This window comes from Bradyrhizobium sp. DOA9 (assembly GCF_000617845.2).
GTDB lineage: Bacteria > Pseudomonadota > Alphaproteobacteria > Rhizobiales > Xanthobacteraceae > Bradyrhizobium.
This window is the reverse complement of sequence record NZ_DF820425.1, coordinates 3,312,079-3,773,451: the sequence shown is the minus strand read 5'-3', so window position 1 is coordinate 3,773,451 and position 461,373 is coordinate 3,312,079. Positions and strand designations below refer to the sequence as shown.

Sequence of the window (461,373 nt, the reverse complement as noted above, 5' to 3'; positions counted from 1 at the left end):
TGACGAGCTGCAACGCCGGAATGATGAACAGGCGTTGCCCGCCCTCTCCCTGTGCCATCCACATGCGCTCCAGGCGGCCGGACGCCCACCCCTTCGGTTTCCCGAAAGCCACATCGAGAAGAAACCATTGATAGCCGTAGCGGCGAAGCTCGTCTGAACTGACGACCGGCGTCGTGCAACGTGTGATCCACGCTGCGGGAACGATCTGACGGCCGTCGAGCTGACCACCTGACAGCATCAACATCCCGATCCGAGAGAAATCGCGAACCGACATTCGGGCGCCTGACGCAGCGAATGGCTCGCCGTCAGGCCCTGCGGCCCATTGCGTCGGTCCCATGCCGAGCGGATCGAAGAGTGACTCGCGCGCGAAGTCGTGCAGCGACTTCCCTGCCCCTTTTGCGATCAAGCGGGCGAGCAGCGCGGTCGCTCCGCCGCAATAAGAACCAGGCGTATCGACGATCGGACGCTCCAATATGTAGCGATAACGGTCGGGAGCGGCGTCCATTGCGGTTTCGCTGTTGCGAGGATCGGCATAAGGCAAGCTGCTCTCGTCCCAATCCGTTCCCATGGTCATTGACAGCGCATGATGGACGGTCAGGCCGGAGCGCTTCTCGTCGGCAAGATCGCGATACTCCGGGAATCCGGAAAGCAGGCTCTCTTCCGGAGCCGGCACCTTCCCTTGCTGAAGCGCAATGCCATAGAGCAAGGCCACGATGCTCTTCGAGCAAGATCGCAAATCATGGGGCGTCTCCGCCGAAAACTTCACCGTCCCGAGATCGCCAACCCCTCTCTGGCGATCTTGTCCCTCGAAATAGCGCTCGACGATCGGCTTTCCGTTCTGGAGGACGAGAAGACCGTGAATATTCCACACGCGCCGCTCGGCGACGGCCTGATCAAGTCGTCGGACCACGTCGTTTGCGAATTGGCCGGAAGGCAACGTGGGCTGTTGCTGCCCCGAGGCCGACCGCAGCGGCAGTGCCACGGTCGCAGCTCCGATTGCTGAAAGTATCTGGCGACGATTTGGCAAGCCGCAGCGCCCTCATCCTGGGGAGGTATCGCCTTATACTATAACCTTGAGGTGAATGACAGCTCAGGGGCCAATCGTCGTCTCAGGTCCACCATCCGTCACCGGGATAGGCAACATGATCCGCGGAAGAGATTTCCATCCCCACGCCCTTACGAAGACGGCTGGCGTAGAATGCGAGAGGCGTTCCCTCATTGTGCCGGCACCAGCGCACCTCGCCGATGAAGAGCGTGTGGTCGGCGACATCGATCGCTTGGACCACCTCGCAGGCGAACTGCGCGATGGCCTGCGGGAGCACGAAAAATCCTTCGCGCGAGACGAGCGGCGGAGCGTCGCGCAACAAAGGCCTTCCAGCAAAGTGCGCGCTGAGCGCAGCGTCGTCCGCATGCAGCACATTGACCGAATAGATGCCGGACCTGGCCACGGCCTGCCACGTCCGCCCGCGCGTGAGAGAGACAAGCACGGTTGGCGGTTTCGCCGAAATGGTCGTGAAGCTGTTGGCGGTCATGCCGATCGGCGCGCCATCCTGGTCGCCGGTCGCGACGACCGTAATGCCCGTCGCGAATCGCGAGGCGGCTGCCCGAAAACCGGCCGGTTCGGCAACATGGCCCATTACGCGCCTTCGACCTTGAAATGGCACAGTGTCGCGCCCTTGGGCGAATAGTTCGGCACGTCGGCCGCGACCTTCCGGCCGACCTCCGAACCGAGCGCCGCCTCCATCGCAGCAGCGTCGGAAAAGAATCCCTGGAAGATGCAGAAAGGCGCCTCCCCCGGTCCGAGTTGACGGGGGAAAGCGTAGTTGTGACGCACCAGACCGGGCAGTGTCGCTGCCAGGGGCACGTGCTTTTCGACGTAGTAGGCCTTGAAGGCCGATGGATCGTCGGGCCTCGGGTAAAGAACGGTCAGGCAGTGCATGGGTATTCCTCTCGGACATGGGCCGTCGTCAGGCGGCGATCCTGCCGCTTCTATCGATCCAGGCGTGGATGCGCTTGTCGCTCGCCAGGCGATCCCATTGGCGCTCCGGATAATTGAAGTTCTCGGTGAACTCGTCGCAAAGCTCCCGGTTCTGCGACATGGCGAAAATGAGCCGGCCCATGGCCTCCGATGGCGGCTGCAGCATCATGTTGGTCCAGCGCGCCGCGGCCAGCACGCGGTTCTCGCGCGCGCGGTCGACGTTCTCGACGAAGCGCGCGTCGAATGCCACGGCCTCGACGATCGCCTTGCCGAGCTCGAAGGCCGCATAGGAGGCCATGTTGGCGCCCTGGCCCATCAAGGGATCGACGACGGAGTGAACGTCTCCCAGGGCAATGGCGAGCTTGTCGCCGTCGAAAGCCACCCAGGATTGCCGCACCGTCGGCACCACCGCGCCTTGCAGCAGGTCGAGCGGCTGGGCCAGCCCGAAGCGGTGCGTGTCGATCCGGTCGTAGGTGTGCGGATGATGCTTTTCCAGCTTGTCCAGAAGGGTCTGGCGGAATGCTGCGGGGTCGGCATCGTAGCTGAGCGAGACCAGGTCGGCCATGTCGCCGCCGGGAATGTTTTCCATCAACAGCGCCGTTTTCATGCCGCCGAAAGTCAGCGTGGGAATGACGATCATCTCGCCATGGCCGGGCGAGACCGAGAGGGTGACGCCGCGCGGATCGTCGCCGTCCGGGCTGCCGTGATCGACGCCGTCGTACAGGCCGACGCAAAGCAGGCGCTGCGGCCGACTGTACGGAGAGAGTTCGGGCCGGTGCGCGAACATGCGCCCGAGGGCGCCTTTGCCGGTGGAGACGACGAGAAGGTCGAAGCGCGAGACCAGCGCGGGGATGTCGTCATCCTGAATGCTGGCATATTCGATCAGGCCGCCACGATCCTCGAAGTCCTTCATCAGGGCCGGCAGGTAGATCCGATAGTCCACCGCGCGGCTCGGCCGCTGAAATGCACCGCGGAACAGGAGCCCGCCGTCGGGGAAATTGAAGTAATGATCGTGGTGGTGATAGACCAGTTGGGGATCGTCCCAGTGGTTCACGCCGAGCTCGTTCTCGCGCGCAATGGTGACGCTGTGATGCGCGACGGTGTTCATCAGCCGTGTCGCCGCATATTGCTCCGGGGCGCGATCCGTCAGCACGGTTGCCGCGATGCCCTGCTTCTGCAGGTAGAGTGCCAGATGCAGGCCGCCGATGCCGGCCCCGAGAATGCCGATCGATTTGCTCATTCGTGTCCTCCCCTGAACACAGGAAGGCTAGACCGGTCCAGACATGCCGTATATGGAATGGTCAGAATAATATAAATTCCGGCGAGGAATGAATGGACCGGATCGAGGCGCTGCAGACCTTCATCCGGGTGATGGAGGCAGGGAGTTTCACCCAGGCCGCCGACGACCTCGGTTTGGGGCAGCCGGCGATCAGCAAGCGGATCGCGCTGCTGGAGGCCGAGTTTCGCTGCCGGCTGTTCGTGCGCACCACGCGCAAGCTGCGGCCGACCCCGGAAGCCGACCGCGTCTTGAAATACGCCAAGGACATCGTCGCGCTGCTCGAGAGCGCCGGCGCGCCGACGCAGAGCCGGATCGGCAATCCGTCGGGGACCTTACGGATGACGGTGCCGACGTCGTTCGGCCGCTTCTTCTTCCGTGAGATCTTCGCCGAATACACTCGTCGGTATCCCGACGTCCGGCTGGACGTCAGTTTTACCGAACAGTTCGTCGACCTCATCGAAACCGGGACCGAGCTTGCGATCCGGATCGGCAGCCTCAATTCGAGTTCGCTCGTGGCGCGGCGGGTGGGCACCATCAAACGGCTGCTGGTGGCGGCGCCCGCGCTGCTTGCGCGTCATCAGGTACCCTCGCTGCCGGATCATCTGCGCCGCATGCCCTGCGTCACCTACTCACGCCTGTCGCAGAAGAATCAGTGGACGTTCGAATCCGAAACCGGCCGTTACGTCGTGGACATCGTCCCGGCGATGACCTGCGACGATGCGGACGTGATGACGCTGGCTGCGTTAGAGGGAATAGGCGTCGCCGTGCTGCCTACCTGGTGTACCACCGAGCACATCGCGGCCGGCCGTCTCGTCCATGTGCTGCCCGACTTCGTCGTGCCGCCGCTGCCCATGCACGTCGTCTATCCCGACCCGCAATGGATGTCACACCGGGCGCGACTGTTCCGCGACCTGATCATCGAACGTGCGGACGTCTTTGCGCTCGCCTGATCGCTGCCGAAACGGTGATCTCGCCCCCTCGGCAGCGACGGAGACTGGTTCGTTCCGTTGAGCGTTCGACGTCTGCAAAGGGATCACAAGCGGCAGTCGAGGTGAGTACGGCTCCGCGTCCGGTCTACCCCTGAGAGCCAACATTGCGATGGCCTCAGCGTTGTTCGGCTCGGGGCCAACCGCCGACTACGCCGCAGGCGCGTCAAGGCCGTGTGGCAACATAACCTGTATAACGTTCTGCCCTTCCGGGGGATGGCGCGAGATGTGCCCTTTCCCGTGCACATCTTCGACCAGAACGGCCTTTCCAGCCGAGACACGCCTAATTTCTCCGTCACTCGTTTCAAACTCGACCTCTCCATCCAGCCAAATGGCCAGGAGCCGCCCTGGCGGATTATGAAAGTCCGCCTCCTGCGCCCCGGCAGGGATATGAACAAAACGAACTCGCGAAGCGTCGTAGAAAGCGGAACGTGAGGATTCATAGTTGGCGGCAGGCGCGTCATTTGGAAACGACCGCGTTAGCGTCGTGGGGATATCAACTTCCCCAAAATGTGATTCACCGTCTGGAGTTGCATATATGCGTAGGCACTTCATCGCTGCCTCCAATCGCTTCACCTAGCTTAGTTCATAGCGTTTCCCGTGTGCGACAATTGTCGGCCTCGGGTCAAAAGTCGCCAATTCTCCCAGCGGTCGGCCGATTCCGGTTTAGCCTCGTTTGCGGACAACTCGTCGGTGCGCCCGAACGGAAGCGATGGTCCAGAAGCGGACAAGATTCGCCAAAGTAGCCGAGCACGAATAGGTGTGGACGTTACAATGGACAAACCACTTTCAGATCTCTTCGACAAGGTGATCAGTGGGCCTCCGGCACACGAGGCGCAACTTCGCCGATCGGCCACTTCAAGACATCGCCCGCTCGGCATAGAGAGAATTATCGTCCACCCGGAGAACAGCAAGTGGCCCGAATAGCAGCCTTCGTACGGATCGTAGCGACCTCCACAATCATTGTAGTCGCCACTCCACTCCGGGCTCAAGCAACAGCGGAAGCGTCAGCGTGCGGATACCTCGCTGGCCTAATCGATAAGACGTCGCCGTCTGGGCCACTGTTCCTGCCGAGCTATCCGACCGTCGAATCAGGACCTCTCCACGGCGCCGCCTACCTCTATGACAATGCGGTCGCCGTCATCGCATTGGTCGGTTGCGGCGAACGAGACAAAGCGTCTCGAATTGGCTCGGCGATTCTCTGGGCCGTCGGTAACGACCGCACCTGGCATGATGGCCGCCTCAGGAACGCTTACGCGGCGGGTGTGGTGAACGGCCCCGTCAAACTTCCAGGGTGGTGGGACAATACTCAGAACAAATGGCTGGAGGATCGATATCAGGTGGGCAGCGATGTTGGCAACATGGCATGGGCCATTCTGGCGTTGCTGTCGATCGATGACGTGAACACCGGCTCTCCGTTCCGCGATGGTGCAGCGCGGCTTGGCGCCTGGGTCGCGCAATGGGCCGATACGCGCGGCACTGGCGGTTTCACGGGTGGTACGTTTGGGCACGAGCCGGCGCCGGACGTGCGGACCTGGAAATCGACTGAACATAATACTGACCTCGCCGCCGCGTTTGGCCTTCTTGCGATCCGTACAGGCGATTCACGCTGGCGCGACGAGGCAATTATTGCCGAGTACTTCGTAAACACGATGTGGAATCCGGGGTGCGCCTGTTTCGCCGCGGGGACCGCTGAAGACGGTGTCACGCATAATCCGACTTTGGCTCTGGATGCCCAGATCTGGCCTTTAACGGCGCTTCGCGGAGCGGCCGGGAAATTTGCATCGGCAATCACGACCGCCGAACGGCGAATGAGCGTCGGCGGAGGCTTTTCTTACGGTGAAGACCGGGACGGTGTGTGGACCGAAGGTACCGGCCAAATGGCTCTCTTGATGAAATTGCTCGGCAAGACTGAGAGGGCAGAATCGTTGATCGCTGTCATCAAATCCCAGAGGTCGCCCGATGGTGGGTTCTATGCCACGACTGTCAGCGCCTTACCGACGGGGTTCGTGCTGGACACCGACCCAACCAAGCCGCGAAACTATTTCCGATTGGCACATCTGGGCGCAGCTTCGTGGGCTGCCCTCGCGGAACGTGGGTTCAATCCCTTTACGATGACAAAAGGGCTTCCGTAGTTGGGCCGCAGTGCTTCGCGTCTCGGCCTTTTCGGTCTTCTTGATTTGGATAGTCACAAAGCGCCCTCCCCAGCGCAGGACGGCGCGTCCGCTGTATCGGTGAGAACAGACAGCGGATTTCTCAGCGCGTGCCACCGGAATCAACCGGCGCACGCACACTGGCCCGCGAGTACCTGCCCCCGCGTCGGCCTGCACGCGGTGTGCTTACTGCCCGGCCAATTGCTGCATGATCTGTTGAAACATTTGGGCGGGGTCATTTTGACCAGACCTTGCTTCGTCCTTCCTGCACACTCTCTCCAGTGCACCCTTGATGCCGCCGCTCACGCAGTCGAGTTCGCGCTCCCCCAGAAGGCCGTTCCCCGCATTGATTGCATCGGTCATCACATTTCTCCTTCAATCGGCGATCATCGAGGCCGATGCGACCACATTTGCATCACCCCTCTCGTCCGTACGTGACGGTAGTCACGAAGTAACGCGCTGATACTCGAACCCCTCCGCTTTGCGTAGCCACCAACGGGTGCTGAACCCAAACTCCAAAAGGACTAACCATGATTACCAAGACGCTGTTCGTCGGCCTTCTTACGGCCGGTTTTCTCTCCGCATCTTTCGCCGTTGATGCACAAGCAGAGCCACGTCACTCCCAGCAGGTGAAGAACGTCGGCACGACCCAGAATGGTGCCCGGGCGGGCTCCATGGATAGCTGGCCGCAGACGATGGACGAACTGACCAACGCCTACAATTGTGGACCGTATGCGGACAAAGAGTCGGCCAAGAAGTGCAAGAAGTGAGCGCTTCTTGACCGCTACAGTGCTGCAGAAGGGCCAGCTCCACGCTGGCCCTTTCCCACTGCACTCTAAAGCGCCGGCAAGCCGGGCGGCGGCTTGCGCTTGGTGGAGGCCTGCTCATAGGCGTAGGCCAGGCGAAGCAGCTTGTGTTCGCTCCAGGCGCGGCCTGCGAAGGTGACGCCGAACGGATAGTCGGGCGTGTCCTTGCCGTCGACGCCCGTGACGAAGCCGCACGGCACCATGACGCTGGGATAGCCGGCCCTGGCGGCGATTGCGGCGCCTTCGCTGCCGGGAAACAGCACGGCGTCGAGCTTGTGCCCGTTCATGTACGCATCCATGCCGCGCGTCCTGGCGCTGAGCAGGTCCATGGCAAGTGCCGCCTTGTACTCGCGTTCGCTGAGGTCACCCCGGGTGAGGTCGGCGGCGAGGAAGTTGTCCTGGCCGAAGCGAAGCGCCTTGCCCGCATTCGCCTCGTTGAAGGCCACGATGTCGGTCATGGTCTTGATGGCGGTGTTGGTCGCCCAATCCCTCAGATAGAGGTTGAGATCTCGTTTCAGCTCGTAGAGGAAGACGATCCGCTGCGGGACGGCATTGCCCCTGTTGGCGCTCTGTGGATTGCGGTTGAGCACGGCCATGATCGTACCTGGTCCGCTCATCCAGCCGGCCGTCGGCATGCTGGCGCGCACGATGGTGGCGCCGAGATCCTCCAGCACCTTGATCGCTTCGGCCACCACCTTCGCTCCTTTGGGGGGCAGCTTGCGGAAGAAGGGATCGTTCAGCGGATCGGCGGGATCGCTGGGCACGCCGATGCGCGCGCCCTTCAACGCGTCGGCGGCAAGGCCGGCGGTGAAATCGGCGGGCCGCCGCTGCTTTTGCGTCGCGGTGTCGAGCGGGTCCTTGGCCGCGAGCACGTTGAGCAGCAGCGCCGCGTCACGCACGGTCCGCGCCATCGGCCCTGCGGTGTCCAGACTATGCGCGATCGGCACGATGCCGGCGCGGCTGATCAGGCCGACCGTCGGCTTCACGGTGACGAGGCCATTCTGACTGGCCGGGAATAGCAACGAACCCGAGGTCTCGGTGCCGACCGAGGCCGCACACAAACCTGCTGCCACCGCGACTGCCGAACCCGCGCTCGAGCCGCCCGGGGACACGATCGGGATGCCGTGATCATCGGCCAGCGCCGGCGCATAGGGATTCTTCACCTGACCGCCCAGCGACGAATAGCCGGCGGGCATGTCGATCGCGATCATGTTGGAAAACTCGGTCAGGTTCGCCTTCCCGAGGATCACGGCACCGGCATCGCGCAGCAGCTTGACGAGCGTCGCATCGTCCCGTGCACGCGCGCCTTGCAGCGCCAGCGCGCCCGCCGTGGTCGGCTGCTCCTCGCCGGTTGCGATGTTGTCCTTCACCAGGATCGGGATGCCGGCCAGCGGCCGCTTGGTCGACGGCTTGACGCCGTCGAGCCTGCCGGCGATCGCGAGCGCGTCGGGATTGAGCGCGCGCACCGCGTTGAGCTTGGGCCCGTCGCGGTCGTAGGCTTCGATGCGCGCGAGATAGGCTTTGACCAGCGCCGTGGCCGTGACATGCCCATCGGCCAAAGCATGAGCGATATCGCTCATCGATGTATGATCGAGCTCCAGGGGGATCGGCGCCGCGGCAATGCCGGCATCGCGGCGGGATGATTTCTGCACGTCTGCCTCGCCCGACAGCGCCTCTCCACCACGAGACGCGAGCATGCCATCATGCCAGTGTTTTGCCCGACGGGTCAACTTTCGGGCGAATCTCGTCGATCACACAGGCGCAGCGTGCAAGCCATTGAAATGACTAATCCCGTCTACTGTGCATGGGGTTGTTTTTCAGGTTTTTGTTTGGAGCTGCCCTCTCCAACGCGTGGAGAGGGACAGCAACGGACGCTGCCTACTCCCAGGCCCATGCCGAGAAGTCGTTCTCGAACTGCGGGACTTCCTTCCACACGCCCTTCAGCTTCTTGTTGATGACGGTGGGCCATTGCGGCTGGAACAGGTAGGCCGAGACCGCATCGGTCGCCAACATGCGCTGGGCGTCGCCGAGCAGCTTGGCGCGGCCGGCTTCGTCCGGCGTCGAAACGATCTGCTTGTAGAGCGCGTTGAACTTCTCGTTGTTGTAGCCGAGGTAGTAGTCCGGCTCGGTGATCTTGACGAGGTCAAACGGCTCGACATGGCTGACGATGGTCAGATCGAAATTGTGCGGGCCATTAGGCGCGAACACCTGCGACAGCCATTGCGCCCATTCGACGTTTTCGATCTTGGCGGTGATGCCGACCTTGGCGAGCTGGGCCGCGACAATCTCGCCGCCCTGCCGCGCATAGGGCGGCGGCGGCAGCTTCAACGACAGCTCGAGCGGTGTGGTGACGCCGGCTTCAGCGAGCAGCTTCTTGGCCTTCTCGGGGTCATAAGGGTTGACGCCGGTGGTGTCGACGTAACCGAGCGATCCCGGCGTGTAGAAGCTGCCGATCGGCGTGCCGTAACCCTCGACGGCGCCGTCGATCAAGGCCTTGCGGTCGATCGCGGCGAGGATGGCGCGGCGGACGCGGACGTCGTCGAGCGGCTTCTTGCGATGGTTGATGGCCACGATGGTCTTGGCCCTGGAGCCGCCGATCAGCACGGTGAAGCGCGGATCGGACTTGAACTGAGCGACGACGCGGGTCGCGATGCGCGGGAACGCGTCGACGTCGTTCGAGAGCAGCGCCGCGGCCTGCGCGGCCGGATCGGAGATGAAGCGGATCGTCACCTTCGACAGCTTGATCGCGGAGGCGTTGCGGTAGTCGGCCCATTTGTTCAGCGTGATCGAAGAGCCCTTGGCCCAGGCCCCTAACTGATAAGGTCCGGTGCCGACCGGCTGCGTGACATTGGTGCCCGCGCTCTTCGGCTCGACGATCGAGCCGCCCGCCTGCCCGAGCAGGAACGGCAGGTTCGGCTCGGAATATTTCACGGTGATCACGACGGTGTCGGCGTCGGGCGTCTCGACCTTCTCGAAGGCCTGGTACAGGCTCTTGTCCTTGTTGGTGCTGGTCGGCGCCGCGTTGCGCTCGAACGAGAACTTCACCGCGGCGGAATCGAACGGCTCGCCATTGTGGAATTTGACGCCCTTGCGCAGCTTGAACGTATAGGTCTTCAGATCGGGGGAAGCGGTCCAGCTCTCGGCGAGCAGCGGCGAGGTGGAGCCGTCCTCGTTGATCTTGGTCAGGGTCTCATAGATGTTGTAGAGTGTGACCTCGGCGATCGCGGCGGCGGCGGCGTTGGTCGGGTCGAGCCCCGGCGGCTCCAGCGTCATCCCCATGACGACGCTGTCCTTCTTGCTCTGCGCCAGCACCGGCAAAGGCGCCGCGACGAGCGCAGCGGCAAAGGCGACGATCGATAGTTTCCTCAACATGCGCAAACTCCCCGGCCAATCCTGTTTTAAGGCTTAACGCCAATCCTGCCCGGACACTAACCTTCCATGGCCGCCTGCGGCAACGCCATCACGGCCTCGGCCTTGTGGCAGGCGGCAAGGTGCCCCTCGCCCACCTTGCGTAACGCAGGCGGAACCTCGCGGCAATGCTGGTCAGCAAGGGCGCAGCGCGATGCATAGGGGCATCCGGCCGTCGACGCCGATTGCGAGGCGATCGTCTGGGCCCCGCGCCGGCGCCGGCCACCCCCCGCGCGGGCCCGCGGCACCGCCTCCAGCAGCGCCCGCGTATAGGGATGGGCGCCGCGCTCAAACAAATCCTCCGGCCGGCCCTGCTCGACGATGCGGCCGAGATACATCACCGCGACCTCGTCGCAGAGATAGTCGACCACGGCGAGGTCGTGGCTGATCAGGATGTAGCTCAGGCCGAACTGCTCCTGGAGGTCCTGCATCAGGTTCAGCACCTGGGCCTGCACGGAGACGTCGAGCGCGGAGACCGGCTCGTCGGCGACGATCAGCTTCGGCTGGGTGATCAGCGCGCGTGCGATGGCAATGCGCTGGCGCTGGCCGCCGGAGAATTCGTGCGGATATTTTTCCATGTCCGCATCGCGCAGGCCGACCTGACGCAGCACGGCTGCTACGCGGTCGCGGAACGTGGTGCGGTCGGCGCCTTCCGTCACGGTCAGCGGCTCGGCGACGATCCGCGCGATGGTCTGCCGCGGATCGAGCGAGCCATAGGGGTCCTGGAACACCATCTGGAAATCGCGCCGGGCGCGGCGCAGCTCGTCGGCCGGCAGGCGGTTGAGATCGCGCCCGAGCAGAGCGACCTGGCCTGCGGTCGGCCGCTCCAGCGCCATCACGACGCGCGCGAAGGTGGACTTGCCGGAGCCGGACTCGCCGACGATGCCGAGGCTCTTGCCGGCCTGGACCTGCGCGCTGACGCCGTTGAGCGCGCGCACCTGCCCCGGCGGACGGAACAGGCTTTCGCGCGGCAGCGTGTAGCGCTGCTCGAGATCCCGGACGTCGAGAAGCGGCGCGGTGCTCATGCGGTCAGCGCTCCGACGCGTTCGGCCATCGACACGTCCGTTCGGATGCAGCGTGCAAAATGGCCGGGGCCGACGTCCACCATCGGCGGCAGCGCGGCGCGGCACTGGTCGATCACGAGCGGACAGCGATCGGAGAAGGTGCAGCCGGCCGGCAGATCGGCGAGCTCCGGCACCGTGCCCGAGATCGTCTTCAGCCGCGTCCCCTTGCGCGCGCCGAGCTTGGGCCGGGCACGGAACAGGCCCTGCGTGTAGGGATGGCCCATGCGGCGGAAGACTTCGTCGGTCGGTCCGCTCTCGACCACGGTGCCGCCATACATCACCATCATGCGCTGGACGTTCTCGGCGATGACGCCGAGATCGTGCGAGATCAGGATCATCGACATGCCGCGCTCCTCGACGAGGTCGGCGATGAGGTCGAGGATCTGGCCCTGGATGGTGACGTCGAGCGCGGTGGTCGGCTCGTCCGCGATCAACAGGTCGGGCTCGCAGGCGAGCGCCATCGCGATGGTGATGCGCTGGCGCTGGCCGCCGGAGAATTGATGCGGATAAGCGTCGACACGCCGCGCGGGATCGGGCAGCCCGACGCGGTCAAGCAAGGCGATTGTTTCCGTGCGTGCCTGCGCCGCCGAATAATTCTTGTGACGCCGCAGCGGCTCGGCGACCTGGTTGCCGATCGTGTGCATCGGATTGAGCGCGGTCATGGGCTCCTGGAAGATCATGCTGACGCGGTTGCCTCTCAGGCGGCAATAGTCGACATCGGCAAGTCCGACGAGCTCGTCGCCATCCAGCTTGATGCTGCCGGTGACGCCAGCACTGTCCGGCAGCAGCCCCATCAACGACAACGCCGTGACCGACTTGCCGCAGCCGGACTCGCCGACGAGCCCGAGCGTCTCGCCGCGCTTCAGCGCAAAGCTGACGCCGCGCACCGCCTGCGCCGGCCCACGGCTGGTGTTGAGGCGGACGCCGAGATTGTCGACTTCGATCAGCGGCATGTTGGAGCGCTCGGCCATCGTCATCGCTCCCGTGCCAGCCGGGGATCGAGCAGGTCGCGCAATCCGTCGCCGAGCAGGTTGAGGCCGAGCACGGAGATTGCGATCGCAGCGCCCGGATAGACCGCCAGCATCGGCGACTGGAACAGCAGCGTCTGCGCATCGTTCAGCATCCGCCCCCAGGACGGCTGCGGCGGCTGCGTGCCGAGGCCGAGATAGGACAAAGCGGCCTCGGCGAGAATGGCGAGCGCGAACTGGATGGTGACTTGCACGATCAGGATCGACAGGATATTCGGCAGCACATGCTCGATGGTGATGCGGAAGCGCCCCTTGCCCGCCGCACGCGCCGCAAGCACGAATTCGCGCGCCCAGATCGCGTTGGCCGAGCCGCGCGTCAGCCGGGTCAAGGTCGGGATCTGGAAGATGCCGATCGCGACGATCGAGGTCACCATGCCCGGTCCCACCACGGCGGCGAGCATGATCGCGGACAGCACGGCTGGAAACGCGAAGGTGAAATCGGAAAAGCGCATGATGATCTCCTCCGTCCAGCCACGCCTGGCCGAGGCGATCAGGCCCAGCGTGACGCCGAAGGTGAGACCGATGCTGACGGCGATGACGCCGACCATGATGGTGGATCGGGCGCCCGCAAGCAGCAGCGAGACGATGTCGCGGCCGAAGGAGTCGGTGCCGAGCCAATGCGCGGCCGAAGGCGGGCGCAGCTTTGCCGCGATATCGATCTCGTAAGGCGACCACGGCGTCCATACCAGCGACAACAATGCCGAGGCCAGCACCAGAAGGCTCAGCGCGCCGCCGAGCACGAAGCTACGGTGTCGCAGCGCGCGGCGCCAGAACGTGCGCGCCGGCAGCGGACGCGTTGCGACGGGCGCGTCGATGGCGATGGGCGCGCTCACAGGTCGTGCACCTTGATGCGAGGATCGATCAAGGCATAGAGGACATCGACCACGAAATTGACGATCACCACCATCGCGGCGAGCAGCATCACGCAATTGCGCACCACGATCAGGTCGCGGTTGGCGATCGACTGGAAGATCAGGCGGCCGAGACCCGGCAGATAGAACACGTTCTCGATCACGATGGTGCCGGCGAGCAGATTGGCGAATTGCAGCCCCATCACGGTCATCACGGGGATCATGGCATTCCGCAGCACGTGGCTCCACAGCACCTCGCGCTTGCCGAGGCCCTTTGCGCGGGCGGTGCGGACGAAATCCTCGCGCAGCACTTCGAGCACGGCCGAGCGCGTGACGCGCGCAAGGATCGCGGCCTGCACCACCGCGAGCGAGATCGCCGGCAGCAGCAGCGACTTGATCCCTAGCCAGACGCCGTCTTCCCAGCCGGCAAAGCCACCGGCCGAGAGCCATTGCAGCCGCACCGAGAACAACAGCACCAGGAGAATCGCGAACCAGAAATTCGGCAGCGCGATGCCCACTTGGGTCAACGACATCACGCCGACGTCGCCGAGCTTGTTGTGATTGGCGGCGGTGTAGATCCCGGCGGAGAGCGCCAGTGTCACGGTGATCGCCATCGCCATGATCGCGAGCGGAATGGTCAGCACCAGCCGCTCTGCGATCAGGCTGCCGACCGGGGTGCCGTAGACATAGGAATTGCCGAGATCGCCGACGACAAGGCCCTTGATCCATTGCAAATAGCGAACCGCCAGCGGCTGGTCGAGCCCGAGCTTGACGGTGAGCGCGCGCACCGCGTCAGGCGAAGCGTCGGCACCCATCAGCATCTGCGCGGCATTGCCGGGCAGCGCATCGAGCACCAGGAAGATGATCAGCGATGCGCCGACCAGCGTCGCCAGCAGAGTCAACAGACGTCGGAGGACAAAGACGCTCATGCGCGCTCGGCTTCAGGGCTTACCCACGCCACGATCAACATGTCCGGACGCCTTAAGCAAGCTCTTTGCTGCATGCCCATCTCCTCAGGTAGGCCAGCGGGACAGAAGGTCGCTTGACGCCTCGAACAGAGCGCTCACGCGCAGCAATTCCGCGTCAGCCCGGAAACGGCCGACCAGTTGAAGCCCGATCGGCAAGCCGTCGCGGGCAAAGCCCGAGGGCAGGCTGATCGCGGGATGGCCGGTCATGTTGAACGGCATGGTCCAGGGGAACCAATGCGGCCGGACGCTGTCGAAATGCCGACCGTCGATCTCGATGCTGCCGAACAGGTCCTGCTTGATCGGCAGCGCGGTGCGCGTCAGGGTCGGCATCGCCAGGAGGTGAGCGCGCGCAAGCAGCGATTGCACGCGGTGGAACAACGCGGTGCGCGCGAACATCGCCTCCTGGTAGTCGACGCCGCTGACTTCACTGGCGAGCGCGAGCTGCTTGAGAAAGGCCTCGCTCAGCTCGTCTCCATGCTCGGCCGCAAGCTTGGCGAAGCGCGTGCGCCAGACGGTGTGGTTGATGGCGCGCCAGATCGACTCGATGTCGAAGCCCTCGCCGGAGAATTCCTCGAGCTCGGCTCCTAGCCCGGCCAGCCGGTCGAGGCTCGCCTTGAATCTGGCGGCGACCTCGGCTGACACCGGACGGCCCGGCGGCGTCAGGCAGTACAGGATCCTCAGCCCGCGCAAATCGCCGCGCGGAGCGGCATTGCCGATGAAGTCGGGCACGGGCACGCCGATCGACCAGGGATCGATAGGATCTTCGCCCGCCATCGCCTGCATCATCAACGCAGTGTCGGCGACCGTGCGCGTGGTCGGCGTGACATAGGTCTGGTTGCCGAACACGTCGAGCGCCTGGCTGTGCGGGATCACGCCGTTGCTCTGCTTCAAGCCCACCACGCCGTTGCAGGCCGCCGGAATGCGCGTCGAGCCGCCGCCGTCGGTCGCGATCGCCAGCGGCGCGATGCCGCTCGCGACAGCGACCGCCGCGCCGCCGCTGGAGCCGCCGGAGGATCGGCAGGCGTCCCACGCATTGCGGGTGCGTCCGAACAAAGGTGAATCGGTGAGGCATTTGCTGCCGAACTCCGGCGTCGTGGTCTTGCCGATCAGGATGGCGCCTTCGCTGCGCAACCGCGCGACGGCGACGGCATCCTCGGACGGCACATTGTTCTGGTAGGGAACGGCGCCAAAGGTGGTCTTGACCCCCTTGGTATTGACGATGTCCTTGACGGTGACCGGGATACCATGCAGCAAGCCGAGCGGTTCGCCCGCCATCACCTTGCGCTCGGCTTCGCGCGCCGCTGCGATCGCCTCATCACCGCACAACGTGATGAAGCAGTTCAATTCGGGCTGGAGCGCCTCGGCGCGCGCAAGCACGGCGCGGGTGAGTTCGACTGGCGAAATCCGCTTTCCGGCAATGAGACCGCGCAGCTCGGTTGCGGACAGCAGACAGGGATCGCCGTTCATCGTCACATCACGCTCCGAAGCGGGCCGCCATTGGCCCGAAGACATTGACAGCGAGAATGACAGTTTTGTTAACTCGCCGTCCAATACGATTTTTGTCGCCAACCCATACGCTCTCGGTATGCCAATGGATCTTCGCCGGCTCCGCTATTTCGTCGCCGTCGCCGAGGCGCGCAGCATCGGCAAGGCCGCCGAGCAGCTCCGGATGGCGCAGCCGCCGCTCTCGGTCCAGATCCGCAAGCTCGAGGCCGAGATCGGCGCGCCGCTGTTTCGCCGCGGCACCCGCGGCATGGACCTGACCGAGGCGGGCCAGGCGTTGCTGGCGCGCGCCGGCGAAGCACTGGTGCTGGCGGCCGACGGTGCCGAAGCCGCGCGCGCGGTCGCTTCGGGACGGCGTGGCCGGCTGTCGGTTGGTTACATGTTCGTGCTGGCGAATGCGATGCTGCCGCGGCTCATTCCCGAACTGCGCCGCGCGGTTCCCGGCGTCGATCTCAGCTTCGCCGAGCTCAGCGCCTCGACGCGCGAGGCCCGCGTGCTCGACCGCAGCGTCACGGTCGCGCTGTGCATGCCTGCAATCAACCATCCCGAGATCCAGGTGGCAAAGATCGGTGCACAACCTTTCATGCTGGCCATGCCGATCCGCTCGCCCCTCGCCCGCTTGAGCTCCGTGCCGATGGCGCGGCTGCAAGGCCGTCCGCTGATCGCACTGCCGCATCCGGACCATGGGCCCGCCTCCTCCGCGGTCGTCCCTTTATTGCGTCGGCATCAGATTGTGATGCCCATCGCCAGCCGGGTGGAGACGGTGCATTCGGCGATGAGCCTGGTTCTGGCCGGCGAAGGTCTCGCCATCCTGCCGGCCTGCGCACAGCTCGGCGCGCCACGCGGAGTCGTGTTCAGGCCCCTGCGTGACGTTTCGGACTCCCTCGACATCGCCGTCTGTTGGCGGCGGGACTCGCAAAGTCCTCTGATCGGAACTTTCCTCAAGTGCGCCGAAAAGGCCGTCGCGCGGATGTGACGCGGACTACCAGCTCCAATTGATCTCGTGGCTCCAGGGCGGATCCGCGCCCGGACGCGTGCAGGTGAGGCCGGCACAATTGGCTGCGAAGGACAGCGCACGGCGGAGCTCGTCCGCATCGATGTCCCTCAATCGCGGCCGGGCGATGCGGCCCTGCTTGTACAGGGCGAACAACAGCGCCGCCTGAAAGCTGTCGCCGGCGCCGATCGTGTCGGCCACCTCGACCTTGGGCGCGGCGACTTCGATCTGCCCTGCTTGCGCATGCCAGGCGATGGCGCCGTTGTTGCCGCGGGTGATGACGACGAGGCTGGTGCCCTGCGCCAGCAATGTGCTCGCACGCTGCTGAAACGGCTCCTCGCCAAAGAGGTAGGCGAAATCGACATCCGACATCTTGATGAGGTCGGCGCTTCCGGCGAACTCAGCCATGCGCGCGAGATAAGCCGCCTTGTCCTTGACGAGGTTCGGTCGGCAGTTCGGATCGAAGGAGATCGTGGACGACGCCCGCGCGTCGGCGATCAGCGCCTTGGTCTCGGCCGCCCCACTGTCGTTGACCAGCGTGGTCGAGCCGACATGGACGGCCTCGACGGTACCGAAGGGAACGGACCCGCGGCGGTACGTCCAGCTCCGCGTCGCGGTCTCGGCATCGTAGAAGGCGTAATGCGACTCGCCCTCGACAATGCGGACGAAGGCGAGCGTGGTCTGGTGGTCGCTGCGGGTGGCGAGATCGAGCGCGACGTTCGATGCGGTGGCATGATCGGCGATCATCCGCCCGAACAGGTCGGTCGAGATGCCGCCGACGAAGCCGGTCGGCGCGCCGAGCCGCGCCATACCGATCGCGACGTTGAGGCAGGAGCCGCCGACCGCGGGCATCACCGCCTCGCGCTCTTCGACGATTCTTGTCGGCACAAAATCGATCAGCGCGTCGCCGCAGGCAATTAGCATGTCCTTCAACCTCTCGCGATGCTGCCCATCGCGGCGCGGCTGCCGCGATCGACCTCGCGCAGAAGCTTGTACACCTCGCGCTTGCGGCCGTGAAATGCGGCCATGTCGGGCGCGGTCGGTTCACTCTTGCGGCCCAGCGCCGACATCCTGGCCATGGTCTCGCCGATCGAGGCATAGGCGCCGCCGGCGACCGCTCCCAGCATCGCGGCGCCCAGCAGCACCGGCTCCTTCGTCTGCGGCAACGCGACCGTGAGACCGGTGGTATCCGCCATGATCTGGCGGACCAGCGGGCTGCGGCTGGCGCCGCCGCCCATGATCATGATGCTGGATCGGACCCCATGCGCGGCAAACGCCTCGATTACCTCGGCGAGGCCATAGGCAAGACCGCAGAGGCCGGCGACGAACAGCCGTTCCATCGAGGCGATGTCGGTGTCGAGATCGAGGCCCGCGATCACCGCGCGCGTGTCAGGGTCGGCATAGGGCGAGCGATTGCCGATGAACTCCGGCAGCACATGGACGTCGCGCGCGAGCAGCGCGGCGCGGCTGGCATCGCCGGTCCGCGCGATGATGCGGCGCTCGAGGAAATCGATGAGATCGAGGCCCTCGCTGCGCGCCGCCCCGCTCGCCTCGCCATGGCCGGGATGCGACCTGAGGAGATGATCGATCGCAGCGCCTGCGGCGGACTGCCCACCTTCGTTGAGCCAGAACTCCGGCACCATGCCGGAATAATAGGGGCCCCACACGCCCGGCACGAAGCACGGCTCCCTGGTCGTGGCCATGATGCAGGCCGACGTTCCCATAATGTAGGCGAGACGGTCGCTGACATCGCTCCCGCCGCCCGCCCCGTCACGGCCGCCGATCGCGCCGATGCCGCCGGCATGGGCGTCGATCAGGGAGGCGCCGACCGGGGTGCCCGGGGCGAGGCCGAGCTCGGCCGCTGCTGCCGGCGTGAGCCCGGCACCAAGGCGTGTACCGGGCGCAACGATCTCGGTGCCGATGCGGACGTATTTTTCGGTGACGAAGTCGGACAGGCCGATGCGCTTGAAGAACGGCGCGCTCCAGCCGCCGCCGTCATGGGCGAGATAGTTCCACTTGCAGGTGACGGTGCAAGTCGAACGCTGCAGCGCACCGGTCGCGCGCCAGGTCAGATAGTCGGCCAGATCGAAGAAGTGACCGGCGGCGTCAAAGCTCGTGCGCAGATGCCGCTTCAGCCAGAGCAGCTTCGGCATCTCCATCTCCGGCGAGATCGAGCCGCCGACATAGCGCAGCACGGCGTCCTCGGTCTCGTTGATCAGCCGCGCTTCGGCCGTGGCGCGGTGGTCCATCCAGACGATGACGTTGCGCTGCGCCTCGCCGGTCGCGCTGACGGTCAGCGGCCCGCCTTGCGGATCGAGCACCACGAGGGAACAGGTGGCGTCGAAACCGATGCCGCCGATGTTGCGCGGCGCAATCGCTGCTTCCGCCATCGCCGCGCGCACCGATTTGACGCAGGCCTGCCAGATGTCCTCTGACGATTGCTCGACGATATCGCCGGCCTCATGCCAGATTCGAATCGGATGGCGGGCCGTCGCGAGCAGCGCGCCGGCCTCGTCAAACACCCCTGCGCGCGTGCTCGTGGTCCCCACGTCGACGCCGATATACGCTCGCGGCATGGTCGCTCCCGGAAGCTCTCGTCAGTTTTGACGGTAAGCCTACCAGCAAGTGTAGCCGCCATCTACTAGCACGATGCTGCCGGTCATCAAGCTTGCGGCCTCGGACGAAAGGAACAGCACGACGGAGGCGATCTCCTCGACCTGCCCCATGCGCGCCATCGGGGTTCCACCGATCCAGGCGTCATACATTTTCGGATTGCTCTTCACGAAGGCGTTGAGCGGCGTCTCGATATAGGTCGGCGCCACCGCGTTGACGCGGATGCCGCGTGCGCCCCATTCGGCGGCCAGCGACTTGGTCAGATGGTGCACCGCGGCCTTGGAGGCGTTGTAGAAGCACTGCTCCTGCGGCTTGTTGACGATGAAGCCCGACATCGAGCCGATATTGACGATGGCGCCGCTCTTCGCCTTGAGCATGTGCTTGCCGAATTCGCGGCAGCACCAGAAAGTGCCATTGAGATTGACGTCGATGACGTTGAGCCAGTGCTCGTCGGTGACGGTCTCGGCCGGCGTCTCGCTGCGCGCGATGCCGGCATTGTTGACGAGGATGTCGACTTTACCGTGACGGGCAACGAGATCATTTGCCACCTCCGCCACGCGCGTGGTGTTGGTGACGTCCATGATTGCGGTGTCGATGTCGTAGCCCTTGGCCCTCAGGCTAGCCTTCGCGCTGTCGGCGACCTTGCCGTCGCGATCGCCGATGATGACCTTCGCGCCGGCCTCGGCCAGCGCCTCGGCGCAGGCGAGGCCGATGCCCTGCCCGCCGCCGGTGATGAACGCGGTCTTGCCGCTCAGCCTGAATTTTTCCAGATACATGATCGTCTGTCCGTCTTCTTGCCGTTTCTTGTCAGCCCCGAAGAGCGTTGCCGCTCTCGTCGAAGCGGTGGATGCGCGCAGGGTCCGGCATCAGCGACACCCGGTCGCCGGCATGCAGACTCAATTCGCCGATGTAGCGCGCCGTCAGCATGCCGAGCGCGCCGGCATCGACGTAGAGGAAGGTGTCACTGCCGAGATGCTCGGCCACCGCAATGGTGCCCTGCCAGCCTCCGCCGCCGTCGCGTTCGATCTTCAAATGCTCCGGCCTGACGCCGATCGTCGCTGCCCCCTTCTGCAAAGCGGGTTCGCCGGTGACGAAGTTCATCTTGGGCGAGCCGATGAAACCGGCGACGAAGAGATTGGCGGGCCGCTCGTAGAGCTCCAGCGGCGAGCCATATTGCTCGATCTTGCCGCCGTTGAGCACGACGATCTTGTCGGCCATGGTCATGGCCTCGACCTGGTCGTGGGTGACGTAGATCGCGGTGGTGCCGAGCTGCTTCTGCAGCCTGGTCACCTCGATGCGCATCTGCACGCGCAGCGCGGCGTCGAGATTGGAGAGCGGCTCGTCGAACAGGAATGCCTTGGGCTCGCGGACGATGGCGCGGCCGATCGCGACGCGCTGGCGCTGGCCGCCGGAGAGCTCGCGCGGCTTGCGGTCGAGATAAGGCGTGAGATTCAGTGTCGCGGCGGCCGCCTCGACCTTGCGGTTGATCTCGTCCTTGGCCAGGCCCGCCATCTTCAGACCGAAGCCGATATTGCCGCGCACACTCATATGCGGATAGAGCGCGTAGGACTGGAACACCATCGACAGTCCGCGCTTGGCGGGCGGCGTATCGACGACGTTCTTGCCGTCGATCAGGATCTTGCCGCCAGAGACGTCCTCGAGCCCCGCGATCAACCGCAGCAGCGTGGTCTTGCCGCAGCCGGACGGGCCGACGAAGACGACGAAGGAGCCGTCGGCAATGTCGAGGTCGGCGCCCTTGATGATGTGCACGGGGCCGAAGGACTTTTGCACGCCTTGAAGTGTGATCTGACCCATGATCCCCTCTACTTCACCGCACCGAAGGTGAGCCCGCGCACGAGTTGCTTCTGGCTGAACCAGCCGAGGACGAGAATGGGCGCGATCGCCAGCGTGGACGCCGCCGACAGTTTTGCCCAGAACAGCCCTTCGGGACTCGAATAGGAGGCGATGAACGTGGTGAGCGGTGCGGCATTCGAGGTCGACAGGTTCAGCGTCCAGAACGCCTCGTTCCAGGCCAGGATCAGATTGAGCAGCAGCGTGGACGCCAGCCCTGGGATCGCCATCGGCGTCAGCACATAGACGAGCTCGCGGCCGATCGTGGCGCCGTCCATGCGCGCGGCTTCGAGAATGTCGCGCGGGATCTCCTTGAAATAAGTGAAGAGCATCCAGATGACGATCGGCAAGTTGCCGAGGCAGAGGATGAAGACGAGGCCGATGCGGGAATCGAGCAGGCCGAAGCTCTTGTAGATCAGGTAGATCGGCACCAGCACGCCGACCGGCGGCATCATCTTGGTCGAGAGCATCCAGAGCAGGATGTCCTTGGTGCGCTTGGTCGGCGAGAACGCCATCGACCAGGCCGCGGGAATGGCGATCAGCAGCGCAATGAGCGTCGATCCGCCGGCGATGATGATCGAGTTCATCGCGTGGTGCAGATAGTCGCTGCGCTCCTGCACCGTCGCGTAGTTTTCCGTGGTCCAGTGAAAAAACAGGAAGGATGGCGGGATCGCGAAGGCCTCGAGCTCGGTCTTGAAGCTCGCCAGCCCCATCCACAAGATCGGGAAGAAGATCAGGAAGCCGAACAGCCAGGCCCCGATCGTCGAGATGACCACCCGTTGTCTCGTCGCCATCCGCGCCATGCTTCAAGCCTCCAGATTGCGGCCGACGATGCGGACGAGAAAGAAGGCAACGATGTTGGCGATCACCACAGCGACGAGTCCGCCCGCGGAGGCGCTGCCGACGTCGAACTGGATCAGCGCCTGCGAATAGATCAGGAAGGCGATGTTGGTGGTCTGGAGGCCCGGGCCGCCGCCCGTGGTGACGAAGATCTCGGCGAACACCGTCAGCAGGAAGATGGTCTCGATCAGGATCACCACCGTGATGGGACGCGCGAGGTGCGGCAGCGTGATGTAGATGAAGGTCGAGACGGCGCTGGCGCCGTCCATCTCGGCGGCCTCCTTCTGCTCCTCGTCGAGCGATTGCAGCGCGGTGAGCAGGATCAACGTCGCGAACGGCAGCCATTGCCACGTCACGATCAAAATCACCGCGAACAGCGGTACGTCGTTGAACCAATCGATCGGCGTCAGACCGAACAGCGAGGCGAGCCAGGCGAACAGACCCGACACCGGATGCATCAACAAATTCTTCCAGACCAGCGCGCTTACGGTCGGCATCACGAAGAACGGGGCGATCACCATCAGCCGCACGAAATTGCGGCCGATCACGGGTTGGTCCATCAGCAGCGCCAGCGGAATCCCGAGCAGGATGGTCAGCGCCAGCACCGAGCCGACCAGCACCAGCGTGTTCTGGAGCGAGGCGAGGAAGGCGGGATCGGTGAGGAAGTACCGGAAGTTTTCGAGGCCGACGAACGATTCCGAGCCGGGATCGAGCAGGCTGTAGTGCAGCGTCGAGAAGTAGATCGTCAGCGCCAGCGGGACGATCATCCAGATGAACAGCAGCCCGACGGCCGGGGACAGGAGCGACCGCGCAAGAAGCTGCGTCTGCCGGGTTGCCATTCTTGGCGCTCCGCTCGGTGGAAGAAGGCGGCCATCCAGCAAGGATGGATGGCCGCAAGTTTGAGCTCAGGGAGAGCCCGGGTTCACTTGATGTAGCCGGCCCGCTTCATCTCGCGCTCGGTCACCGATTGCGCCGCGGTCAGCGCGGCATCGACCGTCATCGATCCCGCAAGCGCCGCCGAGAATTGCTGACCCACCTGCGTGCCGATGCCCTGGAATTCAGGGATCGCGGCATATTGCACGCCGACGTAAGGCACGGGCTTCACCGTCGGCTTGTTGGGATCGGCGGCGTCGATCGAGGCCAGCGTCAGTTTCGCGAACGGCGCAACCTTCAGGTACTCATCGTTCTGGTAGAGCGAGGTGCGCGTTCCTGGCGGCACGTTGGCCCAGCCCTCCTTCGATGCCACCAGCTTGGTGTAGTCCTTGCTGGTCGCCCAGGCGATGAACTTTTCGGCGGCTTCCGTCTTCTTGGAGCCGGCGGGAATCGCGAGGTTCCAGGCCCACAGCCAGTTGGCGTTCTTGCCGAGCCCGGTGTTGGGCGCGAGGGCGAAGCCGACCTTGTCGGCGACCTTGGACTCCTTCGGATTGGTGACGAACGACGCAGCGACCGTCGCGTCGATCCACATCGCGCATTTGCCGGCGTTGAACAGCGCCAGATTCTCGTTGAAGCCGTTGGAGCTGGCGCCGGGAGGGCCGGCTTCCTTCATCAGGTTGACGTAGGTGGTGAGCGTCGTCTTCCATTCCGGCGTGTTGAACTGCGGCTGCCACTTCTCGTCGAACCAGCGCGCGCCGTAGGAATTGGCCATCGCCGACAGGAACGCCATGTTCTCGCCCCAGCCTGCCTTGCCGCGCAGGCAGATGCCGTAAGTGCCGGCGCTCTTGTCCGTCAGCTTCTTGGCCGCATCGATCACGAAATCCCAGCTCGGCTTTTCCGGCATCTTCAGGCCGGCCTTCTCGAACAAATCGGTGCGATACATCACCATCGAGCTCTCGCCGTAGAACGGTGCGGCGTAGAGCTTGCCGTCAGCGGAGACCGCGTCCTTGATCTTGGGCAGGAGGTCGGCAACGTCGTAATCGGCGCCGAGATTGGCGAGCGGCACCAGCCAGCCCTTCTTGGCCCAGATCGGCACCTCGTACGTGCCGATGGTGAGCACGTCGAACTGGCCGCCCTTGGTAGCGATGTCGGTGGTGACGCGCTGGCGCAGCACGTTCTCCTCCAGCGTCACCCATTTGACCGAAATATCCGGGTTCTTCTTGGTGAACTCACTCGTCAGCCCCTGCATGCGAATCATGTCGCCATTGTTGACGGTGGCGATGGTCAGGGTCGTTTCGGCCAGCGCCGGGACGGCCAGCAGGACAGACGCGCCGCAGACGGCGCCCAGGACATGTTTCACGGTGACCTCCCCTCAGTTCGCGTTTTGGGCATATGCCCACGCGTTGGGCGTATGTTCAACGGGAGAGCAGGAGTTGTCAAGCACGGGCGCGAGCGTTCCAGCAACTTATGCGTGCTGCGGTGCGGGAGGGATGCGCCCAAACTCAGTGTCAATGCCCCGCGAAGGCGGGGCCTCCAGTACTCCGTATCGTCTATTGGTTTGCCCCAAGAGGGGCTGCGACGTACCGGATCGTCCGCCTTCGCGGACGACGACAGTGGAGCAGGTGGAGAGGTAGCGCCCCTACCGCTCCAGGATCGCCCTTGCCGTCGCCTCGTCGGTGATCAGCCCGTTGATCAGACCCCCGCTCAACGCGGCAGAGATCGCGGCCACCTTGGCCGCGCCCACCGCCGCACCGATCGTCGTGGTCTTGGCCGGCACTTCCGGCGGAATGCTGGTGAGGCGCTTGTTGGTGCCGGCCTTGAGCAGGCGGCCCTTGGCGTCATAGGCCCAGCCGGTGATCTCGCCGATGGCGCCGAGCCGCATCATCTCGAACAATTCGTCGCGGGTGACGAAGCCGTCAACGTGCACCTGCGCCTTCTGGTCCATCTGGCCGATGCCGACGAGGCGCAGATCGGCCCTGGCCGCCACCGCCTTGACCTTGGCGATCGGCTCGATGCGCACCATCCTGTTGCGCTCGTCCTCCGACGACATCAGGAACGGCAGCGGCATCGGATAGTGCCGCGCACCGGTGCGGTCGGCGAGCCGGCCGACGGTGTCGTAGAAGCTCGCCGAGCCGTCGGCGGAGATGTTGCCGACCAGCGAGACGATCTGGTGATTGGGCCGGTCGATCGGCGTGACGCGCTCGACCGCGGCGCGCACCGCCCGCCCCGTGCCGAGCGCGACGATGACGGGCGTCTCCGAGCGCAGCGTGGAATCGAGCAAATTGGCACAGCGCTCGGCAATTCCGGCCACCGCCTGCGGCGCGGCGGGATCGGCCGGCACCACCTCGCAATGGACGAGTTTGAACCGCTCCTTCAGACGCGCTGCCAGCTCCATGCAGGCTGCGATGGGATGCTCGAGCCGGAAGGTGATGAGCCGCTCGGCGAGGCACAGCGAGACCAGCCGCTGCGCCGAGGCGCGCGAGACCTGCAGCATCTTTGCGATCTCGTCCTGGGTGTGGCCGGCGATGAAATAGAGCCAGCCGGCGCGCGCGGCGTCGTCGAGTCTCGACTTGTCGTTCTCGGCGGCCATGCGCGCTCACACCTCCCAGAAATCACTCATTTGCGCGAAGACCCGATCGGCCCCGGCGGCGGACAATATAGCCCGGCCGTCGCGGCTGCGATAATGGCCGCCGCCGACAAATCCCCAGACGGTCATGCCGGCCGCCTTGCCCGCCTGCACACCGCTGACGCTGTCCTCGATCACCAGCGTGCGCGACGGCGGTGTACGCATGCCCTGGGCAGCATGGAGAAAGAGATCGGGCGCCGGCTTGCCGTGCCTGACCATTTGCGCGGTGTAGATTCGATCGCCGAAATAGGCCCGAAGACCGGTGACGTCGAGCGAGAGCGAGACACGGTCGAGGTCGCTCGACGAGGCCACACAGAACGGCACGGTCAGCCCGGAGATCACCGACTCGACCCCCGGGATTGGCGCGAGCGAGGCGGCGAATGTCTCCAGCACACGCGACTTCAAGCGCGGCAAAAAGCCATCCGGCACGATCTCTCCAAGATCGTGGTAGTGCTGCTCGATCGCCTTGGTGCTGCGTCCGAGAAACAGCTCGAGCGCCTGCGCCTCGCTGAGCACGAGACCGAATTCCGCCAGCACCTCGGACAGGCAGCGGCAGCTCAAGAGCTCGCTGTCGACGAGCACGCCATCGCAGTCGAAGATGATCAGATCGGGATTTGGCCGGCCCTGCTCCATCCGGCCATTCGATCATATACCCAAATCGTGGGCAATAGCTCAGATCGCGAGCGTCCACTCACCGCCGCTGATTGTACACATCGATGCACACCGCGCCGAGCAGCACCAGGCCCTTGATGACCTGCTGATAGTCGATGCCGATGCCGAGGATGGACATGCCGTTGTTCATCACACCCATGATCATGGCGCCGACCACGGCACCGCCGACCCGCCCCACGCCGCCATAGGCCGAAGCGCCGCCGATGAAGCAGGCGGCGATGACGTCGAGCTCGAAGCCGAGGCCGGCCTTGGGCGTTGCGGTGTTGAGCCGCGCGGCGAAGACGAGGCCGGCGAGCGCGGCGAGCACGCCCATGTTGACGAAGGTGAGGAAGGTCAACCGCTCCGTCTTGATGCCCGACAGGCTCGCCGCCTTGGCGTTGCCGCCGACGGCGTAGATCTGCCGGCCGATCACGGTGCGGCGGGTGACGAAGCCGTAAAGCGCGATCAGCGCGGTCATGATCACCAGCACGTTGGGCAGGCCGCGATGCGAGGCGATCAGATAGGTGAAGTAGAGCACGGCGCAGGCGAGCAAAATGCTCTTGCCGAGGAAGAACGCATAGGGCTCGACCTCGATGCCGTGCAACTGCTCGCGCGACCTTCCCTTGGCACTGGCATAGACGAGGCCGAGCGCGAGCACGGCGCCGATCAGCATAGACGTCGGATGCAGCGTGCCGGCCTCGGGCAGCAGTTCCGGAATGAAACCGGAGGACAGCTTCTGGAAGGTCGCCGGAAACGGCCCGAGCGACTGCCCCTGCAGCACCGCGAGCGCCAGGCCCTTGAACACCAGCATGCCCGCCAACGTCACGATGAAGGACGGGATCTTGAAATAGGCCACCCAATAGCCCTGCGCCGCGCCGATGGCGGCACCGAGCGCGAGGCAAGCAATGAAGGCAAGCGTGTAATCGACCTTGTAGGTCACCATCAGCAAGGCCGCCACGGCGCCGATGAAGCCTGCGACCGAGCCGACCGAGAGGTCGATATGGCCGGTGACGATGACCAGCAGCATGCCCAGCGCCATGATGACGATATAGCTGTTCTGCAGCACCAGGTTGGTGAGGTTGAGCGGCTGCAGCAGCGTGCCGCCGGTCACGACCTGGAAGAACAGCATGATCGCAACCAGCGACATCAACATGCCGTAATTACGCAAATTGTTCTTGATGAAGCTGCCGTGCCGGCGCTCCTCGGGCAGCGAAACCGTCTTGTCGGTCATGGCTGCGATCCTCCCATCTCCGCGGCCGCGGGCGCGGCGTTTCCAATGCTTCGTTCATTGCGCATGATGGCGCGCATGATCTTTTCCTGGGTCGCCTCTGCGCCCTTGAACTCGCCGACGAAGGCGCCGTCGTTCATGACGCAGATGCGGTCGCAGATGCCGAGCAGCTCGGGCATCTCCGAGGAGATCACCACGACGCCGCGGCCGGCTTCCGCAAGCTCGTTGATGATACAGTAAATCTCATATTTGGCACCGACGTCGATACCTCTGGTCGGCTCGTCCAGGATCAGGACCTTGGGGTCGGTCATCAGCCATTTCGACAGCACGACCTTCTGCTGGTTGCCGCCGGAGAGCTGGCCGGTCTCCTGGTAGACGTCGGAGCAGCGGATGCGCATGCGGTTGCGGTAGTCGCTGGCGACCTTCAGCTCGGCGATGTCGTCGATCACCCTGCCGGGTGCGACCTGGTCGAGGCTCGCCAGCGTGATGTTCTTGCGGACGTCGTCGGCGAGGATCAGGCCGAGCTGCTTGCGGTCCTCGGTGACGTAGGCAAGTCCGGCGTCGATCGCGGCGGCGACGCTCGGCAGCACTATCTCACGGCCTTCGAGCCGGATCATGCCGCTGATATTGGTGCCCCAGGAGCGGCCGAACAGGCTCATCGCGAACTCGGTGCGCCCTGCCCCCATCAGCCCGGCAATGCCCACGACCTCGCCGCGCCTGACGCCGAAACTGACGTTCTTGATCACCTGCCGCTCGGGATGGATGGGGTGATAGACCGACCAGTTCTCGACGTCGAGCACGGGCTCGCCGATCTTCACGTTGCGCTCCGGGAAACGGTGCGCCATATCGCGATTGACCATGCTGCGGATGATGCGGTCTTCCTGGATCGGCTCGGCATGGCAGTCGATGCTGTCCACCGTGCGGCCGTCGCGCAGCACGGTGATGTGGTCGGCGACCTTGGCGACCTCGTTCAGCTTGTGCGAGATCAGGATCGAGCCGATGCCCTGCTCGCGGAACGCCATCAGCCGTTCGAGCAGCGCGGCGCTGTCGGCCTCGTTGAGGCTCGCGGTCGGCTCGTCCAGGATCAGCATCCGCACCCGCTTGGACAATGCCTTCGCGATCTCCACCAGCTGCTGCTTGCCGACGCCGAGATCGGTGATCAGCGTGTCCGGGGATTCCTTCAGGCCGACCTGCGCCAGCAGCTCGCGCGTGCGCCGGTAGACCTCGTCGCGGTCGATCACCCCCAACTTCGACGGCGGATGCGACAGAAAGATGTTCTCCGCGATCGACATCAGCGGGATCAGCGCCAGCTCCTGATGGATGATGATGATACCCAGCGCCTCGGAATCATTGATGTCGCGAAAGCGGCGCTCCTCGCCGTCGAAGATGATGGTGCCCTCGTAGCTGCCGTGCGGATAGACCCCGCTCAGCACCTTCATCAGCGTCGACTTGCCGGCGCCGTTCTCGCCGACGAGCGCATGGATCTGCCCGGCGCGAACCGAGAAGTTGACGTCGCGCAGCGCCTGCACGCCGGCAAAGCTCTTGCTGACGTTGCGCATCTCCAGCATGGCGGTCATGGCATCGTGTCCTTGAAAAAGCTCATCCTTCCGCCGTCATTCCGGGGCGATGCGCCGGGGCCGCGAAGCGGGCCTGGAGCATCGAACCCGGAATCTCGAGGTTCCGGGTTCGATGCTTCGCATCGCCCCGGAACGACGGAGCACTCACTTACTGGAACTGCGACTTCTTGTAGTAGCCGCTGTCGACCAGCACCTTCTCCCAATTGTCCTTGTAGACCACAACCGGCTTCAGCAGGTAGGACGGCACGGTCTTGACGCCATTCTCGTAGGTCTTGGTGTCGTTGACGGTGACCTCCTTGCCGGCCAGCGCGGCGTCGACCATGTCAGCGGTCACCTTGGCGAGGTCGCGGGTGTCCTTGAAGATGGTCGAGTACTGGTCGCCGCGCAGCATGGCCTTGATCGAAGGCACTTCGGCATCCTGGCCCGAGATGATGGGCATCGGCTGGCCGGCACTGCCGTAGCCGACACCCTTCAGCGAGGAGATGATGCCGATCGAGAGCCCGTCATAGGGCGACAGCACGGCGTTGACCTTCTTGTTGCCGTAGTAGGCGCTCAGCAAATTGTCCATGCGGGCCTGCGCGGTGGCTCCGTCCCAGCGCAGGGTCGCGACCTTATCCATGCCCATCTGGCCGGACACGACGACGAGCTTGCCGCTGTCGATGTACGGCTTCAGCACGCTCATGGCGCCGTTGTAGAAAAAGTAGGCATTGTTGTCGTCGGGCGAGCCACCGAACAGCTCGATGTTGAAGGGGCCCTTGCCGTCCTTCAGGCCGAGACCTTGCACGATCGACTCCGCCTGGAGCACGCCGACCTGGAAATTGTCGAAGGTCGCGTAATAGTCGACGTTCGGCGTGCCGCGGATCAGGCGGTCATAGGCGATCACGGTGATGCCTTTTGCTTTCGCCTGCTTCAGCACGTCGGACAAGGTGGTGCCGTCGATCGCGGCGATCACCAGCGCCTTGGCGCCCTTCGTCACCATGTTCTCGACCTGGGAGAGCTGGTTCGGGATGTCGTCCTCGGCATATTGCAGGTCGGTGTTGTAGCCGCGCTCCTTCAGCACCTTGACCATGTTGTTGCCGTCGTCGATCCAGCGCGCCGAGGATTTCGTCGGCATGGCGATGCCGACCGTCGCTTTCTGGGCAAAGGCAGTGACGCCTGTGGCCATCGTGGCGGCGCTGGCGAGCGCCAGCGCGAGAAATGTCGTCTTCAGTTTCAGCATGTTTCACTCCCTTTGGGTGTCAGACTTTCTTTCGAGGTTTCGAGAACGACGGTCGTGTACGGCTTGGGCCTCCTATGCGAGCTTGACGTCGGGCTCCGCGCGCCCGCGCGCGGCTGCTTCGAGCAGAAAGGTGCAGCCGGCTTGCGGATCGGCCGCGCGTGCCGCCGCGTCCATGTCCTGCCAGGCCGACGTGACGAGCAGGCGCGACAGGTCGGGGCCGACGAAGGCAGGGCAGCTCGCCTGCTTCGCCGGCACGCTGAGCGAACGCAGGCGTTCGCCTAGCGGCGAGTAGACGTCGATCCGGCTCGCGCCCCAGCACGCATTCCAGATCTGCCCGTCGGCGTCGCACACCGAACCGTCGAGACCGCCGACGCCGCTGTGGCGCAGCAGCACCTCCGGCTCGCCGCGCGGCAGGCCGGTCGCGGGGTTGAGCGGCACGGCATAGAGCACCGCGCGCGGAGTGTCGGTGAAGTAGCCGGTGGCGCCGTCGGGCGAGAAGCAGATCGAATTGGGAATGCTGATGCCGGGAAACAGGGTCGAGATCTTGCCGCGATGAAGCGCGTAGATCGCGCCCGCCTTCGGCTCGGCTTTCTTGCCCATGGTGCCGATCCAGAACGTACCCGATTGATGCACCCGGCAATCGTTTGAGCGCGTCGCCGGATTGTCCGCTTCGAGCGGACAGAACAGCGTCATCGCACCATCAGCGAGCTTGCGGATGTAGAGGCCGTCTTCGGCCACGATCAGCTGACGCTCGGCGTCGATGCGTCCGAGCGCGCTCGCCATCCGGCCGAGCGCATGGATGCGGACAGAGCCACCGCCGAGTTGCGCCTCGAACAGCTTGCCTTCGCGAATGTCGAACCACCAGGCCGTGTCGGTGGTCACGTCATAGATCGGACCTTCGCCGAGATGGCAAGGATGGTCCGAGAGGACAGTCGTTGGCACCTGCTCCATCATGGCGACCTCACCGAAAAGCGATAGACCGTGTGATGGCGATAGACCTCGCCGGAATCGAGGCGCGGGCTCGGAAAATCCGGCCGGTTCGGAGCATCGGGCCAGATGTGCGGCTCCAGGCACATGGCGTCCGATTGCCGGATCAGCTTGCCGCCCTTGCCCGACATCGTCCCGTCGAGATAATTGCCGGAATAGACCTGAAGTCCGGGCTGGTCGGTAAGCAGCTCCATGATACGCCCGGAGCGCGGCGCCTCCAGCCGCGCCGCGAGCGCAAGCTTGCCGTCGCGCCCGAGGCAATAGGTGTGGTCGTAGCCCCTGCCGTTTTGCAGTTGCGGGTCGCCCTCGCGGATCCGCTCGCCCACCGGCTGCGGCTTGCGGAAATCGAACGCCGTGCCGGCCACGCTGCGCGGCGGCTCCGGCAGCGGAATGGCGGTGGAATCGATGGCGAGGAACTGCTCGGCGGCCACCATCAGGCGATGATCGAGAATGGACCTACCCGACGTCGCACCCTCGAGGTTGAAGAAGCTGTGGTTGGTCAAATTGACGATAGTCGGCCGGTCGGTCCGCGCTTCCATCAGCAGCGACAGCTCGGTCGGGCCGGTGATGCGATAGGTCACGCGGACGTCGAGCTTGCCCGGATAATTCTCCTCGCCATGCGGGCTGACATGGGTGAGCGTCACCGCGGGCTCGGCGCCCTCATCGATGCCCGCGATCACCCAGAGCTTGCGATCAAAACCCTCGAGCCCGCCATGCAACGCATTCGGACCATTGTTGACGGCAAGCTGCACCGTCTCGCCTTGAAGCGAAAACCGTCCCCTGGCGATGCGGTTCGCATAGCGGCCGACGGTGGCGCCCAGAAACTTCCGTTCGGCGAGATAGCCGGCGAAGGCATCGTGGCCAAGCACGACGTCGTCGTATCCGCCGTCGGCATCCGGCGCGATCAGCGCTTGCAGCACTGCGCCGTAGCTGATGATGCGTGCCTCGAAGCCGCCCTGCCCGCGCAACACGACGCGCTCGACCTTGCGGCCGTCAGGCAGCGTCCCGAACACGTCTCTTGTGATTGTCGATGCGGCCATGCTCAATCCACAAACGGTTCGACGATCGTGCGCTTGCCGAGCAGGAAGGCGTCGGCGACGAGACGGAGCGGCGTCAGATCGACGTCACTTGCGCCGGTCGCTGCGAGCTCGACCAAGCGACGGTAGAGTCCGCGATATTCCTCATCGGGCCCTTCGGCAAGCACCTTGCCCTCGACAGCCACGCGCGCGCCGCCGCTGGACAGCGTCAGCCGGCCCTGGTCGGTGTCGACGAGAATGTCCCAGCTCTGCGGCCCGGTCTGGCGGAAGTCGAACTCGGCAGTCACGGGCAGGCCGCTGATATCCGTCAGGTTCAGGTTCGCCGCGATCGGCGCCTGGCAGTTGGCTGGAAAGGCCAGCTCGGCCGCGGTGACGAATAAGGGCATCGGCAGAATCCTGGTCAGGATCGACAGCGCATTGATACCGGGATCGAACACGCCGAGGCCGCCCGGCTCCCAGATCCAGCCCTGGCCGGGATGCCAGACACGAACATCCTCCTTCCAGCTGATGTGCACTGATTTGATGCGCCGCTCCGCGAGCCATTGCCGCGCCGGCTCGACCGCTGGCGCATAGCGCGAATGCCAGGTCGCAAACAGCGTGCGCCTTGCCGCGCCGACCATCGCGATCAGCGGATCGAGCTCGGCAACGCCGGCGCCCGGCGGCTTCTCCAGCATGACATGCTTGCCGGCGGCGAGGGCCGCCGCGGCCTGGGCCCGCCGCACTTGCGGCGGCGTGCAGAGCGAGACCGCGTCGATCGGGGGACCCTTCTCCAGCAATTCCTCGATGGTCGCAAAATGCGGCACGCCGGGCAGCGAGGCATTCCGGCTCGCCACGGCGGCGAGCGTTGCACCCGGCGTGGCGGCGATCGCCCCTACATGCTGGTCCCGCGCGATCTTGCCGAAGCCGACGATGGCGATGCGAAGGTCTGTCACGCTCGTTCTCCAGTATCGGCCGACGGCAGCGGCTCGGCCGAGGCGGTCTCGATCACCGTGCTGTCGTGACGGCGCATGCCGTTGTGAATGACATAGACCATGGCCTCGGATGCGGCATCGGCATCGCCCGCGACGATGGCGTCGACGATCTTCTGATGCCAGAGCAGCACGGTGTCGCGGTCCTCCGACTCCACCGGGGCGCTGAGCAGGAACGAGGCGCGCAGCGCTGCTTCGATGACATGCCCGATCGAGCGCATGAACAGATTGCCCGAGGCACGCGCCACGGCCACATGAAGCGCGAGATCGGCATCGGCAAATCCGACCGAGTCGGACGCTTCATGCCGCATGCGATCCATGCAGCGGTTTAGCTCGCTGATGTCCTGCTCGGATCGCTGCGCTGCCGCCAGCATCGCCGCGCGCGGCTCGACGGCCAGACGGATCTCGGCGAGGTCGTCGAGGAAGCGCTTGTCGATGCCGGCGTCGAGGTGCCAGGCCAGCACGTCCGCGTCGAACATGTTCCAGGCGCCACGCTCGCGCACGACGGTGCCGACCCGCGCCTTGGTGGTGAGCAGGCCCTTGGCGACCAGCGTCTTGACGCTTTCGCGCAGCACCGGCCGCGACACGCCGAACATCGCGATCATTTCGGCATCACCAGGCAGGCGCGTGCCTTCCGCGTAGCGGCCGGCGATGATGTCGACGCCGATCGAACGCGCCACCTCCGCATGGTTGGAATGGGCCCGCCGCGTCGGGATGACGACGATCCGCGAGGTCATGACGCCGCTCCCACCTGCTTCGCCGCCGGCCGGCGCGCGAGCGCGACCAGCCCCTGCTGCGGGGCGATGAAGGCGAACGGAAGCACGCCGGAGGTGCGGGGGATCAGCAAGAGCTTTGGCGCGGTGCAGGAGGTCGACTTCACGCTGAGACGGACGTCTCGGCTTCGCGCCAGCCGGATTCCGACCCGATCTGCGAGAAGCCGATCACCGCGAGCGGCAAGGCGACCATGGCGCTGGCCGCAAAGAGGGCTTTGGAGGTCATCAGGCGTGTCTCCCAAGATGTTTATCCGGGGCACCCATTGGTAGCATGGCACCCGCCGGCTGGCCTTCGGGCCAGCGACGGGGACTATTCCACGGAAGTTGAGTTCCGACTAGTCATATTATTTGACTATTTGGAGGAAGCGCAGGTGAGGTTAGGCGAGCTGAATTATGACACGTTCAGCGCGATTTTGTTCCCACCATGCAACGGGGAGATGAAAAAATTCAGGTGGCGCGATGGAGCCTCAGCTGTCAGCGGGGCGTAGGAAGCAGCGCTAAATCAGCTTCCGTTGCGCCAGGTTCTTCATCAGCGCGCCGATGCCGAACGTCCACGGCTCGCACTCGTCGCTGGTGCGCATGCGGTTGACGAGCTTGCCGAGCTGAGGCGCTGCGATGGTGACGATGTCGTCGCGCTTGTGGGTGAATCCCTGCCCCGGCGCATCGCGATCCTTTACGGGAGCGAACATGGTGCCGAGGAACAGCACGAATCCGTCAGGATATTGATGCACCTTGCCGATGGTCTGCGCGACCAGATCGGTGGGATCGCGGCTGATCCTGCTGATCGAGGAATGGCCGTCGAGAACGAAGCCGTCCGTCCCCGTGACGTTCAGGCTGATATCCAGCTTGCGTGCGTCGTCGAGCGTGAAGGTGTCGTCGAACAGGCGCAGCAGCGGGCCGATCGAGCAGGACGCGTTGTTGTCCTTGGCCTTCGACAACAGCAGCGCCGAGCGGCCCTCGAAGTCGCGCAGATTCACGTCGTTGCCGAGCGCGCCGCCGACGATCTTGCCGCGGCTCGATACGAACAGCACGAGCTCGGGTTCGGGATTGTTCCAGGTCGATTTCGGATGCAGGCCAGCGTCCATGCCGGTGCCGACCGACGACAAGGTGGGCGCCTTGGTGAAGACCTCGGCATCCGGACCGATGCCGACCTCGAGATATTGGCTCCAGGCGTTCTGATCGATCAGCACCTGCTTCAGGTGCATCGCCTGATCCGAGCCCGGCTTGAGCTTCGACAGATCGTCGCCGATCAGCCGCGTCACCTCTTTCCGGATCGCTTCGGCCGAGGCCGGGTTGCCCTTGGCGCGCTCTTCGATGACGCGTTCCAGCATCGAAATCGCGAAGGTGACGCCGGCTGCCTTCAGGGTCTGGAGATCCACCGGCGCGAGCAGCCAGGGTTTTTTCGGGTCGCGTGTATCGGGCGCGGTATTGGCCACGATCGCTTCCAGATCGCCGATGCGCTCACCCTTGACCGAGGCCAGCGCCTTGGCCGGATTTTCCTCTTCGCAGAGTGCGCTGACGGTGAGAAATTTTGCGGTGACGTCGAAGACACCGTTGGCGCGCACGGCGACCACGGCCGGACCGTTCACCTGCGGCAGCCAGACGCGGCCAACCAGTGTCCCCTTCGTTCCGTCCTCAGGGAGAAGGTCTTTAACGGACAGTATCGTCATGGCCGGCGTCCTCGCTGTTTCTTCACGGATCGGCCGCGTTCGAACGGCAGGCCGATCCCATTGGCGAAGACCAATAAACGTCTGGCAGGGGAAGTCCAGAGCGACCGCGAAGGGCCGCTATGCCCCCTGCCCGGAGGCCCTTACGCGCCTGCGCGCGCTTTGCGGGCCGCGATCTGCTGCAGCGCCCAACGCGCATTCTTGCGCACATCGGGATCGGGATCGTCGGCGATGACGGCCAGAAATGCCTCGCCGTCGGGATGCGCGATCTCGCCGATCGCGGCGGCCGCCTCTTTCCGCAAGTTGGCTTGGTCGTGATTGACGCAATGGCCGATCGGCCGTACCGCGCGCTCGATCTTCATCTTCCCAAGGCTGCGGATCGCCTTCAGCCGCACCTGCCAGAACTCGTCGGCGAGGCACGCGACCAGTTGATCGGCGGCGAGCGAACCGTTGACGTTGAGGCCCAGCGTCTCCGCGGCCATCTCGCGGACCATCCAATCCGAATCCTTCAGTGCGCGGGTGATGGTCTCCGCCGCCGGCTTCATCTGCGAGAAAGCCAGCGCGCTCACGGCGGCGCGACGCACATGGGCGTCAGGATCGTTGATCAGCGCGGTCAGCGCCGGAATCGATTCCTCCAGCTTGAGGAAGCCGATCACGCCGATCGCCTGCACGCGTACGGCGGCGTCAGGGTCCTGGAGTGCTTCCAGCGCGGGCTTGAGTGTGTCCTTGCACCGTAATTCCTTCAACGCGCGCAGCGCGCCCATGCGGACGAAGGCGTGGGCATGCCTGACCAGCGGCAGGATCACGTCGGCGCAGGCGGGATCCTTGAACTCGGCCATGCTGTCGGCGGCGGCGGCTGCCACGATCCTTTCGGGGTCGACCAACAGCTTGACCAGCGCACTCGCGGCCTCCGGCCCGTCGAACTCGCCGAGCGCCATCGCGACCTGCTGCCGCACACCGGCATCGGGATCGACGACCATATTGGCGAGATGGCCAACGGCGGCGGGATCGCCGGAATGGCCGAGCGCGATGATGGCAACGCGGCGCTCGGCGGGATCTGCGGCCTGAAGCCGCTCGTCGGCGTCTTCGAGATCGTCGTAGGATTCGAACGGGCTCGACATGATCACCTCAACAGATAGGGAATGTTGACGGTGACGGCGCCGGTCGGGCAATCGGCCTCGCAGGGCATGCAGTACCAGCACTCGTCATAGGCCATGTAGGCCTTGTTCGTCATGTCGCTGATGCGCAAGACGTCGAGCGGGCAAACGTCGACACAAACGGTGCAACCCTTGTCGGCGATGCATTTGGCATCGTCGACGACCACCGGAACCGATGTCTGATAGGACGCGAGAGGCATGTGATGTCTCCTGTTGCTGTGTTCGGGTGGATCAGGCCGAGGCGCGGATGCGCTGCTTGTCGTAGAGGTCCTTCTCATCGTCCGCGATCGGGACCACGTAAGGTTCGACGGCGCGCTTCTCGCTGGTCATCTTGCCGTCCTGCTTGGACAGCAGCGTGTGGCAGAACCAGTTCTCGTTGTCCTTCTCCGGGAAATCCGTGCGCCAGTGATAGAGACCCCAGCGGCTTTCCTCACGGTACAGCGAAGCGTGCGCGGCCATGTCGGCGCAGTCCATGATCGACTGCACTTCGAGGGCGCGGAGCAACTCATGCGCGTTGCGCGCGATCATGCGCTCCTGCATGTCCTCCCGCGCTTCCGCAAGGCGCCGCATGCCGAGCTCGTATTTCCGCGTGACCTTCGGCGGCTGCAGATAGTCGTTGACCAGGCGCCGCGTCTTGTACTCGATCTGGTTCGGCGGAATGCCGTCCTCGCGCTTGGTCGGCGCCATCACGCGGTCGCGCTCCATGGCGACGTCGGCCGCGTCGAACTCCGCAAAATCGTGACTGTCGGCGAACTCCATCGCGTCGATGCCGGCGACCGAGCCGTTGGTGAAGGCGCCGAGCATGTAATTGTGCGGCACGCTCGCCATGTCACCGGCGGCGTAGAGGCCGGGCACGGTGGTGCGCGCATTGTCGTCGACGAACACGCCGGAGGCGCTATGGCCGGAGCAGAAGCCGATCTCGGAGATGTGCATCTCGATCGACTCGCTGCGGTAGTCGACGCCGCGTCCCTGCTGGAACAGGCCGCGCGTCGGGCGCTCGACCTTGTGTAGCGTGGATTCGATCTCGGAGATGGTGTCGGGGTGCAGATGCTTGAGCTGCAGGAACACCGGACCCTTGCCGGACAGCAGCTCGTTGTAGAACTCCAGCATCATCTGACCGGACCAGTAGTCGCATTCGATGAAGCGCGAGCCCTCGTTGTTCGCGGTGTAGGCGCCGAAGGGACCGGCGACATAGGCGCAGGCCGGGCCGTTATAGTCCTTGATCAGCGGGTTGATCTGGAAGCATTCGAGGTTCGCCAGTGCCGCCCCGGCGTGATAGGCCATGGCGTAGCCGTCGCCGGAATTGGCGGCGTTCTCGTAGGTGCCGAACATGTAGCCGGAGGTCGGCAGGCCCAGGCGACCGGCGGCGCCCATGCAGAGGATCACGGCCTTGGCCTTGATCACCAGCATCTCGGCGGTACGCGTGTTGACGCTGATGGCACCCGCGATGCGGCCGTCGCCCGATTTGACCAGGCGTGTCGCCATGTAGCGGTTGGAAATGAGGATGCGGGCGCGGCGGAGCTGACGATACAGCGCCTTCTTCACCGTCTCGCCGTTCGGCATTGGCAGCACATAGGTGCCGATGTGATGCACCTTCTTGACGGCGTAGTCGCCGTTCTCGTTCTTCAGGAAGCGGATGCCGAAACTGTCGAGCTCCTCGATGATCTTGTAGCAATTCTGGGCGTATTTGTAGACCGCCTTCTGGTCGACGATGCCGTCATTGGCGATGGTGATTTCCTTGGTGTACTGCTCCGGCGTTGCATAGCCGGGGATGACGGCGTTGTTGAGCCCGTCCATGCCCATCGAGATTGCGCCGGAGCGCTTGACGTTCGCCTTCTCGAGCAGGACGACATTGGCCTTCGGGTTCTTCAACTTCGCCTTCAGTGCCGCCATCGGGCCGGCTGTGCCGCCGCCGATCACCAGCACATCGCAGGAAACCTCCGAAAGTCCGTCGACGATCTGATCTAGTGCCATCGCTTGCTCCTGGTTCGCCGATCCCGGCGCCTTTGCGTCAGATTTGTTCAGGGGGCGTCGCCGCGATAGCAATTAGTTGTCGCTGGGACGCGATTTGTCGCTCAGCGCTCGACGAAGGCTTTTTCGATGACGAAATGGCCGGGCTGGCTATGGTTGCCCTCGACAAAGCCGCGCGCCGAGAACATCGCGTGGAGTTCCTCGAGCATCGCCGGGCTGCCGCACAGCATGATGCGGTCCGTTTCGATGTCGAGGGTCGCTTGTCCGATATCCTCGAAGAGCTGATTCGAGACGATCAGGTCGGTGATGCGGCCGCGATTCCGGAACGGCTCGCGGGTGACGGTCGGGTAGTAGACGAGCTTGTCGCTGATCAAGGGGCCGAAGAATTCGTGATTGCGCAGGCCCTCGACGAGGTGCTCGCCATAGGCGAGTTCCGAGACCTGGCGGCAGCCATGGGCGAGTACGATGGTCTCGTAATTCTCATAGACGTCGGGGTCCTTGATCAGGCTGGCGAAGGGCGCCAGGCCCGTTCCGGTTGAGAGCAGCAGCAGGCGTTTTCCCGGAACGAGGTTGCCGGTGATCAGCGTGCCCGTCGCCTTGCGCCCGACCAGGATGATGTCGCCTTCCCTGATCTTCTGCAGGCGCGAGGTCAGCGGGCCGTCCTGCACCTTGATCGAGAAGAATTCGAGCGCCTCCTCGTGATTGGCGCTGGCCATGCTGTAGGCCCGCATCAACGGCTTGCCCTCGACCTCCAGACCAATCATTGCGAACTGGCCGTTCTGGAAGCGGAAGCCGGGATCGCGCGTCGCGGTGAAGCTGAACAGGGAATCGGTCCAGTGCCTGACCGACCGAACCGTTTCCTTCTGAAATGCACTCATCGTCTCTCCTTTGTCCTCGATGACGCGCAAGGTCTCGGAGAGAGGAGAGTCCGGCAATTCGGAAGTGAAGTTCCCGGTCGATTAGTTTCACATTTCGCATGGGTTGCTCGAAGAGCAGGCTCGCGATTCCGCCGGCACCGGCAATTAGTTGCTATTCGTGCGTTCCCGCCTCGACCTAGAATGAAGTCAGAGGTTCGTCATGACAATGACATTGGTGGCACCGACCGTGGCCGGCTACGAAGCCAGCGCCGATCTCGCTTCGCTCCTGGTCCGCACCGCGCAGGACGACGCGCTCAGCGTTTCTGCCGAAACACTCCGCCTCTCCTGCAAGTGCGCCCATTGCACCCGCGCCCGCTTCGACGGCTGCTTCCCCAAAGCGTTTCCGGGGATTGCGATCACCGACATCGGCGATCTCGGCTATGGGCTGAACATCTCGTTCTCGGATGGGCACAACCGGGGAATATATCCGAAGTCGTATCTGCTGAACTTGGCGGGCCGGTGAGCCGGTCTTCGGTGTCTATTCCCCGCGCGAGGCATCTGCCTCCATCTGGCACGGACATTGCTCCTCTTTAGAACGATTTGAACGTTCGGGAGGCAGGCGATGTTGCAGGCGGCCAATGTGGTGCGCGGGGCTGTTCCACCGGCCGCCCGGCCTGCCGGCAGTTCCTCGTTGCTGCTGACCGAGAATCAGCAATGGATCGGCGGTCCACCACCGTTGATGGACAAGCTCTCACCGCGCGAGCGGGAGTTGGTGCTGAAACAGGGCCGCCGCAAGGTGCTCAACCGCGGCCAGACGCTCTTTAGTCAGGGCGGCAAGCATGACGGCATCTGGCTGATCGAAAGCGGCCGCATCCGTGTATTCTACACCTCGCCACTCGGACGCGAGATCACGCTGGCCTATTGGCATGTTGGCAATTTCGTCGGCGGTCCCGAAGTGTTCGAAGGCACCGTTCATCAATGGTCCGGCGTTGCCTCCAGCAATTGCAGCGTCGTGCACCTGCCCGGAAAAGAACTGCGGTCCCTTGCCGCAGAGATCCCGAACCTCGCGATTGGCCTGATCGAAGGTCTGACGTTCAAGGGCAAATGCTATTCGGCGCTGGCCCAGATGCTGGGGACGCGCTCGATCACGCAGCGTCTCGCCCATCTCTTGCTGCATCTCGTCGAGCTCTACGGTGTCGAGGACGCCGACGGCACCGTGATCGCCGCGGCCTTCACCCACGCCGACATCGCCCACATGGTCGGCGCCACCAGGCAATGGGTCACGATCAGCCTGAAGCGGATGCAGGAGAAGGGAATCGTGCTGACCAAACGCTCGCAGATCGTGGTCTGCCGGACCGACATTCTGGAGGAGATGCGCGGCCAGGCGGGGGATTGAAGGGCGCCCGCGACCATAGCGGGTGCACAGGCAAGCGGCTTTATAGTGCAGGACTGCCCAAGGAGTATGCAATCAGCTTTTCCCGGCAACTAATCGACTGCGGCGGCCACTCCGGATTTGCCCTGCCTGCGCCCTCCCCCAATCATGGCACCCACAGCACATCCAACCGAATGAGGATGAGAATGGTCCGCCATCTTCCCACGCTCTCGATCGCGATGTCGTCTCTGGCGCTGCTCGCCACGCAGCCGGCTTCTGCGGAAACCGTCAAGCTCGGCATCGGAACGCAGGATACCACGACCAACACGGTGACCGCAGGCGTCGTCATCCGCCAATTGCAGTTGCTCGAGAAATACCTGCCGAAGGACGGCAAATACGCCAACATCAAGTTCGAGCTGGAATGGCAGAACTTCACTTCCGGTCCGCCCGTCACCAACGCGATGATGGCGAACAAGCTGCAAATCGGCATGATGGGCGACTATCCGCTCATCGTGAACGGATTCACCTTTGAGAGCAATCCGGAGAGCAAGAGCCGCCTCGTCGGCATCGCCGCCTACAGCCTGTCCGGCTCGGGCAACGGGCTCGTCGTCCACAAGGACTCACCCTATTACGACCTCGCCGATCTCAAGGGTAAGCTCGTCAGTGTGCCTTTCGGCTCCGCCGCGCACGGCATGGTGCTGAAAGCGATGCAGGATCGCGGCTATGCGTCCGATTTCTTCCAGCTCGTCAGCCAGAGCCCGGAGGTCGGCTCGACCAATCTGCAGGAGAAGAAGATCGACGGGCATGCCGATTTCGTCCCCTTTGCGGAATTGCTGCCGTTCCGCGGCTTCGCGCGGAAGATCTTCGACGGCGTCGAGACGAACTTGCCGACCTTCCACGGCATCGTGGTCCGCACCGACTTCGCCGAAAAATATCCCGAGGTCGTCGTCGCCTATTTCAAGGCGCTGATCGCCGCCAATCAGTGGCTGCGCGCGGATCCCAAGCTGGCCGCCGAGAAGATCCAGGAATGGACCGGCATCAACAAGGAGGTCGTCTACATCTTCTTGGGGCCCGGCGGCAATATGACGACCGATCCCACGATCAAGCCGGCGCTGATCGATGCGGCCACGACCGACGTCAAGGTGCTGCAGAATCTCGGCCGCATGAAGGAGTTCGATCCGAAGAAATGGGTCGACGACAGCTACATCCGCAAGGCCTATGCCGAAATGAAGCTCGACTACGACGCCCAGCTCGCGAGCACCAAGAACTATGAAGTCTCGGGCGAGGACAGCTTCTGCAAGAAGCCCATCATCGATCCGCGCAAGGCGGGCGAGGTTTGGGTCGACGGTGCCAGCATCATGCCCTTCTCGTCCGCCAGCTGCACGCTCGGCGCCTATGCCGACTACAAGGCCAAGGGCAAGAAGATCAACGTCGCCTACGTCTTCGATACCACGCGCGGCATCAAGCTGTTCGCCGATCAGGCTTTCTTCGCGGTCGGCAATGGCGAGGTCGCCCCGTTCCTGCTGAAGAAGGACGCCGAAGCCTATGCCGCCAAGTTCAGCGGCAAGGTGCTCGGCTTCGACGATGCGATGAAGGCCGCCGTCGGCGGAGGCAAGACGTGAGCAGCCCCGCCCTCGTCAGACAGCCCGAGGACAGCATGCCGGCAACAGCACTTGCAGAAGCGGGCCCCTCGCCCGCCGCCATCACCCGGCCTTCGACGCCGCCTTCCTTCGCCACACTGGGGTTGCGCTGGTACCGGCTCAATCGGGCAGGTCTGCGCGCGGCGGCAATCGGCGTGATTTCGCTGCTCGCCTTCCTGCTGGTCTGGCATCTGCTCACGACCTATCGGGTCGTGTTCTTCGTGCGCTTCACCAACGTGCCCTCGCCGCTCGCGGTCTATGACAGCTTCGTAAAGGCGATTCACGATCCTAAATTCCTGATGCACATCCTGCTCAGTTGCCGGCGCATCTTCATCGGCTTCTCGCTGGCGGCAATCGTCGGCGTGCCGCTCGGCCTCATCATGGGCCGCTTCAAGCTGGTGCATGAAGTGATTTTCCCAGTCGCCGAAGTGCTGCGACCGATCCCGGCAATCGCCTGGGTGCCGATGGCGATCATGCTGTGGCCGACCAACGAGCAGAGCATCGTCTTCATCACCTTCCTCGGGTCGTTCTTTCCGATCCTGGTCAACACGCTGCACGGCATGTCGCTGGTCGACCCCGTGCTGGTGCGCGCCGCGCAATGTCTCGGCGCACGCGAACGCTCGATCTTCCGCGAGGTCTATTTCCCAGCCTCGCTGCCGCACATCTTCACCGGCCTCACCGTCGGCATGGGCGTCGCCTGGGTGTCGCTGATCGCGGCCGAGATGATCTCCGGTCAGTACGGCATCGGTTACTTCACCTGGGAAGCTTATTCGCTGGTCCAATATGCCGACATCGCGCTCGGCATGATCGCGATCGGCGTGCTCGGCCTCGGATCGAGCCTGTTGATCCGCGGCGCCGGACAATTGGTGATGCCGTGGAGATCGACATGAGCGAGATGCTTGCGAACACGTCGAAGGGCCATATCGAGGTCAGGAACTTCTCCCTCGCCTACGAGACCATCGAGGGACCGGTTCAGGCCGTCACCGACACGCAGATCCACGTCAAGCCCGGCGAGTTCGTTTCGATCGTCGGCCCCTCCGGCTGCGGAAAGTCGACGCTGCTCAATGCGGTCGCGGGCTTCCTCAAGCCGACGACCGGGGTAGTTACCGTCGACGGCGAGCGGGTAAACGGTCCGAGCGCCGAACGCGGCATGGTGTTTCAGCAATATTCTCTTTTTCCGTGGAAAACCGTGCGCGAGAACGTCGAGTTCGGGCTGAAGATGCGCGGTATGCCAAGCTCGCAGCGCGAACGCGCTGCGCGCACGCTGCTAGGACTTGCGGGACTCGAAGCGTTCGAAAAGCAATATCCGGAAAAGCTCTCCGGCGGCATGAAGCAGCGCGTCGGCATCGTCCGCGCGCTCGCGACGGGACCGAAAGTACTGTTGCTGGACGAGCCTTTCGGCGCGCTCGACGCGCAGACGCGCGTCATCATGCAGCAGATCCTCACCAACATGTGGCAGCGGCTGAAGATCTCGGTGCTGTTCGTCACCCACGACATTGACGAAGCCATCTTCCTGTCCGACCGCGTCTATTGCATGACCGCGCGGCCGGGCTCGATCAAGGCGGAGATCCCGATTCCGCTGGAGCGGCCGCGGCAGCAATCGATGATGATGTCGTCGGAATTTTTGGCGCTCCGCCGCGGGTTGATGTCGCTAATCCGCGAAGAGAGCCTGAAGGCGATGGGCGGCGAGATCACCGACTTGGGCATGCAGGGGCTGAACATCGAGCTGCACGGCCACTCGCTCGCGGACGTGATTTAGCTTCCCACTCGCAGCATTGACGGCCTCGTAGGTGGGCAAAGCGAAAGCGTGCCCACCCTTCTCCGTCTCTCATAGAACTGCCGGGCACGGCGCTTACGCGCTTTTTCCCACCCTACGCCAGCTTTGCCCTGTTCACTTGAACCAGTGCACCAGCGCGATGCTGATCCCCAGCAGCAGCATCAGCGACAGCGTCACGGCGGCCGTCACCCGGCCGCCGACATTGGCGAGCACGCGCACGTCGACGCCAAGGCCGAGAGCTGCCATCGAGACCACCGTGAGAAAGCCGGTGATCTTCGTCACGGGACCAACCACCGTCGCCGGCACGATCTCCAGCGAGCGCAGGGTGGCAAGCGCAAGGAAGCCGAGGATGAACCAGGGGACCAGGCGGAAGAAGCCAACGCTGGTTTTCCTGGCATCGCTCTGCCAGCGCGAAACGACCAGCGACAGGCCAACGACGACCGGACCGAGCATCAGGACGCGCATCAGCTTCACCAGCGTGCCGATCTGGGTCGAGACGAGGCCTGCCGGCACCGTCGCGGCAAGCACCTGTGGCACAGCGTAGACGGTGAGCCCGGCGAGGATACCGTACTGCGTTGCGGACAATTGCAGCAGCGGGATCAGCAGCGGCAGGCCCAGCACCATCATCACGCCAAGGATCGCCGTGAAGGAGATCGAGGACGCAATCTCGTCGTTGCTGGCGCCGATGATGGGCGCCACCGCGGCGATCGCGGAGTTGCCGCAGATCGAGTTGCCGCAGGCGATCAGGATCGACAGCCGCGTCGACAGGCCGAGCAGCCGGCTGAGGCCGAAGGACACGCAGAGCGCGACCACGACGACCGCGGCAATGGAGGCGAGCAGCGCAATGCCGGAAGCCGCGATCGCGGCAAAGCTGATGGAGGCCCCGAGCAGCATCACCGCGACTTCGAGCAGTTGCTTGGCGCTGAAGGCGATACCCGCCTGCCAGCGCGGGGCCGGCTTCCAGAAGCTGCGCACCGCCATGCCCAGCAGAATGGCCATGACCAGCGCCTCGACATAGGGATGCTCGAACACGCCCAGTTCGGCCCGCTCGAGCAGGGCCGAAACACCGGCCACGAGAATGCAGAGGAGGATGCCCGGAATCAGCGCCGCAATACGGCTCGCGGCGGTGGCCGGCTTGGAATCGGCCGGGCTGGATGCTTGATTCTGCGACACAAATCTCTCCCGAGGGAGAAAGATTTATACGCAGCAGGACCCGATTGGGAAATATGTTTTCGACATATCAGGACCGAGAGAAGTTCTGTCCTCAGCCCGGAATAAACGGCCTCAGAAGATCAGGTTCTTGGCCATCGAGGCGACGCGGCTGAAGCCATCGTAGATGCCAGGCTCGAAAAAGGCGGCGCGGGCCAGCACGATGCCCGCGACCAGCGACCAGAACAGGGTGGTGCCGGCCCGCAGCAGGAGCTTCGAGGCGCGCGACTTCGGCTGTGTGTCCGTTGCGGACACCAGCTGCTCGCCGAAGGGCTCAAATCCAGTGCGTTCCATGGCTGCCGATCCACCAATTTCTGGCGGAAATGTCGTCGTTTCGGCACCAAACAGCAATGGAAGCGATTGGCGTTTTTGCCCTCGGAAGGGGAAACTCCTTCCTCCTGATATGGCTACGACGATAGTTTTCTTCTTCCGCCTATTTTGACACCGCCGCTAGGCCGCCAGCCCGCTCTCGACTGGCGCAAACTCCAGCCCGAGACTCTCCGCCACCGCCTTGTTCGTCACCCGGCCGCGATGCACGTTGAGCCCGTTGCGCAGATGCGGATTCTCCAAGACCGCCGCAAAGCCCTCGTTCGCCAGCATCAGGCCGAACGGCAGTGTCGCGTTGTTGAGGGCCTGGCTCGAGGTCACCGGCACCGCACCCGGCATGTTGGCGACGCAATAGTGAACGACGCCGTCGACCTCGTAGGTCGGCTCCGCATGCGTGGTCGGGTGGGAGGTCTCGAAGCAGCCGCCCTGGTCGATCGCGACGTCGACGAGCACGGCTCCCGGCCGCGTCGATTTCAGCATCGCGCGCGTGACGAGCTTCGGCGCGCTGGCGCCGGGCACCAGCACGGCACCGATGACGACATCGGCGGCGAACACCTCGTCCTCGACCGCCTCGATGGTGGAGAAACGCGTGCGCACGCGTCCGGCAAAGAGATCGTCCAGTTCGCGCAGGCGCGGAATCGAGCGGTCGATCACCGTGACTTCGGCACCCAAGCCGGCGGCCATGCGCGCCGCCTGCGTTCCGACCACGCCGCCGCCGAGCACCACGACGCGTGCCGGCTGCACGCCGGGCACGCCGCCGAGCAGCAAGCCGCGGCCGCCGGCCGAGCGCTTGAGCGCGGCGCCGGCGGCCTCGATGGCGAGGCGGCCGGCGACTTCGCTCATCGGAGCGAGCAGCGGGAGGTGACCGCTCGCGTCCGTGACGGTTTCATAGGCGATTGCGGTGCAGCCGGAAGCAAGCAGGCCCTTGGCCTGCTCGGGATCAGGCGCAAGATGAAGGTAAGTAAAAAGGATCTGGCCTTCGCGAAGCTGAGCCCATTCGCTCTTCTGCGGCTCCTTCACCTTCACGATCATGTCGGACTTTGCAAAAATCTCGCGAGCGGTCTCGGCAATGGACGCCCCTGCCCGCCGGTACACCTCGTCGGACGCACCGATGCCACTGCCGGCGCCGCTCTCCACTGTCACCTGGTGCCCGGCGGCGACATATTCACGGACCGCGCCTGGGGTGAGCCCGACGCGATATTCCTGCACCTTGATCTCCTTCGGGACTCCGACGCGCATCTTGAACTTCCTCGCCAATGCTCTGATTCCATTGTTGATCGTAGCGAGAGGGTCGGTTTGGTTTCGTGCAAATATCCGCTACCTTAGCGGCACCCGCGCCGGTTTCCGGCGCGAAATCGTCCTTTGACGCTGGAAACGAAACCTTGGCCCTCGACCGCAAAGACCTCGCCATCCTCGCGGAACTCACCACCAATGCGCGAGCCAGCCACACCGAGCTTGCCAACAAGATCGGCTTGTCGAGCACGGCGCTGGCGCGGCGGCAGAAGGCGTTGGAGGATGACGGCTACATCCAGGCCTACCAGGCCGCGCTCGACCTGGCCCAGTTCGGCCTCACCACCACCGTGCTGGTTCGCATCGCGCTGGAGAGCCAGAGCGACGAAGCGCTGAAGGCGTTCGAGGCCGAGGTGACGAAATGTCCCTCTGTCGTGCGCTGCTTCCTGATGTCGGGGACGGACGACTACATCCTGATCGTGCTCGCCCGCGACATCCAGGATTTCGAGCGCATCCATCGCACCGAGCTGTCCCGCCTGCCGCGCGTCGCGCGCGTGCAGTCGAGCTTCGCGCTACGCGAGATCGTCAATCGCGCGGTGCCGACCGTGGTGTTCGGCGAGACGAAGCGCTGATCTCGTCGATCCGATCAGGAAAAATTGGTCAGGAACCAAGCACGCCCTCATCCGTTGGGCGCTATCGGCCAGCGGCGGCAACGCATTCTCGCGTCAATTCCACGATTTGCCCGGCTCGGCCTTTCCGCAGGAAAACACACCATGGCCGACATGACGATTCCCGAACGCATTCCGATCAACCTCGTCGTCAATGGCGAAAGACGCGCGCTCGAGGTCGTGCCGTGGACCACGCTTCTGGATGCGCTGCGTGACCGTCTGGAGCTGACCGGCACCAAGAAAGGTTGCGATCACGGTCAATGCGGTGCTTGCACCGTGCTGATCGACGGAAGACGGGTCAATTCCTGCCTGACCCTGGCCGTCATGAAGGATGGCGCCGAGATCACGACCATCGAAGGCTTGGCTGGGGACGGCGCGCTGCATCCCCTGCAACAGGCCTTCATCGACCACGATGCCTTTCAGTGCGGTTATTGCACACCGGGACAGATTTGCTCTGCCGCGGGCCTGGTGGCCGAAGGCCGTGCGCGCGATGCGGACGAGATCCGGGAACTGATGAGCGGAAACCTCTGTCGCTGCGGCGCCTACCCCAACATCGTGGCCGCGATCGAGCAGGCAATGAGCCGGTCATGAACAACTTCCAATATTCCCGCGCAAGCGACGTTGCCGACGCCATCCGCCTGCTCGCCGCCGATCCCGGCGCGAAGTTGATCGCCGGCGGTACCAACCTGATCGATCTGATGAAGGAGAATGTCGAACGGCCCTCGCGCCTGATCGACATCTCCCGCCTGCCGCTCCGCGAGGTCGAGGAGACGCCGGACGGCGGCCTGCGCATCGGCGCCTTGGTGCCGAATTCGGACCTCGCCTACCACCCGTTGATTGAGCAGCGCTATCCGCTTCTCGCCAGCGCCATCCTGGCCGGCGCCTCCGCGCAACTGCGCAACATGGCTTCCGTCGGTGGCAATCTGATGCAACGAACGCGCTGCTCCTATTTCTATGACACAACGACACCGTGCAACAAGCGAAGCCCCGGCACGGGCTGCTCGGCCATGGATGGCCTCAATCGCAACCACGCCATCCTCGGCACCAGCAACTCCTGCATCGCGACAAATCCATCCGACATGAGCGTAGCGCTGGCCGCGCTCGGCGCGCTCGTGCACATCGCAGGTCCTTCGGGACTGCGCACCATCGCATTGACGGATTTCCATCGGCTTCCCGAGGACAAGCCTCATCTCGATACCAATCTCGGCAGCGGCGAGATCATTACCGCCATCGAGCTGCCGCCGCACGGCTTTGCCAGGAACTACAGCTATCTGAAGATCCGCGACCGGCTCTCCTATGCCTTTGCTCTGGTCTCGGTCGCAGCCGCGCTCGAACTGGAAGGCAACGCGATCGGCGAAGCGCGCCTTGCGCTCGGCGGCGTGGCTCACAAGCCCTGGCGAAGCCTCGGCGCCGAAGCTGCATTGCGCGGTCAGGCGGCGACACCGGATCATTTCGGGCGCGCCGCCGACCTGCTGCTGCAGGGAGCAACCGCTCGTTCGCACAATGGATTCAAGATCGAGTTGGCGCGCCGAGCCGTGGTGCGTACGCTGATGCAGGCCACGAGCGCAACGCCGCAATCACAAGCTCACAAGAAGATCGCATGAGGTCCCGATGAACGCCTATGTCGGAACACCAACGTCACGCATCGACGGCCGGGCCAAGGTCACCGGGGCGGCCAAATATGCCGGCGAATTCGCAGCGGACGGTCTTCTTCACGGCTTCGTGGTCGAAGCCACCATCGCGCGCGGGCGCATCGCTCGTCTCGACACCAGCGAGGCGCTGAAGGTGAAGGGTGTGATCGACGTGCTCACGCATGAACATCGACCGCCCCTCGCCGACAAGGACGAAGCCTGGAAGGATGAGGTGGCGCCGGAGAAGGGATCGCCCTTCCGTCCGCTCTATGACGACAGGATCAAGTTCAACGGCCAGCCGATCGCACTGGTCGTCGCAGAGGACTGGGAGACGGCCAGGTTCGCCGCAACCCGCGTTCGCGTCGAATATGAGCAGGAGGCGTTTGCGACCGATCTCGAATCCGAACGCGGCAAGGCCGCCGAAGTGGATCAGCCGCACAAGCCGCGCGGTGATGCCGCAGCAGCCCTGACGCACGCGGCAATACGTCACGAGGCGGACTACGTCCTCCCGAGCGAGCACCACAATCCGATGGAGCTCTATGCGACGACGGCGGTCTGGGACGGCAACGGCGGGCTCACAGTCTACGACAAGACGCAAGGCGTCCAGAACGTGCAGAAGTTTCTCTGCAGCGTTTTCGGCAAGAAGCCGGACGAGATCCGCGTGATCTCGCCCTATGTCGGCGGCGCCTTCGGCTCAGGCCTGCGGCCGCAACACCAGGTGGTGCTGGCAACCCTCGCCGCGCTTGCACTGAAGCGCTCCGTCCGCGTCGTGCTGACGCGGCAGCAGATGTATGGCCTGGGCTTTCGCCCCCTGACGATCGAGCGCGTTGCGCTCGGCGCAAAGCCGGACGGCACGCTCGATGCGGTCACCCATGAAGCGATTGCCGTGACCTCCCGCTTCGAGGATTTCTCGCGTAATGACACCGGCTGGGCCGAGCAGCTCTACAAGAGCCCCAACAGCCGTTATTCCCACAAGCTGGTCCGCCTCGACGTCTCGACGCCCTCCGACATGCGCGCGCCCGGGGCCGCAACCGGCGTCTGCGCGCTCGAATGCGCGATGGACGAATTGGCCGTCGCGCTGAAGCTCGATCCAGTCGAACTGCGCCTGAGGTGCTACTCGGATCGCGACCAGAGCGAAGGCCTCCCTTACACCAGCAAGCAATTGCGCGAATGCTATGCCCGCGGCGCCGAGGCGTTCGGCTGGAGCAGGCGCAGCCCGGCACCGCGCTCCATGCGCGACGGCAAGGAACTGGTCGGCTGGGGCATGGCGACAGGCGTGTGGGAGGCGCTGCAGATGCCGGTCGCCGCCCGCATCGTCCTGACGGCCAACGGCCATGCCGAGGTCTCCTGCGCCGCCTCCGATATCGGCACCGGCACCTATACCATCGTGGCGCAGGTCGCGGCCGACGCCCTCGGGCTGCCGATCGAGAATATCAGCGTCCGACTCGCGGACTCGAGCCTGCCGCAGGCACCGGTGGAAGGCGGCTCATGGATGGCCGCCTCGAGCGCGCACGCCGTGCTGGGAGCAGCGGAAGAGATTCGCCGCGAGCTCGCGCGATACGCCAAGGCGATGCCTGCCTCGCCACTTGCCGGGGTCGATGTGCCAGACATAATTCTCCTCGACGGCGCGGTTGCCAAGGCCGCCGACCGCAGCCGCTCAGTTTCGATTGCTGATGCGATGCGCCATGGCCAGGTCGAGCGGATCGAGAAGGAGAAGTTGAACGAATTCCCCGAGGACAAGTCGCACGCGCGCAACACCCATTCGGCCGTATTTGCCGAGGTCAAGGTCGATGAAGAGCTCGGCGTCATTCGCGTCACCCGGGTCGTGAGTGCGGTCGCGGCCGGACGCATCCTGAACACTAAGACGGGCCGCAGCCAGATCATGGGCAGCGTGGTCTGGGGCATTGGAATGGCGCTGCACGAGGAGACGGTGACGGATCACCGCTTCGGCCGCATCATGAACGCGAACATCGCCGAATACCACATTCCCGTGAACGCCGACGTCCGTGACATCGACGTCATTTTCGTCGACGAGCCCGACGACCGCATCAACCAATTGGGCATCAAGGGGCTCGGCGAAATCGGCATCGTCGGCGTGCCGGCCGCGATTGCCAACGCCGTCTATCATGCCACCGGCAAGCGCATCCGGCGCTTCCCGATCACGCTGGACAAGCTGCTGGAGTGAGGGCCGCGGCCCTCGACCCCTCCTTGGCTCCCCGCTCCCGTCATCCAACTGTCATCGAATGTGCAGAGAGCTGTGTCTTCCTGCATATTCGGGATCCGCCATGGACTATTTCAAGCGCTTCAACTTCCTGTTCGCCGCACCTGTGTTCGACGCCGACGATCTCGAAGGCGTCCGCTTCAACCAGATCATCGAGGAGATCCAACGCTCCGGCTTCGAGGTAGTCCGCGCCCGCAAGCTGGAGGATGCCGAGATGGCGGTGCAGACCGATGCCGCGATCGGCTGCATGGTGGTCGACTGGGGCAAAAAGGGCCTGGAGGGCAAGACCTCGGCGCTGATCAACCTGATGCGCCGCCGCGGCCTCGACTTCCCGATCATCCTCCTGATCCGTCGCAAGCGGTTCGAGGACCTGCCGGTCGAGGTGCTCGATTTCATCGACGGCTATGTCTTCCTGTCCGAGGAGACGCCAACTTTCATCGCCAAGAACCTGATCAGCCGTCTGAAGCAATATGCCGAGACGCTGAAGACGCCGTTCTTCGGCGCGCTGGTCGACTATGCCGAGGAAGGCAACCAGCTCTGGACCTGCCCGGGACACAATGGCGGCGTGTTCTACAATCGCAGCCCGATCGGGCGCGTGTTCGTCGAGCATCTCGGCGAATCCGTATTCCGCGACGACCTCGACAATTCCGTGCTCGACCTCGGCGACCTCCTCACCCATGAGGGCCCGGCGCTGAAGGCGCAGAAGGAAGCGGCGGCGATCTTCGGCGCCGAAAAGACATATTTCGTGCTCAACGGCACCTCGACCTCGAACAAGGTCGCGCTGGGCGCTCTCGTCACCGACGGCGATCTCGTGCTGTTCGACCGCAACAACCACAAGGCCGCCCATCACGGCGCGCTGATGATCAATGGCGGCATCCCGGTTTATGTGCCGACCGTTCGCAACGCCTGGGGACTGATCGGCCCGATGCGCTGGGACAGGCTCGACGAGAAGGCGCTGCGCGAGGCGATCCGCAACCATCCCCTGGTGGACGATCGCGACGCCTGGCGCAAGGAGCGGCCGTTCCGCGTCGCCGTGGTCGAGCAGTGCACCTATGACGGCTCGATCCACAGCGCCGAAATGATCATCAAGCGCATCGGCCATCTCTGCGACTACATCCTGTTCGACGAAGCCTGGGCCGGCTTCATGAAGTTCCACCCGCTCTATGCAGGCCGCTTCGCCATGGGCCTGGCCAATCTTCCCCCGGAAGCGCCCGGCATCATCGCGACGCAGTCGACCCACAAGCAGCTGGCAAGCTTCTCGCAGGCCTCGCAGATCCACATCAGGGACCGCCACATCCGCGGCCAGAAGCGCCGCGTGGAGCACCGCCGTTTCAACGAGAGCTTCATGCAGCACGCCTCGACCTCGCCGTTCTATCCGCTGTTCGCCTCGCTCGACGTCGGCGCGCAGATGATGAAGGGCCGCTCCGGCGAAGTGCTGTGGGACGACACAATCCGGCTCGGCATCGAGCTGCGCAAGAAGATCCGCGCCATGCGCCGGGAGTTCGAGGAGAAGGAGCAGAATCCGGATCGCCGTTGGTTCTTCGAGCCGTTCGTTCCCGATCGCGTCGCCATTGCCGATGTCAGCCGCCCCGGCGCGGCGCACAATGTCGCCTGGGAGACCCTCTCGACCGACGAGCTCGCCACCAATCCGGCGCTGTGGCAGCTCTCCCCGGATACCAACTGGCACGGCTTTCCCGATCTCGCAGAAGGCTTTGCCATGACCGACCCGAACAAGCTGACGCTGCTCACGCCCGGGTTCGATCGTGCGACCGGGGCCTATGCCGAGCACGGCATTCCCGCGCCCGTCGTCGCGCAATATCTCCGCGAGAACCGCATCGTCCCCGAGAAGAACGACCTCAACTCCCTGCTCTTCCTGCTCACGCCCGGCGTCGAGGCGAGCAAGGCGGGCACGCTGATCTCCGGCCTCGTCGCATTCAAGAGACTGCATGACGACAATGCGCTGCTGGCCGACGTCATCCCCGAATTCTATCAACGCCGGCAGGTGCGCTACGCCGGTGCGCGGCTGCGCGACCTCTGCGGCGAGATGCACCGTTTCTTCCGCGCCGCCGGTGTCAGCGCGCTCCAGGCCCGGCAGTTCATGCCCGAGCACATGCCCGAGATCGCGATGTCGCCGCGCGACGCCGCGCGTTATCTGTTCAGGAACGACGTCGACTACCTCCCGATCGAGGCGATCGCCGGCCGCATCGCGACCACGCCGTTCGTGGTCTACCCGCCCGGCATCGCCACCATCGTGCCGGGCGAGCGGCTGACGGAACGGGCCAAGCCCATGATTGATTACCTCAGGATGTTCGAGACCTGCTTCAACACCTTCCCGGGCTTCGACGTCGAGATCCAGGGCGTCTACAAGGAGGTCGATGCGAATGGGCGCATCGGGCTCTACACTTATGTCGTGACCGAGTAGGCGCCGATGAACGAAGCGGCTGCGCGCACGAGCGATGAACCCGTCCTGGTTCGGCCATCACGCGAGAGCGACGTCGAGGCGATGCTGGCGATCTACCGCCATCACGTTCGCAACGGTGTGCCGCGCGATGTCGAGGGAACCGGTGCGCCGGAGCCGGACGATCTGCGCGACCGGCGCAAGAACCTGAAGCAGACCCGCCTGCCGCATCTGGTTGCGACCTGGCGCGGCGAGGTCGTCGGCTATGCCTATGCCGTGCTGTTCCGCAAGCGGCCGGCCTATCGCTACACTGCCAAGCACTCGATCTACGTCCACCACGCCCATCTCGGCCGCGGGGTCGGACGGCTGTTGCTGCAGGAATTGATCGACGCCTGCGCGGCGGCCGGCTTCCGCCAGATGATCGGCTATATCGATGCAGATAACACGCCCTCGCTGGCGCTGCACGAGCGGTTCGGCTTCGCACGCGCCGGCCTGCTCAGCGGCGTTGCCTATCGCCACGGCCGCTGGTCCGACACCGTCATGGTGCAACGCTCGCTCGGCGCGGGGACGACGACGCCCCCGCCCGTCACCGCACCGGGCCGGTAGGCCTTATGACGGAAAGTCAGCCGGTCTCACATGGATGCGGTCGGCGTGCAGTGACCAGTGACGCAGTGCCTGGTCCTGGCAGAACTTCGCCTTCGCCCGCTCCGTAGCCTCGTCCTCGTCAGCGGCGTCGATCTCGAGCGTGCCCTGACAGACCTCGCATTGTCGGCCGTACTCGCCGAGCACGTTCTTCATGAACCTGACGACATAAGTAGCCATGGCACCTCCTGCTGCCCCGGCAGCACTCTAGTCCCATTTAGGCTGGCCCGGGAAAGGAGATTTTGACGCGGATCAAGACGGGGCAGCCCTGACCGAAGATCCGTTGCGGAACCCGCCGCCCGGGTTTATGGGCAAATGCCGGTCGCCCATGAGGATTTTGCCTTGCACTTTATATCCGACAGCGAAGTCACGAAAGTTCTGACGTTTCCGATCCTCATTGCCGCGCTGGAAGCGGCGCATCGCCGGCCGAAGATGGAGGTGCTGGACGCCTTCCTTGGTGACGAGAGGGGGCAATACGTCATCCGCAGCGCCGTCGATCCCGGCCGATACATGGCCAGCAAGATGTTCACCAGCTTTCCGGCCAATCTGGCCGAAGGCAGAATGCCGGCGGTGCAGGCCGTGTGCGTGCTGTTCGACGGCACCAATGGGCGGCCGCTGGCGGCGATGGACGGCACCGAGATCACGCATTGGCGCACGGCAGCGGACTCTGCGCTGGGCACGAAACTGCTCGCCCCGCCCGATCCCGAGACGCTGCTCTGCGTCGGGGCCGGCGAGATGTCCGAATGGCTGATCCGGGGTCATCGCACCGTGCGGCCGTCACTGGAGCGCGTGCTGATCTGGAATCGCAGCCCGGACCGGGGCACGGATCTCGCTCGGCGCTTGGCGAAGGCCGGCATCAGGGCGGAAGCAATCACGGATCTCGACGCCGCGACGCGCGAGGCCGATGTCATCACCACCTGCACCCGCGCGCATCGACCGCTGATCAAGGGCCGCAATCTGCGGCCGGGCACGCATCTGGACCTCGTCGGCGGCTACACGCCGCAAACCCGGGAGGCCGATGACGAGGCGGCCAAGCGCTCCCGCGTCTTCGTGGACCGGCGGGAATCCGCCTTCCACGGCGTCGGCGACATCCTGCAGCCGATCGCGAGCGGCGCGATCAGCGAGGCGGACGTCCTCGGCGACCTCTACGACCTCGCCGGCGGCCTTGTGCGGGGGCGAACCTCACCGTCCGACATCACGTTCTTCAAGAACGCGGGCGGCGGCCATCTCGACCTCATGACCTGCGAGGCCGTGTTCCAGCAGCTCGGCGCCAAGCTGGGGTAGTGGCCCAGGCTGGGGAGACACGCCCGACGTCAGCCCTCATGCCTTGATGTCGAGGAGCGTGTCTTGCGTCTCGGCGTAGGCCTGAATGACCTTCGCATTGGCAACGAAGCTGTACTTTGCGGTCACCAACTGAGCGAATTCGCTAGCAAGATCGACATTCGGCGCTGCGACCAGGCCGTCCTGGTTTGCGAAGGGAGCACTCGGGTCGGATTGCGCGGTATAGCTCGGCGACACCGTCGATACGGTCGCAACCGTACCGCCCGGCGTCGAACCGCTCGACTGGGAGACCTGATCGACTCGCAACGGCACGTAGGCTGCAGGAAACGTTGGAGCAATGCCCGCTCCGGCCGATGCGCTCGATCCGCCCGACGCGGGTAGCGGGCCGGTCGTGCCGATGTTGGCAATATTGCTCGCGGCCACGTTCACGCGCAAACTTGCCGCAGAAAGTCCGGACGTCGCAATCGAAAGTGTGCTCATGCTCCCTGATCTACAGGACAGGTCATATGCGTTCATTCACGCCATCAGTAAAATCCGCCGCTTTCTGTCGGCATCCTCTTAACCAACGATCGGCGCACGACTGGGCTTCGCGCGCCCTACCCCGGCGTCACGCCAAAAGCCTGCTTGAAGCGTTCGGCATAGCGAGGCCAGGCTTCGGGATTGATGATGCGCGGCGGGCGCTTACCGTCGAGCACATCCAGCACCTGCTCGGCCGCGATCCGGCCCATGTTCTGGCGCGCCTCGATGGTGACGCCTGCGGTGTGCGGGCTCGCCAGCACGTTGTCGAACTGGAGCAGCGGATGCTCCGGCGGCGGCGGCTCCTTGGACCAGACGTCGAGGCCTGCACCGGCGATGCGCTTGTCGCGCAGCGCCTGCAGCAGCGCGTCCTCGTCGTGGATGAAGCCGCGTGCGGTGGTGACGAAATAGGCATGCGGCTGCATCAGCGCGAATTCGCGCGTGCTGATCATGTTGCGGCTGCCCTTGTTGAGCGGGCAGGAGATCGAAACGAAATCGGCGCGGCGCAACAGCTCGTCGAGCTCGACCTTCTCCCCGCCCCGCTCGGCCATCACCTCGGCCGACAAATAGGGATCGTAGGCCAGCACCTTCATGCCGAGCAGGCCCTTGCACAATGCGGCGATACGCCGGCCGACATTGCCGAGGCCGATGATGCCGACGGTCTTGTGCTCGACCTCGTTGCCGACGAGATCGTTGCGGTTGACGTCGCGCTCGCGGCGCAGCCGGCGATCCGACTGGATGATGCGCTTGGACAGCGTCAGCATCATCGCCAGCGCGTGCTCGGCGACCGAATGGGCATTGCCGCCGGACTGGTTGACGACCACGACCCCGGCGGCCGTGCAGGCCTCGACGTCGACCGGATCGAAGCCGGCACCGTTGCTGGAGACCAGCAGCAGGTTCGGCGTGCGCTTCAGGAAGGCGGCATCGACATGGAAATGCGAGGCGAGCTCATCGCGGGCGGCGCCGACCTGGTAGACGTGGGCAGCCCCAAGGAGCGGCCCATAGACGTCCTCAGGGCTCCCGTTCTCGATGCGATCGAGCCGCACGTCGGGCCGCGCCTTCAGGATGTCGATATAGATCGGATTGGCCAAATAATTCGAATAGACGACGCGCTTGGTGTTGACGGACATCGGGACCTTCCGGCTCATTCGCGGGAGATCCGCACGGTCAGCGCGATGCGCGCCCTCCTATGCCCCTCCCGTGTTCTGGTTGTCGCCGCTTATGCCATGGCGGTGCCGGCCACGGCAGGCCTGCTGGCGCAGATCATGGTGCCGGCGCGCACATGTTGACAATCCCGCTGCCCGCGTCAAGTTCGGCAGACCGCCGCGACGGCCACAACCAAGAAGCATGCGCGGCCCCAGGGAGAGCGCAATGGCGATCGCGGAATTGCAGACGCAGGGAAGCAGCGACGGAAGCTGGCACGGCATCGTCCTGCAAACCTTGAAGCGGAACGAGATCAGCCTGATTCCTTACGTGCCGGACCGCGTGCTGACGCCGCTGATCAAGAACCTGCACGCCGATCCCTTCTTCACCACCTTTGCGACCGCCCGGGAGGAAGAGGCCGTCGGCATCGTCTCCGGCGCCTGGATGGGCGGGCGGCGCGGCGCGGTGCTGATGCAGACCTCCGGCTTTGCCACGCTCGCCAACGTGCTGGCCTCGCTCGCGGTGCCCTACCAGATTCCGCTGATCATGTTCGTCTCCGAACGCGGCACGCTCGGGGAGTTCAACTACGGCCAGTCGCTGGTCTGCCGCACCATGCGACCGGTGCTGGATTCACTGGCGCTGGAGCACCATACCATCACCCGGCTCGACGAGCTCGAATTCATCACCGACCGCTCGATCAAGCAGGCCGTCACCACGCAGGCGCCGGTGGCGTTGATCCTCAACCCGCTGCTGACGGGCGGCAAGGTCTTCGACAAGTGAGGCCGGCCAAATGAATCAAGAATTGAACACTGGCAACACCAAGATAATGAACCGGTTCGACGTCACCTCGCGGCTGATCGCAAAGCTGAAGCACGAGGAAGCCGTGATCGGCGGCATCGGCAACACCAATTTCGATCTGTGGGCCGCAGGCCACCGCCCGCAGAACTTCTACATGCTGGGCAGCATGGGCCTTGCCTTCCCGATCGCGCTCGGCGTGGCGCTGGCGCAGCCCGACCGCCGCGTCTTCGCGCTCGAAGGCGACGGCTCGCTGTTGATGCAGCTCGGTGCGCTCTCGACGATTGCAGCCATGAAGCCGAAGAACCTTACGATGATCGTGATGGACAACGGCATCTACCAAATCACCGGCGCGCAGCCGACACCGGCGGCTGGCGTCGCCGACATCGTCGCCATCGCGATCGGCTCGGGTCTCGCGAGCAGCGCCTGGGCCGCGGACGAGGAGGATTTCGAGCGGCTGGTCGACGATGCGATGGCTGCCACCGCGCCCAGCCTGATCGCGGTCAGGATCGACGACAAGCCCGGCGTGGGCACCACCCGCCGCGACCCCGTGCAGATCCGGGAACGCTTCATGCATGGCCTCGGCGTGCGCCAGCCACTCTAAGATTTCGTCATTAACTACACGCCGATCTGATGACGGGACCGTACCGGCTCCTTGCAAATCTGTGCTAAGCGGGCCGAATGTCCAATTTGGTTCGTACCTTTGCCTGGCTGCTCGCGGCTGCCGTTACGTTCGCCACCCTCGGCCCTCCCGGCCTGCGACCTCATTCCTATCTCGGCCAGGACGGCGAGCATGCGCTCGCCTTCATCCTGGTCGGACTGGCCTTCGGTCTCGCCTATCGGCGCCGACGTCTGCTGATTGCTGCGGCCGCGGTCGTCCTGATCGGCGTGCTCGAGCTGATGCAATTCTTGGCACCCGGACGCCACGCGCGGCTGACGGATTTTCTGGTCGATGCCGCCACCGCCTGCCTCGGCTTTGCGCTCGCCGCCGCGGCCGACAGGCTGCTCTCGCGCGTTCGCACCAGCGCCGCCGTGACGAGCGAAGGCCCCGCGGAGTGACACTCCGCAGGGCCCTGCTCAGCACAGAGTTTGCGTTGATCAGTCGATGATCTTGACCACGCGGCGCGTGCGCGGCTCGACGATCACACGGCGATCGTTGACGACCGCATAGCGATACTCGGTATAGTTCGGCACGGGCCGCAGCACCACGCTCGGAGGCAACGGCTCGCCGACGACGACGCGCTCCTCGACCACGACGGAGTCGCTGCGAGGAATCCCGCCGAGGATTGCGTTCGGAATTTCGAGTCCAGCGCCGACGGCCGCACCGACGGTGCCGCCGACCATTGCGCCGATCGGTCCGCCGACTTCACCACCAGCACGCGCGCCGTCCCTGGCGCCCTGTTCGGTGGTCGACTGGGCAAAGGCTGCGCTCGACGCCAGCAGCGACGCGGCAGCCAACGTAATCGCAAGACGAGTTTTCATGTCCATACGTCTCCAGTGATTGTTATGCGCCTTCAACCCGCGGGGCCGGAGCATTGTTCCGGTTCCCCTGCGACGAAAGATGCATCACTGGAGAGTGTTACGGCGTAACAGTTCAGGCCGTGGCGATCTCATGCCCCGCCATCAGTTCCAGCGCCCGCACCATGGCGGAGTGATCCCAGGCCTTGCCGCCATGTGCGGTGCAGGACGAGAACAATTGCTGCGCCACGGCCGTGCTCGGCAACGATAGCCCGAGTGCACGCGCGCCTTCGAGCGCGAGGTTGAGATCCTTCTGGTGCAGCTCGATGCGGAAGCCCGGATCGAAATTGCGCTTGACCATGCGCTCGCCATGCACCTCGAGAATCCGCGACGAGGCAAAGCCGCCCATCAGCGCCTTGCGCACCAGCGCGGGATTCGCACCGGCCTTGGATGCGAACAGCAGCGCTTCGCTCACGGCTTCGATGGTGAGCGCGACGATGATCTGATTGGCGACCTTCGTCGTCTGGCCGTCGCCATTCGCGCCGACATGCGTGACGTTCTTGCCCATCTTGTCGAAGATCGGCTTCATGGCGCCGAAGGCCCGCTCCGGCCCGCCGACCATGATGGTGAGGCTCGCAGCCTTGGCGCCGACCTCCCCACCCGACACCGGCGCGTCGAGATAGTCCGCGCCCAGCGCCTCGATCTTCTTAGCGAACTCCTTGGTCGCCAGCGGCGAGATCGAGCTCATGTCGACGACGATCTTGCCCTTTGAGATGCCGCTGGCGACACCGTCCTTGCCGAACAGCACGGCTTCGACATGCGGCGTATCCGGCACCATGATGATGACGGCATCCGCCTGCTCCGCGACCTCCCTGGCCGATGTGCAGGCGATGCCGCCCGCGGAAATCAGCTCCGGCGCGATCGGCGCAATATCATGCAGGAGAACGCGATGGGCCGCGGCCAGGAGATGGCCGGCCATCGGCCGTCCCATGGTGCCAAGTCCAATGAAGCCGATGTTGGTCATGTCGTCGTTTCCTCACGTCTCAAACGTCTGTGCCGCGTGCCAGGACAGGCCTTCCAGCGTCGTGGTGCGCGGCCTGTATTCGCAGCCGATCCAGCCGCGATAGCCGATGGCGTCGAGGTGGCGGAACAGGAAGGGATAGTTGATCTCGCCGGTCCCTGGCTCATGGCGGCCGGGATTGTCGGCGAGCTGGACGTGGGCGATCGCTGGCAGACATTCCTGCATGGTGCGGGCCAGATCGCCCTCCATGATCTGCATGTGGTAGATGTCGTACTGGATGAAGAGGTTGTTCGATCTCACCTCGGAGATCAGCTGCACCGCCTGCTCGGTGCCGTTGAGGAAGAAGCCGGGAATGTCGAGCGTGTTGATGGGCTCGACCAAGAGCTTGATGTTCTCTCGCGCCAGTGTCGAAGCCGCAAAGCGTAGATTCCCGACCAGCGTCTCCTGAAGCTCGCGCGGGTCGGCATCGACAGGCGCGATGCCGACGAGGCAGTTGAGCTGCTCGCAATCGAGCGCCTTGGCGTAATCGATGGCGCGGAACACGCCGTCACGGAATTCGCTGGTGCGGTCGGGCAGGATCGCAATGCCGCGCTCTCCGCCGGCCCAGTTGCCTGCGGGGAGATTGTGCAGCACCTGCGTGAGTCCATGGGCCTCGAGCTGCTCGCGCAGCTGCGCCTTGTCGAAATCATAGGGAAAGAGATACTCGACCCCGGCAAAGCCCGCGGCCTTCGCCGCCGCGAAGCGGTCGAGGAACGGCATCTCGTTGAAGAGCATGGTGAGGTTGGCGGCGAATTTCGGCATGGTGCTTCTTCCCTATTCCGCCGGCTGCAGCAGGCGCGTGGTCTCGACTTGGTCGAGCGGAAGGTCCAGCACCTCCTCGAACTCGATGATGTTGTCGATCTCCGTGCCCATGGCGATGTTGGTGACCCGTTCGAGGATGAACTCGACCACGACAGGTACGCGGTGCTTGGCCATCAATTCGCGCGCAGTCGCAAACGCTGCCTGCGTGTCCTTCGGGTCGGTGACGCGGATGGCCTTGCAACCGAGGCCTTCGGCGACCGCGACATGGTCGACGCCGTAGACGCCGATCTCGGGCGCGTTGATGTTCTCGAAGGAGAGCTGGACGTGATAGTCCATGTCGAAGCCGCGCTGCGCCTGGCGGATCAGGCCGAGATAGGAATTGTTCACGACGACGTGGATGTAGGGCAAATTGAACTGCGCGCCGACCGCGAGCTCCTCGATGAGGAACTGGAAGTCGTAGTCGCCGGAGAGCGCAACGATGTCGCGATCCGGGCATGCGGCACGTACGCCGAGCGCGGCCGGCAACGTCCACCCGAGCGGCCCCGCCTGCCCGGCATTGATCCAGTTGCGGGGCTTGTAGACGCCAAGGAACTGCGCGCCGGCGATCTGCGACAGGCCGATCACCGTGACATAGGTGGTGTCGCGGCCGAACGCCTTGTTCATTTCCTCGTAGACGCGCTGCGGCTTGATCGGAACGTTGTCGAAATGGCACTTGCGCAGCATCGTCTTCTTGCGGTCGCGGCAGGAAGCGGGCCACGCCTGACGCTCACGGAGCCTGCCTGACCGCCGCCATTCCCTGGCGACGGCAACGAAGAGCTCGAGCGCGGCCTTGGCGTCCGAGACGATGCCGAGATCGGGATTGAACACGCGCCCGATCTGCGTCGGCTCGATGTCCACGTGAACGAATTTGCGGCCCTTGGTGTAGGTCTCGACCGAGCCGGTGTGGCGATTGGCCCAGCGATTGCCGATGCCGAGCACGAAGTCGGATTCGAGCAGCGTGGCGTTGCCGTAGCGGTGGCTGGTCTGGAGGCCGACCATGCCCGCCATCAGCACGTGATCGTCGGGAATCGCGCCCCATCCCATCAGCGTCGGCACCACCGGGACATTCGTGATCTCGGCGAATTCGACCAGCAGGTCCGAAGCGTCGGCGTTGATGATGCCGCCGCCCGCCACAATCAGCGGCCGCTCCGCCGCGTTGAGCATCTCCAGCGCCTTCTCGACCTGCTTGCGCGTCGCGGCGGGCTTGTAGACCGGCAGCGGCTCATAGGTCTCGTCGTCGAACTCGATCTCGGCGAGTTGCACGTCGAGGGGCATGTCGATCAGCACCGGCCCCGGCCTGCCTGAGCGCATCACGTGAAAGGCCTGGCTGAACACACGCGGCACCAATGCCGGCTCGCGCACCGTCACCGCCCATTTGGTCACGGGCTTTGCGATCGACTCGATGTCGACGGCCTGGAAATCCTCCTTGTAGAGCCGCGCGCGCGGCGCCTGCCCGGTGATGCAGAGGATCGGGATGGAATCGGCGATCGCCGAATAGAGCCCGGTGATCATGTCGGTGCCGGCCGGCCCCGAGGTGCCGATGCAGACGCCGATATTGCCGGCCTTGGCGCGCGTATAGCCCTCCGCCATGTGCGAGGCGCCCTCGACATGGCGCGCCAGGATGTGGCGGATCGAGCCGCGCTTCTTCAGCGCCGAGTAAAGCGGATTGATCGCAGCGCCGGGAACACCGAAGGCGGTCGAGATGCCTTCCTTCTCCAGGATACGCACGGCCGCATCGACAGCTCGCATCTTCGCCATATCGGACCTCGCTCAAATTGCATCAGCGAGCGAGATCATCAGATGAGCAGAAGCCGATCTCAACGAGATCGATTTTATTTTCCACGATGCGGCAGCCCCGAAAAAACCGCGGCGGTCTCAATCGGTTAAATCGAGGAATGCGTGAAAGTAGATCACTCGAACAGTGTCGCCAGCTGCATCTGCGGCACCAGCACGAGGCCCTTGTCCGTGATGCGAATTTCCGGAATGACCGATAGCGGAATCAAATTGAAGCCCATGTACGGGATGGTGCAGCCGGCCTCGGCCCATTCCTTTTTGAGGATCTTGACCTCTTCGGCGACCTCCGTGACGCGCTTGTCGGAGAGCAGGCCTGCGATCGGCAGCGGAACCAGCGCCCTCACCTTGCCGTCGGCGACGACGCAGACGCCGCCTTGGTGCTCACTAATGGCGGCGATGGCGACCTGCATGTCGCCCTCGTTGATGCCGGCGACGATGAGGTTGTGGCTATCATGCCCGACGCTGGACGCGACCGCGCCGCGCTTCAGGCCGAAATCCTTCAGGAGGCCATGGGCGACGTTGCCCGCCGATTTGCCATGGCGCTCCACTACCGTGACGAAGCAAAGGCCGTAGCGCGCGAACAGCGACGGCCAGTCCTTGGCCGGTTCGATCGCGATCTTCTCGTGGATCAGCGTGATGCCGGGAAGCGCTGTCTTGATCGCATTGACGGTGCACGCCTTGGCCGGCAATTCGGGCGTCAGCTTCATCGTCTGCGGCAGCTTGACGGTCGCATAGGCCGCCCTGGGATATTGGTAGCGCTGCGACAGCGCCTGATCGAGACGCGGCGTGATCCTGCCGTGCTCGACCACGAGTTCGCCGCCATACCAGGTGCATTGCGGCTTGAGCTGATCGTCCATCAGCACGAGATCGGCGCGGCGGCCGCCGCCGAGACCGCCGATATCGCCCTCCATGCCGAAGCGGGTGGCGCCATGCAGTGAGCCCATTGACCAGGCCTGCTCCGGCGACATCCCCGCCTTCACCGCTTCCCGCACCACCCAGTCGAGACCGAACAGCAGGAGATCGTCGGCGTCGCGATCGTCCGTGCACACGGCGGTGCGCTTGTGCGAGGCACCGAGTTCGGTGATCGTTCGGATCGCTTGCGGCAGCGAATGCCAGGGCGTGGTGGGCGGCCCGCCGCGCAAAAACACCCAGACGCCCGCATCGAGCAGGTCATCGGCGATGTCGCGGTCGATCGCCTCATGGGTGTCGGTGACGCCGGATGCCGCATAGGCCGCGACGAATTCGCGGCCATAGACATGGCCGGACACCGGGCGCCCCCGCTTCAAGGCTGCGGCGAGGATGGCATGGCTGCGCTCGTCGCCCATCGTGACGGGCACAAAATCCATCTTCTCGCCAAGCGCCACAGCTTCGGGCCAGCGGTCGAACAGCCCGGCGATCTTGTCCGGCGTGAGGTCGCCGCCTGCCGTTTCCAGTTCAGCCGACGTCGCAGGAACGGTGCTCGGCACGGTCAGGAAGATCGAGAGCGGCGCCTCGCGCGCGTCTTCCAGCATCGCCTCCACCCCGGCGACATCCATGACGTTGCCAATCTCGTGGCTGTCGCAGAAGATCGTCGTGGTGCCGTTGAGCAGAGCGGCCTCGGCATAGGCGCAGGCCGTCACCATCGAGGATTCGATGTGAATGTGCGGATCGACGAGGCCCGGCGCGATGATGCCGCCGGCCGCGTCATAAAGCGGCACATCGCCCCAGGCCCTCTTCGCTGTACCGGCTGGCTTCACCGCCGCGATGCGGCCACCCGAGATCCAAACCTCCCGCCCCGGATGGATACGCTCGGAATACGTCGAGAGCACGCGCGCACCCGTAATGACGAGATCGGGCGCAAGGCGCGCTGACGCAACATCGGCCAGACGCCGCGTCATGCTGTGCAGCGGCGCGACGGTGAAGCGGGTGAGCTTGGTCATGGGAACCCTCGCATGGCGTTACGGCCAAGCCATGGTTACGCCCCGCGCCAAACCGGGCAAGCTCAAATATGGCGGCGCGCCCTGCTTACGTCTTAGGCGCGGAAGCGCTGGCTGGCCTTGCACGTCGACGCGGGTTCCGCGCTCTCGGCGCCGCTGCGCTGGCGGGTTTAACCCGAATCCGCATCGACCGACCCTTCGGTTCGTCGATCTCGAACGAATTGGTTTTGCGCACCAGGTCGCTCAGCTTCCGGAAACCATACGTTCTCGGATCGAAATCCGACGCGAGATTGGCGAGTTGCCGACCGACCTCTCCGAGCGTCACCCAGCCGTCCTCGCTCTCCATCTGGGTGATGACCTTCTTGAGAATTGGCACGGCGGCATCAGGCGGTTGAAGCGACGTCGACCTTACGACGGTGTCCTGATTGTTCACCGGCGCAGCAAGCAGGTTCTCCGTATAGACAAATCGTCGGCAGGCCTGCCGGAAGCTCTCCGGCGTCTTCTGCTCGCCGAACCCAAAGACATCGATGCCCTGCTCGCGGATGCGTGCGGCAAGGCGGGTAAAGTCGCTGTCGGACGACACCAGGCAGAAACCGTCGAACCGGCCGCTGTGAATCAGGTCCATCGCATCGATGACCAGGATGATGTCGGATGCATTCTTCCCGGTCGTATAGGCGAACTGCTGCTGCGGGATGATGGCGTGCTTCGAAAGGATATCAGCCCAGGCCTTGGATCGGGCATGGGAAAAGTCGCCATAGATGCGGCGAACACTGGCCTCGCCGATCTTGGCAATCTCCTCGAACAGCCCATCCGCGATTTTGGCGGAGGCATTGTCGGCATCGATCAGGACGGCCAGACGAGGCGAGCGAACTTCCGACGGCATGACAATTCCCCAGGCGATGACGCAGCATTAGAACATGTGTGCGTCAGAACGGCTAATCCTCGTTCGCCTTGAACCGCCCGAGCCCCTTCAGCACGAACGGCGCCACCAGCGCGATCAGCGCGATACCGAGAAGTGTCGCCGAGATCGGGCTCTGCAACAGCGTCATGGGATCGCCGAGGCTGATCGCGAGCGCGCGGCGGAGCTGGCTCTCGGCAATCGGGCCGAGGATCAGACCGACGACGACGGGCGCGATCGGGAAATCGAACCGGCGCATCAGGAAGCCAAGCACGCCGAAACCGGCAAGCATCGACAATTCCACCACCGACGGCTTTGCCGCGATGGTGCCCATGGTCGCGAACACGAGGATGCCGGCATAGAGCCACGGCTGCGGGATCGCGAGCAGCCGCACCCACAGGCCGACCAGCGGCAGGTTGAGCACCAGCAGCATCATGTTGGCGATGAAAAGACTGGCGATCAGTCCCCACACGAGGTCGGGCCGCTCGGCGAACAGCAGCGGGCCCGGATTGAGGCCGTATTGCTGGAAGCCCGCCAGCATCATCGCGGCGGTCGCCGAAGTCGGCAGACCCAGGGTCAAGAGCGGCACCAGCGTGCCGGCTGCAGAAGCGTTGTTAGCGGCTTCGGGGCCCGCAACCCCTTCGATCGCACCCTTGCCGAATTCTTCGGGGTGCTTCGTCAGCCGCTTCTCGGTCGAATAGGACAGGAAGGTCGGGATCTCCGCGCCGCCGGCCGGCAGCGCGCCGATCGGGAAGCCGAACATGGTGCCGCGTAGCCATGGCTTCCAGGACCGCTTCCAGTCCTCCTTGGTCATCCAGAGCGAGCCGCGCACCGGCTCCAGCTTCTCCTCCGTGTGGTGGCGGCGCGAGGCGACATAAAGTGCCTCGCCCACAGCGAACAGGCCGACCGCGAGCGTCGTCACCTCGACACCGTCGAGCAATTCAGGGACGCCAAATGCAAGCCGCGCCTGACCCGTCAGCTTGTCGATGCCGACGAGGCCGAGCGTCAGGCCGATGAACAGGCTGGTCAGGCCGCGGATCGGGGAATCGCCGAAGGTCGCCGACACCGTGACGAAGGCGACGCACATCAGCGCGAAATAATCCTCCGGGCCGAAGCGCACGGCGACATCGACCAGCCATGGTGCGAGGAAGGCGAGCCCAATGGTAGCGATGGTGCCGGCGACGAAGGAGCCGATTGCAGAGGTCGCAAGTGCCGGCCCGCCGCGGCCCGCCTTGGCCATCTTGTTGCCTTCGAGCGCAGTCGCCATCGAGGCGCTCTCGCCGGGCGTGTTGATCAGGATCGCCGTGGTCGATCCGCCATACATGCCGCCATAGTATATGCCGGCGAACATGATCAGCGAGCCGCCGGGGTCGAGCTTGTATGTCACCGGCAGCAGCAGCGCGACCGTCAATGCCGGGCCGATGCCGGGCAGCACGCCCACGGCCGTGCCGAGGAACACGCCGATCAGCGCGTAAAGCAGGTTCATCGGCTGGACGGCGACGGCCATGCCGTGAGCCAGCGCGGCAAAGGTATCGATCACAGCAGTCGCTCCAGCGGACCGGCAGGCAGGCTCAGCGTCAACAACCGGTCGAACGCGAGATAGATGAGGGTCGACATCACGAGAGCGATGATGGCGTCGATGAGGATGGCGCGGCGCCCGAAGGCCGCCGACGTCGTCACGAACAGCGCCGACGTCGCCAGGATGAAGCCGCCGCCAAGTCCGATGATGGCGATCAGCAGCGCGAGACCGACGAGGATCAGAACCACAGGCACCGGATCGGCGCTTTCGCGTGCCGGCAAATTGCCGCGTAGCGCGTCGACGAAATTGCCGATCGCAAGCAGCGCAAGGCCGCAGGCGACCACGACCGGCATCGCCTCCGGCCCCATCCCGTACATCGCGGTGGATTGCAGACCGCGCGCGTCCCAGACCAGCACGACGGCGAGCACCGCAAGCAATGCCGCGATGACGAGACCGGCACGGTCGACGCGCCGCGGCGGCTGGACGGGATCGCCAGACACGCGATCTTGGGTCATGACTTGACCAAGCCCACCGATTTCAGCACGTCGGTGACGCGGGCCGTCTCCTTCTTCAGGAAGTCGGCGAAAGCATCGCCGCCGAGATAGGCGTCCTCCCAGCCCTTCTGCTTGAGGATCTCCTTCCAAGCGTCAGACTTCACCATCTTCTCGACCGCATCGCTCAAGGTCTTGCGCTGCTCCGGCGTGATACCGGGAGGCGCGACCACCGAACGCCAATTGGCGATCACGAGGTCGATGCCCTGCTCCTTGAACGTGGGGATGTCGCTGCCGGCGATGCGCTTCTCCGAGGTCACGCCGATCGCGCGCAGCTTGCCGGATTTGATCTGCCCTTCATATTCGCTCAGCCCCGAAATGCCTGCCGTGACCTTGCCGCCGAGGATCGCCGCGAGCGACTCGCCGCCGCCTGAGAACGGGATGTAATTGATCTTCTTGGCGTCGGCACCGACGGCGCCCGCGAACAAGGCCGCCATTACATGGTCGACGCCGCCGGCCGAGCCGCCGGCAAAAGTGACCTTGGCGATATCCGCCTTCACCGCGGCGGCCAGGTCCTGCGCATTTTTGATCGGCGAATTGGCGGGAACCACGATCACCTGGATTTCCTCGGTGAGGCGCGCGATCGGCGTCACCTGCTCCAGCGTCACGGGCGACTTGTTCATGGCGAGCGCGCCGACCATGACGAAGCCGTTGACCATCATCTGGTTGCCGTCGCCCTTGGCGCCGTTGACGAACTGGGCGATGCCGACGCTGCCACCTGCACCGGGAACATTGGTGACCTGCACGCTGCGGGCGACGCCCGCAGCCACCAGCGCCTGCTGCATCGAGCGCGCGGTCTGGTCCCAGCCCCCGCCCGGAGCCGCCGGCGCCATCAGCTTGAGCTCGAGCTGCTGGGCAAAACCCGGATTGGCTGCCGCCAGGGTGAACGCGACGGCTGCGCCGACAAGGCGCATGGGAAATCGGAACATGAGGGCATCTCCAGGCTCATGCGGACGTTTGCCGCATTGTGTCGTTTGGTCGCATATCAACCAAAACGGCCGATGCTGTCCAGTGACATGCCTCAGGGTTTTTGGGTCAGCGGAGCGCCGGGATCACCCCGCCGAGCGCGGCCGTGAGCTCGGCCGCGACTTCCCGGACGATCCGTCCGATCTCCGGCAAGCGTTCGTCGGTGACGCGGCTGGTCATGCCGGATACGGAGATCGCGGCAAGCGGTTCGGCCAGCGCGTTGTATACCACCGCTGCGACGCAGCGCAGGCCGATCTGTGCCTCCTCATCGTCGATGGCAAAGCCCTGCTTGCGGATTTTCTCGAGCTCCCTGAACAGGTCGCTCGGGCGCACAATCGACTTCTCGGTCAGGCGCGGCATGCCGTGATGGCGGATGATGGCGCCAACATCCTCGTCTGAATAGGTTGCGAGCACCGCTTTGCCGACGCCGGAGGTCACCATGGGGACGCGGCCGCCGACCTTGGTCAGCGAGCGCATGATCTCGCGGCTCTCCATGCGGGTCAGCACGATGATGAATTCATCGTCGACCACGGCGAGATTGGCCGTCTCGCGGGTGAGATCGCGCAGCTTGCGCAAATATGGAATCGCCTGCGCGGAGAAATTGCGTCTCCGCGCAAAGCTGGCGCCAACCGTGAAGCTGCGCACGCCGACATGCCATTTGGACTCGCCACGGTCGAACTGCACGAAGCGGCGGCTTTCGAGGGTTGCGAGCAGCCGGTGCACGGTAGACGCCGACAGACCGGTGCGGATCGCGAGATCGCTGAGACGATAACCCTCGTCGTCCTCCGCCAGCGTCTCGATGATCGACAGCGCGCGGTCGACCGACTGCACGCCACCGTCGCGGCCCTCGTGGTCGGCCTCCGCGGCCGATTTTAGCTCGAGCGATTTGCGCCGGATCACGTTCTTGCTCATCGCGACCTGACCGTTCTCCTTCGCTCTATCGTCGCCTCTCCCCGCTTGCGGGGAGAGGCGAACGCAAGCTCAGAGCAGCCCTGCCCCACGCGCCCATTTGTACTTGGCGCCAAGCACCTCGACCGGCAGCTCGGTCGAGTAGGCGTAGGCCGGGATGCCATTCTGGTAGAGATATTCGGCAGCTTCCTCGACCTCGACGTCGCCGGCGAGCGAGGCGACCATCGGCTTCACAAAACCCTTGGCCTCCATCTCCTTCTTCACCTCGACCATGTTGCGGGCGAACACCATCGGCGGGGTGACGATGGTGTGCCAATAGCCGAGGATCAGCGAATGGATGCGCTCATCCGACAGGCCGAGCTTCACGGTGTTGACGTAGGTGATCGGCGGCTCGCCGCCGGTAATATCCACGGGATTGCCGGCCGCTCCAAACGGCGGGATGAACTTGCGGAAGGCCGCATCGAGATCCGGCGGCATCGACATCAGCGACAGGCCGTTGTCGACGCAGGAGTCCGACAGCAGCACGCCCGAGCCGCCGGCACCGGTGATGATCAGCACGTTCTCGCCCTTCGGCGTCGGGAGCACCGGCACGCCGCGGGCGAATTCGAGCAGCTGGCGCAGCGAGCGGGCACGGATCACGCCGGATTGCTTGAACACGTCCTCATAGATGCGATCATTGCCGGCGAGCGCGCCGGTGTGGGACGACGCCGCCTTCGCGCCAGCCGAGGTGCGGCCGGCCTTGAGCACCACGACGGGCTTCTTCTTCGAGACGCGCTTTGCGGCTTCGGCAAAGGCACGGCCGTCCTTGAGGTCCTCGCAGTGTTGCGCGATCAGGTTGGTGTTCGGGTCCTGCTCGAAGAAGGCGAGCAGATCGTCCTCGTCGATGTCGGATTTGTTGCCGAGGCCGACGATCGCCGACACACCCATTTTCGCCGAGCGCGAGAAACCGATGATCGCCATGCCGATGCCGCCCGATTGCGACGACAGCGCCGCGTGGCCCTTGACGTCGTAGGCGGTGCAGAAGGTCGCGCAGAGATTGGCGGGCGTATAATAGAAGCCGTAGATGTTCGGACCCATCAGGCGGATGTCGTACTTCTTGCCGACCTCGACGATCTCGGCCTGCAGCTCAGGCGCGCCTGCTTCAGCGAAGCCCGACGGGATCAGCACCGCGCCCGGGATCTTCTTCTCGCCGCATTCGGTCAGCGCAGCGGCGACGAATTTCGCGGGAATCGCGAACACCGCGACGTCGATCACGCCGGGCACGTCCTTGACGCTCTTGTAGGCCTTGTAGCCGAGGATCTCGGCGGCCTTGGGATGGATCGGATAGATCTCGCCCTTGTAGCCGCCGTTGATGAGGTTCTTCATCACGGAATTGCCGATCTTGCCGTCCTCCGCGGAGGCGCCGACCACGGCGACCGCCTTCGGCTGCATGATGCGGTTCATCGCCGCGACGATCTCTTCGGTCGGACGCGGCTTGGGCTTCGGCTTGTAGGCGAAGTCGACGACGATGCGGACGTCTGCGGCCGTGGCATCCTTCGGCGTTGCGAACACCGGGTTGAGGTCGAGCTCGACGATCTCGGGGAAATCGGTGACGAGCTGCGAGACTTTGACAATGACGTCAGCGAGCGCGTTCCGGTTCACCGGCTCGCCGCCGCGCACGCCCTTCAGGATTTCGTGCGCCTGGATGCCGTCGAGCATCGAGAGCGCGTCCTCCTTTGTGGCCGGCGCGAGACGGAAGGTGATGTCCTTGAGCACCTCGACCAGCACGCCGCCGAGGCCGAAGGCGACCAGCTTGCCGAACGAGCCGTCGGTGATCGAGCCGACGATGACCTCGGTGCCGCCGGCCAGCATCTGCTGGACCTGGACGCCCTCGATCTTGGCATCGGCCTTGTACTTCTTGGCGTTGCCGAGAATGGTCTCGTAAGCCTTCTCGGCATCTTCAGCCGTCTTGAGGCCGACGATGACGCCGCCGGCTTCGGTCTTGTGGAGAATGTCCGGCGAGACGATCTTCATCACCACCGGGAAGCCCATGGACGACGCCATCTTGCCGGCCTCGCCCGCCGACTTCGCCACGCCCTCCTTCGGCACCGGAATGCCGTAGGCGTCGCAGACCAGCTTGCCTTCCGGCGCCGTCAGGCTGGTGCGGTTGTCCGCCTTGACCTGGTCAAGCACCTTGCGGACGGCATCTTTGGAATTGGACATTTGGCTTCTCCCTTGACCTGAGTTCGTTCTTTTCAAAGCGCGCGCGTGCTTGCGGCTGCCGTGATGCTTGCCATCCGCCGCGCTCTGTTCCATGCGGCGGAGCGGAGTGGCATAAGGCCCAAAGACGACTACTCCGCCGGCTTGGATCAAAAATGGCTGGCGATGGCATTTGGTATGCCAGAAGCCAACTTGTCAAGCTGGTGCATGCGCCAGAACGCCGCAAAAAATGGGCAGCTTGACATTCTGGCATGTGGTATGCCAAAAACTTTCCCGTTAATATTCCTGTAAAAGACGACTCCCCACTGGAGGAGATTCGTCGTGTCACTACGGAAACCAACCAAGGCGTTGCCGAACATGGCCGAGGCAGACATCGCAATCGTTCGTATTGCCCCGGAGAGCAGCTTCAAGAACAAGGCGTATGACGCCTTGAAGGAAGCCATCCTCAAGATGGACATCTATTCGACGCCCGAGCCGGTGATGCTCGACGAGCGCGCGCTGTCCGAACGTCTCGGCGTCAGCCGCACCCCGATCCGCGAAGCGATCGCGATGCTGGAGCAGGACGGTTTCGTGAAGACGGTTCCGCGCCGCGGCATCATGGTGGTGCGCCGGACCAAGAGCGAAATCGTCGACATGATCCGCGCCTGGGCGGCGCTGGAGAGCATGGCCGCCCGCCTCATCACCACCACCGCGCGCAAGAAGGACATCACGGCGCTGCGCGACTATTTCAAGGATTTCGGCAAGGACCGCCTGCCCGAGGATCACGTCGAGGAATATTCGCGCGCCAACATCGCCTTCCACCAGGCGCTGATCTCGCTGTCGGAATCCCCGGTGCTGGTCGATCTCACCAACGATCTCCTCCTGCACGTGCGCGGCTATCGCCAGCTGACCATCGGACGCAAGGATCGCACCGCAACTTCGCTGCCCGAGCATCTCGGCATCATCGAAGCGCTGGAAGCGCGCGACACCGAGCTTGCCGAGAAGCGCGCCCGCGATCACACCCTCGGCCTTGCCGCTTACGTCGAAGCGCACGGCCAGGAACTGTTCACGTAAGCAACGTTCACCAGAAGGGCGAGCCATTCGCCCCCAAAGCCTAAACGGCACCTTGAGACCAGGGAGACAAGGCCCATGCTGAATACCGCGACCAAGTCCGAAGCACCGGGCACCGAGCAGGAACTGACGGATGGCTTCCATCTCGTCATCGACGCGCTCAAGCTGAACGGCATCAACACTATTTATAATGTGCCGGGCATCCCGATCACGGATTTGGGCCGCATGGCGCAGGCCGCGGGCATTCGCGTGATCTCGTTCCGCCACGAGCAGAACGCCGGCTACGCCGCCGGCATCGCCGGCTATCTCACCAAGAAGCCCGGCGTCTGCCTCACGGTCTCCGCGCCCGGCTTCCTCAACGGTCTCACTGCGCTCGCCCACGCCACCACCAACTGCTACCCGATGATCCTGGTCTCGGGCTCCTCGGAGCGCGAGATCGTCGACCTCCAGCAGGGCGACTACGAGGAGATGGACCAGCTCGCGATTGCGAAGCCGCTGTGCAAGGCGGCCTATCGCGTGCTGCACGCCCAGGACATCGGCATCGGCTTTGCCCGCGCCATCCGCGCCGCGGTCTCCGGCCGCCCCGGCGGCGTCTATCTCGATCTGCCGGCAAAACTGTTCGGCCAGGTCATGAACGCCGAGGCCGGCCAGAAGTCGCTGGTCAAGGTGATCGACGCGGCGCCGGCGCAGATCCCCTCGCCCGCTTCGGTCAAGCGCGCGCTCGACGTGCTCAAGAGCGCCAAGCGTCCGCTCATCATCCTCGGCAAGGGCGCGGCCTACGCGCAGGCCGATGAGGAGATCAAGAGTTTCGTCGAGAAGAGCGGCGTGCCGTTCCTGCCCATGAGCATGGCCAAGGGCCTGCTCCCGGACACGCATCCGCAATGCGCCGGCGCCGCCCGCTCGACGGTGCTGAAGGAATCCGACGTCGTCATGCTGATCGGCGCGCGGCTGAACTGGCTGCTGTCGCACGGCAAGGGCAAGAGCTGGGGCGAGGCGCCGAAGAAGTTCATCCAGGTCGACATCGAGCCGAAGGAAATGGACTCCAACGTCGAGATCGTCGCGCCCGTCGTCGGCGACATCGGCTCGGTGGTCTCCGCCTTCAACCAGGCGATGGGTGCGGGCTGGACCGCCCCGCCCGCGGAATGGACCAAGGCGATCTCGTCCAAGCGCGAAGAGAACGTCGCCAAGATGGCGCCGAAGCTCATGAACAACAAATCGCCGATGGACTATCACGGCGCGCTCGGCGTCCTGAAGAACGTCATCAAGGATTATCCCGAGGCGATCCTCGTCAACGAAGGCGCCAACACGCTCGACCTCGCCCGCGGCGTCATCGACATGTACCGCCCGCGCAAGCGTCTCGACGTCGGCACCTGGGGCGTGATGGGCATCGGCATGGGCCAGGCGATCGCGGCGGCGCTCGAGACCGGCCATCCCGTGCTCGCGGTGGAAGGCGACTCGGCGTTCGGCTTCTCCGGCATGGAGGTCGAGACCATCTGCCGCTACAACCTTCCGATCTGCGTCGTCATCTTCAACAATGACGGCATCTATCGCGGCACCGACGTCAACGGCGCGAACTCCGATCCGGCGACGACCGTGTTCGTCAAGGGCGCGCGTTACGACAAGATGATGGAGGCCTTCGGCGGCGTCGGCGTCAACGCGACCTCGCCCGACGAGCTCAAGCGCGCCGTCAACGAAGCCATGACGTCCGGCAAGCCGACGCTCATCAACGCGGTGATCGACCCGGCCGCGGGCTCGGAGAGCGGCCGCATCGGCAACCTCAATCCGCAGAGCGTTCTGCAGAAGAAGAAGTAAGTCCACCCCTCAATCCCATTACTCCCTGCGGGTGCAGGGGCAGACAGAGTACGGAGCAACACGATGACCAAAGCGCTCGAGGGCGTTCGCATTCTCGACTTCACCCACGTCCAGTCCGGGCCGACCTGCACGCAGCTGCTGGCCTGGTTCGGGGCCGACGTGATCAAGGTGGAACGCCCGGGCGTGGGTGATATCACCCGCGGCCAACTGCAGGACATCCCGAACGTGGACAGCCTGTATTTCACCATGCTCAACCACAACAAGCGCTCGATCACGCTCGACACCAAGAACCCCAAGGGCAAGGAAGTCCTGACCGAGCTGATCAAGAAGTGCGACGTGCTGGTGGAGAATTTCGGCCCCGGCGTGCTCGACCGCATGGGCTTCCCCTGGGAGAAGATCCAACAGATCAACCCGAAGATGATCGTCGCCTCGATCAAGGGTTTCGGTCCCGGACCGTACGAAGACTGCAAGGTCTACGAGAACGTCGCCCAGTGCACCGGCGGCGCCGCCTCCACCACCGGCTTCCGCGACGGCCTGCCGCTCGTCACCGGCGCGCAGATCGGCGACAGCGGCACCGGCCTGCACCTCGCGCTCGGCATCGTCACCGCGCTCTACCAGCGCACCCACAGCGGCAAGGGCCAGCGCGTCACCGCCGCGATGCAGGACGGCGTGCTCAACCTCTGTCGCGTCAAGCTGCGCGACCAGCAGCGCCTCGCCCACGGCCCGCTCAAGGAATACAGCCAGTTCGGCGAAGGCGTGCCGTTCGGCGATGCCGTGCCGCGCGCCGGCAACGATTCCGGCGGCGGCCAGCCCGGCCGCATCCTGAAGTGCAAGGGCTGGGAGACCGATCCCAACGCCTACATCTACTTCATCACCCAGGCCCCGGTCTGGGAGAAGATCTGCGACGTGATCGGCGAGCCCAGCTGGAAGACCGATCCGAACTACGCCAAGCCGGCCGCCCGCCTGCCGCGCCTGAACGAGATCTTCGCCCGCATCGAGCAATGGACGATGACGAAGACCAAGTTCGAGGCGATGGAGATCCTCAACAAGGACGACATCCCCTGCGGCCCGATCCTGTCGATGAAGGAGATCGCCGAAGACCAGTCGCTGCGCGCGACCGGCACCGTGGTCGAGGTCGACCACCCCACCCGCGGCAAGTACGTCTCGGTCGGCAACCCGATCAAGCTGTCGGACTCGCCGGCCGAAGTCACCCGTTCGCCATTGCTCGGCGAGCACACCGACGAGATCCTGCGCTCGGTGCTCGGCTTCAGCGACCATCAGGTCGCCGACATCCACAAGTCCGGCGCGCTCGACCCGCCGCAGAAGCAGGCTGCTGAGTAAGCGGGTCTGTCAGCGAACGACGAAAGGGCCGCCCGAAAGGGTGGCCCTTTTTGCTTGGGACGGCGCGCCATCGCGGGGCTCAAAATCAAAACTCGAAAACAACCCCATGCACAGTAGCCATCCCCTTGGCACGCAACGACATTTCTGATTCGACGAAAAAATCCTGGTCCGTCGGGCAAAACAGGGGTATTATGCCATGGTCGCCAGGCGGGTTACCTGCGGGCCGAGGAAGCATCACTGCCGAAGTGAAGCCGCCCAATTGGAACCAACCGGGTTGCGCCTCGTTATCTCGTGCACCAGAGCACGCTTCGAGCGCAGCCAGCCATCCGACAACAAGTCAACGCTACCGGCCCGCGAGCTGGACACGCCGGGTCCGGCGCGTTCGAGATCGCGCCCCTTCGCCGACATCGAGGTCGACATGACGAGAGATCATCCCGCGTCCCGGGCCCTGCGGGAGGCCAACAAGGCATTCAAGCCGGTCGAGACCAAGAAGCCGATGACCGACTATGCAAAGGCACAACAATCCCATCACGAAAATCGCGAGCGCCTGAAAGCGGAACGGCTGGCGCGAGAGGCCGAGCAGGGAAATCGCCGCAGATAAGGGACCGCCTGGTCGAACGCTTGAGATCGCAAGCTTCAGAGCATCGAGAGAACGATGACCCCGTCCTCGATCTCGCCGGACGCCAGCTGTGCCCGCGCGATGCGCTCGAACTCCGTCCGATATTTCTGAAGATAGCTGAAGGCCTGCTTCTGCGTCTGGAAGGTCGTCGCAAGACGGCACAGCTGTCGGCCTGAGCCGAGCGCAAGAAAGAAGGTGATGGTGCCGCCGCCATCCGGCTTGATCCTAGGCACGATCCGCACTCTTTCGCATGTGAACGGCCTCTTTCAGGTTGTCGTCTGCACCGTCGAATCCGGCTATCTCGGCAATTTCCTCGTGCGCTTCTTCGGTGCGGGCGCCGGCGACGATGCGCGAGGATTGGCATCGGCCGCTTGCTCAGCCGCTTCCTTGGCTTCACGCAGCTCGCGAAGCCGCGCCATGTTCTTGCGGATATCGACAGCGTGCCTTTCGACATCGGCGATCGCCCGCGCACCTTCTTCGGCGGCCAAGCGTTGACGCTCGGAGCGCGCGATGGATTCGGGGGACGGATCAGCCGATTTCTTGCCGCTCATCTCGTCGCGCTCGTCTTTCGTTTACCTGGCAACGGAAAGAACCCGCTCAATCCCTTACGATCGAGCGGGCTACATAGCCGTTTCAGTACATCCGTGAAACGGCCGTACCGAGCTCAAGCCAGCGAGAGATTCTCTGCGCTGACCTTGCCCCGCATCTTGTCAGTCTTGGTCTCGAAGTTGACCTTCTGGCCCTCGGCGAGACCCGCAAGACCTGCCCGCTCGACCGCGCTGATGTGAACGAACACATCGTTGCCGCCGTCGTTGGGCTGAATGAATCCAAAGCCCTTTTGGCCGTTGAACCACTTCACGGTACCTGTCGTCATTTTCTTCTCCAAAGCGCACAGACGCGCATTCCGCGTGACGATCACGCAGATCAATTCAATTCGTCGATGTCTCTGGAAAAGGAGCCCGCAGGCGCATTCAACAAGCACAGCGGCTGAACGAATGCAGCGAAGGTATACCTCATCGCGAGCACTTACAAGGCTTGAACGATATTTAATTGCGCGCCGCATTTGGCGGAACGTTTGTCATGGACCGCGCGAGCGCGAGCGCCCTGCTGCACTGCCGTCAATTTCCTCTTGAGCGGGGATCGGCCTAGACCTAGCCTGAGGCGTTTTTCAGAGAATTCATTTTCATCGAAGGAATTTGGCCATGCTTGCTGAATTCGCAGCACGACACGCAGCAGCACGAAACATCCATTATGGCTGGGTCATGGCTGCGCTGGGATTTCTCTACTCCCTGTTTGCGAGCTCGGCCCTCGGTGTTCCGAGCGTCCTGATGCGAGAGATTGCGGCTGACGTCCACGTCAGCATGGGAGAGCTGTCGGCGTCGCAAGGACTTCGCTTCGCGCTGTTTGGGCTGGTCGCGCCGTTCGCCGGCGGCTTGATGCTCCGCTATGGCCCCAGGGTCATGCTGGCAGTCGCCGGCACGCTGGCGTTGGCCGGGTTGCTGCTGACCATCGCAATGACCAACCGCTTCGAGATGTGGCTCGGACTCGGGCTCATTCTCGGTATCGCACCTGGTCTCACGGCCTTGCAACTAGCTGCCGTCATTTCGGTGCGCTGGTTCACGACCCATCGTGGATTGGTGGTCGGCCTCCTGAATGGTTCGATCGCAACCGGCACCTTGATCTTCATGCCCCTCGGGGCGTGGATCGCCGAGCATTGGGGCTGGCGCGTCGCGCTCATTCCATCAGGCCTCGGTCTCCTGCTGTCGCTCGTGCTGTTTTTGTTGTTCGGAAAGGACCGCCCCCAGGAACTGGGGCTGGCGCCGCTCGGAGAGACGGTGATGCCGCCGGTCCCCGCAAGGCCCACACAGAACTTTGCCGAGATCAGCTTCCGAGGCCTGCGCCTTGCTTCAACTCACCTCGTGTTCTGGGTGCTGGCGCTGACGTTTCTCATTTGCGGCGTTTCGAGCTATGGGCTGACCTCGACCCACTTCGTGCCGTTCTGCGGCGATCTCGGTTTGCCGGTGGTGACATCGGCGGGCTTGCTCGCCATGATTGGCGTGTTCGATCTGATCGGCACGATCGGATCGGGATGGCTGTCCGATCGCTACGACAACCGATGGCTGCTGGCGATCTACTACGGCTTTCGCGGGCTAGCGCTGATCTGGCTGGTGGAGTCGAACGCGACGCTGGGAGCGATGAGCGCATTCGCGATGCTCTACGGGCTTGACTTCATTGCGACCGTTCCGCCGACCGTCAAATTGACGGTCGGCGCGTTCGGGCGGGAGATGGGGCCGGTGATCTTCGGCTGGATTTTTGCGGCCCACCAGCTTGGCGTCGGCCTGATGGCGTTCGCGGCGGGCGTCAGCAGAGACGTGCTGGGAACGTACGTGCCCGCTTTTCTCCTCGCTGGAATCCTCTGCTTGGCGGCTGCGGCGGCGTTTACGCTGGTGAAGCGCCCGGCGCCAGCTCCGGTTCCTGCATAGCGACCTGCGCGGTGGCTCAGCGATCGCCAAACTGCCCGCGAAAAAACGGAAGGCCCTTGACGAGGGCGAGGTTCTCTCGCGTCAGGCCGAGAGAACGATAGCCGAATTATGGCTGATTGATCGGGAGCGCTTCCTGAAGCACTCTACGGGGCAACGAGAGGGAGGTCAGCATGGCACTGCTCGGCAAGGCCGCAGTCGCGATGTGGTGGAGCGTCCGCCCGGAGCAGCGCAGCGAGTTCGGCGACTGGCATTCGCACGAGCACTTTCCCGAGCGGATGAGCATTCCCGGCTTCCGGCGCGGGTCGCGATGGACCAGCACGACGGATGCCGAGGGCTTCTTCGTGCTCTACGAGCTCGAGCATTACGACGTCCTCACATCGAAAGGCTATCTCGATCGCCTCAACGCGCCGACGCCGTGGTCGACGAAGATGATGCCGCATCATCTCGGCATGATCCGCAGCCAGTGCCGGATCGTCGCCAGCTTTGGCGGCGGTGTGGCGACTTCGCTCGCCACCATCAGGCTGTCGCCGGAGGCCGGACGGGAGACCGCGCTGCAGGCGCGCCTTTCGGAAGTGCTCGACGCGTTGGCGCGGCAGCCAGGGCTGTCAGGCGCCCACCTCCTCCTCACCGACACACCCCGGATGAGCGCGCCCACCACCGAACAGCAGATCCGCGGCAAGGACGGCGCCGCCGACTGGATCGTGCTGCTGTCGGGTTACGATGCCGATGTGGTCGAACGGGCGGTGATCGCACAGCTGGCATCATCGGTGCTTCATGCGGCGGGGGCTCAGAATCGCATGACGGTCGGCCGCTACCGGCTGGCGTTCACGATGACGCCACAGGACGTGGCGGCGATTTGAGATCGAAGTGAAGCCGGCCGCCGCCTGCCTTCGGCGAGACCCCGTCGGAGCGAGCCGCTCTCTTCCGGGCTCAGCTAGCGCTTGAGCTCCTTGATGAGGTTCGTCAAGTGTGGATCCTCAGGCCGGAGGAGCGCAAGCCGCTCGGCATAACCAAGAGCTGCTTCGCTATCCCCCTTCTCCCTGCTGAAGTTCAGAGCGGCCAAGAGCAACTCCGGATTGTTCGGATGTCTGCGCAGGCTCTGGTTCAGCACGGAAAGTGCATCGTCGCGCCGGCCCATTCCGTTCAGCCCGACAGCATAGACGTAGGCGTACCGCATTTGGTCGGGATCAAGAGAGGCAGCCCGGCGCAGCTCGTCGAGCGCCTGCTCGCTGCGCTTCAGGCGCACGAGTGTCAAACCAAGCGCATGGTGGAGAGCTGCGTCCTGAGCCGACGCGGCGAGCGCTTCACGCAGGATTTTCTCCCCGTCACTGTCGCGTCCGAGTTGCCGGTACAGGTCGGACAGGTTGACGGCGGCCGCCGCAAACGAGGGATCGAGCCTGAGGGCGGCGCGGTATTCGGCCTCCGCCGCGCCGGGATTGGCCTGGCGCAGGAAGAAGTTGCCGAGCGCCGTTCGCGAATCCGGCCGATCCGCATTCAGCTTCTGCGCAGCGACGAATTCGGCCGCCGCCCGCGTGAACTTGTCGCGATCGGCCGCCGGCCGGCGCGAGGGCGGCACGGCAGCCAGAAGCTCGGCCGCGCGAATGCGCACGCCCCGCACGGGATCGCCCAGCAGCTGCGCGGCGAGCGGCCAGAGCTGATCGGCGGGCACGCCTTCGAGCCGATCGAGCGCGCCGAGCCTCACGAGCGGATCGGAATCGGAAAGCCCATGCCGGACCAAATCGAGAACCGGTGCCGGGAGCTCCACCAACGCGCTGGCGCGGACGATACCGGGAACGTCAGCCGAACCGGCGATTGCGGCGAGCTGCGCTTGCGCGTCAGCAGCTTCGCTCCAGGCCGCATGAAACGCCCGCGCATAGGTCTGGTGACCGCGCCGTTCCGGCCCGAACCAATCCTCGATCTGACGCGCTGCCCAGGCCGCCGGCTTGTCGCGATGGCAGTCGTTGCAGGCATTCGGTGCGCCCGTCTGCACCGAGAGATCGGGACGCGGAACGCGGAAGCCGTGGTCGTGGCGGCGGTCGACCACCATGTAACGGCGTTCCGGCATGTGGCAGGACGCGCAGCTCGGTTGCGGCGAGATATCGGCATGATGCCGGTGCGCTACGGATTCATATTTGGCGGGCGCATGGCACTGCAAACAGACGCCGTCTCCGGGCGCCTTCAACGTTGCGCTGTGCGGGTCGTGGCAGTCGCTGCAGGTGACGCCCTTGGCGAACATCCTGCTCTGCTTGAACGGCGCATAATTGTAGGTCTCCTCGTCGTCGCGCATCTGGCCGTCGGCATGAAAGCGCTGGCGGTCGAGCAGCGATACGCGGTGTGTGTCGGAGAGCGGTCGGCCCGGTATCCAGCCTTCCGAAAGCTGCCCGCGGCGCGCGTGGCAGCGCCCGCAGGTCTCGACCTCCTTGCGCAGGCCAGGTGGCGGCGCGCTACGTATGGGCGTCAATTTGTCCGCGGACGCGGCCCAGGTGATGCCCGTGCGCTCGTCGAAGCGGACCAGCAGGCCGTCGTCGGCAGCGCGCGCCGCCGGCTTGCCGCGTGCCCATGCGACATGCCGCGAGCCCGCGCCATGGCAGGCCTCGCAACCGACGCTGATCTCCGAAAACGTGGTCACGAACCTGTCCTTGTCGGAATCATAGCCCTTGTGCACGTTGGTCGAGTGGCACTCCGCGCACATGAAATTCCAGTTCTGGTTCAATTTCGTCCAGTGCAGGGGATCGCCGCTCGTGATGGCGCTGTCCGGGTAAAGATGAAACCAGCGCTGACCGCCCTGCTCTTTCGGCCGCGTGTCCCAGGCGATGGACAGAGCCTGGACACGACCATCAGAGAACTCGACCAGATATTGCTGCAGCGGGTCGAGGCCGAAGGTGTATTTCACCTCGAAGGTCTCGAGCTTGCCGTCTGGACCATCCGTCTCGACCAGGAACTTGTTGCCCTTGCGGAAGAAGCGCGAGCGGGTGCTGGCGTAGTCGAAAATCGCGTCGATGAAATCGCCGCGCACGGATTGCGCAGTCGCATGATCCATGGCGTGGCGATGTTGCGACATCTGCCAGAGTTTCGTCTCTGCCGGATGGCAACCGGCACAGGACTGGCTCCCGACGAACGCCAACTCGGCAGACGCTGACGTCTGGATGGGAGCTTTCGATGGTTCGAACCACAGCAGTGCGAAGGCAATCGCGGCGACGACGGCGCTCGCGCCCACGATCCAGCGCCTTGGGGCGCCGCGAGTGACTTGCAGCGGCTGCGGCCCGTGCTGCGCCGGTTCGGGCGCCTGCGCCTTGCGGAGCTTATCCTTCTTGCGGTTCCTTCGCGAGCCTCGTGCCACGTCCGCTTACCGCCCCCGCCACTCCGCTTACACGTGAAGGTCATTGTCGTGGAGCGCAATTCTGGCTTCACGTGCCAGGTCGACCAGGGCGGCGCTGAACATCAGCATGGCCGCCATGAACAGGATCGCCACGCCATATTCGTGTGCGATCTGAAGCAGCGCGCTGACGAACGCAACGAAGATGATGAGTGCCGTCAGGATCGCCGCGACAATAGAACAGAACAGCGACCGGTTGAGAAGCCGCGCCCGTTCCCGAAGCCGCGGAAGATCGGCCTTCAGGAATGCTCTTGCAGAATCGCCAGCGGGAATGCCGTGAATGAACTGCGAGCGATCGATCACCCGGTTGATCCGCGAGATCACGACCGAGATGAACGCAGCAACCGCACCGAGCAGAAAAGCCGGAGCCGCGACATTGGCGATGATGCGAGCAAGCTCGTCGATCGACGGTGTAATCGGGATCAGATCGGTGACGCTTTGCATTTTACCGCCGTTCGGTGCTGGCGCGCCTCGTCAGCGCAACGGCTCGACCTTTGCGGCCATGTCCGGCGCGCGGCTCACCCGATAGCTCGCATTGCTGCATTTGAGCACCCAGACCGCATGATCGGCCCGCGAGCGCGCGGTGTCCTTCGTCGCGCCGAGCGCCTTGTCACACGTGAACCCCTGCGATCGGATCTGTGCGGCGAGCATGCTCTGCACCGTCTCCGCCGTGCCCTGAGCCGCGGCGGCACCGAAAGGCAAGGCGTCGATCAGCGCAAGCGCTGCAAGGAAAATCCAGCGACCGCTTTTCATAGATCTCTCCGATTGTGCATCGCGAGCATTGGCCGGGAAGCCGATTGGCTTCCCGGCGGTCTCGCGCCGAGCTATTGGCGGGCACACTCCTGGACGAACCTGACGCGGTCCACCATACCAAGACCTTTCGCTTCGGCCTGTTTGCGACAACCTTCTCGCTTGTCGATCCGAAGCTGGATCTTTTCGACAAGGTTCAGGCCAACGGTGCCCACCTGTGTCCCGGATGAAGCAGTCTGTCCGTCGTCGGCGGTTGGCCCATCACCGGCGGCGCGGGCGGCCTCCTGCAGACGCTTGACATCGTCCGGGCTCAGCTTGGGCCGGTCTATGTCCAGCGTAAGCCTGTTGATCTTTCCGGTGAAGACGAATGGTGCCTGATAGTCGTTGTCGTCCACCGGCGTGCCGGTGTCTGAGCCGATGTCGAATGCCTCGTCCCATTGCAGGATGAACGGCAAAGTGTGCTCCATCTTCTCCGTGGACACCGCCTTGCCATCGACCTTCAGGGTGCCGGTGCCGCCTTGCCCGATGCCGGTGTAGTTGCCGAACACCATGGTGCCCGCACCAAGACCATCGTACTTGAAGTCGAACTCGATGAGGTGCTTGCCCGGTGCGAGTTCGGGCCCTTCCCAACGCACGCGCTTGAGATCGACGAGGTTCCAGGTGAACACAGGCTTGTTCTTCAGGACGTAGAGGCCATAGCCGCCAAACCGGCCTCCCTGGGTCACCAGCACGCCCTCGGCACCTCCTTGCGGAATGTCTACGTCAACCTTGAAGTTGTAGGAGGAGTTGAGCAAGCTCGGCGCATCACCATTCGGCGTGCCGGTCATCGGTCGCGTCCAGGCAAAGCTTGTGCGGCCGGCACTGAGACTCGGACGCGGAGTGATCATGCGCGCGGCCACCGTCGAGTCGAGTGGCAGCACCTGATACTTTTCCGCCTCCTTCCAAAACAGCGCCTGCAACTCTTTCAGCTTGTCCGGATTCTTGGCGGCGACGTCCTCAGCCTGTGTCCAGTCGTTGCGCAGGTCATAGAGCTCCCAGGGGTAGTCGCCCGGGCTCGGCAGTTTCGCGACGGTCACCCACGGCGGCCGCAAGACCTTCGTGCTGGCGATCCAGCCGTCATTGTATATCGCTCGATCGGCGAACATCTCGAAATACTGAGTCGTGTGCGTCGAGGCCACGTTCGCATTCTTCGCATCGAACGTGTACATCATGCTGACGCCTTCGATCGGGCTCTGCTTGATACCGTCGACGAGGTCCGGCTGCTTGATCTTCGCCGCCTCGAGAATTGTCGGTACGACGTCGATGACATGGTGGAACTGATGGCGGATGCCACCCTTGTCCTTGATCACTTCCGGCCAGGAAATCGCCATGCCCTGGCGCGTGCCACCGAAGTGGGAGACGATCTGCTTCGTCCAGGAGAAGGGCGTGTCGAACGCCCAGGCCCAGCCGATCGACATGTGATTGTAGGTGCGGTCGGTGCCCCAGACGTCGTAGAAATATTTGAGCTGGTCCTCGACCGACGGCGTGATCTGGTTGAACATCGCCACTTCGTTCGGCGTGCCGTTGGGTTGCCCCTCCGCGCTCGTCCCGTTGTCCCCCTCGATATAGATGATGAGAGTGTTGTCGAGCTTGCCCATATCCTGGATGGACTGGATCACGCGGCCGATTTCGTTGTCAGCGTATGCGACAAAGGCGGCGAATACGTCAGCCTGGCGGATGAACAGCTTCTTCTCGTCGGCCGAGAGCTGATCCCATTCCTTGATCAGATCCTTCGGCCACGGGGTCATCTTCGCATTCTGCGGAATGACGCCGAGCCGCTTCTGGTTCTCGAAGATCGTGTCGCGCAGCTTGTTCCAGCCCTGGTCGAACAAGTGCATGTCGCCGATCTTCTTCACCCACTCCGGCGTCGGGTGATGCGGGGCATGGGTCGCGCCGGGCGCGAATTTCACGAAGAACGGCGTATCCGGCGACAGCGCGTTCATGCGATTGACATAGTCGATGGCCTCGTCAGCCATCGCCGTCACCAGATTCCAGCCGGGCTTTCCTTCGTAGGGATAGATCGGCGTGGTATTGCGGACGAGATTGCCAGGCTGCCATTGGTTGGTGTCGCCGCCCATGAAGCCGTAGAAATATTCAAAGCCCATGCCGGTTGGCCACTGGTCGAACGGACCTGCCTGGCTCGCCTGGTATTCCGGCGTATTGTGGTTCTTGCCGAACCACGCTGTGCGATAGCCGTTATCGGAAAGGATCCGTCCGATCGTCGCCTTGTCCTTGGTGATGATGCTGTCGTAGCCGGGGAAGCCGGTGGCCTGTTCGGCGATCACGCCGTAACCCACCGAGTGATGGTTACGCCCGGTGATGAGTGCCGCGCGCGTTGGTGAGCATAGCGCGGTCGAATGGAAATTCGTGTAGCGCAATCCGTTCTGCGCGATGCGATCGAGCGCCGGCGTGGGGATCACGCCGCCGAACGTCGAGGGTACGCCATAGCCGGCATCGTCAGTGATGATCAGCAGCACGTTCGGCGCGCCCTTGGGCGGCACCACGCGCGAGGGCCAGAAAGGTGTCGAATTGCGCGCATCGCGCTCGATTTTTCCGCCGAATTTTTGCGGCGGGGGCGGAAGCTGGTCGCCGGGGATGGTGATGGTTGCCGCGGGTGAGCCGGGTGGCGGCGCCGCTTGTTGTGCCTGCTGTGCGAATGCCGGCGCCGAGAACGAAAGGATCAATGCGACAATATGAAAGGATCGGGCAGTGCTCATTGCAATTCCTCGCCTTCAAATGAGGCACCATCATTTTCCGGCGACCAGCAAAAGGGATTGATATGGATCAACGGATCAAGAGAACGGATCAGAAGCGGGGATATTGCAGACAGAGGCGTGGCGTTCTTCCGTAAATTCCCGCAACTCCGTCTCCAGCGCGCTGGTATCATGACGCTGCATTGTTGTTGTCTTGCTACACCTGATTGCAAAGTATTCCCGGCTCTTCGGCAGCTATGGCAAGCCCGCCCGACCGGGTCATATGATCAGCAACATTTCAGGCGCTCCCACTGAGCGAAGCTCGTGGTTCGGGAGGAGACATCATGCGATTGGCGAAAGCTTTTGCCGCTATTGCAATTGCGGCCTTGGTAGCAATCTTGGCATCAATACCGACCAAGTCCGTGGCCGACGAAAGCGGCATCAGCTTCTGGATCCCGGGCATCTTCGGCAGCCTCGCTGCCACACCTCAGCAACCGGGCTGGACCGCCGCCGCGGTCTACTATCACACCTCGGTGTCCGCCGGCGGTGACGTGGCGCGAGCGCGCGAAATCCAGATCGGCCGTATCCCTGCAAACTTGACCGCCACGGTGAGCGCGAACGTCAATGCAAGCGTGGACCTTGGCCTTTTGAATGCGACCTATGTCTTTGCAACGCCTGTCCTGGGCGGTCAGGCTTCGGCCAGCCTGATCGGGATCTACGGCGCCAATACCACTTCGCTCGATGGATCCGTGACAGGCACACTTGCACTGCCGGGTGGGGTTTCGATTCCTTTCGCGCGCACTGATTCCATCAGCGATTCCATCAGCGGCTTCGGTGATGTGATCCCGCAATTCGCGCTGCGCTGGAATGCCGGGGTCAACAACTACATGACCTACGTCATGGGTGACATCCCGGTCGGCGCTTACCAGTCGAACCGGCTCGCCAATATCGGGCTTGGACATGGTGCGATCGACGCGGGAGGCGGCTACACCTATTTCAATCCGCAGACCGGACATGAGCTGTCCGGCGTGCTCGGCTTCACCTACAATTTCAAGAACACCGATACGCAGTATCAGAGTGGCGTGGACATGCACTTCGACTGGGGCGCGTCCCAGTTCCTGAGCAAGCAGGTGCAGGTGGGTCTCGTCGGCTATCTCTACCAGCAGCTCGGCTGCGACAGCGGATCCGGCGATCGCGTCGGCTGCTTCCGCTCGCGGGTGGGCGGGATCGGCCCGCAGATCGGGTTCATCTTCCCGGTCGGCGACAAGCAGGGCTACCTGAATTTCAAGGGCTACAAGGAATTTGCCGCCGAAAACCGTCCCGAGGGCTGGAACGCGTGGGTGACGTTCGTGATTTCGCCGGCGGCACCGCCGCCCGCGGTGACGCCGACGAAGCACGTCATCACCAAGTGACGGGCGTTCACGATGAGGCCCTTGGCGTAGCTTCTGTCTAGCCGCTCGGGCCAGACCATCTGCCGCCGGCGTTCCCGACAAAAAATCAGCAAGCGCGTGTCGGATCGGCGGCTTGCCCGTCGTCCTCGTGACATGAATGGGCCATAGACGCCGAACTCGGGCCCATCAACACTGAGGATAACAACCATGCCCAATACCGTCCGCCTGCACCGCGTTCTCGCCACCAGCCCGGAGAAGGTCTACCGCGCGTTCCTGGAAGCCGATGCGATGGCGAAATGGCTTCCGCCGAACGGCTTCACCTGCACCGTGCATCATTTCGAGCCCAAGGTCGGCGGCACGTTCAAGATGTCGTTCCGGAATTTCACCACGGGCAACAGCCATTCGTTCGGCGGCGAGTTCGTCGAGCTCGTGCCCGGCGAGCGCCTCCGCTACACCGACAAGTTCGACGATCCCAATCTGCCGGGTCTGATCGAAGTGACCGTGACGCTGAAGAAGGTTTCGGTCGGCACCGAGATCGACATCACGCAGGCCGGCATCCCCGACATCATCCCGCCGGAAGCCTGTTATCTCGGCTGGCAGGAATCGCTGCGCAATCTGGCAAAGCTCGTCGAGCCGGAGATCAACCAGTAGCGACCAGATCGGGATTGTCGGGTGGGCAAAGCCCAGCGCCCGCCGATGCTCTCTCGACCTTGGAAGACGGTGGGCACGGTGCTCTGCGCCATTGCCCACCCACGGCACCCGCGTGTGCGGCCTTGATGTGCGTCAAGCCGTCGGAAGGACAATGCGGTAGGAGCAGAAGTCTTCCCTGCGCGCGTCGGAGGCGAAATGATGCGATCTGCTGTCGAATGGTTGATCCTTGCCGGTCTTGCCGCCGGTTTCGCCACCGCCGCCAAGGGCGAAGACGTCGATATCGGCAAGGCGGAATTTCAGTCTTCCTGCGCGAGCTGTCATGGCGCCGATGCAAGGGGCAATGGTCCCGTCGGCAGCCAGCTCAAGACCCGGCCTTCCGACCTGACCCTGTTGGCCAAGACCAACAACGGGGTGTTTCCCACCAACGCCGTCTACGAAACCATATACGGGTCGAAATCGGTCCCGGCGCACGGCACCCGCGAAATGCCGATCTGGGGCGAGCGGTTCAACCCCATCGTCAGCCTCCCTCACGCCGTCGATTCCTATTACTGGCAAAAGGCCGGGCCGCAGCAGAACCCGGAGGTCGTCGTGCGGACCCGGATTCTCGCGGTGATCGACTACCTGAACCGAATTCAGCAGAAATAGCGGTCGAACCGCGAAAGGCCGCAGGTGTCGGCGGCCTCGTGATCGAGCCGACTCCGAGGAAGCAGGCTGTTCGACAGCAGATCAGAAATGAAAGTTCACACCTGCGCGCACGACGTGAAAGTCGACACGCGCGGAATTGGCATTGAACGACGCCGGCGTGTCTGCCGCCGACACGACCGCGTTTGCGGTGAGGCGGAGACCGTCGCCGCCAAGATTGACGTACTGGTATTCAAGCTTGGCGGTCCAGTTGCGCGAGAACATCCACTCGCCTCCGGCACCGGCCGTCCAGCCGGTACGGATCGATGACGATGAGCCGGCGAAGCACGTCGAGTTCGTCGTACATTGGAGCGACACGCCGCCGACCGCGGCGCCGAAGGGCGCAGCGAACGGACCGTTGGTGGAGTAGTCGCCGCTGCTCGTAACCTTTCCATAGGCAAGACCGCCGGTCGCGAACAGCAAGACGTCGGCACGCGGCAACCATCCGATTCGGCCGCGCAAGGTGCCATACCACTCGACCTTTTGCTGTTCGGCGACGGTCTGGGTGAAGGTCAAGCCCGGCAGTTGCTGAATGAAGGACGTGCTGCTCCCCGAACCCTTCAAACCCGAACCGTTGAGATCGGCTTCGATTCCCAGCAACCAACCCCGTTGGATCTGCCAATTATAACCCGCGTCGATCCCGCCGACGACGCCGCTCATATTGAAGCTGTTTGGAGAAATCGGTTGGGTTCCTGCAAAGACAAACCCTCCGCTCACCACCGCCGCTGCGGCCCCATCGTTCGCTGCGTAGGTGACATCACGATTGGCCCACGCGCCACCAATCTGACCGCCGACATAAAAGCCGGTCCAGGTTGGAGGCGCGGCGATCGGCGCCTTCGCGACCAGGTCGGCCGCCCCCACCGGAACTGAAACAAGCAAGCTTAAGCCGGAAATGCCCGCAGCAATTGCCTTGATCACGACCTCGTCCCCCGTTGCCAACAGCACTACCACTGATTGCCCGGAAACGCTGTTGCGGCGGGAACACGGAGCCCCGAAAAAGACCCGACCTTGATTGAGGCGGCAGCCGGACCGTTGGGACCGGGCGCCCGCCCTCGATTAAAGCGCGATGCGATCAGGATGAATCGTCATCGCGCTTTAGGTTATTGTTTGAGCATGATCTTTTCGGAAAACCGCTTCACACTTTTCCGGATCATGCCTTAGAGCCCCTCGCCCGCCGTCCAGCGGTCGGGCCCCGGACTGTGCCCGATCAGAGCCAGGCCATAGGCGATCGACTCGAACTGGTCGCCGGACATCAGCCGTTCGTTGCCGAAGCGGTCGGCGAACAATTTTCGGACCGCGGGCACGAACGAGGTGCCGCCGGTCAAAAACACCTTCTCCACCTCGCGCGAGGCGATACGGGCCTCGGCCAGCACCTTGTCGACGGTGGCACCCAGCCGGGCGATGTCGTCGGCAATCCAGGATTCGAATTTCTTCCGCGTGATCGCCGCGCCGATGTCGACGCCGCCGCCCCTGAAGCGGAAGTCCACCTCGTCCTGCGCCGAGAGCGCGACCTTGGCGTCGGAGACCGCGCGGTACAGCGCAAAGCCGAGGTCGAGATCGACGATGGTGATGAAATCCTCGAGCAGCTCCGGCTTCAGCGCGGTACGCTGGAGCTCGCGGAGCTCGCGCAGATCGCCGTTGCTCTTCATCATCGCCAGCTGATGCCAGCGCGCGAGGTTGGTGTAATGGCCGCTGGGGACGGGCAGAACCTTGTCGAACGAGCGGAAGCTGGAGCCCTTGCCGAGCCGCGGCGACACGATGTGGTCGACGATGCGATAATCGAAGGTGTCGCCGGCAACGCCGATGCCGGCATGGCCGAGCGGCTCGGCGCGAAGGACGCCGCCCGCGCGCGAGAAACGCATCACGGAGAAATCGCTGGTGCCGCCGCCGAAATCGGCCACCAGCACGGTGGCATCGCGCTCCAGCCTGCGGGCAAACGAGAACGCCGCGCCCACGGGCTCGTAGACATAGCGCGCGTGGCCCGCGCCCAGGCGCTCGAACGCGGCGCGGTAGCGCTGCATCGCCAGCGCCTCGTCGGGATTGCCGCCGGCAAAGCGCACCGGGCGGCCGACGGTGATGTTCGCGGCGTCGAAGCCGAACCTGTCCCCGCCATGGCGCGCCAGCGTGCGCAGGAACGCCGCCAGAATGTCCTCGAACTTGTAGCGTTGGCGGAAGACTTGCGTGGTGTTGAAGCTCGAGCTCGCCGCAAATGTCTTGAACGATTGCAGGAAGCGATAGACGTGGCGTCCTTCGAGGAACTGCTCGATCGCCCATGGCCCGCCCTCGGCCTGGGCGCCGGCGCCCGGCCGGTCCTCCCAGAAGCACAGCGCCGACACGTAGACGCTGTGGCGCTGCCCGCCATGGTCGAAGCGAATGGCCTCGACCCGGCGGTCGTCCGCCGCCAGCGCAACGACCGTATTGCTGGTCCCAAAATCGATGCCGATCGAGACGGCGGGCGAGGCGCTCGACATGAACCACTCTGACTGTTGATCGGATAAGGGGGCGGACCACTAGCCGCTTTGAGTGGGCCTGCCAAGGCCTTCCCCGTTGCGGTGCGGCCGGGACCTGACCCGAATAATTATCCCCCGTTTCGCGCCATCAGGGGCGGAAAGGATGGTCCGTTAACCCGGCATTATGCTGCAATGCGAGAGATCGCATGCTGCTATGCAAACAAGCGGATGGACAGTGGCATCTGGTATACATAAATTGTCCTTCGACATGAGACAGCAAGACTGCCTGTTCTCAAGAAAGGGATTTCCGATGTCCAAGATCGCTTCCGTTGCCCTCGCGCCGTCCTCCTCGCTGTTCGCCCGCCTGCTGGCCGCGCTCGACGGTCTGCTGATGGCAAGCGCCGAAATCTCCAATCGCAACGGGGACTTGCCGCGCTTCGGCCTGTAAGAAGGTCTGCGCTGCCCTCACTGAACGGGCGATGGCAGACAGCCGAAGACGCATTGCTTGACCAAATGGCCCCGCCCGACGGGGCCATTTCTGTTTTGCAGCTCTCCCCTCGCGGGGCGAGCGAACTGCGACGATTGGTCCGCCGAGGACAACCGACGATTCCGATTGTTTGTCTACTGGCATTTCGCATACCATCCATTCAATCAAGAACGGTTGCACGATTTGAGAGTGTAAGGACGGGGAAGCGTAACGCAGGACGGAAGGCTGAGAGGCATGTTTGCCGCGCCCTTGGCGAGCCTTAGCCGAAAGAAGCGGATGCCGCGCGTTATCCCTGCTCATAGAGTTTCTATCGGGACTGCCATGGGTACTGGACCGCAAGGGTAAACCCGAGGCATGTGACTCGAGATGGGCTACGCAAGCCGACAAAGAGCGGCTGCGTTGAGGGTTCGACAGGGAGAGAAACAGATGAAGCCATTCGTTCTGAATGTCGCTTTGGCGGCAATTGCGATATCGTGCGCCAGCAGCACCGCAAGCCGGGCCGCCTGGGAGCCGGTTCGTCCGGTGGAGTTCATCGTGCCCGCAGGCACCGGCGGCGGCGCCGATCAGATGGCGCGCACCATCCAGGGCATCGTCACCAAGCACAATCTGATGAAGCAGCCGCTGGTCGTCATCAACAAGGCAGGCGGTGCGGGCGGCGAAGGCTTCCTCGACGTGAAGACCTCGTCGGGCAATCCGCACAAGATCATCATCACGCTGTCGAACCTGTTCACGACGCCGCTGGCGACGGGCATCCCCTTCAACTGGAAGGATCTGACGCCGGTGGCGATGCTGGCGCTCGACGAGTTCGTGCTCTGGGTCAACGCCGAGAAGCCGTACGCCACCGTCAAGGACTACGTCGACGCGGCGAAGAAGGCCCCAAGCGGCACGTTCAAGATGGGCGGCACCGGCTCCAAGCAGGAAGACCAGATCATCACGGTCGGCCTCGAGAAGGCGATCGAGGCGAAGTTCACCTACATCCCCTACAAGGGCGGCGGCGAAGTCGCCGTCCAGCTCGTCGGCAACCACATCGATTCGACCGTCAACAATCCGATCGAGGCGGTCGCGCAATGGCGCGGCGGCAAGCTCCGTCCGCTCTGCGTGTTCGACGCCCAGCCGATGGCCTATGACGAGCCGATCGCCGACGGCAAGGCCTGGAAGGACATTCCGACCTGCAAGTCGCAGGGCCTCGCCATGGAATACCTCATGCTGCGCGGCATCTTCATGTCGCCCAAGGCCACCAAGGACCAGGTCGAATATTACGTCGAGCTTTTCAAGAAGGTCCGCGCCACGCCGGAATGGCAGGAGTTCATGAAGAGCGGCGCCTTCAACGCGACCTTCCTGACCGGTGCCGACTACGCCAAATGGGTCGAGGCGGAGGAGAAGCGCCACGAAGGCCTGATGAAGGAAGCCGGCTTCCTCGCATCGAATTGAGCCACGGCATCGATGACGGCCGAGGGCGCTGCGCGTCCTCGGGCCGGCTGCGACCGTGGATGACTGCATGTCCGCCTGGAGGTCCCATGACTGAAAGATCCAGATCCGACGCAGGCCCCGCGCACAAGACGCTGGAAATCGGCATGGCGCTGCTGATCGGCGTGTTCGGCGTCATCGTGATCTTCGGCAGCCTGAAAGCCGGCATCAACTGGGGCGCGGAGGGGCCGCGCGCCGGCTTCTTTCCGTTTTACATCGGCGCCGCCATCGTCGGTGCGAGCGCCATCAACCTCTGGCACGCGCAGCGCGACGACGATGGCCGGCTGTTCGCGGAATGGGGGCAGCTGCGCCAGGTCATGAGCGTCGTCGTGCCGACCGCGATCTATGTCGGCTCGATGCCGCTCATCGGGCTTTACGTCGGCTCGATGGTGTTCATCGCCTGGTTCATGCGCTGGCTCGGCGGCTATCGCTGGCTCACCGTCGTCGCGGTGGCGGTCGGCATGCCGGTCGTGACCTATCTCGTGTTCGAGCGCTGGTTCCTGGTCCCGCTGCCCAAGGGGCCGCTCGAGGAATGGCTCGGCTTGTGAAAGGCTTGGCCTGTGAGGGCCACGCATTCGTTCAATTGCTGCTGCAGGACGTCTTGACATGGAAGAGTTGGCCAATCTGTTTCACGGCTTCGCGGTCGCCCTGCAGCCCTACAACATCATGCTGATGGTGATCGGCATCACGCTCGGGGTCATCATCGGCGTGCTGCCGGGGTTAGGCGGCGCCAACGGCGTCGCGATCCTGCTTCCACTGACCTTCAGCATGCCGCCGACGTCGGCGATCATCATGCTGTCCTGCATCTATTGGGGCGCATTGTTCGGCGGCGCCATCACCTCGATCCTGTTCAACATTCCCGGCGAGCCATGGTCGGTGGCGACCACCTTCGACGGTTATCCGATGGCGCAGCAGGGCAAGCCCGGCGAAGCCCTGACCGCTGCCTTCACCTCCTCCTTCGTCGGCGCGCTGTTTGCCGTCATCATGATCACGCTGGTGGCGCCGCTGGTCGCCGGCTTCGCGTTGCGATTTGGGCCGGCGGAAAAATTCGCGGTGTACTTCCTCGCCTTCTGCTCCTTCGTCGGCCTCAGCAAGGAGCCGCCGTTCAAGACCATCGCGGCGATGATGATGGGCTTTGCGCTCGCGGCCGTCGGCCTCGATTCGATCACGGGACAATTGCGGCTGACCTTCGGCGTCACCGAGCTGCTCAACGGCTTCGACTTCCTGATCGCCGTGATCGGCCTGTTCGGCATCGGCGAGATCCTGCTGACCATGGAGGAAGGCCTCGCCTTCCGCGGCGGCAATGCCAGCATCAACCTTCGCGTCGTGCTGCAGACCTGGCGCGAGCTGCCCGCCTATTGGATGACCTCGCTGCGCTCCTGCCTGATCGGCTGCTGGATGGGCGTCACGCCCGCCGGTGCGACGCCGGCCTCCTTCATGAGCTACGGCATCGCCAAGCGCCTGGCGCGGCGCGGCAACAATTTCGGCAAGGGCGAGATCGAGGGCGTGATCGCACCGGAGACGGCCGCGCATGCCGCCGGCACCTCGGCGCTGCTGCCGATGCTGTCGCTCGGCGTGCCGGGTTCGCCGACTGCCGCGGTGCTGCTCGGCGGATTGTTGATCTGGGGCCTGCAGCCCGGACCGATGCTGTTCGTCGAGCAGAAGGAATTCGTCTGGGGCCTGATCGCCTCGATGTATCTCGGCAATCTCGCCGGCCTCATCGTCGTGCTCACCTGCGTGCCGCTGTTCGCCGCGATCCTGCGCGTGCCGTTCGGCATCATCGCGCCGCTGATCCTGGTGCTCTGCGCCATCGGCGCCTATTCGGTGCACAACAGCACCTTCGACGTGATGCTGATGCTGGTGTTCGGCGTGCTGGGCTATCTCCTGAAGAAATGCAATTACCCGCTCGCGCCGCTGGTGCTGGCCATCGTGCTCGGCGACAAGGCCGAGGAAGCCTTCCGCCAGTCGCTGCTGGGATCGCAAGGCTCGCTCGGGGTGTTCTTCTCCAACGGCCTCGTCAGCACCATCATGGCGCTCGGCCTGGTCGCCCTGTTCTGGTCCGCGATCCAGGAAGGCTACAGCCGGCTCCGAACGTCGATGGCGTGAGACGGGATCTGCGCAGGTGCCGACGCCAGATTGCCGCAGGCCGGACTTCTGGAATATAGAATTCCAGTAATCGCATGGTCACCGACCGGTGCACGCGCCGGCGGGCGCGAGCAGGGCACGCGCAGAAAATCCTTAAGCGTGCGGCGTTCTCCAGGATGCCCGCGGCCACGCCGCAGAACAGAAAACATATTTAAAATCAGCATCATGAACCCGTACGGGCCTCGCTCATCGCCGGCACAGCGAGAGCGATTGAGGCTTTACAATCTGGCGTCCATGGCGCATGTGGAAGGCCCGCGCTATTTCGCCGCACCCTCCAGTCCGCGCTTGAATCTTGGCATATTGCATACCAGGCTGCGCGCCAGCGCATGCTTAAAAATGATCGGCGCGTTCGGGAGGGTTTTTAATGACGGACATGGTGCAGTCTGCTGCGGCCCCTGGTGTCGCACGTGTGAGCGATGCTTATCGCTGGGCGCAATTGGCCATCGGCGTGGGCGCGATGGTGATGATCGCCAACTACCAATACGGCTGGACGTTCTTCGTCCCTGACATCCAGAAGACGTTCGGCTGGGATCGCGCCTCGATCCAATGGGCCTTCACGCTGTTCGTCCTGTTCGAGACCTGGCTGGTGCCGGTCGAGGGATGGTTCGTCGACAAATACGGTCCGCGCATCGTCGTGCTGGTCGGCGGCGTGCTCTGCGCCATCGGCTGGGCAATCAACGCGCAGGCCACCACGCTCAACGGCTACTATCTCGGCATGATCATCGCCGGCATCGGCGCCGGCGGCGTCTACGGCACCTGCGTCGGCAACGCGCTGAAATGGTTTCCGGACAAGCGCGGCCTTGCGGCCGGCATCACGGCGGCCGGCTTCGGTGCAGGCTCTGCGCTGACCGTCGCGCCGATCCAGGCCATGATCAAGGACAGCGGATTCCAGACCACTTTCCTCTATTTCGGCCTCGGACAGGGCATCATCATCTGCATCCTCGCCTTCTTCCTGCTCGCGCCGAAGGCGGGCCAGGTGCCGCACGTGGTGGCGAATGCCAATCTGCTGCAGACCCGGCGCAACTATCAGCCGACCGAGGTTCTGCGTCAGCCGATCTTCTGGCTGATGTACTTCATGTTCGTGATCGTCGGCGCCGGCGGCTTGATGGTGACGGCGAACCTGAAGCCGATCGCAGCCGACTGGAAGGTCGACAATGTCCCGGTCACGCTGATGGCGGTGACGATGACGGCGGTGACCTTCGCGGCCACGATCGACCGCGTGCTCAACGGCCTGACGCGTCCGTTCTTCGGCTGGATCTCCGACATGATCGGCCGCGAGAACACGATGTTCATCGCCTTCGGCATGGAAGGCTTCGGCATCTGGATGCTCTACCTCTGGGGGCACGATCCGGTCTGGTTCGTGCTGCTCTCCGGCTTCGTGTTCTTCGCCTGGGGTGAGATCTATTCGCTGTTCCCCTCGACCTGCACCGACACGTTCGGCGCCAAGTTCGCGACCACCAATGCCGGCCTGCTCTACACCGCGAAGGGCACCGCCGCGCTGCTGGTGCCGATCGCCAACTACATGCAGCAATCGTCGGGCACCTGGGACGCCGTATTCATCATCGCCGCCGGCGCCAACATCCTGGCCTCGCTGCTGGCGATCGCGGTGCTCAAACCCTGGCGCAAGGTCGTGGTCGCGAAATCGACGGTCTGATCGCCCCACCAGCGTACCAAGACGACGCCCGGCCTCGCGGCCGGGCGTTTTCGTTTGGCGCGAAGGATCATCGCGCTCGCTCAAGGCGGAACCCGCGCATTGTTGAAAAGTTTGGGCTTGCAATCTGGAATATCGTATACCAATCTCCGGTTGGCGCCTGCGACGATAAACCACAATATTTGCGACATCAGGTCATCTTGCGATCCTGTGTCACAGCAAATCAGGCGTTGGGAGGTTTCGATGATTTCCAACCCCGATGGCGCCGTCACCGCCGCGCCGCTTCGCACAGGTTTCCGCTGGCTCCAGCTCGCGATGGGCATCGTCTGCATGGCGATGATCGCCAATCTGCAATACGGCTGGACGCTGTTCGTCGACCCGATCGACGCCGCCCATCATTGGGGCCGCGCCGCGATCCAGCTCGCCTTCACCGTCTTCGTCGTCACCGAGACCTGGCTGGTGCCGGTGGAAGCGTGGTTCGTCGACAAATACGGCCCGCGCATCGTGATCATGTTCGGCGGCGCGATGATCGCACTCTCGTGGATTCTCAACTCATACGCCGACAGCCTCACCCTGCTCTACGCGGCCGCGATCATCGGTGGCATGGGCGCAGGCGCGGTGTACGGCACCTGCGTCGGCAACGCGCTGAAATGGTTTCCCGACCGCCGTGGTCTTGCCGCGGGCGCGACCGCGGCCGGTTTCGGCGCGGGCGCCGCACTCACCGTCGTTCCGATCGCGAGCATGATCGTCGCGAGCGGCTACCAGCACGCGTTCCTGACCTTCGGCATCGGCCAGGGCCTGATCGTGTTCGTGCTCGCCTTCTTCATCCAGCCGCCGCGGATCTCGATCCCGCCGAAGAAGAAGCAGCTCAACCTGCCGCAGACCAGGATCGACTTCACTCCGCCGCAAGTGCTGCGGACCCCTGTTTTCTGGGTGATGTATCTGGTTTTCGTCATGGTCGCCTCGGGTGGGCTGATGACGGCGGCGCAGATCGCTCCGATCGCGCATGACTTCAAGATCGCCGACACGCCGGTCACCCTTGCCGGCTTCAAGATGGCGGCGTTGACCTTCGCGATCTCGCTCGACCGCATCTTCGACGGCTTCGGCCGCCCCTTGTTCGGCTTTGTCTCCGACACGATCGGCCGCGAGCCCACCATGTTCATCGCCTTCGGCACGGCGGCGGTGATGCTCCTGACGCTCTCGGCCTATGGCCAGGTGCCTGTCGTGTTCGTGCTCGCGACCGCGGTCTATTTCGGCGTGTTCGGCGAGATCTACTCGCTGTTCCCCGCGACCTGCGGCGACACCTTCGGCGCGAAATTCGCAACCACCAACAACGGCATGCTCTACACCGCCAAGGGCACGGCCTCCCTGCTCGTTCCGCTCGCGAGCGTGATCTCCACCGCCTATGGCTGGAAGGCCGTGTTCGTGGTCGCGGTGGCGTTGAACGCCACGGCGGCGCTGATGGCGCTGTTCGTGATCAAGCCGCTGCGCCGCGCCTTCATCCTCGGCACGGAGGCCGAGAGCGCCAGCAGCGCGACCGGCAGCGCCAAGACCGAAACGGCGTAACCCGTCACAGGTACTGCAGGGCCAGGAAGGGGCGCAGCGATGCGCCCTTTCCTTTTGTCGCGCGGCAAACGTCAGCACTCCTGTCGCAAGATTTTTCGGATCCGCCAAATCCAGCGCTTGACGATTGGCATTATGTATACCACACTTCCTCAACGTTCACCCAGGGAGGTTGCAATGCTGGTCGGAGACATTCTGCGCAAGAAGACGCCGCGCGTTGTCACGGTGCGTATGAACGAAACGGTGGGGATCGCGGCCAAGCTGATGCGCGCCAACAACATCAGCGCGCTGGTGGTCAAGGACGTGGTCCGCTCCGAGGGCAACACCGCGGTCGGCATGTTCACCGAGCGCGACGTGGTGCGCGCCGTCGCCGAGCACGGCGCCAACGCGATCAATGTGAAGGTCTCCCAGCTGGTCTCGGTGCAGCAACTGGTGTCCTGCACCTCTTCGGACACGATCGAGCACGTCCGGCATCTGATGAACCGTCATCACATCCGCCACCTGCCGGTGATCGACGACTACAGCCTCGTCTCCGTCATCAGCATGCGGGACATCGCCGCCGCCGTTGACGAAGCGCTCAACGGCGCACCGCAAGCGGCGGCGTAAAGGCGACACGTACTCCTAGCCACGGAGAAGCTGCGCCCCCTCTCCCGCTTGCGGGAGAGGGTTGGGGAGAGGGCTGTCTCCGCTGGGAGACATTCCCCAAGAGGAGAAAGCCCTCTCCCGGCGCTCCGCGCCGACCTCTCCCGCAAGCGGGAGAGGTGCAGCGAACCTGTGTCACGATCGATCCACCCAACTGCCAATCTTGGTCCCGCGAGGATTTCATGAAGATCTGCATCTACGGCGCCGGCGCGATCGGCGGCTATCTCGGAGTTCAGCTCGCGCGCGCGGGCGCCGACGTCAGCCTGATCGCGCGCGGCGCACACCTCGCCGCCATGCGCGAGCGCGGCTTGACGCTGCTCGCGGGCGAGGACAAGCACACCGTGCATCCGCGCTGCACCGACGATCCCACCGAGCTCGGCGTGCAGGACTTCATCATCATCACGCTGAAGGCGCATTCGATCACCGGCGTGATCGAGAAGATGCAGCCGCTGCTCGGGCCTCACACCCGCATCGTCACCGCCGTCAACGGCATTCCCTATTGGTACTTCTACAAGCACGGCGGCCAATACGAGAACGCGACGCTGGAGAGCATCGACCCCGGCGGCCGGCAGTGGCGCGAGCTGGGGGCCGAGCGCGCCATCGGCTGCATCGTCTATCCCGCGACCGAGATCGAGGCGCCCGGCGTAATCCGCCACGTCTACGGCAACAACTTTCCGCTCGGCGAGCCCTCGGGCGAGATCACCTCGGACGTGCAGCGGCTCGCCGATCTCTTCGTCGCCGCCGGCCTGAAAGCGCCCGTGCTCGACCGCATCCGCGACGAGATCTGGCTAAAACTCTGGGGCAATGTCTGCTTCAACCCGATCAGCGCGCTGACCCACGCCACGCTCGACGTGATCTGCACCGATCCCGCCACGCGCGCGCTGTCGCGCGCGATCATGGTGGAGACGCAAGCCATCGCCGAGAGCTTCGGCGTCAAGTTCCGGGTTGACGTCGAGCGCCGAATCGAAGGCGCGCGCAAGGTCGGCGCGCACAAGACATCGATGCTGCAGGATCTCGAGCGCGGCCGCCCGATGGAGATCGACCCGCTCGTCACCGTGGTGCAGGAGATGGGCCGGCTCACCGGCATCCCGACGCCCGCGCTCGACTCGGTGCTGGCCATGGTGACCCAGCGCGCCCGCATCGCCGGCCTCTATGACGGCGTCTCGACACCGGCCGATCCGCGCGCACTGGCGGTGGCGTAATGACGAGCGTGAGCAAATGGCTGCGCTTCCGCCGTGCGGGGACGACGGGCTTCGGCACGCTGACGTCCTCCGGCATCACCGTGCACGAGGGCGACATGTTCGGTCGCAACGCCAGCACCGGCAAGACACTCGCGCTCTCGGAGGTCGAGCTGCTTGCGCCCTGCGTGCCCAGCAAGATCGTCGCGCTCTGGAATAATTTCCACGCGCTCGCGGCCAAGCTGAACCAGCCCGAGCCGCCGGAGCCGCTGTACCTGCTCAAGGCCACCACCAGCATCGCCGCACCCGGCGCCGTGATCCGCCGTCCCTCTTCCTACGACGGCAAGACCACCTATGAGGGCGAGCTCGGCATCGTCATCGGCAGGGCCTGCGCGCGTGTCTCGCCTGATGAGGCGGACGGCTTCATCTTCGGCTACACCTGCGTCAACGACATCACCGCCAACGACATCCTGACCCGCGACCCCACCTTTCCACAATGGGCCCGCGCCAAGGGCATCGACGATTACGGCCCGTTCGGCCCTGTGATCGCGACCGGTCTCGATCCCGCAAAACTCACGGTGCGCACCATTCTCAACGGCGCGGAGCGGCAGAACTACCCGATCTCGGACATGATCTTCAGCGCGCAGGAGCTGGTCAGCAGGATCTCCCACGACATGACCCTCTCGCCCGGCGACCTCATCGCGGCCGGCACCTCGGTCGGCGTCGGGGTGATGAAGGAGCCCGTGAACACGGTGACTGTCGCGATCGACGGCATCGGCGAGCTGACCAACGAGTTTCGACTGTAAACTTTCCCGCCGCCGCGGCGCAGCAAGATTGATCTGACGCAAAGCGGACGTCGCGGCCAAGGCTACTCTCCCCCGCAAAAATTGATGTCTGATGCAAGGGAGGACGCAAATGACCAATGCCGGCAACGCACTTCTGTGGACGGTGCTGTACTTCGCTCTCTCGTTCGGCGCGATCTTCGTGGTCTGGTTCGCCGACAGGATCCGGTCGAACTTGCTCGGGAAGCAATAGCGTCAGGACACGTATAGCTCCAGGACACTTATAGCTTCAGGACACGTGGGTTTGTCCTGGCTGGCGGCTGGCCCGGGTGCGAGCGGGCCGGCACAGGGACGCGCGCCCCGGTCAGCGCCAAACCGAATCTTCGGGAAAAACCGGCATCCTCCCCGCACGCCCGGGCTCAACCCGGCTGTGGATCGTCTGGTCACAGACGTCCCGGGTCGCCGCGGCCTCTTGATCTCGGTTCCGCTCTTCAATAGCAACACAGGAGTGCGCCGGCGTGAGGAATTCACGATGTGGCTGTTTTTCCTGGTTGCCTGGGTCGTCCTGCTCGCCGTCATCGCAGTCTTTGCCCAGCAGGCGCTCGGTTACGAGATCGCCCACCTGCCCGCCTGGTTCGCGGGCCTGTCCGCGCCACAGCGCATCGCCACCGGCGCCATCCCTGTCCTTATCCTGGCCCTGATCGCCGGCTCCGCCTGGCAGCTCTCACGGCAGGACCGCAGCCTGAGGACGCTCCGCGACCGCCTCAGGAGGACCCGCGAGGACGTCGTGGTCGCACACGCCCTGCAGAACCACCTCGATGCCACCGTCCAGCATTTGATCGAGAGCGATCCTCGGGAAGCGGTTTCCGCCCTCCACGACAAGCTGGGCGAGACAGAGCGGCGCGCCCTGCTCCAGCAAGGCCGCAACGAATCCGCCGACATGCACGACCAGCTCGCCGAAATCCGCCGCCGCCAGCAGGAGCTGCGCGAGATGGTCGGCAAGGTCGCCGACCAGCGCCGTGCGGTCGAGCCGGTCTTCACCGAGATACGCGACCGCCAGAACCAGCTCGAACGCGCCCTGCACGACCTCGAGACCGACGACCGCAGGAACAACCTCGCCGACCGTCTGAAGGACATCGCACGCGACGTGTCGGCGCTGCTGACGCGGGTGAGCGCTGTCCAGGACACGTTCGCAACCCTCAACCAGTACAGGGAGGATCTGGCGAAATCCCACGCCGAGCTGGCGCCGCTCCGATCAAACGACGCCGGTATCAATGCCCTGATCGGCGAGCTCAGCCTCAGCCATGACCGCCTCGAAAAAAGCATCGACGAGCTCGAGACTGGCGGCGAAGCGCCGCTCGGCAGCCGCGTCGAGACGCTGTCGAAGAACAAGAGCGAGATCGAGCAGCGCCTCGCCCGCATCGACGACAATTTCAACGTCTTGAAAGGCATCCGGCTCGATCTGGAGGAGCTCGGCCAGCGCCAGGCCCAGCTCGAGCGCGCGCTCGCCGATGTCGAGACGGATGCGGACGGCAAGACGCTGGCCGACCACCAGAACGCGCTGAACGTTTTCGTGCTCCAGTCGCGCCAGCGCCTCGGCGCGCTGCAGGCGACGCTGGCGACGCTGAACGCCTTCAAGGCCGAGCTGTCGAAGTCGCAAGCCGACCTCATTCCGCTCACCGCGCCGGTGTTCGGCATCGAGGCCATGATCGCCGAGGTCGGCGCCACCCGCGATCTCCTGGAAAAAACTGTCGGCGAAATCGAGGCGAGCGCCGGCGTGACACTGGCCTCGCGTCTCGACATGCTGACCAGGAGCAAGCGCGAAGTCGAAGACCGCCTCGCCCGCGTCTTCGAGAACTTCAACGCGCTCGATGCACTTCGCAAGGACATCGGTGGCATCTTCGCGACGATCCGGAACAGCCTCAACCGGATCGGGTGACTCTTCGTAGGATGGGTAGAGCGCAGCGAAACCCATCATCGCTCTTCCACAATAAAGCCGATGGGTTTCGCTGCGCTCTACCCATCCTACCGGCCGCAGCGTTGGTCGTGGCTCCGAAACATCCAGACACATCACATCTGCGCGCGCCCGAGCAATGCCGCCAACATGTCCCGTGCGCGCCGCAACTTGGACGCATTCGGTCGCCCTTTTGGGAGGCGTGTCTGGGGGCGCGGCACGACTGTGTTTGGACCAACCTTCTAGGGGTATCGCTGTGAAGAAGATTGTATTTGCTCTGGGTGCCACGCTTGCTCTTGCGACGGCCGCGAACGCTGCGGATCTGCCACGCCGCCAGCCCGTGCCGGCCTATCCGGCCGAGCAGGCACCGATCGGCAAGATGCCGATTGGCAAGAGCCCGGTTGGAAAAGCCCCGATCGGCAAGGCGCCGGGCCCGGTCGCCGCGCGCTACTGACGCGCAGCGAAGTCCGCGCGAGACATTTGCGGCTTATGGTCGAGGGGGAAATAGCGTGACGAACAAGGCTGGTCGATCGGGATCCTGCATCCTCGCGGGCTTCGCTCTTGCGGCCATGCTCTCGTGCACGACGCCCTCGGCCTCGGCCCATGAGACCGACAAGCAGACCGACAAGCAGGCCGACAGGCGCGTTGCCGATGCGAATGCGCTTGCCACGACCGACGTCGCCGCGCGGCCGCAGCCGCAATCGACGCGGCGCTCCGTCGCGCGTGCGGAGAAAGGCCCCTACTATGTCGACTTCCGCGCCCGCACGGCCGCAAGCTGGGGCCATGCCTTCGTCTGGTACGGCAAGACCAGCGAGAAGGCGGTCGAAGTGGCGGGCCTGACGCCGGCCGGCGACACGCTCGCTTACGTGCTCGGTCACATCACCTTCGTGCCAGCCGAGACCGGCGCCAGCTACGGCGATCTCGATCCGGAATATCTGACGGCGAGCTATCGGGTCTACCTGAACGAGGCCGACGCCAAGCGCGTGTTCGCCTACATCAAGGAATTGCAGGCCAGCTCTCCCGTCTGGAATGCCGAGACCATGAACTGCACCGGCTTCATCGGCGACATCGCCGAGTTCATGGGATTGAAGGTGCCCCATCGCTGGCAGCGCCCCGAGAACTTCGTCAACAGCCTCAAGGAAATCAACGGCGGGCGCCAGATGGTGCGGCTGTCGGCGAAGTAGCAAGGCTACCGTCATTGCGAGCGCAGCGAAGCAATCCAGAATCCCGCCGCGCAGACGGTCTGGATTGCTTCGCTGCGCTCGCAATGACGGGTTGAAGCAGCGAGCACCAATCTACGACTGTCACCCTGAGCGCGCACCTCAGAATGACGGGAGAAAGAGCCCAATTATCCGCCGCGCGGAATCCCCGACGTCTCCGCATGGTCGCCCCGCCCGGCGGCGCAATAGACTTTTGCCACCCCCAGCGGCATCCTCCCCGCCAGTCAATGGATAACACAGCGCCAGGCGGTGCGCGGGGGGAAACAGATCATGTTGCAGACACGATTCACCAAGCTCGTCGGCGTCCAGCACCCGATCGTCCAGGGCGGCATGCAATGGGTCGGACGCGCCGAGCTGGTCGCCGCGGTCGCCAATGCCGGCGCGCTCGGCTTCATCACGGCGCTGACCCAGCCGACGCCGGAGGACCTGACCAAGGAGATCGCGCGCTGCCGCGACCTCACCGACAAGCCGTTCGGCGTCAACCTCACCATCCTGCCGGCGATCAAGCCGCCGCCCTATGCCGAATACCGCGCCGCGATCATCGAGAGCGGCGTCACGGTGGTCGAGACCGCCGGCAACAAGCCGCAGGAGCATGTCGACGAATTCAAAAAGCACGGCGTCAAGGTCGTGCACAAATGCACCAGCGTCCGCCACGCGCTCTCGGCCGAACGCATGGGCGTCGACGCCATCTCGATCGACGGCTTCGAATGCGCCGGCCACCCCGGCGAGGACGACACGCCCGGCCTGATCCTGATTCCGGCCGCCGCCAACAAGATCAAGATCCCGATGATCGCCTCCGGCGGTTTCGCCGACGCCCGCGGTCTCGTCGCGGCGCTGGCGCTGGGAGCCGAGGGCATCAACATGGGCACCCGCTTCATGGCCACCAGGGAGAGCCCGATCCACCAGTCCATCAAGGAGAAGATCGTCGCCAATGACGAGCGCGAGACCGAGCTGATCTTCCGCACCATGCGCAATACCTCGCGCGTGGCCAAGAACGCCGTCTCGACCAAGGTGGTCGCGATGGAGAAGGAAGGCGCCAAGTTCGAGGACATCCGCGAGCTGGTTGCCGGTGCCCGCGGCAAGATGGTCTATGCCACCGGCAATTCCGACGAGGGCATCTGGTCGGCCGGCCAGGTGCAGGGCCTGATCCAGGACATCCCGAGCTGCGCCGAGCTCGTCTCCCGGATCGTGCGCGAGGCGGAGGCGATCATTCGCAGCCGGCTGGAAGGCATGATCGTTCAGCCGCAGCGCGAAGCCGCGGAATAATCACTGCAACAGGTGAGAGTATTGCATGAAAGCCTACGTCTACGGCCCTGAAGGCGCGAGGATTTCCGACGTCGCTCAACCGAAACCGAAGGGCACGCAGGTGCTGGTTCGCGTCCGCGCCTGCGGCCTCAACCGCGCCGACACCGGCATGCGCAAGGGCCACGCCCATGGCGCAGCCGGCGGCGTCGGCACCGTGCTCGGCATGGAATGGGCCGGCGAGGTCGCCGAGCTCGGGCCCGACGCGAAGGGCGTGAAGGTCGGCGACCGCATCATGGGATCGGGCGGTGCGGCGTTTGCCGAATATACGCTGGCCGATCACGGCCGGCTGTTCCGCGCGCCCTCGAACATGAACTTCGAGGAGGCCGCCACCCTCCCCGTCGCGCTCGCGACCATGCACAACGCCGTCGTCACCGTTGGCGGTGTGCAGGCAGGACAAAGCGTGCTGGTCCAGGGCGCGAGCTCCGGCGTCGGGCTGATGGCGATGCAGATCGCCCGGCTCAAGGGCGCGAAGCTGGTGGTCGGCTCGTCGACCGACGCGTATCGCCGCAGCCGGCTCAAGGCGTATGGCGCCGACCTCGCGGTCGACTCATCCGATCCGAAATGGGTCGACGAGGTGCTGAAGGCCACCAATGGCGAAGGCGTCGACCTCGTCGTCGACCAGGTCTCGGGCAAGGTCGCGAGCCAGAACCTCGCAGCGACCAGGGTGAAGGGCCGCATCGTCAATGTCGGCCGGCTCGGCGGCACCCACGCCGACTTCAATTTCGACCTGCACGCCGCGCGCCGGATCGACTATGTCGGCGTCACCTTCCGCACCCGCACCATCGAGGAGGTCCGCGAGATCTTCGCGGAGGTGCGCAGGGACATCTGGGGCGCGGTGGAATCGCGAAAGCTGCAACTGCCGATCGACAAGGTGTTCGCGTTCGACGACATCGACCAGGCGTTCGCGCACATGGAGGCGAACAAGCATTTGGGAAAGATCGTGGTGACGCTGTAGGGGCACGGCTCCCTCCACTCGTCATGGCCGGGCTTGTCCCGGCATGACGGAGAAATTGCCATCGCTCCTGCAACTCACTCGCGACTACATCCTGTGGATCATCGCTTGATGTCCCGCCGTGGGCTGCTAAATCCCCCGACATGACCTCCCAGCATGACAAAACCTCGGTCGCGGCCATCTCGATCTTCGCCAGCGGCGGCATGGCGGCGGCCAAGTTCGCGGTCGGGATCGCGATCGGCTCGCTGGCGCTGATCTCGGAAGCCCTGCATTCCGCGATCGACCTGATCGCGACCATCATCACCTGGGCGGTGGTGCGGGTGTCCGACAAGCCGGCGGACGAGGAGCACCATTACGGCCACGGCAAGCTGGAAAGCGTCTCCGCGCTCGGCGTCACCGCCCTGCTCTACGTGCTCGCCGGCGGCATCCTGGTCGAGGCCTATAGCCGCTTGAGCGAGGGAACCCCGCCGCCGACGATTTCGGCCGTGCCCTTCGTGGTGCTGGTGATCGATATCGCCGTCAATCTCTGGCGCGCCCGCGCCCTGCACCGCGCCGCGCGGGAGACGAGGAGCCAGGCGCTGGCGGCGGATGCGCTGCATTTCGCCTCCGACGTGATGGGCTCCTGCGCCGTGATCGTGGGCCTGATCCTGGCTGGGCTCGGCTTCTGGTGGGGCGACGCCGCGGCCGCCGCAGCGGTTGCCGTGATGATCGCGGCTCTCGGCCTGCGCATGGCGGGCTCGACGGTACAGACCTTGGTCGACCGGGCGCCGGAGGGCGCCCAGGAGAAGGCCACGGCTGCGATCCGCAGCGTGCCCGGGGTGATCGACGTCGAGCGGCTGCGCGTGCGCATGGTGGGAGCGACCACCTTCATCGACACCATCGCGAAGGTGCCGCGGACCTATCCGATCGACCGTGTCGAGGAGATCAAGCGCAGGGCGCATGCCGCCGTCGACCAGGCATTCGGGGATGCCGACCTTTCCTTTACCCCCGTCCCGGTCGCGCGCGACAACGAAACCGTGCGCGACCGCATCATGGTGATCGCGCGCAATTCCGCCCTCGCGGTCCATCACGTCACGGTGCACGATCTCGGCGGCAAGCTGATCGTCAGCATCGACCTCGAGGTCGACGCCGACATGCAGCTCGAAGCCGCCCACGACGTCGCCAACACGCTGGAGCGCAACATCCAGGAGGAGTTCGGCGAGGACGTCGAGGTCGACGTTCACATCGAGCCGTTGGAACCGGAACTGCCGTTCGGCGTCGATGCCGCGCCCGAGAGGGTGCAGACCATCGCCGCCGCACTGGCCGAGTTCGCCGGCGAAGGCGAGATCCACGACATCCACAACGTGCGGGTCCGCAACACCGACGCCGGCGAGATCGTCAACTTCCACTGCCGCGCGGCACCGTCGATGAGCGTGATCAAGGTGCACGAGCATGTCGATGCGATCGAGCGCGCGCTGCGACACGCGTTCCCGAGCGTGAAGCGGGTCATCAGCCACGCCGAGCCGCCGCGGGCGTGACGAAGAATGCGCGGCGAGTCACACGTTCTCGTTTCGGACTCGGTGCACCCGTGCGTTTGCGGACGCGCGATGCCTAAACTGCATGTTGGATAAGAATAATTTCGCGTTAACGATTCGTTGACTCTCGACAGCCCGCGAAAACTGGATTCAAATCGGTGTGATTCGGAAGCAACGTGGGGCTGCTTCCGGGCTTCAGTTGCAAGCTGGTTTTCAGGGGGCCGAAGGCATGTCGCGTGCAGACGCCGCGAACGCGTGCGTCCAATCCGATTCGATCAAGGGATTGGCGCAATCGATCGCGAAACCTGCCTATCATCGGCTCCTGATCGCGGAGCCGGCGCTTCGTCGCGCCGTACCGACACTCATCATCGCGTTCCTGATCACGATCTGCCTCGGCGCGTTCGTGCAGGTGGTCGATCAGACGCGCCAGAGGCGGCTGGTGATCCGCCACGACATTTCGGCGCTCGCCGACCTGCTCGCCGAGCGCATCGACCGCCTCACCTCGGTTCGGCAGGAGCGGATCAAGACCATCGAGAGCCTGCCGACGCTGCTGCCCGATCTCATTCCGTCCTGGGCCACGGCTTCCGGCCGCCACGTCATCGTCACCTCCGCCGGCATCGACCGCCGCATCCTCGCCCGCATCCCGGCCGACAGCGACTCCTCGGGCAACGACCGACTGCTCGATGCGATCACGACCGCGCAACTGATCGCGGCGCCGCCGCGTGACGGCAACATCGCCGACATGACGCTGCCGAGCGGCAACACGGCGATGGCGACCTCGCGGCAAATCAAGTCGTTGCCCGGCTTCGTCACCGTGATCCAGGAGCGCAACGAGCCGATCTGGGGCTCGGACGCCGCGCTCTCGGTGACGCTGTCGGCGACGACCGGCTTCGTCGTCCTGATCCTCGGCTTCGCCTTCCACTGGCAGTCCACCCGTGCCCGCGAAGGCGACCTCATCAACGACGCCGTGCGCGGCCGCATCGACACCGCGCTCAACCGCGGCCGCTGCGGGCTGTGGGACTGGGACCTGTCGCGCGGCCGGATCTTCTGGTCGCAGTCGATGTTCTCGATGCTCGGCCTCGACGGCCGTCACGAGCTCCTCACCTTCGGCGAGGTCAACGCGCTGGTGAAGTCCGACGACATCGACCTGTTCGCGATCGCCGACCAGCTCATCTCCGAGAAGATCGACCACATCGACCAGACCTTCCGCATGCAGCATGTCGACGGCCACTGGATCTGGCTCCGCGTCCGCTGCGAGAAGGTCCGCGGAGCGACCGATTCCAGCGTGCACCTGATCGGGATCGCGGTCGACATCACCGAGCAGAAGAGCCTCGCCGAGAAGACGGTGGAAGCCGACCTCCGCCTGCGCGACGCCATCGAGACCATTCCGGAGGCCTTCGTGCTGTGGGACGCGAGCGACCGCCTGGTGCTCTGCAACTCGCACTTCCAGCGCCTGCACAAGCTGCCCGACACCGCCGTCATCCCCGGCACCTCCTACGAGACCGTGCTGGAGGTCGGCCGCATGCCGGAGGTACGCACCCGCCACAACGAGACCGCGGCCCAAGGCCCTGGCGCGCGCACCTTCGAGGCGCAGCTCGACGACGGCAGCTGGCTTCACATCAGCGAGCGCCGCACCAAGGACGGCGGCTACGTCTCGGTCGGCACCGACATCACCCGCATCAAGGAGCACGAGCAGAAGCTGGTCGACAACGATCTGCGCCTGCGCGCCACCGTCATCGACCTCAAGCGCTCGCAGGCCGCGCTGGAGCGCCAGGCGGTCGAGCTCGCCGACCTCGCCGAGAAGTACCAGCGCGAGAAGACCCGCGCCGAGGAAGCCAACCAGACCAAGTCGAAATTCCTCGCCAATATGAGCCACGAGCTGCGCACGCCGCTCAATGCCATCATCGGCTTCTCCGAGATCATGGGCTCGGGCATGTTCGGCGAGCTCGGCAGCGAGAAGTACCAGGAATATTGCCAGGACATCCTGACCAGCGGCCATTATCTGCTCGAGGTCATCAACGACATCCTCGACATGTCCAAGATCGAGGCCGGCCGCATGAAGCTCGACATGGAAGAGCTCGACCTTGCGCAGACGCTGGCGGAATCCTTGCGGGTCGTCAGCGGCCGTGCGCAGGACAAGCACCTGACGCTGGATGCCGACATCGCAAAATCGATCTCGGTCGTCGCCGACCGCCGCGCCACCAAGCAGATCATCGTCAACCTGCTCTCCAACGCCGTGAAGTTCACGCCGGACGGCGGACGCATCGTGGTGCGCAGCCGCCAGCTCGACGACAGGATCGTGCTGATGATCGCCGACACCGGCATCGGCATCGCGCCGCATTCGCTGGCGCGGCTCGGGCGTCCCTTCGAGCAGGTCGAGAGCCAGCTCACCAAGACCTATCACGGCTCGGGCCTCGGCCTTGCCATCGCCCGCTCGTTGGCGCAGCTCCACGGCGGCTCGATGCGCCTGCGCTCGAAGATCGACGTCGGCACCGTCGTGCGCGTGACCCTGCCGCGCGACGCCGTCAAGGCGGCCGGGATATCGGCGGCGGCGTAGAGCCTTGAGCACGATGAAGTCAGGTCCGATTTGCGTCCGGGATCACCTCTCCCCGACGGGGAGAGGTCGGATTGCGTAGCAATCCGGGTGAGGGGCCGCGGCACCCAGTGAGACCAGAACCCCTCACCCGGACCGCATCTTCGATGCGATCCGACCTCTCCCTACGGGAGAGGTGATCCGAGCTCTCGGTTCGCATCGTTCAACCAAAACACAATCTGCTTTAAGATTGCAGCGTCGGCGCGACTTCGCGCGCGACGTTGACCAGCGCCGCGATCAGCGGCGTCATGGGATCGCGCTGCGGGATCACCATGCCGATGCTGTAATTGACCTCGGGATCGACGATCGGAATCGACCGCACGGTGTCGGACAGGCCGAGTGTCTCGGCGAGCTTGGCGGGCATCACGCTGGCCCAGCGTCCCGTCTTGACGTGCGTGAACAGCACCAGCAGCGAGTTCGACGTCAGGGTCGGCGTCGCCTCCGCGCCGACCGAGCGCAGCGCGCGGTCGATGATGCGGCGGTTCTGCATGTCGGGCGTCAAGAGGCACAGCGGCACCTGCCCGACCTCGGTCCAGGTCACCGTCTCGCGATCGCCGAACATCGCATCCGGCGCCGTGAGCAGGCGATAGCTCTCGTTGTAGAGCGGAATGGTGCGCACCTTGCCGATCGGCTCGTTCTCGATATAGGTCAGCCCCGCATCGACCTCGAGATTTTCGAGTAGCCCGAGCACCTCGGACGAGGTGGTGGACTGGATGCGGAAGCGCACCTCAGGATGCCTGGCACGGAACGGCGTCGTCAGCGCGGCGACCATGCCGAGTACGGTCGGGATCGCCGCGATACGGATCTCGCCGGAGAGCTGATGCTTCAGCCCGTTGATCTCGTCGCGCATGGCGCGGGCATCGCCGACGATCCGCCGCGCCCAATCGAGCGCACGTTCGCCTTCGGGGGTAAATCCCTGAAAGCGCGAGCCGCGCTGGACCAGCATCACGCCGAGAATTTCCTCGAGCTGCTTGAGCCCGGTCGACATCGTCGGTTGCGTGACGCCGCAGACCTCGGCCGCGCGGCCGAAATGCCGCTCCTTCGCCAGCGCCAGCAAGAGTTCAAGCTTGTCGATCAACCGGTCGTCCCCTCGATTTCCAACGTGGCATGCAAGGTAGCACACCGGGCCTGTACCAACACGTAAAAACCGGCAGCCGATCCAACTTTCATTGCCAATCCATATCGATCCATTGCGGTTGGAAATCGATTGAAATCCGCAATCGCAGCACGGGACAGCTTTATTGATCCGCGAATGATTCCAACTAGTTTGCAGCGAAGGAAACGCTCTGGTTGAGAACGACGAATGACAGCACTTTTTGAGCCTTGGAACGAGACGCGCGGCGCCGAGATCATCGCCGAACACGCCAACCAGGAGGGCGCGACGTTGGTCATCCTGCACGCGCTGCAGGAGGCGTTCGGCTACGTGCCGGAGGCGGCGATTCCCATGGTGGCGAAAGCGCTCAATCTGTCGCGAGCCGAAGTCCATGGCGTGTTCACCTTCTATCATGATTTCCGCCACAAGCCCGCCGGCCGCCATGTGCTGAAGCTGTGCCGTGCCGAAGCTTGCCAGGCGGCGGGCGGCGATGCGCTGGCTGCGCGGGCCGAGGCAACGCTCGGCGTCTCGATCGGCAACACCACGGCCGACAATCGCGTCACGCTGGAACCGATCTACTGCCTCGGCCTGTGCGCGACCGCGCCATCCGCCATGCTCGACGGCCGCCTGATCGGCCGGCTCGACCAGAAGCGCCTCGATGCGCTGGTTGCGGAGGCACAGCGATGAGCATGCGTGTCTACGTCTCACGCGATGCCGGCGCGGTCGCCGTCGGCGCCGACGACGTCGCGCTGGCGCTGGAGCAGGCCGCCGCCAAGCGCGGCGTCGCCATCGAGATCGTCAGGACCGGCTCGCGCGGCCTATACTGGCTGGAGCCGCTGGTCGAGGTCGCAACGCCGCAGGGACGCATCGCCTTCGGCCCCGTCACCGCGGCCGACGTGCCCTCGCTGCTCGATGCGCTCGCCGGCAACGCGCCGCATCTCCTGCGGTTAGGGGCCACCGACGAGATCCCCTGGCTGAAGCGCCAGACCCGCCTCACCTTCGCCCGCTGCGGCGTGATCGATCCGCGCTCGCTCGACGACTACCGCGCCCATGGCGGCTACAAGGGTTTTGAGCGCGCACTCTCGCTCGGACCTGATGCGGTCCTGAACGAAGTCACGGCGTCCGGCCTGCGCGGCCGTGGCGGCGCGGGCTTTCCGACCGGCATCAAGTGGAAGACGGTGGCGCAGGCCAAGGCCGATCGCAAGTTCATCGTCTGCAACGCCGACGAGGGCGACAGCGGCACCTTTGCCGACCGCATGATCATGGAAGGCGATCCCTTCCTGGTGATCGAGGGCATGACCATCGCCGGCCTCACCGTCGGCGCGACCAAGGGCTATATCTACATCCGCAGCGAATATCCGCACGCCGTGGAAGCCATGAACGCTGCCATTCAGGCTGCGAAGCGCGGTGGCTGTCTCGGCACCAACATCGGCGGCTCCAAGCAAACCTTCGATCTCGAAGTCCGCGTCGGCGCCGGCGCCTATGTCTGCGGCGAGGAGACCTCGCTGCTGGAAAGCCTCGAAGGCCGCCGCGGCATCGTGCGCGCCAAGCCGCCGCTGCCGGCGCATCACGGCCTGTTCGGCAAGCCGACCGTGATCAACAACGTGCTGTCGTTCGCCGCGATCCCCTTCATCCTCGGCGAAGGCGCCAAGGCCTATGCCGATTTCGGCATGGGCCGCTCGCGCGGCACGATGCCGATCCAGCTCGCCGGCAACATCCGCCACGGCGGACTTTACGAGACGGCATTCGGCGTGACGCTCGGCGAGCTCGTCGACGACATTGGCGGCGGCACCTTCACCGGCCGGCCAGTCCGCGCGGTGCAGGTCGGCGGGCCCCTGGGGGCCTATTTCCCCCGTGCCCTGTTCGACACGCCGTTCGACTACGAGGCCTTTGCCGCACGCGACGGCCTGATCGGCCATGGCGGCATCGTCGTGTTCGACGACAGCGTCGACATGCGCAGGCAGGCGCGCTTCGCGATGGAGTTCTGCGCGGTGGAATCCTGCGGCAAGTGCACGCCGTGCCGGATCGGCTCGACACGCGGGGTCGAGACCATCGAGAAGGTCATCAGGGGCGAGCGCGTCCACGAAAATCTCGCGCTGGTCGAGGACCTCTGCAACACCATGAAGTTCGGCTCGCTCTGCGCACTCGGCGGCTTCACGCCCTACCCGGTGTTGAGCGCATTGAAGCACTTCCGGGAGGATTTTGTCCCGGCGCCGACCACGCTTCAGGCCGCGGAATAGGAGAACGACGATGTCTCTGATCGAAGAAATCGACTACGGCACGCCGGCTTCCAAATCGGAAACAATGGTCACGCTGACCATCGACGGCAACACGGTCACGGTGCCCGAGGGTACTTCGATCATGCGCGCCGCAATGGACGCGGGTCATCAAATCCCAAAACTCTGCGCCACCGACATGGTCGATGCATTCGGCTCCTGCCGGCTCTGCCTCGTCGAGATCGAGGGCCGCGCCGGCACGCCGGCCTCCTGCACCACGCCTGTGATGAACGGTCTCGTCGTGCACACCCAGAGCGAGCGGCTGAAGAAGCTGCGCAAGGGCGTTATGGAGCTCTACATCTCCGACCATCCGCTCGACTGCCTCACCTGCGGTGCCAATGGCGATTGCGAATTGCAGGACATGGCCGGCGCCGTCGGCCTGCGCGACGTGCGTTACGGCTATGAGGGCGAGAACCACGTCTTTGCCGAGACGAACGGTTGCAGCAACGACCACTGGATGCCGAAGGACGAGTCCAACCCGTACTTCACCTACGATCCCTCCAAGTGCATCGTCTGCTCGCGCTGCGTCCGCGCCTGCGAGGAAGTGCAAGGCACCTTCGCGCTGACCATCTCCGGCCGCGGCTTCGACAGCCGCGTTTCGCCCGGCATGAGCGAGAGCTTACTCGGCTCCGAATGTGTCTCCTGCGGCGCCTGCGTGCAGGCCTGCCCGACCGCGACGCTGACCGAAAAGTCTGTGATCGAGATCGGCAAGCCCGAGCATTCGGTCGTCACCACCTGCGCCTATTGCGGTGTCGGCTGCGCCTTCAAGGCCGAGATGCGCGGCGAGGAAGTGGTGCGCATGGTGCCGTACAAGGACGGCAAGGCCAATCGCGGCCATTCCTGCGTCAAGGGCCGCTTCGCCTGGGGCTACACCAATCACAAGGAACGCATCCTCAAGCCGATGATCCGCGAGCGGATCGAGGACCCCTGGAAGGAAGTATCCTGGGATGAAGCGTTTTCCTTTGCCGCCGCCAGGATGCGCGGCATCCAGAAGACATACGGCCGCGATGCCATCGGCGGCATCACCTCCTCCCGCTGCACCAACGAGGAGACCTATCTGGTGCAGAAGCTGATCCGCGCCGGCTTCGGCAACAACAATGTCGACACCTGCGCCCGCGTCTGCCACTCGCCGACCGGCTATGGCCTTGCCACCACCTTCGGCACCTCCGCCGGCACGCAGGATTTCGACTCGGTCGAGGACACCGATGTCGTGGTCGTCATCGGCGCCAACCCGGCCTCCGCCCACCCGGTGTTCGCCTCCCGCTTGAAGAAGCGCCTGCGGCAAGGTGCAAAACTGATCGTGATCGATCCGCGCCGCACCGAGATGGTGGAATCGCCGCATGTGAAGGCGCTGCACCTGCCCCTGATGCCCGGCACCAATGTCGCGGTGATGACCGCGCTGGCGCATGTCATCGTCACCGAAGGGCTCGTCAACGAAGCCTTCGTGCGCGAGCGCTGCGACTGGAGCGAGTTCGAGGAATGGGCGGCCTTCGTCGCACAAGCGAAGCACAGCCCCGAAGCCACTGCGATCCTCACCGGCGTCGATCCGAAGCTGCTGCGCGAGGCCGCCCGCACCTACGCCACCGGCGGCAACGGCGCGATCTATTACGGCCTCGGCGTCACCGAGCACAGCCAGGGCTCGACCACCGTGATCGCGATTGCCAACCTTGCGATGGTTACAGGCAATATCGGCCGTCGCGGCGTCGGCGTGAACCCGCTGCGCGGCCAAAATAACGTTCAAGGCTCCTGCGACATGGGCTCGTTCCCGCACGAGCTGCCCGGCTACCGCCACGTCTCGGGCGACGCCGTGCGCAATCAGTTCGAGGCGCTGTGGAACGTCAAGCTCAACCCCGAGCCCGGCCTGCGCATCCCCAACATGTTCGATGCCGCGGTCGAAGGCACGTTCATGGGGATCTATGTACAGGGCGAGGACATCCTGCAGTCCGATCCCAACACCAAGCACGTGGTGGCTGCATTGTCCGCGATGGAATGCGTCATCGTTCACGACCTCTTCCTGAACGAGACCGCGAACTACGCCCACGTCTTCCTGCCCGGCTCGAGCTTCCTCGAGAAGGACGGCACCTTCACCAACGCCGAGCGCCGCATCCAGCGCGTCCGCAAGGTGATGACGCCGAAGAACGGCCTGGCCGATTGGGAGGTCACCATCGGCCTTGCCAAGGCGATGGGCTTCGAGATGAACTACTGCCACCCTTCCGAGATCATGGACGAGATCGCGGCGTTGACGCCGACCTTCGCCGGCGTCTCCTATGCCAAGCTGGATGAGCTCGGCTCGGTGCAGTGGCCCTGCAACGAGAAGGCGCCCGAGGGCACGCCGGTGATGCATATCGACGGCTTCGTCCGCGGCAAGGGCAAGTTCGTCGTCACCGAATATGTCGCGACCGACGAGCGTACCGGCCCCCGCTATCCCCTGCTGCTCACCACGGGCCGCATCCTCAGCCAGTACAATGTCGGCGCGCAGACGCGGCGCACCGACAACGTGGTCTGGCATGCCGAGGACCGCCTCGAGATCCACCCGCACGATGCCGAGCAGCGCGGCGTGCGCGACGGCGACTGGGTGCGGCTGAAGAGCCGCGCCGGCGAGACCACGCTGCGCGCAGAGATCACCGACCGCGTCGCACCCGGCGTCGTCTACACCACCTTCCACCATCCGGACACGCAGGCCAACGTCATCACGACCGATTATTCGGACTGGGCAACCAACTGCCCCGAATACAAGGTCACCGCGGTGCAGGTCTCGCCCTCGAACGGCCCGTCCGACTGGCAGAAGGCCTATGATGCGCAGGCGCGCCAGTCCCGCCGCATCGTGCCGGCCGAAGCCGCGGAGTAACCTCATGCATGTGCCAGTCCAGGCCATCGACCGAGAAACCTGGCGCGGCGGTGTCGCGTCGGAGGGCGTGCGGCTCGTCCCGGAGGAGACGCCGCTGGCGCTCACCTATAATGGCGGAACCTATGCCGTCATGATGGGGACGCCGCAGAACCTGGAGGATTTCGCGGTCGGCTTCAGCGTGAGCGAAGGCATCGTCAAGTCGGTCGACGACATCAAGTCGCTCGAAATGATCCGCCTCGACGACGGCATCGAGCTGCGCATGTGGCTCGCATCGGCGGATGCCGCGCGCATCAACCAGCGCCGCCGCCACATCGCCGGTCCCACCGGCTGCGGCATCTGCGGCGTCGAGTCCATTGCCGAAGCGGTGCGGCCCGCGGCGATCGTCCCGGACGGGCAGACCTTCACGCCCGAGCAGGTCATGGCGGCGATGCAGGCGATCGCGCCCCTGCAATCGATCAACATGCAAACCCGCGCCGTTCACGCAGCCGCGTTCTGGTCCCCCGCAGGCGGCATCGTCGCGCTGCGCGAGGATGTCGGCCGCCACAACGCGCTCGACAAGCTCGCCGGCGCCCTGGCGCGCAGCCGCACCGAGCCGCGCGGCGGCATGGTGCTGCTGACGAGCCGCGTCTCGGTGGAGATGGTGCAGAAGACCGCCGCGATCGGCGCGCCGATGATGGTTGCCGTATCCGCGCCGACCGCGCTCGCGGTGCGCATGGCGGAGGCCGCCGGCATCACGCTGATCGCGATCGCCCGGCAGGACGGGTTCGAAGTTTTTTCACATGGCGGCCGGATCGTCGCGCGCCATGCCAGGGAGGTTGCCGATGTCGCCTGACCGCCTCGTCTACATGGCCAACCAGATCGGCAAGTTCTTTGCCAGCCAAGGCCATGACAAGGCCGTGCCGGGCGTTGCCGAGCACATCAAGAAGTTCTGGGATCCCCGCATGAAGCGCGCGATCTTCGCCCATCTCGATGCGGGCGGTGCCGGCCTGGAGCCTGACGTGCGCGAGGCTATTACCGCGTTGAAGCAGACGACGACCCTTCCAGCAGCGCCCTGAACACGCGCCGCACCTCGCTCTGCGTCTCCTTCACCCGCGCCTCCAGGGAGGAGAAGTCCGGCGCGTCGCCGGCGCGCGCCATCACGCGCTGCAGGTCGGTGCCGGCGGTTTCGGGCTTGAAGCGCTCGCTGACGCAGAGGCGCAGGATCTGCGTCAAATCGTGATAGAGCCGCGCCGCGGCCCGCAAGATCTCCGTCTCCGATTGTGCGAGCACGCCGATCCTGCAGGCATTCTCCAGCACCTGCATGGTGCTGACGTCGAGAATCTCGGGCTTGTCGTGCGCGTGCACGAGCTGGAGATATTGCGCGATGAAATCGATATCGACCATGCCGCCGGCGGCATGCTTGAGATCCCAGCAATCGGACTCGCCCTTCTCCTGCGCGATCGCGCGCCGCATGTCGGCGACGTCGTTGGCGGTGATGGCGGGGTCACGGCGGCGGGTCAGGACATCGCGGATGACGCGCTCGATCCGTTCCCGGAATTCGGGCGAAGCCGAGACGACGCGGGCGCGCGTCAGCGCCATATGCTCCCAGGTCCAGGCCTCGCTCGCCTGGTAGTCCGCGAACGAGGTGAGGCTCGAGGCCACAGGACCTGCGCGTCCCGAGGGCCGCAGCCGCATGTCGATCTCGTACAGCACGCCGTAATTGGTGCGCGTCGTGAAGGCGCTGATCAGGCGCTGGGTGAAACGGGCAAAATAATGTGCGCCGTGAAGCGATTTCACGCCGTCGGAGTCCGGATGGTCGCCGTCGAAATCGTAGAGCAGGATCAGGTCGAGATCGGACGAGGCCGTCATCTCGCGGCTGCCGAGCCGGCCCATCGCGACGATCGCGGTCTCCTGCCCCTTGATCCGGCCGTGCTGGGCGGCGAAGCGATCGGCGACGAGGCCATGCACGGTGTGGACGATACCTTCGGCGACGTCGGCAAAGGCCGTGCACGCCTGCTGCGCCGAAACGGTGCCGGAGAGAATGCGCGTGCCGATCAGGAACAGGCTCTCCTGCCCGAACAGGCGCAGGCGATCGAGGAACTCCTCGTATGAGCCGGCGTCCTGCACGGTGGTCGCAAGCCGCCCGGACAATTCCTGCCTGTCGGGCATGGCGCCGAAGAAGCGCGGATCGATCAGGCCGTCCATGAGCTGGGGCTGCCGCGCCAGCATGTCGCCGAGACGCGGCGCTGCTCCCAGCACCAGCGCCACCAGCGCGACGAGGTCGCGGTTCTGGCCGAGCAGCGTGATCAGCCGGCCGCCGCGCTGCAGCGCGCCGAGGAAATGATCGAACGAAACGACGGCGCGATCCGGCTCCTCAGCATGGGCAAGGCCGTCGATCAAGGCCGGCACGAACTCGACGAAGGCGCTTCGCGTCGCCTCATTGCGGAAGACCCGGTAGTCGCCGGTGATCCAGTCGCGCACCGTCTGCGCGACCGCGGCGGGCTTCTTGAAGCCGAGCGTCACCAGGTGCTGCAGCAGGCGCGGATCGTCGGGGCCCGCACCATAGTCGAGCGCCGGCAGCTTGGCCGTGCCGGTGGGATCATCGCCCTCGAACAGTTTTTCGTAGTGACCCTGGACGATCTGGAGCTGGTGCAAGAGATCGCGTGCAAAGGCCTCGCGATTCCGATAGCCGAAGAACCACGCGAAGCGCTCGACCGCCTGCTTGTCCTCAGGCAGCGTGTGGGTCTGCTCGTCGGCGATCATCTGCAGGCGATGCTCGACCCGGCGCAGGAATTCGTAGGCAGTGGTCAGCTCGTCGCGCGCCGCCGCGGTGATCCAGTTGCTGGCGGCGAGCACGTCGAGCGCCTTCAGGGTCGGCCGCACCCGCAATTCCGGATGGCGGCCGCCCGCAATCAGCTGCTGCGTCTGCGCGAAAAACTCGATCTCGCGGATGCCGCCGCGGCCGACCTTGACGTTGTGGCCCTCCACCGCGATCTCGCTCTGGCCGCGATAGGTCTGCATCTGCCGCTTCATGTCGTGCACGTCGGCGAGTGCGGCGAAGTCGAGATGCTTGCGCCAGACGAACGGCGCGATCTCGGCGAGCAGCGCCTCGCCCGCCTTGGCATCGCCGGCACAGGCGCGCGCCTTGATCATCGCGGCGCGCTCCCAGGTGCGCCCTTCCCGCTCGTAATAGTTCAGCGCGGCATCCCTGGAGATCGCCACCTGCGTCGAGGACGGATCGGGCCGTAGCCGCAGATCGACGCGGAAGACGTAACCGTCATAGGTGCGCTGCTGCAGGATGCGCGCCATGCCTTGGGTCACGCGGACGAAGAACGGCTGCGGTTCGATATCGGGCGCGAGGGTCGTCGCATCGGGATCGAAGAACACGATGAGATCGATGTCGCTGGAATAGTTCAGCTCGCCCGCGCCCATCTTGCCCATCGCGAGCACGATCAGGCCGCAGCCCTCTTCGGCTGCCTCGGGATTGGGCGGCGAGAGCTTGCCGCGTGCGGCTTCCTGCCGCAGCAGATATTGCAGCGCCGCCTGCACCGAGGACACCGCGACATCGGTCAGCGCCGCCGTCACCCGCATCACCGGCCAGACACCGCCGATGTCGCACAGCGCGATCAGGAGCGCAGCCTCCGCCTTCATGCGGCGCAGCAGCCGCATCACCTCGGCCTCGTCCGGGGCCGCGAGCACCGTACTGTGCGCCTCCGCAACCAGCGTCGCCAGATGCACATCCGGATCGCATTCGAGCAGCCGGATCAGCCGCAGGGCATCGGCGCGCACCAGCTCGAACAGATAGGGCGAAAATTCCGCGATCCCGGTCAGGATGTCCCGGACGAAGGGATGACCCAGGAGCGTCTCGATACGGGCCGATTGTGCCGGCTCGAGCTCGGCCAGCCAGCTTTCGAAACGGCGTTCGTCGGTTGTGGAAGCGGCAATATGGGGAGCTTCCGCGAACCGTGCGGCCAGCCTCTCACCATGCTTGTCCGCGTTTCCCGGCGCGGAGTGGTTCATGCCACCTTCTGTGGCACATCCGCCATTGGCGGAGCAACCCTGTCGCCGGCGCCCGCGCGCGCCGGCAGCACGAGCGTGGCAACGAGGCCGGGATGGGCATCGCCCAAGCGCAATTCGCCGCCGTGCAACGTCGCAACCGCCGAGGCGAGGCTGAGCCCGAGGCCCGAGCCCGGCAGCGTGCGGCTGGCCTCCAGCCGCACGAATCGCTCGATGACGTGCTTGCGGTCCGCTTCGGGGATCCCCGGGCCGCGATCGGTGACGCTGAGCAGCACCTGGTCGCCGTCGCGCCTCGCCTCGATCATGATTTGCCTCGCGTCCATGCTGACCACGGTTCCCGCGGCCTGTGCCGCAGGCTTGCCGTATTTGATCGCGTTCTCGACAAGATTGGCGAGCGCCTGGCTGATCAGCTCGCGATTGGCATGGACCGGCGTTGGCTCGCACTTGACCTTCAGGGTCATGCCGTCGTCCTCGGCGAGTGGCTCGTAGAGCTCGTGGATGCCCTCGGCGACCTCCGCGGCGTCGAAGTCGTCCATGTTGCCGCGCGCTTGGCCGGATTCCGCACGCGCGATCATCAGCAGCGCGTTGAAGGTCCGGATCAGCCCGTCGGATTCCTCGATGGTCCGCTCCAGCGCCGCGCGATAATCCGCCTCGCCGCCCGATCTCGCCAGTGCCTCCTCGGCGCGATTGCGCAGCCGCGTCAGCGGCGTCTTGAGGTCGTGGGCGATGTTGTCGGAAACCTCCTTCAGCCCCGCCATCAGCGCCTCGATGCGCTCGAGCATGGCGTTGAGGTTCTCGGCGAGACGATCGATCTCGTCGCCGCTGCGCCCCACCGGCAGGCGCTCGCTGAGATCGCCGGTCATGATGCGCTGCGCCGTGCCGGTCATCGCGTCGATGCGCCTCAGCACCCGCCGCGCGACGAAGATGCCGCCGCCGAGGCCGAGCACGACGACGATCAGGACCGAAAATTGCGCCGCCTTGGCGACGATGCCGAACAGGCGCCGCCGCTCGGCCAAGTCGCGGCCGATCAGAAGCCGGAAGCCGTTCTCCAATTCGGTGACACGAACCAGCGCCCGATGATCGCGGTCGTCGGTGTCCTCGATCCGCCGGTAGGCCGTCTCCGACCAGCCGCGCGTCGCCAATACGCCCGGCGCCAGCGAGCCGACATTGCCGGCGATCGCCTGGCCCGTCGGCGTGGTCACGAGGTAGAGGTTGGCGCCCGGCCGCAGTGCGCGGTACTCGATCGTGCGCACCAGGCGAACCATGCCGCCGCGGCCGTAGATCTCGTTGATCTCCGAGGTCTCGGCATTGACCGTCTGCGTGATCTCCTCGGTGATCAGCCGCCGCGTGTTCCAGGCGAAATAGGCCAGCAGCGAGGCCGCGAACATCGCGAACAGCAGCAGATAGACCAGCGTCAGCCGGAACGCGGTGGTGCGGACGAGTTTACCGAATGCCGTCACGAATCATGTATCCAGTTTCAACAACGCGCCTGCCATCAGGCATGGACATCCAGATATTTCGCTTGTTTTACAACAGCATAGCCTATCGATTGTCACGCCTGCGCGCGGGTCCCTTGTGGAACGAGCAACGCAAAGGGCATCCGTGACGACACGTGATAAGCGGACGCGGAACGTTAAAGGGGCGCTCGAATGGAACCAAGTTAAATCCCCGCAAGCTCGGGCCATGCGGACGCCGGGCGGAGCCTGCGGGAGCAGTGATCGGCTGTGGGCCTTCCGTCCCGACCGCGCCGAGGAACATCAGCCGTTACAGGCGGACGTCCTAGTCGGCAGCATCGCGCGCATTGCCGTCAAATCCGCCGGCTTCCCTCACACTTCCAGCCATTGCGCACGAACGTCGCTGTTTGATCTCAGTTGTTCGGGCGTACCTTCGAAGACCACACGACCGTGGCCCATGACGTAGACGCGGTTGGAAATCTTCATCGCAATCGACAGCTTCTGCTCGACGAGCAAAATCGCGACGCCGGCCTGCGCAATGCGGGCGATGAGATCGCCGACCTGTTGCACGATCAACGGCGCCAGACCTTCGGTCGGCTCGTCGATCATGATGAGATCGGGATCGCCCATCAGGGTCCGACACGTCGTGAGCATCTGCTTCTCGCCGCCCGACAGCACCCCTGCAGCCGTATCCGCCCGCGCGGCCAGATTCGGAAACATGTCGAGCATGTCCTGAAGCTGCCATTTGCCGGGACGCCGCGTGTCCTTGATGCCGAGGAGCAGGTTCTGGCGGACCGTCAGACCCGGAAAGATGTCGCGATGCTCCGGCACATAGCCGAGACCGAGGCGCGCGATCCGGTAGCTCGGCAGCCCCGCGATGTCCTTGCCTTTGAAGCGGATCGTGCCTTGCGGCGCCACCTCGCCCATGATCGCCTTCACCGTGGTCGAACGTCCGACGCCGTTGCGGCCGAGCAGGCTGACGACCTCGCCCGCGGCGACGTCGAGATCGACGCCCTGGAGAATGTGGCTCTTGCCGTAATAAGCGTGCAGGTCCCTGACCTCGAGCATCAGTGCGCCTCCTCGCCGAGATAGGCTTCCTTGACTTTCGGGTCGCGCCTGATCTCCTCCGGCGTGCCGGATGCGATGATGTGGCCGTAGACCAGCACGGAAATGCGGTCGGCGAGGCCAAACACGACGCTCATGTCGTGCTCGACGATGACCAGGGTCTTGCCCTCGGTCAGCCGCCGGATCAGCGACACCGCGCGGTCGGTCTCGGCGTGGCTCATGCCCGCCGTCGGCTCGTCCAGCATCACCACGGTCGCGCCGCCGGCGATGGTGATGCCGATCTCGAGCTCGCGCTGCTCGGCGTAGGTCAGCAACCCGGCCGGAACATCGCGCCGATGCGTCAGATGGATGTCGTCGAGGATCTGCGCCGTGCGCTCGCGCACCTCAGGCAGGCTGTCGACGTTCTTCCAGAAGGCGTAACGGTGCCCCGTCGCCCACAGCACGGCGCAGCGGACATTCTCCCAGACCGACATGCGCGCGAATACGTTGGTGACCTGGAACGACCGCGACAGGCCGCGCCGGTTGATCTCGAACGGCCTGAGGCCGGAGATCACATCGCCGTTCAGCCTCACCTCGCCCAAGGTCGGCTTGATATGGCCGCTGATGAGATTGAACGTCGTCGACTTGCCGGCCCCGTTCGGACCGATGATGGCGTGACGCTCACCTTGCGCGACGCTGAGATTGAGATCGCGGATGATGTCGACATTGCCAAAGCGCTTTTCGACAGCGCGGACTTCGATCGCTGCCGTCATGCCAGATACCCCCGGTCGCGCGCGACGGTCGCCGCGCGGTCCCATGCCTCGCCGACGCGCCGCCAGCTCAGGCGCGCGACGAAGAAGCCGCCGGCGACGAGGATCGCCGCACTCGCCCACGTCACCGGCGAGGCAGGGCTGAAGGCCACGCCGAACAGGTTGATCGGACTGCCCTGGCCGCTATGCGTGCGCGCGATCGATTCGATCGTCAGGATCACGCCGCAAGCCAACGCCAAGGTCGGCACCGCCGCGAGCAGATAGGAAGGAATCACCGTCGGCAGAGTTTTGGCGCGAACCAGCGGCCGGTGCATCATGATGAGCCCGGCGATGCCACCCGGGGACAGCATCACGATGCCGATGAAGATGATGCCGAAATAGAGCTGCCACACGCCGGTGACGCTGGTCAGCCCGAGCTGGAGATAGGTCACGAGGATCGCACCCAGGATGGGGCCGAAGAAAAAGGCGACGCCACCAATGAAGGTCGAGAACAGCACGAGGCCGGATTGGATCGCGCCGAGATAGGCGGCGTTGGCGATCTCGAAGTTGATCGCGGCCAGCCCTCCCGCCACGCCGGCGAAGAAGCCGGCAAAACAGAAGGCGATGTAGCGAACCACGTGCGGATCATAGCCGATGAACTGGACGCGCTCGGGGTTGTCCCGCACCGCATTGCTGATCCGCCCCAGCGGGGTCCGCGTCAGCGCATACATCGCGATGGCGGAGATGACCAGCCAGAACGCGATGAGATAATAGACCTGGAGCTGCGGGCCGAAGCTCAAGCCGAGGATCTTCGGCAAGGCCGTTCGGTCGGTCGATATCCCGGATTCGCCGCCGAACACCGAACGCAGGATCAGCGAGGAGGACGCCACCAGCTCGGCAATGCCGAGCGAGATCATCGAGAACACGGTGCCGGCCCGCTTGGTCATCACCCAGCCGATGATGATCGCAAAAGCGAGGCCGCCGAGCCCGCCGAACAGCGGGATGAACGGCAACGGGATCGGCCAGCCGTGCGAGACCACCGCATTCATCATGTGGCACGCTGCGAAGCCGCCGAGGCCGTAATGCACCGCATGGCCGAACGACAACAGGCCGGTCTGGCCGAGCAGGATGTTGTAGGACAGCGCGAACACGATCGCGATGCCGATCAGGCTGAAGGACGTCAGCGAGCCGCCGGAGGAGAAGATCAGCGGCAACACGATCAGCACGGCGATGCCGGCCAGCCATATGCCGTAGAAGCGCAGGCCGTCGCCGACCGACCTCTCTGCGATCGTCGATGTCGATATGGTCTTGGCGCTCATGTCTCGCGCGTCCCCATCAGGCCCATGGGGCGTACGATCAGGATGATCACCAGCAGCAGGTAGGGCACGATCGGCGCCACCTGGGCGATGGTGACGTTCCAGATGTCGGTGAGCACCGAGGGGCCCGCCGACGGATCGAGCGGACCGAACGCGCTCGCCAGCGAACCGTTCAGCGCCACCGCGAAGGTCTGTATCAGGCCGATCACCAGCGAGGCGATGAAGGCGCCCGGCAAGGAGCCGAGGCCGCCGAACACGATGACCACGAACAGGATGGGTCCCAGCGCCGCGGCCATGTCGGACTGCGTCACCAGCGCCGGACCTGCGATCACGCCGGCAATGCCCGCCAGCGCACTGCCGACGCCGAACACCAGCATGAAGATGCGACCGACATTGTGACCGAGATGCCCGACCATGTGGGGATGCGTCAGCGCGGCCTGAACGATCAGGCCGACCCGCGTGCGCTTGAGCACCGTCAGCAGCACGATGAAGATCAGGATCGAAACCGCCAGCATGAAGATCTTGTAGGCGGGATAGTTGGTCGAGAAGATGGTGAAGGCCGGAAAGTCGAGCAGCGCCGGCACGCGGTAGTCGACGGGGCTCCTGCCCCACATCATCGCCACGATTTCTTCGATCGCGAACGCAAGACCGAAGGTCAGGAGCAGCTCCGCCACATGGCCGTGCTTGTGCGTATTGCGCAGGCCGTAGCGCTCGACCGCCATGCCGATCGCGCCGACCAGCAACGGTGCCAGCAGCAGCGCCGGCCAGAAGCCAACCCATTTGGTGAGCTGAAAGCCGAAGAAGGCGCCGAGCATGTAGAAGCTGGCATGGGCGAAGTTGAGCACGCCCATCATGCTGAAGATGACGGTCAGGCCGCTCGACAGCAGGAACAGCAGCATGCCGAACAGCAGGCCGTTCAGCGTCGATATAACGATCAGTTCAAGCACAGTCTTCGTACCTCTGGCCGGGACGGAAAAGCCTCGGCAAACTCGTCGGTCGCACCCAAACAGCGGCCTTCCCGCAAGCCGCTGCCGGCCAGCGGGAAGGCGAAGCTGGTTCGGCTTACGGCCGGGTCATCTTGCAGGTCGTGGGAACCATCGTCTTGGAGGTGTCGATCTTGGACACCAGATGCCATCCCCAGCCGGTGCCTTCCTCGTCGAACGGCTCGTTCGCCGCGAGCTTGCCGAAGGAGGAGATGTAGATCGGCTGGAAGAACTGGTGATCGTCCTTGCGCATGACGCCCTCTCCACCATCCAGCACCTCGAACTTGAGGTCCTCGAGCGCTGCTGCGACCTTCACGGGGTCGAGCGAGTTGGCCTTCTCGGCCGCAGCCTTGAACATGCGCATCTCGTTGACCGCACGCGGATACCACAGCGACATATTGACCTTGGCGCGGAAAGCCTTTTCGAAGTCCATCGCGGGCTGGTGGCCGGAATTGGCAAAGCCCTCGGTGATCTGGAACACCTGATGGTCGAGACCGGTCTGCTTGATCGCGGTCGGACCGCCAGCGCCGCCGGCATAGTAGGTGTACCAATTGACCTTCAGGCCGGCGTCCGCAGCGGCTTTGAGCAGCAGTGCGATGTCCTGGCCCCAGTTGCCGGTGACGACGCTATCGGCGCCCGAAGCCTTGATCTTGGCGATGTAAGGCGAGAAGTCGGTGATCTTCAGCAGCGGATGCAGTTCGTCGCCGACGATCTGGATGTCGGGCCGCTTGGCGCCCAGCATCTTGCGCGCGTCGGCGCGCACCGACTGGCCGAAGGAGTAGTCCTGGTTGATCAGGTACACCTTCTTGATCGCGGCGACGTCTTTCATATAGCTGGTGAGCGCTTCCATCTTGATGTCGGAGCTGGCATCCCAGCGGAAATGCCAGAAGCTGCACTTTTCGTTGGTCAGGCTCGGATCGACGGCGGCATAGTTGAAGTAGAGCACTTCCTTGCCGGGATTGCGCGTGTTGTTCTTGGTGACGAAGTCGGACAGCGCTGCGGCGACCGACGAGCCGTTGCCTTGCGTGATGAAGCGGGCGCCGGCGTCGATGGCCTTCTGCGCCTGCACCAGGCTTTCCTGCGGGTTGGTCTTGTTGTCGAGAGGCAGGATCTCGATCTTGCGGCCCAATATACCGCCCTTGGCGTTGATCTCGTCAGCCAGATACTGGAACGTCTTCAAGCCGCCTTCACCGATGCTGGCGCCGCCGCCGGACAGCGGATCGATGTAGCCGAACTTGATGGTTTCCTGCGCGAATGCCGCTCCTCCGAGCATCGTCAGCGCTGCCGCCGCAGCAATTGCGAGCTTGTGCATCCTGGCCTTCTCCCTTTGCATGTTCTTGTTACTTGGCGATCGAAGCTGACTGACAACGCCGGTCGCGCCGTTCTTCGCTACTCCAATATTGAATACTGTGTAAAGTTTTGGTGCAAGAAATAATTGTGGCCTCAACATGAACATTGCCGCGCGCCAAGCGGAATATTGAATTCGCAGGCAACTTTTCGAGACCAAGGCCGCGGTCAATCTGCGGCTGACATCGTTCGCAGGGGAAAGACGAAGAGCGCGATCAGGTCTCGGATTGGTCCCTTCATACCACCCCGCGACGGGGCTTGAGCCCCGCCAGGAACAGCCGCGAAAAATGATCGGCAATCTGTACCGGGGACCACCTCCGCTCGCCCCTGAACCAGATCGGGTACCAATGGCCCATCCCGGTCAGAATACGCTCCGCGAAGTACGTGTCGACGCTGCGGAAGCGTCCCTCGTCGATCCAGCGCTGATGGTTTCTCTGGTCCTGCTGGATCGTTGCGAGCACCTGCCCGACAAAGCGCTTCCGGTCGACGGCGTTGAGATAGTTGATGTTGTGGTAGGTCGCCTTGGGGCCGCAAGGCGTGTCGTGCAGCATCAACAACAGGCGGACTCTCTGAACGACATAATCGGAAGCCCCAAGCCCGAGGTTCTGCAAATATTCCCGAATGCCGATCTCGCCGGCGAGCCCTCTTCGCAGGCAAGCCAGCAAGAGCCGCTCCTTCTCGCTGAAATGATAGTAGATGCCGGCGCGGGTCATGCCCGCCTCCCCCGCGATGCTCTCGAGCGACGTGCCGGATGCGCCCCTTCGATTGAAACTGTCCGAGGCAATTGAGAGCATCCTGTCCAGCTTCGCGGCGCGCTTGCTCAATCTCGCGCGAGACTGGAGAAACGGTGCCAGGCTCGGCGGGTCGGGCACGTCCGGCAAGGCAATCTCGCGCCGATAAACGCCGTGCGTGATGATGTCATCGATCGCATCGATCGCCTGCTGGCGCGTGTAGTAGTCGCGCTCGGAGAGCCAGAACGGAACCCAATCCAGGATGGAGATGAGGGCGACGGCCGTAAGGAGCGGATCCTCGCAGGCGATCGTGCCGTCGGCAATGCCTCGCTTCAGGATGTCAGCGAGCAGCGCGGCATTCTGCCAGCGCCTGGCGTGCACGTCGTTGCTGTAAGACGCGGCCAGCGCGTCGATGTCGGAGAACAGGATCATGCGCTCGCCTTCGGGCCGCAGCCGGGCACGTATAAATCGCCTGACGAGTTCGAGCCCGTCGATACCGGGCTCGGCAGCCGTCTCGATTTCGTGCCGGTAGAGCGCAAGGCCGCGCAGGTAGCAGTGAAAGATCAGGTCCTCTTTGTCGCGGAAATAGTGGTACAGCGCCCCCGGCACCGATTGCACCGAGGCTGCGACCTGCTCCATCGTCACGTGCGCATAGCTATGGCGGGCAAAGAGCCTGGAAGCCGACACGAGGATCTCTGCAGCTCGGTCGGACGGGAAGGCGGCGACTTGCAAGCTTGAACATCCTTCCTGATCATGGACGGATTCATCCAGGTGAGATGTCCCCTACCACACGTCGGATATTCTTGCCATCAGACTGGGGTTCGGCCAGTATCCTCCGATAAACGTCGCGGCAGGACCAGCAAGCCGGCGACGCAGCTGACGATTGCAGGCGCTGGTTCGCCCAATTCGATCCGCCCAGCGCCGACCTCGCTTTATCTGATCCCGTCGCGGATCATGTATCCGGCGCCGCGGATCGTGTGCAGCAGCGGGCGCTCGAAGCCCTTGTCGATCTTGGAGCGCAGCCGAGAGATGTGCACGTCGATCACGTTGGTCTGCGGATCGAAATGATAGTCCCAGACGTTCTCCAGCAGCATGGTCCGCGTCACCACCTGGCCGGCGTGCTTCATCAAGTATTCGAGCAGGCGGAATTCGCGCGGCTGCAGCGTCAGCTCGTCCTTGCCGCGGGCGACGCGATGCGAGAGCCGGTCGAGCTCGAGATCGCCGACGCGATAAAGCGTCTCCTCGGCGGGACCGCCGCGGCGGCGCGACAGCACCTCGACGCGGGCCAGCAGCTCGGCGAAGGAATAGGGTTTTGGCAGATAGTCGTCGCCGCCGGCGCGCAGGCCCTTGATGCGGTCGTCGACCTGCCCGAGCGCGGAGAGAATCAGCACCGGCGTCGTATTGCCCTTGTCGCGCAACGCGCCGATCAGCGACAGGCCGTCGCGCTTGGGCAGCATGCGGTCGACCACCAGCACGTCGTATTCGCCGCTCTCGGCCATGGCGAGGCCTTCCTCGCCGTCGGCGGCGTGGTCGGCGATGTGTCCGACTTCGCGGAACGCCTTGGCGAGGTAGTCGGCGGATTCGCGGTCGTCTTCGATGATGAGGAGGCGCATCGTGCGTTCGGCGGCGGTCAAGGAGGTCAACCTTCTCTAAACATGGCGCGAGCGGCAACCGCATGCAAGCCGAGCAGGAGAGGCTCGAAGCGGGAAAAAGGCGGGCGGTGAAGCTGGGGGGACCTCACCGCCCTAGGCCTTCCGACGGAGGGGGGCGTAATTCCACCGGAAGGTAGACGAGGGAAGCCAGCTTTGCGCTGCTTCCCCGAAGGGCGCCGTCGGCTGGGGCGACTGATGCCGGCGACACCCTTCATCTCGTAGGCCTCCTGAAGGCCTCAGCCCTTGGCGAGGGGCACCGCGACGAAGCGCGACTGGCCGCCGCTCTTCACGCGCATCAGGACGCTGTTCTTGTTGTCGGTCCGCGCCGCGTTGATGGCATCGCGGACTTCGCCGGCGGTCGCCACGCTCTTGCCGCCGACCTCGAGGATCACGTCGCCTTCCTTGAAGCCGCGTTCGGCCGCGGCGCTCTTGGGGTCGACCTCGGTGACCACGACGCCTTCCTTGCCGGCGCCGGCCACGGAATTGGCGGGAGCAACGGTCATGCCGAGCTTCGGCACGTCGGTGCCCTTGCTGGCGCCCTTGCCGCTGTCCTTGTCCACGTCGGCCTTGGCCTCGACCGTGTTCGGCAACTGGCCGAGGGTGAGGTTGACGACCTTGTCCTGGCCCTTGTGCAGCACGTTGAGCTTCACGGACGCGCCGGGCGCCATGCCGCCGATCGTGCGGGCGAGCTCACGGGCATCCTTGACCGATTCGCCGTTCACCGCCGTGATCACGTCGCCGGACTCGATGCCCGCCTTCGCGGCCGGACCGTTCGCCTGCGGCTCCGCCACCAGGGCGCCCTCGGCCTTCTTCATGCCGAGGCTGTCGGCGATGTCGGAGGTGACGGGCTGGATCTGCACGCCGATCCAGCCGCGGCTGACCGAGCCCTTGTCCTTGAGCTGCGCAACCACGCTCTTGACGGTGTTGGCCGGAATCGAGAACGCGATGCCGACGCTGCCGCCGGAGGGCGAGTAGATCGCGGTGTTGACGCCCATCACCTCGCCGTTGGTGTCGAAGGCCGGACCGCCGGAATTGCCCTTGTTCACGGGCGCGTCGATCTGGATGAAATCGTCATACGGGCCGTTGCCGATGTCGCGGCCGCTCGCCGAGACGATGCCCGCGGTCACGGTGCCGCCGAGACCGAAGGGATTGCCGACCGCGAGCACCCAATCGCCGATCCGCGGCTTGCTATCCGCGAGCTTGGCGAACGGGAAGTTCGTGCTGCCTTCGACCTTGATCAGCGCGAGGTCGGTGCGCTGGTCGGTGCCGATCACCTTTGCGGTGTAGGTCTTGCCGTCGTCGGTGGTGACCTCGACCTTGTCGGCGCCATCGACCACGTGGTTGTTGGTCACGGCATAGCCGTCAGCCGAGATGAAGAAGCCGGAGCCCTGCCCCTGCACGACGCGGCCACGACCGCCGCCCTTCAGGCCGGGAGGCAAACCATCCGGACCACCGAAGCGGCGGAAGAAGCGCTCCATGGGCGAGCCCGGCTGGAACGGCGAGGAGGAATCGTCGCCGTCATCGTTGCTCGCGGTCTTCTCCTTCATGTTGACCTTGACCGAGATCACCGAGGGCTTCACGCGCTCGACGACGTCGGCGAATCCGACCGGACGCTCGACCTTGCGGACCTCGTTGTTGACCTGCGCATGCGCCGGGCTGGAGAACAAGTCGGCCGGCGAGCTCGACGGGCTGAAGCCGTAGATGGCCGCGCCGAGACCGGCAACGACCGAAGCCATCAGCGCGAGCTTGCGCGCGGAAAACACCGACTGGCGCGGCTGCCGGTAGGACGGGAGGTTCGAAAGGTCGATGCGATCGTTCATGCAGAAATCTCCAGGGCCCTGAATTCCTTTTGGTGCCGGTTGCCGGCACCTTGCGGACCTGAAGATGGGGACTCCCGCCTTACCGCGCGCTGGCGGCGGGGTTAAACTTTTGTAATGAAGCGAGGAGATGGATGCGGCAGTTTAGCACAGGCTGAAAATCGTGTCCTTACAGGAACTTAATCGAGTTCCGCAGGCGAGGCGGCAGGCGCGATTTTCTCGCCGCTCAGCTCGCTCTGACACTGACGATGAACTCGTCGACTTCGCGTTTCAAGGTCTCGGCCTGCTGCGACAGGTCGACCGCCGAATCCCTGGCCTCGGCGGCCATGCGGCCGGTCTCGGCCGAGGTGGAGGTGATCTGGACGATATGGTTGGAGACGTCGAGGGTTCCGCGTGCGGCATCCTGGGCGCTGCGCGTGATCTCCTGCGTGGCATTGCGCTGCTGGGCGGTATCGATCTCGATGCCCGACATGATGGACGAGATCTCCGACAGCGTCCTGGAAATGCCGTCGATCGCGCCGCGGGTCTCCGCGGTGATGCCCTGAATGCTGGCGACATGCGAGGTGATCTCCTCCGTCGCCTTGCTGGTCTGATGCGCGAGGTTCTTCACTTCGGAAGCGACCACCGCAAATCCCTTGCCCGCTTCGCCGGCACGTGCCGCCTCGATGGTGGCATTGAGCGCCAGGAGATTGGTCTGCGATGCGATCGCCTGCACGAGCTGGACGACCTCGCCGATCTTATCGGCGGCATCCGACAGCGTGTGAATGGTATCGCGGCTCTTCTCCGCCTGGCTTGCGGCGCCTTCGGCGCGCTGGGTCGCGTCGGTGACGCGGCGGCTGATCGTGCCGATCGAATTCGTCATCGCCTCGGCAGACCCTGCGACCGTCTGCACGCTGGCGCTGGCCTGGCCAGCCGCGCTCGCGACAGCATTGGCCTTGCTGCTGGTGTCGTTGGCGGTGCGCGATAGTGTCTCCGCGTTGGTCTTCAGATGCACGGCCGATGACGCCACGCTGGCGACGACGCTGGCGACGAGATCGTTGAAGCGCTTGATCCTGCTATCGAGGAATTTCGACCGCTCGGCCTGATGCTGGGCTTCGTGAAGCTGCTGGTCGGAGAGGCGGCGCCGCTCGATGCCGTTGGTCTTGAACACCTCCAGCGCAGCGGCGAGCAAGCCGATCTCGTTGCTGCGGCCGAGCCCCGGAACGGAGGTGTCGAATTTCTGGTCGGCAACCTCCCGCATGGCATGCACGATGGCCGCCAGCGGATTGAGGATGCCGTTGCGCACGGCAAACCAGGTGGTGAAGCAGATTGCGAATGCAACGACGGCGATCACGCCGCAGGCGACCAGGAACCAGGAGAACGCGGTCTGCGCCTGCTGATAGATCTGCATGGCATGATCGCGCGCCGGGCCGCTCAGCGCGGCGAAGTCCGAGGATAGGCTGGTGATCTCGTTGTTGAGATAGAGCACCGCGATGAAGCCGGTGCCGCCGCCGATGCCGAGCAGGAACAATAACGCAGCGACGACGGCGCCGACCAGGAAGCGGATCGTCAGATTGCTGTTCGCGAACATCGGGGACTCGGAAGCTGGAAATCAAACCTCGCGACAAGCTTCCAGACAAAGGTCAATTTAGCATGAACCACGCAGCATTTGCCGCGGCACGGATGGCACGGCGTAGCTGGACCGCTTCAGAGCGATGTCACGATTTGGATTCGTCCGACATCAGGGCCGCGACCCGCGCCTGTTCGTCGGGCGTGAGCGGCGGGGCCGGTACGTCCACACCACTTCGCGCGCGGCGGCGGATCTGCAGCCACAGCGCCAGGCCGCCGCCGAGCAGCAGCACCGGCCCGAGCAGCCATAGCAGCAGCGTCTGCCGCTCGAACCGCGGCTTGAGCAGCACGAACTCGCCGTAGCGCGCCACCAGGAAATCGAGCACCTGCGAATTGCTGTCGCCGGCCGCGATGCGCTCGCGTACCAGGAGCCTGAGATCGCGGGCCAGCGGCGCGTCGGAATCGTCGATCGACTGGTTCTGGCAGACCATGCAGCGAAGCTCGCGCGACAATTCGCGCGCGCGCGATTCCTTCACCGGATCCGACATGATCTCGTCGGGCTGCACGGCGTGCGCCGCCGGCACAGCCAGCAGCAGCAGGGCGACGAACGCGGCCATCATCCGGCGCATCGGATCATTCCGCGGGTTGCAGGCGCTGCTTGGCCCGCGCCGGCTTGGGCGCGCCGACCCGCAGGCGGCGGTCGGAAAGCGACAGCACGCCGCCGAACGCCATCAGCACCGGTCCCCACCAGATCAGGAGAACCAGCGGCTTGTGATAGATGCGCACGGCAATGGCGCCTTCGGCGGTGGCGTCGCCGAGCGAGACGTAGAGCTGGCTCGCGCCGCGCGTCAGCAGCGCCGCCTCGGTGGTCGAGGAGCCGCGCGTGGTGAAGCTGCGCTTGGACGGCGTCATCACCGTGACCGCCTCGCCGTCGCGGCTGATCTTGAATTCTGCGATCATCTCGCGGTAGTTCGGGCCCTGGCGTTGAAACAGCCCGTCGAGCTTCAGGTCGTAGCCGGCGACGTGGGCGACCTCGTTGGGCTTCATGGTCGCGATGTATTCGCTGTTCCAGGTGGTCTCGCAGACGATCCCGATCAGCGCGACGCCGAGGCCGGCATGCGCGAACGCGGTGCCCCAGGCCGAGCGCGGCAGGCCGCGCGCCCGGTGCAGCACCGTTGTGAACGGCAGGCGCACCAGGCCCGTCCGTTCGACGAGGTCCGTGACCGCGCCGGCAATGACGAACACGCCGAGCCCGATCGCGAGCGGCGCCAGCGCGCTGCCGCCCCGCACCCAGGCCCAGACGATGGCGACCACGACGAGGCCGGCAACGCCGGCGGCCAGCAGGCGCTGCATCACGCCCAGCAGGTCGCCCCGTTTCCACGCGAGCATCGGCCCGAACGGCACCGCGAGCAGCAACAGCGCGAACAGCGGCGCGAAGGTGAGATTGTAGAAGGGTGCGCCGACCGACATCTTGAAGTCGGCGAGCATCTCCATCGCGAGCGGATAGAGCGTGCCGAACAGCACCACGGCGCAGGCGACCGTCAGCAACAGATTGTTCAGCACCAGCGCGCCCTCGCGCGAGATCGGCGCGAACAGGCCGCCCTGCTTCAACGAGGTGGCGCGGCCCGCGAACAGCGCCAGGCTGCCGCCGATGAACAGGCACAGGATGAGCAGGATGAACACGCCGCGGGTCGGATCGGTCGCGAAGGCGTGCACCGAGGTGATGACGCCCGAGCGCACCAGGAAGGTGCCGAGCAGCGACAGCGAGAAGGTCAGGATCGAGAGCAGGATGGTCCAGACCTTCAGCGCATTGCGCTTCTCCATCACGAGCGCCGAATGCAACAGCGCGGTGCCGGCGAGCCAGGGCATCAGCGAGGCGTTCTCGACCGGATCCCAGAACCACCAGCCGCCCCAGCCGAGTTCGTAATAAGCCCAGTACGAGCCCATGGCGATGCCGAGGGTCAGGAAGATCCAGGCGACCAGCGTCCACGGCCGCACCCAGCGCGCCCAGGCCGCATCGATCCGGCCCTCCATCAGCGCCGCGATGGCGAAGGAGAACGAGATCGAGAAACCGACATAGCCGAGATAGAGCATCGGCGGATGCACGGCGAGACCGATGTCCTGAAGCACGGGATTGAGATCGCGGCCCTCGATCGGCGGGCTGGCGATGCGCAGGAACGGATTCGACGTCATCAGGATGAACAGATAGAAGGCGCTGGCGACCCAGGCCTGCACGGCCAGCACATGCGCGCGCAGCGACAGCGGCAGATTGTTGCCGAACGCCGCAACGAGCCCGCCGAACAGGGCAAGTATCGACACCCACAGCAGCATCGAGCCTTCATGGTTTCCCCACACGCCGGTGATCTTGTAGAGCAGCGGCTTCATCGAGTGGGAATTCTCGTAGACGTTGGCGACGGAGAAATCCGAGTTCACGTGCAGCATCACCAGCGCCGTGAACGAGGCGCCGACGAACAGCAGCTGCGCCAGCGCGGTCGAGCGCGCCACGTTCATCAGCGCGGCGTCGCCGAGGCGCGCGCCGACCAGCGGCACGATCGACTGGATCAGTGCAAGGGCGAGCGCCAGCACCAACGCGTAATGTCCGGACTCCGCGATCACCGCACCGCTCCCTGCGGATTGCCCTGCGCCGTCGTGGCCGCAGGCTTGCTGCCGCCCGACGCTTTGGGATCGTAATCGTCCTTCCAGTGCCCCTGCTTCTTCAAGGCATCGGCGACGTCCTTGGGCATGTAGGTCTCGTCGTGCTTGGCAAGGACGGTGTCGGCCTTGAACACGCCGTTGGCGTCGAGCGCGCCTTCTGCGACCACGCCCTGCCCTTCGCGGAACAGATCGGGCAGGATGCCTTTGAAGGCGACCGGCAGCTTGGCGTTGCCGTCGGCGACCTCGAACGTCACCGCGAGATTGTCGCCGCGCTGGAGCGAGCCGGGCTGCACCAGGCCGCCGAGGCGGAACCGCTTGCCGGGCTCGACATGCTTCTCGGCGACCATCGTCGGGGTCGAGAAGAACACGATGGAGTCGCGCAGCGCGTTGAGCACCAGCGCGGCCGCGAGCGCGAGCACGGCGAGCGATCCGCCGATGATGGTCATACGTCGCTGCTTGCGCGTCATGGCGTATCCGTTCTCCGCATCTGTCGTCCCGACATCGTCATCCGCCGATCCCGAGAGTCCTCAGGCCTTCGTTGAGCTGGCGCAGCCGCTCGGCATTGCTGGCGACCGCCTGCCGGGCATCGACTGACGCCCCCATCGCCTTGTCCCGCTCGCCCATCACCAGATAGGCGCGCACCAGACGCAGCCAGCCTTCGACGTCGTCGCCGTTCTGCTTCAGCCGCGTCGCCAGACGATCGACCATGCCGCGCACCATGGCATTACGATCGGTTTCGGCCATGTCCTTGGAGGCAGCAATCGCCTCGTCGGACAGCGCGGGCAGCGTGCCGCCCCCACCGACTCGCGCCAGCGAGGACTGCACCAGGGCGCGCCACGGTGCGTCCGCAGGCGCTTTCGCAAGCAGCGCGCGCCAGATATTGGCGGCATCGTCCTTGCGGCCATCCTGCTCGGCGGCAAGGCCCAGGAAGTAGTTCGCCTTGGGATCGTCGGCGTTCAAGGCGTGTGCGCGCTCGAATTCGGCCTTGGCCTCGGCGGTCACCACGCCGCCGGCGGCGGCCGCAATCGCTTCGCCGAGATCGGACCGGCGCTCCGCGCTCTCGCCATTGTAGGTGAGCGAGTTGCGATAGGCGCGCACCGCGTCGTCGAAGCGGCCGAGCCGCTCCAGAACCGGCGCGAGCACGTTCCAGCCGCGACCGTCGGTCGGATTCTTTTCCAAATGTTGCTCGACCTGCACGACGAGGTTCTCGAGCGACTGCGCCATGCCGGACCCGCGCTCGCGCTGCGCGAGCGGAAAGTCCTGCAGCCGTGGCGAGCCGAGCGGCATGTAGACGCCGGCCGCAACGAGCGGCAGTCCGGCAAGCGCGAGCACGGCCGCCGCACGGCGCCATTTGAGGTTCGACATCGGCGCCGGCGCCGGCTCGCTGGCCGCCGCCGCGAGCAGCCTGCGGCTGATCTCGACGCGCGCAGCCTCGGCCTCGGGCGCCAGGATCAGCCCTGCGGCGAGATCACGCTCGATCTCGGCCAGTTGGTCCTTGTAGACCGCGACCTCGCTGCCCTGAGCTTGCGCGCGGCTGGTGCGGCCGAGCGGCCAAAGCACGGCGAAAATCGCCGCGACCGTCATCAGCGCGAACACGAACCATAGCGTCATCTGGCAAGCTTCCGGCGGCGCCCGAACCGCGCCTGTAGGTGCCTTTACACCACGGCCGGAGCTTGCGGCAATTGACAATTGTCAATTCGGCGCGACCGCGTCTCGTCCGAAAAGGTGAAAATCCAACGGCTTAGCCGATCTCGAAGTCGACGCTCTGCGCAGCCTGCTCGCCGTGCCCGTTGAAGGCCTTCAGGAAGTATGTTCCCGGCTTGATCGCATCCGGCAATCGGATGCGCAACGCTCCGACCGGAACCCTCGATGCAACCCTCGTGACGGTCTCAGGCAGCTGCCGATCGCTGGCCTTCTCGACCAGCACCACCTTGGCCCCAACCATCAGCCGTTGATACTTGGCCACGATGACGCGGTTCTCAATTTCGATCGAGCTGATAACGGGTTTCATGCGCCCACAGACAGGAATTCCAGACTTGCACCGGAAAAGTACGGCGCGCCATCGGCGCAGTCAACTTCAAATTGTGATCGAAAGAAATGCGCGCCGATCAGCCCGCACGCGACGATTTGCGCTCGCCCGTGAGTGCATTTTCGGCGGCCCGGCTCATCAATGAGGCGTAATCGTCGCCGAACAGCACCTGGCAGAACCGGATCGCGGCCTGCACCTGCTGCTGCCGATAGGTGCGGACCTTGTGATCGGCGGCGCGCAGCGACTGCACCAGCTGCTCGGTCGAGCGTTCCACATATTGCTGGAGATCGGAATAGGTGCGCAGCGTCACCTCGTTGATCGCAAGCTCGCTCGCATAGTTGCGGCAGGTCGCGACGAAATCGATCAGTGCCACCGCTTCCTCGACTTCGGTGCTGTCGATCCGCGCGCCCGGCGGAATGTCCTTTTCGGGGCGCTGGCGCAGGATGCGGCGGACGCGGCCGGGAACACTGTCGATCTCGGATTGCAGCGCATTGGAGATGTCGGCCCGGATCGAGGTCAATTGCTTGCCCCAGGCCGAATCGTTGCGCAGGTCGAGCTCGGTGCGCAGGCCGCGCACGCCGTCGTGCAGCGTCTTGAGGTTGCCGGCGACGTTGTCGAAATGGCCGCGCTTGATATCCATGCGCAGGATCGCGGCAACGCAGGACAGATCGTGCAAAGCCATCGTGACGGCGACACCGTAGGGCGTCGCCGCGACGCGGATCTCGTCATCGGATGCCGCAATCTTGATGGCGAGGCGGATGATCTGCCACGGCGCGGTCATCCGCTGCACGACGATCGACAAGGCGAAAGGCAGCATCTGCGGCGTCTGAAGCGCCGGAATGTTGAGCGCCGAGGTCACCGAGGCGATCTGGGAATCCCCGAAAGCCCGCAAGGTGCGGGGCAATTTCTCGTTCAACGTCGCGATGGCATCCCGGACCTGGAGCACCGCACCGATCGAATAGAGATCCTCGATCACGTTGGGCGGGCCGACCCGGGCAAGCGCCCGCGACTTGTCGCCGCCGCCCGGCCCCGTCAGCTCGAAGATGGCATCCGCCGCCACCGCCTGAAGCTTCTGCGCCAGGGCTTCGACCTGCCCTGCACTGTCCGCCGGCATGCGCGCCAGCGCCGCCTCGAATTCGTTCACTTTCTGCGGCGCGCCGTCACGGCCGAGCCATTGCCAGATCGGCTGTAGCGAGGAGCGGCGAATCTGGCCGGCCCTGACAGGAGTACCCGTTTCGACCAGGAACGGCTCCAACACCTGAAACAGCAGCCGCGACAAATCGTCCGTGCGGGGCGGCAAAGCCTCCTCGGCTTCGCTCTTGCGGACGATCTTGCGCAATTGCTCGAGCACGAGCGTGGCCACCGCCGTGTCCTGGCCGCGCTCCAGCGCACGCTCGAACTCCCGCATCAGCAGCGCCTGCGACTGCGGCGGGAGCTGCGCGAGATATTCCCTCAGCCGCTCGATCGATGTCTGGCTCATGCGCCCGGGTCATGCACGGTAAAATGGCGGACATGGGATGGGTCCGGCACGATCATAGGAGGTCCCCACTTAAGAAGCCGTTTAGGAAGCTGCCTCGAATGCCCCCCGCTGTTCCCGGGAGGACCGGCGGCCATGGCGGAAATTGTCGTCGAAACAAGGGATTATAGACTCGGAAGAACCAGCTCGGCGCGCAGGCCCCCGGTCGGGGCGCTGCCGAGCGAAAGGCTGCCGCCGTAGAGGGCGGCAAGGTCGGTCACGATCGACAGCCCCAGTCCCGACCCCGGCTTGGACTCGTCGAGGCGCTGCCCGCGCCGCGCGACCTGGGCGCGTTCCGCTTCCGACAGGCCGCGGCCGTCGTCATCGACGACGACCCGCAAACGCGGGCCGGCGCCGGCCTTGTGGGGAGCCTCGACGAGGACCTCGATGAAGACGCGCGAGGCCGCCCATTTGCAGGCATTGTCGACCAGATTGCCGACCATCTCCTCCAAATCCTGCCGCTCGCCACGGAACCTGGCGGATGGATCGGCCTTGGCCTCGACCACGATGCCGCGGTCGCGATGGATCTTCTCCATGGTCCGCCGCAGCGCCTCGATGGCGGGCGCAACCTCCGTCACGGTGGCGACGACCGAGACCCGCGCCGCGATACGGGCGCGCTCCAGATGATGGGCGACCTGGTCGCGCATCACATCGGCCTGCTCCATCACCTTCTCCGCGAAGGGATCGGCCGCGTGCGCGCTGGCTTCGTTGACGATGACCGAGAGCGGCGTCTTGATCGCATGGGCGAGATTGCCGACATGGGTGCGCGCGCGCTCGACGATCTCGCGATTGGCGTCGATCAGCGCGTTGGTCTCGCGCGCCAGCGGCGCGATCTCGACCGGGAATTCACCCTCGAGCCGTTCCGCCCGCCCGGAGCGGATGTCGGCGATCGATTCCGAGATGCGCTTGAGCGGTGCGAGGCCGAAGCGGACCTGGAACACCGTGGTCAGCAGCAGCACGATGCCGAGCGCGGTGAAGGTACCGCCGAGATAATAGTCGAAGCTGCGCGTCTCGTCGAAGATCTCGGTATCGTCCCCGGCGACGCTGACCAGAAACTTGCCGTCGGCGCCGAGATCGACCGGCCGTTCCACCATGCGCAGATTTTGCCCTTCCGGCCCGTCGACATAGGCGAGGCGGATGCCGGCGGCGGTGAGCTCGGCGCCCTGCTCTTCCAGCTTCGGCAGCTTCTTGTCCCAGAGCGAGCGCGAGGAGCGCACTTCCGGCTTTTCGGTGTCGGTCCGCGTGATCTGCCAGTACCAGCCGGACAGCGGCAGCTCGAACAGCGGCTCGCCGAGCGACTGGAACTGGCGGTCCGGCGGCTCGTCGGGGGTCGCAACCTCGGCGATGAGGGTGCGCAGATAGAGATTGAGCCGGCGGTCGAAGGCGCGCTCGGTGGCGTTCTTGTAGACCGACGACAGAACGATTCCCGTGATGGCTAGGATCACAACGAGCCAGGCGGTCGCCGACAGGAACAATCGGTTCGCAAGCGAGCTAGCGGCCATCGGAATGATCCCGGGCGGCGCAGGATGGCAGGTGGTCGGACGTCATGACCGGACCAAGGCCCCTGTTCGGCCTCCCGTCAAGCCAGATACTTAAAGGCCGGAACGCCTCAAGCGCCCGGCGGCGGGGTCAGGAGATAGCCGAGGCCGCGGACGGTCTGGATGATGTCGACGTCGAGCTTTTTGCGGATGCGGCCGACGAAGACCTCGATGGTGTTGGAGTCGCGGTCGAAATCCTGATCGTAAAGATGCTCGACCAACTCGGTGCGCGAGACCACCCGCCCGGAATGGTGCATCAGGTAGGCCAGAAGCCGATATTCATGCGAGGTCATCTTGATGGGATTGCCCGACACGCTGACCCGGCCGGTTCGGGTGTCGAGCGTAACCGGGCCGCAGGTCAATTCGCTCTGGGCATGGCCGGTGGAGCGGCGCAGCAGCGCGCGGATGCGCGCCAGCACCTCCTCGAGGTGGAACGGCTTTGCGACATAGTCGTCGGCGCCGGCATCGAAGCCCTGCACCTTGTCGCTCCAGCGGTCGCGTGCGGTGAGGATCAGCACCGGCATGGTGCGGCCGTTGCGGCGCCAGGCCTCCAGCACCGAGATGCCGTCCTTCTTGGGCAGGCCGATATCGAGCACCACGGCGTCATACGGCTCGTTCTCGCCGAGATAATGCCCCTCCTCCCCGTCGAAGGCCCGATCAACGACATAGCCGGCATCGGTCAGCGCCTTGGTGAGCTGGCGATTGAGATCGGGGTCGTCCTCAACAACGAGCAGGCGCACGCTTCTCTCCAGAAATAGATCGCGACAACACCGCCAGATGAGCAATTCCGGCGTGAACTGAATATGAACGCCGGGAACCGGCCTACGTTACTTTTTGGTCATATACGACCTGCCGCCAGCAAATGCGACTGCGCCCACCATGCCTCCGGAGGAGCCGGCGGCATGGTGGGCGCAACGCGCCGCGTCGGGCGGCGAGCCGGAAAGTGCCGGCGTGCTTCGCCGGCCGTCAGGTCCGGAAGAACACGAACCAGACGACGGCGAGGATCAGGATCGCAAGCCCGGTCGAGATGGCGAGCAGCGCCGCCACCGAAGGTCCTGGCTCGCCCTGTCGCGCCTCGGTCGGAGTTTCGACGATCCTGTTCTGCTCTCGCGTGGTTGCCATGGTGACCTCAATCTGTGGCTGTCGCGTCAGATGGCCGCGACCTCCTCGCGGCGATGAACTGCCGGGGGCAACGCGTCAATTCAGGCGATGTTCCGGGCCATGGGCCCGCGAGGCAACACGGCGCAGGCAGCGATTAACGCCGTTGCAAGATTCCGCGCCGGCGGTTGCTATGATTCGCAACTGGGCGATGGTATCCTCAAGGCTTGCTCTGTTGCGTCTGGAGTAGCCCATGGCCCCCCGCGCCAATTGGAAGGGTTTTCTGCGTCTGTCGCTCGTGACCTGCCCGGTCGCGCTCTATCCGGCCACTTCGGATACCGAGAAGGTCTCGTTCAACCAGATCAATCGCAAGACCGGCCACCGGATCAAGTACCTCAAGGTCGATGCCGAGACCGGAGACGAGGTAACCTCCGAGGATATCGTCAAGGGCTACAAGGTAGACACCGACACCTATATCGAGGTCACCAAGGACGAGCTGGACGACATCGCGCTCGACTCCACCCACACGATCGAGATCGACGAGTTCGTGCCCAAGGCCGACATCGACAACCGCTATCTGATCCGCCCCTATTACCTCGTGCCGGACGGCAAGGTCGGCCACGACGCCTATGCGGTGATCCGCGAGACCATCCGCAGCATGGACAAGGTCGCGATCGGCCGCGTGGTGCTGACCAACCGCGAGCACATCATCGCGCTGGAGCCGCTCGAGAACGGGCTGATGGGCACGCTGCTGCGCTACCCCTACGAGGTCCGCAGCGAAAAGGAATATTTCGACGACATCCAGGACGTGAAGCTGACGAGGGACATGCTCGACCTCGCCAAGCACATCGTCGAGAAGAAGTCCGGCGCGTTCGAACCCGAGCTGTTCGAGGATCATTACGAGACCGCGCTGATCGATCTCATCAACAAGAAGCGCAGCGGCATGCCTGTTACCGCCAAGGCCGCACCGAAGACCGGCGGCAATGTCATCAGCCTGATGGACGCGCTGAAGAAGAGCATCGCGAGCGAGAAGGAGGCTGCGCCTGCGGCGAAGGTTGCCAGGGACACGGCGAAGGACGCCAAGGCCAAGAAGCCGAAGAAGCGCGTCGAGGGCCAGCGCGAGATGCTGCTGCCGATTTCAGGCAAGGGCGGCAAGGACGCTGCGGCGAAGGCCTCGACCACGCCGAAGAAGGCCGCCGACAAGCCGGTGCGCGCGCCGGCGCGGGCAAAGAAGGCCGGCTGACAGCATCACACCCCGCGATCGCGCCGTGATGTCTCTCCTCGCCGATCGGCCGGCCTGACATGCCCTGGTCGACCACGTTCGACGATCCGGTTCGCGTGAGCAACAAGCGCAAGCTGCTCACGCTTCAAGAGGCAGCCGACTATATCATGCAGCTGCCCGAGGATGCCCAGCACGAGGCGCATTGGCAGACGGCGATCGAGACCTTGATCAACGCGGCCGAGACCGGCGGCGGCTGGGTGATGTTCGCCCGCATCGCGATGTTGCGGGCGCTGAATGCGGACGGCCGGCGCGGATGAGCGCGATCGAGATGGCCTTGCCCATTCGTTGACGAACAGGCTCAACAATCGGTTAAGGCTACAATGCGGAGGCAACGACCACGCAGCCTGCGCCGGGCGCCCGATTTGACTTCATTTGGACGGAACCATGGAACCCTAATTTAATGAATGCCGTCGTAGGACATAAGGTGCGATCGCCCTCGCTCGATCATTTGGCGCGCACGAAGACATATTCGATCGATTTGCTAGTCCGATAGCGACGCGACCTTCCATCGGATCGGATGAACAGGAGTTGGCAATGCGTCTGCTTAGGTCCTTCCTTGCTGATGAGAATGGCGCAACCGCAATCGAGTACTGCCTGATCGCCGCAGGGATCGCTCTGGCAATCGTGACCATCGTCAACAGCACGGGCGCTGCGCTGCTCAACAACAAGTTCAGCTCGGTCAACTCGGCGATGAAGTAACCGCCGGCCCCGGCCCTGCGTAGCGGCTGGACGTGCCTGGCCGGACTGGCGGGCCATGATCTGGGTCAACAGCATCGGGACGGCGGCGTCTAAGCATGGAGGTCCGACTCCCTGCTGCCGGCCCGTCCATGCATCCAGAGCTTCCGCATTCCCAACTGAAGATCCGCCGCGTCCGCCTCGACACCGGCCGTGAGAACGTCGTCGTCGTCTCCAGGCGGTCCAAGGCGCTGCGCGCGGAGATCTTCCGCGGCTTCAGCCGCGTCGAGCTTCGCCAAGGCGGCAAGGTTCTGCTGGCCACCCTGCTGATCACGGACGACGATACGCTGGCGGCTCCCGACGAGATCGGCCTCTCCGAGCCTGCGTTCCGGCGCTTCGCCGAAGCGGTCGGAACGGAGGTCACGGTCAGGCCCGCCTCGCCTCCGGAAAGCCTGGAAGCGGTGCGCGCGAAGATCCGCGGACGAACCCTGAGCCAGGCCGAGATCGGCGCGATCATCGGCGACCTTGCCCATTATCGCTACTCCGACATGGAGATCGCCGCCTTCCTGATCGGGTCGGCGAGCTTCATCACCAGCGACGAGCTGCTCGCCCTCACGGGGGCCATGGCGCAGGCCGGCACGCAACTGGTCTGGCCGACCCCTGTCGTCGTCGACAAGCATTGCATCGGCGGCATCCCCGGCAACCGCACCTCGATGGTGGTGGTGCCGATCGTCGCCGCGCATGGCCTGCCGATCCCGAAGACCTCCTCGCGCGCGATCACCTCGCCGGCCGGCACCGCCGACACGATGGAGGTGCTGGCGCGGGTGAATATCGGCGTCGAGGAGATGAAGGCGATCGTCTCCTCCTGCAACGGCTGCCTGATCTGGGGCGGGCACGTGAACCTGTCGCCGGCCGACGACGTCCTGATCTCGGTCGAGCGGCCCCTGAGCCTCGATACGCGCGAGCAGATGGTTGCCTCCATCATGTCAAAGAAGATCGCGGCAGGCTCGACCCATCTGTTGATCGACATTCCGGTCGGGCCGACCGCGAAAGTCACCGGCGGCGTCGAGGCCATGCGGCTGCGAAAGCTGTTCGAATTCGTCGGCGACCGCTTCGGCCGCACGGTCGAGGTGATCACGACCGACGGCAGCCAGCCGATCGGCAACGGCATCGGGCCGGTGCTGGAGGCGAACGATGTCATGGCGGTGCTCGGCAACGACAAGGATGCGCCGCGCGATCTGCGCGAGAAGTCGCTGCGGCTCGCCGCCCATCTCTTGGAATACGACCCCGAGCTGCGCGGCGGGGCCGGCTATGCCCGGGCGCGCGAGCTGCTGGATAGCGGCGCGGCATTGAAGCAGATGCAGAAGATCATCGACGCGCAGGGCCCCTCGACATGCAGCAACGAGCTCGGACCGCTCAGCTTCGACGTCGAGGCGAGGCATGACGGCATTGTGTCCGCGATCGACTGCCTGCGCCTGAACCGCCTCGCCCGCACCGCCGGCGCGCCGCTCGACAAGGGCGCGGGCATCCGCCTGTTCAAGAAGATCGGCGACCGTATCGAGCAGGGCGAGCCACTCTATCGCGTCTACACGTTCGGCCGGTCGGAGCACGATTTGGCGGCCAGCGCGACTGCGGCCGACAACGGCTATGCGATCAACGGCAAGCCCCTCGGAGAATGACGGATGAGCATCACCGTTCGATTTTGCGGTGCCGCCCGCACCGTGACCGGCTCGAGCTATCTGTTCCAGACCGCAAGCGGCCGCTTCCTGGTCGATTGCGGCTTGTTCCAGGGCCAGAAGACGCTGAAGGAGCTCAATTACGGCGCCTTTCCGTTTCGTCCCGCCGACATCGGGGCGGTGCTGCTCACGCATGCCCACATCGACCATAGCGGTCTGTTGCCGAAGCTCGTGCGCGCGGGCTTCGAGGGGCCGATCCTGGCGACGCGCGGCACGATCGACCTCTGCTCCTACATGCTGCCCGATGCCGGCAGCATCCAGGAATCGGAGGTCAGGCAGCTCAACCGGCGCAACGCCTCGCGCGGGCGCAAGCAGGTCGAGCCGATTTACACGCAGGCCGACGCGGTCGCATCGCTGCGTTCGTTTCGCGCCGTCGACTATGAACGCTGGACCGATGTGATCCCCGGCGTCCGCGCGCGCTACTGGAACGCCGGCCATTTGCTCGGCTCGGCCTCGATCGAGCTCGAAATCGCCGAGCAAGGCGCGGCGCGTCCGTTGCGCGTGCTCGTCTCCGGCGACGTCGGACCGGAGGCCAAGCTGCTCCAGCCGGATCCCGAGGCGCCGAGCGATTTCGACTACGTCATCTCGGAAGCGACCTATGGCGACCGCGTGCGCGAGGCCACCACACCTGCGCTGCGCCGCAAGCACCTCGCGGCCGAGGTGCGCGATGCCGCGGCGGCCGGCGGCGCGCTGCTGCTGCCGGCCTTCGCGGTCGAGCGCACCCAGGAGCTGATCGTCGACCTCGTCGACCTCATGGAGCACCGCGAGATTCCGACGGCGCCGATCTTCCTCGATTCGCCGCTCGCGATCCGCGCGACCGAAGTGTTCCGCCGCCATGCCGAGAGCCTCGACCCGTCCGTCGACGCCACGCGCCTGCTCAACTCGCCGCATCTCAAATTCACCGAGACCGCGGACGAGAGCAAGGCGATCATGCGCTTGTCCGGATTTCACATCATCATCGCCGCGAGCGGCATGTGCGATGCGGGCCGGATCCGCCATCATCTGAAGCGCTGGCTGTGGAACGAGCGTGCGACCGTGCTGCTGGCCGGCTTCCAGGCCAACGGCACGCTCGGCCGCTTCCTCCAGAACGGGGCCAAGGCCGTCCGCATCCAGGGCGACGAGATCAAGGTCGCGGCCCGCATCCGCATGATCGACGAATATTCCGGCCATGCCGACGGCGCCGGCATGGCCGGCTGGATCGCGGCGCGTCGTCCCATCGCGCGCGGGCTGTTCCTGGTCCACGGCGAGGAAGCGGCAGTTGCGGGCCTGGCCGAGCGCGTCGCCGAGCGCATCATCCCTGCGGCCAGGATCTACCAGCCGATGCTGGACGACATCTATGAGCTCGCCGCATCCGAACCGCGCGTGCTCGACGCCGGTCATCGCCGACGGCTCGCACCTGAGGCCGTGACCCGTCTCGACTGGCACAACGAGATGTCCGAGCTCATGCTCGACATCAACGATCGCGTCGCCGCCGCCGCCGACGATCGCGCCCGCGGCGTCATTATTCGCAGGCTGCGGCGCGCGTTGCAGGAGACAGCGTAGCGCGAGGTCGGTCGCCTCTCTCCAAAGGCGTCGTTGCGAGGAGCCCTTGCGACGAAGCAATCCAGAATCCGTCCGCGGAAAAGACTCTGGATTGCTTCGCTTCGCTCGCAATGACGGAATGTGGAGAGATGATTTCGCTCACGGACCGAGCGCAGCGAATCCGCGACCGGCCAGGCTACGGCGCTTTGACGGACCTCTCGGTGCTGATATTCTTCGGCGAAGCGGGCTCGACGAGCCGTGCCGTCAATCGATCAACCAGCGCTGCCGAGAGGATGCGGATGAGAAATGTGACGCTCCTGGCTCTCGGTCTCATATTTGTCGGCGCCTGGTCGCACGATGGCGCCAGAGGACAGACGTCGGCCGCGCCGCCGGTTTCGCTTGCTCCGCCCGATGCATCGCCGCCACACCCGAGTGCCGCGCGGGGGACGACGAACAGAACTCCGCCGACGGCGTCCCGCAGAGAGCCTTCCGTGATCGGCGGGCCTCAACCGACGCCGAATCCGGCCGCCGACTACGATGGCTTCAGCGTCGGCACCGTCGACGACGTTGACACCCCGAGCCGCGTGATGCCGCCTGTGCGTCCCCGCCCAGCGAGGGACGCAGGGTCCAATCCAGATGCAAACGGCCTCGATCAGGAAGATGCGGCGTTGAAGCGAAAGCTGATGATCTGCCAGAGCTGCAAATAGCAGGGCAATCGCACATGACTTGTGGCGGCGCTCTACGCGCACGCCTCGTCCTTCGAGACGGCGCTGACGCGCCTCCTCAGCATGAGGCTAATCAGCATCAGTGCTCGTCGAAACTGCTGCCGCGCACTCCGCCCTCATCCTGAGGAGCCCGCCCAAAGCGGCTCGAAGGATGGCCGCCGGAAAAATTCCCATATCCGATTGCTCTACATGCGAGGGTGAGCGCGGCTTCAGGGCCGAGCCCATCCCTCTCGAATTCCGGACACTGCGACTCTTCAGGTTTTCGCAGCAGTGCTTCGATCCCTGAGAGCGGCCAGCAACTCTTTTCCCAGCGCTCCGGCCGACGCGGGGTTCTGCCCCGTGATGAGCCGGCCATCGACCACGACGTGAGGCTGCCAGTTGGCCGCGGACGAGTACTCGGCGCCCTCCGCCCTCAACGCATCCTCGAGCTCGTAGGGCACATCATCGCGGGCGTAGTCGTACTCTTCCTTCTTCGAGAAGGAGGTGAGCTTCTTGCCGCGCACGAACGGAACGCCATCGCCAAGGTCGACGCCAAGCAGCGCACACGGCCCGTGACAAACAGCGGCGACGAGCTTGCCGGTGCTCCAGGCCCGCACAATGGCACGCTGCACCGTTGCATTGCGCTGGATGTCCACCATGGGCCCAAGACCGCCGGGCACCAGGATGGCGTCGTAGTCGGCGGCGTCCACCTCGGACAGTTTGCGACTGTGATTCAAGCGGCGAAAGGCCTTGCTCGCGAGAAAATCCTTCTGGGCGGGATCTTTCTCGTCGTACGCATCGTAAGGCGTCCAGCCCCCGGCCGGCGACGCGAACTCCACCGCGACCCCGGCCTTGTCGAGCACCTCGAACGGATGAGCGACCTCGGCGAAGAAGAAGCCGGTCTTGCGACTATGCGGACCGATCACGGCTGCATTGGTGACAATGAAGAGAACATGTTGGGTCACGGCTTTCTCCTTTTCGATGACCTCTGTCTGATCGCGTTGGTTGCGACGTAGGAGAACGGTCAGTTCGGACAGGGCTGCCCGGCCGCGCCCCACATCGCCATGTCCTTGACGTGATCCTCAAAGGTGCCCGGCGGCGTCGAGCGGCCGGCTCCCGGCGACCAGCCGCGCGGGATGAATCCGCTCAGCGAGGCATCGTGCCGCAAATGCCCGACGAGACCGGCGGCGTCGCGGCCGCCGTTGCGCTTGGGATCCTTCAGCTGCGCGCAGATCTCGGCCCCGCTCTTGCCGAACCAGATGAAAGCCACCGGGGCGAGCTGCCAGTCGATGCCGGCGCGCGGCGGCGACGGCGACGGCTCGTTCGCCTGGGTGGAGGTCATGTGACAGGTCGAGCACGGGATCGCTTCCGCGCCGATGCGGCTCTCGCCGCCATGGATGTTCATGCCGTGCGGGCGAGACTTGGTTTCGCCGGCCGGCGTCCAGATCGGAATGGCCTTGGCATCGACATGGCAGTTGGCACACCGTGGATGTGTCACGACGGCCTCGATCCGCTTCCACGCCTCCAGCCCCTGGGCGCGGCTGACGCTGCCGGGCGGCAGCAGATCCTTGGCGGCCTCGTCCTTGGCCGCGACGATCCCGGTCAGGGCGGCGACGGCCGAAGCCGCCAAGACGAGCGCGATCAGAGCTCTCTGCATGGTTCGCCTCACACGAAATCGATGAACTTGTTGAACGGCATTTCGCGGATGCGTTTTCCAGTCGCGGCAAAGATCGCATTGGCGAGCGCAGGCGCGGCGGGGGGAACCGGCGGCTCGCCGACGCCCCTCACCTTCGGATCGTTCTCGAGCCCGCGAACTTCGATGACCGGGCATTGGTAGATCCGCATCGCCTCATGGTGATTGTAATTGGTCTGCTGCGCCGCGCCTTTCGAGTAGGTGAGCTCGCAGTTCATGGCGTGGCCAAGCCCCCAGACGACGCCGCCCTGGACCTGGTTCTCGAAGTTGACGGGATCGATCACCTTGCCGACGTCGGCCGCGACCCAGACCCTGTCGATCCTGATGCCGCGGTCCGTCGCCGTCACCTCGACGACCTCGGCGACCGGTGTCCCGAACGACTCGACGAAGGCGACGCCGCGCCCCCGGCCGTTGCCGAGCGGCCCCTTCCAGTCCGACATCTCCGCGACGGTCTCCAGCACCTTGCGATAATGCGGCACGGTGCACATCGCGATGCGCGCCTTCATCGGATCGAGGCCGGCGGCATGGATCAATTCGTCGATGAAGCTTTCGGTGAAGAAGCCTGATGTCGAGGCTCCGACCGAGCGCCACGTCGTGCTCGGCGACAACCCTTGCGCCTCGTAGCTGGTGGCCCGGAAATTGGGGATGTCGTAGTAGACGTTCCAAAGCCCAGCGGCCAATTGCCCGTCGGGATCCTTCGATGGCGTGCCCGAACGCTCGAGCAGTCCCTTGAGCGGCGTCGTCGAAGCCAGCTGCAGATCGGCGGCGAGGATCTTGCCCTTGTCGATGCTGCCGCGGTGCCGGGCGATCGCAATCTGCCGCGGAATGTCCTGAAGGAAATCCTCCTCGCGCGAGAACACGAGCTTGATCGGCGTACCCTTCATCTGATTGGCGATCTCGGCGAGAACGCGAACGTTCTCGTATTCGAGGCGATGGCCAAAACTTCCACCAGTCCACTGATTGTGGAAGGTGACCTGTTCCGGCTTGAGGCCGATCGCAGTCGCCGCGACCCATTGCACGAAGCGTGGGCTCTGATGGCCGACCCAGATCTCCATGCCCTTGTCGGTGACGAGGCCGATCCCGTTCAGCGGCTCGAGCGGCTGATGCGCCACGTAGGGCGCGCGATATTCGGCTTCGACGAGCTTGCCCGTCTTCAGCCCGCCTTCGATGTCGCCGATCTTCTTCCACTCCTTGCCCAGGAACTCGGGCTTGAACGAGGATTCCAGAACTTTCCAATGGTCCGCCTGCTCGGCCGGATAGGCCGAAGGCGCCCACTCGCAAGCGATGGCGTCGGCCGCCTTCATCGCGTACCAGCTGTTCGTCGCGATCACCGCGACGCCGTTCTTGATTTCGAGGATCTTCTTGACCCCCGGCATCGACTGCGCCTTGCTTGCATCATACGATTTCAGCGGCTGCCCCTTGCCGGGGTTCAGCTTGACGGACGCATACAGCATGCCGTCCGTTTTCAGGTCGATGCCGAACTTCAGCTCGCCCATCACCTTCGCGCGGACGTCGAGGCGCATCATCGGCTTGCCGAGCATGCGCCAGCTGGACGGATCGCGCGGCTGCGCATCGAGCACCGGCGGAATTTTCGATGCTTCCGCCGCGAGTGCGACATAGGCGATCTTGGTTCCGTTGGGCAGGATCACGTGGCCTGATTGCGTGCGGAGATCGGCCATCGCGACGCCCGAACGCTTGGCCGCGGCCGCCTTGAGCGTCTCGCGCGCGACCGCTCCGGCAACGCGCAGCTTGTGATAGGTGTCCGGAATCGTGCTCGATCCACCCGTCATTTGCAGGCCGGATTTGCGCAACCATTCGAGCGTGGCCGCGCGCGCTTCCTCCGCAGCAGGGCTTTGATCCGCGGCCACGAAGGGCGCGAACTCGTCGGCGAAACCGGTGTTGAAATAGGCCGGGCTCGGCTCAGCGAACCGGATCTCGAACTGGCCGGGGTCGAGGTCCATCTCTTCGGCGATCATGATCGGCTGCACCGAGCCGACGCCCTGGCCGATGTCGGCGTGCTGCGCGATCAGCGTGATCCTGTCGGGGCTGATCTCGACCCATGGATTGAAGGTCACGGAGTTCGGGCCGAGGCCGGCGGCCAGCGGATTGCCATCGGCGCTCGGCGCTGCCGCCTCGGCCCGGCTATAGGCACCGAAAGCAATGCCGCCGGCGACGGCGGCGGAGCCGAAAACGAAAGCCCGACGGGAAAGGGTCTGCATGTGGCCCATTTTACTTCTCCGCCATCTTGTTCGCAGCAGCCGCATGGATCGCCGCACGGATCCGCGGATAGGTGCCGCAGCGGCAGAGATTGCCGGACATCACCTGATTGATCTGCTCGTCCGTCGGCTTGGGGATCGAGCCAAGAAGCGAGATGGCCTGCATGATCTGGCCGGTCTGGCAGTAGCCGCATTGCGGCACCTGGTGCGCGATCCAGGCCTGCAGCACCGGGTTTTGGTCCTTGTTGTGCAAGCCTTCGAGCGTAACGACCGATTTGCCTGCGACCTCGCCGATATGGGACTGGCAGGACCGCACCGCCTTGCCGTCGATGTGAACGGTGCAGGCACCGCATTGCGCGACCCCGCAGCCGTATTTGGCACTGGTGATGCCGAGCTCGTCACGCAGCACCCACAACAGGGGCATCTCGGGAACGACGTCCACCTGGCGCTTGGTCCCGTTCACTGTCAGCTCGATCATGTCGGTACATCCTTTAGCCTGGCTGGCCGCCGCAACAGCACTGCCCGATACACGTCAAGTGAATATTTGCGAATCCTGCGGGATCATGCGCAGATCCTGCGGGATGCGGTCTCGCCGGGGTCGGTCTCCATCTCGGGCCCGCCGCCGCACAATTCGCGATATTGGCCCGGGGTGAGAGTTGCGGCCTTCCTGAACACGCGCGTGAAATTGGCCTGCGAGCCGAAACCGAACTCGAGGGCGATCTCGACCAGGGAGAGGCGGTTGCGCGCGAGTTCGCGCCGCGCGGCCTGGACTCTGCGATCAGTCACGTAACGATGCGGTGACAATCCGGTCGCTTCGCGAAACAGCCGGGAAAAATGATAGGGGCTGAGGCAGGCCTGGCCCGCCAGATCCTCGAGCCTGATCTCACCGCCGAGAGTGGCCTCGATATAATCCAGCACGCGCTGCAGGCGCCGCGGGTCGAGCGTCGGCGCCTTGTCGGGCGCGCGCCAACGGTCGATCGTGTAATTGCCCAGAAGATGCGCCGCGAGGGCGACCTGGATCCCCTCCACGAACAGCGCGTCGGTCGGCTGGCGCGGGCGATGCAGCAGATCGCGAAGCGGCGAGCAGATGTGGAACAGCACCTGGTCGGCCAGACCGTGAGCGTAGGCGATCTCGACCCTTGCCGGGTCGATGTCGAAATCCGCAAGTGCGCTGTGGTCCAGCAGCGCCGGCGGCAGATAGAGATGAAGACATTCCATCCGGTCGGAAAGCTCGAGATGGCTCTCCTGCGTCCCCACGGGCACGAGATAACTCATGCCCGGACGCGCGAGGCTTTTCTGGACTTCGCCGTTGCCGGCGCGGCACACCATGCCTCCGCCCGACAGCAGCAGGATGAGCTCGGTGCAGATCGGAACGGGCGTTGCCTGACGGCCCGCCTCGAACTTGCGATGCTCGATGCTCAGCCCGGGCCAATCATTGGCCTCCGCGAGCTTCTCGCTGTTCTTGTACTTCTGATCTCCATGCGTCACGAGCGCCATCACGACCTCCGCTTCAGTTGCGGCGATTCCCGGCCCCGTATCGCACGAGCGATCATTCCATCCGGTGGTGAGTTGCAGCCCCGGTCACTGCCACGCCGATCGCGAATTACTCACAAGCCGCGCCGGCGAAGTCCAGAGGCGGCGCGGTTAAAAGAGGTAAAAGACAGATTAAGCAACGACTTGGAGCGGCGCACGATCGGCTTCGAACTCAGTGTCGTCGCGGGATGAGCAAGATGCGTCCGTCATCGCGCAGGAATCGGAAATATCGCAATGCTCGCCTGCGTTAGTGAAAGGCTCGTCAACGGCAATGTCGCCGTATCGAGATCGGAGCCTATCATGAAGTCGCTTATCTTTGCGCTTGCTGCAATGTCGATCGCAACGGCCTCTGCCGCGGTTGCGGCCGAGAGGACCGTATCCATCGTCCTCGTCCACGGCGCCTTCGTCGATGGCTCGGGCTGGAAGGACACCTACGACATTCTCTCGAAAGCCGGCTATGAAGTGCTCGTCGCCCAGCAGCCGACCATCTCGCTTCGAGACGATGTCGCGGAGACCGAGCGCGTGATCGCCAGGGCGCAGCATCCGGTCATTCTCGTCGGACATTCCTATGGCGGAATGGTCATCACAGAAGCCGGCGACAATCCGAAGGTTCGCAGCCTGGTCTATCTCGCGGCATATGCGCCCGAAGTCGGAGAGTCCGTCGCCACGCTGTCGGAATTCCCGGTGCCGCCCGGCGAGCACAAGGGTCCGCTGATCAAGGAGGGCAATTATCTCTTCGTCGAACGTGATAAATTCCCGACCGCGTTCGCCGCCGGTGTCGATGCCGCAACGGCCCGCTTCATGGCTTCGGCGCAATTGCCGTTTGGGTTGCAGGCGGTGGAGACCAAGGTCGAGCGCGTGGCCTGGAAGACGAAGCCGACCCATTACATGGTCACCATCGAGGATCATATTATCCCCCCGAGCTTGCTGCGCATGATGGCCAAGCGATCGGGCGCGAAGGTGACGGAGATCAAGAGCAGCCACGCGGTGATGCTGTCGCATCCGCGCGAGGTTGCGGCGTTCATCAGAAGCGCAGACAGCTCCGCAACCGACTGAGGCGGACCCCGCACGCATTACCGTGCCTGTCATCCAAGGACTCGCAACATGACCCTCAAGGATATTCTGCCGGGAAAACTGGGGTTCGGCGCGGCGCCGCTCGGAAACATGTTCCGCGACATCCCCGAGCGGGAAGCGCTCGCGACGGTGAACGCGGCCTGGGACGACGGCATCCGCTATTTCGACACTGCGCCGTTCTACGGCGCGGGGCTTGCCGAGATCCGCATCGGCGCCGCGCTCGCCGGCCGACCGCGGAGCGACTACGTCCTCAGCACCAAGGTGGGCCGCCTGATCCTGGACGAGATCGAGGATGTCGATGCCCGCGATCTCGGCGAGAAGGGCGGCGTCTTCAGGCACGGACGCCCGAACCGGATCGTGAACGACTATTCCCGGGACGGAACGTTGCGCTCGATCGAGGACAGCCTGAAGCGGCTCGCGACCTCCCACATCGACGTCGTCTTCGTGCACGACGTAGCGCAGGACTTCTACGGCGACGAGTGGCTCTCGGTGTTCGAAAGCGCCCGCAAGGGCGCCTTCAGAGCGCTCGACCGGCTGCGCGACGAGGGCGTCATCAAGGCGTGGGGCCTCGGCGTCAACCGGGTCGAGCCGATCGAGCTGCTGCTCACGCTGGAAGAGCCGCGCCCCGACGGCTGCCTGCTGGCGGGCCGATACACGCTGCTCGACCACGCAAGGGCGCTGCAGCGGGTGATGCCCATGGTCGCGGAGCACGAGCTCGCGATCGTCGTCGGCGGCCCCTACAGCTCTGGCGCGCTCGTCGGCGGCCCGAACTTCGAATATGCGCCGGCGCCTCCCGAAATCCTCCAGAAGGTGGCGCGGATCAAGGCAATCGCAGACCGCTATGGCATCAGTATGAAAGCGGCCGGCCTGCAGTTCGCGCTCGCAAATCCAGTGGTCGCCGCCGTCATTCCCGGCGCGAGCCGCCCGGGGCGCATCGCCGAGGACCGGGCTGCGCTCGAGGAAACCATCCCGGCGGACTTCTGGCGCGAGCTCCGCTCCGAGGGGCTGGTCAGCCCCGCAGCTCCGCTTCCCGTTGCTGATTGACCAATCCACCGAAAGACCAAGGAGAGCGACATGACAGATGCAGCCGACAACGCCACCGGCATGGACCGCCGGGCCTTGCTTCAGACCGCCGGCGCCGCCGTCGTCACCGGCCTCGTCGCCGGCACGGCAATCGACGCACGGGCCGCGACACAAGATGCCGAGCGCGACGAGGCGCCGCTCGGCGCGCGGCTTCAAGGCGTCCAGCATTTCGGGCTGACGGTCCAGAACATGGAGCGGGCCTACCAGTTCTACACGGAGGTGCTTGGCGGCACCGAGGTGTTCCGGCACGGCGACTTCCAGGGCGACGGGGTGCAGAACACGCTGCTGGCCGACCAGGAGATCGAGGCGAATGCGCGCGGGGTCAATCCGCGAACCATCGGCGTGCCCGACTTGCGAAGCGGGGCACAGCGGCTGGATGTCCGCTTCATCCAGTTCGACAACATGGTACTGGAGCTGTTGCAATATCGCGAGGCTGATCAGCCCATGGGCAGCGCGAAGAGCTTCGCCGAACCGGTGGAGCATATGAGCCCGGCCTTTCCGCGCATGATGCACATCTGCTTCCATGTTCGCGACGATGTCGACTTCAACAAGTTCATCGCCGACCTCGAAGCCGAATCCGCGCGCCGCGGCATGACACAGGTGAGAGCGAACCGCACCGTCCGCGTCATGACGGAGGCGGAGCGCAAGGCCGCGCCCCGCAGCGCCAACACGAACCGGGTGACAGCCGAACCCTCGAACGGTTGGGAGCTGATCTACTGCAAGGGACCGGAAGGCGAGCAGCTCGAATTCGTCAAGGCGCTCGGCCCGGTCAAGAAGCGCTTCAGCGAGGCCTTGGCAAAACGGCAACAGAAGATCGTGCGCTAGATTCTCGTGCGGGGCGGCTGTCAGTGCCCTGGCTGATCACTCTGCGATCCAATCACATGTCGAGGACTTCACCATGCAAACTCTCCTCCGCAACTCGCTTGCCGCCCTGCTGATCGCCGCTACGGCGCCAGCGACTCTTCCGGCCGAGGCTCAGGAAGCGCCGCGCGTGCACTATCGGGAGATTCCGGAGGGCGCATATTCCGTGGTGGCCCGTTTGCGCGCCAAGCCTGGAAAAGAGGACATGCTGCGCGCCGCCACCTTGCCGCTGATCGACCTGGTCCGCAGCGATCCCAAGAACCTGGTCTATTTCCTTCAGGAAGACCGCGCCAAGCCCGGCCACTTCATCTTTTACGAAGTGTTCGCCAGCCAGGCCGACTTCGACGCACACAACGCGATGCCTTATGTGAAGGATTGGTTCGCCAAGCTTCCGGAACTTGCCGATGGCGGCGTCGAAGTCATGCGCATGGCCATTCTCGGCAAGCCCAAAAAATAGCCAAACCGTCCCGCGCGCGCGTTTTGTCGCAATTGCCCTGCGGCAAATCGTACGAACTCGGAAGGGTTCCCTTCAAAAATATTGCGGTGCATGATAATACCAGTCGATCGGTTTGATCGATTGGCAATGATCAATGCGGGCTGCCACGGAGACACGACAACGGGGCACAGGCCGGCGGGAGCTCACCTACTGCTTCGGCTCCTTTCGACTGATACCCAGCCGCCAGTTGCTCCTTCTCAAAGGGCGCCCCGTCAAGCTCGGTGGACGCGCATTCGAGCTTTTGCAGCTGCTGGTGCAGCGCTGCGGCGAGCTGGTCAGCAAGACCGAGCTGATGGCGGCCGCCTGGCCGGGCACCTTCCTCCACGACAGCAATCTCAAGGTCAACATGTGGAGCTTGCGGCGTTCGCTGGGAGATACCCAGATCGAGCCCGTCTACATCGCGACCGTGGCGCGCCGCGGATACAAGTTCATCGCACAGGTGCAGATCAGCATCGGCGAGGTCGACGACGATCTCGCACTCGCCGAACCGGTCCCCTCGTCCGGTCCGCCATTGCTGCGCGGCATCGTTGGTCGCGAAGCGGAAATCGACGAGATCACGGGCCTGTTGACCGGCAACAGGCACGTGACTCTGGCTGGCGCGGGAGGAATCGGCAAGACGACGGTTGCCTTGGCTGTCGCCCAGGCACTTGCGCCACAGTGCCGCGACGGCGTGTGCTTCGTCGATCTCGCAACGATCTCCGACCCGACGCTGTTCGGCGCCGCACTGGTGACGGCCCTCGGCATCAGGGGCAATCCGGGCAACAGCCTGGCTGCGGCCATCGACTATTTGAGACCGCGGCAGATGCTGGTCATTCTGGACAATTGCGAGCACGTCCTGCCAGCCGCAACGATCTTCGCCGGCAGGTTCATGGCGGAGACATCGCCGTGCAGGCTGCTTGCGACCAGCCGCGAACCGCTCGGCACCGCAACCGAGCACGTCGTCCGGCTCGGCTCCCTGGCCTCACCAAAGCCCGGTCATGCCCTGACTGCCGATCAAGCCGTCAGGTTTCCGGCAGTACAATTGTTCGTCAGCCGTGCCGCCGAATGGGCGGACTACCAATTCGTCGATGATGATTGCGCGGCCGTCGCCGCAATCTGCCACGCGCTCGACGGCCTCCCGCTGGCGATCGAATTGGCGGCAGCCCAGATCGGCAGGTTCAATCCTCGTCAATTGGTGGAGGTGCTCGACCAGAATCTGGGTTTTCGTGCCCCCGTCGCCGATGGCGCGCCGCCGCGCCATGAAACGCTGATGGCGACCATCGACTGGAGCTTCAGGCTGCTGTCGCAGCGGGAAGCCAGACTGTTTGGCCTGCTCTCGGTGTTCAGCGACGCGTTCGAGGTCGAGGACGCGGTCTTCGTCGCCGAAGCGGCAGGGCTCACGCCGGTCGACGTCGTCACCGGCCTCGGCAGTCTCGTTGCCAAATCTCTTTTGAGCGCGCAGGCACATGGCGCGAGCCTCCGCTATCGCCTGCTCGACAGCACATGCCGCTATGCGGGCGAGCGGCGCCGCGCCGATCCTGCCTGCGACCAGGCCCTGCGCCGTCATGCCCAACGCGTCCTCACGCTGTTCGAACGGTCCGAGGAGGAGTGGAAATGGCGCGAGCCGGCCGATTGGACACAACGTTACCTCGGCCGCATCGCCGATCTGCGCGCCGCTCTCTCATGGGCGTTCAGTGAGCACGGCGATCCCGTGCTCGGGATCAGGCTCACGGTTGCGGCGATCACCTTGTGGTCGGAGACGTCGATCCTGTCGGAAGCGCAGGCGCGGTATGCCGACGCGCTCGCATTGGCCAAGACCGTCCCGTGCGACGATCTGTCGAAGACAAAACTCGCCTGCGCGCTTGGGTGGAGCCTATTCTACGCCCGCAAGATGTCGAACGAGAACGAGATTGCCTGGCTCGATGCCATCCTCTTTGCAAAGCGGGCCGGCAACATCGAGTATCAGCAGCGGGCGCTGGTCGGGTTCGGCTTCTACCTGTTGCAGATCGGCGAGGTCCCGCGCGCCACGACCTATCTCGAGGAAGCCACCGGGCTTGCCGACCGCGACCGCGACCTCACGGCAACGTCCGAAGCCGATCGCGCACTCGCCTGGGCCCGCGCGTTTGCCGGCGAGTTGAGCAAGAGCCGCCCGGTTCTCGATCGCCTCGCAGCAACCTATTCGCTGGCAGAGAGCCGTTCGCGCAAGGACGCGAACGAAGTCTACCGGTTCATCACCGTCCGCTTCAACCTGCCCTTCGTCGCGTGGATGCAAGGAGAGGCCGACTACGCGGCGAGGCTGGCCAAGGACGCCGTCGACGCCGCCGACCGCAGTGGCCATTGGGTGTCGCAGTCGAACGCATTTGGGCTCGCCGCACTTCCTGTCGCGCTCGAAACCGGCAATCTGGACGGGCTCGCGAGCTACACTGAGCGATTGCGTCGCAACCTTGAACGCGAGCGCATCTCACGCTGGGTTCCGGTCGAGCGCTATTTCTCCGCATGCCTTCGCGAGCTGCGGGGCGATCCACGCGCGGTGGAGGATATTCGAGCCGCGATCGACGAGCTGATCGAATGCCGGTTCTTGATGCGGATCGGCAGCTATCTCGCGGTCCTCGCCCGCGCCTATTTGAGGCGAGGGCGGATCGCGGAAGCGCGCCAAGCCATCACGCGGGCGATCGAGCATCAGGAACGCCAGGGCGAGCGCTGGTGCCGGCCGGAGCTCCAGAGGGTCGACGCTGCGATCCTTCTCCACGCGGGCGAGCCGCTGCGGGCCGAAAAGCGGCTCCAGCAGGCCCTCGCCGAGGCGCGCACCATCGGCGCGCTGACGTTCCAGTTGCGGATCGCGACCGATCTCGCGGCACACTGGACCGCGACCGGCCGCAGATCCAAGGCTGTCCGGCTGCTCTCGCCGATCTATAGCGAATTCACAGAGGGCTTCGAGACGCCGGATCTGCTTGCGGCCAAGCACTTGCTGCAGCACATGCGGCCGACCGCGAGCGGCTGCGGCGACTATCACAGGATGGAGCCGGTGCACGCCCGCGACGCATAGCTGGCCTACCGCCACGCTCGCCGCGTCCGCTTTACGCTTCCGGAAATTCCTGATCCTCTCTTCCCAACAAGCTGGATCAACCGGCTTTGCCTGAGGAGAGAGACGCCATGAAGCTCGGCACCGCCATTGCGGAAATCATGAGGCGCGAGGGGATCGAGATCCTCTGCGGCTATCCGGTCAACCATCTGATCGAGCATGCGGCCAAGGCCGAGATCCGGCCCGTGATGGTGCGGCAGGAGCGCGTCGGCATCCACATGGCGGATGCGATCTCGCGGGTGACGTCGGGGCGCAGCATCGGCGCCTTCTGCATGCAGCACGGGCCGGGCGCGGAGAATGCCATGGGCGGCGTCGCGCAATGCTTCGGCGAATCCGTCCCCGTGCTGGTGCTGCCGATGGGCTATCAGCGCCGGCTGGCGCATATCGAGCCGAACTTCAATTCCAGCGAAGCGATGAAGCCGTTCGCGAAATCCTCCGAGCCGATCATCCTCGCGACTGAAGTCGCCAACATCTTCCGCCGCGCCTTCACCAGGCTGAAGAACGGCCGCGGCGGGCCCGTCATCGTCGAGATCCCCTCCGACATGTGGAACGAGGAGGTGCCGGAGCCGCTGAACTACACGCCGGTGCTGCGCACCCGCTACGGCGCCGACCCCGTTCACGTCAGGGAAGCCGCGAGCCTGCTGGTGAATGCAAAACGGCCGGTGATCTATGCCGGCCAGGGCGTGCATTACGCGCAGGCCTGGCCCCAGCTGAAACGGCTCGCGGAGCGGCTGGCGATCCCGGTTACCACCAGCTTGGGCGGCAAATCATCGTTTCCGGAGACGCATGCGCTCTCGCTCGGCTCAGGCGGCCTCGCAGTGCCGCGCGCGGTGCCGAAGTTTCTGGCCGAGGCCGACGTCATCTTCGGCATCGGCTGCTCCTTCACCGAGACCAATTTCGGCATCGCGATGCCGAAAGGCAAGACCATCATCCATTCGACGCTCGATCCCAATCATCTCAACAAGGATGTGGAAGCGAAGATCGGCCTCGTCGGCGACGCCGGCCTCGTGCTCGACGCGCTGCTGGAGGAGATCGGCAAGACGGTCACCACGGACCGCGACGCATCGGCCGTCGCGGCCGAGATCGCGGCCTCGCACAAGGAATGGCTGGCGAAATGGATGCCGAAGCTGACCAGCAATGACGCGCCGCTCAGCCCCTATCGCGTGCTGTGGGATCTCCAGCACACCGTGGACATCGAGAATACGATCATCACCCACGATGCCGGCAGCCCGCGCGACCAGCTCTCGCCGTTCTGGAGATCGGTCGAGCCCCTCACCTATCTCGGCTGGGGCAAGACCACGCAGCTCGGCTACGGCCTCGGTCTTGCGATGGGCGCCAAGCTGGCAAAGCCCGACAAGCTCTGCATCAACGTCTGGGGCGATGCCGCGATCGGCTTCACCGGCATGGATTTCGAGACCGCCGTGCGCGAGCGCATCCCGATCATGTCGATCCTGCTCAACAATTTCTCGATGGCGATCGAGCTGAAGGTGATGCCGATCTCGACCGAAAAATATCGCTCGACCGACATCTCCGGCGACTACGCCGCGATGGCGCGCGCCTTCGGCGGCTACGGCGAGCGGGTGACGCGGCCGGAGGACATCGTTCCCGCGATCAAGCGCGGCATCCAGAAGACGAAGGAAGGCGTGCCGGTGCTGCTGGAGTTCATCACAGCCAAGGAGACCGAAGTGTCGCGGCCCGGCACGTGAGGCGGATCGGTGCGGAGCATGGCTGGCTCCGGCCGCAGAAGTTGTGATAATCCGGCCCGGTGCCGCGCACGCCGCGGCATCAAGCTGGATCAGGAATGACCACCGCATTGCACGAAATCGAGGAACTCGAGCGCCGATTGCGGTCGGCCGCAGCCGAGAATGCGCAGCTGCGCGCCGAGCTTGCGACGGCGCGGGATCGCCAGGGCGCCAGCGCCGAGATCCTGCGTACCATCGCGGCCTCGCCGTCCGATGCGCGGCCAGTCTTTACGGCAGTCGCGGCCAGCTCGAAACGCCTGCTCGGCGGCTTCTCCGCCACCGTGCTTCAGTTCATCGGCGACGAGCTTCACCTCGTGGCGTTCACGCCGACCAGCCCGGAGGCGGACGCAGGGCTCAAGGCGTCGTTCCCACGCAAGATCGCGGACTTCCCGACTTTTGGTCTCGTGCGGGACGGCCAGACGATCCAGTTTCCCGACAGCGAGGCGGCCGAGGTCCCGGCACTGAACCGGGAGCTGGCGCGGCTGCGCGGCTTCCGCAGCGTGCTGTTCATGCCGCTGATGAACCGGGGCGCGCCGGTCGGCATGATCAGCGTCACGCGCGCCGAGCCGGGATCATTCGCGCCCGACCTCGTAGAGCTGCTGCGGACCTTCGCCGACCAGGCCGTGATCGCCATCGAGAATGCACGCCTGTTCAACGAGACCAGAGAGGCGCTGGAACGCCAGACCGCGACGGCCGACATCCTGAAGGTGATGGCGGCCTCCCCGTCCGACGTGCAGCCGGTGTTCGCGGCCATCGCCACCAACGCCAACCGGCTGATCGGCGGCTTCTCCACCGCGGTGCTGCGTTATATCGACGGCGCCGCGCACCTTGCGGCATTCACGCCGACGGATCCCACGGGCGACCGCGTGCTCCAGGCTTCGTTCCCGGTGCCGTTCGCGCAGTTTCCGCCCTACCGGCTCGTGGCCAATGGTGCCGCGGCGCAATTGCCCGACACCGAGCTCGAGCCGGCCGCGCGCGACATCGCGCGGGCCCGCGGCTATCGGAGCATGCTGTTCGCGCCGCTGATGAGCGAGGGCGAGGCCATCGGCATCATCATCACGACGCGCCGCGCGACCGGCAACTTCGCCGACCACCATGTGCGGCTGCTGCAGACTTTCGCCGACCAGGCCGTGATCGCGATCAAGAATGTCGGCCTGTTCAACGCGACCAGGGAAGCACTGGAACGTCAGACTGCGACCGCCGACATTCTCAAGGTGATCGCAGCTTCACCGTCCGATGTCACGCCGGTGTTTCAGGCCATTTCCGACAGCGCCAAGGCACTGATCGGAGCGCACTCCTCCACCGTCACCCGCGTTGTCGACGGCATGCTGCACCTGGCCGCCTTCACGACCGACAATGAGGCCGGCAACGCGGATCTGCTGAGCTCATTTCCGACCCCATTGTCGTCGTCCGGCATTCACAGCCGGGTGGCGGTGAGCGGCGAGTTTGCCTTCCGCAGCGACATGCAGAACGAGCCCGATCTCACCGAGGCCATGAAGGAGCTGGCGCGAACCCGCGGTTATCGCAGCATCCTGGTGGTGCCGATGCTGCGCGACGGCGTTGCGATCGGCACCATCGCCGTGACGCGGCGCGAGCCCGGTCATTTTCCTGACAAGGCTGTCAACCTGCTCAAGACCTTTGCCGACCAGGCGGTGATCGCGGTCGAGAACACGCGCCTGTTCAACGAAGTCGCGACCCGCACCCGCGAGCTCGCCCGATCGCTCGATGATCTCCGCGCCGCGCAGGACCGCCTGATCCAGACCGAGAAGCTGGCCTCGCTCGGCCAGCTCACGGCCGGCATTGCGCACGAGATCAAGAACCCGCTCAACTTCGTCAACAATTTTGCCTCGCTGTCTGCCGAGTTGACCGAGGAGCTGAACGAGGTGCTCACGCCGGTCCCTCTCCCCGAGGATGTCCGCAGCGAGGTCGACGAGCTGACGGGGCTTCTGCAGGACAATCTCGGCAAGATCGTGCAGCACGGCCGCCGGGCCGATTCCATCGTCAAGAACATGCTGCTGCATTCGCGCGAAGGCGGCGGCGAGCATGGACTGAGCGACATCAACGCACTGGTCGAAGAGAGCCTCAACCTCGCCTATCACGGCGCACGCGCCGAGAAGCCCGGATTCCACGTCACGCTGAAGCGCGAGCTCGATCCCGCGGCCGGACACGCCGAAGTGTTTCCGCAGGAGATCACCCGCGTGCTGCTGAACCTGATCTCGAACGGCTTCCACGCGGTCACCAGGCGCAAGGCCGACGGTTACGAGCCGACGGTGATCGCCGCAACGCGCGATCGCGGCGACGACGTCGAGATCACGATCCGCGACAACGGCACCGGCATTGCCGACGATGTGAAGGAGAAGATGTTCAATCCGTTCTTCACCACCAAGCCGGCCGGCGAAGGCACCGGTCTCGGGCTGTCGATGACCCACGACATCGTCGTGAAGCAGCACGGCGGCACGATCGACGTCGCAACCGAGCTCGGCACGTTCACGGAGTTCACGATCCGGCTGCCGCGGAAGAGCAGCTTCCCGGATGCAGGCCGCTGAGCCTTACTCGGCCATCTCGACGGGTTGCTTGGCCGAGGGGCCGGCCAGCGGCCGCTCCTCCATCGCAATCAGGCACAACGCAGCTGTCGTCATCAGCGACGTGGCGGCGCCGAACACGTAGCGGAACGCATGCCGCATGTCCTCAGCGGGAATCGCGACGGCGCCCGCGGCGTGATGCTCACTGGCGAGCGGGATGTCGGTGCCGAGCGCGATGAGCAGGATCGCGGCGAAGGCCGCGACCGTGAACGAGGACATCAGCGAGCGGAAGAAGTTCAACGCGCCGGTGATGGTGCCGACCTGCGGCCGCGCGACCGAATTCTGGATCGAGACCACGCAGACCGGGAAGGTCGTGCCGAGACCAAGCGCGAACGCGGCCATTAGCGTCAGCAGGGCCCACAGCGGCAAAGTGGTGACCGTGAGGCCGAGGCCGCACAGTGCGGCCCAGGACGTGCCCACGATGGCGACGCGCTTGTAGTGCTTGGCACGCGCCATGGTGCGGCCGGCGACGGCCGCGCCGACGGTCGAAATTGCCGCGAGCGGAATCAGCGCAAGCCCTGCCTCGCTGGCCGTGAGATGATAGACGGACTCGTAATAGAGTGGCAGCTGGACCGTCAGGCCCGTGATCGCGCCCAGCGCGCAACCGCCTGCCATCAGCCCGAACGGCACCACGCTGCCGCCGAGCAGCGGCAGCGGCAGGAACGGCTCGTCGGCGCGCCGGGCGTGCCAGACGAAGGTCACGGCGAGTGCAACTGCGCCACCAACCATCGCCAGCACGGTCGGCGACAGCCATGTATAGCGCGTGCCGCCCCAGGTCAGCACCAGCATGAAGACGACCGCAGAGGCCATCAGCAGAACGCCGCCGAGCCAGTCGACCTTGCGCTTGCGGTGGAACACCGGGATCTTGCTCATCTTCGGCAGCAGGAGCGCGAGCGCCGCAGCCGTGAGCGGCAGGTTGATCCAGAAGATCATCGACCAGTGCAGATGCTCGGCGAACACGCCGCCAATGACCGGGCCGAGGATGCCGCCGACCATCCAGACACTGGAGAAATAGGCCTGATACTGCCCGCGTTCGCGCGGGCTCACCACGTCGGAGATCACGGTCTGCACCACCGGCATGATGCCGCCGCCGCCGAGGCCCTGAAGCCCGCGTGCCAGGATCAGCATCGGCATGTTCGGCGCGATCGCGCACAGCACCGAGCCCGCAACGAACAGGCTGAGCGAGATGATGATCATGACACGGCGGCCGTAGATGTCGCTGAGCGTGCCGAACACCGGCGCGACCGCAGTCGAGGCGAGCAGATAGGCGGTGATGACCCAGGAAAGATTGGAGACGTCCTGGAACTGGCGCCCGATGGTCGGCAGCGCCGTCGCCACGATGGTCTGGTCGAGCGCGGCCAGGAACATCGTCAGCATCAGGCTGACGACGATGGTGCGGACCTCGTCGGAGCTCAGCGGCACCGGCGGGGCGATCGAGGGCGCGTCGTCGACGCTGATGACCTCGCTCGGCAGGCGGGACAGCTCTTCGGCAATATCGTCGGGCAAGGCCTGGATGTCGGCAGAATCGCTCTGCCGGTCGAACTTGTTCATCTCGATCGGACGTCGTGTAGCGGCGCAACGCCGCGAAGGATTCGTTCTATGCAGACAATGTAGAGAGGAAATTTCTTCCCGGGCAGGCACCGTGGCGCATGGGTGCATCCCGCCCTGAGGTCATCCCGAAGACGTGACCTCGGCGCAGCGGCGGATCAGTCCTTCGGGCGGCGCTTCAGGCGTGCCCGTTTCGGCAGTTGCGCCGGCCATTGCACGATGTGGTGCTCAAGCTCCTCGTCCGGGACCTCCTCCTCGCTGCCCTCGACGCGGCCGCGCACCGAGACGCCGGCGTCATGCACGGTGTTGGGGTCGCCCGACACCAGCGGATGCCACCAAAAGAGGTCGCGCCCTTCGGCGACGAGCTTGTAGCCGCAGCTCGGCGGCAGCCAGTTCAGGGTGCGGACATTGGTCGGGGTCAGGCGGACGCAGTCCGGAACCTTGTCGGACCGATTCGGATAGTCCTTGCAGGCGCAGCTGGCACCATCGAGCAGCTTGCAGCCGATATGGGTGAAGTAGATCTGCCCGGTGTCCTCGTCCTCGAGCTTGTTCAGGCAGCAGCGGCCGCAGCCGTCGCACAGGCTTTCCCATTCGGCCCCCGACATCTGTTCCAACGTCTTGGTTTTCCAGAAGAATCCTTCCTGGCCTTGAGGTCGTTTGGGAGCTGCGGTCATGCGCCTCTACAACAGTTCGAAAAGAGCTACGGCAACGCCATCTAGGGCGGGCGGCGGCAGGGGTGCAAGCGAGGCCCCGTTGAGGCCCGTAATGAACCGGGGTCAATTAGGCCTGTTGTTCAAAATCCCGAGCGTGGCCATTGGTTTATAGGGCCCGCTCGGCTAGAAGGAACAGCAAGTCCCTCGGATGCTGGCCGGGCGCCTTGGGTTTGCCGCAACATTCCCGCAAGACGTCTCGATGCCGCCCCGGCCGGGTGCTTGAACGCTTTCGAAGCAAGCCGCAAGGGTTCTAGGTGCGCCAGATCATACCACCGCATTGGAAGCAGAAGGTCCGGAATTTCTTCCTGGATCTCGATGCGCGCATCGACTCCTCGCTGTTCTCCTCGGCCAAGGGCATTCGCGAGCTCTACGAGCGCTACTCGACCTTCATGGACCGCTTCTATGTCGGGCGGTGGAAGCGCTGGGTGTTCATCGAGCCGCTGTCGGAGGCCGCGACCCTCGGGCTTGGTGGCCTCGTCGTGATGCTCGCCCTCGCCATTCCCGCCTTCCGCGAGACCGCGGACGAGGACTGGCTGAAGAAGTCCGACCTCGCGGTGAGCTTCCTCGATCGCTACGGCAACCCGATCGGCAGCCGAGGCATCAAGCACAACGACTCCATCCCGCTGGAAGACTTTCCGGACGTGCTGATCAAGGCGACGCTGGCGACCGAGGACCGCCGCTTCTACGAGCATTTCGGCATCGACATCGCCGGCACCGCGCGTGCGCTCGTCACCAACGCGCAGGCCGGCGGCGTGCGCCAGGGCGGCTCCTCGATCACCCAGCAGCTTGCCAAGAACCTGTTCCTGAGCAACGAGCGCACCATCGAGCGCAAGGTCAACGAAGCCTTCCTCGCGATCTGGCTGGAATGGCGCCTGACCAAGAACGAGATCCTCAAGCTCTATCTCGACCGCGCCTATATGGGCGGCGGCACCTTCGGCGTGGACGGCGCGGCGCATTTCTACTTCAACAAGTCCGCGCGCGACGTGACGCTGGCGGAAGCGGCGATGCTCGCCGGCCTGTTCAAGGCGCCGACCAAATACGCCCCGCACATCAACCTGCCGGCCGCCCGCGCCCGCGCCAACGTCGTGCTCGACAACCTCGTCGATGCCGGCTTCATGACCGAGGGCCAGGTGTTCGGCGCCCGCCGCAACCCGGCCTTCGCGGTCGACCGCCGCGACGAGGCCTCGCCGAACTATTATCTCGACTACGCCTTCGACGAGATGCGCAAGCTGGTCGACACCTTCCCGAAGTCCTACACCGAGCGCGTCTTCGTGGTCCGCACCGCCATCGACACCAACGTGCAGAAGGCGGCGGAAGACGCGGTCGAGAACCAGCTGCGCCAGTTCGGTCGCGACTACCACGCGACGCAGGCGGCGACCGTCGTCGCCGATCTCGACGGCGGCATCCGCGCCATGGTCGGCGGCCGCGACTATGGCGCCAGCCAGTTCAACCGCGCCACCGACGCCTACCGCCAGCCGGGCTCCTCGTTCAAGCCTTACGTCTACACCACGGCGCTGCTGAACGGCTACACGCCCAACTCGGTCGTGGTCGACGGTCCGGTCTGCATCGGCAATTGGTGCCCGCAGAATTATGGCCATTCCTATTCCGGATCGGTGACGCTGACGCAGGCGATCACGCGTTCGATCAACGTCGTGCCGGTGAAGCTGTCGATCGAGATTGGCCGGAAGAACGAGCCGAAGGCGCAGAACCCGGCCAAGGTCGGCCGCGCCAAGATCGTCGAGGTCGCCCGCCGCTTCGGCCTCAAGGCGCCGCTGCCCGACACGCCCTCGCTGCCGATCGGCTCGGACGAAGTCACCGTGCTCGAGCATGCGGTGGCCTATGCGACCTTCCCGAACCGCGGCAAGGCGGTGACGCCGCACGCGGTGCTGGAGGTGCGCACCGGCGCCGGCGACCTGGTCTGGCGCTGGGACCGCGACGGGCCGAAGCCGAAGCAGGCAATTCCGCCGAACATCGCCGCCGACATGGCCGGCATGATGAGCCACGTCGTCAGCGAAGGCACCGCGCGGCGCGCAGCGCTGGACGGCATTCCGACCGCGGGCAAGACCGGCACGACCAATGCGTATCGCGACGCCTGGTTCGTCGGCTACACCGGCAATTTCACTTGCGCGGTCTGGTACGGCAACGACGACTATTCTCCGACCAACCGCATGACCGGCGGCTCGCTGCCGGCTCAGACTTGGCACGACATCATGCTCGCCGCGCATCAGGGCGTCGAGGTCCGGGAGATCCCCGGCATCGGCATGGGCCAGAAGCTGCCGCCGCAGCATGTCAGCAACGCGCAGGCCAATGCGGCGCCGAAGGTGCTGGAGACCAAGCCCGGTCCGCCGCCGGTGCTGACCAAGCGCGGCGCCGATATCCTGGTGCGGGTCGAGAAGCTGCTGGATGATGCGGCCAAGGCTGCGAACAAATCGACGGCAAATGACGGCAAGCCGTCCTCGTCGTCGACGAGCGCGCTCGCCTTCCCGCAGAATTATGCGGAAGACAACGCCAACGCCTCCGCCCCGCGCAAGAACTGATCGAAAGCAAGTGCGGCTGATCCTGATCACATTGACGGCGCTTCTCCTCGCAGGCGTAGTCGGCGTCGGCGCGACGTGGATGACCACGACGCGCGGCACCGAGATCGGCGCGCTCACCATCGGCGCCTGGACCGCGCGGCCGCGCACCGGCACCGCCGACGTCGATCCCTATTCGCGCGCCACCATCGTCCGCAACGGCGAGCTGCCGATCGGCACCGGCGACGGTGTCGCCTTCACCGCTACCACCGACGACAGGAAGAAGGCGCTCGACGGCCGCTGCGACGTGGTCGTCTCCGGCGTGACGCCGCCGGCACGGTTCTGGACCTTGACGCTCTACGACCGCAAGGGCCATCTCGTCGCCAATTCGCTCCAGCGCTACGGCTTCACCAGCCAGGAGATCGTGCGCGCCTCCGACGGCTCGTTCGAGATCCGGATCGCCTCGCGCTCGCGCGCCGGCAACTGGCTGCCGACCGGCGGCATCGAGCGCTACGCCTTGATGCTGCGTCTTTACGACACGCCGGTCGGCGTTGGGACGCGCACCCAGCGCGACGCGCCGATGCCGAGCATCAATACGGTGGGCTGCTCATGATCCGGCTGGTCTTCACCATCGTTGCCGGCGTGGCGCTCGGCCTCGTGGTCCATCTCGTCAGCGTGCTGGCGTTGCCGCGGATCGCGACGCAGGATGCCTATTCGCGCCTGACGCCGATGACCAGGGTGAACGCCGTCACCCAGCTTCCCCTCGCCGACCCCAACACGTCGCCGATGCCGTTCATGGATCCGGCCTTCGCGCTGGCGATCTGCCGCTACGACCTGACGAACGGGCCGATCAAGCTGACGGTGCCGGTGAGCCAGGCCTATACGTCCGTGTCGTTCTACACCCGCAACGAGATCGCCTATTACGCCATCAACGACCGCTCCGCGGGCCGCAAGGTGATCGAGCTCGACCTGATGACGGAAGCGCAGCACAGCGAGCTGCCGGAGGACGAGGAGGTCACCGCGGCCGACCGCCTCATCATCGATTCCCCGACCACGACCGGGCTGATCCTGATGAAGGCGCTCGCTCCCGAGCCCGGCCTGATGCAGCAGGCGCAAGGCTCGCTCCAGGCCGCGACCTGCGCGCCGCAGACCGAGCCGCCGGCCAAGGCCGAGGCACCGCGCGGCCGGCGGTGAGCGCGGCCGTTTCGCCGGCGCCAAACACAAAGTCGCGAAAACAACCCCATGCACAGTAGCGGGGGTGTTGAAATCATTACGCTCTTCGGATCGATGCTGTCGAAGCCGCCGATTCCACGCGCGCGCCTTTGACGCGTCGGGCAAAACACCGGCATACTGGCATCATCGAGAGCTCGTCACACCCGCGCGGAGCAGTCCGTCGCGGGTGTTTTCGTTCAACTCGGTCGCGCTCAATGGATGATCTGGCCGAGGAAATCCCTCGCCCGCTCCGTCTGCGGCGCGCGGAAGAACGTCTCGGGATCGGCTTCCTCGACGATCGAGCCGCGATCCATGAACACCACCCTGTCAGCGATCTCGCGGGCAAAGCCCATTTCGTGCGTGACGCAGACCATGGTCATGCCGTCGTTCGCGAGCTCCACCATGGTGTCGAGCACCTCCTTGACCATCTCCGGGTCGAGCGCGGAAGTCGGCTCGTCGAACAGCATGATCTTCGGTTGCATGCACAGCGCCCGCGCGATGGCGACGCGCTGCTGCTGGCCGCCGGAGAGCTGCCCCGGATATTTGTCCGCCTGGTCGTGGATGCGCACCTTGCGGAGCAGACCGATCGCACGCTCATGCGCCTCCGTGCGGGACAGGCCCCGTACCTTCATCGGTGCCAGCATGCAATTCTCGACGACGGAGAGGTGCGGAAACAGATTGAAGCTCTGGAACACCATGCCGACCTCGCGACGAACGCCGTTGACGTCGGTCATCCGGTCCGACAGCTCGATGCCATCGACGACGATGCGGCCACCGTCATGCTTCTCGATGTGGTTGATGCAGCGGATCAGCGTCGACTTGCCCGAGCCCGAGGGGCCGCAGAGCACGATCTTCTCGCCGGTCGCGACGGTGAGATTGACGTCGTTCAGCGCCGTGAAATGGCCGAACCGCTTCACCAGATTTTCCACGGTGACGATGGACGCCTGATTCCCCGCAGCGAGCTGAAGCATTTTTCCTCTCCAAAGACCGGGATGACCGTGCCTAGCGCTAGCGGCGCATTCCCGCGATCGCATACCGCTTGCGCAAGGACGCCACGCATTGCGATGCCGCCGAGCTGATGGCGAGGTAGACCACCGCAATCAACAGATACATCTCGACGAGACGGCCATTGAGCTGCGCCAGCTTCGAGGCTGCGCCAAGCAAATCGGTGAGCGAGAGCACGTAGACCAGCGAGGTGTCCTGGAACAGGATGATGGTCTGGCTCAGGATGATGGGGCTCGCGACGCGGAGCACCTGCGGCAGGATCACGGAGCGATAGGTGTCGAAGGTGGACAACGCGAGGGCCTGACAAGCCTCGAACTGTCCCCGGTTCACCGCTCGCAATCCGACGCGGATGATTTCCGAATAATAGGCGGCCTCGAACAGGCCGAAGGTGATGAACGCCGTCCAGGTGGCGCCGATCGGAACCGGCCGTCCGCTTCCGCCGAGATGCCCGAGCACGATCGGCACCAGGAAGAAGAACCAGAACAGAACCAGGATCAGCGGGATCGAGCGCATCAAGGCGACATAGAAGCGCACGAGCCTGCCGAGCACGGGCACTTCGAAGTGTTGTATCAGGGCCAGACAAGTGCCGAGGACCAGGCCGACCACGAAAGCAAATGCAGTCAGCGCCAGCGAAAACACTAGGCCTGACCAGAGGTAAGGCCACGCCTGAAGGACAACGGAGAAATCGAGGTTGTTCACTTCACGACCTCCATCGCGTCAGGCAGGGAATCAATCGGTTGGATGGCGTGCGTCGCGCCCGGCTTGACTGCATCGTCCGCAGGGCCCGTCCCCGGAATGCGCACGGCCTTGTCGATCAGCGCCATACCCTGATAGGCGATGAGCGCCAGCGCGAGGTAGACAAGCGTCGCGGCGCCGAAAGCGGTGAAGGTCTGAAACGTCGCTTCGCTGATCTGTCGGGCCTGCGCCGTCAGCTCCATCAGCCCGATCGTGAGCGCGACCGAAGTGTTTTTGTAGATGCCCATCACCTCGCTGGTCAGGCTCGGGATGATCAGGCGCAGCGCCTGCGGCACGACGATATGGCGATAGGTCAGATAACCGCTGAGCCCGAGCGCGCTTGCCGCCTCGACCTGCCCTTTCGGCAGCGCCTCGAGCCCGGCACGAACCTGTTCGGCGATCCGGGCCGCTGTGTAGAGACCAAGACAAACCAGCGCCGGAAAGAACGATCCCCAGGGCGGCGGAATCTGCTTGATGGCGTTTCCGAGCGAGACGGGAAGGATCTCCGGCAGGACGAAGTACCAGAGAAACATCTGCACCAGCACGGGGATGTTGCGGAAGATCTCCACATACAGGCGGGCAAGCGCCGCGATGGCCCGGTTCTGCACGGTGCGGCCGATGCCGACGATGACCCCGACCGCGAAGGCGATCCACCAACCGAAGAACGCCAGTGCCAAGGTCCAGCCGAGGCCCGACACAAGCCAGTCGATATAGCGCTGGCCATCCGCGGTCTGTTCAAGAAGCACTGCAAACATGGCGAACCTCAGGGCTCGGTTTGCGGGACACTCCGCCGACGTCGCAATTAGTCGACCGCGTCGCTGGGATGCGCGATCCGTTCCGTGAGCTCGACCGTCAGCGGAAACGCCAGGTTCTCATTCTTGGGCGGAATTGGCCTTGTGAACCATTTGGCGTAGGTCTTCTCGAACTGGCCGGACGCCATCTGCTTCGACAGCACATCGTCGACCAGCGCCTTGAAGCCGGTATCGCCCTTCGTGAACATCAAGCCATAATAGATCTTGGCGTAACCCTCGGGGAGAAAGATCAGCGCATCCGGGTTCGGAGCCGCGGCCTTGAGGCCGGCGAGCAGAATGTCGTCTTCCATGAAGGCGGCCGCACGGCCGGTGTTCAACATCAGGAAGGATTCGGCATGGTCCTTGGCCTGGACGATGTTGAAGCCGAGCTGCTCCTTCGCATTCACGCCTTGCGCGAAGCCGACGGCATTGGAGCCCTGGGTCACGACGATGGTCTTGCCCTTGAGATCGGCAGCCGTCTTCAGGCCGCTGTCCGCCTTGACCAGCCATCGGGGCTGGCTGACGAAGGTGGCGACGGAAAACGAGACCTGCTCCTGCCGCTTCTTGTCGTTGGCGGTGCCGCCGCACTCGATATCGACGGTGCCACTCTGGATCAGCGGGATGCGGTTGGACGAGTTCACCGGAACGTAATTGACCTTGAGACTGGGCAGGCCGGTTTCCGCCTTGATGCGCTCGACGATGGCCGAGCACAGATCGAGCGAAAAGCCGATCGGCTTCTGGTCGGGACCGAGATAGGAGAACGGGATCGAGGCCTCGCGGTGGCCAATGGTGATGGCGCCGTTCGATTTGATCCTGGCGAGCGTGGGACTGTCGGCGGCGGCCGCGGGTCCGCTGGGGGCGCCGAGGACCGCGAGGCCGGACAGAATGCTCAAGACACGCGCAAACTTCGTCATGTACGTCTCCTTGATGAACAGCCTATGCGGCCCTCGATGATGGCTTCACGCCGCGCCGCTGGATGACCTCGATGAGGCGGTCGACGTCGGCAATCGTGTTGAACATCCCGAACGACACGCGAATGCCGTCCCGCTCCGGCGACACGCGGACGTTGTTCTCCTCGAAATGGCCGAGCCATTCTGCCGCGGGCAGCGCAATGACGTAGATGTGTGGCGCGCGATGCTGCCGCGCGCGAGGGCCGACCAGGCGAACGCTGAGCGTATCGAGCCGGGCGATGAGATGATCGCCGAGATCGAAGCAATGGTTCTGGATGTTCGCAACGCCCAGCGCTTCAATCATGTCGAGCGAGGCACTGAGGGCATGGATCGCCGGAAGATTGAAATTGCCGAGCTCGAAGCGGCGCGCGCTCGGGGCCGGATCGAGCCTGTCAGGCTGCGCGATCAGATCGGCCGGGACTTCCGCGAGGCCCGCCGCCGCAAGATAGGCAGGCTCGAGCTCGGTCCTCGACTTGTCCCAATACAAAAGGCCCAGCCCTTGCGGCACGAGCAGACCCTTGTGACTGCCCGACCCGATGAAGGTCGCGCGCATCGCTTTCGCGTCGATCGGCACGACGCCGATCGCCTGCATCACGTCGACGACGAAATAGAGCCCCTTCTCCGCGCAGAGGGCACCGATGCTTTCGATGTCGAAACGGTGACCGGCATGGAATGTCACCTGCGACATCGAGATCGCCCGCGTGCTCGCGTCGATGTAGGGACGAAGGCTGTCGGCGTTCACGATCTCCGTCATCGGCACGAATTCGACCGTGACGCCCTTGCGCCGCAGATTGAGGAACGCGTAGGCGTTGTTCGGATGATCGCCGTGGATCATCAGGACCTTGTCGCCGGCGCGCAGCGGCAGCGCATTCGCGGCGATGTTCATGCTTTCCGAGGTGTTCTTGGTGAAGGCGATCTCGTCGGCCGACACGCCGAGAAACCGCGCCAGCTTCGCGCGGGTCTGCTCGACGCGATCGAGCCAGACGCTCTTCGGGCCGGCGGTCTCGAGACCTTCGCTGAGGAAACGATCGATCGCCGCCTTGACGGGACGCGCAAGCGGCGTCTGGAAGCCGGAGTCGAGATAAGTGATCCGCTCGGCAGCCGGAAACTCCTTCCGCACGGTATCGACGTCGTAGTGGCCTGACATTCCGGTCCCCTCAGCACGTCCGCGGTGGCTCGCACTGCACAAATCCTGCTCACCACCGGGCAACGCCAACGATATGGGCACGGCGCAAACGCGACTAGCATAATTTTCATATTTCAGTATCTTTCATTCCGAAAAATGATAATTTAATAGTTCGAAGGGGACCGGCAGAATGCAGCAGCTGAGTACCGATGGGCCCTTGGACCGCGCGTTCGCGATCATTGGCTATGTCGCCAGCCAGACCAGAGCAGCCTCGGTCGCGGACATCGCCGCTGCGCTGACCCTGCCTCTGCCGACTGCGCACCGTCTCATCGGAAATCTGGAGCAGCGCGGGCTGCTTCAGAAAGCCGTGGGAACGAAGCGCTACGTGGTCGGCAATCAGCTGGTCACGCTGTCGGCTCGCGTCATCGGCGCAGCCTTCCGCACCGCGCGCCGGCACGCAGTGCTCCGCGCCGTCGCCGCTGAAATCGGCGAGCAATGCGAGATCGGCGTCGTGCGGGACAACGTCGTTGCCTACGTCGACAGCGTCCGCGTGTCGCAACCTCAAGGCCTGCAATTCAATCCCGGCGAAGCGGCCCCGCTCCACTGCACCTCGACCGGAAAGATCTATATGAGCCGCCTGCCGGAGCGCGCACGCGAGAAGCTGTGCCGCGCGCTTACGCTGACGCGATACACCGAAACCACGATCGTCGATGTCGAGCGCCTGATGGAAGTGCTCGAGGAGACCCGCAAGCGCGGCTGGGCCAAGACCAATGAAGAATATGTGCGAGGCGTGGTCGGCTGCGCCGTTCCCATCCTCTCACCGGATCGCGAACTGATCGCGTGCCTGGGTGTCTCCGTTCCCGTGGCGCGGGTGAGCTTCACCGAGCTGGATCGGTTCATCGCGCCGCTTCAGAACGCCGCGGAACTTCTGTCGGAAACCATCCTCCAGGCCGACGAGGACGGAACAAGCGATGCATCCGGGGAAGCCTGAACCCACGGCCCGATGTGACATCAGCGCGTGATGGCAACAGCTGTCAGGCGACAGTAGGACGCAATCGCAAATCGATTGCGGCGTTGAAGCGGCGCGTCTCGAGGGCTATCGAGCGGCGAAGCCATCTTCAATCGGAGGAACGCATGAGCACCATCACCGGCGGCTGTCACTGTGGCGCAATCCGCTACGAGGTCGAGGGCGAGGCGATCGTGCACGCGCTTTGCCATTGCCGCGATTGCCGGCTTCACGCCGGGGCTCCGGTCGTGGGCTGGACGATGTACCCGGAGGGCGCGGTCAAGGTGACCAAGGGCGAGCCGAAAGTGTACCGCTCCTCGGAACACGGGCGGCGGCACTTTTGCGCCGCCTGCGGAACCGGACTGTTCTACGTCAATGCCGACATGCTGCCGGGGATCATCGACATCCAGAGCGCGACCTACGACGATCCCGAGGCCGTGCCTGCCACGATGCAGATCCAGGTCGCCGAGCGCCTGAGCTGGATGGAACATGCGGATGAACTGCCGGGATTCGAGCGTTATCCGCCGCAGCCATAGTGACGGCTGGACTAGGCAGCGCGCAGCACTCTCAATCGATTTCCTGCGCGCCGATGAAGCGCATGAACGGCTTCTGACCGTCGGAACCGAACAGCACGACCTCGTAGCGCTGCGGCTTGCCGCCTTCCATCCCGGGCGAGCCGACCGGCATGCCCGGCACGGCTAGTCCCTTAGCGTTGGGACGCTCTGCGAGGAGGCGCCGCACGGCCGCAGCCGGCACGTGCCCCTCGACGACATAACCGGCGACCTCTGCCGTGTGACACGCGGCCAGGTTCGAAGGAATGCCGAGACGGGCGCGGATCGGGTCGAGGTCGGGAGTCTCCTCGACCCGAACCGTAAATCCTTCGTCCCGCAGATGCTGCACCCAGCCGGCGCAGCAGCCGCAACTCGGATCCCGGTGCACCGTGAGCGTGGCTGCGTCGGGCGCCGCCACAGCGGGCCTTGCAAGAGCTGCCGCGGCCATCAGCCCGACAAGCGAGCGGCGGGTCATCAGATATGCGCGTTGCTTCATGTTCGGCTTCCTCTTCTGTCGCTCCGTCGCCCCAACATCTGATCGTGCATCACGGCTCGCCTCATCCGGCCGGCTCCACGACGCGCAATCTGGCGCCGATCGGCTTTGGCGTCTCGGTCGATGGCACGTTGTCCTCGCGCGTCGGCGGCAGGCGGACGCCCTTCACCAATCCGAAGATCGCGGGGATCACGATCAGCGTCAGCAACGTCGACGATATCATGCCGCCAATCATCGGCACCGCGATTCGTTGCATGATCTCCGACCCGGTTCCGGTGCTCCACATGATCGGCAGCAGGCCTGCCATGATGGCGACGACCGTCATCATCTTGGGACGGACGCGCTCGACCGCGCCCACCATGATGGCCTCGTGGAGATCCTCCCGGGTGAGGCCCCTGCCCTCGGCACTGCACGTCGCCTTCATCTCGGCCAGGGCATGCTCGAGGTAGATCAGCATCACGACGCCGGTTTCGGCGGCGACGCCGGCGAGCGCGATGAAGCCGACGGCGACGGCGACCGACAGGTTGAAGCCGAGCCACCACATCATCCAGATGCCGCCGACCAGCGCGAAGGGCAGCGACAGCATGACGATGAGGGTTTCGGTCATGGCCCTGAAATTCAGGTAGAGCAGCAGGAAGATGATCGTCAGCGTCACCGGCACCACGATCTTCAGGCGCGCCGCGGCGCGCTGGAGATATTCGTACTGGCCGCTCCAGACCACGTAATATCCCGCCGGGAACTGGATGCTGTCGGTCACGGCGCGCTGCGCATCGGCGACGTAGCTGCCGATGTCGCGATCGCGGATATCGACGTAGACGTAGGTCGCGAGCTGGCCGTTCTCGGTGCGGATCGAGGTCGGTCCCCGCGCCGGCTCGACCTTCGCGACCTCGCCGAGCGGCACCGCGCCGCCTGCGGGCATCGGCACCAGGATGTCGCCGGCGATCGCCTTGGGATTGTCGCGCAGGTCGCGCGGATAGCGCATGTTCACCGAAAAGCGCTGCCGCCCCTCCACCGTCGTCGTGACCGTCTGGCCGCCGAGCGCGGCCGCGATGGTGTCCTGGACGTCCTGGATCAGGATGCCATAGCGGGCGAGCGCCTCGCGATCCGGGACGATCTCGAGATAGTAGCCGCCGATGCCGCGCTCGGCGTAGGCCGATGCGGTGCCCGGGACCGCCTTGATCACGCGTTCGACCTGCTTGGCCAGCCGGTCGATCTCGACGAGGTCGGTGCCCATCACCTTGACCCCGACGGGCGTGCGGATGCCGGTGGACAGCATATCGATGCGCGCCTTGATCGGCATGGTCCAGGCGTTGGAGACGCCCGGAAACTGCAGCGCCTTGTCCATCTCCGCGATCAGGGTGTCGACGGTGACGCCAGGGCGCCAAAGCTCCTTCGGCTTCAGGCTGACCACCGTCTCGAACATCTCGGTCGGCGCCGGATCGGTCGCGGTCGCCGCCCGTCCCGCCTTGCCGTAGACCGAGGAGACCTCCGGGAACGACTTGATGATGCGGTCCTGCGTCTGCATCAGCTCGGCCGCCTTGGTCACGGAGATGCCGGGCAGCGTGGTCGGCATGTAGAGCAGCGTGCCCTCGTTCAGGCTCGGCATGAACTCGGTGCCGAGCTGCCGCGCCGGCCAGATCGTGACGGCGAGCACGACGAGCGAGGCCAGGATCACCAGCGTCTTGGCGCGCAGCACGCCCTTGATGACGGGGCGGTAAATCCAGATCAGGAAGCGGTTGATGACGTTCTTGCCCTCGGGAACGATCCGGCCGCGGACGAAGATCACCATCAGCGCCGGCACCAAGGTGACGGACAACAGGGCCGCGGCCGCCATCGCGAAGGTCTTGGTGAACGCCAGCGGGCTGAACAGCCGCCCCTCCTGCGATTCCAGCGTGAAGATCGGCATGAACGAGACGGTGATGATGAGCAGGCTGAAGAACAGCGCCGGCCCGACTTCGGATGCCGCATCGATCAGGATCTGGACGCGCGACTGACCGGGCTCGGCGCGCTCGAGGTGCTTGTGCGCATTCTCGATCATGACGATCGCCGCATCCACCATGGCGCCGATCGCGATCGCGATGCCGCCGAGGCTCATGATGTTGGATCCGAGGCCCAGCAGCTTCATGGCGCCGAACGCCATCAGCACGCCGACCGGCAGCATCAGGATCGCGACCAGCGCGCTGCGGACATGGAGCAGGAACACGATGCAGACCATCGCGACGACGATGCTCTCCTCGAACAGGGTGTGCTTGAGCGTGTCGATCGCCGAATAGATCAGGCCGGAGCGGTCGTAGACCGGGACGATCTCGACGGACTTCGGCAGGCTGCTCGCGATCTCCTTGAAGCGCTTCCTGACGTTCTCGATGACGTCGAGCGCGTTGACGCCGAAGCGCTGCAGCACGATGCCGCTCGCAACCTCACCCTCGCCGTTCAGCTCGGCAATGCCGCGCCGCTCGTCCGGCCCGAGCTCGACATTGGCGACGTCCCGCAGCAGCACCGGCGTGCCGTTGCTGGTCTTCAGCACGATGTTGCCGAGATCGTCGATGCCCTTGATATAGCCCTTGCCGCGAATGACGTATTCAAACTCCGACAGCTCGACCGTGCGGCCGCCGACGTCGGCATTGCTGGCGCGGATCGCCTCCCGGATCTTCTGCATGCTGATGCCGCGGTCGCGCATGCGCTGCGGATCGAGCACCACGTTGTACTGCTTGACGAAGCCGCCGATGCTGGCGACCTCGGCGACGCCTTCGGCCTTGGCCAGCGCAAATTTCAGGTTCCAGTCCTGGATCGTGCGCGTCTCGGCGAGATTCAGTTCCTTCGACATCACGGCGTATTGGTAGACCCAGCCGACGCCGGTCGCATCGGGCCCGATGGTCGGGATGACGCCGGCGGGAAGCCGCGACGTGGCGCTGTTCAGGAACTCCATCACGCGCGAGCGCGCCCAATAGATGTCGGTGCCGTCCTCGAAGATCACGTAGACGAACGACACGCCGAAGAAGGAGAAGCCGCGCACCACCTTCGATTTCGGCACGGTCAGCATCGCCGTCGTCAAGGGATAGGTGACCTGGTCCTCGATCACCTGCGGCGCCTGGCCGGGATATTCGGTGTAGACGATGACCTGCGTGTCCGAGAGGTCGGGGATCGCATCCAGCGGCAAATGAAGCAGCGCGTAGAGGCCGGCGGCGGCCGCAAAGCCGGTGCCGAACAGCACCAGCAGCAGGTTGCGCGCCGACCAGGCGATGATGCGGGCGATCATTTATGCTCTCCCGTCGCATGGCCGGCGTCAGGGGCTTGAGGCGCCGCCTCGGCAAAGCCTTTCAGCGCGGCCTTCAGGTTGCTTTCCGCATCGATCAGGAAGTTGGCGGACGTGACCACCGCCTCGCCTTCGGCAAGGCCGTCCCGCACCTCGATCAAGCCGCCGCCGCGCCGGCCGAGCTTCACCTCGCGCGGCTCGAAGCGCCCGTCCCCCTTGTCGACGAGGACGGCCTGCCGCGTGCCGGTGTCGAGCACGGCGCTGTCCTGGATCGCCAGGACGGGCGCGCTGTCCGCCGTGTCGACGTCGGCGTCGACATACATGTCCGGCAGCAGCATCGCATCTGGATTGGCGAGCTCGATGCGGACGCGCACCGTCCGGGTTTCGCGATTCACCTGCGGATAGATCACCGCGATCTTGCCGGTGAAGCTTCGGCCGGGGAAGCTGCGCGCGCGCACCGCGACGGACTGCCCGACCGCGATGTTGCCGAGATCGCGCTCGGCGACGTCGACCAGCGCCCAGACCAGCGAGGTATCGGCGATGCGGAACAGCACGTCGCCGGGATTGGCGCGCATGCCTTCGATCGCGTTGCGCTCGAGCACGATTCCGTCGCGCGGCGCCGACCAGTGGATGGTGACGGGCGCGACGTGGGTTTTCTCCATCTCGGCGATCACCCGGTCGGGGACGTCGAGATTGATCAGCCGTTGCCGCGAGCCGCGTCCGTAGATCTCGACACCGCCGACGGTCCTGGAGGTGATGGTCGCGAGATATTCCGCCGCCGCGGAGGCGACCGCCGAGCTGTAGATCTCCATCAGCGGCTGGCCGGCCTTGACGCGGGAGCCGGTGGTGACGTCCGCGATCTTCTGCACGAAGCTCTCGGCGCGCATCGCGATCACCGAGACGCGGCGCTCGTCCAATTGGATCGTGCCGGGTGCCTTGACCAGGACCCGGACCGGTCGCCGCGCCACCGGCTCGGACTTCACGCCGCTGCGCTGGATCTTGCCGGGCGACAGCTTCACCGTGCCGTCATCGGCGTCGCCTTCGTAGACCGGGACATAGTTCATCCCCATCGGGTCCTTCTTCGGCGCCGGCGAGGTGTCGGGCAGTCCCATCGGATTGCGGTAGTAGAGGATTTTTCGCGATGAAGCCGCCTGGGGTGGCTGCGGCTCCGCCGGGGCGGCCTTGTCGTCATCATAGACCGGCAGATAGTCCCGCCCGCGGTCATCCTTCCTCGGCCCGGCCGACCAAAGCGGCGCACCGCTCGGATCGCGATAGTAGAGCGGAGCCCGGTCCGCTGGCGCCGCAGCGGGGGTCACCTCGGCATGGACGGACCAGCGCCCCTCGTTCGAGGACCAGTACGCGCCAAGGGCGAGGCCACCGCCGAGAGCGAGAGTCGTCAAGAGACGCAACGTCTTCATGGTTGTTTCGCGCGCTCGGAGCGCGCGTCCATGTGAATGGGACAGAGAAGTTCGGGCGCCACCCGGCGGCGCCCGAAAGCTCACTTGATCGCCTTGACGATGACCTTGCCGGTGACCGTCTCAGCCTCGCCCTGCACCTTCGCCGAGAGCGTCACCTGGTAGCGGCCGGCCATCGGCAGGTCCGTCTTGAAGGCATAGACGCCCGGCTCCTTGGACGGTAGCGGCGCGACCGCCGATTCCATCTCGGCCATGCCGTCGGGAGCCATGTCCACGCGCGTCTTGAAGATGACGACATCAAGCACCGGCTTGCCGGTCTGCTTGTTGGTCAAGCGAACGGCGAGCGTGACGTCGTCGCCCTTCTTCATCTCGGGATTGACCGGCTCGAAGGCGTAATCGCCGGCGCCTGCAATCGCGGCCGTGGCGGCGAGCGAAAGGGTGGCGGCAACAGCCGCAGTGCTGAACTTGGATAGCATTGTCCTGTCCTCATGAATTGATCTCGACCGTGACGCGGGGAACGCGCACATCAGTCATCGTCGCGCGAGGCCCGCCCGCGCGCGTCTTTTACGGAGATCAGATTCGAGGAGGCCGGAAGGGAGGACTGCCGCCGCGCGAGGCGACGACCTGATCGGCGGGAATAGCCGTTTCCGCTGCCGCGACGGCAAGGAATTCGAATGCGAGGGGACGAACGTCCGCAAGTGCGACGGTGCCGCCGACACAGCAGAAGCCCATCCCGCACGCGTAGCCGGTATCGGAGCCCGTGCCCTTCATGTCGGGACAACAATCGTGCATCGACATATCGCCGTCGCCGCCGGCCTGCATGGCCGCCGGCATATCACCCGACGACATCGCGAGGCTGGAAGCGGACGCGCCAGCCGGCAGCATCGCCAGGGATATGGCGATGGCGAATGCCAGGATGGTCCGAACGATCCGCATCAAACGCGATTTAACCTTTTGGATACCTTTTTGAACCGCAGCGCAGCCTGAGTAACATAGTCTGCGGCCGAAAGCATTCTTTGATCCGGGTCAAGCATTCGTGACCGAGGCTCCGAGGCCTGTCAGGCCGATCGCCCGCAGCTTGCTCGCTTATTGCGACCGCGATACCAGCTCGTCGGACCGCGCCGCCCGCGACCATAGCAACGCGAGCGGACCGACTGCGATCCCCGCCGCGAGCACGATGAAGGCCAGCAACCAGCCCTCTGCACTCTCAGGACCGCCACCGGCATCGAGGGCAACCCCGGTTCCCCAGGCTCCGATCGCCGACAAGCCGAACCCGACGGTCGAATGCAGGGCCAGAGTCGCCCCGCGATGCTCCGAGACGGCTGCAGCCGACATGCCGGCGGTCAACGCACCGGAATCCGCCGGCACCGTCAGGCCATAGATCATCAGCAGCAGCGCCAGCACCCAAGCCGGAGCCGTCGCATTCAGGCCGATGACGAGCGCAACGCAGGCCGAGGCGATCATCACCACCGTGATCGCCCGATGTCGCCCGAACTTCAGTGCGGCCTCGTTGCCGAGGATGCTGGCCGGCATGGAGATCACTGCAAAACAGAAGCTCATCAGGACCGGGCTCAGCCATGAGGGCGCGCCCTGATGCACCACGACGTAAGTCCAGAAGCCGACCAGCCAGGTGCGAATGCCGTAGAGCTCGAAGCAGTGCGCGCCGTAGCCGAAGATGTAGCCGAGTGCCTCGCGGTTGGCGAAAACCGGCGCAAAATTCAAAAGGCGTCCTGCCCTTGGCGCGGGACTGCGGCTCTCGATCAAGAGACACGCCACCACCATCGCGACGGGACCGATGCCGGTCACGTAGAACGCGGTCCGCCATCCCCAACCGTCGGCGAGGACTTGCGCGATCAGGAACGACAGGCCGACGCCCACCGAGAAGCTCGACGTGTAGAGCGTGACCGCCCGCGAGCTGTCGCCGGCGGGCAACCGGTCCGTCAGGGCCTTGAGCCCGGGCATGTAGGCACCGGCAAAACCAAGGCCGGCAAGCGACCAGATGATGGTCCCCGACCAGAAGCCTTGCGCGAAGATGCCAAACGCAATGGTCGCTGCTCCGCTGACGACAGAGCCGCAGAGGAGCACGAGCCGTGCGTCGATGCGATCGGTCAGCGTCGTGAGCACGGGCACCGCCAGCATGTAGCCAAACGCGTAGCCGCTCGCCATCATCCCGCCCTCGGCGGCGGACAAGCCCCACGCCGGCATCAGATGCTGGGCGAGATTTGCAGACAAGGTCACGTGCGGCAGCAGATTGCCGAGCTGGCCGATACACATCACCGCAATCAGCGGCCAGCCGCGCAAGCTACGAATGGTCTCCTCCCATCGGACAGGGACTCATGCCGTCTGATCCCCACGAAGCAGCAGAAGCGCGAAGAACGCAGAGACCGAGGCCAGCGCGCTGATCCAGAGCGCGTTGCTGCCGAGATGCTCCACCATCAGTCCCAGCGCAAGGGGTGCGAAGGCGCCCGTTGCCCGCGAAGGCAGCGAAATCATCCCGACACGCCTGCCGAACCCGACCGGCCCAAACAGCGCCAACGGCAGCGTACCACGGGCAATGGTGATGATGCCGTTACCGGCGCCATACAGCACCGTGAAGACCGGTGCGAGCAAAGGGCCGCCGGCGACCAGCGCAAGCACGCCGATCGGGTTCATGAGCATGGCGAGCCTCGCCGACAGCAGCGGATGAAACCGGCCAAGCCATCCTGCTTCGAGAAGGCGGGCGCCGACTTGCGCCGGTCCGACCAATGCGCCTGCCAACAACGCCTGTGCCGGCGTGGCGCCGAACGCGACCAGCATGGTGGGCAGAATGGCCGAGACGCCGGAGCTGACAAAGCTCGCGGCCGCAAACATGTACGCCAGCAATATCATTGCGAAGGTTTCGCTCTGGCGGCCGGATTGCAGGCTTGCGGCCGTACTCGGTCCGGCCTCCTGCTGCAATGGAGCGGCACGGGGCAGCGCAAGGTTGAGCGGCAAGGCAAGGCCGATGTGGATCACCGCCCATAGCTGGCAGGCCGCGCGCCAGCCGTACTCCGTGGCGAGCCAGGTCGTGAGCGGCCAGCCGAGTGTGCTGGCGAAACCGGCGATCAGGGTGATGCCGGTGATCGTTCGTCGCGCATTGGCGCCGTAAATGCGCGCAAGCGTCGCGAACGCGGCTTCATAGAGGCCCATGCCCATGCCGATCCCGAGCAGGGTCCAGGCTGCGATCAGCACCGCTACGCCATGGGCCACGGACAGCAGCAGCAAGCCAGCGGCGAAAACGAGGTTCGAGACGGCAAGCATGCTGCGCCCACCGAACGTATCGATGGCGTGCCCAACGCGCGGACCAAGCAGGCCGGAGATGACGAGCGCGCCCGACAGCGCTGCGAAGACGTAAGTCGGCGCAAGACCGAGATCGCTCGCGATCGGCGCGGCCAGGATCGCAGGAAGATAGTAGCTCGACGCCCACGCGATGGTCTGCGCGGTGCCGAGCGCGATGACGACGGTGAGCGGGCTCGCAGTGCCTCGGCTCATGAGCAGCCGCACCCCGCACCGCCCGCCTTCTTCGCGGATTCATCGGCGGCACAGCAGGCCGAGGGTTCGGCCTTGGCCGGACCGCCGCAGCATCCTGCCGCGGCGGCGGACTCGACGCCGCCGCGTGTGCAGACGCCGGTCTCCGGCAGCACGAGCTCGACCCGCGCCGCGGCCGTCTTGTCGCCGGCGATGTCGGCGGCAATCGAGCGGACCTGCTCGTAGCCGGTCATCATCAGGAAGGTCGGCGCGCGGCCGTAGGATTTCATGCCGGCGAGATAGAAGCCCGGCTCGTCATGCGCCAGCTCGCGCGCGCCGTGAGGCCGCACCGTTCCGCAGCTATGCTCGTTGGGATCGATCAGCGGCGCGAGCGCGAGGGGCGCCTCGATCGCGGGATCGAGCCGCAGCCGCAGCTCGGACAGGAACGAGAGATCGGGCCGGAAGCCGGTCGACACCACCAGCTCGTCGGCAACCACACTCCGCGCAGCAGAGCCGGCGCCCGCCGAAATCCTGAGGCGGCCTTCGAGCTCCGAAATGTGCGTGACAGCGAAGCCGGACTCGACCGCGATCTTTCCGGCAGTCACGAGCGCGGCGAAGGTTGCGCCCAGCTCGCCGCGCGCGGCAAGCTTGTCGTTGCGGCCGCCGCCGAAGGCCTTTGCCGGATCCTCGCCGCGCAGCAGCCAGACGGGCCTGGTGCCGGGCGCCTCCTCGGCGAGCTCTGCGAGATCGATCAGCGTGCCGAGTGCGGAATGGCCGGCGCCGAGCACGGCCACGGTCTTGCCCGCATATCTGTCGCGAGCCGAGCCACGCACGGCCGGCATGCCATAGGCGATGCGGCCGGCGCATTCGCGTTCGCCGAACGCCGGCAGACCGTTGCTGCCGGCGGGATTGGGCGAGAACCACGTGCCGGAGACGTCGATGACGGCGTCGGCGTGCAGCACCTCGTCGCCTTTGCCGTTCCGGTAGCGGATCTCGAACGGCGCTTGCCCCCGCCCCTTCGTCCTCGCCTTGTCGAAGCCGGCGCGGCTGATCGCGGTGACGCGGCTGGAGCTGCGGATCGTCTCGCGCAACGGCGTTCGCGTTGCGAGCGGCGCAAGATAGCGCTCGATCAGTTCGCCGCCGGTCGGATAGGAGCTCGGGTCCGGCGAATTCCATCCGGTCGGTGCAAGCAGGCGCGCCGCGGCCTTGTCGACATTGTATTCCCAGGGCGAGAAGAGCTGGACGTGCTGCCATTGCCGCACCGCATGCCCGGCCTCGGGTCCGGCTTCGAGCACGACCGGGGACATGCCGCGTTCGAGCACATGAGCGGCGGCTGCGAGGCCGACCGGGCCCGCCCCGATGATGGCTACCGTCTTATCCATTGCAGTTCTCCATCCTTCTAGAATTATGGAATAATTGGCCAAATCGATCAGGCTGCGGTCTGGGCATCCTTACACCCCACTTCTTCCGCACAGCATTCCGCGGCCAGAAAGTCGACCAGCCCGCGCATGGCGTCGAAATTGGCGCGACAGATCAGCGTCGTCGATTCCCTGCTCTGACTGACCAGCCCGACCGAGACCAGGGTCTTGATGTGGTGCGACAGCGTCGAGGCCGGGATCTTCAGCTTGTCCTGCAAGCGGCCGACCGGCATGCCCGCGTGCCCGGCCCGGACCAGCGCCCGGTAAATCTGCAGGCGGGTCCGATTTCCGAGTGCTTCCAGGCGTGCTGCAGCGTCGTCGATCTTCATGGGCGACACGATGCGCCGGTGCAGGCCAGCTGTCAAACGATATTTCTAGAATATTCGAAATTATAGCTTACGCGTGGCCGGAGTTTCCGGATTGACTCGGTCTTAACAATTCCATAAATCTGGATATATGGAAACAGAACAAGCCGTCCTGGCGCTCGCCGCGCTGTCTCAACCGACCCGTCTGGAGGCATTCCGGACGCTGGTCAGGCACGAACCTGAAGGTCTTGCGGCCGGCGACCTCGCGCGCCTCTTGGAAGTCCCGCAAAACACGCTGTCGGCGCATCTGTCGATTCTAAGCCGCGCCCGCCTCGTGTCTTCCGAACGGCACAGCCGCTCGATCGTCTATCGCGCCAACCTCGGCGAATTTCGCGACGTCGCGCTCTTCCTGCTGCGCGATTGCTGCGGCGGACGGCCGGAAGTTTGCGAGCCCGTCGTCGAGACCTTGCAATCGTGCTGCGCTCCCAAGCGAAAGGAGAAGGCCCGTGCCTGATCGCGTCTACAATGTGCTGTTCCTTTGTACGGGCAATTCAGCCCGCTCCGTGCTCGCGGAATCGATCCTTCGCAAGGACGGTGCCGGGCGCTTTCGGTCCTTCTCTGCAGGGAGCACGCCGAAAGGCGCCGTGCATCCGCTGGCGCTGCGCACGCTGCAGAGCATGGACTACCCGATCGACGGGATGCGCTCGAAGAGCTGGCTGGAGTTCGCCACGCCCGATGCGCCGGTGATGGATTTCGTCTTCACCGTTTGCGACAACGCCGCCGGCGAGTCCTGTCCGATCTGGCCGGGTCAGCCGATGACAGCGCACTGGGGCATCGAAGACCCCGCCACGGTCGAAGGCACGGATCTGGAAAAGCAGGCGGCATTCGTCACCGCGTTCCGCTATCTCAAAAATCGGATCGATACCTTCGTGAACCTTCCGCTGCCGAGCATCGATAAGCTGTCCCTCGGCACCAAGCTGCGGGAAATTGGCCGCTCCGATGGCGCGACACATCCGGCTCCGAAGGCCAGCTGATGGACAATTTCGATCTCTCGCGGCGCCTCGCGGCCGAAGCGCTCGGCACGGGCATTCTCGTCGCCACCGTAGTCGGCTCCGGCATCATGGCGGAAACGCTGACCAGGGACGTCGCGCTTGCGCTGCTTTGCAACACCTTGCCCACCGGCGCTATCCTGGTCGTCCTGATCACGGTGCTCGGCCCGGTCTCCGGCGCGCACTTCAATCCCGCGGTGACGCTCGTCTTCACCGGCAAGCGCGAGCTGCCGGGATACGAGGCTGCGTTCTATATTGTCGCGCAAATCGCCGGCGGCATCGCGGGAACGGCGGCGGCGCATCTGATGTTCGGCCTGCCGCTGCTCGACTTCTCTACGAAGGTTCGAACCGGAGGAGCGCAATGGTTCGCCGAAGCGGTGGCCGCGTTCGGACTGGTTGCGACGATCCTGGCCGGCATCCGGTTTCAGCGCACGGCCGTGCCTTGGCTGGTGGGCCTCTACATCACCGCCGCCTATTGGTTCACGGCCTCCACCTCGTTCGCCAATCCGGCCGTGGCCATTGCGAGGTCCCTGACCAACACGTTCTCGGGGATTCGCCCCGCCGACCTGCCCGGCTTCATCATCGCCGAGCTGTGCGGAGCGTTCGCCGGCATGCTGCTGATGAACTGGCTGCTCGGACGCTCACGCGCGTCAGCCTCGGTCGCAATCACGGAGACAGCTCGATGACCGTCACGATCTATCACAACCCCGCCTGCGGCACCTCGCGCAACACGCTGGCGATGATCCGGCAGAGCGGCACCGAGCCCGCCGTCGTCGAATATCTGAAGTCCCCGCCCTCGCGGGACAAACTCAAGGAGCTGATCGCGAGCATGGGCATTCCGGTTCGCGCGCTGCTGCGCGAGAAGGGAACGCCTTACAAGGAGCTTGGCCTCGACGATCCCAAATGGAGCGATGACCAGCTCCTCGATTTCATGATCGCCCATCCCATCCTCATCAACCGCCCGATCGTGGTGACGCCAAAGGGCACGCGCTTGTGCCGGCCGTCGGAAGCGGTGATCGATCTCCTGGACAATCCGGTCGGCCGCTTCGTGAAGGAAGACGGCGAAGTGGTGGAAGCGCGATAGGCCTGCCAGCACGCTTCGGAAGGTTCGGCTATCCCAGCAAGCCCTTCAAGCCCGCATAGATCGAGCCGACACCGGTCGCGGCAACGCCGACCAGTGGCCCCGCGGTCTGCATGAGGTTCTGAATCAAGCGGGCGCGGCGGCGCAGCTGCTCCTCTCCGACATGCTGGCCCAATAGACGCGCCGTGCGGAAAGCGAACGCATTCGGCTTGCCGCCCTGGGTCAGCACGCGCGGCAATATCTGGAAGACCACGACGCTGAGAATGTTACCCGAGACGAAGGCGAGCAGGATACTGGCGCCATATTCGAACACCTCCCGCCATTCGATCCACACCGCTGGAAGGATCGGGACATCATCATGGATACCGGTGACCGTCAGCATTGCGAGGATGCTGACAGTCGCGGTCAGGAACGCCAGCACGAATGCCGCCAGGGCGTAGACCCTGTGCAGCGGATAGGCAACGAATCCGAACAAGAGCGGTACGGCGATCGACGCGATCCGAAGCGGGATCGGCGACAGGTTGAAGATGATGGTCACCAGCACATGCGCGATCACCAGCAGCAGGGATGGAGTCGCAACATAGAGCACCGCATGCGTTCCGTAATAGCGCAACGGGTTGTTGTAGCGCTCGATGCGGACGTTGACGCGATCCAGATCCCGCCTGAGCTTGTCCAGCTCCGCAACGATTTCGTCGATCTCGAGAAGCGTCGGCCGCACGAAGCGCAAGTCGCGCGAACAATGCTTGCACGCGATGGCTTCGTCCTTGATCGTCTCGGCGCAGAACGGACATTCCATCGCTAGCGCGACTTCCTTCGCCTCATGATGGCTTCGATCTCGTCTCTGGCCCGTTTCAGCTCGTCGCGCAGATCCTCGCGCTTGCGCAAGAGATCGTCGCGCTCGGCAAGCAGCGTGGCGGGAACGGCGATGTCGCGCCCGCACGAGGCGCAGACCAGCGCACCCTCGGCACTTTCGGACCGGCAGTAAGGGCAGTTCACTTGGGCGCTCACTTGCGAAGTCACTTGGGCAAAGCTCACTTGGCAAAGCTCACTTGGCAAAGTTCACTTGGGCAAAGTTCACTTGGGCGCAACCTTCAGGGTGAAGACGGCCGTGCCCGGCCGGCCGTCGCTGTCCTTGATGTCGACGCGCACCGTGTATTCGCCGGGCGGCAGCTCCGCATCCTGCATGTTGATGCCGTCAGGCTGCACGAAGGGCTTGACCCTGGGGGTCAGGTCGACATTCGGCGTGCGGAGGAAGATCACCTTGACCGAGTCCGGGTCGACCTTTGCCCCGCCATAGGATTGAAATTTCAACACCAGCCGCAGCGGCGAGCTCGCCGCGCTGCCCGGCGAGACGAACTCGACCTTCGGACCACGCAGGATGCCGCGCTGTTCGACGGCCACCGCTCCCTTGGGAGGCGGCAGCTTGGCTTCCTCTTCCGTGATCAACAACGTGGCATGCGATGGCGCCGAGACCAGCAAAGCTGCGGCTACGAGCCCGAGCAAGACATTCCGCTTCATTTCCCCTGCACCCCTTCCCCTCGCGTCACTGCAAGCCGCCATCGCCGATGATCGTGTAGGGCGCCCAGAACAACGGATGCGCATAGGCGAACTCGGTCTTGCCTTCGCTGTTGAGATAACCCGGACCATCGACGAGGGCCATCGCCGCCTGGCGCAGCGCCTCGCTGCGCGACAGCTTGGGATCGTCGGCCTGCCGCTTGAACAGGTCGGTCACCAATTGCCGCGCCGACTGTGAATGCACCGACCAGTTCGTCACCAGCAGCGCACGCGTTCCGGCGTAGAAGAAGGCGCGGCCGAGCCCGGATGCGGCCTCTGCCCCGGCGCCGGCGCCGGCCCCGGTGTTGCAGGCCGACAGGACGACCCAGTCCGCGTCCAGCTTGAGGCCGAGGATCTCCTCCATGGTCAGGAGGCCGTCGCCGCCCTCGCCCGTCACCGCCGGCGACGACAAAGCGAGTGCCGGCTGCGTCAGCCCGTTCAGCTCGCCCGGGACGAGCCCATGGGTCGCAAAGGCCAGGATCCTGAAGCCGGAGAGATTCATGGTCTTCACCGCGCTCTCGGTCGCGCTCTTGCCGAGGAACAACACCTTCGAAGGGTCGGCCTGCAGTGCCAGTGCGATCGATTTCAACTCGTCGGCGGTGTCCGGCAAACGGGGCAACAGACCGAGCTCGGCGCTGTCGACGCCCTCGAGCTTGGGACTGTTGCGCCGCTTCAGCGGACCGCCGCGCGTGATGTTGCCGCCGGCATCGGCGACCTGGATCTTCTCTCCGCCGCCTTCCGCCTCGGCCTGCTGCTCGCTGTTGAAATAGGGATCACCAAAGGCCACGAGGTCGCCGCGGCCGGGCTTGCCCGGCGGCAATTGCCTTAAGGTGCGCAACGCCGCGGCCGAGGGCACCGTCGACACGGCATGGCTTCGCGCCAGCCATGGCACGTTGCGATAACCGACGAAGAGCGGGTCCTCGTCCGCGGCCACCTCTGCCGGTGCCGTCGGCAACAGGGACAGCGGCAAAAGTCCGAGAGCGCCGTTGGTCACGACGATCAGGTTCCTGGCCGGCTTCCATCCGCTCTCGACCGGCTTCAGCAGCAGCTCGTAGAGCTCGTAGCCGAGCTTGAGATCGAACGGCGGAATGTCCGAGATCATCGCCGCCTGCGGCTCGAGCGCCTCGCGCAGCTTGCGGATCCTGGTCTCGATCTCGCCGATCTGGGCGTTGACCGCGGCGAACGCCACCGGGCCCGACTTCGGCACGGCCCAGACGAAACTGCCGCTCTGGCCGAAATAGAACGACAGCATCGCCTCACCGTCGGCGAGCGTCGCGCGGATTTCAGCGACGCTGGGCGGCTTGGGAGAAACGAGATCGGCGTAGACCGGAAACTTCTGCTTGATCTCCTGCCGCGCCTTGTCGCGTTCGGTGCGCAAGGCGGCGATCGAGGCCTGGATCTGCTGCACGCCCTTCTCGTCCCGCTCGCTGGACGGAAGCGCCAGCACGTTGTTGAGCGTTCCAAGCTGCGCGTTGACCTGCTTGGTGAGGTCCTGCTCCTTGCGGACGAGATCGGCCAGCGCCGGATCCTTGGCGGCCGCCCGCGCGCTCGATGCAGCCAGAGCCTGCTGAACCGAGCGGCCGCGGATGGCGTCGGCGAGGCTGAAGGTCTCCTCGCCGACCCCGCCGCTCGCAGCTCCGGTGCGCGCAAGCAGCACGAAATAGCTTTCCACGATGCTCTGCAGGCGCTGGCTGCGCGCGGCCACCACGGTGGTGTTCTCGTCGTCGGCGTTTTCCCGCGCACTCGCCATCATGATCGGGATGGCGGCCTTGAACTCGCGGATCGCCTCGGCATCGCGCCGCGCCCGCATCAGACCGACCGCCAGCGTGCCGCGCGCCGAGGCGGCATCGAAATGATTTTCGCCGACGCGGCCGACCTGCTTCTTCACCAATTGCTCGGCCGCAGCGATGCCGGCCTCGAGCTGGCCGGACGAATAGAGCGAGAGAATGCGCGACGGATTGAGCTCGAACACCTGGCGGCGCTGCGGCTCCCAATTGGCAATGGCCTTGTCGATCGCCGCGTACATCGCGTTGGCTTCCGGCGCCTTGCGCTGGAGCGTCAGGATGCCGGCCAGTTGCGACAGCAATTGCACCGTGGATTGAGAATCGTCGGGAACGCCGACGGTCTTGTTGATCTCCAGGGCGACGCGACCGAGCTGCTCGGCTTCCTCATAGCGCCCCTCTTCGACCAGAATGCCGGCAAGGCCCATGACGTAGCGCGGCGTCACCGGATTATACTTGCCGGTGTCCTTCAGTCGCGCCAGCAGAGCGCGGCGGGCATCGACCTCGGCTTCGGCAAGCCGGCCCTGTCGCGCCTTCATGCGGGCCTGGCTCAGCACCAGGTTGTCAATCGCCTGCAGCATGACGGTTTCTGCCGGGGGATTGTCCGACTCCATCACGCCCTTCATGCCGGCCCGCTTGCGCTGCTCGGCCACCCGATAGGCGGCCTCGGCCTCCGCGAACTGCCCGCGCGCCTCGAAGATCATTGCCCTTGTCGCTTCGAGCTCCCCCTCCCAGTTCTGTCCGAAGCGCGCATAGGAGGTGCGCCACCCCGGAAGACCGCTGGTGCGCGCCTCCTGGATTGCGGCCTGTGTGCGACGCAGATAGGCTTCCGCCTGGGCGACATCGCCCATCTGGATGAGGTTGCCTGCAACGGACCGGTTGGAGGCCAATTGGAATCCTTTTGCGCCCGGCTGGGTCGCGGTCTCACGCAACAACCTCTGGATCACCTCCAGCGACCGCTTTGGATCGCCGGCTGCGGCGTATTGCAGCGAGAGGAGCTGCTGCATGCGGCCCATCAGCTGAGGCTCGACCGCGCCGCGGCCGACCTCGACGGCCTTGCTGGCATCCGCAATGGATTCAGCAAGCCGGCCGAGCTGCGCGCGCGCATTGGCGCGATCGAAATAGAATTGTGCGAGATCTTCGCGCGATTCCTTGCCCGTGGGCGTGGAATCGGCGTCCGCTTTCAATTCCGCGATCAGCTTCTCGTTCGGCTTCTCGCTATCGAGGATCGCCGTGATGTCGGCGATGGTGCGGGGAGGTGCGATGAAGCCCTTCGGCAGTGCGGTGCCGGGCTCCAGCTTCGGCGCCGCCTCCTTCGGGAGCTCGACGGCGACATTGGCGCGGCCGTTGGCGGCGTTGAGAGCCGCCATCACGCAGGCCCTGACCTGCGGCGAGGCCTTGGCGCGGCACCCCTCGATGTCGGCGCCGGCCTTGCGGCCGCCTTGGGCCTGCATGCAGGCTTGCACGATCGGCTTGCCGACGGTCATCCGGCAGTTCTCGATCGCGGCCTCCTTGGTCAGCGCGGCGGCCGAGCCGGCCGATCCCAAGAGAATGGCAAGAACCAGCAGTTTTCGCGCAGGCGTGGAATTTCGACGGACGTCAAGCCGCATCCCGGAATTGCTGCTCATCGCAAAAGACCTTGGTGCAAAATGACTTGGTGTAACCGTGCAATCCTATCGCTATGGCCCGGGAGAACAAGCGCCAATCGGGGGGATTCGACCATATGTCGGACCGCGAGGGCCGCGGCGAGCGCGTCTGCGGCAGCGCTGTCCCGGCGGAACCGGCAGGTGTGGGGATCGGCGCTCAGCCCTTCGAGACCACCGCGCGGCCGTAAGGCGGCTGTCCCGCGACCGGCGGGTTGGCGGTCTGGGCGGCGAGCTCGCCGATCAGGCGGTCGGCATCGGCGGCCATGCCGTCGGGGGCCTGGATCACCAGGCGTTCAAGCGCCCAGCGGTAGGACGAGACGCGCTGCTCCAGGCACTGCTGCACCCATTGCACGATCAGCGAGTTCTCCTGCATGCGCGCAACCGCATCGTCCCTCTCCCGCGGCGAGAGCGCGGAGACGCGCGACATGCTGGCGTCGCGCTTCCTGTCGAGATCGATGACGCGGATCGCACTGGCGAAGAACGGCTCGAACCGGGTGATGTCGTTGCGCACGTCCTCGATCAGCTGCGCATAGCGCGAGGAATGCGAGCGGTGCGGCTCGTCGATCAGCGTGCGCCCGTACATGGTGCGGTCGAACACGATCTTCTGCCGCCACGGCGAGGGCAGCGCCTTGTAGTCGCCGAACACGCTCTTCCATGCCGGGCGCGACAGCGGCGGCTCGATCATGGGATAGGCGAGATCGCGAAGCTGGCGCTCTTCGTCGGTGAGCTGGAATTGCGAGGGCTTCAGGCCGACGCTGGAGGTGACCTCCGCACCGAGCCAGCGATGCATGTCGTCGCTGCGCATGCTGTCGCGGGTGCGGCCGAAGTCGCCGCCGCTACAGGCCGCGAGCGAAGCGCCCAGCAGCGTGAGCAGGACGGCCGATCGGACAGGCCGGATCTGACGGATGGAGCCCGGCATTGCACGAAGCCGTGTCAGCGCCGGCGACGACGGCGCCCCGGCGCTGTGCCCTGCTCCGGCCCGCGATCGCCGCTGGTTTCGTCCGCCTCACGCTCGATACGGATCACGGGAAGGATCAGCACCGTTCCCATTTCCGCGCGCGGAGCGACATCCCCCGACGAGCCCACCCGGCGACCGGCCGGAAATTCGATGATGGTCCCCATGTCAGCTCTCTTCAATTGCCGCGCGACCCGACGCGCCCCTGCAACATGCATTCATTAAGATCAGCTCATGGTTAACGGGGTGTAAACGCGCGCCCTCGACCGTAACTGCACGGACCGCGCCGCGCCGTCCCGTTGCGGCACGACAATTGCTCAAATTGCAGGACCGGCTTCACGCCTCATTTTCCTTAACGAGGCTTTAAAAGAAGCTGCGCTAGGCTCGCCCCCGGTATCTTTCCCGAGTCGCGTACACCTCCATGACCAAGTCGCTGTTTCCCGGATTCGACGGGCTGATGACCCTGTCCCGTCGCGAAGGTGTCGATGTCCGTCCGACGCTGCTGCGCGTGCTGACCGACCTTTACGTCCAGACGAGCACGCACAGCGACGACGAGCAGCGGCAGTTCGTCGAGCTCGCCACGCGGCTGATCGACCAGGTCGACGATGCGACGCGCGCGGCCGTCAAGGCGCGGCTCGCGGTCTATCCGCAGACGCCCGTCCCGATCCTGCAGAGGCTCGGCCTGGTCGCGGCCCAGGAAGGCCGCCGGGTTCCATTGGCCCGGGAGATCCCCGCCCCGCCGCGCGCTCCCGCGCCGGCACGCGTGCCGACCGAGGCCGAGCAGCGCATGGCCGCCAACATGGCGATGCAGCCGAAGGAGGCGGCCGAGATCCACGACATGTTCTTCCGCGCCGGCGCACCCGAGCGCGCGCTGATCCTGCACAATCTGGCGCAGACCCCGCTGAAGGCTGCCCCCCGGATTCCGACCGTGCGCGCCAAGCGCGCGATCCAGATCCTGGAGATGGCGGCGATCGCGGGCGATACCGAAAACTTCACCTTCGAGCTCGGCGACAGCCTGATCCTGCCCTCGCGCGTCGCAGCAGAGATCGTCGACGATGCCGGCGGCGAGGCACTTGCGATCGCAGCGCGCGCGCTCGACATGCCGAGCCCGGTGTTCCAGCGCATCCTGTTGTTCTTCAAGCCGGAGATCGGAACGTCCGTGAACGCGGTGTACCGGTTGTCGCGGCTCTACGACCGCCTCGCCGAGCGATCGGCGCTGGTGATGCTGGCGGCCTGGCGCGGCTCGACGCTCGCCGTCACCCGCGCGAAGTACCAATCGGCGCTGCATGACGGCGAACGCCAGCGCGCCCGCGCAGGCGCGAGCCAGACGCGGCCGGGCGTGCAGCCCGGGTCGAGCCCAACGGTGCGGACGGGGACTGGTTCGTCGGATCGCTGATCGCTCAAACCGCCTCGGCAGGCGGCAGTGCTGACTATTGAGCACGCCACGCGCCGCAAACGCGTCATTGCGAGGAGCTCTTGCGACGAAGCAATCCAGAGTCCCTCCGCGAGAGGATCCTGGATTGCTTCGCTGCGCTCGCAATGACGGTGGGGGGAGCGGCTAAGCCTTCGCCAATTCCAGAAAATGCCGCCCGGCGCGATCCTCGGTCTCGACGATCCAGGCGTCCGGATCGAAGCGGATTTCCTTGACCAGCCGCTCCTCGATCGTGTGCTCCGGCAGCGGCTGCGGCGCGACCGGCACGAAGAAGCGATCGATCGGCCGGCCGTCGTCGTAAGAGGTCTGCGGCGCCGGCGCGTACAGCATCGCTTTGCCGTCGAGCAGCGACACCTTGACGAACACCGCACCCGCCTCCTCGGCACCGCGACGCCGCACGGCGCCGAACACGCCCTCGGTCTGGCAGCGGCGCAAGTAAGCCGCGACCCATATGTTGGATTTCAAACGCATGAATCCGACGATAGGCCAGCCCGAGGCCTCGCGCCAGCCTCAGCTCCTACGTCTCACGCCCTGCGCGTGCCGTCATGACCACCGCGAATCTGCGTCGCGACGAAATATGACAGGGGCATCGCGAGCGCAAATCCCACCGCCACGGCATAAGGAATGTTCCTGATGGCGTCGGCGGCGAAGCTCGGGACCATCAGCAACACGATGAGGCTGATGCCCGCCAGCGTCGTGCCGAGCATGATCCAGACAAGAATGGAGACCTTGAACATGATGACCTCTCTTCCTTGATGAGACGAGCCATCATGTTTCGGCGGCCGCCGGCCGTCATTGATCCCACTCAAATCGCGATCGTATGGATCCGTCTGTCGCGCCGACGCCGGCAATAGACTGACGTCAACGACACTTGACGAGCGGCTATTCGACCGGGTGGCCGATCGCAGCGGCGAGCTCGCGCAGCAGCCGGTCCGAGACCTGGCCGGTGACCTGCATCTTGTGCTCGCGCTCGAATTTCTGGATCGCGGCCTGGGTCTCGCCGCTCATGCTGCCCGTGATCTTCAGATTGCCGTAGCCGTATTCGGACAGCGCGCGCTGCACCCCGGCAATGCGTCGTGCGGCCGGACCTTGCGCCGGGATCGGCGCCGGCGGACGCATGGCCGCGGGCGGCGTCGAGGTCGTCGCCTTGACCAGATTGGTCATCGGATCGTTGGAGCGCGTCGAGGCGGTCGCCTCGACCGGCTTTTCGGGCGCTTTCTCGGGGGCACGCTCGGCAGGCTTGGCTTCGGCCGGCTTGGGCTCGACGCGGAACTCGGTCGCGCGCGGCTCCAGCGGCGAGGTGTCGGCGCCGACGGGACGCGGACGCGGCAAGGGGTTCGACAGCGGCACGGACGACGGCGCGGGAAGATTGATCACCGTGCCGAACATCGGCGCGGGGTGCCGGCCGGTCTGGAGGAACAGCGCATTGGCGACGATCGCGCCGATCGCGGCGACGGCGACGAGACCGGCCAGCGTATCCTTGGGGCTGTGCAGCAGCACGCGCATCACGATGTTGCGCTCGGTCTCGACATCGATGACCGCGGCCTTGGCGCCACGGCGGCGCGGAGCGGCTTCGTCCTTGGCAGACTTCTTAGGCACTTTTCTTCACCAGAGCGGGTTGGTCCTGAGACTGGTCGTGAGCTTGGTCTTGAAGGTCCTGGCGCAGTGTCGGCGCCGGCGCCAGCGTCGCGATCTTGCGCTCGGCCGGCTTGACCTGCGGCGGCGTGTAGACGAGCGGCAGCTTGACGGTCACCGCCGTGCCCTGGCCCAGCCGGCTTTGTACCGTCAATTCGCCGAGATGCAATGCCACGAGGCTCTTCACGATCGAAAGTCCAAGGCCCGTGCCCTCGTGACGGCGCTGATAGGTCGTGCCGGCCTGGAAGAACGGCGCGCCGATGCGCTTGAGATCGTCGGGCGCGATGCCGACGCCGGTGTCGCTGATCCGCAGCGTCAGCTGCGAGCCTGAGACCGCGGCCGATACGCAGACCTGGCCGCCGCGCTCGGTGAACTTGATGGCGTTGGCGACGAGGTTGAGCACGATCTGCTTGAAGGCCCTGGGATCGCCGGTCATGACCGGCAGGTCCTGCGGCGCGTCCGTGATCAGGTCGATGCCGTTCTCCCGCGCCTTCAGTGCCAGCAGATTGCAGCAATGGAGCAGCGAGGCGCGCGGTGCGAACGGCTCGGATGCGATCTCGAAAGTGCCCGATTCCATCTTCGACATGTCCAGGATGCCGTTGACGACCGACAGCAGGTGCTGGCCGGAATCGTTGATCAGCTCGGCGTATTCCTTGCGCTGGGCCGCCCCCAGCATCAGGCTCTGCTCCTGCGCGATCATCTCGGAGAAGCCGATGATGGCGTTCAGCGGCGTGCGCAGCTCGTGGCTCATGGTGGCGAGGAAGCGCGTCTTGGCGGCATCGGCCGCCTCGGCGGCGCTGCGCGCCTGATCCAGTGCCTGCTCGAACAGCTTGCGGTCGGTGACGTCGCGCATCACGGCAACGACTTCGGCTTCGCAGGTGACGTCACGCGCCCTGTCCTGATCGAGCGGGCGACAGCGCATCTCGACCCAGATGAAATCGCCCGGGCCGCGCTCGGCGGCGGGCTCGCGCCGCAGCCTGAACTCGACGCTGCGCACTTCGCCGCGCGCCGCGTCGGACAGCGCCGTGAGATAAGCCGGCCGATCGGCGACATGGACGCGGTCGAACAGGCCGTGGCCGAGCAGTTGCACCACCTGCATGCCGAGCATGGCCTCCACCGCCGGCGAGATGAACTGCACCGCACCGTTGCGCTGATGCCGCGAGATGACATCGCTCATGTTGCGCGCCAGCAGGCGGTAGCGCTCCTCTTCGCGCGACAGCAGCGCGACGCTGGTGCGCGCGAGCGATTCGGCGCCGAAGGCAAGGCCGGCAGCATAAAGAGTGGCGGACGCGACGCCGAAGGCCATCAGCACGCCGCGCTCTGCCGCGCTCGGCTCCACCGCTGGCAGCCAGCCGAGCTGGCTGACCAGGATCAGCATTCCGGCGCAGGACAGCGCGAGCAGCGAGGCGAACGCCGCGACGCGGCGCGATGCCGACAGCGCAGCTTCGAGCGGAACCACGACCAGCCAGACCGCGGCGAAGGATTCGATGCCGCCCGTCGTGAGCGCGACGGCCATGATCAGTCCGGCGAGCGCCAGCGACGACAGCACATGCGCACCCTCGTAGCGCCCGGTGCGCGACAGGAACCAGGACAACATGATCGGCGCAATCAGCCAGGCGAAGGCCGCGACCTCGATGGCGCTCGGCGCGCCGCGCATGGCGAGATAGACCGGGAATGCGGCGAAGGCGGCGAGGCTGCCGAGCAGCCGCGGTGCCATGAAGGCGCGATGGCGCGCGCGCATCAGCGCATCGTAGCGCGCGGAGGGATGCAGCAGTGCATCGAGACAATCGCGGATGATACTCAAAACTGTCACGGGTCTCGCGCTTCGGCTCAATCGTCTCTTGGAAGACGCGCCGGAACGCCTCCTTGTCGTTGAGCCACCGTGTCAGAGCGACCTTAAACGAGTGCTAAGGCGGCACAGCGCGCGGCCGGACACCGCGTTATCGCGGAGCTTTTTAGACGATTTGGCGACGTCTTCGCTGCGAATGGTGAACGCAGGGTTTCACTTGCTCCGCATGGTTTCGAATTGGTGGATGCGGGCGGCCGGCGGAAACACGGGCGCCGGCGTCAATCGAAAATTTACCGGAAGGTCGCTCCCGAAGAATCTTGCGTCAATTTTCCGCGAATTAAGCTCAAGGCAATCAGTTGCGATTTATCGAGGGTTGCTAGGTCCGACTATCTGCGGGAGATCGCCGCGGGCGGAGCCTAACGGACAGGTCGACAAGATGCGCTTTCTGCTTCGCATCACATTCTGGCTAGGGCTGGTGCTGGTGCTCCTGCCGCGGGACAAGACGCCCGAATCGGACAAGCTGCCGCAGATCGGCGCCGCCGATGCGGTGCAGGCCGCAACCGCGGCCGTTTCCGACATGACCCAGTTCTGCAAGCGCCAGCCGGCGGCCTGCGAGGTCGGCGGCCAGGCCGCGACCATCATCGGCCAGCGCGCCCAGGACGGTGCCAAGAAGCTCTATCAGATCATCAACGACAAGAAAGAGCAGATCACCAACGACAAGAACGACGGCGGCAAGAACGACGGCAGCAAGAACGACGGCAGCAAGACCGACCACAAGAAGGCGCCCGACCATACCGGCTCGATCGCGCTGGCCGGCGAAGGCGATCTTGCAGCGAGCGAGGCGCCGCGCGATACCCTGACCCAGGACGATCTTGCGCTGGAATGGCGCGGGCCGGGGCCGGCGAATTAGCGCCCATTCCCTATCGATTTCAGGGCTTCGCGTCTCTATATTGGCCTCAACTGGAACTGCGGGCCGATATGACAGCGATCGACGACATCAGGGACAATTTCGAGCTTCTGGACGAGTGGGACGACCGCTACCGGTACGTCATCGAGCTCGGCCGCACTCTGGAACCGATGCCGGAGGCGGAACACTCGGCGGCGAACAAGGTGCAGGGCTGCGTCAGCCAGGTCTGGCTGCAGAAGATGGTCGACCGCAGCAATGGCGAGCCGGTGCTGAGATATCGCGGCGACAGCGACGCCCATATCGTGCGCGGGCTGGTCGCGATCGTGCTCGCGCTGTATTCGGGCCGCACGCCGCGGGAGATCCTCGATACCGACGCGATCGCCGTGTTCAACGAGTTCGGCTTTCGCGACCATCTGACGCCGCAGCGCTCCAACGGCCTGCGCTCGATGGTCGAGCGCATCAAGACCGATGCCAGAGAGGCGCTCGCGGACGCGACGTGATAAGCTTCGCAGCTCTCGTGGGCAAAGGCGCCCTTGCGCCGTGCCCACCATTTTTCTTCGATCGCGCTGGAGGTGGTGGGCACGCTTCCGCCGTCGCTCTTCGAGCTATGGCGGACAAGTCGCTTTGCGCACCCTACAAGATCCCCCCACTACTTCCCCTTCTTCCGCTGCTGCTGCCCGAGGCCCATCTGCTTGGCCAGCTGCGAGCGCGCCACCGCATAGTTCGGGGCGACCATGGGATAGTCCGCCGGCAAGCCCCACTTCTCCCGGTATTGCTCCGGCGTCATGTTGTACTGCGTGCGCAGATGGCGCTTCAGCGACTTGAAGCGCTTGCCGTCTTCGAGGCACACCAGATAATCGGGCGCGATCGACTTCTTCAGCGAGACGGCCGGCTTGGCCGGCTCCAGCGGCGCGGTCTCGGTGCGGCCTGACGAGACCCGCACCAAGGCGCCGTGCACCTGGCTGATCAGGTTCGGAATCTCGGCCGCCGGCGTCGGATTGTTGCCGAGATAGGCCGACACGATGCTCGCGGTCAGCTCGATGAAATTCTTCGCCCCCGCATCCGACATGCGCCCCCCTTCTCCCGCTTGTGGCTACGGGATTGACGACACCAAAGTATTCCCTGTCAAGAATACATTCGCCTCAAACGCGACGACTGACGACGATGCGCTGATTACTGGTGAAGGACGCCGCTCTACTTGAAACGCCGGAAGCCTCAACCGCGCTGGTCGAGATGGGCGCGGAGCTCGTCGATCGAGGCAAAGCGCATCATGCCCTCCGGCATCTGCGCCTCGATGGAGCCATCGGAATAGAGCGAATAGGCCATGCCATCGACGACGCCGGACTTGAGCACCGTCACGGGTGGGGGCTCGACGGGCGGCGGCTCGGGAGCCGGCGCGGGAGCGGTCTCCGCGAAGGTCGCCGGCGAGCGCGGCGGCGGCGCACGGCGCGGGGCGGCCGGCGGTTCCGGCGGCCGCGTGCGGTCCGGCTTCGGCCAAGCCACGTCAAAGCTCGCCGGCGGAAGGTTCGGGGCCTCGGCGGGCTCCGCAGGCGGCGGGGCAGCTTCACCGGACTTCGCCTCCGCGCGCTCGCGCTCCTTGCGCGAGCTCGAGGCGAACAGCAGGTTGCGCCGGCGGGGCGCTTCCGGAGCGGCGGGCGCAGTCGGAGCTTCCGGCTCCAGCTGCGGTGCCTCGGCCCGCGGACGCTCGCGCGGAGCAGCTTCGCTCTGCCACGGCGGCGGACTCGCAGACGGTGGCGGCGGCGCCGGCTCGGCTCTCACCGCCGCAGCGGGCATCGGCTCGGGGGCGACTGCGCCGGGCACGGCGAGGCCGGGCAGCACGGGCTTGACCCGAACCTCGGATGGCGCGACCGCACCGGACATCCGGCGCGCGATGCCCTTGAGCTCGAGCAGCACCAGATGCAAGCCCACCAGTAACATTCCGGAGCAGACGCCAATGGTGCCGGAGATTATGAGAGTCCCACCGAGGCTGAATTCCCTGATCGTCATGCCGAAAATGACCGCGAGGAGACCCGCCAGGACGGCGCAAATCCCCACGATCAGCAATGCCAAATTCATCGAACTCACCCCCGGCCGCGCATCTAGACGCGAGAACCGCTACGCCACGATACCGTCATACGCTGTTCCACGCCAACGGCGAATTCTGGGCGGTGTTCCTAACGGGAAGGAAATCAGGGACTTATTCACATTCCCTTCAGCTGCGGCTGGCTACTGCTAAAGCTGCTCCTCAAGCCAATCGGAATTGGTGCCAACCGGAATTGCTGCGTCGCATCAGGAATTTAGCCATAATGCCCAATTACTCGGTAATGGAACTGCGCTATAGGGAGTCCGGGGTTGAGGCCCGCGCGCACCAGCAGGGCCAAGAGGGGATTCCGGGGCACCGATAGCCATGACATCCATCACGACTTCGGCGATCGACACGCCATCACGGCGCTCGGTCGAGCGGACTTGCGACGACCTCGCCATGCTGGTGCTGGCCGCGGTCGCCGTCATTGCAGGCCTGACGTTCCGCGATTACGGGCTCGGCTGGGACGACTACACCCACGCCGAATATGCCGACCTGCTGCTGCGCATGTTCGGTTCCGGTTTCAAGGACACCGCGGCGCTCTCCTTCGCCAATCTCTACATGTACGGCGGCGGTTTCGACATGGTCGCGGCCCTGCTGCACAAGGTCATTCCGCTCGAGCTGTTCGAGACGCGCCGTCTGGTCGGCGCCATCGTCGGCGTGATCGGGCTTGCCGTGACCTGGCGGCTCGGCCGCCGCATCGGCGGCCCCCTTGCCGGTCTGGCCTCCCTCCTCCTGCTCGCGCTCTGCCCGATCTTCTACGGCCACATGTTCATGAACCCGAAGGATGCACCCTTCGCGGTCGCCATGATCATCCTGATGCTCGGCCTCGTCCGGCTCGCCGAGGAATATCCAAAGCCGTCGGCGCGCACGATCCTGATCGTTGGCCTCGGGGCCGGCCTTTCGCTCGGCTGCCGCGTTCTCGGCGGGCTCGCTTTGGTCTACGCCACGGTCGGCTTCATGCCGCTGCTGCTGGAGGAATTGCGCAGCGAAGGTCTGCGCGAGTCCGCTCGCCGCTTCGCCCATGTCGTCTATGTGCTGCTGCCCGGCCTCGTGCTCGGCTACCTCGTGATGGGCCTGATCTGGCCGTGGTCGATCATGGAGCCCGGCAATCCGTTCGAGGCACTGACCTACTTCTCGCATTTCTTCGAGAAGCCGTGGAAGGAGATGTTCGACGGCGCGATCGTGTCGGTGCCCGACATGCCCTGGTCGTATCTGCCGACGCTGTTCGCCTTGCAGCTGCCCGAGGTGATGCTGGTGCTGATGGGCGGTGCCATCGTCAGCACCTTCGCCATGCTGCCGCGGCGCGAGGTTCCGGCGCGCCGCAAGACCATCCTGCTGATGCTGACGCTGGCTGCGACCCTGCCGCTCGCGATCGCGATGGTGAAGCGCCCGGCGCTCTACAACGGCATCCGCCATTTCGTGTTCGTGATCCCGCCGATGGCGGTGCTCGGCGGCGTCGCCTTCGCCTGGACCATGGAACGCCTGCGCGCCAATCACCGCACCTGGCAGCCGGTCGTGCTCGCCACCTTCTGCTTCGGCCTTGCGCTGTCGCTCGCCGAGATGATCCGGCTGCACCCCTATCAATACACGCACTTCAACCACATCGCGGGCACGGTGCGCGGCGCCGACGACCGCTTCATGCTGGATTATTGGGGCCTCGCCTTGAAGCAGGCCTCGGACGGATTGCGCGAGCAGCTCGTCGAGCGCCAGGAAGTGCCGCCTGTCAACCGCAAATGGAAGGTCGCGGTGTGCGGACCGCAGCGCCCGGCCCAGGTCGCGCTCGGGCCCGACTTCACCATCGGCTGGGATTCCAACGCCGCCGATTTCGCCATGACGCTCGGCGAGTTCTACTGCAAGGGCCTCACCGCCCCGGTCATGGTCGAGATCAAGCGCGACGACGTGGTGTTCGCCCGCGTCTACGACATCCGCGGCCGCGGCATTTCCAGCCTGCTGTCGATCCCGGCGCCGTAAGAAATTTTCTCCAAGCCGTATCGCTTCCGCCTTCGCTCTTCGAGCTACGGCGGACAAGCATGCGGGCTACGCTGAACTGCCGCGCATTGTGTACCTTGCTGCAAGCCATTTGCAGGACTAGGCTCGCTTCCCGCAACAACGACGTTCGGAGAGATCAGCCATGTCGCCAGCAGAAGCCCGCCTGAGGGAAGTCCCCTCCAACATGACGGAGGCGGAGTGGCAGCAACGGGTCAATCTCGCCGCCTGCTATCGCCTGGTCGCGCTGTACGGCTGGGACGATCTGGTCGACACCCACATCTCCGCGCGCGTGCCCGGCCCCGACCATCACTTCCTGATCAATCCCTACGGGCTGATGTTCGAGGAAATCACGGCCTCCAGCCTCGTCAAGGTCGACCTGCACGGCAACCAGCTCTCCGAGAGCGAGTACAGCATCAACCCCGCCGGCTTCACCATCCATTCGGCGATCCACGAGGTGCGCGAGGACGCGATCTGCGTGCTGCATCTCCACACCCTCGACGGCACCGCGGTGTCGAGCAGCGCGGAGGGGCTACTGCCGCTGAACCAGACCGCCCAGCTCGTCACCCACGACCTCGCCTATCACGACTATGAAGGCATCGCACTGGACCACGAGGAGCGGCCGCGGCTGCAGAAGGATCTCGGCGACCACAACCACATGCTCCTGCGCAATCACGGCACGCTGACGGTCGGCCGCTCGGTCGCCTCCGCTTTCGAGCGCATGTATCATCTCGAACGCGCCTGCTCGATGCAGGTGCGCACGCGCGCCCTCGGCACGCCGGTCTATCCGGTCGAGGAGATCGCGATCGAGAAGAACACCGAGCTGTTGTCGAACCGCGACCGCGCCGAGCTGCGCGCCACCACGCTCGTGTGGCCGCCTTTGCTGCGCAAGCTCGACCGCGTCAATCCCGGCTACCGGTCTTGAAATTTTCAGGGTTTGGTGTAGGGTAACAGCAACGAACCTCTACGCCTTTTGGAATGAAACGCCGCCCAATCCCGGGCGGCGTTTTTGTTTTGGATATTCGTCATTGCGAGGAGCCCTTGCGACGAAGCAATCCAGAGTGCATCCGCGGAAGCGATTCTGGATTGCTTCGCTGCGCTCGCAATGACGTGGATAGACCGGTGCCTTACTTCACTTCCGCCAGCGCGGCGAGGATCCTTGCCCAGGAGCGGATGCCTTTCTGGAAGCTCTGCAGGTCGTATTTCTCGTTCGGCGAGTGGATGTTGTCGTCGTCGAGGCCGAACCCCACCAGCAGCGAGTCGAGGCCGAGCGTGCGCTTGAAGTCGGCGACGATGGGGATCGAGGCGCCGGAGCCCATCAGCACGGTCTCCCTGCCCCATTCCTCCGTCAGCGCCTTGCTGGCGGCCGCAAGCGGCTTCATGGTCCAGTCGAGCGCGACCGCGGGCGCGGCGGAATGGTCGCCGAACTCGACCTTGCAGTCGGCGGGAATGCGCGCCGTCACGTAATCACGGAAGGCCTTGCGGATCTTTTGCGGGTCCTGGCCCTGGACCAGACGGAACGAGACCTTGGCCGAGGCATGTGAGGGAATCACGGTCTTGGAGCCCTCGCCGATATAGCCGCCCCAGATGCCGTTGACGTCGCAGGTCGGACGCGTCGAGGCCTGCTCGACCAGCAGCCTGCCCTTCTCGCCGGCCGGAAGCGACAACCCGACCGGCTGGAGGAAGGTCTCGGGCGTGAAATCGAGCTTCTTCCATTGCTCCAGGATGTCCGGCGGCGTGTCCTTCACGCCGTCATAGAAGCCGGGAATGGTGATGCGGTTGTCGTTGTCGAACAGGCCGCCCAGGATCTTCGTGAGCAGGCGGATCGGGTTCATCGCGGTGCCGCCGAACACGCCGGAATGCAGATCGCGGTTGGCGGCGGTGATCTTCAGCTCTTCGTAGAGCAGGCCGCGCAGCGAGGTCGTGATCGCCGGCGTGTTGCGGTCCCACATGCCGGTGTCGCACACCAGCACGTAGTCGGCCTTGAACTCGTCCTTGTTGGCCTCGATGAAGGGCACGAAGTTCTTCGAGCCGACCTCCTCCTCCCCCTCGATCAGGAAGGTGACGTCGATCGGCAGCGAGCCCGTCACCTTCTTCCAGGCACGGCAGGCCTCCACGAACGTCATCACCTGGCCCTTGTCGTCCTCGGCGCCGCGCGCGACGATGATCTTGCGGCCATCGGCATGATCGGCGACGACGGGCTCGAACGGCGGACGATGCCAGAGATCGAGCGGATCGACTGGCTGCACGTCGTAATGGCCGTAAAAGATCACATGCGGCCGCCCGCCGGCTCCGGTCTTGCCGACGATCGCGGGATGGCCAGCAGTCGGCCTCACCTCGGTGGCGACACCGAGGCTGGCGATGTCCTTGGCCAGGTGCTCGGCGGCAGCCCTGCAATCACCGGCGAAGGCGGGATCGGCCGAGATCGACTTGATCCGCAACAACGAGAACAGGCGCTCCAGGCTGTTGTCGAAATCCCTGTCGATGTGGTCGAGCACGGATTGGAGCTGCGCATTGGCCATGATTGCGAATCCTGATTGTTGGGTCTTAGGAGGTCCCGGGTTTTAGCGCCGGCACGGCCTCGGGGCTAGCCGCAGGCGGCGGATGCCGGATGTGCCAGGCGAGGCACCCGGCGAGGACCGCGGTCGCAGCAAGGTTGTTGCCCCAGGCCTGGATGACGGTGGGAAACCACGGCAGCGACAGCAGCATGAGGATGCCGGCGGCCGCCAGGGCGAGCCAGGTTCCCAGCCGCACATATGCCCGCTCGTCGAAGGCGGCGCGATGCGTCAACACCGCGATCGGGAAGAACAGCCACATGAAGTAATATTGCCGGGCCAGAGGCGAGGCCACGGTCATGAGGCAGAACAGGATGCCGAGCTCCTCGGCATCCGAGCGCGTCGTCCGCCGCGCCTGCCGCGGCATGATTGCGACGAAGCCGAGCCCGAGCAGCGCCGACAGCGCGAGCACGATCCAGTTCGCCGCCCTGTAGTCGACGTCGATCACGTTCATGGTGCGCGGCGGCTTCCTGGGATCGTCCTGATTGTAGTTGATCGGCCGCACCAGGCGATGCGTGACGGCAATCAGGGATTGGTTGACCCACGACCAGTTCTGCTCGCTACGCTGGCCAAAGCCCTTTTCCGAGCTCGTCCCGACCATGCCCTGGTACCAGTTCGCCAGCTCGGCCGCGTTGCGCTCGAAGCCGCGGATCGGCGCCGGCACGACGTAGAGAAGTATGCCGGTGAAGACGATCGTGCTGACAAGGGCGGCCCATTTGCGCCGCCAGGCCAGATAGGGCAGCACCGTGACTGGAAACACCTTGATGGCGATGGCGAGTGCGAACATGAAGCCGGCGAGCCACGACCGCTGGTGCCGCAGGCTCCAGAAGCCGTAGAGCATCATCGCCAGCAGGACGAGATTAGGCTGGCCGAGGTCGAACATGTCGAACACGAAGGCCACCGTGACGACGACCGGCAGCGCCTCGAGCCACGGACCCGACGCGCGGCCCGAGCCGGTCATGACCTGGGAGAGCGTCCCGCTGTACCACCACGCCACCGCGTTCAGGATCGACAGGACGACATAGAGCGGGATCTTGCCGAACCAGCTCGGGATCGCCAGCAGGATCGCCGGCAGCGGTGGATAGATGAAATCGAAATACTCGACGGGCGTTGCGGGATAGAGCGGGCCACCCTGCAAGACCTGCTGTCCGGCCCAGTACCAGAGCAAATAGTCCTTGGTCTTGCCGCGCCCGAAGATCTCGGGCACGAGCACGTCGGCGGTCAGGAGGATGCAGAAGAACAGAAAGAGCAGATCCAGCGGCGCCCGCGACGACGGGAGTCGGGGCAGGTCAGGCTTGGCTAACGGGGTGGGCGGGGTCACGGTGCAGTCCTGAGCGGCGACGACACAGGACGTAGCAGACCGGCAGGGGCTTGGAGAGTCCCCTCACCTGAATGTGTGACATCCGGCTCCCCCGGAAGTCGATGGATTTGCCTTCCCGTCGGGCGTTCTGCCTACCGCCGCAGCAATCCGCCGAGCGCACCGCGGACCAGCGTGCGGCCGATCGAGCCGCCGACCTGACCGCCGATCGACTTGCCGAGATTGGCGGCCATCCCGCCGATGACCTGGTTGGTGACCGATCGTGTCACGTCGCGGGCGATGACCTGGCCGGTCGACAGACGGCCGCGCTTGACGTTGGTGCCGAAGATGGTGCCGACGATCGCGCCCAACTGCCCAAGGATTCCGCCGCCTGCGCCGGCTCCACCATTTGGTGCGTCGGCAGGCGCAGCCGTGCCGGCCACGCGCTTCTGCAGCATCTCATTGGCGGACTCACGATCCACCGCCGTATCGTATTTGCCCTTCACCGGGCTCCTGCTCATGATCGCCTTGCGCTCCTCGGGCGTGATCGGCCCGATCCGCGCCGTCGGCGGCCGGATCATCACCCGCTCCACAATCGAAGGCGTGCCGTTGCCCTCAAGGAAGGACACCAGCGCCTCGCCCTTGCCGAGCTCCGTGATCACCTTGGCGGTGTCGAGCTTCGGGTTGGGCCGGAAGGTCTGCGCCGCAGCGGCGACCGCCTTCTGGTCGCGCGGCGTGAAGGCGCGTAGCGCATGCTGCACGCGACCACCCAACTGGGCCAACACCTTGTCCGGCACGTCGATCGGATTCTGGGTGACGAAATAGACGCCGACGCCCTTGGAACGGATCAGACGAACCACCTGCTCGATCTTGTCCATCAACGCCTTCGGCGCATCGTTGAACAGCAGATGCGCCTCGTCGAAAAAGAACACCAATTTTGGCTTCGGCAGGTCGCCGGCTTCCGGCAATTCCTCGAACAACTCCGACAGCAACCACAACAGAAAGGTCGCGTAGAGCCTGGGGCTCTCCATCAGCTTGTCGGCAACCAGGATGTTGACGATGCCGCGACCGTCGCTATCGGTCTTCATGAAATCCTTCAGCTCCAGTGCAGGCTCACCGAAGAATTTCGTTCCGCCCTGGTTTTCCAGCACCAGCAGCTGGCGTTGAATGGTTCCAACCGTCGCCTTGCTCACATTGCCGAAGCTCTGCGCGGCCTTCCGGATCTCGGCTAACGGATCTTCCTCAGCATCGGGTCCCTTCTTGCCGCTGGCGGGAACGATCGCATCCAACAGCGATCGCAGATCCTTCATGTCCAGCAATGGCAGGCCGTTCTCGTCCGCGACGCGGAAGGCGACGTTGAGAACCCCTTCCTGCACCTCGTTCAGGTCGAGCATCCGCGCCAGCAATAGCGGCCCCATTTCGGTGACGGTGGCGCGGACCGGATGTCCCTGCTCGCCGAACACGTCCCAGAACACGGTCGAAAACTGGTCCGGCTGAAACTTGAGACCCATTTCGCCGGCGCGCTTGAGAATGAAGTCCTTGGCCTCGCCGACTTCCGAGATTCCGGAGAGGTCGCCCTTGATGTCGGCCGCGAAGACCGGAACACCGGCGCGCGCAAATCCTTCCGCCATCACTTGCAGCGACACGGTCTTGCCGGTTCCGGTTGCACCCGTGACGAGGCCATGGCGATTGGCGAGCGCAAGCGTCAGCCAAGCCTGCTCGTCTCCCTTGCCGACGAAGATCTTGTCGTCGGTATCGCCGAGCTTGCTGTCCTGTGCGGTCATTATTCCCTCTGATCTCTCACGTGTGTTTCGCTGTTGAAACCCGGATACACCCGCTGTGCAGTTTAACGCATGTTGTTGACTGATTGAAACGGCTCGACGCGCCCTGGGACATGCTAGATCGTCGCAAACAAATCGCCGACATCAGCCAAAAGTCGGAACGAGGCGTTCGCACCGCGGCAACTTTTCCGCAATTCCATCTCCGCCCTTGCATCGCTGCAACACTTTTCGCGCGTTCGAAGCTGAATCGCGGCGGGGCGTGCGTTCATCGCTTGTATTTCACATCACACCGGCTCAAGATCATTTTCGAAAGCAATATTCCGGCATGCAAACCGGCTGAGGGGCGGGGTCTTATGGACGAGCTGATCGGACGGCTGGCGACAAACGCCAGCATAGATGGTGCTGTCGCTGAAAAGACCGTCGGCATTATCCTGGCCTTCCTTCGCAGCGAGGGCCCTTCCGACAGCGTGCAGGCCCTGATCGACCAGATCCCCGGAGCGGAAGCTGCGATCGAAGCGTCCAGGAGCGGTGGCGGCCTGTCGCGGCTGATGGGCGGCGGCTTGATGGCCGTCGGCACCCGCCTGATGGGCCTGGGGCTCGGCATGTCCGAGATTCAGAACGTCGCCCGTGAACTTTTCCGCTACGGGCGAGACAAAATCGGAGCGGATCAGATGGGCAAGATCATCGCGGGGACGCCGGGCCTCAGCCAGTTCGCCTGAGCGACGCTTTTCACATCGAGCATCATGACATATCCGATTTCCGAGATTGAGGGCCTGCCGGCCTTTGCCGCCAACAAGTTGAAGGCGCAAGGAATCCGCACCACCGACGCGCTGCTCGAGGCGGCCTCCACCGTGAAGGGCCGCAAGGCGCTTTCGGCCAAGACCGGCATCAGCGAGCAGCAATTGCTGGAATGGGCCAACGTCTCCGACTACATGCGGATCCCCGGCATGGGCAGGGCCAAGGTCGGGCTCGTCCGCGCCGCCGGCGTCACCACCGTTCGCGAGCTCGCCTATCGAAATCCGGCGAGGCTGGCGCAGAGCATGCGCGAGGCCAACGAGAAGAAGAAGCTCGTGCGCCTGCTGCCTTCCGAGAAGTCGGTCGGCGACATCATCGCCAAGGCCAAGAAGCTGCCGCCGAAGATTACGTATTAGCTCTGCGCTGGGTCTCGTGTCCCGGACGCGCTGCAACGCCTTAAGCGTTGCTGCGCAGAGCGGGGACCCAAACTCCAAGACAGCTCTCGGTGACATGGGCCCCGGCTCTGCAGCGCACCGCTGAAGAAGCGTTGCGCCGCGTCCGGGGCACGAGAGCATTCATCCAGCGCCACGTCCGGCCATGCTTAAGGGCCCAATCCGTCTTGACTCCCCCTCCCCGCCCGCTAAAGCGGGCCGCATGAACGCCTCGCCCTCCCCTTCCGTCCCGCCGGCCGGCTCGGCCGGCATCGACGCGCTGCGGGCGCTCGTAGGCCGGCCGCTTCCTGCGGTGATGGGCGTGCTCAACGTCACCCCGGATTCCTTCTCCGACGGCGGCGCGTTCATCGCGCCGGCGCGGGCGCTGGAGCGGGCGCGGGCGATGATCGCCGCCGGCGTCGACATCATCGATATCGGCGCCGAATCCACCCGGCCCTACAAGGGCGCCCGGCCGGTCACGGCGGCGGATGAGCTCGCGCGGCTGAAGCCGGTGCTGTCGGACGTCGTGGCGCTCGGTGTGCCCGTCTCGATCGACAGCATGAAGGCGGAGGTGGTCGCCTTCGCGCTCGACCAGGGCGCCGCGATTGCCAACGACGTCTGGGGCCTGCAAGGCGATGCCGGCATGGCGCCGCTGATCGCCGCGAGGGGCGCCCCGGTCATCGTCATGCACAACCGCGACAGCGTCGATCCCGCCATCGACATCGTCGCGGACATCAAGACGTTCTTCCTGCGCGCGCTGGATATCGCCGCAAAAGCCGGCATCGCGCGCGAAAAAATCGTGCTCGATCCCGGCATCGGCTTCGGCAAGACTGCCGAGCAGAGCATGGCCGCGCTGGCGCGCTTGCGCGAGCTCGACATGTTCGGCCTGCCGATCCTGGTCGGCGCCTCGCGCAAGCGCTTCATCGCCTCGGTGTCGCCGTCGGAACCAACGGAGCGGCTCGCCGGCTCGATCGCGGCGCATCTGATCGCCGCGCAGCGCGGCGCCAGGATCATCCGGACCCATGACGTCGCCGAAACCCTGCAGGCCCTGCGGGTGGCGCAGGCCATCGAGAGCAAGCAATGACCGACACGATCTTCGTCACCGGCCTGTCGATCCATGCCCGCCACGGCGTGATGGATCACGAAACCGAGGTCGGCCAGCGTTTCGTCATCGATCTCGAGCTTTATACCGACCTGTCGGAGCCTGCGCGCAGCGACCGGCTCGCCGACACGGTGTCTTACGCCGAGGTCGTGGCGACGACGACGGCGGCCTTCAAGAACACCAATTACAAGCTCCTGGAGCGCGCAGCCGGCGCGGTGGCCGATGCCATCCTGTCGCACTTCCCGCGCATCCGCGCGGTGAAGGTCACCGTGCACAAGCCGCACGCGCCGATCGCCGCGATCTTCGACGACGTCGGCATCGTGCTGACGCGCTCGCGGCATCCCTAGCATGGCGAGCGTGCTGATCGCACTCGGCGGCAATGTCGGCGATGTCCGCGCGACGTTCAAGAAGGCGATCGCCCATATCTGCGGCATGGCACAGGCGGCGCTGATCGCGCGCTCGTCCGATTATACGACCCCGCCCTGGGGCGACGAGGACCAGGATCCCTTCATCAATGCCTGCATCGAGATCGAGACCAGCCTCGATCCGCACGCGCTCTTGTTCGTGCTGCAGAAGGTCGAGCAGAAATTCGGCCGCACGCGGGAGAAGGCGAGACGCTGGGGGCCGCGCACGCTCGATCTCGACATGATCGCCTATGACGACGTCAACTTGCAGAAGCCCGACCTGACGCTGCCGCACCCGCACCTGTTCGAACGCGCCTTTGTGCTGGTGCCGCTGGCCGAAATCGCGCCCGACCGCGTGATCTCGGGCGTTCGTGTGCGCGACGGGCTTGCCAGCGTCTCCAGCGGCGGCATTGAGCGGCTTCCGGATACCGGTTAACCAAAAACAACCGTTTGCAGGGACGGTCTGCCGTGGCAATTTCGCCTGCGAATAACAAGATGTTCGGGAGCCCCTCGCCGCATGACCTCCGTGACTGACGACCTGAAGCTGGCGGCGGATTTTCCCAAGGCCAGCTTCGAGGACTGGCGCAAGCTGGTCGACGGCGTGCTGAAGGGCGCGCCGTTCGAGAAGCTGGTCGGCAAGACCTATGACGGCCTCAAGATCGATCCGCTCTATCCGCGCGCGAGGGGCGTTGCGCCGGTGCTGGGCCGGGCGCCGGCTGCGCCGTGGCAGGTCGTGCAGCGGATCGACCATCCCGACGCGGCGCTCGCGAATGCGCAGGCGCTGCAGGATCTGGAGAACGGTGCCACGGGCCTCTCGCTGGTGTTCGCCGGCGCCAATGGCGCGCGCGGTTTCGGCCTGGAACCTTCGGCCGATGCGGTGGCGAAGGTCCTGAAGGACATTCATCTCGACGCCGGCATCGGCATCGAGCTCGAGATCGGACCGCAATCGCGGATGGCCGCGATCCACGTCGCGGAATATGTGAAGAGCAACGGCCTCGATCCCGCCGCTTGCAACATCCGCTTCGGGCTCGATCCGCTCGCGGCCGGCGCGGCGTGGGGCCACAGCCCCTATACCTGGGACGAGATCGCCCCCGCGATCACGGGCGCCATCAAAGGCCTCGCCGGGCTCGGCTTCAAGGGGCCGTTCGCCTCCGCCGACGGCCGGGTGATCCATGATGCCGGCGGCTCGGAGGTGCAGGAGCTCGCCTTCGTGCTCGCCTGCGGCGTCGCTTACTTACGCGCGATCGAAGGCGCTGGCATTCCGCTGGAAGCTGCGCAGGGCATGATCTATGCGCGGCTCGCCGCCGATGCCGACCAATTCCTGACCATGGCCAAATTCCGCGCACTGCGGCTGCTCTGGGCACGCATCGAGAGCGCCTGCGGGCTGACGCCGAAACCGCTGTTCATTGCCGCCGATACCGCTTGGCGCATGCTGACGCAGCGCGACCCTTACGTGAACATGCTGCGCGCGACCATGGCGAGCTTCGCGGCGGGGCTCGCCGGCGCCAACGCCATCACCGTGCTGCCGCATACGCTGGCACTCGGCCTGCCCGATCCGTTCGCGCGGCGCGTGGCGCGCAATACGCAGCTTCTGCTGCTGGAAGAAAGCAACCTCGGCAAGGTCAGCGATCCCGCGGCCGGCAGCGGCGGGATCGAAACGCTGACGGCGCAGCTGTGCGAAGCGGCATGGGCCCTGTTCCAGGAGAGCGAGAAGGCCGGCGGTGCGTTCGCAGCGCTTCAGCAGGGTGTGTTCCAGAGCAAGGTCGCGGCCACGCGCAAGGCGCACGAGGCCAACATTGCAAAGCGCCGCGACGTGCTGACCGGCGCCAGCGAGTTTCCGAACCTGCATGAGAGCGAAGCCAGTGTCCTGAAGGCAACGCCGATCGCGCTTTCGCCCTATGGCGAGCAAAAATACAAGTTCGCGGCGCTGCCGCCGATCCGTCTGGCGGAACCGTTCGAGGCCCTGCGCGACAAGTCCGACGCGATGTTGACCGCGCGTGGCGCACGGCCAAAAGTGTTCCTGGCCAATCTCGGCACGCCCGCCGATTTCACCGCGCGCGCGACGTTCGCGAAGAGCTTCTTCGAGGCCGGCGGCATCGAGACCACAGGCGGCGAGGGCTTTGCCGATTCGGCCAAGCTGGCTGCGGCCTTCAAGGCCTCGGGCGCCGAGCTGGCCTGCCTGTGTTCCAGCGACAAGGTCTATGCGGAACATGCCGAAGCGGCAGCAAAAGCCCTGCAATCGGCCGGCGGGCGACATATCTATCTGGCAGGCCGCCCGACGGATGCCGAGGCGGCGCTGCGGGCCGCCGGCGTCACGGGTTTCGTCTTCGCCGGAGGCGATGCGCTTGCGACACTGCAGGACGCCTACCGACGGATGGAGCAGCCATGACCGACACCAGCAAACCCGTTCTCACCGGCGGCTGCCAATGCGGCGCCGTGCGCTTTGCGGTCTCGGCGGCGCCGACCAGGGTCTCGATCTGCCACTGCCGGATGTGCCAGAAGGCGAGCGGCGCGCCGTTCGCCTCGTTCGCCGATATCAACAAGACCGATTTCGCCTGGACCAAGGGCAAGCCGTCGTTCTTCCGCTCCTCCTCGATCGCCGATCGCGGCTATTGCGCCGCCTGCGGCACGCCGCTGAGCTTCGGCCGCATCGACGGCGACCGCATCGAGATCATGACCGGCACCTTCGACCGTCCGGACCACGTGGTGCCGACACGGCAATATGGCACCGAATCCCGGCTCGGCTGGGTGGTCGGCATCGCCAATCTGCCGAGCCAGACCACACAGCAGAATTACGGACCGGAGAAGATGGCGACCATCGTCAGCCATCAGCATCCGGATCATGATTGATAGATATGGTTGAGACCATGAGCCGTATACCTGACTTCGCAAACGTCACCTTCGAGCGCGCCGCCACCACAGCGCCTACCGGCAGCGCCGAGCCGTGGCTGACGCCCGAGGGCATCCTGGTGAAGCCCGCTTATGGCGAGGCTGATCTGGCCGGCCTCGATTTCCTCGAGACTTATCCCGGCATCGCGCCGTACCTGCGAGGCCCCTACCCGACCATGTATGTCAACCAGCCCTGGACGGTCCGGCAATATGCCGGCTTCTCCACGGCGGAGGATTCCAACGCGTTCTACCGCCGCAACCTCGCGGCCGGGCAGAAGGGCCTCTCGGTCGCCTTCGATCTCGCCACCCACCGCGGCTACGACTCGGACCATCCGCGCGTCGGCGGCGACGTCGGCATGGCCGGCGTTGCCATCGATTCCATCTACGACATGCGCACGCTGTTTGCAGGGATTCCGCTCGACCAGATGAGCGTGTCCATGACCATGAACGGCGCGGTGCTGCCGATCCTCGCGCTCTACGTCGCCGCCGCCGAAGAACAGGGCGTGCCGCCGGAGAAGCTGTCGGGCACCATTCAGAACGACATTCTGAAAGAGTTCATGGTGCGCAATACCTATATCTATCCGCCGGCGCCCTCGATGCGGATCATCTCGGACATCTTCGCCTACACCTCAACGAGGATGCCGAAGTACAACTCTATTTCGATCTCCGGCTATCACATGCAGGAGGCCGGCGCGACGCAGGACCTCGAGCTCGCCTATACGCTCGCCGACGGCGTCGAATATTTGCGCGCCGGCCTTGCCGCGGGGCTCGACGTCGACCGCTTCGCGCCGCGCCTGTCGTTCTTCTGGGCGATCGGCATGAATTTCTTCATGGAGGTCGCCAAGCTGCGGGCGGCGCGCCTGCTCTGGGCCAAGCTGCTGAAGCCGTTCAATCCGAAGGACCCGCGCTCGCTGTCGCTGCGCACGCACAGCCAGACCTCGGGATGGTCGCTGACCGCGCAGGACGTCTTCAACAACGTGATGCGCACCACCGTGGAAGCGATGGCGGCGACGCAGGGCCACACCCAGTCGCTGCACACCAACGCGCTCGACGAAGCGCTGGCGCTGCCGACGGATTTCTCGGCGCGCATCGCCCGCAACACCCAGCTGTTCCTGCAGCAGGAGAGCGGCACCACCCGCATCATCGATCCCTGGGGCGGCTCGTATTATGTCGAGCGGCTCACGCGCGACCTCGCCGCCAAGGCCTGGAGCCACATCCAGGAGGTCGAGGAGCTCGGCGGCATGGCAAAAGCCATCGAAGCCGGCGTGCCGAAGCTGCGCATCGAGGAGGCCTCGGCCAAGACGCAGGCGCGGATCGATGCCGGCAAGCAGGCGGTGATCGGCGTCAACAAGTACAAGCCGACCGACGAGGACAGGATCGAGATCCTGAAGGTCGACAACACCAATGTCCGCCGGCTTCAGATCGACAAGCTCAAGCGGCTGAAGGCCGAACGCAACCAGCAGGAGGTCGATGCCGCCCTCGCCGCGCTGACGCGCTCGGCCGGCGAAGGCAACGGCAATCTGCTGGCGCTCGCGATCGACGCGGCGCGCGCCAAGGCGACCGTCGGCGAGATCTCGGACGCGCTGGAGAAGGTGTTCGGCCGGCACCGCGCCGAGATCAAGTCCATCACCGGCGTCTACAAGCGGGAGGCGTCCAGCATGGGCAACCAGGTCGAGAAGGTTCAGGCGCTGATCGACGCCTTCGAGGAGGCCGAAGGCCGCCGCCCGCGCATCCTGGTCGCCAAAATCGGCCAGGATGGCCACGACCGCGGCCAGAAGGTGATTGCGTCCGCCTTCGCCGATATCGGCTTCGACGTCGACATCGGGCCGCTGTTCGCCACCGCGGATGAGGCCGCGCGGCAGGCGGTCGAGAACGACGTGCACATCCTCGGCGTCTCTTCGCTCGCCGCCGCCCACCTCACCGCGGTGCCGGAGCTGAAGGCCGCGCTGAAGAAGCAGGGCCGCGACGACATCATGATCATCGTCGGCGGCGTGGTGCCGCCGCAGGATTACGATGCGCTCTACGCCGCTGGTGCCGAGGCGATCTTCCCGCCCGGCACGGTGATCGCGGACGCCGCCGAGGAGCTGATCCGCAAGCTGAACGCCCGGCTGGGGCATAGCGAGGCGGCGGAGTAGCTTCGCGTCGCATCTCCGACAAGAAGGACTTTGCGTGATGGTTCTCGCGCCGACGTTCATGCGCGCGCTCGCTGCTGCTGCGGTTTGCACCACGCTGTTCGGTCCCGCTCACGCCGCCGACCCCAAGCCCGACGCCGTCGTCAAGACCAAGAGCATCGAGGCGCGCGTGTTCCTCGATGACAGGATCAAGGCGGATGCGGCGCTGGCGGCGGACTGCCTCGCGGAGGGAAGGAAATGGCTCGACAAGAATGCCGCGGAAGCCGCCGCCGCGCGCAAGGCCGATCCGCAATTCTCCAGGGAAGGCGGTTGGGAGTTTGAGCGCAAATATGAGATCCGCTCGATCGTCGCCGACCGCTATGTCAGCATCCTGCGCAACGACTACATCAACACGCGCGGTGCCCACCCCAATTCGGACGTCAACACGATCCTGTGGGACAAGGCCGACAACAAGCGCATCTCGATCCGCCCGTTCTTCGCCGAGACCGCGGACAATGGCGCGACCATGAAGGCGATGGTGAAGGCCGTGATCGCCTCGCTCAAGGCCGAGAAGCAGAAGCGCGACGCCGGCGAGACCGCGACCGACGAATGGTTCAAAGAGCTGAAACCGAGCCTGCTCAAGATCGGCGCGGTGACGCTCGCGCCCTCCACCGAGGCTGGCAGGAGTTCCGGCCTCACCTTCCACTATCCGCCCTATGCCGTCGGTCCCTACGCCGAGGGCGAGTATGTCGCTTTCGTGCCATGGGAGGTGCTGAAGCCGTACCTCGCGCCGGCCGGCGCGCGCATCTTCGGCGGTGCGCGACCTAAAGGCGATGCGGAGGAGCCGCAATGATCATGATTTGAGCAGCATTTCGCTGCTCACAGCGTAGTGGTAGCGCTACCTTGCGGCGGTGACGCAAAGCCGACTAGAATACCGGAATTGACAAGAGCGTCCGACATCACGGGCGCCGCTGGGAGGTATTCAATGTCCAAGATTTCGCGCCGCACCTTTGCGGCTTCCACCGCCGCAGTCGCGGCCTCCGCTGCTTTCGGCTTCAAACCCGCGCTCGCACAAGCCTATCCGGCCCGGCCGGTCACTGTGATCGTGCCCTGGGGCGCCGGCGGCGGCACCGACGCCACCGCGCGTATCGTCGCGGCACTGCTGGAGAAAGACCTCGGCCAGCCCTTCAACGTGGTCAACCGCACCGGCGGCTCCGGCGTGGTCGGCCATAGCGCGATCGCGACCGCGCAGCCCGACGGCTACACGATCGGCATGCTCACGGTCGAAATCTCGATGATGCACTGGCAGGGCCTCACCGAGCTGACGCCGAAGAGCTACACCCCGCTGGCGCTGATGAACGAGGATCCGCCCGGCATCCAGGTCTCTTCCTCCTCGCCCTACAAGACGGTCAAGGAGCTCGCCGACGCGATCAAGGCGGCGCCTCCCGGCAAGTTCAAGGCTTCCGGCACCGGCCAGGGCGGCATCTGGCATCTGGCCCTCGTCGGCTGGATGCAGGCGATGGGCCTGCCCGCCAACCAGGTCGCCTGGGTGCCGTCGAATGGCGCAGCGCCCGCGATGCAGGATCTCGCCGCCGGCGGTCTCGACCTCACCACCTGCTCGGTGCCGGAGGCGCGCGCGATCATCGAGGCCGGCAAGGCCAGAAGCCTCGCCATCATGGCGCCGGCGCGCAATCCGGTGTTCAAGGACGTGCCCACGCTGAAGGAAGCCATGGGCATTGACTACGCAACCGGCGCCTGGCGTGGCATCGCCGGGCCGAAAAACCTGCCGCCGGAGATCGCAACCAAGCTCACCGCAGCGCTGAAGAAGGTCTACGATTCCGCCGAGTTCAAGGACTTCATGAGCAATCGCGGCTTCGGCACCGTGTGGGGCGATGCGGCCCATTTCACAGGCTTCATGGACAAGGGCGATGCCCAGATGGGCGAGGCGATGAAGGCCGCGGGCCTGAGCAAGGCGTGAAGGACTGAGCTCTTCACATCGTCATTGCGAGCGTAGCAAAGCAATCCAGAATCCCTCCACAGAACGACTCTGGATTGCTTCGCTACGCTCGCAATGACGGAGTGCATATTCGATAGCCCCGCCGCGCGCGAGGCAGAACATCTCTCACAGGGCCTCCTCATGCGTCTTCCCGACTCCGTCACGGGATCGTTTCTCGTCGTGCTCGGCGCGGCTGCCGCCTATGGCGGCTACATTCTGCCGCCGGTGCCGGGGCAGCCGGTCGGCCCCAACGTGTTTCCGCTGGTGATCGGCTGTGGCCTTGCGCTGTGCGGACTCGCGATCGTGTTCGGCATCGGCCATTCCTTCGAAGAGGAGGAAGAACTGGTCCCGTTCGAGGACGGCCAGGCGGCAGCCCCGCCGCCGCAGAGCAGGCTCTACGGCCTGCGCGCGCTGCTGCCGCCGGCGCTGCTGCTGTTCTACGTCGTTGCCGCCGACCGGCTCGGCTTCATCATCACCGCGGCGATCATGGTCTACGTGACCTCGACTGCGCTCGGAGCGAAGTGGAAGCTGGCGCTGCCGCTCGCGGCGCTCTCACCCTTCGCCATCCACCTCATCTTCGGCAAGCTGCTGCGCGTGCCGCTGCCCGCCGGCCTGTTGCCGGCGCCCTGGTAATCCCATGCTCAAGACCCTGATTGATGCGTTCGCGCTGATTTCCACCTGGGAAGTCATCATCTCGATGTTTGCCGCCTCGGTGTACGGGCTGGTGATCGGCTCGCTGCCGGGCCTGTCGGCGACGATGGCGACCGCCCTGCTCGTCCCCGTCACCTTCTACCTGTCGCCGATCGCGGCGATTGCGACCATCGTCGCGGCCTCCTCGATGGCGATCTTCTCCGGCGACATTCCCGGCGCGCTGCTGCGTATCCCGGGCACGCCCGCCTCCGCGGCCTATGCCGATGAAGCCTACGCCATGACGCGCAAGGGCCAGGCCGAACTGGCGCTAGGAGCCGGCGTGTGGTTCTCCGCCGTCGGCGGCATCGCCGGTGTGCTGTCGCTGATGATCCTGGCGCCGCCGCTCGCCGAGATCGCATTGTCGTTCTCGACCTTCGAATATTTCTGGCTGGCGCTGCTCGGCCTGATGTGCGCCACCCTGGTGGCGCGTTCCTCGCCAGTGAAGGCGATCGCCGGCATGTTCATCGGCCTGCTCGTCGCCTGCATCGGCATCGAGAATCCCGGCGGCATCCCGCGCTTCACCTTTGGGCTTACGGACCTGTTCGGCGGCATCGAGCCGATCCCGGCGCTGGTCGGCGTGTTCGCGGTGGCGCAGGTGATGCGCGCGATGCTGACGCCGGAACCACCACCGCTGCCGCGACGAAAATTCGGGAGCATCATGGCCGGCCAGTGGAGGCTGACCAAGCTGTATCACTGGCAGATGACGCGCGGGAACATCGTCGGCATCATCATCGGCGTGCTGCCCGGCGCAGGTGCCGACATGGCCGCCTGGGTCTCCTATGCGACGTCGAAGCGCTTCTCCAAGGAGCCGGAGAAGTTCGGCACCGGCCATGTCGAAGGCCTGGTCGAGGCCGGCGCCAGCAACAATGCCAGCATCGCCTCGGGCTGGGTGCCCTCGCTGCTGTTCGGCATACCCGGCGACACCATCGCCGCGATCGCGATCGGCGTGCTCTACATGAAGGGGCTCAATCCCGGCCCGACGCTGTTCACCGAGAAGGCGTCGAGCATGTACGCGATCTATCTGATGTTCATCATCGCGAACATCATGATGATCCCGCTCGGCATCGCCATGATCCGCGTCGCCGCCTACATCCTGCTGGCGCCGCGCTCGGCCATCATGCCGATCATCATGCTGTGCTGCGCGGTCGGCTCGTTCGCGATCGGAAACAACATGTTCGGCGTCGTCACCGTCGCCGCCTTCGGCGTGATCGGCTACGTGATGGAGGCGAACGGCTATCCCGTCGCCGCCATGGTGCTCGGCATCGTCATGGGCACCATGGTCGAGCAGGCCTTCGTGACCTCGCTGATCAAGTCGGACGGCAGCATTTTGCCGTTCTTCGAGCGGCCGGTCGCGGCCATCCTTGCCGCGATGGCGATCGGCGCGCTGCTCTGGCCGGTGATGGTGTGGATCTGGCGCAAGGTGAAACCGGTGCAGACGGCGGCGGCCACGAGCCGGTGATATTGGCCGCGCGGGCCTCGTCTCCCCCGGCCGGATGAACCGAGTTGTCTCCGCTATCACTGGGCCGGGCGGCTACCCTATGCTAGTATCCGGCCATGACCGATGTCGCAGACATTCCCCTCCAAACTCTCATCGGGAAGCTCCGAGAGCTTGCTCCCGCCTTGAGGGCTGCGGGCGTGAAACGGCTGCACATCTTTGGATCGCGCGCCCGCGGTGACGCGCGGCCGGATAGTGACCTCGACGTGCTGGTCGAAACGACCTCGCGCGAAGAAGCGCCGCGGTTCGACTATTTTAAGGTCCTACACCTGATCGAGGACCATGTCGGCGTTCGAGTGCAGATATCGATGCGGGACTTGTTGAAGCCGCGCATGGCCGAGCGGATCGCGGACGATCTGATCGAGGTCTTCTGAATGCCGCCGACCGTCGAAGACCGGCTGCTCGATATTTTGGAAGCCATATCGGACATTGAAGATGTCACGAAGGGCCTCACATTCGATCAATTTGTCTCCGAAAAGACCTCCCGTCTCGCAATCGAGCGCCTTCTCGAGATCATCTGCGAGGCATCGAGATTCATCCCGGATGAGGTCAAGCGAACGGAGCCTGGAATCGATTGGCGCAAGATGATCGATTTTGGAAATCTTCTGCGTCATGCCTACCATATGACGAAGGCCGAGATCGTTTGGGATATCATTCAAACACACCTTCCGCCGTTGAAATCCTGCGCTGAGAGACACGTTCGCATGTCAGGCCGCTAGCGGCTGGACGCGAAAGCAACGATGACCAGTCCCAAATCCATCGACATCAAGACCCTCTCCCGCGACGTGCGCGCCGGCAGTCGCGCGGCCCTCGCCCGTGCGATCACGCTGGTGGAGAGCCGGCGCAGCGACCACCAGGCGCTGGCACGCGAGCTGGTGCAGATGCTGCTGCCCGACACCGGCAAGGCGTTTCGCGTCGGCATCACGGGATCGCCCGGCGTCGGCAAATCCACCACCATCGATGCGCTCGGGACCTATCTGATCGAGCAGGGCAACAAGGTCGCCGTGCTCGCGGTCGACCCCTCCTCGGCGCGCAGCGGCGGCTCGATCCTCGGCGACAAGACGCGGATGGCGCGGCTCTCGGCGTCGAACGATGCCTTCATCCGGCCCTCGCCGTCCTCGGGCACGCTCGGCGGCGTCGCGGCGAAGACGCGCGAGGCGATGCTGCTCTGCGAGGCCGCCGGCTTCGACGTCGTGCTGGTGGAGACCGTCGGCATCGGCCAGTCCGAGACCGCGGTCTGCGACATGACCGACTTCTTCCTCGCCCTCATGCTGCCGGGTGGCGGCGACGAACTGCAGGGCATCAAGAAGGGCCTGGTCGAGCTCGCCGACATGATCGCAATCAACAAGGCCGACGGCGACAATCTCAAGCGCGCCAAGATCACCGCCGCCGATTATCGCGGCGCGCTGCATATCCTCAGCCCACGGTCCGAGCATTGGCATCCACCGGTCGAGACCTATTCGGCGCTGACTGGCGAGGGCATCGCAAAGATCTGGCAGAAGGTTCTGGATCACCGCAAGGCGATGAACGCGTCCGGCGATTTCGCCGCACGGCGGCGCGAGCAGCAGGTGAAGTGGATGTGGTCGATGCTGGAGCAGCGCATGCTGGCGCGGCTGCGCAGCGAGGCGTCGGTGCGGTCGAAAGTCCGCAAGATCGAGGCCGAGGTCGCCGATGGCCATCTCACGCCGGCGCTCGCCGCCGAGCAGATCCTGGAGTTGCTGCAATGAGCGACAAGCTCCGCATTCTCCTCACCGGCTTCGGTCCGTTTCCCGGCGCGCCCCATAATCCGACCCAGCCGCTGGTGGCGCGGCTGGCCCAACTTCGCCGGCCCGCGCTCGACGATGTCGCGCTCTCGAGCCACATCTTCCCGGTCACCTATGCCGCGGTCGACCGCCAATTGCCCGACGTGCTCGCTGCGCAAAAGCCCGACGCGCTGCTGATGTTCGGCCTCGCCGCCCGCACGCCGTACCTGCGCATCGAGACCCGGGCGCGCAACGCCGTCACCATGCTCTGGCCCGATGCCGCCAACACCCGCTCGGCCAAGCGCGGCATCGCCGGCCATGCGGACGCGATGATGTTCGGTCCGCACACCGCAAGGCTGCTGCGCGCCGCGCGCCTCACCGGCATCGACGCGCGCCCCTCGCGCGATGCCGGCGCCTATCTCTGCAACTATTTGAGCTGGCGCGTGATCGAGCACGTGAAGACGGGCGGGCCCAGGCTCGCGGCCTTCATCCACATTCCCCTGCTCGCGCGCAGCGGCGCCGTTCGCCGCAAGGGCGCGGCCCGCATCACGCTGGAGGAGCTGGTGGATGCGGGGGAAGCGATGCTGATGGAGATGGTGCAGCTGGCACGGAAGGCGCGGAACACGAAGGTCTCGTAGGGTGGGCAAAGCGAAGCGTGCCCACGTCTTCTCTTGCAGTATTTGACAGGTGGTGGGCACGGCGCAAGGGCGCCTTTGCCCACCCTACGACACCGTCTCTTGCGTAAACATTTAACCCTACCGCGAACAATCCCCGCACTCTCGCCCGCCCTGCGCTACCTAGTCCCCCGCGGACACCTCCCGCGTCCGCCGGAGGACGCGTCATGGACCTCAATCGCCGTCGTCTCATCGGGGCTTCGACCGCTGGCATTGCCGGTGCGCTCGCCATGCCAGTCGAGGCCGCGCGCGCCGCGCCGCTGACGTCGCTGCTCGGACGCGATGCCAGCCAATACGGCGTGCGGCCCGGCAGCAGCGAGGACCAGACTCGCGCGCTGCAGCGTGCCATCGACGAGGCCGCGCGGGCGCAGTTGCCGCTCGCCTTGCCACCCGGCGTGTACCGCACCGGTCTGTTGCGGCTGCCGAACGGCGCGCAGCTGATCGGCGTGCGCGGCGCGACCAAGCTCGTTTTCACCGGCGGCGCCTCGGCGATCCAGAGCGACGGCTCCGATGCGATCGGCCTCACCGGCATCACCTTCGACGGCGGCGGCATCCCGCTGCCGACACGGCGCGGCCTGATCCACGTCCTCGGCGGGCGCGACGTCCGCATCACCGATTGCACGATCACGCGCTCGGGCGGCAGCGGCATCTGGCTCGAGCAGGTGGCCGGCGACATCTCCGGCAATATCTTCAACGACATCGCGGTGACGGCGGTCGTGTCGTTCGACGCCAGGGGCCTCGGTGTCTGCCGCAACACGATTCTCGGCACCAACGACAACGGGATCGAGATCCTGCGCACCGCGATCGGCGACGACGGCACGCTCGTCGCCGACAACCGCATCGAGAACATCAAGGCCGGCCCCGGCGGCTCGGGCCAATACGGCAATGCCATCAACGCCTTTCGCGCCGGCAACGTGATCGTGCGCGGCAACCGCATCAGGAACTGCGACTATTCGGCGGTGCGCGGCAACTCGGCCTCGAACATCCACATCACCGGCAACAGCGTCAGCGACGTGCGCGAGGTCGCGCTCTATTCCGAGTTCGCGTTCGAGGCCGCGGTGATCGCCAACAACATCGTGGACGGCGCGGCCGTCGGCGTCTCCGTCTGCAATTTCAACGAAGGCGGCCGCATCGCGGTGGTCCAGGGCAACATCATCCGCAATCTGATCCCGAAGCGGCCGATCGGCACCGCGCCTGATGACGATGCCGGCGTCGGCATCTACATCGAGGCGGATTCTTCGGTGACCGGCAACGTGATCGAGAACGCGCCGTCCTACGGCATCGTCGCCGGCTGGGGCAAATATCTGCGCGACGTCGCGATCACGGGCAACGTGATCCGCAAGGCGCTGGCCGGAATCGGGGTCTCCGTCGTGCCCGGCGCCGGCACCGCGCTCGTCAACAACAACATGATCTCCGAGACGCCGCGCGGCGCCGTGGTCGGCCTCGATCACGCCCGCGCGGTGACGTCGGACCTGTCAGCCGACGGCGCACAGCGCTTCGCGCAGCTGGTGGTCGGCGGCAATGCGGTTCGGCGCTAGAACGCGTTCCGCAGCAGCGGGTACTTCGCTTCCAGGCCGTCGAGGCTGAAGGTGAATTCGACGACGCGCTCGGGGGCGGCGACGATTTCCTCGGCGGGCGGGGCGAACTGCGGCAGCAGCGCCGCCATCGCTGCAGGCGCGGTTTTCGGCGGCTTCGCGGCAGGTACCGGCGGCCTCACTTCCGGCGCGGTGAATGGCGCGGTTGCAGCCGGCTGCGCGAGCGGCGGTCTCACGGCAGGTGCGGTGAACGGGGCCTTCGCAGCGGAAGCTTCGAGCGGCGGCATCCCGGCAGGCGCGGCGAACGACGGCCAGGCTACCGGCATGGCAAGCGGCGTGATCGGGGCTTCGGTGATCTCCGCGAGCACGTCCGGTTTCGGGTCGAGCCTGACCAGCGTGGCGGTCTCGGGAGCGATGTGAACGGCCTTTGGCTGCAAGGTCTTGAGCTGCAAGGTATTGGGCTGCAAGGTATTGGGCTGCACGGTCTGCGCCTGCTCGCGCGGCGCCATGCGGGGCATCGTCGCCGGCGACCAGCCGAATGCCGGCGTCACGCTCGCAGCCGCCTCGGCGACGTCCCCGCCGGTCGCAAGCGCGCGCCAGGTCTGAACGGCGCGCTTGGCCTCCTGGATGTTTTCGAGGAATGCGATCTCGGAATGATAGCGGCGCCAGCGGCCCGTCTCGAACATCTCGGAGAGATGTTGCAGGCGCTGCTCGGCGAGAGCGCACCAGCGCGCCGCGATTTGGCGGCTCCCAGCCGCGTCGCGAACGAATTCTTCGCGAACGAATTCTTGGCGATGTGTCATGAACCAGCCCGTCAGGAGAAACACGGACGCGGGGGACGCAACGCACACGAATCAATTTAGACGCGACATGAATATTTTGTGGAAAAGTTTTGACTTGTCCAGCAACGACGCGGCATTGGTCATCGACTACCGTAGTCGTGCGGAGAATTGCTGGGTTTTCGAGTCAAGCTTCGCACAAGCATGACGGAGTTGCGGCATGCCGCGCACGCGGCAGCGACCGACGCGGTGGCGATCTTCAACCGCAAGCTGAACGGATGCGAAGCTTCGAAAAATCGGACGCCCAAAAGAAAAAATCGATCGCCCCAAAAGAAAAGACCCGTCCGGGGGGACAACCGGACGGGTCGAGCCATATGGGCGCTTGGGGTGGATGGGCGCTCGCGCCTGATATGACTGATGGGGAGGGATGACCGCTCCCACATCAGTTGGTCGTGGCAGCGGGCTGAACGTTCAATGCGCGGTTTGATTTTCCAAACTTCGGCGTACGCGCAAAGTTGTCGCAGCGACTACCGTGTCGCCGGCCTATCTGCCTGAGAAACCGCGGATTTATCCTCCGCACTCGACAGCGAAGGCTGCTCGATCGCGCGGATACCCGGCTCCTCGCGACGCTTCGGAGCATCTTCACGTTTTGTTGTACCCGAGGCAGCAGCGACCGGCGTCGCGCTGTCGGCGGGAATAGCCATGACGGCGGCAAACGCGTCGGCCTGACCGTCGCCGAAGAGGTCGTCACGCCCGGGTGAGCCGAGGTCGCGCGCGGTCTTCACCAGCGTCATGCGTAGCGCTTCCGGCTTGAGTGCGTAGTTGCGCTCGAGCAGCAGCGCCGCGACGCCTGAGACATAGGCGGCTGAGAACGAGGTTCCCGACGTCATCTGGTATTTGCCGTCGGGTGCCGGCAGGAAGATGTCGACGCCGGGAGCCGCGACGGCGATGTAGTTGCCGCGGTTGGAGGCAGCGAACAGCCTGTCCTGCCGATCTGTCGCGCTGACCGCAATCACGTTGGGATTGGCAGCCGGATAGAGCGGCGGCGATTTCGCGCCGGCATTGCCGGCGGCCGCGATCAGCACGAGACCACGCGCGGCGGTCGCCGCGATCGCGCGCTCGATCACCGCGTCCTTCGGGCCGGCAAAGCTCATATTGACGATCTGCGCGCCGTGCTCGGCGGCGTAATTCAGGGAACGCAGGATGATGTAGGACGAGCTCTCCGCACCGCCATTGGCACCGCCAAAGGCCCTGATGGCGATGATGCGGGCCTCGGGCGCGCTGCCCATCAGACGGGCATGGGCCGCGATCGCCCCCGCGATGCCGGTGCCGTGGACATGCGGCCCTTCGGCACTGCCGAGCGCGTCGAAATTGTCGGCGATGGAATTGGCAAGTTCGGGATGCCGAGCGTCGACGCCGGAATCGATCACGGCGATCGTGACGTTGGCCCCGTGCGCCAGCGTATGGGCCTGCGGCAGGCGGAGCTTTGCCAGTGCATATTGTGCAGGATCGCCCTCGGTCGCGGCCGACGATTTCTGGTCCTGGAGCACGTAGCGGAAGTTCGGCTGCAGCGAGCGCACGCTGCCGTCGGCCGCGAATTCGCGCCGCACGGTTTCGTAGGGCCGGCCATCAGCGATGCGGAACAGGCCGAACGTGGCTCCGATCAGCGGGAAATTCTCGGAAGCGAGCCGGGTCAGGCCGTGGCGACGCGCCAGTTCGTCGGCTTCGGCCGTCGACAGCGCGCCGTCGATCTCGGCGACGAATTCCCCTGCGAAGCTGCGGGCGGTCAGCGCGACCGGCGTGTCGTTGCCGCGCCCCTTGCCGGCGCTCTTCTTGCCGGATTTGCCGCTGCCCTCGCCGCCTGCATTCGCCTGCGCCAGACATTCGCCGTCGGCAGCACGGTAGGGCGCGGTGCAGGCCGGATAAAGGTTGGGCGAGTAACGCGCGTAGGGCAGCACCGTCGTCGGCGGCCGGATACGCGACGTGGTGGTATGGGGAATGGTCGCCATCGTCCGCGGGCCGCGGTCGACGCTCACCGGGCGCACAGCGATGTTCGGGCTGATCCGGGGGGCGATGTTGGGAGAGATGGTCGGCGTGCGCGAGGGCACGCTGATCGTGGGCGCGCGCATGATCGCCTGCGCCTGTGCAATCTCGACTCCGAAACAGGAGGCGACCAGAAGCGCAACGCCGATGGATGAAGCGCAGGCCCCGGCGCGCACCCTGCTGTCGGATTTGCCCGTCATCGGTTCAGCAGCGCTGCCTACGGCGCCGCGACGGCGAGGTTGACGAATTTCTCGCGCTGCATCCTGCCGAGCAGCGAGGCGAGCTCGTCCTGGCTCATCGCCTTGTCGAACTGGAGACGGAACATGCCGCCCTTGGCATCGCCGATGATCGAAGCCTGGTAGCTGTCGAGCAGCGCGGTGATGTCGGCGACGCGCGCCTCGGGCGTGAAGCGCACCAGCGCACGCGCCGGCGCGGCCGCGCTGCCGAGTTCGCGTGTGATCGGCGCACTGGTCGAGAGCGAGGCGGTCTGGAAAGTCGCCGGCTGGTTCTTCATCAGCACGGCACCGATGATTCCGGCCTGCAGCACGAGCGCGACGGCGCCGAGGCTCGCCGACCAGGCCAGCGTGCGCGGGGACAGGCTCGCGAAGAAGGTCGAGATGCGCGCCGAAAGCGGCAGCGAGCCGCTCGCCCGGGCCGGCTCGGCGTCGATCGCGGCGAACAGCTTCTGCATCGCGCGCGCCGACGGAGCGCCCAGGCTCTCGTTCAGGTGAATGGTCTCTTCGTACTCGCCGCGGATCGCCGCATATTGCTTCGCCAGTTCCGGATCACGCGCCAGCGCTTCCTCGACACGACGCGCATCGCGCGGGTTCAGCGTGCCGGCGGCGTGCCAGGGCAGCAGCAGTTCAATCTCACTGGGCTCTTGCTCCAGCATCTTTTTGCTCAAAGCCATCATGGCCAGCCTCGCTCAACGCCGGCTGCCTTCAGCAGTTCGGCCAGTTTCTTGCGCGCATAGAACAAGCGCGTCTTCACAGTGTTCTCCGGAATCCCGACGATTTCGGCCACTTCTTCCACGGACTTCTCGTGGTAGTAGACGAGATCGACGATTTCCCGGTGATCCGGCGAGAGGCCCGTCAGACACTCCCGCAACGCCTCACTGGTATCCTTCTTCTGCACCACCGTTTCCGGATCGTCGGACGTATCCTCGATCGCGTTGGCGGCTTCTTCGTCCAGCTCGAAATCCTTTCTGCGCCGGAGCGCAGACAGGGCCTTGAATCGGGTGATTGCCAGCAGCCAGGTGGAAACGGCGGATCGGCCCTCGAACTTGCCGGCTTGACGCCAGACGTCGAGAAACACCTCGCTGATGAGGTCTTCCGCCGCCTGCTCGTCCCGCACGAGCCTCAGCCCGAACCTGTAAACCCTGACATGATGCCGCCCGTACAGCACCTGCATGGCAAGCCGGTCACCTTGAGCGATCCTGGCGATCAGGATCTCGTCCGAAGCCGCCTGTGTCGCGCTCAATGGCCGTCTCGCAAAGTTGGTCGGGTCGATGCGGTGGACGGTTCGACGTGGGGGGCAAAATTGTTCAACCTACCGCAGTCATACGGGGGCCTGTGTGAGCTACCCCACATACGGGCATTTTTCTTGTCCCACCCACGGTGGTCAGCGTCGCCAGTCCGAATCGGTACCATAATACTGAGATATTTCCCTGCGGAATGCCTGTTCCGGGCACAGGTGGCCGGCCTCATCCGGTTCCATAGCAGCCCTGCACCACCTTTGTCGCGCCCAGCCCTGCTTCGGCTCGACCGCAGCGCACACAATACCTGATCGCCGGTAAAAATCTCACACAGGCCGATCGTCTTGTTCCACGCTGCACGGTTCGGTTTCGATTTCAAAGGATACCAAACCTAAAGGCTTGGCACGTAGGTTTTTACGCTGACATCCACCATTGGCGGAATCATGAGAACGGCCGCGACGTCCTTTCCGGAGAGGAATGCCGCAGAGGTCGCGGATCTCGTCCTCGCGCCCGAGACGACGGCTCCCGAGGTCGGCGCGCGCCGCGCCTGGCAGCGCCGACAGATGTATATCGGCCAGGTCGCAAGCTACTCGCTGGGCGGCGCGGTCCTGCTGCTCTACGCCTATGACGGCGCGGTCTCCATGTGGGTTCCGACGCTGTTCTGGCTCGGCGGCCTCCTGATCATCGGGACCTTCACTGTGCTGTCGGAAGCCGGTTTCGGCGACCGTTTCCAAGATCATTACCTCACCGTCTATCAGATCTCGGCGCATATGGCGCTGCAACTGGTGTTCCTGCTCGCGGTGCCGACCGTCGGGGTGGCGTTCCTTGCCGTGTTGTTCCTGATCTTCGCGTTCGGCTCGCTGCGCATGACGTCGAGCCAGGCCATGCTGACCTGGGGCCTCGCCACCTGCGGGCTGACCGTGGTCTTCCTGGGATCGGAACTGCCGATCGGACTGCCGGTCGCGACCCGGCTGCAGCGAACCGCCTCGATGCTTTGTTTCGTGCTGGTGATCGGGCAGTGCGCCTTCCTCGGCCTGTTCGGCGCCACGTTACGCAAGATCCTGTACACGCGCAGCATCGAATTGAAGGCCGCCTATCGACGCATCGAGGAACTGGCTGAGCTCGACGAGCTCACCGGCTCCTATAACCGCCGCTGCATCATGCGGCTCCTCGACGCCGCGATCGAAAAGTCGCGGCGGGCATCCACGCCTTGCGCGATCGCGCTGATCGATCTCGACTGGTTCAAGCGCATCAACGACGCTTACGGCCATCCCATTGGCGATGAGGTGCTGCGCACCTTCGCGATCACCATTTTCGCCAACATCCGGCCGACCGACAGTTTCGGTCGCTACGGCGGCGAGGAATTCCTGCTGCTGCTGCCGGACACGTCGGGCGACGCCGCGCTCCGCATGCTCGAGCGCCTGCGCGGCATCGTCGCCGATCTCGACTGGGGCGCGTTCTCCCCAAGCATGCGAGTGACCATTTCCGCGGGCGTCGTGACGCTGCGCGACAATGATACTGCCGACACGTTTCTCGCGCGCGCCGACAGCGCGCTCTATTCCGCCAAGGCGCAAGGGCGCAACTACATTGCAGCGAACTGACCGATCCTTTTTCCTCCGGTGCGACAGACGCCGCTGCCGGGCCAAATGCTCCAGGACAGGGCAATGAGATCCAACTCCGCAAGACCATCCGATAGCCTGCTCGAGGAATTGCAGACTGCCCTCTCGCACGGCACCGTCGCACGCCGGGTAGAGGCGCTGCGCCGCGTCACCGATCTGTTCGTGGGCAACGCGGTCAACTATTCCGACGACCACATCCGCGTGTTCGACGACGTGTTCCAGTGCCTGACCGAGCAGATCGAGACGTCGGCCAGGGCGCTGCTCGCCGAACGGCTCGCACCGATCGCGGCTGCGCCGCCGCAGATCATCCGCACGCTCGCGCTCGACGAGGTGATCGAGGTCTCCGGCCCCGTGCTGTCGAAATCGGAACGACTGGACGAGGCGACGTTGATCGAGATCGCGCGCACCAGGGGCCAGGCGCATCTCAAGGCGATCTCGCTGCGACGGACGCTGTCGGAAGCGCTGACCGACGTGCTGGTGACGCGGGGCGACGAGGACGTGGTGCAGTCGACCGTGGGCAATCCCGGCGCACGGTTCTCCGAGGAGAGTCTTGCCGACCTCGTCGTCCGCGCCGAGCGCGACGACGACCTCGCCGGCTGCATCGGCCTGCGGCCCGATTTGCCGCGCCATCACTATCTGAGGCTGGTCGCCAAGGCATCCTCGAGCGTTCGCAGGAAGCTCGCGGCCGCACATCCCGAGCTCGCGGACGAGGTGTCGAGAGCCGTCGAGGAAGCGGCCCAGCGGGTTCGCGCCGTCGCCAGGACCAAGCAGACGGAGATGGCGCGCGCGCTGGTGCAGTCGCTGCACCAGGACGGCCGTCTCAACGAGCTCCAGATCGCGGCCTTCGCCGAACAGGGCAAGTTCGACGAGACCAATGCCGGGCTCGCGGCGCTCGCGGGCGTTGCGGTCGAGACCGCCGAGACCATGATGATCGAAAGCCGTACCGAGGGCGTGATGATCCTCGCCAAGGTCGCGGGCATGCAATGGCCGAGCGTGCGCGCGATCATCGCCATGCGCGAGAAGCTCTCCGGCGGGTCGCAGAGCGACATGCTGAAGCTGCGCGACACCTACGAGGCCCTGCGCGCATCGACCGCACAACAGGTCCTGCGCTTCCACCGCATGCAGAGTGCGACGACGGTGGCGTGAAGCCGGCGGCTAGTATCTCAACACCCTCGATCCCACCGCTGCGCCGATCGCCGTCACCAGCGCGGTCGCGAGCGTGTACCAGGTCGCGACGAACAGCGGGGAATCGTCGGTGCAGTGCGAGGCATAAAGGGTCGCCGCAAGTCCGGCCGACACCAGCCCGGCGAGCGCTCCGGCAAGCGCCGGGCGGGACGGCGCGCCGTGGCGCAGGCCGAACAGCGCCCCCGCAAGCAGCGGCAGCGACATCGCGGGGATCGCGACCAGGCATACCCTGGAGTTCTTGCCCATCAGGCGCATCGTCATCGGCATGGCCGGCGCCATCATGGCCTCGCTGCCGATCGCCACCGCGAGCAGCCCGACGGGAAGCAGCAGCAGCCAGCCCCAACCGCTGAGCAGGGCTTCGGGACGCGACAAATGCAGGCTGATGATGATGGCGGGGATTGCGAGCGACAGGGTCACCGCGAACTTCATGTCGAAGAACGGATTGCGCATGGCGCTCATCACGTCGGCGCGCACGCCGAGGAATGTCGCGAAGATCAGGATCGACAAGGGCGCCGCCACCAGCAGCGCCATGGTCAGGACGGTGCCGACGCGTGGAGCGCGGTGCGCGTTGTCGACCGCGAGCGAGCGAATGAGTTGATCGGTGTCCATGATCAATGGTCCCGCAATTTGGCCGTCAGCGCCGCAAGTCCGCGATGCAGCGCGACCCGGACCGCGCCCTCGCTCATCGACAACTTCGCCGCCGTATCCTTGATCGAGGCGGCCTCGACCGCGATCGATTGCAGCACGTCGCGCTGACGCTGCGGCAGGGTTCCGAGCTGGGCGGCGACCTCGCCGGCCGAAGCGGTCTCCTGCGGTGCATCGCCCGGCAGCGTCTCGGCGAAATCGTCGATGTTGACGAACACGCGCCTGCCGCGCCGGCGGAGCGCATCGATCAGCTTGTTGCGGCCGATCGCAAACAGCCAGGGCGCGAAGGGCGCTTCGCTGTCCCAGGTATGCCGCTTCAGATGCACCGCCAACAGAATCTCCTGCACGATATCCTCGGCCTGGTCGGGCGGCTGACCTGCCCGCGCAAGGCCACGCCTCGCGGCGGCCCGCAGCACCGGCGTGACTGCTTTCAGCAGGCGATGATATGCCGCATCATCGCCTGCCATGGCCGACCGCATCAGGCCGGTCCATTCGTCCTCACGTCCGCGCACCCGCGCCCTCACCATCCAATTCGGCCGCTCTTTCAATTTGTTACGCGGGCGCCAAAATTATCACGAACTCGTGATCAAAATCCGGGCCGCGCGACCGATGCGGCCGCAAACATCTGCGAGGGCTCATAACACCGATCAGTGCGTCCTGCATCGGGCGAGCGGGATGGGGTTTGCCGCGTTTTTGCCGGGTGTAGCCCGAAGATTCCCATTTTCTGCCCCGCTATCGTCACGCCCCGGGGTCTCTGTTCGCTGCCGGGACGGGCGGAATTGGGGAGATCGTCGACATGATGAAAGCCAGCGCGCGCGCGGCCCTGATCGTTTTGGCCGGGCTTGTCTTGCTGTCCGGGGGCGTTGCACAGGCGGCGCCGAACTCGGCCGCAGGCAACAAACCGGAGAGCGCGGACAAAGTAGCCGACACGGCCAAGCACCGGCGCCACGACTCGCGCCGCACCGACGGCAAGAAGACGGTACGGAAATCCGAGGACAAGGCCGACAAGAAGGACGCGGCTGCCAAGGCCGACGAGGCCAAGAACGACAAGACCGACAGTCAGGCGCCGGCCTCGAGCCAGATGCCCCCGGAGGTCGCCAACGCCAATGCGCAGCTCGCCGATACGCCGGCTGCCGCGGCCGCGATGACCAGCCGCGCCAACGACAACGTCCAGGCGGCCGCCGATAATGCCAACGCCGAGACCCCGGAAAGCCAGGTCGTTGCGCCCGATCAGCTCAACGACATCGATCGCGCCGCGCAGGAGAGCCCGCCGCCGCAGAAGGCGGTGATTGCCGCAACCGAGGCGCGGCCGGCGCCGGTGATGGCCAGCGCCCAGCAGAGCTCGGCCTGGGACCAGAGCTCCCTGATCGGCAAGATCTTCATCGGTGTCGGCACGTTGCTGACCCTGGCCTCCGCCGCGCGCATGTTCATGGCCTGATCGGCGGTTCCGCCGGGACGTGCCCCCCGCGCGCGTCCTCCGGCCCCCTTGAAGGCATCCGCGCCAGCGGGCACATTGCCCGCTCAATCAAAAGCGTGGGTGAAGCATGAGCACGTTCGAACACATCATCGTCGAGAGCATCGGTGCGGTCGGCATCGTCAAGCTGAACCGGCCGAAGATGCTCAACGCGCTCTCCTTCGGCGTTTTCCGCGAGATCGCAGCGGCGGTCGACGATCTCGAAGCCGATGACACCATCGGCTGCATCGTCGTGACCGGCAACGAGAAGGCCTTTGCCGCCGGCGCAGACATCAAGGAGATGCAGCCCAAGGGCTTCATCGACATGTTCTCGGAGGATTTCGCCGCGATCGGCGGCGACCGCATCGCGCGCTGCCGCAAGCCGACCATTGCCGCTGTCGCGGGCTATGCGCTCGGCGGCGGCTGCGAGCTCGCCATGATGTGCGATTTCATCATCGCCGCCGACACCGCGAAGTTCGGCCAGCCCGAGATCACGCTCGGCACCATTCCCGGCATTGGCGGTACCCAGCGGCTGACCCGCGCGATCGGCAAGTCCAAGGCCATGGACCTCTGCCTCACCGGCCGGATGATGGACGCCGCGGAAGCCGAGCGAAGCGGCCTCGTCAGCCGTATCGTACCCGCCGACAAGCTGATGGACGAGGTCATGGCGGCCGCCGAGAAGATCGCCGCGATGTCGCGCCCTGCGGCCGCGATGGCCAAGGAAGCGGTGAACCGCGCCTTCGAGACCACGCTCGCCGAAGGCATGAGCGTCGAGCGCAACCTGTTCCATGCAACCTTCGCGCTCGAGGACCGCTCGGAGGGCATGGCGGCGTTCATCGAGAAGCGCAAGCCGGTGAACAAGAACCGTTAGCACCCGAGCCGGTCATGCCGGTGTAAGGCTCCGGCGCTTTCCCGCGCACATCCTGTGACGCGCCTGCAACAAGCACGGAATACATGGAGGTTTTCCCCGCGGCAGTTTGCCTGCGGGACCTCGGCTGGCTAAACAGCTAAGAGGCCATCGTCGGCGGGGGCGGACAGCCGGGATTAAGCGGGATTACATGATTGGGCGTACCGCCAGAGCTGGTCGCGGGGTGACGCGGCGTCGATCGGGCGCGGGTTCTGTGCTTGCGACATGGACCACGCTGGCGCTCTCTTGCGCGCTCTCTTGCGCCCTTCCCTCCGCGGCATGGGCCGAAGCCCTGCCGGAAGCCTTGGCAAAAGCCTACCAGACCAATCCGCAGCTCAATGCCGAGCGTGCGCGCCAGCGCGCCACCGACGAGAACGTGCCGCAGGCCCTCGCCGGCTACCGGCCGCAGATCGTGGCGAGCCTCAGCGCCGGCCTGCAATCGGTACGCAATCTGTTGCCCGACAACACCATCCAGACCGGCAATCTGAAACCCTGGATCATCGGCGTCACGGTGACGCAGAGCCTGTTCAACGGCTTCCGCACCGCCAACGGCGTGCGGGCCGCCGAGTTCCAGGTGCAGTCGGGCCGCGAAGCGCTGCGCAACGTCGGCCAGGGCGTCCTGCTCGATGCGGTCACCGCCTACACCAACGTGCTCGCCAACCAGTCGCTGGTCGAGGCGCAGCGCTCCAACGTCGCCTTCCTGCGCGAGACGCTCGCCGTCACCCAGCGCCGCCTCAATGCCGGCGACGTCACGCCGACCGACACCGCACAGGCCGAGGCCCGCCTCAACCGTGGCCTCGCCGATCTCAACGCGGCCGAGGTCGCGCTTGCGATCAGCCAGGCCACCTATGCGCAAGTGATCGGCAATGCGCCCTCGCAGCTCAGGCCTGCCGAGGCCGTCGACCGCTATCTGCCGAAGAGCCGCGAGGACGCCATGACGATGGCGATCCGTCAGCATCCGGCGGTGATGGCCGCCAGCTTCGACGTCGATGTCGCCTCCACCAACATCCGCATCGCCGAAGGCACGCTGCTGCCGAGCGCGACCATCCAGGGCAGCGCCAGCAAGAGCCGCAACAACGACCCGACCCTCGGGACCCTGGCCGAGGACCAGGCCTCGATCGTCGCCAACGTCACCGCGCCGATCTACGACGGCGGCCAGGCCGCGGCGCAGACCCGGCAGGCCAAGGAGATCACGGCGCAGAGCCGCCTCGTGCTCGACCAGGTGCGCAACCAGGCGCGCACGGCGGCGGTCAGTGCCTGGGTCGCGAATGAAGGCGCCAAGGTCACGGTCTCGGCCTCCGAATCCGAGGTGAAGGCGGCCACGGTCGCGCTGCAGGGCGTGCAGCGCGAGGCCGCCGGCGGCCAGCGCACGACCGTGGACGTTCTGAACTCGCAGGCCGACCTGATCCAGGCCAAGGCCCGCCTGATCGGCGCGCAACGCGACCGCGTGATCGCCTCCTACACGCTGCTCAGCGCCATCGGCCATCTCGACGTCAAGACGCTGAACCTGAACACGCCGGATTACCTGCCCGAGGTGCACTACCACCAGGTCCGCGACGCCTGGCACGGCCTGCGCACGCCGTCGGGGCAGTAGCCTCAAAATCTCTTCGGTGGATGCAGATGAAAAGCCGCCGCATCCATCTGACGGGAGCCTCGGGCTCCGGCGTGACCACGATCGGACGCGCGCTCGCGGGCCGGCTGGCGCTGCCGCATCACGACAGCGACGACTATTTCTGGCTGCCGACCGTGCCGCCCTATCAGACAACCCGCCCCGCCGCCGACCGCCTGCGCCTGATGCGCGAGATGTTCTTGCCGCGTCTCGACTGGGTGCTGAGCGGCTCCGTCACCGGCTGGGGCGAAGAGCTCGTTTCGTACTTCGACCTCGTCGTCTTCGTGACGGCGCCGCGCGATATCCGGATGAAACGATTGCGCGCCCGGGAGGCCGCGCATTTCGGTGCCGATGCCGTCGCGCCGGGCGGCTGGCGCCATGGCGAGACCGAAGAGTTCGTCGAATGGGCCTCCCATTACGAAGCCGGCGATCGCGAAGGCCGCAGTCTCGCCAAGCATGAAGCGTGGCTCTCGGGCCTGCCCTGCCCGGTCGTGCGCGTGGACGGCTCACGTCCGCTTGCTGGTCTCGTCGAGCAGCTATGCAGCGAAGCGGAGCGGTTACCCGGCTGATGTGATAGTCTCCTCCCACTCGCCGATAAAAAACAAGACGGGAGAGAAACCATGCTCAGCCGACGCAGCGTCCTGCTTGCCTCCCTTGCGGCCGGAGTAACCATGACCAGCAAAGCCCATGCCCGCGCGGCGCAGCCTGCGACGCCGATCAATTTCGACGTCCCGGCACATGCCTGCGACTGCCATACCCATATTCATGGCGATGTCGAAAAGTTTCCGTTCTTCGCGGGACGCGTCTATACGCCGGAGCCGGCTTCGCCGGAAGAAATGGCCGCGCTGCACAAAGCGCTGCATATCGAGCGCGTGGTGATCGTGACGCCGAGCGTCTACGGCACCGACAATTCTTCCACACTGTTCGGCATGAAGGCCCGCGGCGCGACCGCGCGCGGCGTCGCCGTGATCGACGACAAGACGCCGGAGAGCGCGCTCGATACGATGCACCAGGAGGGCTTCCGCGGCATCCGCCTCAATCTGGCGACCGGCGGCGTCAACGATCCCAATGTCGGCCGGCCGCGCTTCACCGCCGCCGTCGAGCGCATGAAGGCGCGCGGCTGGCACGTGCAGCTCTACACCACGCTGGCCATGATCTCCGCGATCAAGGACCTCGTCGAGACGGCGCCGGTGCCGGTCGTGTTCGACCATTTCGGCGGTCTCGAGGCTTCGCTCGGGCTGGAGCAGCCAGGCTTCTCCGATCTTGTCGCGCTGGTGAAGTCCGGCAAGGCCTATGTGAAGATCTCGGGCGCCTATCGCTCATCGAAGCTCGCGCCCGACTATCAGGACATGGTGCCTTATGCCCGCGCACTGATCGCGGCCAATGCGGACCGCATCGTCTGGGGCACCGACTGGCCGCATCCGGATTCGAGCCGCGTCGAGGGCCGCAAGCCCACCGACATCGCGCCGCTCTATCAGATCGACGACGGCCGCCTGCTCAACCAGCTTCCGGTGTGGGCGCCGGATGCCGAGGTGCGCAGGAAGATCCTGGTCGACAATCCGGTGCGGCTCTACGGGTTCTGACGATCAACGCGCGCGGCGGGAGAAGAAGGAAATCAGGACCGGCAGGGTCACGAGGATCACGACCGGCGCCAGCATCATGCCGGTGACGACGACGACCGCGAGCGGCTTCTGCACCTGTGAGCCGATGCCTTCCGACAGCGCCGCCGGCAGGAGGCCGACGCCTGCGACGACGCAGGTCATCAGCACCGGACGGAGCTGCAGCTCGCCGGTGCGCACCACGGCGCTCATGCGGTCCATGCCCTCTTCGATCAGCTGGTTGAACTGGGACAGGATGATGATGCCGTCCATCACCGCGATGCCGAACAGCGCGATGAAGCCGATCGCCGCGGAGACGCTGAACGCGGTGCCCGAGATCAAGAGGCCGAGCACGCCGCCGAAGATCGCCATCGGGATCACGCTCATCGCGAGCAGCGTGTCGGTCATCGAGCCGAAGTTGAACCAGAGCAGCACGCCGATCAGCGCCAGCGAGATCGGCACCACGATCGAGAGCCGCCGGATCGCGTCCTGGAGATTGCCGAACTCGCCGACCCATTCCATGTGCGAGCCCGCCGGCAGCTGCACCTGCTCGGCGATCTTCTGCTGCGCCTCGCTGATCGCGCTGCCGAGATCGCGTTCGCGCACCGAGAACTTGATCGGCAGATAGCGCTCCTGCTGCTCGCGATAGATGTAGGCGGCGCCGGAGACGAGGCTGATGGTCGCGACCTCGCTCAAGGGGATTTGCGTGACGGTGCCGTTCGACCCGGGCGCGCCGATCCGCAAATTCTGGATCGCCTCGGCGCTACGGCGATATTCCGGCGCGAGGCGGACGATGATCGGGAAGTGGCGGTCGCTTCCGGGCTCGTAGAGGTCGCCGGCGGTGTCGCCGCCGATCGCGACCTTGATGGTGGCGTTGATGTCGCCCGGTGCAAGGCCGTATCGCGCTGCCTTGGCGCGGTCGATGTCGATCTGAACGGTCGGCTGCCCCAGCGAGGTGAACACGGCAAGGTCGGTCACGCCCTGCACGGTCGACAGCACCTGCTTGATCTTGTTGGCGGTGTCGGTGAGCGCCTGGAGGTCGCTACCGAACAGCTTGATCGAGTTCTCGCCCTTCACGCCGGAGACGGCTTCGGAGACGTTGTCCTGCAGATATTGCGAGAAGTTGAACTCGACGCCGGGGAAGCGATCGTCGAGCTGTTTGAGCAATTGCGCGGTCAGCTCTTCCTTGTCGCGGGTGCCGGGCCATTGGCTCACGGGCTTGAGCGGCGCGAAGAACTCGGCGTTGAAGAAGCCGGCGGCGTCGGTGCCGTCGTCGGGACGACCGTGCTGCGACACGACGGATTCGACCTCGGGCCGGGCGCGGATCACCTTGCGCATCTCGTTGACGTAGCTGTTGCCTTCCTGGAGCGAGATGGTCGGCGGCAGCGTGGCACGGATCCAGAGATTGCCCTCCTCCAGCTTCGGCAGGAATTCGAGGCCGAGCAGCCGGCTGAGCGCCACCGTCATCAGCACGAGGCCGACCGCACCGCCGAGGACGATGTTGCGATGGGCGACCGCCCAATTCAGCACGGGCATGTAGAGCCGGTGCAGAATCAGCATCACCTTGGTCTCGGTCTCCTCGACATGCGCGGGCAGGATGATCGCGGACAGTGCGGGAGTCACGGTGAAGGTCGCAAGCAGACCGCCGGCCAGCGCATAGGCATAGGTGCGCGCCATCGGGCCGAAGATATTGCCCTCCACGCCAGACAGCGTGAACAGCGGCAGGAAGGCCGCGATGATGATCGCGGCCGCAAAGAAGATCGATCGCGAGACGTCGGCGGCCGCGCTGAGGATGGCATGGCTCTTCATGCCGAACAGCGTCTCGGAAGACATATGCTCGGCTTCCGACATCGGCGTCGTTTGCGTCAGACGCCGGAAGATCGCCTCCACCATGATCACGGTGGCATCGACGATCAGGCCGAAATCGATCGCGCCGACCGACAGCAGGTTGGCCGATTCCCCGCGCAGCACCAGGATGATGACGGCGAAGAACAGCGCGAACGGGATGGTGGCGCCGACGATCAACGCGCTGCGGAGATCGCCGAGGAAGATCCACTGCAACAGCACGATCAGCAGGATGCCGATCACCATGTTGTGCAGCACCGTGTGGGTGGTGAGCTCGATCAGGTCGCCGCGGTCGTAGATGCGCTCGATGCGCACGCCGGGCGGCAGGATGCTGGAGTTGTTGATCTGCTGGACGAGCTCGTGGACGCGCTTGATGGTCGGCGAGCTCTGCTCGCCGCGCCGCATCAGGACGATGCCCTGCACGATGTCGTCGGAATCGTCGATGCCGGCAATGCCGAGACGTGGCTTCTGGCCGACGGTGACGGTGGCGACGTCCTTGACCAGCACCGGATTGCCGCCCGTCTGCGCCACCATGGTGTTGGCGAGGTCGTCGATCGAGCGGATCAGGCCGACGCCGCGCACGACGGCGGATTGCTGGCCGATATTGACGGTGTTGCCGCCGACATTGACGTTGGAATTGCCGACCGCCTGGAGCAGTTGCGGCAAGGTCAGGCCGTTGGCGACCAGCTTGTTGAAGTCGACCTGGATCTCGTAGGTCTTGCTCCTGCCGCCCCAGCCGGTGACGTCGATTACGCCGGGCACCGCGCGGAAGCGGCGCTGCAGCATCCAGTCCTGGATGGTCTTGAGGTCGAGCACGCTGTAATTCGGCGGGCCGACCAGGCGATAGCGGAAGATCTCGCCGATCGGGCTGAGCGGGGAGATCTGCGGCTGCACGTTGCCGGGCAGCGGCGCGAGCTGCGCCAGGCGGTTCAGCACCTGCTGCAGCGCCTCGTCATAGGTGTAGGCGAAGGAGAACTGGATTTTGACGTCGGACAGACCGTAGAGCGAGATCGTGCGGATGGTCGTGATATTCTTCAGGCCGGCGACCTGGGTCTCGATCGGGATCGTGATGTAGCGCTCGATCTCCTCGGCCGACAGGCCGGGGCTCTGCGTCACGATGTCGACCATCGGCGGGGTGGGATCGGGATAGGCCTCGATGTTGAGCCGGTTGAACGCGATCAGACCGCCGATCAGAACGGCGGCGAACATGCCGACCATCAGGAAACGCCGGTTGACGGCAAGGGCAACGAGACGATCCATTCAGGTCTTCAATTTTCTTGGGTCGTCGATCAGCTGCCGGACGCCGCGCGGTCGATGAACAGACTGCCTTTGGTGACGATCTGCTCGCCGGGCTTGAGATTGCTGGTGACCTCGACGAGGTTGCCGTTGATGAGACCGATCTTGATCTGGCGCAGCTCGACCGACTTGTCCTCACGCGCGACCCAGAGGCGGACCTTGTCGGCCTCGTAGATCAGCGCCTGCTTCGGCACCGCCGGCGCGGCGCGGTCGCCGGCCGAATAGATCGTGACGTTCGCGAACATTTCCGGCTTGAGCAGCCCGTCCTTGTTGTCGATCGTGGCGCGGACCAGCAGGCGGCGGGTGGCGGGGTCGATCGCGGCGGCAACGTAGTTGATCTTGGCGCTGAACGGGCGGCCCGGCAGCGCCATCACGTTGACGGTGATGTCCTGGCCGATGCACACAGCGGCCGCATCGCTCTCGCGCACGAAGGCGGTGAGCCAGACCGTCGAGAGGTCGCCGACCACAAAGACCGGATCGCTGGCGCCGGAATTGACGTATTGGCCCGGGCCGATCTTGCGCTGCACGACGGTGCCGGAGATCGGCGAATAGATCGTGATCTCCCGATCGATGACGCCTTTTTCCTGGAATGTCCTGATGGCCTCGTCGGTGAAGCCGAGGATGCGCAGCTTGTTGCGCGCGGCTTCCAGCGCCGTCACCGAGGAGCGCATGTCGTTTTGCGCCTGCACCTGGGTCGCTTCCGCCTGCTGATAGTCCTTGAGCGGAATGGCATGGCCCTCGTAGAGATCCTTGGCGCGCTTGAACTGGATGTCGGAAAGCTCGAGCACCGACTTCGCCTTGTTCTGCGAGGTCATCGCCGCGACGAAATCGTTCTGGGCCTGCACGGTGTCGGCGGCTTCGATCGTAAACAGCGGCTGCCCTTGCTTCAGCGTCTCGCCCGGCTTTGCGAGCAGCTTGGTGACACGGCCCGCATAGGGCGAGAACACCGGCGTCGAGCGATCCTCGTCGACCGCGACCTTGCCCTCGGTGACATACTCGGCGCGGAAGCTCCTCGCGGCGACCGGTTCGATCGCCAGCGTCGCCCATTCGGACGGCGTGGGCGTGAAGGTCTGCGCATTCCTGCGCGACTGGCTGGAGATTTCGGAGTGCTTCTTTTCCTTCGGCCCTGAAGAGAAGAAGCCGTACGCTCCGACACCGGCGCCGGCGAGAGCTAGTAAAACTACGGATGCGACCACCCGTTGCTTTGCAATCACGCGCAATCGCTTGGTAATCTCAACTGCCATGGGGCCCGTCGTGTCTGCGACGATCTCGGCAAATGATTGCCTCATCGGTCGCGCTAATAGTGCCGAATTCCGATTTCAAACAACCTAAAAAGCGCAGGACACCCCGCGTTGGCGTTAAAAGTTTGCGACTTGTCAGCTTCATGTCAGCTTCGTGCCGGATGACCGCCGAGCGCATTGCCGGGGGGCTCCATTGCGCCGGCGTTGTCGACAGCCGAACGGAATGCTGCACCGCGTTCAACGCGCCGAAGCCAGATTGCATGTGTTCTATGAACGCAGCATGTACGACCTCTCCCGTAAGATCCGGGCCGTTCAATCCAAGGGCGGCCGCCGCGATCATGGTCTGGCCGGCGACGGCAACGAGGACGGGATTTGCGGCTCCTCGCCGGTCAGCCGCACGCGGCCGAGCGCAGTCGGATCGCCTCGGGCGGAGGTCCAGATGCCCTCGAGAATGTCGGCGGGGCTGTGCATGACTGCTTCTCTCCCTGCTCATTTGCTGTACTTTTCGCGACCGTGTCATGATCGCAGAAAGGAATGCAATGGCCGCCATCGATCCCCTCATCGCAGGTGCCGTATTCATCGCGACGGCGGCCACCGACGCCGTCTATGTCATGTTCACCTCGGCCGTGATCGCGCGCAAACGCATCCCCGCTGCGAACTGGAGCGCGGTCTGGTACCTGCTCTCCTCCTACGCCGTGATCAGCTACACCGAGAACGCCTTCTATGTCGCCTTCGCCGCGATCGGCTCCTGGACCGGCGCCTATGTCTCGCTGACGTTCCTGCACCGCCCGCCCGGCGGTCCGCCGGTCGGGGCCGCGCCGGAGTGAAGGGCGCACATTTCTCTCCACGTCATTGCGAGCCAACGGGTCCGCGCGCGGCGCGGCCCCATGACAGGCTGCGCGAAGCAATCCAGGACCTTTCCGCGGATGCATTTCTGGATTGCTTCGTCGCAAGAGCTCCTCGCAATGACGACCTGGAGGCTTCTGGCCGTCTCTCGAAACAGCTACACTGCACGGACCAACAAAAAGGAGCCAACAATGGATCTCGGTCTCAAGGGCAAGAACGCCGTCGTGCTCGGCGGCACGCGCGGCATCGGGCGGGCGATTGCGGCGACGCTGGCCGGTGAAGGCGCCAATGTCGCGGTGTGCGCGCGCAACGCCGATCAGGTTGCGACAACCGTTGCGGAGTTGAAGGCGAGCGGCATCCGCGCCACCGGCGGCACGGTCGACGTCACCGACGGCGCGGCGCTGAAAGGCTGGATCGAGACGGCTGCGAAAGATCTCGGCGGCATCGACCTGCTGTTCTCCAATGCCGGCGCAATGGCGCAAGGGCACGATCCCGCATCCTGGGAGCAGAATTTCCGGCTCGACGTGCTCGGCGCCGTGCACGCCTTCGACGCCGCCCGGCCGTTCCTCGAGACAAGCAGCGCCGAAGGCGGCGATGCGGCCTTCGTGATCATCTCGTCGATCGCCGCGGCGCAGGCGGACACGGCCAGCTCCTACGGCCCGATCAAGGCCGCGCTGATCCACATGGCCAAGGGGCTGGCGCGGCAATACGCGAGGAAGAAGATCCGCGTGAATGTCGTCTCGCCCGGCACCGTCTATTTCAAGGGCGGCGTCTGGGAAATGATCGAGAAGAACATGCCGGAGCGGTACAACGACGCGATGAAGCGCAATCCGACCGGCCGCATGGCGACACCGCAGGAGATCGCGAGCGCGGCGGTGTTTCTGGCGAGCCCGGTGTCGGGATTCACCACGGGGTCGAATCTCGTCGTGGACGGTGCGATCTCGAACCGGGTGAATTTTTAGGGGGAAGCTAGAGTATAGGTTGCCGAACTCTCTCCTCCGTCATGGCCGGGCTTGACCCGGCCATCCACGCGGTCTAGCGAACGCAGGAAGACATGGATGCCCGGGTCAAGCCCGGGCAACTGAGAATGAGCGCGCCGTCATTGCAACAACCGTCATTGCGAGCGCAGCGAAGCAATCCAGGATCCCGTCGCGGAGACAGTGTGGATTGCTTCGCTGCGCTCGCAATGACGGCGTGGCGGGCAGCGCGCCTTGCAGTCAATGAAAATCCCGCGACGGTGGCAGGATGCGGACGTTGCGGGGGTGACGGATTTTTTGCGCTGGCATATCCGTAAGGGCGCGGGGATCTTCGTTGAGCGGCTCGACCACGGTGGTGCCTGCGGGCAGCGGATGCTTGCGGCTGAGCGCATCGTTGGCGAGGCCGACAAGATCGTGCGAGCGGTCGACCATGCGCTGGGCGATCAGATGCGTCACCTTCTCCGGGCTGCTCTGGATATAGCCCTGTACCTCGATGAGGCGCGCGCCCATCACCTCTTTCCGGTACTGCTCCATGATCTTGGGCCAGACCACGACATTGGCGATGCCGGTTTCGTCCTCCAGCGTCATGAACACGACGCCGCTGGCGCTGCCCGGCCGCTGCCGCACCAGGACCACGCCGGCGCAGCGGACGCGGCGCCGCTCGTTCTCATGGCTGATCTCCTTGCAGGCGACGATACGCTCGCGCGTCAACATCTCGCGCAGGAATTCCATCGGGTGCCCCTTCAGCGACAGCCGGATGGTCTGGTAGTCCGCGACCACCTGCTCGGCGCGCGGCATCACCGGCAGCGGTTTTGCGCCTTCGTCCGGCTGCTCGCGCGCGGTCGCCGCCTCGAACAGCGGCAGCGGCACGTCGTCGGGCAGCCGCCGCACCTGCCACAGCGCCTCGCGGCGGTCGAGCCCGAGCGAGCGGAACGCATCGGCGTCCGCCAAGAGGATCAGCGCGCGCTTGGGCAGGCCGGTGTCGCGGGCGAAATCTTCCAGTGACGTGAAGGGGCGACGGTTGCGCGCGGCGACGATGCGGTCGGCCCAGTCCTGCTGAGGCATCGGAGGTGCTACACCTCTCCCATAGGGAGAGGTCGCGCCGAAGGCGCGGGTGAGGGGTGGGGTCTCTCGAGGGACCTGAGCCCCCTCACCCGATTTGCACTCGACGATGCTTCGCATCGCGAGGAGCAAATCGACCTCTCCCCGTTGGGGAGAGGTGAACGGAGCCTGCGGCAAGACCGGCCCAATCACGGAAGATTCTTCAGGCAAATCCCGGAATGACAGCTGGGAGCGTTTCAGTCTCTCTTCATCTTCATCCAGCCAATGGAAGCCGTCGATCTGGCGGAAGCCGAGGCGCACGGCGCAGTACTTGCCGCTCCCCTGCTCCAGCGTGTTCTGCGCAAAGCTGTAGGACACGTCGATGTCGCGGACCTCGACACCGTTCTTGCGGGCATCGCCGACGATCTGCGCCGGCGCATAAAAGCCCATCGGCTGCGAGTTCAACAGACCGCAGCAGAAGGCGTCGGGATGATAGTGCTTCAGCCACGACGAGATGTAGACCAGCTGCGCAAAGCTCGCGGCATGGCTCTCCGGAAAGCCGTAGGAGCCAAATCCCTTGATCTGGTCAAAGCAGCTTTTGGCGAAATTGGGGTCGTAGCCGCGGGCGACCATGTTGCCGATCAGCTTCTCCTCGTATTGGCCGATGGTGCCGACATTGCGGAAGGTCGCCATCGAGCGGCGCAGGCCGTTGGCTTCCTCGGAGGTGAAATGTGCGGCCTCGATCGCGATGCGCATCGCCTGCTCCTGGAACAGCGGGACACCGAGCGTCTTGTGCAGCACCTTGTAGAGTTCGTCCTTGTCGCCATGCTCCGGCGACGGAGACGGATAGCTCACCTTTTCCAGCCCGTTCCGCCGCCGCAAGTAAGGATGCACCATGTCGCCCTGGATCGGCCCGGGACGCACGATCGCGACCTCGATGACGAGATCGTAGAAGGTGCGCGGCTTCAGCCGCGGCAGCATGTTCATCTGGGCGCGGCTCTCGACCTGGAACACGCCGAGCGATTCCCCGCGGCACAGCATGTCATAGACGTTGGGATCGTCCTGCGGGACGCTCGCCAGCACAAAACGCTCGCCCTTGTGCTGGTCGATCAGATCGAAACATTTCCTGATGCAGGTCAGCATGCCCAGGGCGAGCACGTCGACCTTCATCATATGAAGCGCGTCGACGTCGTCCTTGTCCCATTCGATGAAGGTGCGGTCGTCCATCGCGGCATTGCCGATCGGCACATAGGTGTCGAGCCGGTCCTGGGTCAGCACATAGCCGCCGACATGCTGGGAAAGATGGCGCGGGAATTCGATCAGCTCGGTCGCGAGCTCGACCGCGAGATTGATCATGGGATTTTGCGGATCGAGCCCGGCCTGCCGGACCTGCATGTCGTTGAGGCCCTTGCCCCAGCTGCCCCAGACGGTATCGGCGAGCGCGGCGGTGACGTCCTCGGTCAGGCCGAGCGCCTTGCCGACGTCGCGGATGGCGCTGCGCGGGCGGTAATGGATGACGGTGGCGATGATCGCGGCGCGGTGGCGGCCGTAGCGGCGGTAGACATATTGCATCACCTCTTCGCGCCGCGAATGCTCGAAATCGACGTCGATATCGGGCGGCTCCAGCCGTTCCTTGGAGATGAAGCGCTCGAACAACAGGTCGACCTTGGTCGGGTCGACCGAGGTGATGCCGAGCACGTAGCACACGGCCGAATTCGCCGCCGAGCCGCGGCCCTGGCACAAAATGTTCTGGCTGCGCGCGTAGTGCACGATGTCGTGCACGGTGAGGAAGTAGTGCGCGTATTTCAGCTCGGCGATCAGCGCGAGCTCCTTCTTCAGGGTGGCGCGCAGCTTGTCGTCGATCTTGCCGTCGAAATATTTGTCGACGCCCGCCCAGGTCAGATCCTCCAGATGCCCCTGCGCGGTCTTGCCCGGCGGCACCGGCTCGTCGGGATATTGGTACTTGAGCTGGTCGAGCGAGAACTCGATTGCGTCCGCGAAGCGCATGGTCTCCGCGACTGCCTCGGGGACATCGCGGAACAGCCGCGCCATCTCGCGCGGCGTTTTCAGGAAGCGCTCGGCATTGGCCTCGAGCTTCCGCCCAATCGCCTCGATCGTGGTCTTTTCCCGGATGCAGGTCAGCACGTCCTGAAGCGGACGGCGGCCGGGATCGTGATACAGCACCTCGTTGGTCGCGAGCAGCGGCACCTTGGCCTTTGCGGCGAGATCATCGAGCCGCGAGAGACGACGCTTGTCGTCGCCGCGATAGAGCAGGCTCGCCGCCAGCCAGACGCCATCGGCGCGACTGGCTTTGAGCTTTGCGAGGACATCCAGCGCCTGCACGGCTTCGAAGCGATGCGGCAGCGTCAGGACCAGGAGCTGGCCTTCCGAGAATTCCAGGAGATCGTCAAGCCTGAGATGACACTCGCCCTTCTCGATCCGCGTGATGTCGTCGCCGCGCTTGCCCCTCGTGAGGAGCTGGCACAGCCGGCCATAGGCGGCGCGGTCGCGTGGATAGACCAGGATGTCGGGCGTGCCGTCGATGAAGACGATGCGGGCGCCGATCAACAGTTTCGGCTTGTGCAGCACCTTGTCATTGTCGAGCTCGTTCCAGGCGCGCACCACGCCGGCGAGCGTGTTGTGGTCGGCGATGCCGATCGCGGGAATCCCGAGCTTGCTGGCCTGATGCACATAGGCGCGCGGATCCGAGCCGCCGCGCAGGAAGGAGAAGTTCGTGGTGATGCCGATCTCGGCATAGCCAGGCGTATTCATGCGAAGAGACCGTGCACATACCAGCCGGGAGACGCAGGCTTGCCGTCACCGTCGAACACCTCGCCTTCATAGAGACCGTCGCGAAAGATCCAGAAACGCAGGCCCTCGGCATCCTCGATGCGGAAATAATCCCGCGTCAGCTGCTTGCCGTCCTGCCGCCACCATTCCATCGCGATGCGCTCGGGCCCCTCCACCCGCACCACCGCATGCAGCGCGCGGCGCCAGGTGAATTGATGCGGCGGGCCGTCGGGCACGGTCGCGAACGGCACCTTGATCGGCTCCGGCTTGTCGAACAGCCGCAAGGGACGCAGCGGCGGCTCGCTCTCGGTGCGCGCGGGCCATGTGGCCTGCATGGCGGCGGTGAGATGATGCTGCGCCGATGCGGCCAGCACCGCACGTTCGGGGATGTGGGTGTCCTGCGGCAAGTGCACGACGACGCGTTTTCCCCCGATGCGCGCGGCGATGCGGTCGATCAGCGCGGCGAGCTCGTCATTGTCGTGGACATGCGCGTCGAGATCGCGCTGCTCCTGCGCCACGATCTCGGTGCGGCTCGCCGACAGCCGCACCATGTCGAAGCCGAAGCCGGGATCGAGGGGATCGGCGAGTGCATCGAGCCGCTCGCGGAACAGGCGGTCGATCACCGCGCTCCGCGTCACGGGGCGACCGGTCTCGACCGTGATCGTGCGCACCACGCCGTCGGTGCGGAAGAAGGCGGCCTCCAGCCGCCGCGCGCCCTTGCCCTGTTTCTCCATCGAGGCGATCAACGTGTCCGCCAGGCGCGACAGCGTCATCGCGATCATGGTGTCGGTCGCGATCGGCTCGGCAAAGCGTTTTTCCACGATGTAGTCGGGCAGCGGTTTGCGCGGACTTATCGGCGCATCGCCCTGCCCCAGCGCATGGGCGAGCAGCGTGGAGAACCGGGCGCCGAACCGCGCCGTGATCTCGCTCCGCTCGCGCGATGCGACATCGCCGATGGTCTTCAGCCCGGCGCGGCGCAGGCCGGTGGTGATGGCCTCACCTGCACCGAGCGCGGAGACTGGAAACGACCTGATCGCCTCCGCCTCGCCGCCATCGGCCACGATGGTGCCGGATGCCTGCCGCGTCAGCGTGCGGGCACAGACCGAGGTGCCCGCAATCGCCGCGCTGACGGCAAAGCCTTGCCGGGCCAAGGCGCGGACCAGCGTCTTGAGCAGCGCGGCCTCACCGCCGAACAGATGGGCACAGCCGGTAATGTCGAGGAACAGCCCGTGCGGCGGATCGAGCGCCACCAGCGGGGTGAAGCGGTCGCACCAATCGGCGATGTCGCTGAGCGTCTTCGCATCGGCCACGAGATCGGCGTCGAACACACGCAAGTCCGGACACATCGCCCGCGCATTGGCCAGCGGCTGGCCGATATACAGGCCGAGGCGTTCGGCGGCCTCGTCCAGCGCATGGATCACCAGCGCATTATTGTCCTTGATGACGACGATATCAGGCTGATGATTGGCTTTACCCAGCCCGGCGCTGTTGAAGAAGCGCTGGATCCTGTCGATGGGCAGGCGCGGCAGCCACAGGCTGAGGATACGTCGACGGTTCACTGAACTGGCACTCATCACAATTCCATTCCATGATCCACCGGCCGCAGGGGCCATGACGATTGCGCAACAGCTCGGCATCGAAGCGCGGCGCGCCCCAAACGCTCCAGGCGGCCCCCGGCGGCGAATGCGCCGCACGCAGCATCCATCGTGTTTCCGCGGTCGAAGGCAGCGGCTGCGCCGCCATCCGCAGCAAGAGGCCGGTAACGCCCGAGCCTTGCGCGGCGAGCGTCAGCTTGCGGCTTGCCACGAGATCAAACTGCCTGGTCTCGCCCCAGAGCTCGAGCACGACGGCCCCCAGCGCATCGCAGGCAAGCGCGTCGGCCGAGGTGCGCAGCGCGCTCTCGACATCGGCGGCGCGCACCATCACCACACGGCGCGGATCGAGGCCAAGCTCGGCGAGCCCGCTCATCGACAGGGCGCCGGTTTCCACTTCCGAAAAATCCTGCCGCACCCACAATAGCGGCCGGCGCGCGCTCACGCGTCCCGCAAGGCCCATGACGAAGCCCGTCGCGGCCGCGCCCTGACGCCCCTCACAAAACACCTCGTGGATCGCCGCGCGCGCGAGTCCGCCTTTCAGCGCGGCGTCGGCCGCGCCATGGCCGAGCGCGATACGATCGCGCGGATGCACGACCTCCGCCGTCTCGATGCGCTCGATCTGGCCGCGCAGGATCGCAAGCGCGCTGATGCGTGCGCCGCTCATATACGCCGCTCCTTCAGAGGTGATTGCCGATGGCTCTCGAAAGAGAAACCAGCGGCTGGCTCATTTGTTCATGATATGTTCTAATATAAAGCTAACGGCGCTCAAAGAGTCAATCGAATTGGCGCACGTCGGATTCATGAGCGGAATCAAAGGGATTTAGACATGGACGTGCAACGCAAGCTGGAGATCCTCGCCGACGCCGCCAAGTACGACGCGTCCTGTGCCTCCAGCGGCACCGAAAAGCGGGATTCCAGCGACGGCAAGGGCATGGGCTCGACCGCGCCTGGCATGGGTATCTGCCATTCCTACGCGCCGGACGGGCGCTGCATCTCGCTGCTCAAGGTGCTGTTGACCAATGCCTGCAACTACGATTGCCTCTATTGCGTCAACCGCGCCTCCTCCAACGTGCCGCGCGCCCGCTTCACCATCGACGAACTGGTCAAGCTCACGCTCGACTTCTACCGGCGCAATTACATCGAGGGCCTGTTTCTCTCCTCCGGCATCATCCGCAGCCCTGATTACACGATGGAGCAGGTGGTGAGCGTCGCGCGCAAACTGCGCGAGGAGCATCACTTCCGCGGCTACATCCATCTGAAGACCATTCCCGAGGCCGACGATGCGCTGATCGCCGAGGCCGGCAAATATGCCGACCGTCTCTCGATCAACATCGAGATGCCCGAGGAGACGAGCCTGCAGCAATTCGCGCCGGAGAAGGACGTCCGCGCAATCCGCCGCACCATGGGCCGGCTGCGGCTGAAGCTGGACGAGGCCGAGGAATATCGCAGCGCGAGAACCAAAGCGAAGCCGCAGCGCTTCGCGCCCGCCGGCCAGAGCACGCAGATGATCGTCGGCGCCGATAGTGCCTCCGATCACACCATTCTCCACACCAGCGCCAATCTCTACGGCGCCTACCGGCTGCGGCGCGTCTATTACTCGGCCTTCAGCCCGATCCCCGATGCCAGCCGCGCACTGCCCCTGCGCGCGCCGCCGCTGCTGCGCGAGCACCGGCTCTACCAGGCCGACTGGCTGATGCGGTTCTACGGCTTCGATGTCGGCGAGATCGTCGAGGACAGCGCCATGCTGCCGCTCGACATCGATCCCAAGCTCGCCTGGGCGCTGCGCCATCGCGACCGTTTCCCGCTCGACGTCAACCGCGCCAGCCGTGAGGAGCTGCTGCGGGTGCCGGGCTTCGGCACCAGGACGGTCGACCGCATCATCGCAACAAGGCGCACCACCACGATCCGCCTTGCCGATCTCGAGCGATTGCATATCCCCCGCAACAAGGCGCTGCCGTTCATCGTCCTCAGCGATCACCGACCCTCGCCGCATCGTCTCGATGCCGCCGGACTGATCGATCGATTCAAGCCGAAAGCGACACAACTGGGATTTGGCTTCTGATGCAGTACATCACGCTCGACACCGAAACCGATTTTGACGGCTGGCGCAAAGCCGCGCGCAGCCTCGTGCTCCACCACGTGCCCCCCAGCGACGTCACCTGGACCGTGCAGGGCGGCGAAGCGGATTTGTTCGCGCCGCAAGCGCCGTCTCCGATCCTCGCGGTGAACGACGGCACCTTCAACGTACCAGGCAAATTCGTCGAGCTCGCCAAGGCGGCGATCCTGCATCGCCACAGTGAGCGCTTTGCGATCCTCTATCGCCTGCTGTTCCGGCTGAAGGACAACCATGATCTCATCGAGGTCGCGACCGACCCCGATGTCGCGCTCGTCACTTCCATGGTGAAAGCGGTCTATCGCGACGAGCACAAGATGCACGCCTTCGTGCGCTTCCGCGAAATCGGCCGGGAACGCCAGGCCCATTACGTCGCCTGGTTCGAGCCGGAGCATCACATCGTCGAGCTCGCCGCGCCGTTCTTCGCCAAGCGCTTTGCCGACATGCCCTGGTCGATCCTGACGCCGGACCTCTGCGCGCATTGGGACGGCCACGCGCTCTCGTTCACACCGGGCGTCAGCAAGAGCGAGGCGCCGGGCGAAGACCGGCTCGAGGAAACCTGGCGGCGCTATTATGCCAGCATCTTCAATCCGGCCCGGCTCAAGGTGAAGGCGATGCAGGCCGAGATGCCGAAGAAATATTGGAGGAACCTGCCGGAGGCTTCGATCATTAAGCCCTTGATCGAGGACGCCGAACGCATGACCGGCGCCATGATCGCCAATGCCGCGACCGATCCGCACAAGCCTCAGAAGCGGCCGGAGGCTCCGATGAAACGCAAGCCAGCTGTCGACGATCTCGAAACGCTCCGCGAGGAAGCCGCCCATTGCCGCGCCTGCCATCTCTACAAGGACGCGACGCAGACCGTGTTCGGGGAAGGTCCTGAGAATGCCAATATCATGCTGGTCGGCGAGCAGCCCGGCGACAAGGAAGACCTCGCCGGCCATCCCTTCGTCGGCCCGGCCGGCCAGATGCTCGACCGCGCGCTGCAGGAAGCCGGCGTCGACCGCAAAAAGGTCTATGTCACAAACGCGGTGAAGCACTTCAAATTCGTGCCGCGCGGAAAGATCCGCCTGCACCAGAAGCCGAACACAACGGAGATCCGCGCCTGCCGGCAATGGTACGAGCGGGAAGTCTCAGTCATCCAGCCGGAACTCATCGTGGCGATGGGCGCCACCGCCGCGCAAAGCGTGTTCGGCAAGATCACTCCGATCGGCAAGAACCGCGGCCGGTTGATCGATCTTCCCGACGGGCGCAAAGCGCTCGTGACGGTGCATCCGTCCTACCTGCTGCGGCTGCCCGATCCCGAAGCCAAGGCGCTGGAGTATCGACGCTTTGTCGAAGACCTGAAGATCGTCGCCGGCTTGCAGAAGAAGGCCGCACGGGCCGCCTAAACTGGCAGGAAAGCGCCTCTCGCGCCCCGGTTGTCATCCAACCTTCAAATCCGTCGCGGACAATACCTTACCTGAAAGTTAAGGGGCGTCCCGACATGACCGATGTTGCATTCGACCGCGCGGTGGCAGATCCCGCGCCGATCCAGCCGGCCTCGCGGCCAAATCTCGACAAGGGGTTCAATCCGCTGGCGATGATCCTGTTCTTCGGCGTGCTCGCCGGGGGTCTGCTGTTCGTCGCCTACAGCATCTATGTCGACGTCAGCGCCACCGGCACCCGGGTGACGACCTACCTGCCCTACATCCTCTTGTTCGTCGCGCTTCTGATCGCCCTCGGCTTCGAGTTCGTCAATGGCTTCCACGACACCGCCAATGCGGTGGCGACCGTGATCTACACCCATTCGCTGCCAGCCGAAATGGCGGTGATGTGGTCGGGCTTCTTCAACTTCCTCGGCGTGCTGCTGTCCTCCGGCGCGGTCGCCTTCGGCATCGTCTCGCTGCTGCCGGTCGAGTTGATCCTCCAGGTCGGCTCCAGCGCCGGCTTTGCCATGGTGTTCGCGCTGCTGATCGCCGCGATCCTGTGGAACCTCGGCACCTGGTTCTTCGGCCTGCCCGCCTCTTCCTCGCACACGCTGATCGGTTCGATCATCGGCGTCGGCGTCGCCAACGCTGTCATGCGCGGCCGCGACGGCACCTCGGGCGTGGACTGGACCAAGGCGACCGAGATCGGCTACGCGCTGCTGCTGTCGCCGCTATTCGGCTTCATCTGCGCCGCCACGCTGTTGCTCCTGCTCAAGTTCATCGTCCGCAACCCGGCGCTCTATTCCGCGCCGGAAGGCAACAAGCCGCCGCCGCTGTGGATCCGCGGCCTCCTGATCGCGACCTGCACCGGCGTCAGCTTCGCGCACGGCTCGAACGACGGCCAGAAGGGCATGGGCCTGATCATGCTGATCCTGATCGGCACCGTGCCGACGGCCTACGCGCTCAACCGCGCGCTGCCGGAATCCCAGGTCGTCCAGTTCCAGAAGACCTCGGATGCCGCCGCCAGGGTGATCGCGGCGAAGGGCGCCGGCCACAGCATCATCGGCGATCCCCGCCCGGCCGTGACGCAATACATCACGCAGCGCCACATCAACGAGGGCACCTATCCCTCGCTCGCCGTGCTGGTGAAGGATATCGGCGATCAGGTCGCCAAATACGGCACGCTGAACAAGGTGCCGGCGGAAGCCGTCGGCAACACCCGCAACGACATGTACATGACCTCGGAAGCGATCCGCTTCCTGATGAAGGACAAGGAGAACGACCTCAACAAGGAGGAGATCGCCACCCTGAACGCCTACAAGGGCTCGCTCGACGCCGCCACCAAGTTCATCCCGACCTGGGTGAAGATCGCGGTCGCGATCGCGCTCGGCCTCGGCACCATGATCGGCTGGAAGCGCATCGTCATCACGGTCGGCGAGAAGATCGGCAAGAGCCATCTCACCTACGCGCAAGGCGCCTCGGCCGAGCTCGTGGCCGCCGGCACGATCGGCGCCGCCGACGTGTTCGGACTGCCGGTCTCGACCACGCATGTGCTGTCGTCGGGCGTTGCCGGCACCATGGCGGCGAACGGTTCGGGCCTGCAATGGTCGACCATCCGCAACCTGCTGATGGCCTGGGTGCTGACGCTGCCCTGCGCGATCATGCTGTCGGCCACGCTCTACGTGGTCTTCTCGCGGATGTTCTGAAGGTGCCGCTTCTCCCCCTCCCCAATCTTACGGGAAGAGGGCAATTGCTGTTGAACATTCAGCAGACGTCGTCATGCCCGGGCTTGTCCCGGGCATCCACGTCCTTTGTGCTGCGTGGAAAGGCGTGGATGGCCGGCACAAGCCCGGCCATGACGCTGCAAGCCGGCAAGGACGAAAAATTACGACGCCGCGAGCTGCTCCTCGACCAGCTTCACCCAGTAGGACGTGCCGTAGACGATCGCCTCGTCGTTGAAATTGTAGGCGGGGTGATGCAGGCCGGCGCTGTCGCCGTTGCCGCAGAAGATGAAGGCACCGGGCCGCGCCTCCAGCATGTAGGCGAAATCCTCGCCGCCCATCAGCGGCGCCATCTCGTGGACATGGGTCTCGCCCGCGACCTGCTTGGCAATGCGCGTCGCCACCTCGGTCTCCGCGGCGTGATTGTTCACGACAGGATAACCGCGCTTGTAGTGCAGATCGATCTTGGCACCGGTGATCTGGGCGACGCCCGCCACGACCTCATGGACGCGCTTCTCGACCAGCTTGCGCACCTCCGGCGTCAGCGTGCGGATCGTGCCTCTCAGCGTCGCGGTCTGCGGAATGACGTTGCGGGCGTTGCCGGCGTGGAATTCGCAGATCGAGATCACCGCCGATTCCAGCGGATCGACGCTGCGAGACACGATCGACTGCAAGGCCGTGATCAGCTGCGCACCCACGAGAACGGAATCGACGCATTTGTGCGGACGCGCGGCGTGGCCGCCGAGTCCCTCGATCATGATGTCGACCTCGTCGGTCGATGCCATGATCGGGCCCGGCCGGATCGCGAACGAGCCGACCGGGATGCCCGGGCCGTTGTGCATGCCGTAGACCTGATCGATGCCGAAGCGCTCCATCAGGCCGTCCTTGACCATGGCCGCGCCGCCGGCGCCGCCCTCCTCGGCGGGCTGGAAGATCACCACGGCATCGCCGGCAAAATTGCGCGTCTCGGCGAGATAGCGGGCCGCCCCGAGCAGCATCGCGGTGTGGCCGTCATGGCCGCAGGCGTGCATCTTGCCGGGAATCTTGGAGGCGTAAGGCAGCCTGGTCTGCTCCTCGACCGGCAGCGCGTCCATGTCGGCGCGCATGCCGATCGCCTTGAGCCCCTCGCCGGCCGGCTTGCTGCCCCTGATCACGCCGACGACGCCGGTCTGGCCGAGGCCGGTCACGACCTCATCGCAGCCGAACTCCCGCAACCGGTCCGCAACGAATGCTGCGGTGCGGTGCACGTCGTACAGCAACTCGGGGTGCTGATGGATGTCGCGCCGCCAGGCCTGGATATCGGGTTGAAGGTCGGCGACGCGGTTCACGATGGGCATGGAAGGTCTCAGGCTGGTTGAAAGTCCGGACTGTCTACCATGCAAGCGTCGGTCCACCCAACCGCCGGCAATTGGGGTCTAGCCCTGTTCACCCGGCATGGCGGGCTTGTCCCGATCGGCTGCGTCGGCCTATTAGACGAACGCAAAGAGATCATCCGGGTGGAAGCAGAATGCCGAGGCGGCTTGAAGGTGAGTTTGACTACATTGTCGTCGGAGCGGGCACGGCGGGCTGCATCGTCGCCAACCGGCTGTCGGCCGCCCCAAGCAACCGCGTTCTCATCCTTGAAGCCGGCGGCGACGACAATTGGATCTGGTTCCACATTCCGGTCGGCTATCTCTTCGCCATCGGCAATCCGCGTTCGGACTGGATGTTCAAGACCGAGGCCGAGCCCGGCCTGAACGGCCGTTCGCTGGCCTATCCGCGCGGCAAGGTGATCGGCGGCTGCTCGGCGATCAACGCCATGATCTCGATGCGCGGTCAGGCTGCCGACTACGATCACTGGCGCCAGCTGGGCCTGACCGGCTGGGGCTATGACGACGTGCTGCCGCTGTTCAAGCGCATCGAGGACCACTTCCTCGGCGCCAGCGAGCATCACGGCGCCGGCGGTGGCTGGCGCATCGAGGCACCGCGGCTGTCATGGGCCATTCTCGACGCGGTCGGTGACGCCGCCGAGGAGATGGGCATCAAGCGCATCCCGGATTTCAACACCGGCGACAACGAAGGCACGAGCTATTTCCACGTCAACCAGAAGCGCGGCCGGCGCTGGTCCTCGGCTCGCGGCTTCCTCAAGCCGGCACTGAACCGTCCGAACCTTCGGCTCGAGAAGCACGTGCTGGTCGACCGCCTCATCGTCGAGCAGGGCCGCGCCGTCGGCGTGCGCTTCATGCGGAACGGCGAGATCATCGAGGCGCGCGCGAAGCGCGAGGTGTTGCTCTCGGCAGGCTCGATCGGCTCGGTACAGGTGCTGCATCGCTCCGGCATCGGCCCTGCCGACTGGCTGTCGCCGCTCGGCATCGACATCGTCATGGACAAGCCCGGCGTCGGGCGGAATTTGCAGGACCATCTCCAGCAGCGCGCGATCTACAAGGTCGAGGGCGTGCGCACGCTGAACGAGACCTATTACAATCTGTTCCGCCGCGGCCTGATGGGGCTCGACTACGCCTTCCGCCGCCGCGGCCCGCTGACCATGGCGCCGTCGCAGCTCGGCATTTTCACGCGCTCCGACGCGACGCGGGCGCGCGCCAACATCCAGTTTCACGTGCAGCCGCTGTCGCTCGACAAGTTCGGCGATCCCCTGCACCGCTTCCCCGCGATCACGGTGAGCGCCTGCAATCTGCAACCGACCTCGCGCGGCAACGTGCGGCTTCGTTCGGCGAGCCCGGACGAGAAGCCGGTCATCGCGCCGAACTACCTGTCGACCGACGACGACCGCCAGGTCGCCGCCGACGCCATTCGCACCACGCGACGCCTGATGCAGCAGAAAGCGCTGGCCAAATATCGCCCCAGCGAATATCTGCCGGGGCCGACCGTCGGCGATGACGACGCCTCGCTGGCAAAGGCCGCCGGCGACATCGGCACCACCATCTTCCACCCCGTCGGCACCGCCAAGATGGGTACGGCAAACGATCCGATGGCGGTGGTGGATGAGCGCCTGCGCTTCTACGGCCTTGACGGCCTGCGCATCGTCGATGCCTCGATCATGCCGACGATCACGTCGGGCAACACCAACACGCCGACCGCGATGATCGCGGAGAAGGGCGCGGCCATGATCCTGGAGGATGCGAAGTAGTATCCAGCCATCATGATTGGTCATCGCTTTTCAATCGGTCCAGCCGACGCAGAGATCGTCATGCTGCAATGGGGCGAGAGCGGCAAGCCTGCCGCGCTGCTCGTGCACGGCACCGGTTTCGTCGCCGATGTATGGCACGAGGTCGCGCGCGAGCTCGCATCGACCTACACCGTCTATGCCCTTGACCGCCGCGGTCATGGCGCAAGCCACAAACCCGGCGCCTATCACTTCCTCGATTACGCTGACGACGTCTGCCGGGTGGTCGATACGCTCGATCTCCACGACATCTATGGAATCGGCCACAGCGCGGGCGCGACCGATCTCCTTCTTGCGGCGAAACTCCTGCCTGGTCGCTTCGCACGCCTGTTCGTGATGGAGCCGACCATCATGGACCCGCGCGCCGCGCGCTCCGGAACATTGAGCGAAGAATCGCTCGCCCGCGTGCAGGGCACGCTGCGCCGTCGAGCCGAGTTCGACAGTCCCGACGCGGTGTTCGAACGTTACCGCGCAGCACCGGCGTTTGCGGATTGGACCGAAACCTCGCTACGGGCGTATGTGCGCCACGGCTTCGCGCCGCTCGACGACGGCCGCATCCGGCTCTGCTGCACGCCCGAAATAGAAGCCGCGATCTTGCGTCCCATCTACGAGGCGATGGAGCAGGTTTACATTGGCGATGCCCGCGGCAATCCATTTGCCTCGCTCACCAAGCTCGACTGTCCGGTGTGCGTCACGACAGCGGCGAAGTCGGGCCCGATCTACAAGGAAATGGCGCAACGCGCTGTGTCGCTGATTCCGGACGTTGCCACGCTGGTTTTCGAGAATGCAGGGCACTGTGTCGCGCAGGAAGTGCCGGAGCAAGTGGTGGAAGCCGTGCGCGAGTTCGCGAAGTAAGTTTCGGCCGCGGACGAGGCGGCCTGGAGCGATTGGCCTTATTACGCCGACCGCCGCACCGCGTTGTCCACCAGCGTCTTGCCGAGCGACCAGATCGCACCGGGGACCTTGTGGCTGCCGGCGATGACGTCGTCGAAGGCGCGCTCGATCCAGCTGCAGTCTTCCTCGGTGATGGTGAGCGGCGGCAGCAGCTTGATGGTGTGGCTGCCGTGGCCGGCGACTTGCGTCAGGATCTTGTGATCCTTGAACAGCGGCACGGTGATGAGCTGGCAGAACAGGCCCTTGTTGGCGGTCTCCAGCACGTTCCAGGAGGCCCGCAGGCGCAGCGACTTCGGCGGGCCGAACTCGATGCCGATCATCAGGCCCTTGCCGCGGACTTCCTTGAGCAGCTCGTAGCCCGGCACCATGCGCGTCAGCGCGAGGCGCAGCTCGGCGCCGCGCTTGGCGGCCGCATCGATCAGCTTCTCCGATTCCATGACGTCGAGCGTCGCGATGCCCGCAGCCATCGCCAGGTCGTTCTTGGAGAAGGTGGAGCCGTGCACCACCGCGCGGTCCATCTGGTTGAAGATCTTGTCGAAGATGCTCTTGCGCGTCAGCACCGCGCCGACCGGCACGTGGCCGCCCGACAGCGACTTCGACAGCAGCACCATGTCGGGCTCGACGTTCCAGTGCTCGACCGCGAGGAAGCGGCCGGTGCGGCCCATGCCGGTCTGGATCTCGTCGGCGACGAACAGCGTGCCGTATTTCTTGCAGAGCGCGGCCGCGCCCGGCAGAAACTCGTCGGTGGGCATGTTGACGCCCTTGCCCTGGATCGGCTCGACGACGAAGGCGGCGACCTCGCGCGAGGCCAGCGCCTTTTCCAGCGCGGCCAGGTCGTTGAACGGGATCGGGGTGCAGCCCGGCAGCAGCGGCTCGAAGCCGGTGCGGAAGTTGGCGTCGCCAGTCAGCGACAGCGCACCATAGGTCAGCCCGTGATAGCCGTGCGCGCAATAGACGATGCCGGGACGCCCTGTCGCGCCACGCGCGAACTTGATCGCGGCCTCGACGCATTCGGCGCCGGAATTGGCGAAGAACGCCTTGTCGAGATAGGGAACGTATTTCAGCAGGCGCTCGGCCAGCACACCGGCCAGCGTCGAGACGTCGAATTGGACGAGGTTGGGCAGGTCGGCATCGAGCACGCTCTTGAGCGCCTCGCGCATGACGGGATGATTGCGTCCGATCGCGAACACGCCGAAGCCGGACAACAGGTCGAGATAGCGCGCGCCCTCGCGGTCGTAGAGGTACTGCCCCTGCCCCTTCTGGAAGCCGACATCGTAGCCGATGGTCTTGAGAACCCGAACGAACTGCTCGTTCAGATACCGGTTATGCAGGGTGCTGCGCTGGGCCTGACGGTCCGCGAATAGCTGAGACATGTCTGGATTTGGGCTGTGCATCCGCTACATACTTCGCTTGAGGGCCGTCTCGTCAACTGAAAACGGACCGTTACTGAAAACGGCTGTGCGGCCTTTTGCCCTTTTTCGGACCATCTTCGCAAGCACAGCTTTAGACCATGTTGCACTGCCAAGGAACACACATGCGTTTGGCCCTTTACACCGGACTAATACTGGCTGGCGGTTACGCCGGCCTGACGCCCGCACTTGCCGTGGATCCGACCGGCGACTGGCGGGTCGCCGACGGCGTTGCCAACATTCGCGTCGCCCAATGCTATGGCAGCGTGTGGGGCGCGGTCTCCTGGGAAAAGCAGCCCGGCGGACGCGACGAGAACAACCCGGACGTCTCGAAAAAGAACAGGCCGACGCTCGGCATGGCAACCCTGATCGACATGAAGAAGAAGCCCGGCGTCGATCAGTGGGAAGGACAGGTCTACAACGCCAAGGACGGCCAGCTCTACAGCGCGACCATCACGCCGGCCGGTCCCGACCAGCTCGAGATCAAGGGCTGCGTCATGGGCTTTCTCTGCGGCGGCGAAACCTGGACCCGAGTCGGCCCGCCGATCCCCTCGAGCCCTGCCAACGCCATGGCCAAGGGCGCGGCGAAATCCAGCGGCGCTGCGCCGAAGCCCCAAGGGGCCCAGGCGGCCCAAGCCCCGAGCGGCACCACCGCGCCTGCGCCCGCAGCTCCCAAGGCCGCCAGCACAGCGAAACCCGGTCAGAAGGGCGCCGCCGCCGACCCGGTCGGCGACATCTGCCTACTCCCTGAGATTGCGGGGTTTGCCCATTAGGGCCGGCTGGAACAGCAGCACGGCGGCGAGCGTCGTCACCAGCGAGAGCGCCAGCAGCTTGCCCATGCTGGACGTTCCGGGATGGCTCGACAGCCACAGGCTGCCGAACGCGGTCGCCGTCGTCAGCGCGCTGAAAAAGATCGCGCGTGTCAGGCTGGTCTGGAGCAGGTTCGTCCTGCCCGAGCGCCATGCCACGACATAATAGATCTTGAAGGCGACGCCGACGCCGAGCAGCAGCGGAAACGCGACGATGTTGGCGAAGTTGAGCGGCAGGCCGATCAACACGCAGATCTCGAGCGTCACCGCGCCGGCAACCAGAAGCGGCACCAGCGTCATCAGCACGTCGACGAAGCGGCGAAGCGTGATCCACAGCAGGAGCCCGATCACCAGCAGCGCATAGATGCCGGCGTGGATGAACGCCTTCACGACGGTGTCGCCGGATTTCAGGATCGAGACCGGACCGCCGATCGCAGTCGGCTCGGCCTGGAGCACCGCCGCCGCGAATTTGCGCAGAGTATCGTTGTCGTTGGGATCGCCCTTGGGCAACGCCTCGACGCGGATGATGCCGTCCTTGCTCTTCCAGGCGCTGACGAGATCGGGCGGCAGCGAGCTCAGGGTGACGGGACCCGCCTGCATCGCGTTCCTGAGCTGGTCGAACACGATCTTCAATGGCGCGACGAACACGTCTTGCGCCTTGTTGCGCGTGGCCTCGTCGCCGTTTGCGAGCTTCTCGAGCGCGTCGGCAAGACGGCGCGAGGCGACAGCGCCCGGACCCTTCGCCTCGCCCGCCGTCCGGCGCAGATTGTCGACCGACGATTTCAGCGATTCGACATTCTCCTGGTCCGTCGGCGCCGCGTCGATCTGATCGGGGTTGAGCGCGGGATTGAGCACCTTGGCGCCCTGCGCGATGAGCTTCAGCTTCGGCGCCTGGTCCTGCGGCACAAAGCTGTTGAGCGACATCACCCTGAGCACCTCCGGCACCTTCTCCAGCTTCGCCTCGATCTGCCTTGCCTGCTCCTCGGACGTGGTCATCACGTTGATGGCATTTGCACCCGTGTTGGGGTCCTTGCGCAGATCGAGGAAGGTCGCGATCGATTCGGCCTTCGGGTTGCGCAGGTTCATCGGGTTGAAGTCGAACTTCATGAAATAGAGCAACGGCAGGCCGCCGAGCGCCAGCAGCAGCGTGCCGCCGACGATCAGCACGCGATGCTTCTCGAGAAAGTGGTCGAGCGGCGCCAGGAAGGCGTAGCCGACGGGCTCCGGCTCGCCGGGCGGGTTCAGAAGCTTGAGCAGCGCCGGCAGAACGGTGATCGACGAGATGAACGCCACCAGCATGCCGACGCCGGCGATCTGTCCGAGCTCGGCGATGCCCTGGTAATCGGTCGGCATGAAGCAGAGGAAGCCCGCGGCCGTCGCCATTGCCGCCAGCGACAGCGGCACCGCCGAGCGCTTCGCGGCCAGCACCAGCGCGCCCGCGAGGTCGTCGTGCTTGTATCGCTCGGAGCGATAACGGACGCTGTACTGGATGCCGAAATCGACGCCGAGGCCGACGAACAGCACCGCGAATGCGATCGACAGCAGGTTGAACGACCCGACCATCATCAGGCCGGCGGCTGTCGTGATCGCAAGACCGACGAAGAGATTGACGAACACCGCGAAGATGATCTTCGACGAATGCAGCGCGAGCCACAGGATGACCAGCACGACGAGAATCGTGCCGACGGCGTTGACGACCGCGCCCTCCTGAACGGTCGCGTATTCCTCGTTGGCGATCGGCACCGGGCCGGTCAGTCGCACCCGCGCCTGATATTTGCCGGCAAAATCCAGATCCGCCGCGGCTTTCCGGATGGCGTCGGTCGCATCCTTGCCCGGCTCCAGCGCGTTGTAGTCGAGGATCGGCTTGAACTCGATGAAGGTGCGCTTGTCGGAGTCCTTGAGCGGCTCGTCGCCGACGAGCTCGCGCCAGGAGAAGCTGGCGTTGCCCTTGTTGAGCACGGTCTCGACCGTCTGCGCGATCAGGTTGAAGGGGCGCTCGGTGTTGTCGAGCTTGACCTGGCCGCGCTTGACCCCGGCAAGGCCCGTCTCCAGCGCCCCGGTGAGACCGCGGATCGAGGGATCGCCGGCCATGATCTCGATCAGGGGCGCTGCGGATTCGAACTGGCCGGTGGCCTTGGCGACCTCCTCGGTCGGCAGGAACAACAGGCCGTTCTTCTCGAAGAACTCGCCGCTGCCGAGCTGCTGCATGGAGTGGAAGTTGGTCTTGTCGTCCTTCAGCCTGGCATAGAGTGCGTCCGCCGCAGCGCTCGCCATTTCCGGTGTGCGGGCCTCGACCACAGCGAGAATCGTTTCGTTCTGATCGAACGCCTTGTCGAATTGCTGGTCACGCTTCCGCCAGTCCAGATTCTGGGCAATCAGCGAGTTGATGTCGGTGTTGATGGCGAAGTGGCGCGCAGCGTAATAGCCCGCCCCCACCGAGAGCAGGAGCCCGACTACGACGACGAGGGAGGCAAACCGGGTGCAGGCCCTGACGATGGCAACGACGACGCTTTGCAGCACTTCTTTTCTTTCTGCGGTTAACAGCTTGCCGGAAACGCCCGCTGTTTATCGGAGTTCCCGGGCGAAACCTATTGCTGTTTTGGGTGGTTCTCGCCGCCAGAAGGTTCGAGTAAACGGCGGGAGACCGTGGCAAAATCATGCGGGCGGCCGGTATAGCCGTTGAGTTGAGGCGGGAAAGTGACGAAGGACTATGCAGCAATGTCGCGCATGCAGGCAGACCGCAACCCCTACTAAAATACCTTAGAGGCGCCTGTTTCTTCGGTTCCACCTTTCGCTCCCGCCGATTTTTTGACACAAAGTATTGCGCCTCCATGCGCCGGAACTCCCCGCAGGGGTGGGTAGCTACCTCAGGCGCGAACCAATGGTGCGGATATTGCAACTCATTGGTCAGTATCGGAGTGCCGCTTGGGGACTTTGCGAGAGCGGATTGGTGCAACTTGCGTGATGGGCGTCCCATGGAAGTTTATCTGGCGCAACCGCGCGGCTTCTGCGCGGGCGTGGTGCGTGCAATCGAGATCGTGGAACGGGCGCTGGAGAAGTACGGCCCGCCCGTCTACGTGCGCCATGAGATCGTGCATAACAAATACGTGGTCGAGAGCCTGAAGAACAAGGGTGCGATCTTCGTGGAGGAGCTGTCCGAAGTTCCACCGAAGGCGGTGACGGTGTTCAGCGCCCACGGCGTCGCCCGCAGCGTGGAGGAAGAGGCCGCCGCGCGCGACCTTCCGGTGCTCAATGCCACCTGCCCGCTGGTCACGAAGGTTCACAATCAGGGGAAGCGCTACATCGGCAGGGGCCGCACCCTGATCCTGATCGGCCATGCCGGCCACCCCGAGGTCGAGGGCACCATGGGCCAGGTCCCGGGGCCGGTGCAGCTTGTCCAAAGCGTTGAAGAGGTTAACGCCCTGACCCTGCCGGCGGATACGCCAGTGGCCTACATCACCCAGACCACCCTGTCGGTCGACGACACCAAGGACATCATCGCGGCCCTTCAAGCCCGCTTTACAGACATTCAAGGTCCGGATATCCGGGATATCTGCTATGCGACACAGAACCGCCAATCTGCGGTAAGGGACTTGAGCAAGCTGGTCGACGTGATCTTGGTGGTGGGCGCTGCCAACAGCTCGAACTCGAACCGGCTCCGCGAAATCGGCACTGAGGCCGGCGTCGTGAGTTATTTGATTGCCGACGGCAGCGAGCTCAATCCGGAGTGGTTGAAGGATGCCAGGACCGTCGGCGTCACGGCCGGCGCCTCGGCGCCCGAGGTACTCGTGGATGACGTGATCGAAGCGATGCGGCGGATCGGACCGGTGAAGGTCTCGGTGTTGCCGGGCCGCGAGGAAAACATCGAATTCCGGCTTCCGGCCCAACTGGCCGCGAGCTGACCCACCCGAATTGAAAAGCCCAGAAAGAAACCTGTAATGGCCATCCCGTTCTTCAAGGAAATGCGTATCGGCGGCTATTTGCTCAAGCAGAAACTGCTTGGCCGCAAGCGCTATCCGCTCGTGCTGATGCTGGAGCCGCTGTTCCGCTGCAACCTCGCCTGCGTCGGCTGCGGCAAGATCGATTATCCCGATGCGATCCTCAACCGCCGCATGACCGCGCAGGAGTGCTGGGACGCGGCCGACGAGTGCGGCGCGCCGATGGTCGCGATTCCCGGCGGCGAGCCGCTGATCCACAAGGAGATCGGTGAGATCGTGCGCGGCCTCGTTGAGCGCAAGAAGTTCGTCTCGCTCTGCACCAACGCGCTGCTGCTCGAGAAGAAGCTCGATCTGTTCGAGCCCTCGCCCTATCTGTTCTTCTCGGTGCATCTCGACGGCCTGCGCGACCACCACGACAAGGCAGTCTCGCAGAAGGGCGTGTTCGACCGCGCGGTCTCGGCGATCAAGGCGGCCAAGGCGCGCGGCTTCACCGTCAACGTCAACGCCACCATCTTCGACGGCCACCCGGCCGAGGAGATCGCGAAGTTCTTGGACCTCACCACCGAGCTCGGTGTCGGCGTCTCGATGTCCCCGGGCTACGCCTATGAGCGCGCGCCCGACCAGGAGCACTTCCTCAACCGCACCAAGACCAAGAAGCTGTTCCGCGACGTCTTTGCGCTTGGCAAGGGCAAGAAGTGGAATTTCATGCATTCCGGCCTGTTCCTGGACTTCCTCGCCGGCAACCAGGAATACGAGTGCACGCCGTGGGGCATGCCCGCGCGCAACATCTTCGGCTGGCAGAAGCCCTGCTACCTGCTCGGTGAGGGCTACGCCAAAACCTTCAAGGAGCTGATGGAGACCACCGACTGGGATTCCTACGGCACCGGCAAGTACGAGAAGTGTGCCGACTGCATGGCCCATTGCGGCTACGAGCCCACGGCCGCGACCGCAGCGCTCAACAACCCGCTGAAGGCGATGTGGGTGGCACTGCGCGGCGTGCGGACGAGCGGCCCGATGGCGCCGGAGATCGACCTCACCAAGCAGCGCCCGGCGCAGTACATCTTCTCGGAGCAGGTCCAGAAGAAGCTCTCCGAGATCCGCAAGGACGAAGCCGCCGCCGCGCAGGCGAAGGCCGCCCAGAAGGCTTCGACGGCGGCGTAAGCACACGCAATCAACCCTCACGACGAAGGCCCGGCCGCGATCGCGACCGGGCCTTTTCTTTTGCGCAAGCTTCGTGGGGCTTGGAGCCAGCTGTTGACCCCAGCGTCATTGCGAGCGCAGCGAAGCAATCCAGAATCTATCCGCGGAGACAGTCTGGATTGCTTCGCTGCGCTCGCAATGACGGAGTGTGCGGCACCAGCTTGCAGTTAACATGCGCACTCTTGCCTGCAGACATACCTGCGCGTTCTCGCGGCTTGTTTCGCCCGAGCTTTGCTGTTCGTTCACGCCCATGAAAGACCAGAGGGCGCAGGGAAGGCCGGGCGCCGGCGGCACCCGCAATCCGTATGCACAGAAATGCACACGGAGTGGATCACAGGCGAGCCGGTCGCCCGGCCTTCCCTGCGCGGATGGTTTTAACGTGTCCTTCGTGATCTTGTGTCCGCAAAATCTGCCAGAATGCGCGAACGGGCGGTTCTCACCAACCGCCCGTCGCTAGATCTGAGCCCGTTCGTGCTCAAAGGCCTGGGAGCCTGACGGGGAGCTAGGGACAGATCCGGTGTGTCTTCCTCAACCCGAACAGTTGCATGGGCTTCGAGCCCGGACGAGCAAGGAAGGGAGTGGATGATGGCACAAAACGATCGCATTGTCGTCGGTATCGATGTGGCCAAGGGCAAGGTGGATGCATGCATCCGCCCGTTGTCGCAACGGCAAACGTTCCCGAGCACCGCAGCGGGGCACCGCCAACTGGTGGCCTGGCTGCGCAAGCACAAAGTAGCCAAGGCGGTGATGGAGGCATCCGGCGGCTATGAGCGGGACTGGGCCAGGGTGCTGCGTCAGGCTGGCATCGAGGTGCGGATTGTCGATCCCAAGCGCGTGCGCAGCTTCGCCCGATCGGCCGGACGGCTCGCCAAGAACGATACGATCGACGCGGAGATGATCGCCTGGTTCGCCGAGACGTTCGACGAAGTATTGGACCAGATCCACGATGCCGCACGCGACGAGCTGGCGACACTAGTCAAAGCGCGCAAAGCCCTGGTTGATCTGAGGATCCGCCTGCAAAGCCAGAACGAACATGCGGTGCCGGGAGCGGTTCAGAAAGCCCACGCTCGCGTCTTGAAGGGCCTCGACATCGAGACGGCCAAGATCGAGGACGCCATCACCGCCACGATCAAGGCCACACCGGCATTTGCCAAACGCGCCGAGATCATCGAGAGCGTGCCGGGTCTCGGCGATGTGGCCTCTGCGGTCCTCCTTGCGGGCCTCCCAGAGCTCGGGACAGTGCGCGAGGAGGTCGCTGCCGCGTTGTTGGGAGCCGCTCCTTATGACGACGACAGCGGCAAACGGCGTGGTGAGCGCCACATCAAGGGCGGTCGGCGCTGGGTCCGCAACGCCCTCTACATGCCCTGTATCGGCGCAGCCACCCAGAGCAACCCGGTGCTCAAGGCCTACTATGAAAGGCTGATCGCCAAGGGAAAGCTGAAGAAGGTTGCAGTGATTGCCTGCATGCGCAAGCTGATCGTCATTCTCAACACGATGATTGCACGCGGCGAGAAATGGGATCCCGCCCGCTATGCGTTGCGGTGAACTGATCGAGCGCGCCTCCATGCGCTCGGTCCCGGACCGAGCGCATGCCAAGCCGACAGACCGGCGAGCGGACGGGGTCAAGGCCGTCAGCCGCCGAAGGCGGGGGCGCGTCTTCGCGCCAGCCTTGAGGCCGGCTGATCGGCGGTCTATTTCAGCACAGTTGCTCCTCGGGGAGCGATGCACTGTTGCCCCCGTCGCGTTGCGGCTGATCGATGCGCGCCCGGTCGGGCCGCCGCACCACCGCATTGCTTGACGCCAGCCTTCGGGCGTCAGGACCACACGACTTCTCCGTCCGCGGACGGCCCGGCCTCAGCGCCCGGAGCTTATGTGCGCGCCCCTGACCATTGACCAAACCGCTGTGACCGCGCCGGTCGTCCCGCGTCGCGCCTGACTCAACGGTCGCCCGTCCCTGTCATCGCCTTCCGCGCCGGCGCTACCGCGTCCACCGCACCCCGACCCGCATCTCGTGACGATCGCGAAGCGCCCCTCTGGGAGGGCCGGGATGAGCGTCCTATGCCATAAATCCGAAATTCTGAAAAGAAGAATATTTTCGCGCAGAGGGGTTGACGGAGGTGCAGGTGTTTTGCCCGACGGGTCATTTTGACCAGCCGCCTGCCGCGGCTCTCGTCGTCATTCCGGGGCGATTCGCCTGGTTCGACTTCAAGGTGTATGTTCGCTCAAGCGTTTACAGGAGGCTGCCCTGCCCTACGTCGCCAAGGTCTTCAAGGTCGGTAACTTCCAGTTCGTCCGATTGCCGGTGCAGTTCATTTCTCGTGCGATGCGATCGAGGTGGCGCGGCAAGGCGACGCCGTCCTTCTACGCCCCCAGCGGAGCGCCGCCGGACCGTGGACATCGCTTCCAGCAGCCGTTGCGCGCGGCTTCAGCCCGAATAGCCGACCCTCTTGCTGAACTTGTTCGTGCTGCGACCGCCGCTCGATTAATTGCGCGGACGATCAGTCGGACGAACGCCGCGATCACCGCGCTTCCCGGACCCCCTCACAGCCCGCCACTTTCGCAGCTTTGATGAGCTTGCGATCGAACGTGACGAAAGCCTCGCAATGTCCGGATCTCGCCAGATGCAGCGCATCGGCGAAATCCATTCCTCTCTCGGCAAGGTCGAGCGCCGCCGCGATCGTCGTGCCGTCCTCGACGGTGACGGTCGGAAGTCCGGCGAAGGCACGTAGCGCGTGCACCACGTCGGCGGCCCGATAGCCGTACGCGCTTCGCAGCACCCATTCGACTTCGAGGAGCACCGTGATGGGGACGAAGACGCTTTCGGCGTCAATCAAGCCGCGGGCACGCCGGGATTGACTGACGTGATCCCCGGTCAGGTAGCGGACGATGAGGTTGGTATCAATCGCGATCATGCCGCCGCCTGGCTTCGGCCAGCACGCTCGCGTCCATCTCTTCGAGCGTTTTCGGCTTGCCTCGATAAGCCAAGATACCGAACACCTCTTTCGGACGCGTCGCCGCGAAGGCCGGCGCCGGCTTCAACAGGACGCCCTCCGGTGTCTCCTCGACGGTGAGCCGCGTTCCTGCCTTCCATTCCCGCGCCTTGCGAATAGCGCTCGGCAGGATGACCTGTCCCTTAGTGGAAACGACGGTGGTAAGCTTGTCCGTGCCGGCCATTGCCTGGACCTTCCCGAGGTAAGACGAATGTAAGATAAGCTCACACGGGCTTACATTCAAGCGAGCAGATGCACGCCACTCGCCGTGACGGTAGTCGCGCAGCTCAAAACAAAAGGCCCAGTCGCACGACCGGGCCTTTCCTCTTGCGTACTGGAACGACCCCGCTCAGGCCGCCTTCGACACCAGCGCCTCGCTCTCGACGAACTCCGTCCCGATCAAATAATCCCGGCAGCCGCGCAGGCTCCGCAGCGCGCGGTTGAAGTCGATGCCGGTCGAGACCAGGGCATGCAGCGTTGCCGGATTGCGCGCGATGCCGCGCAGCACGGCTCCGAGGTCGATCTGGCCGTTGGGCTTGATCGCGGCGCGGGCGAGCGCCGGCAGCGCGCGGTGGGCGGGATCGCTGATGACGCGGACGGCGGCGAAGGGCAGCCCGGCTTCAGTGGCGTAGGCGGCCGCGATGTGGCTTTCCATGTCGACGGCGGCGGCTCCCGTCTCCGAGTGCAGCGCCGCCTTGCAGGAGCGCTTGGTGACCACTTCCTCGGCGCCGGCGAGACTGCCGCGCACGACGCGGCGGCGGCCGGAGGTCAGGCGCTCGATCAGGTCGTCGCCGAGCGACAGGCCGGCGGCCCAGCGGGCGTCGCCAGCGAGCACTTCGGTTGCCAGCACGACGTCGCCGGAGCGCAAGCTCGGGTCGAGCCCGCCGGCCACGCCGAACGAGATCACGCCGCGAATCGTCTCGGGGTCCACCACCGTCAGAAGCGCCCGCAACTGGGTCGGGCTGCTGGATGAACAGATGACCGCCATTCCAGGCCCGGCCGCGATGCGGGCCTCCTGAACCAATCCGGTCACGATCAGTATCGGCCGCGGGTCGATGGCCTGACCCACGGTAACATAGTCCCCCGTCCCCAAAGTCACATTCCGACCCCTACCACCCTGCTGTTGGTGTTCCGCAAGTTCCGATACCGCGCCAACGCCCACAACGGAAAGAACTTCGGGTAACCATGATAACGTAGATAGAACACGCGGGGGAAGCCTGTGGCGGTGTACCGCTGCTCGTCCCACAGTCCTTTTTCGTTCTGTGTTGCAATCAGGTACTCCACCCCGCGGGCGACGGCCGGGTGATCAACCTCGCCTGCCGCCATCAGGGCAAGCAAGGCCCATGCCGTTTGCGAGGCGGTCGAGGGGGCGGCTTCCCAGCCCTTGTAGTCGAGCCGGTAGCTGACGGCGTCCTCGCCCCAGCCGCCGTCCTCGTTCTGGATCGAAGCCAGCCAGTCCGCCGCCTTGCGGATCATGGGATCCTCGTGGTCGACGCCGGCCATGTTGAGCGCGCACAGCACCGACCAGGTTCCATAGATGAAGTTCATGCCCCAGCGGCCGTACCAGGACCCCTCGGGGTGCTGGGTCTTGCGCAAATAGGCGACCCCGGCGGCCACGTGCCTGCTGCTCTTCGCGGTCTCGCCGAGCTGGGCCAGCATCGAGATGCAGCGCGCGGTGACATCCTCGGTCGGCGGATCGAGCAGCGCGCCGTGGTCCGAGAACGGGATGTTGTTCAGGTAATATTCGAGATTGTTGACGTCGAAGGCGGCCCAGCCGCCGTCGTCGCTCTGCATGCCCTCGATCCATTCCCGGCCGCGGGCGATCGCCTCGTCATAGCCGGTCGCACCGTGCTCCCGGCGCATACGGTCCATCGACATCACGACGACCGCGGTGTCGTCGAGATCGGGGTAATGCGCGTTGTTGTACTGGAAGGCCCAGCCGCCCGGGCGGACGTCAGGCCGCTTCACCGCCCAGTCGCCCTTCACCGCGAGCTCCTGCCTCGGGATCAGCCAGTCGAGGCCCTGCTTGGCCGCCGGCACCGCCTTGTCGCCGCCGGCTTCCAGCAGCGCATGCGCGGTCAGCGTCGTGTCCCAGACCGGCGAGACGCAGGGCTGGCAATAGGCCTCGTCGTCCTTGATGACGAGCAACTTGTCGATGCCCCGGCGCGTCGTCGCGCGCGGCGGATAATTCTCGTCCTTGCCGAGCGCGTCGTACATCATGACGATGTTGGCCATGGGCGGATAGATCGCGCCCATGCCGTCCTCGCCGTTGAGCCGCTCCTCGGTGAAGGCGAGCGCGGCGTCGATCGCGCGCTTGCGCAGGCTCTTCGGAAACAGCGGCTCGATCACGCGCAGGATCGCATCGAGCGACCGGAACAGCAGGAACCAGGCCATGCTCTGGTGCGGCGCCTTGGCCGTCATGCCGATCGAGCGCGGGTCCTGCAGGAACAATTCGTCGATGCCGACGCCCTTCGGATTCCTCGCGCGCGGCTTCAGCGCGGCGATCACCATCAGCGGCACCATGGTGGTGCGCGCCCAGTAGGAGATCTTGTTGAGATGGAACGGCGACCAGAACGGCAGCAGCACGATCTCGATCGGCAGCACCGGCACCGCGCGCCAGGTCACGACGCCGAAGGTTGCGAGCAGGAAGCGGGTGAAAACGTTGCTGTTGATCGCGCCGCCGCGGGCGTGGATCGCCTCGCGCGCGCGCACCATGTGCGGCGCGTCGACGGAATCGCCGATCATCTTCAGCGCGAAATACGCCTTCACGCTGGCGCTCATGTCGAACTCGCCGTCATGCACCAGCGGCCAGCCGCCATGGGCGCCCTGGATGCGGCGCAGATAGTTGCCGATCTTGGCCTCGAGCACGGCGTCGACCGGCTCGGCGAGGTAGTGGCGCAGCAGGATGTACTCGGCCGGAATCGTGCAGTCGGCCTCGAGCTCGAACACCCAATGGCCGTCGGCTTGCTGGAAGCCGACGAGGCCATGGGTCGCCGATGCAATGCTCGATTCCAAAGCTTCGCGGCTGGTCGCGGTCACGGAATCCATGTCGCTCGATTGCTCCGATAGTCGATTGAAAGTTGACCGGGACATTTGCCCGTCGGGCCGCCTTTCAGGATGCTTTTAGTCAAGAGCCCTGGGCGGCCAGAACCAGATCGGCGGCGCGGTCACCCGACCGGACCGATCCTTCGATGGTTGCTGGCAATCCCGTAGCAGTCCAGTCCCCGGCGAGGAACAGGTTTTTCAGCGCGGTGACCGGCCCCGGACGCAGGGCATTCTGGGCCGGCGTCGCCGCAAAGGTGGCGCGGCGCTCGCGCACGATCTGCCAAGGAGGCAGCTCGCCCGAAACACCGCCCGCCTCGCAGACCTCGTTCCAGATCGTCTGCGCCAGTTCCTCGCGCGGCATGTCGACGAGACGGTCGCCGTTGCTGATGGTCACCGAGAGCCGGTTCGGGAACGCGAACAGCCATTCCACGACGCCGCCGATCACGCCGAGGATCGGCGCCGAGCCGGGCGGCGGCCCAAAGCGGAAATGCGCGTTGACGATGGCGCGGAATTCGGTCGGCGTCTTCAGGCCCGGCAGCAGGCTGGAAGCCGCGCGCGGCGGCACCGCCATCACCACGACATCGCCCGCGCCGAGCTGGATCACATCCTCGCCGCCGAAATTCAGCGCGGTCACCTTGCCGTCGGTGCTGACGAACGAGCGCAGCTCATGGCCGAGCTGAACGCTGTGGCCACGTTCCTGCAGAAACGTCACGGCGGGCTCGATCAGCACCGCGCTGAGGCCATCGCGCGCGATCAGCGGACGGCAGGCCTGCCCGCCCGCAAGCAGCGTCTCGCGCACGATCGCACCGGCGAGCCCGGCCGAGCCTTCGGGCGGATCGACGTTGAGAGCTGCCAGCAGCAGCGGCTGCACCAGGCGCTGATAGAGGATGCCCTCGGTCGGTATGGACTTGCCGACCAGCGTGTTCTCCGACGCCCAGATCAGCGGCGCCAGCTTGAGATAATCGGAAAGGCCGGTGTCGGGCACGCGGCGGCTTTCGTCGAGCACCCAGGTCGGCCACCGGCCGTCGCCGAGATCGATCTGCCAGCGCTGCCCGGTCTTGATGTCGACGAACGGAAATTGAGCGCGTTCCGGGCCGACGAGGCCCGCCTCGGTGCCGATCGCGCGCGCATAGGCCCGCGCATGGCTGTTGCCCGACAGCAGCAGATGATTGCCGTTGTCGATGGTGAGGTTGGTCGCGCCGTCGAAATAGGACCGGCAGCGGCCGCCGGCCTGGTGCGTCGCCTCGTGCACGGCGAGCTTGAAGCCGGCATTGGCGAGCCGCACGGCGGCGGAGAGGCCGGAAATTCCAGCACCGATGATGTGAGCTGTGTTTTGCATCAGATGAAAGCGTAACGGAGCAGGATCAAGATGCGCGTGATCTTCGACACACGCACCGGCTCGCGCGGCGCGGCGAAGCCGCGCGCGATCAGGAGGTCCAGAATGGAATGATAATATTTCGACATGATCCGCGGCGCCCGCACGGCGCGGCGCCTGTTGCGGTTCATGATCTCGTCCGATTTCTCGAAATGCACCTTTGCGCGCTGCGCCAGCGGCAGGCAGACCTTCGGCAGCGCGCGCTCGGCGATCACGCGGTTCGGATCGTTGGAGGTGATGCCGGCATGCAGCAGCGCCTCGCGCGGCAGATAGAGCCGGCCGAGGCCTGCGTCCTCGTCGATGTCGCGCAGGATGTTGGTGAGCTGCAGCGCGCGGCCGAGATGGTGCGCGAGCAGGACGCCGTCTTCCTCGGGCATGCCGAACACGCGCACCGACAGCCGTCCCACGGCGCTGGCGACGCGATCGCAATACAGATCCAGCGTCGCCATGTCGGGCGCGCGGATGTCCTGCGGCACGTCCATCTCCATGCCGTCGACGATGGCGAGGAAATCCTCGCGCTTGAGCCCGAAGGTCTTCACCGAGGCGACGTAGTCCTTCAGCCGCGGCGGCGGATGGCCCTGATAGAGCGCGTCGATGTCGTTGCGCCATTCCTGAAGTGCGGCGAGCCGCTCCTCGCGCGGGCCGTCGGAATCGGCGATGTCGTCGACCTGGCGGCAGAAGCTGTAGATCTGGAACATCGCTTCGCGCTGGTCGCGCGGCAGGATGCGCATCGCGGCATAGAACGAGCTGCCGGATGCGGTCGAGCCGTAATTGGCGCCGGGCGTGGTCGCCTCAAGCGTCATGGGCAGTCCCCGGTCTGGAAATGGCCTTGCGACCAACCGCACGGCGGCCGACCTCGCCGATGATCCCGGCGAGGCTGAAAGCGAGCAGCTCGAACTTGTTCAGATGCACGCGCTCGCGCAAGGGATCGCGTACCTTGAGCAGGCGCACGATGCGATCGGCATAGGCCTGGATGACGGAGACGTCGACGCCGAGACGGAAATCCCGGATCTCGGCGGCGAGCGACCTGCCCTCCTCGAGCAGCGCCTCGTTGCGCGCGGCGAGCGACTGCAGGCAGGCCAGCATCGCCGGCGGCGATTGCGCGAGGCCGAGCTGCTCGACCGAGGCGCCGTGTGCTGCCAGCGCATCGCGCGGCAGATAGACGCGGTCGAGCTCGCGATAATCCTTGCCGCAATCCTGCAGGTGATTGTTGATCTGAAGGCCCGCGCAGAGCGCGTCCGAGGCGGCCCAGGTCGAAGTGCTCTCGCCGTGAACGTCGAGCATGAAGCGGCCGACCGGCATCGCCGAATAGCGGCAATAATGGATGACCTCGTCCCAGGTCTCGTAGCGCAGCTTGGTCACGTCCATGCGGAAGGCGATCAGCACGTCGAGCGCGTGACGCGGCGCCATGCCGCGCTCGGCCAGCGCGCGTCGGAGGCTCACGGCCTCGGGCTGGGTGTCGCCCTTGCCGAGCAGCTCGGCCTCGAGCAGGTCGAGATAGCTAAGCTTCTGGTCGGCGGGCAGCGTGGCGTGGTCGGCGATGTCGTCGGCGGTACGGACGAAATTGTAATAGGCCAGGATCAGGGCGCGATGACGCGGATGAATGATCCAGGACGCGACGGGAAAATTCTCGTCGCGGTCACCCTTGCCGGATCGCAATTCGCTCGCAGAGGTCATCGAGGGCTGGTTTACAATCGTTTGGACAGGAAGGGCTTTTTGGCTCGCGCGGGCTCATGCCGGCGATGCCGCCGCGGCCCCCATATAGGGGAATACGGCCGCAAAACCAATCCTGTCCGTCGATGGTTGCCCCTTCGGATTGCGTCCGGAAAAGCGGCCGAGGGCCGCCTTTGGGGGGCCAATGGCCGAGTTTACTGATTGTGGTTCTTCAGGACCTGGTCGCAGGCCTGCGAGATCTTGGCCCGGTTCTCCTTGAGGCAGGCCAGGATGGTGAAATCGCCCTGGTCGATGACCGGACGGCAGAACTTCTGCACATCGCGGGTGCAGGCCTTCTGCTCGGCGTCCGTGCCACGCCCTTGTTGGGCGAACGCCGCCGTCGAAAGGGAGGCCGACAGCAGGGTGAGAGCGACGAGAAGATTACGCATTGTATTCCTTCATTCTGACGGCAGAATCGCACCGATCCCGGACTGCACAGGGCGGACGGCCGGAACGGATTGTTCTGATGGCAAGTCGCCGCGGGGTAGCGGCCTCAGAGAAGGCACAAGCACTGGCAAATGCGGCCAAATTGGCGCCGCACCCGCCCGATCAGGTCTTCCCCACGCGTTCCATCGCAGATGTAAGGGATTGATACTACAACATAATTCGTAAGCACTGCGTTTTAATGCAGACCTGTTGCCGCGCTGCATCTCTTTGCCCGTCCTTGGCTGCCGGAAACGTGCCGAAACACGGCAAATCGCGGCCCTGGAGCACGGCGGGGCGGCGTGAACCGCCGTCTCTGGCCGCCGGGCTTTGAACCTGCGACTTGCTCGGAGCACTAAACTTTCGATGTGGCGAGACGTTCTCAATGGTGAGCGAACGTCGTTCCAAAACGGGATATTTGCGATGAAATTCATTGGGCGATCTGGACTGGCAATCACAGCGGCCGGCATCGGGGCGGCGCTGCTGTTTTCGGTTACGGCAAGCCATGCTCAGTCGTCCGGACCGTTTGCCGGCTTCGACGGCGCATGGACCGGCACCGGCACGGTGTCGTTGTCCGACGGCTCCACCGAGCGCATCCGCTGCAAGGCGGATTACAAGGTCGCCGGCAGCGGCCTCAACCTGAAGCAGGCGCTGCACTGCGCCTCCGACAGCTACAAGTTCGACCTCACCAGCGACGTGACGAGCCAGGGCGACCGCATCTCCGGAAATTGGAGCGAGGCGAGCCGCAACATCTTCGGCAACCTCCAGGGCACCGCCGGCGGCGGCCAGATCGACGTCTTCGTCGAGGCCAACGGCTTTGCCGCCAATCTGTCGCTGCGCACCAACGGCAACAAGCAGACGGTGCAGATCAGCTCAAAGGGCGAGATCCGCGGCGTCAACATCACCATGACGAAGGGCTGAAGGCCCTTCCGCTTGGACGAGGCGTACAGCCCCCGGTTCTCGCGAGCCGGGGGCTTTTTGCTGGCATGACGGAGGTCACTTCCGACGATGGACCCCATTCGCAGACATCTGCTCAAGGCCGCAGGGCTTCTCATCGCCACGCGCGCCTTCGCCGATGATCAGCCGGGAGCGACCATGCAACCCTCTCCCGTGAAGCCGCGTCACGTGCTGTGCTTTCTCGGCAAGGACGCCAGCCTGCTGCAGCCGCCAAAGGCTGTGGCCAAGACGATTGCCGATTTCGGCTTCGAGATCGACCGCTCCTATTCGCAAGCGAAGCCCGATGCGAAGATGGAACGCTCGTTCGGCGTATGCTGGGACCGCGTCTTCCCGAAGGCATGGTCCGCGGCGGACGAGGCGGCGGTCGCCAACCACAAGGCGGTGCTCTACGTGCTGAGCCCGCGGATGGATCAGGAGAAGACAGCCGCCGGTTCGGCCGCCGCACTGCAGATCGTGGACGAGATGTTCGACGCGGGCGCGATTGCCGCAAAGGGCGAAAGCGCCGGCGTCGCCCACGGCGTTGCGCGCTGGCGCAGCCTCGCCGAGCAGGCACGCAACGGCGCGAAGACGGAGCAAGGCCTTCGCATGACGCCGGCCGTCGCCAAGGCGTGTCGCCTCGCCTTCGCCAAGCGCCCGCTCGCCGGCGATCGCTTCTTCGAGAGCGTCGGCTACCACCTCGTCGGTCTGCCGGACGTCTATGTCGCAAAGGCGCGCGGCACGGATCGGTCCGCCGTGACGCTGATGGACGAGATTGCCGACGCCATGGCCGAGCATGGCATCGAAGCGACGCTGCGCGAGCGCAAGCTCACGCTGTCGCGTGAGCAGGATTACGCCGAGAGCAATTTCAAGTTCAATCCCTACGGGATCGTCCGCGTCGAGGCGTGAGCGCGAGGCGGCGCCTGCCGCCCCATACTCAGATCGCCGGCTTGTCCGTGCCCTGCAGCTTGCCGTGCAGGTTGATCAGCCACATCGCCGTCGGCCGCAGGATGAAGAGGTCGGCGACCAGCGCCATCACCATCGAGAAGGCGCTGAGCCAGCCGAACAGCCGCAGCGACGGCAGGTCGGAGAACACGGTGACGACGAGGCCGCAGGCCAGCACCACCGTGGTCAGGATCAGTGCCGGGCCGACCAGCACGGTCGCCCGCTCCACCGCCAGCGCCGAGCCGACACCCGGCTTGTTTTCCAGCCTGAGCCGGTTGAGGAAGTGGATGGTGGCGGAGAGGCCAAGGCCGAACGAGACGGTGAGCGCGACGACGCTGGCGAATTGCAGCCCCTCGCCCATCGCCCACAGCACCGTTCCCGACATCACCACCGGGAAGATGCCCGGCAGGATGCAGGCGAGCGTCACCACCCAGGAGCGGAAGGCGAGACCGATGAAGATCGCGACCAGCGCGAATTCGATCGTGAGGCCGTGATTTAGCTTCTCGATCATGTTCGCCGAGTTACGCGCAGCGATGGCGGCAAGACCCGTCACCGCGATCTCGTAGCCCGGATGCTTCTTGCGGACCGCGTCGAGCTCGGAATCGAGCTTGTCGACGATCGGCAGGAGCTGGCTGGAATCCTTGTCCGGCACGCGGCCTGCAACCACCACGGCATCCTGCTCGGCGTCGATGAAGCGCCGCACCAGATGCTCGGGGATGACGCTGACATATTCCTTCAGCGTCGCGACGTCGGCGCTGCCGGCCTTTTCCGCGAGCCAGCGGCGCAGGGTCTCGAGCGACCAGACGTTGCCGACGCCCGCCGCTTTCTCGACCGTCGCATGCACGTCGGCGATGGTCTGGAGCGTCTCCGGTGAATAGAGCGATTCGCCCTTGGGGAACGCGATCAGCACGTTGACGGGGTTGGCGCCGGTCAGCTTGGCGTCGAGCCGGTCACTGGCGGCGACCGCCTGGCGCTTGTCCGGCACCTGGTCGGCGAGCCGGTAGCGCGGCTCCAGATTGGCGTAGATGACGCCGAGGCCGCCGACGAACAGTACTGCGATCAGGCTGAACAGGCCGGGCCGGCCGACCATGCGCACCGCGATCCAGTAGCAGAAATTGCGCAGAGCCTGAACGCCGGCGTCCGCACCCTGGAACTTGACCGCAAAGACCTTCTCGTTGCGCACGAACAGCACGCCGAACACGGGCACCAACGACAGCACCGCGACCAGCGCGATGATGGTGGCGGCGAGCCCGGCCTCGCCGAACTTGCGGATCAAATCGGAGTCGGAGAATTGCAGCGCGATGAAGGAAATGCCGGCGGTGCCGTGCGTCAGCACGCAGGCCGGGCCAACCACCAGCACCGCGTTCTTGAACGCGGTGAACTTGTCCTGGCCTGCGATCAGCCGGTCGCGCGCGGCGAAGGTCAGCTGCATCGAGTCCGAGAAGCTGATGACCATGATGAGCGGCGTCATCACGTTCAGGAACATGTTGAGGTTGAAATTGGCCCAGCCGAGCGCGCCGAGCGCCAGCAGGATCGCGATCATCGGCGGGAATGCCGCCGCGATCATGAACGAGATCTTGCGGAAGAAGATGATGGCGATGATGCAGCCGGCGAGGATGCCGAGGATGTTGTAGGTCAGCCCGTCGCGCTCGACCGCATTGCGGATCTCGAGCTGCATCACCGGCACGCCGGAGAGCTGCACGTTGAGGCCGGTGTCGCCGAGGGTCTCCTTCATCAGCGCCCGGATGTCGGCGACGGTCTTGGTCAGCTTGTTGGAAGCGACCACCTCCGGATCGAGCGAGAGCACGACCAGCGCCAGCGTGCCGTCCTCCGACAGCAGCTTGCCGCGGATGATCTCGTTGTTCTTGACGGTCTCGATGAACTTGTCATAGGCCGCGCCCTCGGGCAGCTCGGGCGGGAACAGCGCCGCCGGCAGCTTGCCCGGGGCCGGCGCCTGGCGCGCCGAGAACAGCGAGACCAGCCCGCGCGTGCCCTCGATCAGCTGCAGATCGGTGACGAAGTCGCGCAGTTTCTCCAGGTTGTTGCGCGCCAGCAGGGTCTTGCCCTCGACCACGACGAGGACGTCGAACTCCTCCGCCGGGAATTTCTTGGTCACCTCTTCGTACTGGCGGAACTCGCGGCTGTCGGAGCGGAACAGCTGCGACAGCGAATCGTCGATCTTGATCCGGTGGATGCCGAACACCGCGCCGACGATCAGCGCGAGCAGGACGATGCAGGAGACGATCGGGGCCCGGACGGCGATCAGCCCGAGACGCTCCAGCCCGAAGGCGATGGAGGACGTAGGTCCCTGTTCGACCTTGTCGACATGAACCTCACTCTCGCTGTGCTTTTCGAGCATGCCTTGTCCAGTTCCTAAATCGGCTCATGTGTGAGCTTATTGCGCCCCGCGAACGGCTTGAAAACGCCATACCAATGGGAGGCTTGCCCCTTGAAAATGCGCGGAAAATCGCCGGCAGCGGTTTAGCAGGTCAATCACCCCTCTCGCAAGCAGGCGAAGTGTGGGCAAATCGATCAAGATGCGGCGATTTCGGGTTCGGTCCCCGGTCATCCCGGCGAGGATGTGCCAATTTGGCGCGGCGCGCGGTCTGCGCTCTCGTCCTTCAACGCTACGCCGGTGACCTCCCGGGCCAGCGCCTCGCGGACCAGCCAGGCGATCTTGAAGGCCGCCTCGTCATGGCTCAACCCGGCGTGGTGGATGTTCGAGACGCAATTGCGCTCGGCATCGGTGCGGCCGGGCTTCGGTGCGAAGGTCAGATAGGCACCGAGGCTATCGGGGGCGGACAGGCCGGGCCGCTCGCCGATCAGCATCAGGACCATGCGCGCACCGAGAATGGCGCCGATCTCGTCGCCGAGCGCAACGCGGGCGCCCGATGCGACGACGACATGGCCGACCGCGACGGCATCGCCCTCCGCTAGCGATTGCAACAGGCGCTCGACCACGATTGCCGCATGACCGTGGACCGCCGCCGCGGACAGGCCGTCCGCGATCACGACCGCGAGCTGGCATGGCGCCGAGACGCTTCGCGCCAGACGCTGCGCCGAACCGGGGTCGAGCTGTCGTCCCAGATCCGGCCGTCTTAGATAGTCGCTGCGATCGACCGCCCGGCTCCTCACCTCGGTCGCCGCAAGACCGAGCGCGCCGAGATCGGCGATCAGACGCGGCGTATCGAATGCAGCATGCACGGCATCGCGGGCGCGGGCATGATCGAGCGTGAAATCGAGCAGCGCCTTCGTCGGCAGGCTCGCGCCGCTGCGGCCGAGCGCGACGCGCGCCGGCGTGAACGCCCGGAGATCGAGGACGGGGCGGCGCGGCGGGGCCGGATCAGACATTTCGCATCATTCGGCGGGAACGGCGGCCTCGCGCAGCCGGATCGAATAGTTCGAGGCGTTCTGCTTGCCGCTGGAGGCCGCGCGCGCAAAGGTGATGAGATGGTGCGCGATCAGCGTGCAGCCGATCAGGCCTTCGAGATCGCCGCGCTTGATGCGCCCCAGCGCGAACTTCCAGAACACGCGCTTGTAGTCGCCGAGCACGCCGACCTTCCAGAAGATATTGCGCAGCATGACGAGGCCGCGCCGGATGTTCCGCCAGGTCTTCATCTCGTCCGGCACCGGTACCTTGACCCGGTTCACATAGACGTTGTCGCATTGATGCTGATAGCGCGCGTAGACCTTGTCGGGCGCGTAGGCGACCGCCATCGCGTGCTTCCAGGACGCGACGACCTCGTCATAGGGCAACAGGAAGTCGACGTTGGAATCGCGGCTGTCGTCGTCGACCAGGCGTCCCTCGCGCTCCAGCCGGTCCCACAGCGGCGTCTTCGGCAGCGCCTGCAGCAGGTTGATGGTGAGCAGCGGAATCCGGGACTCCTCGACGAAGGCGAGCAGCGCCTCAGAGGTGTTCGGCTTGTCGGTGTCGAGGCCCATGATGATGCCCGAGACCACCTCCATGCCGTAGGAGTTGATGGTCCGCACGCCCTCCAGGATCGGGACCATCATGTTATGGTCCTTCTGCATCGCCCTCAGCGCGTCGGGATCGGGCGTCTCGATGCCGCAGAAGATCGTAATGAAATAGGCCTCGCGCATCTTCTCGAGGATCTCGGGGCGCTTGGCGATGTTGAGCGTCGCCTCGCAGGCGAGCCGCACCACGTAGCCGGTCCGCTTCTGCCACTCGATCAGGTGCGGCAGCAGGTCCATGGCCGCCTTGCGGTTGCCGATGAAATTGTCGTCGACGAAGTACACCGTGTCGGTCATGCCGCATTCGCGCAGGCGGTCGAGCTCGGCGATGATCTGCTGCGGCGTCTTGATGCGCGGATTGCGGCCGTAGAGGCCGGGGATGTCGCAGAACTCGCACTGATAGGGACAGCCGCTGGAATATTGGATGCTGCCGAGGAAATATTTCTTCACGTCCGCAAGCTCGTAGGCCGGGATCGGAAACTCCGTCATCGGCACGCGGTCCCTGGTCGTGAGCACGACCTGGCTCTCCGGACGCGAGGTGTCGCGCGACAAAATCTCGATCAGCTGGTTGGTGGCGTCGCCGAGCTCGCCGACATGCAGATAATCGAACGCCGGATAATAGTCCGGGCAGGCGCTGACGGAGGGCCCGCCGAGCGCGACCGGCAGATCGAACTCATGGGCGCGGCGGCAGATGTCGTTCATCTGCTGGCGCTGGATGTGCATGCCGCTGACGAAGACGGCTTCCGCCCATTCGAACTCCTCCCTCGTGGTGCGACGGAGGTTCTCGTCGACGAACCTGACCTGCCATTCTTTTGGAAGATAGGCGGAGATCAGCAACAGCCCCTGCGGCGGCATGAAGGCGCGGACGCCATCGGTCAGGGGATAGGAATGCTCGAACGTGCCGAAGGACGAGGTATAGCGCGGAAACACGCAGAGAATCCGCCGGGACGTTCCGTTACTTTCAGCTCGCATCAAAGCTCCCCCGCCACACTCAAACGATGGTGCGGAAATTGCCAGCCAGACACATAGGGTAATGCTGCCGCCGGAATTTCTCAATATTGTGGCATAAGCATAATTCCGAGAGGCGCCGATGGTTTCCTGATCGACTTGCCCTCGGCCTCATGCGATCAGCCGCGCGGCAAAATCCGGCAGCAGGGCTGGATCGCCGGCAAGCCGGAAATCGGCGCCCGAAATGCCCGAGCGCGCCAGCCAATCGTCGAATTCCGGCGCGCGGCGCAGACCGAAGACGTCGCGGACATAGAGCGCGTCGTGAAAAGACGTCGACTGGTAGTTCAGCATGACGTCGTCGGCGCCGGGGACGCCCATGATGAAGGTGACGCCGGCCGCCGCAAGCAGCGTCAGCAGATTGTCCATGTCGTCCTGGTCCGCCTCGGCATGGTTGGTGTAACAGATGTCGACGCCCAGCGGCAGGCCGAGCAGCTTGCCGCAGAAATGATCCTCCAGCCCGGCCCGGATGATTTCCTTGCCGTCATAGAGATATTCCGGGCCGATGAAGCCGACCACGCTGTTGACCAGGAGCGGGGCGAAGGCACGGGCGACGGCATAGGCGCGGGCCTCGCAGGTCTGCTGGTCGACGCCGTGATGGGCACCCGCCGACAGCGCCGAGCCCTGGCCGGTCTCGAAATACATCAGGTTCCGCCCCACGGTGCCGCGCGACTGCGACAGCCCGGCCTCCTGTGCCTCCTTCAGCAGCGCGAGGTCGATGCCGAAACTGCGGTTGGCGGCCTCGGTGCCGGCGACCGACTGGAAGACGAGGTCGACCGGCACGCCCTGCCCGATCAGCGACAGCGTCGTCGTGACATGGGTCAGAACGCAGCCTTGCGTCGGGATATTCAGCCGCGCGATGATCTCGTCGAGCAGCCGCAGCAATTGGCCGATGATGGCGGGATCGTCGCTGGCGGGATTGATGCCGATGCAGGCATCGCCCGCCCCCAGCAGAACGCCGTCGAGGATCGAGGCGGTGATGCCCCTGGCATCGTCGAACGGATGGTTCGGCTGCAGGCGTGTGCTCATCCGCCCCTTCAGGCCGATGGTGTTGCGAAAGGCGGTGGTGACCTCGCATTTCCGCGCAGCCAGGATCAGATCCTGGTTGCGCATCAGCTTCGACACCGCGGCTGCCATCTCCGGCGTGATGCCGGGCGCCAGCTTGCGCAGGATCTCGGGCGTTGCCGCGTCCGACAGCAGCCAGTCGCGGAAGGCGCCGATCGTCAGCGATGCCACCGGCGCGAAGGCCTTGGCGTCGTGGCTGTCGATGATGAGGCGGGTGACCTCGTCGGCCTCGTAGGGAACGACGGCTTCCTGCAGGAACTGGCCGAGCGGCACGTCGGCGAGCGCCATCCGCGCGGCGATCATCTGCTCGGAGCTGGCAGCGGCGATGCCGGCCAGCCGGTCGCCGGAGCGCGGCGGTGTCGCCTTGGCGAGCAGGTCGCGCAGATCAGGGAAGCTGTAGGTCGTGGCGTCGATGCTGTGGCGGTAGACCAAGGGTCGCTCCGGGGTTGCTCGGCCAGCGGCCGACTTCAGGACTATCCCGAAAGACTATTCCGAAACTAAACCCAGGGATCAAGACGCTGAAATGGCTTGGCTTTCCTTCGACCAGGGACGGGGCGGCCAAGGCTCGCGTTAACGCCGCATCCATCTTCGTTCTGCATAGTTTTGCAACAATTTTACCCAACCCCGCTCACCGGCCGCTCCAGGCCAATCCGGGCCCTGAACACCATGATATCCGACCGATCTGGGAATGCCACGCAGCTGGCAGGCCGTTTCACGCTTGCCGGCAAGCTCTATGCGATCTTCGCGCTGTTCGCCCTGCTCACGGCGGCGATCGCGCTGCTGTCCGACTACAACAGCCGCCGCAGTGCCGACCTGGCGGGCGCGATCGAGACTGCGAATGCCGCGGCGCTGAACGTCGAGCGGGTCAACTCGCTGGTCTATGCCGTCGTCATGGAGTCGCGCGGCATCTACATGTCGACCGAGCCGGCCGTGGTGAAGAAATACGGCGACGGCCTGCTCAAGTTCAACGCCCAGATCCTCGACGTCGTGAAGCGCTGGGAGACCATCGTCAAGGCCGACGACGCCGAGCAGTTCGCCACGTTCAAGAAGCGCATCGAGCAGTTCGTCGAGTTCCGCAAGGAGCTGGTACGGCGCGGCGTCGAGATCAACGCGACGGCGGGCCGCGAATGGGGCGACAACGACGCCAACCGCAGCGTCCGCTCGGCGCTGAACAAGGACCTCGAGGCGCTGTCCAAGGTCTATGCCGAGCGCGGCAGGCAGATCGCGCAGCAGACCGAGACCAATCGCGAATTGTCCTTCGTGCTGACCTGTCTCGGCGGCGTGGCGCTGGCGCTCGTCGTCATCGGCATCGTCATCATCGCCCGCTCGATCGCCCGGCCGCTCGCCGCGATCACCGCCACGATCGAGCAGGTCGCGGGCGGCGCCGAAAACGTGAAGGTGCCGCACTCCGGCCGCGCCGACGAGATCGGCGCGCTGGCCCGCGCCATCCAGGTGTTCCAGGACTCGATGGGCCGCAACCGCAACCTCGCCTCGCAAGTGTCGCAGGACGCCGCCGCGCGCGAGCAGCGCGCCCGTCACGTCGAGCGGTCCGTCGAGCAATTCCGCGAGGCGATCGGCGCGATCATGCGCGGGCTCAGCGACAACGCCTCCGTCATGCGCGAGACCGCGCAGACCATCACGCGGGTCACTGCGGATGCGAGCAGCCGCGCCGGCACCGCGGCGAACGCCACCGAGCAGGCTTCGCACAACGTCACGGCGGTCGCGGGCGCGGCCGAGGAGCTGTCGGCCTCGGTGCTGGAGATCGGCCGCCAGGTGCGGCAGAGCGCCGGCGCGGTCGAGCAGACCGGCCGGCGCACCGAGAAGTCGATCTCCGAGATCGAGAGCCTCGCTGCGGCCACCCAACGCATCGACGGCGTGCTCAATCTGATCCAGGCGATCGCCGAGCAGACCAATCTACTGGCGCTGAACGCCACCATCGAGGCGGCGCGCGCCGGCGATGCCGGCCGCGGCTTTGCCGTCGTCGCGCACGAGGTGAAGGCGCTCGCGGGCCAGACCGCCAAGGCCACCGCCGAGATCAGCGAGAACGTCGCGATGATCCAGGCTTCGACGCGCAATGCGGTCGACGCCGTGCGCGAGATCGGCGGGGCGGTGCGCGAGATCAACGAGGTCACGTCAGCGATCGCCGGCGCCATCGGCCAGCAGGACGCGGCCACGCGCGAGATCTCCTCCAACGCGCAAAGCGCCGCCCAGGGCAACGAGACGCTGGTGGCGAACATCACCTCGCTGCGCGATGCCATCGGCGAGACCGATACGGCGGCGGCGTCGGTCCTCACCGCCGCGAGCAGCCTGACCGAGACGGCGCAGACGCTGTCGCGGGAGGTGGAGACGTTCTTCCAGAACCTGCGCGCAGGCTCGGCGGACGGCCGCATCGCCAAGGCGGGATAGCGGCCCGCCTGGCGCCGCGAAAGCGGTCGCTTCAACAAAAGCCGGAAAACAACCCCATGCACAGTAGACGGGGCCAGGCTTTTCAATGGCTTGGTCGGCCGGCGCGAAAGCCTGCTGTTTTTACGAATCGATTTTGACTCGTCGGGCAAAACACTGGCATGATGCCAGCATGGCGAGCGTGGCGCCCGCGCCGCGGCCGGGCGCAGCCGAACGGGCGTTACCGCTCCGAACCCGATCGGTCGACCAGGATCCGGACGCGGCCGCCGGCATCTTCGACTTCGCGGTAGCGACTTAGCTCCGCCTCGAGCTCGGGATCGGACCTTGCCCAGGCCAGCCAGTCGAACGGGACCGCGCTCAGCAGCTGGGTATCCACCAGGATCACATCCGGCCGGCCGGCGCGCAGGTCCGCGAGCAAGTGCCGCCGCTCGAACTCGATGATGCTGTCCAGTCTTGCACGCTCGCTTTGGGTCGGCTGCGTCGTCTTCTGGAGCATCATCGCGCCGGCCGCCAACAGCTGCACGCAGGAGCTGCCCACCCAGGTCCCGTTGACCTCACGGACGAGCGGATGCCCCAGCGCGACGTGATCGCCGATCGTGATCAGCCGCGGATGCCTCGCGAGAGCCTGGATGCGCTCCTTGAGCGGCGGAAACGGCCGGACCTGCAACGACAGGCAGTAGCCGACGAGCGCAATGGCAGCGAGGCCGGCGATCATGACCGGCATCCGCATCGTCCTCACGCGCGCATGCAACAGCGGCGCGGCAATCGCAAAGACGCAGAGCGCAAACGCCGTGTAGGTCCAATGCTTGCCCTGGAGAACGAAGCTCGCAGCTCCGCCGACCGCCGCGGCCAGCCACGGGGTCGCGTTGCCCCCGATCTTGAACTCCTGCGGGGCCAGCAGGCCGAGAAACACGATGGACCCGGCGATCACCGTGGCCGGAAAGGACAGCAGATCGCCCAGATTCATCCGCAGCGGTAGATAAGCGGCGGAAACCATCGGCGCATAGTCGAACAGATAAGCCGGAAAGACGATGACGAGGACCGCTCCGTAGCCGATCACGACGGCGGTCGCCGCCATCGCTTCCGGAGAGAGCAACGGCCTGAGAGAGCGCTGTCGAAGGGCTGCAAGCACGACCGGAAGTCCCACGACCAGGGCAAGGTGGGGCTTGATGCTCATGGCGAGCCCGGCGCCAAGTCCTGCCAGGACCGCCGCGGGTCCGGGGCTGAGGCCGCGCCAGCGGATCGCGGTGACGGCGACGAAAGGGGTCAGCGCAATGACGGCGATGTGCTCGCGCTGTCCGAATACGCCGCTCGGAAGAAGTGCGAACAAGAACGCGAACAGGCAGGTTGCGACGATCCGCTCTTCAGCTCCCAGCCTTGCTGCCGCAGCGGCCCGATCGATCAACAGAAGCGCGCCGGCGATTTCGACCAGGATCAGGATGATCACGATGACTTCAGGCGCAATGCCGGTCATTCGCGCCAGCATCGACGCCGGCATGTACAGATAGACCGACAGGGGCGGATTCAGCTCCAGGAGGTCGACGCCAGGCTTGCGGCCAGCCAGGACCTGCTCGCCCTCCGTCAGCAGGCAGGCCAGATCCGGGTTGAGAACGACGGGGATCTGGACGAGCAAGGCGGCCAGGAGGAGCGCAGCAACGACCAGCCAACGCAGGCTCATAAGGACATGGCGCGCCGGCATTGCCAGGGCGTGATCGCTGGTGGCCTCGGCAGCGGACGGTTTCTCGCGCGAAAGCGATCTGTGCTCTTTCACCTGGGTGAACCTGCCATGGCGTGCAGGGTCACTCTCGGTCAGCAGTCGTTACTTTTATGCTACAGCGATCCGATCCAGCACAAAGCCCCGGTGCAAACACCGGGGCTTCCTGATTGATCGGTCGGCCGGTCCTTGCATCGGGCCGAGGGGAACGGTCCCCGACGCTCAAACGATCAGCGCCGCACTCCGACGCGATTGACTCCTCCATTCCAGTTGGTCGAGCTTGCTGTGCCCGCCCGCACCGCCGCCCGAGCCACCGGACGAGGTCTCAGCACGACGCCGGCTCTCGCCACGCAACTCGGCGGGTAATCAATGTACTGGCAGTACACCACCGCATGAGCCGGCGCCGGGGCGACGGCCGTGCCGGCAATGCCCAATAGCAAGCTGGCCACAAAGCCCCTGCCAGCCAGACATTTCGTTGAAATACCCTTGCTCCGCATTGCGGTTCTCCCTTGCTCCTGAAGAAATTTCGTCGGCATTCCAAGACCCATCGTACGCCGCCGGCAACCAGACCCTTGATGGAGATCAAGGCGGCATCACAAACATTCGTCGCCGCATGCTGGGTGCGAAGTCTCTGATTCCAGTAGGGGGCCGATGCGCATGGGGCGGGCGCTCGATTTCGGCACCGCCGACCCACGGTCAAGAGGGCCGGCGTGCACGCTCCTTGTCTGGCCTCCTCACGAAGACGGCGGCTTTCCAGCCCACCAAGCCCAGGACGCACGCCATCATCACCACCAGAAAAGCACCGACGATCGCCTGTGGCTTGCGGTGAGTCGACCGCTGTAATCGCGCTTCAGGTTATTGTTTGAGCATGATCTTTTCGGAAAACCGCTACGCACTTTTCCGGATCATGCTCTAGGCGGCACGAACCAATTCATCCAGGACGCTTCGCTCCGCTTCAGTAAGTGTGAACCTCACCAGAGCGGATTCCCCGTCGATCCGGGCGATGGTGCCGGTTAGAGCCGCCGAGGTGCCCTCTATCCTCAGCTGCACCTGGGTTTCTATGGGCCACCTCGTGGGTATGTCGTCGACTCGCGCGCCGCCGGCCGAGATATCGCGAACTGTGACATTGAACGGAATACCAGCCACCAGAACCGTACCTGGCCGTCGGATCTCCATCCGCGTCGCGAGGCGGCGGTCGACGTCAGTTGTCGAAGTCCGAATAACGCGAACGAGCGTCGTGCGAAGGACGTCGACCTTCCTGGCGATATTCACCGAACCATCGAGGATTTCCGAAGCGCGGCGACCGGTTTCGGCAGCCTCGCGCGAGACTGAGGCGATCTGAGCCGCCACTTCGCGGGCAGCCAGCGAAGTCTCCTCGACAGTGCGAGAGATCTCCAGTGTCGTCGCGTTCTGCTCCTCGATGGCATCAGCAATGGCAGTGGAAACCACCTCCACGTTGCGAATGACCTCCCCGATCGCGCAAATCGACTGCACCGAAGCGTGGGTCGATTCCTGGATCTCGGAGATTTGTTGGGAAATCTCGCTGGTCGCTTTCGCCGTCTGCTCCGCCAGAGACTTCACCTCTGATGCGACTACTGCAAAGCCGCGTCCGGCTATCCCGGCCCGCGCCGCCTCGATCGTGGCGTTGAGCGCCAGCAGATTGGTCTGCTCGGCAATTTCGCTGATCAGATTGGTGACGGTGTCGACCTTCCCCGCGGCCTCGGACAGCTTTGCTATCGTCGATTGAGCATCCGTCGAGGCGAGGACCGCTCGCCGCGTCAGCTCACGGGAGGACGAGACCTTCGTGGCAATCTCGCTGATCGACCCTGCCATTTGCGAAGACGCCCTCGCCACCGTTTGCGCATTGGCAAGCGCCTCCTCTGCTGCGGCCGCGACGCTGCTTGAATTGTGACCAAGTGTCCGCGCCGTTTCGTTCATGGAGGTGGCGTTCTCCGCCATTCGGGCGGTGCCGTCGGCCACCTCGCCGACGGCTGTATTAGTCTCTCGCTCGACCGTCTCGGCCATCTCCTTGAGCGCCATCGCCTTGACCTGCTCGGCATGCACTCGCCGTTGCTCCTCGACCAAGGCCTCCTCGCGGGCCTTCTCAGCGGCCCCGATCTTGAACTGGGCGATGGAACGCGCCATTTCACCGAGCTCATCGGAACGATCGAGGCCCGGCAATTCGACGTCAAACTGCCCGGCCCCGAGCGCAAGCAGCGCAGAGGTCATGGACGACAGCGCCGATGACATCCGCCGTGCGATCACGAGCGTGATCGCGCCAAGCAGTACGATTACGGATAAGGCCGCGATGATCACGTCCCGAGCGCTGGTCCAGACTTGCGCCTCCAAGTCGTCGATATACACTCCGCTACCGATCACCCACCCCCACGGCGCAAAGCCGGCGACGTACGACAGTTTTGGCTGTGGAGTCTCTTTGCCCGGCTTCGGCCAGTGGTATTCGACAAATCCCGAGCCCTGACGCTTCACGGTTTCGACAAATTCGACAAACAGTCGCTTACCCGTCGGATCCTTGTTGTCACTCAGATCCTCGCCGTTCAGTTCCGGCTTGATCGGATGCATGACCATGCGCGGCGCGAGATCGTTGATCCAGAAGTAATCGCCATTGCCATACCGCAGACGACCGATCTCTTCAGCGGCACGTCCCCGGGCAGCGTCATCTGACGTTTTATTGCGCTCCGCACCATCATACTCGGCCTTCACGATGCTCAGCGCCGTTTCCACCAGATGGCTCAGCTCTCCCTGACGCTGCTCTCGCAGGGCCGTGGCGAGATTACTCACCTGGACGGCTCCAAGGCCGATCAATCCGCAGAAGCTCAGCCCGATAATTGCGTAGATGCGAAGCTTGATCGAGAAGCGCAGGTTCACGCGCATGTCTCCGTACATCTGGAATATGCCGTCCAACCGGGTGGCCGCGCCGACGGCTCAACAACTCGTAATGGAGTGCGGTATCGGTCGCGTTAAAGCAGATATCGGATTTCGGCAAAGTGAGGCCAGCCTTCGGTATTCCAACGAATCTGCAACGACTCGCGAAGGGGCAACGTGGCGACGAATTAAATCCGAGCCGACTTGACCTAGATCAATTTGTGCCTCCGGCAAGTCGTATTGCGATGGCATCATTGAGACCGCAGGCAGCTAATTACCGGACCGACTGCAACTTGGCCGAAATCCGATAGCCGCGGCAATTGACCGTCAAATGTTGAATGATATGCATCATATTTCGAAACTTGATTGACGAAGTCGCTCACCCGGCGAGGAATCTGCATGTCGAACGTAGTATCTCTTCCCAGCCGAAACCGACGTTGGGAGGACCGTCATCCGGCTCTAGAACGGCTCAGGGGGATTCAAGAAGCCTTGAACAAACTAGATACTTCTCGTCTCTGCAGCCTGGCCGATATGTCGCGCACTCTGAACACGCTCGACACGGCGAACAAGTGCATCCGGATTATATTGAATGACTTTAGGGACGTTCCGGCGACGGCAGAGCTGATCGAGCAGTCGGCTGCTCTAAGCTCCTTGATTGAAACGGCTCGCGATAAAGTCACCGCCTTGCGACCATGCCTCCTCTAGGCTCGATCGAAAAACTTCGAGATCAAACCGGCAAGCTCGATGCTGCTTGCGAACTGAGAGCATCATCGGTTCTTCGCATCGATCATTTCGAGAACATCGAGGAATTTCGCCCAACCGGCATTCTCGGCACCTCAAAGACCGTGGCGTTGGATCCTGCATCATCATCGATCAGTCGCGCGGCTCTGGCTTTGCCCGAATGCCGCGTGGTGCTGCAGCGATCTTTTGCCCGGGAATCCGAAGGCGATCTCGGCGCGGAAACCTGCGGCCTGGTTATCCCCATGTCGCGCGATCACTGTCACACCTTGAACGGGCAACTGGTTGGAAGCGATGGAATCGTCCTTCTGCGTGGAATTGTGTCATGTCGTGTGCGTGAACCGCTTCCCAACAGTTACGCGCTCGTGCGCATGAGTACGGCAATGCAGACGAGAGGATGGCCGGACTTCGAGCGAGGAATAGGTTTGTTCAGCGCCGATGCTCAGCGGATGCATGACCTTCAGCGCGTACTTTGGAATATCGCCCAGCGGGCCTCAGCCTGCCTGACCTCCGCGGACTTCGCGAGACAGGCGGCTGATATGCAGGAAACCCTCTACGCCGCATTTGACGACGTCCTGATCAAACCGGACGCCATACGCGCGCGCCCGAGATCGCACGATCGCCACCGCAAGTACGTCAGCCAGCTTGACGATCTGATCCGAGAGTCGCCGAACGCCTCGCTGTACAGCGAGGATCTGGCCCTTGCTCTTGGCACTTCCGTTCGAACGCTACAGACTGCCGTAGCGACGGTACATGGCATCTCGCTGCACAAGTACATACGCACAAGACGGCTTTGGATGGTTCGTTGTGAGTTGGCGAGGGGCTATCCGTCAACTAACGTGAAAGCGATCGCTGGCGCGCACGGGTTCTGGCACATGGGAGATTTCTCCCGATTCTACAAAGTTGAATTCGGTGAATTTCCCTCAGAGACACTCGTTCAAGCCCGAAGATACCGATCGTTTCGCTGATCCGGCGCATTGGCTCTTTATCTTTCCGACTAAGGTCGGCTGAGGCCGCGCCCCCCAACCCTACCCCATCACCCCGCCGCGCCGGATCAGCTCCTTGCCGACCGCGGCGAGGTGCACCTGGTCCGGGCCGTCGCCGATGCGGATGAAGCGGGCGTAGACGTAGGCGCGCGCGAGAAACGTGTCCTGCGACACGCCGGCGGCGCCATGGATCTGGATGGTGCGGTCGATGACGCGGGCGGCCATGCTGGGGACCACGATCTTGGCCGCGGCGATCAGATCGCGCGCGGCCTTGTTGCCGTCGCGGTCCATCTTGTCGGCGGCTTGCAAGGTGAGCAGGCGCGCCTGCGCGATCTCGCAGAACGAATTCGCGATATCCTCGCGCACCGAACCCTGCTCGGCGAGCGGCTTGCCGAAGGCGATGCGCGACACCGCGCGCTGGCACATCAATTCCAGCGCACGCTGGGCGCAGCCGATCAGGCGCATGCAGTGATGAATGCGGCCGGGGCCGAGCCGGCCTTGTGCGATCTCGAAGCCGCGGCCCTCGCCGAGCAGGATGTTCTCGGCGGGCACGCGGACGTTGTCGTAGACGATCTCGGGATGGCCGCCAGGTGCATCGTCATAGCCGTAGGTGAGCATGTCGCGGACGATGCGCACCCCGGGCGTATTTCGGGGCACCAGGATCATGGATTGCTGGCGATGGCGGTCGGGATGGTCGGGCGCGGTCTTGCCCATCACGATCAGGATCTCGCAATCCTCGTTCATCGCGCCCGAGGTGAACCATTTGCGGCCGTTGATGACGTAATCGTCCCCGTCGCGTCTGATCTCGCACTGGATGTTGGTGGCGTCGCTGGAGGCGACCTGCGGCTCCGTCATCGAGAAGCCGGAGCGGATGCGCCCCTCCAGCAGCGGCGTCAGCCAGCGCTCCTGCTGCGCCTTGGTGCCGTAATTTGCGAGCACCTCCATGTTGCCGACATCGGGGGCCGAGCAGTTGAAGACTTCGGGTGCCCAGAGGATGCGGCCCATGATCTCCTTCACCGGCGCGTATTCGAGGTTGGTGAGGCCAATGTTGTTCGGGTCTTGCCCGTGCTCGCCGGACAGGAACAGGTTCCAGAGCCCCTGCTCCCGCGCCAGCCGCTTCAGGTCCTGCAGCACAGGCGGCGTCTTGTAGCGCCCCGCCTCCGGCTTGACCTGCTCGTAATAGAGATCCTCGACCGGCTCGACATGGGTGCGCATGAACTGCCGGACGCGCGCCTGAAGCTCCAAAGAACGGGCGGAGTGCTGAAAGTCCATGATGGTCTCCTGTTCGCCGCGCTTGATGATGCCTCTTCCCCAAACCCCCGCCGAGGTCGCCGGAAACAGCTTCCAGCGACCTGCGTCGAGCGGCCCCTAGCCCGGCCTCTCGCCTCGTTGCGGTGGCTGCGGTGTGCTCCGCTGACCCCACGACGCGCGGCTGCCGCTCGCAAGAGACGGCCCAAACGAATTCGACTTCCAGCCGACGGCAGGGGGTGCTACCTCGAACGGACTCGGTTGATTTCGTAGGCTTGGAGATTGCAGCGAGCTGCCGTGAGAAGTGGAGCACTGACACCCAGTCGGACTGCGCGATCCGCCAGATCACCAATCGTATGCTCGCCTTCCGTCGGCTTACCATTTTCCATATCGATTAGCATCGAAGGCCCTAGGTCGATCCCGGTTGAGAAAACATGCCGCGCATCATCCCGGCCGTATCGGGAGCAGGTGGCGGAGCTGGCGGATATCCTGCCGCTGTAACAGCGCGTGTGCATTCCTCGATCACATTGGAAACGAACGATGGCCCGGAAGCCGATGCGGCAATCGCCCCCGCTCGGGACCGCGTCAAGGTTGCGACTGTAGCGCTGATCACAAAGCCGAAGAACTTGGCCCACATCATTGCAACGATGGTGTCGCTGATCTGAACGGGAATGCCGCCTGCTTCCAGCGCGGCTTTTATAGCCGCACAGCGGTCGGAAGAACGGCCGTCGAGTTCTCCAATGGCGTTGAGGTTGATCCGTATCTGGCTCTGCTGGATCGTGCCGTCCGGCATCAAGGCAGTATTGATGGTCGTCAGACCACCCAGCACGCGCGCCTGACCGAACCTCGCCGTCAGGACGTCGATATGCCGAACACCATTCAAAACGGGAAGGATCACGCTCCGGTCGGATATGGCCGGAGCCAGTGCGTCCATTGCACCGTCGAGATCGTAGGCCTTACAGCACAGCAGAATGACATCGTAAGTCCCGTCGAGTTGATCCTGCTGGACTGTCCTGACCTTCGTCCGGAGTTCGCCGCCGTCCTGTAGCTTTACGATCAGGCCGTCCTTCCCAAGTTGCTCGGCGCGTTTGGGCCGAACGAGAAAAGTAACGTCAGCGCCGCCCTTGACCAACATTCCGCCAAAATAGCCACCGAGGGCGCCCGCACCCAAAACCAGATACCGCATCTGCTTTCCCCCATGTACGTTTCGAGCATCAAAGCATGCCGGGGAACCTTTGGGCTAGAGGGCGATGACCATCGCCGGGCACGATCTCGGCTGCACAGAGACGGCTCGCAGTCGATCGGTCGTCACCGTGGACCTGCAGGTACGTGGAGGCCGTCAACCTGGTCAGAGGACACGCGACCCTCAATTACCGAAAACATCTGGTGCGAAAATTCGTTGTTGCAGTTGCAGGGCTCGCCAGAACGTCCGCTATACGCTGGCAGCAATTAGCTTCCGCATCGCAGCGAAATGACGCAAAGACCAACAGCGGAAGAACGAGCAAGACTGCGGAGACAATGTATTTTCAGGATAGCTGGAATATAGTGCTTTCTCTCAAACGGGGGGAATTTTGATGTGTGATGGGCCAAACACCAAAGGTCGCACCGGTTGGCGCGGATGGCTTGATCTTCCGTCAAGGGAGGCGCGACGGACCGACGCGAAGTGGATTGATCTTACTTACCCCTTTTCAAGCTCAGTGCCCCGCTCCGCGATGTTTGCCGCGCCGCAGTTTTCGTATTTTGCGCGAATGCCGGAGAAGCCTCTCAACATCACCTATATGGAAACCATCGTCCACATGGGCACCCACGTTGACGCACCAAGGCACTTTTATGCCGACGGTCCGAGCATGGACGAAATACCACTCGAACGTCTGATGGGTGAAGGCGCTGTCATTCGATTGGACAAGTCGATCAACGAAGAAATCGGCGTCGCTGATCTTGCCGCTGCTAGCCCAATGATAGAGCCCGGCGATATCGTCGCCATCGATACGGGCTGGAGCGCACGTTGGGGGACACCGGAATGGAACCAACACCCTTACCTTTCGCTCGAAGCTGCTCGATGGTTGGTGGACCGTAAAGTTAAGCTCGTCGCGGTTGATACTGCGACACCGGATCTTCCCTTTGATCTCCGTTCTGTGGATTTTTCATTTCCGGTACACTGTTTGCTTCTTAAGGACGGCGTGTTGATCTCGGAGCAAGTTGCCAACCTTCGGCAACTGGCTGGAAAACGGGTGGAGTTTCTTTTTTGTCCGCTTTCTATCGAAGGCTGCGACGGCGCCCCCGCCCGAGTGTTGGCTCGCGAACTCACAATGTGAACGTTCCGAACTAGCCAGGTCCGAGATGGTCAAAAGCACCGTTTGATCAGTCGTCGGGCGCTTCCCCTCACGTCCCGCGCAACAGCTCGCTCGCCACCACCCAGTCGTTGCCGTCGAACTGGAGCATGTAGCCGTCCTTGATCGGGCGGAAATCCTGCGGCGTGGTGTTGAGGGTGATGCCGGGCATCAGGAGCGACAGCGGCACGTTCTTCAGATTCGCGGCCTGCGCCATGATGTTCTCGCGCGTCAGATTGTCCTTGCATTGCTTCAGCAGCGCCACCAGCGCCTCCGCGACGGTGTAGCCATAGAGGCCGGCGACGTTGTTGATGTCGGCATTGGGCAGGCGCTTCTTCATGAAGTCGACATAGGCTGTCATCGCCGGATCGTCCTTCGGTGTCTCGACGAACGGCTTCAGCGCGCCGAGTGACAGCACGCCCTTGCCGGCCTCGAGGCCGGCTGGCGCCATCACCGTGGCCTTGTTGGCGCAGCCGGAGGCGAGGAAGCGCGTCGGCTGCCAGCCGACCTCGTGCGCCTTGCGAATCGCCTGCGCGCAGGCGCGCGGCGTCACCGAATAGATCATGAAGACGTCGGCCTTGGTATTGGCGAGCGTCAGCACCTGGGAATCGACGGTGGGGTCAGTGACCTCGAAGCTCGAGGCCATCGCGATCGCCTTGTCGGCCTCGGTGCCGAGCGCCTCCCTGACGCCGCGAAGATATTCCTTGCCGGCATCGTCGTTCTGGTAGAGCACCGCAAAGCGGGCATTCGGGTTCTTGGCGCGGGCATAGGCGACGTCGATCGCGGCCTCGCTGGTGTAGTTCGGCGCCCAGGGCAGCGCGATCGACCAGGGCATGTTGGCGGGATCGTTCCACTTCGAGGCCGAGCTGATCAGGAAGATCTGCGGCACCTTGTTGCTGTTGAGATATTTTGCGATCGCCGAGCTCGGCGCGGTGCCCATGGTGGCGAAGATGAAGGCGACGCCGTCGCCTTCGACGAGGCGGCGCGCGGCCTCCATGGTCTTGGGCGGCGAGAAGGCATCGTCGAGCGAGATCAGGTTGAGCTTGCGGCCGCCAACGCCGCCCTTCTCGTTGATCTCGTCGAAATAGGCCGCGATCACCCGTCCCGTGATGCTGAGCGGCGAAGCCGGGCCGCTATAGGGCATGGTGTTGCCGATCTTGATCTCGGTGTCGCTGACCCCGGGACCGTAGGATTTTTGCGCGGAGACAGGAGCGGACACGCAGGCGGCAGCCAGCGCTGCGGCCAGGGCCAGAGCGGCTTTCATGGTTTCTCCCCGATGATCATCGCCCGCGCGAGGCGACCCGCGCGGCGTGCTGCTTCTTGTCAGCACGTCAGCTCAGCGGAGATCTGAAAGAGGGTCTTGCGTCGAGTTGCTGATGGCGTCGCGCTAGCCGCGCCGCTTCAGGGCGAAGCCCAGGCTGATCCAGCCGGCGCCGGCCATGATCAGATCGATACCGAGGAACAGGCCGAGGATATAGACACTGTTCACCGGCCAGCGTGCCACGATCAAGAGGCCGAGCAGCAGCGTGACGGCGCCCGAGAGCGCGACCCACACCCACGGGCTCTCGCGCTTCATGCTGAAGGCGAGGAACAGCCGCACCGCGCCCGAGGCGATCAGCGAGGCGCCCAGGAACAACGTCAGCAGCACTGCCGCGAACAGCGGGTTCGCGAAGGTCAGGAAACCGGCGACGACATAGAGCATGCCGAGCAAGGCCCAGATCAGAAACTTGCCCCAGCTCTTCAGCTGGAATGCGCCGACGATCTCCGTCACGCCGGCGACGATCATCATGGCGCCGACCACGATCACGCTCGCCACCGTCGCCATCACCATGCTGCCGAGCGCGACGAAGCCGGCGATGAGATAGACGGCGCCGAGCGCGACGATCCAGCCCCATTTGGCGTGGAGCGAGGCGATGCCGGAGCCGAGGCTGGCATGGGCAGACGTATCGGAGGCACTGGTCATGGCGGCCACTCCTGCAAGCGAAGCCCGCGAGCCAATGCCAATGCTAGCAGGCACTGCACCGCGACGACAGCCAGCAAAGCACCCTTAGCTGCAGGAACATTGATGCAAATCAAGATTGGATGCGGCCGCTTGCTCGCGCCCGGCTCTTCGCAACGTCAGGCGGGTTCCGCCGCCTTTCGGACGTCGATCACGGCCTGCGCCCATTCGGTGGGCCGCTCCTGCGGCAGGTTGTGACCGGCATCGGTGAAGACGCGCCGTTCGAAGAATGCTTCGAACTTGCGCGCGTGGTGGGCGGTGCCGGGATTGACGCCGTCGCTGTCGCCGTCGATCGCAATCGTCGGGACACGGATCGGGGGCTGCGCGGCGAGCTTTGCCTCGATCGCCGCATAGGCGGGATCGCCCGCCACCAGCGCATAGCGGTGACGGTAGGAGTGGATCACCACGTCGACGAAGTCAGGATTGTCGAACGACAAAGCGCTGGTCTCGAACGTCGCGTCGTCGAAGATCCATTTCGGCGACCACATCGTCCAGAGCTGACGGGCAAAGCCGCGGCGGTTGCGCTCCAGTGCGCGGCGGCCGCGCTCGTTGTGGAAGAGATATTGATACCAGAGCGCCGCCTCCTCCGGCGGCGAGGCCGGCTCCATGGCGAGGGCGATGTTCTGGATGTTGTAGGAATTGCCGGAGACGAGGCCGATCACGCGCTCCGGATGGAGCGCCGAGACCACGCAGGCCGCGCGCCCGCCCCAATCATAGCCGCCGACGATTGCGCGCTCGATACCAAGCGCATCCATGAAGGCCAGGAGATCGGCACCTAACGCCGCCTGCTCGCCGGAGCGCAGCGTCTCGGGATAACGAAACCGCGTCAGTCCGTAGCCGCGCAGCCAGGGCACCAGCACGCGTGCGCCGGCCTCGGCGATGACAGGCGCGGTCTCGGCATAGGCGTTGACGTCATAGGGAAAGCCGTGCCCCATGATGCAGGGCCAGCCGTCCGGCGCACCGTATTCGCGATAAGCAATGTCGAGAATATCAGTGGTGACGGTGTTTTGTTGCATGCATGCCGTGGCTATTTCTGCGGCCCGGACAGCGAGATGTCGCGCTCGGCGCGGAACACGTTGCTGTAGAGGTTGGCAATCCATTGCCGGCCGATCTCGGTCTTGTTGAGATAGCCGATCTCGGTCTGGATGTGCGGTGCGACGCTGTTCCAATAGAATTGCGGGTAGCGGTTCACGATGTCGGCGGGCGAGTCGTAACCGAGCTGGCGGTTGATGCCGACCTCCTCGAACTCGTAATAGAGCGCGTTGGCCTTGCGCAGATAGTTGGGATCGCCGAGCTGGCCGATGAAGTCGGCGGCGCGCAGGATCGAGGCATCGACGTCATACTCCTGGCCTTCCTGGGCCGGAAAGCGCGTTCCCTCGATCGCCCGGGCGATGCGTTCAGGATCGAGACCGGGAATGTGCTGCAGCCGCCGCGAGACATAGAGCTTCGAGCGATCGACGTGATACATCATCAGGCTGGCATCCGACGCACCGCGCGGCAACGAGATCTTGGTGTCGGCGGCGTCGATGACGAAACCGTCGATGTCGTCCTCTTCAAACAGGCCGCGAACATAGCCGATATCGTGCGCGAGGCAGGCGATCAGAACATGGACGTAGTCCTCGGCCGTCAGGTGGGTATGGAGATTTCGGCCACTGAGGATCGAATGGCCCGCCAGCGTCACCAGCATCGTATGTTCGATATTATGGTAAAGCGCGTCGCTGTTACCGATGCATTCCATTGCGGTGCGGGTTGCGCTCTCGACCATGCTTGCAGCGGTCTCGCCGTACCGACGCCGCATGAACGTACCCAGCAGCTTCTCCAGGGATTCAGCCGCCAGTCTGGGTAAGGTCATCATGGATGCAGCCCCGTCCGCCGCTGGTATCCCATGCCATCTCCCGAGGTCTCATTCTTGTCCCTCGACGCGGCGGGAAGCATAGCCCATCTTGGGCCGGGTCACCAAACGTCGGGGGACGAAAATAGGTAAATTCCTCGACGTCCCGCTGCGCAACATCAAGGTTGCCGTCACAGTTCAGCACAACCAAAAGCAGCCGGCAAGCGACCGCCCGCTCAGGGGGCGGCCAGAATATCGGCGCCGTCGGACGAGCGCGAGAGGCTTCTGGCGAGATAGAACAGCTCGACCAGCTTGCCGCGCTTGCCCGTCAGCGAGAAGATGTATTCGGGCGACTCCGCCTCGATCTCCGCGATCGCCACCTTCGCGATGCGATCGATGCGGCTCGAGCCGTGCTCCCAGACAAAGCCGACACCGAGACGGTTGGCTACGGCCTCCAGCATGCCCTCGCGCGTATTGACGATGATCGCCGGACTGGCGCGCAAATTGACGGCGCGAAACGCCCTGTCCACGGCGCGCTGCGTCGCGGAATCCCGGGTCCGGAACACCAGCGGATATTGCATGAGGCCGGCGATGGACACGCGCGACTGGCGGCTGAGGTCGTGAACGGGATGGCAGATCGCAACGACGCGCTGCTGCACGCAGGGCTCGCGCCGGAAGCGGTTGTCCTGCGGCACCTCCGGCAATACGGCGACATCGACGCGCTGGTCGACCACCGCGGCCATGATCGCCGACCAGCTGCCGATCTCGATGTTGATCTGGATCTTCGGATAGAGATTGCGGAACGCCGCAATCAACGCCATGCCCGGCATGGCGTTGCCGAGCCCGATGCGAAGCTCGCCCCCCGTGAGCTCGTCGCGCTGTTGCAGGATGGCGAGCGCATCCGCCTCGACCGCCTGCATGCGGCTCGTCGCGGCATAGAGCCGCCGGCACAGCGACGTCGCGATCAGGGTCTGGCCGTGCCGGTCGAACAGCGCCACCCCGAACTCGGCCTCCAGATCGCGCACGAGCTGCGCCACGGCCGGCTGCGACACCCCGAGCCGCCTTGCCGCCGCGGCAAAGCTGCCGGTCTCGAACACCGCATTGACCGCCCGGACGCGCGACGACGTCAACGCCACGACAACAACCCCAGATCGATATTCCCCGTCGGACCGGGCGAAAGCAAAACCTGGGATGACCATAAGCAAGGCCATTGACCGTTATGTGAATGTCAGACGCGCTTCCTACTCCTGATGCGCCGCACACGGACCAGCAGGGGATCAGCGCGCATGGCGCAAATCGAACTTTCCGCAATCCGCAAGTCCTTTGACGGCAACGACGTCCTGAAGGGCATCGATTTCCGCATCGCCGACGGCGAGTTCATCTCGCTGGTCGGCCCGTCCGGCTGCGGCAAGTCGACCCTGCTTCGCATCATTGCCGGGCTGGAGCCGCAAAATTCCGGCGAGGTCCACATCGACGGCCGTCCCGTGGACGGCATTCGCCCGAGCGCGCGCAACCTCGCGATGGTCTTCCAATCCTATGCGCTTTATCCGCATTTGAGCACCTTCGACAACATCGCGGTGCCGCTGCGGATGCGGCGCCTCTCGGCGATCGAACGGCTGCCGCTGCTCGGTGCTCTGCTGCCGGGCCGGCGCGCCAAGGAACGGCACATCCGCGCCGACATCGAAGGCATCGCCGAGCAGCTCGACATCGCACCCTTGCTGCGGCGCAAGCCCGGACAATTGTCCGGCGGACAGCGGCAACGCGTGGCGGTCGGACGCGCCATGGTGCGCGAGCCGCTCGCCTTCCTGTTCGACGAACCGCTCTCCAATCTCGACGCGAAGCTGCGCGTCCACATGCGGGCGGAGCTCGCCGAGCTGCACCGCCGCCTCAAGGCGACGTTCGTCTACGTCACGCACGACCAGGCCGAGGCGATGACGATGTCGAGCCGGATCGCGGTCATGATGGGCGGTGAGCTGATCCAGGCCGGGACGCCGGCCGAGATCTACCACGAGCCCGGCGACATCCGCGTTGCCGAATTCATCGGCAGCCCCAAGATCAACGTCCTCCCCGGCCGGATCCGCAAGGACGGCGGCGTCGATGTGCCGGGGACCGCCTTGAAACTTACGTGTAATGCGGCGGCCGGCGATTGTCGCATCGGGGTCCGCCCGGAGCGGATCGAGCTCGGCACGGGGCCGTTCTCCGGAACCGTCATCCACCTGGAGAATCTCGGCGCCGAGGCCTTCGTGCATCTCGCGGTCGAGGGCACCGGGTCGCGCCTGATCGCGCGGCTCGCGGACGTCAGGCATCTGCCGGCGATGGCAAGCTCCGTCGCCTTCGGTTTCGCACCGGACGCGGTGCGGCTGTTCGATCCGGCCGGGAAACGGATCGAGCTCCGCCTGGAGCAGGCCGAACGCATCCGTGAGCCCGCCCATGTCTGAGGGCTCCATGACGATCGGGGCGACTGTTGCTCCCGCGGGCGCGACGAGGCGCGCGGTGCCGGCGCATGGCAGCCGACGGACCTATGCCGCCTACGCGCTGGTGACGCCGGCCGCCGCGCTGATGGTGATCATGCTGCTCGGCCCGCTCGCCGGCGTGATCGCCCTCTCCTTCAGCGACTATCAGCTCGGCGCGCCGCATTTCTCCTGGATCGGGCTCGCCAATTACCAGGACCTGTTCGCCGACAAGGTGTTCTGGACCGCGCTGCGCAACACGCTGACTTACGTCGTGATCGTGGTGCCCGGCGCCGTGATCGCGGGCCTTGCGATCGCGCTTCTGATCCAGAGCGGCACCAGCCTGCGCAGCCTCTACCGGACCATCTATTTCCTGCCCGTGATGGCGACCCTGATCGCGATGGCGGTGGTGTGGGAGTTCATGCTGCACCCGCAATTCGGCCTGGTGAACGGGCTGCTCCGCGGCGCCGGCCTGCCGGCCTTTGCCTGGCTGCAGGACCGCAGCACCGCGCTCTATGCGCTGTGCGCGATCGGGATCTGGCAGGCGGTCGGCTTCAACATGGTGCTGTTTCTCGCCGGCCTCGTCTCCATTCCCAAGCAGCTGTACGAAGCGGCCGAAATCGACGGCGCCTCGAGCGGCTGGGCGCGCTTTCGCCTCGTGACCTGGCCGATGCTGGGACCGGTCACGACCTTCGTCGTCGTGATCTCCGGCATCCGCTCGTTCCAGGTGTTCGACACCGTGCACGTCTTGACCAAGGGCGGCCCGTCGAAATCGACCGAGGTCCTGATCCACACCATGTACACCGAAGGCTTCGAGTTCTTCCGCTCGGGCTACGCCGCGGCGATCACCGTGGTGTTCCTGGTCTTCGTTCTCGCTCTCACGCTGATCAAATCGAGGCTCGCCGATCGCGGCGTGCATTACACATGAGCAACGCACATCCGATCCCGTTCCGTGCGATCCTGCGTCACGTGCTGCTGATCGCCGGTGCCGCGGTCATGCTGGCGCCCTTCATCTGGATGATCTCGACCGCGTCCAAGCCGCAGACCGAGATCTTCTCCAGCGAATTGCATCTGATCCCCTACCGGTTCGCGCTTGCCGAGAACCTGCGCGAGGCCTTCGCCAAGGCCAACCTGCTGCGCTTCCTGCTCAACGGAATCATCGTCACGGTCTCGATCTTCGTGCTGCAGGTGATGGTGGCGCTGCCGGCGGCCTATGCGCTCGCAAAACTTCGCTTTTTCGGCCGCGAGACGCTGTTTGCGCTGGTGCTGTTCGGGATCCTGATTCCGCCGCAGGCGACCGCGGTCCCCGTCTTCCTGCTGCTGCACAAGGCCGGCCTGCTCGACAGCTATGCCGCGCTGGTGCTGCCCTTCACCATCTCGGTGTTCGGCATCTTCCTGATGCGCCAGTTCTTCAAGACCGTGCCCGACGATCTCGTCGACGCCGCGCGCATGGACGGCATCTCCGAATTCGGCATCGTCTGGCGGGTGATGCTGCCGGCCGCGATTCCCGCCGTGACCGCCTTCGGCATCTTCTCCGTGGTCGCGCATTGGAACGACTATTTCTGGCCGCTGATCGTGCTCAACAGCGAGCACCTGCGCACGCCGCCGCTCGCGGTCGCCCATTTCCGCAACAGCGAGGCCGGCACCAGCTACGGCCCGCTGATGGCGGCGGCGATGGTGATCATCGCGCCGCTCGTCATCGCTTTCCTCTTTGCCCAGCGCCGTTTCATCGAGGGCATCACCCTGACCGGGATCAAGTAACCACGTCACCTCAACCAAGGAGTCTATCCATGCTGAAATCCATCATCGCCGCGGCGGCTCTGTCGCTCGTGGCCGGATCTGCGCTCGCGCAGGCCCAGACCGAGATCGTGATGCAGTATCCCTATCCGGAGCTGTTCACCGAGACCCACAAGCGCATCGCCGAGGAGTTCGCCAAGGTGCACCCGGAGATCAAGGTCACCATGCGCGCGCCTTACGAATCCTACGAGGACGGCACCCAGAAGGTGCTGCGCGAAGCCGTGACCAACCAGATGCCTGACGTCTCGTTCCAGGGCCTGAACCGCATCCGCGTCCTGGTCGATAAGAACATCCCGGCGCCGCTCGACGGCTACATCGCCGCCGAAAAGGATTTCGACAAGCAGGGCTTCCACCAGGCGATGTTCGACATCGGCACCGCCAGCGGCAAGGTCTACGCCCTGCCCTTCGCGATTTCGCTCCCCATCGTCTACGTCAATCTCGATTTGGTGAAGCAGGCCGGCGGCGACGTCAACAATCTGCCGAAGAGCTGGGACGAGCTGATCGCGCTCGCCAATAAGATCAAGGCGCTCGGCAACGACACCAACGGCGTCACCTATGCCTGGGACATCACCGGCAACTGGCTGTGGCAGGCGCCGGTGTTCGCGCGCGGCGGCACCATGCTCAACGCCGACGAGACCAAGGTCGCGTTCGACGGGGCGGAAGGCAAGTTCGCCATCAACACGATTGCGCGGCTCGTCAACGAGGGCGGCATGCCCAATCTCGACCAGCCGTCGATGCGCGCCGCGTTCGCGGCCGGCAAGACCGGCTTCCACGTCACCTCGACCTCGGACCTGAACAAGGTCACGCAGATGACCGGCGGCAAGTTCGCGTTGAAGACGATGCCGTTTCCGGACGTCGCCTCCCCCAACGGCAGGCTGCCGGCCGGCGGCAACGTCGTGCTGATCCTCGCCAAGGACAAGGCCAAGCGCGACGCGGCCTGGGAAGCGGTGAAGTTCTGGACCGGCCCCAAGGGCGCCGCGATCATGGCCGAAACCACCGGCTACATGCCGCCGAACAAGGTCGCCAACGAGGTCTATCTAAAGGACTTCTACGTCAAGAACCCCAATAATTACACCGCCGTCAGCCAGCTCGCGCTGCTCACCAAATGGTACGCCTTCCCCGGCGACAACGGCCTGAAGATCACCGACGTGATCAAGGATCATCTCAACTCGATCATCTCGGGTGCCCGCGCCAAGGAGCCCGAGGCCGTCCTCGCCGACATGACGGCCGACGTGCAGAAGCTGCTGCCGAAGACGACCGGCGCGGCGCGCTGAGCGTCCTGACACTTGCCAAACACGGGGCGCCGTCGGCGCCCCGTGCCGTGCTACGAAGGATGGCTCTCAGAGCGCCGCACGCAGCAAGCCTTCAAATTCTTCTGCAGACGCTTTTCGCGGAGCGGTCGCGTTCGAATGGTCGGCCAATGCTCGGACGATTGTTTCGGGAATGTGCCGAGCCTCAAAGCCCATTTGGCCGAGCGTTGTCGGCAGTTTCAACGATTGAACGAGATCGGATACCGCAGCAGCGAGGCCCGTTTCGCGCGAAATGCCAAATATAGCGCTCAGCTTCTCGTATTTGCTCCCGACGCTTTGCGCGCTGAAGCGCAGGATGTGCGGCAGGAACACGCCGTTCAGCATACCATGATGTAGCGTCGGCGAGCGCAATGCGCCGGCGGCGTGAGAAAGGGAATGCACTGCGCCGAGCCCTTTCTGAAACGTCAGCCCACCTTCGAGTGCCGCCATCATCATTTCCCAACGCGCCTCGCGATCGGCGCCGTTTGTCACAGCGCGCTGGATGAAGTGCCATGCACGCTTTGCACCGTCGAGCGCAATCGCTTCCGCCGGCGGGTTGACCAACGGTGACAGGAACGTTTCGATGCAATGCGTGAGCGCATCGATGCCAGTCGCCGCCGTCAGCAACGGCGGCAGTCCCAGCGTGAGTTCAGGATCGCAGATCGCCCTTTTCGGTATCAAATATGGACTGATCAACGCCAGCTTCGAGCCGTTGGTCATATTGATCAAAGCACCGCGGCCGACCTCGCTACCAGTTCCTGCAGTGGTCGGAATAGCGATCACGGGAGCGACCTTCTCAGTGATCTTGCCGACGCCGCCGAGGATAGCCGCATATTGCTCCAGTGGCCCCTCATGGGTAACGGCCAACGCAACGCCCTTGGCAAGATCGATCGGCGAACCGCCGCCGAGCGCAATCACGCCATCGCAACCGCCTTCGCGGTAGGAGGCGACGCCTTCAAGGACTGCCTCCTCAGATGGATTCGGCGGCGTGCCGGCGAACACCACAACAGTCGTCGGATCGAGGTGAGCCAGGACCTGCGCCGCAATACCGGCCCGCTGCACGCCGGCATCCGTGACGAGCAGCGGCCGACGAACTCCGAGTGCCGCCAACTCAGTCGGCAGGCTCTTGATGGCACCGTAATCGAAGATTGTCGTCGTCAGATACCCAATGATCGACATAGCGAACTCCTCCCAGCCGACGAAATTATTGCGCCGCAAAACTTTTTTATTCATCGGACATTTAACATCGGATGATTGCGAGCTCAACAAAATCGGTGTATGGCCTGAACATACCAGCCAGCCCCAAGAGTCGGCGGTCGGGAGTGAACGGATTGTCGAGCGCTAAACGCGTCAAATCCTCCGAGAAGCGTTTGAAGCCAGGCCGCATCCACGTGGTCTTGACGACGCTCGGCCGCGAGATCGCTCAAGAGATCATTCCAGCCGGCGCGGTGCTGCCGCCCGAAAACGAGCTCGAAGCCCGCTTTGGCGTCGGCCGCGGTGTTGTTCGTGAAGCGATCAAAATGCTCTCGGGGAAAGGGCTCGTCAGCGTGCGGCCGCGCCACGGCACCCGCGTGTTGCCGCGGCGCGACTGGAGTCTTCTCGATCGCGACGTGTTGAACTGGCTGGTCGGAGAGGATCAACCCGACCGTGAGCTGCTGCTTGCTATTCAAGAAGTACGTTCAATCATTGAGCCCGCCGCTGCTGCGCTCGCAGCGACCCGCGCCACCAAGCAGGATCGGCAACGGATCAATGCGGCGCTCATGGCGATGGAAGCATCGGGCAATCAGGCTACCGCAACGGCAGCGGACAAGGCTTTTCATCTCGCCATTCTGGACGCGACCCACAATCCGGTGCTGCAGGGCTTTCGCGGCGCCATCGACACGATCCTGAGCGCCGTATTTGTTGTCGCCGTCGATAGCGTCGCTGGATGGTTTGAGGACAACATCCCCAACCACGCCTCCACTGCTCGGGCCATCGACGAAGGTGATGCAACCAAGGCCCGCAAAGCCATGGAGCGAGTTCTCGGTTTGACCCACTCCCAATTGTCCAAGAAAAGGGTAGGCGCCGTTCGGCGGGATGCCGAGCCAAGAGGCAGCCGTAGCTTGAGGCAAACATGATGATGTTGCGCAGGCTGTCTTCGGCACTCTGGTTCTGCGCGCCGTTCGTGGTGCTCCTCGTTCTATGGGCTGTTTTCATCCCGTATTTCGACGTCAATCCCCGGCTGTTTCCTCACCTCTCCTCTGTGATCCAGGCTGGAATTGAGGGAATAAAAGATGGCACCCTTATTCAACACATCAGTGCAAGCCTGTTGCGCGTCGCCGTTGGTACAGTGCTCGCCCTGTTGATCGCGATTCCCTTGGGCATCGCTATGGGCGTGAGCCCGATCATCTCGAGCTTCCTGACACCCCTGTTCAGATTTTTCTCGGTACTGGCCGGCATCGCATGGATCCCAATCGCGACGCTATGGTTCGGCTATGGCTTCGGCGCCATCACCTTTGTGATCTTCAATGCCGTGTTTTTCATCGTGACGTACAACACGCTCCTCGGTGTATCGACCATTCCCCTGCAGGTACGCAATGCGGCCGCATCGCTCGGCGCGGGACGATGGGCGATGTTGACCGAAGTGCTGCTGCCGGGAGCGCTTCCCAACATCGTCACCGGCATACGCACCGGACTGGGCTTTGCGTGGCGTGGGCTGATCGCGGCCGAGATGATCGCCACTAATTTGGGCCTCGGCTACATGCTGTTCGTGGCGCGCGACTTCTATCGAACGGAAGTGATCGTGCTTGGCATGATCGTGATCGGCGTGCTTTGGCTGCTGCTCGACCGGCTCGTCCTGGCACCCATCGAGCGCGCCACCATTGAACGCTGGGGCATGGTGCAGCGCGCATGAAGCAGTTTCTACTCAAGATCTGGAGCCACTGCGTTCGCCTGACGGCGCGTTGGCCGTCGATCGCTTCCATCGCTCCTTTCATTCCGGTGGTCGCGGCCTGGTGGATCGTCACAGAGCTGCAACTATTCCCACGCGTGTTCCTGCCTGGGCCGGCCGAGGTCGTGCGCTCGTTCGGGTCGCTGGTCTACATGGGCATCCTTCCAGCGTACCTCCAGGACAGCATCGTGCGATTGGCCGTCGGTGCTTTTTGGGGCGTCGCGCTCGGCATTCCTCTCGGAATCCTGGTCGGTCTTAACCAGCGCGCGCGCACGGCGCTATGGCCGCTGCTCCTGTTCTTTCAGGCCATCGGCGACATCGCCTGGCTGCCGATCCTGGTCATCTGGTTCGGCTATGGCCTCACGACCATCACTGTCGTCATCGTCTACACGGTCATCTTCCCAGTCGTCCTGAACACGGTGCTGGGCGTGCGCTCGATCCCCATCACCCTGCACCGCGCGGCCCAGAGTCTGGGTGCCTCGCGCATTCGCATGTTGTGGGAAGTGGTGTTGCCGGGAGCGCTGCCCAACATCGTGACCGGCCTGCGCAACGGGCTCGGCTATGGCTGGCGAGCATTGATCGCGACCGAAATCATCGTCGGCACCAGCGGTATCGGATTTCTCATGTTCGACGCGCGCCGCTCCGGGTCTGTCGTCGAGATCCTGCTCGGCATGATCATCCTGGGAATCCTCTGGTACATCGTCGATAGCTGGATACTGGCACCGATCGAGCGGGCTACGGGACAGCGCTGGGGGCTGGTGACACGATGAAGGACCTGACCATCCGCAATCTGTCGAAGACCTATTTCGACCCCTATGCCGGCACCAACGTCACCGCAGTGCATGACGTGTCATTGAAGGTCGAACAGGGAGAGTTCGTCTGCATCGTCGGTCCTTCGGGTTGCGGCAAGACGACGATCCTCAACATGATCGCGGGCTTTATTCCGCACACGGGCGGTGAGATCCTGGTTGGCGGCCGTCCGGTGAAGGGGCCGGGCCCCGACCGCGGCGTGGTGTTCCAGTCTTTTGCACTGTTCCCGTGGCGAACCGTGCTCGAGAATGTCGCCTTCGGTCCGAAGATGCGCGGCGTCCGCAAGGTCGAACGCGAGAGGATCGCGCATGAATATCTGGCGCTCGCGAAACTGACCGAGGCAGCCGGGCGCTATCCCGCCGAACTGTCAGGCGGCATGCAGCAGCGTGTCGGGGTGGTGCGCGCGCTTGCCAACGAGCCGGATGTGCTGCTGATGGATGAGCCGTTCGCCAGCGTCGATGCCCAGACCCGAATGACGCTCCAGGAAGAACTGACGCGCATCTGGCAGGAGAAGCGGCCGACGGTCATCTTCATCACGCATGACGTCCAGGAAGCCGTGTTTCTCGCCAACCGGGTGGTCGCGCTGTCGAAGGGACGCGTGCTCGATGACATTGCGGTGGACTTGCCACGGCCCCGATCATGGGACGCGCTGAACGACGATGCGCGGTTCAAGGAATTGTCGGGGCGCGTCCTTCAACTCGTGCGGTCGGCGTGAGCCATGTTGAAAGATGCCCTTCGATCGCGAAAGGCGCACATCCTCATAGCGGTGGCGGTCGGCTATCTCGCTTGGCAGCTTTGGCTGACCATCGCCGCACCGCGAAAGATCGTGAACTTCGCCGGCGGCTCGGAAAAGGTGAATATCCTCGTCGTGCTGCCGTTCGAACCTGAACGTTTTCACGTTCAGCTGATGCAGACGTACGGCCGGGTATCCGGAACACAAGAAAAATCCGTTGAAGTTCGAGGAGTGAAACGAGCGGACTTGACGACCGTCGCCCGTCCCTACTGGGTGACGCGCATCGAGCCGCTTCAACCGGGAGGATGACCCAAATGCGACGACTTGCGATGTTGCTCTGCGCCTTGTTGCTGCTGCCGTCACTTGCGTTGGCGCAAGCCAAGGATCCCATAAAGCTCAAGGTCGGCATGGTGGCAGCGGTGGACATGCTGGCGCTGCCGATTGCGCTGGAGCGCGGCTTCTTCGAGAAATACGGGCTCGACGTGACCATCGCTCGCCCATACGCGACCGGCGTCGATGCGCTCAATGCCTTGCAGGCAGGTGAAACCGACATGGTGCAAGCTGGCGTTCCGTCCATCGGTGCGATCCTACGCAACATGGACCTGGTTTTCTTCGGTAATTTCAGCGGCAGCGCCACGAAGCTCGGATCCGATGCCACGCTTGCCCTCATCGCCAATGGCGACTCTGGAATCGTCAAAGGCGACTTGAAAAGCCTCAAGGGCAAAAAGATTGCGACCTCTTTCGGCACGATCAACCATCTCTACATTCTCGGCTTGCTCGAAAAGGCTGGCCTCACGACGACCGACGTGACGCTGATCAACACCCCACCGCCGGAAATGAGCGTGGCGCTGCTTGCCAAAGGCGTGGATGCCTTTGTGTGCTGGGACCCGGCACCGGTGATCGCGATGAAGGACGTGCCTGGCGCTGTCGAGGTCATCCGCGGGGGCGACGTCATCTCTTATCTCGGATTCAATGTCGCGCTGCGGCCTTGGGTTGAGAAGAATGGGGCGACCATCGAGAAATTCCTGGCAGCCGTATCGGAGGCCGACCAGTGGATGCGCAAGAACCCCAAGCAGGCCGCATCCATCGGTACGCGCTGGATTCCGGGATTGAAGCTCGACGTGGCGGAGACCGCGATGCAGTACAACGTCCAGCAGGTGGACCGCCGCATTTCCGCGCATAATTATCGCGCGCTATGGAAGGCGCAGGATACGCTGCAGCGGCTCGGCGTCATCAAGTCGGTGTTCGACGTGAACAAGCACATCGAACCCAAATTCATCCTGAACGTGATGAATACCTATCCGGACCTGTTCTCCGACCTGCAGCCCATTCCTGCAGACGTGGCAATTAAACCGGGCTACGTGTTCAAGCCCTGAAGCTGAATGTTGCCGCGCGCCCTGAAGCCGGTGCGCGGCAACAACGCCTATTCGCCTTGCGTCGGTAAGCCGACGCTCATGCATGCCCGCCCTACTCCACCTGCAGCACGTCGACGGCGACGCTGAGCTTCTGCTTGGGCGAGCCGACGATGATGCCGTCGACCGGCGAGACGTCGGAAAAGTCGCGGCCCATGGCGAGCACGATGTGATCGTTGCCGATGAGGAGATCGTTGGTCGGATCGAGATCGACCCAGCCGAGCTCGGCCCCGCACCACAGCGACACCCAGGCATGGGTGGCGTCGGCACCTTGCAGTCGCGGCTGGCCCGGCGGCGGAATGGTGCGCAGATAGCCGCTGACATAGGCCGCGGGCAGGCCGAGCCCGCGCAAGCCAGCAATCATGACGTGGGCAAAGTCCTGGCAGACACCGTGACGTTTCTCGAACACTTCGTCGAGCGGTGTCGAGATCACGGTCGCCTTCGGATCATAGCGGAATTCGCGGCGGATGCGCCGCATCAGGTCGACGGCGCCGGTGAGGATGCCCGCGCCGGGCGGAAAGCTCATCCCCGCATAGGCGCCGACCGGGCGCAGCACCGGCACCAGGGGGCTGGCGAAGACATAACCGACCGGCGAGGACGGCCCGAGGCTGGTGGCTTCGAACGCGACGTCGCGGACGCTCTCCCAGGGCGGGCTGACCGCATCGCGCGCCGGCGGCTGGCGCGAGATCGAAACCCGCGAGCGCGAGTCGATGCGCAGATGGCGATGCGCGGATTCGATCGTCACGATCTCGGTCAGCGTGCCGAAGAAGTCGCGCCGCACATTGCGCTCGGAAGGGCGCGGATGGATCTCGACCTCGTGCGAGATCAGCTCCTGGCCGACACCGCTTCTTGGCTCCAGCCGCAGCGTGCAGCGGGCGAAGCTGACCGGATTTTCGTATTCGTAGGTGGTGACGTGACGGATGTCGTAGATCACGCCAGCCCCGTCAGCTTTTCCGGCCGGGCGGCATTGGGACCGTGCGGGAAGTAATGCTGCCCGATCGCTTCGGCGAGGCTGAGCAGATCCTGCTCCAGCGCGAACAGCGTCTTGACCTCGAGCTTCTCGGCCTCCGCCGTTGCGAGCATCGCCTGCATCGCCACCGCCAGACGCTGCGGCTTCTCGATCAGGCCGTGCTCCTTCAGGCTCGGCAGCGCGGCAATGTGCTCGTTCAGCGTCGTCACCTGGAACGCCACCGAACGCGGATTGTAGTTATCGAGCACCGCGAGGTCGCGCACCGGCGCCAGGATCGGCGCCAGCAGATAGCGCGAGCGGTAGGTGATCTGGCAATCCACCAGCGTCAAGAGGATGTCGAGATCCTCGTCGCCCGCCTCGTCATAGGCGAACTGGCGGGTGAAGCGCGTGGTGTTGATGGCGCGCTCGATGCGGCGGCCGATGTCGAGGAAGCGCCAGCCGGCGGCGCGGTTCATGTTCTCCTGCGCAAGGCCCGCGAAGCTCGCCAGCTCCTGCAGGGTCAGCTCGGCGGCGCTCAGCACGCTGTCGTCGTCCTCGACCTCGTAGGCGAGACGCTCGGCCATTTCCGTGATCACCTGCCAGGCATCCGGCGACAGCCGCTCGCGCAAGGAGGTCGCGGTGCGCTGCGCCGCGCGCACCAGCGACAGGGCCGAGCCGAAACGCGCCTCGCTCTGCAGCGCTTCGGCGACGATGCGCCCCGCGGCCGTGCGCGAGGTTTGCGAGACCGCGCCCCAGGCGACCAGCAGGCGCTGGATGCGTTCGGCCGATTGCGCCGAGGCCGCCGTGCCCTTGTTCGGTCCGCTCGGCGAGCCGAGCGCGCGCACCAGCCGCAGCGTCGCCTCGGCGCGCTCGAGGTAGCGGCCGAGCCAGAACAGATTGTCGGCGGCGCGGCTCGGCAGCACGCCGGCGATGCGGCGGATGCGGACCTTGTCGGTTGCCGGCAACAAGGTCGCGGTCGAGACCTGCTTGTCGGAGACCACCCAGACGTCGGCGGCACGCGCGCCGTCGCCCATCGACACCGCGCGCGCGTCCGGCTGCTCGGCGATGCGGCAGAAGCCGCCGGGCATGATGGCCCAGCCGTCCGGCGTTGCGGCCGCGAACACGCGCAGCACGAAGGGGCGCGGCGTGATCTGGCCCTGCTCCCACACCGGCATGGTCGAGAGCCGCACCACCTCCTGGCCGACATAGTCCATGCCGCGCGCGCTGATGGCGTCGATCAGGCGCTGCCGCCCGGCCGCGTCGAGCTCGCTCGCGAGCACCGGACCAAGCGCGTCGAAGCCGGGAACGCCGCGCCGATAGGCGCCTTCGATCGCGACTTCGTCGAGCCGCGCCAGCACCTCGTCGCGCGCCACGCGCTGGCCGCACCACCAGGTCGCGATGTGCGGCATCTTCAGGTCTTCGCCGAGCAGGCGGCGGCTCAGCGCCGGCAGGAAGCCGAGCAGCGCCCGCGCCTCCAGCACGCCCGAGCCCGGCATGTTGGCGACGACGACGCCGTCCTTGCGCAGCACATCGATCAGGCCGGGCACACCGAGCCGGGAGGAGGCATCGAGCTCGAGCGGGTCGAGCGAGTTGGAATCGACCCGGCGCAACAGCACATCGAGCCGCTTCAGGCCGGCGACGGTGCGGATGTGGACGCGGTTGTCGCTGACCGCGAGATCGTCGCCCTCGACCAGGAGGAAGCCGAGATAGCGCGCCAGCGTCGCATGCTCGAAATAGGTCTCGCTGAAGCTGCCGGGGGTGAGCACGCCGATCCTGGGCTCGTCGCGATCGGCGCGCGCGCGAAGACTGTCGCGGAACGCCTCGAAGAACGGCGCGACGCGCGGCACGTTCATCGACTTGTAGAGATCGGAGAAGGCGCGCGACAGCACCAGGCGGTTCTCCAGCGCGTAGCCGGCACCCGACGGCGCCTGGGTGCGGTCGCCGAGCACCCACCAGCGGCCGTCGGGCCCGCGGCCGACATCGGCGGCATAGATCGAGAGGTAGCGTCCGCCCGGCGGCGGCACGCCGCAGACGGGACGGAGATATTCGGGACTGCCGGCGATCGCCGCGGCCGGCAGCGCGCCTTCCGCCACGAGGCGCCCCTCGCCATAGATGTCGCGCAGCACGCGCTCGAGCAGCTCGGCGCGCTGGGTGATGCCGGCGCAGAGCTGCTGCCAGTCGGCTTCATCGATCAAAAGCGGCAAATGGCTGAGCGACCAGGGCCGGTCGGCGCTGTCGCCGGGCGCGCGGTAGGTGACGCCGGCCTCGCGCAGGTGACGGTCGGCCATGCCGAAGCGCCGCTCGATCTCGTCGGGCGCCAGCGCGCCGAAGGCGTCGAAGAAGCGGCTCCAGACCGCGCGCGGGGTACCGTCGGGACTTAAGAACTCGTCGGGGATACCGGGCAGCCGGCTATAGTCGCGGACCCATTGCGCGAGCCGGCGTTGGCCTTCACGCAGGCCTTGCGCCTTTCCCGCCTTGTCGTCCTGCTCGGCTGCGCCCTCGGCCATGCCCCTCTCCCTGCCCCACCATCATACTCATTGCAGGAGCGGGGTCCGCAAGTCGAGGGTCAGGGGAAACTCACTTGTGCGTTCCTCCGGCGGCGGCTGCATCGGACCCGGGGTGTGCCCGTGGTCCTGGAAGCGCGCCAGCCGCCGCGCCTCTGCCTCGTAGGTGTTGACCGGCTTGGTGTCGTAGCTGCGCCCGCCGGGATGGGCGACGTGGTAGACGCAGCCGCCGAGCGAGCGGCCGTTCCAGGTGTCGATCAGGTCGAAGGTCAGCGGCGCGTGGACCGGGATGGTCGGGTGCAGGCCGGAGGCCGGCTGCCAGGCCTTGAAGCGGACGGCGGCCACGGCCTCGCCGGAGCGGCCGGTCGGGGTCATCGGCAGGCGGCGGCCGTTGCAGCTGACGACGTGGCGGCCCTCGACGAAGCCCTCCGCCTTGACCTGGAGCCGCTCGACCGAGCTGTCGACATACCGCACGGTGCCGCCGGCCGAGCCCTCCTCGCCGAGCACGTGCCAGGGCTCCAGCGCCTGGCGCAGCTCCAGCGTCACGCCGCCATGATGGACCCGGCCGAAGGCGGGGAAGCGGAATTCGAGCTGGGCCAGATACCATTCCGGCTCGAACGGATAGCCCGATTGCTTGAGCTCGCCGAGCACGTCGAGAAAATCTTCCCAGATGAAATGCGGCAGCATGAAGCGGTCGTGCAGCGCGGTGCCCCAGCGCACGAACTTGCCGTTCAGCGGCTCGCGCCAGAACTTTGCGATCAGCGCGCGGATCAGGAGCTGCTGCGCCAGCGACATGCGCGGGTCCGGCGGCATTTCGAGCGCGCGGAATTCGACGAGGCCGAGCCGGCCCGTGGTCCCTTCCGGCGAATAGAGCTTGTCGATGCAGATCTCGGCGCGGTGGGTGTTGCCGGTGATGTCGACCAAGAGATGCCGGAATAGCCGGTCCACCAGCCACAGCGGCGTCTGGTAGCCGGGCGGCGGCACGTGCGACAGCGCGATCTCGAGCTCGTAGATGCTGTCGTGGCGCGCCTCGTCGATGCGCGGCGCCTGGCTGGTCGGGCCGATGAAGAGACCGGAGAAGAAATAGGACAGCGCCGGATGGCGCTGCCAATAGAGCACCAGGCTCTTCAAGAGATCGGGCCGGCGCAGGAACGGCGAGTCCTGCGGCGAGGAGCCGCCGACCACGACGTGGTTGCCGCCGCCGGTGCCGGTGTGGCGGCCATCGACGAGGAAGCGGTTGGCGCCGAGCCGCACCTTGGCCGCATCCTCGTAAAGGCCGGTGGTGATCTCGACCGCATCGCGCCAGCTCCTGGCCGGCTGGATGTTGATCTCGATGACACCGGGGTCGGGCGTCACCTTGATCACCTCGATGCGCGGATCGAACGGCGGCGCATAGCCCTCGACATGGACCTGGAGCTGCATCTCCTCCGCGGTGGCTTCGAGCGCCGCGACCAGTTCCAGATAATCCTCGATGCGCTCGACCGGCGGCATGAACGCGCAGATCACGCCGTCGCGGACTTCGATCGACATCGCGGTACGGACGGGGACCGACGTGTTGAGCTTCTCGGGCGCCTCCCGCGGCGCCGATTTCGGCCGCGCCGGGGCCGTGAACACCGGCAGCTTGCCGCGCGCCTCCATCGGGTCCTGCTCGACGATGTAGGGATATTGATTGGGCGGCACGTAGCCGAGCGAGCCGATCGGCAGGCGCAGGCCGAGCGGTGAATCGCCCGGCATCAAGAACAGGTGATTGCGCCGGAGCGGCCAGCGTTCGCTGCGCCAGCGCGGCGGCGCATTCCAGCGCTGGATCGGCAGCACGAAACCGCGCGGCGTGTTCAGACCCTCGTCGAACACCCGCGCCATGCGGGCCCGCGCCTCGGGATCGGACAGCTTGGAATCGGAGGGATCGACGTTGATGGGAAGCTCGGCTTCCTTCATCAGCCAGTACGCGGTGTCCTCATAAGCCGGCATGATGTAGCCGAGGTCGACGCCGAGCCGCGCGGCGGTGCCTTCCATGAAGGCCTCGGCATCCTTGACCTCGGGCCGCCTGGGATTCTCGATCTTCGCGATGAGGTCGGCGTTCTTCCAGATCGGCACGCCGTCCTTGCGCCAGTACAGGCCGAAGGCCCAGCGCGGCAGGCTCTCGCCCGGATACCATTTGCCCTGGCCGTAATGCAGGAGGCCGCCGGGCGCGAAGCGCGTGCGCAGGCGGCGGATCAGGTCGTCGCCGAGCGCGCGCTTGGTCGGGCCGACGGCCTCCGTATTCCACTCGCCCGCCTCGAGATCGTCGACCGAGACGAAGGTCGGCTCGCCGCCCATGGTGAGCCGGACGTCCTCGCTCGCGAGATCGCCGTCGACCTGCTCGCCGAGATCGTTGAGGCGCGCCCAGGATTCGTCGGAGAAGGGCTTTGTGATGCGCGGCGCCTCGCGGATGCGCTTCACGCTCATGTCGAAGGAGAACTCGACCTCGGCAAAGCCGGCCCCGCCCGAGATCGGCGCCGCCGAACGGTAGTGCGGCGTCGCTGCGACCGGGATGTGCCCCTCGCCCGCCAGCATGCCCGAGGTCGCATCGAACCCGATCCAGCCCGCGCCCGGCAGATAGACCTCGGCCCAGGCGTGCAGATCGGTAAAATCGTTCTCGACTTCCGGCGGTCCCTCGATCGGATCGATGTCGGGACGGATCTGGATCAGATAGCCGGAGACGAAACGCGCGGCGAGCCCGAGATGACGCAGCGTCTGGATCAGGAGCCAGGCGGAGTCGCGGCAGGATCCTGCGCCGGAGGCAAGCGTCTCCTCCGGCGTCTGCACGCCCGGCTCCATGCGGATGATGTAGCGGACGTGCTTCTGCAGCTCGCGATTGAGATCGACCAGGAAGTTGACGGTGTTCGGGGCTTCGTGCGGGATCGAGTCGAGAAATTTCGCGAACAGGCGGTCGGCCTTGATGGTCTCGAGATACGGCGCAAGCTCCGTCTTCAGGTCTTTGGTGTATTCGAACGGAAAGCTGTCGGCATAGGGCTCGACGAAGAAGTCGAACGGGTTGACCACGGTCATCTGCGCCGTGAAGTCGACCTCGAATTTCAGCTCGGTGGTCTTCTCCGGAAAGACGTAGCGCGCCAGCCAGTTGCCCTGCGGGTCCTGCTGCCAGTTCACGAAATGATTGGAAGGCGTGACCTTGAGCGAATAGCTCAGGATCGGCGTGCGTGTATGCGGCGCCGGCCGCAGCCGGATGGTCTGCGGACCAAGGTCGATCGGGCGGTCGTATTTGTAGTGCGTGACGTGGTGTAGCGCGACGTAGATCGACACGGGGTGCGGTGCTCCAGCAGCTTTTTTGAGCAGAACACCGGAGGTCAGCGCGATCAAGCACTAACAACGGGCACAGGGTGCCTACGGCACGGGCGAGTGGCGAATGGAAGTATCGTAGGGTGGGCAAAGGCGCGCTCTTGCGCGCCGTGCCCACGACTTCTGTTGCGTGGGCACGGCGCAAGTGCGCCTTTGCCCACCCTACAATTCTTACGCCGCCGACGTCAGCCGCTGCAGGAACTGGGTCACCTCGCGGCGGAGGGTCTCGACTTCGCCATGGACGCGTTCGGAGGCGTGGTTGACGCGGGCCGCGACGCGGCCGGTATCGGCGGCGGCATCGCTGATGCCGGTCACGTTGGAGGAGACCTGCGAGGTGCCGGCGGAAGCTTCGTGAACGTTGCGGGCGATCTCGCGCGTCGCCGCGCCCTGCTGCTCGATCGAGGCCGCGATCGAGGCGGTGATGCCGTTGATCTCGGCGATGGTCTGCGCGATCGCCTCGACGGCCGCGACCGAAGTGGTGGTCGATTGCTGCATCTCGCCGACCTTGGCGCTGATCTCCTCGGTCGCCTTGGCGGTCTGGTTGGCGAGGCTCTTGACCTCGGAGGCCACCACCGCGAAGCCGCGGCCGGCCTCGCCCGCGCGGGCCGCCTCGATGGTGGCGTTGAGCGCGAGCAGGTTGGTCTGCGAGGCGATCTCGCTGATCAGCTTGACCACGTCGCCGATCTGCATCGCAGCCGCCGCAAGGCTGCGGATCTCGCTGCCGGCGCGATTGGCTTCGTTCACCGCACGCCCCGTGCTCGCGGTCGAGCCGGCCACCTGGCGGTTGATCTCGGCGATCGAGGATGCGAGCTCTTCGGCGGCGCTGGCGACGGTGGCAACGTTGCGCGAGGCCTGGTCGGACGCAGAGAGCACGCCGGAGGTCTGCAGGCTGGTCTTCTCCGCCGCCGCCGCCATTCGGCCGGCGTCGGATTCGAGATCGGTCGCCGCGCCCATCAGCGTGCCCGCAACCTGGTCGAGATGCGTGCCGAACTGCCTGGCGAGGTCCGCGATCTCGACGACCCTGCGGCCGAGACTGTCGGTGCCGGTATTGATGACGGTCGCCGAGCGGCGGAACGAGCCGGGCAATCCGCGCGCCAGGATCTTGCGGAAATACTTGCCGCGGCTGGCATACTCCATCGACGCCGAAGCTTCGCGGACATAGGCGTCGGTGATGTCGAGCATGTCGTTGACCGACTTCTGGATCGCGCCGATCCGCCCGGCCTGTCGTTCGCTCAGGATCCGCGCCTCGAGATCACCGCGCGCCGCCTCCCGGCATACGTCGGCCACCTCGTCGACGGCCACCGCCGTGCGGTGCTGGCACCAGACGGCGTAGCCGAGCAGCGCGATGGTCGCGCCAAGAGAAGCGGCACTCGTGATCCCCGTCATGCCGAGCAGCGAGAGAACGAACGCAACGACGGCAAGACCACACGCGAGCGCGGTCGCTCCCTGCGCCTTAGAGAGAGAGCACAAATTCATCGTAACCGACACCCTGTTGCTTGAGCAGCCCGACCATCGCCTCGAAGCTCGCCTGCATGCCCTCCTTGGCATTGGCATGCCGTGCCTCTTCCGCGCACAGCGTCTTGTAGATCGGCTTGATGCGCTCGATCTGGGCGGGATCCGGCTTGCGACGATTGGAGTGATAGCCGACGATGTTGCCGCGCTCATCGAATGTCGGCGTGACGTGGGCGAACACCCAGTAATGACTGCCGTCCTTCGCCAAGTTGACCACGTAGGCGAAGATCTCCTGCTTGGACTGCAGCGTGTCCCAGAGCAGCTTGAAGACGGCGCGCGGCATGTCTGGATGGCGGATCAGGCTGTGGGGCGCGCCCATCAGCTCCTTCCACGAGTACTTCGCCATGCGGATGAAGACGTCGTTGGCGTAGGTGATGCGTCCCTTGAGATCGGTCTTCGATACGATCAGCTCCTCCTCACCGAGGAGATTTTCCACCCCAGTGGGACGTATTGCTTGCATCGGCTCGATCCTCAAATCACGCCGGCCCCACCACGCTGTGAAGCCGCATCACTCTCGTGTCTACGGCAACAATGTTAACCAGGTGTAAGCCGGGGAACTTTTGCGGGAGGCGCCCACCTCCGTATCATTACTTAACGCAGGATCGTTGCATTCCGGATCGCCACACGCGTCCGATTCCGATCAGAATTACCGGCGTGCGGCGCCTCTTGATTGTGCTGCGCGGCGGTGCTCGCCCGGCGCGACTACATCGTGGCGCCCAGCACCCATGGCGCGAACTCGGCGCCGCCGAAATCAAAGCTCTCGCTCTTGGTCGGCTTGCCCGAGGCGGTCTCGAGGATGAGCTCGAAGATGCGCTGGCCGCATTGTTCGACGCTCTCCTCGCCTTCGAGGATGGTGCCGCAATTGACGTCCATGTCCTCTTCCATGCGCTTGTACATGGGGGTGTTGGTGGCGAGCTTGATCGAGGGCGCCGGCTTGCAGCCGAACACGCTGCCGCGGCCCGTGGTGAAGCAGACCAGATTGGCACCGCCTGCGACCTGCCCGGTCGCGGCCACTGGGTCGTAGCCGGGCGTGTCCATGAACACGAACCCCTTCCTGGTGACGGGCTCGGCGTAGCGCAGCACCTCGACGAGGTTGGTGGTGCCGGCCTTCGCCATCGCGCCGAGCGACTTCTCGAGAATCGTGGTGAGACCGCCGGCCTTGTTGCCCGGGCTGGGATTGGCGTTCATCTCGGCGCCCTCGCGCGCGGTATATTCGTCCCACCAGCGCATCAGGTCGACCAGCTTCTCGCCGACCTCGCGGCTGACCGCACGGCGGGTGAGCAGGTGCTCGGCGCCGTAGGTCTCCGGCGTCTCCGACAGGATCACGGTGCCGCCGTGGCGCACGATGAGGTCGCTGGCCGCGCCGAGCGCGGGATTGGCGGATACGCCGGAATAGCCGTCGGAGCCACCGCATTGCAGCGCCACGGTGAGCTCGCTCGCCGGCACCGTCTCGCGCTTGACCTTATTGGCGTCAGTCAGCGCCTCGCGCACGAAGGCGATGCCGGCTTCGACCGTCTTGCGGGTGCCGCCGACCTCCTGGATGTCCATCGCGCGCAGGCGGCCGGCGAGCTTCTGCTCTTCCATCAGGCCGCCGATCTGGTTCACCTCGCAGCCGAGGCCGAGCACGATGACGTGGGAGAAATTGACGTGCCGCGCATAGCCGCCGAGCGTGCGGCGGAGCAGCGCCAGCGGCTCGTTCTGCGTCATGCCGCAGCCGGTCTTGTGGGTCAGCGCGACCACGCCGTCGACATTGGGGAAGTCGGCGAGCGGATTGTCGCCGGTGAAGGGGTTCTTCTTGAAGACGTCGGCGACGAGGCTTGCGACATGGGCGCTGCAATTCACCGAGGTGAGGATGCCGATGTAATTGCGCGTGGCGACGCGGCCGTCCGGACGGCGGATGCCTTCGAAGGTCGCCGGCAGGTCGAAATTCGGCGTCGGCTTCACGTCGACGCAATAGGCATAGTCCTTGGAGAAATCGCCCATGCCGCAATTCTGCACGTGCACGTGCTGGCCCGGCGCAATGGCTTGCGTGGCGAAGCCGATGATCTGACCGTAGCGCCTGATCGGCTCGCCGACCGCGAGCGGCTTGATCGCGACCTTGTGGCCGGAAGGGATGCGCTCGACCGTGGTCACGCCGTCGGCGAGCAATGTACCCGGCGGCAGGCTCGCGCGCGCGATCACCACGCCATCATCGGGGTGCAGGCGGATGACGGGGCTGATGGTCATGGCGGTCTCCTCCGGAGGCGAGTAGCGAAATGGTGAGTAGCGAATGGAAAATGGGGAGCAGCCAATTCGCCACTCCCCATTCGCCATTCGCGCGGTTCTTACGCCTTGCCGCCCGAATCCTTGCGGGTGGCGTTCACCTGCATCTTGGCGTAGGTGGTCATCAGGCCGACTTCGTTGGACAGCGTCACCAGCTTGAAGCCCATGTTGATCGCGCGCGCTGCGCCTTCGGCGCCGCTGCAATGGATGCCTGGGTTGAGACCGCGCTTGCCGCATTCCTTGATGATCTTGTCGTAGATCGCGAGGATCTCGGGCTCGCTGCGGTCGAGCTTGGGCTCGAGGCCGTAGGAAAAGCCGAGATCGGACGGGCCGATATAGACGCCGTCGATGCCTTCGACGTCGAGGATCGCTTCCATGTTCTCCACCGCGGTCCGCGTCTCCATCATCGGCAGCAGCACGATCTCGTCGTTGGCCGTCTTCTGATAGGAGCCCGCGGTGCCGTACATGCCGGCGCGGATCGGACCGTTGGAGCGCACGCCCTTGGGCGGGTATTTCGCATAAGAGACCAGGTTCCGGGCTTCCTGCGGCGTGTTGACCATCGGGCAGATCACGCCATAGGCGCCGCCGTCGAGCACCTTGCCGATGATGCCGGGCTCGTTCCAGGGCACGCGGACCATCGGGGTGACCGGATGCTTGTCCATGGCCTGGAAGCATTGCACCATCGAGAGATAGTCCTGCACGCCGTGCTGCATGTCGACCGTGACGCTGTCGAAGCCGCATTGCGCGATCATCTCGGCCGAGAAGCCGGAGGGGATGGCAAGCCACGCGTTGACGACCGCCTTGCCCGACTTCCAGATCTCTTTGACTTTATTCGCCACGTTGCCTTTCCTTCCCTGTTGCTCTCACTTCGCCGCGGATCGGGTTGGGCCGCACTTTGAGCGAAAAAAAGCGCTGATGTCCATGGCTCTCGCCGCGCACGCACGCATATCAGGGTTCATCCCTCCGCGAGGGTATCATCCGCGCCTCCGAGCCCCGCGAGGCTCCGTTCGAGCTCGCCGAGCATCTCCTGCAATTCGGCGAGCTTGCGCGCGCCAAAGCGCCGCGTGATCTCGGCATAGATCGCCTCCGACGTCGGCGCCACCGAGGCCATCAGCTTCAGCCCCTCCTTCGAGATCGAGACCATGCTGCGGCGCTGGTCGGCTTTCGCCGTCTTGCGCTCAATCAGGTTGCGGGCCTCGAGGTCGCGCAGGATGCGCGACAGGCTCGGCCCGAGCAGGAACGCGGTGCGCGCGAGTTCCGTGACCTCGACCGCCTCGATCGCCGCCAACGCCCGCAGGATGCGCCATTGCTGCTCGGTCAGGCCGTGCTCGCGCAGCGAGGGACGAAACTGCCGCATCACAGCTTCCCGGGCCCGCAGCAGCGACATCGGCAGCGAGCGCGAGAAATCGCGCATCGGCACTTGGCGCGCGGCAGGCGGGCTGCCGTTGGCGGAATCGGCGGATTTCTTCGTCATGACGCCCTTTCAACCTGCAAAACGTTTGCAGTGCAGCAAGCCGAATTTGTGTTTGACGCATTCACTTAACATGTTAAGTATCTCGCGGCACCACGATTTGTAAGATCACCCATGTTGTAAAATCCATGGCGCTTTCCAGCGACGATATCCAGGCTTGCGCGCGGCGTCTGCACCAGGCGGAGAAGACACGCACGCAGATCCGGCAGCTCTCGCAGGACTTCCCGGACATCACCATCGCGGATGCCTACGCGATTCAGAAGGCCTGGGTCGACGTCAAGATCGCCGACGGGCGCGTGGTCAAAGGCCACAAGATCGGCCTGACCTCGAAGGCGATGCAGAGCGCCCTCAATATCGATGAGCCGGATTCCGGCGTGCTGCTCGACGACATGTTCTTCGCCGATGGCGGTATCATCCCGACCGAGCGCTTCATCGCGACGCGGGTCGAGGCCGAACTCGCCTTCGTCATGAGCAAGCGCCTTTCAGGGCCCGATTGCACGCTGTTCGACGTGCTCAACGCCACCGACTTCGTGGTGCCGGCGCTGGAGATTTTGGATACGCGCATCGAGCGCGTCGACCCCAGGACCAAGGCGAGCCGAAAGATTTTCGACACCATCGCCGACAATGCGGCGAATGCCGGCATCGTGCTCGGCGGACGGCCGATCCGCCCGCTGGATGCCGACCTGCGCTGGATCGGCGCGCTCTGCTTCAAGAACGGCCAGCTGGAAGAGACGGGCCTTGCCGCTGGCGTGCTCAACCATCCCGCGACCGCGGTCGCCTGGCTCGCCAACAAGATCGCCCCGCTTGGGCTGGCGCTCGAGCCGGGCCAGGTCGTTCTCGCCGGCTCGTTCATCCGTCCGATCGAGACCCGCAAGGGCGACACAATCCAGGCCGATTATGGCGCCTATGGCTCGGTGAGCTGCTACTTCGCGTAAACGAAAGACGACAGGGAGTGAAACCGCGATGCCGCATTTCACCATCGAATATTCGGCCAATCTCGACGGCCGCCTCGACATCGCAGCGGTGTGCGAGGTCGTGCGCAAGGCGGCCGTCGAGACCGGCATCTTCCCGCTCGGCGGCATCCGCGTTCGCGCCGTCAGGTGCGAGCATTATGCGATCGCGGATGCGCGGCAGGACTACGGGTTCCTGGACATGATGCTGCGCATCGGCGAAGGCCGCGACCTTCCCGCCCGCCAGAAGGCCGGCGAGCAAATCTTCCAGGCACTCTCAAAGCATCTCGATCCCGTCTTCGCCGCCAGCAAGTTCGCCCTGTCGTTCGACATGCAGATCAACGACAAGGACACCAGCTGGAAGCGCAACAACATTCACGAAGCCCTGAAAGCGGAGGCTGCTCATGGATAAGCCCGCGCCGAAAGCCGATCTGTTCCAGGCCAACCGCGACCGCCTCGCGCCGCTGCTGAAGTCTCTGCGCGCGGACGGCATCGGCCACATGATCGACGGCAAGACCGTTGCCTCGATCTCGGGCGAGACCTTCGAGACCAGGTCACCGGTCGACGGCGCCGTGCTCGCCAGCGTCGCGCGGGGCAATGCCGAGGATATCGACGCGGCGGCGACCGCGGCTGCGCTCGCGTTCAAGTCGTGGCGCGACATGGGGCCGGCGCTGCGGAAGAAGCTGCTGCATCGGGTGGCGGACGCGATCGAGGACAATGCCGAGGACATCGCGGTGCTCGAATGCATCGACACCGGCCAGGCCTATCGCTTCATGGCCAAGGCGGCGATCCGCGCCGCCGAGAATTTCCGCTTCTTCGCCGACAAATGCGCCGAGGCGCGCGACGGCCTCAACACGCCGAGCGACGAGCATTGGAACGTCTCGACGCGCGTGCCGATCGGTCCGGTCGGCGTGATCACGCCGTGGAACACGCCGTTCATGCTCTCGACCTGGAAGATCGCGCCAGCGCTGGCGGCCGGCTGCACGGTCGTGCACAAGCCGGCCGAATGGTCGCCGGTGACGGCCTCCATCCTGGCGAAGCTAGTGAAGGAAGCAGGCGTGCCCGACGGCGTGCTCAACACCGTGCACGGCTTCGGCGAGGAAGCGGGCAAGGCGCTGACCGAGCATCCCGCCATCAAGGCGATCGGCTTCGTCGGCGAGAGCGCGACCGGGTCTGCCATCATGATGCAGGGCGCGCCCACGCTGAAGCGCGTGCATTTCGAGCTCGGCGGCAAGAACCCGGTGATCGTATTCGACGACGCCGATCTCGACCGCGCGCTCGACGCGGTCGTGTTCATGATCTACTCGCTCAACGGCGAGCGCTGCACCTCGTCGAGCCGACTGCTGATCCAAGAGAGCATCGCGCAAGAATTCGTGGCGAAGCTGACCGCGCGGGTGAAGGCGCTCAAGGTCGGCCATCCCCTCGATCCCGCAACCGAGATCGGGCCGCTGATCCACGAGCGGCATCTGGCAAAGGTCTGCTCCTATTTCGACGTCGCGCGCCAGGACGGCGCCACGATTGCGGTCGGCGGCAAGGCCTACGACGGCCCCGGGGGCGGGCATTATGTCGAGCCGACCCTGGTCACCGGTGCGCACGGCAAGATGCGCGTGGCGCAGGAGGAGGTGTTCGGGCCGTTCCTCACCGTGCTGCCCTTCAAGGACGAGAAGGACGCCGTCGAGATCGCCAACGACATCCGCTATGGCCTGACCGGCTATGTCTGGACCAACGACGTCGGCCGCGCCTTGCGCGTTGCCGACGCGCTGGAGGCCGGCATGATCTGGCTGAACTCGGAGAACGTCCGCCATTTGCCGACGCCGTTCGGCGGCATGAAAGCCTCAGGCATCGGTCGCGACGGCGGCGACTATTCGTTCGACTTCTACATGGAAACCAAGCACGTCTCGCTGGCGCGGGGCACGCACAAGATACAGAGACTGGGGATTTAGAGGCAGTGTCATTCCGGGGCGGCTCGAAGAGCCGAACCCGGAATCCATCGTGCAGCAGAGTCCGTTGATGAATGGATTCCGGGTTCGTGCTTCGCACGCCCCGGAATGACGAAGCCGAGAAAAGGGGAAACGCACATGCCCGTACCGCAACACGTCTTCGAGCCGCCATTCAACATCATCCGCTCCAGCCACGTCGTGCTCGACGTCACCGATTTGAAGCTGAGCCGCGCGTTCTACGAGACCATTGTCGGCCTGCATGTTGAGGATGCCGACGACAACGCCGTCTACCTGCGCGCCGCCGAGGAGCACCAGCATCACTCGCTGGTGCTGCGCAAGGCAGCCGTGCCGGCTTGCGCCCGGCTCGGCTTCAAGGCCGGCAACGACAAGGATCTCGACAAGGCCGCGGCGTTCCTGTCCGAGAACGGCCTATCCTACGCCTTTGCCGATCAGGCCTTCCAAGGCCGTACGCTGCAATTCACTGATCCGTTCGGCTTTAGAATCGAGCTCTACGCGACGATGGAGCGACGGCCACATCTGTTGCGCCGCTACGACCTCTACCGGGGTTGCCACCCGCAGCGGCTCGACCATTTCAACGTCTTCGCCGCCGAAGTGCAGGACACGATGGAATTCTACGCCCGGCTCGGCTTCCGCCTCACCGAATATGCCGAGGAGGACGGGCCGAACGGCCGCATCGCCGCGGCCTGGATGCACCGCAAGGGCAACGTCCACGATTTCGCCATCACCAACGGCAAGGGCCCGCGGCTGCACCATTTCGCCTACTGGACGCCGACGGCGATGAACATCATCCATCTCTGCGACGTCATGGCCTCGCAAGGTTTCGTGAAGAACATCGAGCGCGGACCGGGACGCCACGGCATCTCGAACGCGTTCTTCCTCTATGTGCGCGATCCCGACGGACACCGCCTCGAGCTCTACACCAGCGATTACTTCACCGGCGATCACGACCACGAGCCGCTGCGCTGGTCGTTGCGCGATCCGCGCCGCCAGACGCTGTGGGGCGCACCAGCGCCGCGTTCCTGGTTCGAGCAGGGCTCGCCGTTCACGGGCCAGGCCGTGCGCGAGCCGAAATTCGTGGCCGATGTGCTGGTGGCGGACTGATGAAGCTGCCTCGTCTCGCCACCTATTCCGTCAAGGGTGATGTCAGCTACGGCGCCGTCCTGGAGGGCGGCATCGTCGATCTCTCCGCGCGTCATGCACGGGACTATCCCACGCTGCGCGAGGTGATCGCGGCCGGCAAGCTCATCAGCTTTGCCGAAGAGGCCGCCGGCCGCAAACCGGATCACGCGCTCGGCGACATCACATGGCTGCCGCCGATCCCGGCGCCGGAGAAGATCATCTGCATCGGCGTCAACTACCCTGATCGCAACGCCGAGTACAAGGACGGCCAGGAGGCGCCGAAATATCCGAGCATGTTCATGCGCTCGCCCCGCTCCTTCGTCGGCCACGACACGCCGCTGGTGCGCCCGCGTGCTTCCGCGCAGCTCGACTATGAGGGCGAGATCGCGCTGGTGATCGGCAAGCCAGGCCGGCATATCCCCGAAAGCAGCGCGCTCGATCACATCGCCGCGCTCACGCTCTGCAACGAGGGCTCGGTTCGCGACTGGCTGCGTCACGCCAAGTTCAACGTGACGCAAGGCAAGAACTTCGATTCCAGCGGCAGCCTCGGCCCGTGGCTGGTGCCCTACACGCGGGCATCGCAGATCGCCGACATCCGTCTCACCACGCATGTCAACGGCGAGCTGAGGCAGGACGACCGCACCAGCCGGCTGATGTTTCCGTTCCGATATCTCTTGAACTATATCTCGACCTTCGCAACCCTGGTGCCCGGCGATATCATCGTCACGGGCACGCCGACCGGTGCGGGGGCGCGGTTCGATCCGCCGCAATACCTGAAGCCCGGCGACGTCGTCGAGGTCGAGGCCGAGGGGATCGGGCGCTTGCGCAACGGCGTGGTCGACGAAGCCTGAACAACAAGCGAAATGGAAATGCCAGATGACCAGCCTCACCGGCGGCGAAGCGATCGTAAGCGGGCTTGTCGCCCACGGCGTCGACACCGTGTTCGGCCTGCCGGGCGCGCAGGTCTACGGCCTGTTCGACGCCTTTCACCAGGCGCAGCTCAAGGTGATCGGCGCGCGGCACGAGCAGGCCTGCGGCTACATGGCGTTCGGCTATGCGCGCTCCAGCGGCCGGCCCGGCGTGTTCAGCGTGGTGCCCGGCCCGGGCGTGCTCAATGCCAGCGCCGCGCTGCTCACCGCGTTCGGCTGCAACGAGCCGGTGCTGTGTGTCACCGGCCAGGTGCCGACCTCGTTCCTCGGCAAGGGTCGCGGCCATCTGCACGAGATGCCGGACCAGCTCGCGACCTTGCGCACCTATGTGAAATGGGCCGAGCGCATCGAATATCCCGGCAACGCGCCGACGATCGTGGCGCGCGCGTTCCAGGAGATGATGTCGGGGCGGCGCGGCCCCGCCTCGGTCGAGATGCCCTGGGACGTCTTCACCCAGCGCGCCGACACGGCGACTGCGCAGGTGCTGGAGCCGATGCCGGCGCCGCAGCCTGATCCTGATCTGATCAAGCAGGCCGCAGCGCTGATCAAGGCGAGCAAGGCGCCGATGATCTTCGTCGGCAGCGGCGCGATCGAAGCCGGTGAGGAGATCCTCGAGCTCGCCGAGATGATCGATGCGCCCGTGGTTGCCTTCCGCAGCGGCCGCGGCATCGTCTCCAATGCGCATGAGCTCGGGCTCACCATGGCCGCCGCCTACAAGCTGTGGCCGACGACCGATCTGATGATCGCCATCGGCACCCGCGCCGAGCTGCCGGCCTCCGGCTTCCGCTGGCCCTATCAACCGAGCGGCCTGAAATCCATTCGCATCGACATCGATCCGGCCGAAATGCGCCGGCTCGTCGTCGATAGCGCCATCGTCGCCGATGCCAAGGCCGGTACGGCCGATCTCGCCGCGGCCGTGAAGAAGGCCGGCTACGCCAAGAGCCGCGGCCGGCGCGAAGACATTCGCGAGGCCACAGCCAGCGCACAGGCCGAGATCCAGCGCATCCAGCCGCAGATGGCCTATCTCAAGATCCTGCGCGAGGTGCTGCCGGCGAACGCGATCGTCACCGATGAATTGTCGCAGGTCGGATTCGCTTCCTGGTACGGCTTTCCGGTCTACCAGCCGCGCACCTTCATCACCTCGGGCTACCAGGGCACGCTCGGCTCGGGTTTCCCGACCGCGCTCGGCGCCAAGGTCGCCAATCCCGACAAGCCGGTGGTGGCCATCACCGGAGACGGCGGCTTCATGTTCGGCGTGCAGGAGCTCGCCACCGCCGTGCAGTTCAACATCGGCGTGGTGACGCTGGTGTTCAACAACAACGCCTACGGCAATGTCCGCCGCGACCAGCGCCAGCATTTCGACGGCCGCGTGGTGGCGTCCGATCTCGTCAACCCCGATTTCGTCAAGCTCGCGGAATCCTTTGGCGTGGCGGCTTCGCGCGTCACCGCGCCGGAGCAGTTCAAGTCGGCGCTGGAGAAGGCGCTCGGCCACGGCGGGCCGGTGGTGATTTCCGTCGAGGTGCCCAGGGATTCCGAAGTCAGCCCGTGGGCCTTCATTCACCCGCCGAAGCCTTGAGGCTGGATGCGCCCTGCAGCCGCGCGGCTGCGATCACCAGCAGACCGGCGCCTGCGACCGACCAGCAGGCGACCGGCGCCCAGTGCAGCAGCGGCGCGTATTCCGGCATCTTCTGCAGGCCGCCGGCAACCGCCGCCATCCGCGCGAAGGTGCCGAGGGCGAGCGCGGAGAAGACGAGGCCCGTGACCTTGCCTTCGGCGCCGGTCGAGCCGATCGCGAGCGCAGCCGAGACCGCGCTCATCAGCATGCAGCCCCACGCGGCTCCGGCGAGAAATTGCGCCGCGATCAGCGTGTTGAGGTTGCCGGCGAATTCGGCCGCCGCAATCGCCACCGCACCGAACAGGCCGGCAGCACCCATCACGATCAGGCCGCCGCGATGCTTGACGACGAGGCTTGCCGGAAACATCGCGATGTTGAAGCCGATCCAGAACACCGGCATCAGCCATTGCAGGTCGGCAGGCGCTGCAAAGCGCAGATAGGACGGCGCGCTGTTCATGGCAAAGTGCAGCTGGTAGCCGAGGGCGAGCGCGATCATCGCGGCGATGAAGACGATCGGGACGAGACCGAGCGGCTCTGCTGCTTCGTCCGGTGTGGGCGGCACGGTGTCGCGCGCCACGTCATGCTCGATCCTGGACAGCCCGAGCGCGGTCAGAAGCAGCACTGCGCTCGAGATCACGAACGGCAACCGCGCATCGTGCTCGCGCAGCACCACGCCGAGATAGGGCGAGACGGCGCCGGCGACGCCGTAGCCGAGCATGGTCAGCGCCGCGAGGAACGGCACCTGGGGCCTCGCGCGGTATTTGCCGAGCAAGGTCAGCGGCGGCGCCCGCAGCGCGGAGGACGTGATCGACCAGACCACGATCAGTGCGATGAACCAGCCCTGCGCCGCTGCGCCGGCTCCGGCAACGAAGGGCAGCGCGACGAAGGCGCCGCAGGAGATCGCGGTCACGAGGGCGACGAACAGGCCGAGCCTGCCGACATGGGGCGCGAGCTTGTCGGCCGCAATTCCCATCGCGGTGTCGGCAATGGTGAAGATCGCCTGATCCAGCATCAGGATGAGGATGACGGCGGACGGCGCGATGCCGACCTCGGCGGCGAGCTTTGGCAGGTAGACGACGTAGGTGGTCCAGCCCAGCGTGAACAGCAATTGCAGGCCTGCGAGATAAAGCCCCGTGCGGTTCGCCGTGCCCGTGCCGGCCGAATTCTGTGTGGTCGTCATGTCGCCGCCTCCCCGCTCCGAGCTTAGACGAGTGAGGGCTGCGAGGAAACGCGTCAGCGCGTCCTGCGGAAGGTCAGATTGATCCGCTTCCGCCCCAGCAGCGGATGCTCGCCGTCGGCGAGCGGCGCGACGCCGTGATAGGCGAGCCGGCTGGCCCCGCCCCAGACCACGACGTCGCCATGGACAAGCCGGAAGCGGCGCGGCTTGTCGCTACGCGCGAGGCCGCCGAACAGGAAGGTCGCTGGCAGACCGAGCGAGACCGAGACGATCGGCGCGGAATAATCCAGCTCGTCCTTGTCCTGGTGCAGCGACAGCCGCGTGCCCGGCTCGTAACGGTTGACGAGGCAGGCATCGGGCGCGAAGTCTTCGAAACCGCCCTGCTCCGCGGCGCGGCGGGCGAGATCGGCAAACAGCGGCGGCATCGCCGGCCATGGCGCACCGGTGCGCGGATCGATGGGGTCGTAGCGATAGCCGGTGTGATCGGTGATCCAGCCGCGCTCGCCGCAATTGGTCATCGCCACCGACATCAGATGGCCGCCCGGCGTCGTCATCCGCCGGAACGGCGACTGCGCCACGATCGCGCGCACCGCGTCGATCAACCCGCTCTCGATCGGCTTGACGAAGCCGCGCAGCAGCACGCCGCCATCGGCGATTTCTTCGCGCGATGGCTGTGCCTCGGCAACGGTGTCGAACAAATCACCCGTCAATCGCAGCGCTCATTTGGCATCGTGGAAGATCACACCCAGCGTGTGGCGCTGGCCGGACCTGAGCCGGCTGACGCCGTGGCGCAGATTAACGCGGTAGGTGCCGCGTGTCCCCTGCACCGGGCGGTGATGCACAGCGAAGGCGACCGCATCGCCCTGCGCCAGCGGCACCACCTCGGCGCGGGACTGCATGCGCGGGCGCTGCTCGGTCAGCACGAACTCGCCGCCGGTGAAATCGCGGCCGGGCTCGGAGAGCAGGATCGCGACCTGGAGCGGGAAGACGTGCTCGCCGTAGAGGTCCTGGTGCAGGCAATTGTAGTCGCCGGTCTCATATTGCAGCAGCAGCGGCGTCGGCCGTGTCTGGCCGGCGTCGTGGCAGCGCTTCAGGAACGCCGCGTGTGCGGCGGGATAGCGGATGTCGATCCCCATCGCCTCGTTCCAGCGATTGGCGACGGCTTGAAGGTGCGCGTAGAGTGCCGGGCGCAGCTGCGCGATCAGATCGGGCAGCGGATAGGCGAAGTACTTGTACTCGCCGCGGCCGAAGCCGTGGCGGCCCATGACGATGCGGCTGCGGAAGTGCGCATTGTCCGGGTAGAGCGCGGCAATGGCGCGGCATTGGTCCGGCGTGAGCAGGTTCTTCAGGACGGCGCAGCCCTGGGCGTCGAGTTCGGCCGTGATCTGCGGCCAGTCGAGAGCGTCGACGTGGGCTGCGAGGTCGGGAACGGAGGGGTGGGCTGATTTTCGTGCGGTCATTGTCATGGCAATCACCTTCGCAACCGAACGTTCACCCCGCCACCCGATTTCCGATGACGCTCTCCCCGTCATTGCGAGCGCAGCGAAGCAATCCAGAATCCCCCCGCGGAACCAGCCTGGATTGCTTCGCTGCGCTCGCAATGACGGTGGAGCGAGCTACCCCCTCACCGGCAGCGTCACCACGTCGTAGCCGTGCCGGATCGTGCGCTTCAACACGGGGTCCTCAAGCTCGAACTCGAACCGGTCGGCGGGGCGGATGCCGCCCTTGGCGGCGAACGTTCCGCCGAACATGGCGCAGCCGTCGGGGAACTTGCCGCCGTCAAAGCCGCGCTTGATGAGATCGGCGACCGGCAGCATCGCGTCCAGCGTGCCCTCCTGGTAGAGCACGCGCTCGCCCTTGATGGTGGCGTAGGAGCGCAGGATCATCTTGTCCCAATGGCCGATGACGTCCTCGAGCTCCCACAGCGTCGAGGCGACCGGCTTGTCGCACATCTGCTTGGAGACCGTGACGCCGTAGGCCTCGACCTTGCGGTCGGTGTGATCGGAGCCGCAGCCGACGAAGATGCGGCCCTGCCAGCCGATCAGCACGAACTCGACCTCGCCGCTAGAATCGCCACCGGTGCATTCGATGCTGTCCTCCTGGGTCAGTCGCCGCGCCGAGGCGCGATAGTAGATCGGCGTCGACGCCGGCGGCGCGATGCCCATCTCCTGCAGCTCCTTGATGTGCTTGTCGCGCGCGACCGTGTCGCGGCCGGTCCAGCCGGCGATGACCAGCTGGTCGATCGCCAGCGTCAGCGGCGTTGTGGTGCCTTGGGCGTCGACGGTGAAAGTCAGGTCAAACACGAATGACGGCCTCCATGCCGGCAGCAAGTTCGAAAATGCGATGGTCCGAGCCGCCCGCGCCCGCCAGCATCAGGCCGACGGGAACGTCGCCCTCGCGGTGACAGGGCAGCGAGATGGCGCAACCGTCGATCAGGTTGATCAGGCTGCAATTGCGCAAGGCGCGGATGTTCTCGCGGGCGAACGCCTGATCGTCGGCGAGGTCGGCGATCTTCGGCGGCGTGTTGGGCGTGGTCGGCAGCACCAGGGCGTCATAGGGCGCGATGCGCGCGTTGACGCGCGCGATCAGCGACCGGCGCTCGTTGAGCAGGTCGATGTAGTCGGCCGCGCTCTGCGCCTCGCCGCGCATGATGCGGACGAAGACGCGGGGATCGTAGACGTCGCCCTTGGCCGTGATGAGATAGCGGTGCCAGGCATAGCTCTCGGAGGCCGCGAAACCGCCTTTGGCGTTCATCGGGCCGATGTCGTGGAACTCCGCCATCTCGATCCGCTCGACGATGGCGCCGTGATCGGACAGCGTCTTCAGCGCGCGCTCGAAGGTCGCGGCGACCTCGGGTTCGAGATCGTCGAGCGCGATCGTGGTGGGCACCGCAAGCCGCATGCCCTGGATCGGCCACGGCCTCAAGGCGACGATCGGCTCACCCGCGAGCACGGCATCAAGTATGGCACAGCAGCTGACCGATCGCGCCAGCGGCCCGATGCTGTCGAGGGAGAACGACAGCGGCACGGAGCCGTCGAGCGGCACGCGGCGCTGCGTCGGCTTGTAGCCGACGATGCCGTTGAAGGCGGCCGGAATCCGGCAGGAGCCGCCGGTGTCGGTGCCGAGCGCGCCATGCGCCATGCCGTCGAGCACGGACACCGCCGCGCCCGAGGACGAGCCGCCGGGGACGTGGCCGTCGGCGCGATTCCAGGCCCCCTTCGGCGTGCCGTAATGCGGATTGATGCCGATGCCGGAATAGGCGAACTCGGTCATGTTGGTGCGGCCGATGACGACGAAGCCCGCCTTTCGCAGCCGGGCCACCGTCGCGGCATCGTGCTCGGCCGGGGCTGAGTCATCGAGCGCGCGCGAGCCGGCGCGGGTCACCTGGCCCTTGATGTCGAACAGATCCTTGATCGAGATCGGGATGCCGGCATAGCGCGACGGCGCCGCCTTGGCCTTGCGCAAGGCATCCATCGCATCGGCCGCCGCGAGCGCGGCGTCCTTGTCGACGTGGATGAAGGCGCGCTGGCCCTCCCCAGTGGGGTCGGCGATCCTGGCGAGGCAGGCCTCGACCAATTTGCGGGAGGTGGTGCGGCCGCTTTCGAGGTCTTCGGCGAGCTGCGCCAGTGTCGGAAAATCGGGCATGTCTGTCTCACGGAATATTTCGCGCGCAATCTATAGCGCTAGCTCGGCTCGACACAAGCATTGTGCGCATGATGGCATGCATGCGCATTGCTGGACCGTTGACGCGCCATGGTCGAATGTCGCATCAAGTTCGAACAGGCGGGCGCGAGGCCTGTCTCTTGGGAGGAGCGCCAACATGGCCGAACCGCAGCGCGCGCGACCGAAACCGACGCCGGAGACCCAGCATTTCTGGGACGGCACCAAGGCCGGCGAATTGCGGCTGCAGCGCTGCGACGCCTGCGCACATGTCTACTTCCCGCCGCGCCCGTTCTGCCCGTCCTGCGCCTCGCGCAAGGTCAGCGTCTTCAAGGCGAGCGGCAAGGGCTTTCTCTACAGCTACGTCATCAACCACCGTCCCGCCGCGCCGGGCTTCACGCCGCCTTACGCCATCGCGGTGGTCGAGCTCGACGAAGGCCCGCGGATGATGAGCAACATCATCGACTGCCCGCAAACGCCCGAGGCACTCGCGCTCGACATGAAGCTCGAGGTCGCGTTCCAGGAGCTCGACGACAAGATCACCCTCCCCGTTTTCCGCCCGGCGAAGGGGTAGAGCATGCGCAAGAACCAGGTTGCCGTCGTCGGCGCGGCCGAGACCACCGAGCTCGGTGTCATCCCCAACGCCTCGCAGCTCCAGCTGCACGCGGATGCCGCGCTCAACGCCATTGCCGACGCCGGGCTGAAGCTGTCCGACATCGACGGCTTCGCCACCGCGGTCGAAACGCCGCAGCAGGTCTGCCACTATCTCGGCATCAAGCCGACCTGGGTGGACGGCACCTCCGTCGGCGGCTGCTCCTTCATGCTGCACGTCCGCCACGCGGCGGCGGCGATCGAGGCAGGGCTGTGCAAGACCGTGCTGATCACCCATGCCGAGAGCGGCAAGTCGATGATCGGCAAATTGCCGCGCTCGACGCCGGCCGACAGCCTCAACGGCCAGTTCGAGGCGCCTTTCGGGGTCTATGGCCCGCCCAGCATGTTCCCGATCCCCGTGCTGCGCTTCATGAAGACCTACGGCATCACCCACGAGCAGCTCGCTGCGGTCGCGGTGGTGCAGCGCGAATGGGCGGCGAAGAATCCGCGCGCGATGATGAAGGACCCGATCACGGTCGCCGACGTCCTCGACTCGCGCATGATCGCCTATCCGTTCCGCCTTCTGCAGTGCTGCCTCGTCACCGATGGCGGCGGCGCGCTGATCCTGACGTCGGCCGACCGCGCCGGGGATTTTCCGCGGAAGCCGGTCTACATCATGGGCACCGGCGAGAGCGTCGAGACGCCGATGGTCAGCCAGATGGAGACTTTCAATTCCTCGCGCGCGTTCAAGACGGCGGGACCGCTGGCGTTCAAGGAGGCAGGCATTGCGCACGGGGATGTCGACCATCTCATGATCTACGACGCGTTCGCGCATCTGCCGCTGTTCGGCCTCGGCGATCTCGGCTTCATGCCTTATGAGGAGACGGGAAGGTTCATCGCAGATGGCAACACGCGGCCGGGCGGCAAGCTGCCGCTCAACACCAATGGCGGCGGATTGAGCTACATGCATTCGGGCATGTACGGCATGTACGCGCTGCAGGAGAGCGTGCGCCAGATGCGCGGGATCGCGCCGGCGCAGGTGCCGAACGCGACAATTTCGGTGTGCCACGGCGTCGGCGGCATGTTCGCCGCGAGTGGCACGATCGTGTTTACGAACGAGAGGTAGTTTCTCGTCGTTCCGGGATGGTCCGAAGGACCAGACCCGGAACGTCGAGATTCCGGGTTCGTGCTTCGCACGCCCCGGGATGACAGAGACAACAGGAGGCATCCACATGAGCAAATCACTGCAAGACAAGGTCATCATCGTCACCGGCGCGGGCCGTGGCATCGGGCGCGAGATTGCGCTTCTGTGCGCGGCCGAGGGCGCCAAGGTCGTCGTCAACGATCCCGGCGGAGCCGCCGACGGCGCCGGCGCGAACGCTGCGCCCGCCGAGGAGGTGGTCGAGGAGATCAAGAAGCGCGGCGGCACGGCGGTCGCCAATTTCGAGAGCGTCGCGGAAGCCATTCCTGCCAGCAAGATCGTGAAGACCGCGACCGATCATTTCGGCCGGCTCGACGGCGTCGTCAACAATGCCGGCATCCTGCGCGACATGATCTTCCACAAGATGAGCGTGGAAGCGTTCGAGGCCGTCATCAAGGTGCATCTGATGGGCTCGTTCTACGTCAGCCACGCCGCGGCGCGCATCTTCCGCGAGCAGGAGTCTGGCTCGTTCGTGCACTTCACCTCGACCTCCGGCCTGATCGGCAATTTCGGCCAGGCCAACTACGCCGCCGCCAAGCTCGGCATCGTCGGTCTCTCGAAGTCGATCGCGCTCGACATGGGCCGCTTCAACGTCCGCTCCAACTGCGTCTCGCCGTTCGCCTGGACGCGCATGATCGGCACCATCCCGACCGAGACCGACGCTGAGAAGGCGCGCGTCGAGAAGATCAAGCAGATGGGCCCGGAGAAGATCGCCCCGCTCTGCGGCTATCTGATCTCCGATTCCGCGAAGGACGTCACCGGGCAAATCTTCGGCGTGCGCATGAACGAGATCTTCCTGTTCAGCCAGAACCGTCCGATCCGCTCGGTGCAGCGGAGCGAAGGCTGGACGCCGCAATCGATCGCGGAGCACGGCATGCCGGCGCTGAAGGGCTCGTTCTACAAGCTCGACCGCTCCGCCGACATCTTCACCTGGGATCCCGTGTGATTGCGCGAATGGTGCGTGGCGAATGGCGAATGGGCTCTCTATTCGCTACTCGCCATTCGCAACTCGCCCCTACCCCGTATTCCGCAACCCCGCCGAGATGCCGTTGATCGTCAGCTGGATCCCGCGCAGCACCTGCTCGTCGGGGTTTTGCGCGCGGTGCTCTCTCAAGAGCTCGACCTGCACGTGGTTGAGCGGATCGAGATAGGGAAAGCGGTGGCGCACGGAGCGCTCCAGCAGCGGATTGCCCTGGAGTAGCCGGTCCTGGCCCATGATATCGAGCAGCGTCTCGATGCAGGAATGCCATTCGCGGCGGATGCGGCCGAAGATTTTTTCGCGCAAGGCCTCGTCCGGCACGAGCTCGGCATAACGCGAGGCGATCGCGATCGAGCTCTTGGCCAGCACCATGTCCATGTTCGACAGCAGCATGCGGAAGAACGGCCATTCCTGGTAGAGCTCTTTCAGGAAGGGCATGCCCTTGTCGGGGTGCTCCGCGATCCACTGCTCGACCGCACTGCCAAAACCGTACCAGCCCGGCAGCATCAGGCGGCATTGCGCCCAGGAGAACACCCAGGGGATGGCGCGGAGGTCCTCGATCGCGCGGGTCTTCTTGCGCGAGGCCGGACGGCTGCCGATGTTGAGCGTGGCGATCTCGTTGATGACGGTGGACGACCAGAAATAATCCACGAAGCCCTCGGTCTCGTAGACGAGGCCGCGATAGGCCTTGAAGGCGAGGTTCGACAATTCGTCCATCGCGGTCAGATATTCGCGGCGCGGCGCGCTCTGGCGCGGATGCAGGAGGCTCGCCTCCAGCGTCGCGGCCGCGAGAATCTCCAGATTGTTGCGGCCGACTTCGGCGTTGGAATATTTCGACGAGATGATCTCGCCCTGCTCGGTGATGCGGATCTGGCCGTTCACGGCGCCGCCGGGCTGGGCGATGATGGCGTCATAGCTCGGCCCGCCGCCGCGCCCGACCGAGCCGCCGCGGCCGTGGAACAGGCGTAAGCGCACGTGATGGCGCTCGAACACTTCGACGAGGCCGATCTCGGCCTTGTAGAGCTCCCAGCCCGAGGTGACGAAGCCGCCGTCCTTGTTGCTGTCGGAATAGCCCAGCATGACCTCCTGGACGCTGCCGCGGCTGTCGACGAGGCGGCGATAATCGTGCAGCGACAGCATGCGGTCCATGATGCCGGATGAGGCCTGTAGATCCTCGATGGTCTCGAACAGCGGCACGATGTTGATGGCGCTGCGCCCGGAGGGGTGGACGAGGCCGACCTCCTTCAGGAGCACGGCGACCTCGAGCATGTCGGACATGCCCTTGCACATCGAGATGATGCATTGTGGAATGGCGTCCGAGCCGAATTTCGCATGCGCTTCCGCGGCGGCATGGAACACGTTGAGCTCGCCCATGGTCTCGTCGCTGTATTTGACGAAGGGCGAGACCAGCGCGCGCGTCGAGCGCAGCTCGTTGGTCAGCAGCGAGATGCGGGCCTCCTCGCCGAGCGCGAGATAGGACATGCCGGGGTTGGCGGCGTCCATCAGCTCGGCGATGGTGCGCTCGTGCACCGCCGAATTCTGACGGATGTCGAGCCGGGCGAGGTGAAAGCCGAAGCAGTCCACCGCGCGGCGGAGCAGCCGCAGCCGGCCGCGGGCGATGACGCGGGCATTGTTGGAGATCAGCGAGCGGTGCAGCACGTCGAGATCGGCCTGCAAATCCCTGACGCTCTCGTAGGGCGCCGCCTTGCCGACCGGCCGGCGCGTGATCTCGACCTCGAGCTTTTCAGCCGTCGCGGTGAGACGGGCATAGATGCCTGAGACCGCGAGACGATAGGGCTCGCCGCTCCGGTGCGGCGAGGTGTCCGGCGAGCGCTCCGCAAGGGTTCGCAGCTCCTCGGAGACGTCGGCGAGATGGGCCGCGATCGACAGCTCGGCGCCGAGCACGTGTAGCTCGTTCAGATAGAACTGCATCACCCGGCTCGACTGCAGCCGCAGCGTGCCGCGCATGACGTCGGCGGTGACGAAGGGATTGCCGTCGCGGTCGCCGCCGATCCAGCTGCCCATGCGCAGGAACGAGGCAAGCTCGCCGGCGGCCTGCTCGCCGCCCTGCTCCAGCCGGTCCTCCAGCGCGTTGACGAGCCGCGGCACCTCGCGCAGGAAGGTGTAGTCGTAGAACGACAGACCGTTGGCGACCTCGTCCAGAACCGTGAGCTTGGTGCGGCGGAGCAGATTGGTCTGCCACAGCGTCAGCACCTCGCGGCGGAGCTGCTCGTCGCCGGCTTCAAGCTCCTCCGCGGTCAGGGCGACGCGCTCGCGGCGGTCGAGCAGGGCTGCGATCTCCATCTCGCGGTCCATGGTGCTCTTGCGGCGGACCTCGGTCGGGTGCGCGGTCAGCACCGGGCTGACCAGCGCGGTCTTGAAGAAATTGCGGAGCTGGTCGGGACCGATGCCCGCCGCCTTGGCGTGCCCCAGCGTCTCCGCCAGCATGCCGGAGCCGCCGTTCTTTGCGGCGCTGCGCGCGCGCATCTGGCGGATGTTGTTCTGGTCCTCGGCAATGTTGGCAAGGTGCGAGAAATAGCTGAAGGCGCGGACGATCCGCACCGTCTCGGAGGTCGACATGCTGTCGAGGATCTGCTCGAGCTCGCGGCGGGCGAGCCGATCCTCGTCGCGGTGGAACCGGATCGAGGTCTGGCGGATGCGCTCGACCAGGTCGAACACATCGGCCCCCTCCTGGTCGCGCACGGTGTCGCCGAGAATGCGCCCGAGCAGGCGGATGTCGTCCCGCAGCCGGGCATCGGCCTCCATTGCCTGGACATCCTCAGGCCGGTTGGGGCGTTGCTCGCTGGCGTCGGATGGTACGGTCTGGAGGGACATGGCTCGCTCCCCTGCTCCGCGCCTTTGGCGGCCCGGTCCGGCGGAGTGTGCGATATTTTTCTGCCGCAGTGCAAGATGAAGTTGGGAGCGGTGCAAACTCAAACTGCTGGCCGCGTTCGCGTCCCGGACGCGCTGGCCCCCTGGGTCCGCACGCGGGGTGACCACAGATGATGCCGGAGCATCCCAGCCTTCGCTGCGCAGTGGTCCAGCTATTCAAGTGCGCACAAGCAACGCTTGCATTGTGGAGATCCTGGCGCCAAGACAGCCCTCCGGGTCTCGCTTGTCGGCAGGCGGAGTAGGCAACAATGTTTGCGGCGGTCTTGATCGTCGTTCTGCTGGTCGTCTTGTTGGCACCTTCATGGGGCGTGCTCTATCTGCGTCGGACGACCTTTGAGCAAGCGATAGAAGCCGCGTGGCGCATCTGGATCGCGCAGGTGATCATATCCGTCGCCCTCACCGTCCTTGCCGATCGGCTGGGTTTCACGAATCCAGCCGGCTATACGCTTGCAATATGCCTCTTGGTTGGTTTTGCAGGCGCTGTTTTCCTGCGATCAAGAACGAATAGGCCGCATCCTACGAGCTAAGGTTCTGAAGACGGTCGACGTCGGCGGACGAGCGGCCAGATCGCGAACGACATTACAATCCACCAGAAGCCAAGGAGGCAGAGCCCGAACCAAAGGTGATGCGCGCCTTGGCTGACCGACCCCAGGACGCACCTGACGCCCATTGGTGGACATAGCACGTTCGACAGACGAACCAGCCAGGTTGCTGGCGTCCAAACGGCTGTGAAAACGGGCTCAACTGTTCCGCGACTAACAACACTTATTGCAATCACGCTCAGCGCGCAGATCAATCCGCCGAGCAGGTGCAAAATCAAGCGCATCGTGTTCGTCAACCTTGGTGAGCGGCGGACGAACCGATGGGTTTCGCTGGCGCTCTATCCATCCTACGGCTGCCAGCTATGCCGGCACGATCACCTTGCCGATCGGCCAGAGCGCGATGCCGGCGAGCTTGAGGTGCGCCCAGGCGAAGGGGATGCCGATGATGGTGACGGCGAGTACGAGAGCGGTCAGGAGATGGCCGAGCGCCAGCCACCAGCCGGCGAGCACGAACCAGACGATGTTGCCGATCACCCCGAGCGGGCCGGTGCCGATGTCCTCGACGCCGGTCACGTCGTAGCGGTTGACGGCACGCGAGCCGAACGGCAGCAGCGTGTAGACGGCGATGTTGAACGCTGCCCGCGCCCAAGGCAGGCCGATGATGGTGATCGCCATGACAATCGCGGCGATCAGCCAGCCGAAAGCCATCCAGGCGCCGCCGATGAGGATCCAGAGGATGTTGAGCAGGATGGAAACGGGGGCCATGGGATGATCCGATCGATGGTCTCGGCTTTATATAGGTGAGAAAATTGTCGCTGCGAAGACCGCGACGGTATCGGCTCTCGACCATGCCGGTTCCGGACGCGCGGTTTGGCAAACAGCGCTTGCCCCGGTCTATCGGCTGCGTTTCGACGCCTGCCTGATGTCGGTCTTGGCGAAATCGGAGCCCTTGTAGAGCAGCGGCTCGCGATTGAGCTTTGCACACGCGTAAATCAGGCAATCTCCGAGGTTGAGCCGCGCGGGATGCCCCCTGCCCTTGCCGTATTGCGCGAACGCGGCAACGGCCTCACGGGCGACATCGTCCGTAATGGCGACGACACCGATGCCGCGCTCTTCGAGCAGGCGGTCGAAAGCCGCATCGACATCGGACGGCGCAAGGTCGAGCTTGGTCGAAACCGTAATGACCGTCTCGAGACGGGCGATGCCGCACGTGGAGCAATCGCCGGCCCGTTCTATCGCCTCAGCGAATTCGCGCGCCTCGGGCTCGTTCGCCAGGATGGCAACGAAAACGGACGAGTCGATGAACACTATTGACCCCACATCGCGTCGATGTCGTCCTTGGTCACCTCGCGCCCATTGGGACCGGCCTTCGCCGCGAGATCGGCAGCGATTTCCGCGTACCGGTCAGCCAAAGGCATGCTGTCACGCTCGCGCTTCAGATCGTTTTCGAGCGCCGTAATGACTGCTTCCGTCATCGTGCTCCCCCTTAGCCTTGCGAGCTTCCTGGCAAGGCGGGCCACGCGGGGATCGCGGACGCTGAATGTCGACATGCTCCACCTCGGCAACTGTATGGACAAATATAGGACATCGTATGGACAAAGCAATAGCCGGCAGGGGCCCACGACGTCCGACGGCGCGATCGCTAGATCTTCCTCCCCGCCTGCTCCCAATAGGGATCGCGCAGGCGGCGCTTGAAGATCTTGCCGGAATCTTCGCGCGGCAGGCCGCTGCGGATCTCGATGTGCTTGGGCACCTTGTAGTCGGCCAGATGCGCCTTCAGCCTTGCGCGGACATCGGCGGCATCGAGCGCGACGCCGGGTTGCGGCTCCACCACCGCCATCAGCGCTTCGCCGAACTCGGCATCGGGAATGCCGAACACGGCGCAATCATGCACGCCTGATAGCGCGTGCAGCACGGATTCGATTTCGGCCGGATAGATGTTGACGCCGCCTGATATCACCATGTCGCGCTTGCGGTCGCAGATGAAGACGTAGCCGTCTTCATCGATATAGCCGACGTCGCCGGAGGTGATGAAGCCGTCGCGGTCGATCTCGGCGCGCTTCTCCGGCTTGTTGTGATAGGTGAAATCGGCCATCTCGGCCATGCGGGAATAGATCTCGCCGATCTCGCCGACGCCGAGCACGCGGCCGTCCTCGCCGATGAAGCGCAGTTCGGCGCCGGGCGAGATCTTGCCGACGGTGCCGGGCTTCTTCAGCGCATCCTCGGAGGTCGCGAAGGTCACGGCGCTGGATTCGGTCGAGCCGTAGAACTCGTAGATCACCGGCCCCCACCATTCGATCATGGCGCGCTTGACGTCGGCCGGGCATGGCGCGGCGGCGTGGATGACGTGGCGGAGCGAGGAGACGTCGTATTTCATGCGCACCTCCTCGGGCAGCTTCATCAGGCGGATGAACATGGTCGGCACCATGAAGATGGTGTCGATTTTGTAGCGCTCGATCGCCTGCAAAAATTCCTCCGCCTCGAAGCGCGGCATCAGCACCAGCACCCCGCCGAGCTTGCCGGCGCGGATGCCGAACGAGTTCGGCGCGGAATGATAGAGCGGTCCCGGCAGCAGCGCGCGGGCGCCGGGCTTGAGGCCGTAGATCATCGCCCGCATGCGCTCGCCGGCGGCCTGCTGCTCCGGCGTCGGCGCATTGCGGCGAACGCCCTTGGGATGGCCGGTCGTGCCCGAGGTGTAGATCATGTTCATCGGCTGCGGCACGATCGGGCCGTCATAGGGCGGGTGTTGCGCGAGCCAGGCTTCGAAGTCGATCGCGAGGTCCGGCGTCGTCAGATGATCCGGATCGATCTTGTAGGTGGCGCGGATTTCCGGCGGCGTCGGCACGCTGATTACAGTGACGCCCGCAGGGATCGCATCGCGCAGGGCATGCAGCATGTCGGCATGGGCGATCAGGACGGCGGTGCCGGAATCCTTCAGGATGTAGGTGATCTCCTCCGGCTTGAAGTGCCAGTTGATCGGCACGCCATAGGCCCCCAGCCGCATCGCGGCGTAGGCGGCCTCGAGGAAGGCGATGTCGTTGCGCATCAGCATGCAGACGCTGTCGCCCTGGCGAACGCCGATCTTGGCGAGGCCGGTGGCGATACGGTCGGCGCGGTCGGTGACCTCGGCGTGGGAACGGCGGCGGTCGGCGGAGACGATGCCGAGGAAGGGGGAGGTTTCGTTCATTTTATTGTTTTTCTTTATTGGCTATCGAGGGAGCTAGTGGGTCGTCATCACCGGGCTTGTCCCGGGGATCCACGTTCTTCTTCATCGCCGAGATCAAGAACGTGGATGGCCGGGACATCTAGCGCGAAGACGCGCTTCGCGCTTTCGCCCGGCCATGACGGAGAACGTCAATCCGCGAACTTCGGCGCGCGCTTCTCCAGGTTGGCGCGCACGGCTTCGGTCTGGTTCGGGCTGCCGATCAGCTTCTGCTGCTCGACGGATTCGGCGAGCAGTGCCGGGCCCGGATCGACCGAGAGATTGTTCAGCATCCGCTTGGCCGCGCGGATCGCATCGGGGCTCTTCTCTGCGATCTCGCGCGCGACCTCCAGCGCCGCAGCGCGCGGATCGTCGCAAATGCGCGTGGCGAGGCCGTAGGCCATCGCCTCCTGCGCGGAGAAGATGCGCCCCGTGTAGGTGAGATCGCGCAGGATGTCGTCGCGCACCAGCGAGGCCAGGATCGGCGTGCCCGCCATGTCGGGGACGAGGCCCCATTTGATCTCCATGATCGACATCCGCGCATCCGCGCTGAGAAAGCGCATGTCGGCGCCGAGCGAGAGCTGGAAGCCGCCGCCGAAGGCGACGCCGTGCACGGCCGCGATCACGGGCATCGGTAGCTGGCGCCAGCCCCACACCGCCTGTTGCGCGAAGTTGGCCTTGCCATAGGTGCGCACCGTGAGATCGCGATTTTCGCCGCCCGGAATTCCGTTGCCGCCCTTCTCCTTCATGGCGGCAAAACGCCCCATGTCCAGCCCGGCGCAGAAGGCACGGCCTTCGCCCGAGAGCACGACGGCACGCACGCCTTTCTCCTTCGCAAGCCGGTCGGTTGCGGCGACGAGCGCCTCGAACATCGGCTGATCCAGCGCGTTCATCTTGTCGGCGCGCACCAGGCGCACGTCGGCGACGCCTTCCGAGATCGAGATCGAGACGCGATCGTCCATGGACGAATTCTCCCTTAGTTCTTGCCTGTTCTTGTTCAGTGCCGCTTTACAGGACGCCGGCGGCCGGATTTAGTCAATCGACCAATTAACTGACAATCCCTACGGGGGAAACAGCCATGTTCAAGGAAAATCTTCTGGCCGGCCGGCGCATTCTCGTGACCGGCGGCGGCACCGGTCTCGGCAAGTCGATGGCGGCGCGCTTTCTCCAGCTCGGCGCCGAGGTGCACATTTGCGGCCGGCGCAAGATCGTGTGCGACGAGACCGCGACCGAGCTGATGGATCTCCACGGCGGCCGCGTCACCAGCCACGGCGTCGACATCCGCAACGCGCTCGCGGTCGAGGAGATGATCGAGACCATCTTCCGCGATGGTCCCCTCACCGATCTCATCAACAATGCCGCGGGCAATTTCATCTCGCGGACCGAGGAGCTGTCGCCGCGCGGCTTCGATGCGGTCGCCAACATCGTCATGCACGGCACGTTCTACGTGACACATGCAGTCGGCAAGCGCTGGATCGCGTTGAAGCAGCCCGGCAACGTCGTCTCGATCACCACGACCTGGGTGCGCAACGGCTCGCCTTACGTGGTGCCGTCGGCAATGAGCAAATCGGCGATCCACGCCATGACGATGTCGCTTGCCACCGAATGGGGCCGACACGGCATCCGCCTCAACACCATCGCACCGGGCGAGATCCCGACCGAGGGCATGAGCAAGCGCATCAAGCCGGGCGACGAGGCCGGCGCGCGCACCAAGGCTATGAACCCGATGGGCCGCGTCGGCACCATGGAGGAGCTGCAGAACGTCGCGGTGTTCCTGATCTCCGGCGGCTGTGACTGGATCAATGGCGAGACCATCGCCATGGACGGCGCGCAGGCGCTCGCGATGGGCGGGAACTTCTACCAGCTCCGCGACTGGAGCGACGACGACTGGAAGACCGCGCGCGAGAGCATCATGGCGCAGAACGAGAAGGACCGGGCGAAGCGGGGGTGATTGTCTCTCGTGCTCCGGACGCAGTGCAGCGCGTCGCACTTGCGACGTGATGCGCTGCTGAGCCGGGGCCCAGCTCTCTTCACGCACAAAGCAGCCTGCCGGGTCCCGGCTCTGCAGCGCATCACTTCGTGCTGCGCAGCGTCCGGGACACGAGGCCGCGGCTGATCTTGTCCACCTTGTCTTCATCCGCGGATGTCGCCACACTCCCCGCCATAAAAACAAACGCTACGGGAGAGACATGTCCACACAGCCATTGGCGAACCTCGCCGACATGGTGCGCGAGCGTGCCCAAAGCCGCGGCAGCGCCATCGCCTTCGAATTCGAGGGCCGCACCACCAGCTTCGCCGAGTTCGACATCAAGACCAACAAGGTCGCGAACGCCCTCCTCGCGATGGGCGTCAGATCCGGCGAGCGCATCGCCTATCTCGGCAAGAACAGCGACGTCTATTTCGAGCTGCTGCTGGGTGCGATGAAGGCCGGCGTGGTGATGGCGCCGGTGAACTGGCGGCTCGCGGGGCCCGAGGTCGCCTTCATCGTGTCGGATTGCAGGGCGCCGGTGCTGTTCGTCGGGCCGGAGTTCATCACACTGGTCCAGCAGATCAAGGACCAGCTGCCGGGCGTGCGCACCGTCATCACCACCGAAGGCGGCGCGCCGGAATGGCAGGATTTTGCGACCTGGCGCGATGCCCAGAGCGGCGACGATCCCAAGGTGCCGATCGACACAAGCGACATCGCGATCCAGCTCTACACGTCGGGCACGACGGGCAAGCCGAAGGGCGCGATGCTGTCGCATGCAAACTTCCTGAACCTGGTGCAGACCGGCAACGCCGAGGACAAGCCGGAGTGGAACCGGTGGTCCACCGACGACGTCTCGCTGGTGGCAATGCCGATCTTCCACATCGGCGGCTCGGGGTGGGGCGTGATGGGACTCTATCACGGCGCCCGCGGCGTGATCGCGCGCGAGTTCGATCCGACCAAGGTTCTGGATTTCTTCGAGCAGTCGGGCATCACAAAACTGTTCATGGTGCCGGCGGCGATGCAGTTCGTGGTGCGGCAGCCGCGCGCCAGGACAATGGACTTCTCGCGGCTGAAATACATGCTGTATGGCGCCTCGCCGATTCCCGCAGCACTGCTGAAGGAATGCATCGAGGTCTTCAAATGCGGCTTCGTGCAGATGTACGGCATGACCGAGACGACGGGCACCATCGTCGCGCTGCCGCCGGAAGATCACGTCGAGGGACTTAAGCGGATGCGCTCGGCCGGCAAGGCGCTGCCGGGCGTCGAGATCGCGATCCTCGATGCGGACGGCAAGCCGCTGCCGCCGCGCCAGGTCGGCGAGATCGCGACGCGCTCGGGCTCCAACATGGCGGGCTACTGGAACCTGCCGGAGGCGACCGCCGCGACGCTGCGCGGCGACGGCTGGCTGCGCACCGGCGATGCCGGCTACGTGGACGAGGACGGCTATCTCTACATCCACGACCGCATCAAGGACATGATCATCTCCGGCGGCGAGAACATCTATCCGGCCGAGGTCGAGAGCGCGCTGTGCGATCACCCCGACGTCGCTGAAGCCGCCGTGATCGGCGTGCCCGACGACAAATGGGGCGAAGCGGTCAAGGCGGTCGTGGTGATGAAGCCCGGCAAGGAGGCGAGCGCGAGCGACATCATCAACTTCACCCGGACGCGCATCGCCGGCTACAAGACGCCGAAGAGCGTCGAGTTCCTGCCGGCGCTGCCGCGGAATCCCAGTGGCAAGATCTTGCGGCGGCAGTTGCGCGAGCGGTATTGGGCCGGGAAGGATCGGCGGGTGAATTAGCCAATCGCTCTGCGGTGGCATTTCTGGATTGCTTCGCTCGCAATGACGCTGCGGGGAGCAGGCGCACGCCTCTCTCCTCCGTCATTGCGAGGAGCCCTTGCGACGAAGCAATCCAGACTGCCTCTTCGGAAAGATTCTGGATTGCTTCGCTTCGCTCGCAATGACAGTCAATGCTTCCCCGGCCCCATATAGCCGAACAGGAATCCCGCCACTTTGCGCATCTGGATCTCCTCGCTGCCTTCGGTGATCCGGTAACGGCGATGGTGGCGGTAGATGTGCTCGAACGGCTTGTGGCGTGAATAGCCCATGCCGCCATGGACCTGCATGGCGCGGTCGGCGGACTCGCAGCAGAGGCGGTTTGCCCAGTAATTGCACATCGAGACGCGGTCGGACAGGGTGCGCTCGATTTGCTCCTCGGTGAGTTGGTCCATCTCCCAGGCGGTCTTGCGGATCAAGAGGCGCAGCATCTCGGCTTGCGTCGCAAGCTCGACTAGCGGGAACTGGATCGCCTGGTTCTCCGCCAGCGCCTTGCCGAACGGTTTGCGCTCACGTGCATATTTCACGCTCTCGTTGATGCAGTAAACAGCGGCACCGAGCGAGCTGGCGGCCTGACGGATGCGGTTCTGGTGGACGAAGCATTGCGCCAGCGACAGGCCGCGACCGACCTCGCCGAACAAGGCGTCCTCCGGCACGAACACGTCGGTGAAGCTCACGCGCGGATGGTCGGTCGGCATGTTGAAGGTCCACATGTACTCCTCGACCTTCACACCATGGCTCTTCGCCGGCACCAGGAAGCAGGTGATGCCGCGGGCATCGCCGTCATTGCCTGACGTGCGTGCGAACAGCGCGCAGTGCGTGGCCACATGCATGCCGGTGGTCCACATCTTCTCACCGTTGATGATCCAGCCCTTGACGTTGTCGCGGGTCGCGGGCACCGCGCGCGTCTCCATGTGGGTGGCGTCCGAGCCGTGATGCGGCTCGGTCAGGCCAAAGGTGATGCGATACTTGCCCCTGATCGAGCCGTCGATCATCGCCTTCTGGTCGTCGCTTCCGTAGCGGTCGAGCATGGTGACGACGGGGAAGTTGCCGACGATGGAATGCTCGTTCTGGAGGTCGTTGTGCAGGCCGAGGCCCTTGGCGGCAAAATGCTCGCGGATCACGGCCATCCAGAGGTTGGAGCCGTCCCTGCCGCCATATCGCTTCGGCACCGGGAAGCGCAGATGCCCGGCGGCATCCGCAAGGTCCTTGGCCTTGCGGAGCAAGGCCTCCCATTCGTGGCGCGGCAGGCCGCCATTCTCGAAATCCGTGCGCGCCCATTCGCGGCGATGGTCGAAGAAGCGGATGTTGTCGTCGGCTTCTTCCAGCGGCTTGATCTCGCGTTCGATGAAACGGTCGAGCTCTCCGAGATAGGCGACGAGATCGGCAGGCAATGAGAAATCCACAGGTCCTCTCCCGGATCGATTTTATCGTTTTGCGTTAAGGCGCTGGGCGCGTTCTTGCTTGGCACGATTAAGCGGAGAAGAGCGCGTGCAAGTCAAGCAAGCCGAGACGTGACGGCAACGCAAGGCGCGCCCGCGCAATTCGATGGTGCTCAGGCGCAGCCGCACGGTAGTATGGCGCCAATATTCCTTCGAAAGAAAATCCGGGAGCGCGCGATGGAGCTGAAATTTTCTAAGGTGGAACGCAAGGGGCCGATCACGATCGTCACGCTGTCGCGGCCCGAGGTTTACAACGCGCTGCACACCGATGCGCATTTCGAGCTGCAGAAAGTGTTTGACGATTTCTCGGCCGATCCCGAGCAATGGATCGCGATCGTCACCGGAGCCGGCGACAAGGCGTTCTGCGCCGGCAACGATCTGAAGTGGCAGGCGGCGGGCGGCAAACGCGGCTGGGACAAGGGCGGCTTCGCCGGTCTCACCTCACGCTTCGACTGCGACAAGCCGATCATCGCCGCGGTGAACGGCGTTGCCATGGGCGGCGGCTTCGAGATCGCGCTCGCCTGCGACCTCATCATTGCCGCGGAGAACGCGACCTTCGCCCTGCCCGAGCCGCGCGTCGGCCTGGCCGCACTCGCCGGCGGCCTGCACCGCCTGCCGCGCCAGATAGGGCTGAAGCGCGCCATGGGCATGATCCTCACCGCGCGCCATGTCAGCGCCAAGGAAGGTCTCGAGCTCGGCTTCGTCAACGAGGTGGTGCCGCAGGGCGAGGCGCTCAACGCCGCGCTGCGCTGGGCGGAGACGATCGCCAAGAATTCGCCGATGTCGATCCGGGCCTCGAAGCAGGCAATCCAGAAGGGGCTCGGCGTGTCGCTGGAGCAGGCGATCGCGGAGCAGCGCGATTACCCGGCGGTGCAGGCGATGGTCGCCTCGCAGGACTACATCGAAGGCCCGAAGGCGTTTTCGGAGAAGCGGCCGCCGAAATGGGTGGGGAAGTAACGGTCTCTCTCCGCTCGTCATTGCGAGCGTAGCGAAGCAATCCAGAATCTTTTCACGGAGGCAATCTGGATTGCTTCGTCGCAAGAGCTCCTCGCAATGACGGCGGATGGAGTGCGTAGGATGGGTAGAGCGCAGCGAAACCCATCCTACGAATAGCGCTCCAGCTCTCGCTTGTACGACGCGTAGTTCGGCTGATCGACCGCGAGCTTGTCCATCGTGGTCGCCCAGAGATGCTCGGCGAGACCGGGCGTCGCCAGATCGACCTCGCCCCTGGCGATACGCTCGGCGAGCGCGCGGTTCAGCTCCATGACCGAGCCATCGATGCCGAGCAGCGCGCGCAGGCGCTCCACCTCTTTCGCGTCGCTCCCCGCCTCCCGCGTCAGCTGCCGCGTGACGAGGTCGAGGATGTTGATGGCAACGCGCAGCTTGAAGGCCTGGTGGCCCGAGATCAGCGGCGCGATGTCGCTGCGGAGGAAGTCCGCGACGGACTTGGTCAGCTCGATCGGAGTCGGCTCGTCCTGCATGTGTCAGCTCCCGCGCGGCACGAGAAGCCGCAACAGATCGATCTCGGTCTCGGAGGCGCGGCGGCCGATCATGGCGCGCTCCATCGAATGGTCGGGGCCTTCACGAAAGCGCTGCATCATGCCGCCGCACATGATGCCCCAGCGCAGCGTGCCCATCACTTCCCAGAATTTGACGCGTTCGGGGTCCACCTTGCGGCCCGCCGCTTCATAGGCGGCGAACAGCTCCTCGCGCGAGCCAAAGCCGCCGACAGGCCTGTCGATCTCGCCGAACCGCCAGGAATTGACGCAGACCCAGCCGAGATCCTCCATGGGATCGCCGAGATGGGCGAGCTCCCAGTCCAGCACGGCGCGGACGCCGTCGGCGCCGATGATGAGATTGCCGTTGCGGAAATCGCCATGCACCAGCGTTGTCTCGGCCGAGGGACCGGGATCGTGGTCGCGCAGCCAGCGCAGCGCCAGCTCGAACACGGGCTTGGGCCAGTTCAGGCTGCGATAGTCGCGCTCGAACTCGGCGATCTCCTGGACGGCACCGCGGGTGCGCAACTCGGGGACCTTGTCCTGCGGCAGCCGATGGAGCGCTGCGAGAATTCCGCCGATCTGCCGCGCCAGAATGGGGCGCGCCGCGGCAAACTCCTCATCGCGAAGAATCTTGCGCGCGATGGTCTCGCCCTCGACCCGCTGCATGATGAAGCCGGTGCCGAGATCGTCCTCCGGCACCAGCACATGCATCACGCGCGGCGACGGCACGCCGGCCTCATAGGCGAGCTGCATCAGTTGCGCTTCCGCGGCAAGACCGGCCGCGCGCGTCGGCGCGGCGCCATAGCCCTTCGGCGAGCGGCGCAGGATGGCGCCGATCACGCCATCGGGATGCGTGATGTCGAAGCGCCAGGTTTCCTGGCTGGCGCCGCCCGACAATTTGGCCGCAGAGGTCGCGCCGGTCGCGCCCTTGCACCAGCGCTGGACGCTGCGTGAAAGCTCCGCCTCGATCATTTGCCCTTGAACTGCGCGGGCCGCTTCTCGAGGAAGGCGCCGACGCCCTCGCGGAAATCCTCGGTGTCGCCGGCGCGGAGCTGGCACTGGAATTCCAGGTTGAGCTGATCCTCGAAGGAATTTTCCGGGCTGTCCCAATAGAGCTTGCGGATCAGCGACAGCGCCACGGTCGGGCCGCTGGCGAGATCGCGCGCCAGCTTCATCGCCTCCTCCATCAGGACGCCGTCGTCGTAGACGCGGTTGACGAGGCCCCATTCCAGCGCCTTCTCGGCCGGCAGCCGCTCGCCCATCAACGACAATTCGATCGAGCGCGCGCGGCCGACCAGCCGCGGCAGCAGCCAGGTCGAGCCGCAATCCGGCACGAGCCCGATGCGGCGGAAGGCCTGCAGGAAGTAGGACGAGCGCGCGCACAGGATCATGTCGCCGAGCAGCGCGAAGCTCATGCCGGCGCCGGCGGCGGGGCCGTTGACCGCGGTGACGATCGGACAATGCAGGTTGCGGATGCGGCGCAGGAAGGGGTGGAAGCCGGTCTCGAGCGTCAGGCCGGCCTTGGTCTTCTTCGACTGGTTGTTGCGGCCTTGCAGATTGGCGCCGGTGCAGAACGCGCGCCCCGCGCCGGTCAGCACCACGCAACGTACCTCGGCCTTCTTCTCCTCGATCGCATCGAGCGCCTCGGAAAGACCGCCCAGCATGTCGACGGAGACCGCGTTCATCACCTCCTGATGATCGAGCTTGAGGATCGCGACCGAGCCGTCGAAGTCGAGGGTGACGTGTTTGAACTGCATGGTTTCCTCGTCAGTTGCGGCCCGCGCCAGTTTCGCAGGCCGGAATTCGTTTTGCCGGGGCGCATATTTGATTTTTGGCGCGGTCTTGTCCATGGTGATCGGAGCATAGCAAGCAATCTTGTGCGCAGCGGCTGATGCGCCTCACAGAAAAGAAACGGGAAACGCGCCATGACCATTTTCGACCTCTCCGGCCGCGTGGCCGTGATCACCGGCGGCAATGGCGGCATCGGGCTCGGCATCGCGCAGGCGCTCGCGGGCCAGGGCTGCAACGTCTCGATCTGGGGCCGCAACGCTGACAAGAACAAGGCCGCTGCCGCCAGCATGGCCGGCGCACCCGGCAAGGTCGACAGCCGTGTCTGCGACGTCAGCGACCCGGCCTCGGTCGCTTCAGCGATGAAGGCGACACTCGACACGTTCGGCCGGGTCGATGGCTGCTTCGCCAATGCCGGCATCGGCGGCGGCGGCCGGCGCGCCTTCATCGAGCGCACCGAGGAGGAATGGCGCACGATGTTCGCGACCAATCTCGACGGTGTGTTCCACGCGTTTCAGGCTGCGGCGAAACACATGACCGAGCGCGCCAATGCCGGCGATCCCTTCGGCCGGCTGGTTGCGACATCGAGCCTCGCCTCGATCTTCGGCACCGCGCGCAACGAGCACTATGCCGCGACCAAGGCCGCCATCAACGCGCTGGTGCGCGCCCTCGGCGTCGAGCTGGCGCGCCACGGCATCACCGCGAATGCGATCCTGCCCGGCTGGATCAAGAGCGACATGACCGCAGGGCTGATGGCCAACGACAAGTTCGTCGCCAACGTGATGCCGCGGATTCCGATGCGGCGGTTCGGCGAGGCGTCCGATTTCGGCGGCATCGCGGTGTATCTGATGAGCAAGGCGTCGTCGTATCACACCGCCGATACCTTCGTGATCGACGGCGGCTATACGGCGTTTTGATCTCGGTAGTCATAAAAGGGAGGGGCAAATGTTCTCACACGTGATGATCGGCACCAACGACCTGGACAGGGCCAAGGCGTTCTACGACAGCCTGCTGAGCACGCTCGAGGTGCGGCCGGCCAGGGTTGACGGCCACCGCATCTTCTACATCACCAAGACCGGGGTGTTCTCGGTGTCGAAGCCGATCAATGGCGAGCCGGCGACCTGCGCGAATGGCGGCACGATCGGCTTTGCCTGCAGTTCCCCGGAGCAGGTCGACGCCTGGCACGCGGCGGGCGTCGCGGCCGGTGCAAAGTCGATCGAGGATCCGCCCGGCGTGCGTCAGGGCCCCGGCGGCAAGCTGTATCTGGCTTACCTGCGCGACCTCGACGGCAACAAGATCTGCGCGATGCATCGGATGGCGAACTGAGGTATGCCGGACTCTCCTCGTCATTGCGAGGAGCTCTTGCGACGAAGCAATCCAGACTGCCGCCGCGGCAAGATTCTGGATTGCTTCGCTGCGCTCGCAATGACGGGATCCTGGGCACCGGTCCGAACTCCATCCACATCACGTCCACGACGCCATTCAAACAACATTTCAAACATCTCGCGATATTCCATGGCGTGGCATGGCCCTGCGCGAAAAATGCGCGCTCGCACTTTGGTCGCGCCGGCACTATTCTGCCGGCAACGATCTCAGCGTCCCGGGAGGAACAATGACAAAACACACCTACATTCCCCGTACCACCAACTACACGCTCAATCCCGGCGATGAGCTCAACGACCTGCGCATGTCGGACCAGGTCCGGCCGCTCTACGATCACGTCAAGAAGTTCATCCGCGACACCGTCGAGCCGATGTCGATCGAGTTCGCCAAGGCCGGCGAAGCCAAGGAAGATCGCTGGAGCTTCACGCCGAAACAGCTCGAGGTGCTGGAGAAGGCCAAGAACAAGGCCAAGCAGGAAGGCCTGTGGAATTTCTTCCTGCCCGACGACGAGACCGGCCAGGGCCTGAAGAATCTCGACTACGCCTATATCGCAGCCGAGCTCGGCAAGAGCCCCCTGGCATCCGAGACCATGAACTGCTCGGCGCCCGACACCGGCAACATGGAAGTGCTGGAGCGCGTCGGCACCAAGGAGCAGAAGGAGAAGTGGCTGAAGCCGCTGCTCAACGGCGAGATCCGCTCCGCCTATGTCATGACCGAGCCGAACGTCGCCTCCTCCGACGCCAAGAACATCTCGACCACCGCAAAGCTCGTCGGCGACGAATGGGTCATCAACGGCGAGAAGTATTACATCTCCGGTCTCGGCGATCCCCGTTGCAAGATCCTCATCGTGATGGTCAAGACCAATCCGGACGCGGCGCCAAGCAAGCAGCAGTCGCAGATCCTGGTGCCGCGCGACACACCCGGCGTCGAGGTGCTCGGCCCGATGTACGTGTTCGGCCAGGACCATGCCCCGCGCGGCCACATGCACATGCGCTTCAACAACGTGCGGGTGCCCAAGGAGAACATCCTGCTCGGCGAAGGCCGCGGCTTCGAGATCTCGCAGCTCCGCCTCGGGCCTGGGCGCATCCATCACTGCATGCGCACCATCGGCAAGGCCGAGAAGGCGCTCGACCTGATGGTGCAGCGAGGCCTGACCCGCGAGGCCTTCGGCAAGAAGATCGCCCATCTCGGCGGCAACATGCAGATCATCGCGCAGGCGCGCTGCGAGATCGAGGCGATGCGACTGATGGTGCTGAAGGCCGCCAAGGCGATGGACGTGCTCGGCAACAAGGAGGCCCGCGTCTGGGTCTCCATGGTCAAGGCCATGGTCCCCGAGCGCGCCTGCAAGATCATCGACCAGGCCATCCAGATGCACGGCGCCACCGGCATCTCGCACTGGACCCCGCTCGCCGAGATGTACCAGGACGTGCGGCACCTGCGCTTCGCCGACGGTCCGGACGAGGTGCACTGGATGGTGGTGGGCCGCCACGAGCTGAGCATGGCGTAAGGAACGAGGTGCCGTAGGGTGGGCAAAGGCGCGCACTTCGCGCGCCGTGCCTACCATCGCAACCGGCGCAAGAAATGGTGGGCACGCTTCGCTTTGCCCACCCTACAATGTCTCCCCTCCCTACGGAGCCGTCATGGAATACGCCGCCAGCGATCTGACGCCACGCGAGCGCTACAAGGTGCTGACGTCCTTCATCCTGCCGCGGCCGATCGCGTGGGTGACCACGGTCGGGCCGACCGGCGTGGTCAATGCCGCCCCGTTCAGTTTCTTCAACGCCTTCTGCGAGGATCCGCCGCTCTGCATGTTCGCGGCCAACCGCAAACCGAACGGACAAGACAAGGACACCTTCCTCAACATCCAGCGCACCGGCGAGTTTGTGGTCAACCTCACGGACGAGCCGCTGGCGCGGGCGATGCACGAGAGCAGCGGCGACTTTCCGCCCGAGATCGGCGAGCCCGATTATCTCGGCCTGAAGCTCGCGCCCTCGACGACAATCGCCGTGCCGCGGCTTGCCGACACGCCCTGGGCGATGGAGTGCAAGCTCTGGAAGCTGATCGACGTCAACGACGACCGCCGCCTGATCATGGGCGAAGGCCTCCATTTCCACATTCGCGACGAGCTCTGGGACGACAAGGCGATGCGGGTGCACATGGACCGCTATCACCCGATCGGCCGCATGTTCGCCGACCGCTATTGCCGCACCGATGACCGCGTGGTGTTTCCCGCGGCGGAGGGCGTAAAGACCAAATAATCGAACCCGGGAGCACGACGATGCCGGAAGCCTTTCGCGACAACGAAGAACGTGAGCGGTTCGAGCTCGATGTCGACGGGCCGATCGCCTTCGTCACCTACCGCAAGACCGAGGGCGCGATCACGCTGGTGCACACCGAGGTGCCGCCGGAGCTCGGCGGCCGCGGCATCGGCTCGAAGCTCGGCCGCGCCACGCTGGATGCGGTGCGGGCGCAGGGCCGCAAGCTCTCGGTCGAGTGCGACTTCATCCGCAATTTCATGCGCAAGGAGTCCGGCTACAACGACCTGCTGGCGGATGGTGAAGATGCTGATGCCGAGCCGCAGGCGAGCTATCGCGCCGGCTGCTTCTGTGGAGCTGTCGAGGTCGAAGTCACCGGCAAGGCGATGTTTGCAGGCTATTGCCATTGCGCCGACTGCCAGGCGTGGTCGGCGGCGCCGATCAACGCCTTCAGCCTTTGGAAATCGGACGGCGTGCGCATCACCAGGGGCGAGGCGGAGCTCGGCACGTTCAACAAGACCGAGCATTCCTACCGGAAGTTCTGCAAACGCTGCGGCGGCCACGTCATGACAGAGCACCCGCGGATGCGGCTGATCGACGTCTACGCCAATCTGCTGAAGGGGTATCAGCATCAGCCGACCCTGCATGCGAACTATGCGAGCAAGATGGTGTCTGTCAGGGACGGCTTGCCGAAATATGCCGACCTGCCGGCGGAACTCGGCGGCTCCGGCGAGATGCTGCCGGATTGAGGGGCTGCGGGAAACCCCTTCGCGGCCATCCTTCGAGACGCCCGCCACTGGCGGGCCCTCAGGATGAGGACCGGGTGCGTTGCCCCGTTTCAACGGGCACGGCTCCCGCTTAGCATCCTGAGCCCCCGCGAAGCGGTCGTCTCGCAGGACGAGGCGCGCGCTCAGCTCGCGCAAAGCACCATATGCTACGGCCCTGCTTCCACGCGGGCAGTGAAGGAAGAGCCCTACGTCGCCGGCGCGAGCTTGTCCTGCGTCTTCGTCTCGAAATCGCTGGCGTCATGGCGCTCGTGGAGCTGGCTCGCAGGATCGCCGGAGACGCGGTTGACCATGCGCCCGCGCTTCACGGCGGGGCGCTGCGCGATCTGGTCGGTCCAGCGCTGCACGTTCTTGTAGTCCTGCACGGAGAGGAATTCGCCGGCGCCGTAGACCAGCCCCTTTGCGAGGGCGCCGTACCAGGGCCACACCGCAATGTCGGCGATGGTGTATTCGCTGCCTGCGAGATATTCGTTGTCGGCGAGACGCCGGTCGAGCACGTCGAGCTGGCGCTTGGTCTCCATCGCGAAACGGTCGATGGCGTATTCGATCTTGGTCGGCGCATAGGCGTAGAAATGCCCGAAGCCGCCGCCGAGATAGGGCGCGCTGCCCATTTGCCAGAACAGCCAGGACATCGCCTCGGTACGGATCTTGATGTCCTTCGGCAGGAAGGCGCCGAATTTCTCGGCGAGGTAGAACAGGATCGAGCCCGACTCGAACACCCTGATCGGCTCGGGGCCGGAGCGGTCCATCAGCGCCGGGATCTTCGAATTCGGATTGATGTCGACGAAGCCGCTGCCGAACTGGTCGCCATTGCCGATCCTGATCAGCCAGGCGTCGTATTCGGCCCCCTTGTGGCCGAGCGCCAGAAGCTCCTCCAGCATCACGGTGACCTTGACCCCGTTCGGCGTCGCCAGCGAGTAGAGCTGAAGCGGATGCTTGCCGACCGGCAGCTCCTTGTCGTGGGTGGGGCCGGCGATCGGGCGGTTGATGTTGGCGAATTGCCCGCCGTTCTCCTTGTTCCAGGTCCAGACTTTGGGCGGCACGTAGGGGGCGTCGGTCATGCAGGGCTCCGGGAAAAGATGCGTCTGCATTAATTAGCCCGCGAACGGCCGATGACAAGGGCGCCGCAATGCATTGCCGGACGGGACAACTCTGCGTTTGTCATGGCAGCCCCTCCCCGCCGTCATTCCGGGGGGCCCGCAGGGGCTGCGGCCCGCGCAACGTCTACACACAAGATGCCTCGCCGAATCCGGCATGTCATCGATCCGCTCGCGTCACTTTGCTTTGCCAGCGAAAGCAACGAGAATGCGAAGCCTGCCGCCGGGAGAGAGCCATGAAATCGCCGATCTGCGAGATGCTGGGGATCGAATTCCCGCTGCTCGCCTTCAGCCATTGCCGCGACGTCGTCGCCGCCGTCAGCCGCGCCGGCGGGTTTGGCGTGTTGGGCGCGACCGTGCATACGCCGGATACGCTCGAGCGTGAGCTGAAATGGATCGACGATCACGTCGACGGCAAGCCCTACGGCATCGACGTGCTGATCCCGGAAAACATCTCGACATCAGGCGAGAAGGACGTCACCTGGAAGAGCCTGGAAGCGCGCGTGCCGCAGGCGCACCGCAACTACACGCGCGATCTCCTGAAGAAGTACGACATCGAGCTGACCACCACCGAAGTCGCGGACAACCAGCCGCAGCCGTTCGACGCCAAGACCGCGCTTCAGCTGCTCGAGGTCTCCTTCGATCATCCGATCCGCCTGATCGCCAACGCGCTGGGCGTGCCGCCGAAGGCGATGATCGAGATGGGCAAGAAGCACGGCGTGCCGGTCGCAGCGCTGGTCGGCGCCAAGGAGCACGCGCTGCGCCAGGTCGCGGCCGGCGTCGACATCCTCGTGGTGCAGGGCACCGAGGCCGGCGGCCATTGCGGCGAGGTCTCGACCATGGTGCTGGTGCCGGAGGTGATCAAGGCGATCAAAGAGATCCGCGACGTGCCGGTGCTGGCGGCCGGCGGCATCATGACGGGGCGGCAGATGGCGGCCTGCATGGCAATGGGCGCGGCCGGCGCCTGGACTGGCTCGGTGTGGCTCGCGACCGTCGAGTCCGAGACGAGCGAGATCTTTCGCGAGAAGATGATCGCGGCCTCCTCGCGCGATGCGGTCCGCTCGAAGGGACGCACCGGCAAGCCGGCGCGGCAGCTCCGCTCGGTCTGGACCGATGCCTGGGACCGCGCGCCGGACAGCCCGGGCGCACTGCCGATGCCGCTGCAAAGCATCATCAGCCGCGACGCCTTCCATTCGATCGACCGGGCCGCCGCGAGCGGCAACGCAAGGGCGCGCGACCTCGTCAGCTATTTCGTCGGCCAGGGCGTCGGCCTGATCGACAGCGTGAAATCGGCGGGCGCCGTGGTACAGGAGTTCAAGCAGGATTTCGCCGAAGCCGTCGAGCACATCAATGCGCTGGTGGCGGAGTAGCATCCACGTCGTCATCGCGAGCGCAGCGAAGCAATCCAGGCTGCCGCCGCGGAAAGATTCTGGATTGCTTCGCTGCGCTCGCAATGACGAACAAACTGACATCGTGAATTGAAGCAAGAAGAAATGACCAATATCCCCGAAGACCGGATCCCCGTCATCGTCGGCATCGGCGAAATCGTCGACCGCCCGAAGGAGATCGCCGAGGGTCTCGAACCGCTCGACCTGCTCGAACAAGCGCTGCGGCGCGCCGAACAGGATGCCGGCGCAAAGCTGCTCGGCGAGGTGCAGTCGCTCGACGTCGTCAATTTCCTGAGCTGGCGCTACCGCGATCCGGAGCAGCTTTTGGCGCAGCGCCTCGGCATCTCGCCTGCGCATTGCCACTACGGGCCGGTCGGCGGCGAGAGCCCGATCCGCTTCATCCACGAGGCGGCCAAGCGCATCGCGCGCGGCGAGTGCAGCGTGGCAGCGGTGTGCGGCGCGGAGGCGCAGTCGACCGCGACCAAGGCGGAGCGCGCCGGCGTCAAGCTGCCGTGGACGCCGTTCGCCCACGACGTCGAGGAGCCCAAGCGCGGCGCGGCGTTCCAGAAGCCGCTGGCGGTGAAGCTCGGCGTGTTTCGGCCTGTGACCGTCTATCCATTCTACGAAGCGGCCTCCTCGGCGCATTGGGGCCAGACCCCGCGCGAGGCGATGGCGGAATCGGGCACGCTGTGGTCGCGTTATTCGGAAGCCGCCGCGCAAAACCCGAATGCCTGGCTGAAGCGGCGCTACGCGCCGGAGGAGATCACGACGCCGACGGCGGACAATCGCCTGATCGCCTGGCCCTACAACAAGCTGATGGTGGCCAACCCGAGCGTCAACATGGGCGGCGCGCTGCTGCTCACCAGCCTTGCCAGGGCGCGGGCGGCCGGGGTCGCTGAAGACAAACTGGTCTACCCGCTCGGCGGCGCTTCGGCGGAAGAGCCGCGCGATTATCTGTTGCGCGACCAGTTCTACGAAAGCCACCCGCAGAACGCGGTGCTCAAAAGCGTGATGGACCTCGCCGGCGGCGGCGGCAAGCAGTTCGACGCGATCGAGCTCTACAGCTGCTTCCCCTGCGTGCCCAAGATGGCGCGGCGGACGCTGGGCTTGGGAGCCGACGTGCAGCCGACCGTGACCGGCGGCCTCACCTTCTTCGGCGCGCCGCTCAACACCTACATGACGCATGCGGCCTGCGCGATGGTGCGGCGTGTGCGCGACGGCGCCAGGCTCGGCCTGCTCTACGGCCAGGGCGGCTTCGTCACCAAGCATCACGCGCTGGTGGTGTCGAAGGCGCCGCCGCGCGAGGCGCTGGCGCAGGAGACGAGCGTGCAGGCAGCAGCCGACCGCAACAAGCGAGCGGTACCGGAATTCGTGAACGATGCCACGGGCAAGGGCAAGGTCGAGAGCTTTACCGTGCTCTACGGCCGCGGCGGGGACGTCGAGCACGGCGTCGTGATGCTGCGGACAGAGGACGATCGCCGCACGCTGGCGCGGATTCCGGCGAGCGATGGCGCGACGCTGGCGCATCTGCTCGACATGGAGCGCACGCCGGTCGGCTCGCTCGGCGAAATCGCCATGGCAGCGGATGACGTGCCGGAGTGGCGAGCGGCGTGATCTCGTAGGGTGGGCAAAGCGAAGCGTGCCCACGACGTTCGTGTGATCCGGGAAGAATGGTGGGCACGGCGCAAGAGCGCCTTTGCCCACCCTACGAGATCTCAGCCCTTCGGCGCCTGTTTTTCCGACGCGGTCGAGTCAGGCGGCGCGAACCGAATTCAGGAACTTGCCGACCTCGAGCTTGAGGCGGTTGGAATCGCGCGACAGCATCTGCGCGGCGGACAGCACCTGCGTGGACGCTGATCCCGTCTCCGAGGCGCCGCGCTGCACGTCGCCGACGTTGGACGAGACCTGCTGGGTGCCCTGGGCGGCCTGCTGCACGTTGCGGGCGATCTCCTGGGTCGCCGCGCCCTGCTGCTGCACCGCCGCCGCGATCGCCGAAGCGATCTCCGACAGACGTGCGATGGTGCCGCTGATCTCGCCGATGGCGCTGACCGAATCCTGCGTCGCCGCCTGGATGCCGCCGACCTGCTGGCCGATCTCGCCGGTGGCCTTCGCCGTCTGCTCGGCGAGTGCCTTGACCTCGGAGGCCACCACCGCGAAGCCGCGGCCGGCTTCGCCGGCGCGCGCCGCCTCGATCGTGGCGTTGAGCGCCAGCAGGTTGGTCTGGCCGGCAATCGCATTGATGAGCTCGACGACGTCGCCGATCCGCGCCGCGGCCCGCGACAGCTCGCTGACACGCTCGGTGGTGGCATGCGCCTGGCTGACCGCCTCGTTCGCGATCCGGGAGGAATCCTGCACCTGCCGCCCGATCTCGCGCACCGAGGACGACATCTCCTCGGCAGCCGAAGCCACCGAATGGACATTGCTGGAGGCGGCCTCGGAGCCGGAAGCGACCACCGTAGCCAATTCCTGCGCCCGGCCCGCTGTCGTGGACAGGGTCGAGGCCGAAGCCTCGAGCTCGGTTGCCGCCGAGGATACGGTCTCGACGATCTCCCCGATTGCGGCCTCGAAACCGTCGGCGAGCTTGGTCATGTCCGCCTTGCGCTGCGCCTCGGCGCGGCGCTGCACCGCCTGCACCTCGTCGCGGCTGAAGCGGATGATCGTCTGCACGGTCTGAAGATTGCGCAACGCCTCGCCGATCTCGTCGTCGCGGTCGATGACGATCCGGTTGTCGAGCTTGTCCTGCACGAGGTTGACCAGCGTGTCGTTGAGATGCTGCATCGGTTCCTTGATCGCACGCAGGGTCGCAAGGCCGGCGAAGCCGGCGATGGCCGCACCGGCGACAGCCAGCAGCGACAGGGTCAGGCTGGTCGAACCGCCGGTGGAGACCGCGCCACCGATGCCGAGCGCGAGCATGAACAGCGCCTGCAGCACTATCGTCGTGACCAGGCGCGCTTTCAGCGTCCCGGTGAAGATGCTGAAACGGTCGAGCCAACTTCGGCGGCGGATGATGCCGGCGTCGATGCGATAGCCGTGCGGCTTCTTCTCGCGGATGGCGGCATAGACCTCCTCGGCGAGCTTGCGCTGGTCGGCCGGCAGCTTGGTGCGGATCGAGGTGTAGCCCTTGACCTCGCCGTTCTCGCGGATCGGAGAGGCCGTCGCCAGCACCCAATAGAAGTCGCCGTTCTTGCGGCGGTTCTTGACTGCGCCGAGCCAGGGCTTGCCGGCCTTCAGCGTGTCCCAGAGATTGTCGAATGCCTCCGGCGGCATGTCGGGGTGGCGGACGATGTTGTGCGGCTGGCCCATCAGCTCCGCCGAGGTGAAGCCGGCGGCCGCAATGAAATCATCGTTGAAGTAGGTGAGCTTGCCCTTCAGGTCGGTGCGCGAGACGATCAGCGTCTCGTCGCTGACAGGATATTCGACTGCGGTGACAGGGAGGTTCTTGCGCATCGGGGGCCCCAAATGAATTGACTATCGGACATTGCAATTCGGACGGCCGCTACTCGAGTCGTCTTGCCGCGATCCTCGTAAAGCGAATTTAACTATCCATGAAATAGGCGCCCCGTATGTTTACGGGCGCTCCCCACGATCGTACCGGTAGACGACATCACGGTACCGCAAGAAAAGGGCGGCGCTTTTGGCGCCGCCCTTGATTCGATCTATCCGCGGCCGCGCCTTAGGCCGCGCGGACGTTGGAGAGGAACCTGCCGACCTCGGTCTTCAGCCGGCTCGAATCATTCGACAGCATCTGCGCCGCGGACAGCACCTGGGAGGAGGCGGTGCCGGTCTCGGTCGCGCCGCGCTGCACGTCGGTGATGTTGGACGACACCTGCTGGGTGCCCTGCGCCGCCTGCTGCACGTTGCGGGCGATCTCCTGCGTCGCGGCGCCCTGCTCTTCCACTGCCGCGGCGATGGCCGACGAGATCTCCGACAGGCGCTCGATGGTCGAGGAGATCTCCTTGATGGCGCCGACCGAATCATTGGTCGCCGTCTGGATGCCGGAGATCTGCTGGCCGATCTCGCCGGTCGCCTTTGCGGTCTGCTCGGCGAGCGCCTTCACCTCGGAGGCGACCACGGCGAAGCCGCGGCCGGCTTCACCCGCGCGCGCGGCCTCGATGGTGGCATTCAGCGCCAGCAGATTGGTCTGGCCGGCGATGGTGTTGATCAACTCGACCACGTCGCCGATGCGTGCGGCGGCCTTGGACAATTCGCTGACGCGCTCGGTGGTGGCGCGGGCCTGACCGACCGCATCGCCCGCCATCCGCGCCGATTCCTGCACCTGGCGGCTGATCTCGCCGACCGACGATGCCATCTCCTCGGTCGCCGAAGCCACCGACTGCACGTTGGTCGAGGCTTCCTCCGAGGCGCCGGCCACCGTGGTCGCCAGCCGCTGCGAGCGGTCGGCGGTCGCGGTCAGGGTCGAGGCGGAGGCTTCCAGCTGGCTCGAGGCCGACGACACGGTCTGCACGATCTCGCCGATCATCGTTTCGAATTCCCGCGTGATATCGTCGACGCGGCGGCCGTGCTCGATCTTGGCCTCGGCATCGGCCACGGCGGCTTCGTCGGCGGCCTTCTTCGCGATCAACGCCTCCTTGAAGATCTGGAGCACGTCGGCCATGGCGCCGATCTCGGTCTTCTCGCCGCGATGCGGGACCTCGGCGGAGAGGTCGCCCCGGCCCAGCGCCTGCATCGGCAGGGTGATCGAGTTGATGCCGTTGGAGACGTCGCGCACGAGGTAGAAGCTGACGGCGATGCCGATGACGATGGCAGCGCCGAGAATGGCCGAGACCAGCATGAAGGCGAAGGCGTAGCTGTCGGCAGCGTCCTGAGCGGCCTGTTCGCCGCCCTTGGTGTTGAGCTCGATGTCCTTGGTCAGGACTTCGTCTGCCTGAAGACCGAGCTTGTTGACCGTCTTGGAGTTGAGCTCCTGCGCCTCGCGCGGGAACTTGCCGGCCTCCTTGCGCGAGAGCGCCATCACCTCTTCGGTGCCCTTTTTGTACTCATCCCAGAACTTGGACCATTGGCCGTAGAGCGCCCGCTCTTCCGGGGAGCTGATCATGGGCTCGTACTTGCTGCGCGTCTTGGCAAGCATTTCAGTCACGGTGGCAGCGGTCTTCTCCACCGCGAGCTTGTCGTCCAGAGCTTCGGCCAGCATGTGCTGGCGCACCACGTTCCGATAGGTGATGACCGCGGCACGCAGGTCTCCGATCACCCGTACGCTGGGCATCCAGTTCGTGGTGATGTCGACGGTGTTGGCGTTCATCGTCCGCATCTTCATGATGGCGAGCAGGCCCATGCCGGCCATCGCGACGAGCAGGAATGCCACGACACTGATGATCTTGGCGCGGATGGAAATGTTGGCGAACATAATCGGATCTCGTTGTGCTGGCGCGGATGCGCGTCGAAGCTCTAGGAATCAACCAAAGAGGAGCTGCGGCGACATCTGAGCGCAGAGCACCTGCGCAAATGTCGACTGCGGCTCCGTACGAGTACCGAAGCCGAAAGAAATGAACGATGGACTAAGGAGGCTCTGCGCTCAGCGCATGAGCCTAAGCGCGTCGGAGAAGAACTCCGGACCGCCGAAGTTTCCGGATTTCAAGGCGAGCAACATCTCGCCGGAGCTTGCACCCACCGCGCGCAGCACCGGGACTCCCGCCGCGATTTCGACGCCTACGAGAAATCCCGGAATCTTCAACCGATCGACCACGGCGCCGGATGTCTCGCCGCCGGCGACGATCAGGCGACGGACGCCGGCGTGCACCAGTGCCTCGGCGATGCCGGCCATGGCCTGCTCGATGGCGTGGCCTGCGGCATCGCGGCCATGGCGTGCCTGCACGGCGGCAACGGCGTCCGGCGTCGCGCTCGAAGCGATCAGCACCGGTCCCTCCGCAAGCCGCGGCCTCGCCCAGTCCAGCGCGCGCTGCGCTTCGCCGGCGCCCGCGACGATCCGCTCCGGATCGAGATGAAGCACGGGCATGATGCGTTCGGCGCCGGCGATCTGCTGAAGCGTCGCCTGCGAGCAGCTGCCGGCAAGGCATGCCGCGAGGCCGCCGACGGCTGTGCCGGTTTCGCTGCCCGGCGCCGGCTTCACCTTGCCCGTCGACATCAGCGCGCGCGCAAGCCCGAGGCCCATGCCGGACGCGCCGACCGACAGAAGATGCTCGGCGGCGACGAGACCGATGGTCTCGAGGTCGCGGTCGAACACGGCGTCGATGATCGCCGCACCAATGCCCTTGGCGGCGAGCTCGGCCAGCCGTGCCCGCACGGCGTCCGCGCCGCGCGTGACGGTGGCGAGATCGACGAGGCCTACTTGCGTCCTGCTCTGGCGCGCCAGCACGCGCACCAGGTTGGAATCATGCATCGGGTTGAGGGGATGGTCCTTCAGCGGGCTCTCGTTGAGCGGGACGGCGCCGACGAACAGATTGCCCTGATAGACGGTGCGCCCGGTCTCCGGAAAGGCCGGCGTCACCAGCACGGCTCCCTCGCCGCAATCGGCACGCAGCGCGTCCATGACGGGGCCGATATTGCCTGAATCAGTGGAATCGAAGGTCGAGCAGATCTTGAACAGCACGTGACCCGCCCCGCGGCCGCGCAGCCATTTGTCTGCCGCGCGCGAGCGCGCCACGGCAAGGCCGGCCTCGATCGAGCGGCTCTTCAGCGACACCACGACGGCATCGACCTCGGGCAGCGCCAGATCGTCGGCAGGGATGCCGATGGTCTGGACGGTGCGCAGGCCGGCGCGCGTCAGCGTGTTGGCGAGATCGGAGGCGCCGGTGTAGTCGTCGGCGATGCAGCCAAGAGAAATTTTTGCTGCAGGGGTCACGGCTTCACTCCCGCATAAGGCTTGAACCAGGCGAGGCCGTCGGTGGTCTTGCCGCGCGGATTGTATTCGCAGCCGACGAAGCCGGCATAGCCGAGCCGGTCGAGCTCTTCGAACAGGAACGGGTAGTTCAGCTCCTCGCCGTCGGGCTCGTTGCGCGACGGGATGCTGGCGATCTGGATGTGGCCGATGATCGGCATCATCTGGCGCAGCCGCATGGTGACGTCGCCATGGATGATCTGGCAGTGATAGATGTCGAACTGGAGCTTCAGGTTCGGCAGCCGCAACTCCTGGATCAGGTCGCGCGTGAAGCCGAAATCGTTGAGGAAGTAGCCGGGCACGTTGCGGGCATTGATCGGCTCGAGCACGATATCGATGCCGTGCGGTGCGAAGAATTCGGCGGCCCACGCCACCGACTTGTAAAACGCCTCGATCGCGACGCGCTCGCTGCGGTTGGCGATGCCGGCCATCAGGTGCAGGCGCTTGACGCCGGTCGCCTTGGCATAAGGCAGCGCCGTCTCCAGGCTCGCCTTGAGATCATTGAAGCGCGCCGGCAGCGCGGCAAAGCCCTTCTCGCCGGCATTCCAGTCTCCCGGTGGCAGGTTGAACAGCGCTTGGGTCAGGCCGTTGCGCTTGAGCCGCTCGCCGACGGCCTCGGCGGGATGCTCGTAGGGAAACAGGAACTCGACCGCGGTGAAGCCGGCTTGCGCAGCGGCGTCGAAGCGGTCGAGGAACGGCACCTCGGTGAACATCATCGTGAGATTGGCGGCGAAGCGGGGCATTGGAGATCCTCTGTTACTTGTCGCCGGGCAGCTTGACGCCGGTGACCTGCGCATACATCCGCGCCACCGAGGCATCATCGTCGCGGCCCATGCCGGCGGCCGACGTCATCAGGAACATCTGGAGCGCGGCGGCGGAGACCGGCACCGGGAAGCGCGCGGTGCGCGCCATGTCCTGGATGATGCCGAGATCCTTGACGAAGATCTCCACGGCGCTGCGCGGCGTGTAGTCGCCATCGAGCACGTGCGGCATGCGATTCTCGAACATCCAGGAATTGCCGGCGGAGGCCGTGATCACCTCGTAGACCTTGCGGATGTCGAGGCCCTGCTTGGCCGCGAACGCCATCGCTTCCGATGCGGCGGCGATGTGCACGCCGGCGAGCAGCTGATTGATCATCTTGAACGCCGCGCCCTGCCCGGCGGCATCGCCGAGCTCGTAGAGTTTTGCAGCCATGGCGTCGAGCGCGGGGCGAGCTTTCGCAAACGCAGCGGCACTGCCGGAGGCAAGAATCGTCAATTCGCCTTGCGCGGCGCGCTGCGCCCCGCCGGAGATCGGCGCGTCCAGATAGTGCCGGCCGGTCGCCTCCAGCTGTTTTGCGAGACGCCGCGCCACATCCGGGTCCATGGTCGCCGAGGAGATGAACACGCTGTCCTTCGGCATGGTTTCGGCCGCGCCATCCTTGCCGAACAGGATCGCCTCAGTCTGCGCGGCATTGACGACGACGCTGACGACGATATCGGCGTCCCTGACCGCTTCGGCTGGCGTCCTGGCGCCCGCGCCGCCGTCCTTCACGAAGCGCGCGACGGCATCCGCCGAGACGTCGCAGCCAGTCACGACATGGCCGGCGCGCTTGAGCGAGGTGGCCATGCCAAATCCCATCGAGCCGAGCCCGACGACGGCGATACGCTGACCTTGTGAGGTGGAGGCGGACATAGGCAACTGACCCTTGCGAACGTTTCCCAAATAGCTGCCCTTCGCGGCAGCTTGGCAACCGAATAACACGGCTTGGCCGCGCTGCCAAAGCGTGAGACAAGCAGGCATGACGGCCATGAAAACCGAAACGAGCGACGAAACAAGGCTGCGCGAGGATATCTGCCGCTTCGGACGATCCCTGTTCGAGCGCGGGCTGACGCCGGGCTCCTCCGGCAATATCAGCGTCAGGCTGGACGATGGCTGGCTGGTGACGCCGACCAACGCCTCGCTCGGCTTCCTCGATCCCGCAAAATTGTCGCGGCTGGACCAGCAGGGCCGGTTGGTCTCGGGCGATGCGCCGACCAAGGAAGTTCCGCTGCACACTGCGCTCTACGACACGCGCGGCGGCGCGCGGGCCATCGTGCATCTGCACTCCACCCATTCGGTCGCGCTCTCGATGCTGCCCGAAATCGACCCCCGTGCCGCGCTGCCGCCGATGACGGCCTATTATTTGATGAAATGCGGCGCCACCGCGCTCGTGCCCTATTACCGCCCCGGCGATCCCGCGGTCGCGGATGCGATCAGGGGCCTGGCGGGGAAATACTCATCCGTACTGCTCGCCAATCACGGCCCGGTCGTCGCCGGCGACACGCTGGAAGCGGCGGTGTTCGCCACGGAGGAGCTGGAGGAGACGGCGAAGCTGTACCTGCTGCTGCGCGGCATGAACCCGCGGTATCTGACGCCGGAGCAGGTGAAGGATCTGGTGAAAGCGTTCGGGGTGACGCTGCCGGAGCATGGGCACTAGGCTCGGCTCCATCCTCGTCATTGCGAGCGCAGCGAAGCAATCCAGAGTCTTTCTGCGGAGAGATTCTGGATTGCTTCGTCGCAAGAGCTCCTCGCAATGACGGTTGTGCCTACAGCCCCAGATACGCCTTCCGCACGTCCGGATTGCCCTTGATCTCCGCGGCCGGGCCCTGCATCAGCACGCGGCCGGTTTGCAGGATGTAGGCACGGTCGGCGATCTCCAGGCATTCCGCCATGCGCTGCTCGACGATCAGGACGGTCATGCCGGAATCGCGGATCAGCTTCACCGCCTGGAAGATTTCGTCCACCAGTTTCGGCATGATTCCTTGCGAGGGCTCGTCCAGCATCAACAGCCGCGGGCGCGTCATCAGGGCGCGGCCGATCGCGAGCATCTGCTGCTCGCCGCCGCTTAGCGTCTCGGCGCGCTGCTCCAGACGTTCCTGGAGGCGCGGAAACAGCTTGAAGACGAGCTCGAGCGGCTCTTCGCGATTCGCTTCGCCCCGGTAGAGATAGCTGCCGAGGCGAAGATTGTCGCGCACCGACAGGCGCGGAAACAGACGGCGGTTCTCCGGCACATAGGCGATGCCGGTGGCCGTGATGTGATGCTGCGCCATGCCGTCGAGGCGCTTGCCGTCGAACGTCACGGTGCCCGAGCGCGGGCGCTCGGCACCGGCGATGGATTTGAGCAGCGTCGACTTGCCCGCGCCGTTGGCGCCGGCGACGCAGACGATCTCGCCCTTCTGGACCTCGATCGAAACCGCGGAGATCGCGACCAGGCCCTGATAGGCGGTGGTGACTTCACGCACCGACAGCATGACGATCTCCCAGATATGCCTTGATCACCTTGGGATCGCGCACGACCTCAGTGGGCTTGCCCTCGACCAGCACCTTGCCGAGGTCGAGCACGATGGCGCGGTCGACCAGCGGCATCACGATCTCCATGACGTGCTCGACCATCAGCACGGTGATGCCGGCATCGCGCACCTTGCGCACCAGGGCAACGCCGGTCTGCGCTTCGGTCGGCGTGAGACCGGTGAGGACCTCGTCGAGCAGCAGCAGCTTCGGTTCGGTGGCGAGCGCACGGGCGACTTCGAGGCGGCGCTTCTCGGCCGGCACGAGGTCGCTGGCGAGCACGTCGGCCCGGGCGGCAAGGCCGGTAAACTCAAGCACCTCATGCGCCTTGCGGCGCGCTTCGCGCATCACGGTGTTGCGCACGAGCGCACCGACGATGACGTTGTCGATGACGGTCATGGTCTCGAAACTCTTGACCACCTGGAAGGTGCGCCCTATCCCGCGCTGGCAGCGCACCGCCGCCGGCATGCGGGTGACGTCCTCGCCGTCGAATAGAATCGAGCCTTGCGTCGGCGGCAGCACGCCGGCGATGAGATTGAACAGCGTCGACTTGCCGGCGCCGTTCGGGCCGATCAGGCCGACGATCTCGCCGCGGCCGACCGAGATCGAGACGTCGCTGTTGGCGACGAGGCCGCCGAAGCGCTGCCAGACGCCGCGGGTTTCGAGCAGCGCGGTCATCGTGCGACCCCCGTCTTCTTCGGGCGTGAAAACAGGCTGAGCAGTCCCCGCGGCAAGGCCAGCGAGATCAGGACGATCAGCGTGCCGTAGACGATGAGGTCGACGCCGCGCCCCGAGCCGCCGAACTTGAAGCGCGTCAGCTCGGTCAGCGGGATGAGGATGGCCGCCCCGAGCACCGGCCCCCACAGGGTGCCGATGCCGCCGAGCACGGCCGGCAGCGCCATCAGCAGGGAGAACTGAAAGCCCATGACGCTCTCAGGATCGATGTAGGAGACGAACTGGGCGTAAAAGCTGCCGCCGACGGCGACCAGGAAGGCGGAGACGGCGGCCGCACCCATCTTGGAATTGAACACGTCGACACCGAGGCTCTCGGCCGCCTCCGGGTTGTCCTTGACCGCGCGCCACCAAAATCCCCATTTGGAGTTTTCCAGCCACCAGGTCACGAACCAGGCGAGGCAGCACAGCGCCAGCGCGAAATAGAAGTACGGCAGCTTGGTGCGCAGGAACTGGAATTTCAGCCAGCTGTCGCCGCGGATCGGAATGGTGATCCCCATCGCAGCGCCGGCCCATTCCCAGTTATGGAACAGCAGCAAGCCGATTTCGGCGATGACGATGGTGGCGATCACGAAGTAATGGCCGCGCAGGCGGAAGAAGGGATAGCCGAGCCCCATCGCGATCAGCGCCGACACGACGCCGCCCGCCAGCATGCCGAACCAGGGCAGCACGCCGAACTTCGTGAACAGCAGCTCGGTGGTGTAGGCACCCAGGCCGAAATACAGCGCGTGGCCGAGCGAGATCTGGCCGCAATAGCCGGACAGGATGTTCCAGCTCTGGGAGAGGCCAGCATACATCAGCGTCAGGATCATGATGTTCTGGACGACGACATCCTTCACGAACAACGGCGTCAGCGCGGCAATGGCGGCGAGCGCTGCGGCGATGATGAGGTCGCGGCGGCGCCGCGCTGCAAAATCCTTGTCCATCACATCGATCCGAACAGGCCGCGCGGCCGGATGAAGACAACGAGCAGATAGACCGAGTAAATGCCGACCGATTTCAGCGAGGGCGGCAGCACCAGCGCCGTGACCGCTTCGACGAGACCGACGATGATGCCGCCGGCAAACGCACCGAACACGCTGCCGAAGCCGCCGAGCGCCACCGTGACATAGGCGATCAGCGCAAAAGAGGCGCCGACGTCGGGATAGATGTAGAAGAACACCGCCATGATCGCGCCGGCGAGGCCGACCAGCGCGGCGCCGAGGCCCCAGCCGAAGGCGAAGACGCGGTTCTTGTCGATACCGACGAGCGCGACCGCGCCGGGATCTTCGCGGGTGGCTTCGATCGCGCGGCCGAAATCGGTGCGGTGGATGAAGAAATAGAGAGCGGCAAAGGCCGCGATCGAGACCAGCGCGCCGACCAGTTGCGGCTCCGGCAGGAAGATGCCACCGACCGAGATGGTCTTGCCGCCCAGCCAGGACTGCGGGATGCTGCGATAATCCGGCGTGAAGAAGTACTGCGCGAGGCCGCGCATGACGATCGCAAGGCCGAAGGTGGTGAAGATCTGCACCATGCCGGCATTGGCTTTGGCCCGCATGGCGAAGCGTACAAGGAGCAGGTAGATGACCGCTCCGAATATGAAGAGTGCCGCGGCGACCAAAGGTGCCGATAGCAACGGGTCGATCGCGAAGAACGCGAACAGGAAGAAGGACAGATACATCGCGATCATCAGGAACTCGCCATGGGCGAAGTTCGTGACGTCCATCAGGCCGAAGATCAGCGCGAGGCCGACCGCGATCAGTCCGTAGAGCAGGCCCATGAGCAGGCCGCTCGCGAGACTCTGGATAATAGCTTGGGCTGTCAACTCTGGTCCCCCGTTCGAAACGTCATCGTTTGCTTCGTCATTGCGAGCGAAGCGAAGCAATCCAGCAATCCCACCGCGGAGACATTCTGGATTGCTTCGTCGCCAGCGCAAAATTGCTTCGCAATTTTGTCGCGGGCTCCTCGCAATGACGAGGCCGTGCGACGATCTCGATCCCCTGCTCGCGCAGTGCTTACTTCATCGGCCAGATCGCCTCGGCGATCGCGGCCTGCGGCGGGAAGATGGTGACGAACTTGCCGCCGACATATTGCAGCAGCACGGGGTCGGCGTCGTTGTTCTGGCCCATCTCGTCGAACTTGACGCGCTTCCAGGGCATGATGGTCTTCTCGCCCGGGATGTCGGTGGCCGCGAGCGCGTCGCGGATCTTCTCGCCGTCGGTCGACTTGGCGCGGCTGATGGCGTCGGCGAGGATGATCAGGCCCATGAACTGGCGTGAGGTGAGGTCGTTGAAGTCCTTGCCGGACCTGGCCTTGAACATCTCGTTGATCTTGCCGACCATCGGCCGCTTCTGCGCGAGGTCGAGCGAGAAGGTGCCGCGCGAGATCACGCCTTCGAGCTTGTCGCCGACGGCGTCGTAGAGCGCCTTCTCGGAGAAGCCGGCGTCCTGCGCCACGATCGCATTCGGCTTGTAGCCGAGCTCGGCCATGGTCTTGACCAGGAGGATGCCGTCGGTGGTGTAGCTCGACGGCATCAGCACGTCGGCATTGGCGGTCTTGAGCTGCTGCACCTCGGCCGAGAGCGAGGGCGAGTTGGCGCGATACTTGATATCGGTGACGATCTTGTAGCCGCGCTCGCCGGCGATCTTGGTCTGGGCATTGCCGGAATCGGTGCCGAAGATGGTGTCCTCGTGGAACAGCGACAGCGTCTCGATCTTGGTGCCCTTCTTCTTCATGGCGTCGAAGAAGTCGAACATCGCGGCCGAGTACATCTCGTCGTGCGGCGAGGCGCGGAAGTAATATTTCAGGCCGCGGCGGTGCAGGCTCGGCGAGGAATTGTCGGCGGACAGGAACGGAACCTGGTAGCGTTCGCAGATCTGGCTGACGGTGACGGCCACCGCGCTCTGATAAGTGCCGATGATGGCAGAGACCTTCTCCTGTGTGATCAGGCGCTCGGCCTCGGCGCGGCCCTTCTGCGGATCGGCCTGATGGTCGGCGAACACGAGACGGATCTTGGCGCCGCCGAGACCCGGCAGGCCCTCGCCCTTGGCCAGCGGCAAGTCGAAATCGCTGTCCTTGTTGATGACTTCGAGCGCGGTCTCATAGGCCTTCTGCGCGTCGACGCCCTGCTGCGCGCTGCCGCCGGAGAACGGATAGATCACGCCGATCACGACCTCCGCCGTCTGTGCGCGCGCTGCCAGCGGCACCAGAGCGGCAGTGGCGGTCGCTCCCAACAACATTTCGCGGCGAGTGATCGTCATGGCAAAGTCCCCTGTTCCTGAATTTCGGCTGATCGAATGAAGCGATTGGTGGATGCGGTAAAGCCTGAAGAAGCAGCAGACGCTGCCCACTAAATCACGGCCATGTTTCTGTTCTTGAGATCGGTCACCAGCATCAGGCCGGGCGAATGCGTGATTGCGAACGGCAGCTTGGCGGCGTTGATGACCGATTGCGGCGTCACCCCGCAGGCCCAGAACACCGGAATCTCGTCGTCGGCGACCGGTACCGGATCGCCGTAGTCTGGCTTGGCGATATCCTTGATGCCGATCAGATGCGGATGGCCGAGATGCACGGGCGCGCCGTGCACGGCCGGATAGCGCGAGGTGATCTGCACCGCGCGGATCGCATCGGCCGGCTTGAACGGGCGCATCGACACCACCATGGGACCGGCGAACGGACCCGATACGCCGCAGGCGATGTTGGTGCGGTACATCGGCACGCGTACGTTCTTCTCGATGTGCCTGATCGGCATGCCCTCCTCGAGCAGAGCCTCCTCGAACGAGAACGAGCAGCCGAGCACGAAGGTGACGAGATCGTCGCGCCAGTAGCTCTTCACGTCGGTCGGCTCGTCCACGACCTCGCCGTCGCACCAGACGCGGTAGCGTGGCACGTCGGTGCGGATGTCGAGGTCGGCGCCGAGCGAGGGGATGAAAGGGCTGCCGACATCGGACATGCCGATGATCGGGCACGGCTTGGGATTGAGCTGACAGAAGCGGTGGAAGGCGCCGGCATAATCCGCCGGCAGGATCGCCAGATTGCCCTGGACGTATCCGGGGGCGACGCCGGCGGTGGAGGCGACCAGCCCCTCGCGGTAGGCGAGCCGGGCCTTGCGGCTCGGGAGGGCGTCGGGTGTTTCAGTTTGCTGCGCTGCCACCAAAACAGTCATGTGATCGACCTGCCTATAAACTCGACAAAGACAAGCCAACACCAAGCGTGCTATAAAGTCTAATCTTCGTTTCTAATCAATCTCGATAAATCTGATTTATCGATCGGGAAAATCCTTCCAATGCTGGACTTCAGGTCGATCGAGACGTTCCTGTGGGTTGTAAAGCTCGGCAGCTTCCGCGGCGCGGCACAACGGCTCAATACCACCCAGCCGGCGATCTCCCAGCGCATCGCCCAGCTCGAGCGCGAGATGGGCGTGAAGCTCTTGAACCGCGATCATCGCGTGGCGTCACCGACCCCGAGCGGCCGGCAGATGATGGTCTATGCGGAGAAGCTGATCGGCCTGCGCGCTGCGATGATGGCGGAGATCGGCGATGCTTCGGCGATGCGCGGCGTGATGCGGCTCGGCGTCGCCGAGACCATCGTGCACACCTGGCTGCCGCGGCTCGTCAAGAGCGTCAACGAGGCCTATCCGAACCTGTCGCTGGAGATCGAGGTCGACATCACGCCGAACCTCACCGCGCGCCTGCTCGCGCAGGAGATCGAGCTCGCCTTCGTGGTCGGACCGCTATCCGCCTCCGGCGTGCACAACCGCGTGCTCGCCGATTATCCGATCGGCTTCCTCGCAAGTCCCTCGCTCGGGCTCGGCAAGGGCCCGTTGACGCCGGCGGAGCTCGCGCGGTTTCCGATCATCACCTTCCCGCGCAAGACCAAGCCCTACGAGGTCGTGCGCGAGGTGTTCGACCGGCCGGACCTGCCGCCGATCCGCCTGCATGCGTCCGCTTCTCTGGCGACCGTCATTCACATGGCGGTCGAGGGCCTCGGCATCGCCGTGATCCCCGACGCCATCGTCGAGAGCGAGCTTGCCGACGGGCGCCTGCAGCTGCTCGACACCGATCTTTCCATCGCGCCGCTGACCTTCACCGCAAGCTGGCTGGCTTCGCCCGACGTCGTCGCCGTGGAGCGCGTCGCCGAGCTTGCACGGCAAATTGCGCAGAGCAGCCTCGCAGTTGACGCGCCCGCGCAGGCGCGTCATTGAAAAAGGCGCCGGACAAACGAGAGACTGACGCATGAGCCGAGCCGCGACCAACCTGCAAATCGATTCCGCCCGCCTGTGGGGCTCCATCCACGAGACCGCGCAATTCGGCGCGACGGCCAAAGGCGGCGTGCGGCGGCTGACGCTGAGCCGCGAAGACAAGCAGGTTCGCGATTGGTTCCGCAAGGCCTGCGAGGATGCCGGACTGGAAGTCCACGTCGACGCGCTCGGATCACAGTTCGGCCTGCGCAAGGGCCGCGACATGTCGAAGCTGCCCGTCGGCATCGGCTCGCACCTCGACACCCAGCCGACCGGCGGCAAGTATGACGGCATCCTGGGAACGCTCGGCGCGCTGGAGGTGATCCGCACGCTGAACGACGCCGGCATCGAGACCGAGGCGCCGATCTGCATCGTGAACTGGACCAACGAGGAAGGCTCGCGCTTCGCACCTGCGATGATGGCCTCCGCCGCCTATGTCGGCGACTTCACCACCGACGACATCTTGTCGCGCAAGGACGCCGAGGGCACCACCGTCGGCCAGGCGCTCGATAGTATCGGCTATCGCGGCGGCAAGCCAGTCGGCTTCCAGAAGCTCGGCTGCTTCGTCGAGCTGCACATCGAGCAGGGGCCGATCCTGGAAGCGGAAGGCAAGACCATCGGCGTGGTCGATTCCGGCCAGGGCGTGCTGTGGTACGACGGCAAGATCTCCGGCTTCGAGAGCCATGCGGGCTCGACGCCGATGCCGCTGCGGCGCGATGCGCTGGCGACCTTGTCCGAAATCGTGCTGGCGATGGAGTCGATTGCCAGGAAGCACGGACCGAACGCCGTCGGCACCATCGGCGAGGCCGTGATCGCCAATCCCTCGCGCAACGTCATTCCCGGCGAGATCGCCTTCACCATGGATTGCCGCAGTGCCGACGGCGCCATCATGGACGCGCTCGATCGCGATCTGCGGGCGGCAATCGCGGAGATCGCCGCGCGCCGCAAGGTCGAGGTCAAGATCGATCTGGTCTGGCGCAAGCCGCCGACGCATTTCGATCCCAAGCTCATCGCCGCGGTCGAGAATGCGGCCAAGACGCTCGGCTATTCCTCGCGCCGCATCACCTCCGGCGCCGGCCACGATGCCTGCAATCTCAACACGATCATGCCTGCGGCGATGGTGTTCGTGCCCTGCAAGGATGGCATCAGCCACAACGAGCTGGAGGACGCCACGCAGGGCGACTGCGCCGCGGGCACCAACGTTCTCATGCATACCGTGCTGGCGATCGCCGGCGTTGCGTCCTGACCGGAGAGAACCATGCGCGGAGTTTTCGTCGACGCCAATGAATCGCTGGCCGTGATCATGGAGCGGCTGGAGAAGCCCGGCGATCCCAAGGTGCGGATCAACAGGGATCCCGACATCACGCCCGAGCAATATCCTGCCATTCTCGACGGCGCCGAGATCGCGATCGTCGACCACACCGCGCTGCCGACCGAGGTCGCGAGGAAATGCACCGGGCTGAAGCACGTCGTGTTCCTCGGCACCGGCGCGCGCAGCTACATGAACCCGGAAGAGCTTAGCCAGCTCGGCATCTCCGTGCATCTGATCAAGGGCTACGGCGACACGGCGGTTGCGGAATCGGCGATCGCGCTGATGTGGGCTTCCGCCCGCGTCATCGCGATGATGGACCGCGAGATGCGGGCCGGAAACTGGCTGCGCGAGGACGGCATGCAGCTCACCGGCAAGACGCTCGGCCTGATCGGCTTCGGCGGCATCGCCGCGGAGGTCGCGCGCATCGCGTCCGGCAGCGGCATGAAGGTGATTGCCTGGAACCGCTCGCCGAAGAGCCACGCGAGCGTCGAATTCACCGATCTCGACAGCGTGCTGGCCAGAAGCGACGTCGTGTCGCTGCACCTGCTGCTCAACGACGAGACGCGCGGCATGATCACGCGCGAGAAGATTTTTGCGATGAAGCGCGGCGTCATTCTCGTCAATACCGCACGCGCCGCGATCGTTGACGAAGCCGCCATGATCGAGGCGCTGAAGTCGGGCCACATCCGCCATGCCGGCCTCGACGTCTTCAACACCGAGCCGCTGCCTGCGGATCACCCGCTGACGAAAATTCCAAACGTGACGCTGTCGGCGCATTCGGCCTTCCGCACGCCCGAGGCGAGCGAGAACCTGATTGAAGCGGCATTGGTCCATTGCCGCCGGATCGTGAAGGGATAAGAGCAACAACAATGGCCGACTATCGCATCATCAAGGCAGGGCCGCTCACCAATGTGGTCCACGCCATCGTCAAGGCCGGCGGCTCCTCGGACCGCGAGGCCGAGCTGGTGGCCACCAATCTCGTCGAGGCCAATCTCAAAGGCCACGACTCGCACGGTGTCGGCATGATCCCGCGCTACGTCCAGAGCGTCACCAATGGCGGCCTCGCCGTGAACGCGCACGTCAAGATCGTGCTCGACACCGGCCCGCTCCTCACCCTCGACGGCCTCACCGGCTACGGCCAGGTGATCGGTCATGAAGCGATGGAGCTCGCGGCCGCGCGCGCCAAGCAGAACGGCGTCTGTCTCGTCGGCCTCTCCAATTCGCACCACATCGGCCGCATCGGCCACTGGGCCGAGCAGTGCATCGACCACGGCCTGGTCTCGATCCACTTCGTCAACGTGATCTCGCGTCCGATCGTGGCGCCCTGGGGCGGCAGCGACGCGCGCCACGGCACCAATCCGTTCTGCGTCGGTATTCCGCGCAGCGGCAAGGATCCCATTGTGCTCGACTTCGCCACCAGCAGGATCGCGCAGGGCAAGACCCGTGTCGCCCATAACAAGGGTGTCGAGCTCGAGGCCGGCACGATCATCGATCACGAGGGCAAGCCCACGATCAATCCGCGCTACACCGTGATCCCGCCCTACGGTGCCATCCTCCCCTTCGGCGAGCACAAGGGCTCGGGCCTTGCGCTGGTCTGCGAAATCCTCGGCGGCGCGCTCTCCGGCGGGCAGGTGGTCAAAGGCTCCTCCGACGGCAAGCACAACGTCCTCAACGGCATGCTCTCGATCGTCATCGACCCCGGCAAGCTCGGCACCGGCGAGAACCTTGCACGCGAAGTCGAGAGCTTCGTCGCCTGGCACACCGGCTCGCCGCCCGCGCCCGGCGTCGACAAGGTGCTGATCGCCGGCGATCCGGAGCGCGCGACCAGGAAAAAACGCCTCGCCGAAGGCATCCCGGTCGATCCGACCACCTGGCAGGAGATTATCGAAGCCGGAAAGAAGTTCGGGCTGGATCAGGCGGCGATCGAGAAGATCGTGGGCTGATCGGGAACGAAATAGAAATCGTAGGATGGGTTAGCCGCAGGCGTAACCCACCACCTTCTTCGCCGAGAAAAAAGAGGTGGGTTACGCTATGCTAACCCACCCTACGCATTGTCCGTCAATCCACCATATCCGCAACCGCCTTGCCGCACGCCGTCGTATCGGCATTGCCGCCGAGATCCTTGGTGCGCAGCGTGCGTTCGGCGAGCGTGCGCTCGATCGCCTCGACGATCGACTTGCCGGCTTCCTTCTCGCCGAGATGCTCGAACATCATCGCGCCGGACCAGATCATGCCGATCGGGTTGGCGATGCCCTGGCCTGCGATGTCGGGCGCCGAGCCGTGCACCGGTTCGAACACGGATGGGAAATCACCTTCGGGGTTGATGTTGCCGGACGGAGCGATGCCGATCGTGCCGGTGCAGGCCGGGCCGAGGTCGGAGAGGATGTCGCCGAACAAATTGGAGCCGACCACGACGTCGAACCAGTCCGGATGCAGCACGAAGTTCGCGGTCAGGATGTCGATGTGGTACTTGTCCCACTTCACGCCCGGATACTTTTTGGCCATCGCCTCCACGCGCTCGTCCCAATAGGGCATGGTGATCGAGATGCCGTTGGACTTGGTCGCCGAGGTCAAGTGCTTCTTGGGCCGCGACTGCGCGAGCTCGAAGGCGAATTTCAGGATGCGGTCGACGCCGGTACGGGTCATCACCGTCTGCTGCGTCACGAATTCGCGGTCGGTGTCCGGGAACATGCGGCCGCCGACCGAGGAATATTCGCCTTCGGTGTTTTCGCGCACCACCCAGAAATCGATATCGCCGGGCTTGCGCCCCGCCAGCGGCGACGGCACGCCGGGCATCAGCCGCACCGGGCGCAGGTTCACGTACTGGTCGAACTCGCGGCGGAACTTGATCAGCGAGCCCCACAGCGAGACGTGGTCCGGGATCTTGGCCGGCCAGCCGACCGCACCGAAATAGATCGCATCGTGCTTGCCGATCTTCTCCTTCCAGTCGTCAGGCATCATCTGGCCGTGCTTCTCGTAATAGTCGTAAGACGAGAAGTCGAAATGGTCGAAATGCAGCGAGACGTTGTGCTTCTTCGCCGCCGCCTCCAAAACGCGCAGGCCCTCCGGCATCACCTCCTTGCCGATGCCATCGCCGGGAATGACCGCGATCCGGTATTGTTTCTTGCTCATGGAGAACGTCCCTTTTTGGTCCGGCAGTCGCCGCCTTTTGACTGCACTGCAATGGACCAAACGCGGCGGCAGTGCAACGCTGCACTGCAATGTTGACCATGGCGCGGGCGAGCGCCTACTGATTTGATCCCTGTTCCCACCAACGAGTACCCCCATGGATCTGCATCTGCGCGGCAAGCGCGTCCTGATCACCGGCGCGTCCAAGGGCATTGGCGCAGCCGCCGCCGAGGCCTTCGCAGAGGAAGGCGCGCATCTCCTGCTCGCGGCGAGGAGCAGCGATCACCTCAAGGCGCTGGCCGACCGTTTGCGCGCCGCGCACCAGATCGACGCCACAACGAGCATCGTCGATCTGCGCAAGGAGGACGACGTGGCCCGGCTGGCGAAAGAAGCCGCCGACATCGACGTCCTCGTCAACAATGCCGGCGACATCCCCGGCGGCTCGATCGACAAGATCGACGAGGCGACCTGGCGGCACGCCTGGGAATTGAAGGTGTTCGGCTATATCAACCTGACGCGCTACATCTACGCCCAGATGAAAGCCAGGGGCGGCGGCGTCATCGTCAACGACATCGGCGCGGCCGGCGAGAAGTTCGACGCCAATTACATCTGCGGCAGCGCCGGCAATGCCGCGCTGATGGCGTTCACACGTGCGCTCGGCGGCAAGAGCCTCGCCGACAACATCCGCGTGGTCGGCATCAATCCCGGCCCCGTCGGCACCGACCGCCACGTTACCCTGCTCAAGACGCGGGCCCAGCACCAGTTCGGCGACGAGAGCCGCTACAAGGAATTCCAGAAGAGCCTGCCGCTCGGCCGTCCCGCGCATGCGCGCGAGATCGGCGACCTCATGGCGTTCCTGGCCTCGGATCGCGCCGGCTATACGTCGGGCGTGATCTACACGGTCGACGGCGGCATCAGCGCCGGGTGGGGTTAACTCTATCCTCGTCATTGCGAGCGTAGCGAAGCAATCCAGGAATTGTTCCGCAGTGACCGTCTGGATTGCTTCGCTGCGCTCGCAATGACCGCACAATAGGCATAGGAGTAAACTAATTGTCTCAAGATCTGATCCGCGAAACCGCCTGCGCCGTCGTCGACAAGCTGCGCTCCGGCGACGTCTCGCCGCTCGAGCTCCTGGACGTGCTGGAGAAGCGCATCAAGGAGGTCGACGGCAAGGTCAACGCGCTGCCGACGCTGTGCTTCGATCGCGCGCGGGAGAGCGCGAAGACATTGATGCGGAAGCCGGCCGGCGCGCGCGGGCTGCTCGCCGGGCTGCCAGTACCGATCAAGGATCTGACCGACGTCGCGGGCGTGTTGAACACGCAGGGCTCGCCGATCTTCAAGGACAACATCCCCGCGACATCCGACCTCATGGTCGAGAACCTCGAGGCCAACGGCGCGGTCGTCTACGCCAAGTCGAACACGCCGGAATTCGGCGCCGGCGCCAACACTTTCAACGAGGTGTTCGGCGCGACCCTCAATCCGTGGGATACGACGAAATCGGCCGCGGGCTCCTCCGGCGGCGCGGCGGTGGCGCTTGCGACCGGCATGGCCTGGCTCGCCCAGGGCTCCGACATGGGCGGGTCGTTGCGCAGCCCCGCGGCCTTCTGCGGCATCGTCGGCATGCGGCCGAGCATCGGCCGCGTCGCACATACTCCCAAGTCCGGCATCGATCGCAATCTCGGCGTGGTCGGCCCGATGGCGCGCAACGTCGAGGATCTCGCGCTGCTGCTGGACGCCATGAGCGGCGACTATGCCGACGATCCGCTGTCGCTGCCGGCTCCCGCAACCTCGTTCCTGTCGGCGGCCCAGGCGGGCAAGAGGCCGAAACGCATCGCCTATTCGCCCGATCTCGGAATCACGCCGGTCGATCCCGAAGTGAAGGCGATCACGCGCAAGGCCGCCGAACGTTTCGCCGAGGCAGGTGCCATCGTCGAGGAGGCGCATCCGGACTGGCGCGAGGCGCATGAATGCTTCCACGTGCTGCGCGCCTTCGATTTCGCGATCACCAAGGCCAATCTGCTGCGCACCAAGCGCGACCTGCTCAAGCCCGAGGTGATCTGGAACATCGAGGAAGGTCTCAAGCTCACGGTCGAGCAGCTCGCGCGCGCCGAGGCGCAGCGCGTCGGCATGACGGCGCGGGCGGTCGAGTTCTTCAAGCGCTACGATCTGCTGCTGACGCCGACCACGATCGTTCCGCCCTTCCCGATCGAGCATCGCTATGTCGCCGAATGCGCCGGCAAGAGGTTCGAGAACTACATCGAATGGCTCGGCATCGTCTACGCCATCACGCTGGCCTGCTGCCCGTCTCTCTCCCTGCCCTGCGGCTTCACGGCCTCGGGCCTGCCGGTCGGCGTCCAGGTGGTCGGCGCGCCGCGCGCCGACGCGCAGGTGATTGCCGGGGCGAAGGTGCTGGAGGATATCTTAAGCCTGCGCGGGACGACGCCGATCGATCCGAAGGTGAAGAACTAGGCTCACTCTCGTGCCCTTTACGTAGCGCAGCGCTATCCCGGCGATGCGAAGCATCGTCCGGTCAGCGTTGCGCTGCAGAGCCGGGGCCCATCTCTCTGCGACTTCCGGCGCTGCCCTGGGTCCCGGCTCTGCGGCGCAGCGCTGAAGCGCTGCCCCTTGTCCGGGACACGGGACCTGACCTCTCGCTGGTCGCCTCCAGGCTGCGACTGTAGCGCGACATCGGTTCGCTATCTGGCGATCGGGCAGGAGCCGGGATTATCGCAGCGAGGAGGCGTCGATCGCGTGGTGCCGGTCGCCTCGTCGGAGCTCGGACCCTCCGCCCCGTTGAGAATGACCGAGACACGCCATCGATATGTTGTTTGCGGCGTCAGACCGGAATCCCCAAAGCTCGCGCCTGTCACGTCGCCAATCGCCTGGAACGCACCATCTGGCCCCGCACGCGAAACCCGGTAGATCGTTCCGTCGCCCCCTGCAGACCAGGCCAGGTCGGCGCCGTTATCCGACGTATCGATCACCGCGAGCGACTGCGGTGCCGATAGCGAGGGCGCCGTCGCGCCGGCGGGCGCCGCGGCAACGGCCGTGAGCGCATCCAGCATCGCCTTGATCGCCTTGATTTGCGATCCGGACTTCGTCACGTAGCTATCCCGATGGTCGACGTAGCTCCACCAATCCCAACAGGCCTGCGGATTGCTTGGCCAGTATGGGCTGGTCTTGGTCTGCGGATAGAGAATGATCAGGTGGTTCGTGTCCGCCCACTCATTGTAACCTGCCTCATCCACGAATCTGCGTCCGATATCGGCGACGTCCTGCTTGCATCCGTGGAGCGCGACGTGGACGCGACACGGACTGCCCTGCTCGCAATCCCGAGGTACGAACACATAGCCGGTATCGCCCATGCTCAGCGCGTCGGGCAGATGCGGCGTGGTATAGATCGATTGATCAAAGCTCTTCACCGAACCTGCAAGCGGTGCGGGACCGGGCGGATTCAGGCGGCCGTAAATATGCTGCAGGATGACGCCGGCCTGGTCGTAGCCGCATTGGTCGATATAGGGCTCCGTGTTTGCCTTGCAGTCGTTGAGCCCGGGCGCGCCCTGCTTCGCCACGACGAACGAGTGGCCCGCGCCGAGCGTGGCCTGATAGAACAAATTGCCGCGATTGGCATCCCCCAGATAATGGCGATAGAAATCGGCGGCCGCATCGGTCGCGGCCTTGTCGACGACCGCGTCATTGTAGCCGTGAAAGAGATAGACCTTCTGCCTGCCGACATTGCTGAGAGGGTCGATCTCGCCCGCTACGGCCTTGGCGTCGGCCTTTGCCGTAAAATCCTTCGGATCCAGATCCGACGCCGGCCCCTTCATGCATGCACCGGTGGCCCGCCGGATCGGCCCCCAGTACCAGGTGACGGCGTCGAACGCGTCCGCCTTCGCGCACCAGTAAGGCCCGCCTGCGACCACGCCGACGCCCTTGATCACCGACGACCACGCCGTGCCGAACTGAACGGCCATGAACGCGCCCGACGAAATTCCCGAAATCGAACTCTCACCGATCGGCGCGCGATAGCGCCGTAACCCCTCGGCGGCACACGATGAGACGCCGAGAATGGCTGTGAAGATCAGGACGCAGATTTGGGCGGCGATGAATTGCCGCAAAACGGCCACGCGCATGACAGCCTCGCCAAATCGACCGCAGGAGCAACCTCTGGTATTAGAGCTCAAGATCGGCAATTGGTGCAAGCGCAAACAAGCGGCACCAAACGAGGAAGCGTCACTTCGGCGTTGTCCGCGCCTCCAGGCTCCGGCTGTAGCGCGACATCGCAAAGCAAAAGACAAAGTAGATCGCGGCAACGAAAATGTAGACTTCGACGGAAAACTGCTGCCAGGCAGGATCGATGATCGCGGTCTTGGCCGTCGTCAGCAGATCGAAAATGCCGATGATCAGCACCAGGCTGGTGTCCTTGAAGAAGGCGATGAAGGTGTTGACCAGCGGCGGGATGACGTGGCGGATCGCCTGCGGCAGGATGATCAGCCGGTGCTTGCGCCAGTAGGACAGGCCGAGCGCGTCGGCGGCCTCATATTGCCCGCGCGGCACGGCCTGGAGGCCGCCGCGGATCACTTCGGCAAGGTAGGCGCCGGCGAACAGGATGATCGCGATCTGCGCACGCAGCAGCTTGTCGATGTTGAATCCGGCGGGCATGAACAGTGGAAACATCACGCTCGCCATGAACAGCAGGCTCACCAGCGGCACGCCGCGGATCAGCTCGACATAGAGCACGCTGAGTGAGCGGATCGCCGGCAGCTTCGAGCGCCGGCCGAGCGCGACCAGGATGCCGAGCGGGAAGCCGAAGGCGAGACCGAACGTCGCCAGGATCAGCGTCACCGGCAGTCCGCCCCAGCGATCCTGCGAGACAAAGGACAGGCCGAGCACGCCGCCCCACATCAGTAGGCTGATCAGCGCCAGCGCTCCGATCCAGAGATAGACCAGCTCGCGCCGCCACAGCGCACGGCGGGTCGAGAGGTAGTACAGCGCGATGAACAGCACGACCGACAGTGCCGGCCGCCACTGCTCGTCGAACGGGTAGGTGCCGAACAGGATGAAGCGGTACTTTTCGGGGATGATGGCCCAGCAGGCGCCGAGGCCGCGTGCCGCGCGACAGGCGCTGGAATCGCCCGTGGGCGTCAGCCAGACCGCATTGGCGATGCCCCACTGCACGAAGCTGAAAATACCCTTGGCAAGCAGCGCCAGCAGCAGGACGGTGATGATCCCATTCGGGATCGAGGAGAACAGGTTCTTGCGCAGCCAGTGCAGCACCGGATTGCCAGGCTGCGGACGACGGGCAGCTCTGGGCGTCTCCGGCATATCGGTGATTGCCGTCATGATCAGCGCTCCACCAGTGCGATGCGCGAATTGTACCAGTTCATGAAGAAGCTGATGGAAAGGCTGATGGTCAGGAACACCGCCATGATCAGCGCGATCGCTTCGATGGCCTGCCCGGTCTGGTTCAGCGTGGTGTTGGCGATCGAGACCACGTCCTGGTAGCCGATCGCGACCGCGAGCGAGGAGTTCTTGGTCAGGTTGAGATACTGGCTCGTCATTGGCGGCACGATCACGCGCAGCGCCTGCGGCAGGATGATCTGCCGCAGCATGAAGCTGCGGCGCAGGCCGAGTGCGTTGGCGGCGTCCCATTGCCCGCGCGGCACCGACTGGATGCCGCTGCGCACGATCTCGGCGATGAAGGCCGAGGTATAGGTCACCAGCGCGATCAGCAGCGCAAAATATTCCGGCGCGAGCGTCAGCCCGCCGACGAAGTTGAAGCCGCGCAGCTGCGGCCACTCGATCGTCCAGGACACGCCGAGCACCAGCGAGATCGCCACCGGCATCACGACGATGAGGCCGAGTGCAAACGGCCAGGCAGGCCGCGGCTTGCCATCGCGCATCTGCTGCACGACCAGCCATCGCCGGACCAGGAAGAACACCGCACAGCCCAGCACCGCGGTGCCGAGCACCGCGAGCTGCGGCGGGCCGAACGGGATCGCCGGCAGGATCAGGCCGCGATTGGACAGGAACACGCCCTCGACGGGCCGCCACGCCGCACGCGCGGCCGGCAGCGCCTGCATCAGCACGTACCAGAACAGCAGTTGGAGCAGCAACGGGATATCGCGGAGCGTTTCGACATAGACGGCCGCAACCCGCGACAGCAGCCAGTTGGCCGACAGTCGCGAGATGCCGATCAGGGTGCCCAGGATCGTCGCGAGCACGATGCCGATCACGGCGACGCGCAAGGTGTTGGCGACGCCGACGACGAAGGCCCAGAGATAGCTATCCCGGGGATTGTAGGCGAGCAGGCTGTCGGAGATCGGCATGCCGGCCTCACGGCCCAGAAAGGCGAAGCCAGTGGTGATGCGCCGGGCCGAGAGATTGGTGACGGTGTTGGACCAGAGGAAGGCGATCACCCCGACCGCGATGCCGACCACCAGGGCCTGCCAGAACAGGCCCTTCAATTCGTTGCGCCCGAGCACGAAGCGGCGACGCGGCGGCGGTCTGGGATGATCGGCGGTCACAGCACGAGAATCCTTCTTCGAATGCAGCGATTTCCGGCAGCGCACTTCAACTGTTGCATCAAACTCCATTTCATGCAACAAATGTTTCATGGCCGAGCCCGTTAAATCCTCGCCCCTGAGCGAACTGCGCATCGCGTTGCCATCGCTCCCCCTGCGCCTGCAGGAGGTCGGCCGTTTCGTCGCCGCCAATGATTACGACGCCACCACGCGCTCGATGCGCGATCTCGCGGCGGAAGCCGGCGCCGATCCCGCGGCGTTCACGCGGCTGGCGAAGGCGATCGGCTATTCCGGATGGGACGAATTGCGCGCCGCGCTGACCGAGGCGCGGCGGCCGTCGCAGGCCGCGCCCTTCTCCGGCCGCACGAGAGGCCGCCGTCACGGCCCGAACGCCGATGTAACGCTCGTCATGGACAAGCTCGAGGCCGAAGCCGCCGGCCTTCCGCGGATCCCGGCCCACCCGATCGCCGAAGCGGCGCGCGCGCTGCACGACGCCAAGCGGATCTGGATTGCGGGCTATCGCAGCTGCCGCAGCGTCGCGGAGCTCCTGAACTACGAGCTGCGCCTGTTCCGGCCCGAACAGGTGCAGATCGTCGGCACGTCCGGGCCCGACGACCTCGATCTCGGCGCGTTCCGGCCGGGCGAAGCGGTCATCGTCATCGGCTTCCTGCCTTACACCCATGCCAGCGTCCGCGTCGCGCAGGCCGCTCACCACAGCGGCGCAACGTTGATCGCGATCGCGGACAGCCTGTCGGCACCGATGGCCGAGGGCGCCGATCATGTGCTGCTGTTCGAGGCCGCGTCATCGCCAGGCTTCTTCCCCAGCCTCACCGGCGCGATCGCGATCGCGCAGTCGCTCGCGGCCGTCACGTTCTCACTCGGCGGCGCCGCCGCGAAAAAAGCGTCTGGAAAATACCGAGGCGCGGCTCAACGCTGCCTCAACTTACGTCTCGGAGAAAGGTTGACCCATGAGCACTCGCAACAGCCGCGTGCTGCATCGTTCGCTGCGCGAAACGCCGCCCAAGGCGATCGGCGGCGAGGGCGTCTATCTGTTTGCGGAGGACGGCCGCCGCGTGATCGATGCCTCGGGCGGCGCGGCGGTCTCCTGTCTCGGCCACCAGCATCCCCGCGTGATCGCGGCGATGGCCAAGCAGGCCTCGACGCTGGCCTATGCCCACACTTCCTTCTTCTCTTCCGAGCCGGCCGAAGCGCTGGCCGAGCGGCTGGTCGGGCATGAGCCCGGCGGCCTCGCCTACGCCTATTTCGTTAGTGGCGGTTCGGAGGCGATCGAAGCCAGCATCAAGCTGGCGCGGCAATATTTCATCGAGCGCGGCGAACCGCAGCGGCAGCATTTCATCGCGCGGCGGCAGAGCTATCACGGCAACACGCTCGGCGCGCTCGCCGCCGGCGGCAATGCCTGGCGTCGCGCGCCCTATGCGCCGCTGCTGTCGACCGCCTTCAGCCACGTCACGCCGGCGTTCGCCTATCGCGAGAAGCGCGAGGGCGAGTCGGATGCGCAGTTCGTCGCGCGCCTCGCCGCCGAGCTCGACGCCGAGTTTCAGCGGCTCGGCCCCGGCACCGTCGCGGCCTTCCTCGCCGAGCCCGTCGTCGGCGCCACCGCCGGCGCGGCGACCGCCCCGGACGGCTACTTCAAGGCGGTGCGCGAGATCTGCGACCGGCACGGTGCGCTGTTGATCCTCGACGAGGTCATGTGCGGCATGGGCCGCACCGGCACGACGCACGCCTGGGAGCAGGAAGGTGTCGCACCCGACATCCAGGCGATCGCAAAGGGGCTCGGCGGCGGCTATCAGCCGATTGGGGCGATGCTGGCAAGCAGCAAGATCATCGATCGCCTCCGCGCCGGCTCGGGCGCATTCCAACACGGTCACACTTATCTGGCGCATCCCCTCGCCTGCGCCGCCGCGCTCGCGGTGCAGGATGTGATCCGCGAGGACGGCCTGCTCGACCGCGTGAAGGAGCGAGGCAAGCAGCTCGAGCAGCGCCTGACGGAGCGCTTTGGCAATCACCGCCATGTCGGCGACATCAGGGGCCGCGGCCTGTTCTGGGCGATCGAGCTCGTCGCCGATCGCGCGAGCCGCGCCTCGTTCGATCCCGCGCTCAAGCTGCATCAGAAGATCAAGGCTGAAGCCTTCGCGAACGGGCTCGGATGTTATCCCGGCGGCGGCACCGTCGACGGCGTCCGCGGCGATCATGTGCTGCTGGCGCCGCCGTATATCGCATCGGCAGATGAGATCGATCAGATCGTCGACAAGCTCGGCACGGCCGTCGACAACGTGTTGCGTAGTGTCAATCAGTGAGGGGAGAGTCATATGAGGAAAGTGGTTATCGCAGCGGGCCTGCTCGCGGCATCGACGGTGATGGCGTCGGCGGCGACGCTCGATACGGTGAAGAGCCGCGGCACGCTGGTGTGCGGCGTCAGCGCCGGCTTTGCCGGCTTCTCGGCGCCGGACTCGCAAGGCAATTATAAAGGTCTCGACGTCGACTATTGCCGCGCGCTGGCGGCCGGCGTGCTCGGCGACCCCACCAAGGTGCGTTACGTGTCGCTGACGGCTCAGAACCGCTTCACTGCCCTGCAATCGGGCGAGATCGACGTGCTCTACCGCAACTCGACGCAGACCTATTTGCGCGGCGTGACGCTCGGCCTGCGGCAGGGCCCGATCAACTTCTACGACGGCCAGGGCTTCGTCGTGAAGAAGGAGCTCGGCGTGAAGGAGCTGAAGGACCTCAAGGGTGCCACCGTCTGCGTCGCGCAGGGCACCACGCACGAGGTCACGCTCGGAGATTACGGCCGCGCCAACGGCATCGACTGGAAGCCGCTGGTGTTCGACCGCATCGACACCATGTACCAGACCTTCTTCGGCGGCCGCTGCGATGCCATGACCCAGGACGCTTCTGCGCTCGCCGGCGCGGTGACCACGGCGGCGCCGAATGCGGCCGACTATGTCGTGCTGCCGCAGACCATCAGCAAGGAACCGCTCGGACCCTTCACCCGCAACGGCGACGAGGTCTGGAGCGACATCATCACCTGGCTGCATTACGGCCTGATCGAGGCCGAGGAGCTCGGCGTCACGCAAGCCAATGTCGAGGAGATGACGAAGTCGCAAGTACCCGCAATCCAGCGCCTGCTGGGCGCTTCGGGCGACCTCGGCTCGCGGCTCGGGCTCGACAACAAATGGCTGGTCACGGCGATCAAGGCCGGCGGCAATTACGGCGAGATCTTCGAGCGCAATGTCGGCAAGGCGAGCCCGCTCAAGCTCGATCGCGGCCTCAACGGCCTCTGGAGCAAAGGCGGCTTGATGTACGCCATTCCGTTCAAATAAGGGCGCCCCGTGTCCCGGACGCGCTGCAGCGTGCAACGCTGCTGCGCGGAGCCAGGACCCGGCGACGATAATAGGCCCCGGCTCTGCAGCGCAATACTGCGCATTGCGCTGCGTCCGGGGCATGAGACCTACCAGGTGATCACTTTCAATGACGACGCCCCCTCGCATCGCCCTCATCCACGCCCTCAAGCATTCCATCGCCCCGATCGAGGCGGCGTTTGCGCAGGCCTGGCCCGAGGCACGGCTGATGAACCTGCTCGACGACAGCCTGTCGGCGGACCTGGCACGCGATGGCCAGCTCAACGCCGCCATGACCGAGCGCTTCCTCGCGCTCGGTAACTATGCGGCGGCGATGGGAGCGCATGGCATCCTGTTCACCTGCTCCGCCTTCGGCCCATGCATCGAGGCCGTCGCGCGCGCGCATGCGCCGATGCCGGTGCTCAAGCCGAACGAGGCCATGATCGAGAGGGCGGTGACCATGGGCCGGCGCATCGGCCTGCTCTCGACCTTTCCGCCGACCCTGCTTTCGATGCCGCCCGAATTTCCCGCCTCCGTCGAAATCGTGCCGAAGCTTGCCGAAGGTGCGCTGGCCGCGCTCGACCGCGGCGACCGCGCGACGCACGACCGGCTGATCGTGGAGGCCTCGCGGAGCTTGCGCGATTGCGACGTCATCGCGCTGGCGCAATTCAGCATCGCCGCGACCGCGCCGCTGGTTGCCGAGGCCACCGGCCGCCCCGTCGTGACCACGCCGGACAGCGCGGTCGAGAAGCTGATGAAGCTCCTGAAGGCGAATGCCTAAGCGCCGGCCTTGGTCCGACGTCGCGCATCCTTGATCGCGACCGCAAGCGCAGCCTTGGTCTCGTTGACGAAATCCTCGACCAACTCCTCGCGCGTGGCGTGCGCCGCCTCGCCGGTGAACAGGCCCTGCTCGGCCAACATCACCACGCCGTGCAGCGCCGCCCAGATCTTGAGCGCCTGCCGCTCGCGCAAATAGCCGACGGCGGGCGCTTCCAAGGCTTCGATCACGAGCGCAAAGGTCTCCCGCGTCGCTGCGTGCAGCTCGCTGCCCTTGGCCGCGCAGGACACCGTGCGCGAGGCGAACATCAGGCGGTAGATGCCATTCCGGCGCAAACCGAAATCGAGCGTGGCCTGTGCGAGGCGGGAGAGCTTCGATTGCTTCGAGGGCTTTTCCATCGCTTCGCGCAACAGCGCCGAGAGCTGCCGGAATGCTGCCGCGGTGACGGCGGCGAGCAGCGCCTCGCGGTCGGCAAAATGCCGGTATGGCGCCGGCTGCGAGACGCCGAGCTTCTTGGCAAGCGCCTTGATGCTGATCGCCTCGGCGCCGCCCTGCTCCGCCTCGTGCAGCGCGGCCTCGATCAACGCATCGCGGAGATCGCCATGGTGGTAGGTCTTCTCGGGCTTGCGGGCTGGGCGTGAACGCATGTCGGGGCAAAGCCTATAAGTTTGCGCTTGACAGGGGAAGCCCACCGCGAATGTAATAGCATATAACTTAAGAATGGGATGAGGAAACGCGCCGCCTTCGGGCCCTCGCGCGCACACGACCAAGGAAGCCGAGATGGCAGAGCGACTGAAGGTTCACGTCGATCCCGACAAATGCCAGGGCCATGCCCGCTGCAAGGCGCTCGCGCCGGAGCTTTTCGAGCTCGACGAATACGGCAACGCCCACGAGGCCGGCGATGGCACCGTCCCGCCGGGGCTCGAGGACAAGGCCTGGCTCGCGAAATCCAACTGCCCGGAAATCGCAATCGATGTGATCGAGGAATAACGCGGCCGCGGCCGCCCCGCGTGCCTTCAGCGAACACGAGCCAAGGGATTCCCTGCCATGTCCGACCTCGACCAGCCCGCCGCCCATCCGCCCGTGACCGACTGGGTCCATGATTTCGACCACACCGATCCGCAATGGACGGAGGATCCGTTCCCGATCTGGGACGAGCTGCGCGCCGTCAGTCCGGTGGTGCACACGAAACGGTTCCTCGGCTGCTACCTGCCGACGACCTATGAGGCCGTGCGCGAGATCGCCAACGACACCGAACATTTCTCCTCCCGCCGGATCATCGTCCGCGATGTGCGCCCCGAGATCACCAGGAACGGGGCGCCGCCGATCACCTCCGACCCGCCCGAGCACAAGCCTGCCAAGCAATTGCTGCTGCCGCCTTTCACGCCGGATGCGATGAAGAAGCTCGAGCCGCGAGTCCGGGCCATCTGCAACGAGCTGATCGACGGCTTCCTCTCCGACGGCAAGGTCGATGCTGCCGCGCGCTACAGCAAGTACGTCCCGGTTCAGGCCATCGCGCACATGCTCGGCATCCCCGAGAGCGACAGCGACCTCTTCATCAATTGGATCCACATGATCCTCGAGCTCGGCATCAAGGACGAGAGCAAGCTGCTCCAGGCCGTGCAGGAGATGACGGCCTATTTCAGCGGCCACATCGAAGCGCGCAATAACAAGCCCACCGACGACCTGATCTCCTACCTGATGAACGCCCGGGACAGGAACGGCAATCCGCTCGAGGACAGCCACGTGCTGGGCTCGCTGCGCCTGCTGTTGATCGCCGGCATCGACACCACCTGGAGCGCGATCGGCTCCTCGCTCTGGCATCTTGCGAAGACGCCTGATGACCGCGAGCGGCTAATCGCCGATCCAGGGCTGATCCCGACGGCCGTCGAGGAGTTGCTGCGCGCTTATTCGCCGGTGACGATGGCACGCGAGGTGATCAAGGAGACCACGGTGTCCGGCTGTCCGGTCAAGCCGGGCAACATGGTGCTGTTGTCCTTCCCGGCCGCGAACCGCGACCCCAAGATGTTTCCGGACGCTGACAAAGTCGTGATCGACCGGCGCGAAAATCGCCATGCTGCCTTCGGCCTCGGCATCCACCGCTGCGTCGGTTCCAACCTCGCGCGCATGGAAATGCAGGTGGCGCTGGAGGAATGGCTGAAGCGGATTCCGGACTTCCGGCTCGATCCCGCAGGCACTGTGACCTGGTCTCAGGGAACGGTGCGCGGCCCCCGCCAGTTGCCATTTCTGCTCGGAAAGGCGATGTAGGTCTTCCCAGAGGCAGCGGACAGGCCTTTCATGGCGCGCGCGACACTAGGTGCGCCGCCGCCATGCATCGCCACGAGCACAGGCCATGACCGACGAGACGCCATCCGACAGCAAGCTGACGCGCACCAAGGAGAAGTGGGCGCGCGAGGGTCGCTTTCTCACCGGCAGGATTACGCGCCCGGAGGATCAAAGGCTTCCACCCGGACAGCACCTCACCAAGGACTGGCCGGTGCTCGATCTCGGGGTCACGCCGCCGGTCTCGCGCGAGCGTTGGCGGCTCGACGTCTATGGCGCGGTCGAGACTCCCGTGTTCTTGACCTTTGCCGAATTCGCCGCTCAGGAGCAGTCCCGGTTCACCTCGGACATCCATTGCGTCACGACCTGGTCGCGCTACGACAACGAATGGGAAGGGCTCGCCACGCGCGAGCTGCTCGCGACCTGCCAGCCGCGCGAGGATGCCCGCTTCGTCGTGCTGCATTCCTATGACGGTTACACCACCAATCTCGCGCTGGAGGATTTTGCCGCCGAGGACGCGCTGCTCGCCCACAGCTGGTCCGGCCAGCCGCTGACGGAGGAGCATGGCGGCCCGGTGCGGTTGGTCGTGCCGCACCTCTATTTCTGGAAGAGCGCAAAATGGCTCCAGGCCATCGAATTCCTGACTGAGGACGCGCCGGGTTTCTGGGAGGTCCGCGGCTATCATAACCGCGGAGACCCTTGGGCCGAGCAGCGCTATTCGGGCGATTAGGTTCGAGCAAGACGGGGGAAGCCCATGCCGACGGAACGCTTTCAATTCACCGGCGAAGGCGGCCATCAGCTCGCGGCCGCGCTGGAGCTGCCCGACGGCGAGCCGGCGGCTTTCGCGCTGTTCGCACACTGCTTCACCTGCGGCAAGGACACGCTGGCGGCCAAGCGGATTTCCGTGGCGCTGGCGGCCAAGGGCATCGCGGTGCTGCGCTTCGACTTCACCGGGCTCGGCTCCAGCGAGGGCGATTTCGCCAATGCGACGTTCTCCTCCAACGTCGCAGACCTCGTGCGCGCGGCCGATCATTTGCGTGACACCCGCAAGGCACCCTCGATCCTGATCGGCCACAGCCTCGGCGGCGCCGCTATCCTCGCCGCCGCCGGACAGATTCCGGAGGCACGGGCGGTGGCCACGATCGGGGCGCCTGCGGATCCTGCTCACGTCACCGGCCTGTTCAGGGAGCATCTCGACAACATCCGCACGCAGGGCGAGGTCGAAGTCTCGCTCGCGGGACGGCCGTTCCGGATCAAGCGCGAGTTCCTCGACGACATCGCCGAGCACGAGCTGATGAAGGATATCAACGGCCTGCACAAGGCGCTGCTGGTGATGCATTCGCCCGTCGACGACACCGTCGGCATCGACAACGCGACGAAGCTCTTCGTCGCGGCAAGACACCCCAAGAGCTTCGTCTCGCTCGACCATGCCGATCATCTTCTGACCAGGCCTACTGATGCGCTCTACGCCGCCGACGTGATCGTGGCCTGGGCGAGCCGCTACGTCGATATGGCGAAGCCCGGGAAGGCAATGGATCTGCCGGAAGAGCCGCGCAAGGTCGTGGTGCAGGAGACCCGCAAGAGCAAGTTCAACCAGACCATCACCGTCGGTCCACATCATCTGGTGGCGGACGAGCCGCTCGCGGCCGGCGGCGCGGATGCCGGACCCGGCCCGTACGACTTCCTGCTCGCCGGCCTGGGTGCCTGCACCTCGATGACCATGCGTCTTTATGCGGACCGCAAGTCGCTGCCGCTCGACCGCGTCACGGTCACGCTGAAGCATTCCAAGATCTACGCCAAGGATTGTGCGGAGTGCGAGACGCGCGAGGGCATGCTCGACCAGATCGAGCGCGACATCGCCATCGACGGCGCGCTCGATGCCGAGCAGCGCAAGAAGCTGATGGAGATCGCCGACAAGTGCCCGGTGCACCGCACCCTGACATCGGAGATCCGCATCGTGACCAAGGCGGTGGAGTAGCTCAAGCAGCCCGTTGGTCGGCTTCGGCGGCCTGGAGAGGTTGAACCCGCAGCGCACCGCGCAGCCCTGCCGCCGTGCCAAGCAGAATGCCGGCAACCGCGACGAACGATCCCAGCGCGAGCGTAGACACGCCCGTGAGCCCCTGCCCGATCGAGCAGCCGAACGCCATCACGCCGCCGATCCCCATCAGCGCAGCACCGGTCGCTGAGCGCAGCATGTGGCGCGGCGAGGAATAGCCTTCGAGCTTGAATCGGCCTGTTGCGAGCGCCGTCACCAGACTGCCGGCGAAGACGCCGGCCACGGTCGCGATGCCGAAGTTGAGCGTCAGTCCGGTCGAGAGCATGGCATATTGCAAGCTGTCGGCGATCGGCGCGACGAATGTAAGGGAGGTCACGGGGACGGGATTGAAATCGTCGGCACCGAGATAGCCGGTGACCAGCCAGCCGCCGGCAACGAGGAGGCCCACGATGATGCCCGCCACGATCTGGCCGGGCGCGCGGCGGAACGCCGGATGCGCAAAAGCGAACAGGATCAACGCGACGATGGTCGCGGCTGCGGCAAGCGGGCGCGAATGCGATTCCGTGAGGCCGAGCGTCGCCAGCAAAGACGGCAGCGAATTCGCGGCGACCGTGGTTTGCGTCGCCTGGACCAGCGCGATACGTCCCGGCGCGATCAGGCCCTTCAGGGTCATCTGCGCGGCGATCGCCAGCACGGTCACGACCACGAAGGAGCGGAGATTGCCGCGGCCGAGCAGCACCAGCGCCCGCGCGCCGCAGCCGTTCGACAGCACCATGCCGTAACCGAACAGCAGGCCGCCGAGGAACAGCACCGCCGGCGAAAACGACGGCTGCAGATAGATCGACTTGCCGAGATCGACCGTGCCGCTACCGGCAAGGAGCTGGCTGGCGGCGATCGCAACCGCAATCGCCAGCGCGTAGGTCCGCACCAGCCGCCCGTCGCCCTCCGCCAGAAACCCACGCATGCTGCTCATCAGGCAGAAGCCGCTGAGCAGGCCGACCGCGCCGTAGACGAGCCCGATGACGAGGCCTGAGAGGATGACGAGTTGCGTGGATTCCATCGGTTGTTCTCAGACCTCTCGCCGTTCTCCGTCATTGCGAGCCAACGGGTCCGCGCGAAGCGCGGCCCGATGACAGGCTCCGCGAAGCAATCCAGTCTGCCGCCGCGGGAAGATTCTGGATTGCTTCGCTGCGCTCGCAATGACGAGCTTCATGGCCGCAGGATCACCCGGTCGCGCGACGAGCCGGCGACCGCAACATATGCTTCCTTCGCGCGCTCCAGCGGATAGATCGCGTTGGCCTTGATCGGAAACGGCTTCAGATGGCCGCTCGCAAAGCCGGGGCCGAGGTCGCGCAGCACTGCGCCCGTCGCGGCGGAGGATAGACCCAGCGTGTCGATGCCGACATAGGTGTGCTGGCCGCGATAGAATTCGAGGATGTTGAACTGCACGATGCGGTCGATCGCGGCGATCAGGATCTGGCGGCCGCGGAGCGCGAGCGATTTGTGCGCGGCCTGGAAATAGGGATCGCCGACCGTGTTGAAGACGATGTCGGCGCCCTTGCCGCCGGTCAATTCGCGCACGCGCGCCACAACGTCGGTGGCGGAGGCATCGATCACCTCGATGGGCGCGTTGGCATGGCCTTCATAAGCTTCCGCCCTGCGCACCACGCCGATCACGCGCGCGCCCCGCCAGGTCGCGATCTGCACCGCCGCCTGGCCGACCTTGCCGTTGACGCCGAACACCAGAACGGTCTCGCCGCTCTTCGGCACGCCGGCGCGGCGAAGGCCTTCCATCGCGGTGACGAAGGGCACGCCGATGCCGGCGGCCTCCTCCCAGGACACGGTCTTCGGCCTCTCGACGACGGCATCGGCCTCGACCACGAGATGGCTCGCATGGGTGCCGTCGCGACGGATGCCGAGATCGCCTGAGGAGCCGAACACTTCGCGCCCCATGGTGCCCTCGGGTCCGTCGATCACCACGCCGGCATAATCGCGGCCGGGGGTCCGGGGGAACACGGCATAGGGCATCAGCCCGGTCGCAGCCTTGACGTCGGAGGGATTGACCGCAGCAGCCTTCACCTCGATCAGAAGATCATTCGGCCCGCGTGCAAGCATCTGCCGCTCAATTGTCGGCGCCAGCGCAGCGGCATTTTCAGCTTTGGCGTTGAGACGCACACAGCGCGCTTCGACGGTTTTGGCATCGGCTGACATGAAAAGACCCGCGATTTCTCGCGGGCCTTGTCGCCTCTGGAGCCGGTCGAGTCAATCCGTCCAGTCAGTCCTTCAAGTCAGTCCTTGGGCCGCTTGTCGTGGAGCCGCTTGGCCTTGCCGAGCGAGCGTTCCAGCGTCGCGGGCGCAACCACCTGCACCCTCGAGCTGACGCCGATCGTGTTCTTGATGTGGGTCGAAATCCGGTCCGCATGATCGACGAGCCCGCGTCCGTCCCAGCTCTCGGGCCGCGCCTCGGCGATGATGGTGAGCTCGTCCATGCGGCCTTCGCGGGTGAGTTCCAGAATGAAGTGTCCGCCGCACCAGTCGGTCGCGAGCAGCACCTCCTCGATCTGGGTCGGGAACAGGTTGACGCCGCGCAGGATGATCATGTCGTCCGAGCGGCCGGTCACCTTCTCCATCCGCCGCATGCCCGGCCGGGCCGTACCCGGCAGCAGCCGCGTCAGGTCGCGGGTGCGATAGCGGATCACCGGAAAGGCCTCCTTGGTCAGCGAGGTGAAGACCAGCTCGCCCGTCTCGCCGTCCGGCAGCACCGCGCCGGTCTCGGGGTCGATCACCTCCGGATAGAAATGGTCCTCCCAGATGTGCAGGCCGTCCTTGGTCTCGATGCACTCCTGCGCAACGCCCGGGCCGATCACCTCGGACAGGCCGTAGATGTCGGTGGCGTCCATGTCGAAGGCGTCCTCGATCTCGGCGCGCATCGCGTTGGTCCAGGGCTCGGCGCCGAAGATGCCGATCTTGAGCGAGCACTGGCGCGGATCGAGCTTCTGGCGCTTGAACTCGTCGAGGATTGCCAGCATGTAGCTCGGCGTCACCGTGATGATGTCGGGCCGGAAATCGTTGATGAGCTGCACCTGCCGCTCGGTCATGCCGCCGGAAATGGGTACAACCGTGCAGCCGAGCATCTCTGCGCCATAGTGTACGCCGAGACCGCCGGTGAAAAGGCCATAGCCATAGGCATTGTGGATGATCATGCCGGTGCGGCCGCCGGCGGCGCGGATCGAGCGCGCCATCACCTCGGACCAGGTGTCGATGTCGGCTTGCGTATATCCGACCACGATCGGCTTGCCGGTCGTGCCGGATGAGGCATGCACCCGCACCAGCTTCTGGCGCGGCACGGCGAACATGTTGAAGGGATAATTGTCGCGCAGGTCCGTCTTCACCGTGAACGGAAATTTGGCGAGATCGGAGAGCTCGTGAAAGTCGGACGGATGCACGCCCGCCTTGTCGAAGGCGTTGCGATAGTGCGCGACGTTGTCGTAGGCGTGCTTCAGCGACCAGGCCAGCCGCTGCGTCTGCAGCGCCATGATCTCGTCGCGCGAGGCGCGCTCGTGCGCGTCCATCTCCGCGCTATAGGCGCTGCCACCTTCCTTGAGCCTCGTCAGAGCCATCCTCGTTTCCCCACATTGTCCGTTCTTTTTGTTTGGTCTTATTGATCTTGCGCCGGCAGCCATGTGCCGGAAATGACGCGCGAATGCCCGCGGAATTCGGCGATGACGACCTCGTCCGCCGTGACACGCACGTCGTAGATGCCGGAGCGGCCGCCACGGGTAATTTCCCGCGCCTTCGCAATGAGACGATCGCCGAGCTTGCCGGGCTTGATGAAGGTGATCTGGCCCTGCGCCGCGACGACGCGCTCATTGTGCGAGTTGCAGGCGAACGCGAAGGCGGAATCGGCGAGCGTGAAGATGAAGCCGCCATGGGCGATGCGCTGGCCGTTGACCATGTCCGGCCGCACCGTCATGGCGAGCGTCGCGAAGCCCGGGCCGATCTCGACGATCTCCATGCCGAGGCCCTTGGAGGCATCGTCCTCGGCCCACATCGCCTCGGCGCAGGCGCGGGCGATATCCTCAGGCGACAGGGCGGCTTTGACGTTCACGCGCTTCTCCCGGCCAGATGTTTGCTCATGATGTTGTTCCGGTTGGCTCACGCTGTCAAATAATGCGACGCATTTGCATTGCGGAGCCGCAGAACGCCTGATCAGACATGATCATAATCGACCACGACCCGCTCCGTGGACGGCTTGGCCTGGCAGGTGAGAACAAAACCGGCCTCGAGCTCCCACGGTTCCAGCGAATAGTTGATGTCCATCGGCGCCTCGCCCTCCACCAGCTTGGCGCGGCAGGTCGAGCACATGCCGCCCTTGCAGGCAAAGGGCAGATCGACGCCGGCGCGCAGCGCGGCATCGAGAATCGCCTCGTCCTCGGCGACCGGCACGTCGCGGCGCTTGCCGTCGATGATCAGTGACGCCATCGCCTTCGGCGGCGCGTCGGGCGCGACCACCCTCTTCGGCCGCGGCTTGCCGCCGAATTCGGAGACGAAGCGCTCGACATGGATGCGGTCCTGCTCGATGCCGAGCTCGCGGCAGGTGGTCTCGATGTCCTCGCTCATGCCCAGAGGACCGCAAATATAGGCATGATCGACGCTTCCCGCCGGCACCAGCGAGCGGAGCAGCACCCTCACCTTCTCGCCGTCGAGCCGGCCATGCAGGATCGGGATGTCCTGCTCCTCGCCGGAGAGCAAATAAAAAATCGAGAGGCGATCGATGAAGCGGTCCTTCAGCTCCTCGAGCGCTTCGAGGAACATGATGCTGTCGGTGGTGCGGTTGCCGTAGAAGAGGAAGAAGCGACTTCCCGGCTCGCGCACGAGCACACCCTTCACGATCGACAGGATCGGCGTGATGCCGGAGCCGGCAGCAAAACCGACGTGAACGCGCGCCCGATCTGCCGGCGGGACCACGCCGAAGCGGCCGGTCGGCGTCATCACGTCGAGCTCGTCGCCGCATTTGAGATCTTCGGCTGCCCAGCTCGAAAAAGCGCCGCCGTCGACTTTCTTCACGGCGATCCGGATCTCGCCATCGTCGGGACCGGAACAGATCGAATAGGAACGGCGCACCTCCTCGCCGTCGAGCGTGGTGCGCAGCGTCAGGTACTGGCCGGGCGCGAAAGCGTAGTCGCCGGCGAGTTCATTGGGGATGGCGAAGGTCATCGAGACGGCGTCGGACGCCTCGCGGCGGAGATCGTTGACGGCGAGACGGTGGAAGCGCGGTGCGGCTGCTGACATCAGAAATGACCTCGCGGGGTCTTTCCGCCATCATTGCGAGGAGCCCTTGCGACGAAGCAATCCAGAATCTTTCCGCGGAGACAATCTGGATTGCTTCGCTGCGCTCGCAATGACGATGGGGTTGGCATTTGTGCGCCTCAATGACACTTGAAATAGTCGAAGGGTTCGCGGCAGGCCTTGCAGCGCCAGAGCGCCTTGCAGGAGGTCGAGCCGAATTCGGACAGCAGCTCGGTCCTGTCCGAGCCGCATTGCGGGCATGCGACCACCTGATCGCCGAATAACGCGCGGCGCGAGTTTGAAGCTTGCGGCGGCGCAATGCCGTAGGCGCGCAGCTTCTGGCGCCCCTCCTCGCTCATCCAGTCCGTGGTCCAGGCCGGCGACAGCACGGTTCGGACCTTCGGCTGATGGAAACCGGCGCGCTCCAGCGCAACCTCGATTTCGAGCGCGATCATGTTCATGGCCGGGCAGCCCGAATAGGTCGGGGTGATCGCGACCTCGACATGATCGCCCTCGACGACGACGTCGCGGAGAACGCCGAGATCGGCGATGGTCAGCACCGGGATTTCCGGATCGACCACGCTGGCCGCAACGTTCCAGGCGCGCTGACGCTGCTCGCTATCGCGCTCCAGCACCGTCACCATGTCAGCCCCGGAAAGGTGCGCTGCATCGATTGCAGCTCCGACAGGAGGTGGCCGAGATGCTCGCTGTGGCGGCCGGAACGGCCGCCTTGCTGCATCCAATCGCTCTGCGGCAGCACGAGCGTCGCCTCGCTGACGACATCGGAGAGCGTCGCCAGCCAGCGGCCGCGCAAGCTCGCGGGATCAACAGCGATACCGGCCTGGATCAGGGCACGTTCGCTCTCGTCGACGGCAAACATCTCGCCGGTGAAGGCCCAGAGATGGTCGATCGCTCCCTGCGCACGCGCGTGGCTCTCCTCGGTGCCGTCGCCGAGCCGGATGATCCATTCCGAGGCATGGCGCAGATGGTAGGCGCTCTCCTTCTCCGATTTCGCCGCAATCGCCGCCAGCGTCGCATCGCGGGACATCATCATCGCGCGCCAGTAGAGATCGGCGAAGGCGGAATAGAAGAACTGCCGCACCAGGGTCTGGGCAAAATCGCCATTGGGCTGCTCGACCAGCAGCAGATTGCGGTACTGACGCACGTCGCGCAAGTAAGCGAGCTTGTCCTCGTCGTTATCCCTGCCTTCGGCCTTGGCGGCAAAGCTGTAGAGCTCGCGCGCCTGGCCGATGAGGTCGAGCGCGATGTTGGAGAGCGCCATGTCCTCTTCCAGCATCGGCGCATGCCCGCACCATTCCGACAGCCGGTGACCGAGGATCAGCGCATCGTCGGCGCGGCGCAGCGCGTAGAGCACCAACGGCGTTTCCAAGACCTGGATGTTGGCGACCGCCATCACATATGCCCCACTTCTTCGGGCACTTCGTAAAACGTTGGATGCCGGTAGATCTTCGATTCCGCCGGCTCGAACATCATGCCCTTCTCGGCGGGATCGCTCGCGGTGATCGCGGTGGACGGCACCACCCAGATCGACAGGCCTTCGCCGCGCCGGGTGTAGATGTCGCGCGCGGCATGCAGTGCCATGGTGGCGTCGCTCGCATGCAGCGATCCCACATGCTTGTGCGCGAGCCCGTTGCGGCTGCGAATGAAGACTTCCCACATCGGCGTGTTCGGCGTGGCCATATCGATCTCCTATTCGGCCGCCTGAGCGGTCTGACGCTGGGCGCGCTTGGCGGCATAGCTGGCTGCCGCCTCGCGCACCCAGGCGCCCTCCTCGTGCGCCTTGCGGCGCGCGGCCATGCGGTCGCGGTTGCAGGGGCCGTTGCCTGCGAGCACCTGCTTGAACTCGGTCCAGTCGATCTCGCTGTAGCGCCAGTGCCCCTCGGCGTCCTGCACCATGCCGGGGTCGGGAATGGTGAGGCCGAGATATTGCGCCTGCGGCACGGTGGCGTCGACGAACTTCTGGCGCAGCTCGTCATTGGAGAAGCGCTTGATCTTCCACTTGGTCGAGGTGTCGCTGTGCTGGCTCGCGGCATCCGGCGGGCCGAACATCATCAGCACCGGCCACCACCAGCGGTTCAGCGCATCCTGCGCCATCGCCTTCTGCTCCTCCGAGCCGCGGCACAGCGTCACCATGATCTCGTAGCCCTGGCGCTGGTGGAAGGACTCCTCCTTGCAGACGCGGATCATCGCGCGGGCATAGGGCCCGTAGGAGCAGCGGCACAACGGAATCTGGTTCATGATCGCGGCGCCGTCGACCAGCCAGCCGATCGTGCCAATGTCCGCCCAGGTCAGCGTCGGATAGTTGAAGATCGAGGAGTACTTTGCTTTCCCCGCGAGCATGGCGTCGACCAGTTCCTCGCGGGAGGAGCCGAGCGTCTCGGCCGCGGCGTAGAGATAGAGGCCGTGGCCGCATTCATCCTGCACCTTGGCGAGCAACGCGGCCTTGCGGCGCAAGGTCGGCGCGCGCGTGATCCAGTTGCCCTCGGGCAGCATGCCGACGATTTCGGAATGGGCGTGCTGGGATATCTGCCGGGTCAGCGTCTTGCGATAGGCCGCCGGCATCCAGTCGTTCGGCTCGATGCGCTCCTCGGCATCGATGCGGGCCTGGAATTTCGCAGCCTTGCCTGCGTCCTCCAGATCGCGATCAGCGCTCTCGGCCGTGTTCAGCGCCTGGGTGTACATGCGCATCCTCCCGTTTATTGGGAGGGAATATATAACAGGATTTAGCTCATGCAAGATATTTCTGTAACATAATGGTCAGGCGCCGAACCTCCGCTCCAGCAGCTTTCGCGCGGGGGGCAACGGCCCTTTTTCGTTGGTTCCGTGACCGTCGAGCCATTGTTCGGACTGAGCAAGCAGCGCGCGATAGATCTCGCCGCAGAGTTCGCGGGCCGCCCTGCCCGGCCAGTCCGGCGGCAGCAGGCTCTCGGGCAGCAGCGGGTCGCGCAGCACGACGCGGCGGTAATGGTGGATCAAGAGGATTCGCGCGGTGAAGGCGTCGGCCTGGGACAAATCGGTGCCGCGCGCGATCGCGGCGCGAAGCGGCTCGAACGTCTTCATGAATTTCAGATAGGCGTCCGCGGTCCGGTCGAGCGGCCAGCTCGCGCTGAGCAGACGGCGGCCGCTGTCGTCTTCCGCCGAGACTTCGAGGCGGATCGCGCCCGCCGCCTCGTCCGGCACCGGCACGCCCGATGGCGCGACCCAGACGCCCGGCAGCGGGCTGCCGAAGCCGGCATTGCGCAGCGCTTCGCGCGAGACGTCGCGATCCTCGCCATTGCCGATCAGCAGCAGCTCGAAGCGCCCGGTCCAGTCGGACGGCGGCGGGTCGTAGATGTGGCGCGTCGCGGCCTCGAAGGTCTGGCGGCCCTTATCGGCCAGGCGATAGAAACTGTTGCGGCCGACCTTCTCGCGCGTCAGCCAACCGTCGGCAGCGAGCCGCGACATCGCGGTGCGCACCACGCCGCTGTCGATATCCAGGCTTTCGAAGAATTCCAGCAGCGTACCGAGCCACACCGAACCACCGCGCGGCACGATGGCATCGCCGAACACGGTGATGACGATGGAGCCGGTACGCGAGGGCTCGCGCTTGAGCTGGTCGATGATGCGGAGAAGCGGATGCGCCATGCACGAGCCATAGCGCGTTTGATGCGGGCGCCACAATGGACGGGAGCCGCGCCTCTTCTCCTCTTCGCAAGCAGGGCGAGGTGAAGAGAAGCGCTACCTGTGTGGGTCCGGATAGGCCAGGCTGCGCCAGCCGCTGCGATCGAACGGGCGCCACTGGCCTTCCTTCTGCGCGAGGCGATCGGCCACGGCATAGACGGCGGCGGGATGATGACCCATGCCGCAATGGCTGCTTTCGACCTCGATGCTCTCGGTCTGTGCGCCCGACTTCTCCATGCAGCCTTGCCAGGCACAGACGCCGTCGGTGCGGCTGAAAATGGCAGTGGTCGGCACCGGCGGCGGCACGGCGAGCTCGCCGCCAAAGCGCGGATCGACCTCGTCGGCCTTGCGCCCGCTCGCCCATTCGTAGACACGCCAGGCATTGGTCGAGCGCGGATCGCCGGCGAAGGGGCTGCCGAGCGTGATCACCTGGCGCACGCGCTCCGGCATCATCTTGGCGAGCTGCCGCGCATAGATGCCACCAAGGCTCCAACCGACCAGGCTGATCTTGCGGCCGTGGGTATCGTTGAGGTCCTGGATCAAATTGAGCATCGCATCCTGCACGCCGGGACGCAGGCCATAGTTGCGGCCCAGGCGCCAGCCCGCCACCGCATAGCCTTTGCTACCCAGAAACGTTCGTAGCGCGCCTGTGGAGGTGTCGGATGCCACGAGGCCGGGCAGCACCAGCACCGGATGCCCATCGCCGCGCGGAGCAAGGCTGAGCAGCGGCAGCGCGCCGAGGAATGCGCCGAACTCGTGGATCGCTCGCCCCTCCAGGAACATCAGGGTGCGGGACGGCGGGCGCAGCGTCTGGGCAGTTGCGGTCATCAATGTTTCCCTGAAAAAACGCCGGCTGGGATGCCGACAAATGGACATGAATTCCAACACGCCGGCTTCTTGATCGTTCCGCAGCGCAACATGAATCAGCTAGGCGGCCGGTTCCCGATATTCAAGCGGGAGAGACGCGAGGCGACAATAGGCCCGTGCGTTAATGCTAACGGCCGTGACGCAAAAGTCACAACAATCGGAGCAGGAATTCTACGGTGTAGAGCGTGAGCCCGGCGAGCCCGCCGATCAACGAGCCGTTGAAGCGGATGTATTGCAGGTCGCGGCCGATGTTGATCTCGATCAGCGAAATCAGCTGCGTCATATTCCACGCCTTGACCTGATCGGAGATGAAGGTGGAGACGCCGCTCTTCTGGTCCGCGACGAAGCTGCGCAGCACGGTCACGAGGCCCTTGTTGATCTCGCCGCGCAGCTCGGCATCGCTGGCGAGCGCCTCGCCGGCCGAGACGAACATCCCGGCGAGATGATGCTGCAGCACCTGCGTCTCGCCGCTCGCGCTGCGCTCGATGAAGGAGCGCGTGTTGGCCCAGACGGTGCGGGCCAGATCGGCAAGCTCCGGCCGCGCCAGCAGATCGCGTTTCAGGCCGTCGATGCGGTCGATATAGGCCTGATCGGTGCCGAGCCGGTCGACGAAGCTCAGCACCATGCGGTCGAACTCGCCGCGAAACGGATGCTTGGGATCGCTGCGCACCTCGTTGAAGAAGGCGGTGGCGGAGGCCACGATCTTGTTCACCAGAAACTTGTCGGCGCGATAGAGCTTGAGAAGGGTCGGCAATTCCGCGCGCACCTTCTCGCGGATCATCGCCATCGTCTCCGTCTGGTTCAAGGTCTCGTGCATCACGCGCAGGAGATCGTCGAACAGGATCTGGTGCCGTCCCTCCGCAACAAAACCGCGCAGCGTGCCGGCCGCGAGCGGCGCGAGGTCGATCGCCTGGAGCTGCGAGGACATGCGGCGGACGATGAAGGTCATCAGGCCGGAGCTTTCGGTTGCGGACACCGCCTCCGGCAACAGACGCAGCGCGAAGCGCGCAAGGTCGTCGCTGCGCTTGCGGTCGCGCAGCCAGTCGGCGACGAAGGAGCCGAAATCGATCTCCTTCAGCTTGGCCTCGACGGGAGCCGCCTCGAGCAAATGAACCTGGATGAATTCGCCGAGCTTGTCGGCGATGCGGGCCTGGTTGCTCTGGATGATCGCGGTGTGCGGGATCGGCAAGCCGAGCGGCCGCTTGAATAGCGCGACCACCGCATACCAATCGGCGAGCCCGCCAATGGTCGCAGCTTCCGCGAAGGCGGCGATGAAGCCGAACACGGGATGCACGGGCAACAGCCACTTCGCGATGACGAACAGTGCCAGCGTCGAGGCCAGCACCAGCGTCGCCAGCGCCTTCACGCGGCGGAGCTCGGCCGCGCGTGCGGCATCGCCGGGAGTGTCGAAGGAGAAGGTGACAGATGAGTCCATGACTGCATCACAGTACTCGTCATTGCGAGCGAAGCGAAGCAATCCAAAGTCTTTCCACGGAGAGACTCTGGATTGCTTCGTCGCAAGGGCTCCTCGCAATGACGGCGGAGACATGAGGGCGGCAGCGCCAAACAAAAGGCCCGCCGAAGCGGGCCTGAAATTCAGTTTGTGCTCAGGCGCCAGATCAGGCGGTCTTGTTGTAGACCTTGGCGAAATTGTCCTGAGCGGACTTCGCACCGTTGGCGGCGAGCTTGCCGAGATAGTCGGCGGTCGCCTTGGCGCGCGAGACGAACACTTCGCCGCGGGCGCGGAGCAGGCTCGACTGGATCTCGACGGCTTCGCTGACCGACTTGGCGGACGCGAGCTTGTCGATGCCCGAGAAGAACGCCTCGGCGTCCTCATAGATCGCCTGCTGGATGTTGCGGCTGATCTTGCCGGCCTCGGTGACGGACTCGGTCACCGCGTTCTCGACGGCGGCGGTCACGCGCTCGGAGCCAGCGAACACCTCGGCAGCACGGTCCTTGGCGGTGTTGGCAGTCTTCTTGACGAATTCGCGGGCGGCCTCGGGAACTTCCAGGTTCTGGATGTTCTTGAAAGCGTCCTTGAAGCCCTCGAAAGCGGTATTGGTTTCAGTGGTCATGGGGTTCTCTCCATCCTCAAATGTCTGAGCTATGGGCTCACCCCGTCCGCATTGGCCCGGGGCACGGCTTATATGGCACGGTTAATTGTGCGCCGCAATATTCGTATTGCACTGCGATATCACGAAATCGTGAACAGCCCTCGGGAGAGGCATCGTGATGCCTCCATAGCCATTGGGCGCAATGAATTGGCCCGATCCGGCCACAATGTCGGACGCGCCTGCTAATGCTGGACGGCGCCGGGCAGCCCATAGGCCTCCATCTGGGCCTGGACCTGCGCAACGTTATGGCCGAGCACGACGATGTCGTGGGTCTTGCCGTCGATGTCCCGGACATGGTCCCGCAACAGGGCCTCGGCCTTGAAGCCCAGGCTCTCGAACAGGGCGATCGCCGCCTGCTGATCCACCGTCATCTGGACCGAGAGCTTTTCCAGGCCCGCCCCGAGCGCCAGCGCAAAGGTCTCCTGCGACAGCGCCTTGCCGACGCCCTTGCCGCGGACTTCCGGCGACACCACCATGCGGATCTCACCGACATGGGGCGACCAGGAATGGGGATCGCGCACCAGCGTGCCGCAGCCGACGACCCTGCCCTCTCTCACCGCGAGAAGGCTCTGAATCGCGCCGCGCTCGATCTCCTTGACCCAAGCCGACAGCACCTTCGGCTCGCTGATGTTGCGCGGCAGGAACAACAAATCGTGGGTCGGCAGGGCCTTGCCGAAGGCCAGCACCGCCGCCTCGTCGGCAGGCGACATCAGCCGGATCTCGACAGCGCCGGCGTCGGTCTCGACGTGGCGCGGATAGGAACGCTGCTCGCTCATATCGATCTCTTTCCCAGCCAGGAATCCAGTTTCGGCCACAGCCGCTTCACCGCGTTGGCGCCCGCGACCAGCGAGACGTGACCGCCCTTCAGCATCACCTCTTCCTTGTCCGCCGAGCCGATCTTGGCGATCAGGTGTTTTGCGGCATCATAGGGCACGATGTGATCGTGCTCGGCGACCGCATGCAGGATCGGCACCTTGATGTTCTCGAGCCTCGCCGAACGGCCGCCGACCGACATGGTGTCGTTGAACAGCTTGTTGTCCCACATCAGGTCCTTGGTGATGGCGCGGAAATATTCGCCGGCGAGCGGCAGCGTGTCGGTCGCCCAGCGGTCGAACATGCGGTACGACTTCACGAACTCGTCGTTCCAGATGTTTTCCCAGAGCTGGATCTGACTCACCGTGCGTGAGGCCGGACGCAGCATCTCGAACGAGGACAGGATCATCTCCGGCGGCACGTTGCCGACGCTGTCGACGAGGTGGTCGACGTCGAAATAGCGGCGGTCGGAGAAATTCGAGAACAGCTTCATCTCGCGGAAATCGATCGGCGTGGTGAAGCAGATCAGGTTCTTCATCGGCCCGTCCTGGTGGATCGCGCCGTAGAGCAGCGACAGCACGCCGCCGAAGCAATAGCCGATGACGGAGACGTCCTGCTCGCCGGAATCGGCCTGCACGCGGCGGACGCAATCCGGGATGAAGTCGAGGACGTAGTCCTCCATGCGCAGGCTCTTCTCCTCCGGCCGCGGCGCGCTCCAGTCCAGCATGTAGACGTCGTAGCCGCGCCTCAGCAGGAACTCGATGAAGCTCTGGCCGGGCACGAGATCGAGGATGTAGCCGCGGTTGGTGGTCGCCATCACGATCAGCACCGGCACGCGGTAAATCTCGTCCGACATCGGCCGGTAGTGATAGAGATTCATGGTGCCGCGCGAATGCAGCACGTCCTTTGGCGTAGAGCCGAGCGAGGGGCCTGAGGTCGAGAAATATTCGACGCCCTTGATGCTGCGCTGAATCGCGCGCTGCACCTCGGACTGGATGCGCTCCGGGATCGAGGCAAGATCAAGTCCCGCCGGCGCGTTCATTTTTGCTCTCCGCCTTCTGACGGCGGACGTTTGGTACGCGGCGGCCGCGGCGCGGCGCCGGGTTGCGGCGCGCCCGAATTGGCCGACATCTGGCTCAGCATCGACTTGATCTCGCCGAGCTGGCCCTCGATCGACTGGAGCCGCTCCGCGATGCCGGTCATCTGCTCCCGGCTCGGCAGGTTCATCGAGAGCAGATATCTCTCCATGAGATCGCCGAATTGCTTCTGAGCACCTGCAGCAACGCCGCCGGCGCGGTTCATGGCCTGCGAGAATTCGGGCGTCTCCATCGCCTTGGTCGCGAAGGAGTTGAAACCCTTCTCCATTTCGCCGACCATCTTCTGCCACAAGGCGACCGGATCGGTGATCTTGTCGGTCATCAGCATCCTCCCAATGCGGAGGGCTTCGCACCCTTCTTCTCCCGCCATACCACACCGTTGCGCGGTGCCGGTCAACCGGGAAGCGGCCGCAGCGTCGGACACGCCGCTTCTTCGCGGAACGAAACCGTGCGATACAGCATCGGTCAACAGGAGGGACCCGTGACCGCCCATCAGCCGCCCCAGACCGTCCGCGCCAACGGCATCGACATCTGCTACGAGATCTTCGGCAACGACAATGCCGAGCCGCTGCTGCTGATCATGGGCCTCGGCGCGCAGATGATCCATTGGGACGATGCGTTCTGCGAGCAGCTCTCCGCCCGCGGCTTCCGCGTGATCCGGTTCGACAACCGCGACATCGGCAAGTCGAGCCATCTCACCGGCGGCAAGCGGCTGACGCCGTTCGAGCTGTTGAAGCTGCGCTTCTTGCGGATTCCCGTGGCCGCCACCTACAAGCTGATCGACATGGCCAAGGACACGGTCGGCCTGATGGATGCGCTCGGCATCAAGTCGGCACATCTCGTCGGCGCGTCCATGGGCGGCATGATCGCGCAGGAGGTGACGCTGTCGTTTCCGCACCGCGTGCGCTCGTTGACCACGATCATGTCGACGACGGGCAATCCGCGCGTGCCGCCGCCGACCCGTGAGGCCGCCGCGGTGCTGATGGCGCCGCCGCCGCGCAGCAAGGAGGAGTTCATCGTCCGCTACGGCCAGACCTGGAAGGTGCTGCGCGCCGGGCATTTCCCGGAAGAGGAAGCGCTCGACCCTGGCCGCGCCGAACGCGTGTTCGCGCGCGGGCTCAATCCGGCCGGCGTCGGCCGCCAGCTCCGCGCCGTGCTTGCCTCCGGCAGCCGCAAGGAGCGGCTGCACGCCGTGAAGGTTCCGACGCTCGTGATCCACGGCACCGTCGATCCGCTGGTCCGCCCCGAAGGCGGCAAGGACACGGCCGCGTCGATCCCGAACGCGAAGCTGCTGATGATCGAAGGCATGGGCCACGCGCTGCCGATGCGCTTCTGGCCGCAGATCATCGATGCCATCGACAAGCACGCGCATGGCGCGGCGGCGCAGGCGGCCTAGGCCGGCCGGTCTCCTCCCGGTGACCATGTGAGCTGCCGGTGCCTGTCTTAACGGGAGTTCCGATGAAGGCTATAGAAGCCGTCTCAGACGCCAAACAGAGGCTGCAGCCTCTCGGAGCTCACATGCATTTCATCATCCGATCCGCGGCAATGGCCGCTTCCATTCTGATGTTGTCTCTCGCCGGCGGCGCCGCGATGGCCGCCAGCGCACAGGAAGAAGCCAACCGCCAAACCGTGCTGGCCTTCTATGAGAAGGGCCTCAACCAGAAGGACGCCGACGCCGCCCTCGCCTATGTCGGCAACCGTTACGTCCAGCACAATCCAACCGCTCCCGATGGGCCGGAGGGCTTCCGGAAGTTCATCGGCTTCCTGCGCGAGAAGTTTCCGAACTCACGCAGCGAGATCAAGCGCAGCTTCGCGGAGGGCGACTTCGTCATCCTGCACGTTCATGCCGTCCGCGAGCCCGGCACCAGGGGCCGCGCGATCGTGGACATCTTCAAGCTGGAGAATGGCAAGATCGTCGAGCATTGGGACGTCGTTCAGGATATTCCCGAAAACCCGGCGAACGGCAACACGATGTTCTAACCTCGGGACGTTGCCTAGCCCTCCTTCGCGATCCAGATCACGTGGCGGGCGCCGCCGCCTCTCCCGGTGGCGCGGACGTTGACCTCGTTGACGTCGAAGCCGGCGCGCTTGAGGCGCCCTGTGAACGGCGGATTGGGTCCCGACGACCAGACGGCCAGCACGCCTCCCGGCCGCAGCGCCGTCTTCGCCGACGAGAGCCCGCTCGCATCGTAGAGCGCATCATTGCCCTTCCGGGTCAGCCCCTCGGGCCCGTTGTCGACGTCGAGCAGGATGGCGTCGAAGGCCGAACGCTTCGCGCGGATGACTTCGCCAACGTCGATCTCGCGAATGCTCACCCTGACATCATCGAGGCTATCGCCGAAGACCTCGGCCATCGGGCCTCGCGCCCAGGCGACGACCGACGGGACCAACTCGGAGACCACGATCTTCGCTTGGGGTCCGAGCACGGCCAGCGCCGCGCGTAGCGTAAAACCCATGCCGAGGCCGCCGATGAGAACGACGGGCTTCGCGACCTTCTCGATCTGCTTCGCGGCGAGCGTGGCGAGCGCGGCCTCGGACCCCGACAGGCGGCTGTTCATCAGCTCGTTGGTGCCGAGCTTGATGGAAAACTCCTTGCCCCGCCGCATCAGGCGGAGCTCCTCGTCGGATCCGGGGATCTTGGCGGTGTCGATCTTTTCCCAGGGAATCATGGGAGTGCTTTAGCACGAACTGACGAGCAATTACCCGCCCGCCCAGACGTCCAGCACATACCGGTTGTTCGCGCCCATCTCCTCGATCCAGCGCGCACTTGCCGCAGCATCGCTGCCGCTCTTCTCGCGGTGGATCGCGACCAGCGCCGCCTTCACATCCGGCTCCATCTTCGCGCCATCGCCGCACACATAGATGATCGCGCCCCGCTCGATCAGCGGCCAGACCCTGTCCTTCTGTGCCGCGAGCACGTGCTGCACATAGGTCTTCGGCCCGTCTGCGCGCGAGAATGCCGTGAACAGCTCGGTGATGCCGCTCGCCGCCAGCGCCTTCAACTCCTCCGCGTAAAGAAAGTCCTGGTCGGGATGGCGGCAGCCGAAGAACAGCATGGCCGGGCCGAGCGTGGTTCCTTTCGCCTTGCGCGCCGCGCGCTCCTGGAGGAAGCCGCGGAACGGTGCGAGCCCCGTACCGGGGCCGATCATGATGATCGGCACGGACGGATCATCCGGCAGGCGGAAGCCTGCCTTGGTCTCGCGCACGGTGGCATAGATCGTATCGCCCGCCCGCCGGTTGGCGAGATAGTTCGAGCAGATGCCCTTGTACGTACCGCGGCCGGAAGCGGCCGGTCCTTCGACCACGCCGACCGTGACGCTGCAACGTGCCGGGTCGACCGACGGCGAGGACGAGATCGAGTAATAGCGCGGCGCCAGCAGCGAGAGCATCTCGAGATAAACATGGAACGGCAATTCGCACGCCGGATATTCGAGCAGCAGGTCGAACACCGATTTGCGCTTGGCGAGGATCTCTGTTCGATAACGCTCGAGCGGTTCCGCCTCCTCGCCGACGAAGGCCAGCAGCTTCGGCTTGGTGACGGGGCAGCGGGTGTGCTCGGCCATGATCTGGATCTGCTTGCGCGTCGCGACCTGCTGCAGTTCGACGAACTCGCTGAGCAGGCGGCCGACCGACACGGCCGCGCCCACCGGCAATTGCGCGCGCCGGCCTTCGGCGACCTGGAGCCTGATCTGATCGGCAGGCAGGAAGCCGAAGCGGCGGGCAACTGAATCCACCAGCGTCGGATCGTTGCGCGGGACGACGCTCAAATGGTCGCCGACACGATAGCTGACGTTGGCCGGCAGCTGCACCTCGATGTGGCGGGTCGAGCGCTCGGACGGATTCGCGCCGGCCTTGTTCTGGAGCTCGTCGTTGACCAGCACCTTCATCGCCACCGCGCCGCCCTGGGCGACGATGGTGTTGACCGCGGTCACCGCGACCGGCTCGATCGCGTAGAGCGGATCGTCCTCGGCGGTGCGGGTAAAGTTCCAGTCGATGCCGAATTCCTTGGTCGCGACTTGCGCGGCGGCGGGGAACCATTTCTGGAACTGGCCGTCGAGATCGCTGCGCGCATCGCCCTCGCCGCGCGGATAGACCGCGCGCGCGCCATGATTCGACAATTGCTCGTCGATAAAGCGCGGCACCGATTGATAGGTCGCGGCCCAGTCGCTGTTGCCGCAACCGAACACGGCGTAGCGCACGCCGGCAAAAGCATCCTTCGGCAGATCCTCGCCGAGCCATTTGACGAATTGCGTCGCGTTGTCGGGCGGCGCGCCGTTATAGGAGGCGCAGATGATCAGCACGCCGCCCTCCCGCGGCAGCTTGCCGACGTAGTCGTCGAGCGGGCCGAGATGCACGGCGAAGCCGTTGATCTCGGCAAGATCGGCCATGCGCGTGGCGAGCTCCTCGGCGGTACCGAGATTGGAGCCGTAGAGCACCAGCATCGGCGTGTTGTGGCCGGGCCGCGTGGTGGGCTGACGCTGCGCCTTTGGCGCCGTCGATGCAGTTGCAACGGGCCCGCCATAGGCGCCACGCTCGCGATCGGCGCGCGGCCGCACCTTGATCTTGAAGCCTTCCGGCTTGATCGTCAGCGTCTCCTTGAGATGCATCTGATAGCGTTGGTGGTCGATCAGCTTGAAGCGCTGCAGGATCATGCCGAGCGCGAGCGCCGCCTCGTGCATGGCGAAGCCGCGCCCGATGCAGGCGCGCTGGCCGTTGCCGAACGGCTTCCAGGCATTGATCGGCCGCTTCGCCTCCGCCTCGCGGCTGAAATTCTCGGGATCGAACGCGTCGGGGTTGGGACCCCATACGGCGGGATCACGATGCAGCGCCGTCACCAGGATGGTGACGAACGTTCCCTTCCTGAGCTTGTACTTGCCGCCGCCGATGGTCTCGTCGTTCAGCGGCGAGATGCCGTAGGCCGGCGCCGGCGGCCACAGCCGCAGCGCCTCTTTCAGGATCTGCGTGATGTAGGTGAGCTGCGTCACCTGCTGATAGGTCGGCTTGGCGTTGACGTCTGGGCCGAACACGCGGTCGACCTCGTCGTAGGCCTTCTTGAGAATGTCCGGGTGCTTGAGCAGCGCGTAGAGCGTGTAGGACAACAGGCCGCTGGTGGTCTCGTGGCCGGCGATCAGGAAGGTGTTGATCTGGTAGCGGATATTGACGTCGTCGAGCTGCTCGCCGGTGGAGCGGTCGACGCCGGTCATCATCGCGGCGAGCATGTCCTTCTTGTCGTCGATGCCTTGCGCGCTCTTGCGCCGCTCGGCGATGATCTCGTCGACCATCTTGTTCATGAAGGCGACGTCTTCGGCCAGCGTCTTGCGGCGCTTCTGCATCCAGAGCTGCTCGAGCGGCAGGCCGCGGGTCATCATGATGGTTTCGAGCGAGCGCACCAGCGACTCGACGAAGGGATGGTAGTCGCGCCGGTAGAACGAATTGAAGCGGTACTCGAAGCCGCACAGGCCGATCGTATCCAGCGTTAGCGCGGTCATGTCGTGGACGACGTCGATCTCGTCGTCGGCGTTGAGCCGCTCCCATTTCTGGACGAGCTGCTCGGCGATGTCGACCATGCTCGGATGGTAGGATTGCATGGCGCGGTTGCCGAAGGGCTGCAGCAGGATGTTGTGCGCCTTGCTCCAGTTCGGCTCGCGGGTGTCGGCGGTGAACAGGCCGTCGCCGCCGACCGCACGCACGCGCCGCAGCGCGCCGCGCACCGTCTTGTCGAACCGCTTCTCGTCCGAGAGCTCGTCGACGAGATCGTGGCCGGAGACGACGACGATCGGCGAGCCCATCATGTCGAGCCAGAAGATCGGACCGAGCTCCTTGGCAAGCCGCGTCAGGTGCTGCACGGGAGCGGCCGCATCCAGCGACAGCATGTTGCCGACCACCGGCTTGGTCGGCGGCTGCGGGATCGGGTCCAGACGGTTCTTGGATGACATCGAAATGTAGTCCCCCTGCCTCAATGTCGTCATTGCGAGCGAAGCGAAGCAATCCAGAAGCATATCCGCGGAGGCAGTCTGGATCGCTTCGTCGCCAGCGCAAATTGCTTCGCAATTTGTCGCGGGCTCCTCGCAATGACGCGTCCGCAATGACGAGCGCTAGCCAAATCGCCTTCTCCGCCATTCGATCAGCTTGGCGCTGACCTCCTCCGGCTTCTCCTGCTGCGTCCAATGGCCGCTGTCCTTCACCAGATACTTCTCGAGGTCATCGATCAGCTTCTCCATGCCGTCGGCCGCCGAAGGCGGCAGCACCGCATCGTTCTCGGCCATGATCATCAGCGATGGCACGCGGATGTGGTGGTCCAGGCCCTTCGACCGTTCCCAGTTACGGGTGAAATTGCGGTACCAGTTGATGCCGCCGGTGAAGCCGGTCTTCGTGAAGGTGTCGACGAACACCCTCTTCTCGTCAGCCGAGAGGATCGGCGTGCGCGGATCGACCTTGGTGTCGTACGCCGCGATCATCTGCGGGAAAGCCAGATTGGTCTTCGGCGAGGCGCCGACGCCCGCGATCGGCGGCTCGTCCGGTTTCGCCGCAGGCTTTGCCAGCGGCTTGCGCATGAAGGCGTCGAAGGTTTGCTCAACCCGGCTGCCGAAGATCTTGTCCGGCTCGCGCGCGGGATCCTGGAATTGGACGATGTACATCTGGTCGCCGTAACGCTGGCGGAACAGCGCGATGGGGTCGATCGGCATGCGGTCCCAATGCGGCGTGTTGACGCCGACCACGCCGGCGACGCGCGTGGGATGCCGCAGCGGCATCTGCCAGACGACGAAGCCGCCCCAGTCGTGGCCGACGAAGATCGCCTTGTCGATTCCGAGATGATCGAGCAGACCGACGAGATCGCCGGTCAGATGCTCCATGTCGTAGTCCTCGACCGGCTCGGGCCGGTCGGTCGCGCCGTAGCCGCGCTGGTCGGGCGCAATCACGCGGATGCCGGCCTCGCTCAGCGCCTTGATCTGATGACGCCAGGAGAAGGCGAGCTCGGGCCAGCCGTGGCACAGCACGACCGGCGGCTTGTCGTCGGCTGGGCCCGCTTCGTAATAGCCCATGCGGATTCCGTTCGTCGTTGCGAACTTGAGCGGCGGCATTTCAATCATTGCAAATTCCTTACTCCGCAGCGCCCTTGATATCGGTGGCCGGCGGCGCGTAGGCCGCCTCCAGCGCGGCGAACTCCTCGGGCAGCATGTCGCACATCACCTGCACATGCGGGATGATGTTGGCGCCCACGATGAAGCCGAAATCCAGCTGGTCGCGATAGCTCTGCACGGTGATGTTGAGCGCCTGCCCGTGCGTCGAGATCGACACCGGGAAGATGTGCAAGAGCTCGGCACCGGCGGCATAGAGCGTCTGCCGCGGCCCGGGCACGTTGGACACGGTGATGTTGGCCGCAGGTGGCAGCACGTCGGAAAGGTTCGATCGGCTGTAGAGCAACGCCAGGATCTGCACCATGATCGGCGCGCCCAGCATCGAGATGTTGGAGACCTGCGGCATCAAGGCGCGCAAGGGGTGCGACATCTCCTTGGACTTGGTCGATTGCGCGATGATGGCCTCGAGGCGCGCCTTGGGGTCATCGATATTGGTGGCGATCGAGCAGATCATGCCGAACACCTGGTTGTTGGCCTCGGTGTTGCCCTCCTCGCGCAGCGAGATCGGCACGGCGGCGGTCAGGGATTTCGCCGGCAGCGCGCCATATTGCAGGAGATAGCGGCGGACCACGCCGGAGGCGAGCGCAAGCACGACGTCGTTGAGCTTGCCGCCGGCCTGCTTGGCCAGCGCCTTGGCCCGCGACAGCGGGATCGACACGCCGGCAAAGCTTCGCTCCGAGGAGATCGTCTTGTTGAGCATGGTCGGCGGCGACACCATGCTGGCAAGGCTCTCGCGCGACTTGGGATCGGCGACCTTGCCGAGCACGTCGGAGACGCTCTTGAGCACGGTCGGGATGTTGCCGGCAAAGCGCACCGCGCTCTCGATCTGGTACATCGCGTTGTCGAACAGGATCGAGCCGATGTCGCTCTTGCCGGTGCGCGGCAGCTGCAGGTTCTTCGCGGCCGCCGACGCATCGAGCGGCTGGCTGAACAGCTGCTGATAGGAATCGAGCAGGTTCGCGGCGATGTCGCGCGGCTCCTGCCCGGGCTTGCTGCCCGCGGTCGGCGGATCGACCTTTCGCGGAATCGGCGAGATGTCGTAGATCATGTTGGTCAGCGCCGCACCGGCGCCGCCGTCGATCGCGGCATGGTGCATCTTGGAATAGAGCCCGACCTCGTTGTCCTTCATGCCCTCGAACACGTAGAACTCCCAGAGCGGGCGGGCGCGGTTGAGCAGCTTGGCATGCATCCAGCCGACGATGCGCTCGAGCGTGGCGCGGTCGCGCGGCTGCGGCAGGCTGGCGCGGAAGATGTGGCGGTCGATGTCGAACTGGTCGTCCTCGACCCAGGAGGGATGGTCGATGTCGAGCGGCGCCTTCTCCAGCCGCGCCTTGAGAATCGGCGCGATGTGCAGGCGCGAGACGATCATCGCCTTGAAGTCTTCGAAGAAGTCGCCCTTGTAGTCGTCAGGCAGGCGGAAGATCGCCATGCTGCCGACATGCATCGGCATCTCCGGTGTTTCCAGATAGAGAAACGACGCGTCAAGCGACGACAGCTTCTTACCGTCAGCCATGGTTCCCTCCCGAATATTCGACGGGCGCCTTGGCGGCGCTTCTCGTCAGGCCGATACTGCCCGGTCCGGCGGGGCATATGCAATGGCAAACGGCCCGGCCCGGTCAAATGGCCGGAAGTCTCCCTCCGGTTGCGCCAGGCGGTCCGCCACGGCCCACAGCACCGCCGGGTTCACGCCGAGCCCGATATGGCTCGCCAGGTGCACCTCGATGTTCTCGGAGCGGTCAGAGGGGCGCAGCAGGCAGGTCCGCCAGTTCACGATGCCGTCGGCGCGCGAATAGATCGACGTCGCCGGCACCGGCAGATCGCCGGCAATCGCCTCGCGCGCTTCCGCAAAATCCTCGACCCGCTCGCCGGACAGCGTCTCGTAGAGCCGCGTCGCGTTGGTCGCCCGCACGTCGTTGGCAAAAGGGCTGCCGAGCGTGACGACGTAGCGGACCTTGTCCGGCGCCCAAACCGCGAGATCGCGGGCATAGACGCCCCCTAAGCTCCACCCGACCAGGCTGACCTTGCGCCCCGTTGCGGCATGGATTTCTGCCAAGCGCATGCGCAGCGAATCCCGCATGCGCCCGAGCCCGCCGAGATTGCGGCCCATCCGCCAGGCATGCGCCTCATAGCCGAGCTCGCTGAGATAGCGCCGCATCGGCACCATCGAGAGGTCGCTGGCGAGAAAGCCCGGCAGCGCCAGCACCGGATGGCCGTCGCCCCGCGGCGCCCGCATCAGGAGCGGCGACAGCAACAGGCTCGCATTCAACTCGAAGAGCCCACGGGCCTCGGCAAGCAGCAGGCCGAGGCCCGGCGGACGAAGCCGGCCTGACGCTTGCGGCCCGTCCGGCCCGCGCGCCATTATTTCTTCTTGTCGCCGCTGCGCGTTCCGCCGAGGCCGGCCATGGTGACGAACATGTCCTGAAACCGCTCGGCGAGCTTCGGATCGAAAGTGAACCAGCTTTGGATCAGCGATTCCGGCGAGACCTTGTCGATATTGCTCAGGACCTGCTGCTGTAGCTTGTCCATGACGGCAATCTGCATCGGCGAGACATCCGGCAATCCGAAGAACTGACGGGCCTCGAGGGGAGTGCAGTCGATTTCGATGTTAACCTTCATGTCCCCTCCGGATGAGATTCGAGCAAGCTGTCGGAGTATCACCGCGAGAAGGTCCGCAACGCAAGCGACCCGAGGGGAAGCCGTCAGGACCGGCTTCCTCAATCGACGGGTATGGTCAATCAACTTGTCCGGCCCGCGACCCGCGCAGAAGCTCGCCGGCCTACCCTGGGATTGCCGGGCAGCATTGCTGCACAGCGGTGCAACTTGGCGCGTTCCTTGCTGGAATGACGCTTGCACGGGTCGAGAACTCTGGGCAACATGGATCTATCAGCCCCGCCGAACAATCAAAAATCACCGGCGCGGCAGTGTGGAGAGGGTCAAGAATGTCAGTCGGTCAAAGTCTGTTTGCGGCGACGCTCGCCGGTACGCTTGCGTTGGCGGTCTCGCCGGCAGCCAGCCAGACGCTACGTTATGCCAACCAGGGTGACCTGAAGTCGCTCGATCCCTATACCCTGAACGAGAGCACCACCCACGCCCATCTCGGCCACGTCTATCAAGGCCTCACCGCGCGCGACAAGGACCTCAAGATCATTCCGGCACTGGCGGAAAGCTGGGAAACTCCGGAGCCGACCCGCTGGCGCTTCCATCTGCGCAAGGGCGTGAAATTCCACAACGGCAACCCCTTCACCGCCGACGACGTGGTGTTCTCGGCCGATCGCGTCCGCAAGAAGGGGTCGAACATGCAGACCCGCCTTGCGCCGGACGTGAAGGTGGTCAAGGTCGACGACTACACTGTCGATTTCCTCCTGCCCTCGCCCAATCCCATCCTGCACAATGCGTGGGATGTCTGGTACATCATGAACAAGAAATGGGCCGAGGAGAACAACGTCGTCGACCCGACGCCGGTGGCGGCGACCACGCCGAGCTATGCCTCGCTGAACGAGAACGGCACCGGTCCCTTCATCATCGAAAGCCATCAGCCCGGCGTGAAGACGGTGTTCAAGGCCAATCCCAATTACTGGGGCAAGGTCGAAGGCAATCTGAAGGAGATCATCTTCACCCCGATCGCCTCCGACGCCACCCGCGTCGCCGCGCTGCTCTCGGGCGAGGTCGACGTGATCGAGCCGGTGCCGATCCAGGACATCTCCCGCGTCGATTCCAGCCCGAATGCCCAGGTGCTGAAGGGACCGGAGCTGCGCACCATCTTCCTCGGCTTCGACCAGATGCGCGATGAGCTGCTCTACTCGAACATCAAGGGCAAGAACCCGTTCAAGGACGCCCGCGTCCGCGAGGCCTTCTACAAGGCGATCGACATCGAGCTGATCAAGACGCGCGTCATGCGCGGGCTGTCGACGCCGTCGGCGCTGATGATCGCGCCGGAACTGTTCGTGCTGTCGAAGGAGTTCACGCGGCCGAAATTCGATCCCGACGGCGCCAAGAAGCTCCTGACCGAAGCCGGTTACCCCGACGGCTTCGAGGTCACCATGGACTGCCCGAACGATCGTTACGTGAATGACGCCGCGATCTGCCAGGCCGTGGTCGGCATGCTCGCCCGCATCGGCGTCAAGATCAATCTCCTGGCGCAGCCGAAGGCGCAATACTTCGCCAAGGTGCTGAAGCAGGGCGGCTACCAGACCTCGTTCTACCTGCTGGGCTGGACGCCGAGCACGATGGATTCCCATAACGTGCTCTACGACATCATGGGCTGCCGCGACGATGCGAAGTCCTCGCGCGGCGAGGCCAATCTCGGCGGCTATTGCAACAAGGAGTTCGACGCCATCACCGACAAGGTGCTGGTCGAAGCCGACACCGCCAAGCGCAACCAGCTGATCAAGCAGGCCTACGAAATCGGCATGAAGGACTGGTCCTACATCCCGCTGCACCAGCAGGCGCTGGCCTGGGGCGTATCGAAGAAGGTCAACCTGCCGCAGCGCGCCGACAATCTCGTCATGTTCCACTGGGCGACCAAGAAGGAATAGCATCGGTCGAACACGAGGTCCCGGCGGCGTCTGCCTTCCGGGACCTTTCCTTTTCCGGCCGACGGTGTCGGCCGTACGCTCACCCAAGGAAAGTGGAAGGCATGCTCGCTTTCACGCTTCGCCGCGCCGTTCAGGCCATCGGCGTCATGTTCGCCGTCGGCATCATCGCGTTCTCGATGTTCCGCTTCGCCGGCGACCCCGTCAACCAGATCGTCTCGATCGACACCTCGGCGGCCGAACGCGCGATCGTGCGCAAGTCGCTCGGCCTCGACGATCCCGTGCCGGTGCAGTTTGTGCGCTATTTCGCCGATGCGGCGCAGTTCAAGTTCGGCGTCTCCTACCAGTTCCGCCAGCCGGTCGCGGCCCTGTTGATGGAGCGCATGCCCGCGACGCTGGAACTTGCGATCTGTGCGACCGTGTTTGCAATGGTCTGCGGCATCCTGATGGGCGTCTATTCGGCGCTCAAGCGCGATACCGTGCTGGCCAAATTGTTCCAGGCGGTCTCGCTGATCGGCATCTCGCTGCCGACCTTCCTGATCGGCATTCTCCTGATCTATCTGTTCGCGGTGACATTGGGCTGGCTGCCCTCGTTCGGCCGCGGTGAGGTGGTCAAGCTCGGCTGGTGGACGACGGGCCTGCTGACGCTGTCCGGCCTGAAGGCGCTGATCATGCCCTCGATCACCCTCGGCCTGTTCCAGATGACCCTGATCATGCGGCTGGTGCGCGCGGAGATGCTGGAAGTGTTGCGGACCGACTATATTCGCTTCGCCCGCGCGAGGGGGCTGACCACGCGCGCGATCCATTTCGGCCACGCGCTGAAGAACACGCTGATTCCCGTGATCACCGTGGCCGGGCTTCAGTTTGGCTCGGTTATTGCATTTTCGATCATCACCGAAACCGTGTTCCAATGGCCGGGCATGGGGCTTCTGTTCGTCCAGGCCGTGCAAAACGTCGACATTCCCATTATGGCCGCCTACCTGCTGATGGTTTCACTGATCTTCGTCACCATCAATCTGGTGGTCGACATTCTCTACACGGTGGTCGATCCGCGCCTGCGCTCGACCGTCGGTCGCGCCGCATAGGGCAGCCTGCATGTCCGACGCAGTCGTCTCCAACCCCGACAAGCAAAGCGCGCAGCCGGCGCAGGCCGCCCATGGCTGGTTCAGCCGCACGCTCGACAGCGACCTGTTCTATTCGTTCCGCCGCTCCAAGCTCACCATGGTGGCCGCGGCCATCACGGTCCTGTTCTTCCTGCTTGCGATCTTTGCCTCCGTGCTCGCGGTGCAGAACCCGTTCGATCCGGCACAATTGCAATTGATGAATTCGCGGATCTCGCCGCTGTGGACCGCGGACGGTCAGAGCCCATTCCTGCTCGGCACCGACGAGCAGGGCCGCGACGTGTTCTCCGCCATTCTCTACGGCATGCGCATCTCGCTCGCCGTCGGCGTCGCCGGCGTGATCTTCGCCGGCGCGCTCGGTATCGCGCTCGGCCTGATCGCCGGCTATTTCGGCGGCGCAGTCGACGGCGTGATCATGCGGATCGCCGACGTCCAGCTCACCTTCCCGGCCATCCTGATCGCGCTCCTGGTCAACGGCATCGCGAAATCGATCCTCGGCAACCGGCTGGACGCCACCAGCATGCTGGCGGTACTGGTGATCTCGATCGGCCTGAGCTTCTGGGTCGGCTACGCCCGGACCGTGCGCAGCTCCGTGATGGTCGAGAAGAACAAGGACTACGTCGCCGCCGCGCAGCTGATCGGCCTGCCCGCGCCGAAGATCATGTTGCGGCACGTGCTGCCGAACACGATGGGCCCGATCCTGGTCATCGCCACCATCAACCTCGCGCTCGCCATCATCACCGAGGCGACGCTGTCCTTCCTCGGCGTCGGCCTGCCCGACACCATGCCCTCGCTCGGTACCTTGATCCGCATCGGCAACAATTATCTGTTCGCCGGCGAATGGTGGATCGTCGCCTTCCCGGGGCTCGCGCTCGCGGCGCTGATCCTGTCGATCAATCTGCTCGGCGACTGGCTGCGCGACGCGCTCAATCCGAAGCTTCGATGAATACGCCTCGTCCATGACCGAACCCGTCCTTTCCGTACGCGATCTTCACGTGGAGTTCGCCTCCCGCCGCGGCACGCTGCGCGCCATCGACGGCGTCTCCTTCGACATCGCCAAGGGCGAGGTGCTCGGGGTCGTCGGCGAATCCGGAGCCGGCAAGTCCGTCACCGGCCTTTCGGTGATCGGCCTGATCGACCCGCCCGGCCGCATTGCCGGCGGCGAGATTCGTCTCGCGGGCCTGCGCATCGACAATCTGCCGCCCGAGGAGATGCGCCGTATCAGAGGCAAGCGCATCGGGATGATCTTCCAGGATCCGCTGACATCGCTGAACCCGCTGTACAAGGTCGGCGATCAGATCGTAGAGACGATCCGCACCCATCTCAACCTGTCCGAATCGGCCGCCCGCCGCCGCGCCATCGACCTGCTCGCCGAGGTCGGCATTCCCGCGCCGGAAAAGCGCATCGACGGCTATCCCCACGAATTTTCCGGCGGCATGCGCCAGCGCGTCGTGATCGCGCTCGCGATCTGCGCCGAGCCCGAGCTGATCATCGCCGACGAGCCGACCACCGCGCTTGACGTCTCCGTGCAGGCGCAGATCATCTCGCTGATCAAGCGTCTCGGCCGCGACCACGGCACCGCCGTGATGCTGGTGACCCACGACATGGGCGTGATCGCGGAGACGTCGGACCGCGTCGCCGTGATGTATGCCGGCCGTGTCGCCGAGATCGGCCCGGTGCAGGACGTCGTGAAGAATCCGCTGCACCCTTACGCCAAGGGCCTGATGGGCGCGATCCCGACGCTTGCCGGCGAGGACAAGCGCCTGGTGCAGATCCCGGGCTCGATGCCGCGCCTGTCGGCGATCCCGCGCGGCTGCTCGTTCAATCCGCGCTGCGCCTTCGCCTTCGATCGTTGCCGTATCGACCGGCCGGAGCCGCTGGCGCGCGGCGCGCAATCCGTCGCCTGCCACCTCTATGACGACGTGCCGGCGGAGAGCGTGGCATGAGCGCTCCCTTCGTCCAGGCCACAAACCTGCGCCGCGTCTTCGACGTCTCGAAACCCTGGCTCAACCGCGTGCTCGAAGGCGGACATCTCGAATATCTCAAGGCGGTCGATCACGTCGCCTTCGACATCAGGAGGGGCGAGACCTTTGCCCTGGTCGGCGAGTCCGGCTCCGGCAAGACCACGGTGGCCCGCATGGTCGTCGGCCTGCTGCCGCCGAGCGCCGGCGACGTGCTGATCGACGGCATCTCGATGACCGACCCGCGGCAGGCGCCGGCGCGGCGGAAGCTGCGCCGCCGCATCCAGATGATCTTTCAGGATCCCTATGCGAGCCTGAACCCGCGCTTCCGGGTCGATGCCATCGTCTCCGAGCCGATCCGCGCCTTCGACCTGATCCAGGGCGAGCGCGACATCCAGGCCCGGGTCGGCGAGCTGCTCAGCCTCGTCGGCCTGCATCCGGACGACCGCTTGAAGTACCCGCACGAATTCTCCGGCGGCCAGCGCCAGCGCATCGCAATCGCACGGGCGCTCGCCTCGGATGCCGAATTCATCGTCTGCGACGAGCCGACCTCGGCGCTCGACGTCTCCGTGCAGGCGCAGATCCTCAACCTGATGCGCGACCTCCAGGACAAGTTCGGCCTGACCTACATGTTCATCAGCCACAACCTCGCCGTGGTCCGCCACATGGCGAGCCGCGTCGGCGTAATGTATCTCGGCCGTATCGTCGAGATCGCGGAAGGACGCGAGCTGTTCGCCAACCCGCGCATGCCCTACACCAAGATGCTGCTGGGCGCCGTGCCTGATCTCGCCATGAGCGGTCGCCAGCGCATTCCGGTCAAGGGCGAGATCCCGAACCCGATCAACCCGCCCCCCGGCTGCGCCTTCAATCCGCGCTGCCCACTGGCTTTCGATCTCTGCCGCAAGGAGACGCCGGAACTGATCGACGGCGTCGCCTGCCATGCGGTCAACACCGCGCCGGTCCCGGCGTGACGCGCGCGTGCCATGCAGCCTGCGCATTTGGCGGCGGCGTGGCCCTGTGATCAATTGCGCGCGCCGGAAATAAGGTGGTGAAGTCCCATGGGCAATATCAATCCCGACCCGTTCACGACGAGGCCCGAGATCGAGGGCACGTTCGGGGTGGTCGCCTCGACGCACTGGATCGCGACGGCCGTGGGCATGGCGATCCTGGAAAAAGGCGGCAACGCCTTCGATGCCGGCGTTGCGACTGCCTTCACGCTCCAGGTGGTCGAGCCGCATCTGAACGGTCCTGGCGGGGACGTGCCCATCATCGTCCATGACGTCAAGCGCGGCCGCACCGAGGTGATCTGCGGCCAGGGCCCGGCGCCGGCGCGCGCCACCATCGCGCACTACAAGAGCGAAGGCCTCGACATGGTGCCGGGCACGGGCCTGCTCGCCGCCTGCGTTCCCGGCACCTTCGAATCCTGGATGATGCTGCTGCGCGACTACGGCACCATGCGGGTGCGCGACGTGCTGGAGCCCGCGATCTCCTACGCCCGCGACGGTTATCCCCTGGTCGAGCGCGCCTGCGCCACGATCCAGACCGTCGAGCAGCTGTTCCGCAAGCACTGGCCGACCTCGGCTGCGGTGTACCTTCCGAACGGCGAGGTGCCGAAGCCCGGCACGCTCTTCACCAACACAACGCTGGCCGCGACCTACGCCCGCATTCTCAGCGAGGCGGAAAGCGGCGCTGGCGGCCGCGACGCCGAGATCGAGCACGCGCGCAAAGCCTGGTCGCAAGGCTTCGTCGCGGAAGCCATCGACAAGTTCTGCCGGACCCAGGAGGTGATGGACGTCAGCGGCTCGCCGCATCGCGGCGTGCTCTCCGCCGACGACATGGCGCGCTGGCAGCCGACCGTCGAAGCGCCGCTCACCTACGACTACGGCCGCTACACGGTCTGCAAGGCCGGCGTCTGGAGCCAGGCCCCGGTGACGCTGCAACAGCTCGCGCTGTTGAAGGGCTTTGCGCTCGACGGACTTGACCCGACCGGGCCCGAGTTCATCCATCTCCAGATCGAATGCGCCAAGCTCGCCTTCGCCGACCGTGAAAAATTCTACGGCGACCCCAAATTCAGCGAGATCCCGATCGCGACGCTGCTGTCGGACGCCTACAACGACGAACGTCGCAAGCTGGTGACCGAGAAAGCTTCGCTCGACCTTCGGCCCGGTGCCGTCGAGGGTTTTGGTGGCGTGGTCAAGCTGCGCCGCGCCGAGGGGCAACGCGAGGCCGTCGGCGCACTCGGCGCCGGTGAACCAACCGTCGGGCGCTTTGGCGAAGTGCGCGGCGATACCGTGCATTTCGACATCATCGACAAGGCTGGCAACATGGTGTCCTCGACGCCTTCGGGGGGCTGGCTGCAATCATCGCCGGTCATTCCCGAGCTGGGTTTCTGCCTCGGCAGCCGCGCCCAAATGTTCGATTTGGACGAGAACCACCCCAGTTCGCTCGCACCGGGCAAGCGGCCACGCACCACGCTCTCGCCGTCCATGGCGCTACGCGATGGCGAGCCCTATCTCGCCTGGGGCTCACCCGGCGGCGACCAGCAGGACCAGTGGATCACGCAATTCTTCCTGCGCCACGTCCATTGCAACCTCAATCTCCAGGAATCGATCGACGCGCCGGCCTGGCATTCCGAGCATTTCCCGATCTCGTTCTGGCCGCGCACCGCGCGTCCCGGCGTGCTCGTGGTCGAGAACCGCGTGCCGAAGGCGACGATCGAGAACCTGCGCGAGCGCGGGCATGTCGTCGAGGTCGGGCCGGACTGGTCGGAGGGCCGCCTCACCGCGGCCTCACGCGTGGGTCCGCGCCGTCGCGCTGCCGCCAATCCGCGCGGCATGCAGGGCTACGCGGCGGGGCGCTGAAGGCAGCACATGACCTGGTCGATCATCGCGCGCGATCCTGCCACCGGCCAGTTCGGCATTGCCGTTGCGACCCGGTTCTTCGCCGTCGGCGCGCGCGTGCCCTACATCGCCGCCGGGCTCGGTGCGATCGCAACGCAAGCCTTCGTCAATCCCTATTACGGCATCGACGGCGTCAAGCTGCTGCGCGAGGGCCTCAACGCCCACGACGTGCTCGCCACGCTGCTGGCGGCCGATGACGGCCGCGAGAGCCGCCAGGTCCATATCATGGACGCCAGCGGCGCAATCGCGGCGCATACCGGGCGCGACTGTGTCGATTGGTGCGGCCACGTCGCCGGCAGCGGCTTCTCGATCGCCGGCAATATGCTCACCGGGGCCGACGTGCTCGACGAGACCGCGAAGACCTACATCGCCAATGACAGCCTGCCCTTCCCGCGCCGTCTGCTCGCGGCGATGCGCGCCGGCGAAGCCGCGGGCGGCGACAAGCGCGGCAAGCAGTCGGCGGCGCTCCTGATCCACGGCGAAGAGGAATGGCCGGCCCTCGACATTCGCGCCGACGACCATCCCGATCCGCTCGGCGAGCTCGAGCGGCTCGAGCGCGTCAGCCACGAGCTCTGGGTGCACTTCCGCGCCTCCATGCCGACGCGGCAGAACCCTGCCGGCAACACCGACCGCAGCGTCATCGACGCCAGCATCGAAGCGGCGCGCGCGAGACGATCATGAGCGCCAGTCCCCTCATCGAGATCAAGGACCTGCGTATCCGCTTTCATGGCGACGACGGCCGCATCACCCATGCGGTCGACGGCGTCGATCTCAGCGTCGCCAATGGCGCGACGCTCGGCCTCGTCGGCGAGTCCGGCTGCGGCAAGAGCGTGACGTCGCTGGCGATCATGGGCCTCTTGCCGAAGCAGAGCGCAGAAATAAGTGGCGCGATCCGCTTCGACGGTTTCGACCTGCTGACGACGCCGGACCAGACGTTGCGCGATCTGCGCGGCAACCGGCTGGCGATGATCTTCCAGGAGCCGATGACCTCGCTCAATCCGAGCTTTACGATCGGCGACCAGATCATCGAGACGATCCTGCGTCACCGCGGCGGCTCGCGAAGGAGCGCACGCGACCGCGCGATCGAGCTGTTGCGCCGCGTCCATATCCCCTCGCCCGAGCGTCGGATCGACGACTACCCGCACAAGCTCTCCGGCGGGATGCGCCAGCGCGTCATGATCGCGATGGCTCTCGCCTGCGACCCGCGCCTGCTGATCGCGGACGAGCCAACCACCGCGCTCGACGTCACCCTGCAGGCCCAGATCCTGGAGCTGATGCGCGAGCTGAAGGCCGCGAGCGGTGCCGCGATCATCCTGATCACCCACGATCTCGGCGTCGTCGCCGAGGTCTGCGACGAGGTCGCGGTGATGTATGCCGGCGAGATCGTCGAGCGCGCGCCGGTCGATGAATTGTTCTCCGCGCCGCAGCATCCCTACACCGTCGGCCTGCTCGGCTCGATCCCGCGGCTCGACCACCGCGCCGAGCAGCTCGCGACGATCGAAGGCATGGTGCCGAACATGGCGCAGCCGCCCGCCGGTTGCCGCTTCGCCGCGCGTTGTCCCTTCGTACTCGACGCCTGCACCAAGGTATCGCCGCCGCTGGTCGAAGTCGGCGTGGGCCACCTCTCGCGCTGCATTCGCGCGCCGCTCGAATTGCTGGTGTCGTGATGGCGCTGCTCGAGGTCAACGGCCTGGTCAAGCATTTCGTCGCCCAGCGCTCGCTGCTCGGCCGGGCGCTGGCGCACGTCAAGGCGGTCGATGACGTGTCCTTCGCGCTGGAGGCCGGCAAGACGCTGGCCCTGGTCGGCGAATCCGGTTGCGGCAAGTCCACCGTCAGCCGCCTGGTGCTGCGGCTGATCGAGCCGGATGCCGGCACGGTCCGCTTCGACGGCCGCGACCTGCTCGCGCTCGAGGCCGGGACCTTGCGCGCCTTCCGCCGCGAGGCGCAGATCATCTTCCAGGATCCCTACGCCTCGCTCAATCCGCGCATGACGGTCGGCCAGATCCTGACCGAGCCGCTGGCGCTGCACGATCTGGTGCCGCCGGCGCGGCGGGTCGAGCGCGTCGCCGAGCTGCTGCGGCTGGTCGGGCTGGAGCCGCGCCTCGCCCGCCGCTATCCGCACGAATTCTCCGGCGGCCAGCGCCAGCGCATCGCCATCGCCCGCGCGCTCGCGGTCGAGCCGAAGCTGATCATCTGCGACGAGCCGGTCTCGGCGCTCGACGTTTCGATCCGCTCGCAGATCCTCAATTTGCTGCGCGAGCTGCAGGATCGGCTCGGCCTCGCCTACATCTTCGTCTCGCACGACCTCGCCGTGGTCAAGCACATCGCCGACCACGTGGCGGTGATGAATCTGGGCCAGATCGTCGAGACCGCGGAAGCCGACGCGCTGTTCGCGGCGCCGCGCCATCCCTACAGCCGCGCGCTGCTGTCCGCGATCCCGCAGCCGCAGCCGAAGGCGAAACGAACGACGGTGCTGCTGGAGGGCGAAATCCCGAGCGCGCTCGATCCGCCCAGCGGCTGCCGCTTTCATACCCGCTGCCCGTTCGTGATCGAGCGCTGCCGCAGCGAGGCGCCTGCGCTTCTGGCTGATCGCACGGGCCACGCCACTGCCTGTCACCGCACCGCGGAGCTGCCGTCCGCCGACGCCATTCTACCCACCGCCGGCGGGTTTTCGCCGGCACTTGCAAAACTAGTCGCCGCCTTCAGCCGAAAGACGGAAGGCGGGAGCCCCGCAGGGGTTGTTAAACAAGGCACCACTTCTACAACGATGTAGCCGAAGCAATGGGGATTATCCGATGAAGATGTTTCGCCTGGCCGCAACGGCCGCCGCTGTCCTGATGTCGATCGGAGCCGCACAGGCCCAGACCACGTTGCGCATCGGCCTCGCCGAGGACCCCGATATCCTCGATCCCACGATGGCGCGCACCTATGTCGGCCGCATCGTGTTCTCTTCCTTCTGCGACAAGCTGTTCGACATCGACGAGAAGCTCAACATCGTGCCGCAGCTGGCGCTCTCGAGCGAAACCGCCGACGACGGCAAGGCGCTGGTCATCAAGCTGCGGCCCGGCGTGAAATTCCACGACGGCGAGCCGTTCCATGCCGAGGCCGCAAAATTCTCGCTGGAGCGGCACCTGACCTTTCCCGGCTCGTTCCGCAAGCCGGAGCTCGCCTCGGTCGATCACGTCGAAATCGTCGATCCCCTCACGATCAAGCTAGTGCTGAAGTCGCCATTCTCGCCCCTGCTTGCTCAGCTCACCGACCGCGCCGGAATGATGATGTCGCCGAAGGCGGCCAAGGAGGCCGGCGACAAGTTCGGCCTGCGCCCGGTCTGCGCCGGCCCCTACAAGTTCGTCGAGCGCGTGCAGCAGGACCGCATCGTGTTCGAGAAATTCGCCGACTACTGGAACAAGGACAACATCTTCATCGACAAGATCGTGTTTCAGCCGATCGTCGATGCCACCGTGCGGCTCGCAAACCTGAAATCCGGCGGCCTCGATCTGATCGAGCGCGTGCTCGCCACCGATCTGAAGGAGGTGCGCGCCGATTCCCGGCTGAAGGTCGCGACCGCCATCGAGCTCGGCTATCAGGGCATTACGCTGAACATCGGCAAGGACAAGGCCAAGGGCCCGCTCAGCCAATCCGCCAAGGTGCGGCAGGCACTCGACCTCGCCATCGACCGCGAGGCGATCAACCAGGTCGTGTTCAACGGCGAGTTTCAGGTTGGCAATCAATGGGTCAATCCTAATCATCCCTATTATCAGAAATCGCTTCCGGTCCGTCCGCGCAACGTCGAGAAAGCCAAAGCGCTGCTGAAGGAGGCCGGCGTGACGCCGCCGGTCAGCGTCGACTTCATGGTGCCCAAGGGCGCGGAGACCGAGACGCCGGCGCAGGTGATCCAGTCGATGGCGGCGGAAGCCGGCTTCGACATGAAGATCCGCGTCACCGAGTTCGCGACCGGGCTCAAGCAAGCGGAAGCCGGTGACTACCAGGCCTACATGCTCGCCTGGAGCGGCCGCGTCGACCCTGACGGCAACACCTTCGTTTTCCTGCACAACGGCGCGCCGCAGAACTATGGCGGGTGGAACAATCCGCAAGCCGACAAGGCGCTGGAGGAGGCGCGGCTCGTCACCGATCCCGCCAAGCGCAAGGCGAGCTACGAGGTCCTGGCCAAGCTGGTCCAGGAGGAAGAACCGCTGCTGTATCTCTACCATCGCCGCATCATCATCGCGCACACGACCAAGCTCGAAGGCTACAGGCAGATGCCGGACGGCCTCGTCCGCGTTGTCGGTCTCAAGCTGAAGTGACGCTGCGAGGATGCTGAACTTCCTCGCCCGCCGTCTTGTGCAGATCGTGCCGACGCTGTTCTTCGTCTCGGTGCTGATCTTCTCGCTGCAGCAATTGCTGCCGGGTGACCCCGCGCTGGTGATGGCGGGCGAAGAGCGTGATCCCGCCGTGATCGAGCAGATCCGTCGCCAATATCGGCTCGATCAGCCAGTCCCGGTACAGTACGCCTACTGGATCAAGGGCGTGCTCTCGGGCGATTTCGGCGAGTCGCTGCGCAACAAGATGCCGGTGCGCGAGCTGATCGCGCAGAAGCTGCCGGTGACGCTTCAGCTCGGCTCGATGGCGATCCTGATCGCGCTGCTGATCGGCATTCCCGCCGGCATCGTCGCCGCCGTGAAGAAAGGTTCGGCCTGGGACTATGGCGCCAATCTCTTTGCGCTGTGGGGCATCTCGACGCCGAACTTTTGGCTCGGGATCATGCTGATCTTCCTGTTCTCGATCGAGCTTGGATGGCTGCCGGCCTCCGGCTACGTGCCGCTCACCGAGAACTGGCGCGCGAGCCTCGCCGTCACCATCATGCCGGCCTTCGTGCTCGGCAACGCGATCGCCGCGATCCTGATGCGGCATACGCGCAGCGCCATGCTTCAGGTGCTGGAGAGCGACTACGTGCGCACCGCGCGCGCCAAAGGACTGTTGGAACGCACGGTGATCCTCAAACACGCCATGCGCAATGCGCTGACCCCCGTCATCACGCTCGGCGCGCTCGAGCTCGGCACGCTTTTGTCGGGCGCCGTGCTGACGGAGCAGATCTTCTCCATTCCCGGTTTCGGCAAGCTGATCGTCGACGCCGTGTTCAACCGTGACTACGCCGTGGTCCAGGGCGTGGTGCTGGTGACCGCCACGGTCTACATCACGCTGAACCTCGTCGCCGACATCGCCTATATCCTCGTCAACCCACGGCTGAGGGGCTAGACGATGACCGACGTAGCGCTCCCAGCCAGCCCCGCCACGCAGGCCTACGAGTTCGACAGCCCGGCACGGCGTGCGCGGCGGCGGCTGTTCAAGCGCAAGGCAGCGGTGTTCGGGCTTGTCGTGATCTCGGCCTTCATCCTTCTTGCGGCCCTTGCGCCGCTGGTGGTGCCCTATGACCCCATCGCGACCAGCTGGAGCCTGGTGCGCAAGCCGCCGACTGCAGCCCACTGGTTCGGCACCGACGAGCTCGGCCGCGACATCCTGAGCCGGGTCGTCTACGGCGCGCGCGCCTCGCTGCTCGCCGGCCTGATCTCGGTCGCGATCGCGCTCGGCATCGGCGTGCCGCTCGGCCTGCTCGCCGGCTATCGCGGCGGCTTCGTCGACGCGCTGATCAGCCGCATCACGGATGCGATGCTGGCCTGCCCGTTCCTGATCCTGGCGATTGCGCTCGCCGCGTTCCTCGGCCCGAGCCTCGGCAACGCCATGATCGCGATCGGCATCTCGGCAACGCCGATCTTCATCCGCCTCACCCGCGGCCAGGTGCTCGTCGTCAAGGCCGAAGACTATGTCGAGGCGGCGCGCGCGCTCGGCAATCCGCCGTGGCGGATCGCGTTCTCGCACATCCTGCCGAACATCTTGCCGGCACTGCTGGTGCAGGCGACGCTCTCGATCGCAGCGGCCATCATCGCCGAGGCCGCCCTTTCCTTCCTTGGTCTCGGCCAGCAGCCGCCGGCGCCGTCCTGGGGCAGCATGCTCAACGCCGCACAGCGCTTCCTGACCCAGGCGCCCTGGATGGCGATCTGGCCGGGTCTCGCGATCTTCCTCGTGGTGCTGTCGCTGAACCTGCTCGGCGACGGCCTGCGCGACGCGCTCGACCCAAGGCAGCGCTAGATCACCACCTCCCGCAGCACGCGGCGGCAATCCATCTCGAATTCCAGATCGACCACCGGCGGACGGGCGAAATGCCAGGTCAGCCCGGAGCGGAGCGCGCCACGGCGAACCAGCTCGTCCACCAGCGCGTGGTGAAAGTCGTGCACGGAATAGGCCTGCACGCCGGTCGTATCCTTCCAGCCGAAGCCGAAGGCCGCCATCCGGTTTTCCATCTGCGATGTGGTGGTGAAGCGCACCTTCTCGCGCAGCCCCTCCGGGCTGAGATCGCGGTAGCGCACCGTGCGCTCCACATAGGTGCCGCTGCCCTCGCGCGCCTCGGCGCCGCCGGCGATGACGAAGCTCGGCAAATTTGACCGCGTCGGACGCGTGAACGAGAACGCATAGAACGACGGCTCCGACGGGGGATCGAACTCCGGACAGACATTGCTGCGCGCCACCGGATTGGTGCTGCCGTCGAAGATGCCCCATTCGGATAGCGTCTTCACATAATGCAGGTTGAACGCGCGAAAACCTTCCTCGCTGAAGGCCGCGGGCGAGCGCAGCTCGCAGGCGCAGAATGCCGTCAGCGGACGACCCGCCTCCTGGATGAACTTTGCGGCCAGCGCAAACCCTTCCGCGAGCGGCACCATGCGATCGAACCGGACCCGCTCGATCTCGTAGCCTTCATCCGCGGCAGCACCGGCAGAGTATTGGAAGACGGACGGAATGAAACGGTAATTGCCGGCCGAGAATTCGCGCGTCATGACGGACTCCTATTCCAGTTGCATGCGAGTGCCCTTGGCGCCGTTGAGCAGGCGCTTCAGGTGAAATCCGGCCAAGGGATCGTCGGCGTGCATGCCGACCAGCGCGGCAAAGGCCGGCATGGCCGCGGCATCGCCGGCCTCCATCTTGGCGAAGGCTTCGGCATATTGCGTCGTCTCCGGCGCCTCGAATTTCGCCTGCGGCAGCGGCTCGAAGGCGCGCAACGGCTCGCTGCGTCCGCGCAGCATCAGATCGCCCACCGGACGGCCATGAAAGTTTTCGGCTCCCTTCGCCACGCTGGCACTGACGCAAATGCGCGTTCCCAAATGCTTGTTCGCCGCCTCCAGCCGGGCCGCAATGTTGATGGTGTCGCCATAGGCCGTGTAATCGAAGAAGCGGTTGCCGCCGAAATTGCCGACCAGCGCCGGACCGGCATGGGAACCGATGCGGGTAGCTCCGAAATTCACGCCTCTTGCCTTCCAGCGCGCCGAAAAGTCCTCCGCCCAGGCGTCGAGGTCATGCGCACAGGCGACCGCGCGCGTTGCATAGTCCGGCTGGTCACCTGGGGCGTTGAACAGCACCTGGATCGCATCGCCGATGATCTTTGCGACCGTCCCCTCATGGGCGAAGACGACCTCGGTCATGCCGCCGACATATTCGTTGAGGAGCTCGCCCAGCGTCTGCGGAGGCGCGGTCTCGACCAGCGAGGTGAAGCCGGTGATGTCGGTGAAGAGGGTGGCGACATCGCGCCACTGCACCTCCATGCCGTCGCCATCGACGTCCCCGGCCAGCCGCCTTGCGATCTCCGGCGAGAAGAAGCGCGACAGCGAGGCATGGGCGCGCTCGGCTTCCATCTGGCGCCGCCGAACCTCGCGCAGCATCTCCACATGGCGGATGGTCTTCTCGATCGTGGCTTCGAGGTCGGCGAAGTCGATCGGCTTGGTCAGGAAGTCGAACGCGCCACGGTTCATGGCGGTGCGGATGTTGCTCATGTCGCCATAGGCCGAAACGATGATGGTCGATTTCTTCTCCTCGGCCTCCTGGAGCTTCGCCAGCAGCGACAGACCGTCCATCCGCGGCATGTTGATGTCGGAGACCACCATATCGACATGCGGATTCTGCTCCAGCGATTCCAGCGCCTCCAGGCCGTCGCGCGCGAAGATGAGCGCGAGCTGCCCATCGCGGATCTGCCTGCGGAATTTCTGCAGGATCAACGCCTCGAGGTCCGGCTCGTCGTCGACGAAGAGAATGGTCGCAGTCATGCGGCTTGCTCGAGCCTCGTATCGATCTCCTGGCGCAGCAGCGCAAAGTCGATCGGCTTGGTGAGGAGGCCGACGGCGCCCCGTTCGATCGCCTTTCGGCGCGTCTCGGCATCGCCATAGGCCGTGATCATGATGACGGGAACGTCCGGATGCGCGGCGCGCACCTTCGGCAGCATGTCGAGCCCGCTCATGCCGGGCATGTTGATGTCCGACAGGATCAGGATCAGCGAGGGATCACGAACCTCGGCAGCCCGCTCGAGCGCCTCGGGGGCCGAGAGCGCGAACTCCATCTGAAAGCGGCCGGCGCGCAGGTCGCGCCGGAACTGCTGCCGAAACAGTGCCTCGACGTCGGGCTCGTCATCAACGACCAGGATGTAGACGTTCAAGACTTTCCTCCGGACGTGTCGCCCGCTGCCATCTCCCGCGGCAGCGTGATGATGAATTCGGTGAATACACCTTGTGCAGTGTTCACGTCGATCGTGCCGCCGTGTTGCTTCACCACGATGTCATGGCTCATTGAAAGGCCTAACCCCGTGCCTTCGCCGACCGGCTTGGTCGTGAAGAACGGATTGAACATCTTGTCCTTTACTTCAGGCGGAATCCCAGTGCCGTTGTCGCGGATCCGGATCTCGACCCTGTCGCCGAGATTCTTCGTTGCCGCGCGCAACGTAGGCTCGAACACCTCGCCCTCGCTCTCCTTGCGCTTGGCCGCGGCATAGAAGCCGTTCGAGATCAGGTTGAGCAAGACGCGCGCGATCTCCTGCGGATAGATGTCGATCGCGCCGACGGCCGGGTCGAATTCTCGATGCAGCGTAACGTTGAAGGCAGGCCTTTCGGCACGCGCGCCGTGATAGGCGAGATTAAGGCTTTCCTCGACCACCGCATTGATATCGACGGCGCGATGTTCTCCCGAACCCTGACGCGAATGCAGCAGCATGTTCCTGACGATGGAATCGGCGCGCTTGCCGTGCTGCACCACCTTCTCGAGATTGGCCCTGAGCATGCCGGTCAGCTCGTCGACCTCCTCCTTCGTCTTGCCGTCGAACGCGGCGGATTGCAGGATCTCGTTGAGCTCGTCGATCAGCTCGGTCGAGACCGCGGAGAAATTGTTGACGAAGTTGAGCGGGTTCTTGATCTCGTGGGCGATGCCGGCGGTGAGCTGGCCGAGGGAAGCCAGCTTCTCGGTCTGAATCAGCCGGTCCTGCGCGGTCCGCAGCTCGTTGAGCGATTGCCGGAGTTGCGCGGTGCGCTGCTCGACCTTGTTCTCGAGGTCGGCATAGGATTCCTGCAAGCGCTCGCCCATGTGATTGAACTGGTCCGCGAGCCCCTCGAGCTCGTCGCCGGTCTTGATCGAGATGCGCTGGGAGAAATCACCGCCACCCATTCGCTCGGCGCCGCTCCGCAGCGCCTGGATCGGCCCGACCATGCGGCGCGCGAGGAAGATCCCGGCGAGTACCGCGAAGATGGAGGCCGCGAGCAGAACGATGGCAAGGCGCTGCAGCGAGGCGTAGAGCGCCGCATAGGCTTCCTCGACCGGCAGCTCGACGAACATGGTCCAGCGCAGCGGCTCGATCGGGGCCGAGGCGGTCAGCACCTTTTGTCCCTGGATGTTGTAGGCCTCGGAAAGCACGTCGGGCATGCCACCGCCGGCCCGCACGGCACGTACCTGCGGAAGGCCGGACATGTCGGTGTTGCGCAGAACGAGACTGATGTCGGGATGCGCGATCAGGCGGCCCTCCGGGCCGACCACGTAGGCGTTGCCGCGCTCGCCGACCTTGATCTGGGACACGACGTCCCAGATCAGCTTGAGATTGACCTCGGCGATGCTGACGCCGGCATCCTTGCGCGCGCCCGCCAGCGCCAGCGTCATATAAGGCTCGGACTCCCGGCGGAAATAGACCGGCCCGTAATAGACCTTGCGCGCGACCGCTTCGGTGAACTTCGGATCGCTCGACAAGTCGATCCCGCTGTCGAGCGCGTCCATCGCCAGGCGCGAGACCCGGAGGCGCTCCTTGCCGCTCGAATCCACCTGAGCCAGCTCGGTGATCGCAGGCACCTGGCGCAACAGGCGCAGTGCGTCGAACCGGCGCTGCTCGATCGAGCCACCCGACCAGGGCAGCTGCGTGGTCCAGCCGAGCTGGCTCTCGATCTCCTTGACGAACTGGCCGATCTTGGCCGCCGCCGCCTCGGCCTGCTCGTGCTGGACCCGGATCAGCGAAGCCTTGTGCTCGCGATAGTAGAAGTAGACCTCGAACAGGCCGTTGGCGAGCAGCGCAATGGCGACGACGGCCACGAACAGCGCGACGTATTTGGCAAAGAGCCGGGTCCGGATTCCGCGGCCCGCCGTCTCACGGGAGGCGGCCTCGCCTCGGGCCGCGCTCGGCAGTGTCCCGGCTTGCGGGGTGTCGGGGTGGACGGACAGGCTCATCCCGCGGAACCTAGCAAGAAGACCGGACCTTGTCTCTCGCAAGCGCGGGAAGCGGATCGCCAGAGGCCTAACAAAAAGAGCGGCAGCGGATCACCGCTGCCGCTCTCTCGGGACTACCCTGCCAGCGACCTCAGGTGGGCCGCAGCACCTTTGAATCGAGGTCCAGCTCGTCGATCTGCTTGTTCCGCTCGGAATCGGCCGCCGCACGATGGTCGGTCGCCAGCACCACGTAGACCGCCGGCAGCACGAACAGCGTGAACAGCGTGCCGATCGACATGCCGGCGACGACCACGAGGCCGATCGAGAAGCGGCTGGCCGCGCCTGCACCGGTCGCGGTCAGGAGCGGGATCAGGCCGGTCACCATCGCGGCCGTCGTCATCAGGATCGGCCGCAGGCGGATGCGGGCCGACATCTCGATGGCCGAGCGGCGGTCGAGCCGTTCCTTCACCTGGAGCTCGTTGGCGAACTCCACCATCAGGATGCCGTGCTTGGTGATGAGGCCGACCAGCGTGAGCAGACCGACCTGGGTATAGATGTTCATGGTCGCCACGCCGAAGAACAGCGGGATCAGCGCACCGACGATCGCCATCGGCACCGAGATCATGATGACCAGCGGGTCGCGCAGACTCTCGAACTGCGCCGCCAGCACCAGGAAGATGATGATCAGCGCGAAGCCGAAAGTGATCGCGAGCTGGTTGCCTTCCTGCACATATTGACGGCTGTCCGCCAGATAGTCGTGGCTGAAGCCCTGCGGCAGCTTCTTGGCCTCGCCTTCAAGGAAGTCCACCGCGGCGCCGACGGTCACGCCAGGCATCGGCACGGCCGAGAACGTCGCCGAATTGAGCTGGTTGAAGTGAGTCAGCGAATTCGGGTCGGTCTTTGTCCTGATCGAGACGACGGTGGATAGCGGAAGCTGCTGGCCGGTGTTGGTCGTCACATAGAAGCCGGCGAGCGATTCAGGTGACAGCCGCTTGGCACGGGGGACCTGCGGGATCACCTGGTAGGAGCGGCCCTCGAGATTGAAGCGGTTGATGTAGTTGCCGCCGAGCAGCACCGCGAGCGTGGCGCCGAGGTTCTGCATGTTGACGCCGAGGTCCTGCGCCTTGGTGCGGTCGATCGTCACCTCCACGTTCGGCTGGTTGAAGTTGAGATCACTGTCGGAGACGATGAACATGCCGCTCTTGCGCGCGGCGTCCTTCAGCTTCTCCATCTGCTCATAGACGGTCTGGAAGCCGGCGGTGGAGTTGATCACCATCTGGATCGGCAAGCCGCCCGGTCCGCCCGGCAGCGGCGGCAGGTTGAACGCGAAGGCCTGCACGCCCTCGATCTTGGAGAGCTCGGCCTGCACCAGCGGCTTGAGCTGGATCGACGAGCGCTTGCGCTCGTCCCACGGCTTGAGCAGCATGCCGGCGATACCGCCTTGCGGGCCGTTGATGCCGTTCAGCACGAAGCGCAGATCGGTCTCGGGGAACTTCGCGAATTCCTTGTCGAGCTTCTCGCCGTAGAAATCGAGATAGTCGATGTTGGCGTATTTCGGCGCCTTGGTCACCGCGAACACGATGCCCTGGTCTTCCTCGGGCGCGAGCTCCTTCGAGGTGTGCATGTAGAGGAAGCCGACGAGGCCGAGGATGGTGAGCGCGAACAGGCCGGTGATGGCCTTGTAGTCCAGCGAACGATCGAGCCTGCGGCCGTACCAGCGCGTCATCGCGCCGAACACCTGGTTCACGAGCTTGGCGAACCGGCCCTCTTCGGTGTTCTTCAGCAGCACCGAGCACATCATCGGCGACAGCGTCAGCGCGATCACGCCCGACACGATCACCGAGCCGGCCAGCGTGAAGGCGAACTCGCGGAACAGCGAGCCGGTGAGGCCGCCGAGGAAGCCGATCGGCGCATACACGGCCGCGAGCGTGATGGTCATCGAGACGACGGGACCCACGATCTCGCGCGCGCCTTGCAGCGACGCCTGGACCGGCGTCTTGCCCTCCTCCAGATGGCGGTGGATGTTCTCCACCACGACGATGGCGTCGTCGACCACGAGGCCGATCGCCAGAACCATCGCGAGCAGCGTCAGGAGGTTGAAGCTGAAGCCCAGCGCCAGCATCAGCGTGCAGACGCCGATCATTGACAGTGGAATGGTGACGACGGGGATGATGACCGACCGCAGTGAGGCCAGGAACAGGAAGATGACCACGATCACGATGATCACGGCCTCGCCCAGCGTCTTCTCCACCTCCTCGATCGAGGACTGGATGAACTTGGTCGAGTCGTAGGCGACCTTCATCTTCATCGACGGCGGAAGGCTGCGCTCGAGCTCGGGGAATAGCGCGCGCACGCCCTTGACCAGCGTCAGCGGGTTGCCTTGCGGCGTCGCGTTCACGCCGATGAAGATCGCGTGCTCGCCATTGAAGGCGACGCTGGCGTCCGTGCTCTGAGCCGCAAGCTCGACGGTGGCGATATCCTCCATCCGCACGAAGCCGCCGTCCTTGGCCCTGACGATCATCTTCTTGAACTGGTCGACGTTGGTCAGGCCCGTATTGGTCGAGACGTTCGAGACGATCAGATAGCCTTTGGTCTGGCCCGCGGCGGACTGGAAGTTGTTGGCCTGGATCGCCGCCGCGACGTCCGCCGGCGATACGTTGCGGCCCGCCATCTTCACGGGATCGAGCCACAGCCGCATCGCAAAGGTCTGGCCGCCGAGGATGTCGGCCGAGGCGACGCCGTCGACGGTCGACAGCACCGGCTGCACCACGCGCGTCAGATAGTCGGAGATCGCCGAGCCGGACAGCTCCTCGGAGGAGAAGCCGAGATACATCACGGCCGTGGTCTGGCCCGTGGTCTTGGTGACGATCGGGTCGTTGGATTCCTTCGGGATCAGGTACTTCACCGAATTGGTCTTCGCCAGCACCTCGGTGAGCGCCTGGTTCGGATCGAAATTCAGCTTGATGTAGACCTGGATCGTCGAGGTGCCGAGCACCGAGGACGAGGTGATGTAGTCGACGCCCTCGGCGGAGGCGACCGCCTGCTCGATCGGCGTGGTGATGAAGCCCTGGATCAGATCTGCGGACGCGCCGGGATAGACGGTCGTGATGTTGATGACCGTGTTCGACAGCTTGGGATATTGCCGGATCGGCAGCACCATCGCCGCGCGCAGGCCGATCAGCAGGATCAGCAGGCTGACGACGACCGACAGGACCGGTCGCTTGATGAAAATGTCGGTAAAGGCCATCGCGGGCGATCTCGATTTCGTTTTTCAAGATGCGTGATCCGGCCGGGCCGGATCACGCGAGGATGTTGTCAGTAGCGCGGCGGCTGCGCCGGGATCTGCGGGGCCGGATCGGTCGAGATCGACACCGGCGCACCCGATTGCAGCTTGAGCTGGCCGACGGCGACGACCTTGTCGCCTGGCTTCAGGCCCTTGACGATTTCGACGCGACCCTCGACCCGGCTGCCGGTCTGCACGAAAGTGCGCACCGCCGACAGGCTGGTCTTGCCGTCCTCTTCCTTCTTTTCGCTGATCACGAACACGGAGTCGCCGTACAGCGTGTAGTCGACCGCCGTTTCAGGCACCGTGATCACGGCCGGCTTTTCCGGCAGCACCACCGTCGTGGTCACGAACATGCCGGGCTTGAGGATCTTCTCCGGATTGGCGATCGTCGCCTGCACACGGATGTTGCGGGTGTCGGTCGAGATCTGCGGCTCGATCGTGGTGATCTTGCCCTCGAAGGTACGGCCGGGATAGGCGTCGACCTTCAGCCGGACGGTCTGGCCGACCTTGAGGCTGCCGGAATCCTTTTCCGTCACGGTGAAGTTGGCCCACAGCTCCGACAGATCGGTCAGTGACACGATCGCGGTGCCGGCGGTCAGATACTGACCGACCTCGACCTTGCGCATGCCGAGATCGCCGGCGAACGGCGCACGCACCAGCTTCTGCGAGATCAACGCCTCGGTCTTGGCGATGCCCGCCTGCGCCTGGTCGTAAGCGGCCTGCGCCTGGTCGACGGTCGCCTGCGGGCCGAACTGGCGCGAGGCCAGCTGCTTGGCGCGGTCAAGCGACAACTGCGCGACGGTCGCCTGCGCCTTGTAATTGGCGAGGTCGCCCTGCTCCGGCGCGTCGAACAGCTGCACCAGCGGCGTGCCGGCCTCGACGCGCGTACCCGGCTCGAACTTGATCTCGGTGACGCGGCCATTGACGTCGGCGCTGACGTCGACCTGGTGCACGGCGACGAGGCTGCCGACCGCGGTGAGCAGGTTCGGCACCACTTCGGACTTCGCCTCGGCTGCGCTGACCGGGGTCGGCGGCGGCTTGTTGTTGGCGAAGAACTGCTTGATCATCTGGCCGCGGAAAGAATTGAACCAGACGAGCCCACCGACGAGCACGGCCAGAAGCGTGCCGACGATGATGAACCAGCGCACCGGCTTGACCGGGCGCTTGGGAGCCTTGTTGTCGATCGGTTGCCCCGAAATCTTGTTTTCGGCCACGATGTTCATGTCATGCGCTTTCTGCAATCGCCGCCTGGTTCGCGTCCGCGGCCTGATTGCGGCCCAGATGCGAAGCAATTGCGGCGTCGTTAAGTCCGATACCCCTCAGGAGAAACTCACACAGCTGCCGCTCCAGGTCGGTCGCCCTGCCGTAGGCGAGACAGGGCGTGGCCGGCAGCCTGGTCAGCGCCGCGGTCAACACCGCATGATGCGCGAACCAGAACAGGTTGAGCGGATCGCCGGCGCAGGGCCGTGCGTCACCGCTCTCAACCGCCCGCTCGAGCGAGGCGACGAAGACCGCGCTGATCAGCGTCTCGATCTTGGCATAGAGCAAGCGGGCGAATTCGCCGTCATCCAAATGGCTCGTGGCCATCAGCCGCAGGCGCTGGGCCTCTTCCTGGTCGGGCCCATCCGCGATCGCGAGGAAATGCTGGACCATGCTGCGGATCAGTTCGACCAGGGCCGCCGTCGACGGCTCCCGTTCGAGCAGCTCCATCAGAGCGGGATCCGCCTCGCATTCGTCGCTGAGGATCTCGGCATAGAGCGCCGCCTTGGACGGGAAATGCTTGAACAGCAGCGCCTCGGAAATGGCAGCGGCGGCCGCCACGCTCTTGGTCGTGGTGCCGTTATAGCCATGTCGGGCAAAGCAGCGCTTTGCGGCGCCGAGGATCAATTGACGCCTCAGGTCGCTCGTCATACGCAATGAGCTCATGCTGGGTGAGTAAGCACTCACCCACGCAGAAGTCAAGCACTATGTTGCATCGCAACCTGCGTGCAACGTAGAATCAAATGGAAATTGACCGAGCCTGCACGGCCCGCGTGCAGGAGTCGGGCAAGGATCGGCAGACGGCCTAGATCGGCTGGAAGCCGAGGTCAGCGCGGATCCGGTTGACGATGTAGGTCCCATCCCTGGTCGGCAGAATCCGCTCCAGATTGGCGCTGTCGATCTTCACGTTCGCAAAGCGGGGACCTGCGGAAACGTCGTGGACGGCTTTGGCGAAGGCCTCGACGTCGGCCATGGTCGTGACAGCCCGGCTGTCGTTAATGCCGCACGCCTTGGCGATGCCGACGAGGTCGGCGGCCGCGGAGGTGTGGCTGGTCTGGCCGCCGGTCTCGCCATAGGCCTCGTTGTCGAGCACTGCGATCGAGAGGTTGGCCGGCTTCTGCAGGCCGATGGTGGCGAGGCTGCCCATGCCCATCAGCATCTCGCCGTCGCCGGTGATGACCAAAACCGGCAGCTTCGGCTGCGCCAGCGCCAGACCCAGCCCGATCATCGCGGCGCCGCCCATGCCGCCCCAGAGGTAGAAGTTGCGGGCGTGATCGCCGGCGGCGCACATGTCGTTGGTGGAGGCCCCCAAGCCGCCGATCGCGACGACGTCCTTGCGGTTCGCCAGCAGTGTGGACACCACCTGGCGGCGGTCGAGGAGATTGGCCTTGCTCATTTGGTGAAAACCTTGGCGCCAATCAGGCGCTGCGACAAAAGGACGGCGGTGGGCGTCAGCGCGTTGTAGGCCTGGCCTGCGGCGGCCTCTAACACCGCCGGCACCTCGGCCGCGTGCGAGGCGCGCAGCACCTTCACGCCGGAGAGCTCGAATACGCCCTGCGTGGTCGAGCCCATCGGCACCTGCCACGGATTGAACTCGCCCCACTCGCCGCGCATGGTTACCAGCGTCAGGAACGGAAAGCGCAGGATCGGGATCAGCGACAGCATGTTGATGCAATTGCCGACGCCGCTCGACTGCATCAGCAAGACGCCACGTTGTCCGCCGGCCCAGGCGCCGGCAAGCAGCGCCACGCCCTCCTCCTCCGTCGTCAGCGCAATGCCGCGCATGGTGGAGGAGGCCAGCACGCGCTGGATCAGCCTGGAATGACCGGCGTCCGGCACGTAGGGCACCTGCCGGACGTCGAAGCGCTGCAAGGTCGCGAAAATATCATCCGGCCAGCTCGGGGCCGTGTCGGCAGCGTCAGCGCGTGCGTGCATTTTCCTGTCCGGTCGGCTAGCAGTGTCTCGAAGACTGTAGACGCATGCACGGCTCGACCAGAACAACAAAAACGGCATATCGGCTTTAACCGGCGAGTATAACGGGATGAACGCAAGTGCGAAGGCGCTGGCGGCAAGCTTCGACCTCGAGAAGCTGACGTCGGAATTCTACGACGACCCCTATCCGACCTATCGTGCACTGCGGGAGAACGAGCCGGTCAAACGCTTAGCGAGCGGCACCGTGTTCCTGACGCGCTACGACGATCTCGTCAGCACCTACAAGAACACGAAGTCGTTCAGCTCGGACAAGAAGCGCGAGTTCGCGCCGAAATACGGCGACACGCCGCTCTACGAGCACCACACCACCAGCCTCGTCTTCAACGACCCGCCCTCCCACACCCGCGTGCGCCGCCTGATCATGGGCGCATTGTCGCCGCGCGCGATCGCGAGCATGGAGGGGGACCTCATCAAGCTCGTCGACGGCCTGCTCGGTGCCATTGCCGCCAAGGGTCATTGCGAGCTGATCGAGGACTTCGCGGCGTCCATCCCGATCGAAGTCATCGGCAATCTGCTCGACGTTCCTCACGAGGAACGCGGGCCGCTGCGCAACTGGTCGCTGGCGATCCTGGGTGCGCTCGAGCCGGTGGTATCGGCGGAAGCCGCCGCGCGGGGCAACAAGGCGGTGACGGACTTCCTCGCCTATCTCGAGACGCTGGTCGCGCGGCGGCGAGCAAAGCCGGGCAATCCCGATCGCGACGTGCTGACACGGCTGATCCAAGGCGAAGGTAACGGCGAGGAGAACGGCGAGCGGCTGACGGAGAAGGAGCTGCTGCACAATTGCATCTTCCTGCTCAATGCCGGCCACGAGACCACCACCAATTTGATCGGCAATGGCCTCGTGGCGCTCGACCGTCACCCCGACCAGAAGCAGCGGCTGATCGACAACCCCGACCTGATCAAGACCGCGGTCGAGGAGATGCTGCGCTACGAGAGCTCCAACCAGCTCGGCAACCGCATGACCACCGAGCAGGTCGAGCTCGGCGGCGTCATGCTCGAGGCCGGCACGTCGGTGACGCTGTGCATTGGCGCGGCCAACCGCGACCCCGCGCAGTTTCCCGACCCTGAACGTTTCGATATCGCGCGCACGCCGAACCGGCACCTCGCCTTCGCCACCGGCGCGCATCAATGCGCCGGCATGGCGCTGGCGCGGCTGGAAGGGGCGATTGCGATCTCGCGCTTCCTGTCGCGCTTCCCGAACTATGCCGTCAGCGGGGCGCCGGTGCGCGGCGGACGGGTGCGGTTCCGTGGCTTCTCGAGCGTGCCCTGCGCGCTTGGCTGAGGGCGCGACAACAAAACTGCGAAAACAACCCCATGCACAGTAGAGGGCGGGTCGCCGAACGGTGTCCTGTGGCCCGGCCGAACCGCCTGACATTTCGAGCCTATCAGGCCGCGCCGCGCAATCGGGCGCATCGAGGCTTCCGAGCTGGCAGACCGATACCCACATTCATTGGGGCGCGACCGCCGATGCAGCCGGCTGACGCCGCGCGCCGCAATGGAGTGACGGCAGATGAGCGCGTCGGTCATTGATTTCGTTGCCACCGAAGCACGCTTTGGCGCCCATAATTACGAACCGATCGGCGTCGTCCTGTCCCGCGGCGAAGGTGTCTGGGTCTGGGATACCGAGGGCAACCGGTACCTCGATTGCCTGTCCGCCTATTCGGCGGTCAGCCAGGGCCACTGCCACCCCAAGATCCTGGCCGCGATGGTCGAACAGGCGAGCAGGTTGACGCTCACCTCGCGTGCCTTCCACAACGACCAGCTCGCCTTGTTCTACGAGGAAATCGCGGCGCTGACCGGCTCGCACAAGGTGCTGCCGATGAACAGCGGCGCCGAGGCGGTCGAAAGCGCGATCAAATCGGTGCGCAAATGGGGCTATGAGGTGAAGGGCGTGCCGGACGGCCAGGCCGAGATCATCGTCTGCGCCGACAATTTCCACGGTCGCACGCTCGGCATCGTCGGCTTTTCAACCGACCCCGAGACACGCGGACACTTCGGGCCGTTCGCGCCGGGCTTCAGGATCATCCCGTTCGGCGACGCCGCGGCGCTGCAGGAGGCCATCACCCCGAACACGGTCGCCTTTCTTGTCGAACCGATCCAGGGCGAAGCCGGTGTCGTCATTCCTCCCGCCGGCTATTTCACGAAAGTGCGGGAGCTCTGCACCGCCAACAATGTGATGCTGGTGCTCGACGAGATCCAGACCGGGCTCGGCCGCACCGGCAAGCTGCTCGCCGAACAGCACGAGGGCATCGAGGCGGACGTGACGCTGCTCGGCAAGGCCCTGTCCGGCGGCTTCTATCCGGTCTCGGCCGTGCTCTCGAACAACGAGGTGCTCGGGACATTGAGGCCCGGGCAGCACGGTTCGACCTTCGGCGGCAACCCGCTCGCCTGCGCGGTGGCGCGCGCGGCGATGCGCGTGCTGGTCGAGGAAGGCATGATCGAGAACGCGGCGCGGCAAGGCGAACGCTTTCTGAGCGGCTTGAAGGACATTCGTGCCAATACGATCCGCGAGGTACGCGGGCGCGGCCTGATGCTGGCGATCGAGCTGCAGCCCGAGGCCGGGCGGGCACGCCGCTATTGCGAGGCGCTCCAGGCCAAGGGCATCCTCGCCAAGGATACCCATGAGCATACGATCCGCATCGCCCCGCCGCTGGTGATCACGAGCGATCAGGTCGACTGGGCGCTGGGGCGGCTTGCCACCACCCTCACTCAGGATCTCTCTTGAGGCCGCCTGCGTCGGAAGATCGCAATGCCGGCAGTGGCCGAGGACGAACGATTCGACGGTCCGTGCGTTGAAAGTTCGTGGGCGATTACGAGTTGGGAGCGAGGATCATGCTTCCGCGTGGCATTTGCCTGACGGCTGTTCTGGTTGGTTTCTCGATGCTGGCGGTGAGCGTTGGCGCGCTCGCCCAGGGACCCGGCCAGGGACATGGCAGAGGCGGGCCACCCGGCCCAGCCGCAGCGCCGGCACCACGGCCAGCAGCACCACCGGCCATGGCCCGGCCGGCGGCACCGCCGCCCATGGCGCGTCCAGCCGCGCCGGCCTTCCAACCGCCAGCCATGCCGCAGCGGCCGGCGATGGCGCCGCGTCCGGCGCCGCACATCGCATCACCGCCCCCGCGCCCGTCCCCCCAATTCAGTGCCCCGCGAGCCGCCCCGCAGGTGGCGGCGCCCCGGCGCGAACTCCATCGGCCGCCGGCGGCGCCGCAACGTCCGGCCATGGCGCCGCGGCCGACGCCGCATATCGCCGCCCCTTCGCGCCCAAGTGCACCAGCGGCCGTCAGCGAGCGATCGGGTCCGCCGCGCGAGATGCTTTCGCGCCAATCCGCGGAGCGCCAGCACCGCATCGACCGCTTGCAGCAGCGCGTGCAGCAATTGCAATCGCAGAAGCCGGAAGGCGCAAGGGCGCAGCAACAGCAGCAACGGTTGCTGCAATCGCAGAGCCGTCTTCTCGAACGCGAGCAACGCGTCCAACAGCGCTCGCAGCAGGTCGAGCAACGGCAGCGCGACATGCTGTCGCGCCAGACGACGGAGCGCCAGGCCCGCATCGAACGCCTGCAGCAGCGTGTGCAGCAACTGCAGTCGCAAAAGCCTGAAGGCGTGCAAGCGCAACGCGCACAGCAGCGGATGCTCCAGACGCAGAACCGCTTGCTTGGCCGAGAGCAGCGCGCGCAGCAAATTGACCTGGCGCGCCAGCAGCGGCTTGGATTGCAGGCTCCGGCGCAGCGCGCTCCGGCACTTGCGGCCGCCGCGCAGGCCGCCGAGCGCGGCCGGTTTGCCGAGCGCTTCCGCGAGCAGTCCACTGCGCAGACCCAGGCGGCTCTCGTCACGCGCCAAAGCGGCTGGGCGCCCCGACAGGCCTGGCGTCACCGTCACCCCGCGGTGTTCGTGGCTTGGCTTGGGCCCGTGTTCTGGCCTTACGCCTATTCCGACATCTTCAACTACACGTTCTGGTCCTATGGCTACGAGCCCGGATATTGGGCCTACGCCTATGACGACTTCGTCGACACCGTGTTCTGGGGCGGTGACGGACCTTACTCCGCTTATGCCAGCACCTACCCGTACGACACGCCGCAGGCCGGCGGCAGCTACCGCGCGCGCCAACGCGCCGGCGTGAGCCCGCAGACGCTTCAGCAATTGTGCGCCACGCCGGACAAGGGCGTGACCGCCTGGCCGCTTGCCGATATCGCACGGGCGGTGCGGCCGACGCCGGAGCAACGCGCATTGTTGGACGAGCTGAAGACGGCGGCGGCCAACGCCGCCGCTGCGTTCAAGGACTCCTGCGCGGAGACTTATGCACTGACTCCCCCCGGTCGCTTGCGCGCGATGATGAACCGCATCAACGCGACGCTCGAGGCGGTCAGGATCGTTCGACCGGCACTAGAGAATTTCTACAATTCGCTCAGTGACGAGCAGCAGGCCCGCTTCAACGCGCTCGGTCCCAATGTCGGCGAGCGCTCGCCGCTGCAACAGGAGGCGAGTAGCGAGGGCTGTGCCGATCCGAAGTCCGGGCTGACGCAGTTGCCGATCCAGAGGATCGAGGCTGTGCTCCACCCTGCAGGCAAGCAGAAGGAGGCGCTCGACCGGCTCAGCGATGCGACGGCGAAGGGCGTCGAGGGCCTGCAGGCGGCCTGCCCGAACGACGTGCCGCTGACACCTGTTGGACGGCTGGAGGCAATGCAGCACCGGCTCGAGGCCATGCTGACCGCCGCCAAGCTGGTCGAACCCGCGCTGGACGAGTTCTATGCCACGCTGAGCAGCGAGCAGAAGGCGCGCTTCAACAGCCTGCAACAGGTCGCAGGCCAGTGAGGGCGTCAGGCGGGACGCCTAAACTACCGCCTTATGCCGCGTGATGCAGGTGCGAAGCACCTCGTCCATCGGCTTGCCCCACCAATCGTTCGAGAAGATCTCGATCTCGGAATAGCCGGCAAAGCCCTGCGCCTCGACGGCCGCACGCACCGATTTGATGTCGATGACGCCGTCGCCCATCATGCCGCGGTCGTTGAGAATGTCCTTGGTCGGCACCAGCCAGTCGCAGACATGGAACGCGAGCAGACGTTCCCGGCCGGCGCGCGCGATCTGGACCATCAGCTCCGGGTCCCACCAGATGTGATAGACGTCGAGCGCGACGCCGAGCATGCCGGTGCGATCAGGATCGAGCCGGTCGCAGATGTCGAGCGCCTGCCTGGTGGTGTTCACGCAGGCGCGGTCGGCGGCATAGGCCGGATGCAACGGCTCGATCGCCAGCGGCAGCTTGGCTTGCCGCGCGTAGTCGAGCATCTCGGCGAGCGCTTCCTCGACCTGCCCGCGCGCGGCCACGAGGTCCTTCGACGCCTCGCTGCCCGGCCGCGAATATTGCGGCAGGCCGCCGACGACGAGGACGATGCAGGGCGCGCCCAGCGCCTTGGCCTCGTCGACGCAGCGGCGGTTGTCGTCGCGCACCTCGCCCCGGCGCGAGGCATCCGAGGTGAACATGCCGCCGCGGCAATAGCCTGATAGCTCGAGACCGGCTTCGCGCACCGCGCGCGCGGCGCGGTCGAGGCCGACGGCCGCAACCTCGTCGCGCCAGGGATCGATGGCGCGGATGCCGTGCTTCGCACAGGCCTCGATGATCGCGACGAGATCCCCCTGCTTGCGGACCGTCGCCGTGTTCAGCGACAGCCAGCGGTGGTCGGACGAAAAATCGCGCATCAGGATTCAATACCGTGGGTGGCGAGCACGGTCTTCATCCGTTGCGTCGCGAGTTCAGGGTTGGCGAGCAGGCCGGCCTTGTCGGCGAGACGGAACAGCTCGGCGAGATGCAGCGTCGAGCGCGTGCTCTCCTGCCCTCCGACCATGGTGAAATGATCCTGGTGTCCGTTGAGATAGGCCATGAACACGATTCCGGTCTTGTAGAACCGCGTCGGTGCCTTGAAGATGTGACGCGACAGCGGCACCGTTGGCCCCAGCACGTCGTGGAAACCGGTCTCGTCCCCTGCCGCGAGCCGCGACAGCGCGTAGGACGCCGCCGGCGCGATGGCATCGAAGATGCCGAGCAGCGCATGCGAAAAACCCTGTTCGTCGCCGGCGATCAGCTCCGCGTAGTTGAAATCGTCGCCGGTGTACATCTTGATGCGCTTGTCGAGGCGCCGGCGCATGTCGATCTCGCGCTGCTTGTCGAGCAGCGAGACCTTGACCCCGTCGACCTTGGCGGCGTTGCCGTTGATGATCGCGACCGCAATGTCCATGGCCTTGTCGAGATCTTTCGTGCCCCAATAGCCCGCCAGTGCCGGATCGAACATGTCGCCGAGCCAGTGGATAATGACGGGCTCACGGACCTGCGAGAGCACGCGCTCATAGACCTTGGCGTAATCGTCGGCGTTGCGACCGAGTTTTGCGAGGGCCCGTGAGGCCATCAGGATGATGCGGCCGCCGACCTTCTCGACCGCCGAGATCTGCTCCTCATAGGCGCGGATCACGTCGTCAAGGTTTTTGGCATCCTCGACCGCGAGATGATCGGTGCCAGCGCCCGAGAACACCAGCGCGTTGCGGCGCTTGGCGGCGCCGACCGAGCGCGTGATCAGCTCCAGCGAGGTCGGCCAGTCCAGCCCCATGCCGCGCTGCGCGGTGTCCATGGCTTCGGCGACACCAAGGCCGAGGTCCCAGACGTGCTCGCGGAAGGCGATGGTCTTGTCCCAGTCGACCGCGACCGACAGCCAGGGATCATTGTCGGCCAAGGGATCGGCGACCGTGTGCACGGCCGAGAAAGCGATGCGGTTGAGCGGCCCCTCGAGCTTTGCGGGGAACGTGCGCGAGGCCGCGAGACGGTAGGTCTCGATCGAGCGATCGGCCTTTGGCAGCTTCAGCGACAGGGATGACATTGGTTGGACGGGCTTGTGCATTTTGGTCCTCTCTCCGTCATTGCGAGGAGCGAAGCGACGAAGCAATCCAGGGTCTTTCCGCGGAGACAGTCTGGATTGCTTCGCTCCGCTCGCAATGACGAAATCATGAGCATCGGAATGTCACGCCTTGATCGGGGCGACGTCGATCCAGCGGCGCTCCTTCCAGCTCTTCAGCGCGCATTCGGCGAGCTGCACGCCCTTGGCGCCTTCGAGCAGCGTGAACTTGTAGGGCGCATCCTCGTAGACGTGGCGGATGAACATCTCCCACTGCTCCTTGAAGCCGTTGTCGTAGGTGACGTTGTCGGGCAGCTTCTGCCAGTCGCCGTAGAAATCGTGCAGCCGCTTCTCGTCGGGATTCCACACCGGCCGCGGGGTCGCTTGCCGCGCCTGGATCATGCAGTCGGTTAGCCCTGCGACCGCCGAGCCGAGCGTGCCGTCGACCTGGAAAGTGACGAGATCGTCGCGATAGACGCGCGTCACCCAGGACATGTTGATGTGGGCGATGATGCCGCCTTCCAGCTGGAACGTTGCGTAGGCGGAATCGTCCGCGGTCGCCTTGTACGTCTTCCCCTGCTCGTCGAAACGCTCGGGGATGTCGGTGTTGCCGATGCAGCTGACGCTCTGGACGTTGCCGAAGAGGTTGTCCAGCACGTAGCGCCAGTGGCAGACCATGTCGAGAATGATGCCGCCGCCGTCCTCGTTGCGGTAGTTCCAGGACGGCCGCTGCGCTTCCTGCCAGCCGCCTTCGAACACCCAATAGCCGAACTCGCCGCGCACCGAGAGGATGCGGCCGAAGAACCCGGAATCGCGCAGGAAGGCGATCTTCTTCAACCCCGGCAGGAACAGCTTGTCCTGCACGGTGCCGTGCTTGACGCCCTTGGCATCGGCGAGCTTCACGACCTCGACGGCCTCCTCGAAATTCGTCGCGATCGGCTTCTCGCAATAGACATGCTTGCCGGCGTTGATGGCCTGGGTCAGCAAACCGGGGCGCGCCTGCGTGGTCGCGGCGTCGAAGAACATGGTGTCGTTCTTGTCGGCGAGCGCGGCGTCGAGGTCCGTGGTCCAGCGAGTGATATTGTAGCGCTTCGCCAGCGCCTCGATCTTCTCGGCGCTGCGGCCGACCAGGATCGGATCGGGCATCACGCGGTCGCCGTTCTTCAGGCGGACGCCGCCCTGGTCGCGGATCGCGACGATCGAGCGGATCAGATGCTGATTGAGCCCCATGCGGCCGGTGACGCCGTTCATGATGAGGCCGAGGCGTTGCGTGGTCATGCCAATTGCTCCTGAGATCTTGGCTGGACGAGCGGGCGCAATGCCGACCAGTCCGGATGGACCGAGGCCGCAAAGCCCACTGTGTTGAGCGATCCCGTGAGGAGATCGCCGTTGTGAATGTTGAGGCGGATGCCCTGCCCGGCATCGAGGTAGAGATCGGGATGTGCGGCCGCGAAAGCGGCAGCTTCAGCAGCAGGCGCCTCGCCAAAGCCATCGACATAGTGATGGCCATTGCGCTCGGCATGAGTGACGCCGATGAAGGCGCCGAGCGCGAGGTCCTGCTGCACGGCAAGACCGGCCTGGCAGGTCAGGTCTTCGCCGGTCACGAAGAAGGTCTCGCCTTCCGCGCCCCATTTCGCCGCTCGCGTGGCGTTGATGATGGACTTGTAAAGGCCCTTGCAGGATTTCGAGGAGATGCCGCGATAGCCGAGGGCCCGCGCTGCCGGGAACGCATCGTAGGAATCGTCGGCTTCGTCGATGATGAAGCCGCGCGTGCCCAGCGCACCGAGTGGCGTTTGCCGCGTGATGTCGCGCGGCATCGGCTGTTCGACATAGAGCAGGCGCGTGGCGATCGGGTGCAGCGTGGCGTCATGATCGAGCCGCTCCATCAGGGCTTGCAACGCGGCGAGGTCGGCATATTGCTCGTTGGCATCGAGCGTCACCTTGTAGTCGCGTCCGAGCGTGTCGATTTCCTTGCCGATCCGCGCAAGCCGCGCCGCATCGGCCATAGGATCGCCGGACAGCTTGAGCTTGAAATAGCATGCGCCGGTATTCTCGCGCGGATCGGCAATGCCGCCCTCGCCCTCGACGACATCATCAAGACCGACGGTATGCCTGATGGCAACACGCTGGAGCGGTGACCGGCCGGAGAGAAACGTTTTGATGTCCCGCTCGCTCAGGTCAGGAGAAAGCCGCGCATCGATCCCGGCGATGTTCGCGGCCATGCCGTCAAAAAAACTGGTCTCGACGGCGCGCAGCAGTGCATCGAGAATGGCCTTGTCGATCTCGGCGGGGCCATAGGCCGCAGCCAGCGCTGGAATGTTCTTCTTCGCGCAGGTCGCGACTTGGGCACCAATGCAGGAGGCATGCAGGTCGAACGCCGTCTGGAAGCCGGTCCCTGCCAGATAGAGCCCACGTGCGATCTGAAGCGAGCGGCGCAGGCCATCGACCGTCTGCGCCGGCGACAGCTCCGGCCGCTTGTCGAACCACTTTGGCACCAGCAGCTCGGCACTGGCGCCGACCGCGGTTCCCCTGCCCTCGACCTCGATCTCGGCCCGCACGAACAGCTGCGGCGTCGCGTTGATCGTGATCGCGCCGAAGCGGAACGGCCGCGCGAATGGCACGGGACGTTCGAAGAAGGCGAGGTCTCGCAGCTTCAGGCGGGGGGACATGGTGTTGTAGCTTGACGAAGTTGGTGAGCGAGGTCTGACCACTCGCGCGGTGCACCTCTCCCGCTTGCGGGAGAGGTCGGCACGAAGTGCCGGGTGAGGGTTCTCTCCTCTGGGGGAGTGTCCCGATGTGGAGACACCCTCTCCCCAACCCTCCCCCGCAAGCGGGGGAGGGAGCGCACCGTCCGTGCAGCTGTCACCGGGATCCCCATCGCCCTAATCCAATGCACCCTGCGAGAAGAAATGTCTGCGGATGCGCTGCACCAGCTCCGTGAACACCGGATCGGCCATCGCATCGAGCGAACGCGGGCGCGGCAGCGGCACGTCGTAGATCGCGGCGATCGCACCGGGGCGCTCGGTCATGACAAGCACGCGGTCGGCGAGGAACACGGCTTCCGGAATCGAATGCGTGATCAGGAGCACCGTCTTCTTCGTCTCGCGCTGGATGCGCATCAGTTCGACATTCATGCGCTCGCGTGTCAGCGCATCGAGGGCGCCGAACGGCTCGTCCATCAGCATGATCCTGGGGTCATGCACCAGCGCGCGGCAGATCGAGGCGCGCTGCTGCATGCCGCCGGAGAGCTGCCAGGGCAGCTTCTTCTCGAAGCCTTCGAGGCCGACCAGCTTCAACAGCTGCTTGGCGCGGTCGAGATATTCCTGCCGCGGCAGCCGCTTCATGTCGATCGGCAGCATCACGTTGCCGAGGATGTTGCGCCAGGGCAGGAGCAGCGCGTTCTGGAACACGATGCCGACATTGCCGTGCGGCGTCGTCACCTTCTGGCCCTCGACCAGGATCTCGCCCGTGGTCGGCGCCAGCAGGCCCGAGATCAATTTGAGCAACGTGGACTTGCCGCAGCCGGAAGGGCCGACCACGACGAAGAACTCGCCGTCATTGATGTGGAAGTCGAGCGGCCGCAGCGACGGCACGTCGCCGTCGCGCGTCCGGTAGGTCTTCGACACGCCCGACAATTTGATGCCCGACGCATCGCCGGCAGCCCGGTCGCTCACCAGTCTCAGATGTGCGGCCGGCTGCGCGGTTTCACCCATGACAGTCGCAGGTTTCACGAGCCGCTCTTCGGCAGGTAGTCGTTGGTGTAGAAGGCCCTCGGGTTCTCCTTGGCCTTGGCGTCGAGACCGCCATATTCGACCATCAGATTGACCGTATCAGTCATGTTCTGGTCGGTGACCTGGAACGGCCGCTTGCCTTTGGTCTCCGCGGTCCGGTAGAGCGGGATGGTCAGCTCAAAACCCTGCGTCAGCGTCTCGATCTTGCCGCCCTTGGGGTTGGCATCGAGGATCGACTGCGCCGCGGCCTTCGGCTCCTTCTCGGCGGCCTCGACCGCCTTCGTGGTCGCCGACATGAAGCGGCGGACGAGGTCGGCATTGGCCTTCACATAATCGGTGTTGGCGATGACGCCCGAGGACACCATGTTGATGCCGTAGTCGGCGAACTTGATCGGATAGACGTCCTTGCCGGTGGCATCCTTGATCTTCATCGACTGGTCCATGACGTAGCCGAGCAACAGGTCGGCCTGGCCGTTGATGACAGCGTTCAGCTTGGTCTGGCCGTCGCCGGCGACGGTCTTGAAGTCGCTTTCCTTCAGACCGGTCTTCTTCAGGAACAGCGGCCAGATCTGCGTCATCGAGTCCGCCGGCGTGATCGCCACCGTCTTGCCCTTGATGTCGTCGGGCTTCCTGATGTTCTTGTCGGCGAAGCCCATGGCGGACATCGGCGAGGTCTGCAGCAGCACGCCGGTCGCCACCACCGGCGCGCCCTTGATCGCGGCGCGCATCATGGTGGGCACGTCGACATAGCCGAAATCGGCGGTCTTGGCGGCAACCGCCTGCGTGGTCGCAGCCGAGCCGCGGCCTTCCTGGATCTCGAGCTCGATGCCTTCGGCGGCATAGATGCCCTTGGCCTTGCCGTAATAGAACGGCGCATGCTCGCCATAGACGTACCAGTTCAGCATCAGCACGACCTTGTCGGCTGCCTGCGCCGGCATGGCTGCGAACGCCAGCAGTGCCACCGATGCAGCTCCAATCCACTTCCTCATCGTCACTCTCCCTGTCGTTGTTGCGTCGGCCGTTGGTGGCCGCTCGTTGCTTTAGTCAGGATGCAAAGATCACGTCCTCGCGCTGGCTGACATGCCAGGGGATGACCAGCTTCTCGATCCGGTCGACGATCCAGAACAGGACCACGCCGAGCAGCGCCAGGATCACCAGCGCCGCGAACATCGTCGGCAGGTCGAACGTGCCGATCGAGCGCTGCATCACATAGCCGATGCCGGAATTGGAGCCGACGAACTCGCCGACGACCGCGCCGACCACGGCGAGCGTCACCGACACTTTGAGGCCGGAGAAGATCGCCGGCAGCGCATGCGGCAGGTTCACCGCGCGGAACACCTGCAGGCGGCTGCCCTGCATGGCGCGGGCGAGATCGACCATGTCCGGGTCCACCGACTTGAAGCCCTGCACCGCCGAGACCACCACCGGGAAGAAGCCGAGCAGGAAGGCGGAGATCACCTTCGGGATGATGCCGAAGCCGAACCAGACCACGAACAGCGGCGCGATCGCGATCTTCGGCACGGATTGCGAGAACACCAGCAGCGGATAGACGTAGCTCTCCACCGTCTTGGAGCCCGCGATCAGCATCGCGACGGGAATGCCGAACAGCGCCGACAGCAGGAAGCCGCAGACGGTCGCATAGGTCGTCGGCCAGGACTGACGCAGCAGCTCCGGCCATTCGGTGCGCAGCACCGCGACGACGTCGAGGGGCGCCGGGATCTGGTAGGCGGGGATTTTGAACAGCCGGATCGCAAGATCCCAGGCGACGACGATGAAGACCAGGAACAAGAACGGCCGAACCCAGGCCGCATTGAGCAGCTTGGACACAGCGTTTTGCGGCTTGGGCTCGGCCAATTTTCACTCCCGGCAGTCTTCTTCGTTATGGCGAGAAATTAACCCGTTGGATAAATACTGTCCAGAGCTTTCCCTGTGACGTTTTGCGCCGGCTTCTGCGTCGTCATTCCGGGACGATGCGAAGCATCGAACCCGGAATCTCGAGATTCCGGGTTCGGTCCTTCGGACCGCCCCGGAATGACGGGAGGAGATTGAGGAACTACGCCGTCTGCACCACGCTCGCACGCGACTGCGCCGGCTTGGCGATCTCGAACAGCGCCATCGACTGTCCCGTCAATGCCGCCAGCACGAGGCCCACCATGTGCGCCAGCCGCTCGTCCTTGGCCTTCTTGTCCAGGAGATCGCGGCCGAAGATGACGCTGAGCGTTGCCGAATTGGAGAGGTAGAAAAAGCTCAGCGCCGCGATCGAGATGTAGAGCTGCACCGGATCGACCGCGACCTGGAAGTCGCCGCTATCGACGCCGCGCCGCACCACGGTGCGGATCATCTCGACGAAGGGCGAGTGCATCGACTTGACCTTGGTCGATTTCTTCAGGTGCTTTGCGCGCGCGAGGTTCTCGGTCTGCAGCAGCGACAGGAATTCGGGATTGCGCAGGAAGTAGTTCCAGGTGAACTCGATCAGGCGGCGGATCGCCTCGGGGGGATCGAGATGCTCGAGATCGAGCCCCCGCTCCTCGCTGCGGATCTTGTCATAGGCGCCTTCGAGCACGGCGAGATAGAGCTCGTCCTTGTTGCCGACGTGGTAATACAGCATGCGCTTGTTGGCGCCGGCCTTGGCCGCGATGCGGTCGACGCGCGCGCCGGCAAGGCCATGGGCGGAAAACTCCTGCTTGGCGGCTTCGAGAATGCGCAGCCGCATCCCCTCGGGGTCGCGCTGCCATTTCAGAGGTCGCTTTGCCTTCGCCAAACCGGATGCTCGCTGGGTGGTCTGGATCAGCGTGTAGCATGAGGAAGCCGTCATTGCGAGGAGCCCTTGCGACGAAGCAATCCAGACTGGCGCCGCGGAGGGATTCTGGATTGCTTCGCTTCGCTCGCAATGACGGGTGGAGAGACCGCCTCACTCCGCCGGCTTCGGCGAGCGCTCCAGCAGCACGGTCTGGATCCCGCAGGTGCCGCTCCGCACCGTCATGATGCGCGTGCCCGGCTTGCGGCCGGTGCGCACCTCGGAGACGTCGAGGCCGGCAGCGATCAGGCGGGCGCGGGTGGCGTCGATGTCGGCGACCCGCCAGCTCAGGCCCCAGAGCCGGTCATGCGCGGCATCGCCGCCCGCGACCGGGCGGCGCACCACCTCGACGATGAGGTCGCCGCAGCGGAAGAACATCAGCTGGCCCCAGTCATGGTGCGAGCGGTCGAGCGCGAGATCAAGGCCGAGCCGGGCGCCGTAGAGCGCGGCGGCGCGCTCGGAATCCTCCGTGGTGACGACGACGTGGTCGAGCCCCTCGATCGGCGCGATGTCGGTCGCGGCCGACTTCGGACGCTCGTCGGCCAGCTCCAGGAAGAACATGCGCACGCCGCGCGTCAGCTCGGTGGCGGCCCGCGTGCGCTTCCAGTGCAGCACGGCGCCGGTGACGGCATCGCTGCTTTCGACCTCGGCGACCGGATCAGGCCGCAGCGCCACCCGCTCCAGCCGACGGTGCATCTTGCCGATATCTGCGACACGAAAGCACAGGCTGGCGAGCATGCCCTCCTGGTCGCCGAGCAGTGCGCGCATGCGGTCGGCGGTGACGCTGAAGCCGTGAGGGGCCATCAGCTCGATGGTCATGTTGTCCAGGGTGAACAGCACCCGGTCGGCGCCCTCGCCCGAGTTCTGCCAGGCCGGCGCGCGGGCGAGCAGCGTCTGATAGGCCGCCTTGGCCACGCCGATATCGCCCACCAGAACGACGATGTGATCGAGGCCGGTGATCATTCTGCACCCTTTTGACGGACCTGGAACCCGGAGAACGAAAGACGGCGTTTGTCCGGGCTTGGCATTGGCCAGCGATGGTCGTATTCCCGGACCCTGCTGACCTCAAGCGCTCCGGGCGGCAGTTTTGCGAATAATTTCAGCGTCCCACCGGAGCGGAACCGGTGCTACAGTCATCCCGCCGGCCGGGACCACACGCGCATCACGGACAAGCAATGCAGGCTCTCTTCATCGGACAGACCTATATCGACGTCGTCTTCATCACCGACCACATGCCGACCGGCGACGAGAAGCACGTGGCGCGTGACTACGCGGTCTCCTTCGGCGGCAACGCGGTGACGGCGGCGTTCTGCTGCGCCAAGCTCGGCATCGTGCCGGACCTGATCGCGACCGCGGCCAATGACTGGCTCGGGCGCATGTTCCAGGACATGTGCGCGAAGTACGGCATCTCGCTGCATGGGCGCAAGGTCAACCAGTCCTCGCTGTCCTTCATCATGCCCAAGGACGGCAAGCGCGCCATCGTCCGCTGCCGCGACGACGAGCACATCCACCCGTTTCCGATGCTC

General features: G+C 65.1%; 415 protein-coding genes and 3 pseudogenes (2 of these 418 cut by a window edge). 180 read left to right on the top strand and 238 right to left on the bottom strand.

Translation table 11 applies throughout. The features are described from left to right. The 4 genes from BDOA9_RS17510 to styA form a co-directional block, all read right to left on the bottom strand. Window positions 1-982 carry the 5' portion of a serine hydrolase domain-containing protein gene (locus BDOA9_RS17510; RefSeq protein ID WP_025035256.1) on the bottom strand. 92 nt of this gene lie to the left of the window's left edge, so only the first 982 of its 1,074 coding nucleotides appear in the window; its start codon is at window positions 980-982; its stop codon lies off the left edge, out of view. A 127-nt stretch (window positions 983-1,109) separates the two neighbouring features. Beyond that, complete coding sequence (locus tag BDOA9_RS17505; protein ID WP_025035255.1) at window positions 1,110-1,637, bottom strand: flavin reductase family protein; 528 nt, start codon at window positions 1,635-1,637, stop codon at window positions 1,110-1,112. Further along, the gene (locus BDOA9_RS17500; RefSeq protein ID WP_042336170.1) at window positions 1,637-1,939 is read right to left on the bottom strand and encodes an EthD family reductase; all 303 of its coding nucleotides are present in this window, start codon (window positions 1,937-1,939) and stop codon (window positions 1,637-1,639) included. The genes BDOA9_RS17505 and BDOA9_RS17500 overlap by 1 nt, the downstream gene beginning before the upstream one ends. A 28-nt stretch (window positions 1,940-1,967) precedes the next feature. Then, window positions 1,968-3,218 carry a styrene monooxygenase subunit StyA gene (gene styA / locus BDOA9_RS17495; protein ID WP_025035254.1) on the bottom strand — a complete coding sequence of 417 codons (1,251 nt, stop codon included), beginning with the start codon at window positions 3,216-3,218 and terminating at the stop codon, window positions 1,968-1,970. Window positions 3,219-3,310: 92 nt separating this feature from the next. Between styA and BDOA9_RS17490 the strand changes: the two genes are divergently transcribed. Continuing rightward, a complete protein-coding gene (locus BDOA9_RS17490; protein ID WP_025035253.1) occupies window positions 3,311-4,207 on the top strand; it encodes a LysR family transcriptional regulator in 897 nt (298 codons plus the stop codon). A 950-nt stretch (window positions 4,208-5,157) separates the two neighbouring features. Beyond that, window positions 5,158-6,378 (top strand): hypothetical protein, encoded by a 1,221-nt coding sequence (locus BDOA9_RS17485; RefSeq protein ID WP_244521487.1) that lies wholly within the window; start codon window positions 5,158-5,160, stop codon window positions 6,376-6,378. Window positions 6,379-6,582: 204 nt separating this feature from the next. On the opposite strand, the gene BDOA9_RS38865 is transcribed toward BDOA9_RS17485, so the two are convergent. Beyond that, window positions 6,583-6,759: a hypothetical protein gene (locus BDOA9_RS38865; protein ID WP_192859577.1), complete on the bottom strand. Its 177-nt coding sequence runs from the start codon at window positions 6,757-6,759 to the stop codon at window positions 6,583-6,585. 167 nt (window positions 6,760-6,926) lie between these two features. On the opposite strand from BDOA9_RS38865, the gene BDOA9_RS17480 reads away from it, so the two are divergent. Further along, a complete protein-coding gene (locus BDOA9_RS17480) occupies window positions 6,927-7,166 on the top strand; it encodes a hypothetical protein (RefSeq protein ID WP_025035251.1) in 240 nt (79 codons plus the stop codon). Window positions 7,167-7,231: 65 nt separating this feature from the next. On the opposite strand, the gene BDOA9_RS17475 is transcribed toward BDOA9_RS17480, so the two are convergent. The 7 genes from BDOA9_RS17475 to BDOA9_RS17445 all read right to left on the bottom strand — a co-directional run bounded on the left by BDOA9_RS17475 (window position 7,232) and on the right by BDOA9_RS17445 (window position 15,988). Then, the gene (locus BDOA9_RS17475; protein ID WP_192859576.1) at window positions 7,232-8,899 is read right to left on the bottom strand and encodes an amidase family protein; all 1,668 of its coding nucleotides are present in this window, start codon (window positions 8,897-8,899) and stop codon (window positions 7,232-7,234) included. A gap of 181 nt (window positions 8,900-9,080) precedes the next feature. After that, complete coding sequence (locus BDOA9_RS17470; RefSeq protein ID WP_025035249.1) at window positions 9,081-10,574, bottom strand: ABC transporter substrate-binding protein; 1,494 nt, start codon at window positions 10,572-10,574, stop codon at window positions 9,081-9,083. A gap of 56 nt (window positions 10,575-10,630) precedes the next feature. Continuing rightward, window positions 10,631-11,635 carry an ABC transporter ATP-binding protein gene (locus tag BDOA9_RS17465; protein ID WP_025035248.1) on the bottom strand — a complete coding sequence of 335 codons (1,005 nt, stop codon included), beginning with the start codon at window positions 11,633-11,635 and terminating at the stop codon, window positions 10,631-10,633. Continuing rightward, window positions 11,632-12,645: an ABC transporter ATP-binding protein gene (locus BDOA9_RS17460; protein WP_025035247.1), complete on the bottom strand. Its 1,014-nt coding sequence runs from the start codon at window positions 12,643-12,645 to the stop codon at window positions 11,632-11,634. Before BDOA9_RS17460 ends, BDOA9_RS17465 begins: the two co-directional genes overlap by 4 nt. Before the next feature lie 2 nt (window positions 12,646-12,647). Further along, entirely contained in the window at window positions 12,648-13,535 is an 888-nt protein-coding gene (locus tag BDOA9_RS17455) for an ABC transporter permease (RefSeq protein ID WP_025035246.1), read from the bottom strand. Next, window positions 13,532-14,482, bottom strand: a complete 951-nt coding sequence (locus BDOA9_RS17450; RefSeq protein ID WP_025035245.1) for an ABC transporter permease — start codon at window positions 14,480-14,482, stop codon at window positions 13,532-13,534. The genes BDOA9_RS17455 and BDOA9_RS17450 overlap by 4 nt, the downstream gene beginning before the upstream one ends. An 84-nt stretch (window positions 14,483-14,566) precedes the next feature. Beyond that, window positions 14,567-15,988, bottom strand: a complete 1,422-nt coding sequence (locus BDOA9_RS17445; protein WP_025035244.1) for an amidase — start codon at window positions 15,986-15,988, stop codon at window positions 14,567-14,569. A gap of 124 nt (window positions 15,989-16,112) precedes the next feature. On the opposite strand from BDOA9_RS17445, the gene BDOA9_RS17440 reads away from it, so the two are divergent. Continuing rightward, complete coding sequence (locus BDOA9_RS17440; RefSeq protein ID WP_025035243.1) at window positions 16,113-17,000, top strand: LysR family transcriptional regulator; 888 nt, start codon at window positions 16,113-16,115, stop codon at window positions 16,998-17,000. Window positions 17,001-17,006: 6 nt separating this feature from the next. On the opposite strand, the gene BDOA9_RS17435 is transcribed toward BDOA9_RS17440, so the two are convergent. The 23 genes and pseudogenes from BDOA9_RS17435 to BDOA9_RS17330 form a co-directional block, all read right to left on the bottom strand. Then, on the bottom strand, window positions 17,007-17,942 hold the full coding sequence (locus BDOA9_RS17435; protein ID WP_025035242.1) for a carbohydrate kinase family protein: 936 nt from the start codon (window positions 17,940-17,942) through the stop codon (window positions 17,007-17,009). Window positions 17,943-17,947: 5 nt separating this feature from the next. Then, window positions 17,948-19,594: an FGGY-family carbohydrate kinase gene (locus BDOA9_RS17430; protein ID WP_025035241.1), complete on the bottom strand. Its 1,647-nt coding sequence runs from the start codon at window positions 19,592-19,594 to the stop codon at window positions 17,948-17,950. Between the two features lie 39 nt (window positions 19,595-19,633). Next, window positions 19,634-20,407: an SDR family NAD(P)-dependent oxidoreductase gene (locus BDOA9_RS17425; RefSeq protein WP_025035240.1), complete on the bottom strand. Its 774-nt coding sequence runs from the start codon at window positions 20,405-20,407 to the stop codon at window positions 19,634-19,636. Between the two features lie 31 nt (window positions 20,408-20,438). Next, the gene (locus BDOA9_RS17420; protein WP_025035239.1) at window positions 20,439-21,446 is read right to left on the bottom strand and encodes an ABC transporter ATP-binding protein; all 1,008 of its coding nucleotides are present in this window, start codon (window positions 21,444-21,446) and stop codon (window positions 20,439-20,441) included. 8 nt (window positions 21,447-21,454) lie between these two features. Next, entirely contained in the window at window positions 21,455-22,285 is an 831-nt protein-coding gene (locus tag BDOA9_RS17415; RefSeq protein ID WP_025035238.1) for a carbohydrate ABC transporter permease, read from the bottom strand. Window positions 22,286-22,288: 3 nt separating this feature from the next. Beyond that, window positions 22,289-23,161, bottom strand: coding sequence for a carbohydrate ABC transporter permease (locus tag BDOA9_RS17410; protein WP_025035237.1), 873 nt, complete (start codon window positions 23,159-23,161; stop codon window positions 22,289-22,291). An 83-nt stretch (window positions 23,162-23,244) separates the two neighbouring features. Then, a complete protein-coding gene (locus BDOA9_RS17405; RefSeq protein ID WP_025035236.1) occupies window positions 23,245-24,555 on the bottom strand; it encodes an ABC transporter substrate-binding protein in 1,311 nt (436 codons plus the stop codon). A gap of 279 nt (window positions 24,556-24,834) precedes the next feature. After that, window positions 24,835-25,785 carry a sugar-binding transcriptional regulator gene (locus BDOA9_RS17400; RefSeq protein WP_025035235.1) on the bottom strand — a complete coding sequence of 317 codons (951 nt, stop codon included), beginning with the start codon at window positions 25,783-25,785 and terminating at the stop codon, window positions 24,835-24,837. Between the two features lie 6 nt (window positions 25,786-25,791). Next, a complete protein-coding gene (locus BDOA9_RS17395; protein WP_025035234.1) occupies window positions 25,792-26,454 on the bottom strand; it encodes an HAD family hydrolase in 663 nt (220 codons plus the stop codon). 58 nt (window positions 26,455-26,512) lie between these two features. Then, window positions 26,513-27,703 (bottom strand): multiple monosaccharide ABC transporter permease, encoded by a 1,191-nt coding sequence (gene mmsB / locus BDOA9_RS17390; protein WP_025035233.1) that lies wholly within the window; start codon window positions 27,701-27,703, stop codon window positions 26,513-26,515. Next, entirely contained in the window at window positions 27,700-29,277 is a 1,578-nt protein-coding gene (gene mmsA / locus BDOA9_RS17385; RefSeq protein WP_025035232.1) for a multiple monosaccharide ABC transporter ATP-binding protein, read from the bottom strand. Before mmsA ends, mmsB begins: the two co-directional genes overlap by 4 nt. A gap of 148 nt (window positions 29,278-29,425) precedes the next feature. Then, the gene (gene chvE / locus BDOA9_RS17380; RefSeq protein WP_025035231.1) at window positions 29,426-30,496 is read right to left on the bottom strand and encodes a multiple monosaccharide ABC transporter substrate-binding protein; all 1,071 of its coding nucleotides are present in this window, start codon (window positions 30,494-30,496) and stop codon (window positions 29,426-29,428) included. Window positions 30,497-30,568: 72 nt separating this feature from the next. Next, on the bottom strand, window positions 30,569-31,447 hold the full coding sequence (locus tag BDOA9_RS17375; RefSeq protein WP_025035230.1) for an SMP-30/gluconolactonase/LRE family protein: 879 nt from the start codon (window positions 31,445-31,447) through the stop codon (window positions 30,569-30,571). Further along, a complete protein-coding gene (locus BDOA9_RS17370) occupies window positions 31,447-32,523 on the bottom strand; it encodes an aldose epimerase family protein (protein ID WP_025035229.1) in 1,077 nt (358 codons plus the stop codon). The genes BDOA9_RS17375 and BDOA9_RS17370 overlap by 1 nt, the downstream gene beginning before the upstream one ends. Window positions 32,524-32,525: 2 nt before the next feature. Continuing rightward, a complete protein-coding gene (locus BDOA9_RS17365) occupies window positions 32,526-33,452 on the bottom strand; it encodes a Gfo/Idh/MocA family protein (protein WP_025035228.1) in 927 nt (308 codons plus the stop codon). Continuing rightward, a complete protein-coding gene (locus BDOA9_RS17360) occupies window positions 33,449-34,225 on the bottom strand; it encodes a FadR/GntR family transcriptional regulator (protein ID WP_025035227.1) in 777 nt (258 codons plus the stop codon). Before BDOA9_RS17360 ends, BDOA9_RS17365 begins: the two co-directional genes overlap by 4 nt. Next, window positions 34,222-34,368: a hypothetical protein gene (locus BDOA9_RS38860; RefSeq protein WP_192859672.1), complete on the bottom strand. Its 147-nt coding sequence runs from the start codon at window positions 34,366-34,368 to the stop codon at window positions 34,222-34,224. The genes BDOA9_RS17360 and BDOA9_RS38860 overlap by 4 nt, the downstream gene beginning before the upstream one ends. Before the next feature lie 2 nt (window positions 34,369-34,370). Beyond that, window positions 34,371-34,487 (bottom strand): annotated as a pseudogene (locus BDOA9_RS37970) (sugar ABC transporter substrate-binding protein); the annotation flags it as partial. A gap of 271 nt (window positions 34,488-34,758) precedes the next feature. Then, entirely contained in the window at window positions 34,759-35,931 is a 1,173-nt protein-coding gene (locus tag BDOA9_RS17350) for a fumarylacetoacetate hydrolase family protein (protein WP_025035225.1), read from the bottom strand. A gap of 140 nt (window positions 35,932-36,071) precedes the next feature. Then, window positions 36,072-37,049, bottom strand: coding sequence for a HEAT repeat domain-containing protein (locus tag BDOA9_RS17345; RefSeq protein WP_025035224.1), 978 nt, complete (start codon window positions 37,047-37,049; stop codon window positions 36,072-36,074). A gap of 2 nt (window positions 37,050-37,051) precedes the next feature. Further along, window positions 37,052-37,285 (bottom strand): 4Fe-4S dicluster domain-containing protein, encoded by a 234-nt coding sequence (locus tag BDOA9_RS17340; protein ID WP_007593252.1) that lies wholly within the window; start codon window positions 37,283-37,285, stop codon window positions 37,052-37,054. 31 nt (window positions 37,286-37,316) lie between these two features. Further along, window positions 37,317-39,059, bottom strand: coding sequence for a fumarate reductase/succinate dehydrogenase flavoprotein subunit (locus BDOA9_RS17335; RefSeq protein ID WP_025035223.1), 1,743 nt, complete (start codon window positions 39,057-39,059; stop codon window positions 37,317-37,319). A 101-nt stretch (window positions 39,060-39,160) separates the two neighbouring features. Further along, window positions 39,161-39,934, bottom strand: a complete 774-nt coding sequence (locus tag BDOA9_RS17330) for a ferredoxin--NADP reductase (protein ID WP_025035222.1) — start codon at window positions 39,932-39,934, stop codon at window positions 39,161-39,163. A gap of 205 nt (window positions 39,935-40,139) precedes the next feature. Here BDOA9_RS17330 and BDOA9_RS17325 point away from each other — a divergent pair, with 205 nt between their 5' ends. The 5 genes from BDOA9_RS17325 (at window position 40,140) to BDOA9_RS17305 (ending at window position 44,684) form a co-directional block, all read left to right on the top strand. Continuing rightward, window positions 40,140-40,436, top strand: a complete 297-nt coding sequence (locus BDOA9_RS17325) for a gamma-butyrobetaine hydroxylase-like domain-containing protein (protein WP_025035221.1) — start codon at window positions 40,140-40,142, stop codon at window positions 40,434-40,436. A 99-nt stretch (window positions 40,437-40,535) separates the two neighbouring features. Further along, window positions 40,536-41,309: a Crp/Fnr family transcriptional regulator gene (locus BDOA9_RS17320; RefSeq protein WP_025035220.1), complete on the top strand. Its 774-nt coding sequence runs from the start codon at window positions 40,536-40,538 to the stop codon at window positions 41,307-41,309. Between the two features lie 182 nt (window positions 41,310-41,491). Beyond that, a complete protein-coding gene (locus tag BDOA9_RS17315; protein ID WP_025035219.1) occupies window positions 41,492-42,907 on the top strand; it encodes an ABC transporter substrate-binding protein in 1,416 nt (471 codons plus the stop codon). Beyond that, window positions 42,904-43,815: an ABC transporter permease gene (locus BDOA9_RS17310; RefSeq protein ID WP_025035218.1), complete on the top strand. Its 912-nt coding sequence runs from the start codon at window positions 42,904-42,906 to the stop codon at window positions 43,813-43,815. The genes BDOA9_RS17315 and BDOA9_RS17310 overlap by 4 nt, the downstream gene beginning before the upstream one ends. Beyond that, window positions 43,812-44,684 carry an ABC transporter ATP-binding protein gene (locus BDOA9_RS17305; RefSeq protein WP_025035217.1) on the top strand — a complete coding sequence of 291 codons (873 nt, stop codon included), beginning with the start codon at window positions 43,812-43,814 and terminating at the stop codon, window positions 44,682-44,684. The genes BDOA9_RS17310 and BDOA9_RS17305 overlap by 4 nt, the downstream gene beginning before the upstream one ends. A 132-nt stretch (window positions 44,685-44,816) precedes the next feature. Here the strand turns inward: BDOA9_RS17305 and BDOA9_RS17300 are convergent, their stop codons facing one another. From BDOA9_RS17300 to ald, 3 genes are all read right to left on the bottom strand, one after another. Next, window positions 44,817-45,875, bottom strand: coding sequence for a YeiH family protein (locus BDOA9_RS17300; RefSeq protein WP_025035216.1), 1,059 nt, complete (start codon window positions 45,873-45,875; stop codon window positions 44,817-44,819). 111 nt (window positions 45,876-45,986) lie between these two features. Next, window positions 45,987-46,205 (bottom strand): hypothetical protein, encoded by a 219-nt coding sequence (locus BDOA9_RS17295; RefSeq protein WP_025035215.1) that lies wholly within the window; start codon window positions 46,203-46,205, stop codon window positions 45,987-45,989. Window positions 46,206-46,361: 156 nt separating this feature from the next. After that, window positions 46,362-47,477, bottom strand: a complete 1,116-nt coding sequence (ald, locus tag BDOA9_RS17290) for an alanine dehydrogenase (RefSeq protein ID WP_025035214.1) — start codon at window positions 47,475-47,477, stop codon at window positions 46,362-46,364. Between the two features lie 143 nt (window positions 47,478-47,620). On the opposite strand from ald, the gene BDOA9_RS17285 reads away from it, so the two are divergent. From BDOA9_RS17285 to BDOA9_RS17260, 6 genes are all read left to right on the top strand, one after another. After that, on the top strand, window positions 47,621-48,100 hold the full coding sequence (locus tag BDOA9_RS17285; RefSeq protein WP_025035213.1) for an Lrp/AsnC family transcriptional regulator: 480 nt from the start codon (window positions 47,621-47,623) through the stop codon (window positions 48,098-48,100). Window positions 48,101-48,241: 141 nt separating this feature from the next. Next, window positions 48,242-48,727: a (2Fe-2S)-binding protein gene (locus BDOA9_RS17280; protein ID WP_025035212.1), complete on the top strand. Its 486-nt coding sequence runs from the start codon at window positions 48,242-48,244 to the stop codon at window positions 48,725-48,727. Further along, on the top strand, window positions 48,724-49,740 hold the full coding sequence (locus tag BDOA9_RS17275) for an FAD binding domain-containing protein (protein ID WP_025035211.1): 1,017 nt from the start codon (window positions 48,724-48,726) through the stop codon (window positions 49,738-49,740). The genes BDOA9_RS17280 and BDOA9_RS17275 overlap by 4 nt, the downstream gene beginning before the upstream one ends. Window positions 49,741-49,747: 7 nt before the next feature. After that, on the top strand, window positions 49,748-51,952 hold the full coding sequence (locus BDOA9_RS17270) for a xanthine dehydrogenase family protein molybdopterin-binding subunit (protein ID WP_025035210.1): 2,205 nt from the start codon (window positions 49,748-49,750) through the stop codon (window positions 51,950-51,952). A gap of 100 nt (window positions 51,953-52,052) precedes the next feature. Beyond that, complete coding sequence (locus tag BDOA9_RS17265) at window positions 52,053-54,410, top strand: Orn/Lys/Arg decarboxylase N-terminal domain-containing protein (protein ID WP_025035209.1); 2,358 nt, start codon at window positions 52,053-52,055, stop codon at window positions 54,408-54,410. A 6-nt stretch (window positions 54,411-54,416) separates the two neighbouring features. Beyond that, on the top strand, window positions 54,417-54,992 hold the full coding sequence (locus BDOA9_RS17260; RefSeq protein WP_025035208.1) for a GNAT family N-acetyltransferase: 576 nt from the start codon (window positions 54,417-54,419) through the stop codon (window positions 54,990-54,992). 3 nt (window positions 54,993-54,995) lie between these two features. On the opposite strand, the gene BDOA9_RS38855 is transcribed toward BDOA9_RS17260, so the two are convergent. Continuing rightward, window positions 54,996-55,208 carry a hypothetical protein gene (locus tag BDOA9_RS38855; RefSeq protein ID WP_025035207.1) on the bottom strand — a complete coding sequence of 71 codons (213 nt, stop codon included), beginning with the start codon at window positions 55,206-55,208 and terminating at the stop codon, window positions 54,996-54,998. A gap of 162 nt (window positions 55,209-55,370) precedes the next feature. Here BDOA9_RS38855 and BDOA9_RS17250 point away from each other — a divergent pair, with 162 nt between their 5' ends. Continuing rightward, window positions 55,371-56,312 carry an ornithine cyclodeaminase family protein gene (locus BDOA9_RS17250; protein ID WP_025035206.1) on the top strand — a complete coding sequence of 314 codons (942 nt, stop codon included), beginning with the start codon at window positions 55,371-55,373 and terminating at the stop codon, window positions 56,310-56,312. 36 nt (window positions 56,313-56,348) lie between these two features. Here the strand turns inward: BDOA9_RS17250 and BDOA9_RS17245 are convergent, their stop codons facing one another. Beyond that, window positions 56,349-56,789 carry a flagellar basal body rod protein FlgC gene (locus tag BDOA9_RS17245; protein ID WP_025035205.1) on the bottom strand — a complete coding sequence of 147 codons (441 nt, stop codon included), beginning with the start codon at window positions 56,787-56,789 and terminating at the stop codon, window positions 56,349-56,351. A 116-nt stretch (window positions 56,790-56,905) separates the two neighbouring features. Continuing rightward, window positions 56,906-57,955, bottom strand: coding sequence for a hydroxyacid dehydrogenase (locus BDOA9_RS17240; RefSeq protein ID WP_025035204.1), 1,050 nt, complete (start codon window positions 57,953-57,955; stop codon window positions 56,906-56,908). A gap of 241 nt (window positions 57,956-58,196) precedes the next feature. On the opposite strand from BDOA9_RS17240, the gene BDOA9_RS17235 reads away from it, so the two are divergent. The 3 genes from BDOA9_RS17235 to BDOA9_RS17225 all read left to right on the top strand — a co-directional run bounded on the left by BDOA9_RS17235 (window position 58,197) and on the right by BDOA9_RS17225 (window position 59,822). After that, window positions 58,197-58,748, top strand: a complete 552-nt coding sequence (locus tag BDOA9_RS17235) for a thiamine pyrophosphate-binding protein (protein WP_025035203.1) — start codon at window positions 58,197-58,199, stop codon at window positions 58,746-58,748. 10 nt (window positions 58,749-58,758) lie between these two features. After that, window positions 58,759-59,367: a thiamine pyrophosphate-dependent enzyme gene (locus BDOA9_RS17230; RefSeq protein ID WP_025035202.1), complete on the top strand. Its 609-nt coding sequence runs from the start codon at window positions 58,759-58,761 to the stop codon at window positions 59,365-59,367. Between the two features lie 77 nt (window positions 59,368-59,444). Then, window positions 59,445-59,822 carry a VanZ family protein gene (locus BDOA9_RS17225; protein WP_025035201.1) on the top strand — a complete coding sequence of 126 codons (378 nt, stop codon included), beginning with the start codon at window positions 59,445-59,447 and terminating at the stop codon, window positions 59,820-59,822. Between the two features lie 39 nt (window positions 59,823-59,861). On the opposite strand, the gene BDOA9_RS17220 is transcribed toward BDOA9_RS17225, so the two are convergent. The 11 genes from BDOA9_RS17220 to BDOA9_RS17170 all read right to left on the bottom strand — a co-directional run bounded on the left by BDOA9_RS17220 (window position 59,862) and on the right by BDOA9_RS17170 (window position 72,837). Further along, window positions 59,862-60,245, bottom strand: coding sequence for a DUF1236 domain-containing protein (locus tag BDOA9_RS17220; RefSeq protein ID WP_025035200.1), 384 nt, complete (start codon window positions 60,243-60,245; stop codon window positions 59,862-59,864). Between the two features lie 112 nt (window positions 60,246-60,357). After that, complete coding sequence (locus BDOA9_RS17215; RefSeq protein WP_025035199.1) at window positions 60,358-61,245, bottom strand: 2-hydroxy-3-oxopropionate reductase; 888 nt, start codon at window positions 61,243-61,245, stop codon at window positions 60,358-60,360. 12 nt (window positions 61,246-61,257) lie between these two features. Beyond that, on the bottom strand, window positions 61,258-62,043 hold the full coding sequence (hyi, locus tag BDOA9_RS17210; protein WP_025035198.1) for a hydroxypyruvate isomerase: 786 nt from the start codon (window positions 62,041-62,043) through the stop codon (window positions 61,258-61,260). A 12-nt stretch (window positions 62,044-62,055) separates the two neighbouring features. After that, window positions 62,056-63,840 (bottom strand): glyoxylate carboligase, encoded by a 1,785-nt coding sequence (gene gcl / locus BDOA9_RS17205; protein WP_025035197.1) that lies wholly within the window; start codon window positions 63,838-63,840, stop codon window positions 62,056-62,058. A gap of 152 nt (window positions 63,841-63,992) precedes the next feature. After that, entirely contained in the window at window positions 63,993-65,795 is a 1,803-nt protein-coding gene (locus BDOA9_RS17200; protein WP_025035196.1) for an adenine deaminase C-terminal domain-containing protein, read from the bottom strand. An 85-nt stretch (window positions 65,796-65,880) separates the two neighbouring features. Continuing rightward, on the bottom strand, window positions 65,881-66,675 hold the full coding sequence (locus BDOA9_RS17195) for an NYN domain-containing protein (RefSeq protein ID WP_025035195.1): 795 nt from the start codon (window positions 66,673-66,675) through the stop codon (window positions 65,881-65,883). A 52-nt stretch (window positions 66,676-66,727) separates the two neighbouring features. Further along, window positions 66,728-68,197 (bottom strand): tripartite tricarboxylate transporter permease, encoded by a 1,470-nt coding sequence (locus BDOA9_RS17190; protein ID WP_192859656.1) that lies wholly within the window; start codon window positions 68,195-68,197, stop codon window positions 66,728-66,730. Between the two features lie 29 nt (window positions 68,198-68,226). Beyond that, window positions 68,227-68,724, bottom strand: coding sequence for a tripartite tricarboxylate transporter TctB family protein (locus tag BDOA9_RS17185; protein ID WP_025035193.1), 498 nt, complete (start codon window positions 68,722-68,724; stop codon window positions 68,227-68,229). Further along, window positions 68,721-69,689: a Bug family tripartite tricarboxylate transporter substrate binding protein gene (locus tag BDOA9_RS17180; RefSeq protein ID WP_025035192.1), complete on the bottom strand. Its 969-nt coding sequence runs from the start codon at window positions 69,687-69,689 to the stop codon at window positions 68,721-68,723. Before BDOA9_RS17180 ends, BDOA9_RS17185 begins: the two co-directional genes overlap by 4 nt. 106 nt (window positions 69,690-69,795) lie before the next feature. Beyond that, window positions 69,796-70,638, bottom strand: coding sequence for an IclR family transcriptional regulator (locus BDOA9_RS17175; RefSeq protein ID WP_025035191.1), 843 nt, complete (start codon window positions 70,636-70,638; stop codon window positions 69,796-69,798). Window positions 70,639-70,707: 69 nt separating this feature from the next. Beyond that, window positions 70,708-72,837, bottom strand: coding sequence for an acetate--CoA ligase family protein (locus BDOA9_RS17170; RefSeq protein WP_025035190.1), 2,130 nt, complete (start codon window positions 72,835-72,837; stop codon window positions 70,708-70,710). A 63-nt stretch (window positions 72,838-72,900) separates the two neighbouring features. On the opposite strand from BDOA9_RS17170, the gene BDOA9_RS17165 reads away from it, so the two are divergent. The 5 genes from BDOA9_RS17165 to BDOA9_RS17145 all read left to right on the top strand — a co-directional run bounded on the left by BDOA9_RS17165 (window position 72,901) and on the right by BDOA9_RS17145 (window position 77,638). Further along, window positions 72,901-73,125, top strand: a complete 225-nt coding sequence (locus tag BDOA9_RS17165) for a hypothetical protein (RefSeq protein ID WP_025035189.1) — start codon at window positions 72,901-72,903, stop codon at window positions 73,123-73,125. Window positions 73,126-73,191: 66 nt separating this feature from the next. Then, window positions 73,192-73,887: a GntR family transcriptional regulator gene (locus BDOA9_RS17160; protein WP_157282741.1), complete on the top strand. Its 696-nt coding sequence runs from the start codon at window positions 73,192-73,194 to the stop codon at window positions 73,885-73,887. 75 nt (window positions 73,888-73,962) lie between these two features. Then, window positions 73,963-75,696 carry an oxalyl-CoA decarboxylase gene (gene oxc / locus BDOA9_RS17155; protein WP_025035187.1) on the top strand — a complete coding sequence of 578 codons (1,734 nt, stop codon included), beginning with the start codon at window positions 73,963-73,965 and terminating at the stop codon, window positions 75,694-75,696. A gap of 63 nt (window positions 75,697-75,759) precedes the next feature. Then, the gene (gene frc, locus BDOA9_RS17150; protein ID WP_025035186.1) at window positions 75,760-77,037 is read left to right on the top strand and encodes a formyl-CoA transferase; all 1,278 of its coding nucleotides are present in this window, start codon (window positions 75,760-75,762) and stop codon (window positions 77,035-77,037) included. A gap of 418 nt (window positions 77,038-77,455) precedes the next feature. After that, window positions 77,456-77,638 (top strand): hypothetical protein, encoded by a 183-nt coding sequence (locus BDOA9_RS17145; protein WP_025035185.1) that lies wholly within the window; start codon window positions 77,456-77,458, stop codon window positions 77,636-77,638. Window positions 77,639-77,673: 35 nt separating this feature from the next. Here the strand turns inward: BDOA9_RS17145 and BDOA9_RS17140 are convergent, their stop codons facing one another. From BDOA9_RS17140 to BDOA9_RS38850, 4 genes are all read right to left on the bottom strand, one after another. Next, window positions 77,674-77,898: a hypothetical protein gene (locus tag BDOA9_RS17140; RefSeq protein WP_025035184.1), complete on the bottom strand. Its 225-nt coding sequence runs from the start codon at window positions 77,896-77,898 to the stop codon at window positions 77,674-77,676. 54 nt (window positions 77,899-77,952) lie between these two features. Further along, entirely contained in the window at window positions 77,953-78,207 is a 255-nt protein-coding gene (locus BDOA9_RS17135) for a hypothetical protein (RefSeq protein WP_025035183.1), read from the bottom strand. Between the two features lie 113 nt (window positions 78,208-78,320). Then, window positions 78,321-78,530 (bottom strand): cold-shock protein, encoded by a 210-nt coding sequence (locus tag BDOA9_RS17130; protein WP_025035182.1) that lies wholly within the window; start codon window positions 78,528-78,530, stop codon window positions 78,321-78,323. Between the two features lie 152 nt (window positions 78,531-78,682). Further along, a complete protein-coding gene (locus BDOA9_RS38850) occupies window positions 78,683-78,895 on the bottom strand; it encodes a hypothetical protein (protein WP_192859671.1) in 213 nt (70 codons plus the stop codon). Here BDOA9_RS38850 and BDOA9_RS17125 point away from each other — a divergent pair. Further along, on the top strand, window positions 78,859-80,139 hold the full coding sequence (locus BDOA9_RS17125) for an MFS transporter (RefSeq protein WP_025035181.1): 1,281 nt from the start codon (window positions 78,859-78,861) through the stop codon (window positions 80,137-80,139). The genes BDOA9_RS38850 and BDOA9_RS17125 overlap by 37 nt on opposite strands. A gap of 170 nt (window positions 80,140-80,309) precedes the next feature. Continuing rightward, window positions 80,310-80,999 carry a hypothetical protein gene (locus BDOA9_RS17120; protein ID WP_025035180.1) on the top strand — a complete coding sequence of 230 codons (690 nt, stop codon included), beginning with the start codon at window positions 80,310-80,312 and terminating at the stop codon, window positions 80,997-80,999. A 74-nt stretch (window positions 81,000-81,073) separates the two neighbouring features. On the opposite strand, the gene BDOA9_RS17115 is transcribed toward BDOA9_RS17120, so the two are convergent. The 4 genes from BDOA9_RS17115 to BDOA9_RS17100 form a co-directional block, all read right to left on the bottom strand. Then, complete coding sequence (locus BDOA9_RS17115) at window positions 81,074-83,200, bottom strand: tetratricopeptide repeat protein (RefSeq protein WP_244521486.1); 2,127 nt, start codon at window positions 83,198-83,200, stop codon at window positions 81,074-81,076. Between the two features lie 306 nt (window positions 83,201-83,506). Continuing rightward, the gene (locus BDOA9_RS17110; protein ID WP_042336162.1) at window positions 83,507-83,959 is read right to left on the bottom strand and encodes a DUF2721 domain-containing protein; all 453 of its coding nucleotides are present in this window, start codon (window positions 83,957-83,959) and stop codon (window positions 83,507-83,509) included. A gap of 30 nt (window positions 83,960-83,989) precedes the next feature. Next, entirely contained in the window at window positions 83,990-84,268 is a 279-nt protein-coding gene (locus BDOA9_RS17105) for a hypothetical protein (RefSeq protein WP_025035177.1), read from the bottom strand. Window positions 84,269-84,339: 71 nt separating this feature from the next. Continuing rightward, window positions 84,340-87,021, bottom strand: coding sequence for an arylsulfatase (locus tag BDOA9_RS17100; RefSeq protein ID WP_025035176.1), 2,682 nt, complete (start codon window positions 87,019-87,021; stop codon window positions 84,340-84,342). A gap of 320 nt (window positions 87,022-87,341) precedes the next feature. Here BDOA9_RS17100 and BDOA9_RS17095 point away from each other — a divergent pair, with 320 nt between their 5' ends. The 3 genes from BDOA9_RS17095 (at window position 87,342) to BDOA9_RS17085 (ending at window position 89,684) form a co-directional block, all read left to right on the top strand. Then, on the top strand, window positions 87,342-88,409 hold the full coding sequence (locus tag BDOA9_RS17095; RefSeq protein ID WP_063174958.1) for a SphA family protein: 1,068 nt from the start codon (window positions 87,342-87,344) through the stop codon (window positions 88,407-88,409). Window positions 88,410-88,595: 186 nt separating this feature from the next. Continuing rightward, the gene (locus tag BDOA9_RS17090) at window positions 88,596-89,039 is read left to right on the top strand and encodes an SRPBCC family protein (protein ID WP_025035174.1); all 444 of its coding nucleotides are present in this window, start codon (window positions 88,596-88,598) and stop codon (window positions 89,037-89,039) included. 219 nt (window positions 89,040-89,258) lie between these two features. Continuing rightward, complete coding sequence (locus BDOA9_RS17085) at window positions 89,259-89,684, top strand: c-type cytochrome (RefSeq protein ID WP_244521485.1); 426 nt, start codon at window positions 89,259-89,261, stop codon at window positions 89,682-89,684. Between the two features lie 81 nt (window positions 89,685-89,765). Here BDOA9_RS17085 and BDOA9_RS17080 read toward each other — a convergent pair whose 3' ends face one another. Next, complete coding sequence (locus BDOA9_RS17080; protein WP_192859575.1) at window positions 89,766-90,638, bottom strand: outer membrane protein; 873 nt, start codon at window positions 90,636-90,638, stop codon at window positions 89,766-89,768. Window positions 90,639-90,877: 239 nt separating this feature from the next. Then, window positions 90,878-92,191 carry an Hsp70 family protein gene (locus tag BDOA9_RS17075; RefSeq protein WP_025035171.1) on the bottom strand — a complete coding sequence of 438 codons (1,314 nt, stop codon included), beginning with the start codon at window positions 92,189-92,191 and terminating at the stop codon, window positions 90,878-90,880. 289 nt (window positions 92,192-92,480) lie between these two features. Between BDOA9_RS17075 and BDOA9_RS38845 the strand changes: the two genes are divergently transcribed. The 16 genes from BDOA9_RS38845 (at window position 92,481) to BDOA9_RS17000 (ending at window position 111,587) form a co-directional block, all read left to right on the top strand. Beyond that, window positions 92,481-92,618: a hypothetical protein gene (locus BDOA9_RS38845; RefSeq protein ID WP_192859574.1), complete on the top strand. Its 138-nt coding sequence runs from the start codon at window positions 92,481-92,483 to the stop codon at window positions 92,616-92,618. Between the two features lie 465 nt (window positions 92,619-93,083). Beyond that, window positions 93,084-94,088 carry a Bug family tripartite tricarboxylate transporter substrate binding protein gene (locus tag BDOA9_RS17070; protein ID WP_025035170.1) on the top strand — a complete coding sequence of 335 codons (1,005 nt, stop codon included), beginning with the start codon at window positions 93,084-93,086 and terminating at the stop codon, window positions 94,086-94,088. Between the two features lie 86 nt (window positions 94,089-94,174). Further along, the gene (locus tag BDOA9_RS17065; RefSeq protein ID WP_025035169.1) at window positions 94,175-94,672 is read left to right on the top strand and encodes a tripartite tricarboxylate transporter TctB family protein; all 498 of its coding nucleotides are present in this window, start codon (window positions 94,175-94,177) and stop codon (window positions 94,670-94,672) included. 58 nt (window positions 94,673-94,730) lie between these two features. After that, window positions 94,731-96,230: a tripartite tricarboxylate transporter permease gene (locus BDOA9_RS17060; protein ID WP_025035168.1), complete on the top strand. Its 1,500-nt coding sequence runs from the start codon at window positions 94,731-94,733 to the stop codon at window positions 96,228-96,230. Between the two features lie 403 nt (window positions 96,231-96,633). Then, complete coding sequence (gene oxlT / locus BDOA9_RS17055) at window positions 96,634-97,923, top strand: oxalate/formate MFS antiporter (RefSeq protein WP_025035167.1); 1,290 nt, start codon at window positions 96,634-96,636, stop codon at window positions 97,921-97,923. 240 nt (window positions 97,924-98,163) lie between these two features. After that, window positions 98,164-99,486: an oxalate/formate MFS antiporter gene (gene oxlT / locus BDOA9_RS17050; protein WP_025035166.1), complete on the top strand. Its 1,323-nt coding sequence runs from the start codon at window positions 98,164-98,166 to the stop codon at window positions 99,484-99,486. Window positions 99,487-99,660: 174 nt separating this feature from the next. Beyond that, a complete protein-coding gene (locus tag BDOA9_RS17045; protein WP_025035165.1) occupies window positions 99,661-100,089 on the top strand; it encodes a CBS domain-containing protein in 429 nt (142 codons plus the stop codon). A 218-nt stretch (window positions 100,090-100,307) separates the two neighbouring features. Beyond that, on the top strand, window positions 100,308-101,327 hold the full coding sequence (locus BDOA9_RS17040; protein WP_025035164.1) for a 2-dehydropantoate 2-reductase: 1,020 nt from the start codon (window positions 100,308-100,310) through the stop codon (window positions 101,325-101,327). Continuing rightward, on the top strand, window positions 101,327-102,109 hold the full coding sequence (locus tag BDOA9_RS17035) for a fumarylacetoacetate hydrolase family protein (protein ID WP_082847832.1): 783 nt from the start codon (window positions 101,327-101,329) through the stop codon (window positions 102,107-102,109). The genes BDOA9_RS17040 and BDOA9_RS17035 overlap by 1 nt, the downstream gene beginning before the upstream one ends. Window positions 102,110-102,617: 508 nt before the next feature. Next, on the top strand, window positions 102,618-104,024 hold the full coding sequence (locus BDOA9_RS17030; protein WP_025035162.1) for a hypothetical protein: 1,407 nt from the start codon (window positions 102,618-102,620) through the stop codon (window positions 104,022-104,024). A 271-nt stretch (window positions 104,025-104,295) separates the two neighbouring features. Continuing rightward, a complete protein-coding gene (locus BDOA9_RS17025) occupies window positions 104,296-104,493 on the top strand; it encodes a hypothetical protein (RefSeq protein WP_025035161.1) in 198 nt (65 codons plus the stop codon). 55 nt (window positions 104,494-104,548) lie between these two features. Then, the gene (locus BDOA9_RS17020) at window positions 104,549-105,223 is read left to right on the top strand and encodes a hypothetical protein (RefSeq protein WP_025035160.1); all 675 of its coding nucleotides are present in this window, start codon (window positions 104,549-104,551) and stop codon (window positions 105,221-105,223) included. A 306-nt stretch (window positions 105,224-105,529) separates the two neighbouring features. Beyond that, on the top strand, window positions 105,530-106,525 hold the full coding sequence (locus tag BDOA9_RS17015; RefSeq protein WP_025035159.1) for an NAD(P)H-dependent flavin oxidoreductase: 996 nt from the start codon (window positions 105,530-105,532) through the stop codon (window positions 106,523-106,525). A 25-nt stretch (window positions 106,526-106,550) separates the two neighbouring features. Beyond that, window positions 106,551-107,519, top strand: a complete 969-nt coding sequence (locus BDOA9_RS17010; protein ID WP_025035158.1) for a zinc-binding dehydrogenase — start codon at window positions 106,551-106,553, stop codon at window positions 107,517-107,519. Between the two features lie 140 nt (window positions 107,520-107,659). Next, complete coding sequence (locus BDOA9_RS17005) at window positions 107,660-109,033, top strand: cation-efflux pump (RefSeq protein WP_025035157.1); 1,374 nt, start codon at window positions 107,660-107,662, stop codon at window positions 109,031-109,033. A gap of 226 nt (window positions 109,034-109,259) precedes the next feature. Continuing rightward, window positions 109,260-111,587: a PAS domain-containing sensor histidine kinase gene (locus BDOA9_RS17000; RefSeq protein ID WP_025035156.1), complete on the top strand. Its 2,328-nt coding sequence runs from the start codon at window positions 109,260-109,262 to the stop codon at window positions 111,585-111,587. A 220-nt stretch (window positions 111,588-111,807) separates the two neighbouring features. Here BDOA9_RS17000 and BDOA9_RS16995 read toward each other — a convergent pair whose 3' ends face one another. Next, a complete protein-coding gene (locus tag BDOA9_RS16995; RefSeq protein WP_025035155.1) occupies window positions 111,808-112,701 on the bottom strand; it encodes a LysR family transcriptional regulator in 894 nt (297 codons plus the stop codon). A gap of 225 nt (window positions 112,702-112,926) precedes the next feature. Between BDOA9_RS16995 and BDOA9_RS16990 the strand changes: the two genes are divergently transcribed. The 5 genes from BDOA9_RS16990 to BDOA9_RS16970 are packed head-to-tail and all read left to right on the top strand — an operon-like array spanning window position 112,927 to window position 118,895. Then, a complete protein-coding gene (locus BDOA9_RS16990) occupies window positions 112,927-113,403 on the top strand; it encodes a formate dehydrogenase subunit gamma (protein ID WP_025035154.1) in 477 nt (158 codons plus the stop codon). After that, window positions 113,400-114,956, top strand: coding sequence for a formate dehydrogenase beta subunit (locus tag BDOA9_RS16985; protein ID WP_025035153.1), 1,557 nt, complete (start codon window positions 113,400-113,402; stop codon window positions 114,954-114,956). Before BDOA9_RS16990 ends, BDOA9_RS16985 begins: the two co-directional genes overlap by 4 nt. A 10-nt stretch (window positions 114,957-114,966) precedes the next feature. Continuing rightward, window positions 114,967-117,840, top strand: a complete 2,874-nt coding sequence (gene fdhF / locus BDOA9_RS16980; protein WP_025035152.1) for a formate dehydrogenase subunit alpha — start codon at window positions 114,967-114,969, stop codon at window positions 117,838-117,840. 4 nt (window positions 117,841-117,844) lie between these two features. Beyond that, on the top strand, window positions 117,845-118,672 hold the full coding sequence (gene fdhD / locus BDOA9_RS16975; protein ID WP_025035151.1) for a formate dehydrogenase accessory sulfurtransferase FdhD: 828 nt from the start codon (window positions 117,845-117,847) through the stop codon (window positions 118,670-118,672). Further along, window positions 118,662-118,895 carry a formate dehydrogenase subunit delta gene (locus BDOA9_RS16970; RefSeq protein ID WP_025035150.1) on the top strand — a complete coding sequence of 78 codons (234 nt, stop codon included), beginning with the start codon at window positions 118,662-118,664 and terminating at the stop codon, window positions 118,893-118,895. Before fdhD ends, BDOA9_RS16970 begins: the two co-directional genes overlap by 11 nt. On the opposite strand, the gene BDOA9_RS16965 is transcribed toward BDOA9_RS16970, so the two are convergent. The 20 genes from BDOA9_RS16965 to BDOA9_RS38840 form a co-directional block, all read right to left on the bottom strand. After that, on the bottom strand, window positions 118,852-121,839 hold the full coding sequence (locus tag BDOA9_RS16965) for a bifunctional [glutamine synthetase] adenylyltransferase/[glutamine synthetase]-adenylyl-L-tyrosine phosphorylase (protein WP_025035149.1): 2,988 nt from the start codon (window positions 121,837-121,839) through the stop codon (window positions 118,852-118,854). The two genes, BDOA9_RS16970 and BDOA9_RS16965, sit on opposite strands and share 44 nt — an antisense overlap. Continuing rightward, entirely contained in the window at window positions 121,836-123,296 is a 1,461-nt protein-coding gene (locus BDOA9_RS16960) for a sensor histidine kinase (RefSeq protein WP_025035148.1), read from the bottom strand. Before BDOA9_RS16960 ends, BDOA9_RS16965 begins: the two co-directional genes overlap by 4 nt. 366 nt (window positions 123,297-123,662) lie before the next feature. Continuing rightward, a complete protein-coding gene (locus tag BDOA9_RS16955; protein WP_025035147.1) occupies window positions 123,663-124,358 on the bottom strand; it encodes an ABC transporter ATP-binding protein in 696 nt (231 codons plus the stop codon). After that, window positions 124,358-125,107, bottom strand: a complete 750-nt coding sequence (locus BDOA9_RS16950; protein ID WP_025035146.1) for an ABC transporter ATP-binding protein — start codon at window positions 125,105-125,107, stop codon at window positions 124,358-124,360. The genes BDOA9_RS16955 and BDOA9_RS16950 overlap by 1 nt, the downstream gene beginning before the upstream one ends. Beyond that, a complete protein-coding gene (locus BDOA9_RS16945; protein ID WP_025035145.1) occupies window positions 125,104-126,402 on the bottom strand; it encodes a branched-chain amino acid ABC transporter permease in 1,299 nt (432 codons plus the stop codon). Before BDOA9_RS16945 ends, BDOA9_RS16950 begins: the two co-directional genes overlap by 4 nt. Then, window positions 126,399-127,346 carry a branched-chain amino acid ABC transporter permease gene (locus BDOA9_RS16940; protein WP_025035144.1) on the bottom strand — a complete coding sequence of 316 codons (948 nt, stop codon included), beginning with the start codon at window positions 127,344-127,346 and terminating at the stop codon, window positions 126,399-126,401. The genes BDOA9_RS16945 and BDOA9_RS16940 overlap by 4 nt, the downstream gene beginning before the upstream one ends. A 115-nt stretch (window positions 127,347-127,461) precedes the next feature. Further along, window positions 127,462-128,694: a branched-chain amino acid ABC transporter substrate-binding protein gene (locus BDOA9_RS16935; RefSeq protein ID WP_025035143.1), complete on the bottom strand. Its 1,233-nt coding sequence runs from the start codon at window positions 128,692-128,694 to the stop codon at window positions 127,462-127,464. A 271-nt stretch (window positions 128,695-128,965) separates the two neighbouring features. Continuing rightward, window positions 128,966-130,192, bottom strand: a complete 1,227-nt coding sequence (locus tag BDOA9_RS16930; RefSeq protein ID WP_082847831.1) for a TetR/AcrR family transcriptional regulator — start codon at window positions 130,190-130,192, stop codon at window positions 128,966-128,968. A 200-nt stretch (window positions 130,193-130,392) separates the two neighbouring features. Continuing rightward, entirely contained in the window at window positions 130,393-131,073 is a 681-nt protein-coding gene (locus BDOA9_RS16925) for a response regulator transcription factor (protein WP_042336574.1), read from the bottom strand. Window positions 131,074-131,348: 275 nt separating this feature from the next. Further along, window positions 131,349-132,932, bottom strand: a complete 1,584-nt coding sequence (locus BDOA9_RS16920; protein WP_025035140.1) for a Do family serine endopeptidase — start codon at window positions 132,930-132,932, stop codon at window positions 131,349-131,351. Between the two features lie 223 nt (window positions 132,933-133,155). Beyond that, complete coding sequence (locus tag BDOA9_RS16915; protein WP_025035139.1) at window positions 133,156-134,499, bottom strand: methyl-accepting chemotaxis protein; 1,344 nt, start codon at window positions 134,497-134,499, stop codon at window positions 133,156-133,158. Between the two features lie 127 nt (window positions 134,500-134,626). Beyond that, a complete protein-coding gene (locus tag BDOA9_RS16910; RefSeq protein ID WP_025035138.1) occupies window positions 134,627-135,106 on the bottom strand; it encodes a cytochrome c-type biogenesis protein in 480 nt (159 codons plus the stop codon). 4 nt (window positions 135,107-135,110) lie between these two features. After that, window positions 135,111-137,093: a heme lyase CcmF/NrfE family subunit gene (locus BDOA9_RS16905; RefSeq protein WP_025035137.1), complete on the bottom strand. Its 1,983-nt coding sequence runs from the start codon at window positions 137,091-137,093 to the stop codon at window positions 135,111-135,113. Beyond that, entirely contained in the window at window positions 137,090-137,599 is a 510-nt protein-coding gene (ccmE, locus tag BDOA9_RS16900) for a cytochrome c maturation protein CcmE (protein WP_025035136.1), read from the bottom strand. Before ccmE ends, BDOA9_RS16905 begins: the two co-directional genes overlap by 4 nt. A gap of 37 nt (window positions 137,600-137,636) precedes the next feature. Next, the gene (gene ccmI, locus BDOA9_RS16895) at window positions 137,637-138,743 is read right to left on the bottom strand and encodes a c-type cytochrome biogenesis protein CcmI (protein ID WP_025035135.1); all 1,107 of its coding nucleotides are present in this window, start codon (window positions 138,741-138,743) and stop codon (window positions 137,637-137,639) included. Window positions 138,744-138,873: 130 nt separating this feature from the next. Further along, window positions 138,874-139,143, bottom strand: a complete 270-nt coding sequence (locus tag BDOA9_RS16890) for a hypothetical protein (RefSeq protein ID WP_025035134.1) — start codon at window positions 139,141-139,143, stop codon at window positions 138,874-138,876. Between the two features lie 97 nt (window positions 139,144-139,240). Continuing rightward, window positions 139,241-140,641 carry a hypothetical protein gene (locus tag BDOA9_RS16885; protein ID WP_025035133.1) on the bottom strand — a complete coding sequence of 467 codons (1,401 nt, stop codon included), beginning with the start codon at window positions 140,639-140,641 and terminating at the stop codon, window positions 139,241-139,243. Between the two features lie 161 nt (window positions 140,642-140,802). Beyond that, complete coding sequence (locus tag BDOA9_RS16880; RefSeq protein ID WP_025035132.1) at window positions 140,803-142,179, bottom strand: sensor histidine kinase; 1,377 nt, start codon at window positions 142,177-142,179, stop codon at window positions 140,803-140,805. A gap of 107 nt (window positions 142,180-142,286) precedes the next feature. Further along, window positions 142,287-142,955, bottom strand: a complete 669-nt coding sequence (locus BDOA9_RS16875; RefSeq protein ID WP_025035131.1) for a response regulator transcription factor — start codon at window positions 142,953-142,955, stop codon at window positions 142,287-142,289. 226 nt (window positions 142,956-143,181) lie between these two features. Further along, complete coding sequence (locus BDOA9_RS38840) at window positions 143,182-143,337, bottom strand: hypothetical protein (RefSeq protein WP_162832009.1); 156 nt, start codon at window positions 143,335-143,337, stop codon at window positions 143,182-143,184. 229 nt (window positions 143,338-143,566) lie between these two features. Here BDOA9_RS38840 and ku point away from each other — a divergent pair, with 229 nt between their 5' ends. The 5 genes from ku to BDOA9_RS16850 all read left to right on the top strand — a co-directional run bounded on the left by ku (window position 143,567) and on the right by BDOA9_RS16850 (window position 148,548). Next, entirely contained in the window at window positions 143,567-144,556 is a 990-nt protein-coding gene (ku, locus tag BDOA9_RS16870) for a non-homologous end joining protein Ku (protein WP_025035130.1), read from the top strand. Window positions 144,557-144,615: 59 nt separating this feature from the next. After that, on the top strand, window positions 144,616-144,852 hold the full coding sequence (locus tag BDOA9_RS16865) for a hypothetical protein (RefSeq protein ID WP_025035129.1): 237 nt from the start codon (window positions 144,616-144,618) through the stop codon (window positions 144,850-144,852). A gap of 277 nt (window positions 144,853-145,129) precedes the next feature. Further along, on the top strand, window positions 145,130-145,294 hold the full coding sequence (locus tag BDOA9_RS16860) for a Flp family type IVb pilin (protein WP_025035128.1): 165 nt from the start codon (window positions 145,130-145,132) through the stop codon (window positions 145,292-145,294). A 128-nt stretch (window positions 145,295-145,422) separates the two neighbouring features. Further along, window positions 145,423-146,949, top strand: a complete 1,527-nt coding sequence (locus BDOA9_RS16855) for a thymidine phosphorylase family protein (protein ID WP_025035127.1) — start codon at window positions 145,423-145,425, stop codon at window positions 146,947-146,949. 3 nt (window positions 146,950-146,952) lie between these two features. Continuing rightward, complete coding sequence (locus tag BDOA9_RS16850) at window positions 146,953-148,548, top strand: MBL fold metallo-hydrolase (protein WP_025035126.1); 1,596 nt, start codon at window positions 146,953-146,955, stop codon at window positions 148,546-148,548. 958 nt (window positions 148,549-149,506) lie between these two features. Here BDOA9_RS16850 and BDOA9_RS16840 read toward each other — a convergent pair. The 5 genes from BDOA9_RS16840 to BDOA9_RS16820 form a co-directional block, all read right to left on the bottom strand. Further along, complete coding sequence (locus BDOA9_RS16840) at window positions 149,507-150,196, bottom strand: type 1 glutamine amidotransferase domain-containing protein (RefSeq protein WP_025035124.1); 690 nt, start codon at window positions 150,194-150,196, stop codon at window positions 149,507-149,509. Between the two features lie 59 nt (window positions 150,197-150,255). Continuing rightward, window positions 150,256-150,888: a hypothetical protein gene (locus tag BDOA9_RS16835; protein ID WP_025035123.1), complete on the bottom strand. Its 633-nt coding sequence runs from the start codon at window positions 150,886-150,888 to the stop codon at window positions 150,256-150,258. An 8-nt stretch (window positions 150,889-150,896) separates the two neighbouring features. Next, entirely contained in the window at window positions 150,897-153,152 is a 2,256-nt protein-coding gene (locus BDOA9_RS16830) for a xanthine dehydrogenase family protein molybdopterin-binding subunit (protein ID WP_025035122.1), read from the bottom strand. Window position 153,153: 1 nt separating this feature from the next. Next, window positions 153,154-153,618: a (2Fe-2S)-binding protein gene (locus BDOA9_RS16825; protein ID WP_082847830.1), complete on the bottom strand. Its 465-nt coding sequence runs from the start codon at window positions 153,616-153,618 to the stop codon at window positions 153,154-153,156. A gap of 83 nt (window positions 153,619-153,701) precedes the next feature. Then, complete coding sequence (locus tag BDOA9_RS16820; RefSeq protein ID WP_025035120.1) at window positions 153,702-154,637, bottom strand: helix-turn-helix domain-containing protein; 936 nt, start codon at window positions 154,635-154,637, stop codon at window positions 153,702-153,704. Between the two features lie 336 nt (window positions 154,638-154,973). Between BDOA9_RS16820 and BDOA9_RS16815 the strand changes: the two genes are divergently transcribed. From BDOA9_RS16815 to BDOA9_RS16785, 7 genes are all read left to right on the top strand, one after another. Next, on the top strand, window positions 154,974-155,729 hold the full coding sequence (locus BDOA9_RS16815) for an alpha/beta fold hydrolase (RefSeq protein ID WP_244521484.1): 756 nt from the start codon (window positions 154,974-154,976) through the stop codon (window positions 155,727-155,729). A gap of 48 nt (window positions 155,730-155,777) precedes the next feature. Further along, the gene (locus tag BDOA9_RS16810) at window positions 155,778-156,791 is read left to right on the top strand and encodes an aldo/keto reductase (RefSeq protein ID WP_025035118.1); all 1,014 of its coding nucleotides are present in this window, start codon (window positions 155,778-155,780) and stop codon (window positions 156,789-156,791) included. Window positions 156,792-156,821: 30 nt separating this feature from the next. Next, the gene (locus BDOA9_RS16805; RefSeq protein WP_025035117.1) at window positions 156,822-157,655 is read left to right on the top strand and encodes a VOC family protein; all 834 of its coding nucleotides are present in this window, start codon (window positions 156,822-156,824) and stop codon (window positions 157,653-157,655) included. A gap of 73 nt (window positions 157,656-157,728) precedes the next feature. Further along, window positions 157,729-158,148: a putative quinol monooxygenase gene (locus BDOA9_RS16800; protein WP_025035116.1), complete on the top strand. Its 420-nt coding sequence runs from the start codon at window positions 157,729-157,731 to the stop codon at window positions 158,146-158,148. Window positions 158,149-158,374: 226 nt separating this feature from the next. Further along, the gene (locus BDOA9_RS16795; RefSeq protein ID WP_244521483.1) at window positions 158,375-161,212 is read left to right on the top strand and encodes an ATP-binding protein; all 2,838 of its coding nucleotides are present in this window, start codon (window positions 158,375-158,377) and stop codon (window positions 161,210-161,212) included. Window positions 161,213-161,283: 71 nt separating this feature from the next. After that, complete coding sequence (locus tag BDOA9_RS16790; RefSeq protein WP_256375425.1) at window positions 161,284-162,954, top strand: thiamine pyrophosphate-requiring protein; 1,671 nt, start codon at window positions 161,284-161,286, stop codon at window positions 162,952-162,954. Window positions 162,955-163,049: 95 nt separating this feature from the next. Then, a complete protein-coding gene (locus BDOA9_RS16785) occupies window positions 163,050-165,536 on the top strand; it encodes a GAF domain-containing protein (RefSeq protein WP_025035113.1) in 2,487 nt (828 codons plus the stop codon). 3 nt (window positions 165,537-165,539) lie between these two features. Here BDOA9_RS16785 and BDOA9_RS16780 read toward each other — a convergent pair whose 3' ends face one another. Continuing rightward, window positions 165,540-167,123 (bottom strand): MDR family MFS transporter, encoded by a 1,584-nt coding sequence (locus tag BDOA9_RS16780; protein WP_025035112.1) that lies wholly within the window; start codon window positions 167,121-167,123, stop codon window positions 165,540-165,542. Between the two features lie 155 nt (window positions 167,124-167,278). Continuing rightward, complete coding sequence (locus BDOA9_RS16775) at window positions 167,279-167,794, bottom strand: YcgN family cysteine cluster protein (RefSeq protein ID WP_025035111.1); 516 nt, start codon at window positions 167,792-167,794, stop codon at window positions 167,279-167,281. 293 nt (window positions 167,795-168,087) lie between these two features. Here BDOA9_RS16775 and BDOA9_RS16770 point away from each other — a divergent pair, with 293 nt between their 5' ends. From BDOA9_RS16770 to BDOA9_RS16760, 3 genes are read left to right on the top strand one after another with little or no spacing between them, the layout of a single operon-like run. Next, window positions 168,088-170,370: a transglycosylase domain-containing protein gene (locus BDOA9_RS16770; RefSeq protein WP_025035110.1), complete on the top strand. Its 2,283-nt coding sequence runs from the start codon at window positions 168,088-168,090 to the stop codon at window positions 170,368-170,370. A 10-nt stretch (window positions 170,371-170,380) separates the two neighbouring features. Beyond that, window positions 170,381-170,959 carry a DUF1214 domain-containing protein gene (locus BDOA9_RS16765; RefSeq protein WP_025035109.1) on the top strand — a complete coding sequence of 193 codons (579 nt, stop codon included), beginning with the start codon at window positions 170,381-170,383 and terminating at the stop codon, window positions 170,957-170,959. Next, window positions 170,956-171,540, top strand: a complete 585-nt coding sequence (locus BDOA9_RS16760; protein ID WP_025035108.1) for a DUF1254 domain-containing protein — start codon at window positions 170,956-170,958, stop codon at window positions 171,538-171,540. Before BDOA9_RS16765 ends, BDOA9_RS16760 begins: the two co-directional genes overlap by 4 nt. 230 nt (window positions 171,541-171,770) lie before the next feature. Here the strand turns inward: BDOA9_RS16760 and BDOA9_RS16755 are convergent, their stop codons facing one another. From BDOA9_RS16755 to BDOA9_RS16735, 5 genes are read right to left on the bottom strand one after another with little or no spacing between them, the layout of a single operon-like run. Further along, window positions 171,771-172,529 (bottom strand): amino acid ABC transporter ATP-binding protein, encoded by a 759-nt coding sequence (locus tag BDOA9_RS16755; protein WP_025035107.1) that lies wholly within the window; start codon window positions 172,527-172,529, stop codon window positions 171,771-171,773. A gap of 37 nt (window positions 172,530-172,566) precedes the next feature. Beyond that, window positions 172,567-173,262 (bottom strand): amino acid ABC transporter permease, encoded by a 696-nt coding sequence (locus BDOA9_RS16750; protein WP_025035106.1) that lies wholly within the window; start codon window positions 173,260-173,262, stop codon window positions 172,567-172,569. Then, window positions 173,259-174,053: an amino acid ABC transporter permease gene (locus BDOA9_RS16745; protein WP_025035105.1), complete on the bottom strand. Its 795-nt coding sequence runs from the start codon at window positions 174,051-174,053 to the stop codon at window positions 173,259-173,261. Before BDOA9_RS16745 ends, BDOA9_RS16750 begins: the two co-directional genes overlap by 4 nt. 47 nt (window positions 174,054-174,100) lie before the next feature. Continuing rightward, on the bottom strand, window positions 174,101-175,003 hold the full coding sequence (locus BDOA9_RS16740; protein ID WP_025035104.1) for an amino acid ABC transporter substrate-binding protein: 903 nt from the start codon (window positions 175,001-175,003) through the stop codon (window positions 174,101-174,103). A gap of 22 nt (window positions 175,004-175,025) precedes the next feature. Next, window positions 175,026-176,186 (bottom strand): aminotransferase class V-fold PLP-dependent enzyme, encoded by a 1,161-nt coding sequence (locus BDOA9_RS16735; RefSeq protein ID WP_025035103.1) that lies wholly within the window; start codon window positions 176,184-176,186, stop codon window positions 175,026-175,028. Window positions 176,187-176,355: 169 nt separating this feature from the next. On the opposite strand from BDOA9_RS16735, the gene BDOA9_RS16730 reads away from it, so the two are divergent. Both BDOA9_RS16730 and BDOA9_RS16725 read left to right on the top strand, forming a co-directional pair. Beyond that, window positions 176,356-177,156 carry an IclR family transcriptional regulator gene (locus BDOA9_RS16730; protein WP_025035102.1) on the top strand — a complete coding sequence of 267 codons (801 nt, stop codon included), beginning with the start codon at window positions 176,356-176,358 and terminating at the stop codon, window positions 177,154-177,156. Window positions 177,157-177,299: 143 nt separating this feature from the next. Next, window positions 177,300-177,707, top strand: coding sequence for a GFA family protein (locus BDOA9_RS16725; protein WP_025035101.1), 408 nt, complete (start codon window positions 177,300-177,302; stop codon window positions 177,705-177,707). 31 nt (window positions 177,708-177,738) lie between these two features. Here the strand turns inward: BDOA9_RS16725 and BDOA9_RS16720 are convergent, their stop codons facing one another. From BDOA9_RS16720 to BDOA9_RS16680, 9 genes are all read right to left on the bottom strand, one after another. After that, a complete protein-coding gene (locus BDOA9_RS16720; protein WP_025035100.1) occupies window positions 177,739-178,218 on the bottom strand; it encodes a DUF411 domain-containing protein in 480 nt (159 codons plus the stop codon). A gap of 61 nt (window positions 178,219-178,279) precedes the next feature. Then, on the bottom strand, window positions 178,280-181,471 hold the full coding sequence (locus tag BDOA9_RS16715) for an efflux RND transporter permease subunit (RefSeq protein ID WP_025035099.1): 3,192 nt from the start codon (window positions 181,469-181,471) through the stop codon (window positions 178,280-178,282). Beyond that, window positions 181,468-182,886 carry an efflux RND transporter periplasmic adaptor subunit gene (locus tag BDOA9_RS16710; RefSeq protein ID WP_025035098.1) on the bottom strand — a complete coding sequence of 473 codons (1,419 nt, stop codon included), beginning with the start codon at window positions 182,884-182,886 and terminating at the stop codon, window positions 181,468-181,470. Before BDOA9_RS16710 ends, BDOA9_RS16715 begins: the two co-directional genes overlap by 4 nt. An 80-nt stretch (window positions 182,887-182,966) precedes the next feature. After that, window positions 182,967-183,359, bottom strand: coding sequence for a FixH family protein (locus BDOA9_RS16705; protein WP_025035097.1), 393 nt, complete (start codon window positions 183,357-183,359; stop codon window positions 182,967-182,969). 97 nt (window positions 183,360-183,456) lie between these two features. Further along, window positions 183,457-183,819: a hypothetical protein gene (locus BDOA9_RS16700; protein ID WP_025035096.1), complete on the bottom strand. Its 363-nt coding sequence runs from the start codon at window positions 183,817-183,819 to the stop codon at window positions 183,457-183,459. Window positions 183,820-183,969: 150 nt separating this feature from the next. After that, window positions 183,970-185,157: an MFS transporter gene (locus BDOA9_RS16695; protein WP_025035095.1), complete on the bottom strand. Its 1,188-nt coding sequence runs from the start codon at window positions 185,155-185,157 to the stop codon at window positions 183,970-183,972. 60 nt (window positions 185,158-185,217) lie between these two features. Further along, window positions 185,218-186,393, bottom strand: coding sequence for an MFS transporter (locus BDOA9_RS16690; protein ID WP_042336570.1), 1,176 nt, complete (start codon window positions 186,391-186,393; stop codon window positions 185,218-185,220). Beyond that, on the bottom strand, window positions 186,390-187,751 hold the full coding sequence (locus tag BDOA9_RS16685; RefSeq protein ID WP_025035093.1) for an NAD(P)-binding domain-containing protein: 1,362 nt from the start codon (window positions 187,749-187,751) through the stop codon (window positions 186,390-186,392). The genes BDOA9_RS16690 and BDOA9_RS16685 overlap by 4 nt, the downstream gene beginning before the upstream one ends. Before the next feature lie 47 nt (window positions 187,752-187,798). Continuing rightward, on the bottom strand, window positions 187,799-188,116 hold the full coding sequence (locus tag BDOA9_RS16680; RefSeq protein WP_025035092.1) for an ArsR/SmtB family transcription factor: 318 nt from the start codon (window positions 188,114-188,116) through the stop codon (window positions 187,799-187,801). Between the two features lie 127 nt (window positions 188,117-188,243). Between BDOA9_RS16680 and BDOA9_RS16675 the strand changes: the two genes are divergently transcribed. The 4 genes from BDOA9_RS16675 to arsC are packed head-to-tail and all read left to right on the top strand — an operon-like array spanning window position 188,244 to window position 190,225. Beyond that, complete coding sequence (locus BDOA9_RS16675) at window positions 188,244-188,606, top strand: ArsR/SmtB family transcription factor (protein ID WP_025035091.1); 363 nt, start codon at window positions 188,244-188,246, stop codon at window positions 188,604-188,606. Continuing rightward, window positions 188,599-189,126: an arsenate reductase ArsC gene (locus tag BDOA9_RS16670; RefSeq protein WP_025035090.1), complete on the top strand. Its 528-nt coding sequence runs from the start codon at window positions 188,599-188,601 to the stop codon at window positions 189,124-189,126. Before BDOA9_RS16675 ends, BDOA9_RS16670 begins: the two co-directional genes overlap by 8 nt. Continuing rightward, a complete protein-coding gene (locus BDOA9_RS16665) occupies window positions 189,126-189,827 on the top strand; it encodes an aquaporin (RefSeq protein WP_025035089.1) in 702 nt (233 codons plus the stop codon). Before BDOA9_RS16670 ends, BDOA9_RS16665 begins: the two co-directional genes overlap by 1 nt. Continuing rightward, window positions 189,824-190,225 (top strand): arsenate reductase (glutaredoxin), encoded by a 402-nt coding sequence (arsC, locus tag BDOA9_RS16660; protein ID WP_025035088.1) that lies wholly within the window; start codon window positions 189,824-189,826, stop codon window positions 190,223-190,225. Before BDOA9_RS16665 ends, arsC begins: the two co-directional genes overlap by 4 nt. 28 nt (window positions 190,226-190,253) lie before the next feature. On the opposite strand, the gene BDOA9_RS16655 is transcribed toward arsC, so the two are convergent. The 6 genes from BDOA9_RS16655 to BDOA9_RS16630 form a co-directional block, all read right to left on the bottom strand. Continuing rightward, window positions 190,254-191,018, bottom strand: a complete 765-nt coding sequence (locus tag BDOA9_RS16655; RefSeq protein ID WP_025035087.1) for a hypothetical protein — start codon at window positions 191,016-191,018, stop codon at window positions 190,254-190,256. A 2-nt stretch (window positions 191,019-191,020) separates the two neighbouring features. After that, window positions 191,021-191,230, bottom strand: coding sequence for a hypothetical protein (locus tag BDOA9_RS16650; RefSeq protein WP_042336152.1), 210 nt, complete (start codon window positions 191,228-191,230; stop codon window positions 191,021-191,023). Between the two features lie 66 nt (window positions 191,231-191,296). Beyond that, a complete protein-coding gene (locus BDOA9_RS16645; RefSeq protein ID WP_025035085.1) occupies window positions 191,297-191,740 on the bottom strand; it encodes a hypothetical protein in 444 nt (147 codons plus the stop codon). A 25-nt stretch (window positions 191,741-191,765) separates the two neighbouring features. Continuing rightward, window positions 191,766-195,185 (bottom strand): CHAT domain-containing protein, encoded by a 3,420-nt coding sequence (locus BDOA9_RS16640; RefSeq protein ID WP_244521482.1) that lies wholly within the window; start codon window positions 195,183-195,185, stop codon window positions 191,766-191,768. A gap of 175 nt (window positions 195,186-195,360) precedes the next feature. Beyond that, window positions 195,361-196,122, bottom strand: a complete 762-nt coding sequence (locus tag BDOA9_RS16635; protein ID WP_025035083.1) for a hypothetical protein — start codon at window positions 196,120-196,122, stop codon at window positions 195,361-195,363. Window positions 196,123-196,136: 14 nt separating this feature from the next. Beyond that, window positions 196,137-196,325 carry a hypothetical protein gene (locus tag BDOA9_RS16630; RefSeq protein WP_025035082.1) on the bottom strand — a complete coding sequence of 63 codons (189 nt, stop codon included), beginning with the start codon at window positions 196,323-196,325 and terminating at the stop codon, window positions 196,137-196,139. Between the two features lie 254 nt (window positions 196,326-196,579). Here BDOA9_RS16630 and BDOA9_RS16625 point away from each other — a divergent pair, with 254 nt between their 5' ends. After that, entirely contained in the window at window positions 196,580-197,554 is a 975-nt protein-coding gene (locus tag BDOA9_RS16625) for a DUF2336 domain-containing protein (protein ID WP_025035081.1), read from the top strand. Window positions 197,555-197,716: 162 nt separating this feature from the next. On the opposite strand, the gene BDOA9_RS16620 is transcribed toward BDOA9_RS16625, so the two are convergent. The 4 genes from BDOA9_RS16620 to BDOA9_RS16605 form a co-directional block, all read right to left on the bottom strand. Beyond that, window positions 197,717-198,061: a DUF1491 family protein gene (locus BDOA9_RS16620; RefSeq protein ID WP_025035080.1), complete on the bottom strand. Its 345-nt coding sequence runs from the start codon at window positions 198,059-198,061 to the stop codon at window positions 197,717-197,719. 53 nt (window positions 198,062-198,114) lie between these two features. Continuing rightward, window positions 198,115-198,327: a hypothetical protein gene (locus BDOA9_RS16615; protein ID WP_025035079.1), complete on the bottom strand. Its 213-nt coding sequence runs from the start codon at window positions 198,325-198,327 to the stop codon at window positions 198,115-198,117. Window positions 198,328-198,472: 145 nt separating this feature from the next. After that, window positions 198,473-199,189, bottom strand: a complete 717-nt coding sequence (locus BDOA9_RS16610) for a peptidoglycan-binding domain-containing protein (RefSeq protein ID WP_025035078.1) — start codon at window positions 199,187-199,189, stop codon at window positions 198,473-198,475. Continuing rightward, window positions 199,182-201,038 (bottom strand): sensor histidine kinase, encoded by a 1,857-nt coding sequence (locus BDOA9_RS16605; RefSeq protein WP_042336148.1) that lies wholly within the window; start codon window positions 201,036-201,038, stop codon window positions 199,182-199,184. Before BDOA9_RS16605 ends, BDOA9_RS16610 begins: the two co-directional genes overlap by 8 nt. Window positions 201,039-201,450: 412 nt before the next feature. On the opposite strand from BDOA9_RS16605, the gene BDOA9_RS16600 reads away from it, so the two are divergent. Together BDOA9_RS16600 and BDOA9_RS16595 are read left to right on the top strand one after the other, a co-directional pair. Next, entirely contained in the window at window positions 201,451-201,924 is a 474-nt protein-coding gene (locus BDOA9_RS16600) for a DUF5330 domain-containing protein (RefSeq protein WP_025035076.1), read from the top strand. Between the two features lie 68 nt (window positions 201,925-201,992). After that, complete coding sequence (locus BDOA9_RS16595) at window positions 201,993-202,421, top strand: SufE family protein (protein WP_025035075.1); 429 nt, start codon at window positions 201,993-201,995, stop codon at window positions 202,419-202,421. A gap of 149 nt (window positions 202,422-202,570) precedes the next feature. Here BDOA9_RS16595 and BDOA9_RS16590 read toward each other — a convergent pair whose 3' ends face one another. Both BDOA9_RS16590 and BDOA9_RS16585 read right to left on the bottom strand, forming a co-directional pair. Then, window positions 202,571-202,990 (bottom strand): MucR family transcriptional regulator, encoded by a 420-nt coding sequence (locus tag BDOA9_RS16590; protein WP_025035074.1) that lies wholly within the window; start codon window positions 202,988-202,990, stop codon window positions 202,571-202,573. Window positions 202,991-203,136: 146 nt separating this feature from the next. Continuing rightward, window positions 203,137-203,997, bottom strand: coding sequence for a hypothetical protein (locus tag BDOA9_RS16585; protein ID WP_025035073.1), 861 nt, complete (start codon window positions 203,995-203,997; stop codon window positions 203,137-203,139). A 331-nt stretch (window positions 203,998-204,328) separates the two neighbouring features. Between BDOA9_RS16585 and BDOA9_RS16580 the strand changes: the two genes are divergently transcribed. Both BDOA9_RS16580 and BDOA9_RS16575 read left to right on the top strand, forming a co-directional pair. Then, window positions 204,329-205,978, top strand: a complete 1,650-nt coding sequence (locus BDOA9_RS16580) for a glycosyltransferase family 39 protein (RefSeq protein ID WP_025035072.1) — start codon at window positions 204,329-204,331, stop codon at window positions 205,976-205,978. 160 nt (window positions 205,979-206,138) lie between these two features. Beyond that, window positions 206,139-206,918, top strand: a complete 780-nt coding sequence (locus BDOA9_RS16575; RefSeq protein ID WP_025035071.1) for a class II aldolase/adducin family protein — start codon at window positions 206,139-206,141, stop codon at window positions 206,916-206,918. A 202-nt stretch (window positions 206,919-207,120) separates the two neighbouring features. Here BDOA9_RS16575 and BDOA9_RS16570 read toward each other — a convergent pair whose 3' ends face one another. The 3 genes from BDOA9_RS16570 to BDOA9_RS16560 all read right to left on the bottom strand — a co-directional run bounded on the left by BDOA9_RS16570 (window position 207,121) and on the right by BDOA9_RS16560 (window position 211,629). Beyond that, on the bottom strand, window positions 207,121-208,515 hold the full coding sequence (locus tag BDOA9_RS16570; protein WP_025035070.1) for a M20/M25/M40 family metallo-hydrolase: 1,395 nt from the start codon (window positions 208,513-208,515) through the stop codon (window positions 207,121-207,123). Between the two features lie 25 nt (window positions 208,516-208,540). Continuing rightward, window positions 208,541-209,869 (bottom strand): glycosyltransferase family 87 protein, encoded by a 1,329-nt coding sequence (locus BDOA9_RS16565; protein WP_025035069.1) that lies wholly within the window; start codon window positions 209,867-209,869, stop codon window positions 208,541-208,543. Window positions 209,870-210,000: 131 nt separating this feature from the next. Further along, entirely contained in the window at window positions 210,001-211,629 is a 1,629-nt protein-coding gene (locus tag BDOA9_RS16560) for a helicase HerA-like domain-containing protein (RefSeq protein ID WP_025035068.1), read from the bottom strand. A 350-nt stretch (window positions 211,630-211,979) separates the two neighbouring features. On the opposite strand from BDOA9_RS16560, the gene BDOA9_RS16555 reads away from it, so the two are divergent. The 17 genes from BDOA9_RS16555 to BDOA9_RS16475 all read left to right on the top strand — a co-directional run bounded on the left by BDOA9_RS16555 (window position 211,980) and on the right by BDOA9_RS16475 (window position 227,433). After that, complete coding sequence (locus tag BDOA9_RS16555; protein WP_025035067.1) at window positions 211,980-212,345, top strand: hypothetical protein; 366 nt, start codon at window positions 211,980-211,982, stop codon at window positions 212,343-212,345. A gap of 24 nt (window positions 212,346-212,369) precedes the next feature. Then, the gene (locus BDOA9_RS16550) at window positions 212,370-212,777 is read left to right on the top strand and encodes a DUF4332 domain-containing protein (protein ID WP_025035066.1); all 408 of its coding nucleotides are present in this window, start codon (window positions 212,370-212,372) and stop codon (window positions 212,775-212,777) included. Window positions 212,778-213,015: 238 nt separating this feature from the next. Beyond that, on the top strand, window positions 213,016-213,876 hold the full coding sequence (folP, locus tag BDOA9_RS16545) for a dihydropteroate synthase (protein WP_025035065.1): 861 nt from the start codon (window positions 213,016-213,018) through the stop codon (window positions 213,874-213,876). After that, complete coding sequence (folB, locus tag BDOA9_RS16540) at window positions 213,873-214,241, top strand: dihydroneopterin aldolase (protein WP_025035064.1); 369 nt, start codon at window positions 213,873-213,875, stop codon at window positions 214,239-214,241. The genes folP and folB overlap by 4 nt, the downstream gene beginning before the upstream one ends. Window position 214,242: 1 nt before the next feature. Continuing rightward, entirely contained in the window at window positions 214,243-214,734 is a 492-nt protein-coding gene (gene folK / locus BDOA9_RS16535) for a 2-amino-4-hydroxy-6-hydroxymethyldihydropteridine diphosphokinase (protein ID WP_025035063.1), read from the top strand. A gap of 81 nt (window positions 214,735-214,815) precedes the next feature. Next, window positions 214,816-216,687 (top strand): methylmalonyl-CoA mutase subunit beta, encoded by a 1,872-nt coding sequence (locus BDOA9_RS16530; protein ID WP_025035062.1) that lies wholly within the window; start codon window positions 214,816-214,818, stop codon window positions 216,685-216,687. After that, window positions 216,684-217,148, top strand: coding sequence for a GFA family protein (locus tag BDOA9_RS16525; RefSeq protein ID WP_025035061.1), 465 nt, complete (start codon window positions 216,684-216,686; stop codon window positions 217,146-217,148). Before BDOA9_RS16530 ends, BDOA9_RS16525 begins: the two co-directional genes overlap by 4 nt. 17 nt (window positions 217,149-217,165) lie before the next feature. Beyond that, window positions 217,166-219,322 (top strand): methylmalonyl-CoA mutase, encoded by a 2,157-nt coding sequence (gene scpA / locus BDOA9_RS16520; RefSeq protein ID WP_025035060.1) that lies wholly within the window; start codon window positions 217,166-217,168, stop codon window positions 219,320-219,322. Window positions 219,323-219,380: 58 nt separating this feature from the next. Continuing rightward, window positions 219,381-220,151, top strand: coding sequence for a DUF3298 and DUF4163 domain-containing protein (locus BDOA9_RS16515; protein ID WP_152033644.1), 771 nt, complete (start codon window positions 219,381-219,383; stop codon window positions 220,149-220,151). Between the two features lie 132 nt (window positions 220,152-220,283). Further along, entirely contained in the window at window positions 220,284-221,276 is a 993-nt protein-coding gene (locus BDOA9_RS16510; RefSeq protein WP_025035058.1) for a tripartite tricarboxylate transporter substrate binding protein, read from the top strand. Window positions 221,277-221,435: 159 nt separating this feature from the next. Next, window positions 221,436-221,927, top strand: coding sequence for a tripartite tricarboxylate transporter TctB family protein (locus tag BDOA9_RS16505; protein ID WP_025035057.1), 492 nt, complete (start codon window positions 221,436-221,438; stop codon window positions 221,925-221,927). 4 nt (window positions 221,928-221,931) lie between these two features. Then, entirely contained in the window at window positions 221,932-223,443 is a 1,512-nt protein-coding gene (locus tag BDOA9_RS16500; protein WP_025035056.1) for a tripartite tricarboxylate transporter permease, read from the top strand. A gap of 95 nt (window positions 223,444-223,538) precedes the next feature. Then, complete coding sequence (locus BDOA9_RS16495) at window positions 223,539-223,853, top strand: nucleotidyltransferase family protein (RefSeq protein ID WP_025035055.1); 315 nt, start codon at window positions 223,539-223,541, stop codon at window positions 223,851-223,853. Beyond that, window positions 223,854-224,198 carry a HepT-like ribonuclease domain-containing protein gene (locus BDOA9_RS16490; protein WP_025035054.1) on the top strand — a complete coding sequence of 115 codons (345 nt, stop codon included), beginning with the start codon at window positions 223,854-223,856 and terminating at the stop codon, window positions 224,196-224,198. It abuts the gene before it with no gap. A 21-nt stretch (window positions 224,199-224,219) separates the two neighbouring features. Continuing rightward, window positions 224,220-225,206 (top strand): methylmalonyl Co-A mutase-associated GTPase MeaB, encoded by a 987-nt coding sequence (gene meaB, locus BDOA9_RS16485; protein ID WP_025035053.1) that lies wholly within the window; start codon window positions 224,220-224,222, stop codon window positions 225,204-225,206. Then, window positions 225,203-225,859 carry a pyroglutamyl-peptidase I gene (locus BDOA9_RS16480; protein ID WP_025035052.1) on the top strand — a complete coding sequence of 219 codons (657 nt, stop codon included), beginning with the start codon at window positions 225,203-225,205 and terminating at the stop codon, window positions 225,857-225,859. Before meaB ends, BDOA9_RS16480 begins: the two co-directional genes overlap by 4 nt. 203 nt (window positions 225,860-226,062) lie before the next feature. Then, entirely contained in the window at window positions 226,063-227,433 is a 1,371-nt protein-coding gene (locus BDOA9_RS16475) for a TIGR03808 family TAT-translocated repetitive protein (protein WP_025035051.1), read from the top strand. Here BDOA9_RS16475 and BDOA9_RS16470 read toward each other — a convergent pair. The 4 genes from BDOA9_RS16470 to BDOA9_RS16455 form a co-directional block, all read right to left on the bottom strand. Next, complete coding sequence (locus BDOA9_RS16470) at window positions 227,430-228,233, bottom strand: TIGR03809 family protein (protein WP_042336568.1); 804 nt, start codon at window positions 228,231-228,233, stop codon at window positions 227,430-227,432. The two genes, BDOA9_RS16475 and BDOA9_RS16470, sit on opposite strands and share 4 nt — an antisense overlap. 503 nt (window positions 228,234-228,736) lie before the next feature. Beyond that, a complete protein-coding gene (locus BDOA9_RS16465; RefSeq protein ID WP_025035049.1) occupies window positions 228,737-230,452 on the bottom strand; it encodes a S8 family serine peptidase in 1,716 nt (571 codons plus the stop codon). 17 nt (window positions 230,453-230,469) lie between these two features. Beyond that, window positions 230,470-231,165: a hypothetical protein gene (locus tag BDOA9_RS16460; protein WP_025035048.1), complete on the bottom strand. Its 696-nt coding sequence runs from the start codon at window positions 231,163-231,165 to the stop codon at window positions 230,470-230,472. Continuing rightward, the gene (locus BDOA9_RS16455; protein WP_025035047.1) at window positions 231,162-231,731 is read right to left on the bottom strand and encodes a sigma-70 family RNA polymerase sigma factor; all 570 of its coding nucleotides are present in this window, start codon (window positions 231,729-231,731) and stop codon (window positions 231,162-231,164) included. The genes BDOA9_RS16460 and BDOA9_RS16455 overlap by 4 nt, the downstream gene beginning before the upstream one ends. Window positions 231,732-232,169: 438 nt before the next feature. Here BDOA9_RS16455 and BDOA9_RS16450 point away from each other — a divergent pair, with 438 nt between their 5' ends. Both BDOA9_RS16450 and BDOA9_RS16445 read left to right on the top strand, forming a co-directional pair. After that, window positions 232,170-233,327, top strand: coding sequence for a GGDEF domain-containing protein (locus BDOA9_RS16450; RefSeq protein WP_025035046.1), 1,158 nt, complete (start codon window positions 232,170-232,172; stop codon window positions 233,325-233,327). A gap of 63 nt (window positions 233,328-233,390) precedes the next feature. After that, entirely contained in the window at window positions 233,391-234,491 is a 1,101-nt protein-coding gene (locus tag BDOA9_RS16445; protein ID WP_025035045.1) for a DUF2336 domain-containing protein, read from the top strand. 9 nt (window positions 234,492-234,500) lie between these two features. Here the strand turns inward: BDOA9_RS16445 and BDOA9_RS16440 are convergent, their stop codons facing one another. After that, window positions 234,501-235,139: an NrsF family protein gene (locus tag BDOA9_RS16440; protein ID WP_025035044.1), complete on the bottom strand. Its 639-nt coding sequence runs from the start codon at window positions 235,137-235,139 to the stop codon at window positions 234,501-234,503. Window positions 235,140-235,141: 2 nt separating this feature from the next. Continuing rightward, window positions 235,142-235,687, bottom strand: a complete 546-nt coding sequence (locus BDOA9_RS16435; RefSeq protein ID WP_025035043.1) for a sigma-70 family RNA polymerase sigma factor — start codon at window positions 235,685-235,687, stop codon at window positions 235,142-235,144. Between the two features lie 284 nt (window positions 235,688-235,971). Between BDOA9_RS16435 and BDOA9_RS16430 the strand changes: the two genes are divergently transcribed. The 5 genes from BDOA9_RS16430 to BDOA9_RS16410 all read left to right on the top strand — a co-directional run bounded on the left by BDOA9_RS16430 (window position 235,972) and on the right by BDOA9_RS16410 (window position 240,727). Then, window positions 235,972-236,613, top strand: a complete 642-nt coding sequence (locus tag BDOA9_RS16430) for a hypothetical protein (protein ID WP_025035042.1) — start codon at window positions 235,972-235,974, stop codon at window positions 236,611-236,613. Window positions 236,614-236,719: 106 nt separating this feature from the next. Next, window positions 236,720-237,499 (top strand): enoyl-CoA hydratase, encoded by a 780-nt coding sequence (locus tag BDOA9_RS16425; protein ID WP_025035041.1) that lies wholly within the window; start codon window positions 236,720-236,722, stop codon window positions 237,497-237,499. A gap of 187 nt (window positions 237,500-237,686) precedes the next feature. Then, window positions 237,687-239,129 carry a TolC family outer membrane protein gene (locus BDOA9_RS16420; RefSeq protein WP_025035040.1) on the top strand — a complete coding sequence of 481 codons (1,443 nt, stop codon included), beginning with the start codon at window positions 237,687-237,689 and terminating at the stop codon, window positions 239,127-239,129. Between the two features lie 26 nt (window positions 239,130-239,155). Next, window positions 239,156-239,713, top strand: a complete 558-nt coding sequence (locus tag BDOA9_RS16415) for a hypothetical protein (protein WP_025035039.1) — start codon at window positions 239,156-239,158, stop codon at window positions 239,711-239,713. A gap of 51 nt (window positions 239,714-239,764) precedes the next feature. Next, the gene (locus tag BDOA9_RS16410) at window positions 239,765-240,727 is read left to right on the top strand and encodes an amidohydrolase family protein (protein ID WP_025035038.1); all 963 of its coding nucleotides are present in this window, start codon (window positions 239,765-239,767) and stop codon (window positions 240,725-240,727) included. A gap of 3 nt (window positions 240,728-240,730) precedes the next feature. Here BDOA9_RS16410 and BDOA9_RS16405 read toward each other — a convergent pair whose 3' ends face one another. The 3 genes from BDOA9_RS16405 to BDOA9_RS39895 all read right to left on the bottom strand — a co-directional run bounded on the left by BDOA9_RS16405 (window position 240,731) and on the right by BDOA9_RS39895 (window position 245,595). Beyond that, entirely contained in the window at window positions 240,731-243,847 is a 3,117-nt protein-coding gene (locus tag BDOA9_RS16405; RefSeq protein ID WP_025035037.1) for an efflux RND transporter permease subunit, read from the bottom strand. Between the two features lie 29 nt (window positions 243,848-243,876). Then, window positions 243,877-245,127: an efflux RND transporter periplasmic adaptor subunit gene (locus BDOA9_RS16400; protein ID WP_025035036.1), complete on the bottom strand. Its 1,251-nt coding sequence runs from the start codon at window positions 245,125-245,127 to the stop codon at window positions 243,877-243,879. Between the two features lie 333 nt (window positions 245,128-245,460). Beyond that, window positions 245,461-245,595 carry a hypothetical protein gene (locus BDOA9_RS39895; RefSeq protein ID WP_256375396.1) on the bottom strand — a complete coding sequence of 45 codons (135 nt, stop codon included), beginning with the start codon at window positions 245,593-245,595 and terminating at the stop codon, window positions 245,461-245,463. Between the two features lie 68 nt (window positions 245,596-245,663). Here BDOA9_RS39895 and BDOA9_RS16395 point away from each other — a divergent pair, with 68 nt between their 5' ends. Then, window positions 245,664-245,951 (top strand): hypothetical protein, encoded by a 288-nt coding sequence (locus tag BDOA9_RS16395; protein WP_025035035.1) that lies wholly within the window; start codon window positions 245,664-245,666, stop codon window positions 245,949-245,951. 210 nt (window positions 245,952-246,161) lie between these two features. Next, a complete protein-coding gene (locus BDOA9_RS16390; RefSeq protein ID WP_025035034.1) occupies window positions 246,162-246,932 on the top strand; it encodes an SDR family NAD(P)-dependent oxidoreductase in 771 nt (256 codons plus the stop codon). Window positions 246,933-247,187: 255 nt separating this feature from the next. Here BDOA9_RS16390 and BDOA9_RS16385 read toward each other — a convergent pair whose 3' ends face one another. The 3 genes from BDOA9_RS16385 to BDOA9_RS16375 are packed head-to-tail and all read right to left on the bottom strand — an operon-like array spanning window position 247,188 to window position 253,037. Beyond that, complete coding sequence (locus tag BDOA9_RS16385) at window positions 247,188-250,760, bottom strand: error-prone DNA polymerase (protein WP_025035033.1); 3,573 nt, start codon at window positions 250,758-250,760, stop codon at window positions 247,188-247,190. Continuing rightward, a complete protein-coding gene (locus BDOA9_RS16380) occupies window positions 250,757-252,352 on the bottom strand; it encodes a Y-family DNA polymerase (protein WP_042336140.1) in 1,596 nt (531 codons plus the stop codon). Before BDOA9_RS16380 ends, BDOA9_RS16385 begins: the two co-directional genes overlap by 4 nt. Beyond that, on the bottom strand, window positions 252,249-253,037 hold the full coding sequence (locus BDOA9_RS16375) for an ImuA family protein (protein WP_025035031.1): 789 nt from the start codon (window positions 253,035-253,037) through the stop codon (window positions 252,249-252,251). The genes BDOA9_RS16380 and BDOA9_RS16375 overlap by 104 nt, the downstream gene beginning before the upstream one ends. A 162-nt stretch (window positions 253,038-253,199) precedes the next feature. On the opposite strand from BDOA9_RS16375, the gene BDOA9_RS16370 reads away from it, so the two are divergent. The 3 genes from BDOA9_RS16370 to BDOA9_RS16360 all read left to right on the top strand — a co-directional run bounded on the left by BDOA9_RS16370 (window position 253,200) and on the right by BDOA9_RS16360 (window position 257,601). Continuing rightward, on the top strand, window positions 253,200-254,435 hold the full coding sequence (locus tag BDOA9_RS16370) for a putative DNA modification/repair radical SAM protein (RefSeq protein ID WP_025035030.1): 1,236 nt from the start codon (window positions 253,200-253,202) through the stop codon (window positions 254,433-254,435). After that, entirely contained in the window at window positions 254,435-255,877 is a 1,443-nt protein-coding gene (locus tag BDOA9_RS16365; protein ID WP_025035029.1) for a UdgX family uracil-DNA binding protein, read from the top strand. The genes BDOA9_RS16370 and BDOA9_RS16365 overlap by 1 nt, the downstream gene beginning before the upstream one ends. Before the next feature lie 95 nt (window positions 255,878-255,972). Beyond that, entirely contained in the window at window positions 255,973-257,601 is a 1,629-nt protein-coding gene (locus tag BDOA9_RS16360) for an inorganic phosphate transporter (RefSeq protein ID WP_025035028.1), read from the top strand. A 179-nt stretch (window positions 257,602-257,780) separates the two neighbouring features. On the opposite strand, the gene BDOA9_RS16355 is transcribed toward BDOA9_RS16360, so the two are convergent. Next, the gene (locus BDOA9_RS16355; protein WP_025035027.1) at window positions 257,781-258,953 is read right to left on the bottom strand and encodes a M20 aminoacylase family protein; all 1,173 of its coding nucleotides are present in this window, start codon (window positions 258,951-258,953) and stop codon (window positions 257,781-257,783) included. Between the two features lie 170 nt (window positions 258,954-259,123). Here BDOA9_RS16355 and BDOA9_RS16350 point away from each other — a divergent pair, with 170 nt between their 5' ends. Next, on the top strand, window positions 259,124-260,743 hold the full coding sequence (locus BDOA9_RS16350; RefSeq protein WP_025035026.1) for a GMC family oxidoreductase: 1,620 nt from the start codon (window positions 259,124-259,126) through the stop codon (window positions 260,741-260,743). 60 nt (window positions 260,744-260,803) lie between these two features. Beyond that, window positions 260,804-261,634: an alpha/beta fold hydrolase gene (locus BDOA9_RS16345; protein WP_445291811.1), complete on the top strand. Its 831-nt coding sequence runs from the start codon at window positions 260,804-260,806 to the stop codon at window positions 261,632-261,634. A gap of 41 nt (window positions 261,635-261,675) precedes the next feature. Here BDOA9_RS16345 and hpnO read toward each other — a convergent pair whose 3' ends face one another. Continuing rightward, window positions 261,676-263,067, bottom strand: coding sequence for an aminobacteriohopanetriol synthase HpnO (hpnO, locus tag BDOA9_RS16340; protein WP_025035024.1), 1,392 nt, complete (start codon window positions 263,065-263,067; stop codon window positions 261,676-261,678). A gap of 140 nt (window positions 263,068-263,207) precedes the next feature. Between hpnO and BDOA9_RS16335 the strand changes: the two genes are divergently transcribed. Continuing rightward, complete coding sequence (locus BDOA9_RS16335) at window positions 263,208-263,855, top strand: DUF2147 domain-containing protein (protein ID WP_025035023.1); 648 nt, start codon at window positions 263,208-263,210, stop codon at window positions 263,853-263,855. Here BDOA9_RS16335 and BDOA9_RS16330 read toward each other — a convergent pair. Beyond that, on the bottom strand, window positions 263,823-266,411 hold the full coding sequence (locus BDOA9_RS16330) for an MMPL family transporter (RefSeq protein ID WP_025035022.1): 2,589 nt from the start codon (window positions 266,409-266,411) through the stop codon (window positions 263,823-263,825). The genes BDOA9_RS16335 and BDOA9_RS16330 overlap by 33 nt on opposite strands. 455 nt (window positions 266,412-266,866) lie before the next feature. Between BDOA9_RS16330 and ispH the strand changes: the two genes are divergently transcribed. The 3 genes from ispH to BDOA9_RS16315 all read left to right on the top strand — a co-directional run bounded on the left by ispH (window position 266,867) and on the right by BDOA9_RS16315 (window position 270,574). Beyond that, window positions 266,867-267,793 (top strand): 4-hydroxy-3-methylbut-2-enyl diphosphate reductase, encoded by a 927-nt coding sequence (gene ispH, locus BDOA9_RS16325; protein ID WP_025035021.1) that lies wholly within the window; start codon window positions 266,867-266,869, stop codon window positions 267,791-267,793. Between the two features lie 36 nt (window positions 267,794-267,829). Further along, on the top strand, window positions 267,830-268,990 hold the full coding sequence (gene hpnH, locus BDOA9_RS16320) for an adenosyl-hopene transferase HpnH (RefSeq protein WP_025035020.1): 1,161 nt from the start codon (window positions 267,830-267,832) through the stop codon (window positions 268,988-268,990). A gap of 621 nt (window positions 268,991-269,611) precedes the next feature. Beyond that, window positions 269,612-270,574 (top strand): IS110 family transposase, encoded by a 963-nt coding sequence (locus tag BDOA9_RS16315; protein ID WP_152033316.1) that lies wholly within the window; start codon window positions 269,612-269,614, stop codon window positions 270,572-270,574. Window positions 270,575-271,548: 974 nt separating this feature from the next. Here the strand turns inward: BDOA9_RS16315 and BDOA9_RS16310 are convergent. The 8 genes from BDOA9_RS16310 to BDOA9_RS16275 all read right to left on the bottom strand — a co-directional run bounded on the left by BDOA9_RS16310 (window position 271,549) and on the right by BDOA9_RS16275 (window position 278,541). Next, complete coding sequence (locus tag BDOA9_RS16310; RefSeq protein ID WP_025035018.1) at window positions 271,549-271,941, bottom strand: type II toxin-antitoxin system VapC family toxin; 393 nt, start codon at window positions 271,939-271,941, stop codon at window positions 271,549-271,551. Continuing rightward, window positions 271,928-272,203: an AbrB/MazE/SpoVT family DNA-binding domain-containing protein gene (locus BDOA9_RS16305; protein WP_025035017.1), complete on the bottom strand. Its 276-nt coding sequence runs from the start codon at window positions 272,201-272,203 to the stop codon at window positions 271,928-271,930. Before BDOA9_RS16305 ends, BDOA9_RS16310 begins: the two co-directional genes overlap by 14 nt. 165 nt (window positions 272,204-272,368) lie before the next feature. Beyond that, complete coding sequence (locus BDOA9_RS16300; protein WP_042336136.1) at window positions 272,369-273,118, bottom strand: phosphorylase; 750 nt, start codon at window positions 273,116-273,118, stop codon at window positions 272,369-272,371. Next, entirely contained in the window at window positions 273,115-275,067 is a 1,953-nt protein-coding gene (gene shc, locus BDOA9_RS16295; protein WP_025035015.1) for a squalene--hopene cyclase, read from the bottom strand. Before shc ends, BDOA9_RS16300 begins: the two co-directional genes overlap by 4 nt. Window positions 275,068-275,146: 79 nt before the next feature. Next, window positions 275,147-276,403 (bottom strand): hydroxysqualene dehydroxylase HpnE, encoded by a 1,257-nt coding sequence (gene hpnE / locus BDOA9_RS16290; protein ID WP_025035014.1) that lies wholly within the window; start codon window positions 276,401-276,403, stop codon window positions 275,147-275,149. Then, a complete protein-coding gene (gene hpnD, locus BDOA9_RS16285) occupies window positions 276,403-277,242 on the bottom strand; it encodes a presqualene diphosphate synthase HpnD (RefSeq protein WP_025035013.1) in 840 nt (279 codons plus the stop codon). Before hpnD ends, hpnE begins: the two co-directional genes overlap by 1 nt. Then, window positions 277,232-278,116: a squalene synthase HpnC gene (gene hpnC, locus BDOA9_RS16280; protein WP_025035012.1), complete on the bottom strand. Its 885-nt coding sequence runs from the start codon at window positions 278,114-278,116 to the stop codon at window positions 277,232-277,234. The genes hpnD and hpnC overlap by 11 nt, the downstream gene beginning before the upstream one ends. Before the next feature lie 191 nt (window positions 278,117-278,307). Next, window positions 278,308-278,541, bottom strand: coding sequence for a hypothetical protein (locus BDOA9_RS16275; RefSeq protein WP_025035011.1), 234 nt, complete (start codon window positions 278,539-278,541; stop codon window positions 278,308-278,310). Between the two features lie 457 nt (window positions 278,542-278,998). Here BDOA9_RS16275 and BDOA9_RS16270 point away from each other — a divergent pair, with 457 nt between their 5' ends. Next, window positions 278,999-279,496, top strand: a complete 498-nt coding sequence (locus BDOA9_RS16270; protein ID WP_025035010.1) for a hypothetical protein — start codon at window positions 278,999-279,001, stop codon at window positions 279,494-279,496. A gap of 87 nt (window positions 279,497-279,583) precedes the next feature. Then, window positions 279,584-280,417, top strand: a complete 834-nt coding sequence (locus tag BDOA9_RS16265) for a hypothetical protein (protein ID WP_025035009.1) — start codon at window positions 279,584-279,586, stop codon at window positions 280,415-280,417. A 28-nt stretch (window positions 280,418-280,445) separates the two neighbouring features. Here BDOA9_RS16265 and BDOA9_RS16260 read toward each other — a convergent pair whose 3' ends face one another. The 4 genes from BDOA9_RS16260 to BDOA9_RS16245 form a co-directional block, all read right to left on the bottom strand. Beyond that, entirely contained in the window at window positions 280,446-282,812 is a 2,367-nt protein-coding gene (locus tag BDOA9_RS16260) for an efflux RND transporter permease subunit (protein WP_025035008.1), read from the bottom strand. A 206-nt stretch (window positions 282,813-283,018) separates the two neighbouring features. Then, window positions 283,019-283,804: an ethanolamine ammonia-lyase subunit EutC gene (eutC, locus tag BDOA9_RS16255; RefSeq protein ID WP_025035007.1), complete on the bottom strand. Its 786-nt coding sequence runs from the start codon at window positions 283,802-283,804 to the stop codon at window positions 283,019-283,021. A gap of 6 nt (window positions 283,805-283,810) precedes the next feature. Then, window positions 283,811-285,397: a B12-binding domain-containing radical SAM protein gene (locus BDOA9_RS16250; RefSeq protein ID WP_025035006.1), complete on the bottom strand. Its 1,587-nt coding sequence runs from the start codon at window positions 285,395-285,397 to the stop codon at window positions 283,811-283,813. Window positions 285,398-285,544: 147 nt separating this feature from the next. Next, window positions 285,545-286,927, bottom strand: coding sequence for an ethanolamine ammonia-lyase subunit EutB (locus BDOA9_RS16245; RefSeq protein ID WP_025035005.1), 1,383 nt, complete (start codon window positions 286,925-286,927; stop codon window positions 285,545-285,547). A gap of 234 nt (window positions 286,928-287,161) precedes the next feature. Between BDOA9_RS16245 and BDOA9_RS16240 the strand changes: the two genes are divergently transcribed. Beyond that, window positions 287,162-288,901, top strand: coding sequence for a methyl-accepting chemotaxis protein (locus tag BDOA9_RS16240; protein ID WP_025035004.1), 1,740 nt, complete (start codon window positions 287,162-287,164; stop codon window positions 288,899-288,901). A gap of 217 nt (window positions 288,902-289,118) precedes the next feature. Here BDOA9_RS16240 and BDOA9_RS16235 read toward each other — a convergent pair whose 3' ends face one another. Further along, window positions 289,119-290,669: a hypothetical protein gene (locus BDOA9_RS16235; protein ID WP_244521481.1), complete on the bottom strand. Its 1,551-nt coding sequence runs from the start codon at window positions 290,667-290,669 to the stop codon at window positions 289,119-289,121. An 855-nt stretch (window positions 290,670-291,524) separates the two neighbouring features. Beyond that, window positions 291,525-293,498 carry a cache domain-containing protein gene (locus BDOA9_RS16230; RefSeq protein ID WP_445291810.1) on the bottom strand — a complete coding sequence of 658 codons (1,974 nt, stop codon included), beginning with the start codon at window positions 293,496-293,498 and terminating at the stop codon, window positions 291,525-291,527. Between the two features lie 689 nt (window positions 293,499-294,187). Between BDOA9_RS16230 and BDOA9_RS36510 the strand changes: the two genes are divergently transcribed. Continuing rightward, window positions 294,188-295,201, top strand: coding sequence for an AraC family transcriptional regulator (locus BDOA9_RS36510; protein ID WP_025035000.1), 1,014 nt, complete (start codon window positions 294,188-294,190; stop codon window positions 295,199-295,201). Window positions 295,202-295,261: 60 nt separating this feature from the next. Here the strand turns inward: BDOA9_RS36510 and BDOA9_RS16220 are convergent, their stop codons facing one another. The 3 genes from BDOA9_RS16220 to BDOA9_RS16215 all read right to left on the bottom strand — a co-directional run bounded on the left by BDOA9_RS16220 (window position 295,262) and on the right by BDOA9_RS16215 (window position 297,653). Then, the gene (locus tag BDOA9_RS16220) at window positions 295,262-296,491 is read right to left on the bottom strand and encodes an acyl-CoA dehydrogenase family protein (protein WP_025034999.1); all 1,230 of its coding nucleotides are present in this window, start codon (window positions 296,489-296,491) and stop codon (window positions 295,262-295,264) included. A 218-nt stretch (window positions 296,492-296,709) separates the two neighbouring features. Continuing rightward, complete coding sequence (locus BDOA9_RS40115) at window positions 296,710-296,868, bottom strand: ketopantoate reductase C-terminal domain-containing protein (RefSeq protein WP_192859572.1); 159 nt, start codon at window positions 296,866-296,868, stop codon at window positions 296,710-296,712. Between the two features lie 8 nt (window positions 296,869-296,876). Beyond that, the gene (locus BDOA9_RS16215; RefSeq protein WP_052363090.1) at window positions 296,877-297,653 is read right to left on the bottom strand and encodes a ketopantoate reductase family protein; all 777 of its coding nucleotides are present in this window, start codon (window positions 297,651-297,653) and stop codon (window positions 296,877-296,879) included. Between the two features lie 388 nt (window positions 297,654-298,041). On the opposite strand from BDOA9_RS16215, the gene BDOA9_RS16210 reads away from it, so the two are divergent. Next, window positions 298,042-298,782 (top strand): cyclase family protein, encoded by a 741-nt coding sequence (locus tag BDOA9_RS16210; protein WP_082847828.1) that lies wholly within the window; start codon window positions 298,042-298,044, stop codon window positions 298,780-298,782. Window positions 298,783-298,849: 67 nt separating this feature from the next. On the opposite strand, the gene BDOA9_RS16205 is transcribed toward BDOA9_RS16210, so the two are convergent. The 5 genes from BDOA9_RS16205 to BDOA9_RS16185 form a co-directional block, all read right to left on the bottom strand. Next, complete coding sequence (locus tag BDOA9_RS16205; RefSeq protein WP_025034997.1) at window positions 298,850-300,061, bottom strand: ABC transporter substrate-binding protein; 1,212 nt, start codon at window positions 300,059-300,061, stop codon at window positions 298,850-298,852. A 123-nt stretch (window positions 300,062-300,184) separates the two neighbouring features. Further along, on the bottom strand, window positions 300,185-300,760 hold the full coding sequence (locus BDOA9_RS16200; protein WP_025034996.1) for an HdeD family acid-resistance protein: 576 nt from the start codon (window positions 300,758-300,760) through the stop codon (window positions 300,185-300,187). A 155-nt stretch (window positions 300,761-300,915) separates the two neighbouring features. Beyond that, entirely contained in the window at window positions 300,916-301,812 is an 897-nt protein-coding gene (locus BDOA9_RS16195) for an alpha/beta fold hydrolase (protein WP_025034995.1), read from the bottom strand. 11 nt (window positions 301,813-301,823) lie between these two features. Next, complete coding sequence (locus BDOA9_RS16190) at window positions 301,824-302,651, bottom strand: hypothetical protein (RefSeq protein WP_025034994.1); 828 nt, start codon at window positions 302,649-302,651, stop codon at window positions 301,824-301,826. 212 nt (window positions 302,652-302,863) lie between these two features. Next, entirely contained in the window at window positions 302,864-303,763 is a 900-nt protein-coding gene (locus BDOA9_RS16185) for a LysR family transcriptional regulator (RefSeq protein WP_025034993.1), read from the bottom strand. 150 nt (window positions 303,764-303,913) lie between these two features. Here BDOA9_RS16185 and BDOA9_RS16180 point away from each other — a divergent pair, with 150 nt between their 5' ends. From BDOA9_RS16180 to BDOA9_RS16165, 4 genes are read left to right on the top strand one after another with little or no spacing between them, the layout of a single operon-like run. Beyond that, window positions 303,914-305,065 (top strand): ABC transporter ATP-binding protein, encoded by a 1,152-nt coding sequence (locus BDOA9_RS16180; protein ID WP_025034992.1) that lies wholly within the window; start codon window positions 303,914-303,916, stop codon window positions 305,063-305,065. Then, on the top strand, window positions 305,058-306,005 hold the full coding sequence (locus BDOA9_RS16175) for a carbohydrate ABC transporter permease (protein ID WP_025034991.1): 948 nt from the start codon (window positions 305,058-305,060) through the stop codon (window positions 306,003-306,005). Before BDOA9_RS16180 ends, BDOA9_RS16175 begins: the two co-directional genes overlap by 8 nt. Beyond that, complete coding sequence (locus BDOA9_RS16170) at window positions 306,002-306,838, top strand: carbohydrate ABC transporter permease (protein WP_025034990.1); 837 nt, start codon at window positions 306,002-306,004, stop codon at window positions 306,836-306,838. The genes BDOA9_RS16175 and BDOA9_RS16170 overlap by 4 nt, the downstream gene beginning before the upstream one ends. A 29-nt stretch (window positions 306,839-306,867) precedes the next feature. After that, window positions 306,868-308,148 carry an ABC transporter substrate-binding protein gene (locus BDOA9_RS16165; protein ID WP_025034989.1) on the top strand — a complete coding sequence of 427 codons (1,281 nt, stop codon included), beginning with the start codon at window positions 306,868-306,870 and terminating at the stop codon, window positions 308,146-308,148. 66 nt (window positions 308,149-308,214) lie between these two features. Here BDOA9_RS16165 and BDOA9_RS16160 read toward each other — a convergent pair whose 3' ends face one another. Continuing rightward, window positions 308,215-309,342: an iron-containing alcohol dehydrogenase gene (locus tag BDOA9_RS16160; RefSeq protein ID WP_025034988.1), complete on the bottom strand. Its 1,128-nt coding sequence runs from the start codon at window positions 309,340-309,342 to the stop codon at window positions 308,215-308,217. A 152-nt stretch (window positions 309,343-309,494) separates the two neighbouring features. Here BDOA9_RS16160 and BDOA9_RS16155 point away from each other — a divergent pair, with 152 nt between their 5' ends. From BDOA9_RS16155 to BDOA9_RS16130, 6 genes are read left to right on the top strand one after another with little or no spacing between them, the layout of a single operon-like run. Then, window positions 309,495-310,280, top strand: a complete 786-nt coding sequence (locus BDOA9_RS16155; protein WP_025034987.1) for a FadR/GntR family transcriptional regulator — start codon at window positions 309,495-309,497, stop codon at window positions 310,278-310,280. Next, on the top strand, window positions 310,277-311,056 hold the full coding sequence (locus BDOA9_RS16150) for an ABC transporter permease (RefSeq protein ID WP_025034986.1): 780 nt from the start codon (window positions 310,277-310,279) through the stop codon (window positions 311,054-311,056). Before BDOA9_RS16155 ends, BDOA9_RS16150 begins: the two co-directional genes overlap by 4 nt. Next, window positions 311,053-311,862, top strand: coding sequence for an ABC transporter permease (locus BDOA9_RS16145; RefSeq protein ID WP_025034985.1), 810 nt, complete (start codon window positions 311,053-311,055; stop codon window positions 311,860-311,862). Before BDOA9_RS16150 ends, BDOA9_RS16145 begins: the two co-directional genes overlap by 4 nt. Then, window positions 311,859-312,617 carry an ABC transporter ATP-binding protein gene (locus BDOA9_RS16140; RefSeq protein WP_025034984.1) on the top strand — a complete coding sequence of 253 codons (759 nt, stop codon included), beginning with the start codon at window positions 311,859-311,861 and terminating at the stop codon, window positions 312,615-312,617. Before BDOA9_RS16145 ends, BDOA9_RS16140 begins: the two co-directional genes overlap by 4 nt. Window positions 312,618-312,620: 3 nt before the next feature. After that, a complete protein-coding gene (locus tag BDOA9_RS16135) occupies window positions 312,621-312,944 on the top strand; it encodes a hypothetical protein (RefSeq protein WP_025034983.1) in 324 nt (107 codons plus the stop codon). A gap of 5 nt (window positions 312,945-312,949) precedes the next feature. Continuing rightward, window positions 312,950-314,011 carry an ABC transporter substrate-binding protein gene (locus tag BDOA9_RS16130; RefSeq protein WP_025034982.1) on the top strand — a complete coding sequence of 354 codons (1,062 nt, stop codon included), beginning with the start codon at window positions 312,950-312,952 and terminating at the stop codon, window positions 314,009-314,011. A 91-nt stretch (window positions 314,012-314,102) separates the two neighbouring features. On the opposite strand, the gene BDOA9_RS16125 is transcribed toward BDOA9_RS16130, so the two are convergent. The 8 genes from BDOA9_RS16125 to hpaR all read right to left on the bottom strand — a co-directional run bounded on the left by BDOA9_RS16125 (window position 314,103) and on the right by hpaR (window position 326,084). Continuing rightward, window positions 314,103-314,981, bottom strand: coding sequence for a transglutaminase family protein (locus tag BDOA9_RS16125; RefSeq protein WP_025034981.1), 879 nt, complete (start codon window positions 314,979-314,981; stop codon window positions 314,103-314,105). After that, window positions 314,978-317,503, bottom strand: a complete 2,526-nt coding sequence (locus BDOA9_RS16120; protein ID WP_025034980.1) for a circularly permuted type 2 ATP-grasp protein — start codon at window positions 317,501-317,503, stop codon at window positions 314,978-314,980. The genes BDOA9_RS16125 and BDOA9_RS16120 overlap by 4 nt, the downstream gene beginning before the upstream one ends. 27 nt (window positions 317,504-317,530) lie before the next feature. Then, window positions 317,531-320,800 carry a transglutaminase family protein gene (locus BDOA9_RS16115; RefSeq protein WP_025034979.1) on the bottom strand — a complete coding sequence of 1,090 codons (3,270 nt, stop codon included), beginning with the start codon at window positions 320,798-320,800 and terminating at the stop codon, window positions 317,531-317,533. A 207-nt stretch (window positions 320,801-321,007) separates the two neighbouring features. Continuing rightward, window positions 321,008-322,312 (bottom strand): methyl-accepting chemotaxis protein, encoded by a 1,305-nt coding sequence (locus BDOA9_RS16110; protein ID WP_025034978.1) that lies wholly within the window; start codon window positions 322,310-322,312, stop codon window positions 321,008-321,010. After that, window positions 322,290-322,808, bottom strand: a complete 519-nt coding sequence (locus BDOA9_RS16105; protein WP_025034977.1) for a PAS domain-containing protein — start codon at window positions 322,806-322,808, stop codon at window positions 322,290-322,292. Before BDOA9_RS16105 ends, BDOA9_RS16110 begins: the two co-directional genes overlap by 23 nt. 242 nt (window positions 322,809-323,050) lie before the next feature. Further along, on the bottom strand, window positions 323,051-324,574 hold the full coding sequence (locus BDOA9_RS16100; RefSeq protein WP_025034976.1) for a UxaA family hydrolase: 1,524 nt from the start codon (window positions 324,572-324,574) through the stop codon (window positions 323,051-323,053). A gap of 98 nt (window positions 324,575-324,672) precedes the next feature. Then, complete coding sequence (locus BDOA9_RS16095; protein WP_025034975.1) at window positions 324,673-325,449, bottom strand: HpcH/HpaI aldolase family protein; 777 nt, start codon at window positions 325,447-325,449, stop codon at window positions 324,673-324,675. 116 nt (window positions 325,450-325,565) lie between these two features. Further along, window positions 325,566-326,084, bottom strand: a complete 519-nt coding sequence (gene hpaR, locus BDOA9_RS16090) for a homoprotocatechuate degradation operon regulator HpaR (protein WP_025034974.1) — start codon at window positions 326,082-326,084, stop codon at window positions 325,566-325,568. Window positions 326,085-326,209: 125 nt separating this feature from the next. Between hpaR and hpaH the strand changes: the two genes are divergently transcribed. The 6 genes from hpaH to BDOA9_RS16060 all read left to right on the top strand — a co-directional run bounded on the left by hpaH (window position 326,210) and on the right by BDOA9_RS16060 (window position 332,616). Next, on the top strand, window positions 326,210-327,016 hold the full coding sequence (gene hpaH / locus BDOA9_RS16085) for a 2-oxo-hept-4-ene-1,7-dioate hydratase (RefSeq protein WP_025034973.1): 807 nt from the start codon (window positions 326,210-326,212) through the stop codon (window positions 327,014-327,016). A gap of 28 nt (window positions 327,017-327,044) precedes the next feature. After that, on the top strand, window positions 327,045-327,443 hold the full coding sequence (locus BDOA9_RS16080; protein WP_025034972.1) for a 5-carboxymethyl-2-hydroxymuconate Delta-isomerase: 399 nt from the start codon (window positions 327,045-327,047) through the stop codon (window positions 327,441-327,443). Next, window positions 327,436-328,974 (top strand): 5-carboxymethyl-2-hydroxymuconate semialdehyde dehydrogenase, encoded by a 1,539-nt coding sequence (gene hpaE, locus BDOA9_RS16075; protein WP_025034971.1) that lies wholly within the window; start codon window positions 327,436-327,438, stop codon window positions 328,972-328,974. The genes BDOA9_RS16080 and hpaE overlap by 8 nt, the downstream gene beginning before the upstream one ends. A 135-nt stretch (window positions 328,975-329,109) precedes the next feature. Further along, entirely contained in the window at window positions 329,110-330,093 is a 984-nt protein-coding gene (gene hpaD / locus BDOA9_RS16070; protein WP_025034970.1) for a 3,4-dihydroxyphenylacetate 2,3-dioxygenase, read from the top strand. Next, window positions 330,093-330,962 (top strand): fumarylacetoacetate hydrolase family protein, encoded by an 870-nt coding sequence (locus BDOA9_RS16065; protein WP_025034969.1) that lies wholly within the window; start codon window positions 330,093-330,095, stop codon window positions 330,960-330,962. The genes hpaD and BDOA9_RS16065 overlap by 1 nt, the downstream gene beginning before the upstream one ends. A gap of 25 nt (window positions 330,963-330,987) precedes the next feature. Continuing rightward, entirely contained in the window at window positions 330,988-332,616 is a 1,629-nt protein-coding gene (locus tag BDOA9_RS16060) for a thiamine pyrophosphate-dependent enzyme (RefSeq protein WP_025034968.1), read from the top strand. Here the strand turns inward: BDOA9_RS16060 and BDOA9_RS16055 are convergent. The 5 genes from BDOA9_RS16055 to BDOA9_RS16035 form a co-directional block, all read right to left on the bottom strand. Continuing rightward, on the bottom strand, window positions 332,594-333,835 hold the full coding sequence (locus BDOA9_RS16055) for an MFS transporter (RefSeq protein WP_025034967.1): 1,242 nt from the start codon (window positions 333,833-333,835) through the stop codon (window positions 332,594-332,596). The two genes, BDOA9_RS16060 and BDOA9_RS16055, sit on opposite strands and share 23 nt — an antisense overlap. A 53-nt stretch (window positions 333,836-333,888) precedes the next feature. After that, window positions 333,889-334,542, bottom strand: coding sequence for a DNA oxidative demethylase AlkB (gene alkB, locus BDOA9_RS16050; RefSeq protein WP_025034966.1), 654 nt, complete (start codon window positions 334,540-334,542; stop codon window positions 333,889-333,891). Window positions 334,543-334,551: 9 nt separating this feature from the next. Then, a complete protein-coding gene (locus BDOA9_RS16045) occupies window positions 334,552-335,298 on the bottom strand; it encodes a 2OG-Fe(II) oxygenase (RefSeq protein WP_025034965.1) in 747 nt (248 codons plus the stop codon). A 150-nt stretch (window positions 335,299-335,448) separates the two neighbouring features. Beyond that, on the bottom strand, window positions 335,449-336,135 hold the full coding sequence (locus BDOA9_RS16040) for a DUF2848 domain-containing protein (protein ID WP_025034964.1): 687 nt from the start codon (window positions 336,133-336,135) through the stop codon (window positions 335,449-335,451). Next, window positions 336,128-337,477: an amidase gene (locus tag BDOA9_RS16035; RefSeq protein ID WP_025034963.1), complete on the bottom strand. Its 1,350-nt coding sequence runs from the start codon at window positions 337,475-337,477 to the stop codon at window positions 336,128-336,130. Before BDOA9_RS16035 ends, BDOA9_RS16040 begins: the two co-directional genes overlap by 8 nt. A gap of 175 nt (window positions 337,478-337,652) precedes the next feature. Here BDOA9_RS16035 and BDOA9_RS16030 point away from each other — a divergent pair, with 175 nt between their 5' ends. From BDOA9_RS16030 to BDOA9_RS16020, 3 genes are all read left to right on the top strand, one after another. Then, window positions 337,653-338,066, top strand: coding sequence for a Zn-ribbon domain-containing OB-fold protein (locus tag BDOA9_RS16030; RefSeq protein ID WP_025034962.1), 414 nt, complete (start codon window positions 337,653-337,655; stop codon window positions 338,064-338,066). A 3-nt stretch (window positions 338,067-338,069) separates the two neighbouring features. Beyond that, window positions 338,070-339,209 (top strand): thiolase C-terminal domain-containing protein, encoded by a 1,140-nt coding sequence (locus BDOA9_RS16025; protein ID WP_025034961.1) that lies wholly within the window; start codon window positions 338,070-338,072, stop codon window positions 339,207-339,209. A gap of 106 nt (window positions 339,210-339,315) precedes the next feature. Further along, entirely contained in the window at window positions 339,316-340,230 is a 915-nt protein-coding gene (locus BDOA9_RS16020) for an SDR family oxidoreductase (protein ID WP_025034960.1), read from the top strand. A gap of 69 nt (window positions 340,231-340,299) precedes the next feature. Here the strand turns inward: BDOA9_RS16020 and ppc are convergent, their stop codons facing one another. After that, window positions 340,300-343,098 carry a phosphoenolpyruvate carboxylase gene (gene ppc, locus BDOA9_RS16015; RefSeq protein WP_025034959.1) on the bottom strand — a complete coding sequence of 933 codons (2,799 nt, stop codon included), beginning with the start codon at window positions 343,096-343,098 and terminating at the stop codon, window positions 340,300-340,302. 305 nt (window positions 343,099-343,403) lie between these two features. On the opposite strand from ppc, the gene BDOA9_RS16010 reads away from it, so the two are divergent. Further along, window positions 343,404-343,682 (top strand): hypothetical protein, encoded by a 279-nt coding sequence (locus tag BDOA9_RS16010; protein WP_025034958.1) that lies wholly within the window; start codon window positions 343,404-343,406, stop codon window positions 343,680-343,682. A gap of 375 nt (window positions 343,683-344,057) precedes the next feature. Here the strand turns inward: BDOA9_RS16010 and BDOA9_RS16005 are convergent, their stop codons facing one another. From BDOA9_RS16005 to BDOA9_RS15985, 5 genes are all read right to left on the bottom strand, one after another. Next, on the bottom strand, window positions 344,058-344,462 hold the full coding sequence (locus BDOA9_RS16005; RefSeq protein ID WP_025034957.1) for a YccF domain-containing protein: 405 nt from the start codon (window positions 344,460-344,462) through the stop codon (window positions 344,058-344,060). Window positions 344,463-344,591: 129 nt separating this feature from the next. After that, the gene (locus BDOA9_RS16000; protein ID WP_025034956.1) at window positions 344,592-345,005 is read right to left on the bottom strand and encodes a type II toxin-antitoxin system VapC family toxin; all 414 of its coding nucleotides are present in this window, start codon (window positions 345,003-345,005) and stop codon (window positions 344,592-344,594) included. After that, window positions 345,005-345,247, bottom strand: a complete 243-nt coding sequence (locus BDOA9_RS15995; RefSeq protein ID WP_025034955.1) for a type II toxin-antitoxin system VapB family antitoxin — start codon at window positions 345,245-345,247, stop codon at window positions 345,005-345,007. Before BDOA9_RS15995 ends, BDOA9_RS16000 begins: the two co-directional genes overlap by 1 nt. A gap of 92 nt (window positions 345,248-345,339) precedes the next feature. Beyond that, complete coding sequence (locus BDOA9_RS15990) at window positions 345,340-346,884, bottom strand: acyl-CoA synthetase (RefSeq protein ID WP_025034954.1); 1,545 nt, start codon at window positions 346,882-346,884, stop codon at window positions 345,340-345,342. A gap of 167 nt (window positions 346,885-347,051) precedes the next feature. Continuing rightward, on the bottom strand, window positions 347,052-347,861 hold the full coding sequence (locus BDOA9_RS15985) for a crotonase/enoyl-CoA hydratase family protein (protein WP_025034953.1): 810 nt from the start codon (window positions 347,859-347,861) through the stop codon (window positions 347,052-347,054). Window positions 347,862-347,977: 116 nt separating this feature from the next. Between BDOA9_RS15985 and BDOA9_RS15980 the strand changes: the two genes are divergently transcribed. Together BDOA9_RS15980 and BDOA9_RS15975 are read left to right on the top strand one after the other, a co-directional pair. Continuing rightward, window positions 347,978-348,850: an SDR family oxidoreductase gene (locus BDOA9_RS15980; protein ID WP_025034952.1), complete on the top strand. Its 873-nt coding sequence runs from the start codon at window positions 347,978-347,980 to the stop codon at window positions 348,848-348,850. Window positions 348,851-349,088: 238 nt separating this feature from the next. Continuing rightward, on the top strand, window positions 349,089-350,666 hold the full coding sequence (locus BDOA9_RS15975) for a fatty acid--CoA ligase (protein ID WP_025034951.1): 1,578 nt from the start codon (window positions 349,089-349,091) through the stop codon (window positions 350,664-350,666). 167 nt (window positions 350,667-350,833) lie between these two features. Here BDOA9_RS15975 and BDOA9_RS15970 read toward each other — a convergent pair whose 3' ends face one another. Beyond that, entirely contained in the window at window positions 350,834-352,108 is a 1,275-nt protein-coding gene (locus BDOA9_RS15970; RefSeq protein ID WP_025034950.1) for an acyl-CoA dehydrogenase family protein, read from the bottom strand. Between the two features lie 213 nt (window positions 352,109-352,321). Between BDOA9_RS15970 and BDOA9_RS15965 the strand changes: the two genes are divergently transcribed. Beyond that, window positions 352,322-353,101 (top strand): enoyl-CoA hydratase-related protein, encoded by a 780-nt coding sequence (locus BDOA9_RS15965; protein WP_025034949.1) that lies wholly within the window; start codon window positions 352,322-352,324, stop codon window positions 353,099-353,101. A gap of 146 nt (window positions 353,102-353,247) precedes the next feature. Here BDOA9_RS15965 and BDOA9_RS15960 read toward each other — a convergent pair whose 3' ends face one another. The 3 genes from BDOA9_RS15960 to BDOA9_RS15950 are packed head-to-tail and all read right to left on the bottom strand — an operon-like array spanning window position 353,248 to window position 355,400. Next, a complete protein-coding gene (locus BDOA9_RS15960) occupies window positions 353,248-353,625 on the bottom strand; it encodes a DUF6285 domain-containing protein (protein WP_025034948.1) in 378 nt (125 codons plus the stop codon). A gap of 3 nt (window positions 353,626-353,628) precedes the next feature. Then, window positions 353,629-354,615 (bottom strand): phosphotransferase family protein, encoded by a 987-nt coding sequence (locus BDOA9_RS15955; protein ID WP_025034947.1) that lies wholly within the window; start codon window positions 354,613-354,615, stop codon window positions 353,629-353,631. Then, entirely contained in the window at window positions 354,612-355,400 is a 789-nt protein-coding gene (locus BDOA9_RS15950; protein WP_025034946.1) for an enoyl-CoA hydratase/isomerase, read from the bottom strand. Before BDOA9_RS15950 ends, BDOA9_RS15955 begins: the two co-directional genes overlap by 4 nt. A gap of 168 nt (window positions 355,401-355,568) precedes the next feature. Here BDOA9_RS15950 and BDOA9_RS15945 point away from each other — a divergent pair, with 168 nt between their 5' ends. From BDOA9_RS15945 to BDOA9_RS15925, 6 genes and pseudogenes are all read left to right on the top strand, one after another. Then, window positions 355,569-356,348 carry an SDR family NAD(P)-dependent oxidoreductase gene (locus BDOA9_RS15945; RefSeq protein WP_025034945.1) on the top strand — a complete coding sequence of 260 codons (780 nt, stop codon included), beginning with the start codon at window positions 355,569-355,571 and terminating at the stop codon, window positions 356,346-356,348. A 28-nt stretch (window positions 356,349-356,376) separates the two neighbouring features. Continuing rightward, window positions 356,377-356,757, top strand: coding sequence for a VOC family protein (locus tag BDOA9_RS15940; RefSeq protein WP_025034944.1), 381 nt, complete (start codon window positions 356,377-356,379; stop codon window positions 356,755-356,757). A gap of 286 nt (window positions 356,758-357,043) precedes the next feature. After that, entirely contained in the window at window positions 357,044-358,321 is a 1,278-nt protein-coding gene (locus BDOA9_RS15935; RefSeq protein ID WP_025034943.1) for an acyl-CoA dehydrogenase family protein, read from the top strand. 133 nt (window positions 358,322-358,454) lie between these two features. After that, on the top strand, window positions 358,455-359,072 hold the full coding sequence (locus tag BDOA9_RS15930) for a flavin reductase family protein (protein WP_025034942.1): 618 nt from the start codon (window positions 358,455-358,457) through the stop codon (window positions 359,070-359,072). 20 nt (window positions 359,073-359,092) lie between these two features. Further along, a pseudogene (locus tag BDOA9_RS39445) lies at window positions 359,093-359,347 on the top strand (GNAT family N-acetyltransferase); the annotation flags it as partial. Between the two features lie 12 nt (window positions 359,348-359,359). Next, complete coding sequence (locus BDOA9_RS15925; protein ID WP_042336556.1) at window positions 359,360-359,818, top strand: GFA family protein; 459 nt, start codon at window positions 359,360-359,362, stop codon at window positions 359,816-359,818. 224 nt (window positions 359,819-360,042) lie between these two features. On the opposite strand, the gene yghU is transcribed toward BDOA9_RS15925, so the two are convergent. Then, window positions 360,043-360,915: a glutathione-dependent disulfide-bond oxidoreductase gene (gene yghU / locus BDOA9_RS15920; protein WP_025034940.1), complete on the bottom strand. Its 873-nt coding sequence runs from the start codon at window positions 360,913-360,915 to the stop codon at window positions 360,043-360,045. A gap of 272 nt (window positions 360,916-361,187) precedes the next feature. On the opposite strand from yghU, the gene BDOA9_RS15915 reads away from it, so the two are divergent. Together BDOA9_RS15915 and BDOA9_RS15910 are read left to right on the top strand one after the other, a co-directional pair. After that, window positions 361,188-362,321: a nitronate monooxygenase gene (locus BDOA9_RS15915; protein ID WP_025034939.1), complete on the top strand. Its 1,134-nt coding sequence runs from the start codon at window positions 361,188-361,190 to the stop codon at window positions 362,319-362,321. A gap of 123 nt (window positions 362,322-362,444) precedes the next feature. Next, the gene (locus BDOA9_RS15910; RefSeq protein WP_025034938.1) at window positions 362,445-363,953 is read left to right on the top strand and encodes an acetyl-CoA acetyltransferase; all 1,509 of its coding nucleotides are present in this window, start codon (window positions 362,445-362,447) and stop codon (window positions 363,951-363,953) included. A 138-nt stretch (window positions 363,954-364,091) separates the two neighbouring features. On the opposite strand, the gene BDOA9_RS15905 is transcribed toward BDOA9_RS15910, so the two are convergent. The 5 genes from BDOA9_RS15905 to ltnD form a co-directional block, all read right to left on the bottom strand. Then, a complete protein-coding gene (locus tag BDOA9_RS15905) occupies window positions 364,092-365,786 on the bottom strand; it encodes a methyl-accepting chemotaxis protein (RefSeq protein WP_025034937.1) in 1,695 nt (564 codons plus the stop codon). A 226-nt stretch (window positions 365,787-366,012) separates the two neighbouring features. Next, on the bottom strand, window positions 366,013-367,704 hold the full coding sequence (locus BDOA9_RS15900) for a methyl-accepting chemotaxis protein (RefSeq protein WP_025034936.1): 1,692 nt from the start codon (window positions 367,702-367,704) through the stop codon (window positions 366,013-366,015). Window positions 367,705-367,872: 168 nt separating this feature from the next. Continuing rightward, the gene (otnK, locus tag BDOA9_RS15895; RefSeq protein WP_025034935.1) at window positions 367,873-369,159 is read right to left on the bottom strand and encodes a 3-oxo-tetronate kinase; all 1,287 of its coding nucleotides are present in this window, start codon (window positions 369,157-369,159) and stop codon (window positions 367,873-367,875) included. Then, a complete protein-coding gene (gene otnI, locus BDOA9_RS15890) occupies window positions 369,156-369,938 on the bottom strand; it encodes a 2-oxo-tetronate isomerase (RefSeq protein WP_025034934.1) in 783 nt (260 codons plus the stop codon). Before otnI ends, otnK begins: the two co-directional genes overlap by 4 nt. Window positions 369,939-369,951: 13 nt before the next feature. Further along, complete coding sequence (gene ltnD, locus BDOA9_RS15885) at window positions 369,952-370,869, bottom strand: L-threonate dehydrogenase (RefSeq protein WP_025034933.1); 918 nt, start codon at window positions 370,867-370,869, stop codon at window positions 369,952-369,954. A 106-nt stretch (window positions 370,870-370,975) separates the two neighbouring features. Here ltnD and otnC point away from each other — a divergent pair, with 106 nt between their 5' ends. Continuing rightward, the gene (otnC, locus tag BDOA9_RS15880; RefSeq protein ID WP_025034932.1) at window positions 370,976-371,653 is read left to right on the top strand and encodes a 3-oxo-tetronate 4-phosphate decarboxylase; all 678 of its coding nucleotides are present in this window, start codon (window positions 370,976-370,978) and stop codon (window positions 371,651-371,653) included. Window positions 371,654-371,762: 109 nt separating this feature from the next. Here the strand turns inward: otnC and BDOA9_RS15875 are convergent, their stop codons facing one another. The 6 genes from BDOA9_RS15875 to BDOA9_RS15850 all read right to left on the bottom strand — a co-directional run bounded on the left by BDOA9_RS15875 (window position 371,763) and on the right by BDOA9_RS15850 (window position 377,380). Next, entirely contained in the window at window positions 371,763-372,467 is a 705-nt protein-coding gene (locus BDOA9_RS15875; RefSeq protein WP_025034931.1) for an ABC transporter ATP-binding protein, read from the bottom strand. After that, the gene (locus BDOA9_RS15870; protein WP_025034930.1) at window positions 372,451-373,182 is read right to left on the bottom strand and encodes an ABC transporter ATP-binding protein; all 732 of its coding nucleotides are present in this window, start codon (window positions 373,180-373,182) and stop codon (window positions 372,451-372,453) included. The genes BDOA9_RS15875 and BDOA9_RS15870 overlap by 17 nt, the downstream gene beginning before the upstream one ends. After that, entirely contained in the window at window positions 373,179-374,162 is a 984-nt protein-coding gene (locus BDOA9_RS15865; RefSeq protein ID WP_025034929.1) for a branched-chain amino acid ABC transporter permease, read from the bottom strand. Before BDOA9_RS15865 ends, BDOA9_RS15870 begins: the two co-directional genes overlap by 4 nt. After that, complete coding sequence (locus BDOA9_RS15860; protein ID WP_025034928.1) at window positions 374,162-375,040, bottom strand: branched-chain amino acid ABC transporter permease; 879 nt, start codon at window positions 375,038-375,040, stop codon at window positions 374,162-374,164. Before BDOA9_RS15860 ends, BDOA9_RS15865 begins: the two co-directional genes overlap by 1 nt. Window positions 375,041-375,230: 190 nt before the next feature. Then, window positions 375,231-376,475, bottom strand: a complete 1,245-nt coding sequence (locus BDOA9_RS15855; protein ID WP_025034927.1) for an ABC transporter substrate-binding protein — start codon at window positions 376,473-376,475, stop codon at window positions 375,231-375,233. An 89-nt stretch (window positions 376,476-376,564) separates the two neighbouring features. After that, window positions 376,565-377,380 (bottom strand): putative hydro-lyase, encoded by an 816-nt coding sequence (locus tag BDOA9_RS15850; RefSeq protein WP_025034926.1) that lies wholly within the window; start codon window positions 377,378-377,380, stop codon window positions 376,565-376,567. 120 nt (window positions 377,381-377,500) lie between these two features. Between BDOA9_RS15850 and BDOA9_RS15845 the strand changes: the two genes are divergently transcribed. From BDOA9_RS15845 to BDOA9_RS15830, 4 genes are read left to right on the top strand one after another with little or no spacing between them, the layout of a single operon-like run. Continuing rightward, the gene (locus BDOA9_RS15845; RefSeq protein WP_025034925.1) at window positions 377,501-378,418 is read left to right on the top strand and encodes a LysR family transcriptional regulator; all 918 of its coding nucleotides are present in this window, start codon (window positions 377,501-377,503) and stop codon (window positions 378,416-378,418) included. A 31-nt stretch (window positions 378,419-378,449) separates the two neighbouring features. Continuing rightward, window positions 378,450-379,700: a Zn-dependent hydrolase gene (locus BDOA9_RS15840; protein WP_025034924.1), complete on the top strand. Its 1,251-nt coding sequence runs from the start codon at window positions 378,450-378,452 to the stop codon at window positions 379,698-379,700. Window positions 379,701-379,712: 12 nt separating this feature from the next. After that, entirely contained in the window at window positions 379,713-380,624 is a 912-nt protein-coding gene (locus BDOA9_RS15835) for an NAD(P)-dependent oxidoreductase (protein WP_025034923.1), read from the top strand. Window positions 380,625-380,635: 11 nt separating this feature from the next. Next, window positions 380,636-381,709 (top strand): malate/lactate/ureidoglycolate dehydrogenase, encoded by a 1,074-nt coding sequence (locus BDOA9_RS15830; protein ID WP_025034922.1) that lies wholly within the window; start codon window positions 380,636-380,638, stop codon window positions 381,707-381,709. Window positions 381,710-381,824: 115 nt separating this feature from the next. Here BDOA9_RS15830 and BDOA9_RS15825 read toward each other — a convergent pair whose 3' ends face one another. Further along, complete coding sequence (locus tag BDOA9_RS15825) at window positions 381,825-382,898, bottom strand: tartrate dehydrogenase (protein WP_025034921.1); 1,074 nt, start codon at window positions 382,896-382,898, stop codon at window positions 381,825-381,827. A gap of 154 nt (window positions 382,899-383,052) precedes the next feature. On the opposite strand from BDOA9_RS15825, the gene BDOA9_RS15820 reads away from it, so the two are divergent. Both BDOA9_RS15820 and BDOA9_RS15815 read left to right on the top strand, forming a co-directional pair. Further along, the gene (locus tag BDOA9_RS15820) at window positions 383,053-383,829 is read left to right on the top strand and encodes an SDR family oxidoreductase (RefSeq protein WP_025034920.1); all 777 of its coding nucleotides are present in this window, start codon (window positions 383,053-383,055) and stop codon (window positions 383,827-383,829) included. A 116-nt stretch (window positions 383,830-383,945) separates the two neighbouring features. Continuing rightward, entirely contained in the window at window positions 383,946-385,364 is a 1,419-nt protein-coding gene (locus BDOA9_RS15815; protein WP_025034919.1) for an amidase, read from the top strand. 227 nt (window positions 385,365-385,591) lie between these two features. Here the strand turns inward: BDOA9_RS15815 and BDOA9_RS15810 are convergent, their stop codons facing one another. The 3 genes from BDOA9_RS15810 to BDOA9_RS15800 all read right to left on the bottom strand — a co-directional run bounded on the left by BDOA9_RS15810 (window position 385,592) and on the right by BDOA9_RS15800 (window position 389,422). Then, on the bottom strand, window positions 385,592-387,028 hold the full coding sequence (locus BDOA9_RS15810; protein ID WP_025034918.1) for an extracellular catalytic domain type 2 short-chain-length polyhydroxyalkanoate depolymerase: 1,437 nt from the start codon (window positions 387,026-387,028) through the stop codon (window positions 385,592-385,594). A 100-nt stretch (window positions 387,029-387,128) separates the two neighbouring features. Continuing rightward, window positions 387,129-388,238: an amino acid ABC transporter permease gene (locus BDOA9_RS15805; RefSeq protein WP_025034917.1), complete on the bottom strand. Its 1,110-nt coding sequence runs from the start codon at window positions 388,236-388,238 to the stop codon at window positions 387,129-387,131. A gap of 2 nt (window positions 388,239-388,240) precedes the next feature. Then, complete coding sequence (locus BDOA9_RS15800) at window positions 388,241-389,422, bottom strand: amino acid ABC transporter permease (RefSeq protein WP_025034916.1); 1,182 nt, start codon at window positions 389,420-389,422, stop codon at window positions 388,241-388,243. An 88-nt stretch (window positions 389,423-389,510) separates the two neighbouring features. On the opposite strand from BDOA9_RS15800, the pseudogene BDOA9_RS40030 reads away from it, so the two are divergent. From BDOA9_RS40030 to BDOA9_RS15780, 4 genes and pseudogenes are all read left to right on the top strand, one after another. After that, window positions 389,511-390,384, top strand: a pseudogene (locus BDOA9_RS40030) (MurR/RpiR family transcriptional regulator). Window positions 390,385-390,387: 3 nt separating this feature from the next. After that, complete coding sequence (locus BDOA9_RS15790) at window positions 390,388-391,737, top strand: aspartate aminotransferase family protein (RefSeq protein WP_025034915.1); 1,350 nt, start codon at window positions 390,388-390,390, stop codon at window positions 391,735-391,737. Window positions 391,738-391,749: 12 nt separating this feature from the next. Further along, on the top strand, window positions 391,750-392,760 hold the full coding sequence (locus tag BDOA9_RS15785; RefSeq protein ID WP_025034914.1) for an amino acid ABC transporter substrate-binding protein: 1,011 nt from the start codon (window positions 391,750-391,752) through the stop codon (window positions 392,758-392,760). Window positions 392,761-392,908: 148 nt separating this feature from the next. Next, window positions 392,909-393,559: an aspartate/glutamate racemase family protein gene (locus tag BDOA9_RS15780; protein ID WP_025034913.1), complete on the top strand. Its 651-nt coding sequence runs from the start codon at window positions 392,909-392,911 to the stop codon at window positions 393,557-393,559. On the opposite strand, the gene BDOA9_RS15775 is transcribed toward BDOA9_RS15780, so the two are convergent. Continuing rightward, window positions 393,556-394,203 (bottom strand): TetR/AcrR family transcriptional regulator, encoded by a 648-nt coding sequence (locus BDOA9_RS15775; protein ID WP_025034912.1) that lies wholly within the window; start codon window positions 394,201-394,203, stop codon window positions 393,556-393,558. The genes BDOA9_RS15780 and BDOA9_RS15775 overlap by 4 nt on opposite strands. A gap of 133 nt (window positions 394,204-394,336) precedes the next feature. On the opposite strand from BDOA9_RS15775, the gene BDOA9_RS15770 reads away from it, so the two are divergent. The 4 genes from BDOA9_RS15770 to BDOA9_RS15755 all read left to right on the top strand — a co-directional run bounded on the left by BDOA9_RS15770 (window position 394,337) and on the right by BDOA9_RS15755 (window position 397,817). Then, window positions 394,337-394,546, top strand: coding sequence for a ferredoxin (locus BDOA9_RS15770; protein WP_018648108.1), 210 nt, complete (start codon window positions 394,337-394,339; stop codon window positions 394,544-394,546). Window positions 394,547-394,603: 57 nt separating this feature from the next. Then, the gene (locus BDOA9_RS15765; RefSeq protein WP_025034911.1) at window positions 394,604-395,824 is read left to right on the top strand and encodes a cytochrome P450; all 1,221 of its coding nucleotides are present in this window, start codon (window positions 394,604-394,606) and stop codon (window positions 395,822-395,824) included. Window positions 395,825-395,909: 85 nt separating this feature from the next. Continuing rightward, window positions 395,910-396,569, top strand: coding sequence for a sulfite oxidase-like oxidoreductase (locus BDOA9_RS15760; RefSeq protein WP_025034910.1), 660 nt, complete (start codon window positions 395,910-395,912; stop codon window positions 396,567-396,569). Between the two features lie 24 nt (window positions 396,570-396,593). Next, window positions 396,594-397,817 (top strand): bifunctional alpha/beta hydrolase/OsmC family protein, encoded by a 1,224-nt coding sequence (locus BDOA9_RS15755; RefSeq protein ID WP_025034909.1) that lies wholly within the window; start codon window positions 396,594-396,596, stop codon window positions 397,815-397,817. Window position 397,818: 1 nt separating this feature from the next. Here BDOA9_RS15755 and BDOA9_RS15750 read toward each other — a convergent pair whose 3' ends face one another. The 16 genes from BDOA9_RS15750 to BDOA9_RS15675 all read right to left on the bottom strand — a co-directional run bounded on the left by BDOA9_RS15750 (window position 397,819) and on the right by BDOA9_RS15675 (window position 412,018). After that, window positions 397,819-398,895 carry a YeeE/YedE family protein gene (locus tag BDOA9_RS15750; protein WP_025034908.1) on the bottom strand — a complete coding sequence of 359 codons (1,077 nt, stop codon included), beginning with the start codon at window positions 398,893-398,895 and terminating at the stop codon, window positions 397,819-397,821. Between the two features lie 149 nt (window positions 398,896-399,044). Continuing rightward, window positions 399,045-400,046, bottom strand: coding sequence for a quinone oxidoreductase family protein (locus BDOA9_RS15745; protein WP_025034907.1), 1,002 nt, complete (start codon window positions 400,044-400,046; stop codon window positions 399,045-399,047). 77 nt (window positions 400,047-400,123) lie between these two features. Next, window positions 400,124-401,455 carry a phenylacetate--CoA ligase PaaK gene (gene paaK, locus BDOA9_RS15740; RefSeq protein WP_025034906.1) on the bottom strand — a complete coding sequence of 444 codons (1,332 nt, stop codon included), beginning with the start codon at window positions 401,453-401,455 and terminating at the stop codon, window positions 400,124-400,126. Window positions 401,456-401,493: 38 nt separating this feature from the next. Continuing rightward, window positions 401,494-401,943 (bottom strand): hydroxyphenylacetyl-CoA thioesterase PaaI, encoded by a 450-nt coding sequence (gene paaI / locus BDOA9_RS15735; RefSeq protein WP_025034905.1) that lies wholly within the window; start codon window positions 401,941-401,943, stop codon window positions 401,494-401,496. Window positions 401,944-402,044: 101 nt separating this feature from the next. After that, a complete protein-coding gene (paaE, locus tag BDOA9_RS15730) occupies window positions 402,045-403,127 on the bottom strand; it encodes a 1,2-phenylacetyl-CoA epoxidase subunit PaaE (RefSeq protein ID WP_025034904.1) in 1,083 nt (360 codons plus the stop codon). 137 nt (window positions 403,128-403,264) lie between these two features. Then, window positions 403,265-403,768, bottom strand: coding sequence for a 1,2-phenylacetyl-CoA epoxidase subunit PaaD (gene paaD, locus BDOA9_RS15725; protein WP_025034903.1), 504 nt, complete (start codon window positions 403,766-403,768; stop codon window positions 403,265-403,267). Further along, the gene (gene paaC / locus BDOA9_RS15720) at window positions 403,762-404,538 is read right to left on the bottom strand and encodes a 1,2-phenylacetyl-CoA epoxidase subunit PaaC (protein ID WP_025034902.1); all 777 of its coding nucleotides are present in this window, start codon (window positions 404,536-404,538) and stop codon (window positions 403,762-403,764) included. Before paaC ends, paaD begins: the two co-directional genes overlap by 7 nt. Further along, window positions 404,538-404,825, bottom strand: a complete 288-nt coding sequence (paaB, locus tag BDOA9_RS15715) for a 1,2-phenylacetyl-CoA epoxidase subunit PaaB (protein WP_025034901.1) — start codon at window positions 404,823-404,825, stop codon at window positions 404,538-404,540. The genes paaC and paaB overlap by 1 nt, the downstream gene beginning before the upstream one ends. Window positions 404,826-404,834: 9 nt before the next feature. Further along, window positions 404,835-405,827: a 1,2-phenylacetyl-CoA epoxidase subunit PaaA gene (gene paaA, locus BDOA9_RS15710; protein ID WP_025034900.1), complete on the bottom strand. Its 993-nt coding sequence runs from the start codon at window positions 405,825-405,827 to the stop codon at window positions 404,835-404,837. 75 nt (window positions 405,828-405,902) lie between these two features. After that, window positions 405,903-406,769 (bottom strand): phenylacetic acid degradation operon negative regulatory protein PaaX, encoded by an 867-nt coding sequence (paaX, locus tag BDOA9_RS15705; protein WP_025034899.1) that lies wholly within the window; start codon window positions 406,767-406,769, stop codon window positions 405,903-405,905. A gap of 93 nt (window positions 406,770-406,862) precedes the next feature. Beyond that, entirely contained in the window at window positions 406,863-407,633 is a 771-nt protein-coding gene (locus BDOA9_RS15700; protein WP_025034898.1) for an esterase/lipase family protein, read from the bottom strand. Between the two features lie 187 nt (window positions 407,634-407,820). After that, window positions 407,821-409,107 carry a DUF445 domain-containing protein gene (locus BDOA9_RS15695; protein WP_025034897.1) on the bottom strand — a complete coding sequence of 429 codons (1,287 nt, stop codon included), beginning with the start codon at window positions 409,105-409,107 and terminating at the stop codon, window positions 407,821-407,823. 184 nt (window positions 409,108-409,291) lie between these two features. Beyond that, window positions 409,292-409,747 carry a phasin gene (locus BDOA9_RS15690; RefSeq protein WP_025034896.1) on the bottom strand — a complete coding sequence of 152 codons (456 nt, stop codon included), beginning with the start codon at window positions 409,745-409,747 and terminating at the stop codon, window positions 409,292-409,294. 221 nt (window positions 409,748-409,968) lie between these two features. Beyond that, on the bottom strand, window positions 409,969-410,562 hold the full coding sequence (locus tag BDOA9_RS15685) for a GNAT family N-acetyltransferase (protein ID WP_025034895.1): 594 nt from the start codon (window positions 410,560-410,562) through the stop codon (window positions 409,969-409,971). Then, on the bottom strand, window positions 410,559-411,641 hold the full coding sequence (locus tag BDOA9_RS15680; RefSeq protein WP_025034894.1) for a PHA/PHB synthase family protein: 1,083 nt from the start codon (window positions 411,639-411,641) through the stop codon (window positions 410,559-410,561). Before BDOA9_RS15680 ends, BDOA9_RS15685 begins: the two co-directional genes overlap by 4 nt. After that, a complete protein-coding gene (locus BDOA9_RS15675) occupies window positions 411,638-412,018 on the bottom strand; it encodes a hypothetical protein (RefSeq protein ID WP_025034893.1) in 381 nt (126 codons plus the stop codon). Before BDOA9_RS15675 ends, BDOA9_RS15680 begins: the two co-directional genes overlap by 4 nt. A 159-nt stretch (window positions 412,019-412,177) precedes the next feature. Between BDOA9_RS15675 and BDOA9_RS15670 the strand changes: the two genes are divergently transcribed. Beyond that, window positions 412,178-413,092, top strand: coding sequence for an alpha/beta fold hydrolase (locus tag BDOA9_RS15670; protein WP_025034892.1), 915 nt, complete (start codon window positions 412,178-412,180; stop codon window positions 413,090-413,092). A 122-nt stretch (window positions 413,093-413,214) separates the two neighbouring features. Next, window positions 413,215-413,676, top strand: a complete 462-nt coding sequence (locus BDOA9_RS15665; RefSeq protein ID WP_025034891.1) for a nuclear transport factor 2 family protein — start codon at window positions 413,215-413,217, stop codon at window positions 413,674-413,676. Between the two features lie 14 nt (window positions 413,677-413,690). On the opposite strand, the gene BDOA9_RS15660 is transcribed toward BDOA9_RS15665, so the two are convergent. The 6 genes from BDOA9_RS15660 to BDOA9_RS15635 all read right to left on the bottom strand — a co-directional run bounded on the left by BDOA9_RS15660 (window position 413,691) and on the right by BDOA9_RS15635 (window position 421,451). After that, window positions 413,691-414,365, bottom strand: a complete 675-nt coding sequence (locus tag BDOA9_RS15660) for a hypothetical protein (protein ID WP_025034890.1) — start codon at window positions 414,363-414,365, stop codon at window positions 413,691-413,693. Between the two features lie 30 nt (window positions 414,366-414,395). Beyond that, window positions 414,396-417,632, bottom strand: a complete 3,237-nt coding sequence (locus tag BDOA9_RS15655) for a bifunctional cytochrome P450/NADPH--P450 reductase (protein WP_025034889.1) — start codon at window positions 417,630-417,632, stop codon at window positions 414,396-414,398. Window positions 417,633-417,791: 159 nt separating this feature from the next. Beyond that, window positions 417,792-418,787 (bottom strand): alpha/beta fold hydrolase, encoded by a 996-nt coding sequence (locus BDOA9_RS15650; RefSeq protein ID WP_025034888.1) that lies wholly within the window; start codon window positions 418,785-418,787, stop codon window positions 417,792-417,794. A 10-nt stretch (window positions 418,788-418,797) separates the two neighbouring features. Further along, window positions 418,798-420,348: a WS/DGAT/MGAT family O-acyltransferase gene (locus tag BDOA9_RS15645; protein ID WP_025034887.1), complete on the bottom strand. Its 1,551-nt coding sequence runs from the start codon at window positions 420,346-420,348 to the stop codon at window positions 418,798-418,800. A 45-nt stretch (window positions 420,349-420,393) separates the two neighbouring features. Beyond that, the gene (locus BDOA9_RS15640; protein ID WP_025034886.1) at window positions 420,394-421,194 is read right to left on the bottom strand and encodes an esterase/lipase family protein; all 801 of its coding nucleotides are present in this window, start codon (window positions 421,192-421,194) and stop codon (window positions 420,394-420,396) included. Then, window positions 421,194-421,451 carry a DUF6489 family protein gene (locus BDOA9_RS15635; protein WP_025034885.1) on the bottom strand — a complete coding sequence of 86 codons (258 nt, stop codon included), beginning with the start codon at window positions 421,449-421,451 and terminating at the stop codon, window positions 421,194-421,196. Before BDOA9_RS15635 ends, BDOA9_RS15640 begins: the two co-directional genes overlap by 1 nt. 323 nt (window positions 421,452-421,774) lie before the next feature. Between BDOA9_RS15635 and BDOA9_RS15630 the strand changes: the two genes are divergently transcribed. The 12 genes from BDOA9_RS15630 (at window position 421,775) to BDOA9_RS15575 (ending at window position 435,496) form a co-directional block, all read left to right on the top strand. Further along, window positions 421,775-423,370, top strand: coding sequence for an ABC transporter substrate-binding protein (locus BDOA9_RS15630; protein WP_025034884.1), 1,596 nt, complete (start codon window positions 421,775-421,777; stop codon window positions 423,368-423,370). A gap of 101 nt (window positions 423,371-423,471) precedes the next feature. Continuing rightward, a complete protein-coding gene (locus tag BDOA9_RS15625) occupies window positions 423,472-424,452 on the top strand; it encodes an ABC transporter permease (RefSeq protein WP_025034883.1) in 981 nt (326 codons plus the stop codon). Window positions 424,453-424,462: 10 nt separating this feature from the next. After that, a complete protein-coding gene (locus BDOA9_RS15620) occupies window positions 424,463-425,434 on the top strand; it encodes an ABC transporter permease (RefSeq protein ID WP_025034882.1) in 972 nt (323 codons plus the stop codon). Between the two features lie 13 nt (window positions 425,435-425,447). Further along, complete coding sequence (locus BDOA9_RS15615; protein ID WP_025034881.1) at window positions 425,448-426,434, top strand: ABC transporter ATP-binding protein; 987 nt, start codon at window positions 425,448-425,450, stop codon at window positions 426,432-426,434. Continuing rightward, the gene (locus BDOA9_RS15610) at window positions 426,431-427,420 is read left to right on the top strand and encodes an ABC transporter ATP-binding protein (protein WP_025034880.1); all 990 of its coding nucleotides are present in this window, start codon (window positions 426,431-426,433) and stop codon (window positions 427,418-427,420) included. Before BDOA9_RS15615 ends, BDOA9_RS15610 begins: the two co-directional genes overlap by 4 nt. A gap of 87 nt (window positions 427,421-427,507) precedes the next feature. Then, entirely contained in the window at window positions 427,508-429,310 is a 1,803-nt protein-coding gene (locus BDOA9_RS15605; protein WP_025034879.1) for a gamma-glutamyltransferase family protein, read from the top strand. Window positions 429,311-429,319: 9 nt separating this feature from the next. Beyond that, entirely contained in the window at window positions 429,320-430,030 is a 711-nt protein-coding gene (locus BDOA9_RS15600; protein WP_025034878.1) for a DUF1028 domain-containing protein, read from the top strand. Beyond that, window positions 430,027-431,016, top strand: coding sequence for an ABC transporter ATP-binding protein (locus BDOA9_RS15595; protein WP_025034877.1), 990 nt, complete (start codon window positions 430,027-430,029; stop codon window positions 431,014-431,016). Before BDOA9_RS15600 ends, BDOA9_RS15595 begins: the two co-directional genes overlap by 4 nt. Continuing rightward, a complete protein-coding gene (locus BDOA9_RS15590; protein WP_082847827.1) occupies window positions 431,016-432,122 on the top strand; it encodes an ABC transporter ATP-binding protein in 1,107 nt (368 codons plus the stop codon). The genes BDOA9_RS15595 and BDOA9_RS15590 overlap by 1 nt, the downstream gene beginning before the upstream one ends. A gap of 22 nt (window positions 432,123-432,144) precedes the next feature. After that, window positions 432,145-433,653, top strand: a complete 1,509-nt coding sequence (locus tag BDOA9_RS15585) for an ABC transporter substrate-binding protein (RefSeq protein WP_042336122.1) — start codon at window positions 432,145-432,147, stop codon at window positions 433,651-433,653. Between the two features lie 10 nt (window positions 433,654-433,663). Then, complete coding sequence (locus BDOA9_RS15580) at window positions 433,664-434,605, top strand: ABC transporter permease (RefSeq protein ID WP_025034874.1); 942 nt, start codon at window positions 433,664-433,666, stop codon at window positions 434,603-434,605. Window positions 434,606-434,608: 3 nt separating this feature from the next. Further along, a complete protein-coding gene (locus BDOA9_RS15575; RefSeq protein ID WP_025034873.1) occupies window positions 434,609-435,496 on the top strand; it encodes an ABC transporter permease in 888 nt (295 codons plus the stop codon). Here the strand turns inward: BDOA9_RS15575 and cnbZ are convergent. The 9 genes from cnbZ to BDOA9_RS15530 form a co-directional block, all read right to left on the bottom strand. Beyond that, window positions 435,493-436,239, bottom strand: coding sequence for a 2-amino-5-chloromuconate deaminase CnbZ (cnbZ, locus tag BDOA9_RS15570; RefSeq protein WP_025034872.1), 747 nt, complete (start codon window positions 436,237-436,239; stop codon window positions 435,493-435,495). The genes BDOA9_RS15575 and cnbZ overlap by 4 nt on opposite strands. A gap of 9 nt (window positions 436,240-436,248) precedes the next feature. Then, window positions 436,249-437,499: an adenylate/guanylate cyclase domain-containing protein gene (locus BDOA9_RS15565; RefSeq protein ID WP_025034871.1), complete on the bottom strand. Its 1,251-nt coding sequence runs from the start codon at window positions 437,497-437,499 to the stop codon at window positions 436,249-436,251. Next, window positions 437,496-437,885: a response regulator gene (locus BDOA9_RS15560; protein ID WP_025034870.1), complete on the bottom strand. Its 390-nt coding sequence runs from the start codon at window positions 437,883-437,885 to the stop codon at window positions 437,496-437,498. The genes BDOA9_RS15565 and BDOA9_RS15560 overlap by 4 nt, the downstream gene beginning before the upstream one ends. Beyond that, window positions 437,882-439,927 (bottom strand): sensor histidine kinase, encoded by a 2,046-nt coding sequence (locus BDOA9_RS15555; protein WP_025034869.1) that lies wholly within the window; start codon window positions 439,925-439,927, stop codon window positions 437,882-437,884. Before BDOA9_RS15555 ends, BDOA9_RS15560 begins: the two co-directional genes overlap by 4 nt. Window positions 439,928-440,057: 130 nt before the next feature. Next, a complete protein-coding gene (locus BDOA9_RS15550; RefSeq protein ID WP_025034868.1) occupies window positions 440,058-443,153 on the bottom strand; it encodes a MexW/MexI family multidrug efflux RND transporter permease subunit in 3,096 nt (1,031 codons plus the stop codon). Window positions 443,154-443,221: 68 nt separating this feature from the next. Beyond that, entirely contained in the window at window positions 443,222-444,415 is a 1,194-nt protein-coding gene (locus BDOA9_RS15545; RefSeq protein ID WP_025034867.1) for an efflux RND transporter periplasmic adaptor subunit, read from the bottom strand. A gap of 1 nt (window position 444,416) precedes the next feature. After that, entirely contained in the window at window positions 444,417-445,118 is a 702-nt protein-coding gene (locus BDOA9_RS15540) for a TetR/AcrR family transcriptional regulator (protein ID WP_025034866.1), read from the bottom strand. 139 nt (window positions 445,119-445,257) lie between these two features. Further along, window positions 445,258-445,848: a thiamine pyrophosphate-dependent enzyme gene (locus BDOA9_RS15535; RefSeq protein WP_025034865.1), complete on the bottom strand. Its 591-nt coding sequence runs from the start codon at window positions 445,846-445,848 to the stop codon at window positions 445,258-445,260. Next, window positions 445,845-446,387 (bottom strand): phosphonopyruvate decarboxylase, encoded by a 543-nt coding sequence (locus BDOA9_RS15530; RefSeq protein ID WP_025034864.1) that lies wholly within the window; start codon window positions 446,385-446,387, stop codon window positions 445,845-445,847. The genes BDOA9_RS15535 and BDOA9_RS15530 overlap by 4 nt, the downstream gene beginning before the upstream one ends. 106 nt (window positions 446,388-446,493) lie before the next feature. Between BDOA9_RS15530 and BDOA9_RS15525 the strand changes: the two genes are divergently transcribed. Both BDOA9_RS15525 and rocD read left to right on the top strand, forming a co-directional pair. Beyond that, complete coding sequence (locus BDOA9_RS15525; protein WP_025034863.1) at window positions 446,494-447,726, top strand: cytochrome P450; 1,233 nt, start codon at window positions 446,494-446,496, stop codon at window positions 447,724-447,726. Between the two features lie 228 nt (window positions 447,727-447,954). Further along, window positions 447,955-449,169, top strand: a complete 1,215-nt coding sequence (rocD, locus tag BDOA9_RS15520) for an ornithine--oxo-acid transaminase (RefSeq protein WP_025034862.1) — start codon at window positions 447,955-447,957, stop codon at window positions 449,167-449,169. A gap of 383 nt (window positions 449,170-449,552) precedes the next feature. Here rocD and BDOA9_RS39435 read toward each other — a convergent pair whose 3' ends face one another. Then, window positions 449,553-450,281 (bottom strand): hypothetical protein, encoded by a 729-nt coding sequence (locus BDOA9_RS39435; RefSeq protein ID WP_244521480.1) that lies wholly within the window; start codon window positions 450,279-450,281, stop codon window positions 449,553-449,555. A 51-nt stretch (window positions 450,282-450,332) separates the two neighbouring features. On the opposite strand from BDOA9_RS39435, the gene BDOA9_RS39430 reads away from it, so the two are divergent. Continuing rightward, window positions 450,333-451,253, top strand: a complete 921-nt coding sequence (locus BDOA9_RS39430; protein WP_244521479.1) for a Spy/CpxP family protein refolding chaperone — start codon at window positions 450,333-450,335, stop codon at window positions 451,251-451,253. 18 nt (window positions 451,254-451,271) lie between these two features. Here the strand turns inward: BDOA9_RS39430 and BDOA9_RS15510 are convergent, their stop codons facing one another. From BDOA9_RS15510 to BDOA9_RS15470, 9 genes are all read right to left on the bottom strand, one after another. After that, a complete protein-coding gene (locus BDOA9_RS15510; RefSeq protein WP_025034860.1) occupies window positions 451,272-452,135 on the bottom strand; it encodes a sugar phosphate isomerase/epimerase family protein in 864 nt (287 codons plus the stop codon). Further along, window positions 452,135-453,325, bottom strand: a complete 1,191-nt coding sequence (locus tag BDOA9_RS15505) for a dihydrodipicolinate synthase family protein (protein WP_025034859.1) — start codon at window positions 453,323-453,325, stop codon at window positions 452,135-452,137. The genes BDOA9_RS15510 and BDOA9_RS15505 overlap by 1 nt, the downstream gene beginning before the upstream one ends. Before the next feature lie 120 nt (window positions 453,326-453,445). Next, window positions 453,446-454,597, bottom strand: a complete 1,152-nt coding sequence (locus BDOA9_RS15500; RefSeq protein WP_025034858.1) for a Gfo/Idh/MocA family protein — start codon at window positions 454,595-454,597, stop codon at window positions 453,446-453,448. Then, window positions 454,594-455,988, bottom strand: coding sequence for a hypothetical protein (locus tag BDOA9_RS15495; RefSeq protein ID WP_025034857.1), 1,395 nt, complete (start codon window positions 455,986-455,988; stop codon window positions 454,594-454,596). Before BDOA9_RS15495 ends, BDOA9_RS15500 begins: the two co-directional genes overlap by 4 nt. Before the next feature lie 213 nt (window positions 455,989-456,201). Next, a complete protein-coding gene (locus tag BDOA9_RS15490; protein ID WP_192859655.1) occupies window positions 456,202-457,032 on the bottom strand; it encodes an ABC transporter ATP-binding protein in 831 nt (276 codons plus the stop codon). A 14-nt stretch (window positions 457,033-457,046) separates the two neighbouring features. Then, window positions 457,047-458,039 carry an ABC transporter substrate-binding protein gene (locus BDOA9_RS15485; RefSeq protein WP_025034855.1) on the bottom strand — a complete coding sequence of 331 codons (993 nt, stop codon included), beginning with the start codon at window positions 458,037-458,039 and terminating at the stop codon, window positions 457,047-457,049. Between the two features lie 55 nt (window positions 458,040-458,094). Next, window positions 458,095-458,904: an ABC transporter permease gene (locus tag BDOA9_RS15480; protein WP_025034854.1), complete on the bottom strand. Its 810-nt coding sequence runs from the start codon at window positions 458,902-458,904 to the stop codon at window positions 458,095-458,097. A 199-nt stretch (window positions 458,905-459,103) separates the two neighbouring features. Beyond that, window positions 459,104-459,811 (bottom strand): TetR/AcrR family transcriptional regulator, encoded by a 708-nt coding sequence (locus BDOA9_RS15475; protein WP_192859654.1) that lies wholly within the window; start codon window positions 459,809-459,811, stop codon window positions 459,104-459,106. A 150-nt stretch (window positions 459,812-459,961) separates the two neighbouring features. Next, window positions 459,962-460,810, bottom strand: coding sequence for a VOC family protein (locus tag BDOA9_RS15470; RefSeq protein ID WP_025034852.1), 849 nt, complete (start codon window positions 460,808-460,810; stop codon window positions 459,962-459,964). 212 nt (window positions 460,811-461,022) lie between these two features. Between BDOA9_RS15470 and BDOA9_RS15465 the strand changes: the two genes are divergently transcribed. Beyond that, window positions 461,023-461,373 carry the 5' end (the start) of a sugar kinase gene (locus BDOA9_RS15465; protein ID WP_025034851.1) on the top strand. It continues 543 nt past the right edge of the window, so the window shows 351 of its 894 coding nt (coding positions 1-351); it begins with the start codon at window positions 461,023-461,025; the stop codon falls past the right edge of the window.

Coding starts and splice junctions, on each gene's coding strand:
- BDOA9_RS17095 (WP_063174958.1), top strand. CDS start 87,342: ATGCGATTGGCGAAAGCTTTTGCCGCTATTGCAATTGCGGCCTTGGTA.
- BDOA9_RS16150 (WP_025034986.1), top strand. CDS start 310,277: ATGATGATGTTGCGCAGGCTGTCTTCGGCACTCTGGTTCTGCGCGCCG.
- BDOA9_RS16190 (WP_025034994.1), bottom strand. CDS start 302,651: ATGATGACCTTACCCAGACTGGCGGCTGAATCCCTGGAGAAGCTGCTG.
- BDOA9_RS16465 (WP_025035049.1), bottom strand. CDS start 230,452: ATGACGGGCAAATCCGACAGCAGGGTGCGCGCCGGGGCCTGCGCTTCA.
- gcl (WP_025035197.1), bottom strand. CDS start 63,840: ATGGCGAAGATGCGAGCTGTCGATGCGGCCGTGCGTATCCTGGAGAAG.
- BDOA9_RS16690 (WP_042336570.1), bottom strand. CDS start 186,393: ATGAGCCGAGGCACTGCGAGCCCGCTCACCGTCGTCATCGCGCTCGGC.
- BDOA9_RS16850 (WP_025035126.1), top strand. CDS start 146,953: ATGAGCATCACCGTTCGATTTTGCGGTGCCGCCCGCACCGTGACCGGC.
- BDOA9_RS16335 (WP_025035023.1), top strand. CDS start 263,208: ATGCGTTTGGCCCTTTACACCGGACTAATACTGGCTGGCGGTTACGCC.
- BDOA9_RS15625 (WP_025034883.1), top strand. CDS start 423,472: ATGCTCGCTTTCACGCTTCGCCGCGCCGTTCAGGCCATCGGCGTCATG.
- BDOA9_RS38855 (WP_025035207.1), bottom strand. CDS start 55,208: ATGGCTACTTATGTCGTCAGGTTCATGAAGAACGTGCTCGGCGAGTAC.
- BDOA9_RS17465 (WP_025035248.1), bottom strand. CDS start 11,635: ATGAGCACCGCGCCGCTTCTCGACGTCCGGGATCTCGAGCAGCGCTAC.
- BDOA9_RS15690 (WP_025034896.1), bottom strand. CDS start 409,747: ATGACCACTGAAACCAATACCGCTTTCGAGGGCTTCAAGGACGCTTTC.
- BDOA9_RS15685 (WP_025034895.1), bottom strand. CDS start 410,562: ATGAGCGAGCAGCGTTCCTATCCGCGCCACGTCGAGACCGACGCCGGC.
- BDOA9_RS36510 (WP_025035000.1), top strand. CDS start 294,188: ATGCCTCCTCTAGGCTCGATCGAAAAACTTCGAGATCAAACCGGCAAG.
- BDOA9_RS16655 (WP_025035087.1), bottom strand. CDS start 191,018: ATGGAATGTCCGTTCTGCGCCGAGACGATCAAGGACGAAGCCATCGCG.
- BDOA9_RS16210 (WP_082847828.1), top strand. CDS start 298,042: ATGTGTGATGGGCCAAACACCAAAGGTCGCACCGGTTGGCGCGGATGG.
- hpaE (WP_025034971.1), top strand. CDS start 327,436: ATGGATAAGCCCGCGCCGAAAGCCGATCTGTTCCAGGCCAACCGCGAC.
- paaB (WP_025034901.1), bottom strand. CDS start 404,825: ATGGCCACGCCGAACACGCCGATGTGGGAAGTCTTCATTCGCAGCCGC.
- BDOA9_RS15955 (WP_025034947.1), bottom strand. CDS start 354,615: ATGATCGAGGCGGAGCTTTCACGCAGCGTCCAGCGCTGGTGCAAGGGC.
- BDOA9_RS16700 (WP_025035096.1), bottom strand. CDS start 183,819: ATGCGGATCGTTCGGACCATCCTGGCATTCGCCATCGCCATATCCCTG.
- BDOA9_RS17275 (WP_025035211.1), top strand. CDS start 48,724: ATGAACAACTTCCAATATTCCCGCGCAAGCGACGTTGCCGACGCCATC.
- BDOA9_RS17175 (WP_025035191.1), bottom strand. CDS start 70,638: ATGAGCAAGAACGTGATCCGGCGCAAATCGCTCGAGCTAAAATCGGCC.
- BDOA9_RS16420 (WP_025035040.1), top strand. CDS start 237,687: ATGATTGGGCGTACCGCCAGAGCTGGTCGCGGGGTGACGCGGCGTCGA.
- BDOA9_RS17100 (WP_025035176.1), bottom strand. CDS start 87,021: ATGAGCACTGCCCGATCCTTTCATATTGTCGCATTGATCCTTTCGTTC.
- BDOA9_RS17490 (WP_025035253.1), top strand. CDS start 3,311: ATGGACCGGATCGAGGCGCTGCAGACCTTCATCCGGGTGATGGAGGCA.
- BDOA9_RS15745 (WP_025034907.1), bottom strand. CDS start 400,046: ATGTCAGCCGATGCCAAAACCGTCGAAGCGCGCTGTGTGCGTCTCAAC.
- BDOA9_RS16310 (WP_025035018.1), bottom strand. CDS start 271,941: ATGATCGCGATTGATACCAACCTCATCGTCCGCTACCTGACCGGGGAT.
- BDOA9_RS15700 (WP_025034898.1), bottom strand. CDS start 407,633: ATGACCGCAACTGCCCAGACGCTGCGCCCGCCGTCCCGCACCCTGATG.
- BDOA9_RS15500 (WP_025034858.1), bottom strand. CDS start 454,597: ATGACCACGCAACGCCTCGGCCTCATCATGAACGGCGTCACCGGCCGC.
- BDOA9_RS15835 (WP_025034923.1), top strand. CDS start 379,713: ATGCGCGGAGTTTTCGTCGACGCCAATGAATCGCTGGCCGTGATCATG.
- scpA (WP_025035060.1), top strand. CDS start 217,166: ATGAGCCGTATACCTGACTTCGCAAACGTCACCTTCGAGCGCGCCGCC.
- BDOA9_RS17260 (WP_025035208.1), top strand. CDS start 54,417: ATGAACGAAGCGGCTGCGCGCACGAGCGATGAACCCGTCCTGGTTCGG.
- BDOA9_RS17200 (WP_025035196.1), bottom strand. CDS start 65,795: ATGACCAAGCTCACCCGCTTCACCGTCGCGCCGCTGCACAGCATGACG.
- frc (WP_025035186.1), top strand. CDS start 75,760: ATGACCAAAGCGCTCGAGGGCGTTCGCATTCTCGACTTCACCCACGTC.
- BDOA9_RS16275 (WP_025035011.1), bottom strand. CDS start 278,541: ATGCGTAATCTTCTCGTCGCTCTCACCCTGCTGTCGGCCTCCCTTTCG.
- BDOA9_RS17400 (WP_025035235.1), bottom strand. CDS start 25,785: ATGGCCGCCGAGAACGACAAGTCGAGACTCGACGACGCCGCGCGCGCC.
- BDOA9_RS16100 (WP_025034976.1), bottom strand. CDS start 324,574: ATGACCATCAGCCCCGTCATCCGCCTGCACCCCGATGATGGCGTGGTG.
- BDOA9_RS16985 (WP_025035153.1), top strand. CDS start 113,400: ATGAGCATGCGTGTCTACGTCTCACGCGATGCCGGCGCGGTCGCCGTC.
- BDOA9_RS17045 (WP_025035165.1), top strand. CDS start 99,661: ATGCTGGTCGGAGACATTCTGCGCAAGAAGACGCCGCGCGTTGTCACG.
- BDOA9_RS15595 (WP_025034877.1), top strand. CDS start 430,027: ATGAGCGCCAGTCCCCTCATCGAGATCAAGGACCTGCGTATCCGCTTT.
- BDOA9_RS16135 (WP_025034983.1), top strand. CDS start 312,621: ATGTTGAAAGATGCCCTTCGATCGCGAAAGGCGCACATCCTCATAGCG.
- BDOA9_RS17090 (WP_025035174.1), top strand. CDS start 88,596: ATGCCCAATACCGTCCGCCTGCACCGCGTTCTCGCCACCAGCCCGGAG.
- BDOA9_RS17170 (WP_025035190.1), bottom strand. CDS start 72,837: ATGTCCAATTCCAAAGATGCCGTCCGCAAGGTGCTTGACCAGGTCAAG.
- BDOA9_RS17330 (WP_025035222.1), bottom strand. CDS start 39,934: ATGAGTGCATTTCAGAAGGAAACGGTTCGGTCGGTCAGGCACTGGACC.
- BDOA9_RS15655 (WP_025034889.1), bottom strand. CDS start 417,632: ATGTCATCCAAGAACCGTCTGGACCCGATCCCGCAGCCGCCGACCAAG.
- BDOA9_RS16065 (WP_025034969.1), top strand. CDS start 330,093: ATGAAGCTGCCTCGTCTCGCCACCTATTCCGTCAAGGGTGATGTCAGC.
- BDOA9_RS15600 (WP_025034878.1), top strand. CDS start 429,320: ATGACCTGGTCGATCATCGCGCGCGATCCTGCCACCGGCCAGTTCGGC.
- BDOA9_RS17325 (WP_025035221.1), top strand. CDS start 40,140: ATGACATTGGTGGCACCGACCGTGGCCGGCTACGAAGCCAGCGCCGAT.
- BDOA9_RS17265 (WP_025035209.1), top strand. CDS start 52,053: ATGGACTATTTCAAGCGCTTCAACTTCCTGTTCGCCGCACCTGTGTTC.
- BDOA9_RS16740 (WP_025035104.1), bottom strand. CDS start 175,003: ATGACGAAGTTTGCGCGTGTCTTGAGCATTCTGTCCGGCCTCGCGGTC.
- BDOA9_RS16785 (WP_025035113.1), top strand. CDS start 163,050: ATGACCACCGCATTGCACGAAATCGAGGAACTCGAGCGCCGATTGCGG.
- BDOA9_RS17120 (WP_025035180.1), top strand. CDS start 80,310: ATGGCACTGCTCGGCAAGGCCGCAGTCGCGATGTGGTGGAGCGTCCGC.
- BDOA9_RS15530 (WP_025034864.1), bottom strand. CDS start 446,387: ATGCACGCACGCGCTGACGCTGCCGACACGGCCCCGAGCTGGCCGGAT.
- BDOA9_RS17305 (WP_025035217.1), top strand. CDS start 43,812: ATGAGCGAGATGCTTGCGAACACGTCGAAGGGCCATATCGAGGTCAGG.
- chvE (WP_025035231.1), bottom strand. CDS start 30,496: ATGCTGAAACTGAAGACGACATTTCTCGCGCTGGCGCTCGCCAGCGCC.
- BDOA9_RS16555 (WP_025035067.1), top strand. CDS start 211,980: ATGGACGAGCTGATCGGACGGCTGGCGACAAACGCCAGCATAGATGGT.
- BDOA9_RS16775 (WP_025035111.1), bottom strand. CDS start 167,794: ATGACCGCAGCTCCCAAACGACCTCAAGGCCAGGAAGGATTCTTCTGG.
- BDOA9_RS38865 (WP_192859577.1), bottom strand. CDS start 6,759: ATGACCGATGCAATCAATGCGGGGAACGGCCTTCTGGGGGAGCGCGAA.
- BDOA9_RS16915 (WP_025035139.1), bottom strand. CDS start 134,499: ATGTTCGCGAACAGCAATCTGACGATCCGCTTCCTGGTCGGCGCCGTC.
- BDOA9_RS15965 (WP_025034949.1), top strand. CDS start 352,322: ATGGAGCTGAAATTTTCTAAGGTGGAACGCAAGGGGCCGATCACGATC.
- hpaH (WP_025034973.1), top strand. CDS start 326,210: ATGGCGCTTTCCAGCGACGATATCCAGGCTTGCGCGCGGCGTCTGCAC.
- paaE (WP_025034904.1), bottom strand. CDS start 403,127: ATGTCAGCAGCCGCACCGCGCTTCCACCGTCTCGCCGTCAACGATCTC.
- BDOA9_RS15985 (WP_025034953.1), bottom strand. CDS start 347,861: ATGGACGATCGCGTCTCGATCTCGATCTCGGAAGGCGTCGCCGACGTG.
- BDOA9_RS15875 (WP_025034931.1), bottom strand. CDS start 372,467: ATGCTGTCGGTGCGTGAAGTCACCACCGCCTATCAGGGCCTGGTCGCG.
- BDOA9_RS17125 (WP_025035181.1), top strand. CDS start 78,859: ATGCTTGCTGAATTCGCAGCACGACACGCAGCAGCACGAAACATCCAT.
- BDOA9_RS17475 (WP_192859576.1), bottom strand. CDS start 8,899: ATGCTCGCGTCTCGTGGTGGAGAGGCGCTGTCGGGCGAGGCAGACGTG.
- BDOA9_RS16640 (WP_244521482.1), bottom strand. CDS start 195,185: ATGAGCAGCAATTCCGGGATGCGGCTTGACGTCCGTCGAAATTCCACG.
- paaA (WP_025034900.1), bottom strand. CDS start 405,827: ATGTACACCCAGGCGCTGAACACGGCCGAGAGCGCTGATCGCGATCTG.
- BDOA9_RS16020 (WP_025034960.1), top strand. CDS start 339,316: ATGAGCAAATCACTGCAAGACAAGGTCATCATCGTCACCGGCGCGGGC.
- BDOA9_RS17230 (WP_025035202.1), top strand. CDS start 58,759: ATGAATCAAGAATTGAACACTGGCAACACCAAGATAATGAACCGGTTC.
- BDOA9_RS17240 (WP_025035204.1), bottom strand. CDS start 57,955: ATGTCCGTCAACACCAAGCGCGTCGTCTATTCGAATTATTTGGCCAAT.
- BDOA9_RS16380 (WP_042336140.1), bottom strand. CDS start 252,352: ATGAGTGCCAGTTCAGTGAACCGTCGACGTATCCTCAGCCTGTGGCTG.
- BDOA9_RS16365 (WP_025035029.1), top strand. CDS start 254,435: ATGCAGTACATCACGCTCGACACCGAAACCGATTTTGACGGCTGGCGC.
- BDOA9_RS17135 (WP_025035183.1), bottom strand. CDS start 78,207: ATGAGCGGCAAGAAATCGGCTGATCCGTCCCCCGAATCCATCGCGCGC.
- BDOA9_RS16855 (WP_025035127.1), top strand. CDS start 145,423: ATGCATCCAGAGCTTCCGCATTCCCAACTGAAGATCCGCCGCGTCCGC.
- BDOA9_RS16665 (WP_025035089.1), top strand. CDS start 189,126: ATGGACAATTTCGATCTCTCGCGGCGCCTCGCGGCCGAAGCGCTCGGC.
- BDOA9_RS15870 (WP_025034930.1), bottom strand. CDS start 373,182: ATGACCGCGCTGCTCGAAACCCGCGGCGTCTGGCAGCGCTTCGGCGGC.
- BDOA9_RS17180 (WP_025035192.1), bottom strand. CDS start 69,689: ATGTTCCGATTTCCCATGCGCCTTGTCGGCGCAGCCGTCGCGTTCACC.
- BDOA9_RS16120 (WP_025034980.1), bottom strand. CDS start 317,503: ATGGCCGAGGGCGCAGCCGAGCAGGACGACAAGGCGGGAAAGGCGCAA.
- BDOA9_RS15610 (WP_025034880.1), top strand. CDS start 426,431: ATGAGCGCTCCCTTCGTCCAGGCCACAAACCTGCGCCGCGTCTTCGAC.
- BDOA9_RS16595 (WP_025035075.1), top strand. CDS start 201,993: ATGACAGCGATCGACGACATCAGGGACAATTTCGAGCTTCTGGACGAG.
- BDOA9_RS16160 (WP_025034988.1), bottom strand. CDS start 309,342: ATGTCGATCATTGGGTATCTGACGACGACAATCTTCGATTACGGTGCC.
- paaC (WP_025034902.1), bottom strand. CDS start 404,538: ATGGCGGTCGCCAACATCCAGGTCTTGGAAACGCCGTTGGTGCTCTAC.
- BDOA9_RS15990 (WP_025034954.1), bottom strand. CDS start 346,884: ATGAACGAAACCTCCCCCTTCCTCGGCATCGTCTCCGCCGACCGCCGC.
- BDOA9_RS16180 (WP_025034992.1), top strand. CDS start 303,914: ATGGCGCAAATCGAACTTTCCGCAATCCGCAAGTCCTTTGACGGCAAC.
- BDOA9_RS15505 (WP_025034859.1), bottom strand. CDS start 453,325: ATGCACAAGCCCGTCCAACCAATGTCATCCCTGTCGCTGAAGCTGCCA.
- BDOA9_RS16805 (WP_025035117.1), top strand. CDS start 156,822: ATGACAGATGCAGCCGACAACGCCACCGGCATGGACCGCCGGGCCTTG.
- BDOA9_RS17500 (WP_042336170.1), bottom strand. CDS start 1,939: ATGCACTGCCTGACCGTTCTTTACCCGAGGCCCGACGATCCATCGGCC.
- BDOA9_RS17040 (WP_025035164.1), top strand. CDS start 100,308: ATGAAGATCTGCATCTACGGCGCCGGCGCGATCGGCGGCTATCTCGGA.
- BDOA9_RS16030 (WP_025034962.1), top strand. CDS start 337,653: ATGGCCGAACCGCAGCGCGCGCGACCGAAACCGACGCCGGAGACCCAG.
- BDOA9_RS16045 (WP_025034965.1), bottom strand. CDS start 335,298: ATGACAATGACCGCACGAAAATCAGCCCACCCCTCCGTTCCCGACCTC.
- BDOA9_RS17430 (WP_025035241.1), bottom strand. CDS start 19,594: ATGCCGCGAGCGTATATCGGCGTCGACGTGGGGACCACGAGCACGCGC.
- BDOA9_RS17370 (WP_025035229.1), bottom strand. CDS start 32,523: ATGGCCGCATCGACAATCACAAGAGACGTGTTCGGGACGCTGCCTGAC.
- BDOA9_RS16270 (WP_025035010.1), top strand. CDS start 278,999: ATGAAATTCATTGGGCGATCTGGACTGGCAATCACAGCGGCCGGCATC.
- BDOA9_RS17190 (WP_192859656.1), bottom strand. CDS start 68,197: ATGGCCGTCGCCGTCCAGCCGATGAACCTGCTTTACGCGCTGATCGGC.
- BDOA9_RS17010 (WP_025035158.1), top strand. CDS start 106,551: ATGAAAGCCTACGTCTACGGCCCTGAAGGCGCGAGGATTTCCGACGTC.
- BDOA9_RS17295 (WP_025035215.1), bottom strand. CDS start 46,205: ATGGAACGCACTGGATTTGAGCCCTTCGGCGAGCAGCTGGTGTCCGCA.
- BDOA9_RS17160 (WP_157282741.1), top strand. CDS start 73,192: ATGGCCGAGGCAGACATCGCAATCGTTCGTATTGCCCCGGAGAGCAGC.
- BDOA9_RS16440 (WP_025035044.1), bottom strand. CDS start 235,139: ATGGACACCGATCAACTCATTCGCTCGCTCGCGGTCGACAACGCGCAC.
- BDOA9_RS17410 (WP_025035237.1), bottom strand. CDS start 23,161: ATGGCAACCCGGCAGACGCAGCTTCTTGCGCGGTCGCTCCTGTCCCCG.
- BDOA9_RS16575 (WP_025035071.1), top strand. CDS start 206,139: ATGTCGCCAGCAGAAGCCCGCCTGAGGGAAGTCCCCTCCAACATGACG.
- BDOA9_RS16060 (WP_025034968.1), top strand. CDS start 330,988: ATGACCAGCCTCACCGGCGGCGAAGCGATCGTAAGCGGGCTTGTCGCC.
- BDOA9_RS17395 (WP_025035234.1), bottom strand. CDS start 26,454: ATGGAGCAGGGCCGGCCAAATCCCGATCTGATCATCTTCGACTGCGAT.
- BDOA9_RS17215 (WP_025035199.1), bottom strand. CDS start 61,245: ATGACCAACATCGGCTTCATTGGACTTGGCACCATGGGACGGCCGATG.
- yghU (WP_025034940.1), bottom strand. CDS start 360,915: ATGACCGACGCCCCCTACGTGCCGCCCAAAGTCTGGACCTGGAACAAG.
- BDOA9_RS16630 (WP_025035082.1), bottom strand. CDS start 196,325: ATGGGGACCATCATCGAATTTCCGGCCGGTCGCCGGGTGGGCTCGTCG.
- oxlT (WP_025035167.1), top strand. CDS start 96,634: ATGACGGACATGGTGCAGTCTGCTGCGGCCCCTGGTGTCGCACGTGTG.
- BDOA9_RS16955 (WP_025035147.1), bottom strand. CDS start 124,358: ATGCTCGAGGTCAGGGACCTGCACGCTTATTACGGCAAGAGCCACATT.
- BDOA9_RS16415 (WP_025035039.1), top strand. CDS start 239,156: ATGAAAAGCCGCCGCATCCATCTGACGGGAGCCTCGGGCTCCGGCGTG.
- BDOA9_RS16145 (WP_025034985.1), top strand. CDS start 311,053: ATGAAGCAGTTTCTACTCAAGATCTGGAGCCACTGCGTTCGCCTGACG.
- BDOA9_RS16450 (WP_025035046.1), top strand. CDS start 232,170: ATGAGAACGGCCGCGACGTCCTTTCCGGAGAGGAATGCCGCAGAGGTC.
- BDOA9_RS15540 (WP_025034866.1), bottom strand. CDS start 445,118: ATGAGCTCATTGCGTATGACGAGCGACCTGAGGCGTCAATTGATCCTC.
- hyi (WP_025035198.1), bottom strand. CDS start 62,043: ATGCCGAAATTCGCCGCCAACCTCACCATGCTCTTCAACGAGATGCCG.
- BDOA9_RS16250 (WP_025035006.1), bottom strand. CDS start 285,397: ATGCGAGCTGAAAGTAACGGAACGTCCCGGCGGATTCTCTGCGTGTTT.
- BDOA9_RS40115 (WP_192859572.1), bottom strand. CDS start 296,868: ATGCTAATCGATATGGAAAATGGTAAGCCGACGGAAGGCGAGCATACG.
- BDOA9_RS15535 (WP_025034865.1), bottom strand. CDS start 445,848: ATGAGCAAGGCCAATCTCCTCGACCGCCGCCAGGTGGTGTCCACACTG.
- BDOA9_RS16965 (WP_025035149.1), bottom strand. CDS start 121,839: ATGAACCACTCCGCGCCGGGAAACGCGGACAAGCATGGTGAGAGGCTG.
- BDOA9_RS16560 (WP_025035068.1), bottom strand. CDS start 211,629: ATGACCGCACAGGACAGCAAGCTCGGCGATACCGACGACAAGATCTTC.
- BDOA9_RS16055 (WP_025034967.1), bottom strand. CDS start 333,835: ATGACGACCACACAGAATTCGGCCGGCACGGGCACGGCGAACCGCACG.
- BDOA9_RS38845 (WP_192859574.1), top strand. CDS start 92,481: ATGTCCAAGATCGCTTCCGTTGCCCTCGCGCCGTCCTCCTCGCTGTTC.
- BDOA9_RS16530 (WP_025035062.1), top strand. CDS start 214,816: ATGACCTCCGTGACTGACGACCTGAAGCTGGCGGCGGATTTTCCCAAG.
- BDOA9_RS16265 (WP_025035009.1), top strand. CDS start 279,584: ATGGACCCCATTCGCAGACATCTGCTCAAGGCCGCAGGGCTTCTCATC.
- BDOA9_RS16580 (WP_025035072.1), top strand. CDS start 204,329: ATGACATCCATCACGACTTCGGCGATCGACACGCCATCACGGCGCTCG.
- BDOA9_RS16600 (WP_025035076.1), top strand. CDS start 201,451: ATGCGCTTTCTGCTTCGCATCACATTCTGGCTAGGGCTGGTGCTGGTG.
- BDOA9_RS15940 (WP_025034944.1), top strand. CDS start 356,377: ATGTTCTCACACGTGATGATCGGCACCAACGACCTGGACAGGGCCAAG.
- BDOA9_RS15910 (WP_025034938.1), top strand. CDS start 362,445: ATGACCAATATCCCCGAAGACCGGATCCCCGTCATCGTCGGCATCGGC.
- BDOA9_RS17145 (WP_025035185.1), top strand. CDS start 77,456: ATGACGAGAGATCATCCCGCGTCCCGGGCCCTGCGGGAGGCCAACAAG.
- BDOA9_RS15675 (WP_025034893.1), bottom strand. CDS start 412,018: ATGACCGACAAGATCACCGATCCGGTCGCCTTGTGGCAGAAGATGGTC.
- BDOA9_RS16865 (WP_025035129.1), top strand. CDS start 144,616: ATGCCCTGGTCGACCACGTTCGACGATCCGGTTCGCGTGAGCAACAAG.
- BDOA9_RS17435 (WP_025035242.1), bottom strand. CDS start 17,942: ATGCTAATTGCCTGCGGCGACGCGCTGATCGATTTTGTGCCGACAAGA.
- BDOA9_RS17420 (WP_025035239.1), bottom strand. CDS start 21,446: ATGGGTCAGATCACACTTCAAGGCGTGCAAAAGTCCTTCGGCCCCGTG.
- BDOA9_RS16800 (WP_025035116.1), top strand. CDS start 157,729: ATGCAAACTCTCCTCCGCAACTCGCTTGCCGCCCTGCTGATCGCCGCT.
- BDOA9_RS15555 (WP_025034869.1), bottom strand. CDS start 439,927: ATGAGCCTGTCCGTCCACCCCGACACCCCGCAAGCCGGGACACTGCCG.
- BDOA9_RS15645 (WP_025034887.1), bottom strand. CDS start 420,348: ATGGCTGACGGTAAGAAGCTGTCGTCGCTTGACGCGTCGTTTCTCTAT.
- BDOA9_RS15975 (WP_025034951.1), top strand. CDS start 349,089: ATGTCCACACAGCCATTGGCGAACCTCGCCGACATGGTGCGCGAGCGT.
- BDOA9_RS15945 (WP_025034945.1), top strand. CDS start 355,569: ATGACCATTTTCGACCTCTCCGGCCGCGTGGCCGTGATCACCGGCGGC.
- BDOA9_RS16390 (WP_025035034.1), top strand. CDS start 246,162: ATGGATCTCGGTCTCAAGGGCAAGAACGCCGTCGTGCTCGGCGGCACG.
- BDOA9_RS16695 (WP_025035095.1), bottom strand. CDS start 185,157: ATGTGTATCGGCCAGCTCGGCAATCTGCTGCCGCACGTGACCTTGTCT.
- BDOA9_RS16725 (WP_025035101.1), top strand. CDS start 177,300: ATGAGCACCATCACCGGCGGCTGTCACTGTGGCGCAATCCGCTACGAG.
- hpnC (WP_025035012.1), bottom strand. CDS start 278,116: ATGACCTCTGCGAGCGAATTGCGATCCGGCAAGGGTGACCGCGACGAG.
- BDOA9_RS15760 (WP_025034910.1), top strand. CDS start 395,910: ATGACCGACGAGACGCCATCCGACAGCAAGCTGACGCGCACCAAGGAG.
- paaX (WP_025034899.1), bottom strand. CDS start 406,769: ATGGCGCATCCGCTTCTCCGCATCATCGACCAGCTCAAGCGCGAGCCC.
- BDOA9_RS15905 (WP_025034937.1), bottom strand. CDS start 365,786: ATGCGCAAGAACCTCCCTGTCACCGCAGTCGAATATCCTGTCAGCGAC.
- BDOA9_RS16080 (WP_025034972.1), top strand. CDS start 327,045: ATGCCGCATTTCACCATCGAATATTCGGCCAATCTCGACGGCCGCCTC.
- BDOA9_RS17335 (WP_025035223.1), bottom strand. CDS start 39,059: ATGGCACTAGATCAGATCGTCGACGGACTTTCGGAGGTTTCCTGCGAT.
- BDOA9_RS16130 (WP_025034982.1), top strand. CDS start 312,950: ATGCGACGACTTGCGATGTTGCTCTGCGCCTTGTTGCTGCTGCCGTCA.
- BDOA9_RS16260 (WP_025035008.1), bottom strand. CDS start 282,812: ATGCTCGAAAAGCACAGCGAGAGTGAGGTTCATGTCGACAAGGTCGAA.
- BDOA9_RS17235 (WP_025035203.1), top strand. CDS start 58,197: ATGGCGATCGCGGAATTGCAGACGCAGGGAAGCAGCGACGGAAGCTGG.
- BDOA9_RS17015 (WP_025035159.1), top strand. CDS start 105,530: ATGTTGCAGACACGATTCACCAAGCTCGTCGGCGTCCAGCACCCGATC.
- paaD (WP_025034903.1), bottom strand. CDS start 403,768: ATGGTGACGGTGCTGGAGCGCGATAGCGAGCAGCGTCAGCGCGCCTGG.
- BDOA9_RS16470 (WP_042336568.1), bottom strand. CDS start 228,233: ATGACACATCGCCAAGAATTCGTTCGCGAAGAATTCGTTCGCGACGCG.
- ppc (WP_025034959.1), bottom strand. CDS start 343,098: ATGTCCCTCCAGACCGTACCATCCGACGCCAGCGAGCAACGCCCCAAC.
- folB (WP_025035064.1), top strand. CDS start 213,873: ATGACCGACACGATCTTCGTCACCGGCCTGTCGATCCATGCCCGCCAC.
- BDOA9_RS16860 (WP_025035128.1), top strand. CDS start 145,130: ATGCGTCTGCTTAGGTCCTTCCTTGCTGATGAGAATGGCGCAACCGCA.
- BDOA9_RS17415 (WP_025035238.1), bottom strand. CDS start 22,285: ATGGCGCGGATGGCGACGAGACAACGGGTGGTCATCTCGACGATCGGG.
- BDOA9_RS17105 (WP_025035177.1), bottom strand. CDS start 84,268: ATGAAAAGCGGTCGCTGGATTTTCCTTGCAGCGCTTGCGCTGATCGAC.
- BDOA9_RS16715 (WP_025035099.1), bottom strand. CDS start 181,471: ATGATCGCCCGCATCATCGCCTGGTCGGCGCGCAACCTGCTGCTGGTG.
- BDOA9_RS16175 (WP_025034991.1), top strand. CDS start 305,058: ATGTCTGAGGGCTCCATGACGATCGGGGCGACTGTTGCTCCCGCGGGC.
- BDOA9_RS17460 (WP_025035247.1), bottom strand. CDS start 12,645: ATGGCCGAGCGCTCCAACATGCCGCTGATCGAAGTCGACAATCTCGGC.
- BDOA9_RS15780 (WP_025034913.1), top strand. CDS start 392,909: ATGACGACGCCCCCTCGCATCGCCCTCATCCACGCCCTCAAGCATTCC.
- ccmE (WP_025035136.1), bottom strand. CDS start 137,599: ATGACGCGCAAGCAGCGACGTATGACCATCATCGGCGGATCGCTCGCC.
- BDOA9_RS15770 (WP_018648108.1), top strand. CDS start 394,337: ATGGCAGAGCGACTGAAGGTTCACGTCGATCCCGACAAATGCCAGGGC.
- BDOA9_RS17075 (WP_025035171.1), bottom strand. CDS start 92,191: ATGTCGAGCGCCTCGCCCGCCGTCTCGATCGGCATCGATTTTGGGACC.
- BDOA9_RS16705 (WP_025035097.1), bottom strand. CDS start 183,359: ATGCTATCCAAGTTCAGCACTGCGGCTGTTGCCGCCACCCTTTCGCTC.
- BDOA9_RS16685 (WP_025035093.1), bottom strand. CDS start 187,751: ATGGATAAGACGGTAGCCATCATCGGGGCGGGCCCGGTCGGCCTCGCA.
- BDOA9_RS17165 (WP_025035189.1), top strand. CDS start 72,901: ATGCTTGCCATCCGCCGCGCTCTGTTCCATGCGGCGGAGCGGAGTGGC.
- BDOA9_RS17225 (WP_025035201.1), top strand. CDS start 59,445: ATGTCCAATTTGGTTCGTACCTTTGCCTGGCTGCTCGCGGCTGCCGTT.
- oxlT (WP_025035166.1), top strand. CDS start 98,164: ATGATTTCCAACCCCGATGGCGCCGTCACCGCCGCGCCGCTTCGCACA.
- BDOA9_RS15855 (WP_025034927.1), bottom strand. CDS start 376,475: ATGACGATCACTCGCCGCGAAATGTTGTTGGGAGCGACCGCCACTGCC.
- folK (WP_025035063.1), top strand. CDS start 214,243: ATGGCGAGCGTGCTGATCGCACTCGGCGGCAATGTCGGCGATGTCCGC.
- BDOA9_RS16305 (WP_025035017.1), bottom strand. CDS start 272,203: ATGGCCGGCACGGACAAGCTTACCACCGTCGTTTCCACTAAGGGACAG.
- BDOA9_RS39895 (WP_256375396.1), bottom strand. CDS start 245,595: ATGCACAGCCCCGCCGACATTCTCGAGGGCATCTGGACCTCCGCCCGA.
- BDOA9_RS16645 (WP_025035085.1), bottom strand. CDS start 191,740: ATGAAGCGGAATGTCTTGCTCGGGCTCGTAGCCGCAGCTTTGCTGGTC.
- BDOA9_RS17035 (WP_082847832.1), top strand. CDS start 101,327: ATGACGAGCGTGAGCAAATGGCTGCGCTTCCGCCGTGCGGGGACGACG.
- hpnO (WP_025035024.1), bottom strand. CDS start 263,067: ATGCACAGCCCAAATCCAGACATGTCTCAGCTATTCGCGGACCGTCAG.
- BDOA9_RS16570 (WP_025035070.1), bottom strand. CDS start 208,515: ATGGCCAATGCGCAGCTCCAATCCGTGCTCGACCACATCGACAGGGAT.
- BDOA9_RS17440 (WP_025035243.1), top strand. CDS start 16,113: ATGGATCTTCGCCGGCTCCGCTATTTCGTCGCCGTCGCCGAGGCGCGC.
- oxc (WP_025035187.1), top strand. CDS start 73,963: ATGCTGAATACCGCGACCAAGTCCGAAGCACCGGGCACCGAGCAGGAA.
- BDOA9_RS15850 (WP_025034926.1), bottom strand. CDS start 377,380: ATGACTGTTTTGGTGGCAGCGCAGCAAACTGAAACACCCGACGCCCTC.
- mmsA (WP_025035232.1), bottom strand. CDS start 29,277: ATGACCGCCATGCTGGAGATGCGCAACGTCAGCAAGAGCTTTGCCGGC.
- BDOA9_RS16220 (WP_025034999.1), bottom strand. CDS start 296,491: ATGGACTTTCAGCACTCCGCCCGTTCTTTGGAGCTTCAGGCGCGCGTC.
- BDOA9_RS16445 (WP_025035045.1), top strand. CDS start 233,391: ATGAGATCCAACTCCGCAAGACCATCCGATAGCCTGCTCGAGGAATTG.
- BDOA9_RS16585 (WP_025035073.1), bottom strand. CDS start 203,997: ATGAATTTGGCATTGCTGATCGTGGGGATTTGCGCCGTCCTGGCGGGT.
- BDOA9_RS16760 (WP_025035108.1), top strand. CDS start 170,956: ATGATCCGGCTGGTCTTCACCATCGTTGCCGGCGTGGCGCTCGGCCTC.
- paaK (WP_025034906.1), bottom strand. CDS start 401,455: ATGGCTCTGACGAGGCTCAAGGAAGGTGGCAGCGCCTATAGCGCGGAG.
- BDOA9_RS17130 (WP_025035182.1), bottom strand. CDS start 78,530: ATGACGACAGGTACCGTGAAGTGGTTCAACGGCCAAAAGGGCTTTGGA.
- BDOA9_RS17270 (WP_025035210.1), top strand. CDS start 49,748: ATGAACGCCTATGTCGGAACACCAACGTCACGCATCGACGGCCGGGCC.
- arsC (WP_025035088.1), top strand. CDS start 189,824: ATGACCGTCACGATCTATCACAACCCCGCCTGCGGCACCTCGCGCAAC.
- BDOA9_RS16515 (WP_152033644.1), top strand. CDS start 219,381: ATGCGCGCGCTCGCTGCTGCTGCGGTTTGCACCACGCTGTTCGGTCCC.
- ltnD (WP_025034933.1), bottom strand. CDS start 370,869: ATGTCCGCCTCCACCTCACAAGGTCAGCGTATCGCCGTCGTCGGGCTC.
- BDOA9_RS17425 (WP_025035240.1), bottom strand. CDS start 20,407: ATGTATCTGGAAAAATTCAGGCTGAGCGGCAAGACCGCGTTCATCACC.
- ald (WP_025035214.1), bottom strand. CDS start 47,477: ATGCGCGTCGGAGTCCCGAAGGAGATCAAGGTGCAGGAATATCGCGTC.
- BDOA9_RS16430 (WP_025035042.1), top strand. CDS start 235,972: ATGATGAAAGCCAGCGCGCGCGCGGCCCTGATCGTTTTGGCCGGGCTT.
- BDOA9_RS15900 (WP_025034936.1), bottom strand. CDS start 367,704: ATGTTCGCCAACATTTCCATCCGCGCCAAGATCATCAGTGTCGTGGCA.
- BDOA9_RS16780 (WP_025035112.1), bottom strand. CDS start 167,123: ATGAACAAGTTCGACCGGCAGAGCGATTCTGCCGACATCCAGGCCTTG.
- BDOA9_RS16820 (WP_025035120.1), bottom strand. CDS start 154,637: ATGGCGCTCGTGACGCATGGAGATCAGAAGTACAAGAACAGCGAGAAG.
- BDOA9_RS16935 (WP_025035143.1), bottom strand. CDS start 128,694: ATGCACAAGCTCGCAATTGCTGCGGCGGCAGCGCTGACGATGCTCGGA.
- BDOA9_RS15580 (WP_025034874.1), top strand. CDS start 433,664: ATGCTGAACTTCCTCGCCCGCCGTCTTGTGCAGATCGTGCCGACGCTG.
- BDOA9_RS15995 (WP_025034955.1), bottom strand. CDS start 345,247: ATGTCGACATTCAGCGTCCGCGATCCCCGCGTGGCCCGCCTTGCCAGG.
- BDOA9_RS15980 (WP_025034952.1), top strand. CDS start 347,978: ATGTTCAAGGAAAATCTTCTGGCCGGCCGGCGCATTCTCGTGACCGGC.
- BDOA9_RS16720 (WP_025035100.1), bottom strand. CDS start 178,218: ATGAAGCAACGCGCATATCTGATGACCCGCCGCTCGCTTGTCGGGCTG.
- BDOA9_RS17000 (WP_025035156.1), top strand. CDS start 109,260: ATGTCGCGTGCAGACGCCGCGAACGCGTGCGTCCAATCCGATTCGATC.
- BDOA9_RS16105 (WP_025034977.1), bottom strand. CDS start 322,808: ATGCAAGCAATACGTCCCACTGGGGTGGAAAATCTCCTCGGTGAGGAG.
- BDOA9_RS38840 (WP_162832009.1), bottom strand. CDS start 143,337: ATGGCAACCACGCGAGAGCAGAACAGGATCGTCGAAACTCCGACCGAG.
- BDOA9_RS15545 (WP_025034867.1), bottom strand. CDS start 444,415: ATGAACATCGTGGCCGAAAACAAGATTTCGGGGCAACCGATCGACAAC.
- BDOA9_RS15915 (WP_025034939.1), top strand. CDS start 361,188: ATGAAATCGCCGATCTGCGAGATGCTGGGGATCGAATTCCCGCTGCTC.
- BDOA9_RS15615 (WP_025034881.1), top strand. CDS start 425,448: ATGACCGAACCCGTCCTTTCCGTACGCGATCTTCACGTGGAGTTCGCC.
- BDOA9_RS16910 (WP_025035138.1), bottom strand. CDS start 135,106: ATGCGCCGGATGATGGCCGCGTTCGTCGCCCTGCTGCTGCTGGCTGTG.
- BDOA9_RS15605 (WP_025034879.1), top strand. CDS start 427,508: ATGGGCAATATCAATCCCGACCCGTTCACGACGAGGCCCGAGATCGAG.
- BDOA9_RS15825 (WP_025034921.1), bottom strand. CDS start 382,898: ATGAGCAAGAAACAATACCGGATCGCGGTCATTCCCGGCGATGGCATC.
- BDOA9_RS16350 (WP_025035026.1), top strand. CDS start 259,124: ATGCCGAGGCGGCTTGAAGGTGAGTTTGACTACATTGTCGTCGGAGCG.
- hpaD (WP_025034970.1), top strand. CDS start 329,110: ATGCCCGTACCGCAACACGTCTTCGAGCCGCCATTCAACATCATCCGC.
- BDOA9_RS15865 (WP_025034929.1), bottom strand. CDS start 374,162: ATGGACAAGGATTTTGCAGCGCGGCGCCGCCGCGACCTCATCATCGCC.
- BDOA9_RS16710 (WP_025035098.1), bottom strand. CDS start 182,886: ATGAAGACGTTGCGTCTCTTGACGACTCTCGCTCTCGGCGGTGGCCTC.
- BDOA9_RS15755 (WP_025034909.1), top strand. CDS start 396,594: ATGCCGACGGAACGCTTTCAATTCACCGGCGAAGGCGGCCATCAGCTC.
- BDOA9_RS15650 (WP_025034888.1), bottom strand. CDS start 418,787: ATGATTGAAATGCCGCCGCTCAAGTTCGCAACGACGAACGGAATCCGC.
- BDOA9_RS15510 (WP_025034860.1), bottom strand. CDS start 452,135: ATGCGCGATTTTTCGTCCGACCACCGCTGGCTGTCGCTGAACACGGCG.
- BDOA9_RS15960 (WP_025034948.1), bottom strand. CDS start 353,625: ATGCAGGACGAGCCGACTCCGATCGAGCTGACCAAGTCCGTCGCGGAC.
- BDOA9_RS15640 (WP_025034886.1), bottom strand. CDS start 421,194: ATGGCGCGCGGGCCGGACGGGCCGCAAGCGTCAGGCCGGCTTCGTCCG.
- BDOA9_RS16835 (WP_025035123.1), bottom strand. CDS start 150,888: ATGCAGAGAGCTCTGATCGCGCTCGTCTTGGCGGCTTCGGCCGTCGCC.
- BDOA9_RS16510 (WP_025035058.1), top strand. CDS start 220,284: ATGTCCAAGATTTCGCGCCGCACCTTTGCGGCTTCCACCGCCGCAGTC.
- rocD (WP_025034862.1), top strand. CDS start 447,955: ATGAGCGCGTCGGTCATTGATTTCGTTGCCACCGAAGCACGCTTTGGC.
- BDOA9_RS15680 (WP_025034894.1), bottom strand. CDS start 411,641: ATGAACGCGCCGGCGGGACTTGATCTTGCCTCGATCCCGGAGCGCATC.
- BDOA9_RS15490 (WP_192859655.1), bottom strand. CDS start 457,032: ATGGGTGAAACCGCGCAGCCGGCCGCACATCTGAGACTGGTGAGCGAC.
- BDOA9_RS15950 (WP_025034946.1), bottom strand. CDS start 355,400: ATGCAGTTCAAACACGTCACCCTCGACTTCGACGGCTCGGTCGCGATC.
- BDOA9_RS17450 (WP_025035245.1), bottom strand. CDS start 14,482: ATGAGCGTCTTTGTCCTCCGACGTCTGTTGACTCTGCTGGCGACGCTG.
- BDOA9_RS16880 (WP_025035132.1), bottom strand. CDS start 142,179: ATGGCCGCTAGCTCGCTTGCGAACCGATTGTTCCTGTCGGCGACCGCC.
- hpnE (WP_025035014.1), bottom strand. CDS start 276,403: ATGCAAAACACAGCTCACATCATCGGTGCTGGAATTTCCGGCCTCTCC.
- BDOA9_RS17185 (WP_025035193.1), bottom strand. CDS start 68,724: ATGACCCAAGATCGCGTGTCTGGCGATCCCGTCCAGCCGCCGCGGCGC.
- hpnH (WP_025035020.1), top strand. CDS start 267,830: ATGGCCATCCCGTTCTTCAAGGAAATGCGTATCGGCGGCTATTTGCTC.
- BDOA9_RS15820 (WP_025034920.1), top strand. CDS start 383,053: ATGGATCTGCATCTGCGCGGCAAGCGCGTCCTGATCACCGGCGCGTCC.
- BDOA9_RS15550 (WP_025034868.1), bottom strand. CDS start 443,153: ATGGCCTTTACCGACATTTTCATCAAGCGACCGGTCCTGTCGGTCGTC.
- BDOA9_RS15470 (WP_025034852.1), bottom strand. CDS start 460,810: ATGATCACCGGCCTCGATCACATCGTCGTTCTGGTGGGCGATATCGGC.
- BDOA9_RS15775 (WP_025034912.1), bottom strand. CDS start 394,203: ATGCGTTCACGCCCAGCCCGCAAGCCCGAGAAGACCTACCACCATGGC.
- BDOA9_RS17280 (WP_025035212.1), top strand. CDS start 48,242: ATGGCCGACATGACGATTCCCGAACGCATTCCGATCAACCTCGTCGTC.
- BDOA9_RS17470 (WP_025035249.1), bottom strand. CDS start 10,574: ATGTTGAGGAAACTATCGATCGTCGCCTTTGCCGCTGCGCTCGTCGCG.
- BDOA9_RS15575 (WP_025034873.1), top strand. CDS start 434,609: ATGACCGACGTAGCGCTCCCAGCCAGCCCCGCCACGCAGGCCTACGAG.
- BDOA9_RS16110 (WP_025034978.1), bottom strand. CDS start 322,312: ATGAATTTGTGCTCTCTCTCTAAGGCGCAGGGAGCGACCGCGCTCGCG.
- mmsB (WP_025035233.1), bottom strand. CDS start 27,703: ATGACCGACAAGACGGTTTCGCTGCCCGAGGAGCGCCGGCACGGCAGC.
- BDOA9_RS16815 (WP_244521484.1), top strand. CDS start 154,974: ATGAAGTCGCTTATCTTTGCGCTTGCTGCAATGTCGATCGCAACGGCC.
- BDOA9_RS16525 (WP_025035061.1), top strand. CDS start 216,684: ATGACCGACACCAGCAAACCCGTTCTCACCGGCGGCTGCCAATGCGGC.
- BDOA9_RS16385 (WP_025035033.1), bottom strand. CDS start 250,760: ATGAATACGCCTGGCTATGCCGAGATCGGCATCACCACGAACTTCTCC.
- hpaR (WP_025034974.1), bottom strand. CDS start 326,084: ATGACGAAGAAATCCGCCGATTCCGCCAACGGCAGCCCGCCTGCCGCG.
- BDOA9_RS16680 (WP_025035092.1), bottom strand. CDS start 188,116: ATGAAGATCGACGACGCTGCAGCACGCCTGGAAGCACTCGGAAATCGG.
- otnI (WP_025034934.1), bottom strand. CDS start 369,938: ATGCCCCGCTTCGCCGCCAATCTCACGATGATGTTCACCGAGGTGCCG.
- BDOA9_RS15785 (WP_025034914.1), top strand. CDS start 391,750: ATGAGGAAAGTGGTTATCGCAGCGGGCCTGCTCGCGGCATCGACGGTG.
- meaB (WP_025035053.1), top strand. CDS start 224,220: ATGACCAGTCCCAAATCCATCGACATCAAGACCCTCTCCCGCGACGTG.
- BDOA9_RS16970 (WP_025035150.1), top strand. CDS start 118,662: ATGTCGCCTGACCGCCTCGTCTACATGGCCAACCAGATCGGCAAGTTC.
- BDOA9_RS16395 (WP_025035035.1), top strand. CDS start 245,664: ATGGCCGCCATCGATCCCCTCATCGCAGGTGCCGTATTCATCGCGACG.
- BDOA9_RS15495 (WP_025034857.1), bottom strand. CDS start 455,988: ATGTCCCCCCGCCTGAAGCTGCGAGACCTCGCCTTCTTCGAACGTCCC.
- BDOA9_RS16830 (WP_025035122.1), bottom strand. CDS start 153,152: ATGGGCCACATGCAGACCCTTTCCCGTCGGGCTTTCGTTTTCGGCTCC.
- ccmI (WP_025035135.1), bottom strand. CDS start 138,743: ATGACGCTATGGTTCGTGTTCGCGCTGATGACGGTCGCGGCGATTTTC.
- BDOA9_RS16195 (WP_025034995.1), bottom strand. CDS start 301,812: ATGCAACAAAACACCGTCACCACTGATATTCTCGACATTGCTTATCGC.
- BDOA9_RS15790 (WP_025034915.1), top strand. CDS start 390,388: ATGAGCACTCGCAACAGCCGCGTGCTGCATCGTTCGCTGCGCGAAACG.
- cnbZ (WP_025034872.1), bottom strand. CDS start 436,239: ATGACGCGCGAATTCTCGGCCGGCAATTACCGTTTCATTCCGTCCGTC.
- BDOA9_RS16920 (WP_025035140.1), bottom strand. CDS start 132,932: ATGAACGATCGCATCGACCTTTCGAACCTCCCGTCCTACCGGCAGCCG.
- BDOA9_RS16425 (WP_025035041.1), top strand. CDS start 236,720: ATGAGCACGTTCGAACACATCATCGTCGAGAGCATCGGTGCGGTCGGC.
- BDOA9_RS16345 (WP_445291811.1), top strand. CDS start 260,804: ATGCTGCAATGGGGCGAGAGCGGCAAGCCTGCCGCGCTGCTCGTGCAC.
- BDOA9_RS16215 (WP_052363090.1), bottom strand. CDS start 297,653: ATGCGGTATCTGGTTTTGGGTGCGGGCGCCCTCGGTGGCTATTTTGGC.
- BDOA9_RS15585 (WP_042336122.1), top strand. CDS start 432,145: ATGAAGATGTTTCGCCTGGCCGCAACGGCCGCCGCTGTCCTGATGTCG.
- BDOA9_RS16240 (WP_025035004.1), top strand. CDS start 287,162: ATGATATCCGACCGATCTGGGAATGCCACGCAGCTGGCAGGCCGTTTC.
- fdhF (WP_025035152.1), top strand. CDS start 114,967: ATGTCTCTGATCGAAGAAATCGACTACGGCACGCCGGCTTCCAAATCG.
- BDOA9_RS16405 (WP_025035037.1), bottom strand. CDS start 243,847: ATGGATCGTCTCGTTGCCCTTGCCGTCAACCGGCGTTTCCTGATGGTC.
- BDOA9_RS16635 (WP_025035083.1), bottom strand. CDS start 196,122: ATGCCGGGCTCCATCCGTCAGATCCGGCCTGTCCGATCGGCCGTCCTG.
- BDOA9_RS16890 (WP_025035134.1), bottom strand. CDS start 139,143: ATGAAACCCGTTATCAGCTCGATCGAAATTGAGAACCGCGTCATCGTG.
- BDOA9_RS16375 (WP_025035031.1), bottom strand. CDS start 253,037: ATGAGCGGCGCACGCATCAGCGCGCTTGCGATCCTGCGCGGCCAGATC.
- BDOA9_RS15565 (WP_025034871.1), bottom strand. CDS start 437,499: ATGACTGCGACCATTCTCTTCGTCGACGACGAGCCGGACCTCGAGGCG.
- BDOA9_RS16945 (WP_025035145.1), bottom strand. CDS start 126,402: ATGAGCGCCAAGACCATATCGACATCGACGATCGCAGAGAGGTCGGTC.
- BDOA9_RS16745 (WP_025035105.1), bottom strand. CDS start 174,053: ATGTTTGCAGTGCTTCTTGAACAGACCGCGGATGGCCAGCGCTATATC.
- BDOA9_RS17505 (WP_025035255.1), bottom strand. CDS start 1,637: ATGGGCCATGTTGCCGAACCGGCCGGTTTTCGGGCAGCCGCCTCGCGA.
- BDOA9_RS17245 (WP_025035205.1), bottom strand. CDS start 56,789: ATGAGCACACTTTCGATTGCGACGTCCGGACTTTCTGCGGCAAGTTTG.
- BDOA9_RS17350 (WP_025035225.1), bottom strand. CDS start 35,931: ATGACGATACTGTCCGTTAAAGACCTTCTCCCTGAGGACGGAACGAAG.
- BDOA9_RS16825 (WP_082847830.1), bottom strand. CDS start 153,618: ATGATCGAGCTGACAGTGAACGGGACCAAGCGCCAGGTGGACGTCGTT.
- BDOA9_RS16755 (WP_025035107.1), bottom strand. CDS start 172,529: ATGCTTCAGCTCGCTGCGGGGAATCAGGCGTCCATCGTCACCGTGGAA.
- BDOA9_RS16500 (WP_025035056.1), top strand. CDS start 221,932: ATGCTCAAGACCCTGATTGATGCGTTCGCGCTGATTTCCACCTGGGAA.
- BDOA9_RS17195 (WP_025035195.1), bottom strand. CDS start 66,675: ATGCCGTCGGAAGTTCGCTCGCCTCGTCTGGCCGTCCTGATCGATGCC.
- BDOA9_RS16370 (WP_025035030.1), top strand. CDS start 253,200: ATGGACGTGCAACGCAAGCTGGAGATCCTCGCCGACGCCGCCAAGTAC.
- BDOA9_RS17115 (WP_244521486.1), bottom strand. CDS start 83,200: ATGTCGCAACATCGCCACGCCATGGATCATGCGACTGCGCAATCCGTG.
- BDOA9_RS16730 (WP_025035102.1), top strand. CDS start 176,356: ATGCAGCAGCTGAGTACCGATGGGCCCTTGGACCGCGCGTTCGCGATC.
- BDOA9_RS15635 (WP_025034885.1), bottom strand. CDS start 421,451: ATGAAGGTTAACATCGAAATCGACTGCACTCCCCTCGAGGCCCGTCAG.
- BDOA9_RS16005 (WP_025034957.1), bottom strand. CDS start 344,462: ATGGCCCCCGTTTCCATCCTGCTCAACATCCTCTGGATCCTCATCGGC.
- BDOA9_RS16590 (WP_025035074.1), bottom strand. CDS start 202,990: ATGTCGGATGCGGGGGCGAAGAATTTCATCGAGCTGACCGCGAGCATC.
- BDOA9_RS15485 (WP_025034855.1), bottom strand. CDS start 458,039: ATGAGGAAGTGGATTGGAGCTGCATCGGTGGCACTGCTGGCGTTCGCA.
- BDOA9_RS15840 (WP_025034924.1), top strand. CDS start 378,450: ATGAGCCGAGCCGCGACCAACCTGCAAATCGATTCCGCCCGCCTGTGG.
- BDOA9_RS16495 (WP_025035055.1), top strand. CDS start 223,539: ATGACCGATGTCGCAGACATTCCCCTCCAAACTCTCATCGGGAAGCTC.
- BDOA9_RS15630 (WP_025034884.1), top strand. CDS start 421,775: ATGTCAGTCGGTCAAAGTCTGTTTGCGGCGACGCTCGCCGGTACGCTT.
- BDOA9_RS16400 (WP_025035036.1), bottom strand. CDS start 245,127: ATGGCAGTTGAGATTACCAAGCGATTGCGCGTGATTGCAAAGCAACGG.
- BDOA9_RS16165 (WP_025034989.1), top strand. CDS start 306,868: ATGCTGAAATCCATCATCGCCGCGGCGGCTCTGTCGCTCGTGGCCGGA.
- BDOA9_RS15830 (WP_025034922.1), top strand. CDS start 380,636: ATGGCCGACTATCGCATCATCAAGGCAGGGCCGCTCACCAATGTGGTC.
- BDOA9_RS17360 (WP_025035227.1), bottom strand. CDS start 34,225: ATGACCTCGCGGATCGTCGTCATCCCGACGCGGCGGGCCCATTCCAAC.
- BDOA9_RS16990 (WP_025035154.1), top strand. CDS start 112,927: ATGACAGCACTTTTTGAGCCTTGGAACGAGACGCGCGGCGCCGAGATC.
- hpnD (WP_025035013.1), bottom strand. CDS start 277,242: ATGACGCTTGAGGCGACCACGCCCGGCGCCAATTACGGCTCGACCGCA.
- BDOA9_RS16675 (WP_025035091.1), top strand. CDS start 188,244: ATGGAAACAGAACAAGCCGTCCTGGCGCTCGCCGCGCTGTCTCAACCG.
- BDOA9_RS15525 (WP_025034863.1), top strand. CDS start 446,494: ATGAACGCAAGTGCGAAGGCGCTGGCGGCAAGCTTCGACCTCGAGAAG.
- BDOA9_RS16035 (WP_025034963.1), bottom strand. CDS start 337,477: ATGCCCGATTTTCCGACACTGGCGCAGCTCGCCGAAGACCTCGAAAGC.
- BDOA9_RS17340 (WP_007593252.1), bottom strand. CDS start 37,285: ATGCCTCTCGCGTCCTATCAGACATCGGTTCCGGTGGTCGTCGACGAT.
- BDOA9_RS16950 (WP_025035146.1), bottom strand. CDS start 125,107: ATGACGGCAGCGATCGAAGTCCGCGCTGTCGAAAAGCGCTTTGGCAAT.
- BDOA9_RS16205 (WP_025034997.1), bottom strand. CDS start 300,061: ATGAAAGCCGCTCTGGCCCTGGCCGCAGCGCTGGCTGCCGCCTGCGTG.
- BDOA9_RS16505 (WP_025035057.1), top strand. CDS start 221,436: ATGCGTCTTCCCGACTCCGTCACGGGATCGTTTCTCGTCGTGCTCGGC.
- BDOA9_RS17070 (WP_025035170.1), top strand. CDS start 93,084: ATGAAGCCATTCGTTCTGAATGTCGCTTTGGCGGCAATTGCGATATCG.
- shc (WP_025035015.1), bottom strand. CDS start 275,067: ATGGATTCCGTGACCGCGACCAGCCGCGAAGCTTTGGAATCGAGCATT.
- BDOA9_RS15930 (WP_025034942.1), top strand. CDS start 358,455: ATGGAATACGCCGCCAGCGATCTGACGCCACGCGAGCGCTACAAGGTG.
- BDOA9_RS16460 (WP_025035048.1), bottom strand. CDS start 231,165: ATGATGGCTTTGAGCAAAAAGATGCTGGAGCAAGAGCCCAGTGAGATT.
- eutC (WP_025035007.1), bottom strand. CDS start 283,804: ATGTCTGATCCGGCCCCGCCGCGCCGCCCCGTCCTCGATCTCCGGGCG.
- BDOA9_RS16025 (WP_025034961.1), top strand. CDS start 338,070: ATGCGCAAGAACCAGGTTGCCGTCGTCGGCGCGGCCGAGACCACCGAG.
- BDOA9_RS15695 (WP_025034897.1), bottom strand. CDS start 409,107: ATGGACTCATCTGTCACCTTCTCCTTCGACACTCCCGGCGATGCCGCA.
- BDOA9_RS16490 (WP_025035054.1), top strand. CDS start 223,854: ATGCCGCCGACCGTCGAAGACCGGCTGCTCGATATTTTGGAAGCCATA.
- BDOA9_RS16360 (WP_025035028.1), top strand. CDS start 255,973: ATGACCGATGTTGCATTCGACCGCGCGGTGGCAGATCCCGCGCCGATC.
- BDOA9_RS16410 (WP_025035038.1), top strand. CDS start 239,765: ATGCTCAGCCGACGCAGCGTCCTGCTTGCCTCCCTTGCGGCCGGAGTA.
- fdhD (WP_025035151.1), top strand. CDS start 117,845: ATGCATGTGCCAGTCCAGGCCATCGACCGAGAAACCTGGCGCGGCGGT.
- BDOA9_RS17320 (WP_025035220.1), top strand. CDS start 40,536: ATGTTGCAGGCGGCCAATGTGGTGCGCGGGGCTGTTCCACCGGCCGCC.
- BDOA9_RS15620 (WP_025034882.1), top strand. CDS start 424,463: ATGTCCGACGCAGTCGTCTCCAACCCCGACAAGCAAAGCGCGCAGCCG.
- BDOA9_RS16010 (WP_025034958.1), top strand. CDS start 343,404: ATGTTTGCGGCGGTCTTGATCGTCGTTCTGCTGGTCGTCTTGTTGGCA.
- otnC (WP_025034932.1), top strand. CDS start 370,976: ATGACGGCCATGAAAACCGAAACGAGCGACGAAACAAGGCTGCGCGAG.
- folP (WP_025035065.1), top strand. CDS start 213,016: ATGAACGCCTCGCCCTCCCCTTCCGTCCCGCCGGCCGGCTCGGCCGGC.
- BDOA9_RS16480 (WP_025035052.1), top strand. CDS start 225,203: ATGAGCGACAAGCTCCGCATTCTCCTCACCGGCTTCGGTCCGTTTCCC.
- BDOA9_RS17065 (WP_025035169.1), top strand. CDS start 94,175: ATGACTGAAAGATCCAGATCCGACGCAGGCCCCGCGCACAAGACGCTG.
- BDOA9_RS17220 (WP_025035200.1), bottom strand. CDS start 60,245: ATGAAAACTCGTCTTGCGATTACGTTGGCTGCCGCGTCGCTGCTGGCG.
- BDOA9_RS15810 (WP_025034918.1), bottom strand. CDS start 387,028: ATGCGCGTGGCCGTTTTGCGGCAATTCATCGCCGCCCAAATCTGCGTC.
- BDOA9_RS17445 (WP_025035244.1), bottom strand. CDS start 15,988: ATGAACGGCGATCCCTGTCTGCTGTCCGCAACCGAGCTGCGCGGTCTC.
- BDOA9_RS16615 (WP_025035079.1), bottom strand. CDS start 198,327: ATGTTCAAGGTCTCCATTCTTGTCTGGATCATGCTCGGCACGACGCTG.
- BDOA9_RS16625 (WP_025035081.1), top strand. CDS start 196,580: ATGACCAAGTCGCTGTTTCCCGGATTCGACGGGCTGATGACCCTGTCC.
- BDOA9_RS16885 (WP_025035133.1), bottom strand. CDS start 140,641: ATGAGCCAGACATCGATCGAGCGGCTGAGGGAATATCTCGCGCAGCTC.
- BDOA9_RS16200 (WP_025034996.1), bottom strand. CDS start 300,760: ATGACCAGTGCCTCCGATACGTCTGCCCATGCCAGCCTCGGCTCCGGC.
- BDOA9_RS17060 (WP_025035168.1), top strand. CDS start 94,731: ATGGAAGAGTTGGCCAATCTGTTTCACGGCTTCGCGGTCGCCCTGCAG.
- BDOA9_RS15665 (WP_025034891.1), top strand. CDS start 413,215: ATGCATTTCATCATCCGATCCGCGGCAATGGCCGCTTCCATTCTGATG.
- BDOA9_RS16925 (WP_042336574.1), bottom strand. CDS start 131,073: ATGCGCCTCCTCATCATCGAAGACGACCGCGAATCCGCCGACTACCTC.
- BDOA9_RS17375 (WP_025035230.1), bottom strand. CDS start 31,447: ATGGAGCAGGTGCCAACGACTGTCCTCTCGGACCATCCTTGCCATCTC.
- BDOA9_RS16140 (WP_025034984.1), top strand. CDS start 311,859: ATGAAGGACCTGACCATCCGCAATCTGTCGAAGACCTATTTCGACCCC.
- BDOA9_RS15750 (WP_025034908.1), bottom strand. CDS start 398,895: ATGGAATCCACGCAACTCGTCATCCTCTCAGGCCTCGTCATCGGGCTC.
- BDOA9_RS15845 (WP_025034925.1), top strand. CDS start 377,501: ATGCTGGACTTCAGGTCGATCGAGACGTTCCTGTGGGTTGTAAAGCTC.
- BDOA9_RS17345 (WP_025035224.1), bottom strand. CDS start 37,049: ATGTCGAGCCCGTTCGAATCCTACGACGATCTCGAAGACGCCGACGAG.
- BDOA9_RS16810 (WP_025035118.1), top strand. CDS start 155,778: ATGACCCTCAAGGATATTCTGCCGGGAAAACTGGGGTTCGGCGCGGCG.
- BDOA9_RS17480 (WP_025035251.1), top strand. CDS start 6,927: ATGATTACCAAGACGCTGTTCGTCGGCCTTCTTACGGCCGGTTTTCTC.
- BDOA9_RS17030 (WP_025035162.1), top strand. CDS start 102,618: ATGTGGCTGTTTTTCCTGGTTGCCTGGGTCGTCCTGCTCGCCGTCATC.
- BDOA9_RS16355 (WP_025035027.1), bottom strand. CDS start 258,953: ATGCCCATCGTGAACCGCGTCGCCGACCTTCAACCCGATATCCAGGCC.
- BDOA9_RS15805 (WP_025034917.1), bottom strand. CDS start 388,238: ATGACGGCAATCACCGATATGCCGGAGACGCCCAGAGCTGCCCGTCGT.
- ispH (WP_025035021.1), top strand. CDS start 266,867: ATGGAAGTTTATCTGGCGCAACCGCGCGGCTTCTGCGCGGGCGTGGTG.
- BDOA9_RS16170 (WP_025034990.1), top strand. CDS start 306,002: ATGAGCAACGCACATCCGATCCCGTTCCGTGCGATCCTGCGTCACGTG.
- styA (WP_025035254.1), bottom strand. CDS start 3,218: ATGAGCAAATCGATCGGCATTCTCGGGGCCGGCATCGGCGGCCTGCAT.
- BDOA9_RS15935 (WP_025034943.1), top strand. CDS start 357,044: ATGACAAAACACACCTACATTCCCCGTACCACCAACTACACGCTCAAT.
- BDOA9_RS16735 (WP_025035103.1), bottom strand. CDS start 176,186: ATGTCAGGCCACTACGACGTCGATACCGTGCGGAAGGAGTTTCCGGCT.
- BDOA9_RS15590 (WP_082847827.1), top strand. CDS start 431,016: ATGGCGCTGCTCGAGGTCAACGGCCTGGTCAAGCATTTCGTCGCCCAG.
- BDOA9_RS17110 (WP_042336162.1), bottom strand. CDS start 83,959: ATGCAAAGCGTCACCGATCTGATCCCGATTACACCGTCGATCGACGAG.
- BDOA9_RS16550 (WP_025035066.1), top strand. CDS start 212,370: ATGACATATCCGATTTCCGAGATTGAGGGCCTGCCGGCCTTTGCCGCC.
- BDOA9_RS16475 (WP_025035051.1), top strand. CDS start 226,063: ATGGACCTCAATCGCCGTCGTCTCATCGGGGCTTCGACCGCTGGCATT.
- BDOA9_RS17315 (WP_025035219.1), top strand. CDS start 41,492: ATGGTCCGCCATCTTCCCACGCTCTCGATCGCGATGTCGTCTCTGGCG.
- BDOA9_RS16620 (WP_025035080.1), bottom strand. CDS start 198,061: ATGCGTTTGAAATCCAACATATGGGTCGCGGCTTACTTGCGCCGCTGC.
- BDOA9_RS15765 (WP_025034911.1), top strand. CDS start 394,604: ATGTCCGACCTCGACCAGCCCGCCGCCCATCCGCCCGTGACCGACTGG.
- BDOA9_RS15660 (WP_025034890.1), bottom strand. CDS start 414,365: ATGATTCCCTGGGAAAAGATCGACACCGCCAAGATCCCCGGATCCGAC.
- ku (WP_025035130.1), top strand. CDS start 143,567: ATGGCCCCCCGCGCCAATTGGAAGGGTTTTCTGCGTCTGTCGCTCGTG.
- BDOA9_RS17005 (WP_025035157.1), top strand. CDS start 107,660: ATGACCTCCCAGCATGACAAAACCTCGGTCGCGGCCATCTCGATCTTC.
- BDOA9_RS16315 (WP_152033316.1), top strand. CDS start 269,612: ATGATGGCACAAAACGATCGCATTGTCGTCGGTATCGATGTGGCCAAG.